The sequence below is a fragment of the Marinobacter sp. EhC06 genome (genome assembly GCF_001650915.1).
Taxonomy (GTDB): domain Bacteria; phylum Pseudomonadota; class Gammaproteobacteria; order Pseudomonadales; family Oleiphilaceae; genus Marinobacter.
Genome location: NZ_LXYO01000001.1, coordinates 115,344 through 539,878, shown reverse-complemented (window position 1 = coordinate 539,878; position 424,535 = coordinate 115,344). Strand labels below are relative to the sequence as shown.

At 57.2% G+C, this 424,535-nt stretch carries 377 protein-coding genes, 6 tRNA genes and 2 pseudogenes (1 of these 385 only partly in view); 249 read left to right on the top strand and 136 right to left on the bottom strand.

From position 1 onward, the window contains the following. The first annotated feature begins 174 nt into the window (after positions 1–174). The 6 genes and pseudogenes from A8B84_RS02380 to A8B84_RS22075 form a co-directional block, all read left to right on the top strand. The gene (locus tag A8B84_RS02380) at positions 175–2,178 is read left to right on the top strand and encodes a PhoX family protein (protein ID WP_064228584.1); all 2,004 of its coding nucleotides are present in this window, start codon (positions 175–177) and stop codon (positions 2,176–2,178) included. A gap of 219 nt (positions 2,179–2,397) precedes the next feature. Next, entirely contained in the window at positions 2,398–4,038 is a 1,641-nt protein-coding gene (locus tag A8B84_RS02375; protein WP_064228585.1) for a methyl-accepting chemotaxis protein, read from the top strand. 68 nt (positions 4,039–4,106) lie between these two features. Further along, entirely contained in the window at positions 4,107–4,472 is a 366-nt protein-coding gene (locus A8B84_RS02370) for a DUF4870 family protein (protein ID WP_064228586.1), read from the top strand. A 321-nt stretch (positions 4,473–4,793) separates the two neighbouring features. Next, positions 4,794–5,864 carry an OmpA family protein gene (locus A8B84_RS02365; protein WP_064228587.1) on the top strand — a complete coding sequence of 357 codons (1,071 nt, stop codon included), beginning with the start codon at positions 4,794–4,796 and terminating at the stop codon, positions 5,862–5,864. Positions 5,865–5,880: 16 nt separating this feature from the next. Beyond that, positions 5,881–6,429 (top strand): annotated as a pseudogene (locus A8B84_RS22080) (thrombospondin type 3 repeat-containing protein); the annotation flags it as partial. 78 nt (positions 6,430–6,507) lie between these two features. Continuing rightward, a pseudogene (locus A8B84_RS22075) lies at positions 6,508–6,831 on the top strand (thrombospondin type 3 repeat-containing protein); the annotation flags it as partial. Positions 6,832–7,424: 593 nt separating this feature from the next. On the opposite strand, the gene A8B84_RS02355 reads toward A8B84_RS22075, so the two are convergent. The 5 genes from A8B84_RS02355 to A8B84_RS02335 form a co-directional block, all read right to left on the bottom strand. Then, a complete protein-coding gene (locus A8B84_RS02355) occupies positions 7,425–8,738 on the bottom strand; it encodes a hypothetical protein (RefSeq protein ID WP_064228986.1) in 1,314 nt (437 codons plus the stop codon). A gap of 83 nt (positions 8,739–8,821) precedes the next feature. Then, positions 8,822–9,916, bottom strand: coding sequence for a DUF1513 domain-containing protein (locus A8B84_RS02350; RefSeq protein WP_064228589.1), 1,095 nt, complete (start codon positions 9,914–9,916; stop codon positions 8,822–8,824). A 13-nt stretch (positions 9,917–9,929) separates the two neighbouring features. Continuing rightward, positions 9,930–10,964 (bottom strand): imelysin family protein, encoded by a 1,035-nt coding sequence (locus A8B84_RS02345; RefSeq protein ID WP_064228590.1) that lies wholly within the window; start codon positions 10,962–10,964, stop codon positions 9,930–9,932. A gap of 9 nt (positions 10,965–10,973) precedes the next feature. After that, positions 10,974–12,380 carry a di-heme oxidoredictase family protein gene (locus A8B84_RS02340; RefSeq protein WP_064228591.1) on the bottom strand — a complete coding sequence of 469 codons (1,407 nt, stop codon included), beginning with the start codon at positions 12,378–12,380 and terminating at the stop codon, positions 10,974–10,976. Between the two features lie 2 nt (positions 12,381–12,382). Further along, positions 12,383–13,678, bottom strand: a complete 1,296-nt coding sequence (locus A8B84_RS02335; RefSeq protein ID WP_201257844.1) for an imelysin family protein — start codon at positions 13,676–13,678, stop codon at positions 12,383–12,385. 184 nt (positions 13,679–13,862) lie between these two features. On the opposite strand from A8B84_RS02335, the gene A8B84_RS02330 reads away from it, so the two are divergent. The 3 genes from A8B84_RS02330 to A8B84_RS02320 are packed head-to-tail and all read left to right on the top strand — an operon-like array spanning position 13,863 to position 16,817. Next, positions 13,863–14,702 (top strand): 23S rRNA (adenine(2030)-N(6))-methyltransferase RlmJ, encoded by an 840-nt coding sequence (locus tag A8B84_RS02330; protein WP_064228593.1) that lies wholly within the window; start codon positions 13,863–13,865, stop codon positions 14,700–14,702. 32 nt (positions 14,703–14,734) lie between these two features. Further along, the gene (locus A8B84_RS02325; RefSeq protein ID WP_064228987.1) at positions 14,735–16,003 is read left to right on the top strand and encodes a hypothetical protein; all 1,269 of its coding nucleotides are present in this window, start codon (positions 14,735–14,737) and stop codon (positions 16,001–16,003) included. Positions 16,004–16,013: 10 nt separating this feature from the next. Beyond that, positions 16,014–16,817 carry a mechanosensitive ion channel family protein gene (locus A8B84_RS02320; protein ID WP_064228594.1) on the top strand — a complete coding sequence of 268 codons (804 nt, stop codon included), beginning with the start codon at positions 16,014–16,016 and terminating at the stop codon, positions 16,815–16,817. Here A8B84_RS02320 and dctP read toward each other — a convergent pair. Continuing rightward, positions 16,791–17,894, bottom strand: coding sequence for a TRAP transporter substrate-binding protein DctP (dctP, locus tag A8B84_RS02315; RefSeq protein WP_064228595.1), 1,104 nt, complete (start codon positions 17,892–17,894; stop codon positions 16,791–16,793). The two genes, A8B84_RS02320 and dctP, sit on opposite strands and share 27 nt — an antisense overlap. A gap of 171 nt (positions 17,895–18,065) precedes the next feature. On the opposite strand from dctP, the gene A8B84_RS02310 reads away from it, so the two are divergent. Next, the gene (locus A8B84_RS02310) at positions 18,066–18,971 is read left to right on the top strand and encodes a DMT family transporter (RefSeq protein WP_064228596.1); all 906 of its coding nucleotides are present in this window, start codon (positions 18,066–18,068) and stop codon (positions 18,969–18,971) included. Between the two features lie 13 nt (positions 18,972–18,984). Next, positions 18,985–19,239, top strand: a complete 255-nt coding sequence (locus tag A8B84_RS21160) for a GIY-YIG nuclease family protein (protein ID WP_082905039.1) — start codon at positions 18,985–18,987, stop codon at positions 19,237–19,239. Here the strand turns inward: A8B84_RS21160 and A8B84_RS02305 are convergent. After that, positions 19,217–20,110: an alpha/beta hydrolase gene (locus tag A8B84_RS02305; protein ID WP_064228597.1), complete on the bottom strand. Its 894-nt coding sequence runs from the start codon at positions 20,108–20,110 to the stop codon at positions 19,217–19,219. The genes A8B84_RS21160 and A8B84_RS02305 overlap by 23 nt on opposite strands. Positions 20,111–20,187: 77 nt before the next feature. Between A8B84_RS02305 and A8B84_RS02300 the strand changes: the two genes are divergently transcribed. Next, a complete protein-coding gene (locus A8B84_RS02300) occupies positions 20,188–21,195 on the top strand; it encodes an alpha/beta hydrolase (protein WP_064228598.1) in 1,008 nt (335 codons plus the stop codon). A gap of 37 nt (positions 21,196–21,232) precedes the next feature. Then, positions 21,233–21,889, top strand: coding sequence for an OmpA family protein (locus A8B84_RS02295; protein ID WP_064228599.1), 657 nt, complete (start codon positions 21,233–21,235; stop codon positions 21,887–21,889). 67 nt (positions 21,890–21,956) lie between these two features. On the opposite strand, the gene serA is transcribed toward A8B84_RS02295, so the two are convergent. Then, positions 21,957–23,186 (bottom strand): phosphoglycerate dehydrogenase, encoded by a 1,230-nt coding sequence (gene serA, locus A8B84_RS02290; protein WP_064228600.1) that lies wholly within the window; start codon positions 23,184–23,186, stop codon positions 21,957–21,959. Positions 23,187–23,376: 190 nt separating this feature from the next. Here serA and A8B84_RS02285 point away from each other — a divergent pair, with 190 nt between their 5' ends. Continuing rightward, on the top strand, positions 23,377–24,780 hold the full coding sequence (locus tag A8B84_RS02285) for an FAD-binding oxidoreductase (RefSeq protein ID WP_064228988.1): 1,404 nt from the start codon (positions 23,377–23,379) through the stop codon (positions 24,778–24,780). Continuing rightward, positions 24,780–25,457: an SIR2 family NAD-dependent protein deacylase gene (locus tag A8B84_RS02280; protein WP_064228601.1), complete on the top strand. Its 678-nt coding sequence runs from the start codon at positions 24,780–24,782 to the stop codon at positions 25,455–25,457. Before A8B84_RS02285 ends, A8B84_RS02280 begins: the two co-directional genes overlap by 1 nt. On the opposite strand, the gene A8B84_RS02275 is transcribed toward A8B84_RS02280, so the two are convergent. From A8B84_RS02275 to A8B84_RS02255, 5 genes are all read right to left on the bottom strand, one after another. Further along, complete coding sequence (locus A8B84_RS02275) at positions 25,454–26,785, bottom strand: ABC1 kinase family protein (RefSeq protein WP_064228989.1); 1,332 nt, start codon at positions 26,783–26,785, stop codon at positions 25,454–25,456. The two genes, A8B84_RS02280 and A8B84_RS02275, sit on opposite strands and share 4 nt — an antisense overlap. Before the next feature lie 49 nt (positions 26,786–26,834). After that, complete coding sequence (locus tag A8B84_RS02270) at positions 26,835–27,497, bottom strand: fumarylacetoacetate hydrolase family protein (protein ID WP_064228602.1); 663 nt, start codon at positions 27,495–27,497, stop codon at positions 26,835–26,837. A 23-nt stretch (positions 27,498–27,520) separates the two neighbouring features. Beyond that, positions 27,521–28,063: an adenine phosphoribosyltransferase gene (locus A8B84_RS02265; protein ID WP_064228603.1), complete on the bottom strand. Its 543-nt coding sequence runs from the start codon at positions 28,061–28,063 to the stop codon at positions 27,521–27,523. Positions 28,064–28,093: 30 nt separating this feature from the next. Continuing rightward, complete coding sequence (locus tag A8B84_RS02260) at positions 28,094–29,392, bottom strand: NCS2 family permease (RefSeq protein ID WP_064228604.1); 1,299 nt, start codon at positions 29,390–29,392, stop codon at positions 28,094–28,096. Positions 29,393–29,543: 151 nt separating this feature from the next. Further along, positions 29,544–30,161, bottom strand: a complete 618-nt coding sequence (locus A8B84_RS02255; RefSeq protein ID WP_064228605.1) for a trimeric intracellular cation channel family protein — start codon at positions 30,159–30,161, stop codon at positions 29,544–29,546. A 193-nt stretch (positions 30,162–30,354) separates the two neighbouring features. On the opposite strand from A8B84_RS02255, the gene A8B84_RS02250 reads away from it, so the two are divergent. Both A8B84_RS02250 and A8B84_RS02245 read left to right on the top strand, forming a co-directional pair. Next, complete coding sequence (locus tag A8B84_RS02250) at positions 30,355–30,921, top strand: BLUF domain-containing protein (RefSeq protein WP_064228606.1); 567 nt, start codon at positions 30,355–30,357, stop codon at positions 30,919–30,921. 145 nt (positions 30,922–31,066) lie between these two features. Continuing rightward, positions 31,067–32,047 (top strand): NADPH:quinone oxidoreductase family protein, encoded by a 981-nt coding sequence (locus tag A8B84_RS02245; protein ID WP_064228607.1) that lies wholly within the window; start codon positions 31,067–31,069, stop codon positions 32,045–32,047. Between the two features lie 361 nt (positions 32,048–32,408). Here A8B84_RS02245 and A8B84_RS02240 read toward each other — a convergent pair whose 3' ends face one another. From A8B84_RS02240 to A8B84_RS02205, 8 genes are all read right to left on the bottom strand, one after another. Continuing rightward, the gene (locus tag A8B84_RS02240) at positions 32,409–34,238 is read right to left on the bottom strand and encodes a long-chain-acyl-CoA synthetase (RefSeq protein WP_064228608.1); all 1,830 of its coding nucleotides are present in this window, start codon (positions 34,236–34,238) and stop codon (positions 32,409–32,411) included. Between the two features lie 63 nt (positions 34,239–34,301). Further along, positions 34,302–35,129, bottom strand: a complete 828-nt coding sequence (locus A8B84_RS02235; protein WP_064228609.1) for an SDR family oxidoreductase — start codon at positions 35,127–35,129, stop codon at positions 34,302–34,304. Then, on the bottom strand, positions 35,126–37,096 hold the full coding sequence (locus A8B84_RS02230; RefSeq protein WP_064228610.1) for an acetyl/propionyl/methylcrotonyl-CoA carboxylase subunit alpha: 1,971 nt from the start codon (positions 37,094–37,096) through the stop codon (positions 35,126–35,128). The genes A8B84_RS02235 and A8B84_RS02230 overlap by 4 nt, the downstream gene beginning before the upstream one ends. A 155-nt stretch (positions 37,097–37,251) precedes the next feature. Beyond that, positions 37,252–38,073: an enoyl-CoA hydratase/isomerase family protein gene (locus A8B84_RS02225; protein ID WP_064228611.1), complete on the bottom strand. Its 822-nt coding sequence runs from the start codon at positions 38,071–38,073 to the stop codon at positions 37,252–37,254. Positions 38,074–38,300: 227 nt separating this feature from the next. Next, positions 38,301–39,461, bottom strand: a complete 1,161-nt coding sequence (locus A8B84_RS02220; RefSeq protein WP_064228612.1) for an acyl-CoA dehydrogenase family protein — start codon at positions 39,459–39,461, stop codon at positions 38,301–38,303. 378 nt (positions 39,462–39,839) lie between these two features. Further along, complete coding sequence (locus tag A8B84_RS02215) at positions 39,840–41,456, bottom strand: acyl-CoA carboxylase subunit beta (protein ID WP_064228613.1); 1,617 nt, start codon at positions 41,454–41,456, stop codon at positions 39,840–39,842. Between the two features lie 9 nt (positions 41,457–41,465). After that, entirely contained in the window at positions 41,466–42,332 is an 867-nt protein-coding gene (locus A8B84_RS02210; protein WP_064228614.1) for an SDR family oxidoreductase, read from the bottom strand. Positions 42,333–42,484: 152 nt separating this feature from the next. Continuing rightward, positions 42,485–44,278 carry an acyclic terpene utilization AtuA family protein gene (locus tag A8B84_RS02205; protein WP_064228615.1) on the bottom strand — a complete coding sequence of 598 codons (1,794 nt, stop codon included), beginning with the start codon at positions 44,276–44,278 and terminating at the stop codon, positions 42,485–42,487. 157 nt (positions 44,279–44,435) lie between these two features. Here A8B84_RS02205 and A8B84_RS02200 point away from each other — a divergent pair, with 157 nt between their 5' ends. The 8 genes from A8B84_RS02200 (at position 44,436) to A8B84_RS02165 (ending at position 56,553) form a co-directional block, all read left to right on the top strand. Then, a complete protein-coding gene (locus tag A8B84_RS02200; protein ID WP_064228616.1) occupies positions 44,436–45,056 on the top strand; it encodes a TetR/AcrR family transcriptional regulator in 621 nt (206 codons plus the stop codon). A 204-nt stretch (positions 45,057–45,260) separates the two neighbouring features. Next, positions 45,261–46,325 carry a hypothetical protein gene (locus A8B84_RS02195; protein ID WP_064228617.1) on the top strand — a complete coding sequence of 355 codons (1,065 nt, stop codon included), beginning with the start codon at positions 45,261–45,263 and terminating at the stop codon, positions 46,323–46,325. Between the two features lie 58 nt (positions 46,326–46,383). Next, a complete protein-coding gene (locus tag A8B84_RS02190) occupies positions 46,384–47,394 on the top strand; it encodes a putative solute-binding protein (protein ID WP_064228618.1) in 1,011 nt (336 codons plus the stop codon). Positions 47,395–47,409: 15 nt separating this feature from the next. Continuing rightward, a complete protein-coding gene (locus tag A8B84_RS02185) occupies positions 47,410–49,461 on the top strand; it encodes a TRAP transporter large permease subunit (RefSeq protein ID WP_064228619.1) in 2,052 nt (683 codons plus the stop codon). Between the two features lie 310 nt (positions 49,462–49,771). After that, positions 49,772–52,243 carry a S8 family serine peptidase gene (locus A8B84_RS02180; RefSeq protein ID WP_064228620.1) on the top strand — a complete coding sequence of 824 codons (2,472 nt, stop codon included), beginning with the start codon at positions 49,772–49,774 and terminating at the stop codon, positions 52,241–52,243. Beyond that, positions 52,243–52,716 carry a protease complex subunit PrcB family protein gene (locus A8B84_RS02175; protein ID WP_064228621.1) on the top strand — a complete coding sequence of 158 codons (474 nt, stop codon included), beginning with the start codon at positions 52,243–52,245 and terminating at the stop codon, positions 52,714–52,716. The genes A8B84_RS02180 and A8B84_RS02175 overlap by 1 nt, the downstream gene beginning before the upstream one ends. A gap of 67 nt (positions 52,717–52,783) precedes the next feature. After that, positions 52,784–54,679 carry a DNA topoisomerase IV subunit B gene (parE, locus tag A8B84_RS02170; RefSeq protein ID WP_064228622.1) on the top strand — a complete coding sequence of 632 codons (1,896 nt, stop codon included), beginning with the start codon at positions 52,784–52,786 and terminating at the stop codon, positions 54,677–54,679. Positions 54,680–54,774: 95 nt separating this feature from the next. Next, positions 54,775–56,553 (top strand): SLC13 family permease, encoded by a 1,779-nt coding sequence (locus A8B84_RS02165; RefSeq protein ID WP_064228623.1) that lies wholly within the window; start codon positions 54,775–54,777, stop codon positions 56,551–56,553. Here A8B84_RS02165 and A8B84_RS02160 read toward each other — a convergent pair. Continuing rightward, complete coding sequence (locus A8B84_RS02160; RefSeq protein WP_064228624.1) at positions 56,548–57,834, bottom strand: EAL domain-containing protein; 1,287 nt, start codon at positions 57,832–57,834, stop codon at positions 56,548–56,550. The two genes, A8B84_RS02165 and A8B84_RS02160, sit on opposite strands and share 6 nt — an antisense overlap. 523 nt (positions 57,835–58,357) lie before the next feature. On the opposite strand from A8B84_RS02160, the gene A8B84_RS02155 reads away from it, so the two are divergent. Together A8B84_RS02155 and A8B84_RS02150 are read left to right on the top strand one after the other, a co-directional pair. Continuing rightward, a complete protein-coding gene (locus A8B84_RS02155) occupies positions 58,358–58,903 on the top strand; it encodes a cytochrome b (protein WP_064228625.1) in 546 nt (181 codons plus the stop codon). Positions 58,904–58,973: 70 nt separating this feature from the next. Next, positions 58,974–59,555: a YceI family protein gene (locus A8B84_RS02150; RefSeq protein ID WP_064228626.1), complete on the top strand. Its 582-nt coding sequence runs from the start codon at positions 58,974–58,976 to the stop codon at positions 59,553–59,555. A gap of 34 nt (positions 59,556–59,589) precedes the next feature. On the opposite strand, the gene A8B84_RS02145 is transcribed toward A8B84_RS02150, so the two are convergent. Together A8B84_RS02145 and A8B84_RS02140 are read right to left on the bottom strand one after the other, a co-directional pair. Next, positions 59,590–61,227: a methyl-accepting chemotaxis protein gene (locus A8B84_RS02145; RefSeq protein ID WP_064228627.1), complete on the bottom strand. Its 1,638-nt coding sequence runs from the start codon at positions 61,225–61,227 to the stop codon at positions 59,590–59,592. Positions 61,228–61,361: 134 nt separating this feature from the next. Next, complete coding sequence (locus A8B84_RS02140; RefSeq protein WP_064228628.1) at positions 61,362–61,601, bottom strand: hypothetical protein; 240 nt, start codon at positions 61,599–61,601, stop codon at positions 61,362–61,364. A gap of 278 nt (positions 61,602–61,879) precedes the next feature. On the opposite strand from A8B84_RS02140, the gene parC reads away from it, so the two are divergent. Together parC and serB are read left to right on the top strand one after the other, a co-directional pair. Continuing rightward, entirely contained in the window at positions 61,880–64,189 is a 2,310-nt protein-coding gene (parC, locus tag A8B84_RS02135) for a DNA topoisomerase IV subunit A (protein ID WP_064228629.1), read from the top strand. Further along, positions 64,182–65,414, top strand: coding sequence for a phosphoserine phosphatase SerB (gene serB / locus A8B84_RS02130; protein ID WP_064228630.1), 1,233 nt, complete (start codon positions 64,182–64,184; stop codon positions 65,412–65,414). Before parC ends, serB begins: the two co-directional genes overlap by 8 nt. 11 nt (positions 65,415–65,425) lie before the next feature. Here serB and A8B84_RS02125 read toward each other — a convergent pair whose 3' ends face one another. The 3 genes from A8B84_RS02125 to epmB form a co-directional block, all read right to left on the bottom strand. Beyond that, positions 65,426–67,510 (bottom strand): EAL domain-containing protein, encoded by a 2,085-nt coding sequence (locus A8B84_RS02125; protein ID WP_064228631.1) that lies wholly within the window; start codon positions 67,508–67,510, stop codon positions 65,426–65,428. A gap of 108 nt (positions 67,511–67,618) precedes the next feature. Beyond that, on the bottom strand, positions 67,619–69,424 hold the full coding sequence (locus A8B84_RS02120; protein ID WP_064228632.1) for a hypothetical protein: 1,806 nt from the start codon (positions 69,422–69,424) through the stop codon (positions 67,619–67,621). A 222-nt stretch (positions 69,425–69,646) separates the two neighbouring features. Next, positions 69,647–70,687 (bottom strand): EF-P beta-lysylation protein EpmB, encoded by a 1,041-nt coding sequence (gene epmB / locus A8B84_RS02115; protein ID WP_064228633.1) that lies wholly within the window; start codon positions 70,685–70,687, stop codon positions 69,647–69,649. Positions 70,688–70,732: 45 nt separating this feature from the next. Between epmB and efp the strand changes: the two genes are divergently transcribed. Beyond that, complete coding sequence (efp, locus tag A8B84_RS02110) at positions 70,733–71,308, top strand: elongation factor P (RefSeq protein ID WP_041645387.1); 576 nt, start codon at positions 70,733–70,735, stop codon at positions 71,306–71,308. A gap of 7 nt (positions 71,309–71,315) precedes the next feature. Continuing rightward, positions 71,316–72,284 (top strand): EF-P lysine aminoacylase EpmA, encoded by a 969-nt coding sequence (epmA, locus tag A8B84_RS02105; protein WP_064228634.1) that lies wholly within the window; start codon positions 71,316–71,318, stop codon positions 72,282–72,284. Here the strand turns inward: epmA and asd are convergent, their stop codons facing one another. After that, positions 72,285–73,139, bottom strand: a complete 855-nt coding sequence (gene asd, locus A8B84_RS02100) for an archaetidylserine decarboxylase (RefSeq protein ID WP_064228635.1) — start codon at positions 73,137–73,139, stop codon at positions 72,285–72,287. It lies immediately after the preceding gene. Between the two features lie 174 nt (positions 73,140–73,313). Here asd and motA point away from each other — a divergent pair, with 174 nt between their 5' ends. Next, the gene (motA, locus tag A8B84_RS02095; protein ID WP_064228636.1) at positions 73,314–74,165 is read left to right on the top strand and encodes a flagellar motor stator protein MotA; all 852 of its coding nucleotides are present in this window, start codon (positions 73,314–73,316) and stop codon (positions 74,163–74,165) included. A 31-nt stretch (positions 74,166–74,196) separates the two neighbouring features. Further along, positions 74,197–75,156, top strand: a complete 960-nt coding sequence (gene motB, locus A8B84_RS02090; RefSeq protein ID WP_064228637.1) for a flagellar motor protein MotB — start codon at positions 74,197–74,199, stop codon at positions 75,154–75,156. Positions 75,157–75,167: 11 nt separating this feature from the next. Here motB and rsgA read toward each other — a convergent pair whose 3' ends face one another. Then, complete coding sequence (rsgA, locus tag A8B84_RS02085) at positions 75,168–76,223, bottom strand: small ribosomal subunit biogenesis GTPase RsgA (RefSeq protein WP_064228638.1); 1,056 nt, start codon at positions 76,221–76,223, stop codon at positions 75,168–75,170. Positions 76,224–76,476: 253 nt separating this feature from the next. On the opposite strand from rsgA, the gene orn reads away from it, so the two are divergent. Continuing rightward, a complete protein-coding gene (gene orn / locus A8B84_RS02080; RefSeq protein ID WP_064228639.1) occupies positions 76,477–77,019 on the top strand; it encodes an oligoribonuclease in 543 nt (180 codons plus the stop codon). On the opposite strand, the gene queG is transcribed toward orn, so the two are convergent. Then, positions 77,014–78,093, bottom strand: coding sequence for a tRNA epoxyqueuosine(34) reductase QueG (gene queG / locus A8B84_RS02075; RefSeq protein WP_064228640.1), 1,080 nt, complete (start codon positions 78,091–78,093; stop codon positions 77,014–77,016). The two genes, orn and queG, sit on opposite strands and share 6 nt — an antisense overlap. A 147-nt stretch (positions 78,094–78,240) precedes the next feature. Here queG and A8B84_RS02070 point away from each other — a divergent pair, with 147 nt between their 5' ends. From A8B84_RS02070 to A8B84_RS02020, 11 genes are all read left to right on the top strand, one after another. Next, positions 78,241–79,794, top strand: coding sequence for a bifunctional ADP-dependent NAD(P)H-hydrate dehydratase/NAD(P)H-hydrate epimerase (locus A8B84_RS02070; protein ID WP_064228641.1), 1,554 nt, complete (start codon positions 78,241–78,243; stop codon positions 79,792–79,794). Then, on the top strand, positions 79,791–80,288 hold the full coding sequence (tsaE, locus tag A8B84_RS02065) for a tRNA (adenosine(37)-N6)-threonylcarbamoyltransferase complex ATPase subunit type 1 TsaE (protein ID WP_064228642.1): 498 nt from the start codon (positions 79,791–79,793) through the stop codon (positions 80,286–80,288). Before A8B84_RS02070 ends, tsaE begins: the two co-directional genes overlap by 4 nt. Before the next feature lie 38 nt (positions 80,289–80,326). After that, positions 80,327–81,685, top strand: coding sequence for an N-acetylmuramoyl-L-alanine amidase (locus A8B84_RS02060; protein WP_064228643.1), 1,359 nt, complete (start codon positions 80,327–80,329; stop codon positions 81,683–81,685). Positions 81,686–81,705: 20 nt separating this feature from the next. Then, positions 81,706–83,616: a DNA mismatch repair endonuclease MutL gene (mutL, locus tag A8B84_RS02055; protein ID WP_064228644.1), complete on the top strand. Its 1,911-nt coding sequence runs from the start codon at positions 81,706–81,708 to the stop codon at positions 83,614–83,616. A gap of 64 nt (positions 83,617–83,680) precedes the next feature. After that, positions 83,681–84,649 carry a tRNA (adenosine(37)-N6)-dimethylallyltransferase MiaA gene (miaA, locus tag A8B84_RS02050; protein WP_264753881.1) on the top strand — a complete coding sequence of 323 codons (969 nt, stop codon included), beginning with the start codon at positions 83,681–83,683 and terminating at the stop codon, positions 84,647–84,649. Between the two features lie 33 nt (positions 84,650–84,682). Beyond that, positions 84,683–84,934, top strand: coding sequence for an RNA chaperone Hfq (gene hfq / locus A8B84_RS02045; RefSeq protein ID WP_008170056.1), 252 nt, complete (start codon positions 84,683–84,685; stop codon positions 84,932–84,934). A 118-nt stretch (positions 84,935–85,052) separates the two neighbouring features. Then, positions 85,053–86,351: a ribosome rescue GTPase HflX gene (hflX, locus tag A8B84_RS02040; RefSeq protein ID WP_064228646.1), complete on the top strand. Its 1,299-nt coding sequence runs from the start codon at positions 85,053–85,055 to the stop codon at positions 86,349–86,351. Between the two features lie 83 nt (positions 86,352–86,434). Next, a complete protein-coding gene (gene hflK / locus A8B84_RS02035; RefSeq protein ID WP_064228647.1) occupies positions 86,435–87,622 on the top strand; it encodes an FtsH protease activity modulator HflK in 1,188 nt (395 codons plus the stop codon). Between the two features lie 2 nt (positions 87,623–87,624). Beyond that, positions 87,625–88,500 carry a protease modulator HflC gene (gene hflC, locus A8B84_RS02030; protein WP_064228648.1) on the top strand — a complete coding sequence of 292 codons (876 nt, stop codon included), beginning with the start codon at positions 87,625–87,627 and terminating at the stop codon, positions 88,498–88,500. Positions 88,501–88,674: 174 nt separating this feature from the next. Beyond that, entirely contained in the window at positions 88,675–89,856 is a 1,182-nt protein-coding gene (locus A8B84_RS02025; RefSeq protein WP_064228649.1) for an ATP phosphoribosyltransferase regulatory subunit, read from the top strand. A gap of 82 nt (positions 89,857–89,938) precedes the next feature. Then, positions 89,939–91,234 (top strand): adenylosuccinate synthase, encoded by a 1,296-nt coding sequence (locus tag A8B84_RS02020; protein ID WP_064228650.1) that lies wholly within the window; start codon positions 89,939–89,941, stop codon positions 91,232–91,234. Positions 91,235–91,288: 54 nt separating this feature from the next. On the opposite strand, the gene cmoB is transcribed toward A8B84_RS02020, so the two are convergent. The 5 genes from cmoB to A8B84_RS01995 are packed head-to-tail and all read right to left on the bottom strand — an operon-like array spanning position 91,289 to position 94,909. Further along, positions 91,289–92,281 (bottom strand): tRNA 5-methoxyuridine(34)/uridine 5-oxyacetic acid(34) synthase CmoB, encoded by a 993-nt coding sequence (gene cmoB, locus A8B84_RS02015; RefSeq protein ID WP_064228990.1) that lies wholly within the window; start codon positions 92,279–92,281, stop codon positions 91,289–91,291. A gap of 2 nt (positions 92,282–92,283) precedes the next feature. After that, complete coding sequence (gene cmoA / locus A8B84_RS02010) at positions 92,284–93,060, bottom strand: carboxy-S-adenosyl-L-methionine synthase CmoA (RefSeq protein WP_064228651.1); 777 nt, start codon at positions 93,058–93,060, stop codon at positions 92,284–92,286. Further along, positions 93,053–93,421 carry a hypothetical protein gene (locus A8B84_RS02005; RefSeq protein ID WP_064228652.1) on the bottom strand — a complete coding sequence of 123 codons (369 nt, stop codon included), beginning with the start codon at positions 93,419–93,421 and terminating at the stop codon, positions 93,053–93,055. The genes cmoA and A8B84_RS02005 overlap by 8 nt, the downstream gene beginning before the upstream one ends. 34 nt (positions 93,422–93,455) lie before the next feature. Further along, positions 93,456–94,472, bottom strand: coding sequence for a serine/threonine protein kinase (locus A8B84_RS02000; protein WP_064228653.1), 1,017 nt, complete (start codon positions 94,470–94,472; stop codon positions 93,456–93,458). A gap of 11 nt (positions 94,473–94,483) precedes the next feature. Continuing rightward, positions 94,484–94,909 carry a hypothetical protein gene (locus tag A8B84_RS01995; RefSeq protein ID WP_082905036.1) on the bottom strand — a complete coding sequence of 142 codons (426 nt, stop codon included), beginning with the start codon at positions 94,907–94,909 and terminating at the stop codon, positions 94,484–94,486. Positions 94,910–95,058: 149 nt separating this feature from the next. Here A8B84_RS01995 and A8B84_RS01990 point away from each other — a divergent pair, with 149 nt between their 5' ends. Further along, positions 95,059–96,168, top strand: a complete 1,110-nt coding sequence (locus A8B84_RS01990; protein WP_064228654.1) for an NAD(P)/FAD-dependent oxidoreductase — start codon at positions 95,059–95,061, stop codon at positions 96,166–96,168. A 160-nt stretch (positions 96,169–96,328) separates the two neighbouring features. Here A8B84_RS01990 and A8B84_RS01985 read toward each other — a convergent pair whose 3' ends face one another. Continuing rightward, positions 96,329–97,072, bottom strand: coding sequence for a ComF family protein (locus tag A8B84_RS01985; protein ID WP_227512756.1), 744 nt, complete (start codon positions 97,070–97,072; stop codon positions 96,329–96,331). A 41-nt stretch (positions 97,073–97,113) separates the two neighbouring features. Here A8B84_RS01985 and bioB point away from each other — a divergent pair, with 41 nt between their 5' ends. The 9 genes from bioB to A8B84_RS01940 all read left to right on the top strand — a co-directional run bounded on the left by bioB (position 97,114) and on the right by A8B84_RS01940 (position 106,931). Beyond that, entirely contained in the window at positions 97,114–98,172 is a 1,059-nt protein-coding gene (bioB, locus tag A8B84_RS01980; RefSeq protein WP_064228656.1) for a biotin synthase BioB, read from the top strand. A 241-nt stretch (positions 98,173–98,413) separates the two neighbouring features. Next, positions 98,414–99,589: an 8-amino-7-oxononanoate synthase gene (bioF, locus tag A8B84_RS01975; RefSeq protein ID WP_064228657.1), complete on the top strand. Its 1,176-nt coding sequence runs from the start codon at positions 98,414–98,416 to the stop codon at positions 99,587–99,589. After that, positions 99,586–100,341, top strand: coding sequence for an alpha/beta fold hydrolase (locus A8B84_RS01970; protein WP_064228658.1), 756 nt, complete (start codon positions 99,586–99,588; stop codon positions 100,339–100,341). The genes bioF and A8B84_RS01970 overlap by 4 nt, the downstream gene beginning before the upstream one ends. After that, complete coding sequence (gene bioC, locus A8B84_RS01965; RefSeq protein WP_064228659.1) at positions 100,329–101,156, top strand: malonyl-ACP O-methyltransferase BioC; 828 nt, start codon at positions 100,329–100,331, stop codon at positions 101,154–101,156. The genes A8B84_RS01970 and bioC overlap by 13 nt, the downstream gene beginning before the upstream one ends. Positions 101,157–101,178: 22 nt before the next feature. After that, positions 101,179–101,871, top strand: coding sequence for a dethiobiotin synthase (gene bioD / locus A8B84_RS01960; protein ID WP_064228660.1), 693 nt, complete (start codon positions 101,179–101,181; stop codon positions 101,869–101,871). A gap of 51 nt (positions 101,872–101,922) precedes the next feature. After that, positions 101,923–102,168 carry a flagellar basal body rod C-terminal domain-containing protein gene (locus tag A8B84_RS01955; protein ID WP_064228661.1) on the top strand — a complete coding sequence of 82 codons (246 nt, stop codon included), beginning with the start codon at positions 101,923–101,925 and terminating at the stop codon, positions 102,166–102,168. Between the two features lie 82 nt (positions 102,169–102,250). Further along, a complete protein-coding gene (locus A8B84_RS01950) occupies positions 102,251–102,859 on the top strand; it encodes a putative metalloprotease CJM1_0395 family protein (protein WP_064228662.1) in 609 nt (202 codons plus the stop codon). Between the two features lie 270 nt (positions 102,860–103,129). Then, complete coding sequence (locus A8B84_RS01945) at positions 103,130–104,929, top strand: acyl-CoA dehydrogenase C-terminal domain-containing protein (protein WP_064228992.1); 1,800 nt, start codon at positions 103,130–103,132, stop codon at positions 104,927–104,929. Positions 104,930–105,140: 211 nt separating this feature from the next. Next, a complete protein-coding gene (locus A8B84_RS01940; protein WP_064228663.1) occupies positions 105,141–106,931 on the top strand; it encodes an acyl-CoA dehydrogenase C-terminal domain-containing protein in 1,791 nt (596 codons plus the stop codon). Between the two features lie 88 nt (positions 106,932–107,019). Here A8B84_RS01940 and A8B84_RS01935 read toward each other — a convergent pair whose 3' ends face one another. The 5 genes from A8B84_RS01935 to leuS form a co-directional block, all read right to left on the bottom strand. Then, positions 107,020–107,655, bottom strand: coding sequence for an endonuclease (locus tag A8B84_RS01935; RefSeq protein ID WP_064228664.1), 636 nt, complete (start codon positions 107,653–107,655; stop codon positions 107,020–107,022). A 197-nt stretch (positions 107,656–107,852) separates the two neighbouring features. After that, positions 107,853–108,116 (bottom strand): hypothetical protein, encoded by a 264-nt coding sequence (locus A8B84_RS01930; protein ID WP_064228665.1) that lies wholly within the window; start codon positions 108,114–108,116, stop codon positions 107,853–107,855. Positions 108,117–108,227: 111 nt separating this feature from the next. Continuing rightward, positions 108,228–109,235, bottom strand: a complete 1,008-nt coding sequence (gene holA / locus A8B84_RS01925; protein WP_064228666.1) for a DNA polymerase III subunit delta — start codon at positions 109,233–109,235, stop codon at positions 108,228–108,230. Beyond that, a complete protein-coding gene (lptE, locus tag A8B84_RS01920; protein WP_064228667.1) occupies positions 109,232–109,819 on the bottom strand; it encodes an LPS assembly lipoprotein LptE in 588 nt (195 codons plus the stop codon). The genes holA and lptE overlap by 4 nt, the downstream gene beginning before the upstream one ends. Position 109,820: 1 nt before the next feature. Continuing rightward, complete coding sequence (gene leuS, locus A8B84_RS01915; RefSeq protein WP_064228993.1) at positions 109,821–112,406, bottom strand: leucine--tRNA ligase; 2,586 nt, start codon at positions 112,404–112,406, stop codon at positions 109,821–109,823. Positions 112,407–112,854: 448 nt separating this feature from the next. On the opposite strand from leuS, the gene A8B84_RS01910 reads away from it, so the two are divergent. Further along, positions 112,855–113,403 (top strand): zinc ribbon-containing protein, encoded by a 549-nt coding sequence (locus A8B84_RS01910; protein WP_064228668.1) that lies wholly within the window; start codon positions 112,855–112,857, stop codon positions 113,401–113,403. Here A8B84_RS01910 and lnt read toward each other — a convergent pair. From lnt to miaB, 5 genes are all read right to left on the bottom strand, one after another. Continuing rightward, the gene (gene lnt, locus A8B84_RS01905) at positions 113,372–114,934 is read right to left on the bottom strand and encodes an apolipoprotein N-acyltransferase (protein WP_064228669.1); all 1,563 of its coding nucleotides are present in this window, start codon (positions 114,932–114,934) and stop codon (positions 113,372–113,374) included. The genes A8B84_RS01910 and lnt overlap by 32 nt on opposite strands. Next, positions 114,924–115,769, bottom strand: a complete 846-nt coding sequence (locus tag A8B84_RS01900) for an HlyC/CorC family transporter (protein WP_064228670.1) — start codon at positions 115,767–115,769, stop codon at positions 114,924–114,926. The genes lnt and A8B84_RS01900 overlap by 11 nt, the downstream gene beginning before the upstream one ends. Beyond that, positions 115,766–116,239 (bottom strand): rRNA maturation RNase YbeY, encoded by a 474-nt coding sequence (ybeY, locus tag A8B84_RS01895; protein ID WP_064228671.1) that lies wholly within the window; start codon positions 116,237–116,239, stop codon positions 115,766–115,768. Before ybeY ends, A8B84_RS01900 begins: the two co-directional genes overlap by 4 nt. After that, positions 116,236–117,219 carry a PhoH family protein gene (locus A8B84_RS01890; RefSeq protein WP_064228672.1) on the bottom strand — a complete coding sequence of 328 codons (984 nt, stop codon included), beginning with the start codon at positions 117,217–117,219 and terminating at the stop codon, positions 116,236–116,238. The genes ybeY and A8B84_RS01890 overlap by 4 nt, the downstream gene beginning before the upstream one ends. A 475-nt stretch (positions 117,220–117,694) precedes the next feature. After that, positions 117,695–119,041, bottom strand: coding sequence for a tRNA (N6-isopentenyl adenosine(37)-C2)-methylthiotransferase MiaB (miaB, locus tag A8B84_RS01885; protein ID WP_064228673.1), 1,347 nt, complete (start codon positions 119,039–119,041; stop codon positions 117,695–117,697). Between the two features lie 186 nt (positions 119,042–119,227). Between miaB and trmH the strand changes: the two genes are divergently transcribed. Next, positions 119,228–120,010: a tRNA (guanosine(18)-2'-O)-methyltransferase TrmH gene (gene trmH / locus A8B84_RS01880; RefSeq protein ID WP_064228674.1), complete on the top strand. Its 783-nt coding sequence runs from the start codon at positions 119,228–119,230 to the stop codon at positions 120,008–120,010. On the opposite strand, the gene A8B84_RS01875 is transcribed toward trmH, so the two are convergent. The 4 genes from A8B84_RS01875 to A8B84_RS01860 all read right to left on the bottom strand — a co-directional run bounded on the left by A8B84_RS01875 (position 119,946) and on the right by A8B84_RS01860 (position 124,508). Further along, a complete protein-coding gene (locus A8B84_RS01875) occupies positions 119,946–120,962 on the bottom strand; it encodes a nucleoid-associated protein (RefSeq protein WP_053112685.1) in 1,017 nt (338 codons plus the stop codon). The genes trmH and A8B84_RS01875 overlap by 65 nt on opposite strands. Before the next feature lie 406 nt (positions 120,963–121,368). Next, positions 121,369–123,027 (bottom strand): sulfate adenylyltransferase subunit CysN, encoded by a 1,659-nt coding sequence (gene cysN / locus A8B84_RS01870; RefSeq protein ID WP_064228675.1) that lies wholly within the window; start codon positions 123,025–123,027, stop codon positions 121,369–121,371. Position 123,028: 1 nt separating this feature from the next. Next, positions 123,029–123,937: a sulfate adenylyltransferase subunit CysD gene (cysD, locus tag A8B84_RS01865; RefSeq protein ID WP_014577758.1), complete on the bottom strand. Its 909-nt coding sequence runs from the start codon at positions 123,935–123,937 to the stop codon at positions 123,029–123,031. Between the two features lie 160 nt (positions 123,938–124,097). Further along, positions 124,098–124,508, bottom strand: coding sequence for a PilZ domain-containing protein (locus tag A8B84_RS01860; RefSeq protein WP_064228994.1), 411 nt, complete (start codon positions 124,506–124,508; stop codon positions 124,098–124,100). 315 nt (positions 124,509–124,823) lie between these two features. Here A8B84_RS01860 and rimO point away from each other — a divergent pair, with 315 nt between their 5' ends. Continuing rightward, the gene (gene rimO / locus A8B84_RS01855; RefSeq protein ID WP_064228676.1) at positions 124,824–126,170 is read left to right on the top strand and encodes a 30S ribosomal protein S12 methylthiotransferase RimO; all 1,347 of its coding nucleotides are present in this window, start codon (positions 124,824–124,826) and stop codon (positions 126,168–126,170) included. Positions 126,171–126,675: 505 nt separating this feature from the next. Here the strand turns inward: rimO and gatB are convergent. From gatB to gatC, 3 genes are read right to left on the bottom strand one after another with little or no spacing between them, the layout of a single operon-like run. Next, positions 126,676–128,127 carry an Asp-tRNA(Asn)/Glu-tRNA(Gln) amidotransferase subunit GatB gene (gene gatB / locus A8B84_RS01850; protein ID WP_064228677.1) on the bottom strand — a complete coding sequence of 484 codons (1,452 nt, stop codon included), beginning with the start codon at positions 128,125–128,127 and terminating at the stop codon, positions 126,676–126,678. A 21-nt stretch (positions 128,128–128,148) separates the two neighbouring features. Beyond that, entirely contained in the window at positions 128,149–129,606 is a 1,458-nt protein-coding gene (gatA, locus tag A8B84_RS01845) for an Asp-tRNA(Asn)/Glu-tRNA(Gln) amidotransferase subunit GatA (protein WP_064228678.1), read from the bottom strand. Positions 129,607–129,617: 11 nt separating this feature from the next. Next, on the bottom strand, positions 129,618–129,905 hold the full coding sequence (gene gatC / locus A8B84_RS01840; RefSeq protein WP_008170132.1) for an Asp-tRNA(Asn)/Glu-tRNA(Gln) amidotransferase subunit GatC: 288 nt from the start codon (positions 129,903–129,905) through the stop codon (positions 129,618–129,620). A 374-nt stretch (positions 129,906–130,279) separates the two neighbouring features. On the opposite strand from gatC, the gene A8B84_RS01835 reads away from it, so the two are divergent. From A8B84_RS01835 to A8B84_RS01805, 7 genes are all read left to right on the top strand, one after another. Beyond that, complete coding sequence (locus A8B84_RS01835; RefSeq protein WP_008170134.1) at positions 130,280–131,320, top strand: rod shape-determining protein; 1,041 nt, start codon at positions 130,280–130,282, stop codon at positions 131,318–131,320. A 92-nt stretch (positions 131,321–131,412) separates the two neighbouring features. Continuing rightward, a complete protein-coding gene (gene mreC / locus A8B84_RS01830) occupies positions 131,413–132,246 on the top strand; it encodes a rod shape-determining protein MreC (RefSeq protein WP_230707466.1) in 834 nt (277 codons plus the stop codon). Then, a complete protein-coding gene (gene mreD / locus A8B84_RS01825; protein WP_064228680.1) occupies positions 132,246–132,722 on the top strand; it encodes a rod shape-determining protein MreD in 477 nt (158 codons plus the stop codon). The genes mreC and mreD overlap by 1 nt, the downstream gene beginning before the upstream one ends. A gap of 2 nt (positions 132,723–132,724) precedes the next feature. After that, positions 132,725–133,330 (top strand): Maf family protein, encoded by a 606-nt coding sequence (locus A8B84_RS01820; protein WP_064228681.1) that lies wholly within the window; start codon positions 132,725–132,727, stop codon positions 133,328–133,330. Then, a complete protein-coding gene (gene rng / locus A8B84_RS01815; protein WP_064228682.1) occupies positions 133,327–134,808 on the top strand; it encodes a ribonuclease G in 1,482 nt (493 codons plus the stop codon). Before A8B84_RS01820 ends, rng begins: the two co-directional genes overlap by 4 nt. A gap of 40 nt (positions 134,809–134,848) precedes the next feature. Then, complete coding sequence (locus tag A8B84_RS01810; RefSeq protein WP_064228683.1) at positions 134,849–138,604, top strand: YhdP family protein; 3,756 nt, start codon at positions 134,849–134,851, stop codon at positions 138,602–138,604. Positions 138,605–138,634: 30 nt separating this feature from the next. After that, positions 138,635–139,480 carry a carbon-nitrogen hydrolase family protein gene (locus A8B84_RS01805; RefSeq protein WP_064228684.1) on the top strand — a complete coding sequence of 282 codons (846 nt, stop codon included), beginning with the start codon at positions 138,635–138,637 and terminating at the stop codon, positions 139,478–139,480. Between the two features lie 24 nt (positions 139,481–139,504). On the opposite strand, the gene yjgA is transcribed toward A8B84_RS01805, so the two are convergent. From yjgA to A8B84_RS01745, 12 genes are all read right to left on the bottom strand, one after another. After that, a complete protein-coding gene (yjgA, locus tag A8B84_RS01800) occupies positions 139,505–140,032 on the bottom strand; it encodes a ribosome biogenesis factor YjgA (protein ID WP_064228685.1) in 528 nt (175 codons plus the stop codon). Between the two features lie 15 nt (positions 140,033–140,047). Next, entirely contained in the window at positions 140,048–141,409 is a 1,362-nt protein-coding gene (gene mgtE / locus A8B84_RS01795; RefSeq protein ID WP_064228686.1) for a magnesium transporter, read from the bottom strand. Positions 141,410–141,502: 93 nt separating this feature from the next. Further along, the gene (locus tag A8B84_RS01790) at positions 141,503–141,772 is read right to left on the bottom strand and encodes an HPr family phosphocarrier protein (RefSeq protein ID WP_064228687.1); all 270 of its coding nucleotides are present in this window, start codon (positions 141,770–141,772) and stop codon (positions 141,503–141,505) included. A gap of 7 nt (positions 141,773–141,779) precedes the next feature. Continuing rightward, entirely contained in the window at positions 141,780–142,664 is an 885-nt protein-coding gene (gene rapZ / locus A8B84_RS01785) for an RNase adapter RapZ (RefSeq protein ID WP_064228688.1), read from the bottom strand. 28 nt (positions 142,665–142,692) lie between these two features. After that, positions 142,693–143,163, bottom strand: a complete 471-nt coding sequence (gene ptsN / locus A8B84_RS01780; protein WP_014577742.1) for a PTS IIA-like nitrogen regulatory protein PtsN — start codon at positions 143,161–143,163, stop codon at positions 142,693–142,695. Between the two features lie 88 nt (positions 143,164–143,251). Beyond that, on the bottom strand, positions 143,252–143,560 hold the full coding sequence (hpf, locus tag A8B84_RS01775) for a ribosome hibernation promoting factor (RefSeq protein ID WP_008170154.1): 309 nt from the start codon (positions 143,558–143,560) through the stop codon (positions 143,252–143,254). A gap of 100 nt (positions 143,561–143,660) precedes the next feature. Continuing rightward, positions 143,661–145,187, bottom strand: a complete 1,527-nt coding sequence (locus A8B84_RS01770) for an RNA polymerase factor sigma-54 (RefSeq protein WP_264753877.1) — start codon at positions 145,185–145,187, stop codon at positions 143,661–143,663. A 152-nt stretch (positions 145,188–145,339) separates the two neighbouring features. Then, complete coding sequence (lptB, locus tag A8B84_RS01765) at positions 145,340–146,065, bottom strand: LPS export ABC transporter ATP-binding protein (RefSeq protein ID WP_064228689.1); 726 nt, start codon at positions 146,063–146,065, stop codon at positions 145,340–145,342. Beyond that, on the bottom strand, positions 146,043–146,609 hold the full coding sequence (gene lptA / locus A8B84_RS01760) for a lipopolysaccharide transport periplasmic protein LptA (RefSeq protein WP_064228690.1): 567 nt from the start codon (positions 146,607–146,609) through the stop codon (positions 146,043–146,045). The genes lptB and lptA overlap by 23 nt, the downstream gene beginning before the upstream one ends. Continuing rightward, complete coding sequence (lptC, locus tag A8B84_RS01755; RefSeq protein ID WP_064228691.1) at positions 146,593–147,177, bottom strand: LPS export ABC transporter periplasmic protein LptC; 585 nt, start codon at positions 147,175–147,177, stop codon at positions 146,593–146,595. The genes lptA and lptC overlap by 17 nt, the downstream gene beginning before the upstream one ends. After that, positions 147,174–147,722: a 3-deoxy-manno-octulosonate-8-phosphatase KdsC gene (kdsC, locus tag A8B84_RS01750; RefSeq protein WP_064228692.1), complete on the bottom strand. Its 549-nt coding sequence runs from the start codon at positions 147,720–147,722 to the stop codon at positions 147,174–147,176. The genes lptC and kdsC overlap by 4 nt, the downstream gene beginning before the upstream one ends. 22 nt (positions 147,723–147,744) lie before the next feature. Continuing rightward, positions 147,745–148,725, bottom strand: a complete 981-nt coding sequence (locus A8B84_RS01745) for a KpsF/GutQ family sugar-phosphate isomerase (protein ID WP_064228996.1) — start codon at positions 148,723–148,725, stop codon at positions 147,745–147,747. Positions 148,726–148,913: 188 nt separating this feature from the next. Between A8B84_RS01745 and A8B84_RS01740 the strand changes: the two genes are divergently transcribed. The 11 genes from A8B84_RS01740 (at position 148,914) to A8B84_RS01690 (ending at position 157,648) form a co-directional block, all read left to right on the top strand. Further along, positions 148,914–149,726 carry an ABC transporter ATP-binding protein gene (locus tag A8B84_RS01740; protein WP_064228693.1) on the top strand — a complete coding sequence of 271 codons (813 nt, stop codon included), beginning with the start codon at positions 148,914–148,916 and terminating at the stop codon, positions 149,724–149,726. Then, the gene (gene mlaE, locus A8B84_RS01735) at positions 149,723–150,505 is read left to right on the top strand and encodes a lipid asymmetry maintenance ABC transporter permease subunit MlaE (protein ID WP_064228694.1); all 783 of its coding nucleotides are present in this window, start codon (positions 149,723–149,725) and stop codon (positions 150,503–150,505) included. Before A8B84_RS01740 ends, mlaE begins: the two co-directional genes overlap by 4 nt. A gap of 34 nt (positions 150,506–150,539) precedes the next feature. Beyond that, positions 150,540–150,989, top strand: coding sequence for an outer membrane lipid asymmetry maintenance protein MlaD (mlaD, locus tag A8B84_RS01730; RefSeq protein WP_064228695.1), 450 nt, complete (start codon positions 150,540–150,542; stop codon positions 150,987–150,989). 32 nt (positions 150,990–151,021) lie between these two features. Then, the gene (locus tag A8B84_RS01725) at positions 151,022–151,675 is read left to right on the top strand and encodes a phospholipid-binding protein MlaC (RefSeq protein ID WP_064228696.1); all 654 of its coding nucleotides are present in this window, start codon (positions 151,022–151,024) and stop codon (positions 151,673–151,675) included. After that, positions 151,672–152,004 (top strand): lipid asymmetry maintenance protein MlaB, encoded by a 333-nt coding sequence (locus tag A8B84_RS01720; protein ID WP_064228697.1) that lies wholly within the window; start codon positions 151,672–151,674, stop codon positions 152,002–152,004. Before A8B84_RS01725 ends, A8B84_RS01720 begins: the two co-directional genes overlap by 4 nt. Positions 152,005–152,108: 104 nt before the next feature. Then, a complete protein-coding gene (locus A8B84_RS01715; RefSeq protein ID WP_064228698.1) occupies positions 152,109–152,351 on the top strand; it encodes a BolA family protein in 243 nt (80 codons plus the stop codon). Between the two features lie 29 nt (positions 152,352–152,380). Continuing rightward, complete coding sequence (gene murA / locus A8B84_RS01710) at positions 152,381–153,643, top strand: UDP-N-acetylglucosamine 1-carboxyvinyltransferase (RefSeq protein WP_014577731.1); 1,263 nt, start codon at positions 152,381–152,383, stop codon at positions 153,641–153,643. A gap of 40 nt (positions 153,644–153,683) precedes the next feature. Next, positions 153,684–154,325 carry an ATP phosphoribosyltransferase gene (gene hisG, locus A8B84_RS01705; RefSeq protein WP_064228699.1) on the top strand — a complete coding sequence of 214 codons (642 nt, stop codon included), beginning with the start codon at positions 153,684–153,686 and terminating at the stop codon, positions 154,323–154,325. Between the two features lie 52 nt (positions 154,326–154,377). Next, positions 154,378–155,682, top strand: coding sequence for a histidinol dehydrogenase (gene hisD, locus A8B84_RS01700; protein ID WP_064228700.1), 1,305 nt, complete (start codon positions 154,378–154,380; stop codon positions 155,680–155,682). 3 nt (positions 155,683–155,685) lie between these two features. After that, the gene (gene hisC / locus A8B84_RS01695; protein ID WP_064228701.1) at positions 155,686–156,738 is read left to right on the top strand and encodes a histidinol-phosphate transaminase; all 1,053 of its coding nucleotides are present in this window, start codon (positions 155,686–155,688) and stop codon (positions 156,736–156,738) included. Positions 156,739–156,904: 166 nt separating this feature from the next. Further along, entirely contained in the window at positions 156,905–157,648 is a 744-nt protein-coding gene (locus A8B84_RS01690) for a Nif3-like dinuclear metal center hexameric protein (RefSeq protein ID WP_064228702.1), read from the top strand. A gap of 214 nt (positions 157,649–157,862) precedes the next feature. On the opposite strand, the gene A8B84_RS01685 is transcribed toward A8B84_RS01690, so the two are convergent. Beyond that, positions 157,863–158,303 (bottom strand): YhcB family protein, encoded by a 441-nt coding sequence (locus tag A8B84_RS01685; RefSeq protein ID WP_064228703.1) that lies wholly within the window; start codon positions 158,301–158,303, stop codon positions 157,863–157,865. A 231-nt stretch (positions 158,304–158,534) separates the two neighbouring features. Between A8B84_RS01685 and zapE the strand changes: the two genes are divergently transcribed. The 5 genes from zapE (at position 158,535) to A8B84_RS01655 (ending at position 167,603) form a co-directional block, all read left to right on the top strand. Next, positions 158,535–159,632 carry a cell division protein ZapE gene (gene zapE, locus A8B84_RS01680; protein WP_227512777.1) on the top strand — a complete coding sequence of 366 codons (1,098 nt, stop codon included), beginning with the start codon at positions 158,535–158,537 and terminating at the stop codon, positions 159,630–159,632. Positions 159,633–159,665: 33 nt separating this feature from the next. After that, positions 159,666–160,850 (top strand): thiolase family protein, encoded by a 1,185-nt coding sequence (locus tag A8B84_RS01675; protein ID WP_064228705.1) that lies wholly within the window; start codon positions 159,666–159,668, stop codon positions 160,848–160,850. A 575-nt stretch (positions 160,851–161,425) separates the two neighbouring features. Further along, on the top strand, positions 161,426–163,291 hold the full coding sequence (locus tag A8B84_RS01665) for a DUF1302 domain-containing protein (protein WP_064228706.1): 1,866 nt from the start codon (positions 161,426–161,428) through the stop codon (positions 163,289–163,291). 34 nt (positions 163,292–163,325) lie between these two features. After that, positions 163,326–164,687: a DUF1329 domain-containing protein gene (locus A8B84_RS01660; protein WP_064228707.1), complete on the top strand. Its 1,362-nt coding sequence runs from the start codon at positions 163,326–163,328 to the stop codon at positions 164,685–164,687. A 213-nt stretch (positions 164,688–164,900) separates the two neighbouring features. Then, positions 164,901–167,603, top strand: a complete 2,703-nt coding sequence (locus A8B84_RS01655; RefSeq protein ID WP_064228708.1) for a LuxR C-terminal-related transcriptional regulator — start codon at positions 164,901–164,903, stop codon at positions 167,601–167,603. On the opposite strand, the gene A8B84_RS01650 is transcribed toward A8B84_RS01655, so the two are convergent. From A8B84_RS01650 to pilB, 12 genes are all read right to left on the bottom strand, one after another. Beyond that, a complete protein-coding gene (locus A8B84_RS01650) occupies positions 167,569–168,483 on the bottom strand; it encodes an acyltransferase (protein WP_064228709.1) in 915 nt (304 codons plus the stop codon). The genes A8B84_RS01655 and A8B84_RS01650 overlap by 35 nt on opposite strands. 12 nt (positions 168,484–168,495) lie before the next feature. Beyond that, positions 168,496–169,431: a glucosaminidase domain-containing protein gene (locus A8B84_RS01645; RefSeq protein WP_064228710.1), complete on the bottom strand. Its 936-nt coding sequence runs from the start codon at positions 169,429–169,431 to the stop codon at positions 168,496–168,498. An 89-nt stretch (positions 169,432–169,520) separates the two neighbouring features. Next, positions 169,521–171,692 (bottom strand): hypothetical protein, encoded by a 2,172-nt coding sequence (locus A8B84_RS01640; RefSeq protein WP_064228711.1) that lies wholly within the window; start codon positions 171,690–171,692, stop codon positions 169,521–169,523. Between the two features lie 141 nt (positions 171,693–171,833). Further along, the gene (locus A8B84_RS01635; RefSeq protein WP_064228712.1) at positions 171,834–172,391 is read right to left on the bottom strand and encodes a YfaZ family outer membrane protein; all 558 of its coding nucleotides are present in this window, start codon (positions 172,389–172,391) and stop codon (positions 171,834–171,836) included. Positions 172,392–172,503: 112 nt separating this feature from the next. Next, on the bottom strand, positions 172,504–172,692 hold the full coding sequence (gene yacG / locus A8B84_RS01630) for a DNA gyrase inhibitor YacG (protein ID WP_008170214.1): 189 nt from the start codon (positions 172,690–172,692) through the stop codon (positions 172,504–172,506). 62 nt (positions 172,693–172,754) lie between these two features. Then, positions 172,755–175,106: a hybrid sensor histidine kinase/response regulator gene (locus tag A8B84_RS01625; protein ID WP_064228713.1), complete on the bottom strand. Its 2,352-nt coding sequence runs from the start codon at positions 175,104–175,106 to the stop codon at positions 172,755–172,757. A gap of 43 nt (positions 175,107–175,149) precedes the next feature. Further along, a complete protein-coding gene (gene tsaA / locus A8B84_RS01620; RefSeq protein ID WP_064228714.1) occupies positions 175,150–175,893 on the bottom strand; it encodes a tRNA (N6-threonylcarbamoyladenosine(37)-N6)-methyltransferase TrmO in 744 nt (247 codons plus the stop codon). Continuing rightward, a complete protein-coding gene (locus tag A8B84_RS01615; RefSeq protein ID WP_064228997.1) occupies positions 175,893–176,987 on the bottom strand; it encodes a hypothetical protein in 1,095 nt (364 codons plus the stop codon). Before A8B84_RS01615 ends, tsaA begins: the two co-directional genes overlap by 1 nt. Beyond that, positions 176,980–177,579: a dephospho-CoA kinase gene (gene coaE / locus A8B84_RS01610; RefSeq protein WP_064228715.1), complete on the bottom strand. Its 600-nt coding sequence runs from the start codon at positions 177,577–177,579 to the stop codon at positions 176,980–176,982. Before coaE ends, A8B84_RS01615 begins: the two co-directional genes overlap by 8 nt. A gap of 3 nt (positions 177,580–177,582) precedes the next feature. Further along, entirely contained in the window at positions 177,583–178,458 is an 876-nt protein-coding gene (locus A8B84_RS01605) for a prepilin peptidase (RefSeq protein WP_064228716.1), read from the bottom strand. Continuing rightward, positions 178,458–179,678, bottom strand: coding sequence for a type II secretion system F family protein (locus tag A8B84_RS01600; protein ID WP_064228717.1), 1,221 nt, complete (start codon positions 179,676–179,678; stop codon positions 178,458–178,460). The genes A8B84_RS01605 and A8B84_RS01600 overlap by 1 nt, the downstream gene beginning before the upstream one ends. Before the next feature lie 47 nt (positions 179,679–179,725). Beyond that, positions 179,726–181,399: a type IV-A pilus assembly ATPase PilB gene (pilB, locus tag A8B84_RS01595; RefSeq protein WP_064232327.1), complete on the bottom strand. Its 1,674-nt coding sequence runs from the start codon at positions 181,397–181,399 to the stop codon at positions 179,726–179,728. Between the two features lie 386 nt (positions 181,400–181,785). Here pilB and A8B84_RS01590 point away from each other — a divergent pair, with 386 nt between their 5' ends. The 3 genes from A8B84_RS01590 (at position 181,786) to A8B84_RS01580 (ending at position 184,491) form a co-directional block, all read left to right on the top strand. Continuing rightward, positions 181,786–182,289: a pilin gene (locus A8B84_RS01590; protein ID WP_064228719.1), complete on the top strand. Its 504-nt coding sequence runs from the start codon at positions 181,786–181,788 to the stop codon at positions 182,287–182,289. Between the two features lie 227 nt (positions 182,290–182,516). Beyond that, positions 182,517–183,944 carry an O-antigen ligase family protein gene (locus A8B84_RS01585; RefSeq protein ID WP_064228720.1) on the top strand — a complete coding sequence of 476 codons (1,428 nt, stop codon included), beginning with the start codon at positions 182,517–182,519 and terminating at the stop codon, positions 183,942–183,944. Positions 183,945–184,047: 103 nt separating this feature from the next. Then, positions 184,048–184,491: a pilin gene (locus A8B84_RS01580; RefSeq protein ID WP_064228998.1), complete on the top strand. Its 444-nt coding sequence runs from the start codon at positions 184,048–184,050 to the stop codon at positions 184,489–184,491. On the opposite strand, the gene A8B84_RS01575 is transcribed toward A8B84_RS01580, so the two are convergent. Beyond that, entirely contained in the window at positions 184,488–185,849 is a 1,362-nt protein-coding gene (locus A8B84_RS01575; RefSeq protein WP_064228721.1) for an MBL fold metallo-hydrolase, read from the bottom strand. The genes A8B84_RS01580 and A8B84_RS01575 overlap by 4 nt on opposite strands. 90 nt (positions 185,850–185,939) lie before the next feature. Between A8B84_RS01575 and cysQ the strand changes: the two genes are divergently transcribed. The 31 genes from cysQ (at position 185,940) to A8B84_RS01420 (ending at position 221,919) form a co-directional block, all read left to right on the top strand. Continuing rightward, positions 185,940–186,716 carry a 3'(2'),5'-bisphosphate nucleotidase CysQ gene (gene cysQ, locus A8B84_RS01570; protein ID WP_064228722.1) on the top strand — a complete coding sequence of 259 codons (777 nt, stop codon included), beginning with the start codon at positions 185,940–185,942 and terminating at the stop codon, positions 186,714–186,716. Beyond that, entirely contained in the window at positions 186,713–187,192 is a 480-nt protein-coding gene (rfaH, locus tag A8B84_RS01565) for a transcription/translation regulatory transformer protein RfaH (protein ID WP_053112646.1), read from the top strand. Before cysQ ends, rfaH begins: the two co-directional genes overlap by 4 nt. A 94-nt stretch (positions 187,193–187,286) precedes the next feature. After that, a complete protein-coding gene (locus A8B84_RS01560) occupies positions 187,287–188,045 on the top strand; it encodes a Wzz/FepE/Etk N-terminal domain-containing protein (RefSeq protein WP_064228723.1) in 759 nt (252 codons plus the stop codon). Positions 188,046–188,265: 220 nt separating this feature from the next. Further along, a complete protein-coding gene (locus A8B84_RS01555; protein WP_064228724.1) occupies positions 188,266–189,747 on the top strand; it encodes a capsule assembly Wzi family protein in 1,482 nt (493 codons plus the stop codon). A gap of 71 nt (positions 189,748–189,818) precedes the next feature. Further along, positions 189,819–192,356 carry an SLBB domain-containing protein gene (locus A8B84_RS01550; protein ID WP_064228725.1) on the top strand — a complete coding sequence of 846 codons (2,538 nt, stop codon included), beginning with the start codon at positions 189,819–189,821 and terminating at the stop codon, positions 192,354–192,356. Next, complete coding sequence (locus A8B84_RS01545; protein WP_064228726.1) at positions 192,356–193,321, top strand: Wzz/FepE/Etk N-terminal domain-containing protein; 966 nt, start codon at positions 192,356–192,358, stop codon at positions 193,319–193,321. The genes A8B84_RS01550 and A8B84_RS01545 overlap by 1 nt, the downstream gene beginning before the upstream one ends. An 85-nt stretch (positions 193,322–193,406) precedes the next feature. Further along, positions 193,407–194,684, top strand: a complete 1,278-nt coding sequence (tviB, locus tag A8B84_RS01540) for a Vi polysaccharide biosynthesis UDP-N-acetylglucosamine C-6 dehydrogenase TviB (protein WP_064228727.1) — start codon at positions 193,407–193,409, stop codon at positions 194,682–194,684. 46 nt (positions 194,685–194,730) lie between these two features. Further along, complete coding sequence (locus A8B84_RS01535) at positions 194,731–195,681, top strand: Gfo/Idh/MocA family protein (protein WP_227512760.1); 951 nt, start codon at positions 194,731–194,733, stop codon at positions 195,679–195,681. A gap of 70 nt (positions 195,682–195,751) precedes the next feature. Next, on the top strand, positions 195,752–196,327 hold the full coding sequence (gene wbpD / locus A8B84_RS01530; RefSeq protein WP_064228728.1) for a UDP-2-acetamido-3-amino-2,3-dideoxy-D-glucuronate N-acetyltransferase: 576 nt from the start codon (positions 195,752–195,754) through the stop codon (positions 196,325–196,327). Positions 196,328–196,367: 40 nt separating this feature from the next. Continuing rightward, on the top strand, positions 196,368–197,459 hold the full coding sequence (locus tag A8B84_RS01525; protein WP_064228729.1) for a DegT/DnrJ/EryC1/StrS family aminotransferase: 1,092 nt from the start codon (positions 196,368–196,370) through the stop codon (positions 197,457–197,459). Next, on the top strand, positions 197,456–198,577 hold the full coding sequence (locus A8B84_RS01520; RefSeq protein ID WP_138103128.1) for a glycosyltransferase family 4 protein: 1,122 nt from the start codon (positions 197,456–197,458) through the stop codon (positions 198,575–198,577). The genes A8B84_RS01525 and A8B84_RS01520 overlap by 4 nt, the downstream gene beginning before the upstream one ends. 151 nt (positions 198,578–198,728) lie before the next feature. Then, positions 198,729–200,162: a lipopolysaccharide biosynthesis protein gene (locus tag A8B84_RS01515; RefSeq protein WP_064228731.1), complete on the top strand. Its 1,434-nt coding sequence runs from the start codon at positions 198,729–198,731 to the stop codon at positions 200,160–200,162. Positions 200,163–200,329: 167 nt separating this feature from the next. Continuing rightward, the gene (locus A8B84_RS01510) at positions 200,330–201,394 is read left to right on the top strand and encodes a D-glucuronyl C5-epimerase family protein (RefSeq protein ID WP_138103130.1); all 1,065 of its coding nucleotides are present in this window, start codon (positions 200,330–200,332) and stop codon (positions 201,392–201,394) included. A 313-nt stretch (positions 201,395–201,707) separates the two neighbouring features. Next, the gene (locus A8B84_RS01505; RefSeq protein ID WP_161487085.1) at positions 201,708–202,958 is read left to right on the top strand and encodes an O-antigen polymerase; all 1,251 of its coding nucleotides are present in this window, start codon (positions 201,708–201,710) and stop codon (positions 202,956–202,958) included. A 160-nt stretch (positions 202,959–203,118) separates the two neighbouring features. After that, a complete protein-coding gene (locus A8B84_RS01500; RefSeq protein ID WP_064228734.1) occupies positions 203,119–204,237 on the top strand; it encodes a glycosyltransferase family 4 protein in 1,119 nt (372 codons plus the stop codon). Beyond that, the gene (gene wecB, locus A8B84_RS01495; protein ID WP_296625374.1) at positions 204,183–205,319 is read left to right on the top strand and encodes a non-hydrolyzing UDP-N-acetylglucosamine 2-epimerase; all 1,137 of its coding nucleotides are present in this window, start codon (positions 204,183–204,185) and stop codon (positions 205,317–205,319) included. The genes A8B84_RS01500 and wecB overlap by 55 nt, the downstream gene beginning before the upstream one ends. Continuing rightward, positions 205,316–206,539: a glycosyltransferase family 4 protein gene (locus A8B84_RS01490; RefSeq protein ID WP_064228736.1), complete on the top strand. Its 1,224-nt coding sequence runs from the start codon at positions 205,316–205,318 to the stop codon at positions 206,537–206,539. Before wecB ends, A8B84_RS01490 begins: the two co-directional genes overlap by 4 nt. A gap of 47 nt (positions 206,540–206,586) precedes the next feature. Beyond that, on the top strand, positions 206,587–207,183 hold the full coding sequence (locus tag A8B84_RS01485; protein WP_064228737.1) for a sugar transferase: 597 nt from the start codon (positions 206,587–206,589) through the stop codon (positions 207,181–207,183). Continuing rightward, on the top strand, positions 207,183–207,803 hold the full coding sequence (locus A8B84_RS01480; RefSeq protein ID WP_082905034.1) for an acetyltransferase: 621 nt from the start codon (positions 207,183–207,185) through the stop codon (positions 207,801–207,803). Before A8B84_RS01485 ends, A8B84_RS01480 begins: the two co-directional genes overlap by 1 nt. A 41-nt stretch (positions 207,804–207,844) precedes the next feature. Continuing rightward, positions 207,845–209,059, top strand: a complete 1,215-nt coding sequence (locus tag A8B84_RS01475) for a DegT/DnrJ/EryC1/StrS family aminotransferase (protein ID WP_064228739.1) — start codon at positions 207,845–207,847, stop codon at positions 209,057–209,059. Positions 209,060–209,107: 48 nt separating this feature from the next. Then, entirely contained in the window at positions 209,108–210,949 is a 1,842-nt protein-coding gene (gene glmS, locus A8B84_RS01470; RefSeq protein ID WP_064228740.1) for a glutamine--fructose-6-phosphate transaminase (isomerizing), read from the top strand. 34 nt (positions 210,950–210,983) lie between these two features. Then, a complete protein-coding gene (locus A8B84_RS01465) occupies positions 210,984–212,924 on the top strand; it encodes a polysaccharide biosynthesis protein (RefSeq protein WP_064228741.1) in 1,941 nt (646 codons plus the stop codon). A gap of 144 nt (positions 212,925–213,068) precedes the next feature. Then, on the top strand, positions 213,069–214,067 hold the full coding sequence (gene pseB, locus A8B84_RS01460; RefSeq protein ID WP_064228742.1) for a UDP-N-acetylglucosamine 4,6-dehydratase (inverting): 999 nt from the start codon (positions 213,069–213,071) through the stop codon (positions 214,065–214,067). 3 nt (positions 214,068–214,070) lie between these two features. Next, a complete protein-coding gene (gene pseC, locus A8B84_RS01455; RefSeq protein ID WP_064229000.1) occupies positions 214,071–215,231 on the top strand; it encodes a UDP-4-amino-4,6-dideoxy-N-acetyl-beta-L-altrosamine transaminase in 1,161 nt (386 codons plus the stop codon). Further along, entirely contained in the window at positions 215,228–215,929 is a 702-nt protein-coding gene (gene pseF, locus A8B84_RS01450; protein WP_064228743.1) for a pseudaminic acid cytidylyltransferase, read from the top strand. Before pseC ends, pseF begins: the two co-directional genes overlap by 4 nt. Continuing rightward, positions 215,922–217,037: a UDP-2,4-diacetamido-2,4,6-trideoxy-beta-L-altropyranose hydrolase gene (gene pseG / locus A8B84_RS01445; protein ID WP_064228744.1), complete on the top strand. Its 1,116-nt coding sequence runs from the start codon at positions 215,922–215,924 to the stop codon at positions 217,035–217,037. The genes pseF and pseG overlap by 8 nt, the downstream gene beginning before the upstream one ends. Continuing rightward, the gene (gene pseH, locus A8B84_RS01440; protein WP_227512761.1) at positions 217,030–217,536 is read left to right on the top strand and encodes a UDP-4-amino-4,6-dideoxy-N-acetyl-beta-L-altrosamine N-acetyltransferase; all 507 of its coding nucleotides are present in this window, start codon (positions 217,030–217,032) and stop codon (positions 217,534–217,536) included. Before pseG ends, pseH begins: the two co-directional genes overlap by 8 nt. An 18-nt stretch (positions 217,537–217,554) precedes the next feature. Further along, entirely contained in the window at positions 217,555–218,607 is a 1,053-nt protein-coding gene (pseI, locus tag A8B84_RS01435) for a pseudaminic acid synthase (RefSeq protein WP_064228746.1), read from the top strand. Positions 218,608–218,677: 70 nt separating this feature from the next. Continuing rightward, positions 218,678–220,066 (top strand): MBL fold metallo-hydrolase, encoded by a 1,389-nt coding sequence (locus A8B84_RS01430; protein WP_064228747.1) that lies wholly within the window; start codon positions 218,678–218,680, stop codon positions 220,064–220,066. 43 nt (positions 220,067–220,109) lie between these two features. Further along, positions 220,110–221,372 carry a Vi polysaccharide biosynthesis UDP-N-acetylglucosamine C-6 dehydrogenase TviB gene (gene tviB / locus A8B84_RS01425; protein WP_064228748.1) on the top strand — a complete coding sequence of 421 codons (1,263 nt, stop codon included), beginning with the start codon at positions 220,110–220,112 and terminating at the stop codon, positions 221,370–221,372. A 178-nt stretch (positions 221,373–221,550) separates the two neighbouring features. Then, the gene (locus A8B84_RS01420; RefSeq protein ID WP_062782058.1) at positions 221,551–221,919 is read left to right on the top strand and encodes a histone-like nucleoid-structuring protein, MvaT/MvaU family; all 369 of its coding nucleotides are present in this window, start codon (positions 221,551–221,553) and stop codon (positions 221,917–221,919) included. Between the two features lie 37 nt (positions 221,920–221,956). Here A8B84_RS01420 and A8B84_RS01415 read toward each other — a convergent pair whose 3' ends face one another. Both A8B84_RS01415 and A8B84_RS01410 read right to left on the bottom strand, forming a co-directional pair. Further along, the gene (locus tag A8B84_RS01415; RefSeq protein WP_064228749.1) at positions 221,957–222,910 is read right to left on the bottom strand and encodes a sensor domain-containing diguanylate cyclase; all 954 of its coding nucleotides are present in this window, start codon (positions 222,908–222,910) and stop codon (positions 221,957–221,959) included. A gap of 3 nt (positions 222,911–222,913) precedes the next feature. After that, positions 222,914–223,942 (bottom strand): response regulator, encoded by a 1,029-nt coding sequence (locus A8B84_RS01410; protein ID WP_064228750.1) that lies wholly within the window; start codon positions 223,940–223,942, stop codon positions 222,914–222,916. 352 nt (positions 223,943–224,294) lie between these two features. Here A8B84_RS01410 and A8B84_RS01405 point away from each other — a divergent pair, with 352 nt between their 5' ends. Continuing rightward, a complete protein-coding gene (locus A8B84_RS01405) occupies positions 224,295–225,170 on the top strand; it encodes a hypothetical protein (RefSeq protein WP_064228751.1) in 876 nt (291 codons plus the stop codon). A 49-nt stretch (positions 225,171–225,219) separates the two neighbouring features. After that, a complete protein-coding gene (gene sbcB, locus A8B84_RS01400; protein WP_064228752.1) occupies positions 225,220–226,665 on the top strand; it encodes an exodeoxyribonuclease I in 1,446 nt (481 codons plus the stop codon). A gap of 234 nt (positions 226,666–226,899) precedes the next feature. Here sbcB and A8B84_RS01395 read toward each other — a convergent pair whose 3' ends face one another. Together A8B84_RS01395 and A8B84_RS01390 are read right to left on the bottom strand one after the other, a co-directional pair. Then, a complete protein-coding gene (locus tag A8B84_RS01395) occupies positions 226,900–228,900 on the bottom strand; it encodes a hypothetical protein (RefSeq protein ID WP_064228753.1) in 2,001 nt (666 codons plus the stop codon). Positions 228,901–228,995: 95 nt separating this feature from the next. Next, positions 228,996–230,507 (bottom strand): flagellin, encoded by a 1,512-nt coding sequence (locus A8B84_RS01390; protein WP_064228754.1) that lies wholly within the window; start codon positions 230,505–230,507, stop codon positions 228,996–228,998. A 394-nt stretch (positions 230,508–230,901) separates the two neighbouring features. Between A8B84_RS01390 and A8B84_RS22015 the strand changes: the two genes are divergently transcribed. The 5 genes from A8B84_RS22015 (at position 230,902) to A8B84_RS01365 (ending at position 236,895) form a co-directional block, all read left to right on the top strand. Next, positions 230,902–232,404, top strand: a complete 1,503-nt coding sequence (locus A8B84_RS22015; RefSeq protein WP_064228755.1) for a flagellin — start codon at positions 230,902–230,904, stop codon at positions 232,402–232,404. A 72-nt stretch (positions 232,405–232,476) separates the two neighbouring features. Then, entirely contained in the window at positions 232,477–232,914 is a 438-nt protein-coding gene (locus tag A8B84_RS01380) for a flagellar protein FlaG (protein WP_064228756.1), read from the top strand. Positions 232,915–233,115: 201 nt separating this feature from the next. After that, positions 233,116–235,107: a flagellar filament capping protein FliD gene (gene fliD / locus A8B84_RS01375; RefSeq protein WP_064228757.1), complete on the top strand. Its 1,992-nt coding sequence runs from the start codon at positions 233,116–233,118 to the stop codon at positions 235,105–235,107. Positions 235,108–235,143: 36 nt separating this feature from the next. Further along, entirely contained in the window at positions 235,144–235,545 is a 402-nt protein-coding gene (gene fliS, locus A8B84_RS01370) for a flagellar export chaperone FliS (protein WP_064228758.1), read from the top strand. A 138-nt stretch (positions 235,546–235,683) separates the two neighbouring features. After that, a complete protein-coding gene (locus tag A8B84_RS01365; protein WP_064228759.1) occupies positions 235,684–236,895 on the top strand; it encodes an argininosuccinate synthase in 1,212 nt (403 codons plus the stop codon). Here the strand turns inward: A8B84_RS01365 and A8B84_RS01360 are convergent. Both A8B84_RS01360 and A8B84_RS01355 read right to left on the bottom strand, forming a co-directional pair. Next, positions 236,892–237,917: an AraC family transcriptional regulator gene (locus A8B84_RS01360; RefSeq protein ID WP_064228760.1), complete on the bottom strand. Its 1,026-nt coding sequence runs from the start codon at positions 237,915–237,917 to the stop codon at positions 236,892–236,894. The genes A8B84_RS01365 and A8B84_RS01360 overlap by 4 nt on opposite strands. A 299-nt stretch (positions 237,918–238,216) precedes the next feature. After that, a complete protein-coding gene (locus tag A8B84_RS01355; protein WP_041645339.1) occupies positions 238,217–239,188 on the bottom strand; it encodes a response regulator in 972 nt (323 codons plus the stop codon). Between the two features lie 111 nt (positions 239,189–239,299). On the opposite strand from A8B84_RS01355, the gene A8B84_RS01350 reads away from it, so the two are divergent. The 3 genes from A8B84_RS01350 to A8B84_RS01340 all read left to right on the top strand — a co-directional run bounded on the left by A8B84_RS01350 (position 239,300) and on the right by A8B84_RS01340 (position 241,506). Beyond that, positions 239,300–239,782, top strand: coding sequence for a YajQ family cyclic di-GMP-binding protein (locus tag A8B84_RS01350; RefSeq protein WP_064229001.1), 483 nt, complete (start codon positions 239,300–239,302; stop codon positions 239,780–239,782). A gap of 78 nt (positions 239,783–239,860) precedes the next feature. Further along, positions 239,861–241,198, top strand: coding sequence for an AmpG family muropeptide MFS transporter (locus A8B84_RS01345; protein ID WP_201257843.1), 1,338 nt, complete (start codon positions 239,861–239,863; stop codon positions 241,196–241,198). Then, positions 241,198–241,506, top strand: coding sequence for an MGMT family protein (locus tag A8B84_RS01340; protein WP_064228761.1), 309 nt, complete (start codon positions 241,198–241,200; stop codon positions 241,504–241,506). Before A8B84_RS01345 ends, A8B84_RS01340 begins: the two co-directional genes overlap by 1 nt. Here A8B84_RS01340 and A8B84_RS01335 read toward each other — a convergent pair. From A8B84_RS01335 to A8B84_RS01325, 3 genes are all read right to left on the bottom strand, one after another. Then, positions 241,463–242,647 carry a type II toxin-antitoxin system HipA family toxin gene (locus tag A8B84_RS01335; RefSeq protein WP_064228762.1) on the bottom strand — a complete coding sequence of 395 codons (1,185 nt, stop codon included), beginning with the start codon at positions 242,645–242,647 and terminating at the stop codon, positions 241,463–241,465. The two genes, A8B84_RS01340 and A8B84_RS01335, sit on opposite strands and share 44 nt — an antisense overlap. After that, a complete protein-coding gene (locus A8B84_RS01330; RefSeq protein ID WP_008171357.1) occupies positions 242,637–242,879 on the bottom strand; it encodes a helix-turn-helix transcriptional regulator in 243 nt (80 codons plus the stop codon). Before A8B84_RS01330 ends, A8B84_RS01335 begins: the two co-directional genes overlap by 11 nt. Before the next feature lie 123 nt (positions 242,880–243,002). Continuing rightward, complete coding sequence (locus tag A8B84_RS01325; protein WP_064228763.1) at positions 243,003–243,764, bottom strand: SDR family oxidoreductase; 762 nt, start codon at positions 243,762–243,764, stop codon at positions 243,003–243,005. A 282-nt stretch (positions 243,765–244,046) separates the two neighbouring features. On the opposite strand from A8B84_RS01325, the gene A8B84_RS01320 reads away from it, so the two are divergent. From A8B84_RS01320 to gspD, 6 genes are all read left to right on the top strand, one after another. Continuing rightward, the gene (locus tag A8B84_RS01320) at positions 244,047–244,595 is read left to right on the top strand and encodes an FxsA family protein (RefSeq protein ID WP_064228764.1); all 549 of its coding nucleotides are present in this window, start codon (positions 244,047–244,049) and stop codon (positions 244,593–244,595) included. A gap of 194 nt (positions 244,596–244,789) precedes the next feature. Beyond that, complete coding sequence (gene groES / locus A8B84_RS01315; RefSeq protein ID WP_008171363.1) at positions 244,790–245,077, top strand: co-chaperone GroES; 288 nt, start codon at positions 244,790–244,792, stop codon at positions 245,075–245,077. 78 nt (positions 245,078–245,155) lie between these two features. Beyond that, positions 245,156–246,808, top strand: a complete 1,653-nt coding sequence (gene groL / locus A8B84_RS01310) for a chaperonin GroEL (RefSeq protein WP_064228765.1) — start codon at positions 245,156–245,158, stop codon at positions 246,806–246,808. Positions 246,809–246,941: 133 nt separating this feature from the next. After that, positions 246,942–247,733 carry a type II secretion system protein N gene (gene gspN / locus A8B84_RS01305; protein WP_064228766.1) on the top strand — a complete coding sequence of 264 codons (792 nt, stop codon included), beginning with the start codon at positions 246,942–246,944 and terminating at the stop codon, positions 247,731–247,733. Position 247,734: 1 nt separating this feature from the next. After that, the gene (locus tag A8B84_RS01300; RefSeq protein ID WP_064228767.1) at positions 247,735–248,589 is read left to right on the top strand and encodes a type II secretion system protein N; all 855 of its coding nucleotides are present in this window, start codon (positions 247,735–247,737) and stop codon (positions 248,587–248,589) included. 32 nt (positions 248,590–248,621) lie between these two features. Next, positions 248,622–250,571, top strand: a complete 1,950-nt coding sequence (gspD, locus tag A8B84_RS01295) for a type II secretion system secretin GspD (protein WP_064229003.1) — start codon at positions 248,622–248,624, stop codon at positions 250,569–250,571. Between the two features lie 4 nt (positions 250,572–250,575). Here gspD and A8B84_RS01290 read toward each other — a convergent pair whose 3' ends face one another. The 6 genes from A8B84_RS01290 to purE form a co-directional block, all read right to left on the bottom strand. After that, positions 250,576–252,573, bottom strand: coding sequence for a M48 family metallopeptidase (locus A8B84_RS01290; protein ID WP_064228768.1), 1,998 nt, complete (start codon positions 252,571–252,573; stop codon positions 250,576–250,578). A gap of 11 nt (positions 252,574–252,584) precedes the next feature. Next, positions 252,585–253,172: a LemA family protein gene (locus tag A8B84_RS01285; RefSeq protein WP_014577658.1), complete on the bottom strand. Its 588-nt coding sequence runs from the start codon at positions 253,170–253,172 to the stop codon at positions 252,585–252,587. Between the two features lie 22 nt (positions 253,173–253,194). Further along, entirely contained in the window at positions 253,195–255,255 is a 2,061-nt protein-coding gene (locus tag A8B84_RS01280) for a putative bifunctional diguanylate cyclase/phosphodiesterase (RefSeq protein ID WP_064228769.1), read from the bottom strand. A 283-nt stretch (positions 255,256–255,538) separates the two neighbouring features. Beyond that, positions 255,539–256,117 (bottom strand): superoxide dismutase [Fe], encoded by a 579-nt coding sequence (sodB, locus tag A8B84_RS01275; RefSeq protein ID WP_064228770.1) that lies wholly within the window; start codon positions 256,115–256,117, stop codon positions 255,539–255,541. A gap of 71 nt (positions 256,118–256,188) precedes the next feature. Beyond that, a complete protein-coding gene (locus A8B84_RS01270) occupies positions 256,189–257,307 on the bottom strand; it encodes a 5-(carboxyamino)imidazole ribonucleotide synthase (protein WP_064228771.1) in 1,119 nt (372 codons plus the stop codon). A gap of 215 nt (positions 257,308–257,522) precedes the next feature. Beyond that, positions 257,523–258,014, bottom strand: coding sequence for a 5-(carboxyamino)imidazole ribonucleotide mutase (gene purE / locus A8B84_RS01265; RefSeq protein WP_064228772.1), 492 nt, complete (start codon positions 258,012–258,014; stop codon positions 257,523–257,525). A 296-nt stretch (positions 258,015–258,310) separates the two neighbouring features. Here purE and A8B84_RS01260 point away from each other — a divergent pair, with 296 nt between their 5' ends. The 6 genes from A8B84_RS01260 to A8B84_RS01235 all read left to right on the top strand — a co-directional run bounded on the left by A8B84_RS01260 (position 258,311) and on the right by A8B84_RS01235 (position 261,091). Next, complete coding sequence (locus tag A8B84_RS01260) at positions 258,311–259,291, top strand: hypothetical protein (RefSeq protein WP_064228773.1); 981 nt, start codon at positions 258,311–258,313, stop codon at positions 259,289–259,291. Between the two features lie 140 nt (positions 259,292–259,431). Further along, positions 259,432–260,304 (top strand): DUF2846 domain-containing protein, encoded by an 873-nt coding sequence (locus tag A8B84_RS01255; protein ID WP_064228774.1) that lies wholly within the window; start codon positions 259,432–259,434, stop codon positions 260,302–260,304. Between the two features lie 49 nt (positions 260,305–260,353). Then, entirely contained in the window at positions 260,354–260,605 is a 252-nt protein-coding gene (locus A8B84_RS01250; RefSeq protein ID WP_064228775.1) for a hypothetical protein, read from the top strand. A 167-nt stretch (positions 260,606–260,772) separates the two neighbouring features. Beyond that, a tRNA-Val gene (locus A8B84_RS01245) sits at positions 260,773–260,848 on the top strand. 67 nt (positions 260,849–260,915) lie between these two features. Continuing rightward, positions 260,916–260,992, top strand: a tRNA-Asp gene (locus A8B84_RS01240). A gap of 23 nt (positions 260,993–261,015) precedes the next feature. Then, positions 261,016–261,091 (top strand) — tRNA-Val (locus A8B84_RS01235). 41 nt (positions 261,092–261,132) lie between these two features. On the opposite strand, the gene A8B84_RS01230 is transcribed toward A8B84_RS01235, so the two are convergent. After that, positions 261,133–262,539: a 3-oxoacyl-ACP reductase gene (locus A8B84_RS01230; protein ID WP_064228776.1), complete on the bottom strand. Its 1,407-nt coding sequence runs from the start codon at positions 262,537–262,539 to the stop codon at positions 261,133–261,135. Between the two features lie 315 nt (positions 262,540–262,854). Here A8B84_RS01230 and A8B84_RS01225 point away from each other — a divergent pair, with 315 nt between their 5' ends. Both A8B84_RS01225 and A8B84_RS01220 read left to right on the top strand, forming a co-directional pair. Next, positions 262,855–264,192 carry an acetyl-CoA C-acetyltransferase gene (locus tag A8B84_RS01225; RefSeq protein WP_227512762.1) on the top strand — a complete coding sequence of 446 codons (1,338 nt, stop codon included), beginning with the start codon at positions 262,855–262,857 and terminating at the stop codon, positions 264,190–264,192. A gap of 98 nt (positions 264,193–264,290) precedes the next feature. Next, positions 264,291–264,367: transfer RNA gene (locus A8B84_RS01220), tRNA-Met, on the top strand. A 55-nt stretch (positions 264,368–264,422) separates the two neighbouring features. Here the strand turns inward: A8B84_RS01220 and A8B84_RS01215 are convergent. Then, positions 264,423–265,910, bottom strand: coding sequence for an amidase (locus tag A8B84_RS01215; RefSeq protein WP_064228777.1), 1,488 nt, complete (start codon positions 265,908–265,910; stop codon positions 264,423–264,425). Between the two features lie 45 nt (positions 265,911–265,955). Continuing rightward, on the bottom strand, positions 265,956–266,963 hold the full coding sequence (locus A8B84_RS01210) for a hypothetical protein (protein WP_064228778.1): 1,008 nt from the start codon (positions 266,961–266,963) through the stop codon (positions 265,956–265,958). Positions 266,964–267,149: 186 nt separating this feature from the next. Here A8B84_RS01210 and A8B84_RS01205 point away from each other — a divergent pair, with 186 nt between their 5' ends. After that, positions 267,150–268,904 carry an autotransporter assembly complex protein TamA gene (locus A8B84_RS01205; RefSeq protein ID WP_201257842.1) on the top strand — a complete coding sequence of 585 codons (1,755 nt, stop codon included), beginning with the start codon at positions 267,150–267,152 and terminating at the stop codon, positions 268,902–268,904. Beyond that, a complete protein-coding gene (locus tag A8B84_RS01200) occupies positions 268,901–272,662 on the top strand; it encodes a translocation/assembly module TamB domain-containing protein (protein WP_227512763.1) in 3,762 nt (1,253 codons plus the stop codon). Before A8B84_RS01205 ends, A8B84_RS01200 begins: the two co-directional genes overlap by 4 nt. 2 nt (positions 272,663–272,664) lie before the next feature. On the opposite strand, the gene A8B84_RS01195 is transcribed toward A8B84_RS01200, so the two are convergent. From A8B84_RS01195 to A8B84_RS01185, 3 genes are read right to left on the bottom strand one after another with little or no spacing between them, the layout of a single operon-like run. Further along, complete coding sequence (locus tag A8B84_RS01195; RefSeq protein ID WP_064228779.1) at positions 272,665–273,369, bottom strand: SIMPL domain-containing protein; 705 nt, start codon at positions 273,367–273,369, stop codon at positions 272,665–272,667. Between the two features lie 31 nt (positions 273,370–273,400). Further along, positions 273,401–274,135 carry a gamma-glutamyl-gamma-aminobutyrate hydrolase family protein gene (locus A8B84_RS01190; RefSeq protein WP_064228780.1) on the bottom strand — a complete coding sequence of 245 codons (735 nt, stop codon included), beginning with the start codon at positions 274,133–274,135 and terminating at the stop codon, positions 273,401–273,403. Further along, complete coding sequence (locus tag A8B84_RS01185) at positions 274,128–275,129, bottom strand: amidoligase family protein (protein WP_064228781.1); 1,002 nt, start codon at positions 275,127–275,129, stop codon at positions 274,128–274,130. Before A8B84_RS01185 ends, A8B84_RS01190 begins: the two co-directional genes overlap by 8 nt. 210 nt (positions 275,130–275,339) lie before the next feature. Here A8B84_RS01185 and lexA point away from each other — a divergent pair, with 210 nt between their 5' ends. Together lexA and A8B84_RS01175 are read left to right on the top strand one after the other, a co-directional pair. After that, entirely contained in the window at positions 275,340–275,951 is a 612-nt protein-coding gene (gene lexA, locus A8B84_RS01180; RefSeq protein ID WP_192875727.1) for a transcriptional repressor LexA, read from the top strand. A 41-nt stretch (positions 275,952–275,992) separates the two neighbouring features. Then, positions 275,993–276,484, top strand: coding sequence for a cell division inhibitor SulA (locus A8B84_RS01175; RefSeq protein WP_064228783.1), 492 nt, complete (start codon positions 275,993–275,995; stop codon positions 276,482–276,484). Positions 276,485–276,488: 4 nt separating this feature from the next. Here the strand turns inward: A8B84_RS01175 and A8B84_RS01170 are convergent, their stop codons facing one another. Next, a complete protein-coding gene (locus tag A8B84_RS01170) occupies positions 276,489–276,749 on the bottom strand; it encodes a hypothetical protein (protein WP_064228784.1) in 261 nt (86 codons plus the stop codon). A gap of 51 nt (positions 276,750–276,800) precedes the next feature. After that, entirely contained in the window at positions 276,801–277,313 is a 513-nt protein-coding gene (locus A8B84_RS01165) for a DUF6586 family protein (RefSeq protein WP_064228785.1), read from the bottom strand. A 224-nt stretch (positions 277,314–277,537) separates the two neighbouring features. Between A8B84_RS01165 and A8B84_RS01160 the strand changes: the two genes are divergently transcribed. The 23 genes from A8B84_RS01160 to flhB all read left to right on the top strand — a co-directional run bounded on the left by A8B84_RS01160 (position 277,538) and on the right by flhB (position 299,287). Beyond that, the gene (locus tag A8B84_RS01160) at positions 277,538–278,896 is read left to right on the top strand and encodes a DUF1329 domain-containing protein (RefSeq protein ID WP_064228786.1); all 1,359 of its coding nucleotides are present in this window, start codon (positions 277,538–277,540) and stop codon (positions 278,894–278,896) included. A gap of 17 nt (positions 278,897–278,913) precedes the next feature. Next, positions 278,914–279,243 (top strand): hypothetical protein, encoded by a 330-nt coding sequence (locus tag A8B84_RS01155; protein ID WP_064228787.1) that lies wholly within the window; start codon positions 278,914–278,916, stop codon positions 279,241–279,243. Between the two features lie 70 nt (positions 279,244–279,313). Next, on the top strand, positions 279,314–280,765 hold the full coding sequence (locus A8B84_RS01150) for a sigma-54 dependent transcriptional regulator (protein ID WP_064228788.1): 1,452 nt from the start codon (positions 279,314–279,316) through the stop codon (positions 280,763–280,765). A 230-nt stretch (positions 280,766–280,995) separates the two neighbouring features. Beyond that, entirely contained in the window at positions 280,996–282,240 is a 1,245-nt protein-coding gene (locus tag A8B84_RS01145; RefSeq protein WP_064228789.1) for a sensor histidine kinase, read from the top strand. A gap of 12 nt (positions 282,241–282,252) precedes the next feature. After that, positions 282,253–283,716, top strand: a complete 1,464-nt coding sequence (locus A8B84_RS01140; protein WP_064228790.1) for a sigma-54-dependent transcriptional regulator — start codon at positions 282,253–282,255, stop codon at positions 283,714–283,716. A 215-nt stretch (positions 283,717–283,931) separates the two neighbouring features. Further along, positions 283,932–284,300, top strand: a complete 369-nt coding sequence (gene fliE / locus A8B84_RS01135; protein ID WP_008173058.1) for a flagellar hook-basal body complex protein FliE — start codon at positions 283,932–283,934, stop codon at positions 284,298–284,300. A 15-nt stretch (positions 284,301–284,315) separates the two neighbouring features. Next, the gene (gene fliF, locus A8B84_RS01130; protein ID WP_064228791.1) at positions 284,316–286,019 is read left to right on the top strand and encodes a flagellar basal-body MS-ring/collar protein FliF; all 1,704 of its coding nucleotides are present in this window, start codon (positions 284,316–284,318) and stop codon (positions 286,017–286,019) included. Further along, positions 286,012–287,055 carry a flagellar motor switch protein FliG gene (gene fliG, locus A8B84_RS01125; RefSeq protein WP_064228792.1) on the top strand — a complete coding sequence of 348 codons (1,044 nt, stop codon included), beginning with the start codon at positions 286,012–286,014 and terminating at the stop codon, positions 287,053–287,055. The genes fliF and fliG overlap by 8 nt, the downstream gene beginning before the upstream one ends. Then, the gene (locus A8B84_RS01120; RefSeq protein WP_064228793.1) at positions 287,055–287,948 is read left to right on the top strand and encodes a flagellar assembly protein FliH; all 894 of its coding nucleotides are present in this window, start codon (positions 287,055–287,057) and stop codon (positions 287,946–287,948) included. The genes fliG and A8B84_RS01120 overlap by 1 nt, the downstream gene beginning before the upstream one ends. Next, positions 287,929–289,326: a flagellar protein export ATPase FliI gene (fliI, locus tag A8B84_RS01115; protein WP_064228794.1), complete on the top strand. Its 1,398-nt coding sequence runs from the start codon at positions 287,929–287,931 to the stop codon at positions 289,324–289,326. The genes A8B84_RS01120 and fliI overlap by 20 nt, the downstream gene beginning before the upstream one ends. After that, positions 289,326–289,769, top strand: a complete 444-nt coding sequence (fliJ, locus tag A8B84_RS01110) for a flagellar export protein FliJ (protein WP_064228795.1) — start codon at positions 289,326–289,328, stop codon at positions 289,767–289,769. The genes fliI and fliJ overlap by 1 nt, the downstream gene beginning before the upstream one ends. A 122-nt stretch (positions 289,770–289,891) precedes the next feature. Continuing rightward, positions 289,892–290,197: an STAS domain-containing protein gene (locus A8B84_RS01105; RefSeq protein ID WP_064228796.1), complete on the top strand. Its 306-nt coding sequence runs from the start codon at positions 289,892–289,894 to the stop codon at positions 290,195–290,197. Between the two features lie 24 nt (positions 290,198–290,221). Further along, positions 290,222–291,979: a PP2C family protein-serine/threonine phosphatase gene (locus A8B84_RS01100; RefSeq protein WP_064228797.1), complete on the top strand. Its 1,758-nt coding sequence runs from the start codon at positions 290,222–290,224 to the stop codon at positions 291,977–291,979. Further along, entirely contained in the window at positions 291,972–292,319 is a 348-nt protein-coding gene (locus tag A8B84_RS01095; RefSeq protein ID WP_064228798.1) for an Hpt domain-containing protein, read from the top strand. The genes A8B84_RS01100 and A8B84_RS01095 overlap by 8 nt, the downstream gene beginning before the upstream one ends. Positions 292,320–292,472: 153 nt before the next feature. Further along, positions 292,473–293,651, top strand: coding sequence for a flagellar hook-length control protein FliK (locus tag A8B84_RS01090; protein ID WP_064228799.1), 1,179 nt, complete (start codon positions 292,473–292,475; stop codon positions 293,649–293,651). A gap of 165 nt (positions 293,652–293,816) precedes the next feature. After that, entirely contained in the window at positions 293,817–294,326 is a 510-nt protein-coding gene (fliL, locus tag A8B84_RS01085; protein ID WP_064228800.1) for a flagellar basal body-associated protein FliL, read from the top strand. 36 nt (positions 294,327–294,362) lie between these two features. After that, the gene (gene fliM, locus A8B84_RS01080; protein ID WP_064228801.1) at positions 294,363–295,361 is read left to right on the top strand and encodes a flagellar motor switch protein FliM; all 999 of its coding nucleotides are present in this window, start codon (positions 294,363–294,365) and stop codon (positions 295,359–295,361) included. Then, positions 295,354–295,845 (top strand): flagellar motor switch protein FliN, encoded by a 492-nt coding sequence (gene fliN, locus A8B84_RS01075; protein WP_064228802.1) that lies wholly within the window; start codon positions 295,354–295,356, stop codon positions 295,843–295,845. Before fliM ends, fliN begins: the two co-directional genes overlap by 8 nt. Position 295,846: 1 nt before the next feature. Next, positions 295,847–296,296: a flagellar biosynthetic protein FliO gene (fliO, locus tag A8B84_RS01070; RefSeq protein ID WP_064228803.1), complete on the top strand. Its 450-nt coding sequence runs from the start codon at positions 295,847–295,849 to the stop codon at positions 296,294–296,296. A 4-nt stretch (positions 296,297–296,300) separates the two neighbouring features. Then, positions 296,301–297,077, top strand: coding sequence for a flagellar type III secretion system pore protein FliP (fliP, locus tag A8B84_RS01065; protein ID WP_064228804.1), 777 nt, complete (start codon positions 296,301–296,303; stop codon positions 297,075–297,077). Positions 297,078–297,085: 8 nt separating this feature from the next. Next, complete coding sequence (fliQ, locus tag A8B84_RS01060) at positions 297,086–297,355, top strand: flagellar biosynthesis protein FliQ (RefSeq protein WP_008173075.1); 270 nt, start codon at positions 297,086–297,088, stop codon at positions 297,353–297,355. Positions 297,356–297,358: 3 nt separating this feature from the next. Continuing rightward, complete coding sequence (fliR, locus tag A8B84_RS01055) at positions 297,359–298,144, top strand: flagellar biosynthetic protein FliR (RefSeq protein ID WP_064228805.1); 786 nt, start codon at positions 297,359–297,361, stop codon at positions 298,142–298,144. A 6-nt stretch (positions 298,145–298,150) separates the two neighbouring features. Further along, positions 298,151–299,287 carry a flagellar biosynthesis protein FlhB gene (flhB, locus tag A8B84_RS01050; protein ID WP_064228806.1) on the top strand — a complete coding sequence of 379 codons (1,137 nt, stop codon included), beginning with the start codon at positions 298,151–298,153 and terminating at the stop codon, positions 299,285–299,287. 491 nt (positions 299,288–299,778) lie between these two features. Here flhB and A8B84_RS01045 read toward each other — a convergent pair whose 3' ends face one another. From A8B84_RS01045 to upp, 3 genes are read right to left on the bottom strand one after another with little or no spacing between them, the layout of a single operon-like run. Continuing rightward, positions 299,779–300,633 (bottom strand): class I SAM-dependent methyltransferase, encoded by an 855-nt coding sequence (locus A8B84_RS01045; protein WP_064228807.1) that lies wholly within the window; start codon positions 300,631–300,633, stop codon positions 299,779–299,781. Beyond that, the gene (locus A8B84_RS01040; protein ID WP_064228808.1) at positions 300,614–301,870 is read right to left on the bottom strand and encodes a uracil-xanthine permease family protein; all 1,257 of its coding nucleotides are present in this window, start codon (positions 301,868–301,870) and stop codon (positions 300,614–300,616) included. Before A8B84_RS01040 ends, A8B84_RS01045 begins: the two co-directional genes overlap by 20 nt. Before the next feature lie 2 nt (positions 301,871–301,872). Next, positions 301,873–302,511 carry a uracil phosphoribosyltransferase gene (gene upp / locus A8B84_RS01035; RefSeq protein ID WP_064228809.1) on the bottom strand — a complete coding sequence of 213 codons (639 nt, stop codon included), beginning with the start codon at positions 302,509–302,511 and terminating at the stop codon, positions 301,873–301,875. A 218-nt stretch (positions 302,512–302,729) separates the two neighbouring features. Between upp and flhA the strand changes: the two genes are divergently transcribed. The 16 genes from flhA to A8B84_RS00955 all read left to right on the top strand — a co-directional run bounded on the left by flhA (position 302,730) and on the right by A8B84_RS00955 (position 320,483). Next, entirely contained in the window at positions 302,730–304,910 is a 2,181-nt protein-coding gene (gene flhA / locus A8B84_RS01030; RefSeq protein WP_064228810.1) for a flagellar biosynthesis protein FlhA, read from the top strand. Positions 304,911–304,970: 60 nt separating this feature from the next. After that, positions 304,971–306,266: a flagellar biosynthesis protein FlhF gene (gene flhF, locus A8B84_RS01025; protein ID WP_064228811.1), complete on the top strand. Its 1,296-nt coding sequence runs from the start codon at positions 304,971–304,973 to the stop codon at positions 306,264–306,266. An 85-nt stretch (positions 306,267–306,351) separates the two neighbouring features. After that, entirely contained in the window at positions 306,352–307,164 is an 813-nt protein-coding gene (locus tag A8B84_RS01020; protein ID WP_064228812.1) for a MinD/ParA family protein, read from the top strand. A 31-nt stretch (positions 307,165–307,195) separates the two neighbouring features. After that, the gene (locus tag A8B84_RS01015; protein WP_064228813.1) at positions 307,196–307,939 is read left to right on the top strand and encodes an RNA polymerase sigma factor FliA; all 744 of its coding nucleotides are present in this window, start codon (positions 307,196–307,198) and stop codon (positions 307,937–307,939) included. 162 nt (positions 307,940–308,101) lie between these two features. Continuing rightward, positions 308,102–308,485, top strand: coding sequence for a chemotaxis response regulator CheY (gene cheY / locus A8B84_RS01010; protein ID WP_008173086.1), 384 nt, complete (start codon positions 308,102–308,104; stop codon positions 308,483–308,485). A gap of 20 nt (positions 308,486–308,505) precedes the next feature. Then, a complete protein-coding gene (locus A8B84_RS01005; RefSeq protein WP_053115437.1) occupies positions 308,506–309,291 on the top strand; it encodes a protein phosphatase CheZ in 786 nt (261 codons plus the stop codon). A gap of 16 nt (positions 309,292–309,307) precedes the next feature. Further along, a complete protein-coding gene (locus A8B84_RS01000) occupies positions 309,308–311,419 on the top strand; it encodes a chemotaxis protein CheA (RefSeq protein WP_064228814.1) in 2,112 nt (703 codons plus the stop codon). Positions 311,420–311,484: 65 nt separating this feature from the next. Beyond that, positions 311,485–312,648 (top strand): protein-glutamate methylesterase/protein-glutamine glutaminase, encoded by a 1,164-nt coding sequence (locus A8B84_RS00995; protein ID WP_064228815.1) that lies wholly within the window; start codon positions 311,485–311,487, stop codon positions 312,646–312,648. Next, positions 312,648–313,388 (top strand): flagellar motor protein, encoded by a 741-nt coding sequence (locus tag A8B84_RS00990; RefSeq protein ID WP_064228816.1) that lies wholly within the window; start codon positions 312,648–312,650, stop codon positions 313,386–313,388. Before A8B84_RS00995 ends, A8B84_RS00990 begins: the two co-directional genes overlap by 1 nt. Before the next feature lie 18 nt (positions 313,389–313,406). After that, positions 313,407–314,189: a flagellar motor protein MotD gene (gene motD, locus A8B84_RS00985; RefSeq protein ID WP_064228817.1), complete on the top strand. Its 783-nt coding sequence runs from the start codon at positions 313,407–313,409 to the stop codon at positions 314,187–314,189. 196 nt (positions 314,190–314,385) lie between these two features. Continuing rightward, on the top strand, positions 314,386–315,183 hold the full coding sequence (locus tag A8B84_RS00980) for a ParA family protein (RefSeq protein WP_064228818.1): 798 nt from the start codon (positions 314,386–314,388) through the stop codon (positions 315,181–315,183). Beyond that, positions 315,176–315,991, top strand: coding sequence for a chemotaxis protein CheW (locus A8B84_RS00975; RefSeq protein WP_064228819.1), 816 nt, complete (start codon positions 315,176–315,178; stop codon positions 315,989–315,991). Before A8B84_RS00980 ends, A8B84_RS00975 begins: the two co-directional genes overlap by 8 nt. Before the next feature lie 134 nt (positions 315,992–316,125). Then, positions 316,126–316,614 carry a chemotaxis protein CheW gene (locus A8B84_RS00970; RefSeq protein ID WP_008173094.1) on the top strand — a complete coding sequence of 163 codons (489 nt, stop codon included), beginning with the start codon at positions 316,126–316,128 and terminating at the stop codon, positions 316,612–316,614. A 67-nt stretch (positions 316,615–316,681) separates the two neighbouring features. Continuing rightward, entirely contained in the window at positions 316,682–317,074 is a 393-nt protein-coding gene (locus A8B84_RS00965; protein WP_064228820.1) for a DUF2802 domain-containing protein, read from the top strand. Between the two features lie 26 nt (positions 317,075–317,100). After that, entirely contained in the window at positions 317,101–319,383 is a 2,283-nt protein-coding gene (locus A8B84_RS00960; protein WP_064228821.1) for an ATPase, T2SS/T4P/T4SS family, read from the top strand. Next, the gene (locus A8B84_RS00955) at positions 319,380–320,483 is read left to right on the top strand and encodes an ATP-binding protein (RefSeq protein ID WP_064228822.1); all 1,104 of its coding nucleotides are present in this window, start codon (positions 319,380–319,382) and stop codon (positions 320,481–320,483) included. The genes A8B84_RS00960 and A8B84_RS00955 overlap by 4 nt, the downstream gene beginning before the upstream one ends. Here A8B84_RS00955 and A8B84_RS00950 read toward each other — a convergent pair. Next, the gene (locus A8B84_RS00950) at positions 320,469–320,786 is read right to left on the bottom strand and encodes an EscU/YscU/HrcU family type III secretion system export apparatus switch protein (protein ID WP_064228823.1); all 318 of its coding nucleotides are present in this window, start codon (positions 320,784–320,786) and stop codon (positions 320,469–320,471) included. The genes A8B84_RS00955 and A8B84_RS00950 overlap by 15 nt on opposite strands. Then, positions 320,783–322,042 carry a flagellar hook-length control protein FliK gene (locus tag A8B84_RS00945; RefSeq protein WP_227512765.1) on the bottom strand — a complete coding sequence of 420 codons (1,260 nt, stop codon included), beginning with the start codon at positions 322,040–322,042 and terminating at the stop codon, positions 320,783–320,785. Before A8B84_RS00945 ends, A8B84_RS00950 begins: the two co-directional genes overlap by 4 nt. Positions 322,043–322,297: 255 nt before the next feature. Here A8B84_RS00945 and ccmA point away from each other — a divergent pair, with 255 nt between their 5' ends. From ccmA to ccmI, 9 genes are all read left to right on the top strand, one after another. Further along, a complete protein-coding gene (ccmA, locus tag A8B84_RS00940; RefSeq protein WP_064228824.1) occupies positions 322,298–322,936 on the top strand; it encodes a cytochrome c biogenesis heme-transporting ATPase CcmA in 639 nt (212 codons plus the stop codon). After that, a complete protein-coding gene (gene ccmB, locus A8B84_RS00935; protein ID WP_064228825.1) occupies positions 322,926–323,651 on the top strand; it encodes a heme exporter protein CcmB in 726 nt (241 codons plus the stop codon). The genes ccmA and ccmB overlap by 11 nt, the downstream gene beginning before the upstream one ends. Before the next feature lie 31 nt (positions 323,652–323,682). Continuing rightward, positions 323,683–324,426 (top strand): heme ABC transporter permease CcmC, encoded by a 744-nt coding sequence (ccmC, locus tag A8B84_RS00930; protein WP_064228826.1) that lies wholly within the window; start codon positions 323,683–323,685, stop codon positions 324,424–324,426. A gap of 3 nt (positions 324,427–324,429) precedes the next feature. Next, on the top strand, positions 324,430–324,669 hold the full coding sequence (ccmD, locus tag A8B84_RS00925; RefSeq protein WP_064228827.1) for a heme exporter protein CcmD: 240 nt from the start codon (positions 324,430–324,432) through the stop codon (positions 324,667–324,669). Positions 324,670–324,683: 14 nt separating this feature from the next. Next, positions 324,684–325,154 carry a cytochrome c maturation protein CcmE gene (gene ccmE, locus A8B84_RS00920; protein WP_064228828.1) on the top strand — a complete coding sequence of 157 codons (471 nt, stop codon included), beginning with the start codon at positions 324,684–324,686 and terminating at the stop codon, positions 325,152–325,154. Positions 325,155–325,191: 37 nt separating this feature from the next. After that, positions 325,192–327,198 (top strand): heme lyase CcmF/NrfE family subunit, encoded by a 2,007-nt coding sequence (locus A8B84_RS00915; RefSeq protein WP_064228829.1) that lies wholly within the window; start codon positions 325,192–325,194, stop codon positions 327,196–327,198. Further along, positions 327,195–327,731: a DsbE family thiol:disulfide interchange protein gene (locus tag A8B84_RS00910; protein WP_064228830.1), complete on the top strand. Its 537-nt coding sequence runs from the start codon at positions 327,195–327,197 to the stop codon at positions 327,729–327,731. Before A8B84_RS00915 ends, A8B84_RS00910 begins: the two co-directional genes overlap by 4 nt. Beyond that, positions 327,731–328,204, top strand: a complete 474-nt coding sequence (locus A8B84_RS00905) for a cytochrome c-type biogenesis protein (RefSeq protein WP_064228831.1) — start codon at positions 327,731–327,733, stop codon at positions 328,202–328,204. The genes A8B84_RS00910 and A8B84_RS00905 overlap by 1 nt, the downstream gene beginning before the upstream one ends. A 68-nt stretch (positions 328,205–328,272) precedes the next feature. Beyond that, on the top strand, positions 328,273–329,541 hold the full coding sequence (gene ccmI, locus A8B84_RS00900; RefSeq protein WP_064228832.1) for a c-type cytochrome biogenesis protein CcmI: 1,269 nt from the start codon (positions 328,273–328,275) through the stop codon (positions 329,539–329,541). Between the two features lie 3 nt (positions 329,542–329,544). Here the strand turns inward: ccmI and A8B84_RS00895 are convergent, their stop codons facing one another. Genes A8B84_RS00895 through A8B84_RS00870 form a run of 6 tightly spaced genes read right to left on the bottom strand, consistent with a single transcriptional unit; the run spans position 329,545 to position 336,515 of the window. Then, positions 329,545–331,287, bottom strand: a complete 1,743-nt coding sequence (locus tag A8B84_RS00895; protein ID WP_064228833.1) for a BatD family protein — start codon at positions 331,285–331,287, stop codon at positions 329,545–329,547. Then, positions 331,281–333,092 (bottom strand): VWA domain-containing protein, encoded by a 1,812-nt coding sequence (locus A8B84_RS00890; RefSeq protein ID WP_064228834.1) that lies wholly within the window; start codon positions 333,090–333,092, stop codon positions 331,281–331,283. The genes A8B84_RS00895 and A8B84_RS00890 overlap by 7 nt, the downstream gene beginning before the upstream one ends. Further along, positions 333,082–334,113, bottom strand: a complete 1,032-nt coding sequence (locus A8B84_RS00885; RefSeq protein WP_082905032.1) for a vWA domain-containing protein — start codon at positions 334,111–334,113, stop codon at positions 333,082–333,084. Before A8B84_RS00885 ends, A8B84_RS00890 begins: the two co-directional genes overlap by 11 nt. Beyond that, positions 334,107–334,577 (bottom strand): DUF4381 domain-containing protein, encoded by a 471-nt coding sequence (locus A8B84_RS00880; RefSeq protein WP_064228835.1) that lies wholly within the window; start codon positions 334,575–334,577, stop codon positions 334,107–334,109. Before A8B84_RS00880 ends, A8B84_RS00885 begins: the two co-directional genes overlap by 7 nt. After that, positions 334,574–335,515 carry a DUF58 domain-containing protein gene (locus A8B84_RS00875; RefSeq protein WP_064228836.1) on the bottom strand — a complete coding sequence of 314 codons (942 nt, stop codon included), beginning with the start codon at positions 335,513–335,515 and terminating at the stop codon, positions 334,574–334,576. Before A8B84_RS00875 ends, A8B84_RS00880 begins: the two co-directional genes overlap by 4 nt. 37 nt (positions 335,516–335,552) lie before the next feature. Beyond that, the gene (locus A8B84_RS00870) at positions 335,553–336,515 is read right to left on the bottom strand and encodes an AAA family ATPase (RefSeq protein WP_064228837.1); all 963 of its coding nucleotides are present in this window, start codon (positions 336,513–336,515) and stop codon (positions 335,553–335,555) included. A 163-nt stretch (positions 336,516–336,678) separates the two neighbouring features. Here A8B84_RS00870 and A8B84_RS00865 point away from each other — a divergent pair, with 163 nt between their 5' ends. The 5 genes from A8B84_RS00865 (at position 336,679) to A8B84_RS00850 (ending at position 345,097) form a co-directional block, all read left to right on the top strand. After that, positions 336,679–341,565, top strand: a complete 4,887-nt coding sequence (locus A8B84_RS00865; RefSeq protein WP_064228838.1) for an NAD-glutamate dehydrogenase — start codon at positions 336,679–336,681, stop codon at positions 341,563–341,565. A 65-nt stretch (positions 341,566–341,630) separates the two neighbouring features. Further along, positions 341,631–342,323 (top strand): carbonate dehydratase, encoded by a 693-nt coding sequence (gene can / locus A8B84_RS00860; protein WP_064228839.1) that lies wholly within the window; start codon positions 341,631–341,633, stop codon positions 342,321–342,323. 111 nt (positions 342,324–342,434) lie between these two features. Next, a complete protein-coding gene (locus tag A8B84_RS21620; RefSeq protein WP_162841237.1) occupies positions 342,435–342,608 on the top strand; it encodes a hypothetical protein in 174 nt (57 codons plus the stop codon). Positions 342,609–342,733: 125 nt separating this feature from the next. Then, positions 342,734–343,780: a class I SAM-dependent methyltransferase gene (locus A8B84_RS00855; protein WP_064228840.1), complete on the top strand. Its 1,047-nt coding sequence runs from the start codon at positions 342,734–342,736 to the stop codon at positions 343,778–343,780. A 168-nt stretch (positions 343,781–343,948) separates the two neighbouring features. Next, positions 343,949–345,097, top strand: a complete 1,149-nt coding sequence (locus tag A8B84_RS00850) for a class I SAM-dependent methyltransferase (protein ID WP_064228841.1) — start codon at positions 343,949–343,951, stop codon at positions 345,095–345,097. 13 nt (positions 345,098–345,110) lie between these two features. On the opposite strand, the gene A8B84_RS00845 is transcribed toward A8B84_RS00850, so the two are convergent. Beyond that, positions 345,111–345,731 carry a riboflavin synthase gene (locus tag A8B84_RS00845; protein ID WP_064228842.1) on the bottom strand — a complete coding sequence of 207 codons (621 nt, stop codon included), beginning with the start codon at positions 345,729–345,731 and terminating at the stop codon, positions 345,111–345,113. A gap of 157 nt (positions 345,732–345,888) precedes the next feature. On the opposite strand from A8B84_RS00845, the gene A8B84_RS00840 reads away from it, so the two are divergent. The 5 genes from A8B84_RS00840 to A8B84_RS00820 all read left to right on the top strand — a co-directional run bounded on the left by A8B84_RS00840 (position 345,889) and on the right by A8B84_RS00820 (position 350,103). Beyond that, positions 345,889–346,782, top strand: a complete 894-nt coding sequence (locus tag A8B84_RS00840; RefSeq protein ID WP_064228843.1) for a hypothetical protein — start codon at positions 345,889–345,891, stop codon at positions 346,780–346,782. 60 nt (positions 346,783–346,842) lie between these two features. Next, positions 346,843–347,520 (top strand): TetR/AcrR family transcriptional regulator, encoded by a 678-nt coding sequence (locus A8B84_RS00835; protein WP_064228844.1) that lies wholly within the window; start codon positions 346,843–346,845, stop codon positions 347,518–347,520. Positions 347,521–347,605: 85 nt separating this feature from the next. After that, on the top strand, positions 347,606–348,070 hold the full coding sequence (locus A8B84_RS00830) for a L,D-transpeptidase (protein ID WP_264753879.1): 465 nt from the start codon (positions 347,606–347,608) through the stop codon (positions 348,068–348,070). Positions 348,071–348,094: 24 nt separating this feature from the next. Then, positions 348,095–349,318 (top strand): mechanosensitive ion channel family protein, encoded by a 1,224-nt coding sequence (locus A8B84_RS00825; protein ID WP_064228846.1) that lies wholly within the window; start codon positions 348,095–348,097, stop codon positions 349,316–349,318. Next, positions 349,315–350,103 (top strand): S-methyl-5'-thioinosine phosphorylase, encoded by a 789-nt coding sequence (locus tag A8B84_RS00820; RefSeq protein ID WP_064228847.1) that lies wholly within the window; start codon positions 349,315–349,317, stop codon positions 350,101–350,103. The genes A8B84_RS00825 and A8B84_RS00820 overlap by 4 nt, the downstream gene beginning before the upstream one ends. Here the strand turns inward: A8B84_RS00820 and A8B84_RS00815 are convergent. Both A8B84_RS00815 and mfd read right to left on the bottom strand, forming a co-directional pair. Beyond that, positions 350,078–350,902 (bottom strand): CsiV family protein, encoded by an 825-nt coding sequence (locus A8B84_RS00815; protein WP_064228848.1) that lies wholly within the window; start codon positions 350,900–350,902, stop codon positions 350,078–350,080. The two genes, A8B84_RS00820 and A8B84_RS00815, sit on opposite strands and share 26 nt — an antisense overlap. A 29-nt stretch (positions 350,903–350,931) precedes the next feature. After that, complete coding sequence (gene mfd, locus A8B84_RS00810) at positions 350,932–354,465, bottom strand: transcription-repair coupling factor (protein ID WP_064228849.1); 3,534 nt, start codon at positions 354,463–354,465, stop codon at positions 350,932–350,934. Positions 354,466–354,701: 236 nt separating this feature from the next. Between mfd and A8B84_RS00805 the strand changes: the two genes are divergently transcribed. From A8B84_RS00805 to sthA, 10 genes are all read left to right on the top strand, one after another. Beyond that, the gene (locus A8B84_RS00805) at positions 354,702–356,156 is read left to right on the top strand and encodes a glyceraldehyde-3-phosphate dehydrogenase (protein WP_413772190.1); all 1,455 of its coding nucleotides are present in this window, start codon (positions 354,702–354,704) and stop codon (positions 356,154–356,156) included. A gap of 268 nt (positions 356,157–356,424) precedes the next feature. Then, on the top strand, positions 356,425–357,771 hold the full coding sequence (locus A8B84_RS00800) for a Na(+)-translocating NADH-quinone reductase subunit A (protein ID WP_064228851.1): 1,347 nt from the start codon (positions 356,425–356,427) through the stop codon (positions 357,769–357,771). Between the two features lie 4 nt (positions 357,772–357,775). Further along, positions 357,776–358,984, top strand: a complete 1,209-nt coding sequence (locus A8B84_RS00795) for an NADH:ubiquinone reductase (Na(+)-transporting) subunit B (protein ID WP_064228852.1) — start codon at positions 357,776–357,778, stop codon at positions 358,982–358,984. Next, a complete protein-coding gene (locus tag A8B84_RS00790; protein ID WP_064228853.1) occupies positions 358,977–359,780 on the top strand; it encodes a Na(+)-translocating NADH-quinone reductase subunit C in 804 nt (267 codons plus the stop codon). Before A8B84_RS00795 ends, A8B84_RS00790 begins: the two co-directional genes overlap by 8 nt. Before the next feature lie 2 nt (positions 359,781–359,782). Then, positions 359,783–360,448: an NADH:ubiquinone reductase (Na(+)-transporting) subunit D gene (locus A8B84_RS00785; protein ID WP_008175066.1), complete on the top strand. Its 666-nt coding sequence runs from the start codon at positions 359,783–359,785 to the stop codon at positions 360,446–360,448. Continuing rightward, positions 360,448–361,056 carry an NADH:ubiquinone reductase (Na(+)-transporting) subunit E gene (gene nqrE, locus A8B84_RS00780; RefSeq protein ID WP_064228854.1) on the top strand — a complete coding sequence of 203 codons (609 nt, stop codon included), beginning with the start codon at positions 360,448–360,450 and terminating at the stop codon, positions 361,054–361,056. Before A8B84_RS00785 ends, nqrE begins: the two co-directional genes overlap by 1 nt. Before the next feature lie 37 nt (positions 361,057–361,093). Beyond that, positions 361,094–362,320: an NADH:ubiquinone reductase (Na(+)-transporting) subunit F gene (gene nqrF / locus A8B84_RS00775; protein WP_014577567.1), complete on the top strand. Its 1,227-nt coding sequence runs from the start codon at positions 361,094–361,096 to the stop codon at positions 362,318–362,320. Between the two features lie 9 nt (positions 362,321–362,329). Beyond that, entirely contained in the window at positions 362,330–363,379 is a 1,050-nt protein-coding gene (locus A8B84_RS00770; protein WP_064228855.1) for an FAD:protein FMN transferase, read from the top strand. A 12-nt stretch (positions 363,380–363,391) separates the two neighbouring features. Beyond that, on the top strand, positions 363,392–363,640 hold the full coding sequence (gene nqrM / locus A8B84_RS00765; protein WP_064228856.1) for a (Na+)-NQR maturation NqrM: 249 nt from the start codon (positions 363,392–363,394) through the stop codon (positions 363,638–363,640). A gap of 58 nt (positions 363,641–363,698) precedes the next feature. After that, positions 363,699–365,090, top strand: coding sequence for a Si-specific NAD(P)(+) transhydrogenase (gene sthA / locus A8B84_RS00760; protein WP_064228857.1), 1,392 nt, complete (start codon positions 363,699–363,701; stop codon positions 365,088–365,090). Between the two features lie 69 nt (positions 365,091–365,159). Here sthA and A8B84_RS00755 read toward each other — a convergent pair whose 3' ends face one another. The 6 genes from A8B84_RS00755 to A8B84_RS00730 form a co-directional block, all read right to left on the bottom strand. Next, positions 365,160–365,954, bottom strand: a complete 795-nt coding sequence (locus A8B84_RS00755) for a glycerophosphodiester phosphodiesterase (protein ID WP_064228858.1) — start codon at positions 365,952–365,954, stop codon at positions 365,160–365,162. After that, positions 365,951–367,078 carry a 3-deoxy-7-phosphoheptulonate synthase gene (locus tag A8B84_RS00750; protein WP_064228859.1) on the bottom strand — a complete coding sequence of 376 codons (1,128 nt, stop codon included), beginning with the start codon at positions 367,076–367,078 and terminating at the stop codon, positions 365,951–365,953. Before A8B84_RS00750 ends, A8B84_RS00755 begins: the two co-directional genes overlap by 4 nt. A gap of 11 nt (positions 367,079–367,089) precedes the next feature. Continuing rightward, positions 367,090–367,539 (bottom strand): TerB family tellurite resistance protein, encoded by a 450-nt coding sequence (locus A8B84_RS00745; protein ID WP_064228860.1) that lies wholly within the window; start codon positions 367,537–367,539, stop codon positions 367,090–367,092. Between the two features lie 42 nt (positions 367,540–367,581). Continuing rightward, positions 367,582–368,547, bottom strand: a complete 966-nt coding sequence (tal, locus tag A8B84_RS00740; RefSeq protein ID WP_064228861.1) for a transaldolase — start codon at positions 368,545–368,547, stop codon at positions 367,582–367,584. A 127-nt stretch (positions 368,548–368,674) separates the two neighbouring features. Further along, positions 368,675–369,709, bottom strand: coding sequence for a tRNA dihydrouridine(20/20a) synthase DusA (gene dusA, locus A8B84_RS00735; RefSeq protein ID WP_064228862.1), 1,035 nt, complete (start codon positions 369,707–369,709; stop codon positions 368,675–368,677). 107 nt (positions 369,710–369,816) lie between these two features. Beyond that, the gene (locus tag A8B84_RS00730) at positions 369,817–370,311 is read right to left on the bottom strand and encodes a hypothetical protein (protein ID WP_064228863.1); all 495 of its coding nucleotides are present in this window, start codon (positions 370,309–370,311) and stop codon (positions 369,817–369,819) included. A gap of 107 nt (positions 370,312–370,418) precedes the next feature. Between A8B84_RS00730 and A8B84_RS00725 the strand changes: the two genes are divergently transcribed. Together A8B84_RS00725 and A8B84_RS00720 are read left to right on the top strand one after the other, a co-directional pair. Then, positions 370,419–371,189 carry an SDR family oxidoreductase gene (locus tag A8B84_RS00725; RefSeq protein ID WP_201257841.1) on the top strand — a complete coding sequence of 257 codons (771 nt, stop codon included), beginning with the start codon at positions 370,419–370,421 and terminating at the stop codon, positions 371,187–371,189. Positions 371,190–371,194: 5 nt separating this feature from the next. After that, on the top strand, positions 371,195–372,109 hold the full coding sequence (locus A8B84_RS00720; RefSeq protein ID WP_064228864.1) for an AEC family transporter: 915 nt from the start codon (positions 371,195–371,197) through the stop codon (positions 372,107–372,109). On the opposite strand, the gene A8B84_RS00715 is transcribed toward A8B84_RS00720, so the two are convergent. Beyond that, positions 372,086–373,084, bottom strand: coding sequence for a zinc ABC transporter substrate-binding protein (locus A8B84_RS00715; RefSeq protein WP_064228865.1), 999 nt, complete (start codon positions 373,082–373,084; stop codon positions 372,086–372,088). The two genes, A8B84_RS00720 and A8B84_RS00715, sit on opposite strands and share 24 nt — an antisense overlap. 186 nt (positions 373,085–373,270) lie before the next feature. Between A8B84_RS00715 and gltX the strand changes: the two genes are divergently transcribed. The 3 genes from gltX to A8B84_RS00700 all read left to right on the top strand — a co-directional run bounded on the left by gltX (position 373,271) and on the right by A8B84_RS00700 (position 375,027). Next, positions 373,271–374,755, top strand: coding sequence for a glutamate--tRNA ligase (gene gltX, locus A8B84_RS00710; protein ID WP_064228866.1), 1,485 nt, complete (start codon positions 373,271–373,273; stop codon positions 374,753–374,755). A 113-nt stretch (positions 374,756–374,868) separates the two neighbouring features. Continuing rightward, positions 374,869–374,944: transfer RNA gene (locus A8B84_RS00705), tRNA-Ala, on the top strand. Positions 374,945–374,951: 7 nt separating this feature from the next. After that, a tRNA-Glu gene (locus A8B84_RS00700) sits at positions 374,952–375,027 on the top strand. A gap of 137 nt (positions 375,028–375,164) precedes the next feature. Here the strand turns inward: A8B84_RS00700 and A8B84_RS00695 are convergent. Continuing rightward, entirely contained in the window at positions 375,165–376,016 is an 852-nt protein-coding gene (locus A8B84_RS00695; RefSeq protein WP_064228867.1) for a 6-carboxytetrahydropterin synthase, read from the bottom strand. Here A8B84_RS00695 and A8B84_RS00690 point away from each other — a divergent pair. Then, positions 376,008–376,793, top strand: a complete 786-nt coding sequence (locus A8B84_RS00690; protein ID WP_082905044.1) for an NTP transferase domain-containing protein — start codon at positions 376,008–376,010, stop codon at positions 376,791–376,793. The two genes, A8B84_RS00695 and A8B84_RS00690, sit on opposite strands and share 9 nt — an antisense overlap. On the opposite strand, the gene A8B84_RS00685 is transcribed toward A8B84_RS00690, so the two are convergent. The 3 genes from A8B84_RS00685 to A8B84_RS00675 all read right to left on the bottom strand — a co-directional run bounded on the left by A8B84_RS00685 (position 376,753) and on the right by A8B84_RS00675 (position 379,796). Then, the gene (locus tag A8B84_RS00685; protein WP_064228868.1) at positions 376,753–377,847 is read right to left on the bottom strand and encodes a response regulator; all 1,095 of its coding nucleotides are present in this window, start codon (positions 377,845–377,847) and stop codon (positions 376,753–376,755) included. The genes A8B84_RS00690 and A8B84_RS00685 overlap by 41 nt on opposite strands. 52 nt (positions 377,848–377,899) lie before the next feature. Continuing rightward, positions 377,900–379,219, bottom strand: coding sequence for an MORN repeat-containing protein (locus A8B84_RS00680; RefSeq protein ID WP_064228869.1), 1,320 nt, complete (start codon positions 379,217–379,219; stop codon positions 377,900–377,902). A gap of 115 nt (positions 379,220–379,334) precedes the next feature. Further along, positions 379,335–379,796: a hypothetical protein gene (locus A8B84_RS00675; RefSeq protein WP_064228870.1), complete on the bottom strand. Its 462-nt coding sequence runs from the start codon at positions 379,794–379,796 to the stop codon at positions 379,335–379,337. A 100-nt stretch (positions 379,797–379,896) separates the two neighbouring features. Between A8B84_RS00675 and A8B84_RS00670 the strand changes: the two genes are divergently transcribed. Further along, positions 379,897–382,821 carry an insulinase family protein gene (locus A8B84_RS00670; protein ID WP_064228871.1) on the top strand — a complete coding sequence of 975 codons (2,925 nt, stop codon included), beginning with the start codon at positions 379,897–379,899 and terminating at the stop codon, positions 382,819–382,821. A 96-nt stretch (positions 382,822–382,917) separates the two neighbouring features. Here the strand turns inward: A8B84_RS00670 and A8B84_RS00665 are convergent, their stop codons facing one another. Next, entirely contained in the window at positions 382,918–383,733 is an 816-nt protein-coding gene (locus tag A8B84_RS00665) for a pyruvate, water dikinase regulatory protein (RefSeq protein ID WP_064228872.1), read from the bottom strand. Between the two features lie 216 nt (positions 383,734–383,949). Between A8B84_RS00665 and ppsA the strand changes: the two genes are divergently transcribed. Together ppsA and rraA are read left to right on the top strand one after the other, a co-directional pair. Next, entirely contained in the window at positions 383,950–386,286 is a 2,337-nt protein-coding gene (ppsA, locus tag A8B84_RS00660; protein ID WP_413772191.1) for a phosphoenolpyruvate synthase, read from the top strand. 30 nt (positions 386,287–386,316) lie between these two features. After that, positions 386,317–386,796, top strand: a complete 480-nt coding sequence (gene rraA / locus A8B84_RS00655) for a ribonuclease E activity regulator RraA (RefSeq protein WP_064228874.1) — start codon at positions 386,317–386,319, stop codon at positions 386,794–386,796. 51 nt (positions 386,797–386,847) lie between these two features. Here the strand turns inward: rraA and A8B84_RS00650 are convergent, their stop codons facing one another. The 3 genes from A8B84_RS00650 to A8B84_RS00640 form a co-directional block, all read right to left on the bottom strand. Further along, entirely contained in the window at positions 386,848–387,138 is a 291-nt protein-coding gene (locus A8B84_RS00650; protein WP_064228875.1) for a PilZ domain-containing protein, read from the bottom strand. A 4-nt stretch (positions 387,139–387,142) separates the two neighbouring features. Continuing rightward, the gene (locus A8B84_RS00645) at positions 387,143–387,814 is read right to left on the bottom strand and encodes a TIGR04211 family SH3 domain-containing protein (RefSeq protein ID WP_064228876.1); all 672 of its coding nucleotides are present in this window, start codon (positions 387,812–387,814) and stop codon (positions 387,143–387,145) included. Positions 387,815–387,939: 125 nt separating this feature from the next. Beyond that, positions 387,940–388,239, bottom strand: a complete 300-nt coding sequence (locus A8B84_RS00640) for a YciI family protein (RefSeq protein WP_064228877.1) — start codon at positions 388,237–388,239, stop codon at positions 387,940–387,942. 130 nt (positions 388,240–388,369) lie between these two features. On the opposite strand from A8B84_RS00640, the gene A8B84_RS00635 reads away from it, so the two are divergent. Next, a complete protein-coding gene (locus A8B84_RS00635; RefSeq protein ID WP_064228878.1) occupies positions 388,370–389,248 on the top strand; it encodes a PHP domain-containing protein in 879 nt (292 codons plus the stop codon). On the opposite strand, the gene A8B84_RS00630 is transcribed toward A8B84_RS00635, so the two are convergent. Together A8B84_RS00630 and rne are read right to left on the bottom strand one after the other, a co-directional pair. Beyond that, complete coding sequence (locus A8B84_RS00630) at positions 389,245–389,787, bottom strand: YecA family protein (protein WP_064228879.1); 543 nt, start codon at positions 389,785–389,787, stop codon at positions 389,245–389,247. The genes A8B84_RS00635 and A8B84_RS00630 overlap by 4 nt on opposite strands. A gap of 3 nt (positions 389,788–389,790) precedes the next feature. Next, the gene (gene rne, locus A8B84_RS00625) at positions 389,791–393,042 is read right to left on the bottom strand and encodes a ribonuclease E (protein WP_064228880.1); all 3,252 of its coding nucleotides are present in this window, start codon (positions 393,040–393,042) and stop codon (positions 389,791–389,793) included. 595 nt (positions 393,043–393,637) lie between these two features. Here rne and rluC point away from each other — a divergent pair. Genes rluC through A8B84_RS00610 form a run of 3 tightly spaced genes read left to right on the top strand, consistent with a single transcriptional unit; the run spans position 393,638 to position 396,426 of the window. Continuing rightward, positions 393,638–394,699 (top strand): 23S rRNA pseudouridine(955/2504/2580) synthase RluC, encoded by a 1,062-nt coding sequence (gene rluC / locus A8B84_RS00620; RefSeq protein WP_064228881.1) that lies wholly within the window; start codon positions 393,638–393,640, stop codon positions 394,697–394,699. After that, complete coding sequence (locus A8B84_RS00615) at positions 394,696–395,343, top strand: HAD family hydrolase (protein WP_064228882.1); 648 nt, start codon at positions 394,696–394,698, stop codon at positions 395,341–395,343. The genes rluC and A8B84_RS00615 overlap by 4 nt, the downstream gene beginning before the upstream one ends. Before the next feature lie 39 nt (positions 395,344–395,382). Continuing rightward, positions 395,383–396,426, top strand: coding sequence for a S49 family peptidase (locus tag A8B84_RS00610; RefSeq protein ID WP_064228883.1), 1,044 nt, complete (start codon positions 395,383–395,385; stop codon positions 396,424–396,426). Here the strand turns inward: A8B84_RS00610 and A8B84_RS00605 are convergent. Then, on the bottom strand, positions 396,423–397,040 hold the full coding sequence (locus A8B84_RS00605; RefSeq protein ID WP_064228884.1) for a Maf family protein: 618 nt from the start codon (positions 397,038–397,040) through the stop codon (positions 396,423–396,425). The two genes, A8B84_RS00610 and A8B84_RS00605, sit on opposite strands and share 4 nt — an antisense overlap. A gap of 138 nt (positions 397,041–397,178) precedes the next feature. On the opposite strand from A8B84_RS00605, the gene A8B84_RS00600 reads away from it, so the two are divergent. The 13 genes from A8B84_RS00600 (at position 397,179) to A8B84_RS00540 (ending at position 408,700) form a co-directional block, all read left to right on the top strand. After that, on the top strand, positions 397,179–397,733 hold the full coding sequence (locus A8B84_RS00600; RefSeq protein WP_064228885.1) for a YceD family protein: 555 nt from the start codon (positions 397,179–397,181) through the stop codon (positions 397,731–397,733). A gap of 100 nt (positions 397,734–397,833) precedes the next feature. After that, on the top strand, positions 397,834–398,013 hold the full coding sequence (gene rpmF, locus A8B84_RS00595) for a 50S ribosomal protein L32 (RefSeq protein WP_008174968.1): 180 nt from the start codon (positions 397,834–397,836) through the stop codon (positions 398,011–398,013). A gap of 43 nt (positions 398,014–398,056) precedes the next feature. Next, positions 398,057–399,058, top strand: coding sequence for a phosphate acyltransferase PlsX (gene plsX / locus A8B84_RS00590; RefSeq protein WP_064229011.1), 1,002 nt, complete (start codon positions 398,057–398,059; stop codon positions 399,056–399,058). A 112-nt stretch (positions 399,059–399,170) separates the two neighbouring features. Beyond that, positions 399,171–400,109 (top strand): ACP S-malonyltransferase, encoded by a 939-nt coding sequence (gene fabD, locus A8B84_RS00585; RefSeq protein ID WP_064228886.1) that lies wholly within the window; start codon positions 399,171–399,173, stop codon positions 400,107–400,109. Between the two features lie 18 nt (positions 400,110–400,127). Then, positions 400,128–400,871, top strand: coding sequence for a 3-oxoacyl-ACP reductase FabG (gene fabG / locus A8B84_RS00580; RefSeq protein WP_064228887.1), 744 nt, complete (start codon positions 400,128–400,130; stop codon positions 400,869–400,871). Positions 400,872–401,004: 133 nt separating this feature from the next. Beyond that, entirely contained in the window at positions 401,005–401,238 is a 234-nt protein-coding gene (acpP, locus tag A8B84_RS00575; RefSeq protein ID WP_008174976.1) for an acyl carrier protein, read from the top strand. 130 nt (positions 401,239–401,368) lie between these two features. Next, on the top strand, positions 401,369–402,616 hold the full coding sequence (fabF, locus tag A8B84_RS00570) for a beta-ketoacyl-ACP synthase II (RefSeq protein WP_064228888.1): 1,248 nt from the start codon (positions 401,369–401,371) through the stop codon (positions 402,614–402,616). An 8-nt stretch (positions 402,617–402,624) separates the two neighbouring features. Next, positions 402,625–403,443 carry an aminodeoxychorismate lyase gene (gene pabC / locus A8B84_RS00565; RefSeq protein ID WP_064228889.1) on the top strand — a complete coding sequence of 273 codons (819 nt, stop codon included), beginning with the start codon at positions 402,625–402,627 and terminating at the stop codon, positions 403,441–403,443. 5 nt (positions 403,444–403,448) lie between these two features. Next, positions 403,449–404,513, top strand: a complete 1,065-nt coding sequence (gene mltG, locus A8B84_RS00560) for an endolytic transglycosylase MltG (protein WP_064228890.1) — start codon at positions 403,449–403,451, stop codon at positions 404,511–404,513. Next, positions 404,510–405,151 (top strand): dTMP kinase, encoded by a 642-nt coding sequence (gene tmk / locus A8B84_RS00555; protein WP_064228891.1) that lies wholly within the window; start codon positions 404,510–404,512, stop codon positions 405,149–405,151. Before mltG ends, tmk begins: the two co-directional genes overlap by 4 nt. A gap of 99 nt (positions 405,152–405,250) precedes the next feature. After that, positions 405,251–406,030, top strand: a complete 780-nt coding sequence (locus tag A8B84_RS00550; RefSeq protein ID WP_064228892.1) for a helix-turn-helix transcriptional regulator — start codon at positions 405,251–405,253, stop codon at positions 406,028–406,030. Between the two features lie 303 nt (positions 406,031–406,333). After that, positions 406,334–407,824, top strand: coding sequence for a sodium/proline symporter PutP (gene putP / locus A8B84_RS00545; RefSeq protein WP_064228893.1), 1,491 nt, complete (start codon positions 406,334–406,336; stop codon positions 407,822–407,824). 129 nt (positions 407,825–407,953) lie between these two features. Then, a complete protein-coding gene (locus tag A8B84_RS00540; protein ID WP_064228894.1) occupies positions 407,954–408,700 on the top strand; it encodes a sulfite exporter TauE/SafE family protein in 747 nt (248 codons plus the stop codon). Positions 408,701–408,805: 105 nt separating this feature from the next. Here the strand turns inward: A8B84_RS00540 and A8B84_RS00535 are convergent, their stop codons facing one another. Beyond that, a complete protein-coding gene (locus A8B84_RS00535; RefSeq protein WP_064229012.1) occupies positions 408,806–411,400 on the bottom strand; it encodes a bifunctional aconitate hydratase 2/2-methylisocitrate dehydratase in 2,595 nt (864 codons plus the stop codon). A 256-nt stretch (positions 411,401–411,656) separates the two neighbouring features. On the opposite strand from A8B84_RS00535, the gene A8B84_RS00530 reads away from it, so the two are divergent. Beyond that, positions 411,657–412,265, top strand: coding sequence for a tRNA-(ms[2]io[6]A)-hydroxylase (locus A8B84_RS00530; protein WP_064228895.1), 609 nt, complete (start codon positions 411,657–411,659; stop codon positions 412,263–412,265). Here the strand turns inward: A8B84_RS00530 and A8B84_RS00525 are convergent. Then, positions 412,257–413,141, bottom strand: coding sequence for a LysR family transcriptional regulator (locus A8B84_RS00525; protein ID WP_064228896.1), 885 nt, complete (start codon positions 413,139–413,141; stop codon positions 412,257–412,259). The genes A8B84_RS00530 and A8B84_RS00525 overlap by 9 nt on opposite strands. A gap of 145 nt (positions 413,142–413,286) precedes the next feature. On the opposite strand from A8B84_RS00525, the gene A8B84_RS00520 reads away from it, so the two are divergent. The 11 genes from A8B84_RS00520 to A8B84_RS00470 all read left to right on the top strand — a co-directional run. After that, positions 413,287–414,057, top strand: a complete 771-nt coding sequence (locus tag A8B84_RS00520) for a ferredoxin--NADP reductase (protein ID WP_064228897.1) — start codon at positions 413,287–413,289, stop codon at positions 414,055–414,057. Positions 414,058–414,170: 113 nt separating this feature from the next. Continuing rightward, positions 414,171–415,751, top strand: coding sequence for a PQQ-dependent sugar dehydrogenase (locus A8B84_RS00515; RefSeq protein ID WP_082905030.1), 1,581 nt, complete (start codon positions 414,171–414,173; stop codon positions 415,749–415,751). A gap of 67 nt (positions 415,752–415,818) precedes the next feature. Beyond that, entirely contained in the window at positions 415,819–416,211 is a 393-nt protein-coding gene (locus A8B84_RS00510) for an acyl-CoA thioesterase (RefSeq protein ID WP_064228898.1), read from the top strand. 248 nt (positions 416,212–416,459) lie between these two features. Continuing rightward, on the top strand, positions 416,460–417,710 hold the full coding sequence (locus A8B84_RS00505; RefSeq protein WP_064228899.1) for an efflux RND transporter periplasmic adaptor subunit: 1,251 nt from the start codon (positions 416,460–416,462) through the stop codon (positions 417,708–417,710). After that, the gene (locus A8B84_RS00500; RefSeq protein ID WP_064228900.1) at positions 417,710–418,453 is read left to right on the top strand and encodes an ABC transporter ATP-binding protein; all 744 of its coding nucleotides are present in this window, start codon (positions 417,710–417,712) and stop codon (positions 418,451–418,453) included. The genes A8B84_RS00505 and A8B84_RS00500 overlap by 1 nt, the downstream gene beginning before the upstream one ends. Further along, complete coding sequence (locus A8B84_RS00495; protein WP_064228901.1) at positions 418,450–419,658, top strand: ABC transporter permease; 1,209 nt, start codon at positions 418,450–418,452, stop codon at positions 419,656–419,658. The genes A8B84_RS00500 and A8B84_RS00495 overlap by 4 nt, the downstream gene beginning before the upstream one ends. A 68-nt stretch (positions 419,659–419,726) precedes the next feature. Further along, positions 419,727–420,614, top strand: coding sequence for a hypothetical protein (locus A8B84_RS00490; protein ID WP_064228902.1), 888 nt, complete (start codon positions 419,727–419,729; stop codon positions 420,612–420,614). Positions 420,615–420,874: 260 nt separating this feature from the next. Then, positions 420,875–421,900, top strand: a complete 1,026-nt coding sequence (locus A8B84_RS00485; protein WP_064228903.1) for an amino acid ABC transporter substrate-binding protein — start codon at positions 420,875–420,877, stop codon at positions 421,898–421,900. A gap of 93 nt (positions 421,901–421,993) precedes the next feature. After that, positions 421,994–423,181, top strand: coding sequence for an amino acid ABC transporter permease (locus A8B84_RS00480; protein WP_064228904.1), 1,188 nt, complete (start codon positions 421,994–421,996; stop codon positions 423,179–423,181). Beyond that, positions 423,181–424,266, top strand: coding sequence for an amino acid ABC transporter permease (locus tag A8B84_RS00475; RefSeq protein ID WP_064228905.1), 1,086 nt, complete (start codon positions 423,181–423,183; stop codon positions 424,264–424,266). Before A8B84_RS00480 ends, A8B84_RS00475 begins: the two co-directional genes overlap by 1 nt. A gap of 38 nt (positions 424,267–424,304) precedes the next feature. Beyond that, a protein-coding gene (locus A8B84_RS00470; RefSeq protein WP_064228906.1) for an amino acid ABC transporter ATP-binding protein crosses the window boundary here: on the top strand, positions 424,305–424,535 show its 5' portion. 540 nt of this gene lie beyond the right edge of the window; only the first 231 of its 771 coding nucleotides appear in the window; its start codon is at positions 424,305–424,307; its stop codon lies beyond the right edge, outside the window.

Genomic DNA, 424,535 nt, shown 5'->3' with positions numbered 1-424,535 from the left:
CTATAGTGAGGTGGGCAGTTACACAGATTTATTTACAGGCTCTACCCCGGCGTCAGCTCTTGTAAACTAATGTTAACGAATTTGTCTTTTTAACTTCCGCTTACTGTCATATTTCCCGCCGAAACTGGCCTCTCAACAACATTGACCCGCTGTTTTTTTGAGAGAGGCAATAACATGGCTAAGCACGACCTTGATCCCAATTATCTGGATCCCAACTACGAGCCGGTAGTCAACCACACTGAAAACACCCCCTTTCACCAGGTCCTGGCCGCGCGCATGCAGCGCCGTACCGTGATGAAAGGCAGCGTAGGTGCTGCTCTCGCCAGCGTCATGGGTCTGGGGCTGGCCGGCTGTGGCAGCGACAGCGACGACAGTACCACCAGCAGCAACGTGTCCAGCACGGATATTGGCTTCAAGGCGGTCCCGACATCAACGGCCAACGAGGTGGTTGTTCCGGAAGGCTACTCCTCCGAAACATTCCTCCCCTGGGGCACTCCCATCACCGGGTCTTACCCTGAATATAAGCCTGATGGCACCAACACCGGTGCGGAGCAGGAGCAGCAGGTGGGCATGCACCACGACGGCGTGCACTTCTTCCCGATTGACCAGAAGGCTGGCGGCAACAGCTCAACCGAAGGCCTTTTGGTGATGAACCATGAGTACATCGCCCAGGGCGCGTTGCATGCCAACGGAGCCACCTATGTGAACGATATGCGCCCTGCGGACGAAGTTCGCAAGGAAATCGCAGCTCACGGTGTTTCTGTCGTACACATCAAGCGGGACACCAACGGCAAGTGGGACATTGTGTTTGGCAGCCCATTCAACCGTCGTATCACCGGTAACACCGAGATGGATGTTCGTGGACCGGTTCGCGGCTACAGCAAGCTGATCACCAAGTACAGCCCGGATGCAACCGAGACCCGCGGCACGCTTAACAACTGTGCAATGGGGCCGACACCTTGGGGAACCTACCTCGCGGCTGAAGAAAACTGGCACGGCTATTTTGCCAACAGTGACGAATCACAGCCCCGCGAGCAGACCCGCCACGGCGTGGGCAGTTCCAGTCGTTATGACTGGGAATTGGCCGACAGTGCTGAGGACCAGTACGTTCGATTCAATGTAAGCACTATTGGCGCAACAGCTGCCGATGACTATCGCAACGAGGCCAACACTTACGGCTACATGGTTGAAATCGATCCGTTTACTCCTGAAAGCAAGCCGCAGAAGCGCACTGCTCTGGGCCGATTCGGCCACGAGGGTGTGATCTTCGCCCCGGTCAAGGAAGGCGAGCCGGTGGTTTGTTACTCAGGCGATGACTCCCGGTTCGAATACATCTACAAGTTTGTATCGTCCAAGCCTTACTACGCCGCCACAGCGGGTGGATACCTCCTCGATGAAGGCACCTTGTACGTTGCTCGCTTCAACGATGACGGCTCCGGCGACTGGCTGTCTCTGGACCTCGACGATGCCGAGTTCAAGGCCAAGGTTGATGCTGCGGTTGGAACCACGGTTGGCGACGTCGCCTTCGACGGCTTTGAGAACCAGGCTGATGTTCTGTTGAACACACGTCTGGCCGCCGATATTGCCGGTGCAACCCCGATGGACCGTCCGGAATGGGGTGCGGTTGACCCGAATTCAGGCCAGGTGTATTTCACCCTGACCAACAATTCCCGCCGGACAGAGGAACAGGTTAATGCGGCCAACCCGAACGCCAATAACCGCACTGGCCACATCATCCGCTGGAGCGAGCAAGGCAACGACCACACCGCCACCAGCTTCGACTGGGATATCTTCGTGTTCGCCGGCGAGCAGGGTACGGAAACCGTGGTTGATGACGAGGTCATCGTATCTCTTACCGACGACAACATCTTCAACAGCCCGGATGGCCTGTGGTTCGACTACAACGGTCGTCTCTGGATCCAGACCGACGGCTCTGATGCCGCGCCGTACCAGAACAACATGATGCTGGCTGCCAACCCGGAGACCCGTGAAATCAAGCGCTTCTTTGTTGGGCCCGTTGGTTGTGAGGTTACCGGCGTTGTCTCCACGCCGGATGTGAAGACCATGTTCGTCAACATCCAGCACCCTGACGGTAACTGGCCGGATTCCAATGATCCGCGCCCGCGTGATGCAACTGTCATCGTTACCAAGGACGACGGAGGCATTATTGGCGCCTGAGCCAACGCCGAAGTAGTCATCTGAACACCGCAAACCCGGCCCGCTCGGTAACAGAGTGAGTCGGGTTTGCGGTTTTTTGTTTCAGAAACGCTATTCCCCGCCGATATGACTAATAAATACACTAAAGTATGAGTTATAAACTCATGTCAATTCTTTAGTCTCCACAATGGCCTTTAATAACAAAATGTTTGCAGAAGCAACGAAAAAGAAGAGGTTTCTATGGGCTTACTGGATCGGGCTTCAGTTCTATGGGGGGTGGCGGTTGCCGTTGTTCTTGCAGTCGTCTGTGCAGTGGTGGCGCCTTTGCTAGGCCTGGAACCTGCGTCGATTCTGATCGGGCTTGTCGTCGGCCTGGTGGCTGCTGGCGGCTTCCTCATTGTCAGGGTGTTGGAGCCAACGGAGCGAGGCCTCAAAGCGCTGAATGATGGCACTCTGGCTGATGATCATCCGCTGCAGGCCCAGTGCCGCCAACTGCTTGCCGATGCCAGGGCGGGGCGTGCGTTGGTGGAGACGCTGTCCGGGAGCGCCGATAAGAACGCTATCTCCGCGGCCCAGGTGTCTTTTGCAGCCGATCAACTGAAGCTCCGGCTTGACCGACAGGTTGAAGAAACCGCCCAGATGGCCGAATACGCCGGCCAAATCACCGAGACCGTCCGGGAGTCCTCGGAGCAGGCCACGGATGCAGCCACCATGGCACTGCAGAACAAACAGGTCAGCACCGAAGGTCGTGAAGCCCTGATCTCTGCCATAGACAGTGTGCGGGCGGTGCACCAGCAGTCAGGGGAAAACCTGCGCCTGATCCAGGAGCTGAACGAGAAGTCCAACAAGATCCAGGGGGTGACCACCACGATCCAGGGCATTGCAGAGCAAACCAACCTGCTTGCCCTCAATGCCGCCATCGAAGCGGCCAGGGCAGGTGACCAGGGTCGCGGCTTTGCGGTGGTGGCCGACGAAGTGCGCCAGCTCGCTGGTCGAACCGCCCAGGCGACAGGGGAAGTGGCGGAAACTCTGGAAGAAATACGGTCCGATACCACGCTGATCGTGTCCCGCATTGAAGACCTCGCCCGCAGCATCGAGGAGGGGCTCACCTCTGTTGAGAGCGTGGGCGAGCGATTGGACCAGATTAGTTCTCAGTCGGACCGGGTTCAGCAGCAAGTAGCCCGAATTGCCGAGATCGACCAGAACAACGAGCAGAGCCTGACCCAGGTGTTTTCGGCCATTGAAACGGTGCGGGACCAGATCTCCGAAAGTGATACCAGTGTTTCTTCACTCGCAGAACAGGCTGCGACGCTTATGGAGCTGGCGGAGAAAGCCAATGCTTCATTTGCCTTGAACAGCGAAGCCAGCTATCACCGCCCCTTCTTCGATCAGGCCAGGGCCGGTGCTGACCAGATTGGTCAGCTCTTTGAACAGGCCATCCGCGAAGGCAAGCTTTCCGAAAGCGCGCTGTTCGACAAGAAGCGCACTCCCATACCGAACACGCATCCTCCGAAATACTCCAGCAGCTTTGACACGTTTACCGACCAGTATCTGCCGGCCATTCAGGAGCAGGTGAAGAATGCACATGAGGCCATCGTCTTTGCCATAGTCGCTGCGCCTGACGGGTATGTACCGACCCACAACCGGGATTTCGCCCACGCACCGACCGGAGATCCGAAGGTGGATCTGGTGAAGAGCCGGAGCAAGCGGCTGTTCAACGACCGGACAGGCATCCGTTGTGGAACGCACACCGAGAACATGCTTTTGCAAACCTACCGTCGAGATACCGGCGAAATCATGCATGATCTCTCAGTGCCGATCTATGTGAATGGCAAGCATTGGGGCGGTTTCCGCCTGGGTTACCGTCCGGACAATCACTGACCGCGGCAGGATTATCGGTCACGGGGCCTGTGGTAGACTCGGGTTAACAGATCAATAGGAGACTTGTCTTGGCCGAACCGGAGTTTATTCCTGCCGACACGGACCCCGCCTCCCGCCGAAGTGACCCGGCGCGTAACCTGGCGGTGGTGGTCTACATCCTTCAGGCGCTGTCTTTTTTCGTAGGAGGCATCACCGGTCTGGTGGGCGTGATCATCAACTACGTCAAATTGGACGACGTACGTAATACCTGGGTGGAGCGGCACTTCCGCTGGCAGATTCGCACCTTCTGGATCGGCCTGCTCTGGACCGTGATTGGCATAGTGACCACGCCGATTATCATCGGCTGGTTTATTCTCCTTGGTATTTCTATCTGGATCATCTACCGGATTGTGAAAGGGGCCCTGGCTCTGAATGACGGTAAACCCCCCGCCTGAACGAATCGCAACGTTTGGAAAGCATTTCGAGTAATATTGTCAGGCAATGTAAAATTTCGTTTGCCTGACAGTATTCAGTTCTAGAAAGGGCATTCCAACTCCCCGCTTGCCTGTTACCACATCCATTTGACAATCAAAGCCTTATTGTTTTGGGCCTCCTCGACATGAATCTTCTTGGCCCCACAGGGTGTCATTTTTGACGGGAATCCTGGAAATTTCGGCCATCGTGCCACCACACCAGCTTTCTTAACCTCGAAGCGCATTGATCGCATACCTCTCTTCCGGGGTGGAGACAATGACAACAAGAGAGGAATTGAGAGCATGAGTAAAGCACGAAAACTATCCACCCCGCTGCCAATCCTGTTCCTTGCGTTCGCTTCAGCAGGGCTTGCTGCAGAGACGCTGGAATACCGAAACGACCTGTCGATCATGGGATCTTACATCATCGCGGATGATGATCGAACGGATGAATACGGCACGGCGTTCAGAGTCAGCTACGGTAAACAGCTGGGAGAATACTGGTGGCTGGAGCCAACGGTTTCTGCCGGTATCTTTGAGACAGGGCGTACCGGATTGACGGACTATTACCATCAAGCTGCTGGCATCGATATGTCTTATCGGCTGTTTCGAAACAGAGGTTTCACGCCTTTTGCACTCGCCGGGCTTGGCGTCTCCAGGAACGATGTGGCGAATCATGACGAAAGCGAAATTGGCGGTTACGGGAACCTCGGTGCGGGTTTTCTGACGTCGCCCACTACTGACTTCGGGCTGAGGTTCCGGGCCGAGGTCAGATATCTGTACGACTCCTTTGACGATGGCCTTTCAGATGTCCACCTTTCAGCCGGAATAACCCTCCCTCTGGGGGCTACGCAGCGCCAGGTTGTTGAAAAGATCCAGTACATCGAGAAACCAGTGGTTGTGGAGAAAGAGAAGCTTGTCGGAATGGCGGATTCAGATGAGGACGGGGTAGTGGATGGCGTAGATCAATGCCCGAACACGCTCAAAGGGCTGCAGGTGAACTCGGTTGGCTGTGTTGAGACTGACAAGGCGCAGAGCGTTGTTCTCCTGGGTGTCTCTTTCGAGTTTAACTCTGCTCGCCTGACGGCCAATGCAAAGGACATCCTGGTTAAGACCGCGGATGCCCTGAAGGGCCAGCCTGATCTTCGGGTTGAACTTGCAGGGCATACAGACAGCGTCGGGGCGGAGAGCTATAACCTCACGCTTTCCCAGGAACGGGCTGACTCTGTCCGCAACTATCTGGTTGATCTGGGGGTAGCCCCGGAACGATTGGAAGCCAAGGGGTATGGCGAAGCCAGACCAGTCCGGAGTAATGGAACCGAAGAAGGACGAGAGCGCAATCGTCGTGTCGAGTTCAACGTGATTTCCGAGTGAGCGTGGGGTGGAAAAGATGAATTCAAGAACAATGAGATGGTCCTTGGTAGTTCTGGTTGCTCTTATCTTCGGCTTAACGGGATGCCGATCCGACAGCAGTCCAGCCGAGTTAGCCGATGATTCCGGCTCCGATGGTGGCACGACGGTATTTGATGCAGATCAGGATGGCGTTCCCGATAATGAGGATTCCTGCCCGACTGTTGCCAGCACCGGCGTAGATGCGGACGCTGACGGAGTCGATGACGCCTGCGATACTGATATAGGGACGTCAAATGATCTGGACAGCGATGGCATCCTGAATAGCTCGGATAATTGCCCCGATATTGCTAATAGCGATCAGGCGAACCGGGATTCAGATCTGTTTGGCGACGTTTGTGACACCGATGCTGACGGCGACGGCGTTGACGACAAGGTAGATAATGGGGACGGGAGTTTCTCAGCACTGGCGCCTTCCAGCGGAGGAGACAATTGCCCTTTGGCGCCGAACGATGGTCAGTCCGATCTTGATGCTGACTCGATCGGAGACGCCTGCGACACCGATACCGATGGCGATACGGTCGCCGATAAAGCCGATGATGGCGACGGAACCTTCAGTGTTATTGATTCCACTGACGGAGGCGATAACTGTCCTCTGGTAGCAAACGTGAGTCAGGAAGATGCTGACGGTGATGGCGTTGGCGACGCCTGTGAAAATGATGGCGACAGCGATGGTATTCCGAACGGCGCCGATAACTGTCCTGCCATAGCGAATCCGGGGCAGGAGGATCTCGACGGCGATGGTATCGGGGACGTCTGCGATTCTGATGTAGATGGTGACGGTATCAATAACGAGGACGCACTCGGTCAGTCTCTAGACAATTGTCCTAGAGTCGCCAACTCCGATCAGTCCGATACCGATGGTGACGGCATCGGAGATGCCTGCGATCTTGTAAACGATGCAGAATATGCCTGCGGAATTAACGGTGAACAGTTTACACCGTTGCTCGCCAATGACTCAGACCTGTCAGCCCAGGCCTCCAAAGACCTGTCCGGATGCCTGCTCGGGTTTGGGCTTCTTTGCGACGTCCAGTCTCCGGGCAATGTGGTAGACAGTGATCTCTCCAATGTGGCGACGATGCAGAACACCGATCTGCTGGGGCTTTCGACTGTGACTTTGCGGGTAGCGACGACCACAGGTTTTGCCTATCCTGGTGCAAATGCTCTTGGTGTGGCCTTCAGCGAAAGTGCTCAGGCTTTGCAGGCTGACTTGTTGGGCGGCGATCTGATCGTGAGAACCAGGCTTAACGGGGAAGTTCAGGAAGAGAGCTCTGGTGCTGGTGTGCTGGATCTCGATCTGCTGGGTGCGTCCGGTCTTCTCGCAGGAGCAGACACGAGCTTCCTTGTTTTCCAGACAGAGCAGCGCTTTGATTCCGTTGAAATTGAGTTTGCGCCATCGCTACTGTCTTTGCTCAATGAAGTTAATGTGCACGCGGTTTGTGCGAGCAAAACGGACGTGTCAGTGCCCTGATACACATTCAGGCAAGAATGAAAAGAGCCGCTACCAAAGCGGCTCTTTTCGTTTCAGTCTTCGGTGACTTCTTTCAGCCGTATGGCACTGACCATCCCGGCCAGCCCCATCAGGCCCAGGACAATAATGACCGCCACCTCTGAAATCATTGATATGAGGGCGGTCAGGCCGCCGGTAACAAGCAGCAGAACACCGATGACCGTGTTGCTCACTGCAGTATAATCGGTGCGCTTGTTACCCCCTGCCATATCCACCAGATAGGTTTTGCGCCCCAGCCTGACGCCCGCATGGGCAATGCTCAGCACAAAAAAGGCGATCGGGTAAAACCAGACGCTGCCAATTTCCGTCCCGATAAAGAGCGCGGTGAAGCCGACGATCAGGCACACACCGCTGGCCATTGCAGCGCCACGGATCATGACTTTTCGACTGGAGGTGTCCGCCGCCCAGCCCCAGAAGCTGGCACTGAGCGAACTGGCAAGACTGCTGGCCAGCAGGAAGATACCCAGCATCCAGCCAATGTCGGATTCTTTCTGCGCAAGGACCACGAAGTAGGGCGACGCCAGGGCCGAGCAGAGCAATAGCGCTCGGGTGATCACGAAGTTTCTGAAGGGTACATCGTCGTGGAGCAGGGAAAGGCTCCGGAACGCCTCGTTGATGGCGTTGCCGCCACCACCTGTTTCACCTTCGTACTCTTCCACTCCGGCAAACAGAAAACCGGCAATCACCCAGAGCACACCTGCCAGAAGCAGGAGCACTGTGTAAAAGGCAATCGTCGGGTCGCCGCGTTCCCAGAACAGCAGGGCGGTCAACACAACGGTGGCGGTGCCGCCAATGGTGGACGCCAGCCCGCCGAGTCTTCCCCGCCGGGTTTTCGGGATGCATTTGCCCTGCACATCTTTCATGGACACCGAGCAGAATCCGCGGGCGAGGGAAAACATAATGAGGGCTGCAATGATCCCGGAACCTGCGGCATAACCCTCGAAAAACCAGATGCTGGCCGCCATGGCCACAACACTGGCGGCCTGGCCGAAGCTTCCGAGGGTCCAGAACCACTTGCGGACAGGTTTGCGGCGCACCCAGGCTGCAATCACCATTTGTGGCACTAGAGAGCCGGATTCCCGGATCGGTACCAGCCAGGCCACCAGGGCGGGTGCTCCGATGGCGCTCATCAGCCAGGCCAGTACGGTTTTGGGGCTGATCAGCAGGTCGCCCAGCTTGGTCAGGACGTTGCTGGCGAGAATCAGGAAGAAATTACGGGGTACCTCGCGACAGGCCTCCTCCGGTATGTCTTTACAGACCCGTGCATCTTCTTCGTTGGCAATCAGGCTGTAAAGCTGGTCGATGGTGTCCTTTCTGCTCTCGGGCAAACCGCTGTCCTCCGGAAAATGAGTCGGAAGGATACCAGTGTTGCCCGGCATCCTTAAGCCCGGAGTACGGCAGTTGCGGGCAATCAGACCAGATGGTGGTCCCAGTGAACGGGGAGGTCTGCAAGTTCCCTGGCGGGTGTGGCCGCGCCCAGCTGAACCAGTTTTCCCCGGCCAGAGGAAACCAGAAAGTCGCCTCCGGCAAGGGCCTGGATGCCAGCGCAATCGGCTATGGAGACGCGGTTGACGAGTTCACCGGTACTGCCCCTGAAGACAATGGCTGTGCCACCAACAGGCGAGGCAGCAGCAACGAGGTCGTTTTCCGGGTGGGCAACCACGCTGGCAATATAGTTGGCCAGGGCTATCTGGGTGTCTTCGTCAAACCGGTATTCGCGCAGTGTTCCCTTCTCAAGACGCGCCAGCAGAGGCGGCGTTTCATAGAGAGGCCCCTGGTACTGATAGGCCACGTACACACGTCCGCTGTTGCTGACGCTTACATGACGGGCGCTTTGCTGATGATGGGGCGGCTTGAAGCGGCCAACGATGTTGCCAGAATGACGATCCATCAGCAGCAGGGCAGGATCCATGGTCTCCAGATTGAGCTTCATGCGGTCGTAATCCGGGTGGGTCAGGATTCCGCCAAGCCCGATCACCAGGGTTTCGCCATCCGGGTGCAGGGTCAGTTCATGGGGGCCGATGCCATTCAGATCAAAGGTATCGGTTCGCCGGTAATCCTGTTCGGCGTCATAGACCGCAATAATTCCCTCGCCCTTTTCGTACCGGCTGGCCGTGACGTACAGCCAGCGGCCATCGGTCGAGAAAATCCCGTGGCCGACAAAGTGTTCGCCGGCTTTTGCGCCTACACGGTGTTTTCTGGTGCCGGCAGTGGCATCGAACACGTAGAACGACCATCCGGGGCGGCGCTCGAAGAAGACGGTTTCACCCATGCCAGGCCGGTTGCATCCACTGTGGCAGCGGGTTTCGACCGGAGTCTGCCAGAGGATGCTGCCGCTGCGGTCGAAGGCGCTGACTCCAAAACTGCCGTCCGGCAAGCCAACGGCGCCGACATAGCTGTCAGGTTGGCCCGAGGCTTTTCCGGGAAGCAGGGAGCAGCCGGTCAGGCCCACGGAAATACCGCCGGCAAGGGACGCTTTGACAAGGGCCCTGCGGTTCAACAGCATACGATCAGCCTCCTCAGTCGCCATCGCTTGAATTGAAGCCTCTTACCACGCCAAGAGCAACCGCCGCCTGGTCATTGACCAACGTGGCCAACTGGGAAATATCGACATAGAGGCTCTGCAAGACCCGGAATTGGTCTTCTTCGTTCAGGGCGGTTGCCATGGGCAGATGGGCGCCGGGAAAGTTCTGCTGAACCTCGCTGAATTGCTTGCGAATGCGCGTCGCCAGATCGGACTTTCCCATCGCTTCCAGTAATGTAGCGAGCCCCGGCAAAAAGAACTGTCGCAGCCCATCCACAGTGGCTTCAACGGTCATCAGGGTGTTGCCGCTACGCCAGGCGTCCGTGATGTAGGGATTGCGTTTGCCGTTGCCGCGAAGCCCCATGGGCTGGGCCAGACGGCGTTCTTCCAGGATTTCCAGCGCAGCCATCCCCGCGCGGATTGTGGTGTCGTGGTATTGATCGGTCTCCAGGTAGTGCGGCCGAAAAGCCTGCCATCCGTCCATCAACTCGTCGCTGTTGCTTTTCGCATGCCTGGCCACGTTGGTCAGCAGTTCGCACGTCCGGGCGGCAGGCAGTGCATGGTCCCCGGCATTGAGCTGCTGATCGAACAGCAGGTATTCCATCATCGGGAAGCCCTGCACAGCGACACCGGACTGGCTGATCACCTGGGGAGTGATCGGTTCATCGTTTCCGATCAGGTAAGCGGCTTTTCGTGCGATCAGATTCTTTGGATCCGGCCAGAACTGGAACTGCCAGGATAGATTGTTGTTTTCCACCGGGCCGAAATCGACGAAACGCACCCGTTGCCAGGCCAGGAAAGCGTCAAGCCAGGCTGCTTCCAGTAGTTTCCTGCTATCTGGTGCAGGCGCGTTGCAATATTTTCGGGCCGCCATGTTCAGGTCGGCGGTCTCCGATGACAACGCCTCGTAGCCGTTTGCAATGCCCTCATGCCACTGATGACGGGCCTGGGCGTTGGCATCGTTTGCCCACGTCAGAGGCGAAAGCACGGCCAGAATAGATGTACACATAAGTCTGGTGATCGGGTGCATGGCGGATCCTCAGAGTGAATTCAGGAAATCGATCAGGGCCGTGCGATCCTCCGACGACATCTGGCGGTAGCGATCGGCGGCCGCCTGGGCCTCGCCACCATGCCAGAGCACGGCCTCTTCCAGTGTGCGGGCGCGACCGTCGTGCAGGAACCCGGCCTGCGGGTTCACCACCTGGGCCAGGCCAATGCCCCAGAGCGGCGGCGTTCGCCATTCGTTGCCATTGGCCAGGAATTCATCACGTCCATCCGCCAGGGCTGGGCCCATATCGTGGAGCAGCAGATCCGTGTAGGGCCAGATGGTTTGATTGCTCAGGTCCGGGCGGTCAGCAACCTCACCCGTCTGGTGTCGCGGAGTATGACAGCCCGCGCAGCCAATTTCGTTGAACAGTTCTGCCCCTCGTTGAACGGATTCGGACTCAAGATTGCGCCGGGCCGGAACGGCGAGGCTCTTGGCATAGAAGGTCACGAAGTTGGCGACCTTGTCGCTGACCTCAGGATCGCCGCCGTGAGTGAATCGCTCACAATGCTGCTCGGGCATGCAGTCGGTTGTGGGTTTCAGAGTAGAGGTCAGGCCCATATCTCCGGCGAAGGCACCCATGCTCTGTTGATGGACATCTGGCTCGGCCGCCTTCCAGCCGAATCGGCCGGGCAACGTCTGTTCCGTTGCCAGATCCCAGACCTGGTTAAGCTTTCCGGAGATGCCGTTTTGGTCCGCATCATCAAGGTCATGGAGAGCTTGCAAATCTTCAATGGGGATGGCTTCCAGCAGCCCCATTCCGATCATCTGCGGCGCTACCCGGGGTGACACCAGCAGGTCCTCGGGCAGCGGTCCGTAGTTTGGGTTTTCGATGCGGTACACAGGCTTGCGCAGTTCAACAACAGTGCCGTCCGCAAGGGTTTTTTTCACCGGCGTCCATTCAATGATCAGATCGGCCTCCGGTTTTGCAGCGGGAAGCGCAGCGGTCTGCAACTGGCTGCCGTATACCGGCGCCGGTTTAAAACCGTGCTTGCGCAGAATCTCGGCGTCCCGCTCCGGGTCAGCGGGAACTGCCAGCCTCAGAAACAGGGACACCGGCGGTTCGTCGACACCAGGGGGATGTCCACGACCATCCTTGATATGACATCCCTGGCAGGAGTTGGTATTGAACAGCGGGCCCAGGCCGTCACGGGCATCAGTGCTTGCCGGGGCTTCGACCCAGGGGTTCCGGAAGAAACTGTTGCCGACGCTGAAATCCAGACGCCTGGTCATGGACAGGTTGCCCTGGGGAAGCGAGTAAGCGTTGGTGTCTGACTGTTGTACCGTGCCACCGCCCCCTGTTGCCGGCGATGTCTGGATTGGGTAGCCCGCGTGGGTCTGGGCGGTAACGTGGGCGCTGGCGATTGCCAGCGCCCCGATTAAAGCAAGCTGCCTCATCATGTTCAGAACGCGTGACCGGCATCATCCGGAGACAGGGCTTCAATACCCAGGTCCCGCGCGGCCTGCTCGATCGAGCCGGTCTGTGCAACCAGCGCCATGATGGCACCGTTGACGATACGGGTTCCCTCGGCATTACCCGGTGCAATCATGGTGTCGAAGGCCATCGGATTTTCGCTGCTCTCTGCACGAGCCTTCATCAGAGCCAGGGCTTCCATGGAGGCGTCCAGCTGGTTGTTCAGGCGGGCGTCCAGTTCCGGATTGCTCTGTTGAACCAGATCAGAGAGGGAAGGACCTGTTACCAGGCTGCCATCCACACGACGGTAGGTGCCGGTATAGACATTCTGAATGCCCTGGCCGTTGTAGTAATGGGAGTTATGGGTGTTGTCGCTGAAGCAGTCGTGTTCGTCCTCGTAAGAGTTGGCTTCCAGGGCTACCTTCATGCGCTCACCGGCCAGCTCACCGAGGGATAGGGAGCCCATGCCGAACAACATCTTCTGAACACCCTCGTTGGCGTCAGCCGCCGTCAGCTGGGCGCGATAGTTGTCGCCGGCGCCCGGCGCCCACTGGGCTACCATCCACTCCAGATCCGATACCAGCAGGTCGGTCACTGCATCCAGAAATTCGCCACGACGCTCGCAATTACCATTGGTGCAATCAGCACCCCTGGCGTAATCCGTGACCGGACGCTCCCCGGAACCGCTTTCAAAGCCATGCAGATCCTGGCCCCAAAGCAGGAATTCAACGGCATGGTAGCCGGTAGCGACGTTGGCTTCAGAGCCGCCCACTTCGTTCAGATCGGCCAGCAGGCTCGGAGACAGTGAGGACACGTCCAGAGTTTCCCCGCCGACGTTGATGCTGTCGCTGGCGATGATGTTGGCGGTTGCTCCGGCGTTACCCAGTTCGTGCTGGTATCCGTCCGCCTTCACGTAGTCGATCAGGCCTTCGTCCAGCGGCCAGGCGTTCAGTTGGCCTTCCCAGTCGTCGACAATGGCGTTGCCAAAGCGGAACACTTCGGTTTGTTGGTAGGGGACTCGCGCCGCAAGCCAGGCTTCTTTTGCGGCGGCCAGGTTGGCTTCGGTCGGGTTGGCAATAAGTCGATCGGTGGCTTCGTCCAGGGCTCGTGCTGTGGTCAGGGCATCTTCATAGTTGGCGTGAGCCAGGTCGGCGTAGTGATTGACCACTGAGGCTTTGGTTGCCGGCTGAGAGTCTTCGGCGGACCAGGGATGATTGGCGCAGCCTGCAGTCAGCAGAGCGGTTACTGTTAATGCCAGCGGGGCTGGACGAAACATGGACGTCATTCCTTTCTCCAAGTTTGGGTAATCGTGGCGCGAATGATAAATATTAGCGTTCAGGATTATGGTTGCCCGTATATGAAAACGCAAGCGGGAAAAGGACCAGTGTGATCAGGATTGACGATAGTGCTCTTGCCCTGGGCAGCCGTGATCGGGCTTAATGGCCCCGTCACCAGGGAGCTATTCTTGTATGTTGAGTTATCTGCACGCCTTCCACGCCGGCAATTTCGCTGATGTCCAGAAACATGGGGCCCTGGTACTGGTCCAGACCATGATGAAGGCGAAGTCATCCGGCATTGCCTGTTTCGACACCCATGCCGGAAGCGCCATATACGATCTGCGAGGTGAGCGGGCCCGGAAGACGGGAGAGGCCGACGATGGTGTCCAGAAGTTGTGGAGCGCCAAAGATCGGCTTCGGTCCGAGGATTGGAATCCGTTTGTGGATGTCCTGGCAGGATTCAATGCCGGTAGTGGCGAACTTTCCGTTTACCCGGGGTCTCCGGCCTGGTTCCAGCACTTTCTCAGGGCCGGGGACACGCTGACGCTTTTCGAACTCCATCCGAGCGAGAGCGAGCAGCTGGTGGGTTGGGCTTCGGAGGCGCCGATTCGAGTGCTTCGGCAGGATGGCCTTGCGGGGCTGCTCAGGCAGCTTCCACCAAAACAGCCGCGGCTCCTCACGCTTATCGATCCTTCCTATGAGATCAAATCTGATTACGTTGAGGTTGCTGAAACCCTGGGAAAAGCATGGCAGAAGTGCCGGCATGGGCTTTATCTTGTGTGGTATCCGATACTAACCAGTGGCTCGCAGGTGCAGCTGAAAGAAGCCGTCAAGCGTACCGACGTACGCAAGGTGCTTTGCAGTGAGGTGCATCTGCGCAACCCGCCGGAGCGCGGCATGGTCGGCTCAGGGATGCTAGTGGTGAATCCGCCCTGGGGCTTTGATGGCCGGTTAGCTGCAATGATTAACGACGTTGCCGGGTCGGACGTTTTGAATCTGTCCCATGATATTGGTTGGCTGGTGCCGGAGTAGTTGGAGCGAGAACACGCAGGGGAGCGATGAGGTTGAAGGATAATCCAGCAAACGAGGCAGAACCCACGTGGATGCCGGGAGGTCTGATCCCGGTTGAGCAATGGAAAGTGCCTGAAACATCCGTAAGGCGCTCGCTTAAAGATGCCTTGCGCCATGCCCTTGCTCAGATCCGGGCAGGTGTAGTGGCAGAAAAGGAGGTGTTTGAAAGCCTCGATAACCTTCCTGAACTGTCAACAGCCAAGCTTGAATCCTTTGCGCCTCGACCCGACCAACGCGCGCTCGCGGATACCCTCTCAAGAGCCCTTGAAGAGACAGACTCCAGCCACGACTCAGGCAAGAGAGTTAGGTTACTGGTGGCTCCACCGTTCTCGGGTATTCGTTCTGCCCTTGAGTGTTTTTCCGAACGTGAACCGCAGCTAGAAGGCAAGGCAGACCGATGGTCGCTTATCCTGCCTCCCGAGAACCTGCTTCTGGATGACCGCGGGGCCCGGGAATGGTGGGACAAGCAGGATCTTTCCAGGCCGTGGGTAATTTCCGAAATGGCTGATTTCTGGTTGCGCCATCTTTCCGGCCTGGCTCTGGTTCGGGAATTACTCCGTCGGGTTGCCGCCGGAGGTCTTGCTCCTGGCGTTATTGGTTGTTCGAGCTGGTGCTGGCAATTCTGGTCCTCCTACTTCAAGGATGCGCACTTTTCGCCGACGACACCGTCACCGATGGCGGCAGTGGATCTTGGTGAATGGTTCGAATCCCTTGCTGCCGGTGATAGCGATCAGTCAATCACTGCCCGAATGGCAGACGATGGTTTATGGGTTTTGCCGATGGCAGATGAGAGTGATGGGCAAAAACGCAAACATAGCGGCTTTCTCCGGGATCTCGCCTCCGTTGCAAGGGGAAATCCGGGCGTTGCGTTGTCGATCTGGCGGCGCGCGCTCAGAGCCAGACCCGAAGAAGATGCAGACACCAAAGAGTCAGGCCAGGTTTCCGGTAACAGCGGCGCAGTCGCCAAGGTTTGGGTTGTACCTTTTGATAAATTAGGGCTTCCGACAGTACCCCAGAGCCAGGGCGATAACATTGGCCTGCTTTTGCATGCCTTGCTTCTGCACGATGGCCTGGACATTTCTGATTTGCAATTGGTAACCGGCGTTGCAGAGCATGAGATGGGATTTGTTCTGGCGCGATTGGGGCGATTAGAGCTCATTGAGTACGAGGCCTCTGATGCTTGCTGGAGGGTTACTGCACATGGATACCCGTCGATCCGTCGTCACTTGCAGAGCTGGGGCTTCCCGGTCGACACTTTTTAGGAGATGAGCCATGGGTGATCTCGGCATTCGAGAGGCGTTTTCAGCGATTACTTCCCAGGCATTGCTGGAATCATTATTGGTTGTGCTGCTGGCAACGGGCCTGATCATCGTCATCCAGAAGCTGTTCCCGCGAATCGCAGGTAAACTGGGGGGCAAACCCCGGTTTTATATCCTGGCGTCGGTGCCTTTGTTGAGGCTGGTCATTATTGTTCTGACCATCATCATTGTGGTTCCGATACTGGTGGAGCCTTCGTTTGAAAACATGGTCGCCATTTTCGGAGCGCTGGGGCTGGCCCTCGGGTTTGCCTTCAAGGATTACGCGAACAGTCTGATTGCCGGCATTGTAACCCTCTATGAAATGCCTTATCGCCCCGGAGACTGGATCGAAGTGGACGGCCAGTACGGGGAGGTACGCTCGATTGGCACCAGGGCTGCGGAGCTGGTCACGCCCGATGACACCGTGGTGGTAATACCCCACAGCAAACTCTGGGCGTCGCTGATTGCCAATGCCAACGACGGTACTGACAACCTGATGTGCGTGGCGGAGTTCAATCTTGAGCCTCATCACGATGTCGGCCGGGTTATGAGCCTTCTCAGGGATGTGGCATATACCTGCCCTCTGACCCGGACGTTTCGTCCTGTCGTTGTGGTGGTCTCCAACAAGCCGTGGGGTATGTGTTACCGGCTAAAGGCCTATCCGGTCGAGTTGAAGGATCAGTTTCGCTTCATTTCCGAATTGACGGCAAAGGGAGCAAGCGCGCTTGCCTCCGAAGGCGTCAATTTTGTCTCAGCCCCCGTCGCCGGAACCCGCTGAACCCTGACTTCCGGTTTCGGTGTCGTTAATCAACTGGTATAACCGCTCAAAAATTCGCTGCCCACTCTCGCCAGTGCGCTCCAGATAGATGTCACGCACCGGCAAGCTGGCTCGCCGAAATGCCTCCCGCTCTGCATCGTTGAGGCGGACGACCTTCAGGTGGCCTTCTTCTAGCATTTTTTCCAGCCGGGTCTGATTGAGTTCCTCCTGGGTCTCCCAGGCAACCTGTGCAACATCATTGAGACCATTATCCAGCCATTGTTGCTGGTTTTCCGGTAATGCGTTGTACCACTCAAGATTCGAAACCACTGAAGCAACGAACTGCGCTGGCCTTGCGAGCGTCATGGTGCTCTGGACTTCATAGAAGTCCATTTCCTCGATGGCAAAAACGGGGTTGCTCTGGCCATCAATCTTGCGCAGTTGCAGATCGCTGTATACCTGCGAATAGGGGATCTGGCTCGGTTCGGCGCCATAGGCGCGAAACGCTTCCTCGGCCATATCGGATGTCATGGTGCGGATCCGTTGGCCATCGAAGTCTTCCGGTGTGCGGAGCGCCTTGTTGGCGGTCCACGCCATCCAGCCCTCGGGTACAAAGCCCAGAAGTTTCATGTTCTCCCGGGCGTAGGGCTGCTCAAACAGATCGAGCAATTCCGGGCTCGCGAGAACCTGTCGGGTTACGTCAGCGTTGTCCGGTAGAACATAGTGCAGGGTAAACAGGCCGACTTCCGGGATGGTGTTGGCAAGGTGTCCGGGGGAGGCGAAGGCAAGGCTGACCGAGCCATTCCGTACCAGCTCAGTAAGCTGAGCTGAAGTACCCAGAGACCCATAGGGAAAGATATCAACCTCGATCCTGCCATCGGAGCGCTCTTCAATGCGTTCTTTTAATGCTTCAGCATAGGCATGCTGAACGCTACCCTCGATTTCCTCCAGCGCAAAGCGCCAGGTTACGGGGTATTCAGGGGGTTCCGGAGCCTCGGACGTCTTGTCCCCACGATCGGTCTGGCTGTCTGAGCAACCGGTCAGTGCAATGGCCAATGCGAGGCTCAATGGCCAGAACCTGAAACGGGTGTTGGGCATAGCGGGGGACTCCAGTATTCTCAATCCTTGTTTGATATTGATATACAAGGTAACACAAGAATGCTCACTGCCATGGGTAACAGGGTTCGATTGGATTACACTGTCGGCCAAACAATCCCGTGGAGAAAGGAGAAAATCAATGGAGTGTCAGTGGCTGGCAGGAGGCCATGAATGAAAAACCAGAAGCAGGCGATGCTCTATGGCCTGGGTACCGTGCTGTTATGGTCCACGGTGGCAACCGCGTTCAAGCTCTCCCTGAGAGAGCTGGCTCCCGTTCAGATGCTACTGATTGCCTGCACTGCGTCGGTAGTCGTGATGGCCATTATTCTGATGCTTCAGGGGCGCTGGCATCTGGTGTTTTCACTCAGTCGCGAACAGTATGCCCAGTCCTTTGGCATGGGGCTGATCAATCCCTGTCTGTACTATTTTTTGTTGTTCGGCGCGTTTGACCGGTTGCCGGCCCAGGAGGCGCAACCGCTGAACTACACCTGGGCACTGGTGCTGGCCTATATGTCGGTACCGTTTCTGGGGCATCGGCTGCGCAAGCTGGATATTGTTGCAGGTCTGATCTGCTATGCCGGGGTGGTGGTGATTGCCACCCGTGGTGCCGTGACTTCCCTGAGTTTCGAGGATCCGCTCGGGGTTTCTCTCGCCCTGGGCAGTACTGTGGTCTGGGCGTCCTACTGGATTATTGCCACCCGGGATACCCGTGATCCGGTGGTTGGCCTGTTCCTGAATTTTCTGTGCGGGCTGCCGGTGATTCTTCTGATTTGCTGGTGGACGGAGGGCCTGAACTTTGCCACCGGAACGTCGCTTGCTGCTGCGTTGTATGTTGGCGTGTTCGAGATGGGCATCGCTTTCGTGCTCTGGTCCTACGCCATGAAGAAGGCGGAGAACACCTCGAAGGTCAGCAACCTGATTTTTATCTCTCCATTCCTTTCACTGGTGTTTATCTATTTTATTCTGGGTGAGCATATCCTGCCTTCCACCTACATCGGGTTGGTCCTGATCATGATGGGGCTCTGGATCCAGCAGAAAAAAGTGAAGGACCGGGAAGAGGCCCTGAACCTTGGCTAGCTGGTTTGTTTACATGGTGCGAACCGCACGGGGGGCCCTGTATACAGGCATAACCACTGACGTTGACCGGCGTTTCAATGAACATCAGGGAGGCGCTCCCCGGGGAGCGCGTAGTCTGAGGGGCAAGGGGCCGCTTGAGCTGGTGTTCAGCGCGCCGGCCGGAGACCGAAGCCGTGCTTCACGGTTGGAGTGGCACATAAAACAGTGGCCGCGGCCCAGGAAAGAGGCCTTGGCGCGGGGTGAGCTCAGCCTGCCAGATGACGTTTGATGTGTTCACCGGCGGTCTCTATCGCGGCCGTGGCCCGGTCGAGTTGCCCGCTATGCACCTGAAAAACGTGCCAGAGGCTGTTATAAACCTCAAGGCGGGTTTCCACATCGTGCCGGTTTGCGGCCTCGGCCAGCCGTTCGGCATCATTGAGCAGGATTTCCTGGCTGCCCACCTGGATCAGCATGGGTGGCAAGCCGCTCAAATCGCCGAACACGGGTGAGATCAACGGATTGGTCAGGGATTCCTGGCCGGCATAGAGATGGGCTGCCTTGCTGGTCCAGCTGGCCTGGAGCACCGGTTCACATTCGGGTGCGTAGAGCTTTTCCTGAGTGAGGTCTACCCAGGGTGAAAACACCGTGAGCGATGCCGGAAGCGGCTGGCCCTTGTCACGCAGCCGCATGGCGAGGGCAACGGCGAGGCCCCCACCGGCGGAATCGCCGGCAATAGCAATCTGCTCCGGTTTGAAGCCCTGCGCCAGCAGTCCGTTCCAGCAAGCCTCCGAATCATCCAGCGCGGCGGGAAATGGGCATTCGGGCGCCAGTCGGTAATCCGGTGTGACGATGGTGCAACCGCTGGTTTTGGCCAAGTGTCCGGTTATGCCCCGGTGAGTGCTGGAGGAACCGATAATATAGCCACCGCCGTGCAGATAGAGAACAGCGCCGTGAGGGTTGTTGCCAAAACTGGTGCTGATGGCCGGAATGCCGCCCACTGTGGTGTTTTCGAAGCTTGCCCCCCGCGGTGGCATGGAACTCCGGTAAGCCTGGCGCACAATGCGTCGCTGGAGTGAAACAGGTACTGCCGGGGTGAGAACCGGTCTGACCAACCGGTTCATGGTCTGGCGCAACGCAGTCTCCAGAAGCTGTTGCAACATCTGTGTCTTTCCCCTGCTATGGGTTAGGATTGGAAGCCAAAATTCATAACTCATTCATGACAGGCGTTTAACTCTACGTGTACTGGAAAACAGATACCATAGAAATACCGGATTGGGACAGACACTCGCTCCTGGACAGACTCGAACCGTTCGACCCGGCCTGCTCGCGGGATCTCAGTGATGAAATGGTGGCCTATTGCCGCTTTTACGGCCTGGATCTCTGGGTAGAGCATCCGGATGTGGCATACCACCAGGGTTATGTCAAAGCGTGCGATCATGAGGTCATGGTGCACTATTTCCGGTTGCCAGAGCAGGCAATTGAGCGTGGCACAGTGTTTATTCTGCACGGCTATTTCGATCATGTCGGATTGTACAGCCAGTTGATTGATCGTTGTCTGGGAGCCGGCTTTGATGTGCTCGCCTACGATCAGCCGGGGCACGGCCTTTCCAGCGGTACGCCGGCGGCGATTGGTAGTTTTCTGGAGTACCAGGGGGTTCTGGCAGACGTTATGGCTCAGGTCAGGGAAAAGGTGCGTCAGCCCTGGTTTGCGGTTGGCCAGAGCACCGGCGGCGCGATCCTGATCGACTACCTGTTGTCCAACCAGCACAACCAGCAGACCTCCGACTTCCGGAAAGTGGTGCTTCTGGCGCCCTTGGTCAGACCTGCGGGCTGGCTGGGAGCCAAGGTGCTTCACAGCATCGCAAAACCGTTTATATCCCGGTGGCGGCGGGTGTTTGCGGAGAACAGTGGCAATAGTCGATTCCTCCGGTTTTTGCGGGAGCATGATCCCCTCCAGGCCAGGGCGGTGCATGTGGATTGGGTGAGTGCACTGCGAAAGTGGGTGCCCCACATCGAATCCGCCCGGCCTGTCGACTTTCCGGTAACGGTCGTGCAGGGTGAAAAGGATCTTACCGTCGACTGGCAGCACAATTTGCGCATAATCCGGAATAAATTTTCCTCGGTGGAGGAACTGAAGATCCCTGACGGACGTCATCATCTTGTGAACGAAGCTCAGGATTTACAGGCAACCGTATTTAATACCATCATTGATACATTCACGAACTCGGCATCACAGACCCGCTAGCGGTCTCTGCCAGGAACATCAGGCACAGGAGATAGTTGTGAAAAAGACAATACTCGCGTTTGCAGTGGCCACTGTCGGTCTCGGTGGTTGCATGACTTATGACCCCTACACCGGCGAGGAGAAAACCTCCAGTGCGACCAAGGGCAGTATAATTGGCGCCATTGGCGGCGCTGCCATTGGTGCGGCAACCTCCAGTAAGAGTGATCGTGGAAAAGGGGCCTTGATCGGCGCAGCCAGTGGTGCGGCCATTGGCGGCGGGATCGGTTACTACATGGACAAGCAGGAAGCCGAGCTGCGTCGCCAGTTGGAAGGCACCGGTGTTCGTGTAGTGCGCAACGGTGATGAGATTGAGCTTGTGATGCCGGGCAATATCACCTTCGACCTGAATGAATCGACGATCAAACCGTCATTCAGTGGCACCCTGGAGTCTGTGGGTCTGGTTCTGAAGGAATATGACAAGACCATTATCCAGATCGAGGGGCATACCGACAGCTCCGGCTCAGACAGCTACAACCAGCTGCTCAGTGAGCGTCGCGCTTCTTCTGTGCGTGACTTCCTGCTGAATCAGGGCATCGAGCCCAAGCGTACCCGTGCTGTTGGTTACGGTGAGCGCTACCCTGTGGCGTCCAACGATACCGCGGCGGGTCGCGAGCAGAATCGTCGTGTTGAGCTGACTCTGGTGCCCATGCAGTAAGCAGGGCGCTTCGTTGGCATAAAAAAACCGGAGCATTTGCTCCGGTTTTTTTACGCCAGGCCGTGAATCAGAACAGGACGCGGCAGCGAATCGTTCCCTTCACCTTGAGCAGCTTCTCTAGTGCCAGTTCGCCATACTCTTTGTCCACATCCACGACCACGTAACCGATGTCTTCCTTGGTCTGCAGGTACTGACCGCACACGTTGATGCCGTTCTCGGAGAATACCTGGTTGATTTCGGACATCACACCCGGCACGTTCTCGTGAATGTGCAGCAGGCGGTGCTGGTTCGGGTGGGACGGCAGTGCCACTTCCGGGAAGTTCACGGAAGAAACGGACGTGCCGTTGTCGCTGTACATGGCCAGCTTTTCCGCCACTTCCCGACCGATGTTTTCCTGGGCTTCGATGGTGGAGCCGCCAACGTGTGGGGTCAGGATCACATTGTCGAATTCCCGCAGCGGAGAAACGAACTCCTCGTCGTTCGACTTGGGTTCCACCGGGAACACGTCGATAGCGGCACCCAGAAGCTTGCCGCTGCCCAGCGCGTCGGCCAGGGCGTCGATGTCGACAACCGTGCCACGGGAAGCGTTCATCAGAATGCTGCCGGGTTTCATCTGGGCGAATTGCTCAGCCTTGAACATGTACTTGGTGGCCGGCGTTTCCGGCACGTGCAGGCTGACCACATCGGCAATGTTCAGCAGTTCCTGGAGGGTGCCAACCTGGGTGGCGTTGCCGATCGACAGTTTGGAGACAACATCGTAGAAATACACATCCATGCCCAGGCCCTCGGCCAGGACACTGAACTGGGTGCCGATGTTGCCATAACCAATGATGCCCAGCTTCTTGCCACGGATTTCGTAACTGTCCTTGGCGGACTTCAGCCATTCACCGCGATGGGCCTTGGCGTTCTTCTCCGGAACACCGCGCAGGAGCAGGATGGCCTGGGCCAGAACCAGTTCGGCAACGCTCCGGGTGTTGGAGAAGGGCGCGTTGAATACGGCAATCCCTCGGCGGGTCGCTGCCTGCAGATCCACCTGGTTGGTGCCGATACAGAAGCAGCCCACGGCCACCAGCTTCTTGGCGGCTTCAAATACCTTCTCGGTCAGCTGGGTGCGCGAGCGGATACCGATGAAGTGCGCGTCGGCAATCTTCTCGACCAGCTCATCCTCGGCCAGCGAGTGAGACAGATACTCGATGTTGGTATAGCCCGCGGCGTTCAGGGTATCAATGGCAGATTGATGCACGCCTTCCAGCAGCAGGATACGGATTTTGCTCTTCTCAAGAGACGTATTTGACATGGGCTTGCTTCCGAACTTTTCGTCACGTGAAATGACCTGTGGCCAGTGATCGTCAGGGCTGGCTCACAGAACAGGGGCGGTATGATACCATAAACGCAGATTTTCACAGCGCGCCGGTTTGCCTGAATCAACTGTCTGTGATTCCTGTTGCAGGATGCTCCGGCCCAAACCTGACGAGACCGAAAAATCCATGAATTCTGAACAGATCATTGCTTCCCTCAAAGAGCTGATGGCCACCGGCGATGCGCCTGGCAAGGTGCTGACCGACCCGGCGGATCTGGACACCTACGGCAAGGACTGGACCAAGATCTATCCACCCAAGCCGTTGGCGATCGCGTTGCCCAAGACCACCGAGCAGGTTCAGGCTCTGGTGAAGTTTGCCAACGAGAATCAGGTGGCACTGGTGCCCTCCGGCGGCCGGACAGGTCTGAGTGCTGGCGCGGTGGCCGCCAACGGTGAAGTGGTTGTAGCGTTCGATAACATGAACCAGATTCTGGATTTCAACGCCAGTGATCGGACAGTTCGCTGCCAGGCCGGCGTTGTGACTGAGCAGCTGCAGAATGCGGCTGAGGATAACGGCCTCTATTACCCGGTGGACTTTGCCTCGGCCGGTTCCAGTCAGCTTGGCGGTAATCTGTCCACCAACGCAGGCGGTATCAAGGTGATTCGCTATGGTATGAGCCGGGACTGGGTCGCCGGTCTCAAAGTTGTGACTGGTAAGGGGGATATCCTGGATCTGAACAAGGATCTTGAGAAGAACAACACCGGTTACGATCTCCGGCACCTGTTTATCGGCGCAGAGGGCACTCTGGGCTTTATCACCGAAGCCACCATGAAGCTGTCCCGTAAACCGGACAACCTCACGGTATTGGTGCTGGGGCTGAACGACCTGACCAACACCATGGATGTGCTGCAAACCTTCCAAAAGAAGATTGACCTCACCGCCTACGAATTCTTCTCCCATCAGGCCATGGGCCATGTGCTGGCCCACGGCCAGGTACAGGCGCCCTTTGAGACGGAGGCACCGTACTATGCGCTTCTGGAGTTTGAAGCCGTTTCCGATCAGGTGATGGACGACGCCATGGCGCTGTTCGAGCAGTGCGTCGAGAACGGCTGGGTGCTCGATGGCGTGATCAGCCAGAGCGAAACCCAGGCCCAGAACCTGTGGCAGCTGCGCGAGCGCATTTCCGAATCCATCGCACCCCGCACGCCCTACAAGAATGACATTTCCGTGGTCGTGTCCAAGGTGCCCGGCTTCCTGCAGGAAATCGACGGAGTGGTCACCGAGCACTATCCGGATTTCGAGATTATCTGGTTTGGCCACATCGGCGACGGCAACCTGCACCTCAATATCCTCAAGCCCGAGGGTATGGCCAACGAGGATTTCTTCGAGAAGTGCCAGCAGGTCAACAAGTGGGTGTTCGAGATCGTCGAGCGCTACCAGGGCAGCGTCTCTGCCGAGCACGGCGTTGGCATGACCAAGAAGCCTTACCTGAAGTACACCCGCAGTGAGGCCGAAATCGCCTATCTGAAAGGGATCAAGCAGGTATTTGATCCTAATGGCATCATGAACCCGGGCAAGATCTTCGACTGATGCAGGACCATATCGTTGTACTGACAGGCGCTGGCATCAGCGCCGAAAGCGGCCTCTCCACCTTCCGGGATAACGGCGGATTGTGGGAGCAGCACAGTGTCTACGATGTGGCGACACCCGAGGCGTTTGCCCGGAACCAGGAGCTGGTACTGCGGTTCTACAACGACCGCCGCCGCCAGCTGGCATCCGCCCAACCCAACCAGGCCCATCGCTTGCTGGCGGAACTGGAGCAGCGCTACCGGGTGACGGTTGTTACCCAGAACGTGGACGATCTCCATGAGCGCGGTGGCGCCAGCAACGTGATTCATCTCCACGGGGAGCTGACCAAGGCCCGGAGCTCAAAGTATCCTGAGCTCGTCTACGACATCGGTTACCGTGATATCAATCCCGGTGACACCTGCGATCGCGGCGCCCAGCTTCGTCCCCATATCGTCTGGTTCGGTGAGGAAGTTCCCATGTTGGAAAAAGCCGCCGAAATTGTCCGTACGGCCGATCATCTGTTGATTGTCGGTACTTCGCTCCAGGTCTATCCGGCTGCCGGATTGGTTTACGAAGTGGACAGGGACGTGCCCATCACGGTCATTGATCCGGGAGCGCCTGCTTCGGTGTCACGGGCCCGGTTTATCCGGAAAGGAGCCAGCGAGGGGATGGCCGAGTGGGTGAGTAGCCTGCGCTAACTCTCCGCGCCAGCGTGCTCAGAAGTCTGAAGGTATTTCTCCAGCTCTTCCCGAAACGCCGCCTGAACCCCCAACCGCTTCAGCATCCAGTAGTGACCGGCAATCATCCGGTCTATAAAGATGCTTTCCACCGGCGGCTTGAAGTAGTCCAGGTATTTGAACACGGTGCTGGTTTTCTCGGCCACGCGTTTATGGATATCGGCCTCGGCAAAGTCGTAGGGCACATCGCGCTTTTCAAAAGGCACCACCAGAATATCACGCCACATGGCGTAGTAGGCTTCATCGACGGCTGGCTGGCTACCGACCCTCGCGCCAAGGTCAATCAGGTGGCGATCCAGCGCTTCGTAATCCTCATCCAGGGCTGAAACCAGTGCGTTCCGGTAGGCTTCGATGATCTCCGGTTTGAGCTGTTTCACGCAGCCGAAGTCGTACATGATAATGGAACCATCTGGCCGATAGGCGAAGTTGCCGGCATGGGGGTCGCCATGGATGCATTGGAAGCGGAAAAGCTGGTCTGCCATCAGGGTGAATATGCGATGGCCGATCAGATTGATGGTTTCCTGGTCGTAGCGTTCTCTCGTGATCTTGCTGACGTGATCGCCTTCAATCAGCTCCATGGTGAGAACCCGGCGGGTTGAGTGGCTTTGCGCGACTTCAGGTATCAGAACCCAGGGTTGGTCCTTGTGGAACTCGCGGAACAGCTCAATATTTCTGGCTTCGTTCTCATAATCCAGTTCTTCCTTGAGCCGCTCCCGAATTTCAGCGAACAACCGGTCGACAGACTCCTTGGGCATTTTAAGCAGGCCGCCGAGTCTCAGGGCCATGCGTAGTTGTTTGAGATCGGAATCGCAGGATTCGTCGACGCCCGGGTATTGAACTTTTACAATCACATCGGTGCCGTCGTGAAGCCGGGCCCTGTGCACCTGGCCAATGGAAGCGGCGGCGTAGGGTTTTTCCTGCAGGTATTCAAAGAGCTCTGATACCGGTTTACCCAGTTCCGATTCGATCTGGCCCACGATGACTTCGAACGGCATGGGCGGCGCTTCTTTCTGGAGCTTTTCCAGCGCGTCCGAGAATTCCTTGGGTAGGAAATCCTGAGTCTGGGAGGCAATCTGTCCTACCTTCATGACCGCCCCTTTCAGTTCGCCCAGGGTGTCGGCAATCTGGTCGGCCATGCGGGTATAGCTTTCGCTCTGGGCGCCTTCATCGTTCTCTGAGCGGAATAGTCGTCGCGCCCGCTGTCCTGCATATTGCCCTGCGACAGAGGCAGTCATGCCAGCGAGTTTGAAGAAGCGACCACGTCGGGAGGTTACCGGTTTCTTTGCCATAAACAGATGTACGCCTTTGACCGGATTTGGGTTTAGCCGGCCCTGCACGTTAAACCACTTTGGTCTCCACGAACAGCAGGTCCTCCAGTTCAAGGGAAAGCGTCTGGCCGGAGCTCAGTGGACCAACACCTTTGGGCGTGCCGGTCAGAACGACATCGCCCGGCAGAAGAGTGAACTGGCTGCTGATGTGAGCGATCAGGGGCACGATCGGGTTCAGCATGTCACCGGTATCGCCGGTTTGTTGGCGGCTGCCGTCAATGTCCAGCGTGAAGTGGATGGGACCCTCGGAAAACTTATCGGCGGAGACGAACGGTGACAGGGGGCAGGCGCCATCGAACCCCTTGGCGCGCTCCCATGGCTGACCTTTCTCTTTCAGCGTGGTCTGGAGGTCCCTCAAGGTGAGGTCCAGAGCCAGGCCGTAGCCGAGGATGGCGGTTTTGGCCTCACTGGCCGATGCCCGGGTCAGTGGGCGACCGATAAGAACCGCCAGTTCGGTCTCGAAGTGAACCGCCCCCTGGTTCCTCGGGAAATTCAGGGGGCGGGTAATATGCACGGCCGAGGTGGCGGGCTTGATGAACAGCAGAGGTTCATCCGGTACCGGGTTGTTGAGCTCCCGGGCATGCTCGGCGTAATTGCGACCAATGCAGACAATTTTTCCCAGTGGTAGATGGACGGCAGTGCCGTCTTTCCAGTGGTGTTGGTAATCCGGCATGGTCGCCTCCTGTCTGCCGTTGATTATTCCCCTTCAAACGAGCAAACAGTATAAACCTGAAGGCCTTCGTCCTGCAGCTTGCGGGAGCCACCGAGATCCGGAAGATCAATCATGGCTGCCACTTCCACAATCTCTGCGCCGATCCGGCGGATCAGGCGGGTAGCCGCCAGCATGGTGCCACCAGTGGCAATCAGGTCGTCCACCAGGACCACTTTGTCACCCGGCTTGAAGGCATCCTTATGCAGTTCAACAGAGGCGGTACCGTATTCAAGCTCGTAGTCTTCCACCAGGGTATCGAAGGGCAGCTTGCCTTTCTTGCGGACCAGCACCAGGGAGGCGTTGAGCTCATAGGCCAGTGCCGAGCCGATGATGAACCCGCGCGCGTCTACCGCTGCTACCGCATCAATCTTGTGGCCATGATACCGGTGTACGAAGGCATCAATCAGCTTCCGGAAAGCGGTTTTGTCCTGCAGTACCGTGGTGATATCGCGAAAGGCCACGCCGGGCTTCGGCCAGTCCGGGACCGTGCGAATAGCCTTTTTGATGCTCTCAGAAAAATAATCCATAGACGTTCCGGTTAATGCTCTGGATGCGGATCAGGCCGCATCCAGGAAAATGAATTTCAGAACAAAGACAACGGCAATGATAACAACACTGGCGTTCAGATCCGCCCAGCGACCGCTCAACGCCTTCAGGATGGCGTAGGTGATGAATCCCAGCGCGATGCCGTTGGCGATGGAGAAGGTCAGCGGCATCATCAGGGCGGTGACCACAGCCGGGGCCGCGTCGGTTACGTCATCCCAGTCAATCAATTTGAGGCCGCTGGCCATCAGAACCGCGACGTAAAGCAGTGCCGGAGCAGTGGCGTAGGCCGGAATGATGCTGGCAATGGGGGAGAGAAGCAGACACGCCAGGAACAGTGCGGCAACAACCACAGCTGTCAGGCCGGTACGCCCGCCGGCGGAAATGCCCGCCGTGGACTCGATGTAGCTGGTGGTGGTGGAGGTACCGAGGGCAGCACCGGACATGGTCGCAACCGAATCTGACATCAGGGCACGGCCAAGACGCGGCAGTTTGCCGTCCTTGTCCAGCAGCCCGCCGCGCTGGGCGGCACCGATCAGCGTTCCGGAAGTGTCAAACAAATCGACAAACAGAAACGCAAAGATCACGCTGATCATGCCTATATTCAGGGCGCCGGCAAGATCCAGCTGCATAAAGGTCGGTGCCAGGCTGGGAGGGGCGGAAACAAAGCCTTTGTACTCCACCATCCCGAGCGCCATGGCAGCGCCGGTAACCGCGATAATGCCAATCATGACGGCGCCGGTGACCTGACGGAACGACAGCGCGCAGATCAACAAGAAGCCGCCAAAGAACAGCAGGCTCTCTGCAACCTTCACTTCGCCCAGCCCCACGAGCGTGGCCGGGTGGTCCACGACAATACCGGCATTTTTCAGGGCAATTAGGGCCAGGAAGAAGCCAATGCCGGCGGATATGCCAAAGCGCAGGGACATGGGAATACTGTTAATGATCCATTCGCGGACCTTGAAAATGCTCAGCAGGAAGAACAGGAAGCCGGAAATGAACACCGCTCCCAACGCCACCTGCCAGCTGTAGCCCATGCTGCCAACGACCGTAAAGGAGAAAAAGGCGTTCAACCCCATGCCCGGCGCCAGAGCGATCGGGTAGTTGGCCCAGAGTCCCATGATCAGGGTGCCGATAACGGCTGCAAGGCAGGTAGCAACGAAGACAGCCCCGAAATCCATGCCGGTAGACGACAGGATGCTCGGGTTGACCACGATGATGTACGCCATGGTCAGGAAGGTGGTAATGCCCGCAACCACTTCTTTACGAACAGTGGTGCCGTGGGCCTGGAGTTGGAACAGTCGTTCAAGCATGACGGGTGTCTGCCTCACAGGATGCTGAAAGTTAGTGTTTGGAAGTCTGGTCTGTGCGGAAATCGTGAATTGCGTGAAAAAACGGCAATATTACCGGCTCATCTGTCTCAGGCCAAGGGATGATTGACAGTTCGTCAGACTGACGGAGTGGCTAGTTACTGCGAGGATCCCGCTGCAGCCGGATATCAAACCGCACGGCCAGCATGCGCACTATCACGATGAAAAGCAGGCCAATGGTCAGGGGCAGAGCTTCGTTATCAAGGAACCACTGGCACACGAAGTACAGCCAGCAACCGGCAAAGGAAATGGACGCGTAGATCTGGTCTTTGCGGAATATGTAGGGCACTTCGTTACAAAGGGTGTCTCGCAGTGCACCGCCAAAGGTGCCGGTCATGACCCCGAGCAGGGAGGCGATAAACCAGGAGTGCCCCAGGTCGAGTGCCAGCTGGGCACCAAGAATGGAAAACACCCCGAGTCCGATAGCGTCCGGAAATACGATTCTGGACTCCCGGAGCCGCTCAGCCCGTTTCCAGTAACTGAAGACAACAGCCATGGCCAGAATCAGCATGGGCTGTTCCTCATGCTTGATCCAGTAGAGCGGGTGGTTGTCCATGATCAGGTCCCGCAAGGTACCGCCGCCCAGGGCTGTGATAAATCCGATGGTAAATACGCCCACAGGATCCATATTCTTGGAGCGCGCCACGATCATGCCGGAAATCGCGAATGCGACGATTCCAATCATTTCAAGTATGTAGATGATGTCGAGCATGGCGGAACCCGGGAGAGGCGAAGAATGGCCTTATAGCGTCATTTTGAGCGCGGAGGATAGCGGAAAACACCCGTTCTTTCATCTAAAGATCCGGTCTGGCAGGTTTTACGGCCAGCCGGGACTGTGATCCATAACGACACTTTCAAGCGTATGTTGCATTCATCTTACCTCTATCCTGTTGTACGGAGCTGCTATGTCCTTGATGCGTCTGGCCTATGCCAGTGAAGCCACGTTCGAAGCCAAGCCGGTGGAAAAAGGGGTGGAGCCTCACGTTGCGCGAATCCTGATGACCTCCCGAAAAAACAACGCCAAGGACCAGCTGGTCGGTGGCCTGTATTACGGTAACAATCGTTTTTTCCAGTACCTGGAAGGTGAGGAGGATGCGGTACGGAGGATCTACGATCGCATTTTGAAAGACGAACGCCATCGGAATATCGTGACTCTTATTGAGGAACCGCTGTCCGGTCGAACCTTCAGCAACTGGTCTATGAAGTATGTGCCGCTGTCCCGGGATGTCCGGAAGTTTCTGGACGAGCAGGGGCTGGAATCCTTCGAGCCTTCCTCTTTCACATCGGATCAGTGTGAGAAAATGATCGAACTCATACGCAACTCCAGCCAGGATCAGAATCTGGGTAGCCATGATGATCATAAATCCGTCGGCGATGCGCCCCAGGTGTTGTCCTCCGGGATGAAAGTGGGCCTGATTGTGGCCGGCCTGGTTCTGGTAGGGGCTCTGGTGATCGGCGGGACCATGCTCTGATGGAATCGCTGTAAGAAATAAGCCCGGCTTATGCGTTTGAATAAAAGAACTTTATTTGCTTCATGATAAGACTCTGTTTAGCTTGACGGATAACAATCGCAGGCGAGTGCCGCCTGGAACCCGATCAAACAAAAATGGAGAGTTCATGAAAGCCATCCTCTGCAAGGAATATGGTCCGGCCGAGACGCTGGTCATCGAAGATGTTCCCAGTCCTGAGGTGAAAGGCCGCGGCGTGAAAGTACGCGTAAAAGCCGCCGGCCTGAATTTCCCGGACACCCTCATTATTGAAAACAAATACCAGCTGAAGCCGAGCCTGCCTTTTTCCCCGGGTGGTGAAATGGCGGGTGAGGTTATCGAGGTTGGCGACAAGGTAACCCGTTTCAAAGTGGGCGATCGTGTCGCAGGGCTCACCGGTTATGGCGCCTTTGCAGAAGAAGTGATCGTACCGGAGCAGAACCTCCTGCCTGTTCCTGATGGCATGTCTGATGAGAAGGCGGCCGCCTTCACCATGGTTTACGGCACCTCCTATTACGCCCTCAAACAGCGCGGCAACCTTCAGCCTGGCGAGACGCTTCTGGTACTGGGCGCGAGCGGCGGCGTTGGTCTGGCAACGGTCGAGCTCGGCAAGGCCATGGGTGCAAAGGTGATTGCGGCCGCCAGTTCCGCCGAAAAGCTTGCGGTTGCCAAGGAAGCCGGCGCCGATGAGCTGATCAACTACACCGAAGAGCCTCTCAAAGACGCGGTCAAAAAACTAACCCACAGCAAGGGCGTGGATGTGATCTACGATCCTGTCGGCGGTGACTTCACCGAACAGGCCCTTCGTGCCATGGGATGGAATGGCCGTCACCTGATCATCGGGTTTGCCGCCGGTGACATTCCGAAGATCCCGGCAAATTTGACCCTTCTGAAAGGCTGTTCGGTGGTCGGCGTATTCTGGGGCAGCTTTACCCAACGCGAGCCGGAGACCAGCGCCCAGAACATGATGGAGCTGATGAAGCTCTATGCCGAAGGCAAGATTGATCCGAAGATCAGTGCTGTTTACGAATTTGAGGATTACGCAAAGGCGCTAGGTGCTCTGACCGAGCGGAAAGCGACCGGCAAGGTGGTGCTTAAGGTCGGCTCCTGAGTTTTATCGTAGTCTTAAAGCTTTGGGAGGTTGCCGGTTGGAAGCCCTTCCCAAAAACCGCTACGAGCACATCCATGTGCGCTTGGCGTCGGCCATCCATGGCCGCCGACATTTTTGGGAAGGGCTTCCAACCGGCAACTTCTGACATTTGAGGTATATCGACAATATTGAAGCCTGACTCGCCGGGCGATATCGACGTTGCACGACCGCATCGCTGGGGACCGCCTCCCAAAAATGTAGAGGGCCATGGATGGCCCGAAACAAGCGCACATGGATGTGCTCGTAGCGGTTTTTGGGAGGCGGTCCCCAGCGATGCAGCCTTCAGATCTAGCAGGCTAGGCGCCAAAACTAGCAGTCAACATCAAAACCGGACTTTTCCCGCGTTAATATCGGAAACCAGTTCACGCGTAAGCAGGGTGTACCCGTCAGTCCGAGGCAACCAGGCGTAAATGTTGTCACCGGAGTCTCCCAGCGAATAACCCGCTTTCTGGATATCCACCTTCCGGTACTTGAACGTCCCCGTTTTCTCGATGGCATGGGTTACTCGCACGAACACCGGCACTGCATAGGCCGGCAGGTTATCCCGGAGATACGTGAACAGTTTGTTGGCGTCGAACGGAGTGCCGTTGCTCTTAGGAACCAGCGTCACCATGCCGGCCTTGCCGTTGGTGCCGGGGATCTCGACGCCGTAGACGATGGCTTCCTCCACCATCCCGGAACCGTCGATGATGTTTTCCACTTCCGTCGTTGAGACATTCTCGCCTTTCCAGCGGAAGGTATCGCCCATGCGGTCAACGAACTGCAAGTGGCCGCAGCCGATTTGTTTAAGGACATCCCCGGTATTGAACCAGGCGTCGCCTTTCTTGAAGGCGTTGCGGAGGATGGATTTTTCCGTGGCGTCTTTCTGGGTGTAACCCTCGAATGACCACTTCTCGGTGATCTCTCCGATCAACAGGCCGGGCTGGCCCTTGGCCACTTCCTGCATGAAGCCTTTTTCGTCGCGGATCGGGTCCCGGGTGCCGTCGTGGAATTTCACCAGTTTGTAAGGGGCGGTGGAGAAGCCCACAGTGTTGTCCATGTTGAAAAAATTGCTGAAACCGATGTTGCCTTCGCTGGATGCATAGAGTTCTGCCACGGTCTCGATGCCGAAGCGTTCTTTGAATTCCTTCCAGATGGAGGGCCGCAGGCCGTTGCCGATCATTTTGGTGAGGCTGTGATTCCGGTCCTGCTCGCTCGGTGGTTGATTCAACAGGTAGCGGCAGAGTTCGCCGACGTAGCCGAAGGTGGTGGCGTGGTAGCGGCGAACATCGTCCCAGAAGGCGCTGGCGGAGAACTTGCGGCGCAGGGCAATAGCGGAGCCGCCGGCCAGTACGGAGCCCCAGCAGACCAGCAGCGCGGTGCCGTGGTACAGGGGCAGGGTGCAGTAGAGAACATCCTCCGGCTTCATGGCTAGGGACATCAGGCCGAAGCCGCCATAGGCCTTGATGAACTTTCGGTGCGAGCCCGGGGCGGCCTTGGGCAGGCCGGTAGTGCCGGAGGTGAACAGGTAGATGGCTGTGTCACCCATTGTCGGGAGATCGCTCAGAACCGGCTCATCGCTATTGAAGGTGCTCACCTCTCCGGCCATGTTGGTGTAGCCGGCCGGCGCTTCGCCAAAGGCGTTTAGCGTGTTGGTATCTGCCAGAAACTGGAATGGTTGCGGATGGTCGGTGTTGATCTCTGCCCTGATGCCGTCAAAGGCCTCCACCAGCTCTTCGCCGACAACAACCATTTTCGGTTGAATCAGGTTGATGCTGTGTTCGAGTACTTTGCCTTTCTGGGAGGTGTTGAGCATGGCGCAGGCGACACCGAGTTTGGCGGCGCCGGCCACCACGGCCAGCAGTTCGGGACGGTTCTCCAGAAATACCGCGATGGCATCGCCTTTGGCGAGCCCCCGGTCCTGCAGGTAGCGGGCGATTCGGTTGGCCCAGCCATTAAGCTCGCTCCAGGTGATCGAGCGGTCTTCAAACAGGATGGCGGGTCGATCGCCGACACTCCCGGCGTTGCTTTCGATGAGCGTGCCCAGGGTCAGTTCCCGACTCTGGTTCTTCAGGGAGTAGTAGTACAAACCCCGGGTAATCGCCGGCAGTCGGCGAAAAACCCCGGGAAGGCTGCGGGCGATGTCCAGTGCGGATACGTTGTCTTGGCTCATGGTCTTTCCATTGGTCCCTTTTATTGTGTGGACTATGAGCCCGTAACAACGCATGCCTTGGGCTCAGTCCAGAAACAGATCCGGCATCAGGGGCTTGTCGCCCGGCTCGTACCGGTAATGCTCGAAGTCAGTAATACCGTCCTGCCGGAGCAGGTCCTCGTCGATCAGGTTCTGCCCGGTCATGGTGTCAGGCGACCGGTTCAGGATGCTGACGGCGGCATCGGCCATGATGTCCGGCTTCCTGCCCTGGGCCATCATCTTCGGGCCGCCCACTTCAAACTCGATGGCCGCCGTGGCGATCAGGGTTTTCGGCCACAGTGTGTTAACTGCGATGCCGTAACGCTTGAATTCCTCCGCCATGCCTAGGCTCAGCATCGTCATGGCGTATTTTGTGGTGGTGTAGGGCCCATACTGGGCGAACCACCGGCTATTCAGGTTGAGGGGCGGCGACAGGCTCAGGATGTGGGCCTGGTCCGACTCCTTTAGCCAGGGCAGGGCGGCCTGGCTGCAGGCCATGACTGCCCGGGCGTTAACCTGATGCATCAGGTCGTAACGGCTGACTTTCAGGTTTTCCACCCCGGTCAGTTTTATTGCGCCGGCGTTATTGACCAGTGCGTCAATGCCGCCAAAATGTTCGCCAGCTTCATCGATACGCTGACGAATCTGCTTCTCATCCCGGACATCCAGAACCAGTGGCAGTGCCTGGCCGCCGGCTTCACGCACTTCCTCTGCCACCGTATGAATGGTGCCGGGCAGTTTGGGGTGTGGTGTGTCCGATTTCGCGGCAATCACCACGTTGGCGCCCTGCCGGGCACAGGCGAGGGCAATGGCCCGACCAATGCCCCGGCTGGCGCCGGTGATAAAAACGGTGCGGTTACGCAATGTGCTCATGCGTTGCTCTCCTGTTCGGCCGTCTCGTTGGCGGTAATCTCAACCAGCAACTGGCTTCGTTTCACCTGGTCGCCCTTGCTGGCCTGGACCGCGCCGACAATGCCGTCGCGGTCGGCTTTCACCGGATGCTCCATTTTCATGGCTTCCAGAATCACCAGCGTATCGCCCTGACGAACACTCTGGCCAGCCTCGACCAACACATCAATGATGGCGCCATCCATGGTTGCCTGGATTCGGCCACTGCCGGCACCCCCAGCACCCTGCGCAGGCTGGTGGGTAATATCCCGCACCGACCAGGATTGCCCGAACGCCTGCAAATATAGAGAATCGCCCTGGCGGTGATATTGGCAAGTCTGACGAACGCCGTTGTCGATAATGCATAAGAGGCCATCGCGCTGGCTTTCAAGTACCAGGGAATGCCGGGTTTCACCCATACTGACAGACAACCGGTTGCTGCTGCGGGTAACCAGTAACTCGACGGTGGTTTCGCCGGTTTTCAGCTTGATGGGTGTCATGGTGGCCGGCGCATTGCTCCAGGCGCTCTGGCCTGAACTGCCATGGTCGAGCACGCAGGCGGCCAGGGCCAGTTGGCGAATGTCCAGAGTCTGCGGCTGCAGCGATGGATCATGGCTGAAGGCCTGCTGAAGGAAGGCGGTGGTGGCCTCGCCGGCGCCGAAAGTGTCGTTGGCGATGATCCGGCTCAGGAAGTGGCGGTTGGTGGTAACGCCGAACACAGTGGTGTCCTCAAGGGCCCGGATCAGGCGGCGACGGGCTTCGTCTCTGTTATGTCCCCAGGCAATGACCTTGGCCAGCATGGGATCGTAATGGGGTGTGATGCTGTCCCCGGAGCGAACGCCCGTATCGTATCGAAGGCCTTCCCCCTCGGCGGGTTCAAAGGCATAAAGGGGACCGGTCTGGGGGGTGAAACCCTGGGCAGGATCCTCCGCATAGAGCCGTACTTCAATGGCGTGGCCATTCAGGCGGATGTCATCCTGGGCAAGGGGTAACGGAAGCCCCTCGGCAACGGTGAGCTGCCAAGCCACCAGGTCCTGGCCGGTAATCAGCTCGGTGACAGGGTGTTCCACCTGCAGGCGGGTGTTCATCTCCAGGAAATAGAAGTTCCGGTGCTTGTCCACCAGGAACTCGACGGTGCCGGCACCTTCGTAATTGCAGGCCAGAGCCGCTTTGACCGCGGCCTCGCCCATGGCCTGGCGCAGTTCCGGTGTCACAAAGGGGGAGGGGGCTTCTTCGACTACTTTCTGGTGTCGGCGCTGCACGGAGCAGTCTCGCTCGCCCAGATAGACGGCGTTGCCGTGGCGATCGGCGAACACCTGGATTTCCACGTGCCGTGGTTCAATCACGGCTTTCTCGAGGATCAGTTCGTCGTCGCCAAAGGCCTGCTTCGACTCGGAACGGGCCCGTTTGATGTTGTCGGCCAGCTCGGATTCGCTTTCAACCAACCGCATACCGCGGCCACCGCCGCCGGCCGAGGCTTTGATCATCAGGGGGTAGCCGATGTCTTTGGCGGCTGCGATGAGTTCGTCGTCGCTGGCGTTGTTGCCTTCATAACCGGGCACCACGGGCACGCCGGCTTCCTGCATGGCGATTTTGGATCGGCGTTTGCTGCCCATCAGTTCAATGGCCGAGGCTGGCGGGCCAACAAAGACCAGGCCGGCGTCTTTGCAGGCATTGGCGAAGGCAGCATTCTCGGAGAGGAAGCCGTAGCCGGGGTGGATGCAGTCGGCGCCGGTTTTGCGGGCGGCATCAAGGATGGCATCGCTGTTCAGGTAGGAGGCGGACACCTGAGCTGGGCCAATGCAGACGGCTTCGTCGGCCATTTCCACGTGCATGGCTTTGGCGTCGGCTTCGGAGTAGACGGCCACGGTGCGGTAACCCAGGGCTTTCGCTGTGCGGATGACCCGAACTGCGATTTCGCCTCGGTTGGCTATTAACAGTTTTTTTAGCATGGTGCTGGTCTCATTGTTTTGTGCCAGTCCGCGAGTGGGTGTGGGGAGGCTTTCAGGAAACCGCTACGAGCACATCCATGTGCGCTTGACGTCGGCCATCCTTGGCCGCCGACATTTCCTGAAAGCCTCCCCACACCCACTCGCTCCCCCGTAACTTAGTCGTTGGATTCTGCCCAGGCTGGCTGCCGCTTTTGCATGAAAGCCATGGTGCCCTCCGTTCCTTCGCTTCCACGAATAGCTTCCGCGAATTTCTCAGCCGCGCTGTCGAGAAGGCCGCTCATGGGCTCATGACCAACCCGGTGCAGCAACGCCTTGGTTTCAGATGTAGCAACCGGAGCGCAATGGCGAACACGATCCAGAGCGCTGGCCAGCATCTCTTCCAGTTCATCATCGGAAGATGCCGCCTGGTGAACGATGCCAAGACGGCAAGCCTCGTTCGCATCGATTCTCAAACCGAGCAGGGCCAGTCGCCGGGCCTGTGTGAGGCCGATTCGTTCAACCACGAACGGTGCGATCTGGGCGGGAATGACGCCTAGGGAGGTTTCCGGCATGCCGAATTTTGCCGTTGGCCCGGCGATGGCAACGTCAGAAACGCAGGCCAGGCCGAAACCGCCGCCCATGACGGCACCTTCGGTGACCGCGACAACGACTTTCGAAGATTCGTTGACCTGTTGGATCATCTGGCCGAAGGCCCGGTTCAGGCGGTAGAACGGATCGGCCTCACCTTCGGCTGCTTTCTGGCCCCGGGCACCTGCCATGTCTTTGATATCGCCACCGGCACAGAAATGACCACCGGCACCCCGGATTACGACGGCGCGGATGTGCAGGTCGCTCTCGATCTGCGTAAACACGGCCGAAAGCTCCGCCACCATTTCCAGGCTCATGGCGTTGCGGACGTCGGGCCGGTTGATGGTGATGAACAGGGTGGGGCCCTGTTTTTCCAGTAAAAGTGTTTCGCAATGTGGTAGTTGATCCATACATAACTCCACTATTCAGGTTTGGAGCCAGCAGGCTTTCAGAGCCTGTCGATTCGTAGGTCGGATTAGCCAAAGGCGTAATCCGACAACCCAGGTCCGGGGCCGTCAGGCCGGTAGTTCTGTCCAGGACCGTTGAGGGCCATGGATGGCCCGATCGAGCCCTACACGGACGTACTTGCGGGCGTGTCCTGGACAGAACTACCGGCCTGTCGGCCATGCACCGTATGTCAGTCGCGCTTCTTGCCCGGCAGAGTCCCCATCATCTTGCAGATAATCCCGAGCATGATTTCATCGGCACCACCGCCAATGGACACCAGCCGAACATCCCGGTGTGCCCGGGAAATCGGGTTATCCCACATGTAACCGTTGCCACCCCAGTACTGCAGGCAGCTGTCCGTTACCTCACGTCCCAGACGCCCGGCCTTGAGCTTGGCCATGGACGCCAGACGGGTCACATCCTTGCCATCAACGTGTAGCTCGCAAGCCTGATAGGTGAGGGCGCGTAGGGCTTCGACTTCGGTTTGCAGCTCGGCCAGGCGGAAGTGGATAACCTGGTTGTCGATCAGCGGCTGGCCGAAGGTCTTGCGTTCACGGCAGTACTCGATGGTCTTGGTGATGCAGTTCTCGAGCGCCTTGATCACATTGGCCGCACCCCAGATACGCTCCTCCTGGAACTGCAGCATCTGCATCATGAAACCGGTGCCTTCGGCGCCAATGCGGTAACGCTGGGGAACGCGGACATCATCAAAAAAGATCTGGGCGGTTTCTGATGAGCGCATGCCCAGTTTGTTCAGATGCGGGCTGAAGGAGATGCCCGGGGTTTTGGTGGGCACGATAATCAGGGACTTGTTCTTGTGGGGCTTGTCGTCCGAGGTGTTGGCCAGCAGGCAGATGAAGTCGGACTTGGGGCTGTTGGTGATCCACATCTTGGAGCCGTTGATGATGTAGTCGTCACCGTCTTTCTTGGCGGTGGTTTTCATCCCTGCCACATCAGAACCCGCGCCGACCTCGCTGACGCCAATGCATCCCACCATGTCGCCGGCAATAGCCGGGGCCAGGAAGCTGCGTTTCAGTTCATCGGAACCAAACCGGGAAATGGCCGGGGTACACATATCGGTCTGAACCCCAATGGCCAGCGGAACACCACCACAATGGGCCATGCCCAGTTCTTCCGCCGCTACCAGGTTGTAGCTGTAATCCAGTCCCATACCGCCGTACTCTTCGGGTTTCTGGATGCCTAGAATTCCCAGGTTGCCGAGCTTTTTAAACAGCTCATGAATCGGGAATTCCCCGGCGGCTTCCCATTCGTCGCAGTGGGGATTGATTTCCTTCTCCACGAAATCGCGGACGGTTTTTCTGAGGGCTTCGTGCTCGGCTGTGAATTTCACGTTCTTGTTCTCCTGATTGTTAGTTCGTGCCTTCGATGGTTCGGAGCACGTTCTTTAGCTTGAGTGGCAGGTCTGTGGGGCCGCTTCCAGAAAACCGCTACGAGCACATCCATGTGCGCTTGGCGTCGGCCATCCATGGCCGCCGACATTTTCTGGAAGCGGCCCCACACACCTGCCTATGTCTGTAAATTTGTTGCTGCCTGCTGGCAGTTTTGTTGTTCTTCCAAAACGATAACTCGTGGTCGACGAGAACCGGGGCGGAGGGCTTCCCAAAAACGTGGAGCGCCAGGGATGGCGCGACCGAGCCCTACAGGGACGTATTTACGGGCGTTTTTTGGGAAGCCCTCCGCCCCGGTTCCAGCCCCAAAGCTCGAAGGCCTACAGGCGGGCCACCCCAAACGTATTAGGCCGCAACTGCCGAGCCTCCGCCTCTCGGCAAACATCAAGAACCAGAGCCAGAACACGCCGCGTATCCCGCGGGTCGATCAGCCCGTCATCCCACAATCGGGCCGTTCCAAACAGCGCCGTTGAGCCTTCCTCCAGTTTCTTCGCCGTGGCCTGCTCCAGAAAATCCAGTGTCTTCGGATCCGGCTCCATGCCGCCGCGACGTTGCTTGTCTTCAGCCACGATGCGCATCACCTTGCCGGCCTGTGCTGGGCCCATAACTGCCGTTCGGCTGTTAGGCCAGGCGAAGATGAACCTTGGGTCCAGGCCGCGTCCGCACATGGCGTAGTTACCTGCACCATAGGAACCGCCGATGACAATTGCGACCTTTGGCACCCGACAATTGGCCACGGCCTGGATCATTTTTGATCCGTGTTTGATGATGCCGTTCTGCTCCGAGTGGGTGCCCACCATGAAACCGGTGGTGTTATGCAGGAACAGCAGCGGCGTTCCCGCCTGGTCGCAGAGCTGTATGAACTGGGCGGCCTTGGCTGAGCCTGCCGGGGTGATCGGGCCGTTGTTGCCGATGATGCCAACCGAGTGGCCCTCGATACGGATGGTGCCGCACACGGTCTGGTCGTCGAACTCGTTCTTGAAATCCATGAACTTCGAACCGTCGGCGATTCGGGCAAGGATTTCTCGAACGTCGTAGGGTTTCTTGGAATCCGCCGGAATCACGCCCAGCAATTCATCGGCCGGGTAGAGAGGTTCCTCCCACTGAAGCTCTCGCTGCGGTGGTAACTGCTCGTTCCAGGGCAGGGCTTCGAGGATGTTTCTGGCCTGGCGGATGCCATCGGCGTCGTCTTCGGCCAGGTATTCGGCGGTGCCTGCCACCGTGGCATGCATCTCCGCGCCGCCGAGTTCTTCGTCGGTGGCAACTTCACCGGTCGCTGCTTTCAGAAGCGGTGGGCCGGCGAGGAACATCTTGGCTTGCTCGCGCACCACGATCACATAATCAGATAGGCCCGGCTGGTAGGCGCCGCCTGCCGTGGCGTTGCCGTGGACCACGGTTACCTGGGGAATGCCGGCGGCAGACATGCGAGCCTGGTTGGCAAAGCCCCGGGCGCCCAGCACGAAAATATCTGTAGCATAATTCAGGTTGGCGCCGCCGCTTTCGGACATGGACACGACAGGGAGCTTGTTCTCCATGGCGATCTGCTGCAGCCGCAGCGTTTTGTCCAGGCCTGCCGGGGTAATGGTGCCGCCCTTGATAGCGCTGTTGCTGGCAACGACGAGGCAGCGAATGCCGCTGACATAGCCAATACCGGCGATGATCCCGCCGCCGGCCATGCTGCCGTCCTTGTCGTCGTGCATCTTATAGCCGGCGAGGGAGCAGAGTTCCAGGAACGGCGTTCCACGATCCAGCAACCGGTTGATGCGGTCCCGGGGGAGCAGCTTGCCCCGCTTGGTGAACTTCTCCCGGGCGGCCTCCGCCAGATCCAGCACCTTCTGTTCCACGTCTCGAAACGCGGTGATGTGCGCTTCCATGGCTTCGGCGTTGGCGCGGAAGTCGTCGGACTGGGAGGTTACGGTGGATTCAAGTACCTGCATGTTCGCTCCTCAGTCGTCGCTCAGAACTTTCGGGGTGACGGCCCTGTGAAAGCCGTGGTAGGGCTCGTTGTTCTTGGCCTTCGGCAACGGCCAGACCCGGCCACCCTGGGAAGCGCCGCCGTCGATTCGAAGGCAGTCGCCACTGATGAACGCCGCCCCCGGACTGAGCAGAAAGCAGATGGCCGAGCTGACTTCGGATTCGGTGCCCATCCGCTTGATGGGCACGTTATCCCCAAGGCTGCGGATCCATTGCTTCATGTGCTCGGGATAATTGTCCATGCCGCTGGAAGCAATCCAGCCCGGAGCAACCGCATTCACTCGAACGCCGGAAGCTCCCCATTCAACTGCGGCCGTCTGGGTAAAGTTCACCATCCCGGCCCTGGCGGCACCCGAGTGCCCCATGCCGGGCATACCGCCCCACATATCGGCCACGATATTGACGATGGCGCCCCCAGTTTTGGACAGTGCCTGAGTGTAGGCTTCACGGGCCATCAGGAAGCCGCCGGTCAGATTGGTCCGCACCACCGTCTCCCAACCCTTCTGGTTGATCCCGGTCAGCGGTGCCTGAAACTGCCCGCCGGCGTTGTTCACCAAACCATTCAGGCCACCATGTTCGGCAATAATCGCCTTGACGGTGGCTTTCACCGATTCCTCTTCCCGGATATCGCAGACATGAGCCGACGCAATACCGCCGTCCTCAGTGATCTCTGCTTTTACAGACTCCACTTTCTCGGACTTTCGACCCACCAGGGCAACCCGCGCGCCCAGGGCAGCGAGTTCATGGGCGGTACACCTCCCGATGCCTGAACCGCCGCCGGTAACAATAAACACCTGGCCCTTAAACAAGTCGGGATGAAAAACAGATTGATAGCTCATAAGTTGAAGACCTTTCCAAACGTTCGGGCGCTCTGGTTGGTGGCACGCTCCAGGACTGTGAGCAGCATGGATGCTGCGATCAAGCCTACATGGACGTATTTACGGCGTGTCCTGGAGCGTGCCACCAACCAGAGTGCATGCTCCATGGTTGACTACCCAATCACCTCAGAAGAAACCGGCACAGGAAACTCCAAAAGCTGCTGGGCAAACGCCTTCCCCTGGGGATCAATCCGCAGGCTGGCAACGCCACCGCCGCCAAGACTGTGCTCCAGCAGGAAATTGATGGCCTGCAGCCCGGGCATGGCCCAGCGGGTGACCCGACCGGTTTCCGGATTCAGGGTATGGGCCATCCAGTCGGCAACGGCTGCTTCCGTCAATGCTGCCTCGATAAATGGCAGAAACTCCGGTTTCCTGGCAATCACGCCGATGTTGCTGTGATCGCCCTTATCGCCACTCCGGGCCCAGGCAAGTTTCACCAGCTGCACGGTTGTATCCGTGACGCCTGCCTCGTGTGTGAACGACTGGGGCTGGAGTTCGCTGTCCTTGAATCCGCCAGAAGTCTCAACCTCAACGTTCTGCCGCTCGCCACCGAGATCCACCGATACCTCGACTTCTGTTTTAGGCACCAGGCATGAATACAACCGGATTTTCGGCCATACCGTGGGCCGCCCCCCGACAATTCCGGTAATCCCCGGCGCCATGCCCGTTGCCGCCTGGGCAATTTCCCGGGAAAACAGCACCAGAGCCTCTTTTTTGGGATGGGCCGTGCTGATCTTCACCACCACCTCCCGGCAACCCTCGCCACGGCCGTGAGCGCCATAGGTGGTTTCGGTGCCCAGGAGCTCGATACTGGTCTCGCTGTAATCGGGCAGGCCACGTTCGCTGAACATGCGTGAGGTCTTGGCCAGAATGGCCTGGGCGACTGTCTGAGCCTTGGCCCTGGCGTTCATGCCAGCCAGAAGGAATGTGACCGTGCACTTGAAGCCATCCGGCCAGGTGCCCGATACCTTGTAACTGTCCGTGGGCGGAAGTCCCCGGGCACCCCGAACCTGAACCTGGTCTTTTCCGGTTTCCTCCAGCTCAACCCCTGTGAAATCGCAGGTAACATCCGGCAGCAGGTAGGCCCTCGGATCGCCAATCTCGTAGACCAGTTGTTCGGCCACAGTGCCCCGGCTGACCAGGCCGCCGGTGTCTTCGGGCTTGGTGATAAAGAAGCTGCCGTCGCCGCTCACTTCGGCAATCGGGAAGCCCATGTTGGCGTAGCCTCCGGCTACCTCTTCCCAGTCGGTAAAGTTGCCGCCGGTGGACTGGGCGCCGCACTCGAGAAGGTGCCCGGCCAGGCTGCCCTGAGCCAGTTTGTCGTAGTCCTGCCAGCTCCAGCCGAATTCGTGCACCAGAGGCGCCAGCACCAGGGCGCTGTCGGCAACCCGGCCGGTAATAACAATGTCGGCACCCTGTTCCAGGGCGGCAACCAGGCCAGGCGCACCGAGATAAGCGTTCAGGCTGACCATCATCGGTGGCATCGCCTGGCCGGAACCCATCTCCGTAACGCCCATGTCGGCGAGCTTTTTCTTCTTCATCAGCAGATCGTCGCCCAGCACCAGGGCAATCTTCATCTCTACGCCTGCCTTTTCGCAGAGGGCCTGCAGGGCGTCGCGGCAGGCGACCGGATTCACGCCGCCTGCGTTGGCCAGAACGCGGATGCCTTTTTCCTTGATGTCACCAAGCAAGGGGCCCATGACCGTCTGGACGAAATCCCGCGCATACCCCTGGGTCGGGTCCTTCATTTTCTGGCCAGCCATAATGGACATGGTGATTTCGGCCAGATAATCGGCCACCAGATAGTCGATGTTGCCCTGATGAACCAGTTGCCCGGCGGCGGTTTCCGTATCGCCCCAGAAAGCGGCGGAGCATCCGATTCGAACGGTTTTTGGGGATTCAGCCATGTTCCTTTGCCTTGTCTATGCCCTGTCTATGGTTGCCGGTTCGATACCTGCGGCAATCGCGGTTTTGTCTCACGATGAACCTGACAATACCAAGCAAGCGCTTGGTTTGTAAATAGGCAAGTTTGAGGTAGAATTAAAGGCCTCTTATGCCAACCGGATAGCGTTAGTGAGCCAGAACCAGATCCTCCAGTCCCTGATCGCCGAAAACCTTGTGTCAGACCCCAGTGGTGCCCGCGGCCGCCTGCTTACTGAGGCCGCCCGGCTGTTCCGGGAAAAAGGCTATGAACGGACCACAGTTCGCGATCTGGCAGCCGCCGTCGGTATTCAGTCCGGCAGCCTGTTTCATCACTTCCGGACCAAGGAAGAGATTCTCAAAGCGGTGATGGTCGAAACCATCCGGCTGAATACGGCGCTCATGCAGGCGGCTCTGGAGGCTGCCGATACCAACAGAGAGAAGCTGCGGGGTCTGGTCCGTGCCGAGCTGGAGTCGATCAATGGCCAGACCGGTGAGGCTATGGCGGTATTGGTATTCGAATGGCGGAGTCTGTCGGCCGCTTCCCAGGTTGAAGTGCTGGAACTCCGGGATATCTACGAGAAGCTCTGGCTGGATGTACTGGAATCGCTGAAACGTGAAGGTGCTCTGGAGGCGGATCCCTTCGTTGTTCGAAGGATGTTGACTGGCGCCCTCAGCTGGACCGTAACCTGGTACAAGCCGGAGCGGGGAGGCCTGACACTGGATGGCCTGACCGATCAGGTGATGGCGATGATGGCACTGTAAGCGGACTGGTATTTTCAAAAGTCATTGTTTTAAGTCAAGAAAATCTTGTGAAATCCATTTCCTTCCGGGCCATTGGCCCGATCGGCATAACAAAATCGGCATTCGAGCCATTTTTGTAGGACAGTTTTCACCGCATTCTTGCACCCGTTGACAAAAACCGAGTTCAGATCGGCCAAACAAAAACAACGTGATGCAGGGTGAAATATGATCTCCTCTCTGGCAAAGCTCGGACCGCACCTTATTGCGGCTCGCCTCAAGGCTCTCTCGCTGGCGGCGGTTGTCGTTCTCGCAGGATGCTCGGCAAATCCCATCTACACCACCACCGGCGTTGTACTCTCCAATTACTCGGAGGGCGAAGCCACGCCCTACGTGTTGCAGATGTCCGACACCCAGATGGCGTGTGCGCTGGGCGAGGGCGTGGATCCGCTGCTCTATTCCTTCTCGCGGGTCACCGATGCACCTGACACCACCGGCTCCCTGTTGATGCTTCTGGCAGGCAACTGTGCCGAGTACAAGGCCTGGGAAGCTGAGCTCGCCTATCTCAGAGCGGATTATGAGGGAGATGTGAAAGCGGCAAAGGACGCCAGGGAAGTGGCAAAGCGATTGAATGCGCTGACCGCGAAACGCCGGTATGCCTCCTTTAAGCGAGCAATGGCCGCCTACGAGTTCGATCCCGCTGCTGAACCCCTCGAGTGCCCCTTTCTGTTCACCGAACAGGACGAAATCACCTTCCTGCTGGGCTTGCTGACCGGTATGCAGGCAATCGTAAACGATGCCAATTCCGGCGCCATGGCCGGAGTCCCCAGGAATATCGCTCCCCAGGCCGAGCGTGCCGCTACCTGTCTGGACAATGAAAAGTGGGGCGGTATGCCAAACGCCATCCGGGCCCTGGTCTGGCTGCTCCTGCCCGACACCCGTCCGGCTCTGGCGCCGGACCCCTGGCAGGTGCTTGAGCACAGCCGGGAACTGGGGGTTGAAAAAGGCATGCGGGTTCCGCACGCGCTTCAAGCGGTCGCCGCCGAAACCTTTGGTCGCCCGGAAAAGCTTGAGCAAGCCATCGCCAGTTTTGCCGCGGCCGATGCAACTATGGAGGTCTGGGACGAGTATCGTCTGGTGGATGAAGTCGCGGCGGGCGTGGTGCGTTTCTCTTCTGACAAACACTGGACCGCCAATTACGGCTATCGAACGCCGCAATCCTTCTTCGGCAGGATGAGCCCCGAGCGGCAAACCGACAACGTCGAAACCATGAATCTGGACGACCTGCTCTAAGGCAGGTTGCCGACATCCTCTGAAAACTGACAAACACAAGAATGACCCGGAGGTCGATATGATCCGCAAATCCCTCGCTGCCATGGCCCTTGTGGCCGCCGCTCCGCTGGCATCGGCACAGTCTGTTTCCATGTGCGTGTTCGATGTAATCGGCGCCAATGGCGACTTCTACAACTTCGTCAAAGACTATGCGCTAGAGATGAAGGGCCACGGCGTGGATTTCGAGCTGAAACCCTACACCGATGAGGGCGTGGCGATCGGTGATTTTAACGCCGGACAATGCGATGCCGTTGCCGCCACGGACATCCGGATTCGTCCATTCAACAAGTTCACGGGCAGCATCAGCGCTGTGGGGGCGCTGCCCACCTACGACAACCTGAAAACCTTGTTGGCCACGCTGGCACAACCGAAAGCTGCGCCATTGATGAAGGATAACGGGTACGAAGTGCTCGGGATCATACCAGTGGGTGCCGGTTACCTGTTTGTAAATGATCGCAGTATTGATACCGCCGGTGAGCTGGCGGGCAAGCGGATGGCGACCCTCGACTATCAGAAAGACGCGATTCACATGGTGAACTTCGTCAAGGCCACGGTCGTGCCCTCTGACATCACCAACTTCGCCGGCAAATTTAACAACGGTTCGGTGGATACCGCCTATGCGCCGGCTTTTGCTTACGAAGCTCTGGAACTCTATAAGGGCATCGGCGAAACCGGCGGGGTTGTGGACTATCCGCTGGCACAGCTGACGCTTCAGATGGTTGCCCGTGATGACGTGCTGGACGACGACACCGCCCAGAAAGCCCGTGAGGTTGCCTGGAATATGTTTCCTCAGGCCATGGGGCTGATTGAAGGCCAGGAAGCAGCCATTCCCGAAGAAAAATGGGTGCGCATTCCTGAAAAAGACATCCGCGGCTATCAGGAAATGTTCCGGGAGAACCGGATCGAGATGCGCGATGGCCTGAACGGGGCGCCGGATGTGTATCACCCGAAAATGATGGGGCTGCTCAGCAAGATCCGCTGTGCAAGTAACCCTGCAGCAGCCGAGTGCACCGCGGCCAACCGCGAATAACAGGGCGGAACCATCATGAACTGGCGAGCAATTACCGCTCCGGCAGCACGGACCCTATACCCCGTACATCGCATGTACGGGGCGGTTCTGCTGCTTCTCCTGCTGTTTACCCTACTGCTGGGGATGGGCAACTCGCTCCATTCCCGGTTGCTCTGGGTCGGAGAACAGACCTGGCCGAACTATTATCTGCTGAATCCCGATGCGACAGAGCCGTCCTGTCAGCTGGAAATGGATGTTGATGCCGAAGTGGCTCGCCGGGTGGCCAATTACAAGCCCGACCCCGATGATCTGTTCAGCTCACCGCCCAATCCCGATGCCATCCGCAAATCGCTACAGAGCAATCTGGAACTCTGCCAGCAGCAATACGACGTCTATGAACAGAACCTGGCCCACGCTACGCCAGCCCTAGGGGCGTTCAAGACGGTAGAGCAGGGACTTGCGAACTTCCTGCTGGAGAACATTGAGCTAACCAAGTACCTGTTCATTGCGATGTTCGCGATGGCTGCGGCAATCGCTGCGCTGGACACGGACCACATAGCGTTGCGCCTGCCCCGCAATCGAGCAGAATGGCGGCTGAGCCAGGGTGTGCAGTTTGTGGTTAATGGTCTGATGGTGCTGTCGCTTAACGCTTACCTGGGCAAGCTGGCCACGTCGCCGGGTTCGGACGGTACGATGAGCCTTCAATATGCCTGGGGCGGGGTCTTCGGCCTCTTCATGGTGATCAATGCAGTGCGCTTCCTGAACGTTCCGGAACGTATCCGCCCCGGCGGTCTTTCCGTCTCGTCCGGTCTGGTGATTCCTCTGTACTGTGCCATGGGCCTGATCGCCATGAGTTATTTCTTCCTGGTAGACGGGTATGCCTCGGGCCTGGCGATCTACTTTGGAATGATGTCCAACCTGTCATCCATGTTCATCAATATCGGCCTTTATGTGCTGGTGGGCATGATGCTGAAGCAGACCAGGATTCCCGAGCTCCTGCTCAATCTCATCAAACCTTTTAATCTGCCAGCGCCGATGCTGGCTTCGGTGATTATCTTCGCAACGGCGTTTCCCACCGCGTTCACCGGCGCATCGGGCATTTTCATCCTGGCCGTGGGTGGTGTTGTGTATGACGAGCTGCGACGAGCCGGGGCAGGGCGGCAGCTTTCCCTGGCAACGACGGCCATGTCCGGAAGCCTCGGCGTGGTGCTCAACCCGTGCCTGCTGATCGTTGTTGTGGCGGCTCTCAATAAGGAAGTGACAACCACTGAGATGTACAGCTGGGGTTTCTGGGTCTTCATCATGTCGGCAACGCTGTTTTCACTGATTGTCTGCAAGACCCAGGGAAACTGGAAGCCTCGTCCGGCGCCCGGCGCTTTCCGTGCGGCTCTCTCGGAAAGCCGGGCCCTGCTGCCTTATGTGGCCGTGGCAGCTCTGGTTATCCTGTCGATCTGGGTTGTTCTCGGCTTGAAGTTCAACGAGTACAGCGCTCCTTTGATCCTGCCGCTGGTAATGCTCGCGCTGGTGTTGCTGGATTCCGGCCGGAGTCGTGGTGAGCATGGCCAGACCCGTTCCCAGGTGTTCTGGGCACGCAGCTCGGCTGCTGCCAGCGATTCGGCAGTGCACATTGGCGCGCTGCTGGCGTTGATCGGGTTTTCCATCTGCCTGGGGGGAATCCTGGAGCGCTCCGATATCGTTCACGCGCTCTTCCCGGAAGACCTGACCAGTCCCTGGATCGCCATGCTGGTGATCGTCGTGATGCTCACAGTAATAGGCATGGTCATGGACCCGTTCGGCGCGGTAATCCTGGTGTCGGCGACCATTGCCCAGCCGGCGATCCAGCTGGGTATTGATCCGCTGCACTTCTGGATTGTGTGTCTGGTGGCATTTGAGCTCGGTTACCTGAGCCCGCCAGTGGCGCTGAACCACCTGCTCACCCGCCAGGTGGTGGGCGAGACCGAAGTGCTGGCGGCAGAGCGCACAGGTTCCTTCTGGCATCGCTATGAGCGGTTGCTGCTGCCCCTGGCCGTGATGGGCCCCACACTGTTGTTCGTGGCCTTTGTGCCGATGCTGTTCTACGCGTTGTAATGTTGAAGTGAGATAAAGAAGGCCGCCTGAGGGAAACTCCAGGCGGTTTTTTTGCATCTGGAATACAAGAGGAAACGTAGTTTGAACGAAACCGAACACTCGCAAGGAACGTGTTTGTTATACCCTAGGAAATAAAATCGATCTTCTGCCAGTGGCCTGACTTATGTCTTTTGGTGTCTCATCAAAATTGATCTCAGTTTTTTCAGCTCTATTCCTCCTCGTGGGTTGCGGAGGTGGCGGCGGTGGCGACAGCCTCGATTCGCAGGAGCCCGGGCTCGGCGGAACTATTTCTATCGAAAGTGGAACGCGAGTGGATTCGGATACGGCTGATGACAGTCGGGTCAATGAAGCAGTGTCCAACGATTCTTTCAGTACCGCCCAGTTAGTGCCTTCAACAGGTATTCTGGGTGGTTATTTGAGCGCTACTTCAGGCATCTACCCCGATTCCGGCGAGTTTATCTTCGAGTATTTCGCTGACGAGCAGGATACATTCCGCGCGGATCTCGCAGCGGGCAGCACGATTACCGTTCAGGTTTTCAGGGATTCTGATTTTTTAGCCCCCTCGATTAGCCTGTCGGTTGATCAGAGCGGCGCCTCGGACTCAGATTCCGGTGCCGGCGATACAGCCTTGATGGTCACTGCACCCGCAGAAGGGCCCGCGGAAATAAGTCTTCGAACAGCCGGTGGCGGTCCATTCCGGTACGTGCTGTCTGTTTCGACAACCGGCGTCACCAATTTTTCGAGCTCCTATTACAGCCAGCCGGAGTTTGTTCCGGACGAGGCCATTGTGGTGATGTCGCCGCAAGAGCAGGGGCGCCTGGATCCGCAGGGCCTCGCAGGAGCTTTGTCGGCCTCCTCTGCGAAATCACTGGGGCAGGGAGCCTGGCTAGTAAGGCGTGAACCTGTTGGTGCCGTCGCTTCCCAATCGTCCAGCGCTTCCGGGGCCTTGCGGGACCAGACGCTTCGTTGGATTACCAGTCTGAAGTCGCAGCCGGGCGTGCAGGTGGCAGAGCCAAACTATATCTACCGGGCTCAGGCGGACCGCGATCTGTCATCTTTGCAATGGAATCTGCCTCTCATCAGTACGCCCCTTGCCTGGCAAGCGGCGCCGACCCTTGGTAACTCGGTTGGAGTGGCTGTGATGGACACCGGCCTGTTCACTTCCACTCCGCAAACCTATGGCGATTGGCACCTGGACCTGGACACCAATGTCATTCCGTTCAATTCCGGACGAATTCTCGATTATGTGTCTGCTGAAGTGGATATCGATCCACAGTTCAATGACCCCTTGGGCTATGACAACAATCCTGCAGATCCTGGCGATGGTAAGCCCCAGAGCAGTAACTTCCATGGAACCCACGTTGCCGGCATTGTAGCTGCACTCAAGGATTCGGCCGGCGTGGACGGTGTTGCGCCGGCGGCAACACTCTGGCCCGTCAGAGTGCTTGGGCGTGATGGGGCGGGCACTCTGGATGATCTTGTCGCAGCGGTAAATTGGGCTGCCGACAACCCCGATATCGATGTCATAAACCTGAGTCTGGGCGGCGTTGGCCCCAGCACCGTTCTGGAGGCAGCCATAAACCGGGCGGACTCAAATGGAAAGCTGGTTGTCGCTGCGGCTGGCAACCAGGGTACCGATGAGTTGACCTATCCAGCCGCCTTTGAGCGAGTTATTGGCGTTGGCGCAGTCGATGCGGGGAAGGTGCGCGCCTCATACTCCAATTTTGGTGGTTCAGTGGATCTTGTTGCGCCGGGCGGGGATGCGACCAGAGACGCGAATCTGGATGGTAACGCCGACCTGGTCATCAGCACCTGGGGGGTTGATGATGGTGGTGACTTTATCCGCTCCTATGCAGGATTACAGGGTACCTCAATGGCTGCTCCGCACGTTGCAGGCGTTTATGCCTTGATGAAAGGGGCAAATCCTGAGGGAGTTACTCCCGGCCAGTTTCGGGCCTGGTTGGCCAGCGGTGTGCTGACAGAGAACGTAGGCAACAGTACCGAATATGGTGCTGGTCTGATAAATGCGCTCAAGTCAGTTGACGCGGCTCTGGACGGATCCGTGAGCACGATAGTCCTTTCTTCGCCTTCTGCCATCGAGTTTGACCGGGCACGCTTCAATAGCGAGCTTGATTTTACCGTTTATCCCGAAGGCGAATCGGTCTTGGTTGATAACGTTGCCTTCGATTCAAATTTGATCTCTCTCGATCCGGCGCTTTCAGCTGGCAGCTCTCTGCCGAGCTCGGTGGCCGTCTCGGTATTGGAGGAAAATGTCGTTGACGGGCAGAGTTATGCGACGACGATTCAGATTGACTACAGTGCTGGTGGCGAAACCGGAACCCTGAAGGTTCCAGTTTCGATAGACCTCAGGGAATTGGCTGATGAGCGAGACGCAGGTCGCCATTATGTACTGCTGGTAAGTCCTGATGAAAGCCGCGAAACCATCGAGCAGCGCGTGGTGACGGCCCGCGATGGAAGTTACAGCTTCTCCTTCGACGACATAGAACCCGGGGAGTATTTCCTGGTGGCCGGAACGGACATGGACAACAATGGCTTTATTTGTGAGAGCGGTGAGGCCTGTGCGGAGTACCCGGTAAATGGCTTGCCAGAGAAGATCGTCATCGGGGAAGAGCGGGTCACCGGCGTTACTCTGAGCACGAGCTTCCGGCGCCCGACCATTGCTTCCATGGGTTTGCCCCGCATCGGCTTCGAGGGCTATCGTTTAAAAAACCCTGGGAGCACAGCTGCTGAGCCGGTGAGAAACCTGGAGGTCAATCGTTGATGCCCATTCACTTTCGCGCTGTCTGTCTTCTGGCAGCAACGCTGATGCTATCCGGATGTGCAAGCAGTCGTTCAGAAACCGCAGAAGGTGGGCCGCTAGCTCGCCAGATCACGCAGTCGGCGCACTGTGGCCTTACGGCTCCCGGCCATGTTCATCTGGCAAGCCGTCAGGACGTTCAGAAGCTGGAAGCGTTGCCCGGGCGAAACCTCTCTCTCGAGGCGCTCAAAACTATTGAGTTTGAAAGAGAACACATCGTTCTGGCTTCAATTGGCCAGAAGCCAACCGGCGGCTACAGTGTCACCCTTGACTCCTCTGAGATCCGTGGCGGAACCCTGGAGCTGAGGGTCAGGGTGGCTGAACCCGCCCCCGGCACCATCGTCACCCAGGCGCTCACCACCCCCTGCGCGGTCATCGCGGTGACCGCTCAAGGCTGGGATGATATCCAGATCACCCGCGCCGAAAACAACCGTTGATCTTTCCTCACGAATCCCTAAGCTATGGCTCAGCTTTTCATATCAATCGCGGAGTCAGTTCCTGCCCATGAGCCAGCAACAATATAACGCCGATGCTATTGAAGTACTGAGCGGCCTGGATCCGGTGCGCAAGCGGCCGGGGATGTATACAGACACCAGTCGGCCCAATCACCTGGCGCAGGAAGTTATCGACAACAGTGTGGATGAGGCGCTGGCAGGGCACGCCAAACGCATCGACGTGGTGTTGTACAGCGATGGCTCGCTGAGCGTTGAAGATGACGGCCGCGGCATGCCCGTGGATTTGCACAAAGAGGAGGGCCTGCCTGGCGTTGAACTGATCCTTACCCGCCTGCACGCCGGCGGCAAATTCTCTCAGGGCAACTACAACTTTTCCGGTGGTCTCCACGGTGTCGGTGTATCCGTAGTCAACGCGCTGTCCACCCATCTGGAAGTAACCATCAAGCGCGATGGCCAATTGCACCGGATGACGTTCGCTAATGGCGACAAAGCGTCCGAGCTTGAAGTGATCGATACCGTGGGCAAGCGCAACACCGGTACCCGCCTGAAGTTCAAGCCCGACGTAACCTATTTCGACAGCCCCAATTTTTCCGTTAGCCGGCTCCGCCATAACCTGAGGGCAAAGGCGGTTCTGTGTCCGGGCCTGACGGTTACCTTCCTCCAGGAAAAAACCGGGGAAAAAGACGAATGGCTTTACGAAGACGGGTTGCGGGACTACCTGCGCACGGCCCTTGCCGATATCGAGGTTGTGCCGCTTGAGCCGTTTACCGGCAGCTTTTCCGGAAACAAGGAAGCGGTGGACTGGGCCATCCAATGGCTGCCCGAGGGCGGCGAAGCGATCATGGAAAGCTACGTAAACCTGATTCCCACGGCCCAGGGCGGCACCCATGTGAACGGGCTGCGTACCGGCCTGCTTGAAGCGATGCGCGAGTTCTGCGAGTTCCGCAACCTGCTACCCCGTGGCGTTAAGCTCTCTCCGGAAGATATCTGGGAACGGGCAGCCTATGTCCTGTCCTTCAAGATGCAGGAGCCCCAGTTCTCGGGTCAGACCAAGGAGCGTCTGTCTTCCCGTGAGGCCGCGGCCTTCATCTCCGGCGTGGTCAAGGATGCCTTCAGCCTTTGGCTCAACCAGCACACCGATGTGGCAGAAGCACTAGCCGAGCTCTTCATCAGCAATGCCCAGCGTCGGCTGCGAGCCAGCAAAAAGGTGGCCCGCAAGAAAGTCACCTCTGGCCCCGCACTCCCGGGTAAGCTGGCGGACTGTTCTGGTGGGGATACCGCCCGGTCCGAGCTGTTCCTCGTAGAAGGTGATTCTGCAGGCGGTTCCGCCAAGCAGGCCCGGGACCGGGAGTTCCAGGCGGTGATGCCGCTTCGGGGGAAAATCCTCAATACCTGGGAGGTTGATTCGGGCGAGATCCTGGCGTCCCAGGAAGTTCACGATATTGCCGTTGCCATTGGTGTAGATCCCGGTTCTGACCAGCTGGATGGCCTTCGGTACAACAAGATCTGCATCCTTGCTGATGCGGACTCGGATGGCCTTCACATTGCCACGCTGCTGTGCGCGTTGTTCGTCAAACACTTCCGCCCTGTGGTTGCCGCCGGCCATGTGTTCGTTGCCATGCCGCCGCTGTATCGGGTAGATCTGGGCAAGGAAACCTTCTACGCCCTGGATGAACATGAAAAGCAGGGCATTATCGACCGTATTGCGGCTGAGAAGCGCAAAGGCAAGATTTCGGTGACCCGCTTCAAGGGCCTGGGTGAGATGAACCCCCTTCAGTTGCGTGAAACCACCATGGCGCCGGACACTCGCCGCCTGGTCATGCTGACCATCGAAGACGGTGACGATACCGACAGCCGTATGGATATGCTGCTAGGCAAGAAGCGCGCATCGGATCGAAGGGCGTGGCTTGAGACCTATGGCAATATGGCGGACATTGAAGTTTAATATTCTATAAGGTGCTATAAACAGCATCCTTTATTCTTTCTCTGTATTCCGTAAACTCGTTATCCTGCCAGTTTTCTGATCGGGAAGAACCGTTGATGGACTGGCAGGGCTGGTTTGCGCTGGGCCTCGCAGGCACCGCGCTGATACTGATGAGTGCAGGGCGATTTGCGCCCCATCTGGTGATGATGGGTGTGCTTGTGGTGCTCAGTGCCAGCGGAATTGTTTCAGCGGATCAGGCTCTTGCCGGCTTCAGTAACAGTGGTCTGATCACCGTCGTCGCCATGTTCGTGGTGGCAGCGGGCATTCATCATTCCGGTGGTGTCGATCTACTGGTGCATCACCTGCTTCGCAATCCCAAGACTGTCAGATCTGCCCAGGCCCGGATTGCGCTCCCGGTATCCCTTCTGAGTGGTTTTCTCAACAACACCCCGGTCGTCGCCACCATGATTCCTGCGGTGCATGCATGGTCCCGTAAGATCGGTATCTCGCCGTCGAAATTGATGATTCCACTGAGCTATTCCGCCATTCTCGGGGGTACCCTCACACTGATCGGAACCAGCACCAACCTTGTCGTTAATGGTCAGTACCAGCAACTGACCGGCGAGCAGGGTTTCTCGATCTTCTCCATTACGGCCGTCGGACTGCCGGTGGCCATCATCGGTGTTGCGGCCCTCCTGCTGGTTATGCCCAGAGCGTTGCCGGACCGCAAGGACCAGCAGAAATTCGGTTCCATGAGGGAATTTACTCTGGAGGTCGCGGTGTCGTTCGACGGCCCCCTGGTCGGGAAGACCGTAGGTGAGGCCGGGCTCCGGGAGTTGGAACGGCTGTATCTGGTCGAGATTGAGCGGGATGGCAGCGTGGTTACCGCTGTGCCGTCGGAAGAGCGGCTTCGGGGTGGCGATCGACTGGTGTTTGCCGGCGATACCCAGGCGATTTCAGACCTTCTGCGGATTAATGGCATTGTACCCTCGGTCCACGAGGATGAGCCGAGTCTGAGCAAGGACAGGGCCGAGCGGCGGCTGGTGGAGGCCGCATTGTCGCCCCAATCCGACGTACTTGGCCTGACCATTCGGGACGCGCGCTTCCGGGACCGATACGGTGCTGTTGTCCTGGCCGTTGCCAGAGGCGGGGAGCGGGTCTCCGGGAACCTTGGGAATATTCGACTAAAACCCGGCGATGTTCTGCTTCTGGAAGCTCGTCCCGCGTTTGTCAGCCGTCAGCGCTATAACAAGGACTTTCTGCTGATCAACGATCTGGAAACCGAGACGCCCCGGCATGACCGGGCCTGGCTGTCCTGGGGAATCCTGTTGGTGCTGGTGGGCCTCGCTGCCTGTGGCACCCTGAGTATGCTCAACGCGGCCCTGTTGGGCGCCGCGGGAATGATTCTGACCGGCTGCTGCTCGGTTGGCCAGGCCCAGAAATCGGTGGATGTGCCGGTGATTCTCACTATTGCCGCCTCCTTTGCCATGGGCGCGGCCCTTGAACAGACCGGTGCGGCAGGCTTTGTTGCCGAGGGCATTCTTGAGTTCAGTCAGGGCAACGTCTTGTTAACCATTCTGCTGGTCTATCTGGTGGTGTCGGTGCTGACCGAGGTTATTACCAACAACGCAGCCGCTGTGCTGGTAATCCCCATCGTTCTGTCAATGACGACCAGTATGGGCGTGGCTGCCGAGCCGTTTGTAATCGCCGTCATGATGGCCGCGTCGGCCAGCTTTGCAACGCCGCTGGGGTATCAGACCAACATGATGGTGTTCGGCCCCGGCGGTTACCGGTTCAGTGATTTCGTGCGGGTAGGGCTGCCAATGAACGTGTTTATTGGTGCCGTCACGGTGGTGGTCATCGCCCTGGTGTACGACATCAGCCTCAGCTTATGAAGAGGGTTCCGTCGGGTTGGCGAGAATGTCGCAGCACAGCACCTGAAGCTTGCCATCCTGATAATACCCCAGTGACAGGGTGACGCACATATAAGCCCCGGTAACGCAGAGATACGGTGCGGTAACGTGCAGGCTCTCCGGTTGGGCCAAAGCCTGGCGCAGATACTGTTGGCGGTACCAGTCGGCGCTGCTGGTGCTTTCCAGGGGTTTGAAGCGCGGGTCCATGCTGCGGGTGCCGGCGTCGGAAACCAGGGTGTCATCCATCTGGACGCCCTTGTCATCGACCAGATAGCAGCGGGAGACCGCAGGATGGTTCAACAGCTCCAGACAGGATTGTTGCATACTCATTCCGCTGCGAAGCTTCGTGATGGCATGGTCAAAAAAGCCACTGAAAAAATCCACTAATTGCCGTGTCGGGTCCAGGGTAACCTGGTTGCGGGTCTTGTATTCCTGCAACAGGTGGTCGAAGTCCGCGGGCGCATGGGTCAGCTGATTCAGGTCGGTGCTCGGCCTGCGGAAATAGAAACCCTGTACGAAGTCAACGCCAGCATCAATGGCAATCATTGCCTGATCCCGGGTTTCCACACCTTCCAGCAGAACCAGGCAGCCCGACTGGTGCAGCAGTGACACAATGCCGTTCAGAATCTGTCGGGCCTTGTGATCGTCTGTCGCCCGGGTCAGAAGTTTCCGATCCAGTTTCACGATGTCCGGCGACAGGTTCCAGATTCGCTCGAAATTGGAGTGGCCGGCGCCGAAATCATCGATGGCCGTAAGGCAGCCCAGCTTTTTGTAGTAGGCAACCGTTTCCCGCAGCCTTTCTGCGTCGTCTGTTGGCTGCTCGACGATTTCCATGACAATGCGGTGCGGAGGCAGGCCGGTTTTGGCAAGCAATTGACCAAAAAACGAATCGGCCTGACTACCGCTGGTCACCACCTGCGGCGATACGTTGAGGAAGAGCCAGTTCAGTTGGTCACGGATGCCGCTGTAATTGCGTATATGCAGGTAGCGGCAGAGGCGATCAAGGAGCAGATTCTCCGCTTCCGAGGCCGGTAGCTGGAAAAGATGGAGCGGGAGGACTGCAGAGTTATCGGTATCGAAGGCCCGGATCAGCGCCTCATAGCCAACGATGCGCTTGTGCGAAATGCTGTAGATGGGCTGGAGCGCGGTTCTGAGAGTCAGTCCGCGAAAATCGGCGGTCCATGTGTCACCTTCCCTGTTCAGCATAGGGGATAACAGTTCCACTTCCGGAGCTGTCAGCTTTTCAGGGAGTCGTTTCGACATAGACGATTCTGGTTAATTTAACGAACGCATCAGCCGCCCCAGTCTGGCGTCTGAACTGTCTTTTATCAGTACAGATGGCGTGTGAAATCGCGCGAAGTTACTGATAGTTGGAGGGAAGATTGCCAAAAAAACGCGTTTATTACCACTGTTTCATGTAGAAACTGGAAACGGTTTGTATCTTTCGCTGTCTGGAAAGGGAAAGGGGAAGGAAAAGCCCAGCGGTCCGGGCGGACCGCCAGAGAATCAGTTATTGCTGGGTACAACCACGCTTTCGTCGAATTCGAGTTCCATGTCCTGTCCTCTCGGTCAATGAGGCCCCAGACGGGGCATCCAAATATGTAATAAGTCTATCGTTGCTATAATTTTGAACAATCCGTAAAACCCGTATGCGACCAAAGGCAAAAGGGCGGGGCATGATCAGAAATTCTGATGTAACGCTGCAAAAGATTTTGATTTTCTTCGTCGGTCCGAGTTTCTAGACTTGGGTTCATCGTTTGACCAGGGAACAGGCTAATTTTTCATCATGCAAATCAGGAACACTCCGGCCAGCTACGGTCTCGTAGCTATCACTATTCACTGGCTTGTTGCGCTGGTTGTCCTTGGCCTCTTCGGGCTTGGCTATTGGATGGTGGACCTGTCGTACTACGACGACTGGTATCGCAGGGCACCGGATATCCACCGCAGCATTGGCATCCTGCTCTTGATGGTCATGCTCTTCCGGGTTGTCTGGAGAGTGGGCAACGTCTCGCCGGAGCCACTGCCAGGCCATAAGCGCTGGGAGATCCGCAGCGCGCATATCGCCCACCTTCTGCTGTATGTGCTGATTTTCGTAGCAATGGTGAGTGGCTACCTGATTTCGACGGCGGATGGCTCCTCAATCAGCGTTTTCAACTGGTTTGAAGTGCCATCAGTGACCGGCCAGATCAAGGGAATGGAAGACACTGCCGGAACCGTTCACTACTGGTCTACCTGGGCAATCGTGGGCCTGGCTGCGGTTCATGCGGCCGGCGCCTTCAAGCACCACCTGTTTGATCGTGACCGCACATTACGGCGTATGTTAGGGAAGTGAGCGCCTGCCGGTTGTTTATTCATCGTCTAACGCCCGGGAGTCGGGCATCAATGAAATAAGGGAGAAAATTATGAAAAAAGTTCTGCTTGCCTCTGCCGTGTCGATGGCGCTTGTTGGTGCGGTTCATGCCAACGAGCACAGTGGCACCTATGCTTTTGATACCAAAGGCGCCCACCAATTCGTCACCTTCAAGATTTCCCATCTCGGCTACAGCTGGTTGTACGGGCGTTTCAACGATTTTGACGGTGAATTTGTATATGACGCCGAAAATCCGGAAAACAGCACTGTTAACGTGACTATTGATACCGGTAGCGTGGATTCCAATCACGCTGAGCGCGACAAACACTTGCGCAGCGAAGACTTCCTTTATGTTGACGAATTTCCGCAGGCAACTTTCAAGAGTAAGAGAGTGGTCCTGGATGAAGAAGGCGAGGCCGATATCATCGGCGACCTGACTCTCCGTGGTGTGACCAAAGAAGTTACCCTCGATGCCGAAATGCTGGGCCACGGCGCAGACCCCTGGGGTGGCTATCGCATGGGTTTTGAGGCGGAAACCGAGCTTCGCCTGAAAGATTTTGGTATTCCTATGGATCTCGGAAAGGCCTCCGAGACCGTTGAGATCATCATTTCTGTCGAGGGTATCCGGCAGTAATCCTGGCTGACCCTGCCAGCGTCAGATTCCGGGCCTAGACCCGGAATCTGCCTGTTTGACTTTCAAGTTCTCTCGCATAGCCCTCAAGGGATTCACTTATTCCGTCAATGTCCCGTGACCGGTTTGCGCTTTCCGTCGCCAGATCGTTGATCTCGGTGATGCTGCGATTGATCTCGTCCACCACCTGAGTCTGTTCTTCAGTGGCTGACGCCACGCTGGTGTTTACATCCGCGATGTTGGCCATCGCCTCGAGAATGGCCTTAAGTTCTTTTTCCGCATCGGTGGCCAGATTTTCGGTTTCGGTTGCCTCTTTGCTGCCCGTTTCCATCACCGAGACAATGTCGGCAACGCCAGTCTGCAGGGTAGTGATCATCGTCTGAATATCTTCTGTCGATTGCCCGGTGCGTTTTGCCAGGGTTCTGACTTCATCGGCAACAACCGCAAAACCTCTTCCCTGTTCTCCGGCACGTGCTGCCTCGATAGCTGCATTCAGTGCCAGAAGGTTGGTTTGCTCTGCGATGCCCCGGATCACGTCCAGAACGGATGTGATATTGTCGGAATCATCAGATAGCTTGCGGATTACGTTCACTGCTTTTGAAATCTGGGCTGCCAGCCGGTGAACCTGTTCTGAAGAACTGCGGATAATACGAGCGCCGTTCCTGCCTTTTTCTTCGGCCTCCCGGGTAATTTCGGCGGCTCTTGAAGCATTACCGGCAACCTCCTCGATCGCACTCTGCATTTCGTTGATGGCAGTGGCGACCATGGAAATTGAGTCGGTCTGTCGAGTCACGCCATCGTTGTTGTCCTTCGCCGCCCGGGCAAGATCTGTGGCTCCGGTTCCAAGTTCGCGGGTCAACTGCTGAATGGAGCCAATCATGGATTGCAGGTTCTCCAGGACCAGGTTGAAACTTTTCGCGAGTTTGCCCAGGTCATCATCCATTTCCACGGGAATCCGCTGCGTAAGATCGCCTTCTCCTTGGGCAATACTGTCAAGCTGATCCCGCAGCGCCGCGATAGAGCCTATGATCATTTTCAGGAATACAGCAAACAGTCCAATACTGATCAGGATGGCAATCGCGGTTATCAGAAGAATCGTGACGGAGCTGCTCTGGCCCTCCGAAGAGGCTTCACCAGCCCGAATCTGGGCCTGGGCATCAGCGTGGGCGCCAACCTCATCAAAGTATTGCCTGAGATCGTCGAAGAGGTTGTTGGTTTCACTGGCTGCCAGCGCCCTTGCCTGTTCTGGATCCCCCGCCTCTGCAAGCTCAAGAATCCGTTGGGCGGATCCCAGCCAGCGCTGATAGGCGGCATCGAATCCTCTAGCAACATCGGAGACGCCCGTACCCTCAAGCCTTTCAACCGCCTTGTTGAAGCGGTCTAAGGCCTGTCCGGCATTTTCATCAAAACTGGCCAGGTAATTCTCACCTTCCTCATTGTTGAACTGGGCGTCCACATAGGCCATCTGGGCAACCAGCGCTTGATATAGATCCCGGTCACCGTTGAGGATTTCGCTGACGGAAGGCAGATAGGTTTCGGCAATATTGTCAGTGTCGGATACCAGGTTTCGGACGGTGCTGACGGCAAACAGTCCGATAACAACCAGGGCGACAGCCGTAATAGCGAAAGGCAAAGCAATTTTAACCCGGAGTCCCAGGCGTTTACCAAAATCCATACGTCTCTCCCGCGTTGTCGGAATGGCCTATTGCCAATCAATATAGCACCGGGAGGACGTTTGATTTGAGAAACAGTAGAGTAATTGCTCCCGGTCAATGAGATGGGATTCTCGCCGGGAGCGGGGATAAGCTATCAGGAAGGGTCCGGTGATTCCCGGTGGGTGTCACCGGATCGGCAAAGGTGCCTCTGGCGCCAGAACTGTCCCGCGAAAATAACGACCCAGATCAGTAATCCTGCCCAGAGATAGGTCTCGGGAATCTGGAAACTGCCGCTGATAGCAAACTCGACCAGAAGCATCAGCGTCACCGCCAGAACTGCATTTACCAAGGCTGTCACCATGGCTTGCCCGCAGGCTTTGATGTTGGGTTTCATAGTGTTCCGCTTGTTAGAGAAGTAAAACGGTCTTCTATTCACTGGAGTGGAGAATACGGCCCACCTTACGGACTCTCCATGCGGGAATTCCGCTATTGGAATCAGTTGTCTGTGCGACAGGTGACCGTTTTTGGCCAATAAATCCGCAGGTTGTTGGTGTATCGGCGCCTCGCTCCATATAATGTGCGCTCCTGTTAACCGGTGATTAATCCGGGCGCAGGGAGTAGGATCACGGACATTATTCCAATCAGGCAATACAGGCAATCAAAGAGGCATCCATGCCAGAGTTTCAGACAACGGATGAAGGCTTCGAGCGGGTTTCGCTCCGGGATTACACGGAAAAGGCCTATCTCGATTATTCAATGTACGTCATTCTTGACCGGGCACTTCCCAATGTCGGCGATGGCCTGAAACCGGTTCAGCGGCGAATTGTCTATGCCATGTCCGAACTGGGGCTGAAATCCACCTCGAAGTACAAGAAGTCCGCTCGCACCGTGGGCGATGTACTGGGTAAATTTCATCCCCACGGTGACAGCGCCTGTTACGAAGCCATGGTGCTGATGGCCCAGCCGTTTTCCTACCGCTACCCTCTTGTAGACGGCCAAGGGAACTGGGGCTCCCCGGACGATCCCAAGTCCTTCGCGGCCATGCGTTACACCGAATCTCGTCTGGCGCCGTTCGCAGAAGTGCTTTTGGGCGAGCTCGGGCAGGGCACCGTAGACTGGGTGCCCAACTTCGATGGCACTATGGAAGAGCCTTCGGTACTGCCTGCCCGGCTGCCCCATGTGCTTTTGAATGGCACCACCGGCATTGCTGTTGGTATGGCCACGGATATCCCACCGCACAACGTGCGCGAAGTTACCGCAGCGTGCATACGCCTGCTGGACCAGCCGGACTCGACAGTTGATGAACTCTGTGAACACATCAAGGGCCCGGATTTTCCGACCCAGGCGGAAATCATTACCCCTCGGAAGGACATCCGGCAGATGTACGAAACTGGCCGCGGATCCCTGCGGATGCGCGCCCGATGGATCCGGGAGAGCGGTGAGATTGTGGTTACGGACCTCCCGCATCAGGTATCTGGCAATCGGGTGCTGGAGCAGATCGCCCATCAGATGCAGACCAAGAAACTCCCGATGGTGGCCGACCTTCGTGACGAATCCGATCATGAAAACCCGACCCGCCTGGTGATCGTGCCCCGGTCCAACCGCGTTGATCTTGATGGCCTGATGGCGCACCTGTTCGCCAGCACCGATCTTGAGAAAACCTACCGGGTCAACATCAATGTGATCGGTAACGACGGCAGGCCGGGCGTGAAGGGTTTGCACCAGATCCTTACGGAGTGGCTGACCTTCCGGCGCACTACCGTTATCCGCCGGCTCCAGCACCGTCTGGACAAGGTTCTTGCTCGGCTGCATATCCTGGAAGGCTTGCTGATTGCTTATCTCAACATTGATGAAGTGATCGAAATCATCCGTACCGAAGACAAGCCCAAGGCCGAGTTGATGGCCCGTTTCGGGTTGTCCGCCGATCAGGCTGAAGCCATCCTGGAGCTCAAGCTGCGCCACCTGGCCAAGCTTGAGGAAATGAAAATTCGGGGCGAACAGGATGAACTGTCCGCTGAACGGGATGAGCTCCAGTCAATCCTGGGTTCCGAAGATCGCCTGCGTGAGCTGATCAAGAATGAGCTGCAAGCGGATGCCGAAACCTTTGGCGATGACCGACGCTCACCGATCGTCGAGCGTGAGGAGGCCCGGGCATTCAGCGAGGTGGATCTGGTTTCGAACGATCCTGTGACCGTCGTGTTGTCTGAAAAAGGCTGGGTTCGCGCCGCCAAAGGGCATGACATTGAGCCGGAAGGCTTGAGCTATAAAGCCGGCGACCGTTTCTCCCTGGCGGCCCGGGGACGCAATAACCAGCAGGCGATCTTCCTGGATTCTACCGGACGCGCCTATTCCTTGATGGCTCACAGTTTTCCGTCTGCCAGAGGCCAGGGCGAGCCGCTGACCGGGCGGATCAATCCACCATCTGGTGCCAGTTTTTCCGGTCTGTTGATGGGGGATCCTTCCCGCAAGGCCTTGTTGGTTACAGATGGTGGCTATGGGTTTGTGACATCGCTCAACGACATGATCAGTAAGAACCGCAATGGCAAGGCGGTCGTCAGTGTTCCCAAGGGGGCGAGGATCATGCCTCCGGTGACCATACCGACCACCGAGAAAACGCTGTATCTCGGAGCGGTGTCCAACGAGGGCCGTATGCTGGTGTTCCCCCTGAGCGAACTGCCAGAACTGGCCAAGGGCAAGGGCAACAAGATCATCAGCATTCCTTCTGCCCGGGTCCAGAACCGTGAAGAGTACGTGGTGGCAGTGGCGGTATTTGCCGAGGACGACCAGCTGGAGATACGGGCCGGCAAGCGCAAGATGGGGCTGCAGTTCAGTGACCTTGAACACTATCTTGGAGAGCGGGGCCGTCGTGGCCACAAGCTGCCCAGGGGGCTGCAACGGGTTGATGGCATTGACGTGATTCCTTCCGCTGCCCGGGCGCAGGAAGAGGCAGGCTCTGACAGTGAGGGTGCCGACGGTGAGTGAACTGGTACTGATTAATGTTTCCGGGCGTGACAAGCCCGGCCTGACGTCGGAAATAACCGGCATCATGGGGCGCTACGATGTGCGCATCCTGGATATTGGCCAGGCGGTCATTCACGATCACCTCACCTGGGGCATCCTGATCGAGATTCCGGATGAATCCAAATCCTCGCCTGTGATTCGGGATCTGCTGTTCCGGCTCCATGCCCTGGATCTGCAGGTACGGTTTGCGCCGATCACGGTGGAGGAATACCAATCCTGGGCCGCGGCCCGGAACCGCGCCTGTTACATTGTCACCCTGCTGGCCCGTGATATCAAAGCCGAGCAGATTGCCAGGGTTTCCGCCATTACTGCTCGCCATGGTCTTAATATCGATAATATCTCGCGGCTGTCTGCCAGGCCTTCGCTGAACGCCTCCGACAACCGCATTGCCTGTGTCGAGTTCTCGGTGCGGGGCACGCCATCGGATCTTGAGCAGTTGCGAGCGGATTTCCTCCATATTGCCGGCGAAATGAATGTGGATATCGCCTTCCAGGAGGATTCCATTTTCCGGCGAAATCGTCGTCTGGTGGTCTTTGACATGGACTCCACGCTGATCGAAGCCGAGGTGATCGACGAGCTGGCCACGGAAGCCGGCGTGGGCGAGCAGGTGGCGGAGATTACCGAGCGGGCCATGCAGGGCGAGCTGGATTTCAGTCAGAGTTTCGCCGAACGTCTCGCGCTTCTGAAAGGGCTGGATGAGTCGGTGCTCGAAGGCATCGCCTCCCGGCTTCGAATGACCGAGGGGGCCGAGCACCTGATTCTCAGCCTGAAGGCGCTAGGTTATCGCACGGCCATACTGTCGGGTGGGTTCACCTACTTCGCCCGCCATCTGCAGCGGAAACTGGGTATCGATTACATCTACGCCAACGAGCTGGAGATTGAGGACGGCAAGGTGACCGGCCGGGTGTCTGGGCAGATCGTGGACGGCAAACGTAAAGCGGAGTTGCTGCTGGAGATCGCCGAGAAAGAGCACATCTCAAGGGAGCAGGTTATTGCTGTCGGTGATGGCGCCAACGACCTTCCCATGCTGAGCCAGGCCGGCCTGGGTGTGGCCTTCCGTGCCAAGCCCCTGGTGAAGGAATCTGCTCGTCACGCCATTTCGACTCTTGGGCTGGACGCAATCCTCTATCTGATTGGTTTCCGTGAGAGCGAAACCAACCAGAGTCTGGAAAACGCCGACTTCTGAGCCGTTCAGGCTCAGTTGTCGCCGAAGTCGTAGTTCATTTCGGGTACCGGCGCCTGCAGGTAATAACCCTGAATATAGTTCACGCCAGCCTGCCAGAGGGTGGCGAGAACGCCGGCATTTTCCACCAACGGAATGATGGTGAGCTTGCCGTTTGACTGCAGGCTCTTGACCATTTCCTTGACCTGCTCCTTGGCCTCATCGCTCTTCTGGATTTCTTCGGTAAAGGAACCATCGATCTTCACGTAGTCTGTATCGATGTGCTTCAGGGTGTTGAACGGATTGAGGGCGCAGCCGAACTGGGCGATGGATACCTTGCAGTGAAGCTCGTGGACCGCTTTGGTGAAGTCTTTCGCCTGCTTCATGTAATTGTTGGCATCGCCTTCACGGATCTGGAAGATCAGGGAGTCGCCCGGCAAGCGCGCGGCTTTCAGGGCAACGCTCAGCCAGGGCGTAAAGGTTTTGTCCTGAAGGGTTTCGGCCGTCAAATTGAGGAACAGGCGCGTATCGTGACCCCGTGAACGATGGCTGGACAGCTGCTTGATGGTCTGCAGGATGACCCAGCGGTCGATCTTGATCGCGGTGTCGCTCGGTCCCATTGGCGGCAGGAAGTCATAGGGTGAGACTTCCTCGTCGTCCTTGTCGAGCATACGTACGAAGGCCTCGTAATGTTCTTCTCCTTCGCCGCGCAGGTTGATGATCGGCTGGAACAGGAGTCGGAAGCGGTTTTCTTCCAGGGCCTTCTGGATGGCTTCTACCGAATTGCTCTGATCCAGTGTTTCGAAGTCGGCGGGGTTGTAGACCACCACACCGTTGCCCTCGGCATGTCCCTCAAGCTTGCGCACTTCCGCCGAGGCGGTATGGGCCCGGGCCATGAGTTCTTCAGCTTTCGGAGAATTCTCGGTAATTGCCGCAACACCGATGCTCACAGTCAACTGGACCGTGCGACCATTGATGTCGAACAGATGGTCTTCTACCGCCTTTCGGATGCGCTCGGCGTGTTCTTTCATGGTGCCTTCGTCGCAGGGCTGGCACAGCAGACTGAAGGCATCGTCGCTCAATCGGGCCAGGGCAAGGTCGTCACCGGCCTGCTCCTTGAGCAGGTTTGCCAGATCGCCCAGCAGCAGGTCTGCGCCGGAAATTCCCACCTGGCCCTTCATGCTCATGAAGTTATCCAGGGCGATGTAGGCGAGTGCACCGGTTTCATTCTTCTTGCCGGCGTTGGCAATTGCTTCAGCGAGTGCATCCATCAGGTACTGACGATTATACAGCCCGGTCAGAAGGTCTTGGCTGCTGATCTGGCGCAGCTTTTCTTCCAGCTCTGCATCGCTGTGCTCTGGTTGCAGAACGATCTGCGTGCATTCCTCGCCGTCGTAGGTGGCAGCCGAGACTGACATGGTCACGTTCAATTCGTGGTCGTCACTGCGTCGTGCTGTGCAGTTCAAGGTCATGCCGTCTTCACCCTTTTCGGCAAATGACTTCGTGAACTCCTTGTACTTCTCCTGACTATCCGGAGTAAGGGTGTCCAGGACCGGTACGCAGATAAGATCGTCAATATCGTCGTACCCGAGGAACTCCATGTACGACTGGTTGGCATAGATGTGCATGCCATCATTAATGTAGGCAATCGCATCCTTGGAGCTTTCGAGAAGTAACTGGCAACGCTGTTCCGCCTCCCGGAGGTGGGATTCCAGGACACGACGCCTTCTGCGTTCGTCAAGGGCTGCCAGCTCACGGTTAACCTTAAGCACAATCAGGTCCGTGTGCTCGGACGACACGGTGTCCTGGGCGCCGGCCTTCATTATTCCGACCGTGCGTTCGCGGCTTTCCTCCTCCGTCAGGAGGATAAACGGAATGTCTTTGTCCATCCGGCGGATCATGGCGAGGGCATCATCGGCCGAGAATTCCTGGTCCAGGTCGCGGGCGAGAAGGAGATCCCAGTTACCGGCCTTCAGCGTCTCTTCCAGGTCCTCTTCCGAGGTGATTCTGTGGGCTCGGGTGGCCTTACCGGAGTTGCGGAGCAGGCTGACCAGGGATTCGGCATCGTTTTGCGATGGGTCAAGAATCAGCAGGTGTACGGTCGCGTTCTTTTTCTGCATTCGAAGGGCGTCTCGTGATACACGGTTCATTCACTAACGCTGAATGATGCAGGGGTTGCCGATCAATAACAACCCTCTGCGGGCTTCCGGTGTCTCAGTTTGGAGACCTCACAGAGATGGCCAAAGCGAGTCGAATTCGTCCTCGCTAGCTCCGGATGATGCAGGCGGTGCGCCAGCATTCAGCGTTGCCGCGTTCTGCAGCTTGAGTTCGAACTGGCTGATGCTGCCGGTGGAGGACACCTTGCGAGACAACTGACCCTGATCTTCCCGGCCATCATGGAGCAGGGAGATGCGGCTCCCGGACTGGAATGGCAGGCGAGGCGTGATCAGTGTTGCTGACTGGTTGACCACGCTGATTTCCGGTAACAGCAGGCCGCGCAGGTATTCACTGCTGTTGCCCACTTTCTGGATCAGGCGCACACCGCAGGGTGAAGCGCTCGGTGCGAGCAGCTCAATGCCCACCTGGGTGCCCTGGTTCTTGATCTGTCGAATCCAGCGCACCACCGCCACGCTCCAGGGATGTGAGCTTTGCTCACGAACGCCCAGAACCTCGCCGGCCTGCAATGAGGGGGGCACATTGCTTTCCCACGCAACGCAGTAGCCCCCGGGGCTGGTATTGATCAACAGGGAATGGTGAGATCTTGGCCGGTTCCTGTCCGTCGATGGCGCCTGCGAGTTGCCATAGGAACCCTTGAAGTTGATAGGCGTATCGGCAGCATGGAGCCTTTCGTCGCTTGGACCTGCATCGTGGGCACCCGACCAGGCGTCCTGTTTCTGGCGTGATGACCGCACGAACAGATTCTCTTCCTCATGATGGCCGTTGTCATTGCCATTCACGAATTCGGTAAAGGTTTTCTCGCCGGCGATGAAGTAGTGGGCAGCTGTCAGTCCTACGCAGACTTCCAGGGACCCCTGGCTGGCGATTCGATTGAAGTTTCGCTTGGCGAGAATGCCCAGGGCCTGGCTGAGATGGGTGAGCAGGGTGTCGCTGACCTTTGCCGGCACCCTCAGCTCGTGATCGGTTTCTTTATGCTCGCGCCGGGCATGCAGCGTTTCCGAGAGCATAGCCGAGAGATCCCGGGTGTCGAAACCGAAGCTCTCATCGCCGGGCTTCTGTTCGAGAAGACTGCGGTAAAACGGTGGATTGTCCCGCTCCATGTTGATTACGAAGAGACTGTCGTCGCCGATATCCGGCCCACATCGGGTGTGGTCAGTCCACGATTCGAAAAGTTCATAGACATGCAAGAGTTCAGCCTGGCGCAGCTGATTGGGGCGGGCGCAGCCGAGCAGGAGAATTCGTTTATAGGCGTCGGCGACCGAACTGGTACGACGATGCTGAAGCGTGTCGTCCTCCACCTGAACCACAGAGAGCTTGTTACGATGGGCGAACCGGTACAACCGGTGACACTCAAGCCAGCTCTGTGCAGGGCTGGGGCAATAAAGCTGATGTGATCTCAGAATGGTCGCCGAAAGCTCGGAAATGGCTCGATGCGCGGCGGTGGCAATCTGGCGGCGATTCTTGTCCAGACCACCGTTGTCGATGAACTCCAGAACGCACAGCTTGTAACCGCCGGCCAGATGCAATTGAAGCGCCTGGGACAGATTGGCGATTTTCCGTTGTTTTTCAGGCAGTGCCACGGCCAGACCGAGGTAGTGCCGGGAAAGCTCGTTGCAGACGAAATGAATCTTTTCCCGGATAAGTTCCAGGAACTGCATGCGCTGCTGGGGTGCCAGGAAGAGGTGATTCAACTCGATAATGGCATGGTAGAGCTGCCGTGATACCTCACCGATATTGGCCATAGGTAGCTGGTCGATCCAGACCCGGAACGCCTTGGGCGTCGTGTCACAGAACGACAGGCTGGCCGTTTTCTGTTCGGGAACGCGGAGATCAGGTTTCAGGGTCTTACCTTCCATGAATGCATGCCAATGTCTGGACCACAGGTGGTATTCCGGGGTTGGCCCTGCCCGGCCGGGGGCTACTGAATGTCCGCCGGCCTGTCAGGAAAACGCCGTAAATACATGTTTTTATCTTCAACGTTACTGGACTTTAAAGTAGCAAACCAGTCGTAGAAAGCGAGAAGATCATGAGTTGACAATCTTTGACAAGTGAATTTGGGCCGTTTTTTGCGAAACCGGTCACGGGAACAGGTTGACCGGGGTCTTGCTTTCCTTGCCTGGCTCCTCTCTCACCAGCTTCGGCACGAGGAACCCCGGCAAGCGCGACAGCAGTTCACGCATCAGATTTCGCGCCTCTTCGTCCGGCACATCGTAGTGGTGGGCGCCTGCCACCGGGTCAAATGCGTGCAGGTAGTAGGGCAGGACGCCTGCTTCAAACAGAGCCTCGCTCAATTCTTCAAGCACCGACGCACGATCATTCACGCCCCTCAGGATAACGCTCTGGTTGAGCAGCGTTGCGCCTGCTGCGCGCAGGTACCCCAGGGCGCGGCGCGTGGCGGTATCTAATTCCGCCGGATGATTGATGTGCAACACGATAATAACCTGCAGTGGCGTCGTTGAAAGCCATTTCAAGAGCTCGTCGCAGACTCTTTGTGGAATAACGACTGGCAGGCGTGTATGCAGGCGCAGGCGGCGAATGTGGGGTATGCCACTGATTGCCGTTGCCCATTGAGCCAGAAGTCGGTCATTGACAGCCAAGGGGTCGCCGCCGCTGAAAATGACTTCATTGATTTCCGGGCTGGCGCCCAGGGTGTCAATCACCCGTTGCCTGTCGTCCGGGCTGAGACGTTGTTCATCATAGGGAAAGTGTCTGCGAAAGCAGTACCGGCAGTTTATCGCGCACTGCCCGGTCACCATAAGCAGAGCGCGGCTGCGGTATTTGCGGATGAGCCCGGTGGTGGCAATGGCGCCCGACTCTTCCAACGGGTCACTGATAAAGCCGGGCGCGTGCGCGGTTTCTTCCGCAAGGGGAAGCACCTGCCTGAGCAGGGGGTCGGCCGGGTTGCCCTTTTCCATGCGTGCAAGAAACGGTTCGGGCACGCGAACCGAAAACAGGCGGTGACCTTGTCGTGCCGCCGACAGCCACGGCTCCTCGGGTAACTCCAGGCGACGGAGTAGCTCTTCCGGTGATGTCACGGAGTCCGACAGCAATTGCTGCCAGCTGCGATGTTCATGGTCGCAAAGGTGGGCTTCTATACGGGCGGGGGTTCGCTGTATCATAACGCCCTTCGAATTCTAAACAGCTTTTTGTCAGGTGGACATTTCATGGCTTCATATTCTACCAATGAATTTCGCGGCGGTCTTAAGGTTTTGCTGGATGGCGACCCCTGCATCATTCTCGAGAACGAGTTTGTCAAACCCGGTAAGGGGCAGGCCTTCAACCGCGTAAAGCTGCGTAACCTCATGACCAACCGGGTCTGGGAGCGCACTTTCAAGTCCGGCGAAAGTCTGGAAGCCGCAGATGTCATTGATCAGGACATGGAATACCTCTATACCGACGGTGAGTTCTGGCACTTCATGCTCACTGATGGCTCCTTCGAGCAGTACCCGGCGGATGCCAAGGCGGTTGGCGATGCACTGAAGTGGCTGAAAGAGCAGGACGTCTACACCGTAACGCTCTACAACGGCTCTCCGCTCTCGGTAACGCCCCCCAATTTTGTCGAACTCGAAGTGGTTGATACCGACCCGGGCATGAAGGGCGACACCGCCCAGGGTGGCTCCAAGCCCGCGACTCTCTCAACCGGTGCTGTGGTCAACGTACCGCTGTTTATTACCATCGGTGAAGTCCTCAAGGTTGATACCCGCTCCGGCGAATACGTGAGCCGGGTGAAGAGCAGTTGATCCGGTCATGACCCGCGAACCTGTCTGGCAGCCCTCTGCCTCGCAGGCTGCCCTGAAAAGCCGTGCACAGCAACTGGAGTTTGTGCGCGGCTTTTTTGCGCAAAGAGGGGTCCTGGAAGTGGAAACGCCGGTACTGGGCCGGTGCGGCGTTACCGACGTCAATCTAGACGGCATTCATGCGCAGGTCACTGCCGGTTCCCGGACCGGGGGCTGGCTCCAGACGTCTCCCGAATACCACATGAAGCGCCTGCTTGCGGCCGGCTGTGGATCGATCTATCAGGTCTCGAGGGTATTCCGCGATGGCGAGCAGGGGCGTCGTCACAACCCTGAATTTTCCATGCTGGAATGGTATCGGACGGGATTTGATGACCTGGCTCTTATGGAAGAGGTGTCGGATCTTGTCTGCGGCTGGCTGGGGTGTCAGCGGCCCGTCGTTATTCAGTATCGGGACGCATTGAAGCACTGGGCAGGTATCGATCCATTTGTCGCAACCGATCGCGAACTGATGCGGCGCTGTGAGCAATGGCTGGAGCCTGAGCAGCTGGCGGATCTTGGCCGCGATGGCTGCCTCGATCTGCTCATGAGCTTTGCGGTCGAGCCGCATCTTGGCCGGGATAAGCCCATGTTCATAACCGGCTATCCTGCGTCGCAGGCGTCGCTGGCCAGGGTCTCACGGTCACATGGTTATGAAACGGCGCACCGCTTCGAGCTTTATATTGACGGCCTGGAGCTGTGTAACGGCTACTGGGAATTGACCGATCCAAAAGAGCAGAGGCTGAGATTTGAGGCCGATAATCAGCAGCGCTTGCGCTCGGGTAAGCGTGAAATGGCGCCGGATGAGGCGTTTCTCGCCGGGCTTGAGCAAGGATTGCCCGAGTGCTCCGGCGTGGCGCTCGGGCTGGACCGACTGCTGATGCTCAAGCTCGGGGCTCAGGATATCAGTGAGGTTTTGGCGTTTCCGTTCGAACGGGCGTGATCAAGCGAGGGCGCCGAATGCCTCGCCCATGCGAACGGTTTTTCCTGCCACCTGGTCGCTGTTCCAGGTGACGGCTCCTTCGGGCATAACCATAATAACCGTGGAGCCAAGGCGGAATCGGCCCATCTCCTCGCCCTTGGCGAATCTGATGGCCTGCTCGCCTTCATATCGGGTTGAGGTAACCTGCTTACTGCCGGGCACAACGACACCTGCCCAGCTGGTTTCCACGCTGCCGACAATCATGGCGCCAACCAGCACCAGGGCCATGGGACCGGAATCGGTGTCGAAGATGCAGACAACCCGCTCATTGCGGGCGAACAGATTCGGGACATTCTCGGCAGTCACCGGGTTCACCGAGAACAGTTTGCCGGGAACATGGATCATCTGTCTCAGCGTACCCGCCATCGGCATATGGATGCGGTGATAGTCTTTCGGCGAGAGATAGATAGTCGAAAACTCGCCATTGGCAAACGGGGCCGTAGTCGCTTCGTCGCCGCCCAGCAACTCACTCAGGCTGAAAGACTGGCCCTTGGCCTGGAAAACCCGGTCTCCGGTCACCTGCCCCAGCTGGCTGATGGCACCGTCGACAGGGCTGACGAGCGTTTTTTCGCCGTCCGCCAAGGGGCGGATGCCCGGTTTCAAAGCCCGGGTAAAGAACGCATTGAAGGTGGAGTAGGCTTCCGGATCCGGTTCGGCGGCTTCGCTCATGTCTACGCCGTAGCGGCCGATAAACCATTTGATGACCCGGTTCTTGAGCGCAGGGGATCGGTTATTGTCGGCCAGACGGCCGGCCAGGTTGGAAACCCCCAGTTGCGGCGTGATGTACTGGCTCAGAACAAAAAGCTTGTCGAACATTAAATGTGATCCTTTGCGCTCAAAGGCGCGAAGTTTACCAAAGACTGCCACCTGTATAGAAATTGTTTCACGACTTCGCGGTTCGGGCGAGGCCTTGCTATTATCAGGTCACCTTTTACGTGACAGCTTCCGGCTCCGGCCGATAACCAAGAATATAAGGCGTGTTTAGTTACCATGTTACTGATCATCGGCGGGATTATTGTTCTGGCCAGCGTACTGACTGGCTATGTTCTCCATGGCGGCAATTTGATGGTGCTCTGGCAGCCAACCGAAGTGCTGATCATTTTCGGGGCGGCTTTGGGGTCGTTCATTATTGCCAATCCCATGCACACGCTCAAAGAGGTTTTCGGTAGAGGGCTTCAGCTGCTTACCGGCTCACCCTATAACAAATCCTTCTACATGGATCTTCTCAGCCTGATGTACGAGATTTTCGACAAGTCCCGTAAACAGGGTGTGATGGCGATCGAGGAAGATATCGACAATCCCGAGTCCAGCCAGATTTTCAGTCGCTACCCGGCCATCATGAAATCGAAGGAATTGCTGGCCTTTATCACCGATTATCTGCGCATCATCAGCTCCGGCAATATGGCAACCCATGAGCTGGAAGGCATGATGGAGAACGAGATCGACAGTCGTCAGCACGAGCTTGAGGAGCCTGCCCACGCGGTCAACAAGATTGCCGATGCGCTGCCCGGTCTCGGCATCGTTGCCGCGGTGCTTGGTATTGTGATTACCATGAACTTCCTTACCGAAGGGCCCGAAAAGATCGGTCTCAGCGTGGCCGCTGCCCTGGTGGGTACGTTTCTGGGTATTTTTATGGGCTACGGCTTTGTGGGCCCCACATCCATTGCTATGGAGCATGCCGCAAAGTACGAGCTGAAGGCTTACGAGTGCGTCAAATCGTCAATTGTCGCGACAGTTTCCGGGCAGGCACCCCAGATGGCCATCGAGTTCGGCCGGAAAGCATTGCCGACTGATAAACGCCCCGGATTCCAGGAACTGAACGATCACGTTCGCTCCAAGTAATACCGCCAGAACCTGACCCCGGAGCCGATTCGTGGAAGAACAGCCGATCATCATCAAACGCAAGAAGAAGATTGTCGGGGGCCATCACGGTGGTTCCTGGAAAGTCGCGTTTGCCGATTTTGCCACCGCCATGATGGCGTTCTTCCTGGTGCTCTGGTTAACCGCGACGGCATCGCCAGAGCAGAAGAGGGCGGTTGAAGGCTACTTCAAGGACCCTGTCGGTTTTACCGAGGGTGGATCCCCGAACCCGGTTGATCTGGAAGGCAGTGCTTCGGTGGTCAACGAGGCAAGTCCGGACATTGAGTCCAGCCAGATCCAGATCGAAGACCAGGTGGTTGATGAGCTTTCTGAAACCCTGGAGCAGCGGCGGATGGAAGAATTGTTTCAGGAGCTGAAGGATCGCATCGAGCAGAATCAGACCCTGCAGGAGTTCAAGGACCAGCTTTTGATCGATATCACCGACGAAGGCCTTCGCATCCAGATTGTCGATCGTTCCGGCCGCCCCATGTTCGACAGCGGCCGGGCCGAGCTCAAGTACTACTCCCAGGATATTCTGTTTGAACTGGCGAAGACCCTGGGCTCCGTGAACAACAAGCTCAGCATTACCGGGCACACCGACTCAACACCCTTCGGCGGCCGACCCGGCTATACCAACTGGGAGTTGTCAGCAGACCGGGCAAATACCGCCCGAAGAGCCCTGGTTGCCGGCGGCGTGCGTCAGCAGCAGATTGCCCGCGTTGTGGGGCTGAGCGATTCCGTGCTGTTCGACAAGGAAGACCCGAATGCGCCGGTGAATCGCCGCATCTCCATCATCGTCCTGAACAAGAAAACCGTCGATAATATCCAGAGCAGCGCCGGCCAATCGGATGAGCCCCTGATCGATCTGACCCAGCCGACTGAGGAAGAGCGGGAGGCGGCCCGTGAGCGCCTGGAAAGCGGTGAGTGGCAGCAGGAAAAAGAAGAGCCTGCGCCGGGCGAGTTGAACTGGTAAAGCCGGGGACCTCAGTCCAGCTTGAGCCCCCTGGCCTGTTGCTCTGTCATGTCTTGCAGAATCCGGTGGAAACTTTTCAGCCGCTCCGGGCTGATTTTCCCCTCATCAGCGGCCTTGTCGATGGCACAGCCGGGGTCACCCATGTGTCGGCAATTGCGGAATTTGCAGGTGCCAATCACCTCCCGGATTTCCCGGAAGCCATACTCGATTTCCTGCGCCGTCATATGCCAGAGCCCGAACTCTCGGATGCCTGGAGAATCGATCAGCTCGCCACCGAGCGGAAGGTGGAACAGTTTGGCCGTGGTTGTAGTATGAATTCCCTTGCCGGTGCTCTCTGACACAGCTCCAACGCGAATGGCTTCATCCGGCATCAGAGTCTGGATGATGGATGACTTGCCCACCCCGGACTGACCTACGAACACACTGGTCTGATCCTTCACCAACGCCTCAACCTCCGGCGAGGGTTTATCCCCCGACTCGGCAGCAGACGTCCGCACCACCTCATAACCCAGGCTCGCATAGCGGCCCAGAAGCGCATCGATACTTTCCTGATTCCTCTCGTTGATCAGATCCGTCTTGTTCAACAGAATCACCGCCGGAATGTCCGTGATCTCGGACGCCACCAGATACCGATCAATCAGGTTATCGTGAGGCTCCGGCTCCGGCGCGATCACAAGAATAATATGATCAATATTGGCGGCTACCGGCTTCAGGGCGCCAAAATTATCCGGCCGCTGCAGCAGATTGCGACGCTCACTCCGGGCGACAATCACCCCGGTTTCATTCTTGCCCGGCCGCCAGACAACCTTGTCACCGGTCACCAGGCTATCAATGTTGGCCCGAACAAAGCACCGCACCACATCACCGACCTGATCACCCTCCAGGGCTTCGACATCCAGCTGTTGCCCATAGTGAGCAATGACTAACCCTTCCTGCTCCGGACCAAGCTCCCCGGCATCAGCCTGCTCCTGAACCTTCTTCTCCTTGCGCGCCGCCCGGGCCGCCCGCTCTTCCTGGACTTTCTTGATGCGGAATTGCTGCTGTTTGTTCAGTCGCCGTTTTGCCATTTATGTCCCGGATAACCAGATGAAAGTTTTGCCTTTGGTGTGCCATCATACTGCAATCGTAGTTAATCGGCTTGGGCAATGCCGAGACGTTAAAGGTATATCACCCGATTTCGCAGTGGGGCTGGGTCCGGCTTTCCGGAAATGTCGGCGGCCATGGATGGCCGACGCCAAGCGCACAGGGATGTGCTTGTAGCGGTTTCCGGAAAGCCGGAGCCAGCCCCACTACCACCGCACTCAGAAGGCTGGGAACAAAATGACAGAAGGCAATCGCCTCGTATGGATCGATCTGGAAATGACAGGCCTGGATCCGGAAAAAGAACGGATCATCGAAATGGCCACAATCATCACCGATTCGGAGCTCAATGTAGTCGCGGAAGGACCGGTGATCGCCGTCCATCAGCCCCAATCGTTTCTGGATTCCATGGACGAATGGTGCACCCGAACCCATGGTGAAAGCGGCCTCACCAAGCGCGTTCAGGAAAGCGACATCTCCGAATCCGAAGCCGAACAGCAAACCATCGAATTCCTGAAAAAGCACGTAGAAAAGGGCCAGTCACCCCTGTGCGGCAACAGTATCGGCCAGGATCGCCGGTTCCTCGTCAAGTACATGCCCGAACTGGAAGACTTCTTCCACTACCGGAATCTCGACGTATCCACGGTGAAAGAACTTGCCCGTCGCTGGCGCCCGGATGTCCTGGCCGGGGTTAAAAAGAAGGGCAGCCATCTTGCCCTCGACGACATCCGGGACTCCATCAACGAACTGCGCCATTACCGGGAACAGTTCTTCAAGCTATAGGCCGTGCCGCTGCAACGCCCACTGAACATGCTCGCGGACCATCTCTGAAGGGTGGTCTGCCCGCTGTTTCAGGGCTTCGATCACCGGAATGGTTGAGGGCGCGTTGCCCAGCCCGACCGCCAGATTGCGAAGCCAGCCCTGATAGCCCGTTCGCCGAATCGCGGATCCCTCAGTACGTTTCAGGAACTGCTCCTCGGTCCAGAGAAACAGTTCTGCCAGGGAACTGTTGTCCAGCCCGTGCCGGGGTTGAAAATCCTTCTCGCCGGTGGGCTTGCTGAACTTCTGCCATGGACACACCAGCTGGCAGTCATCGCAACCGAAGACCCGGTTGCCCATTAATGGCCGCAGCTCCTCGGGAATGCTTCCCTTCAGTTCAATGGTCAGATAGCTGATACAGCGCCGGGCATCAAGCTTGTGAGGTCCAACAAACGCGTCCGTCGGGCAGAGATCGAGGCAGGCGGAACAACTGCCGCAATGATCGGTTTCAAAGGGCTCATCGATGGGCAGGGGCGCGCTGGTAAAGATTTCACCAAGGAAAAAGAACGAGCCGGCTCTCGGGTGGATCAGCATGTTGTTCTTGCCGATCCAGCCCAGACCCGCCCTCTGCGCCAGGGCGCGCTCCAGCACCGGCGCACTGTCCACGAACGCCCGATAGTCGTATCCGCGGACGGCTTCATCAATCCTGGCTGCCAACTGTGCAAGCCGTTTTCGAATCAGCTTGTGGTAATCCCGCCCAAGAGCGTAGCGCGTAACATAGGCGCCCTCGCGGTTAGTAAGCGCTTCTTTCGGGCTGTCCGGTGAGGGCAGGTAATCCATTCTTACGGAAATCACCCGAGTCGTGCCCGGCACCAGGGAAGTGGGCGTGTAACGCTTGTCACCATGGTGGGCCATATAGTCCATTTCGCCCTGATAACCCGCAGCCAGCCAGTTCTGCAAATGGTTTGCGTGCTCGCCGGTATCCGCGGTGGTAATGCCCACATCGGCGAACCCGAGCTCGGCCGCCCACTGGCGGATAAGTGCTGGCAGGTCAGCGAGTTCCGAGTGTGTTGTGGTGCTTGATGATGTGGCGCTCATAGTCACTGCCGGTGCTGGAGTTCGTTCGCGAACCCGGGTACGGATATTTAATCTGATTAAGTTATGACCTTTTCCACTGTTTTGCTATGCTTTACAGGTATCTGGCCAATTTTCTTAAACCGGTTTCTGTAACGGGAGCAAAGGTTCATGCCGCCGTCCGCTGGGCACAGTTTACCAGACGCACTGTTTTCCGCCGATGCGGTAAGGCAGATTGATCGCTATGTGATTGATCAACAAGGTGTTGATGGTTTTGAGCTGATGCAGTCTGCTGCCCATGCAGCCTTTCGTTGTCTGGTGCGGCATTGGCGTAACTGTGGCTCGGTTCTGGTACTTTGCGGTGCGGGTAATAATGGCGGTGACGGCTACCTGGTTGCAGCCAGTGCGAGGAGGCACGGCCTGGAGGTGAGCTGTATCGCCGTCGCGCCAACCGAAAAACTGTCCGGTGACGCCCGTAAGGCCTGTCAAAAGGCCCTGGCGGACGGTGTTGAAGTCCTCGAGCTGGAGGCTCTCAGCGAATCATCACTGGATGATCTGTTTGCTGGTGCCGGGCTGATTGTAGACGCCATGCTCGGTACCGGCGTGTCCGGCGCACCCCGGGAGCCGTTTGCCACTCTGATAGGCCGGTGTAACAGTGCGCCTGCTCCAGTCCTGGCGGTGGATCTGCCGTCCGGGTTGAACGCCACCACCGGAGCAGCCGAAGGGGATGTGGTCAATGCGGCCATGACGGTGACCTTTATCGGGCTCAAAGTCGGCCTCTTTACAGGGCAAGGCCCAGCGGTTTGCGGGGAAGTGGTTTTCGAATCCCTGGATACAGAAGATGGTGTCGCCGGTAGTGGTCAAAAACCCGTGGCGTGCCGTCGTGACTGGGATTCCGTCATGTCCTGGTTGCCGCCCCGGCCTGCCAACGCCCATAAGGGGCGGTTCGGGCATGTACTGGTGGTAGCCGGCGATCGGGGCTATGGCGGTGCCGGCCTGCTGGCGGCAGAGGCCGCAGCGCGCTCCGGGGCAGGACTTGTCTCGCTGGCAACACGCCCTGAGCACGTGACGGCCGCCCTGGCCAGATGTCCGTCTGTCATGGTTCATGGCCTGATCCATGGCTCTGAATTACCGTCGCTGCTGGACGCCGCCTCGGTTGTAGTGTGCGGTCCTGGTATCGGGCGAAGTGCCTGGGGCCAGCAGATGCTGGAGCAGGTGATTGCCAGTGGCAAACCAAGGGTGCTGGATGCGGATGCCCTGAACCTGTTGTCCGGTCGGGTTGCCGTACCGGCAGATAATCACGTTTTGACACCTCATCCGGGTGAGGCGGCCAGGCTGCTGAATTGTCTGGTGCCGGAGGTAGAGGCGGACAGAATGGCCGCCGCCCGAAAACTGCAGGGACTTTATGGCGGAACCGTTCTGCTGAAAGGCGCGGGCACCATTGTCGCCTCTGAAGGCGGCGCTCTTGATGTTATCAGCGGCAGCAATCCCGGCATGGCCACCGGCGGTATGGGGGATGTGCTCTCGGGTATTATCGGCGCGGTTCTGGGACAGATTGGTGATGGGCAAAAAGCCGCCGTGCTCGGGGCAGTGGTGCACCTCGCTGCTGCTGACAGAGCTTCAGAAGACAGTGGGTTCATCGGGTTGATACCGACCGATGTTATCGACGCGCTGCCATTGGTTTTTCGGGAGTCTGAAAAGACTCCGGGGGCGGAACAGTCATGAGCATTATGGGTAATGAGCGTCGGGTTTTTCTGGAAGACGAGGCGGAGACCGAACATCTCGGTAGGGAACTGGCGAGAACCGTCGCAGAATCTGGCCACGGCCTGGTGATCTATCTGGATGGTGAGCTCGGTATGGGGAAAACCACCATCAGTCGTGGTGTGATGCGTGGGCTGGGGCACGAAGGGGCTGTCAAGAGCCCGACTTACACGCTGGTGGAACCCTATGAGAACCTGAATCCACCGACCTACCATTTTGACCTTTATCGCCTGGGCGATGCTGAAGAGCTCGAATATATGGGCATCCGGGATTATTTCTCCGGTGATAACCTGTGCCTGATTGAGTGGCCTGAGCGAGGGGTAGGTATATTGCCCGAGCCGGATCTGGAAATTCATCTCGAGACTCAAGGCGAAGGACGTTCCGTGGTGATCAGGGCCCGCTCAGAACTGGGCGCCCAATTGCTGAATGAACTGGAGTTGATTGGTCCGGCGCATTAGCGAGTCCGAGACCGGCAATAGACTGGCAGGTAAGCTTTATGAATTGTGCAAAGCTGAGTAAACAACTGATCTGGCCGATTGCGATACTATTCGCGACATTGGCGTTTCACGGTTCGGCTGCAACGCAGGTCGAGAGTGCGCGTATCTGGCCCGCGCCAGATCATACCCGGCTGGTTCTGGATACCGGCGGGCAGGTAGAGCACAACATTTTCTCCCTGAGCAGTCCGGCGCGGCTGGTTATCGATTTGAAAAATGCGAACCTGAAGACCGATTTCTCCGGTCTGGATCTTTCCGGCAGCCCGATCAAACGGATCCGGAGCGCACCAAGGAACGGTACAGATTTACGCGTGGTCCTGGATCTCAAGGCCGACATCAAGCCACGGAGCTTTCAGCTTGAGCCGAACCAGCAGTATGGCCACCGGCTGGTGGTCGATCTGATTGACGAAAGTGGCAGCCGTCTGGAGAAGGCCACAACTCCCACCGTTACCCAGGATTCATCCGGGAAGCGGGACGTTATTGTGGTCATCGATGCGGGACATGGCGGCGAGGACCCTGGTGCCATTGGTCCCCGGGGAACCCGTGAAAAGGATGTGGTTCTGAAAATGGCGAAAACCCTGGCCAACCTGATCAATGATCGGCCGGGATATACGGCCAAATTGACCAGGACCGGTGACTATTATATTGGCCTTCGCAATCGAACGATTCTGGCCAGGAAATACAATGCCGACCTGTTCGTATCGGTACACGCCGACGCTTTCCGGACACCACAGCCCAAAGGGGCCTCGGTGTTCGCCCTTTCCCAGCGAGGTGCCACCAGTGAGACGGCCCGATGGCTGGCCAATAGTGAGAACCGGTCTGATCTGATCGGTGGTGCCGGCGGATTGTCTCTGGATGGCCGGGACGACATGCTTGCCGGTGTTTTGCTGGACCTCTCAATGACAGCCAGTATCAATGCCAGCCTTGGGGTTGGCAGTTCGGTTCTCGGCAAGCTTGGTAGCGTGGCGAAGTTGCACAAGCCCGGCGTCGAGCAGGCCGCTTTTGCGGTTCTGAAGTCGCCGGACATCCCCTCCATTCTCGTGGAGGCTGGATTCATTTCGAATCCCCAGGAAGAGAAAAATCTGGCCACCGAGTGGTACCGCAACAAGCTGGCCGGGGCCATCATGAAAGGCATTGATGACTACTTCCAGAAGACTCCACCTCCTGGGACGCTTCTGGCCTGGCAGAAACAGAATCGCCAGGGCGGGAACAGTATCAGTCACTACCGCATACAGCGCGGCGATACGCTTTCCGGCGTAGCCCGGAAGAACCAGACCACCGTCAGTGAGCTGATGCAGTTTAACGACCTTCGGGACGACCGTGTTATGGTAGGGCAAACCATTCGTATTCCCGCGTCCTGATCAAGAGGTTTTTCCGTAACATGCCCCCCATTCGATTGCTGTCACCACGGCTCGCGAACCAGATTGCCGCGGGTGAGGTGGTGGAGCGCCCCGCGTCTGTCGTCAAAGAACTGGTTGAAAACGCCCTGGATGCCGGTGCCAACCGGGTCGATGTTGAAGTCGAGCAGGGCGGCGTCAAGCTGATTCGCGTCAGGGATGATGGCAGTGGTATCGAGGAAGACGATCTGCCTCTGGCGCTGAGTCGTCACGCCACCAGCAAGATCGCCAGTCTGGATGACCTCGAAGCCGTGGCGTCCCTTGGCTTTCGCGGGGAAGCGCTTGCCAGTATCAGTTCTGTCTCACGGCTAACCCTCACTTCAAGGACCGAATCGCAGGAAGCGGCTTCCCGGGTGGAAGTCGAGGGCCGGGAAATGGATGCGAGAATTTCGCCTGCCGCTCATCCGGTCGGAACCACCGTGGAAGTGCGGGATCTGTTCTTTAACACCCCGGCCCGTCGTAAATTCCTGCGCACCGAAAAAACCGAATTCAACCATGTCGAAGAGTGCGTGCGCCGGCAGGCCCTGAGCCGCTTTGATGCCGGTTTTACCCTGCGCCACAATCAGCGTGTTGTTCAGAGTCTGAGGCCGGCCGAATCGGCTCTTGACCGGGAGCGGCGCATTGGCGCCCTGTGTGGCCAGCAATTCATAGATAACGCGGTGGTTATCGATGCTGAAGCCACCGGGTTGCGGCTCTGGGGCTGGGTCGCCCTGCCTACGTTTTCCCGCAGTCAGGCGGACCTCCAGTATTTCTTTGTCAATGGACGCGTTATCCGTGACCGCCTGGTGGCCCACGCAGTGCGCCAGGCCTACCGGGATGTGCTCTATAATAACCGGCATCCCGCCTTTGTACTCTACCTGGAAGTCGACCCCGCGACCGTGGATGTGAATGTCCATCCGACCAAGCACGAAGTGCGGTTCCGTGATGGTCGCCTGGTTCACGATTTCATTTTCAGAACCTTGCACAAGGCGTTGGCCGATGTGCGACCGGACGATCATTTTCGCGGTGCGGTGGCGCAGTCCTTTGGTCGAGAAGCGTCGGCCCAGGTCCATGAACCGCCTCCTGCAGCAGGCGTTGCGGCGGAGGCTTCCTGGAACGGCCAGCCAGCAATGCCAAATTACGGCCATCCGGGTGGCTCCGGTGCCGGCTTTGGTGGTCAGTCCCAGCCGCAACAGGAATGGCGCGCCAGTGATCAGATGGCGTTCTACCAATCCCTGAATGCCGGCGGCGGTAGCGAGGGGCAACAGCCCATGCCCTCCGGCGATGGCGTTGCTACGCCAATGCCCACGCCGCCCGTTGATAGTGATCATGAGCCGCCGCTGGGTTATGCCATTGCCCAGCTGCATGGGATCTACATTCTTGCCCAGGGTCGCGCGGGTCTGATCGTGGTGGACATGCACGCGGCCCATGAACGCATTACCTACGAGCGGATGAAACGTGCGCTCGCCGAGCAGGATCTGAAAAGCCAACCGTTGCTGGTGCCGCTGTCGTTGGCGGTCAGCCAGAAAGAGGCAGCCCTGACCGAGAGTCATGGTGAAGAGCTGCAAAAACTCGGCTTGCAGATTGAGCGCATTGGCCCGGAGACCCTGGCGGTGCGGCAGGTGCCCGCGCTCTTGCGTGGTGCCGATACCGAGCAATTGGTGCGTGACGTACTGGCCGATCTGATTGAGCACGGACAGAGTGACCGGGTTGAAGCGGTGACCCACGAATTGCTGGGAACCATGGCGTGCCATGGGTCCGTGCGCGCCAACCGGCAGCTCACCATACCCGAGATGAATTCACTGCTCCGGGATATGGAAGCCACTGAACGAAGCGGTCAGTGCAACCACGGCCGGCCGACATGGACCCTGGTGACCATGTCCGAACTGGACAAGCTGTTCCTACGGGGGCGATGAGGTGTCGCTGCCCCCTGCCATCTTTCTGATGGGCCCCACGGCCTCGGGTAAAACCGACCTGGCCATGGCGCTCTGTGACCACCTGCCTTGCGAAATTATCAGCGTGGACTCTGCCATGATCTATCGTGGCATGGACATCGGTACGGCCAAACCAACCGCTGCCGAACTGGCACGCGCACCCCACCGGTTGATTGATATCTGCGATCCGGCGGAAACATACTCCGCCGCGGATTTCCGTCGGGACGCCCTGGCAGCGATGGCGGAAATAACGGCTGCTGGCCGAATCCCCCTGCTCGTAGGCGGCACCATGATGTATTTCAAAGCGCTGCTCCATGGTATGTCCGGCCTGCCTTCGGCAAGCCCCACCGTTCGACTGGCCCTGGAGCGAGAGGCCGAAGAGCGGGGCTGGGAGGCCCTGCACGAGGAACTACGAGTCAGTGATCCGGTCGCAGCTGAGCGCATCCATCCCAATAACCGGCAGCGTCTGATGCGGGCCCTCGAAGTCCTGCGTCTCACCGGTAAGCCGATTTCCGAATTCTGGAAGGCCGAACCCGATTCGGGGGGACAACCAACGGCAGCGGCGGAAGGCGGCGATATTGAGGATTACACCTATTTCACTCGCTGGCAGGCAGACGAAACATCTTTGCTTCCGTATACTGTTGTTCAGCTTGCCATGATGCCGCCGGAGCGGCGAGTGCTTCATGAGCGAATTCGTCTGCGTTTCCTGAAAATGCTGGATGCAGGCTTTCTCGACGAAGTGCGGGCACTGATGCTCAGGGAAGACTTGCACCCTGATCTCCCTTCCATGCGTTGTGTCGGATATCGCCAGGCCTGGAGTTATTTGTCCGGGGAAGACGATTACGAGACATTTGTCAGCAAGGGAGTGGCAGCAACACGCCAACTGGCCAAGCGGCAGTTGACCTGGTTGCGCAAGTGGTCCGATGTGGACTGGCTGGACAGCGACGACAAACTTATCGTTGAGGCAGCCTTGAAAAAAATCCGAGTTCGCACCACATTTAAATTTGACAAATGACGATCTGCATTTACTAAAAACAGGAGAAAACACATGTCAAAAGGGCATTCGTTACAAGACCCTTACCTTAATGCATTGCGCAAGGAACGCATTCCGGTTTCCATCTTTCTGGTCAACGGTATCAAACTTCAGGGCCAGATCGAGTCTTTCGACCAGTTCGTGATTTTGCTGAAAAATACTGTCAGCCAGATGGTCTACAAGCACGCTATTTCCACTGTGGTGCCTGCCCGCAATGTTCGTATTCCGCAGCAGGCGCCGGGAGGAGAGGGCGAGTCTGAAGACTGATTCATCCGCTTCCCGGTCTTGCCACCCGCGCTCCAGAAGATCCCGTTGAGGGGTCTTGTGGCCGCGGGTGTTTGTTTTTATGACACTCATAGTCTGATTGCCCCGGAGTTGATGCCAATTGTTTGAACGTCCTGATGTCGGTGAGCGCGCGGTACTCGTCCACATCGATTTTACTGCCCACGATGGCACCGAAGACCCCGGTGAATTCCGCGAACTGGTAACATCTGCTGGTGTTGAACCGGTTTGCACCGTTACCGGGTCCCGCAAACAGCCCAGCCCGAGATTTTTCGTCGGTGAGGGCAAGCTGGAAGAGATTCGCGATGCGGTAGCCGCGAATGAAGCCGACGTCGTGTTGTTCAATCATGCGTTGAGTCCGCGTCAGGAGCGCAACATTGAGCATGAGCTCAAATGCCGTGTGCTGGACCGCACCGGTGTGATTCTCGATATCTTCGCTCAGCGGGCACGGACTCACGAAGGTAAACTTCAGGTGGAGTTGGCGCAGCTCGAGCACATGTCCACGCGCCTGGTTCGGGGCTGGACCCACCTTGAGCGACAGAAAGGCGGTATCGGGCTTCGCGGGCCAGGTGAAACCCAGCTGGAAACCGATCGCCGTCTATTGCGGGAGCGGATCAAGTCCATCCACAAGCGCCTCGAAAAGGTACGTCGCCAGCGAAACCAGGGTCGAAGAGCTCGTCAGCGGGCTGACATTCCCACGGTGTCGCTGGTCGGTTATACCAATGCCGGTAAATCGACATTATTCAACCGTATTACCACTTCGTCCGTATATGCTGCAGATCAGCTATTTGCCACGCTGGATCCGACTCTGCGGAGGCTGGAACTTCCGGATATCGGGCCGGTCGTAATGGCGGACACCGTAGGGTTCATCCGCCATCTTCCGCACAAACTGGTTGAGGCTTTCCGGGCCACGCTGGAGGAAACCACGCAGGCAAGTCTGCTGCTGCATATCATCGACAGCCACGATCCGCGTCGCGACGAGAATATTGAGCAGGTTGAAGAGGTTCTGGCCGAGATCGGGGCAGATGAGATTCCCATGCTGCAAGTGTTCAACAAGATTGATTTGCTGGAAAACTTCACACCACGGGTTGAGCGCAATGAAGACGGTGTTCCGGTGCGGGCCTGGGTGTCAGCGGTAACCGGTGAAGGTCTCGACGGCCTGTTCGATGCAATCGTTGAACGGGTGGCAGAAGATGTTGTTCATCACTTCGTTCTGCTTGGTCCCGCGGATGGAAAGTTACGCGCGCTGCTACATGAAGCAGGTTCGGTATTGAGCGAGGAGTACCGGGATTCCGGCGATACGGTTGTCGAAGTGCGATTGCAGAATCGGGACTGGCAGCAACTGCTCAGCCGGGCCGGAGTTAACGAAAATTCAGTAAGGCTGGACGCTGGACACGCATGAAACCGCCGCGGCTATTGCCGGGGCGGAGATAAATCCCTAGTATTTGCAGCCATTCTATCTATAAGTCAGTAACGGAGAGCACTATGGCCTGGAACGAACCGGGTGGAAACCGTAACGACAATGACCCCTGGGGTACCGGTGGTGGTCGACGCGGCAATGATCAGGGGCCGCCAGACCTCGATGAGGCACTGAAAAAGGGTCTCGACAAGCTCAACAAGATGCTCGGCGGCAAGGGTGGTAAATCCGGCGGCAGCGGTGGCAGTGGCGGCGGAAGCGCTGGCGGCTTCGGGGCCATCCTCGCGCTGGCAGGCATCCTGGTGGTCGGCTATGTCATCTTCCAGTCGTTTTACACCGTGGACGAACAGGAAAGGGCGGTTGTGCTTCGATTCGGTGAATATCACCAGACCGCGAATCCTGGTCTGAGATTCAAGGTGCCACTGATCGACAGCGTCACCAAGGTGCGAGTAACCAGCGTTCGGACTGCTGAGTCCAGCGGCCAGATGCTGACCCAGGACGAAAACCTGGTGACTGTTGATCTGCAGGTCCAGTATCGCGTTGGCAATGCCGAAGCCTACGTCCTGAATGTCAGAGACTCGAATCAGGCGCTGGCGTTCGCGACCGACAGTGCTATCCGTCACGAGGTTGGCAGTTCAACCCTCGATGACGTTTTGACCGAAGGTCGTGCGGAACTGGCTGTCCGTGTTGAACAAAGACTCCAGACCTTCCTGAAAGACTATGGGACCGGTCTTGAGCTAGTGCGAGTGAACGTGGAGAGTACGCAGCCTCCCGCGCCGGTTCAGGATGCCTTCCGTGAGGTACAGCGTGCCCGAGAGGATGAGCAGAGAGTCAAGGAAGAAGCCGAAACCTACCGAAACAAGGTCGTGCCGGAGGCTCGTGGTCAGGCGCAACGCATGATTGAAGAAGCAAACGCCTACAAAGAAGAAGTTATTGAGCGGGCGCGAGGTGAAACTGCGCGCTTCAACGAGTTGCTGGCGGTGTATCAGATGGCTCCGACCGTCACCAGAGAGCGAATGTATCTGCAGACCCTCGAGACAGTGCTGGCCAACAGCAGCAAGATCCTGGTGGACACGGAAAGCAGCGGCAACATGATGTACCTGCCGCTTGATCGCCTGACTCAGGGCTCCCTGCCGCGCACCGGTGGATCTTCTTCCGGCAGCAACCAGGGTAACGTGGACATCCAGACCCTGACTGATCAGGTTCTTCAGGAACTGCGAACCAGGCAGGATACGACCGTTCGGAGGAGCAGATAATTATGGGACCTAAAGGTGTAGTGGGCCTTGCAGGCGCCCTTATCGTTGTCCTGCTGGTGCTGTCCAGTGTGTACATCATTCCGGAAACCCATCGGGGTGTTCTGCTCCGGTTTGGTGAGCTGGTAGAAACCGACATCCAGGCGGGTATCCATTTCAAGGTTCCGGTCATCGACCAGGTACGTGAATTCGATATCCGGGTTCTGACCATGGATCTGCCATCGCGGCAGTATCTGACCGTGGAGAAGAAGCCGCTGGATGTGGACTCCTATATTGCCTGGAAGATCCGGGATGTGGACCAATTCTACCGGGCAACCGGTGGTGATGAGTTCCGTGCCCAGTCTCTGCTTGCCTCCCGTGTCGATAACGGGCTGCGTGACGAGTTCGGTATCCGGACCATGGTTGAAGTGGTTTCCGGCCAGCGGGATGAGCTCATGCATACCCTCCGGGACAGGGTAAACCAGACAGCCCAGAGCGAATTTGGTATCGAGGTGCTGGATATCCGGGTCAAGGCCATCGAGTTCCCCGGGCAGGTCAGTGAAAACGTTTACCGCAGGATGGCGACCGAGCGTGAGAAGCTGGCCCAGGAATTCCGTTCCCGTGGTCGTGAGTTGGCCGAAGGTATCCGGGCTGATGCAGATCGCCAGAGAACCGTAATTCTTGCAGAAGCTTTCGCCCAGTCAGAAGAAACCCGGGGTGAAGGTGATGGTGAGGCTGCCAGAATTTACGCCGATGCTTATGGCTCCAACGCGGAATTCTACAGCTTCTATCGCAGTCTGCAGGCGTATCGCAACACCTTCATGAGCAAGGATGACATCATGGTGATCGATTCCAACAGCGCGTTCATGAAATTCCTGAACGACCCCCAGGGCGCCCAGTAAATCGGAGCCCGACAGCAAAAACCGGAATACCTCGGTATTCCGGTTTTTTTGTGCCCGACAACCGTGTAAAATTCTGGCGGTTTTGTGTCGGGCTTTTTAACGAGTGCCGCCTTAAATCCTGTGTGATCCCCCCGCCGACTGCGCCGGAGCGGATATAACGGACAACGGAATCTCATGACAGTATCTGATCGCTGGTTACTGCCAGACGGGGTAGAGGATATTCTGCCGCCACTGGCCGGACGGATCGAATCCCTGCGTCGGGATGTAATGGATACCTGCCAGCGCTGGGGTTATCAGCTGGTAATCCCACCGCTCATCGAATATCTCGAATCCCTGTTTACCGGAACCGGGCATGATCTGGAGCTGCAGACCTTCAAGCTGACCGATCAACTGACAGGTCGCATGATGGGTGTGCGCGCCGATATGACGCCTCAGGCCGCCCGCATTGATGCCCATACACTGGGTCAGGAAGGGATCACCCGCCTGTGCTATGCAGGTCACGTACTCCATACCCGGCCAAGGCACATGCTGACAGGTCGCACCCCCATCCAGGCCGGCTGCGAACTGTTTGGCAGTGGCTCGGAAGCGGCGGATATGGAAGTGATCAGCCTGATGCTGGAAACACTCCGGGTGGCCGGTTTGCCGCGTATCCATCTGGATCTGGCCCATGTGGCCATCTACGAGAGCCTGATTGGCGAGGCGGATTTTGACAGGGACACTGAGAGCGCCATTTTCGATGCCATGGCCCGCAAATCGGTTCCCGAGCTTAACGAACTGCTTGGTCAATGCGCCTCTGGTTCAGCTGGCGCTCGCCTGCGAGAGCTTGCCCGTGTCAGCGGTGGTCCCGAAGCCTTAAGCGAAGCGCGCCGGATCCTGCAGGGGGCGTCCGACAGTCTTGATGCCGCACTCGATCAGCTCGGGCGGGTGTCCGACATGTTGAGCCGGGACTATCCGGACATCAGTTTCGGGTTCGATTTCTGTGAGCTCCGCGGCTACAACTACCACACCGGGCTTGTGTTTGCGGCCTATGTGCCTGGCCATGGTGATTCCGTGGCGAAGGGTGGTCGTTATGATGCCATTGGCAGTGATTTCGGCCGGGCCCGCCCGGCAACCGGGTTCAGTCTCGATATACGGTCACTGGTCTCGCTCGGAGAACGGGTGGCACGCAAAGCGGGCGCTGTCTGGGCACCGGCGGATGACGACCCGGCCCTGGAGGGCGTGATCTCCGGTCTGAGAATGACGGAAACCGTTGTCCGGGCCCTGCCAGAAGATGAGGGTGTGAATCCGGCCGTCAGAGGCTGTGACCGGGAGCTGATTAAACAGAACGGCCAATGGGTCGTGCAGACGCTGGGCTGATGCCCCCGGGCCTCGGTGAATTCATTTACAGGTAAACTTGCGAAACGCCTGTCCTTCGGGGCAGCCGCATTGAGAGAGAATCATGGGTAAAAACGTTGTTGTGCTGGGCACCCAATGGGGTGATGAAGGCAAGGGTAAGATTGTTGACCTGCTGACTGACAAGGTCGCAGCGGTTGTTCGCTTCCAGGGCGGGCATAATGCCGGCCATACCCTGGTAATTGACGGCAAGAAAACAGCGCTTCACCTGATTCCTTCCGGTATCCTGCGGCAGCACGTCTATTGCCTGATCGGTAACGGTGTCGTCCTGTCACCCGAGGCCCTGTTGAAAGAAGTACGAGAGCTGGAAGCCAATGACGTGGCAGTGCGCGATCGCCTTCGCATCAGTCTGGCATGTCCGATCATTCTGCGTACCCACGTCCGCATTGATCAGGCTCGGGAACGAGCTCGGGGTGTCGACAAGATCGGCACCACCGGTCGCGGAATCGGTCCCGCCTATGAAGACAAGGTATCCCGTCGTGGCTTGCGCCTGGGTGATCTGTGTAATCCTGCTGACTTTGAAATGAAGCTGCGGGAAATCATGTCGTACCACAACTTCATTCTGACCGAGTACTTCAAGGAAGAAGCGGAAGACATTGATGCAGCCCTGGAAGAGCTGAAACAGATGGGTGAGGAAATCCTGCCCATGGCGGCGGATGTCACTGACATGCTGCACGATTTCCGCAAGCGTGGTGAGAACATCCTGTTCGAGGGTGCGCAGGGCTCACTGCTGGATATCGACCTGGGTACCTACCCGTACGTGACCTCCTCCAACACCACCGCCGGCGGCACCGCCACTGGCTCCGGTTTCGGCCCGCTATTCCTGGACTACGTGCTGGGTATCACCAAGGCCTACACCACCCGTGTGGGTTCCGGTCCGTTCCCCACCGAGCTGTTTGACGATATGGGCCAGCATCTGGCCGTTAAGGGCAACGAAGTTGGAACCACAACCGGGCGCGCACGGCGCTGTGGCTGGTTCGATGCCGTGGCGCTTCGCCACGCCATCCAGATCAACAGCGTGTCCGGCATCTGTCTGACCAAGCTCGACGTGTTGGACGGACTCGAGACCGTGAAGGTGTGTGTCGGTTACAAGACCCCGAATGGCGAGATTTTCCGACCGCCCATTGGCTGCGACAGTTACAAGGACATCGAGCCAGTCTACGAGGAGCTGCCGGGTTGGAGTGAGAGCACCGTTGGCTTGACCAGCGTCGATCAGCTGCCGGAGAACGCCAAGGCCTACATCCGTTTCCTGGAAGAGCAGATCGAGGCGCCTATCGACGTGATCTCCACCGGTCCGGATCGTATTGAAACCATTACGCTTCGTCATCCGTTTGGCGAGTAATCGCTGACGGATAAAAAAACCGCCCTGCCGAAAGGCACGGCGGTTTTTTCGTGTTCAGGGCTTCTCGGCAATCACGGTGGCCCGAAGTGGGCCCGGGTATCCTTCCACGGTTTTTGAAGGGTCGTCCGGATCCAGAAAATCCTGCAGGGAATTGAAGCGCATCCAGTCAGTACTGCGCTGTTCCTCGGTGGTGGTCTCGGTTACATCCACCATCCGGGCATTGCGGAAGCCGGTGCGGTCGAGCCAGCGCAGCAGTGTGTCGCAGCTGGGCAGGAACCAGACATTTCGCATCTGACCGTAGCGATCCTCGGGCATCAGGCTGAAGCCCTCGGGGCCTTCCACCACGAGCGTTTCCAGCACCAGCTCGCCACCCCGGCGTAGTGTTCCCTTGAGCTCCAGCAGATGGTCCAGCGGCGAGCGGCGATGATAAAGGACACCCATGGAAAAGGTGGTGTCGAAGGTTTCAAGATCTGCCGGCAGGTCTTCCATCCTGATGGGCAGCAGATCGACGGGGACGTCGCCGAGGTAATCCTTGACGCTGAAGAACTGGAACAGGAACAGGAGCCCCGGGTCGATGCCAATCACCCGGCTGGCACCTTCGCCCAGCATGCGCCAGCAGTGGTAGCCAGAGCCGCAACCCACATCCAGTATCCGGCGACCGGCCAGGTCTGAAAGGTACGGAGACACCCGGTCCCACTTCCAGTCGGAGCGCCACTCGGTATCGATGTGGGTACCGAAAAAATCGAAGGGCCCCTTGCGCCACGGCATCAGGCCGCGTAATCCCAGCTCCAGTTGTTCCTGTTGCTCTTCAGTCAGGGGCTGGGGGGAGTTCAGGGAAACGGCAGAGCGGTCCAGCTGCGCCTCCACCTGCTCAAGGTTGGGCAGGCGGTCCAGGGCAGCCTGCCAGCGGTCCAGATCGCCATGGGGGCGGTCTTCGAAGCGGTGAACCAGTTGCTGCCGGAGTACAGTGGCCCAGTGATCCAGGCCGTCTTCCGCGAGTTCATTGATGATTGGCCCGAATCGGGCTTTCCAGTCAAAATCTGCCATGGTCATTCGGTGGTTTGGTTGGCCTTGATGGCGAGCATGGAAACAAAGTTGAAGCACTGGTACCACACCACCACATCATTGAAGCCCGCCGTCAGCAGTCGTGCCTTGTGAGCCGCCAGTGTCTCGGGGATCAGTACCTGTTCGATGGCCGTGCGCTTCTGGCTGATTTCGAGATCCGAATAGCCGTTGGCGCGCTTGAATTCGTGGTGCAGCCGGGTCTGAATGGCCTGCTCGTCTTCGGACTCAAAGCGGATTTTCTCCGACAGGATCAGGACGCCGCCGGGAAGTGTGGCATCGGCAATTCGCTTGAGCAGACTGGCCCGTTTTCCCGGATCGACAAACTGCAAAGTGAAATTCAGCGTGGTTACCGAGGCGTTGCTCAGTTCGGTGTCCAGAATATCCTCGCACCTGAGGGTGACAGGGAGGGCGCTGTCGTCAAGGGCAATGTAATGCTCGCAGCGTTCGATCATGGCGCTGGAGTTATCCACACCGACCAGAGTGCAATCCCCATGGGAAATGCCGTGACGCATCGCCAGGGTCGAGGCGCCCAGGGAGCAGCCCAGGTCATAACAGTGGGAAGCTGGCTGAGCGTATTGTTCGGTGATGACCTCGATCATCGGAATGATGGTGGTGTAGCCCGGCACAGAACGGCGGATCATATCGGGGAACACCCTGGCTACTGATGCGTCGAATCGGAAATCCTCTGGCCGGCGTTCTGTGGCAAACAGCCGGTCCGTCACCTGCTCGGGTGCCTCCGACGGCTTTCGGGATTTAACCATTGGAATCTGGTACCTCGGGGGAGGGTGGAACGGCAGGGCCTGTCGGTGATGGCCGGGAGCAACGCACACCCCGGTTTTTATAGTCCACCAGGATTCCCCGGAACGACGGGTCCACATCGGCGGCAATCGCCAGGTAGCCATTTTCGCAGACCGCATGTAATTCCGACGCTTTGGGTGACATCCGGAACGGATCGTCCTCGGTCACATGAATGGCCTGGAAATCGCCAACCGGCATGTGGTCCTTGTTGTCGCTGTGGCTGATCTTGCCACTCATTTCCAGCGCAAGAACGGTAACGATCACCGCAACCAGTGCGGTTACGATCAGACTGCGGACAGTGTAACGGGCCTCATTCTGGCTCATGCCTACCTCGAATCAAACGAATTTAAAGTGTTGTTCAGTACTGCCCCGGTACCGTGATGGCCGGGGACTGCAGGGCGGATAGCTGTTCCCGAAGCGAGAGAACCTGGTCTGACCAGAAACGTGGCTGGGCAAACCAGGGGAAAAAGCGTGGAAAGGCAGGATCATCCCAGCGTTTGGCCAGCCAGGCACAGTGCGCGATTTGTCGGTAGCAGCGCAAGGGCTCAATCAGATGGCGTTCACGACGATTGAAATCACGGAACATCTCGTAACCTTCCAGCAATTCGCCAAGCTGGGCGCCGCGCTCGAACTCGTCGCCGTTCAGTAGTAACCACATATCCTGAATAGCAGGGCCCGTTCGGCAATCGTCCAGGTCCACGAACAGCATTTGCTCGTCGCGGCAAAGAATATTGCCGGCGTGGCAGTCGCCATGAAGCCGCAGGGTTTCCACCGGGCCGGCTTCATCAATTCGAGCGGCACAGAGCCTTTGCAGGTCCGGGATCAGACTGTCCCAGGCGGGCCTGAGATCCGCCGGAATCCAGCCGCCTTCCAGCAGAAGCCGGTTGCTGGCGTCAATGCCGTCAAGCAAGTCCATGGTGGAGCGATGCGCAAAAGGTTTTTTGGCGCCAATGTTGTGAATCTGGCCAAGCCACTGGCCCAGACGGTAGAGGGTGTCGGTTACACTGGTGTCTGGCGCCTGACCGCCACGCTGTGGAAAAACCGCGAACAGGAATTCGCCATGGCACCCCAAGGTGTCGCCGGAAGCCAGTTCCATCGGGGCTACAACCGGAATATCCGCCTGCAAAAGCTCCAGGGTGAAGTCATGCTCCTCCCGGATTTCCGCCTCGGTCCATCGACCGGGACGGTAAAATTTGGCTATGACCGGTGCCCCCTCGTCCAGCCCCACCTGATAGACCCGGTTTTCATAGCTGTTCAGTGCGAACAGGCGGCCACTTACCGCAAACCCGGCTTCCTCCATCGCATCCAGAATGGTATCCGGCGTGAGGGAGTCATAGGGGTGGGAGGATGCCGCAACTGTGGGGTCATGGGTCATAAAGGGACGTTTCAGAGCCTTGTGTCGTATTTGGATTTCATGGATTGCAGATGGTACCAGTTTTCATCCAGTTCCCAGCGGATTCGGCTGATGCCAGACGCCCCAAGAACCACGTCCCCGGCACGGGCCTGCACCTGCGCCAGCTCGCGTTCTGCCCGCTGCCAGTCCCGATGGCTGTCGCCAAGATTGCGCATGCTCGGAAATACCGCACTCAGGGCCTTGTGGGTCGATGTCGTGTGGGACCGCAAAGAGCTCATAATGGCAGTGTCACCTTCCACCCGGAGCACCCGGTGCTTGTAGGGATAGCTGGCAACTACTTCATCGGATTTCAGTCGCTCATTAAGGCTGATTACCTCAAAGCCACGCCAGCCGAGCCACCCGACAAACAGGGCGGCCACCACCATTACCAGAACAAACTGCTTCCTGTCAGACATCATAAGCCGGGCTCCATGCACTACTTTTCGGCTGCAAGTATAACCGGTATGGGCTCTCGAGTAATGTGTTGAGCCTTCCCGGGCCGGTTTTTGCAGGGATGGCAGGATGGGGTAAGCTCAGTGCGTTGTCAGTTGAGCCGGGGCAAGCGTAAGTGTCGACAGAAGTCCTTGAAAACCAGACCGTTGTAATCGGCGCCGGTGTCGTTGGGCTTGCCATTGCCCGAGCCCTGGCCAGAGCCAGACATGAAGTGATTGTACTGGAAGCCGCGAGCCGCTTTGGTGAGGGCATATCCTCCCGCAACAGCGAAGTCATTCATGCCGGCATCTACTACCCGGAAGGGTCACTGAAAGCGGAACTGTGCGTTGAAGGCCGACAGCGGCTCTACGAATATTGCCGGAGCCATAAAGTCGAACACCGGAAATGCGGCAAATGGATTGTAGCGGCCGACGAATCACAGAATAGTAAACTCCGGGATATTCAGGCCGCTGCAGCGCGCAACGGTGTAGCTCTGGCTCTGCATGATGCAGACCGAATTACCCGGGAAATGCCGGAAATCCACGCCAGTTCGGGACTCTGGTCGCCGGAAACCGGAATCGTCGACAGCCATGGTTTGATGCTCTCTTTGCTCGGCGAGCTCCAGGATGCCGGCGGCCAACTCGTCCTCCGGTCGCCCGTGGTGGCCGCTGAATCGGACAACCACTGGCATCGTCTTCACGTGGGAGGCGACCATCCGCTGACTCTGAAAGCGAAAAACGTCGTCAACGCCGCCGGACTCGCCGCTGTCCCGCTGGCAAAAATCTGGGCCGGCCTGCCGGATGAATACAAACCCCGGCAGTGGTTCGCCAGGGGCGTCTACTTCAGCTACAGCGGCCGAACACCCTTCAAAACCCTGATCTACCCGGTCCCGGAACCCGGAGGCCTCGGTGTTCACCTCACCCTCGACCTCGCCGGCCAGGCCCGTTTTGGCCCCGACGTGGAGTGGATCGAAACGGAAGACTACACCGTCGACCCAAACCGCCAGGAAACCTTTGCCAGAGGCATCCGCCAATGGTGGCCACACCTCGACCCGGCCCGACTTCAACCTGCCTATGCTGGCATCCGGCCCAAGCTGGCGGGCCCTGCGGGCGGCTTTGCGGATTTTCGAATCGAGGGACCTGAAGATCATGGCCTGACTGGGTTGGTTAACCTTTTCGGTATCGAATCTCCAGGCCTGACTAGCAGTTTGGCGATCGCAGATCTGGTTCAGAAAAAACTGGTCTGATCAGTCTACTCGTAGGTGAGGGCGCCGGGCGGGATAGCCTTCCCGGGATTGTAGAGGGCCATGGATGGCCCGAAACAAGCGCACATGGATGTGCTCGTAGCGTATCCCGGGAAGGCTATCCCGCCCGGCGCATGCTCCGAGGTAAATGCGGTCAATCGCTCTAGCCGGGTGTCCGGGCCAGAGCCCAAACCTGAATCTCACGAGCCCCGGCCTCCCGCAGAACCGAAGCCAAAACCCGAACCGTCGCCCCTGTCGTTACCACATCATCCACAATGGCGACCCGCTCAGGCACCTCAGAAACGACCTCAAACACCCCGCGCAGATTCGCAAGCCGCGCCTCACGGTTCAATTCCCGCTGCGCACGAACCCGCCGGACGCGCTCGACCACCCCGGTAGCTACAGGAATGTTCAGCTGGCCCGCGATAGTTTCGGCAATGTCCTGGGCCTGATTGAATCCCCTTCGGCGCCGTCGCCGGGCATCCATTGGTGCAGGCACCAACGCCGCTGGCCTCGTGATCCTGCCATCCTGTAATGCCTGCTCAAGCAAGCCGGCGAAATCCGACATCAGCGGCCGGCCAAACTTACGTTGGCCATTGTATTTATAACGGCCAATCATGCCATCCAGCGGATACTGGTAACGCCAGGGAATAAAGGACGTCTCGAAGGGTGGAGGGTGCTTCAGGCAGTCGCCACAGAGCAGGTCCGAGGATGGATAAGCCAGGGGCAGGGCGCAGCAGCGACAGTGCCAGCGGTTAACCGGCAAATCGTCCCGGCAAGGCTGGCATAACCCATTGAAAGCGTTGGGGGAAAGGCAGGCGACGCAGAGTCCGCCCTGCTTTACGCTGTTAACCTTTTGCTCCATGAAGGTTGACAGCCAGTTCAGTCCCTTTATCATCTGATTCATCCGTAAACCCAGAGACCGGGAAAGGTTAACAGGACTTTTACATGACCGCTACAGAACTCCGCCACGACTGGACGCTGCAGGAAGCCCGCGAGCTTTTCGAGCTCCCCTTCAACGATCTTCTGTTCCGTGCCCAGAGCGTGCATCGCCAGCACTTCGACCCGAATGAAGTGCAGGTAAGCACTCTGCTGTCGATCAAGACCGGCGCCTGCCCGGAAGACTGCAAGTACTGCCCGCAGAGCGGTCATTACAACACTGGCCTTGAGAAAGAAAAGCTGCTGGAAATTGAAAAGGTGGTGGCGGAAGCCAAGGCCGCGAAGCAGAAGGGGGCTTCCCGGTTTTGCATGGGCGCCGCCTGGCGCAGTCCTTCCAAGAAAGACATGCCTTATGTTCTGGACATGGTCAAACAGGTGAAGTCCTTGGGGCTTGAGACCTGCATGACGCTTGGCATGCTGAAAGAAGAGCAGGCGGTGGAACTGGCCGATGCCGGGCTGGATTACTACAACCACAACCTGGATACCTCTGAGAAGTACTACAGCCACATTATCACCACGCGTACCTACCAGGATCGTCTGGATACGCTGGACAATGTTCGCAAGGCCGGCATGAAAGTCTGCTGCGGCGGCATTATGGGCATGGGCGAAGATGAAGATGACCGGGTTGGTCTGCTGATGCAGTTGGCAAACCTGCCTCATCATCCGGAGAGTGTGCCGGTGAACATGTTGGTGAAGGTGAAAGGTACGCCCATGGAGGATATGGAAGATCTGGATCCATTCGAGTTCATCCGCATCATTGCGGTGGCGCGGATCATGATGCCGGCTTCCCACGTTCGTCTGTCGGCGGGCCGTGAGAACATGAATGAGCAGATGCAGGCTCTTTGTTTCATGGCGGGCGCCAACTCGATCTTCTACGGTGAGAAACTGCTGACCACCGCCAACCCTGAGGCTGATGCCGATATGCTGCTGTTCAAGCGTCTGGGGATCCGGCCTGAACAGCGGGAGCAGTGTGCCTCGGAGGAGCAGGAAGAGGAGGCGATTGTCGAGGCCGTGGAGTATGAGGGGACTCGTCACATGTTCTATGACGCTACTCGGGAATCTGCCTGAGCCTTTGATCTTGGGGAAGCAACGAGCGGGTAAGGCTCCCCGGGATACGCTACAAGCACCCCGGTGGGGTCCAGCCAGCAATCACAGATTGCTGTCGTTCGGCTGTCGCATGAAGCTTCGCTTCATCGGCGCTCGGCCTCACCCATGTGCGCTTGTTTCGGGCCATCCTTGGCCCTCTACAATCCCGGGGAGCCTTACCCGCTCGTTGCCCGGACCGTTGAGTTAACCTCCAGGTGCTATCGTGCGGGACTTTGCCCTTGAACTCGAAGAGCGGAAACAGGCCGGTCTGTACCGGACGCGTCGGCATGTAGCCGGTCCTCAGAGGCCCTCTATCATTGCTGACGGCAAACCTTTGTTGTCGTTCTGCAGTAATGATTACCTTGGCCTTGCCAATAATCCTGCCAATATCGAGGCCCTCCGTAATGCGCTTCCGGAGACAGGTCTTGGGGGCGCAGCCTCCCATCTGATCTGTGGTCACCATGATGCCCACCACCAGTTGGAGCTTCGTTTGGCGGAGTTCACCGGGCGTAGTTCGGCGCTGTTTTTTTCCACCGGGTATATGGCGAACATGGGCGTTATCTCGGCGCTGGCCGGCCGGGGCGATACGATTTTTTCGGATCGGCTGAATCACGCCTCCATTATCGATGGCTGCATTCTCAGCCGTGCCCGGGTTCGGCGTTATGCCCATTGGGATGTGGCAGCGCTGGAGGAGATGCTGGCTGAGACGTCCGGGCACAAGTTGGTGGTGACCGACGGCGTGTTCAGCATGGACGGCGATATAGCGCCCCTGGCGGAGTTGGCCCGGGTCTGCCGGATCCACGATGCGTTACTGGTTGTTGATGATGCTCACGGAATTGGCGTACTCGGACCTGAGGGGCGGGGCAGTGTTGCTGAAGCGGGGTTGTCCGAAGAGGATATACCTGTGCTGATTGGCACCCTGGGCAAGGGGATCGGAACCAGTGGCGCATTCGTGGCCGGACCGTCGATGCTGATGGATTATCTGGTTCAGAAGGCCAGGACCTATATTTATACGACGGCGATGCCGCCAGCGCTTGCCATGGCGACCATTTCGAGCCTGGATCTCATTGAGCGGGATCAGGGGCGTCGTGATCATGTGTTGGGGCTGGTGGCGCGGTTCCGGCGGGAGGCTTCCGCCATGGGGTATGAATTGATGCCGTCGCGTACGCCGATCCAGCCGATCATGATTGGCGATAATCACGATGCGCTGGCACTGAGTCAGGCGCTGGAGGAGCGAGGTCTGCTGGTCTCGGCGATTCGCCCGCCCACGGTTCCGGTAGGTGAGGCGCGTTTGCGGGTTACGTTCAGTGCCGCACATTCTCAGGAGAATCTCGATTGTCTGTTGAGCGTACTCTCCGAGTGCCGTCATCTGGTTCAAAAGACGGACGTGGCGATATGAGTTCCGGTAAGGTCTGTCCACGCCTGATGGTGGTTGCCGGTTGGGGTGTTCGCGCAGAGATGCTGTCGGAGCTCTATGGTTACTGGCCCGGGGAAGTCGTGCCGGTGTCGCTCGACGATGAGTTACTGGCCCGTTGCGATTCTCTTTCAGAAGTCACCGATGAGCTGTTGTCGCTGTATCCGGAGCCGTCGGTCTGGATGGGTTGGTCCCTGGGCAGTCAGGTTGTGATGGAGGCCGCCGCGCGGCAGACCGGCGCGGTATCCTGCGCCATAACGCTGGGTGGTTTTCCCAAATTTGTTGCCGATGAAAGCTGGCCCCATGGAATGCCTGCAGGGGATTTCCGGGCTTTCGCCCTGGGTATCCGGCGGGAGCCCCAGCGGTATTGGTTGCATTTTCTGTTGTTGATGATTAACGGTGCTGCCTATGAAAAAGGGGAGCGGCAAAGACTCAAACCCTGGCTCGAAAAAGGCACCCTGGTTTCTCACGAACACCTCTGCAAGAGTCTTGCCTGGTTGGAAACAGGCGACCAGAGGGCTTTATGGCGTTCACTTGTCACGCCGGCCCTGCATGTGATGGGTGAAAATGACATTGTGGTCAGGTCCGGGGCCAGTGATCTTTCGCTTCCCGCTTCAAGTGGCCATGCGGTCATCCCCGGGATGGCGCACTGGCCAGGCGGCTGCTCGGCGTCGGACTGCTGGGGCGCTATTCAGGCGTTCTTTGCCTCGCAAAAGGCTTTGTCATGGGCGCTTTGAACTGTCCGCCGGGTGCATCGGCCGGTGTTTCTGAAACGCTGAAGTCGGATATTGCCCGAGGGTTTGGCACTGCCAGTGACACCTATGAAAGTGCCTCAAGGCTGCAGCGTTTCATGGGCAATACCATGCTGCAAAAACTCCAGTCCCGCGAAGGCCAGAAATTCGATTCGACCGTCCTGGACCTTGGTTGTGGCACAGGCTGGTTTACCCGCAAGTTCGCTGATACTGAGCGCATTGGAGCGCTGGTCGGTGTTGATCTGTCACTGGGTATGCTGGAGCGGGCTCGTGAGAATGGGCCTGGAGGAATTGACTGGATTGTGGGCGATGCGGAGCATCTGCCTTTACTCAGTGACAGCGTGGACCTGATCTTCAGCAACCTGATGATTCAGTGGTGTGATGACCCCCGTGCGGTGCTCAAGGAATGTCAGCGGATTCTGCGTCCCGGTGGATTTCTCATGGTCTCCACGCTGCTGGATGGCACACTTCGAGAGCTGAAAGCGGCCTGGCATGCGGCGGACCCTGATCATCAGCACGTAAATCGTTTCGAGACCGAGCTTGCCTTGCAGGCCAAGGTGCGTGCCGAGTTGCCGGATGCCGTTGTTGAAAGCCGCACCATCAGTTTACCCTACGAGTCGCCGATGGCCCTGGCTGGTGAGCTTCGCCATCTTGGGGCGGGTTTTCGCGGCGCTGGTCGGCGAAGAGCGGTCACGGCACCCGGGAGATTGCGAGCAATGTGCAGGCAGTACCCCAAAGAGCCGGACGGCACTATCATGGCAAGTTATGAAGCTGCCTGGATTTACTGGCAGAAACCATAGGACTCGTTGACTGGGAATAATAATGGCCAAGCAATCCTTTTTTGTAACGGGCACCGACACGGGGGTTGGAAAAACTCTGGTATCCGCAGCCATTCTTCACGCGGCCAGGGCCATGGGGAAGCACACCCTGGCGATGAAGCCCATTGCGTCTGGTTGCGATCGAACGCCCGAAGGCCTTCGCAACGAAGATGCCCTGATTTTGCAGAATGCGATTACGGAGCCATTGGCCTATGAACTGATCAACCCGGTGGCGTTGGAACCGGCCATTGCCCCTCACGTGGCCGCTGAGCAGGCCGGGCGTCACATTACCTCCGACCGCCTTGTCGGGTTCTGCCGTGGTTTGCAGATTCGTCCTGCAGACATGCTGCTGGTGGAGGGTGCCGGCGGCTGGCGGGTCCCTCTCAACGATCGGGAAACCTATTCGGAGTTTCCGCGCCAGCTGAACATGCCGGTTATTCTGGTGGTTTCGCTCCGCCTGGGTTGTATCAACCATGCCTTGCTGACGGCGGAAGCTATCAGGAATGACGGTTTGCGGCTGGCGGGGTGGGTTGCGAATCGGACCGAATCCGAGCCCATGAGTTGCGAGCAGGACACCCTGAATTACCTGGTTAACCACATGGGGGCGCCCTGCCTGGGTATTCTTCCGTGGTTGGAGCAGGCGCGGCCGGAAATGCTTGCTGGTTATCTTAATATTGATGGGCTGTTTGAAAATTGACCAGATATGTGGCTTAATTAAGTCAATTAATGGTCATCGGGCAGCGCAGTTATGATCAGTAACACTCTCGCAGTTGGGATCCAGGGTATTCAGGATGGCATGGTCGGCATGGAGAATGCCGCCCGCAAGATTGCCCGTGCTGGCACCGATGGACCCCAGGGAACCGCAGAAGGTGCGGGCAGTCTTGTTGAGCCCATTGTTGATCTCAAAATCTACGAGCGCAGTGTTGAAGCGTCCGCCCAGGTGGTAAAAACCGCGGACGAAACACTTGGAACACTCCTGGATATCATGGCCTGATAGCTGAAAGGGCGCCGAGCTCGTGCTTTCCTCTCTCCCTCCTGTTCCTCCATTTTCCCCCGGGGTCTCTTTTCAAGGGCAGGTGTCGCCACGGGTCCAGCCAACTGGTTCGGCAGCGGCGGAGCCCGAGACGCCTGCTGCTGAAGCCAGATCCACTGAGGCTTCCGGTAAAGCCGAGTCTGCACGGGAAAACCCCCAGTCGAAACCTGATGGCCAGAATTCCGATAACCCGCAGGGCCTGTCTGAACAAGAGCTGAAACAACTCACCGAGCTGAAAGCACGGGACCGTGAGGTTCGTGCCCACGAAGCCGCGCACCAGGCGGTTGGCGGTCAGTATGCGGGTGCCATGTCTTTCACCTATCAGCGCGGGCCGGACGGTGCGCAATATGCGGTAGGTGGTGAAGTCTCTATCGATTTGTCTCCCGTTCAGGGGGATCCCCAGGCGACTATCGAGAAGATGCGGATTGTCCGGGCGGCGGCCATGGCGCCGGCGGAACCCTCCGGTCAGGATCGTGCGGTAGCTGCTCAGGCGATGCAGATCATGCTTCAGGCCCAGTCGGAGCTCGCCGCCGAAACAGGAACTTCATCAAGGGCTGCTAGCGATGCCTATCGTGAGGTTTCCGCCATGGGAGAAGCTGATCAGAGCGGTGACGAAAACCGTGCTCCCTCCTTCGAACCGGTGTCTGCCTGACCGGTTATTTTCCAACTCCCAGGTCCTTCCATAGATATCCGGCACTTATACCTGTGATCCGGCTGCATGCACTGCTGTGGCGCGTGATTCGGTGACAGATCGCAACACAAATTTTGCATCCGGCTATTGACAATTCTGTGCCTGTAAACGTATGTTTCAAACAAGTGTTTAATTAAGGCTGCAGCGCACTGCGTTGCGGTGTCTGAGCAAACCCAAGGCCAGAAGCTGTCAAACCTGATTCAGCTGAGACCGAGAACCGAGGTGGATTCCATGCCTGAGTACAAAGCGCCCCTGCGTGACATCAAATTCGTAATGACCGAGCTGCTGAACAGTGAGCAGCACTACGCCAACCTGGAAGGTGCCGAAGACGCTACTCCGGATATGGTGGATGCCATTATCGGGGAAGGTGCCAAGTTCTGTGAGCAGGTTCTGTCTCCGCTGAACCAGGTGGGTGACAAGGAAGGCTGTACCTGGAGCGAAGACGGTGTAAAGACCCCGACTGGCTTCAAGGAAGCTTACCAGCAATATGTCGAGGGCGGCTGGCCGTCCATGACGGCCGATCCCAACTACGGTGGCCAGGGTCTGCCGCATTCCCTCGGTCTGGTCATGAGTGAGATGGTCGGTACCGCCAACTGGTCATTTGGTATGTACCCGGGCCTGAGCCACGGCGCAACCAACACCATTGAAGAGCATGGTACCGAAGAGCAGAAGCAGACTTATCTCACCAAGCTGATCAGCGGCGAGTGGACCGGCACTATGTGTCTGACCGAGCCGCACTGCGGTTCCGATCTTGGCACCCTGCGCACCAAGGCAGAGCCGAATGCCGATGGCACCTACGCCATCACCGGTACCAAGATCTTTATCTCTGCCGGTGAGCACGACATGGCCGAGAACATCGTCCACATCGTTCTGGCACGTCTGCCGGGCGCACCGGAAGGCACCAAGGGCATCTCCCTGTTCATCGTGCCCAAGTGCCTGCCGAACGAAGATGGCTCTGCTGGTGAGCGCAACGCCGTTTCCTGCGGTTCTATCGAGCACAAGATGGGTATCCACGGCAACGCCACTTGCGTTATGAACTTCGACGGCGCCAAGGGCTGGCTGATCGGGCCGGAGAATAAAGGCCTGAATTGCATGTTCACCTTCATGAACACCGCCCGTATCGGTACCGCGATCCAGGGGCTGGGTGCCGCCGAGCTGGGCTTCCAGGGTTCACTCGCCTACGCCAAAGAGCGTCTGGCCATGCGTTCACTGAGCGGTCCGAAGAATCCGGAAGGCATCGCCGATCCGATCATTGTTCACCCGGACGTTCGTCGCATGCTGCTGACACAGAAGGCGGTTGCCGAAGGCGCCCGCGCCCTGATTTACCTGACCGCGCAGCAGGCAGACGTTGTTCACAGCGGCAAGACCGAAGAAGAGCGCAAGGCGGCCGATGAGGCGCTGGGCTTCCTGACACCGATCGCCAAGGCGTTCCTGACCGAAATCGGTTACGAGGCAGCCAACCTGGGCATGCAGGTATTCGGTGGTCACGGCTTTATCTCCGAGTGGGGCATGGAGCAGAACGTTCGTGACGCCCGCATCGGCATGATCTACGAAGGCACCACCGGCATCCAGGCGCTGGATCTGCTGGGCCGCAAGGTTCTGATGACCCAGGGCGAATCCCTGAAGGGCTTCACCAAGCAGGTGCACCTGTTCTGCAAGGAAAACGCGGAAGACGAGCAGCTGAAGGAATTCATCGAGCCGCTGGCGGCCATGAACAAGGAATGGGGCGAGCTGACCACCAAGATTGGTATGTCTGCCATGAAGAACCGTGAGGAAGTGGGCGCGGCCTCTGTGGACTACCTGATGTACTCCGGTTACGCCGTGTTTGCCTACCTGTGGGCCCGTATGGCCAAGGTTGCTCTGGACAAGATGGTTGAGGGCACTACCGAGGAAATGTTCTACAACGCCAAGATCCAGACCGCGCGCTTCTACTTCAAGCGTATGCTGCCCCGGGCCAGGGGCCACGCTGAGAGCATGCTGGCTGGCGCTGACAGCCTGATGGACATGCCGGAGGAAGCCTTCGCCATCTAAGGCGCGGGCACCGAAGGACGGTTCCAGAGGACAGAAAGCCCGCGCTCCCCGGAGGCGGGCTTTTTTCATGAGTTGCGGTCCGCTTTTAGGGTAGAATAGGCGCCCATAAAAATAATCTTCAGCGGACACATAGCCCGAGCAGGTGTGACTGGCCGGAATGACGGCCCCATTGCCACCTGAACAGACTGACAGAATTTTTGGAGAGTTTTAGATGGCTGATTATCAGGCACCCCTACGTGACATGCGCTTTGTTCTGAATGAGGTTTTCGATGCCCCCGCGCTGTGGGCCTCACTGCCCAAAGTTGCCGAGCATGTGGACCCGGAAACGGCGGACGCGATTCTTGAAGAAGCCGGCAAGATCAGCAGTGGTGTACTTGCGCCTCTGAACCGTGAGGGTGACGAGCAGGGCTGCAAGTGGAACGACGGTGAGGTGACCTCGCCGGACGGCTTCAAGGAAGCCTACCAGACCATCGTTGAGGGCGGCTGGAACGGCCTCGGCGGCAACCCGGATTTCGGCGGTATGGGCATGCCCAAGACCCTGGTCGCCCAGTTCGAAGAAATGATGCAGGGTGCCAACATGGCCTTTGGCCTCGCTCCCATGCTCACGGCAGGTGCCTGTCTCGCCCTGGATGCCCACGGTAGTCAGGAACTAAAAGAAAAATACCTGCCCAACATGTATTCCGGCGTCTGGTCCGGGGCCATGGATCTGACCGAGCCCCATGCCGGCACCGATCTCGGTATTATCCGCACCAAGGCCGAGCCCAATGATGACGGCTCCTTCAACGTGACCGGCACCAAGATCTTCATCACTTGGGGCGAGCACGACATGGCGGAGAACATCATCCACCTGGTGCTGGCCAAGCTGCCGGACGCGCCCAAGGGCCCGAAAGGCATTTCCCTGTTCCTCGTGCCCAAGTTCCTGGTAAATGAAGACGGTTCCCTGGGTGAGCGTAACAGCTTCAGCTGCGGCTCCATCGAGAAGAAGATGGGCATCAAGGGTTCCGCAACCTGTGTCATGAACTTTGATGGCGCCAAAGGCTGGCTGGTCGGCGAAGAGAACAAGGGCCTGGCGGCCATGTTCACCATGATGAACTACGAGCGTCTGGGCGTGGGTATCCAGGGCATTGGCGCTGCCGAGGCCTCCCTGCAAAGTGCCCGTGAGTACGCCCTGGACCGTATCCAGAGCCGCGCTCCAACCGGCGCTCAGCAGCCTGAAAAAGCAGCAGATCCAATTCTTGTGCATCCGGATGTGCGACGCATGCTGTTGACCATGAAAGGCTATGTGGAAGGTGGTCGTACTTTCTCAACCTACGTGGCCCAGTGGTTGGATATCGCCAAGTACGCAGAGGATGATGAACGCCGCAAGCACGCTGAGGGCATGGTGGCGTTGCTGACCCCGGTCGCCAAGGCATTCCTGACCGATCGCGGCCTGGATGCCTGTATCATGGGCCAGCAGGTCTTCGGTGGCCATGGTTTCATCCGCGAGTGGGGCCAGGAGCAACTGGTTCGTGACTGCCGCATTACCCAGATCTACGAAGGAACCAATGGTATCCAGGCACTGGACCTGATGGGACGGAAAGTGGTCGGCAGCCAGGGCAAGCTCTATGAGCTGTTTGCCCAGGACGTCGCAAACTTTCTCGAGGAGAACAGTGGTAACGAGCATCTGCGCCCGTTCCTTGAGCCACTTGCCGCAGCGGTCGAGCGGCTCGACGACGTGACCGAGCATGTGATCAAGCAGGCTGGCGATAACCCGAATGCCATTGGTGCAGCGTCTGTGGACTACCTCGATTTGTTCGGCCTGACCGCACTGGGATATATGTGGGCGAAGATCGTCAAAGCGGCTGCGCCCCAGGCGGATGCAGATACCTCCGGGTTCTACAGCGGAAAAATGAAGACAGCGCGATTCTACTTTGATCGCCTGTTGCCAAAGACCGTTTCATTGGCTGAAGGTATTCGTAGCGGTAGTGACTCCATGATGGCGCTGACTGCAGAGGAATTCTGATTCCGACAGTAATTAGCCACGTAAAAAAACAGGCCCTCGGGCCTGTTTTTTTGTGGTTAACGAATTATCAGCCTGGTGCTTCAAAACCTTATAGTCGCTCCATTCGGTCCGGATTGGTAACGAAGGGGTTGTCGTTGCCCTGGATTTCGGCGATGCGCCGGTGCCGGGTGAGTTCGCCATCATCTGGCGGGTCCAGCCGGTTCCAACCCTTGAATACCGCGGATGAGCCAAGCCAGGGCAGGTCATAGGTGTCGACCATGTAGGCCACCGTGCGCGCCACATCACCCTTGACCCGCACCGGCGGCTCAAAGAACTGGGCGCTCTGGCGAATGCCGCATTCGTCTTTGCTGACCGATGAGCCCAGGTCCTCGTAGCGGGCGTTGCGCCGGCCCATCTCCGTCCGGCTGCGCACAGGTATCATGTTATGCATGTCAGACGCGATCTGACGATAGCGATTGTCCTGTTCGCATTCACGCGAGGTGCCACAGTCGAGTGCGCTGCGGACATCAGCCAGCGGGTATACGTAGCCGTCTGTCAGCACGAAACCTTTGCTTGTGAAAGCAGTGTTGCAGAAGAAGGAGTTGCCGCCACTGGCGTAGAGGTCGCCCCAGAAGTGATCGGAAACAACGGTCTCCGGATCGCTGAACCGGGTATTCTGGCCAATCACGAGGGTGGTGGTAAGTAACAGACAGAGTGCAGTGGGTATCAGTAAGAATTTTTTCATACGCCTTTTATACCTCGCAGTGTGCTCAAGCGTCCTGGTAATTCGGGCCCTATTGATCAGGGCTGGTCAGGATTTGATCAGGCGGGTCAAAACTATGACGCTTTGTTCACTGATACTGTGAAGTATGGCACAGAGGCTCCAAAGCGCGGAGCCTCTGTGGTAGAAATTTGTGGCGTAGTGTTAACGGGTTAACAGTTTTACTTCAGTTTGTTGCGAATGTTCTGGTAACCGGTTTTCAGGTCTTCACCAAGTTTTGATGCGGTCTGGCGAGCTTCCTGGGAAGCGTTCTCGGCATCGTGCAGCACTTCATCTATCTTGCTTTTGAAACGATCCCAGTCCTGTTCGAGATCCTCCCATTCGTCCTTAACGTCTTCACGGGCCAGATGCATCTGGACGCGCGCTTCATCCCGATATTGTTTTACCTTTTCCGACAGCTTTTTGAGTTCTTCTTGAAGACTCATATCAAGCACCTCCTTGGATTGTTGGTGTGCTTACAATGCGCCCGATTGTAAAAAACTGTCAAGGGGCTGGGCGCGCCAAAAGAGTACAAAGGGAGCGGAGTTTGATGCAGATCAGGAACGGCCCGCGAGCAGGGCGGACATGTCCCGCAAATAATGCCAGGGCGACAGGGGATCGAAACCTTTCGCGGCCCGATCGATCTGGCTGCAAAGGGTGATAGCCTCATTCAGTTGGGAGCGGTTCAGTCGGCGTGCGGCCTGCTCCAGTGCCCGGGCCCGTTGGGGCTGGAACACTCCTCGCTTTTTCAAGAATGCCGCGGGATTCTCCGACTGACCGGCTGAGGACTTTAGCTCCAGCAAGAGATTCAGGTCGCGGCTGAGGACAGACAAAAGGCCCAGCGGGTTTTCTCCCTCCTGCTGCAGAACGGTGATCATCTTGCCGGCGTGAGGTGCCCGGCCACTGATCAATTCCGTCACCAGTTCAAAGCCATTGAACCGGGAACTATCCTGGACCGCCTGTTCAACGGTTTCCTCATCGATGGTATTGCCGTTTGCCAGCAGAGACAGCCTGTCAAGTTCCTGGCTGGCGGCAAGCAGATTGCCTTCCAGGCGTTCGCTCATGATGGCCAGGGCGCCCCTGGTCAGGCTGAGGCCGCGGTTGCTGGCCCTCTGCTGGAGCCAGCCCTGGAACTTGTCAGCATCAACGGGCCACACCGGTACGTGTACGCCTTTACCTTGAAGCTCCTTGTACCATTTGCGGCGGGTCTCCGCGGCGTCCAGGCGAGCGCTGATCAGCAGCAGGATGATATCTTCGGGGGGATCAGCCAGCACCCGTTCCAGAACTGCACGACCGTCGCCAAGCTTGCCAGTCGGCAGATGAATTTCAATGCGCCGTCTCTCTGCGAACAGGGACATGGCACTGAACTCTTCGCCAACGGCATTCCAGTCCAGCTGATGGTCGGCGTGGAAGGTCAGGCGGTCATGAAAGCCTGCGTCTTTTGCGGCCTTTCGAACCTGATCACAGCATTCCTGCACTAACAGGGGTTCATCACCGGAAATGAGATAGACCGGCGAGAGGCCCTTTTTCAGAAGCTGGGATAACTGTCCCGGGTTGGTCTTCATGGCTGGCCTGTGGCTGGGGCGTCGGCTTCCTGTTTACGCTGGTATTCTGCCCGGATGGCGTCGATTCTCTGCGGGGTCAAAGGTGCCAGCCGGAATATCACCTGCTGTGCAAGGCGATCGTCCATTTGCTGGCGCAGGGTCTCCTCTTCCCGCTGTCTTGCCAGAACGTTCGTTTCGTCGTACCGGTAACTTTCGCTGGTGGTCAGGCGAGTTGCGGCTACCATGGGAACCCGGTCTGCGCTGATCACCTCAAGGTCAACGGAGTGACGCAGGGTGTATTCTGCAGCCGCCGCCTGGGCCGTGATGGCACTTGCGCGACGGTCCCGCTCGAAGTTCTTCAACCGTAGAATGTAGTCGGCGTCCGCAACCGGCGCGAGGCTGACGTTGCCAAGGCTGAGCTGTTCCCGTAATGACCGGCAAAGGGTTTCGGGCACCTGTGATGAGCAATCTACGGCCAGCGGCTCAAGGGCTGAAGAAACCGGTGGCGCACCCCGCAACTGGAATCCGCATCCTGCAAGCAGCACCGCCATCACAGCAATCAGCATCAGGTTTGCCAGGGATTTCAGAGCGGAGTGCCGGAACATATCAGTTAGCCACCACGTTCACCAGTTTGCCAGGCACCACGATAACCCTGCGTACCGTTGCGCCCTCGGTAAAACGCATAACGTTCTCGTTCTCCAGCGCCAGTTTTTCCAGGTCCGCCTTGCTGATATCGGCAGGCACATCTTCCTTGGCTCGTACCTTGCCATTCACCTGCAGTACTACCTGGATCTGGCTGCGAACCATGGCGGCTTCATCGGCTTTTGGCCAGGGCGCATCAACAACTGGCTCCTCGTGCCCGAGCGCCTGCCAGAGGGTATGGCAGATGTGCGGAACGATCGGCGACAGTACAAGCACCGCGGTGTCCAGGGCTTCCTGGCGGACCGCCCGGGTCTGTGGTTCGTCACCCTGCAACTTGCCAACATCGTTGAGCAGCTCCATCACGGCCGCAATGGCAGTGTTGAACGTCAGCCGACGGCTGATGTCGTCACTGACTTTTGCAATGGTCTCGTGAGTCTTGCGCCGCAGGTTTTTCTGGTCATCGTTCAGGTCGGCAGCGTTCACAGCCGGCGCATCACCAGCCGCGGCGTGCTCGTTCACCAGGCGCCAGACCCGTTTCAGGAAACGGTGGGCACCTTCGACACCGCTGTCAGACCACTCCAGGGACTGTTCAGGGGGCGCAGCAAACATCATGAACAGGCGAACAGTGTCGGCGCCATGCTCGTCAATAATTGCCTGGGGATCGATACCATTGTTCTTGGACTTGGACATCTTGGTGACGCCGCCGGATACCACCGGCTCGCCATCTTCCTTATGCACCGCCCGAACAGGCTGGCCCTTTTCGTCACGCTCTACGGTCACGTCGGCGGGCGAGATCCATACTTTGCCGCCCTTGCCATCTTCGCGGTAGTAGGTCTCCGCCAGGACCATGCCCTGGCAAAGCAGCCGGTTGAATGGCTCGGAACTGGTTACCAGGCCCACGTCCCGCAGCAGCTTGTGGAAGAAGCGGGCGTACAGCAGGTGCAGAATCGCGTGCTCTATGCCGCCAATATATTGATCCACCGGCAGCCAGTAGTTGGCGGCGGACGGGTCCAGCATACCCTGATCGTAATTGGGGCTGCAGAACCGGGCGTAGTACCAGGAAGACTCCATGAACGTATCAAAGGTGTCGGTTTCCAGAGTCGCCGGCTGGCCGTTAAATTCGGTCTTGCACCACTCGGGGTCGGCCTTGATCGGGGACTGGACACCGTCCATTTCCACATCTTCTGGCAGGCGAACCGGCAGCTTGTCATCGGGCACCGGCATCTCGGTGCCGTCTTCCAGTGTCATCATCGGGATCGGCGCGCCCCAGTAACGCTGGCGGGATACGCCCCAGTCGCGCAGGCGATAGTTCACAGTGCGCTTGCCGATTTTGTGTTCTTCCAGGTAGCTTGCGATTTCGTCGAAGGCTTCTTCGCTGGTCAGGCCACTGTATTTGCCCGAGGACACCAGCGTGCCTTTCTCGGTAAACGCCTCTTCCTGAACATCAATTTCACGGCCATCGCGGGCGGCAATAACCTGCTTGATGGGCAGCTTGTACTTGCGGGCAAATTCATGGTCCCGCTCGTCATGGCCCGGAACCGCCATCAGGGCGCCGGTACCGTAATCAGTCAGAACAAAGTTGGCGACCCAAATCGGAATCTCTTCCTGAGTCAGCGGATGGACAGCCTTGAAACCGGTGTCGATGCCGCGCTTCTCCATGGTTGCCAGCTCGGCCTCCGCGGTCTTGCTGTTACGGCACTCCTCGACAAACTCAGCCACATCGCGATGACGCTCCGCCGCCTCTTTGGCCAGAGGATGCTCTGCGGCTACGGCCATGTAGCTCACGCCCATCAGGGTGTCGGGGCGTGTGGTGTAAACGGTCAGGCCACTGTCACGGTCTTTAAGCGGGAAGGTCAGCTCGGTACCTTCCGACTTGCCGATCCAGTTGCGCTGCATGGTCTTGACCTGCTCGGGCCAGTCTTCCAGCTCATCCAGATCGTTCAACAGTTCTTCGGCGTAATCGGTAATGCGGATAAACCACTGGGGGATCTTCTTCTGTTCCACCAATGCTCCGGAACGCCAGCCCCGGCCGTCAACAACCTGCTCGTTGGCCAGAACCGTCTGGTCCACCGGGTCCCAGTTCACCGTGGACATCTTTTTGTACACCAGGCCCTTCTCATACAGGCGGGCAAAGAACCACTGCTCCCAGCGGTAGTAGTCCGGCTTGCAGGTCGCCAGCTCCCGGTCCCAGTCGTACCCGAAACCCAGCTGCTTGAGCTGGTTCTTCATGTATTCGATGTTGGCGTAGGTCCACTTGGCCGGTGCGGTCTTGTTGGCAATGGCAGCGTTCTCGGCGGGCAGGCCAAAGGCATCCCAGCCCATGGGCTGCATCACGTTCTTGCCCTGCATGCGCTGGTAGCGGGAAATTACATCGCCGATGGTGTAGTTGCGGACGTGCCCCATATGCAGCTTGCCGCTGGGGTAGGGGAACATGGACAGGCAGTAGTACTTTGGTTTGCCCGGTTCTTCCTTCACCGTGAAGGTCTTGTTCTCTTCCCAGAAATTACGGGCATTCTGTTCTACGTCACGGGGATTGTATTGCTCGTCCATTCCTGCCATTACCGAAATTACCTTGTGTGGAAAAATAAAAGCCTGTATCAAAATCACGTCCGGAGCGGGCCGAACATTCTAACGCACACTAGCCTTTACAGGTAGTCTGCCAATTTTCTGTTCTTGTGCCAGACTTATAGCTATGGGGAAGGTTCTGGCGGGTATGGCTCCCCGGGACACGCCGTGAATACGTCCGTGTAGGCTTGATCGCAGCATCCCTGCTGCTCACAGTCCCGGGGAGCCACACCCGCCAGAACCCCAAACAAAGTAAGTGGATCCAACAGGCGTGTTCCCGAGGTTTGGGAGACGTGGTGGGGGCGTTCTTGCCGGGACTGTCTGCAGCATGGATGCTGCAGTCAAGCGTACAGGGATGTATTTACAGCGCGTCCTGGCAAGAACGCCCCCAGCGCGGCTCTTGCACCCAGATTTGCGGTATCAAGGAGTCAATATGACACAACCAGAAAGAAGTCATCTCTCAGGCAAGGCACTGGAAGTATACGACCGTATGCTGGAGCGGGTGAAAGCGCGTCTCCACGACCTGGAGGAAACGTCGCTCCAGACCCTTGAGGAAGAAGTGCAGAAGGCGGTCGAGTTTGAGTATGAGCTCGAGGAAATGACCCGCGAAGAAGCAGACCTGCTGGGTGCCTATCTTCAGCGGGATCTTGAACATCTTCTGCATTTTGTCGAGGAGACCGGCGAAGGCTTGAGTGAATGGTTGCAGCTTGATATCGCGCTGTTGGAGCACCAACTGGCCGACAGTTTGTTATCGGTTGCTGATAAAACCGTCGTCGACTTCCTCGAGCTCAAACAGAAACTGGAAAATAAGGAAGTGGGCCAGTATATCTCGGGCGAGGTGGCCACCGCTGGTATGTTCCAGTGCCTCAACTGCGGGCACATGCGGTGTCTGACAGCCACCAGCCACCTGGAACCCTGTGAAGCCTGCGGCTCCCACTACTACGAGCGGGTTACGAGCCGCTGGCCGAAACAGGAGGAATGATCCGCTCCCGGACAAACACGATCAAAATAACTGCGAGGGTCAGGACTGGCCAGGAGCCTGTCTGCATGTAGGGCGTGCTGCCAGTGGCGGTGAACACCTCGCCGGTCAGGGTGGCGCGCTCGAACTGGGGGATGGTTTCAGTCAGCTCGCCCCGGTTATTGATGATCGCCGTTACGCCATTGTTGGTGCCACGAAGCATGTAACGGCCGGTCTCCAATGCCCGCATTCTGGCAATCTGCAGATGCTGTAACGGGCCAATGGAATCGCCAAACCAACCATCGTTGCTGATCGTGAGCAGCAGGCCCGCGCCCCTGGCATTAAAGGCAACAAAATCCGGGTAGGCGACTTCATAGCAGATGAAGGGCATCACATTGACGCCATTGGCCTTGAGCGGATCCTGCCACTCCGGCCCCCGGCTGAAATCACTCATGGGCAAATCGAAGAAACCAATCAGTCCCCGCAACACACTTTGAAGTGGCACGTACTCTCCGAATGGCACCAGCTTTTGCTTGTGGTAGATGCCCTCGCCGTTGCCGATGGCCATGATGCTATTGTGAAACGTGAAATCTTCAATTCGGTCGCTGAATCCGTACCAGGGTATGCCGGTAATCAGGGTGCTGTTGTCACCCAGCTCTGTACTGATGTGGTCGATGATCTTGCCGGCCTGATCCTGGGGGATGGGAATGGCGGTTTCCGGCCAGAGAATCAGATCCGTGTCCCAATGGTCTTCGGTCATGCTCAGATAGGTGACGATCTGGTCCTTCAGAAACTCCGGGTCCCATTTGATCTGCTGGGGAATATTGCCCTGCATGGCGGCAAAGGTTGTAGCGTCTTCGCTCAAATCTGTCCAGTCGAGGCGGTTCATGGCCGGGGCAACCAGCCAGGGAATCAGGGCAACAACGAGGGTAACGCCCGCAGCAACCGGTTTTAGGTGTTTCAGCAGCCACCAGCCGCCGTACAATGCGGCACCGGTTGCAGCAATCCAGAACGTGATGCCATGGACGCCGGTCAGAGGTGCCAGCCCGGCCAGGGGGCCGTCAGTGTGTGCGGTGCCCAGATACAGCCATGGAAAGCCGGTGAGCAGCCAGCCCCGGAGCCAGTCGCCCAGAATCCAGATGGCCGGAAACAGGATCAGGCGCCGGGCCGGGCTGTCCTTGGCAAGTTTGCCCCAGAACCAGAAGGCCAGGCCATGGAACAGCGCGAGGCCCGCCACGAACAGAACCGTCAACAGGATGGCGACGGGAATTGCCGTGTTGCCATGTTCGCTGATGCTGATGTAGACCCAGCTGGCGCCGCTCCCAAACAGCCCCAGGCCAGTAAGCCAGCCAGCCCGGAAAAGTTTCTCCGGTGCCAGTGGTACGGTAACCAGGAGGATCAGCAGGACCGAGACCGGGCCCAGCCACCAGAGGTTGAACGGAGAAAAGGTCAGGGTTTGCAGGGCGCCGGCAACCACAAGGGCGGCCGCGCCCAACCAGGCGTTGGAGGAAAGCGGGGTTTTCAGCGCTCTGGTGTTTGTGGCGTCACTGGTCACTTCGGGTTACCTGCAGCAGACGGATTACGCGGTTATCGGCGTTGGCAATGGTAAAGCGCAAGCCGCCGAATTCAACCGATTCGCCCCGTCTGGGCAGGTGTCCGAATTCCTTGAGAACCACGCCACCAATGGTATCGAATTCCTCTTCGTCCATTTCGGTTTCGAAGAACTCATTGAAATCATCAATGGGCGTTACTGCTTTTACGGCGTAGCTGCCATCGCCCCGGGCCTTGATGTGGGTTTCCTCATCAAAATCGTGCTCGTCCTCGATTTCACCAACGATCTGTTCAAGCACGTCTTCAATGGTGATCAACCCGGCGGTGCCGCCGTATTCGTCCACCACAATGGCCATATGGTTGCGATTTTCCTTGAACTCCTTGAGCAGCTGGTTCAGGCGCTTGCTCTCGGGCACGAAGGTGGGCGGGCGCAGAATTTCCCGGATACGGTTCCAGTTCAGATCGTTGTTCAGGGCCAGGGGAAGCAGATCCTTGGCCAGAAGAACGCCAATCACGTCGTCCTGGCTGTCCCCGATGACCGGGAAACGGCTGTGTGCGGAATCCATGATTTCGCCCAGAAACTCTTTGGGCTCTTGGGATGCCTTGACGGTGACCATCTGTGAGCGGGGAATCATGATCTCATCCACCCGCATGTCGATCACCTGCATGGCACCTTCGATGATGCTCATGGCATCAACATCGATGATGTTCTGGGACTCGGCGTCCCGCAGGATTTCCAGCACGTCCTCGACGGACTCAGGCCCGCTGGAGAAGGCCTGTGATATACGTTCCAGCCAGGACTTGCCGCCCTGACTGCGACTCGACTGATCGTCGCTCATGAGTCTTGTTCCGTTTCCTCTGCTTCGTAGGGATTGCCAAATCCAAGCTGCGCAAGCAGCCGGATTTCGAGGGCTTCCATGACCTCGGCATCATCGTCTTCAATATGATCAAAACCCTGGAGATGCAACATACCGTGCACCACCATGTGAGCCCAATGGGCGTCCAGGGTTTTGTCCTGTTCCCTGGCCTCTGTCTCGACAACCGGCGCACAAATCACCAGATCTCCGGCCAATGGCACCGTTATACCGGCTGGCGCCTCAAATGGGAAGGACAACACGTTGGTCGGATAGTCCCGCCCCCGGTACTGATGATTCAAGGCCTGACTTTCTTCAGTTCCAACAATACGGACCGTCACCTCGGACGGATCCTCGCCCTGCCAGGCCAGTTGCGCCCATTGTTGAACCTGCGACTCCGAAGGTATACCCGGCGCTTCAAAAACCTGTTGAAAATCCACAGTCAACTTGCTCACTGGCCAGTCGCACTCCCGTCATCAAAGGAATCGTAGGCTTCGACAATGCGCTGTACCAGCGGGTGACGTACCACATCTTTCGCTTCGAACCGGGTAAACCCGATGCCCGGCACCTTGCTCAGAACACTTGCGGCATGAATCAGTCCGGAATTCTGGCCGCGGGGCAGGTCCACCTGGGTGGTGTCACCGGTAATCACCGCAGTGGAGCCGAAACCGATCCGGGTCAGGAACATCTTCATCTGCTCCCGGGTGGTGTTCTGGCTTTCATCCAGAATGATGAACGAGTTGTTCAGCGTACGGCCCCGCATGAACGCCAGCGGCGCAATCTCGATCACGCTTTTCTCGATCAGCCGTGTGACATGGTCAAACCCGAGCATTTCATAGAGCGCGTCGTACAGCGGGCGCAGATACGGATCCACCTTCTGGGCCAGATCGCCAGGAAGGAAACCAAGCTTCTCGCCGGCCTCGACCGCTGGCCGAACCAGCAAAATCCGCTTCACCTGCTCGTCTTTCAGAGCCTCAACCGCGCAGGCGACTGCCAACCAGGTTTTGCCGGTACCCGCCGGCCCGATCCCGAAGTTGATATCGTGGGTGCGGATATTGTGAACATACTTCTGCTGGTTCGCGCCCCGAGGCTTGGCCTGCAGCTTCGGTGTCTTGATAACCGTCACAGCGCCATCGTAGGGCACGTCCTCGGGCAGGCGCTCAAAGCCGGTTTCCCGGATAAACAGATGCACAGTATCCGGCGGAATATCATCCGTGGCCTCGGTTTCCCGATACAGATGCCGGATAACCTCAACGGCCGCCGCCACATGCTCGGTTTCCCCTTCCACCCGAAAATGATGACCCCGCCTGCCGACTTTTACATGCAGGCGCTTTTCAATCATCTTCAGGTTTTCATCAAACTGGCCACAAAGCGTCGCCAGCCGACGCTGGTCCACCGGGTGCAGGTCAAATTGTCTGTGATCGTTGGCGTTCAAAAGTGCTCCGTTTTGGTTTGGGAGAACGAGTATCTGATGTTGGCGAAACGGGCGAGGGCCGGAAGGTGTTTCCAAAAAGCGCCCGTGAATACGTCCCTGTAGGGCTCGGTCGCGCCATCCCTGGCGCTCCACGTTTTTGGAAACACCTTCCGGCCCTCGCCCTGATCAATCTATGTGCAGGTCCGAATGTGAAAAAACAAGTAGTCTGGCTTCGCCCGAGGCGTAATCCGTAAAATTTCTTGGTTACAGGCATATTATTGGATTGCGACCCCGTCTAACCCTGCCCACGCATACGAAGCTTGCACCAGGCAGACGGCTGTGCAGCCGCCGGAGAGTGGTGGGGCTCCCCTCCCAAAAATGTCGGCGGCCAAGGATGGCCGACGCCAAGCGCACATGGATGTGCTCGTAGCGGTTTTTGGGAGGGGAGCCCCATCACTCGCCCCACTCCAAGTCTCAGACGAATACGAAACCAGGCCTAAAACAACTCCGAGCTCACAGGCACCCCGCGAAGAGAATTGGGATAGGCCTCCACAATATCGACATCAATAAAGTGCCCAACAACCTCCGGATTCTCATGCCGGAAATTCACGATCCGGTTGTTCTCGGTACGCCCCGCGTACTCGCCAGGGTCCTTCTTGGACAGGCCCGTCACCAGAATCCGCTGGGTGCTGCCAACCATCTTGCGGCTGATATCCATCACATTCTGATTCAGGCGATCCTGCAGGATGCTCAGACGCTGCTTCTTGACGTCCATCGGCGTCTCGTCCGGCAGGTCCGACGCGGGTGTGCCCGGACGGGCGCTGTAGACGAAGCTGAAGGACATGTCGAAGCCGATGTCATTGATCAGCTTCATGGTGTCTTCAAAGTCCTTCTCGGTTTCGCCCGGGAAGCCGATGATGAAGTCCGACGAAAAACTGATATCCGGGCGAATCTTGCGCAAGCGGCGGAGTTTGGATTTGTACTCCAAAGCTGTGTGGCCACGCTTCATGGCGGCCAGGATACGGTCGGAGCCGCTCTGGACCGGCAAGTGCAGGTGGCTGACCAGCTCTGGAACACGCTCATAAACGTCGATGAGGGCGTCCGAGAACTCTACCGGGTGGGACGTGGTGTAACGGATGCGATCGATACCGTCGATGGTGGCGATCAGTTCAATCAGTTCCGCCAGGTCCATGGTGTCGCCGTCGTGGGTTTCGCCCCGATAGGCGTTCACGTTCTGGCCCAGCAGGTTCACTTCCCGAACACCCTGGCTGGCCAGATGGGCAACCTCGGCGATTACGTCGTCGGCCGGGCGGCTAACTTCTTCCCCGCGTGTGTAGGGCACCACGCAGAAAGTGCAGTACTTGCTGCAGCCTTCCATGATCGAAACAAACGCGGAAGGGCCGTCTGCGCCGGGCTCGGGCAGGTTGTCGAATTTCTCGATTTCCGGGAAGCTGACGTCCACCACGCCAACACCGTTACCCTTCGCCCGCACTTCGGTAATCATGTCCGGCAGGCGATGCAGGGTTTGTGGGCCAAAGACCATATCCACGTAGGGTGCGCGGTCAATGATGGCCTGGCCTTCCTGGGAAGCCACGCAGCCGCCGACGCCGATGATCATTTCGGGCTTTTTGCTCTTCAGCTTTTTCCAGCGGCCAAGCTGGTGAAACACCTTCTCCTGGGCTTTTTCCCGGATGGAGCAGGTGTTTAGCAGCAGGATGTCGGCGTCATCGGGTGAATCGGTCATTTCGACGGTTTCACCTGTTTTGAGCAGGTCTGCCATGCGGGCAGAATCGTACTCGTTCATCTGACAGCCGTGGGTTTTGATGTACAGCTTTTTGGCCATGGGTCTCACGTAATCTGGTGGATGTTGCGCCGGGAACAGGGTTTTTGAAACGGGGCGCCAGCAAAAAGGAACTGCGTATTATAACGGGGTGCTTAAACTTCAACCACCTTTGTCTCGGCTAGTTGCTAGTCCGCTTGTGGTATTATTTTTGATTCTTTAAATCGACAATCAAGCCCGAACACGATCATGACCCCCGAACGCCTCGCCCGAATCAAACAAACCCTCAACACCCGGCAACCGGATCTGAGCGTCCTCACCGACCAGGTGCACAAACCCCGGAATCTGTCCGCCATCATCCGCTCCTGCGACGCGTTTGGCCTTGCCAACATGCACGTGGTCTGGCCGAAGGAAGGCTTCCGGGCGTTCCGCAAAACCGCCGGTGGCAGCTATAACTGGGTCACCACTCACACTCACCGGAGCATGGATGAAGCGATTGAAAGCCTGAAAGGGCAGGGCCACAGGCTTTATGCCGCGCAGCTTTCCGACCGGGCGATTGATTTCCGGGAGGCGGACTACACGGTGCCCTGTACGGTGATTATGGGTAACGAGGTGGATGGCGTTAGCGCCGATGCCGCGGCCCAGGCCGACGAACATATTGTGATCCCGATGATGGGGATGGTGGAGTCGCTCAACGTCTCGTCCGCCTGCGCCATTATTCTGTCCGAAGCCCAGAGACAAAGAAAACTGGCCGGTATGTTCGACCAGCGCCGGTTGCCGGACGACGAATACAACCGTCTACTGTTCCGCTGGTGCCAGCCCACGGTTAAACGCTACTGCGACGACCGCAACCTGCCTTACCCGCCCATCGATCCCGAAACCGGCGAATTGATCGACGGCGTAGGCTGGATGCAGGAGGTCCGCAAACTGCGGGCCAATCGCCGCAGATGGGACGACACGACAAATATTACTCCTCGCGAGCCTCAAGATACCGCTGAAGCTGTTCCCGCAAAGCCTTGGGAAGCCGGGTAATCGTCAACGCGTCTTTGTCACGGTCATAGTAAACCGCCTGATTCACCAAGTCGGATGAAAACGACACACTCATGCCACCCCCGGAGCCTGCAATACGCACCAGTTTCTTAACCTTGCGATGGTCCGGATGCAGAACACCACTTTCCGGCAGCTCGGCGGTTTTCGATGCAAACTCCTTGAACCGCTGCGGCTCGCTCTCGTCCAGGTAGCCTGAGAGCGCCTCGATTTCCACCGGCTCGCCCAGTGCATGCTGCTCCTTACAGAACTCGTAGGCCTTGTTGCGAACCTCGCCGGCCTTTTCTGGCTCCGAGGATTTCGCGAAGGCCTCTACGGCATCCAGAAATGTCATGGTTTCCTTTTCCACATCCACCTGATTGGTAAACCCGCACAGACGGATGAACAGCTCTCCTGGCTCCCCGGTGCCACGGCCATGAACCAGGGTGAGGTAGTTCTCCGCCGGGTTGTTACCACGCCAGTCATCCAGCTCGATGCGAACGGCCAGGTTCAAACGGGAAAGGCTGAGGACGTCGGTCGCATCCAGTGACTGGTTGCCATCGAAACGCATGGCACTGTCGGTCTCCAGAATAAACAGGTAGACCACCTCGGCATCCGCCAGAGCATCGTGGACAATCATCAGGTGACCATCGAATTCTTCTTGGCTGCCCGTGAGCAGTTCCTGCCACTGTCCGAACAGGCGGTCGGTCATGGCGCCGAAGGTTTGTTTGTCTTCCAGGTAGTCCTTCAGCCAGGCGCTGAACGGGCACTCGCCCAGATCCTCGGAAAACCGGCCATACTTCTTGCCAGGCTTGCTGTTGAACAGCCGCTTCATTTGCTTGTGCAGCCCCTCGTAATCGCCACCGGGCTCCTGCAGGGCCTCGCCGGTCACTAGGCGGGCAGGCTGGCCCGGCTGGTACTGGCTGGCGAAGGCAGTGCGGAGGTGTTTGATGGCCATTTTTGGCTCCTGTTCGTTGTTTCGGTTAACTCAGAGAGGCGGGATTCTGCCACGATTTGGTGGCGGATTCATTGGTAGCCTGAAGGTTTGCGGGAGGGCCGCAGGGCAGGTCATTCTTTTTCTTACGAAAAAACAACTCGCTTCGCTCAGACATCTTTTTTCTAGAGAAAAAGAATAACCTACCCCACGTCCACGGGCCTTTCAGTGGTCCGCCAAAAAAGAACGGGTGGTTTACCGTGCTTTGGTTTTGGGAATTAACACCAAGGTATGTCGGCGACGGGGTGGGGGTATCTTTTTCTGCCGGGAAAAGATGTCTGAGCGAAGCGAGTTGCTTTTCACAAAGAAAAAGATACCCCCACCCCGGCGCCAGCCACCGAAGTAGGGATATCTCCAGTCAGTTCAAAGCTTAGACCCGCTTGCTGCGAATCAACTCCTGAACAAGTTTGTTCACAGCCTCAGGAATCTCCTGTTCGCTGTCCGCAGTTGCCCCCGCGTTGGCTACGTCAGTGCCGAGGTTAACGGCAATGGCAACCAATCCATGGGAGGTCAGAAGCTGGGCCACGCGGCGGCGTTCGTCAGCATCGCCGGCGTTTTCTTCGGTGACCACCACGGCCGTTTTGCCCTGGTCGAACAGCGCACGCTCAACGGCGAGGGCCAGTGCCGGCGCCTGTTTGCCATTGCAGGCAATGATCGCCGGCTTCTGGGCCAGGCGGCGTTCGCGTTCTTCTACCGAGACCGGATCGAGGGATTCGCCGGAATCAGCCAGGCCCGCAACCATCCCTGCGCCGATGGTGACGTTGGACAGCCGGTCGATCACGATGAAGCTGCCGGTGGCATGGTTTCGCTGGTAGGCGTCGAAGGCGATCGGCTGGTTCAGCGTCAGCTCACACAGACCAATTTCGTTCAGCTGGAGCTGGCTCGGGTTGGCCTGCTGTTCCAGGGTGTTTACGTCGGTCTGGTGGTGAATCTTTTTCACCGTGCCGGAGGTAAAGGTTGGTCCCAGCTTGATATCGTAAAGACGGCCGGTTTCCAGGGGTGCATCGGTCATCCAGACGATGTTGGCGTTGAAGCGGTTGCCCACTTCCGGCTCGTCCTCGACTTTTACCAGCATATCGCCGCGGCTGATGTCGATTTCGTCGGTCAACGTGAGCGTAACCGCCTGGTCGATGTAGGCCTCTTCGAGGTTGCCATCGAAGGTTACAACTTCCTTGACCGTGCTGGTGCGTCGTGAGGGCAGGGCCATGACCTTTTCGCCCGGGCGGATCACGCCAGAGGCGATAGTGCCGCAGAACCCACGGAAATTGAGGTTCGGGCGGGTAACGTACTGAACCGGGAAGCGGAAATGCTCCAGATTCTTGTCCCGGCCTACTTCTACCGTTTCCAGAATTTCCATCAGGGGCTGGCCGGTGAACCAGGGGGTGTTCTCGCTCTTGTTTACCACGTTGTCGCCTTCAAGGGCAGACAGCGGCACGAAGCGGATATCCTTCAGGCCCAGCTTGGCGGCAAACGCCAGGTAATCGTCTTTGATTTCGTTGAAGCGTTCTTCGCTGAAATCCACCAGATCCATCTTGTTCACCGCCACCACAATATGGCGGATACCAAGCAGGGAAGCGATGTAGGAATGGCGCCGGGTCTGGGTCAGCACGCCGTGGCGGGCATCGATCATCAGGATCGCAACCTGCGCCGTGGAGGCGCCGGTGGCCATGTTACGGGTGTACTGTTCGTGGCCCGGGGTGTCGGCAATGATGAACTTGCGCTTGTCGGTGGAGAAGTACCGGTAGGCCACATCGATTGTGATGCCCTGTTCCCGCTCGGCCTGCAGGCCGTCCACCAGAAGGGCGAGATCAAGTTTCTCGCCGGTGGTGCCCATCTTGGCACTGTCGGTTTTCAGGCTGGCCATATGATCTTCGTAGATCATCTTGGTGTCATGGAGCAGGCGGCCGATCAAGGTGCTCTTGCCGTCGTCCACGCTGCCACAGGTGAGCAGGCGCAGGAGCTCCTTGTTCTCGTGCTGTTTCAGGTAGGCCTGAATATCTTCTGCAATCAGATCAGACTGGTGTGACATCTTAGAAATACCCTTCCCGCTTTTTCTGTTCCATGGAGCCGGCTGAATCGTGGTCAATTACCCGACCCTGGCGCTCGGAGCTCTTGGCCAGCAACATCTCCTGGATAATGTCCGGAAGCGTGTTGGCTTCGGATTCGATGGCGCCCGTCAGCGGGTAGCAGCCCAGTGTTCGGAAGCGGACCGATTTCATCATCGGTTTCTCGCCTTCCTTCAATGGCATGCGGTCGTCGTCCACCATGATCAGGGTGCCATCGCGCTCAACGACCGGGCGTTCGGCGGCATAGTAGAGCGGAACGATGTCGATGTTCTCAAGGTAGATGTATTGCCAGATATCCAGTTCCGTCCAGTTGGACAGCGGAAATACCCGGATACTCTCGCCCTTGTTGATCTTGCCGTTGTAGATGTTCCACAGCTCCGGCCGCTGGTTCTTGGGGTCCCAGCGATGGTATTCATCCCGGAACGAATACACGCGTTCCTTGGCCCGGGATTTTTCCTCGTCCCGGCGGGCACCGCCGAAGGCTGCGTCGAACTTGTACTTGTCCAGCGCCTGTTTCAGGGCCTGGGTTTTCATGACATCAGTATGCTTCGCGCTACCGTGAGTAAACGGCCCGATTCCTTGGTCCACGCCTTCCTGGTTGGTGTGCACGATCAGGTCGAGGCCAAACTTCTCAGCGACGTTGTCCCGGAACTTGATCATGTCCCGGAATTTCCAGGTGGTATCAATGTGCATCAACGGGAAGGGTGGTTTGCCCGGGTAGAAGGCCTTCAGGGCCAGATGGAGCATTACCGCGGAATCCTTGCCGATGGAGTACAGCATTACCGGATTGTCGAACTCGGCTGCCACTTCCCGGATGATGTGGATGCTTTCCGCTTCCAGCTGTTTCAGGTGCGTGAGGTTGTATGTGGTCATGATAATCCGTTGCCGCCGTGCGGGCCGTTTTGGCTATGCGAATGAATACGGCAACTATACCAGAGGGGGTAAGGGCATAAGAAGACGGCCAACTAGACATTGGCGTTATAACAATATAGCAGTGGCGGGCTCTGGGCTTAAGGGAACCGTGGCTGGAAGCTCAGGCCGGATTGCGGGAGTCGGCCAACAACTTGGCGACGTAGCGGTCGACGTAATCGAAGCCGTTGCCTTCAAACTCTGCGAACTGGATGCCGAGCTGAAATTCATCCCGTGCGATACGTCGCATGTGGACAATATTGCCATCGGCAATGATAGAGACTGGCTGTGTGGCAACCACCGGTACGGCGAACCGCGTCTTCACGGCAATCCAGTTGCCGGGAGCCGGCGCCTTTTGCTCGGGGATGAGCTGCTTCACTGTTTCCTGGTTACAGGAAATCATCACGCCGGTGCGGGAGAGATTGGACAACGAACAAGTCAGGCAGCAGCCGTCCGGTTTCTCAATAGTAATGTCGGTGGCTACGTCCACCCGCTGTTGGTTGCGCAAATTCAGTTTAGCGGCGACAGGTTTCATGTTGACTCTTCTGGCGTGTCTGGTTGCAAATGAGGCTGCCTTTCCCATAAATCCCTTCCAGAAAAACACTTAAAATCTTGATAAGCGCATGAAAGTGTAGTTGTTTACTTTGTGATCAGCAAGAAGCCTGCCGTCTATAGTGGCAGATTTGTTAAATCTTTCTGAACAAGACGTCACAAATTTTGACGTCTGTCAGATTATTCCTATGGATTTGCTGGTCGGACTTTTGCTGCAGCCGGTCCCGTAGCTGGTGTAAAATACCGCCCTTCATTCATTTGTGGGCTCGCGCAGAGCTCCGGGAATTCCAAACCTTTTATGACAGATAACACCCAGAACCCCGTCGCTTCCGGTAACGGCAAAGTCGGTTTCATCAGCCTCGGCTGCCCCAAGGCTCTCGTAGACTCCGAACGCATCCTCACTCAACTGAGGCTGGACGGTTACGATGTTGTCCCCACTTACGACGACGCTGATATCGTTGTCGTGAACACCTGCGGCTTTATCGATGCCGCCAAGCAGGAATCCCTGGACGCCATCGGCGAGGCCATCAGCGAAAACGGCAAGGTGATTGTCACCGGGTGTATGGGTGTGGAAGCCGACAAGATTCGCGACACTCACCCCGGTGTATTGGCCGTTTCCGGCCCCCACGCCTACGAAGAGGTGGTCGGCGCGGTTCATCAGTTTGTTCCCCAGAAGAAACAACACGACCCCTTTACCGATCTGGTTCCGCCCCAGGGGATCAAACTGACCCCGAGGCATTATGCGTACCTTAAAATCTCCGAGGGCTGCAACCACCGCTGCACCTTCTGCATCATCCCCTCCATGCGCGGTGACCTGGTCAGCCGGCCCATAGGCGATGTGATGGATGAGGCTCAGCGCCTGGTGGACGCCGGTGTGAAAGAGCTGTTGGTGATTTCCCAGGACACCTCGGCCTACGGCGTTGACACCAAGTACCGCACCGGCTTCTGGCAAGGGCGTCCGCTAAAGACCAAAATGCAGTCCCTCTGCGAAGCCCTCGGTGAAATGGGCGTGTGGGTGCGCCTGCACTACGTTTACCCGTATCCCCACGTGGATGAAATCATTCCCCTGATGGCCGAAGGCAAGATCCTTCCGTACCTGGACATCCCGTTCCAGCACGCCAGCCCGAAAGTGCTCAAGGCCATGAAACGCCCGGCCCACGACAGCAAAACCCTGGAACGCATCCGCAAGTGGCGGGAAATCTGCCCCGAGCTCACCATCCGCTCCACCTTTATCGTCGGCTTCCCTGGTGAAACCGAGGAAGACTTCCAGTACCTGCTGGACTGGCTCGACGAGGCTCAACTGGATCGTGTTGGCGCGTTCAAATACAGCCCGGTCGAAGGCGCCAAAGCCAACGAACTGGAGGGTGCGGTTCCGGAAGAAGTCAAAGAAGAGCGCCTGGCCCGTTTCATGGAAAAACAGGCAGAGATTTCAGCAGCCCGCCTACAGGCCAAAATTGGTCAGACGATCGATGTGCTGATTGATGAGGTCGACGAGGAGGGCGCCATTGGTCGCTCAAAGGCCGATGCGCCAGAAATCGACGGCATGGTTTACCTCAACGATGAGACCGACCTTGTTCCTGGCGAAATCGTTCAGGCGGTTGTTGAGCATGCTGATGAGCATGATCTTTGGGCTCGGCTTGTTTGATCGGCTTGGGCGCCTAGCCTTCTGAATGTGGGGGTGGGCCTCGGCGGGGTGTGCCTCCCAAAAACCGCTACGAGCACATCCATGTGCGCTTGGCGTCGGCCATCCTTGGCCGCCGACATTTTTGGGAGGCACACCCCGCCAAGGCCTCAGAACTATCGGGGATAGGCAGCAAGCTTGTCCACTGAGCGCAGCCCAATTCAACAAAGCGTCAGACCAGTAGGTCGGATTAGGCGTAGCCGTAATCCGACAAAGGAGTCGGCCGTTCAAAGATGTCGGATTACGCTTCGCTAATCCGACCTACGGTGTGTTCTTGCCGGCGTTTCCTGCGGGGTATCACGCCGTGGCAGGTCACTTCTCCCGAAAATGTCTGTGGCCATGGATGGCCACAGCCAAGCGCACATGGATGTGCTCGTAGCGGTTTTCGGGAGAAGTGACCTGCCAGGGCTGCCCCCCGAACCAAACAGGCTAGGGCCGAAGCTAGAAACCACGACCCAAGCCAAAGGGGTCACCCCCCAAGCTTGCGAACAAGAATCTCATTGAACAGCTTCGGGTTCCCTTGACCCTTCGAGGCCTTCATCAGAGGCCCCATAAAGCCACCAAGCATCTTCTTGCGCTTCTTGGGATCTTCCTCGTTCTGGTACTGGGCTACCTGATCCGGCATGCCCGCCAGGACCTCATCCACCATGGCTTCCAAAGCTCCGGTGTCAGACACCTGCTTCAGACCTTTGGCATCGATGATGGCGTCAACGCTGTCGTTCTCACCGGACCATAGCGCCTCGAAGACTTTCTTGGCGCCGGCGGATGAGATCGTGTTGTCGGCAATCCGTACCACCAGATCGCCCAGCTGAGCGCCGCTGATGGGCGAGTCGGCAACCGATTTCTCTTCCGCATTCAGGCGCGCAGAGAAATCGCCCTGGATCCAGTTGGCGACCAGTTTTGCGTCTTTGCCCTGGCTGGCAGCTTCCTCAAAGAAAGTGGCCAGTTTCGAGTCGCCGCTTAGCAGGCCGGCGTCGTAGTCATTCAGACCGTACTGCTCCATAAAGCGGGCTTTGCGAGCGTCCGGCAGTTCCGGAAGGCTGTTGCGAGCTTCCTCAATAAAGGAATCGTCGATCTCCACCGGCAGCAGGTCCGGGCAGGGGAAGTAGCGGTAGTCGTTGGCTTCTTCCTTGGTGCGCATGGAGCGGGATTCGTCACGGTCGCCGTTATACAGGCGGGTTTCCTGCACTATGCTGCCGCCGTCTTCCAGAACGTCCATTTGCCGCTCGACCTCGTGGGCGATAGCCTGCTCCATGAACCGGAACGAGTTCAGGTTCTTGGTTTCGGTACGTGTGCCCAGAGTGTCGGACCCCTTCGGTTTCAACGAAATATTCACGTCGAAACGCATGGAGCCCTGGGACATGTCGCCGTCGCAGATGCCCAGGGACGTCACGATGCTGTGCAGCTTCTTCGCGAAGGCGACGGCTTCTTCCGCATTGTTCATATCCGGTTCAGTGACCACTTCGATCAGTGGTGTGCCGGCACGGTTCAGGTCGACGCCGGTCATGCCGTGGAAATCCTCATGCAGGGACTTACCGGCATCTTCTTCCAGGTGGGCATGGTGAATCCGAACACGCTTGGTCTCACCGTTCGGCAGATCAATGTCCACGTAGCCGGGACCGACAATCGGACGCTCCAACTGGGTGGTCTGGTAGCCCTTGGGCAGGTCCGGGTAGAAGTAGTTCTTTCGCTCGAATACCGAACGACGCTCGATCTCGGCGTTCACTGCCAGGCCAAACATCACCGCATAGCGGAACGCCTGCTCGTTGGGCACCGGCAGGGTGCCGGGCATGGCCAGGTCAACGGCATTGGCCTGGGTGTTGGGCTCGGCGCCGTAAGCGGTGCTGGAGCCGGAAAAAATCTTGGTCTTGGTGGCGAGCTGAACGTGAATTTCCAGCCCGATCACAATGTCCCACTGCATAGTCGTTCTCCTGTCCCGGGCTTATTGTGGTTCACGCTGGTGCCAGTCGGTCACCTGCTGGAATTGATGGGCGGCGTTCAGCAAACGTGCTTCGGAGAAGTAATCCCCGATGATCTGCAAACCCACCGGCAGACCGTCCACGAAACCAGCCGGTACCGACATGGCCGGAACGCCCGCCAGGTTGATGGCGATGGTGAATACGTCTTCCAGGTACATGGTCACAGGATCGCTGGTCTTCTCACCCTGGATGAAGGCAGGCGAGGGCGTGGTCGGGCTCATCAGCACGTCCACTTCCTTGAAGGCATTGATGAAATCCTGCTGGATCAGCCGGCGAACCTTCTGGGCCTTGAGGTAATAGGCATCAAAATAGCCCGCAGAGAGAGCATAGGTGCCCACCAGAATCCGACGTTTCACCTCGGCGCCAAAACCCTCCGCCCGGGAGCGGGTGTACAGATCCATCAGATCCTTGGGATCCTCGCAACGGTAGCCATAACGCACACCGTCAAATCGTGACAGGTTGGCGGAGGCTTCTGCCGGAGCAATCACGTAATAGGCCGCAATCGCCAGCTTCGCGTTGGGCAGCGACACCTCCTTAACGGTGGCGCCCAGCTTCTCGTATTCGGCTACCGCGTTGCGAACCTGCTGCTCCATCGCCGGGCTGAGCTGGTCGCTGAAGTACTCCTTCGGCAGGCCGATCTTCAGGCCCTTCAGCGGCTCGTTCAATGTGGCCGTGTAATCCGGCACCTCGCGATCAATCGACGTTGAGTCCTTCGGATCAAAACCTGCCATTACATTCAGCATCAGCGCATTATCCTCTGCGCTCCGGGCAATAGTGCCGCCCTGATCCAGACTGGACGCAAAGGCAATCATCCCGTAACGGGACACCCGGCCATAAGTCGGCTTCAGCCCGGTAACACCACACAGTGCCGCTGGCTGACGGATCGATCCGCCGGTATCCGTGGCGGTAGCCGCCGGGACCAGTCGAGCAGCAACCGCCGCAGCCGACCCGCCAGACGAACCGCCCGGCACTCGCTTGTTGCCCTCATTCAATCCCCAGGGGTTGGTCACTGCGCCAAAAAAACTGTTCTCGTTGGACGACCCCATGGCGAATTCGTCCATGTTGGTCTTGCCCAGGCACACCGCACCCGCCTGGCGGAAATTCGCCGTAACGGTGGCATCGTAGGGCGGAACAAAGTTCTCCAACATCTTCGAACCGCAAGTGGTACGAACGCCGTTGGTACAGAAAATGTCCTTGTGCGCGAACGGAACCCCCGTCCAGGGCGTCGCATTCCCCGCCGCCCGCTGCTCGTCCGCGACCCGGGCATCTGCCAGGGCCTGCTCTTCGGTCACGGTAATAAAGCTGTTGTACTTCGAATCTTCCCGCTTGATGCGGTCGAGGAACTCCTGGGTCAGCTCCACGCTGGAAACCTGGCCGCTCTCCAGCTCCCGGGAAAGCTCTGCTACGGATTTGTTATGCATGACTTGTCCTTTCACTCAATCACTCGGGGAACCAGATAAAGCCCGTTCTCGGTAGCCGGCGCAATCGCCTGGAACGCCTCCCGCTGATTGGTCTCGGTTACCTCGTCAGCGCGCAGGCGCTGGACCGCATTCAGCGGATGGGCCATGGGCTCAACCGAATCGGTGTCGGCAGCACCCAACTGATCCACCAGATCCAGGATATTGCCCAGATCCTTCTCCAGAGCCGAAACCTGCTCGTCATCCACACGAATGCGGGCGAGCACAGCGACTTTCTCAATGTCCTCACGGGAAATGGTCACGCATTGCCTCCCAGATAAATGAAATGTCGGTAATAAATCTTTTGAAAAAGCGGGCCATTCTTGAGCTGTGGGGCCGTTCGGGGAATCCTTTTCAAAACTGTAGAGCGCCATGGATGGCCCGAAACAAGCCCACATGGATGTGCTCGCAGCGTGTTTTGAAAAGGATTCCCCGAATGGCCCTTCACCAAGGCCGGAAAACCAAAGCGAGTATGGTAACAGATTCGAACAATGGCGGGAGGCCCCAGCCCATAAGGTAAATGTGTGAACCGTAAGGCGTGAGGCCCGTTAGCGCCTTGCCTGCAGGGGTGCTCACTGCTAAAGTTGCCGCATCTTTTCTTTGCGACTGCAACTCTCAGGTTGAAACTACACGAATGTTGATAAAAAGACTCCGAGGCATCTTCTCCAGCGATCTGTCCATCGACCTGGGCACCGCCAACACCCTGATCTACGTGCGTGAGCGCGGAATCGTGCTGAACGAGCCCTCGGTAGTGGCCATTCGCACCAACAACTCCCAGAAAATGGTTGCCGCTGTCGGCGCCGAAGCCAAGCGCATGCTCGGCCGTACACCGGGCAACATCACCGCCATCCGCCCCATGAAAGACGGCGTGATTGCAGATTTTGTGGTAACCGAAAAAATGCTCCAGCACTTTATCCATAAGGTGCATGAGAACAGCTTCATTACCCCGAGCCCGAGGGTGCTGGTGTGTGTACCCAGCAAGTCCACCCAGGTAGAGCGCAAGGCCATTCGAGAGTCCGCACTTGGTGCCGGCGCCCGGGAAGTCTTCCTGATCGAAGAGCCCATGGCCGCCGCCATCGGTGCCGGCCTGCCGGTCGAAGAAGCCAGCGGCTCCATGATCGTCGACATTGGTGGTGGTACTACCGAAATCGCCATTATCTCCCTGAACGGCATCGTTTACGCAGAATCCGTGCGGGTTGGCGGCGATAAGTTCGACGAAGCCATTGTTACCTACGTGCGCCGCAACTACGGCAGCCTGATCGGTGACTCCACCGCCGAGCGAATCAAGCACGAAATCGGCTGCGCTTACGAAGGCCTCGAGATTCGCGAGATCGATGTTCGTGGCCGCAACCTGGCCGAGGGTGTCCCCCGGGCATTCACCCTCAACAGCGAAGAAATTCTCGACGCGCTGCAGGAATCCCTGGCGCAGATCGTTCAGACCGTCAAAAGCGCTCTTGAGCAGTCTCCGCCCGAACTGGCGTCCGATATTGCTGAGCGCGGTATCGTTCTGACCGGTGGCGGCGCACTGCTGCGCGGGCTGGACAAGCTGATCAGCGAAGAAACCGGGCTGCCGGTGATCATCGCTGAAGACCCGCTGACCTGTGTTGCCCGTGGTGGCGGCAAGGCGCTGGAAGTGATTGATCGGGGTGGCATCGGAATGTTCTCCCAGGAGGGATAATCCTGTGGGGAGGGCTCGCCATTAAAACCATCTTCGTCCAGGGGCCTGTTCCCGGCTTCAGACTCCTCATTGTTCTACTCGTATCGGCAGCCCTGGTGGTTGCCGATGCGCGTTTCGACAAGCTCTCAACCGTGCGAAGTACCATCGCAACCGGCCTGGCGCCAGTGTACTGGCTGGGCAATGCACCCTACGAGTTCACTGACTGGGTTGCCGGACTGTTTGAAAACAAACAGGATCTTCAGGAAGAGAACGAAGATCTCCGGGCCCGTTTGCTGATTCTCGAACGTCGTGCCCTGAAATACGCGGCTCTTGCGTCTGAAAACAACGAACTTCGCCGCCTGATGAACTCCTCCGAAGTGCTCGATGACCGGGTTATTGTGGGTGAGGTAGTCGGTGTCTCCCCGGATCCTTTTTCCCATGAAATTATCATCAACAAGGGTCGCAGCGACGGCTTGTCGCCAGGTCAGGCCATTCTTGATGCCCATGGTCTGATGGGGCAGGTGGTGCAGAGCAGCCAGATCACCTCTCGCGTGCTGCTGGTCTCCGACAGCAGCCACGCAGTGCCGGTGGAGGTAGTGCGCAACGGTTTGCGGGCAATCCTGCTGGGCACCGGCGATACCGATACCCTGGATCTCGTTCATGTGCCGGATACGGCCGATATCCGTGAAGGCGATCTGCTGGTCAGCTCCGGCCTTGGTGGCCGGTTTCCGAGGGGCTATCCGGTCGCCGAAGTCAGCCGCATTTCCAAGGAGCCGGGCGAACCCTTTGTGTCTATCGAAGCCACTCCCAAGGCGCAGCTGAACCAGAGCCGTCTGGTGCTGGTGGTTTTTCCTCCTGAGAACGCCTCTTTGGCAGAGGCCGAGACCGATGAGGGCGAGTCTGCTGCCAATGCTGGCGAAGAAAACACCGTGGGAGGGCAGGACTGATGTTATCGGTAATCAGCTACCCGGTTTTCGTGCTCTCCGTGGTTGTTGCCCTGGTGTTCAGCATTTCCCTGTTCCCGGTGGGGTGGTTCGAATTCCGCCCGGAGTGGCTGGGGCTCGTTGTTTTCTACTGGACATTCAGGGCTCCGGCCCAGTTTGGCATCCTGCTGGCGTGGTGCCTGGGCCTGCTCCTCGATGTGCTGGAAGCCACACCCCTTGGCGTGAATGCCATGGCCATGGCGCTGATCGCCTTTCTGGTACTCACCATTCATCAACGGTTGCGTATGTATCCGATGCCCCAGCAGTGCCTGATGGTGTTCCTGTTGCTGGGCATCAATCAGATGCTGGTGCATTTCGTGAAGCAGCTGCTGGGTGCCGACGATGCCGGTTTCAGCTATCTCTGGCCGGCCCTGACCAGCGCGCTGGTGTGGCCGGTATTCTGTATTTTGCTGGACAACATTAACCGCAAACTGGGTTAGCCATGCCATCAATCATTCTCGCCTCGGCTTCGCCGCGCCGGGCGGAGCTGTTGCAGCAAATCGGCCTGAGTTTTTCGGTTCGTCCGGCGGACATCGACGAAACACCAGAGCCCGATGAAACCCCGGAACAGTATGTGGAACGATTAGCCCGGGAGAAGGCGCTGGCTGTGGCCGGGTCTTCGCCGGAATGCCTGGTTCTGGGGTCAGATACCTCCGTGGTGCTCGAAGGCAAAATACTCGGTAAGCCGACAGACCCGGCCGATGCCCGGGAAACGCTGGTCCGCCTCTCCGGTGCCACCCACCAGGTAATGACTGCCGTGGCTCTGGCCACTGAAGGGCAGTGCCAGTCGGTTCTGGTCATTACCGAGGTATGTTTCAGGCAGCTTTCTACTGCAGAGATCGAAGCTTACGTGGCCAGCGGCGAACCCATGGACAAGGCCGGAAGTTATGGAATTCAGGGCCTTGGTGGTATTTTTGTTAATGAGCTCCGGGGTAGCTACAGTGCCGTGGTTGGTCTGCCGCTGCAGGAAACCGCCGCATTGCTGGCTGGTGCCGGTTACCCGGTCTGGAAAAACTGGCCGCGCAGTCTGGAGAGCCAAACATTATGAGTGAAGAGATTCTTATCAACGTCACCCCGGTGGAAACGCGGGTGGCCCTCGTAGAAAACGGCATGCTGCAGGAAGCCTACATAGAGCGTACCAGCAGGAAAGGCATTGTCGGGAACATCTACAAGGGCAAAGTAGTGCGTGTTTTGCCGGGCATGGAAGCGGCGTTCGTCGATATTGGTCTGGAACGGGCTGCATTTATCCATGCCTCCGATGTGGTTCCGAGTCAGTCCAATGGCGATGAGCCTGCCGACACCCCCAAAACCGTACCCGATATCCGCAGTTTACTTCGAGAGGGGCAGTCCCTGGTGGTTCAGGTTACCAAGGACCCGATCGGCACCAAGGGCGCCCGCTTGACCACCCAGCTTTCAATCCCGTCCCGGTATCTGGTTTTCATGCCCGGTGTCAGCCACGTCGGTATTTCCCAACGGATTGAGGACGACGCGGAGCGGGCGCGCCTGAAAACCCTGGTTGAAGAGGCAGCAGCGGAAGATGAAGACGTTCAGGGTGGTTATATTATCCGGACGGCCGCAGAAGCAGCCCCTCCGGAAGATCTGATCGGCGACATGGCTTACCTGCACCGGTTAAGCCAGTCCATCCATGAGCGGATTTCCCGGGTTCAGGCACCTGCCGTGGTCTACCAGGACCTGCCTCTGTTCATCCGCACAATCCGGGACCTGATCCGGCCGCAGACTGAAAAGGTACGCATCGACAGTCGCGAGAGTCATCAGAGGGTGATGGAATTTGTCGAAGAGTTCGTTACGGAATTTGCCGACAAGGTCGAGTACTACCCGGGCGAGCGGCCCATCTTTGACTTGTACTCGGTGGAAGATGAAATCCAGAAAGCCCTGAGCCGAAAGGTTCAGCTCAAGTCCGGTGGTTATGTGATCATCGACCAGACCGAGGCCATGACCACCATCGATATCAATACCGGCGCGTTTGTGGGGCACAGGAACCTGGAAGAGACCATCTTCAAGACCAATCTGGAGGCCGCCAGGGCCATCAGCCGTCAGCTGCGTCTGCGAAACCTGGGTGGCATAATCATCATCGATTTTATCGACATGGAAGATCCGGAGCATCAGCGTCAGGTGCACCGGATGCTGGAGAAAATGCTGGAGCGGGATCACGCCAAGACCAAGATCACCGGAGTTTCTGAGCTGGGCCTGGTGGAAATGACCCGCAAGCGTACCACCGAGAGCCTTGGCCAGGTGCTTTGCGAACCCTGCCCGATCTGCGACGGACGCGGTTTCCTGAAAACCACGGAAACCGTGTGCTACGAAGTCTTCCGGGAAATTCTCCGGGTCAATCGCGCCTACGATGCCGAAAGCTATCTGGTCATGGCCTCCCAGAGTGTGGTGGATCGCCTGCTGGATGAAGAATCCGACAACGTCGCCGATCTTGAAACCTTCATCAGCAAGACCATTCGCTTCCAGGTGGAGCCGTTCTACAGCCAGGAGCAGTACGATGTTGTTCTGCTCTGAGCCCGGGAAACTGCGCCGGTTACTGGATTAAGGGGCCCGGATGTCCTCTGCTGATCACGAACCGCCGCTTCCGGAGAACTTGCCTGAGAGCCCTCCGGTTCGGCTATTAGCGCGGCTGGCCAGCCTGATCTGGTGGATGCTTTTGGCGCTCCTGGTGCTCCTGGCCCTATACGCCGGGCTCGGTCGCCAGCTGACACAGAATGTGGACAGCTTTCGCGATGACCTGGCTCGGGAGCTGTCAGATCGGCTGGGCCATGATGTCAGTATCGGACGCCTTTCCTCCCAGTGGTACTGGCTGGATCCTGCATTCACAGCCCACGATATTCAGATCAGCCATCCTGACACCGGCGTTGTCGTTGCCAACCTCCAGCATCTGAATATCCGCTTTGATGCCCTCGCCTCGTTGACCCGTCTGAGAATCGTCTTTGAGGATTTTCAGGCAGACGGTCTGGAGCTGACCGTCAATCAGGAGCGGGGTGGCGATGTCGCTGTCAGAGGGGCAGAAATACCGGAACCGGTGAGCAATCAGTTGCAGGAGTGGCTGGAGCTTGCCGGCAACTGGCTGTCTGACCCCTACGTGAAGATTACCCGCGTCAATCTGGGCATCCGGGACAATCAGGGGAATCTACGCCACCTGGATATTCCCCAACTGGACCTGGATTACCGCCGTGGCTTGTTCCATGCCTCGGGCCGCGCCATGCAGTCGGGAACCACCCAGCAGCTGGCCAGCTTTGCCCTCGTAGGTCGACACTTTTTCAGGGGCGACTTTACCGGTCAGCTGTACCTTGATGTGGATTCCGGCCGGCTGTTTGATGGACTCATCGACGAGTACCAGTGGCGGACGCTCCGGGTGGAGGGGTTTGATCTTGGCGGTGAGGCCTGGCTGACGTTCCGCAATGGCCTTCTGCAACAGGTGACCGGAACGGTTCAAACACCCTACCTGCAACTGGGTGTCGGGTATGAATCCCTGGCGCCCCTGGAAGACATCCAGGCAAGATTTGGCTGGCGTCGCCACGATACGGTGATGACCGATGAGACAGTGGTTGAGTCCGGCGCCTTAGCCCTCGGGGAGTGGCATCTGAAGCAGCTCCAATGGACCTGGGACGGGGACGTGGTTTCTCCCTTCAGTCTCCGCCTGGCACCCTCTGAAGGGGGTATGTCCGTCATTGCCGACGCCCTGCCGCTCGCGCCCACCCGCCGCCTGGCGGCCAGGCTCCCGATATTGCCGGAGCGTGCTCACAGGGCTTTGCGCAACTATCGGCCTGCCGGCTTCCTGGATCAATTGAAAATATTCTTTCCCGAGGGCGCCCCAGAGGACTTTGAACTCTCGGGACGTTTGCGCGAGGTCAGCATCCGGGCCCACGGCGGTGCACCGGGCGTCGCCTCGGTCAACGGAGACATCTTTCTCGACCGACAAAAGGGATATGTTCGCGTTGCAGCCGGAGAGTCGCCTGCCTCACTCGAATTCCCGGAGCTTTTCGCTGGCGCGTGGTCATTTCCGAAACTGGACGGCCAGGTGGCATGGCAACTGGATGGCCCCATTACCCGCGTGTTTTCAGACGGCGTTCGGATGCGCTATGGCGAAGCCACAGAGCTCGACGGTGCTTTTGACCTGAGAATGGACCGCGAGGGCGAGGATAACCTTGGCCTCAGGGTTTCAGTAAAAAACGGCAACGCCGGAATGCTGGCGGATTTTGTTCCGGTCAAAGCCGTCGACCCCGGGCTATATGATTGGCTTACCACGGCCATTCTCGAAGCAGATATCACTTCGGGGACCTTCTTTGGCCACGGCCAGATAGGCTCGGATGCGCCGAAGGGGGCTTTTGTCACCTCCATGATCTATGAATTTGATCAGGCATCCGTCCGCTATGATGACGCATGGCCGGAAGTCACTGGTGCCCGGGGCAATGTCAGGGTTCACAATGGGAACACCCTGGTCCGTCTTAAAGCCGGCCAGACCGGGGGCCTGGATCTCGATCCCGGAACGGTTCGCGTGATTCCCTCCGATCAAGGCACCCGGATAAGAGTGGACACCTCGGCACTGGTGCCCGGGGAGTCAGTTGGTTACTGGATGGCAAACAGCCCGTTGGGTGATATGGCAGGGACAGAGGCCCAGAAGCTGCAATATGGTGGTGAGTATCAGCTGGATCTGGGCATTGATCTACCGCTGGGCTCGGAACAGCCGCCTGTGGTTGAGGCCAACATTGCCGTTGAGGAGGGCTCCGTAACCTATCCGGCTGCGGGGCTGGCCTGGCAATCGGTTCGTGGTGAGCTGGCCTATCACAGTGAAGACGGATTCTCGGGTGGTCCCCTGACGGCGGAGTTTTTCGGTGAGCCGGTATCCATAGACTTCAGCAAGGCCCGCGCCGGCAATGCACTCAGCATCCGCCAGTCCGGCTCGCTCCCGGTACCCGGCGTGTTCGCCAAAGCAGGGTTGTCCACCGACTCCGGATTTGGCCTGCAGGGCAAGGTTACCTATATCGCCGAACTGGATGTGGGGGCCCAGTCAACATCCGGCATTCGGGTGCGCTCCAGTCTGGAGGGCCTGTCGGTGGACTGGCCGGAACCTCTGTCAAAAGCGGCGAGTCAGGCAGCGCCGCTGCGGGCAACCATCAATCCATCGGCTTCTGGCGGTCTCGGCATTACCGGTGATTGGGAAAACCGGGCCACGTTCGATCTGTTGTGGAAAGAAACCGGATTCGATCTGCGCCTGGGTCGCCTTTATCTCGGTAACCAGGCGCTGACCGACATCGATATCAATGCGCTCGATCTTGATGACCGATGGGTGGTTAACACCCGTTCGCAACGCGCCGAAGGCCGGCTGGTAATCCCGCAGAACGGCGATATGGTGAAGGCCGATTTTCAGGTGCTACGGCTCGTTCGCAGCGAGACACCCAGTGATGATTCGCCCGAACTACTGACGCTGGAAGAGCAATTGGAAGCCTTCCGGGCGCTGGACATGGGTAGCTGGCCGGATATTGATGTGTCGATCGCTGAACTTCAGCTGAACGAGGAATCCCTCGGTCAATGGGCTTTCGGGCTTCGTCCCGAACCCTTCCGGCTGAAAGTGAACGACATTGAGGGTCGCCTCAATTCCCTGACACTGCTGGGAGATATGACCTGGAGCATAGTCGGAGACCGTGAAACCAGCCGGTTCAAGGGTTCAATCACCGGCGGCGCCCTGGCGGATCTGAATGAATTGTTGAATGCAGAAATGCCGGTCACCAACGAGGGTACCAATATCGAGCTGGATCTGGACTGGCCCGGCCGCCCGGATGAGTTTTCCATCCCGGAACTCAGTGGCTCTGTAAGCCTTAGGCTGGATGAGGGCGTGATCCTTGAGCGAAACAACACGGCCCAATTGTTCCGGGTTTTCAATCTGCTGAACTCCGACACCCTCTGGCGCCGACTGAAGCTCGACTTCTCCGATCTTTATGAACGGGGGGTGGCCTTTGATGCGATCTCGGGCAAGGCGCAGATCATTAATGGATTGCTGACCATGGATCCGGAGTTGCAGATTGTCGGCCCTTCGGGAGCCTTCAAACTTAGCGGCACAACCAACATGGCCAGCGAGGAGCTGGATATGCGGCTTGTGGTAGTGTTACCTCTGACCCAGAACTTGCCCCTGGCCGCTTTGCTTATGGGGGCCGGAGCGCCGATTGGCGGCGCCCTGTTTGTGCTGGACAAGATTCTGGGCGATCCTCTGAGCAAGCTGACCAGCGCAACGTACAGTGTGACTGGTACATGGGATGAGCCTGAAGTGGATCTGCAGCGGGTATTTGATACCGGAGAGTGATTTTTCTGATCGGCAATAGTGGAGGCAGTTATGAGTAAGCGTGTTTCCAACCGGGTCGCAGCCATTCAGATGGTCAGCGGCCATGATATTGAGGCCAACCTGGCCGAAGCGGAAAAACTGCTGACCGAGGCCGCCGCAGAGGGCGCGTCTGTTGCGGTTCTGCCGGAAAACTTCGCGGTCCTGGCCACTTCCCAGATGATCGATTGTGGTCGCCGGGAAGCGGGCCCGGAGCCCATTATCAGATCATTCCTCGCGGAACAGGCCCGAAAACTGGGAATCTGGATCGTTGGCGGATCAATGCCTGTGGCCAAGCGACCGGATGGTTCAGAGATCGGCGATCGTGTCCGGGCAACCTGTCTGGTGTTTGACGATCAGGGCAGGGAAGTTGCCCGCTACGACAAAATCCACCTGTTCGATGCCATGGTAGAAGACGCCCATGGTCAGTACCGGGAATCCGACACATTCGAACCTGGCGACCAGGTGGTGACCGTGGATACGCCCGCCGGAAAGCTGGGCCTGGCTATCTGTTACGACTTGCGCTTCCCGGAACTGTTCCGGTTATTGCGAGAGCAGGAAGTGGACTGGGTTTGCCTGCCGAGCGCCTTTACCTGGCAGACCGGCGATGCCCACTGGTATCCGTTGATCCGGGCGCGAGCCATCGAAAACCAGGTATGGGTAGTGGCGCCGGGCCAGGGTGGCCAGAACAGCGAGCGCCGGCGGACCTACGGCCACAGTCTGATCTGTGATCCCTGGGGTCGGGTGGTCACGGAGATGGGCGAAGGGCCGGGCATGGTTGCAGCCGAGCTGGATTCAGATCAGGTAGCCAATCTACGCACCCGTATGCCTGTGTGGGAGCACCGTCGGCTCAAAGGCTGAAAGTGGGGTCAGATGACCCCGAATTCACATTGCTTCAGCGTCGTCGATGCATTCGCGAAGATAGCGGAACAGTTTCCGGGCCTGGCCGGTGTTCTTCTGTTTCTCCACATCCTTCCGGGCGTTGCGGGCAAGGTTGCGCAGATGCTGCATATCGGCGCTTGAGCAGTAGCTGAAGAATTCGCCAACGACCGAGTCGCCCTCGGCAATCATTCGGTCCCGCCAGCGCTCCGCCAGGTGATGCCTGCGGGTGTGTTCCTCGCTACCGGCATCAAAGGCGTCTATGGCTTTCGCCAGGGCCTCGGGATCGTCCTCCTGGCGGATGACTTTGCCGATGTATTGCAGGTGCCGGCGTTTGGCCTCGTTCTGGCGGATTCGCCGGGATTCCTCTATCGCAGCACGAAGGGTGTCGCTGATCGGCAGCGTTTCCAGCTGGTCGTTGCTCAGGTCCAGCATCCGTTTGCCGAGATCCTGCAGGGCGTGCATTTCCCGTTTCAGCTGGGATTTGCTGGGACCGTCGTATTCTGGCGCGTCGTTTTCTTGGTGGTCTTTCATAAATCCGACATCCGCTTAAGCATAGAAAATCGTCGCAAGGCCAAGAAAGGCCATGAACCCGACCACGTCCGTAACGGTCGTGAGAATCACGCTGCCTGCCAGGGCCGGGTCAATATTGCGAGATTTGAGAAACAGTGGCAGAACCGTACCAACCAGCGCGGCGGCGACCAGATTGATCACCAACGCGGCGGCGATGATGGCACCGATTAGCACATCCTGGAACCAGAGCATGGCGGCACCGGCTACAACGGCGGCCCAGAGCATTCCGTTCATGATGCCCGAGAGGAACTCCCGGTTCAGCAACCAGCGGACGTTGGCACCGCTGATCTGCCCCACAGCCATGCCGCGGATGACGAGGGTAAGGGTCTGACTGCCCGCAATACCGCCCATGCTTGCGACGATGGGCATTAGTACCGCCAGGGCCACGACCTTGGCGATGGTCTCCTCGAATAACCCGATCACAGCCGATGCGATCAGGGCGGTGATCAGGTTGATCCCCAGCCAGATGGCACGGCGGCGCGATGTCTTCCAAACCGGCGCAAAGGTGTCCTCGTCTTCGTCCAGACCCGCCATACTCATCAGGGAGTGGTCGGCATCCTCCCGGATAACGTCAACCACGTCATCGATGGTGATGCGCCCCAGCAGTCGGCCTTCCTCGTTCACCACCGGCGCCGAGATCAGGTCGTAGCGTTCAAACAATGTCGCTACCTTGGTGTCGGAGAGGCTTACGGGAATAGGCTCGATGTCGGTATCCATCACTTCCCGCACGGTGGAAGCGGGGTTGGATACCAGCATTTTGGTAATGGGCAGCATGCCAATGAAATCATCCCGCCGGCTGACCACGATCAGGCTGTCGGTCATCGGTGGCAGGGTGCGGTGCCTGCGCAGGTAACGCAGTACAACGTCAATGCTGATGTCCGGGCGCACCGTAATGGTGTCCGTGTTCATCAGGCCGCCTGCGGTGTCCTCCGGATAGGAGAGCACTTCCTCCACCCGCTGGCGGTCCTGCTCGTCCATGGTGTCCAGTACTTCCTGGATCACCGTGTCCGGCAGTTGCTGCAGCAAGTCGGCCAGGTCGTCCGACTCGAAATCCTCGATAATATCCGCCAGTTCCTGGGCGTTCAGCTGGCTCAGGAAGTAACCACGGATATCGTCGCTCAGGTACTGGAGGACTTCCCCTTCCAGCTGCTTGTCGACGAGGTTCCACAGCAGGGCACGCTGCCGGGGCGGGGAGGATTCCAGCAGATGGGCAATATCACTGGGGCTCAGGCCACCGTTCAGGATGCGGGCAACCTGCTTCAGTGCGCCACTGTCCAGGGCTTCGCTCAGGGAGCGAAGGCGCTGGCGGGCCTGGCTTTTTTCCAGAATATCGGTCATGAATCACCCGGCGTCAGAAAACGCCTGTATTATAGCGGAGTTAGGCGCTATCGGTGAGAAAGAGTTGTAGGTGAATGCCGTACGGAAGGGGGATTACTCGCCCTCGCCGAAATAGTCGTTGATCAGTTCAACCAGTGCCTCAACGGCCTGTTCCTCGTCTGGACCGTCGGCAATAAGCTCCACATCGGTTCCCTGGCTGGCTGCCAGCATCATCACCTGCATGATGTTCTTTGCGTCCACATCCCGGCCCTTGCCGCTTATTCGCACGCTGCTATCAAACTCGGACGCCGTGGCAACCAGCTTTGCGGTGGCGCGCGCATGCAGGCCCAGTTTGTTGATAATGGTAATAGGGCGGCGAATCATGGTGCGATCAGATCTCTTCCCGGGTCTGCAGGTGTGGCAGCTCGGTATGGCGTACCTGCACATTGTTGTATTTTTGCCGGAAGTATTCACCCAACTGCTCGCACACATACACCGACCGGTGCTGGCCGCCGGTACAGCCAATGGAAATGGTCATATAGCTTCGGTTGCTGTCTGCGAAGGAAGGCAGCCAGGTATCCAGAAATACCTTCAGGTCGTCAATCATTTTCCGGCTTGCCGGTTCTTTTTCCAGAAATTCGATCACCGGCTGATCCGTACCCACGTATTTCCGGAGGCTCGTATCCCAGTAGGGGTTCGGCAGGCATCGGACATCGAATACGTAATCGGAATCCAGCGGAACACCGTGTTTGAAGCCGAACGACTGGAACAGCAGGGCCAGTTCCTGGTCTTTCCGGCCAACCACCCGTTGCTTCACCATGTCCCGGAGTTCGTACATGGACATGCCCGTGGTGTTCACATACAGGTCGGAAAGCTTGGAGAGCGGCTCAAGAAGCTTCTTCTCGCTGGTAATGGCTTCCCGCAGGGAGGTCCTGTCGTCACTCAGCGGATGCTTTCTGCGGGTGGCATGGAAACGCTGAAGCAGAGACTGCTCGTCGGCATCCAGGAAGATAATTTCAACGGTAACCCCGGTCTCCTGAAGGCGCCGGTAAATTTCTTCGAAATTGGCCAGTTCACCGGAAAGGTTGCGGGCATCGATACTGACGGCCATCTTGCCCAGCCGGCCAGGCTTGGTCTGGCTGGCCGCTTCCCGCGTGAGGGGGAAAAGCAGGCCAATGGGAAGATTGTCGATACAATAGAACCCGAGGTCCTCCAGCACATGAAGCGCGGTACTCTTGCCTGAACCAGACCTGCCACTGACGATGATCAGCTTCATGACCAAACTACCTCCACTGCAATGAATATCAGCCGCCTGAGGCGGTCATGCGCTGGTACAGCGTGCTGGCGTCCTCACATTGCCGGAGGCGATCACAGAACGACCGCTCATTGAACTTCTCCGCCAGTTGGCTCAGCAGCTCCAGGTGTTCGCTGGTTGCCTCTTTCGGGACGATCAGGGCAAAAATCAGATCTACCGGCTGATTGTCGATAGCATCGAATTCAACGCTTTCTTCAAGCGTCATCAGTACGCCCACCACGTGATCAAGGCCTTCCAGGCGGCAGTGGGGAATGGCGATTCCCTGGCCAATGCCGGTGCTGCCCAGGCGCTCACGGGAAATCAGGTTGTTGAAAAGCTGGGTCTCGCTGAGCGTGTTGTCCTGATGGTTTATCTGCTCGGCAATAAACTCCAGGGCCCGTTTCTTGCTGGACGCAGCTACCCTGCAGAGGGTGAGCTCCGGCGCAAGAATGTTGTCTATGGTCAGGGATGTGTCGCTCATGGATCGACTGCGTTTCCGTTAAAAAAAAAGGCTGCGACATGTTGCTCATGTCGCAGCTCGATTAGATGAATTGCATGAAAACAGCCAGTTAGCGAGAGCCGTTTCCGTGCATCCGGTCTACATTCTTTTCCTTGTGCTTGAGAATCTGGCGGTCCAGCTTGTCGATGAGGGCATCGATGGCTGCGTACATATCCTCGTTTTCTGCCTTTGCGTGAATCTCACCACCAACCACATGCAACGTGGCTTCCGCAATCTGACGCACCTTTTCCACTTCCAGGGTCACCTGGCAGTTACTGATGTGGTCAAAGTGACGCTCGAGCTTTTCGAACTTCTCGGAAACATAATCCTTCAGTGCGGGAGTCAGTTCTACGTGATGGCCTGAAATATTGAGTTGCATAGGCGTCTCCTGTTGTCATCATGCCGGCTCCCGGGAGCCGGTCTGGGTGCTGGCGCATTGTGCGCCGGCGAATACGGTGTTGCGTCCCGCCCCGGGGTATTCAGACCAGCCGCTTGCGCTCGTTGGACGGCGGAATGTGCATGGCCTCCCGGTACTTGGCAACGGTGCGTCGCGCAACCTTGATTCCCTGTTCCCCTAGCATGGCTGCAATTTTACTGTCGCTCAACGGCTTTTTGGGCGTTTCCGCAGCTATCAGCTTTTTGATCATCGCCCGGATGGCCGTGGAGGAGCATTCCCCGCCCTCGTCAGTGCTGACATGGCTGGAGAAGAAATACTTCAGCTCGAAAATGCCCCTTGGCGTATGCATGTATTTCTGGGTGGTTACCCTTGAAATCGTCGATTCATGCATTTCTACCGCCTGGGCGATGTCCGAGAGGATCAACGGCTTCATGGCTTCCTCGCCGTGATCCAGGAATCCCTGCTGGTGCTCGACAATACGGGTCGCCACTTTCAGCAGGGTCTCATTGCGGCTCTGCAGGCTCTTGATAAACCATTTGGCCTCCTGCAACTGATCACGCAGGTAGGTGTTGTCTGCACTGCTGTCCGCACGTCTTATAAGTGAAGCATAGCTGGCATTGACCCGGATGCGTGGTGCAATTTCCGGATTCAGTTCAACGCGCCAGCGGCCATTGTGCTTGCGAACGATGACATCCGGAATGACGTAGTCGGGTTCGGCGCGGTCAATGACGTCACCCGGCCGGGGGTTCAGACCGGTAATCAATGCCAGGACTTCCCTGAGCTGATCTTCTTTCAGGCGGCTGCGACGCAGCAACTGTGCATAGTCCCGGTTGCCCAGCAGGTTAATGTAGTGGGTGATCACCAGTCGCGCCTGGGCCAGCCAGGGCGTCTCTGGCGGCAGCTGGTTGAGCTGGATCAGCAGGCATTCCTGAAGGTCCCGGGCAAACACACCGGGCGGATCAAAGTGCTGCAGGCGGTGCAGGACGGCCTCCACCTCATCCAGTTCAAGAGGGTCTTCCTCGTTCTCATCCAGCAGTCCGGCGTGGATTTCCTCCAGCGGGCTGGTGAGATAGCCCCGCTCATCCACCGCGTCCATCAGGGCATGGGCAATGGCCTGGTCCCGTTCACTCAGTGGGGTCAGATTGAGCTGCCATTCCAGGTGATCCTGAAGCGTTTCGGTGGGCGAGTTTCGGGTTTCGAAATCGTGATCGTTTTCGTCGTCATTGCGGGCGGCCGGGGCGGGTGCAGACTGGTATATGTCGTCCCAGGCAGTGTCTACCGGCAGGTCGTCCGGAATGTTGTCCGGAATGTCGTTTTCAGAAGACCAGTCCGGGCCGTTTTCCGATTCGTCCCAGTCGCTGGGCGGTTCCGGCGCGGTTTCAGCAGCTGATTCGGTGGCGTTGGCTTCGCGCTCATCGTTCTCTGTAGCTGCATCGTTCTGATCGTCGTCCTCGGAAGTCTCCAGCATTGGGTTTGATTCCAGTGCCTGCTGGATTTCCTGCTGGAGGTCGAGGGTGGAGAGCTGGAGAAGCCGGATAGCCTGTTGCAGCTGGGGCGTCATGGTCAGGCTCTGACCCAGCTTTAACTGTAAGGAGGCTTTCATAACCATGGTTCAGGATCCGTCACTCATCAGCGCTTTGTGTCATAAGTCGTGAAAAAAATCTATATATGCCGGTTACTTGCCGTTGTTTTATTTTACCCAAGCAAGTTCTTTGCCGAGTTTACTTGCTACAGATCATCAAAACAATGAGCCATTCGGTGTCACAGCCTGAATTCGTCGCCCAGGTAGACTTCCTTGACTTGCTGGTTGGCCAGGATCGCATCGGCATTGCCCGAGGCGATGATATGGCCGCCGGACACAATGTAGGCGTTTTCGCAGATGTCCAGGGTCTCTCGCACGTTATGATCGGTAATCAATACTCCGATACCCTTGTCCCGCAGGTGCCGGATGATGTGCTTGATATCACTGACGGATATGGGGTCGACACCGGCGAAGGGTTCATCCAGAAGAATGAAGGCCGGTTCCATGGCCAGCGCCCGGGCAATCTCCACCCGTCGCCGTTCACCACCGGACAGAGCCATACCAACGCTGTCCCGGATGTGGGTTATGTGGAACTCCTCCAATAACTCCTCGAGTTTTTTCTCCCGCTCGGCCTTGCCCATACCCTGGCGGGTTTCGAGGATGGCCATGATATTGTCGCGTACCGACAGTTTGCGGAACACCGAGGCTTCCTGGGGCAGGTATCCAATACCCTGGCGGGCTCGGCCGTGCATGGGCAGGGGCGTAATATCCCGGCTGTCGATCGTGATACGGCCACGATCAGCAGGGACCAGCCCGACGATCATATAGAAGCAGGTGGTTTTACCGGCGCCGTTGGGGCCAAGCAGCCCGACAATTTCCCCACTGCGGATTTCCAGGGAAACGTCGATTACCACTTTTTTCTGTTTGTAACTCTTTGCCAGATTACTGGCTCTCAGAACTGCCATCGGTTTCCTGTCTATCAGTGCGTCTGTCGGCGCTGCGTGGCTGAATCACCATCTCGACACGGCCGCCACCCTCGCCAGTGTCTGCCCCGCCTTCAGCGGTGACAACCCGACCAGCGGTATCATAGTGAATGACGTCGCCACGGAACAGGTTGCCATTCTGCTCGATGACTGCTTCCCGTTCAAAGGTCAGTCGGCTGTCTGTAGCCGACCAGGTAATGTTCATTGCACGGGCGTCGGTTTCGCCCTCGCCATCCCGCGCCGGCTGCCGGTACCTGGCAGGAGTGCCAGAGGCTTCGATCCGGCTCAGGCCGTCTTCTGTGCGATACAGCACCACACGGTCCGCACTCAGGCGGGTGTTGCCCTGCTCGAGCTCCACAGTCCCGGTATAGGTGGCAATACCCTGGCCGTCATCCAGGCGGGCATTGTCGGCGGTGACCTTGATGGGGGTGTCGGAATCAAGATCGAAAGCGGCCGCCGGGCCGATCATTGCGACCGTCAGCAGAGCGGCCAGCAGGCTCCGGTATCGGTTAGTTTCCGGTTTCATAGCGTCCTTCCACCTGGGAGTTCAGTTCCAGAATCCGCTCGTCTATCCACGCTTTCATGCCCGTGGCCCGGGTAATGCCGGTAACGTCGCGTATTTCTACGGGTGCGTCTGTATAAACCATGCCCCGGTCGTTATCCAGGGTCAGGCTTGATGTTGTCAGGGTGGCGTCCCGTTCGCCAATAGTGCGCTGAATCCGGACATTGTCCGTCAGGTACACCAGATTCTGGTTCTGCAGCAGGCTGCCATTCTCGGCTTCAACAATCCAGGGCAGGGCACTCTCGCCGCCATAAAGTTCGGCGCGGGGAGATTCCATGGTGGCCAGGTTACCTTCCTCGAACTGTTCAATGCGGGGGCTGGAGAACCGGATCTTCAGGTTGCCCGATTCGTTGAAGGATGTGTACTTGCCATTCACCACGAAGCCGTCCGGCTCGGCATCGCCTCGCAGCGCCGCGGCATCATCATCAATGACCGGTGGCTCATCGCTTTGCCAGAGCAAAAAGACCGCTGCCACCACGGTGCCGGCGAGTGCCAGTGTTCGCAGCCAGGGCCGGTCCGGGAGCCAGTTCATGCCTCGGGCTCCAGGTAGGGCGCAAGGGCAGAATCAAGCTTGCCATGGGCAGTCAGCAGCAGGTCGCAGGCTTCCCGCACCGCCCCTTCGCCACCCCGGGCATGGGTGCAGTAGTCGGCATGTTGCTGCACCAGCCAGTAGCCATTGGGCACGGTGATGCCGAGCCCGGCGAACCTCAGCGCCGGCAGGTCTGGAAGGTCGTCGCCCATATAGGCGATGGCTTCGGGGCTGACATCCATGGTGCTGACGAGTTCCTGCAGGGCTACTTTCTTGTCCTCGCGGCCCTGCATCAGGTGCGGGATGCCCAGATCCCGCATGCGCTTCTCGGTCAATGGCGACCGGCGGCCGGTAATAACGGCCACGGTAATGCCGGCTGCCATAAGCTGTTTCAATCCCAGACCGTCCAGAATGTTGAATGCCTTCAGTTCATCACCGTTGGCGCTGAAGTAAAGCTTGCCATCGCTCATGATACCGTCGACATCCAGGGCAATCAGGCGGATTTTGGCGGCTTTTGCCAGCAGGGAGTCCGGCCATTGGTGCTTCATGTCAAATAGCTCCTCATAGCCCCTAGATTACGCCGGCCCGCAGCAGATCGTGCATATTGATGGCGCCAATGAGGGCGCCGCCATCGTCCGTTACCGGCAGGGCGTTGATCTTCATTTCCTCCATGATATTCAGCGCTTCCGCCGCCAGGTGGTCGGCCTGGATGGTTTTGCCATTCCGGGTCATCACCTCATTGATAGGCGTATTATGGATATCCACCGATCGATCAAGAGTCCGGCGCAGGTCACCGTCCGTAAATATTCCGGTAAGAGTGCCTTCTTCGTTGACAACGGTGGTCATGCCGAGGCCTTTTCGGGAGATCTCAAGAAGTGCGCCACTCAAGAGCGTTCCCTCATTGACCACCGGAATCTGGTCACCGGTGTGCATGATGTCGGACACCCGAAGCAGCAGCCGACGTCCCAGGCTGCCGCCGGGATGGGAAAACGCAAAATCCTCGGCACTGAAGCCGCGGGCCTCAAGCAGGGCGACTGCCAGTGCATCGCCCATGACCAGGGTGGCCGTTGTTGAGGAGGTGGGCGCCAGGCCCAGGGGGCAGGCTTCCACCATGACACTGACGTCCAGGTTGGCGACGGCTTCCCGGGCCAGGGTGGAGTTGGAATTGCCGGTCATGCTGATCAGTGGGGCGCCCATGCGTTTGATCAGCGGCAGAATGGTGATCACCTCGCTGGTGTTGCCGCTATTGGAAATGGCGATCACCACATCCTGAGGCGTGATCATGCCCATATCCCCGTGGCTTGCCTCACCGGGATGCACGAAAAACGATGGTGTGCCGGTACTGGCCAGGGTGGCCGCAATCTTGTTGCCAATGTGGCCGGATTTCCCCATGCCGGTCACGACCACGCGGCCCTTGCAGTTCATGATAACTTCACAGGCCCGAGTGAACTGGTCGTCGATCCGGCCCTCAAGGGCATCAATGGCGTCGCGCTCGATGCGGATGGCGCGGATGGCAGAAGATCGGAAATCGCTGGGAGTCTGTTCGGTCATCGGGCTTTCGGCCTGGCTGTCGGGACATTTAAAAAGTTGGGCAGAGTATACCATTTTCACCCGGCAACGATGCCCGGTTACTGAAAGTTCAGTCAAACTGATCATTGCTATCAGTACATTTTGCGCTCTTTGGATTGAGCTCGGGCGCTCCTTGGCATAATGTAGCCCCTCTTTAAAAGGTAAGGACTATGGATTCACCGGCTTACATATCGCTCAAGGATGTCGTGTTCTCCCGCTCCGGGCGCCGTATCTTCGACGGTGTCAGCCTGGATATTCCCCGTGGGAAAATTACCGCCATTATGGGCCCCAGCGGAACCGGCAAAACTACACTGCTGCGTCTTATTGGCGGGCAGCTCAGGCCGGATTCCGGCAGTGTTGTGGTGGATGGTCATGAGGTGCCGAAGCTCAAGCGCAAGGCTCTTTACAGTCTTCGGGAAAAGATGGGCATGCTGTTCCAGAGCGGGGCCCTTTTCACCGACCTGAGCGTGTTCGAGAATGTGGCCTTCCCGCTGCGGGTGCACACGAAACTGCCGGAAGACATGATCCGCGACATAGTTCTGATGAAATTGGAGGCCGTTGGTTTGCGTGGTGCCCGCCAGTTGATGCCCTCGGAGTTGTCCGGCGGCATGACCCGCCGGGTGGCCCTGGCCCGCAGTATTGCCCTGGATCCGGAGCTCATCATGTACGACGAGCCATTTGCCGGCCAGGACCCGATTGCCATGGGCGTTCTGGTAAAACTGATCCGCGATCTGAACAGTTCCATGGGGCTGACCAGCGTCCTGGTCTCCCACGATGTCCCTGAATCCCTGAGCATCTGCCATTACGCCTGCATCATCTCGGACGGCAAGGTAATTGGTGAGGGCACGCCGGAAGAGTTGCGGGCGCATCCTTCCGAGCAGGTCCAGCAGTTCCTCCAGGGGCAGCCAGATGGCCCGGTTCCATTCCATTACCCAGCCGAGGGCGCCGCCCAGGACTTTGGGTTGTCCGGAGGTGTGTCTTGATCGAGAGAATCGCGGCATTTGGGCGTCTCGGGCTTGATATTGTTTCGTCATTCGGCCGCTCAGGTCGTTTCCTGGCGGGCGTTCTGGGCGGTGTGCCCAGGCCTGCGACCGGTTTTCCGCTTCTTCTGAAGCAGCTGTACGCCGTTGGCGTGCTGTCCCTGGCCATAATTGTGGTGTCCGGTCTGTTTATCGGCATGGTGCTGGGGCTGCAGGGGTACACGATCCTGAGCGATTACGGCTCTGAAGCGGCCATTGGCCAGATGATAGCCCTGACCCTGGTGCGCGAACTTGGGCCCGTGGTGACTGCGTTGTTGTTTGCGGGCCGGGCGGGTTCGGCGCTGACGGCAGAGATCGGTTTGATGAAGGCCACAGAGCAGCTGTCCAGCATGGAAATGATGGGCGTGGACCCACTGCGGCGGGTCATTGCGCCCCGGCTCTGGGCCGGGTTTATTGCCATGCCGGTGCTTGCGGTGATTTTCTCGGTGGTCGGCATCTGGGGCGGTATGCTGGTGGGTGTAGACTGGCTGGGCGTGTTCGAAGGCTCCTTCTGGGGCAACATGCAGTCGTCGGTGGATTTTGTCGATGATGTCCTCAACGGCGTCATCAAAAGCGTTGTTTTCGGCTTTGTCTGCGCCTGGATTGCGGTTTACCAGGGTTATGACTGTGTGCCGACATCGGCAGGTATCAGTTCGGCGACCACCAAGACCGTGGTGTACTCATCGCTTGCGGTGCTGGGGCTGGATTTTGTTCTGACCGCTGTCATGTTTGGCGATTTCTGAATCATCGATTAACGAGATAATACCGGAGCCGGAAATGGCACAGAGAACCACTGAAATTATCGTCGGCCTTTTCATGATCGCAGGCTGTGCAGCACTGCTTTTCCTTGCCCTGCAGGTGAGCGGGCTGTCGCCGAAATCGGCCGAGAGCACCTACACCATCTACGCCAATTTCAACGATACCGGTGGGCTTACGCCACGGGGGCGAGTTTCCATGGCCGGTGTAACGGTCGGCACCATCGAATCCATCAGTCTTAACAAAGAGACGTTTCAGGCCCGGGTGGAAATGTCGATTCACTCGGACGTCGACAATATCCCCTCGGACAGTTCCGCAGTTATACGTACATCCGGCCTGCTCGGAGAGCAGTACATTGATATATCTATTGGCGCCGAGATGGATTCGCTGAAAGAAGGCGACACCTTCTATTCGACACAGTCGGCCATGAACCTGGAGCGGCTTATCAGTAACTTTGCATCGGGCCGCTGATTCGGGCCGGGAAGATTCAACAGGAGATCCTGATGTTTGCACTGAAACACCACATTCTGCTTGGCCTTCTGATGGCCCTGGTACTGGTTACGCCGGCACAGGCGAACGAGGCGGAAGATCTCCGCAGATATGTGGATGAGAACACCCAGCGGCTCGTTGAAAAGCTCAACGAAGAGCGAGGCCTTTACGAGCGTGACCCTGAAGCGTTTTATGAGAGCATGGATCAGGCCCTGACGGATTTCGTGGACTTCCGCCGCATTGCGGCGCGGGTGATGGGACGTTATGCCCGCCAGACCACGCCCGAACAGAGGGACGAGTTTGTGGTCAAGTTCAAGCGCAGCCTGTTTGACAGCTACGCGCAGGCTCTCGTCAATGCGGAAAATTTCGAAATACAGGTCAAGGAAGCGACCATTAACCCCCAGAGCGACGACCGCGCCTCTGTCCAGATGGAGGTTATCAGTGCATCCGGGAACCGTTACCCGGTGACCTACTCGATGTACAAGAACTCCGAGGGCAAGTGGTTGATGGAAAATGTCATCGTTGAGGGCGTGAACATAGGTCTCGCTTTCCGGGATAGGTTCAGTCAGGAAATGGAAGAAAACCGCGGCCAGATTCAGGTAGTCATCGACGGCTGGAGCGATGCGGTTGAGTCCCTGAACCTGGAGCAGGAAGTGGATAACTCATGACCGCGGGGCTACCTCGGGTCCAGCTTGCCGACGGAGCTCTGGTTGTCTCGGGCGAGGTGACCTCAGACACTGTCATTGGTCTTAGAAAAGAGGGCGAGAAACTGATCCGATCGGTTTCTGCCGATCTGGTGGTCGACCTCGATGGTCTGATCACCGCCCACAGCGTGGTGCTTTCCATGTTGCTTTGTTGGCAACGCCTGGCCCATCAGACAGGTATTTCGTTGTCGTTCCGGGGTGTCAGCGGCCGTCTTGCCTCTCTGGCGGCCCTGAGCAACCTTGATGACCAGTTCGCGGGGTTCGGTCCGGAATCCGTCCATCCCGCCCACTGACTCTTCCGGCCCCAGCCCCTTTGTTTACCGGACAGTAAAGCTGACCCGAGCTCCGGAATTGGTTACAATCTCGCCCCTGATTTCAAAACACCCGAGGATTTTCTATGGATGCCACCCAAGTCACCGAGCTGGTCAAGGAAGCATTGCCCGGCTGCGAAGTTCAGGTACAGGTTGATGGTACCCATTATCTGGTCGTCGTGGTGGGTGATGTCTTCGAAGGCCTGCCGACCATCAAACGCCAGCAACTGATCAACAAGGCGCTGTTCCAACAGATCATGGACGGCTCAATACACGCACTTCATCCGAAAGCATTTACTCCGGCTGAATGGGCTGAGCGCCAGGGCTGAACGGCCCGAACAAAAACAGGACATTTATTGTGGATAAACTTCTGATCAGGGGCCGCAAGCCCCTGGATGGCGAGATCCGGATTTCCGGTGCCAAGAACGCCGCACTGCCTATATTGGCAGCAACCCTGCTGGCGGACGAGCCGGTGACTGTAGGCAACCTGCCGCACCTGCACGACGTAACCACCATGATCGAGCTTCTTGGCCGCATGGGTGTTGAAGTGATTATTGATGAGAAAATGAGCGTGGAGATTCACGCCAATACCATCAAGCATTTCCATGCGCCGTACGAGCTGGTTAAAACCATGCGTGCCTCTATCCTGGTGCTGGGTCCGTTGGTTGCCCACTTCGGCGAGGCAGAAGTATCCCTGCCGGGCGGCTGTGCAATCGGTAGCCGTCCGGTGAATCTGCACATCCATGGTCTGGAAATGATGGGTGCGGATATCAAGGTCGAAAATGGCTATATCAAGGCCAAGACCAACGGACGGCTGAAGGGCGCCCACATTTTCCTGGATACCGTCACCGTAACCGGCACCGAGAACCTGATGATGGCCGCTGCCCTGGCAGATGGAAAGACCATCCTGGAAAACGCGGCCCGCGAGCCGGAGGTTGTTGACCTTGCCGAGTGCCTGATCGCCATGGGCGCAGACATCAAAGGCCACGGTACCGCCACCATCGAAATCAACGGTGTTGAGCGCCTGCACGGTTGCCATTACAACGTGCTGCCAGACCGTGTTGAAACCGGCACCTACCTGGTGGCTGCCGCTGCAACCGGCGGTCGGGTCAAGCTGAAGGATACCCGGGAGGATCTGCTCGAAGCGGTTGTGCTCAAGCTTGAAGAGGCCGGCGCCCACATCAATACAGGCCCGGACTGGATTGAGCTGGACATGAAAGGCAATCGCCCGAAAGCGGTGAGCCTTCGTACCGCGCCTTACCCGGCGTTCCCCACGGACATGCAGGCGCAGTTCGCCGCCATGAATGCGGTGGCCGAAGGCACCGGCACCATCGTGGAAACTGTGTTCGAGAACCGGTTCATGCACCTGCAGGAGCTGATCCGCATGGGTGCGGATATCACGCTTGAGGGCAACGCCGCCATCATCAAGGGCGTGGACCACCTCACCGGCGCTCCGGTCATGGCCACGGACCTGAGGGCCTCAGCCAGTCTGGTTATTGCCGGACTCATGGCTGACGGCGATACCATCGTAGATCGCATCTATCACATTGACCGCGGTTACGAGTGTATTGAAGAGAAACTGCAGTTGCTGGGTGCCACTATCCGCCGCCTACCAGCGTGAAAGACATCCATCCAGACAATACGGGAAACCGGAAGAATCCATGACAGATTCCATAACCATCGCCTTGTCGAAGGGACGAATCCTGGAAGAGATCCTGCCGCTGCTCGCAGAGGCGGGCATTGAGCTGATCGACGACGTCAAAAAGTCGCGCAAACTGGTGTTCCCGACAACGGATCCCCATGTGCGGGTATTGATCATCCGGGCCACCGACGTGCCGACCTATGTTCAGTACGGCGGGGCCGACCTCGGGGTAACCGGCAAGGATGTGTTGATGGAGCACGGTGGCGAAGGTCTTTATGAGCCACTGGACCTGAATATTTCCCGTTGTCGCCTGATGACCGCCGGCCCTAAAGATCAGACGCCTCCATCCGGTCGTATCAAGGTGGCCACAAAATTCGTCAACCTGGCCCGCCGATACTACTCGGCCCAGGGACGGCAGGCGGACATCATCAAGCTCTACGGCGCCATGGAGCTGGCTCCGATTCTTGGTCTGGCTGATGAGATCGTCGACATTGTGGATACCGGCAACACGCTGAAGGCGAACGGTCTCGAGGCCCGGGAACTGATTGAGCACATCAGCAGCCGGCTGGTTGTCAATCGTGCCTCCATGAAGATGAAACACGAGCGTATTAACCCCATAATCGAAAAGATGTCCGCAGCTGTGGATAAACGCCGGCTCTGAGGTTGAGCCGGTCAGCCGTAGTTAGTCGTTAATCCCATACAGGATTTGAGTTATGACCGCCAAGATCACCAGATTGAACGCTTCCCAAAGTGACTTTAATGATGCGTTGGCCAAACTTTTGGCCTGGGACGACAGCGTTGATCATCAGGTGAACGAGTCGGTGCGTCATATCCTGCATGAGGTGAAAACCCGTGGTGACCAGGCGGTTCTGGAGTTTACCGAGAAGTTCGATCGCCTGAAGGTTGGCTCTGTCGCCGAGCTGGAAATGGACCAGAGCCGATTGCAGATGGCTCTGGAAGCGATTCCCCGGGACCAGCGCGTGGCCCTGGAAAAAGCCGCTGAGCGGATCCGAGATTATCACGAGCGCCAGAACCAGAAGTCCTGGCAGTATGAGGACGAAGACGGAACCGTGCTCGGCCAGAAGGTCACGCCGCTGGATCGGGCGGGTTTGTATGTGCCCGGGGGCAAAGCAGCTTACCCGTCATCCGTGCTCATGAACGCCATTCCCGCAAAGGTCGCGGGTGTCAGTGAAGTGGTGATGGTTGTTCCGACACCGGATGGTGTGGTGAATGACATGGTCCTGGCCTCCGCAGCGATTGCCGGTGTTGATCGGGTCTTCACCGTTGGCGGCGCCCAGGCAGTCGGCGCGCTGGCCTATGGCACAGAAACCATTCCGGCCGTTGACAAAATCGTTGGCCCCGGCAACATTTTCGTCGCCACCGCCAAGCGCGAAGTCTTCGGTGTTGTCGGCATCGACATGATCGCCGGACCCTCGGAAATCCTCGTGATCAGCGACGGCAAAACCGACCCCGACTGGATCGCCATGGACCTGTTCTCCCAGGCAGAGCACGATGAGCAGGCCCAGTCCATCCTGATCAGCCCGGATGCCGAATTCCTGGATGCGGTCGAAGCCAGTATCAACAAACTGCTGCCAACCATGGAGCGCGCCGACATCATCCGCACCTCCATGACCGACCGCGCCGCGTTGATCCACGTCGCCGACCTGAAACAAGCCGCCGAAGTGTCCAACCGCATCGCCCCGGAACATTTGGAGCTGTCGGTCGAAGACCCCGAGGCCATGCTCGAAGACATCCGCCACGCCGGCGCCATCTTCATGGGCCGCTACACCGCAGAAGCCCTCGGCGACTACTGCGCCGGCCCGAACCATGTGCTGCCCACCAGCGGCACCGCACGGTTCTCTTCACCGCTGGGCGTCTACGACTTCCAGAAACGGTCCTCCATCATCGGCTTCAGCGCTGCCGGTGCCGACCGCATGGGGCGTGTGGCGTCGGTTCTTGCCCGCGGCGAGGGCTTAACCGCTCACGCCCGGTCGGCGGAATATAGGATTAAGGACTGATTTATGAGTAAATTCTGGAGTCCTTTGGTAAACGACCTGGTTCCCTATGTGCCAGGCGAACAGCCAAAAATGGCCAACCTGGTGAAGCTGAACACCAACGAAAACCCCTTCGGCCCCTCACCAAAAGTCATCGAAGCCATCCAGGCCGAACTGAACGACGGCTTGCGCCTCTATCCGGATCCGGAAGGCGAAAGCCTGCGCCAGACTATCGCGGCTTACCACAAGGTAAAGCCCGAACAGATCTTCCTCGGCAACGGCTCCGATGAAGTCCTGGCCCACATCTTCTTTGGCCTGTTCCAGCATGGCGAACCGATCCTGTTTCCGGATATCACCTACAGCTTCTATCCGGTTTACTGCGGCCTCTATAAGATCGAGAGTAAAAAAGTACCGCTGACAGAAAGCTTTGAAATCAACCCGGATGACTTCAAGCAGCCCAACGGCGGAGTGATCTTCCCGAACCCGAATGCGCCAACCGGGCGGTATCTCGAGCTGCAGCATGTGGAAGAAATCCTGGCTGCCAACCCGGATCGTGTCGTTGTTGTGGATGAAGCCTACATCGATTTCGGTGGCGAGTCGGCGATCACCCTGGTCGACAAATACCCGAACCTGCTGGTCTCTCAGACGCTCTCCAAGGCCCGTTCACTAGCCGGTTTGCGGGTAGGTTTCGCCGTTGGCCATCCAGACCTGATCGAGGCTCTGAACCGGGTCAAGAACAGCTTCAACAGCTACCCGCTGGACCGCCTGGCCCTGGCTGGTGCGAAAGCGGCCTACGAAGATGAGGCCTGGTTCCGGAAGTGCTGCGATGGCGTGATCTCCGAACGCGAGCGTGTAACTGCCGCCCTCGAGGATCTTGGGTTCGAGGTGTTACCCTCAAAGGCAAACTTCATCTTTGCCCGTCATAGAGAGCAGCCTGGTGAGATTTTGGCCAAAGGCCTGAGGGAGCAGGGGATTATCGTTCGGCACTTCAACAAGCCCCGCATTAGCGAATTTCTACGCATCACCATTGGCACTGTTGAGCAGAATGATGCTTTGATTGAGGGGCTCCGGTCCCTCTAGCCTGCTAAGTTGGCGGGTAGAGAGAGGCAGATCCCCCTTCCCGGGAACCGCTACGAGCACATCCATGTGCGCTTGACCCCGGCCATCCATGGCCGGCGACATTCCCGGGAAGGGGGATCTGCCTCTCTCATCGAACCTCTCGGAAATAGTCCTGAATGGAGTATTTATGGCCAGTCGAAATGAGCTTCTCAATAAAATCAACGAATGGCTCCAACCCGATAATTTCCAGGATTACTGTCCCAATGGCCTGCAGGTTGAAGGCACGCCTGAAATTAAAACCGTCATCTCTGGCGTAACGGCCTCAAAGGCTCTGATCGAAGCTGCGATCGAAGCAAACGCCGATATGATCCTGGTCCACCACGGTTACTTCTGGAAAGGTGAGGATCAGCGCATTCAGGGGATGAAACGAGAACGTTTGAAGCAACTCCTGGACAACGACATTAATCTTGTCGCCTACCACCTCCCGCTAGATGACCATCCCGAATATGGCAACAATCGTCAGCTGGCGGACATTCTTAACATCAAGAATCCGCGCCCGTTAGGCGGTTTGGTGTGGGAAGGCGAGCTGGAAGAAGCAATGTCTCCCGAGAAATTCGGTCTTCACATCGCCAGACAGCTTCACCGCGAGCCGCTCTGGGTTGGCGAAGGTCCGACTGCGATCAAACGGGTGGGGTGGTGCACCGGTGCTGCACAGGGGTTTATTAACACCGCCTTGGATGCTGGCCTGGACGCCTATATTAGTGGGGAAATCTCTGAGCCGACGACGCACACGGCAAGGGAATGTGGCATTCATTATTACGCTGCCGGGCACCACGCGACCGAGCGCTATGGCGTTCAGGCTCTCGGAAAAGCGCTAGTGGAGGAGTTTGGTGTCGCTCACAAATTCATCGATTGCGATAATCCCGTTTGATGTGTTGGCGGGATCGCTTTTCGGTAGTTGAGAATTGCACTTAGACGGATGGAGCGTGGTGTGTGCTCCTTTCCGGGAATGTCGGCGGCCATGGATGGCCGACGTCAAGCGCACATGGATGTGCTCGTAGCGGTTCCCGGAAAGGGGCACACACCATGCTCCCTCTCCGAAACCATCAGTCCTGCAAGGATCCGAATTATCAGGTCTATATGAGTCAGGCCTGCTGAGCCTTATCACCCTTCTTGAGCCCAAAGTCCTCAGCAAGCGTGCCGGAATCCTTCGGATCCGTCTTTGGTGCATAATCCCGTGGCGGCTCGGAAGCGTCCTCGCGGACTTCCTCCAGGCGCTTCTTGGAAGTTTCCTGCGCCAACTCCTCCATCCAGTCTTCGTCATTGCAAAGACGGTTGGCACCGCGGGCCATGTGCTGGTTCACATCGCGGTAGGCATCGTTGAAGCGGCGCAGCAAATGGGCCGACTCCATGAAATGCTCATTCACCTGGGCCTGGTAGCGGGTATATTCGCTTCTCAGTTCCTCAATCTGCTGTTCCGCCCGGCGCTGCCGAAGCGTCGTTCCCTGCCCGGAACGGCCAACAAATACCCCGATGACAATGCCAACAACCAATGCGGCAATCGCTGCCAGAATCAGGTTTGTCATATGCTGTGTCGTCCTTTTACCTAGAAGTGAGCCAAGCCCCTGTCAGGCCAGTATAACGCCCCAGGCTCCATCATCCCATGATTGTGGCCTGCGCCAATCGTCGTATTGCTGCACAGGCGGCCAACGTGGCGAAAAATCGCCAAATGCGAGACAATACGGCGCCCAAATTTACGATCAACTTCCGGGAATACCTTGATGACAGCTGCGATGTCCTCCGAAACCAGTGCGACCATGACCCCTTGGCAACGTTACCAGAAGGATCTTGAACGCCCGGATTTCCAGAAGGACTCGGCCCAGGAAGATGCGGTCAAGCGCCTTCAGTCACTGTACGACAAACTGGTGGACGCCGAAAGGGATCGTAGCAAGCCCAAGGCCAAACTTTTCCGCAAGCTCAAGAAAGGCAAGGAAGAGCCGGTCAAGGGCCTGTATTTCTGGGGCGGGGTCGGCCGGGGGAAAACCTACCTTATGGACACCTTCTACGAGTCGCTGCCCTTTGATCGCAAGATGCGGGTTCACTTCCACCGCTTCATGCAGCGGGTACACAGCGAGCTCAAATCGCTCAAGGGCGAGAAAAATCCCCTGGAGCTGGTATCGAAGAAATTTGCCGACGAAACCCGGGTTATCTGTTTCGACGAGTTCTTCGTGTCCGACATTGGCGACGCCATGATCCTCGCCACCCTCATGGACGGTTTGTTCAGCCGCGGCGTCACCCTGGTGTGTACCTCCAACATCGTCCCGGATGGTCTTTACAAGGATGGCCTCCAGCGCGCCCGTTTCCTCCCGGCTATCGAACTGGTCAAAAAGCACACCGACGTGGTCAATGTGGATGGCGGGGTAGACTACCGGTTGAGAACCCTGGAGCAGGCGGAGCTCTTTCACTCGCCACTGGATGAAGAGGCGGATGTCAGCCTTCGCAAAAGCTTCGATGCCCTCGCAGTTGAGGCCGGTAAACACAGCAAAACCATGGAAATCAACGGCCGCAAAATTCCTGCTCAGGCCCACGCAGACGACGTGGTCTGGTTTGATTTCAAAGACGTCTGCGACGGCCCCCGGAGCCAGAACGATTACATCGAAATGGCCCGGCAGTTTCACGCCATTATCGTCAGCAATGTGCCTGTTCTGGGCAAAGAGAAAGACGACCAGGCTCGCCGATTCATTAACATGATTGACGAATTCTACGACCGCAACGTCAAAGTCATTATCTCGGCCGCGGCACCTATCACCGAGCTCTACACCGGGGGGCGCCTCGGCTTCGAGTTCGAGCGCACCGAATCCCGCCTGCTCGAAATGCAGTCCCGGGAATACCTTGAAGCGCCGCATAAACCATAAAAACTACCAGACAACCAACAGAGAGATTCAGAAATGAGCACAGACAACGTCGTCATCGTAAGCGGTGTACGCACCCCCATGGGCGGATTTCAGGGTAGCCTGGCCAGCGTCAGCGCCACCGACCTGGGCGCCCTTACCATTGCTGAAGCCGTGAAACGCGCCGGCCTGCAGCCTGCGGATGTGCAAGAAGTCATCATGGGCAACGTTCTGCCCGCCGGCCTCAAGCAGGGCCCGGCACGCCAGGCCATGCGTAAGGCCGGTCTTCCGGATCACACCGGCGCCACCACGATCAACAAACTCTGCGGCTCCGGCATGAAAGCCGCCATGTTCGCCCACGACCTGATCAAAGCCGGCAGCAACGACATCATGGTTGCTGGCGGTATGGAGAGCATGTCCAATGCCCCCTATATCCTGCAGGGCGTCCGCAGCGGCTACCGCATGGGCCCGGGCCAGGCGCCCCAGGATCACATGTTCCTGGATGGTCTGGAAGACGCCGAAACCGGTCGCCTGATGGGCGCCTTCGCCCAGGAAATGGCCGACAAGAAAGGCTACACCCGGGAAGAAATGGACGAGTACGCCATCACTTCCCTCACGCGGGCCAAGAAAGCCATCGAGGAAGGCCTGCTGAAAGACGAAATCATCCCGGTAACCGTGAAAAGCCGTAAAGGCGAAGTGGTTGTTGAAGACGACGAGCAGCCTCACAACGCCAACATCGACAAGATCCCGAGCCTGCGCCCGGCCTTTGCCAAAGACGGCACCGTCACAGCTGCCAACGCCTCATCAATCTCAGACGGCGCGTCTGCGCTGCTCCTGATGCGCGAGTCCGAAGCCGAAAAGCGCGGCCTCAAGCCGCTGGCCCGGATTGTTGGCCACAGCACCCAGTCCCAGCATCCTTCCGAGTTCACCTGCGCCCCGGTTGGCGCCATCGAAACCCTGTTCGGCAAAACAGGCTGGAGCAAAGACGACGTAGACCTCTTCGAGATCAACGAAGCCTTCGCCATGGTCGCCATGATGCCCATCCGCGAACTCGGTCTCGACCCCGAGAAGGTCAACATCCATGGCGGCGCCTGCGCCCAGGGTCACCCAGTCGGTTCCACCGGCTCCCGCCTGCTGGTAACCCTCATGTACGCCCTCCAGCGTTACGGCAAAAAGAAAGGCATCGCAGCTCTCTGCATCGGTGGCGGCGAAGCTACTGCCATGGCTATCGAGATGCTCTAAGCTCGGGAGTTTGGCAGGGGCGGGAGCCCTTCCCGAAACACGCTGTAAATACGTCCCTGTAAGCTTGACGGCAGCATCCCTGCTGCCGACAGTTTCGTGAAGGGCTCCCGCCCCCGCCAGGCAAACCTCCGGGTAGTCGTGCCATACAATCTTTTTTCCCGGCATGGGTTAATAGCGAACTCCAAAGCCCAGCGCCGAGGTGGCGAAGGTTCCTCCGAGAATGTCGGCGGCCATGGATGGCCGACGCCAAGCGCACATGGATGTGCTTGTAGCGGTTCTCGGAGGAATCATCGCCTCCTTGGCGCTCCTCGCAACTAACAGCCGCCGAAAAAAACCACCAAAACCAAAGTGGTTGCATCCAAATTTGTTGTCTATAGTGATTCTGTGCGAAGAAACCCGGCAGCAAGCGGCGGTAATAGAGGTGTGAGAGCAAAATCATACTTTTGACTGATCAAAGCGCCCGAAGGCGTTAGCTATAGTGCCAACATCACGAGCACTGTGCATGAAGCCTCCAATACATCGTGAACACCAATAATCAGAGCAGCGACTCAGAACAACAATGGAGTAGCCTTCCAATGACAAGAAAAACACATCAATGGCAGCGTTGGACCAAATTACCGCTGGCCGTGGCAGTTGCAGCCGGCATGTCCGGTCAGGCAACCGCCTATTCGTTCTATGTGGGAGATGTGGAAGCCCAGTTCAATACCACGCTGTCTGCGGGCGCAGGTTGGCGAGTTGAAGATCGGGACAAGCGACTGATCGCCCAGGGTAACCTCGGTCCTGAGTACACGCCGGGCGGAGCGCTGGAAAATATTGGCGCCTCCACGAACAACTACGACGACGGTAACCTCAACTTCGAGAGCGGAGACACCTACTCCAAGATCGTCAAAGGTAACAGTGAACTTTACCTCAATTATTACGTCGATAACCCCTATCTGACCCGGGTCGGCGGTCTTCTGCGTGGTCGTTACTGGTACGACTTCGAACTCAAAGACGAGAGCAGGGCCGTAGATTACGTTGGCCAACAGCGCGAGCTGAACCCCGAGGCCAAGGACAATGCGTCCGGTGGTGAGATTCTTGACGCCTACATCTTCTCTGATTGGTATTTTGGTAACGTCCCTGTGAGCCTTCGCTACGGCAAGCAGGTAGTAAGCTGGGGTGAAAGTACCTTTATTCAGGGTGGCATTAACGTCATCAACCCCGTAGACGTCCCCGCGTTCCGCGCACCGGGCTCCGAGCTGAAAGACGCTCTGCTGCCGGTTGAAATGTTCTACATGTCTGCAGGTGTTACCGAGAACGTGACGGTAGAGACCTTTGTTCAGGCTGATTGGGAGCCTATCCGTCCAGACGATTGTGGCACTTTCTTCTCGACCAACGATTTCGCCCCTGATGGCTGTGGCCCGGTCCTTCTCGCTGGACAGTTGCCGGATTCCCAGGCGCTCGCCCAGGGCCTGGTATCGGATCGTGTAGGCGATCGTGAGGCGGATTCCAAAGACCAGTTCGGTGTTGCTTTGCGCTGGTACGTGCCGCAGCTGAACGATTCAGAACTTGGCTTCTACTACATCAAGTACAACAGTCGCCTGCCATATGTAAGTGGTATTGTGCGGGATCCCGCCAATGGCCAGAACCTGCCTCTGTACTTCATTGAGTACCCGGAAAATATCAACCTGTACGGTGTGAGCATCAACACCACCACTCCGGGTGGCTGGTCGCTGGGTGCAGAATACTCTTACCGTGACAAGATGCCCCTGCAATGGAATGCTTTCGAACTCCTCTATGGTGGTAACGAGGTCCTGAACCCCGAGACCGGACTTCCGGCAAGTCAGCTGCAGGTTATCCGCGAAGCGGAAGCTGGTGGTGCGTCGCTCAACGGTGAAGCCGTAAGAGGTTGGGATGAGTACGGCGTATCTCAGGCCCAGTTCACACTGATTAAGTTCTTCGATCAGGTGATGGGCGCAAGCCGTCTCTCTCTGATTACCGAGTTTGGTGCAACTTACGTTCATGATCTTCCGGATTATGATACAGCCCGTTACGGCAGGTCCGGCACCTTTGGTATCGGCCAGTTGCCAGGTGGCGCCTGTGATGGCAGTGGCTCAACCGGAGCGGCTTTGAACATCAACACCAACTACTGTAACAATGAAGGCTTCACAACTGACTTCTCCTGGGGTTACCGTACCCGGCTGGTATGGAGTTATCCGAACGCGCTCGCCGGCGTGAACCTCTCACCGCAACTGGCGTGGAGCCACGACGTGCAGGGTTACAGCCCGCAGCCGGGTGGTGCTTTCAATGAAGGCAGCAAGGCCATTGGTCTGTCGCTGGAAGCGGTTTACCAGAACAAGATTACCGGTGAGATCGGTTACACAAACTTTTTCGGCGGCAAGCCGTATAACGAGTTGACTGACCGCGATTTCGTGAGTGCTAGCGTTTCATACTCATTCTGAACCCGGAAAGAATTCGTTGAACGAGGGAATTTAAATGAAACTGAACAAGAAACTACTGGCCACAGGCGTTCTGGCAGCAAGCATGTTTGCCAGCCAGGCCTGGGGTGCGGTTTCTGCTGAAGAAGCGGCCAAGCTGGGAAACTCGCTGACACCGATGGGTGCAGAAAAAGCCGGTAACGGTGGCGCCATTCCTGCCTGGACCGGTGGTCTGACAACGCCGCCTCCCGGCTACAAGGGTGATGGTATCTATGTAAATCCGTTCGCGGATGAGCAGCCTAAGTTCACCATTGATCAGAGCAACGTCGAGCAATACAAAGACAACCTGTCCCCGGGTCAGGTTGCCATGATTGAGCGATACGACGACTACTTCATGCCGGTGTACGAAACCCATCGTACTGCCGCTTACCCTGAAGAGGTGATGGAGCAGACCGTCGAGAACGCAACCACGGTTGAGCTGATCAAGGATGGTAACGGTCTCGGCAACTATCAGTCCGCCACTCCGTTCCCGATTCCCCAGAACGGTCTGGAAGCGATCTGGAACCATATTACCCGCTACCGCGGCGGTTCGGTGCAGCGTAACGTTGGCCAGGTAACCCCGACCGAGGGCGGTGACTTCTCGGTAGTGAAGTTCCAGGACGAGCTGACCTGGCGTACTTACCTGGCAGACTACGAGCCGGGAATGGATCCGAACGTACTGTTCTACTTCAAGCAGGCCATCACCGCGCCAGCACGTCTGGCAGGTAACGTCCTGCTGGTACACGAGACCATCGACCAGGTTGCTGAGCCACGTCGTGCGTGGGTATACAACGCCGGTCAGCGTCGTGTTCGTCGCGCACCGCAGGTTGCTTACGACGGACCAGGTACCGCGTCTGATGGCATGCGTACCTCGGACAACTTCGACATGTTCAACGGTGCTCCTGACCGCTACAACTGGGAGCTGGTCGGCAAAAAGGAAATGTACATTCCGTACAACTCCTACAAGCTGACCGATCGCAGCCTGAGCTATGACCAGATCATCAAGGCTGGTCACATCAATCAGGACTACACCCGCTACGAGCTGCACCGTGTATGGCACGTGCGGGCAACCCTGAAAGAAGGCGCCCGTCACATCTACGCACAGCGTGACTTCTACATTGATGAAGACTCCTGGCAGGCATCCGTCATTGATCACTATGACGGTCGTGGCGAGCTCTGGCGCGTTGCCGAAGCCCACAACATGCAGTTCTATGATCAGAACGTGCCCTGGTACGCCATTGAGACTCTGTACGATCTGCTCTCTGGCCGCTACCTCGCGCTTGGTCTGACCAACGAAGAAGAGAACCCGTACGAGTTCGGCGTTGAGCGTCGCTCCAGGGATTACACGCCGGCCGCACTGCGCCGCGCAGGTACCCGGTAAGCGTTCTTCAGAAGACTCTAAAACGGCGGGCCCCTGGGCCCGCCGTTTTTTTTACACCTGAGAAAACCCTTTCACGTCAAAATTTTGCAGCCCACCCCTCAATTGGTTTAACCTTCCTATCATACTAAAGGCGTACCCGATGTTGGTCGTCGATAAAAAGAGTTAGCGAGATCCACTTTTCCGGCGTTTCAAGGCAGTACAGGCCGGAGTTAAATGGGGCAGTGCGTGAAACCATTCAATGATGGCTGTGCAGCCAACGATGAATTTCAGTCGGCGAATAGTGGTCTTCAGCGAGGTGAGCTGGTCAGGGATCTGCTCAGGCAGCGAATTCAGATCCCCCCGGTTCCGTCGGATTCACTGGCCCGGCCCAGGCTCAATGGCAGGATTTCTGAAGCACTGACCTCCAGGAGCGTGCTTTTTGTAGAAGGGCCCTGTGGCTACGGAAAATCCCACGCCGTGGTCAATGCCTTGGGCAGCGCAGACATGACCGCTGATCAGGTTCGGTGGGTTGCCCTTAACTCCCAAGATAATGCGCCCTCCCGCTTTCTGACCTTGCTTGCCATCGCCCTGGACCTGCCAGAAACCCCTGAACAGGGCTTGCAGAGTGGCGCGACCTTCTCGGATACCCTGTCGATGATGCAAGTTGCGCTGGCCCGCAAAACTTCCGGTCAGCCACGGGTACTGGTGCTGGACAACCTCCAGAACCTCAGCAACCCTGCTGTTGTGGATCTGCTTCAGCAACTGGTTACTGATTTTCCGGCAGGCTCATCCATTGTACTGATTTCGCGCAAGGCACTGCCTTTCGAAACACACAGTCTCGAGCTGGAAAATCGGTTCATCCGCATAGGGCCAGAAACGCTCGAGTTCTCCCGTTCGGAAACCTTCGAGTTTTTCAGATCGGCCACGGCAAACAGCGAACTCACCAGTGTTGCTGTCGATAATCTCTATGACATGACTGAGGGCTGGGCGACGCCGTTAGCGCTATATCGCCGAGAGGTCTACCAGAATATTGAAAGGAAACCGATTCAGGAAACACCAAGCGTTGAACGCTTTCTCAAGGAATCGGTCCTAGGCAACCTGACACCGGGCCAGATGCGTTCCATGCGCGGCATTGCCGAACTTGAGCTTTGTTCCGATGAATTGTTCCTGGCGCTTGAGCCTCTCCTCCCAGAAACCGGTTTCGTTCCCTCTCAGGCGGTTGAGCGGGGGCTCCCGCTGAAGTCCATGCCGGGCCGTGGGCGCTGGTACCGTATTAACCCTTTGTTGCAGGAATGGCTGAAGTCACCGGTAATGGCTGGTTATTCGGAGCGAATGCTGCAGGCGAGTCGGTGGTTTGGCGTTCGCGACCAGTTCCCGGAAGCACTCAAATACGCGCTATTGGCTGGCGATGCCGAGGAAGTTATCCGCATTGCTTCTGAAGGGTCAGAGGCTTTGTTGTTGGGGCAGGATACCGCGTCACTCCTGCGCCTTCGCAAGAGTCTGCCGGCACAGCTGCTGGAACGGAGCGTGCGTCTCAGAATCGTCTACAGCTGGGTTCATGCGATCGGCGGCCAGTTCCGCCAGGCCCGAGCCCTGATTGATGGTCTGCCTGAGCCTGACCAGAAAGAGCAGGCCGCACGGATCTGTGCTCTGAAAGCTTTCATCTTGCGGGGTGAGGGCAGTGTTGGCCCGGCCCTGGAAATGGCGGATCGGGCCCTGGCCGAAGGCGAGCTCAGTACTCAGGGCCAGTTGGTGACCCAGATGGTACGCTCCAGTGCCCTGTGTGCAGCGGGTCGGTTCCAGGAAGCGCGGGAAGCGAATCGCGCAGCCTCGAGACTTGCCAGGGAAGCAGGGGATTCCGGTTCAGAAGCCCTGGCGGTTTACGCCCATGCCCGGATCGAACTGGGCAAAGGCGCCCTGAAACACGCAGAGCAGTTGTTACGCACCGGCCTCGATACTGCCATGCAGGAGCTCTCTCGCCCCGCCCGAATTGGTGAAACCCGGCTGCAGTTGAATCTGGTGCTGGTGCTCTGGCACCAGGGCCGGGAAGCCGAGGCCGACCGGTTGCTGGTTACCTGCGGGCGCCATGCCGAACAGACCCGCGATCTGGGTCTGCTATTGGCAATGACAATCCGCGTGTTGATGTGCCGTGCCCAGGGCCGGCTTGAAGATGCCTTTGTATGGATTGGCCGGGCGGAACGTACCATGCATTCCTGGCAGGTTGACGAATCGTTGTTCGTACCCGTGCTTGAGGCCCTGAAAGCCAATTGCTGGCTATCCCAGAACCAGATCGACAGTGCCCATCAGGCAGTTCGTAAGCTGGCCCCGTATAGGGAGGCTGGCTGCGTGCCAGAGCTGTTCCCGATGATGCCGGGGCTTCTGGATTGCCTTCAGGTGCGGGTCGACCTGGCTCGCGGTGACCTTATTAAAGCCAGGGAAACCCTTCAGGGAATCCGGGAGCGTTACGAAGGAGCCATTCCCTGGGGCGTGGAGTTGCACATGCGCCTGCTGGAGGCGGTGATCGTTCTGGATGAAAAGGGGCCGGTGGTTGCCGTGAAGATCCTGTCCACCGTGGTTACCGAGGCGGGGGCAGAGCACTTCATCAGTCCCTTCCGGGAGCTGCGCAGTGAGCTGCAGGAACTGATGGCAAAAGGCTTTGGCCAGTTGCCGGAGAGTGCTTTCAAGGAGGCATTGGGCGAGCTGTTCGAGTTGCGGGTCGGTGCAGCCGGTGCTGACACCCTGGCGGAACCGATCAGCGAGCGGGAGCAGGGCGTGCTTGAATTGATTGCCAAAGGGCTGTCAAACCAGGAAATTGCCGACAAACTGCACATTTCCCTTCACACGGTGAAAACCCACGCTCGTCGGATCAATGCCAAGCTGGAAGTGAAATCCCGCACTCAGGCTATTGTCCGGGCCCGGGAGCTGGGGCTGCTTTAAGCTCATCAATCCGCGCATCCTTCTCGGCCCAGATCTCACTTACCCAGCGTTGAAACGCGACCCGGGTCTCCCGGTTGTTTTCGTAATCCATCCCCAAAAACTCGGCGGGAATTTCGCGCGTACGCACCTCAATAATAATCCTCCGAATCCGCCCACACAGGTAATCCCAGAAGCCCGCGCGGCCGTCCGGGTACACAATGGTGACATCCAGCATGGTATGGATCATCTCGCCCATAGCGCCCAGCACAAACGCGGTGCCACCTGCTCTTGGTTTTAACAGGTGCCGGTAGGGTGAGTTCTGGCGGTCATGCTTCTCTGGTGTAAAGCGGGTGCCTTCCATAAAATTAAAGATCGTCACCGGGGTGTAGCGAAACTTTTCGCAGGCTGCCTGGGTGGCCGCCACATCCTTGCCCTTGAGCTCAGGGCGTTTGGCAATCTGTTCCTTGGTGTGGCGATGCATGAAGGGAAAGTCCAGTGCCCACCAGGCAACCCCTAGAAACGGCACCCAGATCAACTGTTTCTTCAGAAAGAACTTCAGCAGGGGGATCCGGCTGTTGAGCACATACTGAATGGCGGGAATGTCAGCCCAGCTCTGGTGGTTGCAGGTGACGAAATACCAGTGCTCCCGGCTGAGGTCTTCAACCCCACGCACATCCCAGTCGACCTTGTGCAGAAGATCCATCAGCAGGTTGTTGAATCCGATCCAGACCCACGCGATGTTGTTCAGGATCACCGTGCAGCCCTTGCGAATGGCGGTAATCGGCAGCACGAGTTTAAGCAGGGCGAATACCAGAAGAACAGGAAACAGCACCAACGTGTTACACAGGATAAGCAGGGCCGCCAAAGTCCCCTTCAGCGGCGCGGGAAGAAAATCGAGCATGGGGTAGGGTCTCTAACCTTCAGCCGGGTTGGTAGTCAGTGATGATTGGCGGGGCAACAAGCCGGTTGCCGCTTCCGTGGAGGCCAGTTGCTCAAGGCTGCCCGGCTCCAGGTTACGGACCACGTTGCGGAAATCGTCGTCATAGAATTCCAGGTTGTTGTAATGAATCATTGCCCGGATCTCTTCTATATATTCTTCGCCCCGTTCGGAATAGCCGAGCAGGCCTTCAGCAAGTTCCAGGCCGGACAAAGGGGCATTGTTACGGCGGTCTTTTAGCCGAACGTCCCGCAACAGCTGGTAGGTGGGGTGGCGGTTCAGATTCTGGATATAGGCCCGAACCGACCGGTAAGGTGAAGAGAACTTCGCCACTTCATGGCTGGCGCCATCGGCACGACTGAGGGGGACCAGCCCGCAGCCTTTGGAAAAACACCACTGGCCGAACAGATTGTTGCCTTTTGTCGCAAACCGGGAGGTGCCCCACGCGGATTCGTTGGCAGCCTGGGCCAGGATCAGGGACGGAGGAATTACGTCCAGGCGCTTGCGTAAAAGCGCAAACTGCTCGTCGCTGCCAGGCTCGGCGTCCACCCTTAACCGTTCGGATTGCTGGGCCAGCCAGTTGTATTCCTTGCTGGTCAGCTTGTCCTTGTCAGCAAGGCTGTCCAGGTAGTCGCGTTCAATCAGAATCCGGGAATTAGCCAGCACAATCCTTGGGTATAGAAACGAGAAGAACGCGGCTTTTTTCTCGGTGGTGTCCCGGTACTGTGAGAAGTCGGGCAGATCGTCATTGGCCCAATGGGGCAGCGGTGGCAGGGAGGATAATGCAGGTTCGGATCCAGAGTTATCAGAATTGCCCTGGTCAACGTTCGCCTGTGGCGTATAGAAACCACCCCCGATCGCAAACGCAATCAGGGGAATCATCAGCATGACTGCCCGTTTACCCGCAGACATAAAACCTCTCGTTAAAGTCGATATGGCAAGAATTATAACAGGTTATACGAGAGCGTCTGCCTGTTGGGTTTTGTCCACTGGTTCTGCGGTCAGGGCAGGCGGGTCGCAATGACCAGGCCGATCTGCTCCTCGTTGCCTTCGGTGGTTCGGAAGCGCAGGTAGAACTGATCCTGGCTGTCGGTATGAAAGCCCTCCAGTACAAGGTTCCCGGCGGTGAACTGCACCTGGCCATCGCCGGACTGACTGTAGGTCAGGGCGATGTCCGGCAGGTTCTCAAGAGCCGGCTTTGTAACCGTCTCGTTGGCGACGGAATGGGTACTGGTCAGGGCGACTGGTGAAAGCGTCGCGGCACTGGAGGAATCAATGGTCAGCAACGCATTGTCAAAATGCCGGATGCGGTTTGTATCCGGTGACAGGGCGAAGGCTATGCCCTGAAGCCGGAACTGACCTGTGGCGGGTGCACTGTTGCCGGTTTGCTCTGCCGCGATCAAAAGCCCGTCACCCAGGGGGCTGTCGTCCAGATTGAACGCCATCAGGGTGCCGTCTGGTGTGCTGGCGCCTACACCGATGTCTGGTTGCGAGAAATCACCGGAGGCGGTGGTGATGTCCAGGTTCAGCCGGCCAATATCCACATCGCCTTTGCTGAGCCGCGAAGTTCGGTTGCTCAGGGTCCAGGATTCTGTTCGGGTGCCGGTGGGGTCCGTGGTGACATTGCCTGAGTTACCGCGTTGCACCGTTGTAAAGCTCTGGGATTGGCTGACCGTGCTGCCATTAACCTGCCACTGGCCCACGCCTGCTTCGATGGCCAGGGGCGTTGTCTCGCTGCTGAACCGGGTTCCGAGGTACAGGGTGTTGTATTCGCGCCCACTCAGGGCGTCCGCGTCGAAGCCTTCCTTCCGGAGCAGATTGATTTCAAGAACCGACAGATACTGGTCTTCCAGAGTAGCCAGCCGCCGCAACTGGTCGCCGTCAGCTTCCAGCTCGATAGCCTTGCCAGCACTGAAATAGCCGCTGATTACCCGGTCCGGGCCCGTGGTTTCATCCACGGGAGCGCTGGTGAAGGCATCCAGGTAGTAGGGATTGCGGGTCCAGCCAATGATTTTCGAGCTGCCACGGCCGGTAATGCTCTGGAACAGCGCCCGGCCGGCCAGCAAGCGGGTATCTTCCAGTAATGTGGCCGCCCCGGGTGAGGATGAGTGGGTGTTGCGTTCCCAGTCTTCGGAGCCACGCACGAAGAAATTGTTACCCTCCTGATGAATCAGGGCTTCCCGGTCGTAAGGGATATCGTTTGCCAGAGACGTAACGCGGATATTGAATGCATCGAAACTGGTGAGCGTCAGGGCCGGGTAAACATAGCCGGTGCCGTTAACGTCCGTAAGCACCTCTTCCTGTGCGGTGCGAACGCCCCATTGTCCCGACCCACTGATGGAAGGCTCCAGAAACGTCTGCCCCAGCTCAATGCCCAGGAATACCGAGTTGTAGTCCGCGGAACTGGCGCTGATCTTGCCCGAGGAGGTCTCGTCCAGCACCGCGTAATCGGCCATGGCGCTCACGTACCGGGCGAAGTCTCCCCGGCTTTCCAGAACATCCAGGGCACCGCCCAGGCCAACATTCGAAGGAATATCAATTTCAAAGTCGTGCACCTGATCGGCCAGGGTAGACCAGACATACTTGTTCAGGCACAGCTCGCCACCCTCATCGGCAACGCAATCCATAATGGTCTGGAACTCACCTGCCGTGTAGCTGCTGAGAGTGTTGCGCACCAGATACTCGGAGAATGGGTTCACTTTAACATCCCGGTCGGCATCGGCGGCCAGGGCACGCATGCGGGTATTGCCGTAACTGGCATCAATAATCACATCCGGCCCCAGGGGCAGACCGTTGGTGAATTCGATAATGGTGAAGCCTTCGCTGTCGGTGCGGGTGGAAATCGCGGGTTCATCAAGCACAGACAGGGCCTGGTTGGTGTAGTAAACACTCACCCTGTCCGGCTGTACGATTCTCAGGTTGCGGCGGGTAGGCTCGCCCTCGCTGGTGACACCACCCGGAACTTCCATGGTCACCCGGACTTCATTGCTGGCAAGGCCACCGGCGTTGTTGGAATCGCCGGTACTACCGGAGCTGAAATCATCGACCGGATTCTTGTTTCCAGCGAAGTCGTTGGGCTGGCTGGCCGCGCCCTCAATGGCGTCTTCGCCACTTCCGCATCCGGCGGTGAGCAACAGAGTTGAGGAGAGCAATAAACCGAGTGAGAAACGCATGCCTGGCCATCCGTGCAGAAAATACAGGCAAACAGTCTAACAGTCGGATTCTCGGGAAAGCGTGAGGAAAAGCACGAAAGGGTTATGGAGAGAACGGGAAACGGGCCTACAAGACGAGGCCCGTTTCGGAAAGGCCGGGAATCAGAAGAAAATCTTCATGCCCGCCATAACGCCTTCATCAAGGTTGACGTCTCGTGAGGAGTTCTCGATATCGGTGTTCAGATAACGGTAGCCGGCAAAGAGCTCGGCGTTGCGGATAACGCGATAGCTGCCACGCAGTTCCAGGCTGGTCATATCGTCGGAATCACCAAACGAGAGAATGCTCGGCGCGTAGTGCAGGCCACCGGTAAAGGACAGGCCGGGCACATTCGGGATGTTCACGGTGGCGAAACCACCGAGACCCAGAGCTCCGCCGTCGGCACGGCTCTGATCCCAGAAGATGCCACGCATACCGATGCCGGCAGTGGTCGGCAGGTTACCGATAGCAGTGCGGCCCTGGGCGTGGAAATCCGCGTTGAAGATGTCGCGGCCACCTTCGTGATAGGTGTAACCGGTGCCAAGCTGGACATCATTGTTGGTGTTGAAGAAATTCACCTGGCCCTTCACCGAATCGTTGGTGAGGCTGAGGTCGACATCACCTGCAAAAGCAGGCGCGGCAGCCAGTGAGAGAACCATCAGGGAAATCCGGGACGCTTTCATATGTGTGCACCTTTGTTACGTTTTTAGCAGAATTGGCGGTATGTTAACGGGGTGTACCGGGCCACTCAACTTAAATGCCAGTAAGTCCCCGTTAACTTTCATTTTTCGCAGGTCAGTGCCGGGTGGTCTCGCCGCCCTGGTCCAGATCCTCTGGTGATGCGTTCTCTGCGGGTACCCGGTATTCCTCGTTGGCCCAGGCCCCCAGGTCGATCAGTTTGCAGCGCTCGGAACAGAAAGGGCGCCAGGGGTTGGTCTCGGTCCATTCCACGGACTTTTTACAGGTTGGGCATTCAACGTTCATGGTTGCCTTCGGGTATTGGAAACGTGTCTGGATGTCTGTGCCCTGATTCAAGCAAACAGCTTTCAGGAGGCAGCAGACGCCTGACAATATTGTTCCAGTACTGCCCGCAGCATTTCAATATTGACAGGCTTGGCAACGAAAGAATCCATACCGCACCGGCGGCAGCGTTCCTCATCTTCTTCCATGGCGCTGGCGGTCAAAGCGACCACGGGGATTCGAACGCGGTTGTGGGTTTTCTCCCACTCCCGGAGGCGGCGGGTGGCCTCAAAACCATCCACGCGGGGCATCACACAGTCCATGAACACCAGGTCGAATGGATGCCACTGCCACAGGCTGGCTGCGGCCTCGCCGTCGTTGGCGGTCATCACGTCGCAGCCGAGTTTCTCGAGCAGTCGGCGAGTCAGGGTACGGTTAACTGGATTGTCTTCAACCAGCAACACCTTCATGCGGCCGCAGGGAAGTTCCCGGCGTCGGGCCGTGTCGCTCACTGCCTGCAGGGAGAAGCGGGTCAGGAAACGCCGTTCATCCTTGGCGGCATCGGCAAACAACTGGTTAAGAATGGGGGTCAGGCAGGATTCCCGCAGCGATTTGCTCAGGAAGGCATCGGCGCCGGCCTGCCGGAAATGCTCGGCATCGCCCCTTTGCGGGTTGGATGACAGAATCAGCAGGCGCATATCCGACCACAGGGGATTGCTGCGGATCTGCCGGCACAGCAGGTCGCTGTCCATATCCGGCACGAAACCGTCCAGAATAATCGCGTCGAAGGGCTGCTGGCCATCGAACGCCGTGCGCAGGGACGTCAGTGCTTCGCCGGCGGACTTCACCGCCTCAATGTGCACCTCGTGCCGGGACAGCATTTCCAGTGTGATCTTGCGGGACAGCTCATAGGAATCCACCACCAGAATCCTGCGATTCTTCACCATCCGGGTGTCCGGCCGAACCCGGGCTGCGTTCTCCGGGGCCACGGGCAGGGTCAGCTCCATCCAGAAAGTGGAGCCCTCGCCGGGGCGGCTTTCCAGATCCATAGAGCCGTCCATCAGGCCAACCAGCTGGCGGCAGATGGTCAGGCCCAGGCCGGCACCGGGTAACTGGCGCTGGAATTGCTGGCCAAGCTGCACATAGGGCTCGTAAACCAGCGGAACATCTTCCGGGTTAATTCCCACACCGGTATCTTCCACGGCAATCCGAAGGCGTGCCTTGTCATCCCGGCGACCCAGCACCTCGATACTGATCAGCACATGGCCGGAATCGGTAAACTTGATGGCGTTTGAGGTGAGGTTCAGCAGGATCTGCCGGAGTCGCACCGGGTCGCCCTTCAGGGCCCAGGGCAGGTTCTCGTCAATTCGAAGCTCCAGCGCCAGCCCCTTTTCCCGGGCGCGGGCGCCAAGCATGTGCACCAGATCATTCAGGGTTTCCCGAAGATCAAAGGGAATGTCGTCCAGTATCAGCTTACCGGCTTCCATGCTGGAAATATCCAGCAAGTCGTTGATGATGGCCGAAAGGCTTTCGGAGGCACTCAGCAGCGTCTGCACATACTCCCGCTGCTCCTGATCCAGGGGCGTGTCGGTCAACAGGTTGGCGTAACCCAGCACGGATTGCAGCGGAATGCGCAGCTCGTGACTGACATTGGCCAGGAACTGATTCTTCGCGTGGTTGGCCCGAACCGCCTCGTCCCGCTCACCCTGGGACTGAATCGTGGTCTGGCGCAGGGAACGGGTGTCCTCAAGGATCTGCAGGCGCATCTTGTTCAGGGCCTGCTCCAGCTCCGAAAGCTCGTCCGGCGTTTTCCGGCTTTTGCGTTTGAGTTTCAGCGGGTCCACCAGCGCGTCCAGATTCAGACGGGCGGCGTAATCGGCCATGGCTTCCAGGTGCCGGGATAGCGTCAGACGAACGATTATCAGGAGCCCCAGGGTGCCCAGCATGACCACGATGGACTGGAACAGCAGGTTCAGCAGGGCACGGTTGCGCAGATCTGTGTATATCTGGTCGATGGAGGAGGTAACCGTTAGTGTACCCACGTTCTCCGGGCTGCGGGTGCTGGAACGGTCGAACACAAGGGGGAAAGTCTGGGAAAGCACCCGGCCCTCCGGGTAGGTGCCGGTACTGAATGTTTCACCAGTGCTGGTCACCACCCGACCGTACTGGACAGCCGGCACCGCCTTCATATCATCTAGGCTGTTGGCCACCTCGCTGAAATTCATCAGCCAGATGTTGTTGCTCATACTCCCGGAAACCAGCTCCGCGGCTCGGGTCTGGTCGTTCAGAAGATCAGTCTTCCGCCGCTCGAATTCGCCGATCAGCTGAACGCCGGTTGCCACCAGAGACAGAAACAGACTGAACAGCAATACGTAGGCGAGCAACCTTGCCGCCAATGGCCGTATTCCCAATCGTTTGAAGAGCCGTTTTGAAGGCAAGGCACAAATTCCCTGTGTCGACTACAAAATCACCAAAAGCAGTTTAACAGACCGTCAGCACTTCGACACGTTTCCGTGAATGATCATTCACGAATCGAAATCGTACGTTCAGATCGTACAGATGCGCACCGTAAATGCGCTCTTCCTCCCGCCCTCTGCGAAAGGAGGGGCGTGGATCGTAAGCGACCACATCCTCGATCAGCGGGCGCAGTTCCGGATAGTCTTCCGATGAGAGCTGACGGATCTGCGCCTCCGCTTCCGGCAGAAAAACCACCTCCAGCCTTTCCGTGGGCGGAGAATCTGCCCAGCCCAGGGTGGCCTCGGGCACGGAATCGGCGAAGGGAAGGTAGGGTTTGATATCGAGGATCGGTGTGCCTTCGATCAGGTCATGATCGCTGATGCGGAGTATGAGCTCGCCATCTCTGCGAATCAGCCCCTCATTGCGCACCACCGACAGACCAAGACTGTTGGGTCGAAACGGTGAGCGGCTGGCAAACACCCCCATCTTGCGGTTGCCGCCCAGCCGGGGAGGACGCACCACTGGCCGCCATTCCGCCCGCACTGCCTCGTGAAACTGAAAAGTCAGCCACAGATGACTGGCGGTCTCCAGCCCCCGGAACGCATCTTCCCGGTCAAACGGTGGCTGGATGATCAGGTCGGCGCGGGCGTGACGAGTCAGCCCCGGTTGGCGAGGCACCCCGAACTTGTCCCGGAAGCAGGAGCGGGTAATAGCAATCGGCGTAAGGGTAAGGGCCTCGGCCGCTGGCTTTGAGGGGTGTCTTGGCATTACAAACGATCATCCTCGATAGTACCGGAGAAAAACATCTCCACCCGGAACACCACAGAAGCCCGGTCTTTGAAACTTTCCTCCCGGGGGAATTCCAGAGCGGGAATCAGCTCAGCGTATAGCCAGTTGCTGTGCAGCCGGTAGCGAAACGTAAGATCTGCGAACGCGGAGGTGGTGCGCCAGGAAGGTTTGCTTTCCCCCAGCAGGCCCAGCCTCGGTGTTACGATCAGCCGGTTATTCATGCGCTTACGCATGCTGAAGATCTGGCCCGCCACAAATTCCTTGTCGTTGTGCACCCACTCCAGTTCCGAAGACGAGCGGAAATACCAGTCATTGCCAACCGGGCGCCCAACGCCAATCCAGGTTCGCTCGCCCCAGCCGTCCTGATGAAAATAATAGAACCGCTGCTGAGCGTTCAGGATCCACTTGTCGTCCAGGCGCCAGCGTTTCTCCGCCGTTGCCCGCCAGAAGGCATCCGGAGGGAGCCGCAGGCGCACACCCACGTCGTTGGAGAAATTGATGGCATCGCCAATCTGGGTCAGGTACCGCAGCGCACCCGTGGCTTCCGTATCGGAGCGTTCCGGCTCGGTAAGCTGCCGGTCCCGCTGGCGCTCGCCGAGCGGAATCAGGTCTTCGCTTTCACTCTCAATAACCAGCCGTAGCTTTCGCTCGGTGGTGGGAATATCCAGCCGAAATCGCGCCTCCGGCTCAAACTGTGCCGGGTCTCCATATTCGGATTCCGTCGCAAAGCCAACCCTCAGATAGCTCTCATTATTGGGGAGGCTCTGGGCGCTGCCAGAGAGCGTCCGGTCTGCCCACTGGCCAACCGACTGGATCTTCTGCCCGTGAAGGCGCTCCTGCCGCAGTACCCAGTTGCTGAATTTGAGCCAGTAGGAATCCCGCGGATCGGCCCAGTATTCATCTGGCTCAAATGTGTAGAAGCCGATCGGGAGCTGTGCCGGAGACAGAATCTCAGCCACAGAGCGCTCCCGAACCTCAAACACCGGCTCGATGCTGTGGGTTGGGGAAGAGAGTGTCAGGAAGAGTGCAGCCGCAAGACCTGCAAAACGATAGCGGAAAAACCAGTCAGCCAAATTCCACCAGCAACCTTTCATGCAGCTCCCGCACCTGACGCGTTACATCATCCAGAGGGCGGTCATTATCAATCACCTCATCGGCGCGCGCCAGCCGATCTTCACGGGACATCTGAGCCGCAATGATCCGTTCAACCTGCTCTTGGGAGTTGGTGTCCCGAGCCATGGTGCGTTCAAGTTGAACGTCCTTGGGCACGTCGATCACGATAATGCGTTCAACCAGCTCGTGTTGATCGGTCTCGAGGAGGAGAGGGGAGACCAGAAGCACATAGGGGAGCTGGTAGTTTTCCGGATTCAATTGCCGAATCAATTCCTCGCGGATGATCGGATGCAACAGCGCCTCCAGCCAAACTCGCTCTTCCGGCTCCTGAAAGACAATTGTGCGAAGCTGCGCACGATCCAATGCACCCTCGGAAGTAAGAATCTCATCACCAAAATGCTCTGCAATCTCAGCAAGCGCTGGCGTACCGGGCTCAACCACCTCACGGGCAACATCATCGGCATCCACCCAGTGCACGCCAAGTTCGCCGAACAGGCGAGCCACAGTGGATTTTCCGGAACCAATTCCGCCGGTGAGGCCAGCAATCTTCATGAATCAGACTCCCAGGAATCCGTACCAGAACGCCTGAATCTCAGTCCCGAACCACAAACAGAGCAGCCCGGCAGTCGCCAGATATGGCCCAAACGGAATCGGCACCTCGCGCCCATGCTTCTTGAACACCATCAGGCTGATACCCACAGCCGCCCCAACCAACGAGGAAAGCAGAATCACCGCCGGCAACAACTGCCACCCCAACCAGGCGCCGAGTGCGGCGAGCAACTTGAAGTCCCCGTGCCCCATGCCTTCCTTGCCGGTAACCAGCTTGAACAGCCAGTAAACAGACCACAACGAAAGATACCCGGCCACTGCACCCCAGAAAGCACTGTTGAAGTCCGTAAGCACACCAAAGTAATTCAGCACCAGGCCCAGCCACATCAAGGGCAGGGTGATGCTATCCGGCAGAAGCTGAGTGTCGAAATCAATCACGGTCAGGGCCACCAGAGCCCAAACCAGCAGAAGGGCCCAAAGCGCCGATTCGTTCGGCCCGATGAAAGCAATGGTCACCACCGAGAAAATCGCGGTAACGGCCTCAATGATCGGATAACGGGGCGAGATAGGCGCCTTGCACGAAGCGCATTTGCCCCGAAGAACCAGCCAGCTGACCACAGGAATATTCTCCCAGGCCCGAATGCCATGGCCGCAAGAAGGGCAGGTGGAAGCCGGTTTGGAAAGCGTAATCCGGTCTTCTTCCTTACGCTGCTTCTCAGGCAGCTCCAGGAATTCCTCGCACTGGCAGCGCCAGTCCTGGTGCATCATTTTCGGCAGCCTCAGAATGACAACATTCAGGAAGCTGCCGATGCAGAGGGAGAAGAATATAACGGAAACGTAAAGAAGCCAGGGTGTCGTCAGGAATGTGTCTAGCGCCGGCATCAACCCACAACCTGACCCATCTGGAAGATCGGAAGGTACATGGCAATGATCAAACCACCTACCAGCACGCCCAAGACCGACATAATGATCGGCTCCATCAAGGCAGTAAGGTTATCGACCATATCGTCTACTACCGCCTCGTAGTGTTCCGCCACTTTGCCGAGCATCTCATCCAGATTACCGGATTCCTCGCCGATAGCGGTTAGCTGAACAGCCATTACCGGGAAGATATCCTGTTGGCGCATGGATGCCTGCAGTTGTGTGCCGCTGGCCACATCATTCTTAATCCGCTCGATAGCGTCGCGATAGACCGCATTGCCGGTAGCTCCGGCGACAGAATCCAGAGCATCCACCAAGGGCACACCGGCCGCAAAGGTTGTGGAAAGAACTCGGCCAAATTTCGCAACAGCACCCTTGTCGAGAATTTCGCCCACAACTGGAAGTTTAAGAACGTATTTATCCACCAGGTCAGAAAACTTTCTGGAGCGGTGTTTCGCTTCTTTGAAGAGGAAAATGGTGCCCACTATTCCAAGCAGAACAACAAACCACCAACTTTGCATCCATTCAGATAAGCCAACCACCATCTGTGTGAAAACAGGTAGTTCGGCCCCGAAGCCCTGGAATAGGCTCTCGAACTGAGGAACGACTTTAACAAGAAGAATCGCCGTAACAATGATCGCGACCACGATAATGGCCACAGGGTAAGTCATTGCTTTTTTGACTTTCTTCTTCAAAATTTCAGTCTTTTCCAGGTAGGTTGCGATCCGGTCCAGCATGGCCTCAAGTGCACCGGCCTTCTCACCTGAATCGACGAGGTTGCAGTAGAGATCATCGAAATGCCGCGGGTACTTGCGAAGCGCGCCGGCAAAGCTCGTACCTGAAGAAATGTCATTCCGAATACCCATCACCAGTTCTTGAAGGCCCTTGTTCTCAAGGCCATCGGCAACAATATCGAAACTCTGAACCAGCGGCACACCCGCTTTCATCATTGTGGCCAGTTGGCGGGTGAGCATGGCAATATCGAAGGGAGTGATTTTCTTGCTGCCGCCGAACAAGGGCTTGGGCTTTTTCTTCACCTTGTCTGGAATAATGCCCTGCTTGCGCAGCTGCGCTTTCACCAGCGCAAGGTTAGAACCGGTGAGTTCACCTTTGGATTTATTACCCTTACGGTCCTTGCCTTCCCAAATGTACGATTCCAGCTTTTGTGCTTTCTCTGCCATGCTTAATCCTTCGTCACGCGATTGGCTTCCTCAAGGCTTGTCACGCCCTAGATCACTTTCATGAGTGCTGACTGTCGCAAGTTGCGGAAGCCTTCTGCCTGAGCCTGCTTTGCAATTTTGATGGAGCTGGCTTCTTCCATAATCATGTTCGCCAGCTCGTCTGTAATCTTGACCACCTCGTAGATACCAACGCGGCCCTTATATCCTCCATTGCATTTATCACAGCCCTTGGGGCGGTACAACGTGAAGCCTGTATCAATTTGTTCCTGTGTGAACCCCTCCTCCAAAAGCACGTCTTTGGGAACATCGAAGGCTTGCTTGCAGGAATTGCAGAGCCGCCGGCCCAGACGCTGGGCAATAATCAGGCTTACGGAGGTTGCGATGTTGAACGAAGGCACGCCCATGTTCATCATCCGGGTGAGTGTTTCGGCCGCACTGTTGGTATGCAGGGTTGAAAGAACCAGGTGGCCAGTCTGCGCAGCCGCGATAGCAATATTGGCCGTTTCGAGATCCCGAATCTCACCCACCATGATCACATCGGGGTCCTGGCGTAGGAAGGCTCTCAGGGCCTCGGCGAAACCTAGCCCGACCCTGGTGTTCACGTTTACCTGGTTGATGCCCTCCAGGTTTATTTCCGCCGGGTCTTCCGCGGTGGAAATATTGATGCCCGGCGTATTCAGGATGTTCAGGCCGGTGTAAAGGGAAACGGTCTTACCAGAACCGGTAGGGCCCGTTACCAGAATCATGCCCTGGGGTTGAGCTAGGGCATCCATATAGAGTTTCTTCTGGTCTTCCTCGTACCCGAGCACGTCGATGCCCAGTTTTGCCTGGCTCGGGTCCAGAATCCGAAGCACGATCTTTTCACCCCACAAAGTAGGGAGCGTATTCACCCGAAAATCGATGGCCTTGGTTTTGGATAGCTTCATCTTGATGCGGCCATCCTGGGGCACTCGACGCTCGGAAATATCGAGCTGCGACATAATCTTCACGCGGGCAAAGATCTTCGGTGCAAGCTTGATAGAGGGTCGAGAAACTTCCTTGAGAATGCCATCCGTGCGGTAGCGCACGCGGTAGATCTTCTCGTAAGGTTCAAAGTGGATATCCGACGCGCCACCGCGAATGGCATCAAGCAACATCTTGTTCACATATTTTACGATTGGAGCGTCATCGACATCGCTGGCAGTTACGGCGCCATCGTCATCTTCCTGCTCGCCACCTTCCGTTTCGACCCCTTCAAGGTCAGCATCGTTAAGATCGCCCATCGTCGTGTCATGGGATTCCAGATACTTGTCGATGGCCTCCCGCAATTTTGCGTCGTCTACCAGAATGGCATCTGTGCTAAGGCCGGTATTAAACTTGATCTCATCCAGTGCCTGGATGTTGGTCGGGTCCGAAACCGCAATAAACAGTCGGTTCCCTCGTTTATACAAGGGAAGCGCATTGTGTTTGCGGATCAGCTTTTCGTCCACCACCTTGTCCGGCATCATCTCCGGCGTAAATGCCGAGAGGTCCAGTACTGAAACCCCGAACTCCATCGCTGCGGAAAAAGCAAGCTTCGAGCTATCCGCCAGGTTGTTCTGGGTAAGGTAGGTGATGAGTGGAATACGATTCTGCGAAGCCTGGAGAAATGCGTCCTTGGCGGTGGCTTCATCAAGAAGCCCATCATCTACGAAGCGCCTGGCCAGCCCGGTTAGAGTCACGTTGGTTTTGTTGGTAGACATAAATCGATTAAAAAAAGCTGCCTAAGTTGCTGAATCGGGTGTTTTGTCAATGCCACTGAGTTTAGATGTCTGGTGTTAGTTTGGAAAGGCGCTTTCTGTATTCATTGAGTGACGATTATCTGGAATGAATCAATCGAACGCTTCTCGGCACTGACAAAAATCGTCACCTGGTGACGTATCCTGTCGCTGCGGATCCGTTTCTATAGGGTCATGTTCGGCGACACTGGAGAGCGTAGAGGACTGAAAATAAAGCCTTAAAGCAGTAAGTTTCAAAACTGGCACGCCAGCTGCTTTGAATCGCTCAGGCTCAAAGACCGGTCGCGGGGCACGGCTCCACCGGGCCCGGGCCATTGAGAGTTGATAACCGTCAAATGCAGAGGTCGACAATGAAGAATATTCAAATCAACCACGCCCAGAAGGGTTTCACACTGATCGAACTGATGATCGTAGTTGCGATCATCGGTATCCTGGCTGCTGTTGCTATTCCTCAGTACCAGGACTACACCGCCCGTACACAGGTATCCCGCTTGGTGGGTGAGCTTAACGCTCTGAAATCCAACGCCGAAAGCATCTTTAATAGTGGTGGCGTTGTTGCCAACGAAGATGATCTTACCGTCAATCCGCGCGAAATCGGCATTGGCTGGACTGGTTCTAACCTCGTCGCCGGCGCAAACACTGCTCCTAACTTTGGTTTGACCATCAACGACGGCAACCTTGCGACCCTGTCCTGGGAGGCCACAATGGGCACCGATGCTTCTACTGCAGTTCGCGGCGCAGTCGTAACTGTATCTCGTACTGCTAACGGCGCATACACCTGCACCATCACTGCCCCTGCAGCTGGTGGCGGCTGGAAAGACAGCTACGCTCCTGCAGGCTGCCCGGTATCCTAATGTAGGATAGCTGAGAAGTAGTCTCCGCCACGATTCGCCAGAATCAGCGCGGAAATAAAGAAAGCCCGGGACTTAGGCCCCGGGCTTTTTTGTTGCAACGACCACCACATCAGTTAATTTGTGTTGGGGGTCACCAGCCGGCTAGCTGGAGGGTTAAAAAGTTGAGAGCTGATCAGATAGTACCCGTAGTGGCAGGGTGCGTAGTAGTCCTCTGTTTGTGTGCCGTGATGTTCGCGGATTTCCTCCCCACCCATGGCGGTTCGTATGCGGATCAGCGTTTTCTTTTGGTGGGTTTAATTGGATTTGTTTCGTGTGCCGCCACTATTTGGTTCCTATTCAAAGCATTACCGTCGGCGAAACTCTCGCTACACTTGTTACCTGCGATTGCGTTTATTCTCGGCTTTTCTGTTCTTTCGCTTGGTTTTTTTGAAAAGGATTACGTTTTTGTGGAGCCAGGCCTCTACTCGTTTTATTTCGCTGCAATTGTATCTTCTGGTTTAGTCCTGGCTATGCAGGGGCTGGTAAATCGCTACCTCGAGATTCTCGTTTCCGTTGCTGCCGGTTCGTGCTTTCTCTACGGCGCCATGTCGGTCAATGTGTACCTGTTTGCATTGGCGGATGGGCAGGCAGACCTCTCAGATTTAATTCCCTGGGGCTTTGTAAATATTAGGTACTGGAGTCATGTTGCCACTTGGCTTTTGCCAATTCTGCCACTGGCTGTACTTATTGGCCCATTGCGAGAATACCGGCTTTGGCGTTCCCTCGTCGCTATAGGAGCCGGGATTTGGTGGTGGATTATTTTCTTGTCTGCTTCTCGCGGATCAATTGTTGGTGTTGTCACTGGTGTGCTTATCATAATGCTGTGCTTTGGCCGGCAAAGCTGGCCCTGGATAAGGCAATTTACCGCCTATCTCTTGGCAGGTGGGGCGATTTGGTTAGTCCTTTCTGTCTTGGTGCCATCGCTGTTTTTAGGCGAAACAGAGTTACGTTCTGGTCACGCTACCAGCTCTGGGAGGCTGCCGCTTTTTACGGAAGCGTGGCAAATGAGCATCCAGCATTTCCCATTCGGTATGGGGCCCCAATCGTGGTTAACCCACGATATCCTCACTGAGGAGTATTCAGCAAGCCGTAAGTTTGGGCACCCGCATAACATGTATCTGATGTGGGCTGCCGAGTATGGGTGGCTGCTGGTCTTCCTGCTCGCCATATATGCGGTTCAGTGCACTTTCCTTTTCTGGAAGCGCCGAACCACCTTGCTTTTGGAAGGCGAAACAAACGATATCAATGTGTTGTGTGGCGTTGCTGCCTCCGTGATTGGAGCGCTGGTACACGCGGGCGTGTCCGCAGTATTCATAGCGCCGGGGTCAATGTTGGTTGGAGTGTTGGTACTGGCCGGCTTCTGGGCGTTACTTGTCCCGTGCGGCTTGTTTGAGGTGCGAGGAGTGCAAGCGAATCCAAAATCGAGTGGGAGGCTTGTGTTTACCGCCTTTTTGGCGCCGCTGATTGTCTTGCTTTGGCTTCTATGGCTGGGTCAGGTTCATTCCTATTATGTTGATATGAGGACCGATGAGATTTACTACAAAGAGGAGCTAAAGCAGCCAACAATGCCGCGCTTCTGGTTTCACGGAAACTTTCCTCGAGGTGACGCTCCGTAAATTCCGCCTGGACGCGAAGCAAGAGACTCTTCTCCGATTCGCAAACACTTTGGTCCGATCTTTGCTCATCCCAAGGTATCGTAGAGTCTGTGGAATACAAGGCATGTCTGCAAAAAATCGTGGTTTTACCCTTATTGAACTCATGATCGTTGTTGCGATCATAGGGATTCTTGCGTCCTTTGCGTTGCCAGCCTACCAGGGGCACGTGATGCAATCTCAAATTAATCAGGCGCTTGGGGAACTAGCCGCCTACAAGTCGGCCGTGGAGGAGCGCCTTGTCCGGAACGGTACGCTCGCAAACTCCGATATCGGTTATTCCCCTTCACCCTTAACTACGGGTACCCCGGCGACTGATATAGCAGTGTTAAATCCTGACGGTTCTGGGCACCTCCAGGTGACCATGGGCGGCAATGCACACGGCGACCTTTCGGGGTTGGTGTTGAGGCTCGAACGCACGGTCAACGGAACCTGGAATTGTGTGGTTGATACAAGCGGTGCCTCAAACTGGAGAGACAGGTATAGCCCATTAGGTTGTACTGTTATTTAAACCTCCACTTCTTCAAACAGTTCAGGCACCTCTGCATCCCAGCCGAATTTTTCGCAAATCCGCTTGCGCATTACGTCACTCGCAACCAGCTCGCCGTGAGTGACGTACACCTTCTCCGGCTTAAGTGAACCTTGCTCCAGCCAGGTTAGAATCTCGTTGTAATCACCATGGGCGGAGAGAGAGTCGAGGTTATGAATTTCGGCTTTCACCGGCCAGTACTCGCCATGAATCTTCACCGATTCCGCACCATTCACTAACGCATCACCACGAGTACCCGGTGCCTGGAAGCCCGCAAACACGATGCTGTTTCGAGGATTCGGTAGCAGCGTTTTCAGGTGGTGCAGCACACGCCCACCACTGGCCATCCCACTCGCAGAAATAATCACGCAGGGGTAGCGCACCGCGTCCAGTTCGATGGACTCTTCCACCTTGCGTACAAAAGTGGTTTTCTCATCAATCAGTTCACACTGGGCGGCACTAAGCTTGTGCTCCTTATGGTGCTTGCAGAAAATCTCGGTGGCCTTAATGGCCATGGGGCTGTTAAGGAACACGGGCAGCTTGGGAATCTTCCCGTCACTCATGATCTTGTGAATCACATAGAGCAGCATCTGCGCGCGGCCAACGGCAAAGGCTGGTAAAAGCACGATTCCGCCGCGCCCCGCCGTCTTCGTGATGATTTCGGCCAATTCCGCTTCCGGGTCCGTCTCTCCATGAGCTCGATCGCCGTAGGTAGATTCGCACACCAGCACATCAGCCTCTTGCAGCGGCTCCGGCGGCCGCATGATGATGTCGTTTTGTCGTCCCACATCCCCGCTGAACACAACCGTTCTGTCCGCGCCCTGGTGATGAACGTGCACACAGGATGACCCCAGAATATGCCCTGCCGGGGTAAAGGTTACCTGGAACCCTTTTGCCGGTTCGAACGCCTCATGGTAGTGCAGGGACTCAAAATGTTTGAGCGCTTCCCAAGCGTCTTTCTCGGTAAACAGCGGCTCCGGCTTCTCGTGCTTCGAGAACTTCTTGCGGAAGGCGTATTTTGCATCCTCCTCCTGCAGGAAGCCGGCGTCAGGTAGCAGTACCTTGCACAGTTCATGGGTGGCCTTGGTGCAGTATACCTTTCCTTTGAAGCCGTTCTTTACGAGGGCTGGCAGATAGCCGGAATGATCGATATGGGCGTGGGTCAGCACCACCGCATCAATGGTGGAGGGATCCACCGGAAACTTCGCCCAGTTACGCCGGCGCAGGGTTTTCACGCCCTGGTACATGCCGCAGTCTACCAGTACCCGGTGCTTCTCGTCCGAGAGCAGGTAGCGTGAGCCAGTAACTGTTCCTGTGCCGCCAAGGAAGCGAAGTTTCATAGAGGCGTCCTTCTGGTTCTTTGTTAAGGGAGTGTTACTATTACCCATAATAGTTCATAACGTTTTGATCTGAAGCAGGAAGCGAATCGCATGCATTACAGCTCCATCCTCCCGGATGTCATCAAGGTAGCAGACGAAGCCAGCGAAAAAGTGCTGCATATCTACCAGTCTGATTTCAAGGTGAGCTACAAAGCAGACGATTCTCCGATCACGGCCGCAGACACCGCCGCCCACGACATCATCACCCATGGCCTGCGCAGCATCAGTCGGGATATCCCCATTCTTTCGGAAGAGGGGAAGGATATCCCCTGGGAAGAGCGCAAACACTGGCGCCGGTTCTGGCTGGTGGACCCTGTCGACGGTACCAAGGACTTCACTCAACGCACGGGTGAGTTCACCGTCAACATCGCCATGATTGAGGATGGTGAGCCGGTTATGGGTGTGGTCATCGCGCCGGCCCTGAAAGAAGCTTACTGGGGAGTGGTAGGTGAGGGTGCCCACATGCGTGATCGAATTGGCAAAGTTCACCGAATTCGGGTGGCGGAGCCCAAAGAAGTAAAACGTGTGGTGGCTAGCAAGAACCACCTCAACTCGGAAACCAGAGCATTTATCGACAAGCTTGGCGATCACGAGTTGGTGCAGGCAGGCAGCTCGCTCAAGTTTTGCCGTATTGCCGAGGGCCACGCCGATATATACCCGCGTATGGGGCCAACCTGCGAGTGGGACACGGGCGCAGCGCAGGCGGTGCTGGTGGCTGCCGGCGGGAAAGTGCAAACGGTAGATGGCCAGCCATTGAAATACGGTAAACAAGATGTGTTAAATCCGTATTTCATTGCGGCGGGAAGTTGGTACCTTCCACAGCCATGACATGGTACGCACTTCAGTACAAGCCCGCGCAGGGTGACCGCGCCCTGCAGCATCTTCAAAATCAGGACATTACCTGTTTCTACCCGAAAATTACGGTGGAGAAAATCAAGGCTGGCAAGCGCACCAAGAAGCTTGAGCCGTTGTTTCCGGGTTACCTGTTCGTGAATCTGGAACAATCGGATCCCGTGTGGGCAAAACTGCGCTCTACTCGCGGTGTGTTGAGGATTGTGGGTTTTGCTAACAAGCCCGCGGCCATCGGTGACGATGTGATCCATCATATAAAGGATAGTCTCGATTCCGTAGCAGAGCAGGGCGGTATCAAACCTGGCCAGGCCGTGCAGCTGCATGAAGGGCCATTTGAAGGCATCAATGCCATTTTTCAGGCTTACGACGGTGAGGCGCGTGCCATAGTGCTCATCAACTTTATGCAGAAGCAGCAGAGGGTAAGAGTTCCGATCTCTGCTATAAAAAATTAAAGGTAATGCCATGCAAGCGCCACTCTGAGTGTGGGAGCCCCGGGCAATATCCATCTATGGGTTGCCCGGATAATAATAAAAAGGATGAACCGATATGGAAGAAAGGCAGCGTTCAGCTCAACACATCCCTAACGACGAGATCAGCCTTGTGGACCTGGCCTCCACTTTTCTGAAGCGTCGACGAATCTTCTATATTGTGTTTCTGATTTCACTCGCTGCGGGCGTTCTGTATGCCATTCTGATTCCGGAGAAATATGATTACGTCAGCCTGTTCAAATTAGCGGAAAAGGAAGCAGGGAGCTTTGTTGAAAAGCCTGCCACAGTTATAGCCACGCTTGAAAATCGTTGGCTCCCTGAAATTCAGGCCAAATACCGTGCAGAGCAGGATCAGTCAATTGCTTTCGATGTGATCTTTTCTAATCCCGAGAATACGGGCCTTGTCCGAATTGTCTCTGAAGCTTCGCCAGCGAGTGCTGATGACGTTAAGCAGATTCACGGCCAACTTATCGAGAAACTGGAGCAGACCCAATCTGTTGCGGTGGCTACCCTCAAAAGTAACCTGGAAAGACAAATCGAATCTTTGACCTCAACTATCGAGAGGTTGGAAGGTTCTCAGGATGTGGGGGCAGCCATAGCCGACGCAGTGAATAAACGCCTCTCCCTTGAAATGCTTCTCCATTCAATCCAGCCTGCAGAACTTCTGGTGCTTAATCGCCAAATGGCAGAACGAAAAGGGCCCGCACGGAGCCTGATCGTGGTTTTGGCTGCCATGTTGGGTTTGATGGGCGGTATATTTCTTTCGTTTTTTGCCGAGTTTGTAAGCTTGGTTAGAGCCAATCTGAACGAAATGTAGACGATAAGGTTGAGGTTCCAAACCTTTAACAAATCTTTACCCCCATAACCTCCTGATAACCCATGTGTCAGACTTTTTGTCACTTGCTTGTCATAGACATTGCCGTAAAATCGTCACGCTTCTGAAACAGTACATTCATCTACCGACAAGGATACAGTTGGGAGTCAGTTGTCCCCTTCCTTTTGCCTGTTTCCTGTCGCTTTTCAGATAATCCAATTTTATGACCTTAAAACACTGGGCCCTGGTCGGTGGGGCGGTAGCGTGTCTGACAAGTGTTGCTTTATCGGCTGCACCTTGGCTCGAGCCGGGAGATTCGCGGGCGCGATTTGCGGCCCAGAAACTGGCAGACCGCGGCCATATGGATCGCACCATCAGCACCTGGCCAATGATGTGGAGCACGGTCCACAGTGGTCTGGAGGACAGCGTTAGCTCTGACCAGTCTTCGGTGGGCTCCGCTGCAGCCTACTTGCGCTTCGAAAAAGAACAGCGGGCTCAGCAGGGCTTCCGGGGCGAATACAGCCTCTATGGCAGTAGCGAGATACCCGGAGTTCGCGGTTTTGATCAGAACCCGCTTGCGAAAGCCGGAACGGCGATTAATCTCCAGTGGCAAGGCGAAGTATGGGCCTTGGGGCTCAAGCCTTCATACGCCTATGAAAGCGATGATGACGAAGAGCTTCGCCTGGATGGCAGCTACCTGGCTGCGGCTGCAGGTAACTGGGTGTTCGGCGCTGGGGCCATTGACCGGTGGTGGGGGCCCGGCTGGCAGTCCAGCCTCATTCTCTCCAACAACGCCCGCCCCATGCCGGCGCTCTGGATTAATCGGAACAATACCCACGCTTTTGAAACCCCTTGGTTAAGTTGGGTCGGACCCTGGCAGTTCACAGTGCTAGCCGGCCAGTATGAAAGTGACCGTGCGGTGCCCGATGCCAAACTCATTGGCATGCGCTTCACGTTCCGCCCGATCGATGGCCTGGATATTGGTCTTTCACGGGCCATCATGTTTGGTGGAGAAGGGCGACCTGAAGGCGCGTCGACCATATGGAACGCGCTGATCGGCCGCGATAACGGCCAGCTCGAGGAAGACGACCCTGGCAACCAGCTCGCCAGCATTGATGCCCGCTATGGATTCGCACTTGGCCAGCAATCCATGGGGCTATACGCCCAGATGATGGGCGAAGACGAAGCTGGCGCTTTCCCGGCCCGTAAGTCCTGGCTTTTGGGCACGGACTGGACGACGCAGCTATTCAACGCTGATCAGCAATGGTTTGTAGAATATACCAACACCCTGGCGGACGACTTCCTGGGCGATGCCATGCCCAACATCACCTACGATCATTCTCGTTATCGCTCCGGCTACCGCTATTACGGCCGCAGCATGGCCGCAAGTTTTGATGGCGACTCTGAAGTGCTCACTCTGGGTGCCTTAAACTTTCTCGACAGCGGCACCAACATCAGTGCCAAGGTGAGTTTCGCGAGACTCAATAAAGAAGGCGTCATCCGCAGTGAAGCACCGAACGACGATATCTTTTATACCGTGCCCGACGTCGATCAGAATGTAACCATTCTCGATGTAGGCTATGGAACGCGATTGCTTAGCGGCTGGCTGGATCTGAACTTCCAGGCCTCCGATAAGAAAATTCAGTATCAGGGTGGCGAGAAAGACCTGTGGTCTCTCGGCGCCACCTGGACTTACCGCTTCTGAACCCTGTTTATATTTAAACGTCCGTGAGCGTACGTGGCATACATTTCAAGACTTAAACCGGAACATAACCAGTGAACCTGAAATCCCTGCTCATTCCTCTGGCCATGCTGCTCCCCATGGCAGTAACCGCCCAGTCCATCAGCCAGTCCCAGATCGAACAGTTTCAGAGCCTGCCCCGGGCCCAACAGGAAGCCTTGGCCAGCCAGTACGGTCTCGATCTGGACGATATACAATCCTCGGGGCAACGCAATCAGCGCCCTCAAGACGTTCAGGTAGTAGAGCCAGTCGCGAGTATTACCGACGAAGACAGGGAACAGGCGCGCAGAGAGAAGGAAGAAGACAAGAAGGAGCAGGAAGCTGCGGATAAAAATGGAGGCCTGAAACCATTCGGCTATGATCTCTTCAGAGGCAGCCCAACAACCTTCGCTCCTGTGACGGAGATCCCTGTTCCCTCCGAGTACACGTTAGGCCCGGGTGACGTATTGCGAATCCAGCTCTGGGGTAAGGAAAACCAGAGCCTGGAACTGCCCGTCAGCCGGGATGGCACCATCAGCTTTCCCCAATCCGGCCCTATGAGCGTGGCAGGGCTGAGCTTTGATGAAGCGCGGCAGCAAATTCGCAAACAGGTATCTGAGCAATACATCGGCGTGCAGGCCAGTGTCTCCCTGGGCGAATTGCGCAGCATGCGAGTATTCGTGCTTGGGGAGGCTCGTAACCCCGGTTCTTATTCAGTGAGTTCACTCTCTACCATCACCAATGCCCTGTACGTCTCTGGTGGCATCAAACAAACCGGCTCCTTGCGAAACCTTCAGCACAAACGTGACGGCAAGCTGGTGGGCACGCTGGATCTTTATGAACTACTGCTCCAGGGCGACAGCTCCAACGATAACCGCTTGCAGCCGGGCGACGTAATCTTTATTCCCCCGGTGGGCGAGCGCGCTGGCATTGATGGTGAAGTATATCGCCCCGCACTGTACGAGCTTAAAAACGAGAACAGCCTGGCAGATCTGGTTAGCATGGCTGGTGGCCTTACCTCCCAGGCCTATCCCCAGCGTATAAATATAGAGCGGACTAATGAAGATTTTCTCAGGATCATCGCTGAGGCAGATTACACAGCGGCCAAAGGAAAGAAAGCGCGAATCCAGGCCGGAGACAGGGTGAATATTCCGTCAATTTCAGATATCACTGGCCAGTACATAGAGATCAGCGGCGCTGCCACCCGCCCCGGCCGTTTTGCCTGGGTGCCAGGCATGCGGGTAAGTTCAGTTATCAGGAATATTGATGCGGATTTGATGCCCATTGCTGACAAGCGATATGCGGCCATCGTTCGCACCGATAAATCCACTGACACGATTTCAGTATTGAATCTGAGGTTGAGAAACGCCATCCAAAATCCAGGGAGTGAATTCGATTTTCTGCTGGAGGAAAAAGACAAGCTGCTAATTTTCTCAGATGCTGGAAAAGTGGAGCGCGATAAGGAGCTTCTCGAGAAGAGCGACGACATCGAGGATGAGGAGCGACGCAAGTTCACCCGTGAACGTCTTTTTGAACCCGTGCTTCGTCGCCTGAAGAGCCAGGCAACACCTTCATCACCGCAGAGGACCATTCAGATAACCGGGCCGGTACGATATCCTGGCGAATATCCCCTGCCTGCCTCCAGGCAGCTTGCGGATGCAGTTTTCGTGGCCGGAGGTTTGAAGGACTCTGCATCGCTGTTCAATGCAGAAGTGGCGCGTTACACCACCGATGAGAATGGCATTGGCAAGACCAGAATTCTTAACGTGAATCTGGCCGATGCCATGGACGGTAATGGCACCCTGGCCCTCCAGAGTCGAGACCGGATATTGATCAAATCAATCCCGGAGTTCGCAAAAACCAGCACCATTGAACTGCAAGGTGAAGTGCGTTATCCGGGCGTATACACCTTTCGCAATGGTGAAACGCTCAAACAAGTCATCGAGCGCGCTGGTGGCCTCACCGGGAACGCTTTCCCCAGAGGTGCGGTATTTACCCGTGAAAAGCTGCGCCTGTTGGAGGCACAACGTCTGCGTGAAGCGGAAGAGCGCCTGCAGGGAGATCTTCTCGGCGTTCAGCTTGAAGGCGATGGGCTAGGCGGCGAGAGTGCTGATCGGGCGCAGCAGGTCGAGGAGCTGCTTGAAGATGTTCAAAGCAGCCGACCGGTTGGTCGTATGGTGGTTGACCTTGAGGCGGTCGTGAACGATGAAAGCTATCAGGCGATCCGCCTTCAGGATGGCGATAGGCTCACCATTCCAACCGTTCCCCAGTCCGTCACCGTATTCGGCGAAGTGCAATTTCCCACCAGCCACCTGCACCAGGCCGGCTTGACCGTGGATGACTACCTTGATCGTTCTGGCGGGCCAACCCGCCAAGCCGATGATAGCCGGGTGTATGTTGTGAAGGCAGACGGCTCTGTGATGCTGCCCGAGAAAAGCCGTTGGTTCGGTGGCCGCAGTCAGCAGTTGGAGCCGGGAGACACGATTATCATGCCGATCGACGTGGACCGCCTGAACCAGCTGGAGCTCTGGTCTAACGTAAGCCAGATCGTTTATCAAATGGCCTTGGGTGCAGCAGCGGTAGGAAACCTGTAATGACTAAATACGAACCTCATACGTATGAGCCAACAAAGGAAGTGGCCCATTACCCGGATGACGAAATAGATCTGCGGGAACTGTTCCTGACGCTTTGGCGGGGCAAATGGATAATCCTGGCCACTACAATCGCCTTTGCAGCCGCAGGTGTGTTCTATGCCTTAAGCCAGCCCAACATTTATCAGGCCAGTGTGCTCCTCGCTCCCACCCAGGAGGAAGGCGTCGCAAACGGGATTAGTGGTCAACTGGGTGGATTGGCAAGCTTGGCGGGTATTAACTTAGGCGGTGGAGGGACCAATAAGACAGTCATGGCAAAAGAAATCTTGAAGTCTCGCGCCTTTCTCACAGATTTTATTCATCGGCACGATCTGGTAATTCCTCTAATGGCAACAAAAGCCTGGGACATGAGAGAAAATCAGTGGGTGATTGACCGAGAAGTCTACAGCCCGAGCAACAATCAGTGGCGCACCAATGAAGACGGTGAGGTTTTGGAGCCTACTGATTGGGATATGGTAAACAAGTTTAAAGCCAGCCATCTTAGTATTTCTGAGAATAAAGAGAATGGCATGGTGACGTTGAGTGTCAAAAGCCAATCTCCCCCAGTTGCCAAGGCCTGGGCTGATATGTTGGTTAAAGACATTAACGAACACATGCGTCAGCAGGATGTAAGAGAATCAGAGGCTCGCATTGCCTATCTGGAAGAAAAGCTCAGTGAAACCAATATTGCGGGAATGCAGCAAGTGTTCTATCAGCTTATTGAAAGCGAAACCCGCACGGTAATGCTCGCCAATGCGCGGGATGAATACATATTCAAAACTGTGGACCCCGCAGTAATACCCCAGGAAAAGAGCAGTCCCAAACGCGCGTTGATCGCAATCGTTGCGGTAATGTTGGGTGGCATGCTGGGGATTTTTCTCGTGTTCGTCATCGCCTTCATTCGGAACACTAGAAAGCGGGTCACATAAGAGACCTGTCCAAGTTCCAGAGCACTATTGATGCAGCTCTCCAAGTCTCCAAATTTCAATTCACTAACTGAAATCGTTAATCAAGATGCAAAAAGATCAGCGCACCATTGCCGTTATAGGTCTGGGCTACGTAGGACTGCCTTTAGCCGTTGAGTTCGGGAAAAAACGCAACGTAATTGGTTTTGATATTGACCAGAGCCGAATTAATGAACTTCAGGCCGGGCACGATTCCACTCTTGAAGTGGAGGACGAACTTCTCGTCGAGGCGAAGGGGCTTAGCTTTACTACGAACCCCGCAGATTTGGCCGCCGCGAATGTGTACATCGTTACGGTTCCGACTCCGATTACCGAGCACAAAACACCGGACCTTACTCCATTGGTCAAAGCCAGCGAAACCATTGGCAAGACACTAAAAAAGGGTGATGTCGTTGTTTACGAATCGACAGTATACCCAGGGGCTACAGAAGAGGATTGCGTGCCCGTTTTAGAGAAAGCGTCTGGCCTTAAATTCAACCAGGATTTTTATGTTGGTTACAGCCCTGAGCGAATCAACCCTGGGGACAAAGAGCATCGGGTTACCAACATAAAAAAAGTCACTTCGGGCTCTACACCTGAAATCGCCGAGCTGGTAGATGACCTTTACAACGAAATCATCACGGCAGGCACTCACAAAGCCAGCACCATTAAGGTGGCTGAAGCTGCCAAGGTTATCGAGAATACCCAGCGCGACCTGAATATTGCTCTTATCAATGAATTGGCGGTTATATTTAATCGAATGGATATTGATACTGAAGCCGTATTGGAAGCTGCTGGCACGAAATGGAACTTTCTTCCGTTTCGACCCGGGCTCGTTGGCGGCCATTGCATCGGGGTCGACCCGTACTACCTGACCCATAAAGCGCAGGCCATTGGTTACCACCCTGAAATAATTCTGGCAGGCCGACGCCTGAATGACAGTATGGGGGAGTATGTCGTATCCCAACTGGTAAAAGGCATGCTCAAAAAACGCATTCACGTTGAAGGCGCGCGGGTGCTCGTTATGGGACTAACCTTCAAGGAAAATTGCCCTGATTTACGCAACACCCGGGTTATCGACATTGTGCGCGAACTAAAGGAATACAACACTCAGGTAGACGTGTATGACCCCTGGGTGTCGAAAGAAGAGGCTGAGCAAGAATACGGCATTGCGCCAGTAAGCGAACTTGAACACGGCGTCTACGATGCGATTATTATTGCCGTTGGCCACCAGCAGTTCGCAGCAATGGGCATGGGGAGCATCCGCAAATTAGGTAAACAAGACGACCACCTTGTTTACGACCTGAAGTATCTGTTTCCTGCGAACCAGACCGATCTGCGTCTCTGACTATCCCTGGAAAATTTACACACATCGTTATTGGAGTAATTGAAGCGTGAGCAAGAAGTTTGCACTTATCGGCGCTGCCGGTTATATCGCCCCTCGACACATGAAAGCCATCAAGGAAACCGGAAATGATCTTGTGGCGGCATTGGACAAAAATGACTCGGTTGGCATTATCGACAGCTTTTTTCCGGACGCGGATTTTTTTACCGAGTTCGAGCGATTTGACCGGCATATTGACAAGCTGAGAAGAGCGAACGGCGGTCGCGCGGTGGACTATGTAGGCATTTGTTCGCCGAACTACCTGCACGACTCCCACATGCGTTTCGCACTACGCTCCGGTGCTGATGCTATTTGCGAAAAGCCATTGGTTCTGAACCCCTGGAACATTGATGGACTTCAGGAAATCGAGCGGGACACGGGGCAGAAGGTAAACACTATACTTCAATTGCGTCTGCACCCTTCCATTATCGCGTTGCGGGAAAAAGTGCAGAAAGAGCAGAAAGCGACCAAGCACGAAGTGGACCTCACTTATATCACCTCTCGTGGTCACTGGTATCTGCAGTCCTGGAAGGGCGACGAACACAAGTCAGGTGGCATTGCCACCAACATCGGCGTTCACTTCTACGATATGTTGCACTTTATCTTCGGTGAGTTGCAGGAGAACGTGGTCCATCACAGTGACGACACGATGGCCGCCGGATATCTGGAATACGAGAACGCCAGAGTGCGGTGGTTCCTATCTGTGGATTATAAATATGTTCCGGAGAGCGCAAAGGCGGATGGCCAGCGCACCTACCGTTCGATAACAGTAGACGGCGAGGAAATCGAGTTCTCTGGTGGCTTCACAGACCTCCATACCCGCAGTTATGAGGAGATTCTCAAGGGGAACGGGTTTGGTCTGGAAGAAAACCGCGTAGCGATTGAGACCGTTGCCGCCATCAGAAATGCCAGTCTCGCAAGCCTGACCGGCGATTATCATCCCTTCCTCAAAAAAGTCTGATCGTCTGCCTCCCTCTCCTCCGGCGGGATAGGGGGGAAGTACTCGCGGTTTCACAATAAGAGGATACCTTATGCCCGTAACCATTCACCCCAGTGCCATCGTTGACGACGGCGCGGAAATAGGCGAAGGCTCCCGCGTATGGCACTTCGTTCACGTATGCGGTGGCGCCAGAGTTGGTCAAAATGTATCAATGGGCCAGAACGTGTTCATTGGTAACAAAGTAACCATTGGCGACAACTGCAAAATCCAGAACAACGTTTCCGTATACGACAATGTTCACCTTGAAGAGGGCGTATTCTGCGGCCCTAGCATGGTATTCACGAACGTCTACAACCCACGCTCCCTCATTGAGCGTAAGGACGAATATCGTGACACGCTGATTAAAAAAGGGGCTACTCTGGGGGCCAACTGCACCATAGTATGCGGTGTAACCGTTGGTGAATACGCCTTCGTTGGCGCTGGTGCGGTCATTAATAAGGATGTCCCGGCATACGCGTTGATGGTTGGTGTACCTGCCAGGCAGATCGGTTGGATGAGCGAATTCGGCGAACAACTGGATCTACCCGTGCAAGGAGATGGCGAAACCACATGCCCTCACACCGGCAGCCGATACGTGCTTAAAGACAACCAATTGGTCAAATCCTGAGAGTGCTCTCAGATAGTTCAAGTAGAAAGGTACCTGCCAAATGCAATTCGTAGACCTGGCCGCGCAACAAGCCCGAATTAAAGACCAGATAGATCAGAACATCCAGAAAGTGCTTGCCCATGGTAAATATATCCTGGGCCCTGAGGTGGCTGAACTAGAGGAGAAGCTCGCTGCTTATTGCGGAGCCAAGCACTGTATCTCGGTGGCAAATGGGACAGATGCGCTGCAAATTGCCCAGATGGCTCTTGGCGTGGGGCATGGCGATGAGGTGATTGTGCCGGGCTTCAGTTATATCGCCACAGCCGAGACACCTGCTGTGTTGGGCGCCCAACCCGTCTACGTGGACATTGACCCAAGAACGTATAACCTGAACCCCGAAAAACTGGAAGCGGCCATTACCCCGCGCACCAAAGCGATTATTCCGGTATCACTCTACGGCCAGTGTGCCGACTTTGACGCTATTAATGCCATTGCCGGAAAGCACGGAATTCCCGTGATCGAAGATGGTGCGCAGAGCTTCGGCGCCAGTTACAAAGGCCGCAAATCCTGTAATCTGACGACGATTGGGTGCACCAGCTTCTTCCCGAGTAAACCGCTGGGTTGTTACGGCGATGGTGGCGCTATCTTCACCAACGACGACGAACTGGCAACCATTCTTCGCCAAATCGCCCGCCATGGTCAGAACAGGCGATACCATCATATCAGGGTAGGGGTGAATAGCCGACTGGATACTCTGCAGGCAGCCATACTGTTACCGAAGCTGTCTTTGTTGCAAGAGGAAATTGAGCTGCGTAACCATGTGGCTGAAGACTATTCGCGATTGTTGAGTGATGCGGGCATTCAGACGGCGCCCTTCATAGAAGACCATAACGTGTCCGCTTGGGCCCAATACACAGTTCGAGTAAACAACCGTGAGTCCGTTCAAGAGGCGCTTAAAGAAGCGGGCGTTCCTACAGCGGTGCATTATCCGATCCCCTTGAATAAGCAGCCCGCTGTGGAAGATACAAACGTTGAATTGCCTGTTGGGGATGCAGTGGCAGAGCTGGTCCTGAGTCTGCCGATGCATCCGTATTTGGAAGAGGTTTCTCGGGAGCGCGTGGTCTCTGCATTGAAATCCGCGGTATGCCCATGAGCCAAGAATTCTCCAAGAAAGTCGTTTTTTTGGGGACATCAAACTCAGTCTTCGTAACACGAACGGCAGAAGAGCTTCACGCTCGTGGCGTCGATGTAAAGATTATTGATCCCTATTCAGCGTCTGCCCGATTAGTGGGAAAAAGCTCACCGGTTAAGTTACTGCGCCTGTTACGCCGTATTTTTTTTACGCGCAAGACAATTCGTCAGCTAGATCAAGGGCAAACTGTGGTGATTCATTCACTTGGCCTTGATCTTTTCTGGATTGCCCCGCTGCTAAAACGGCATTTCAAGAGAGTCGTCGGGCTCGCTTATGGTAGTGACATACTGCTGCGCCAGAAACGACTGGATAAATTACTGGGTAGGGGGCTGCGGCATTTGGATTGTGTTGCAGCTACCAACGCTAACGTGCGCGATGCCATCTTGGAAGATTTTCCTTTTGTTGTCGGAAAAGAGTCGCGCGTTATTCGTTTCGGTCTTTCCGTGTTTGATGAGTTGGAAAAAATTGGGGCCAAATCGGCAGCCGAAGCTCGAGTTAAGTTGGGCTATAATGCTGATAAGCCATTAATTTGTTTGGGGTATTCAGCATCAATCGGGCAGCGCCAGCGAGATCTGATTGCTTTTTTCGCAGAGCAGGCTGAGGTTGTCGGTGATTATCAATTTGTTGTGCCAGTCCAGTATGGTTCACCGGAAGTGAGGCGGGCGGTTGAGCGAGATTGTCAGATTGCAAATCTGAAAGTCGGTGCCGAGATATTTCATCCACTCTCCGAGTTCCATGGTCCCGAAACCTCTGCTCTGATGCGTCTGGCAACCACGGTGTTGATTAACCATTCCGTTTCCGATGCCTTCAGTGGCACTGTTCAGGAAACTGTCTATGCGGGGAACATGGTTCTGGCTGCCAGCCATTTACCCTATGGCAACATGCCGGGATTCGAGACCGCAATAAAGCCTTACGATAATCTGAAGGAATGTGTTTCGGCTCTTCATCCTGATTTTCTCTCACACTGGAAGGGCACCGCAGAGGCTGCACTACCCAAAAACCGTTATGATTTAAGGAAAACCAGTTCGTGGGATGGGGTCATTGACGATTGGTTTACTCTTATCAACGTGAATACCTGAGAGTTATCTAAATGCACTCTCTGTCATGCCGCAACGGCGACTATTCTCTATCGTGGACTCGATCTAACGACAAAGCACGAATGCTGCTACTCGAGGCTGCCGGAAAGGCTAATAAAAACGTAGTGTTTGAGCGCGCGAATGGAGATGCAACTTGACGCCAAGAAAAATCGCAGCGTTCGCTTTGGGGCCAATTGCAGGTGCGTTGCTTGGTCTAATAACTCTCCCCACGATTACATGGTTTTTTGCTCAGGAAGATGTGGGAAGGATAGCTATGCTGCAAGTGACAATAGGCTTAAGCACATTGCTGTTCAGTCTGGGCCTGGATCAAGCCTATGTGCGGGAGTTTCATGACGTAGCCAATAAACCCGCGCTCTTGAAACAATCCTTCCTGCCAGGGTTCCTCTTACTTTTCGCATCATTGGTTGGGCTGCTGAGTCTTGGTGACTTCATGGCAATGTGGCTATTTGACTCTTCAAGCTTTCAGCTAAGTTTATTAATAGCCATAGCGTTACTGGCGGCATTTGTATCTCGGTTTCTGTCCCTGGTTCTTAGAATGAATGAGCGTGGCTTGGCCTTTTCGATGAGTCAGGTTCTTCCCAAGCTACTTTTGCTCGGTTTTATTGGTCTATACGTCTACGCAGAAGTTGATAAGACATTAACCAATCTTATTTTGGCTAACACCGCAGCATTGGTATTTGTCAGTGTTGTATTTGCGTTCAATACACGGAAAGAATGGGTCGCTGGTGCTGCTTCAAAAATCGAATTCGAGCACCTAAAGCACATGTTGAGATTTGGCATGCCGCTGATTTTTGGTGGCATCGCCTTTTGGGGTTTGACTGCCGTCGATAAAGTTTTTCTCAGAGCATTGGCAAGTTTCGAAGAACTTGCAGTTTACTCCGTTTCAGTTAGCTTCGCTGCGGCCGCCATTATTTTGCAAAGTGTCTTTTCAACCGTATGGGCTCCAACTGTTTATAAATGGGCTAGTAAAGGGGAAGGGCTGGAAAATGTACATAGAGTAACTCGATATGTTCTTGCATTAGTAGTCGTACTCTTTTGCTTCGCAGGATTACTTTCCTGGATTGTCGAGCTGTTCTTACCACCTCATTACTCCGAAGTTCAATGGATAGTGGTCTCGTGTCTGGGGTACCCCTTGCTCTATACTCTATCTGAAAGCACCGCTGTAGGAATCGGAATCTCAAAGCGAACTGGCTTTTCAATGTTAGCCGCTGTTATTGCATTTTTTGTTAACACCCTAGGAAACTGGTTATTGATTCCAAAGTATGGGGCGGCAGGTGCAGCAGTAAGTACCTGTTTTTCGTTCTGGGTCTTTTTCTTGCTACGAACCGAATTTTCAATATTTCTTTGGAAGCAAATGCCAAGGTTGGCTATTTATAGTTACTCTGGGTTGGTAGTGTTCGGCGCTATTGTATTTACATTGTTTGGAAGTCGGCTCGGATTGATAACGGTTGGATTTTGGGTGATGGTTCTGGTTTTGGCGATGCAAAGCTTTAGAAAAGAGTTCGAAACAGCGTGGCGTTTTTCTTGCGGTATAGTAAAGCGTAAGGCATCTGGAAATAGTTATTAATTGATATCAACTTTCTCCTGAAGTAACTGTTTTTCTTCACTGCTGCGATCTCCCTGAATTAGCGGCAAAGGGGTACAGTCAAAAACAATCGTGAGCTAAGCGTCTACAAAGCTGCCGCTAGCCGACGACCCTAGATTTTCGAAGTGAAATAAAAGTTGAGTAACAAAGTGAAAAAATTAGTAGTCGCTTTTTTAATATTTATCTGTTCTGCCATCACTGTCCATTATCTTGAGGATGACCTTCTACCATATGTAGTGGAATTAAAGACTTTTATAAGCGGAGATCAACCATTCACTTCAGCGCTCAAAGGATGTAATCAAATTCAAGGTGAAGCCAAAGACTGGATTCATCCAGCCACTTTGTCGCTGACCGTTTACGGAACCGCGCAAACTATTTTCGAGCAAAACTCAAGTCAGAGCCTTCGGGAAGTACTGCCTGCTTATCGCGATAAAGCGCCTGATTTTGAGGAATTAATCTGTGTTGCGGATTATTTGAAAGCTCATTCCAAGGAATTTGAAGGCACCCTACATGGTGATTCCGAGAAATCCAAAGTTCTAGCGTTTCCTTACAACATGGACAAACCTCTTTACGAAATGAAGGCTCCATGGGTGTCTGGTTTGGCTCAGTCATTCGCAGGCCAGGTAATGTTAGCGGCTTATCTAAGAACTGAAGATGAAAGCTATCTCGATGCTGCTCGCTCCATCGCCAATCTTCTTTTCTTGCCAATTTCGGAAGGGGGGGTGCTAGTGACATTTAATGATGGATTCTGGTATGAAGAGTACGCAAGCCCAAACTCTAAACCTCCCTTAGTTTTGAATGGGCATTTGTTGAGTTTGGATTTCCTTTATTGGATGAATGAGTTTGACAGATCAGATAGGTGGAGAATTGGATTCGATAAAGGGCTTGAGTCAGTAAAAGGTAAAATAGAAAATTTTCATTCATTTGCCTGGAGCTTTTATGACCTCGACGGCAACCTTGCGAATAAAAAATATCATCTTTTTCATATTAGGCAACTTGAACGTTATTCAAAGTTTGATAATAGCGGAGAGCTAAAAAAAGCAGCGTCGCGAATGCAATACCATCTTTTATTTCCTGCTGGAGTTTTCGAGCGTTTAATAATTCAGCCGTCTAACCTTCTTTTTTTTCTTGTCGGGTGTTTTTTTGCAATATACAGTTTAATTCTGTATTTTTTATTAAAGTTTCACTCGATCTTCTTTAAAAAGTCTGTTTAGCTACGCCTGTTGTAGTGTTGTCTCTATTCCTTCTTTTCGATGACCTAAGTTATGCGCGCTATGTTAGCGTTGTGTAAAGTGTGGACTAGGCGCAAGTTTGTAATCTTTAATGTTGAGTGCGAAGTCTAACACCTGTTGTTTCTCTAAATGGTGATTGCTCTCCTTTTAAACTTCGGTCCGAAAAAAATCGACCTGAACTCTAAAATTCATCTTCTGATTTAAAAAAATGTTCTGGATAGTCTGGACCGTATTCTTAATTTTAAATATTTCAGTGCTCTTTAAGTTGAGGTCCCACCCAATCTACGAGCCACGAGTGCTGTTTTCCCTCTCGTCTTTGCCTTGGCTAATCACAGGCTACGGCTATTCCATCGATTACGAGGGATTTTTGGCTGCCAAAGCAGGCTTCTATAGTGCCTCATTAGAAGTGCTTTCAATTAAGGCTATGTCTCTCTTCGTCCTAGGGTATTTGAGCTTTATTGCTGGAGCTTCTGTCAAAACCGGGCATCCGGCAGCAGGGCATTTTAACTCCCATCGGAATCCCTCACTTATCTCCAGTTTAAAAATTGTAAGTTGGGTTATGATTTTGCTGGCAGCTTTAAATTTTTCTGTAAATGTAGTGATGATTTCTGGTGGTAATATTCTTGATTATTTGAGTAATACGGCAGGCCGAAGTTACCAAGTCGCAGAAGGGCAGGGTATCAGTGCAATCGGATATATCTTTGGTCTAGTTGGTGTCAACTTTATATTTTATTTTGCAGGAAAAGAAAATACCTCCAAGAAGGCGATGCTATTTTTGCTTATGCTCTTGGTTATCTTTATTCTAGTGAGAGCGTCGCAGGGCCGAATTTTTCAGACTCTCGTTTTTATCGGTTCAACATATGTATGTTACCTTATTGCGATCCATCAGTCGGGTAGAGTCAATGCTAGCTATGTAAAAAGCATTCCAGTGTTCCTGTCATTGGCGTTGCTAGGCGTGGCACTTTACTTTCTGCGGATTCTAAGTGCATACTTTTATTCCGGAAAAGATCTTGCGTCAGTTGATTTCGATTTCATTTTCTCGGGTTTCATGCATTTTGCAGTCGAACGTGGGAATGTTCCCAATGTTCCAATACTTCTGACGCTGATTGATAAGATTCCAGAAGAGACATTCTACTTCGCGGGCTCGACCATTCCAAACTTTCTTTTATGGTTGATACCGAAATCTCTCTTAGCACCAGATTATCTTATTTCATTACGTATCAAAGAATTGTGGTATTTAGATATTCCCGGCGGTGGGTTGCCCCCTACTGGAGTAGGTGAGTGGTATGCAAATTTCGGTATTGCTGGCGTGTTTGTAGGTATGTTTTTGGTAGGTTTTACTTTGAAGTACATTTATTCTAAAGCCCTGAGCGGGAGTAGTCCATATTTGAAGGTTATTTGGGCCAACCTGTCCATTGGTTTTATTGTTATTTACCCAAAGACTGATTTATCGCAGATTCCATCTTTTATAATTCTGGTTGTCGGTATTTTTTGGTTGTGCGCTGGAATTTTGCATACAATTGTTCGACCTAAAAATATTAGATAGAAAAGGGTTTGATTTTGTATTCTATTGATTCATTATGCTTTCAACAGATAATCTGTGGCAGCAAATCTGGCAGTGTCTCCATTGTCGTATTAGATAGAAATAAAGGTTTGCTCTAGCGCTGTTACTTTTTCTGGCTTTTCCAATATTGTGGCCTCATTCAATGAATAATCAACCTAAAGTAGTTCACTTAACTTCGGTTCACAGTCGAAAGGACATCCGGGTATTTCTGAAACAATGTGTCTCGCTTGCAAAGGAGTTCGACTCTGTATCTTTGGTAGTGTCGGATGGAAATGGAGATGAGACACTGAGCTCCGTGAATATCTTTGATGTTGGATCTTTCGACAATCGGCTTGCTCGTATTTTTTGTGCCCCGCGGCAGGTTTATCGAAAAGCAATATCACTTGATGCAGATATTTATCACATACATGATCCTGAGCTTGTTCCCATAGGCCTTAAATTAAAACGGCAAAACAAGGCCGTTATTTTCGACGCCCACGAGGATTTTCCGAAACAATTGCTTAGTAAACCCTATCTTAATCCAGTGTTGAGGCGGTTATTTTCAGAGTCGTTTAAGTTTTTTGAGCGATTAGTTTGCCGCAAGCTCGACGCTGTCGTCGGAGCCACACCTTTTATAAGCGAAAAGTTTGCAAGGATGGGGGCCCGCTCCGTTAACATAAATAATTATCCATTGTTGGGTGAGCTCTCTATTGGCGGGGTCGATTGGTCAGAGAAGCAAGATTTGGTCTGCTATGTTGGGGGTATAGCTGAGATACGAGGAATACATCAAATTGTTGATGGGATTGGGTCAGTTAAATCCCAAGCGCGATTAGCACTGGCGGGTAAATTCGCTAGTAATGAATTGCAGGATGTTGTTTGTCGCGAATCGGGCTGGGCGAACGTCGATAATCTTGGCTTTCTGGGTCGAGAACAGGTTCGCGACTTGATGGGCAGATGTAAAGCCGGATTGGTTACTTTCTTGCCTACGCCGAACCATACTGATGCACAGCCCAACAAGATGTTTGAGTATATGAGTGCGGGCTTGCCTGTGATTGCTTCGAACTTCACATTATGGAGGGAAATCATTGAGGGTAATCAGTGTGGTATTTGCGTAGATCCACGTGATCCCAAGGCCATTGCCGAAGCTATTGATTTTATTGTTGAGCATCCCAAAGAAGCTGAGACAATGGGGCAAAATGGTCAGCGGGCCGTCCAGGAAAAATATAATTGGTTGATCGAAGAGCAGAAGTTGCTCGATCTTTATATGTCTTTGGTAAAGTGAAATTCCGTATGAAACGTTTGTTAACGATAATTGGCGCTCGACCACAATTCATTAAGGCTAGCGTAGTTTCCCGGGCCATTAAGGAAACTGATGGCGTAGAAGAGATCATGTTGCATACGGGCCAACATTTCGACGCGAACATGTCGGACGTCTTCTTTAATCAGTTGGCTATCCCAAGGCCGGATATTCAACTGGACATCCATGGCGGCAGTCATGGTGAAATGACGGGGAGGATGCTAGCAGAAATTGAAAAGGCGCTTATTCAGCATAAGCCTGATCGTGTTCTTGTCTACGGCGACACTAATTCCACATTAGCGGGTGCGTTAGCTGCGGCCAAGCTGCATGTCCCGGTGGCCCACGTTGAAGCCGGCCTGCGCAGCTTCAATATGCAAATGCCTGAAGAGATTAACCGCATTCTTACTGATCAGGTTAGTGATCTGCTGTTTTGCCCAACAAACACCTCAGTCCAGAACCTTGAGAACGAGGGTTTTGCCAGTAAGCCTGCCAAAGTAATTCAGGTTGGGGATGTCATGCAGGATGCCGCGCTACTGTTTGCGGAGAAGGCGGCTGCCCCTGCTGACGGTGAGCTGCCAGAAAAATTTGTTCTGGCGACATTGCATCGAGCCGAGAATACGGACAATCCCCAGAGGTTGTCGAATATCGTTCACGCACTGAACCATATTCATAAAAATGAGGCGCCTGTCGTTTTGCCCCTCCATCCGCGCACCCGTAAGCTTATTGCTGAGCAGGGCCTGGAGCTTGATGTTCATCTGATTGACCCTGTTGGATATTTTGAAATGGTCTGGTTACTCGATCATTGTCAGCTGGTGTTGACAGATAGCGGCGGTGTGCAAAAAGAGGCGTTTTTCTTTGGCAAAGCGTGCGTGACCATGCGCGACCAGACTGAATGGGTGGAGCTTATTGAGGCCGGGGCCAATGAGCTGGTTGGTGCAGATCAGCAGAAGATCGTTAGTGCTACGAGCAAAAATCTTGGGCGTACGGTCAAAGATACTGATCATTTGTATGGCGGAGGAGAGGCCTCGCAGCGAATTGTTAATGAGTTGGTAAAGGCAAACTCATGAGCAAGACCGTATGGGTTATTAATCAGTATGCCTCCACTCCTGCCACAGCTCTGGGGGGGCGGCATTACTACATGGCCCGTGAGATGGCAAAGAAGGGATGTAAAGTCTACCTCATAGGCTCTGCATCTCACCATTTGCTGCGAGAAAAACCGGTTTTTGATGCCACTTTCAAGTTGGAAGAGGTAGAAGGTTTTACATTTGTTTGGGTGAAGATGCCATCTTATGAGCATGCGCACAGCAAAAAGCGCGTGCTTAATTGGCTTCTGTTTCCATGGCGGTTACGCAAACTCGGGCAAGTAATACCGGACAATCCGGATACGATACTTTGCTCCTCGCCTTCGCCATTGGCATTTCTCGGCGCCCAATCGCTGGCAAAGAAGTTTAACGCCAGGTTGGTTTTCGAAGTACGTGATATATGGCCATTGACTCTTACTGAGCTGGGCGGGCATTCCCCTAAAAATCCGTTGATCCAGCTTATGCAATGGGTTGAGGATCGCGCCTACCGCGAATCAGATGCGGTGGTATCCAATCTGCGAAACTCCGTTGAACACATGGTTAGTCATGGAATGGCCCGTGGCAAGTTCACCTGGGTCCCGAATGGCTTTTCCATTGACGAAGTCAGTCTGAAGAGTCCGCTGAACTCCAAGGCACGGAGTCAAGTGCCCGAGGGCAAATTCACCATTGGCTACACTGGCACTCTTGGAATCGCAAATTCCCTGAACACTCTGGTCTACGCAGCAGAGCAGCTGAAGGGCCATCCTGATATCTGCTTTGTTCTGGTCGGCGACGGCAAGGAAAAGCCTGGTTTGCGGCAATTGGTTGCAGAAAAAGGGTTAACCAATGTCTATTTCGTTGATCCAATTCCGAAAGTTGAAATACAGGCTATGTTAGCGCTTTTCGATGTGTGCTACATCGGTTTATCAAAGGATCCATTGTTCCGCTTCGGAGTTTCCCCTAATAAACTTTTCGATTATCTTTATTCTGGAAAGCCAATTATTTACGGAATTGAATCAGGTAGTTATAAGCCAGTGAAGGACATAGGTGCGGGTATTCAGATTGCTGCGGAGGATGCAGAGCAATTGGCTGATGCTGTACTGAAACTGTATTCCATGGCTCCCGAGGAGAGGGAGACTATGGGAGCAAAAGGGCGCAAAGCCGCTCTTGAGCAATATGAATATGGGCAACTAGCAGATAGATTGTCCGATGTGCTATTCGAGTAAGTTCGTTATTGATTAATTATTTCTGTGTGAATGTAGGTTTCCTACGTATGCTTAAAAGGTTATTTGATATTTTTTTTTCGAGCCTTTGCCTTGTGTTATTGAGCCCGATCATTGCAATTGTGGCATTTCGAATTCGCAAAAAGCTTGGTTCCCCGGTTCTATTTCGGCAGTCCCGCCCCGGCCTCTCCGGTAAACCCTTTTCTATGGTTAAGTTTCGAACAATGAAAGATGCGGTTGACGAAAGAGGCAACCTTTTACCCGATTCGGAACGAATGACCTCTTTCGGACAGTTTCTGCGGTCTACAAGCCTTGATGAGCTGCCCGAGCTTTGGAATGTGCTCAAGGGAGATATGAGCCTGGTAGGACCTCGCCCCCTTTTGATGGAGTACGTGTCTCTATATTCTGAGGAACAGTTTCGCCGTCATGAGGTTAGGCCCGGTGTGACTGGCTGGGCACAGGTGAATGGTCGAAACGCTATTTCCTGGGAAGACAAATTCAAACTCGATATCTGGTATGTGGATAATCGTTCATTTTGGCTGGACATTAAGATTCTGTTTCTTACGGTCAAAAAGGTGCTGGTTCGAGATGGCATCAGCGGTGAGGGAGAAGTCACAATGTCGAAGTTTACTGGGAAAGACGAATAATGCGTTTGGCCATTCTTGGCGCGAGTGGCCATGGCAAGGTTATTGCCGACGCTGCAGAGCAACTCGGCTGGCAGGATGTCATTTTTTTTGATGATGCCTGGCCGAGCGTTAAGGAGAACGGGCCCTGGAGTGTGAATGGCCCAACGGAACGGTTGATCGAGCGGGTATCGGAATTTGACGGCGTTGTGGTTGGCATTGGCAACAACCGAACCCGCGAAGAAAAACAATGTGAGCTAGCGAGAGCTGGCGCGAACTTGGTTTCTATCGTTCACCCGGCTGCGACCGTTAGCTCTCGCGCATCCTTTGGACCTGGAACTGTTGTTTTTGCCAATGCAGTCATTAACCCTTGTGCCTACGTCGGTGGTGGCGTCATTGTCAATACCGGTGCAGTAGTAGAGCACGATTGTGTCGTTGGTAATTTCGCTCATATTAGCCCAAACGCGGTTTTAGCCGGTGGCGTCAAGCTCGGCCAACAAGTTTGGGTGGGTGCCTGTGCCTCAATAAAGCAGTTGGTCTCCGTCGGGGATGCCTCGATTGTTGGAATGGGAGCTGTAGTGACTAAAGATGTCGGGTCTGGTGTAACCGTGGTGGGAAATCCAGCGCGAATCCGCCGCCAATGAATTCTTCAATTTTTCAAGTTCAGGATACAACTGAGTAAACCATGTTAAACGGACCATTTTCCCCCTGGCCTTCTTTTACTAACGAAGAAGCCAACGCTGTGCGTGATGTTTTGCTATCTAACAAAGTCAACTACTGGACGGGGCGGGAATGCCGGGAGTTTGAGCGAGAGTTTGCCACTTTTTCTGATTCCGAATATGCCGTCGCTCTGGCTAACGGTACAGTGGCGCTAGACTTGGCTTTGAAAGCGCTTGGTATCGGGGGGGGCGATGAAGTGGTGGTAACGCCGCGGACCTTCCTGGCGTCTGCATCCAGTATTGTGACTTCTGGGGCGGTGCCAGTGTTCGCGGATGTGTCTCCCGACTCCCAGAATATTACGCCGGAAACTGTGCGCGAGGTTATCACGCCTCGCACCCGCGCAATTGTGTGCGTGCACTTGGCAGGCTGGCCCTGTGATATGGATGGGTTTATGGCGCTGGCGGAGGAGTTCGGGCTGGCTGTAATTGAAGACTGTGCCCAGGCTCACGGCGCGCGCTATAAGGGGCGCTCTGTAGGTTCCATTGGCCATGTAGGATGTTGGTCTTTTTGCCAGGACAAGATTATGTCTACCGGCGGTGAGGGTGGCATGGTAACAACCAACGACCGGGAGCTTTGGTCGAAGATGTGGTCTTTTAAAGATCATGGGAAAAGTTGGGAAGCGGTCTACGAGCGTGAGCATCCCCCTGGGTTCCGTTGGTTGCATGATTCTTTTGGCACCAACTGGCGGATGACTGAAATGCAGGCGGTGATCGGCCGACTACAACTGCGCCGAATGCCAGAGTGGCACCGGGCCCGAACCAATAATGCGGAGCGCATTTGGGCTACTGGTCGCGAATTGCCAGCATTGCGAGTGCCTGAATTCTCCTGTGGTGTCAGCTGTGATTCAGGGTGCCCAGGAAGGAATGGCTGCTCCCACGCCCATTATAAATGCTATCTGCAGGTAAGGCCGGATCGTCTCGCGCCGGGATGGTCAAGGGACCGGATTGTTGAGGAGGTGGTCGCCCAAGGGGTGCCGTGTTTCCAGGGCTCTTGCTCAGAGGTCTACCGTGAGCGCGCCTTTGATGGCACTGACTGGCGTCCGTCGAAGCCACTTGAAGTGGCGCAAGAGTTGGGTGAGACCAGCTTGATGTTCTTGGTGCACCCGACTTTAACGCAGGCAGAGATAGAAAAAACCTGTACGGTTCTTCGAGCCGTAATGGAACAGGCCACCCGCGGCTGAGCCTCTCCTCATCCTGTTGTCCTTTGAGTTTTCGGAGTTTTCTCTTTTATGTGCGGTATTGTCGGCGCAGTATGCGCTCGAGATGTAACACCTTTTTTGTTAACCGGTCTTCAAACACTTGAATACCGTGGGTACGACTCGGCTGGACTGGCTCTGCTGAACGGCGGTCTTAAACGGGCCCGTTCCGTCGGTCGTGTGTCCGAGCTGCGGGCGTTGGTTGATCGCGAGCAGTTACAGGGGCATATGGGTATTGCTCACACCCGCTGGGCAACACACGGAGTGCCGGCGGAACGGAATGCGCACCCACATGTGTCTGGAAAGCTTGCGGTTGTTCACAATGGCATTATTGAGAACCATGTTGAACTGCGGGCTATGCTTTCGGGTCTGGGGTACGATTTTACGTCGGATACCGATACGGAGACGGTTGCTCATCTCGTTGAGGCTTGCCTGGCAGGGAAGGTGGGTGAAGCGTCGCCCTCGCTCTTCGAGGCTGTGGGGGCTGCGGTCCCTTACCTGAAAGGCGCGTATGCCCTGGCTGTGGTTCGGGCAGACGAACCAGAAACTCTGGTTGTAGCCAGGGAAGGTTCGCCGCTGATGCTGGGGCAGGGTGATACTGGTTTTTATGCAGCCTCCGATGCCTCCGCTTTGATTTCGGAAACCCGTGAGTTGATGTATCTGGAGAACGGAGATGTTGCCCAGCTTACCTTGGACGGCGTAACGATACGGGATGCAGAGGGTCAGTCGGTTACTCGCCCTGTGACCACCTCTACGCTGAGAGCAGATGCGGTTCAGTTGGGCGAGTATAAGCACTACATGCAAAAGGAGATCTTCGAGCAGCCCCAGGCCCTTGGCAATACCCTTGAAATGCTTGGCGGTACAGGAACGCTTCAGTCGGGCTTGTTCGGTGCGGATGCCGCGCGAATTTTTGATGAAGTGGACTCAGTACTTATTCTGGCCTGCGGTACTTCCAGCTATGCCGGGATGGTGGCGCGCTATTGGATTGAGGCGATTGCAGGCGTGCCCTGTAATGTGGAGATTGCTAGTGAATATCGGTACCGGAAATCAGTAGCCCGGGAATCCCAGTTGGTTGTGGCCATATCCCAGTCGGGAGAGACCGCTGACACCATTGCGGCCCTGCAGTATGCCAAGTCGTTGGGGCACCGATACACTCTGGCTATCTGTAATGTGCCCGAATCCTCCATCGTTCGCGAGGCCGCGCTACGTTTTATTACGCGTGCGGGTCCTGAAATTGGTGTGGCTTCTACCAAGGCGTTTACCACGCAGTTGTCGACGCTGTTCCTGCTCGCTCTTCTTTTGGCCAAGGGGCGTGGCGCGCTATCGGCTGAGGATGAGGCCACCTACCTGAATGAAGCGCGCCATTTGCCGGTCGCCGTTGAAAAGGTTCTGGCGCTGGAGTCGGCGATTCGGGATCTGGCTCAGCAGTTTGGTAACAAGCAACACGCGCTGTTCCTTGGTCGTGGCCGGCATTACCCGATTGCACTGGAAGGTGCCTTAAAGCTTAAGGAAATTTCCTATATACATGCAGAGGCCTACCCGGCGGGAGAACTGAAACACGGCCCTTTGGCGTTGGTTGATGCCGAGATGCCTGTGGTGGTTGTGGCGCCCAATGATGAACTGTTGGAGAAATTGAAGGCCAACATGGAAGAAGTTCGGGCCAGAGGTGGCGAACTGTTCGTGTTTGCCGATGGTGACAGCCAGATCGCCTCCGAACCCGGAATACAGGTTCTTAAAATGCCCGAGCATTACGGAATCTTGTCGCCGGTTCTTCATGTTGTTGCATTGCAATTATTGGCTTACCACGTGGCTCTAGTGAAGGGCACTGATGTGGACAAACCCCGCAATTTGGCCAAAAGTGTTACTGTTGAGTGACCGTGGCGATCATCTTTTCTGGTAAAGGAACACCATGTTTGAAAAATTCCTGAATTTATCTCGGGTCCACAAGCGGCTGGTGTCGGTTTTTGCTGATGTGGCGGTTCTGTTTTTTGCTTTGTGGGCGGCGTTTTCGCTGCGCCTGGAGCAGCAGTTCTGGGTGCCTGATCAGGGGCAGCTTATTGTCTCTGGGTTAACGGTTGTCTTCACGATTGCCGTGTTCATAAAGCTGGGTCTCTATCGCGCGGTCATTCGCTATCTGAGTGACAGGGCCTTTATCACGGTGATAACCGGGGTGGTGATTTCGTCGATCACCTTGATCTTGTTGGGATATTGGCTTGAGGTACAGGTTCCTCGTTCCGTGCCTATCATTTACGGGGCGCTGGCTTTTATCTTTGTAAGCGGAACCAGAATGACGGTCCGTATGCTGGTGAATCGTCCTCGGCATCGCAACAAGCAGTTTGTGGCGATTGTTGGTGCAGGCGAGACCGGCCTGCAACTTGCGAACGCGCTGGATCAAGGCACCGAATATCATCCTGCGGCTTTTATCACGTTGCTGAAAGCAAACCACCGGGCCTTGATTAATGGAATCCCGGTTTACGACATCAGTCACATCGAGCGTGTGGTGAGGGAGCATCGTATCAAGCGTTTGTTGCTGGCTCTGGATGCCGATTCTGGTATTGACCGTAAGCGCTTGCTGAAAAAGCTGGAGCCGCTCGCCATTCCGGTGCAGACCGTTCCAACCATGTCCGAACTGGTAGCGGGCCAGGCACGCATCAATGATATCCGGGATCTGGAGCTTGAGGATTTGTTGGGTCGGGACCCCGTGCAGCCAGACAATGCACAGGTCGCTACCAGCCTGTATGAGCGCGCAGTAATGGTAACCGGGGCTGGTGGCTCAATAGGTTCCGAGTTGTGCCGCCAGATCATTCAGCACCGTCCTTCCAAATTGGTGCTTTTTGAACAGTCTGAGTTTTCTCTTTACGCCATTGAGCGCGAGCTTCAGGCGATCAATCAGATTGAGGCACTTGGGGTAGAAATCCACCCGTTGCTGGGCAGTGTTACCCACCGTCGGCGTTGTGAGACCGCGATGCGGAGTTTTGGCGTAGAAACCGTATACCACGCCGCAGCTTACAAGCATGTGCCTCTGGTTGAACACAATGTTATCGAAGGTATTCAGAATAATGTGTTTGGCACCTTTCACGTTGCGGAAGCGGCCATTGCGGCCGGGGTGAAGCGCTTTGTGTTGATCTCCACCGACAAAGCGGTGCGTCCCACTAATGTGATGGGTGCCAGTAAGCGTCTTGCTGAGCTTGTGCTCCAGGGCCTGGCTCAGCGGCAGTCAGACACTATCTTTTCCATGGTGCGGTTTGGCAACGTGCTCGGCTCTTCCGGCTCTGTTGTCCCTCTGTTCAGGGATCAGATTCGCGATGGCGGGCCAGTTACCGTGACGCACCCGGATATTATCCGTTACTTCATGACCATTCCTGAGGCCAGCCAGCTTGTCCTTCAGGCTGGCAGCATGGGGCAGGGTGGCGAAGTGTTCGTTCTGGATATGGGCGAGCCCGTAAAAATTGCCGACCTGGCCCGGAAAATGATTCACCTGATGGGGTTGATGGAGAAAACAGACGATCGGCCGGATGGGGATATCGAAATTGTATTCTCCGGGCTGCGGCCCGGTGAAAAGCTCTATGAGGAGTTGTTGATTGGCGACAACCCGCAGGGTACGGCTCACCCCCGGATCATGATGGCAAGGGAGGTCTCGATGCCCTGGGATGAGGTGGAACAAACGCTCAACCGTCTGATGCGGGCAAGTCATGACTTTGATTGTCAGGAGATCATTCAAATCCTTAAAACGGCACCGACGGGGTTTGCCCCCAATGGGGATGTGGCGGATCTGGTATGGTGCAATGGTGATCGACAGTTAACTGTGGCTTCTCAAGAGTCCGATAAGATAAGGCGCTTCCCGGCCTGAAACGATTTGTTCGGTAAGGCCGGTGAGGTTTTTAAAGAAGGGGCGGATCGGGAAGATCTTGCCCCTTTTTTCTTCTATCATGCAGGGATACTTTTGGCTGACCATTTGCGCCGAACTACAAAGACCAGAGGCACCTGACACCCGATGTTTGAAAACAGCTCCATACTGATCACCGGCGGTACAGGCTCCTTCGGCCATACCTTCGTCCCCATGCTCCTCGAGCGTTTCAATCCCAGAAAAGTGATCATTTTCTCCCGGGATGAAATGAAGCAGTGGGAGATGGCCAAGAAGTTTGCCGGCGATCACCGCGTTCGCTTTTTCATCGGCGACGTGCGCGACAAAGATCGCCTTTACCGGGCGCTGGATGGGGTCGATTACGTGGTGCATGCCGCAGCCACCAAGATTGTTCCAACCGCGGAATACAATCCCTTCGAGTGCATCAAGACCAATATCAATGGCGCCATGAACCTGATCGATGCCTGTATCGATAAAGGCGTGAAGCGTGTTGTGGCTCTTTCAACAGATAAAGCCAGCAGCCCGATCAATCTGTATGGCGCTACCAAGCTGGCCTCAGACAAATTGTTCGTTTCTGGCAATTCCTACGCGGGTGGCCATGAGACACGCTTTGCGGTCGTGCGCTATGGCAATGTAATGGGATCCCGTGGGTCGGTTATTCCGTTTTTCATGTCGGTTAAGGACCAGGGCGTGTTGCCCATTACCGACGAGCGCATGACCCGCTTTATGATTTCGTTGGAAGAGGGTGTGGAGCTGGTGTGGCACGCCTTTGAGGATATGGAAGGTGGGGAAATCTACGTGAAGAAAATCCCTTCCATGAAGGTGACCGATCTTGCACGGGTGGTCGCTCCGGAAGCCAAACACGAGATCGTTGGCATCCGCCCCGGCGAGAAGCTGCATGAGCAGATGATTGGTGCCGAGGATTCCTATTACACCTATGAGTACCCGGAGCACTTCAAGATTCTGCCAGCCATTCATGACTGGAGCGCCGATGCTGCGCGCATCAAGGACGGCAAGAAAGTGCCTGAAGGATTTGTTTATTCAAGTGACAACAACACAGAATGGATGTCCCAAGAAGATCTGCAGGCCTGGATTGATGCCAACCGGGAAAAAATCGGGAGTATCTGATTGATGATTCCTTACGGGCGCCAGGAAATCACGCAAGAAGACATTGATGCCGTTGTTGAAGTTCTCAAATCGGACTTCCTGACCCAGGGCCCGAAAGTTCCAGAGTTTGAGAACACGGTGGCCAGCCATGTTGGTGCGAAGTTTGGCGTGGCTGTTAACAGCGCAACGTCGGCCTTGCACGTTGCCTGCGCGGCTCTTGACCTGGAAGAAGGGGACTGGCTGTGGACTTCGCCGGTCACGTTTGTGGCCTCGGCAAATTGTGGCCTTTATTGCGGCGCAAAGGTGGATTTCGTCGATATCGACCCCCGCACCTACAATCTTTGCCCGGATGCGCTTGAGCGGAAGCTGGAACAGGCCAGGGAGCAGGATCGTCTGCCCAAGGTGGTTGTGCCTGTTCACCTGTGTGGCCAGCCTTGCGACATGGAACGGATCAAGGCGTTGTCTGATCGTTATGGTTTTCGCATTGTTGAGGATGCGTCCCATGCCATTGGTGGCAAGTATCAGGGCGAGTTTATTGGCAGCGGCCGGTTCAGCGATATAACGGTGTTCAGCTTCCATCCGGTAAAAATTGTGACAACTGCGGAAGGCGGCATGGCAGTGACCAATGACGCTGAACTGGCGCAGCGTATGGAGATGCTCCGTAGCCATGGCATAACCCGGGACCCTGCCCGCATGACCCACGAGCCAGACGGCCCCTGGTACTATCAGCAGGTGGACCTGGGCTTTAACTACCGTATGACCGAGCTGCAGGCGGCCCTGGGTGTAAGCCAGATGGCACGGCTGGACGACTTCGTGAAGCGTCGGCATGAACTGGCCCGGCGATACGATGAACTGTTGGCGGATTTGCCGGTACTGAGCCCATGGCAGCATCCGGACAGCTATTCAGGCCTTCACCTTTACGTGATCCGACTGAAATTGGGAGAGATTCGTGCCAGCCACCGGGAGGTATTCGAGTCGCTCAGGGAGCAGGGAATCGGTGTAAACCTGCATTACATCCCCGTCCATACTCAGCCCTTCTACGAGGCCATGGGGTTCGCGCCCGATGATTTTCCGGAATCCATGCGCTATTACAACGAAGCGATCAGCATTCCCATGTACCACGGCCTGACGTTTGAACAGCAGGACGCGGTGGTTGCAGCGCTGAAGCAGGCCCTTTCGGTATGAAGGTTGCGGTAATTCCCGCCCGCGGAGGCAGCAAGCGGATTCCGGGCAAGAATATCCGGGATTTCTGCGGCAAACCGATGATCGCCTGGTCCATTGAGGCGGCCCGCGCGAGTGGCTGTTTTGACGATGTGATCATTTCAACCGATGACGAGAGGATCGCCGAAGTAGCCAGGAAGTTTGGAGCGACCGTTCCTTTCATGCGTCCGGTACATCTTTCGGATGATTACACGGGAACACTTCCGGTTATCCGACATGCGGTTGAGTGGCTTGCGGAGGCCGGCCATGCTGTTGATTTTGCATGCTGTGTCTATGCCACGGCCCCTTTCATCACGCCCGCGGACATTCAAGAGGGCGAAAGGCGGCTTCAATCCGCGGGCTGCAGCTTCGCGTTTTCTGTGACCAGCTACGCTTTTCCTATTCAGCGTGCACTTCGCCTTGCCGATGGCGGCCGGGTCGAGATGATGCATCCCGGGCAGTTTGCAACACGATCCCAGGATCTGGAGGAAGCCTGGCATGATGCCGGTCAGTTTTACTGGGGGACCGCCGAAGCCTGGCTTGAGGAGCGGATGATCTTTGGGCGGGACTCTATCGGAATCCCGATTCCCCGCTACCGTGTTCAGGATGTTGATACCCATGAGGATTGGGAGTCGGCCGAGTATATGTTTGAAGCGCTGAGAGCCCGGGCGCGCAATGGCTGAATCGCTCGCGGTTGCTTTTCGGGTAGATGCATCCACGCTTATAGGGTCTGGCCATGTGATGCGCTGCCTCACTCTTGCAGACGCTCTGGCAGAAGCCGGTGCCCGATGTTTTTTCGTAATGCGGCAGAAGCCGGGAAATCTGGAGGGCGCGGTGCGCAGCAGGGGGTATCAGGTATTGATGCTTTCATCGGGCGGGGCGGAGCAAAGCGCTCGCCATTCTGAAAGTGAGCCACCCCACACCGGCTGGCTGGGAGTGAGTTGGGAAGCCGATGCCTCTGACACTCTGCAGGCATTGAAAGGCATCGAGTTGGACTGGCTGGTAGTAGACCACTACGCACTCGATCATCGCTGGGAGTCTAAGGTTGTTGGTTGTTGCCGGCGCCTGATGGCTATTGATGACCTTGCAGACCGAAAGCATCAGAGTGATGTGCTTTTGGACCAGAATCTTGGGCGTGAACTGCATGATTACGATGGTCTGGTACCGGGCCACGCCAAGCGGCTGATTGGCTCTGATTACGCTTTGCTCAGGCCCGAGTTCTCACGGGCACGTGCCCTGTCTCTCGAAGAAAGGAAAACCCGGGAGCCCGGGAACATACTTGTTAGTATGGGGGGCGTGGATGCGGCTAATGTTACCGCCAATGTTTTGAGGGTATTGGATAGCATCGAGTTTGTTGCCTCTTGCCGGGTTACCGTCGTTCTTGGGGCCGCCTGTCCTCATATCGACGAGGTGATAGAGCAAGCGGAATCAATGCGTCTGGATACACGGGTGGTCGTAAATGCCAGCAACATGGCGGAGCTGATGAGCCAGGCAGATCTTGCCATTGGTGCCGCTGGGGGCTCTGCCTGGGAACGCTGCTGCCTTGGTTTGCCCAGCTTGCTTGTGGTGATGGCAGACAACCAACGGCCGGGCGCTGAGGCGCTGAAACGGGCTGGCGCATCACTCAGTTTGGGGTCGCCGGGCGCTATTGAAGAGACATTGCCCAGGGCGATGCGTGAAGTATTCGCGCCCGGAAGGTTGCTTGAGATGAGTCAGAATGCTGCCGCAATCTGTGATGGCCTTGGTGTGCAGCGTGTGGCTGATGCCCTCCGGGAGGTTTCGGATGAGTAGTGGGCGGCTGAGACTTATGCGCTCCGGGGACCTGGCGCGGGTTCTCAGTTGGCGGAATCATCGCGATGTGCGCCAGTTTATGTACACCAGCCATGAAATCTCCCCCGAAGAGCATGAGCAGTGGTTTGCCCGGAACAGTGAAGCCACCGGTGTGTGGCTGCTGATCTACGAGGTTGATTCGGCCCCTGTCGGCTTCGTTAATATCTCCTCGACCCGCTGTGCCCAGGTTGCAGACTGGGGCTTCTATCTGGCACCGGATGCAGAGCCAGGAACCGGGCGGTCGCTTGGTGAGGCTGCCTTGAGGTACGCCTTTGAAGAGCTGGAATTGCATAAACTCTGCGGGCAGGCGCTCGGTTTTAACGAACGATCAATCCGCTTCCATGAGCGTCTTGGATTTACCCGGGAAGGTGTCCTGAGAGAGCAACACTGCGATGGCGAGCGTTATCACGACGTTATCTGTTTTGGCCTTTTGGCTGCCGAGTGGAAAAACGCGAAATAAAGGTTTAAGGGCGTGATTATGAGTGAAGCAAAAGTTGTCATTGACGGTCGTGAAATTTCATCATCTCAGACGCCTTACATAATTGCGGAGCTGTCCGCCAATCATAACGGCAAGCTTGAAACGGCTCTGAAGATCATTGATGAAGCGGCCGAAGCCGGGGCAGACGCGGTAAAATTGCAGACTTACCGTCCCGATACCATCACCCTGGACTCCGATGCTGATGATTTCAAGATCAAAGGCGGGCTCTGGGACGGTCGTACCCTCTACGAGTTATATGAAGAGGCCCACATGCCCTGGGAGTGGCATAAGCCTCTATTTGAGCGAGCCCGGGAGCGGGGCATCACGATTTTCAGTTCGCCGTTCGATACCACCGCCGTTGATCTGCTTGAGGAACTCGGCGCTCCAGCCTATAAGATCGCATCATTTGAGGCGGTGGATCTGCCATTGATTGAGTATGTGGCCCGGACTGGTAAACCGATGATCATTTCCACCGGAATGGCGGATGCGGAAGAAATCCGGGAGGCCATTGATGCGGCGCGAGGAGCTGGCTGTAAACAGCTGGCGATTCTTCACTGTGTAAGTGGCTACCCGGCTCCAGCGGAAGACTATAACCTGCGAACCATTGTGGACATGCAGCAGCGTTTCGGCTTGGTAACAGGGCTTTCGGATCACACCCTGGACAATACAACGGCGATTGCCAGCGTTGTACTGGGTGCATCAATCATTGAAAAGCACTTCACGCTCGACCGTTCTGGCGGTGGTCCGGATGACAGTTTTTCCCTTGAGCCTGACGATCTCAAAGCGCTTTGCCGGGATAGCAAGACAGCCTGGAGGGCACTTGGCGAGGTGAATTACGGTCGAAAATCCAGCGAGCAGGGTAACGCGCTGTTTCGCCGTTCCCTGTACTTTGTGAATGATATCAAGGCGGGGCACGTCATATCCGGCGAAGATGTACGGAGTGTTCGCCCGGGCTTCGGGTTGGCGCCCAAGCACCTGAAAGCCGTTGTTGGCAAGGTAGCCACGCATGACATAAGCAGGAACTCTCCGGTCAGGGAAGCGGATTTTCGGTAACCGGTAAACGAATAGAAAACCTGGCCGGGGACTGGGCCGGGCTAAGAATTATTAACAAGGACGTTCAAGTATGATTTCAATATCTCACCACGGCGCCACCTCTGGCGTAACCGGCTCCTGCCACGAACTTACCCTTGGTCAAGGGGCCCAGAAGAGCGGCATCCTCATAGACTGCGGCCTGTTCCAGGGCCAGGACGAGGGCCGCGGCGCTTCCGCTTCCGATCTCTCTATTGATTTTCCCATCGAACATATCCGGGCCCTGGTGGTCACCCACGTGCATATCGACCACGTGGGGCGCATTCCCTATTTACTGGCTGCGGGTTTCGACGGGCCCATTATTTGTTCCGAGCCTTCAGCCATTATGCTGCCGGAGATTCTGGAGGATGCCCTGAAAATCGGCTTCACCCGCGACCGGCAGCTGATTGAGCGGGTTCTGGGGCTGATCCGTTCCCGCCTGGTGCCTGTGCCTTATGGCCAGTGGCATTCGTTGTTAGCTGAGGATGATTGTTCGCTGTCGGTTCGGCTGCAGAGAGCCGGGCATATTCTGGGCTCGGCCTATGTGGAGTGTGATGTGGTAGAGGGGGATGTTGCAGAGCGGATTGTGTTCAGTGGCGACCTCGGGGCGCCCCATGCACCCTTGCTGCCGGCGCCCCAATCCCCGGAGCGGGCGGACCGGCTGGTGATTGAGAGTACTTATGGGGATAAGGACCATGAGGATCGGGAAACGCGGCGCTATCGATTGAAGGCGGTGCTCGAGCACGCCTTGGAAGATGGCGGCACGGTGTTGGTGCCGGCGTTCAGTATTGGGCGGACGCAGGAGTTGCTTTATGAGATTGAGGGCCTGATTCATGAGTTTGGCGGAGAGCTATGGAGCAATCTGGAAATCGTTGTGGATTCGCCCCTTGTTGCGGAATTCACCCGAATCTACCGAGACCTGAAGCCCTACTGGGATGCTGAGGCCACAGACCTGGTACGCCAGGGCCGGCATCCGCTCTCTTTTGAGCAACTCACGGTCATCAATTCCCACGAAGACCACCTGAATGCGGTGGATTACCTGGCCCGCTCCCATCGCCCTTGTGTGGTTCTGGCCGGTTCCGGTATGTGCGCCGGTGGCCGGGTGGTGAATTACCTGAAGGCCATGCTGGGGGATAAAAGGAACGATGTGCTGTTTGTGGGCTACCAGGCCGCAGGAACGCCAGGAAGGGATATTCTTACTTATGGGCATCGCGGTGGCTGGGTTGAGTTGGATGATGAACGCTACGATATCCGGGCACGGATTCATCAGGTCGGGGGCTATTCGGCCCATGCGGGGCAATCGGATCTTGTGGCGTTTGTAGCAGGTATACCTGTACCTCCCCGTGAGATTCGAATTGTCCACGGTGATTCGGTCGCCAAACTGGCGTTGAAAAGGTGTTTTCAATCCCTGGTTGGTACAGACATAATTATTCCATCAGAGTAGGGCGAATGATCGCCGGGCTATACTTTCTGGGAAAGGATTTCAAATGAAGAAAATTGCAGTTATTGGTCTGGGTTATGTGGGGCTGCCTCTCGCCGCGGCCTTTGGTGAAAAGCGGGAAATTGTCGGTTTCGATATCAATAAAAAACGGATTGCCGAGCTGAAAGATGGCGTTGATTTCACCCGTGAGGTGTCCCGGGAAGAATTGGCTGCCGCGTCGGGTTTGTCTTTTACCGATAATCTTGAAGGCATTCGCGATTGCCAGATTTATATTGTCACGGTGCCTACCCCGATTGATGAATTCAAAACTCCGGATTTAACCCCTCTGGTAAAAGCCAGCGAAACCGTAGGCAAGGTTTTGAAGCAGGGCGATATTGTGATTTACGAATCCACGGTATATCCCGGCGCCACGGAAGAGGTTTGCGTGCCGGTACTGGAGAAAGTCTCCGGTCTTGCGTTTAACAAGGATTTCTTTGCCGGTTACAGTCCTGAGCGAATAAATCCGGGTGATAAAGAGCATCGGGTAACCAGCATCATGAAAGTGACTTCTGGTTCCACTCCGGAAATTGCCGATGAAGTGGATGCGCTTTATGCCAGTGTTATTACCGCAGGCACTCACAAAGCCAGTTCCATCAAAGTGGCAGAAGCGGCAAAGGTTATCGAAAACACCCAGCGTGATCTGAATATAGCGCTGATGAATGAGCTTTCGATGATTTTTTCGCGTCTGAAAATTGATACCCATGAAGTGCTGGCTGCAGCGGGCACAAAGTGGAATTTCCTGCCATTTAAACCCGGTCTTGTAGGTGGCCACTGTATTGGTGTTGACCCGTATTATCTCACTCACAAAGCCCAGGCTATTGGTTACCATCCTGAAATTATTCTGTCCGGCCGGCGGGTAAACGACAATATGGGCCCCTATGCAGCAGCCGAACTGGTTAAGGCAATGATTAAAGCCGGGCATACGGTGGCATCATCAAAAGTGCTGGTAATGGGTCTTACCTTTAAGGAAAACTGCCCGGATTTGCGGAACACCCGGGTGATTGATGTTATTCGGGAGTTGGAGGATTTCGGCTGTTCCGTGGATGTAACGGACTGCTGGGCGGATAATACCGAAGCCGATCATGAATATGGTATTTCTCTGGTGGAGTCACCGAAATCCGGAGATTATGATGCGCTGTTTCTTGCGGTGCCCCATCGTGAATATGCCGCCAAATCTTCAAAAGAGCTGCGAGCTTATTTGAAAGACAATGGTGTTCTGTTTGATCTGAAGGGGGTTTTGCCGTTGGGTGAAGCGGATCTCAGGCTGTAAGTACAAAATTTGTACAGAGTGTGATTTAAAAGCCGGTCAACTTGACTGGCTTTTTTTATTAAAGGCTCGTAAATAAATAATTTTGCCAGATCACATTTATTTGATTATTATCTTGGTTGACTTTTGGTCAACTCCAATTAAGTTTTTAAAACCCCTATTTGAATAAGGTTTTAATTCCATGGCAAAGATTAACGACTATTACCAGAAAAAACAGCTTATGGAAAAGCTTGCTGCAGAGCTGGAACAGCTTGAAAAAGACCAGGCTCTGAAAGGTGAACTGGAGTTTGAAAACAAGGTTCGCGCCTTGATGAAGGAGTATGACAAGTCGCCGAAGGATGTACTTCAGATTCTCTCTGCGATTGATCCCTCAGTGGCCGGCGGCAAGACCGATTCAACGGCTGGCAGTCGCCCGAAGCGCCCGATGAAGACTTACAAGAACCCGCACACCGGTGAAGTGGTCAAGACCCGTGGTGGCAATCACAAGACGCTTAACGAGTGGCGTCAGAAGCATGGTAAGGAAGCCGTGCAGAGCTGGCAGCAGGACTGATGCCAGCTAGCCCTTCTCCTTTCAGGGAGAGGGGCTGTTAACCCACCACGACCCGATTCCGACCACCTTCCTTCGCCGCGTACAGCGCCTCATCCGCCTTCTGCATCCACTGCATATAGTTCTCAGGCTCTTCCGTTAACTGGGCAATGCCAATGCTGATGGTATAGCGGATCGGTGCCACGCTGGTTTCCACCACGCTTTGTTCGATGGTTTCCCGTATTCGCTCACAGATGATGCGTGCGCCCTCGGCATCGGTTTCCGGCAGTATGATGCCGAATTCCTCACCACCGTAGCGGCCGGCGCTGTCGGATTGGCGGATGGCATTGCGGGTGATGCTGGCGGTGTGTTTGATTACTTCATCCCCGGCCAGGTGGCCGTGGGTGTCGTTCACCGGCTTGAAGTGGTCGATATCAAACATTACCAGGCTGGTGGTGTGGCCGTAGCGGCGGAAGCGTTCGAATTCAGCATCCACCAGGTTTTCCCAGGTGCCCCGGTTGAGCAGGCCGGTGAGGCGGTCTGTCATGCTAAGTTTGGCCAATTGTTCGTTGGCCCGTTCCAAAGCCATTTTACTGCTGGCGATGTCGGTAACGTCGTACACCATCAGGCACACTTTCTCGACTTCCCCGTTGGTGCCGGAGAGCGGGCTGATGGTCAGGTTCTGGAACATGTACTCTTCGGTACCGGTGATGGGCCGGGTATTGCGGAACTGGAACAGGTAAGGGCGTTGCTCCCACGAGGTAAAGGCTTTGGTGTTGAGCAAAGCTACGGCGTCCACTTTGCGGGTCAGCCAGGCTTGGGGGATATCCGGGAATACATCAAACAGTACCTGGCCCTGGATCTTGCTGGCAGTGATGCCGCTGTGGTTTTCCATGAATCCGTTCCAGACTTCGACTTTGAAATCCAGATCCAGCACCACCAGGCCCACTTCCACGGATTCCAGCATGTCCATCAGCCAGTGAAAGGTGTTGGCTTCAGATTCTTCTATGGCCATGAGTCAGTCCACCAGATATTGCAGGCGATCTTCAAGAAAAGGCACTGAATCCTCGGTGAGGAGGATCAGCATGTCGCATTCGATGTCCCTGTCTTCCAGGGTGTAGCAGATTTCGATGCACAGCAGCTGTTCTTCCCTGGAACTGTGGTGTTCAAGCAATTCGGTAATCTGCCGATGCTGGCCAAGAACCGTTGGATGGCCCAGGCCGAGTTTCAGGTCCAGCTGGTCGCCGATGCCTTTGAGGAAGGCGCCGAAGAGTATGCTGGACATATCCATCAGCACTTCCACATTCACCGCTTCACCCTCAAGGGTGTCGTAGTGAAGCATCTCTGCCATTTCCCGGAAGCTGGCGTCTGCGAACAGCAGAAGTGCTTCCCCGGCGATTCCGGCGCCGGTGAACCCCTGGCACACGGCCGAATACGTGTCGCTGTCGCTGACTGAGGAAATCGCCATGTGCAGTTCGGAGTTGGCCAGGAAGGCTACCTTGGGAATCGGCTGTTTAACGAAGACACGCAGTAGGCGAGCCAGGAGATCCGAGGATCGGCCCATGGCGACGTTGGAGATTTCCTGCAGGTAGTCGTTCAGGGAAACGGAGATTTCCGGGGCGGGGCTGCCTGTGCTTTTGAGGCTGGTGTCCTGCAGCGCCGTGTCTTCGAGTTCTCCGGGGCGATACACCCCGTATTCCACCAGCAGGTCGAGCACAATGCACGTCTCGGTGGGTTTCTTGATAAAGTCGAGGGCGCCGAGTTTCTTTACCCGCTCCCGGGCTTCAGGCTGGATATCGCCGGAAACCACGATGGTCATGACCGGCAAATCTTCCCTGCGAACCTGCTCCAGCACCTGATAGCCGTCCATCTCCGGCATGTTCAGATCCAGGAACATCAGCTCTGCCTCATGCCGGCGCAACTTCTCCAATGCTTCCACACCGTCTTTCGCGAAGCTGACATCCCCACGCAATCCTTCTGGCAGGGCTCGGGCCATTTGCTTTCTGGCAAGGGCAGAGTCGTCGCAGATCAGAATGCGGGTGGTCATTGATGGGGCCGTAGAGGGTTGGTCATAAGGTGCGAAAGTATACCAGTAGTCTTTGTTATGTACACGTTTGCTACAGCATTCGTAACAATCGGTAAGGTGCTGTAAGTATATTAAGCCAAAGGTTTTGTGACTGTATTCAAAGTTGGTTGAGTATTACTGAATTGTAAACGGCGATTGTGACTCTGCTCACTCTATTGGCCGATCTGCCTTGGTTATAGTGTGATTGCGGCAAATAAAAAATAATGTAAAACCCTGCCGCCTGTGAGCACCGGGAAAACCAAAAACAAACCGGGCTGCAGTGGAGTCGGGCGTCGGAAACTGGCTCTAAAATACTACTTCAGAGACACAAAATATGAGACAGCGAGCGTATGGATACGCTGCCGTCACCCTGTTCTGCCTGGGTATTGCGCCCGTTGCCCAGGCCGAGCTGGAGCCCATTTCTGAGGAAACAATGGGTGAGGTGACCGGGCAGGCTTTTATGCAGATCGAGAACATACCGGGAGATAGCCACGCGTTCACGCGTATGACGCTGACCATGGATGTGGAAACCCGGATGAACGTGGATGACGTGCAAGCCGGCGAGATTGATGGCGGCGTGGACTTCGCTGCACAGCATGTGGCGCTGGGCCATATTGCCCGTAATGACGGTGAGCAGTTCAACGGCCGTACTTACAGTGCCGGAGATACGGTTCATTTCGAGGCGTTCAAGCCTTATATCGAGCTGGCGGAAGACCCTGCCGAGGGGAAGCTTTCGGGCTTTCGTATGGGGTTCGGGCAGGCGAGAGGTTCGGTTTCTTCTTTGACCAGCAGTTTCAGTGGCGATATTGGCCTGAAGCTGGTGGACGGCTCCGGGCAGGAATTCGACGCTACGCTTTTTGATGAGAACACCCAGGCCACCAATTATCGGGCCAGCCATATCGGCATTGATGATGGAACAGCGGACTGTACCTCTGGCACTAACTGCGCACCTCTGACGCACCTTCAGTCACTGTATGTGGGCCAAGAGGGCGCTGATGGCGTGACCGATTTCACCAGCGATTTCTTCATTGGTTTCCAGCGAGAAGGGGTGGAGTGGCAGAGCCCGGACGGTGCCAATGTAATCAACGCTGGCAAAGGGGTGTTTATCAATTTGCCCACGAGCATGAAAGTGGATATGAGCCAATTGATTACCCAAGGCGTGGATCGGCTGCAGACCCATCGGGACGATATGGGTACCCAATTGTTTTAAATGCTAAACTCCTGCCAGTGTTTAACCCATTCGGCAGGAGCTTAGTCCCTTGATCCGCTCGTTTTACTGGCACGATTACGAAACCTTCGGGGTAGACCCGATTCACGACAGGCCTTCCCAGTTTGCCGGCGTGCGAACGGATGCGGATCTCAATATCATCGAAGAACCGCTGGTAATCTACTGCAAGCCTGCCGATGACTACTTACCAGCGCCAGAGGCCTGCCTGATCACCGGCATTACTCCTCAAAAAGCCCTGGAAGACGGTTTTCCGGAGGCCGAGTTTATCGCCCAGATCAACGAAGCTTTCAGCCAGCCCGGCACCTGTGTGGTGGGTTACAACAGCCTGCGCTTCGACGACGAGGTTACCCGTCACACCCTGTACCGCAACCTGCGCGACCCTTACGCCCGCGAATGGCAGAACGGCAATTCCCGCTGGGACATCATTGATATGGTGCGCCTGACCTATGCTCTGCGCCCGGAGGGTATCAACTGGCCCCGCAAGGAAGATGGCAGTCCCAGTTTCAAACTGGAGGAGCTGACCGTTGCCAACGGCATTGCCCACGAGGCGGCCCACGATGCGATGTCGGATGTGGAGGCAACCATTGCGGTAGCCAAACTGATCAAAGAAAAACAGCCAAAGCTCTTTGATTTTGTGCTGCAGAACAAGGACAAGCACTCAGCCCGAGCGATGCTGGACACCGCCACCATGAAGCCGGTGTTCCACATATCCGCCAAGTACCCGGCCAGCCGGGGTTGCTGCGCAATGGTGGCGCCGGTGGCCGAGCACCCCACCAACAAGAACCTGGTGATTGTTTACGACCTGCGTGAAGACCCCTCCGAGTTGATAAACGCCAGCCCTGAGCAGATTCGTGAGCGGGTGTTTACTTCCCAGGCGGAATTGGGGGAGGGCGTAAGCCGCTTTCCACTGAAAGGGGTGCAACTGAACAAGTGCCCGGTAATGGCGCCGGCGAACATGCTTTCTACCCTATCGCAAGAACGCCTGGAAGAACTGGCGCTGGATGGTGATACTTTGCGGGCCAATCTGGCCATGTTGCGCAAGGCCCCGGATCTACCAGCCAGGATTGCCGAGGCCTTCGACCAGCCCCACGAAAGCGACCTTACCGACCCGGACGAACAGCTCTATGCTGGCGGCTTTATCAGCAAAGCCGACCGCGAGAAACTGAACTGGGTGCTGGAGCAGCCGGTGGAAACCCTGGGCGAGCTGGATGTGACCTTTGAAGATGATCGTCTGCAGGAGCTGCTGTTTCGTTATCGGGCGCGGAATTATCCGGGCAGTCTGATGGGTGAGGAGCTGGAGCGATGGGAGGAGTTTCGCAGCCAGAGGCTAATGCACCCGAAGAAGGGCTGGCGGTCTTTGGAGGCGTATGCCCAGGAGCTACAGCGCCTCGCAGCAGACCCGGAATTGACGCCGGAGAGGCGGCATATCCTTGAGGATTTGCATTTGTATGGGGAGTCTTTGATTCCTTATATCTGATAGGGATGTTGGCTCCGTTGGAGCCGCCATTGTTTAATGCGCCTTCGCCTGCAAGAGAATGCGCTTTTTTGTCGGATTACGGCTTTCGCCTAATCCGACCTACATGGCTTAGGCATCAGCCCGGATTCCAACGCGTAGGTCGGATTAGGCGAAGCCGTAATCCGACACCCCACTAAAGCCCGTAGGTCGGATTAGGCGAAAGCCGTAATCCGACACCCCAAGCACGAAGCTAATTCACCGCCGCTTCACAAAATAAACACTCAAACTCTGCCCCATCAGACTCTGCACCTCACTGCCCAGTGCCTCCGCCTGAATTTGCTTCTGCACCGGTCCGGTTGCCAGGCTGTGGCCATCCACATCCCGCGCTTTCACGAGCTTCCATTCCACCTCGTTACTCGCCATGGCCATCAACTCTTTCAGTTGTGACGTGTCCTGCGGCCGGAACCATCTGTCTCGGCAGCCGCCGAGGCTGTAGAAATCGGCGTCGGCGGTCAGTTCCTGCCAGGCGGTATCGTTTCTATTGGCAAGAACCATCCGGCGGAGCTGTCGCAGCGTCTGGCGGGTGGGTTGGAGCTTGTGCTCGGCAACCAGTTTGCGAATCTGTTTGTCGCCGGAGGTTTGCTCGGCAATGGCGGTATGCATGTGCACCACAGCGCCGGAGCCGGTGGCCTGGTTAACCAGAGCCGCCAGAGACAGGGTGGTCATGGCCGATGAGGGCAGGCGACCGACTTCGATCCAGTGCACCTGGTGGCCATCGGCCACAAAACGCTGGGCGATGGACCAGGGCCAGAACACGATGTTGTCCATACCCATCTCGTTCGCCATGCGCGTGGCTTTGGCGATGTTGGCCAGGGATTCATCCACTGCGATCACTTCCACATCGTCCAGATAGCTGGCCAGTTCCATCGCCCGCTGGCCAGATTGCGCACCGCACACCATGATGCGAAGGGTGGCCGGGAGGTTTTCTGTGTCCAGCCCCAGTTCAGTGGCCATCAGTGTTTTAAGGCTGCTTTCGGTGCGGTAGGCCAACTGAGACCAGGACGGCCATGCCTGGGGAACATCGGTCTTATCCAGACAAAGTTCCTCGGCCTTCTCATCGAAATTCTGTTTGATCGCCTCTTCCTCGGCGCGATCGTAATAGCTGGCGGCCAGAACGGGCTGTAACGCCAGAGGCCAGTCCACTAGGTTCCATTGGCCAAGTTGTACCGCGAAAGGCTGGTGGAAGAGGGCGCCATACATTGCGCTGATCATCAATGAGCCGATGAGTCCGTCCTGCTCCTCGCCAAGGGCAAACTGGGCCTGGATGCTGTCGTTGATGGCAGAGATCAGTCGCTCTTCATCGTCTTCGGCGGACAGGGCATAGCCGGCTCTGTCGGCGTATTGAGCGATGGCCAGCGTCAGGCGCTGCAGTTCGTCCCGAAGTTCAACGGTTTGTGCAACTTCGGCAATGATCGCACGACGCAGCAGGGTAACCAGCTCTTCCACGGCCGGATTGGGCATCAGGATTCTCTGGAGGGCGAGGATCAGCAGTTCATCTTCGCTGGCGGCATCCAGGAAAATCTGAGCATCCGGGTTATCCAGATCGTATTGCTGATGAATAATGGCGCTGACAAACTGGCCCAGCTCCTGATGCGGCAAGCCATCCCGCTGGAGAAGGGCGATAGCATCACGGGCCAGTGCAGAATCCGCCTTGCTCACTTTCAAGTGCTGGGCACAGGTTAGCATGCCGCTGTAGACGGAATCCCATTCGGCGCCGGTTTCCAGCAGCTTGCGGTAGTGCAGGTAGGCCACATCGAACTGCCCCTGCAAACGCTTTGAATGGGCAACACCGCAGAAAGCGGCGGCAGATTGCCGCTCGCAGTCCAGAGCCTGCAGGAAATACTGCTCTGCAAGCGCCGCCCGCTCGGTTTTCAGGGCCCAGTAGCCCAGGTTGCAATACTGCTGCGCCTCATCCGGCTGATGGTCCAGGCTGGCATTGAACAGGGTATGTGCTTTCTCAAGCTGCCCGTCGTCCATCTCCACGCGGCCAAGCAGGCCCAGGCCACCGGCATTCTCCGGCTCCAGAGCCAGCGCCTCGTTCAGGTAGCCCCGACATTCCTGCCGGGCCTTCAACCGCTGAATATGGCTGAGCCCGTTGCTGTTGGACTCTCCGTAGGCAAGGTTGGCCTGCAGAAGCAGGCGGGCAACCTGGGCCTGTTGGGATTGGGATACCTGGACTTGATGCTTGGCTTGCATGGGACACCTCATAAAACCTGCCGCGGCAGTCACTGCGATCAAAAAGTAGGTCGGATTAGCCAGGGGCGTAATCCGACATCACCCGGTCTGCCTCATTAACCCTGCAGCAACTGCAGAACCTGCTGGGGCCTTGCGTTGGCCTGTGCCAGAACGGAGAGGCCTGCCTGCTGGAGGACCTGGGTTCGGGCCAATTCGGCGGATTCGGCGGCGAAGTCTGCATCCCGGATCCGGGAGCGGGCCGCCGACAGGTTCTCGGACGTGGTGCTCAAGTTCGCGATGGTGGACTCAAGTCGGTTTTGGGCGGCACCAAGATCGGCGCGGATGCCGCTTATTGTTTCCAGGGCGGCATCGACAACGGCAAGGGCGCTGGTTGCCCCATCAACAGTGCTGATGTCGATTCCTGATACGGCTTCTGGAGTGGAGCCCGCTGCAATGTTCTGGGCACTATTCAGAACACTGCCTGCTGCCAGAGTCGCGTCTGAGGTGGCTGCAAAGCTTACCGATGAATCGAGAGTCAGTTCGCCAGCGATTCGGGTAGCATTAGCAGCGCCACTTGTCAGTTCAATAGCGCTTGGGTCACCACTTCCCTGAACCGCCAGCTGCTGTGCACCGGTAGCAGTAAAGTCTTCAATGGTTATGTCCTTGCCTTGTTCTTGAACCAGCGTGATACTGCCGTCATTTTCTACTTCGGCAGTAATGCCGGTCTTGCCCGAAGCTGCGTTTACCTCTCGAGCAATGGCGGACAGGTCATTGGCATCTGTAATCTGCGCTGAGATCGTTGCTGAACTGCTACCATTTGAGATTGTGAGTGACACGGTTTGTGGCACTGCAATCGGTGTCGTTGCAGTATTGCTGAGGGTCGCGGAGGTTCGTGCGGTAGCGTTAACACCCGTGGTCGCCGCTATATCATTTATGGAGGCGGCGATATCTTCAGCAGTATCTCCGGCGGTGATTGGTACAACTTGGCTGTCCAGGGAACTCGAAATCGTGAGGTTTTGAGCGCCGATCGTGTTCTGCGCCGGGAGCGTAGCGTTGGCTGCCGTAGTAGAGCCTGTACCCTGGTTAAGAGTTGCGTTGGCTGCTGAGAGCGTATTGTTGGCAAGGTCGTCTGTGCGAGCTCCCTCAATAGAAACTGCAATGCTCTGGTTTTCGTTAGCGCCCGCCTGGAATTTTTGGGCTTGGAACGTGCCATCCAGCAGCTTGAGTCCGTTGAACTCAGTGGTAGTGGCAATTCGCTCAAGCTCTCCTTTCAACTGGTTCACTTCAGATTGCAGAGCCTTTCGGTCGGAAGCCGAGTTCGTGGCGTTAGCAGATTGAACCGCCAGTTCACGGATGCGCTGCAAAATGTTGCCGGACTCGCCAAGGGCGCCTTCTGCCGTCTGGGCAAGAGAAATGCCGTCATTGGCATTCCTGATTGCCTGGTTGAGGCCTTTGATCTGAGAGGTGAAGCGTTCGGAGATCGCAAGGCCTGCGGCATCGTCTTTGGCAGAGTTGATTCTCAAACCCGAAGAAAGACGCTGAAGTGCAACGTTGGCATCTTCCTGAGAGGCATTGAGGTTTCGCTGCGCGTTGAGTGACGCAATGTTGGTGTTGATGATCTGAGGCATGTCTCTTCTCCCTGCTCAGAGGTGCCGGCTATTCGTTTTTTCCGAAAACAGGAAACGAACGACCGGCAGGTATTCGTTTGATTGCCGTTTTTATCTGAGTAAGCGAAGGGCGTGCCACTTTCGGTAATATGCTTTTAAGGCTATGAAAATAAAGCTAAAAAATATATAGATTGGGTGTTTTTTGACTGATCGTTACGTTTTCGGATTCTTTTTTCTGGCATGCGTTTGCCGCTTTTTAAACGGTTTTACATTCCTTTACAAAATTTGGGCTTTTTTTTCTAAAGGATGGGAATGGGGGGCCGTTAAGCGGTGTAACAGGGCGGCGCTCCCAAAGTGAAAAAAGGGCGCCAGACCTTTTCCATGAAATAACGACACCAGTCGAAGGAGAAGCATAATGGCTCTCGGTATTAACACTAACGTTGCGTCACTGTCCGCTCAGAATCAGCTGAGCAAGTCTCAAGAACTTTCGAATCAGGCGTTGGAGCGTTTGTCTTCAGGTCTGAGGATTAACTCTGCAAAAGATGATGCGGCAGGGCTGGCGATTTCTACTCGATTCCAATCACAGATTTCTGGTTTGAATGTTGCTCAGCGGAATGCGAACGATGGTATTTCTCTGGCGCAAACCGCAGAAGGTGCTTTGGAGGAAACTACCAACATCATTCAGCGTATCCGTGAGCTTTCGGTCCAGTCCGCTAACTCTACAAACTCGTCTTCAGACCGCTCTGCGCTGCAAGGCGAAGTAAACCAGCTCAAGCAAGAGCTCGATCGCATTGCAAGCACTACACAGTTTAACGGCCTGAATCTCTTGGATGGTAGCTTTACAGCCCAGTCATTTCAGGTTGGTGCGAACGCCAATCAGACAATTTCAGTGTCAATCACTGGCGCGCGCGGTGCAGATATCGGTAACAACACCGTTTCTGGCGAGAGTGACACTACTGTCAGCCAAGGTACGGGTTCTGTTGCTGTAGCCGCCGCTGATGTGGCGACAGTAGCAAATAATACTATTGCTACCCAGGACATCACCGTATCTGGTACCGAAGGCTCTAAAGTCATTAGCCTTACTCAAGGCGACACTGCTGAAGCGATTGCTGCGGCAGTGAACGCCGAAACTGGAACCACCGGCGTGACAGCTACAGCGTCCACAACAGCGACGTTTGCTGGCCTCTCGGATGATGGCACAGTCTCATTCACTCTGGGAAGTGGTGGTGATACTGCCACTATCTCTGCGGCGGTCACTACAACGGATCTCGGCGCTCTGGCAAAAGCCATCAACGATACCTCCGGCACGACTGGCATCACTGCCGAAGCCAACGGGGGTGAAATTACCCTGACTCAGGCCGATGGTAAAGATATCCGATTGGAAAATTTTGCCAACTCCGGTAATGCTACTGGTACCGCTACACTTCAAGGCAGTGGCGATCCTTCAGCTGTCACACTCACAGCTGGTACCTCTGATAGTACTATTGCTTCAGGTTCGGTTGAGTTTTCATCATCTGGTGCATTTTCTGTCAGTTCCTCAGTGGCAGAGACTGCAGGCAGTATTTTGAACGTCGCGGCTGATACTGTAGTTGGATCCAATCTTCAGTCTGTGTCCTCTATTGACATCGGGACTGTAGCTGGCGCCAACAGCGCAATTGAGATTGCTGACGCCGCACTGGAGCAAATCAGTGGTATTAGGGCTGATCTCGGTGCGGCTCAGAACCGCTTCGAAAGCACAATTGCTAACCTGGCGACCACCTCTGAAAACCTGAGTGCTGCAAACAGCCGAATCCTGGACGCAGACTTCGCGGCTGAAACAGCGAAACTATCCAAGTCCCAGGTTCTGCAGCAGGCTGGTATCTCAGTACTGGCACAGGCGAACGCCCGTCCGCAGCAGGTTCTGTCCCTCCTGCAGTAATTGGGGCATAGCGGTACTAGCCGGAACCTGCGGGTTCCGGCTTAGCGCCGTTTTAGGATAGCGAGGTAAGCTATGAATGACGTTAACCTGAACAGCCCGGATCTGAAGCTGGTTCGTGCCAGTGACCAAGCGCCGGCTCGGGCAATTTCGTCATCTCAGGCCGAAGGCAGGAATGCCTCCGACCTTGCCTCTTCGACAGCGGGACGCGTTGCTCCCACATCTACAGCTCCTCAAACGCAGGATGTTTCCAGAACGGAACAGCTTCAGAAGCAGAATGAGGCCCAGCGGGAAGAGCTTGATGATGCGGTGTCGCAGTTGAACAGTTATGTTCAGAATGTCCAGCGGGATCTGCAGTTTGAAGTGAATAACGAACTGGGTCAGACGGTTGTTCGTGTAGTGGACCAGCAAACCCAGGAAGTCATTCGGCAGATTCCAGATGAAGTGGCAATGAGGTTGGCAGAAAACTTGCAGCAGGATGAGCCGCTGACGTTGTTTAATATCAAAGTGTAAGCGGTTGCCGCCTATACAGTGATTTAAGCATCGGTATTTCAGCACCGCCGCACCCGAGAGGGTCCGGCGGTGTTCTGCGTTATGAGCTAAGCTTGTTTTTACAAGCTGTTACAAATTGGTGAAAGAAAAAGGCAAAGTTTTGCCGCATTTTGCCGATAACCTGAACAGTGAGTGGATTAGCCCCCTTGAGGAGGCACAGTTATGGCAAGTATTTCATCCTTGGGTATCGGTTCCGGCGTGTTGACGTCGGACCTGGTTGATCAGTTGGTCCAGGCTGAGCGGGCCCCAACTGAGAACCGTCTTGCCCAGAAAACGGAACAGACTCAGGCGTTGATCTCGGCTTACGGGAAGCTGCGCAGTGCCATCACTGAACTACGCCTCCCCATGAGGCAATTGAGTGCCCCAGATAACCTGCAGGCCTTCTCGGCGAGCTCGTCCAATGAAGACATAGCGGTGGCAGTGGACAGTTCCAAAGCCAACCGCGGCACCTACAGTGTTGAAGTCACCAGTTTGGCAAGTGCGCAGGCGCTCGCGTCTCGGGACGTCTTTGCGGACCGGGACTCAACAAGTATTGGCCAGGGGACGCTAACTCTCTCCGTTGGCAACAACACTGCGAATATTACGATTGATAACAGCAATGACACGCTTCAGGGACTGGCCAACGCCATTAATGAGGCGGAGGCTGGGGTATCAGCTGGCGTAATCGATACAGGCAATGGTTTCCAGCTGGTTCTGTCTGCCGATGAGACGGGTACAGATAATGCTGTGAGTATTTCCGTTTCCGGGGATTCAGGCGGTACCGATACTGATAACCAGGGACTTTCGCGATTTGCCTTCAACACGGGAATGGATGCCGATTCTGGTTTGAACGAAACGATCGCCGCCTCTGACGCGGTCATGAAGATAAACGGAGTCGAAGTCACTCGTTCTACCAACAACTTTGAAAATGTTATTGATGGTCTTACCTTCGATATCGCAGCCACCGGAACTTCCATTGTTAAGGTTCAGCAGGACTACGGCGCTGTCGCTGATCGTGTGGCAGGGTTTGTCGACAAATTTAATTCTCTTCAGTCGACGATTGACAGCCTTGCCGGCTTCAATGCAGAGGCTGGCGTAGGCGGGCTTCTCAATGGAGACAGAACAGTCAGGGGGATTCAAAATCAGCTCCGCCAGATTCTGACCCGGGTCGTTCCTGGCCTCGAAGGGGCAAGCGTGAGGAGTCTGGCCGACGTTGGTATCACCACCAACTTTGAGACGGGAGGTCTTGATTTTGACAGGGCGAAATTTCAAGAGCAGTTGAAGAATAATCCGGACGATGTTACTGCCTTGTTTGCCGAACAGGGGCGCGCAAGTGACAGCCAGGTTGAGTTTGTACGAAGCGGGGTAAATACCGAACCCGGCGAATATGCTATCAACATCACCCAAGCTGCGACTCAGGGAAGTCTGGTGGGAGCTTCTGCCGTTTCTGCCCCAGTCACAATTGACGGAAGCAACGATGAGTTAACGTTTCTGGTAAATGGCGAAACGACCGTCAGCGTTCAGTTGACCCAGCAAACCTATAATTCCGCTCAGGAATTGGTGGATGAGCTCCAGGCGCAGCTCAATGCTAATAATGCACTCAGCGCCTCTGGTGGCTCAGTTCAGGTGGGTATAGGGGCTGGAGGTGAGTTAACGTTTACCTCCTCCCAGTACGGCAGCGGCTCCAATGTCAGTATTACCTCTGTTGAAGACGGGGCCGCCTATGGCTTGGCGGTTGCCACTGGAGCAGTCGGATCCGATGTCGCAGGTACGATTGGTGGTCGGACAGCCCAAGGAGATGGTCAGGTTCTGTTCCTTGATGATGGCAGTGGTGGAGCGTCCGGGCTTCAGGTTCGTATTCTGGGCGATCAGACCGGAAATCGCGGCTCAATTACCTTTGTAGAAGGTGTCGCAGAGCGAACAGTTGATCTTGTGACCAGCTTCGTTGGCGCCGACGGTGCTCTCGAATCACGCACAGAAAGCCTTAACCGTGACCTTGAGCAGATTCAGCAGAATCAGGCACGTTTGGAAGAGCGAATCGCAGCTTATCGTGAGCGCCTCGTAAGCCAGTTCACAGCAGCCGACTCACTGATTTCGCAGCTCAACAGCACCCAAGACTACGTAAGCCAGCAGCTTGCAGCGCTTGCACCCCAAAACAACCGGAACAACAACTGATCGGCGTTAGTCGGTTAGCGAACGAAGAGGTCTGATATGAACGGTTTACAGGCATACCAGCGCGTAAACACCCAAACCAGCATCACCGATGCCGACCCACACAAGCTGATTCAGCTTTTGTACAACGGTGCTCTTGAGCGCATCAACATGGCAAAGGCGCGGATGCAGGCGAAGGATTACGAAGGCAAGGGTAAGCTGATCTCTAAGGCGATTGAGATTATCGGCGGCTTGCGCAGCTTCCTGGATTTTGAGAAGGGCGGCGATCTGGCTGTTCGTCTGGAAGGTCTTTATGACTACATGGAGCGGACGCTGTTCGAAGCGAACTCAAAGAATGACGTTGCCAAACTCGATGAGGTTGCTGATTTGCTTAGAGCCATCAAAGAAGGCTGGGACGGCATTCGCGAGGAAGCCGTAGGCGGCCAACAGCATGCTGTCTAAAGCGAATATCTGATTGCCATGCTATCCCCGGTTATTGGGCTGGGTAATACCCCGGCCCAATAGCCATTCCCCCCGCTCTCCCGTACAATACTGCCCTTATTTTCAACACATCCATTCTGTTCAGTCTGGAGCAAGGGCATGTCTGATATCAAAAAGGTGGTGCTGGCCTATTCCGGTGGCCTGGATACTTCCGTAATCGTTCGGTGGTTGCAGGATACCTATAACTGTGAGGTGGTAACGTTTACCGCCGACATCGGCCAGGGCGAGGAAGTTGAGCCGGCGCGGGCGAAAGCCGAGGCGTTGGGCGTTAAGGAAATCTACATCGAGGACTTGCGCGAGGAGTTTGTGCGCGATTACGTGTTCCCGATGTTCCGCGCGAACACCATCTACGAGGGTGAGTACCTGCTGGGTACGTCCATTGCCCGTCCTTTGATTGCCAAGCGTCTGATCGATATCGCCAATGAGACTGGCGCCGATGCCATTTCCCACGGTGCCACCGGTAAGGGTAACGACCAGGTGCGTTTCGAGCTCGGTGCCTACGCGCTGAAGCCGGGCGTGAAAGTGATTGCCCCCTGGCGTGAGTGGGATCTGAATTCCCGCGAGAAGCTGCTGAAGTACTGCGAAGAGCGCAACATCCCGGTGGAAATGAAGAAGGGCAAGAGCCCGTACTCCATGGATGCCAACCTGCTGCACATCTCTTACGAAGGCATCAACCTGGAAGATCCCTGGGCGGAAGCCGAGGAAGATATGTGGCGCTGGAGTGTGTCTCCGGAAGCCGCGCCGGATGAGCCGACCTACGTTGAGCTGACCTACAAGAAGGGCGACATTGTTGCTATCGATGGTCAGGACATGAAGCCCCACGTGGTTCTGGAAACCCTGAACAAGCTTGCGGGTGCCAACGGTATCGGCCGTCTGGACATCGTTGAGAACCGCTACGTGGGCATGAAGTCCCGCGGCTGTTACGAAACCCCGGGCGGCACCATCATGCTGCGTGCCCACCGTGCCATCGAGTCCATCACCCTGGACCGCGAAGTGGCGCACCTGAAAGACAGCATCATGCCGCGCTACGCCGAGGTGATCTACAACGGTTACTGGTGGTCCCCGGAGCGTGAGGCGCTGCAGGCACTGATCGATCAGACCCAGCACTATGTGAACGGCACCGTTCGCCTGAAGCTCTACAAGGGCAATGTGGATGTGGTTGGCCGTAAATCAGAGGATTCTCTGTTCGATGAGAAGATTGCCACCTTTGAGGAAGATCAGGGTGCATACGATCAGAAGGATGCGGAAGGCTTTATCAAGCTGAATGCGCTGCGTCTGCGGATTGCTGCTGGCAAAGGCCGCAAGCTTTAAGTCTGCTCTACGGACGCCCGGAACTCTCCGGGCGTCTTCCCCGTTACCGCCTTGAACTTCCTGTGAAACGACGTGGTTTCACTGTATCCCAGCCTCAGTGCAATATCCGGAATGGCCAACTCGCTGTTGCGAAGATAGTCCTCGGCCATTTTTTGCCGCACTTCATCTAACAGTTTCTGGTAAGACACACCTTCCTGGCCGAGTTTTCTCTGCAGGGTTCGGCTGGTCATGCCCAGGTCTTCGGCCACCATGTCTTGTCGGGTGATACCGTGCATCAGTTGTTGCTGGATGCTGTGGCGGACCTTTGAAGTCAGGTCGCTGTCGGTATCCAGGGAGGCCAGTTGGCTCAGGGCGTGAGCTTCCAGGGTTTTGCGGAGCAGGGGGTCGGGTTGTCTCAGTCGTGTTTCCAGCAGGTTTTTCTTGAGCGTAAGGCTGTCTTCATCGGCCGAGAAGGTGACCGGGCAGTGCCAGCGCTCCTGGTAGGCCTTTTCAAATTCTGAACCTGGCGAGGATCGGCGGAGTTTTACCGAGCTGGGGGAGGCTTCCTGATTATCCGCAAGCCAGCGGGCATAGTTCACCCAGGAGGCAAACACGTTATCCACCAGTTGCGGCCGAACGATGGGATCGGTGTAGTTGCAGTTCCAGGTAAGTTTGATGTCTTCGCCTTTCATGGCGAGGCTGGTGGTGCCCATATCTCCGACGAGTTTTTCGAACGGCGCAATGCGTGCCACTGCTTCGCCCAGGGTGGCGCAGCTCATGGTGATGTAGCCAAGCACGCTGTAGGAGCCAGGCTGAACAAAGTCGCCAGTTTCCAGGCCCAGAATGGGGTTGCCGGTTTGTTCGCACAATAAACGGATAAAGTGCTGGAACTGTTCACCGTTAATGCGGCCGTCGTCGGTGTCCAGGATGTTCTGGTCCAATTCGGCCTGGTCGAATAGGCGATTGATATCCGCGCCGGCGGATTCGGCAGCACGAACGTATTGGCGCAGGGCAGCGACGGAGGCGGTTCCGAGGGTTTTCATGGTTACAGCACTGTTTTTGGAGTCGTTATCGTTGGAGTATAACGGAACTGGTGCGTAAACGTCTGGAGCAGAAAATAAAAAGGCCAGCTAAAAAGCTGGCCCAAAAAACAAGGAAAGAACGAAAGTGCCTGAAAAATTCGTTAATCCGGTGGACTCGATTCCCCATATGGCGGCGGAGGTACTACTCGGCTCCTCCGCCATGGGGGATACTGCTTAAATCCACAATTGCAGAATAAGTCTTGCGTGCCTTCCTGTCTGTTTGTGAAGTGTGTATCAGTGTTACCGAATGTGATGCCGGTTCAGGCGGTCGCTCCGATCTCCGGCGCAGTCTCGGTAAACCTACGCGTATCATAGGCATCCACCAGCCCCTGCACCGCTGCTCGTTCCATATCCTGGATCGAGGGTGTGCCGTTCTGGGCGTCGGCTTTGCACAGCACCATGCCGGCCTCCACGGAAATGTAGCCCGCTGTGGTTTTCAGGGCCTTGTGGTTGATGCCATCGAAGACGCGCCGGAAGGCGGTAGTGGTGCAGTGATCGCTGTTCGGGAAGTAGGCAATGATGGCGAACTGGTTGTCGCCAACGCGGCACAGGGCATCAATTGGGCGAATCAGGGTGCTCAGTCGGCGGGCAATGCCGATGGCCAGTTCGCTCATCACCGTGGGCGGGTGTTTGCGCTTGAGCTCCTGCCAGTTGCGAATGCCGCACAGTACGTAGGCAGAACAGCCGCCGCGGGATTCGGCGTGGCGCAGCATCTTGGTCAGCCGCTCGCGGCCGTATTTGGTGTTGCAGAGGCCGGTTTCCAGATCAATGATGTTGGTGGATTCCAGTTCTCGGTTGTTCTCGATGAGCAGGGAGTTGGCCCGGAGCAGGGTGTTCTGGCGGTCGGCCATTCGGTCTGCGGCAAAGATGCGGGGGATCAGTTGCTTGGTCATGTCGGACTTGTAGATGAAGTCGTCCACGCCCCGGTCGAAGGCTTCTGAAAGAGCCTCGACGCTTTCCCGTGCCGTGAGCAGGATCACGTAGGTGTAGTGATTGTTCTGCTCGTCCTGTTGTCGCACCTGGTCCGTCAGCTCAAGGCCATCCATCTCGGGCATCAGCCAGTCGGCAATCAGAACGCTTACCGGGCGCTGTTCGATCAACTGCAGGGCTTCCGGTGCGTTATTCACGATGCGTACGTCGCGATATCCGGCATTTCGCAGCGTGCGGCCAACCACCATACTGCTGAATTTCGCGTCGTCTACTACCAGGATGGGAAGGTCCAGATTTGGCATTGTTATCTACTTTTAGCAGTCCGTTGTCAGGTGCGAGAGATGCCGGGGGTTGGTATCATCCCCAGCAAATTGAAGAAGTATACCTTCTTACCCTGTTGGAGAATAACGATCATGCCTTCTTTTGACATTGTTTCAGAAATCGATATGCACGAAGTCACCAATGCGGTTGACCAGGCCAAGCGCGAACTGAGCAATCGCTGGGACTTCAAGAACGTTGAAGCCGACATTGAGCTGGACGACAAGGGCATTACCATCAGTGCCGAGCAGGAGTTCCAACTTGAGCAGTTGCTGGACATGCTGCGTATGGCCTTTGCCAAGCGTAATATCGATGCTCGCGCGCTGGCCGAGGACGGTGACAGCAAGTCCGGCAAGCTGGTTAAACAGCACCTGCTGCTGAAGCAGGGCATTGAAACCGATATGGCCAAGAAGATTGTGAAGATGATCAAGGACCAGAAGATGAAGGTCCAGGCCAGTATCCAGGGCGACAAAGTGCGAGTGACCGGCAAGAAACGGGATGATCTTCAGGAAGCCATCGCCATGCTGCGCGAAGCTGAGCTGGATATCCCGCTGCAATTCAATAATTTCCGCGACTGATCCGGAGGCTCCACCATCTTAACCGGCACCCGCCTGACCCTGATTCGGGATACGCTCTACACCTACACCCGTTGGCAGGTGATCGCCCTGTTATTCCTGGGGTTCTCGGCGGGTTTGCCGTTTCTGCTGGTGTTTTCCACCCTTAACGCCCGGCTGGCGGATGTCGGGGTGGAAACCGCCACCATCGGTTTTTTCAGTTGGCTTGGTATTACTTATTCGATCAAGGTGTTCTGGGCGCCGGTGGTGGACCGCCTGAAACTGCCGTTGCTCGACCGGCTTTTGGGCAAGCGGCGAAGCTGGATAATCTTTGCGCAGGCGGGTATCGCTACGGGGCTGTATCTGATGGCTCACGTGGATGCCACGGCAGCTCCTGAAATGATGGCTCTTTGCGGCCTGCTGGTTGCTTTTTCCTCGGCCACCCAGGACGTGGCGATTGATGCCTACCGCATCGAGATTGCCGAGGAACGGCTGCAGGCGGCGCTGGCTGCGACGTATATCTTCGGTTATCGTCTGGCGCTTCTGGTGGCCGGCGCCGGGGCTCTTTACCTGGCGGAATTCTGGTCCTGGCAGGTGTCTTATGAGGTGATGGCGGCCCTCGTTGGCGTTGGGGCTTTGACGGTTTTGATCGTTCGCGAACCCACCGTGAACCACTTTGCCGCCGCTCAGGACATTGCCCACAAGATCGAGCAGGAGGCGGCCAAACGCACTCATCTGAATCCCCGCCTGGCGAGACTGGTCGGCTGGTTTTACGCCGCCGTGGCCGGCCCGTTCCTGGATTTCTTTCGCCGTTACAAAGAGCTGGCTCTGGTTATCCTGCTCATGGTTGCCGTTTACCGTATCTCGGACATCGCCATGGGCGTTATGGCCAATCCCTTCTACCTGGACTTCATGGGCTTCAGCAAAACCCAGGTGGCGGACGTGACCAAGATCTTCGGCTTCTTCATGACCATTGCCGGCTCGCTGGTTGGTGGGGTTATGGTGGTTCGCTACGGGGTTCGCAGAATTCTCCTGCTTGGCGCAATCATGACCGCCACCACCAATCTTCTGTTTGTCGTTCTGGCCCAATACCCGCCCAACATCATTACCCTGGCCGCGGTGGTGAGCGCCGATAACCTCAGCGGCGGCATAGCCAACGTGGCCCTGATTGCCTGGCTCTCTAGCATGACCAGTGCCTCGTTCACGGCCACGCAGTACGCACTGTTCAGTTCCCTGATGACCCTGCCAGGCAAGTTTCTGGGCGGGTTCTCGGGCATTGTTGTGGCGTGCTTCGGATATGCAGAATTCTTCCTGGTTGCCGGCATAATGGGCGTGCCTGCCATTCTGTTGGCCATGTTCATGATTCGAAATGGCCATCGATTGGATGCGTTAGCGCCACGCAATGAATCAAAACCGGATGCAGAAGCGGTAAGCCCTTGATGGTCGAACCAACCAAAGACCAGAAAATCTGGCAAGTCGTACTGGCCGTCCCAAAGGGGAGAGTGGTCAGTTACGGCCAGGTTGCGGAGATGGCAGGATTGGGCCGTCAGGCGAGATATATCGGAAAGGCGTTGGGCAAGCTGCCAGAAGGGCATGCGGTGCCCTGGTATCGGGTGATTCGCAGTAACGGCCAGATTGCATTTCCCGAAGGGTCCGAGAAATACCGGGAGCAGGTCAGCCGGCTTGAGGCCGAGGGTGTCGAAGTCATTGATGGGCGGGTTTCGATGTCGCGGTTTCGTTGGCAATGAGCGTCTGGAGGTGAGCCAACAGCTCCGCTTTTTCTCCGGCAGGTTCCCGTGAAAGCCGGTCCCCAATATAGAGCTGAACCTTCGCAATTGCCCTCAAGCACTCCTCGTACAACTCTCTGGCTTTGATCGCACTTAGGTCACAGACCTGAACTCCAAACCGCTCCATATGTTTTCTGGGCCACCATTTCTTGCTGCCCATGACGGTGAGAGCGGAGATATCCTGCCTGATATAGGCGGTTGTGCACACGACATCGTAGGCGGGCGCTAGTCTGATGGAATCGATGCTCTCGTAGACCAGGCCAAAGTTCTTCAGGTGGGCGTCGCCATTTTGCAGGATATTGTTCAGGACCATCATCTTGAAAAACTGTTCAAGGGAGGCTTTCTTGTTCTCTGCGCTAACGAAAGTTTTGATGGTTTTGGCAATTTGCTCGTAGCTGCCGGTGTACTTTTCTTCCCGCTGTTTTGCCTGAAGCACACACATGTCTTCAAAGCCAAGCGCCTCGCCGCCGTCTTTCAAATCGAACCGCTTCATGATGAACAGGGATTCGTCATCCGATAGATAGAATTCGGGAACGGGAATTCCGGCGTACTGGCAGGCGAGCATGCAGCAGTATTCGTTGAGAGCCAGTTCGGGATAATCAGGGCCCCAAGCTTTGACGATGTAGTCTTCGAGCCGGAGTGTCGCCTTGTTTTCGAGTGTTGCCAGGACTTTGGGCTGTACACCACTCAGTGCAGAGCGAAGCGCAAACCGTGACACCAGCTCCTCGAACAGGGTGGGGTTGTCAGAGTGCAAGAGTTTCTCGAGACTCAATGAAGGTTCGCCAGACTGGTCATCAGGGTTGAACTCGACTCTGCCACGAATATTCGGCGCAAGGAGTCGAAGAAGCCCAAAGTCGTCGGTATCCGTAAGTTTGGCAAACTGCTTTTTGATTACCGACAGCAGGTAGCCCTCCGGCAGATGCATCTCGAAAACCGGGTGCAGCTGGGGGTGGCTATAATCTTTTTTGCGGACCGGCATGGTCAGCGAGACGAAGGCGGCGGGACTGGCTTTCTCGGAGTAGCTGAAGACAAATTCGCCTGACTCGCGGAACAGTTTCCCGGCAGGCCTGTGATTTACATGAACGTCCAACTCATCGCTCATCACGCAGCTCCTCCAGGGTCGGGAATGGAGACTTGTCCCGGACAGCCAGCTCCTTACCCAGGTAGTCGAGTATTTTCATAACCTTGCGGATGCCGATGTCGCCAGACCGCCCGTTTTCCAGCGCATTGATTGTGGCGCGAGAGATGCCGAGGTGGTCTGCCATTTTTTGCTGGGAGACGCCTTGTTGTTGGCGGAATGCAGAGATTTCGTGTCCGAGGGTCTGAAAATCCATTGCCGGCCTGTTTTTGGCTAAAATAATTTACATTATCGTCTCTATCTTTCGTTATGTAAAGTATTTTAGCTGTATGCCGGCTCGTCCCTGAGCTGGCCTCACTTCTCTGATGGATCTGAGGGATTACAGCCTCAGAGCCCCATCCACTTCAAGCATACGCCCGGACATATAGTCGTTCTCAAAGATGAACGCCGCAGCCGAGGCAATCTCTTCCGGCTTGCCCATGCGCTTCAGCGGAATGCCTGCGGTCATTTTTTCCAGGGCTTCCGGTTTCATGGAGGCGGTCATTTCGGTTTCGATGAAGCCCGGGGCGATGCCGGCACAGCGGATGCCGTAGCGGGCGAGTTCCTTGGCCCATACGGGAACCAGGGCGGAGACGCCGGCTTTGGCGGCGGAGTAGTTGCTCTGGCCCATGTTGCCGGCGCGGGAGATGGAGGCGATGTTGATGATCGCGCCCTGGTCGCCGTTCTTGATCATCTGGGTGGCGGCTTCGCGACCGCAGAGGAATACGCCGGTGAGGTTGACGTCGATAACGGCCTGCCACTGGGACAGCTCCATGCGGCGCTCAACTTCGCCATCCTTCACTTTGACCATCAGGCCGTCCCGGAGGATACCGGCGTTGTTGATCAGGCCATTGAGGTGGCCGAAGTCTTTTACGATGGCTTCAAAGGTTCTCTCCACGTCTTCTTCTTTGGCGACGTTGCAGACGTAGCTTCTGGCCTCGGAGCCCGCGGCCACGCAGGCGGTGACGGCTTCGTCCAGCTTCTCCGGCATCAGGTCGATGAGCGCGACTTTTGCGCCTTTGGCGGCAAGGTATTCGCCCATGGCGCGGCCAAGGCCCTGGCCGCCGCCGGTAATTGCTATCACGGAATCTTGAAGTTTCATGTTTTGCCCTAACTACTGTTATCAGGTGGTTTTACGGTTGCTGTGCGTCTTAGTTTATTCTGACGCCTTCTGCATGGGTGCCAGCGTCACCAGAGCAGCGCCTCCGTGGAACCGCTACGAGCACGTCCATGTGCGCTTGTTTCCGGCCATCCTTGGCCTCCAACATTCCACGGAGGGGCTGCTCTGGCGACGCCTCTTGACCTGTGCGAGCCGCCTTTCTAATTTCGAGGGTGTGGAGTATACCAGACCTTCTTAAAGCCACATTCAGACCCTGAGGTCCCGATGTCTGTGTTTCTGTTCTTATTCATTATCATGCCAATTGCCGAGATGGCGGTATTGATCCAGGTCGGCGGCATGATTGGTGTACTCAACACCGTCGGGCTGGTGTTGCTGACCGCCGTGATTGGTGCGTGGCTCCTTCGCCAGCAGGGCCTGGCAACGCTGTTGAGGGCCAATCAGCGGCTGAACAGTGGTGAATTGCCCGCCAAAGAGGTAGCCGAGGGGCTGATTCTGGCCATTGGCGGTGCCTTGTTGCTGACGCCGGGGTTTATTACCGATACGGTCGGCTTTCTGTGTCTCATCCCGGGAACCCGCCACTGGCTTGCAGCCCAGGCTCTGAAGCGCATGGTCGTGGCTGGTCAGAACCGGAGCAGCAGCTTCTATTTTCGTGCCGGTGGTGGTTCGAATCCGTTTGGACAGGATCCGTTTGGTGGCCGGGAAAACCCGTTTGGCCCGCAGCGTCCGTTTGATCGGGACAGTAACGGCGACATCATCGAAGGCGAGTATCAGGACGAGACGGAATCCGATCGGGACCGGATCGAAAAAAAGTGAAAAAATTTTCTCTCCGGGGTGTTGAAAACACCTGCCAGCTACCCCAAATAGGAACCACAAGTTCGCTGCGGGCTGATTTCCACTGAAAACAGTTGGTTATCCAGCCGGGCAATTTGTCGGTTCAGGCTTTGCCTGTCCGACTTACATCAACAATGTCATTGCCACATTAATCTGACTATTGGAGAAACCGAGCAATGAAAATTCGTCCGCTACACGATCGTGTTGTCGTGCGCCGTAAGGAAGAAGAAGAGAAAACTGCGGGTGGCATCGTGCTGCCGGGTAACGCCAAAGAGAAGCCTTCCCAGGGCGAGGTGATTGCCGTTGGTAACGGTCGCATCCTGGAAAACGGCGAAACCCGCTCACTGGCGGTCAAGGTGGGTGACACCGTGGTCTTCGGCCAGTACGCCGGTAACACCGTCAAGATCGACGGCGAAGAGCTCCTCATCATGAGCGAGAGCGATATCTACGGCGTGCTTGAGTGATCGCTGAGGCGAATCGCACGAACTCTCATTAATCCGATTGATTCAACGACTTCGGTTTAACGAACAGGAATAGAAGACATGGCAGCAAAAGACGTTAAATTCGGTGATAGCGCGCGTAAGCGCATGGTCGCGGGCGTCAACGTTCTGGCAGACGCGGTTAAAGTGACCCTCGGCCCGAAAGGCCGTAACGTGGTTCTGGAAAAATCCTTCGGCGCGCCGACCATCACCAAAGATGGTGTTTCCGTAGCCAAGGAAATCGAGCTGAAAGACAAGTTCGAGAACATGGGCGCCCAGATGGTGAAAGAAGTGGCTTCCCAGGCCAACGACACGGCTGGTGACGGTACCACCACTGCAACCGTTCTGGCCCAGTCCATCGTTAACGAGGGCGTGAAGGCTGTTACTGCCGGCATGAACCCGATGGATCTGAAGCGTGGCATCGACAAAGCCACCACCGAGGCTGTAAAGGCGATCCGCGAGATGGCCAAGCCCTGCGATGACAGCAAGATGATTGCCCAGGTTGGCACCATCTCTGCCAACGGCGACGAGACCATCGGTAAGATCATTGCCGATGCGATGCAGAAAGTTGGTAAGGAAGGCGTGATCACTGTTGAGGAAGGCCGTGGCCTGGAAGACGAGCTGGACGTGGTTGAAGGTATGCAGTTCGACCGTGGCTTTCTGTCTCCGTACTTCATCAACAACCAGGACAACATGTCTGCCGAGCTGGAAGACCCGTACATCCTGCTGGTAGACAAGAAGATCTCCAACATCCGCGAACTGCTGCCGGTGCTGGAATCTGTTGCCAAAGCTGGCAAGCCGCTGCAGATCATCGCTGAAGATATCGAAGGCGAAGCGCTTGCTACTCTGGTAGTGAACAACATGCGTGGCATCGTGAAAGTTAACGCCGTTAAGGCGCCTGGCTTTGGTGACCGTCGCAAGGAAATGCTGCAGGACATCGCGATCCTTTCCGGTGGTACCGTAATCTCTGAAGAAGTCGGCCTGACTCTTGAGAACACCACCCTGGATGACCTGGGCACGGCCAAGCGTGTGAACGTCACCAAGGAAAACACCACCATCATCGGCGGTGCTGGTGCGCAGGCGGACATCGAAGCTCGCGTTGAGCAGATCCGCAAGCAGATCGAAGACAGCTCTTCCGACTACGACAAGGAGAAGCTGCAGGAGCGTGTTGCCAAGCTGGCTGGCGGTGTTGCCGTCATCAAGGTTGGTGCCGGTTCTGAAGTGGAAATGAAAGAGAAGAAGGCCCGCGTTGAAGACGCGCTGCACTCTACCCGCGCTGCGGTTGAAGAGGGCATCGTGCCGGGCGGCGGCGTTACCCTGATCCGTGCCATCGCGGCTCTGGACAAGGTAGACGCCATCAACGAAGAGCAGAAAGCCGGCGTGAACATCCTGCGTCGTGCCATGGAAGCGCCTCTGCGTCAGATCGTTTACAACGCAGGCGGTGAGTCTTCTGTTGTGGTTGCCAAGGTTCGCGAAGGCGAAGGTTCCTTCGGCTACAACGCAGCAACTGAAGCCTACGGCGACATGCTGGAAATGGGTATCCTGGATCCTGCCAAGGTCACCCGTTCCGCTCTGCAGGCTGCCGCTTCCGTAGCTTCCCTGATCATCACCACCGAGGCGATGGTTGCGGATGAGCCGGAAGACGACAAAGCCGGCGGCGGCATGCCGGACATGGGTGGAATGGGCGGCATGGGAGGCATGGGCGGCATGATGTAATGCCGGCCTGATCCTGGCCCCTGAAAAACCCCGCGTTGGTTCACGCTAACGCGGGGTTTTTGTTTTTTTGTCATGAACTTGCCCCATGCCTTTGCTAGACTCGGCTTCCGGTCCATTATCTGTGCAACGCCGAATGAGTGACGCTGAACCCAAATCCTTTCTTCGCCCCGGCAAGGTATTCCTGCTTCTGCTGCTGGGCGCTCTGGTTTATCTGCTGTCATTGGTCTTTCTGGTACCGGCGGGATGGGTCTGGCAGCAGGCCTCTGCCCATGTATCTTTGCCTCCCCAAGTGCAGGTCCAACAGGTTGCCGGGAAACTCTGGGATGGAGAGGCCGGAGTTGTTGTTGCCGGTTTTCCGCTACGTGTTGACTGGCGTCTTCACATGCCTTCTGTTACCCGTCTCGAGTGGCCCGCCAGAATTTCCGTGGAATCGTCACAATCGTCGCTCAACGGTAATGTTACGATCGGCTGGCCTGCCAGCGCTAAGTTGGATGCCAACGGTCGGGTTATGGTTGCCGAGTTTGAAGACCTGATCCGCCAGAGTGGTGGTGCAATGATCGAAGGCGAAGTCATGATCGACCGGCTGAATATGGCCTGGGTCGACAACCGGATTACCCGGGCAGAAGGCCTTGGGCGCTGGGATGGCGGCCTGGTGACCTGGCCAATGGGAGATCAACGCGGGCAGGCGGAGTTTCCGCCCATGCAGGCGAGCATGGATACCACCCAGGGTGGCGTAGCATTGACCGTGTCCGAGCAGGGCGGGCAGGGGCCTGCAGCAGATGCCACCGTGTTCTGGAACGGAATGATGGAACTGCGTGTCTACAAACGTATGGTGGACCTTGCCGGCCAGCCCTGGCCAGATTCTGCCAGCCCCGGCGATGTGGTTTTCCGGGTACGCCAGCCTCTTGTACCGGGGGCGCGATAGTATGGCTCTGTTGAGTACCCCGGCCCAGAGCCGGATTTCGCGGGTCCTCGCAAACCTGTTGCTGATGGTGCTGGTGGTGTATCTGGCTGTCGCCCTCGCCCGTGTGACCTGGCTGTTCGCCTGGGACGACAGGCCGGTTCCCAGCGCGCCAGCGTCAAGCAGCGCCGGGAACATGGCTGCGGGCAGCCGTCTGACCACCTCCATGTCAGTCTATGATTTTTTCGGGCGTTCGGAGCGGCCGGTTGAGGTGGCGGAAGCCGTTCGGCGTTCGGCTCCGGAAACCCGCCTTCGGCTTCGACTCGAAGGGGTACTGGTAGCACAGCGCCCGGAGGACTCCGGTGCTATAGTTGCTGGAAGCAATGGTGAAACGGCGTATTACCGGGTAGGGGAAATGTTGCCCGGCAGTGCTGAGCTGGCGGAAGTAGAGCCGGGGCGAATTCTGATTCGTAGGGGCGGACGATACGAGACCCTGACGTTTGAAGAGCAGGTATCGTCAGATCTGGTTGCAGAGGTGGCCGCCGAGCCGGCAGAATCATCACCGGACGAGTTCCTGGCCAGCGCCCGCGAACAGATCGACAGTCAGGGCATTGCCGCACTGGCGCCTTTCGGGTTGAGCCCGGTGGATGACAGCGGCATGTCTGGCTATGTATACGACGGCTCCAATGCCATGCTGAATGCCGTCAACCTGCAGGCCGGTGATGTCATAACAGCGATCAACGGCCAGCGGCTGGGTGATATCAGCCAGGACAAGGCCCTGCTTGAGAACTGGCGTGGCCAGGCCCAGCTGGAGATAGAAATAGAGCGTGACGGATCCATCCTCACCATCAGTTATGCCATACCCGAACAGTGGCGCTGATCGGGTTCATCGAAACAGGACGAAATCGCCAGATGTATAACCATAAGATCAATCTTTTGCGGGCCATTGTCCTGCTTGTTCTCCTTCCCTTTATGTCCATGGCGCATGGGCAGGAAGCCGAGACGTGGCGGCTTAATCTTAAAGACGCCGATATCCGCGCCTTTGTGACCCAGGTGGCTGATATTACCGGGTACAGTTTTGTGGTGGATCCGAGGGTGAAGGGCAAGGTAACCGTGCTCTCCAGCGCACCCATGAACAAGGATGAGATTTACGATCTGTTCCTGGCGGTTCTGAATGTTCACGGCTTTACCGCCATTCCAGGCGAAGAAGTGATCAAGGTGGTGCAGCAGGTTGATGCCAAGCAGTCAGCGGAAATCCTGGAGCGGTTTCCCGAAACGCCCTCTGAACAGCTGATTACCCGGGTCATCCAGATCGACAACGCCAATGCCCTCGAGTTGGTGCCCATTTTGCGCCCATTGGTTGCGAAGTATGGTCATCTGGCCGGAGTGGCCGCTGCCAACGCGCTGATCATCAGCGATCATTCTTCAAACATCCAGCGTATCGAGCAGATTGTCCGGGAGCTGGATAGCCCCTCCAAGTACGAAGTGGAAGTCATTCAGCTCCAGGAAGCCTGGGTGGGCGATATGGTGACGCTGCTACAGGAACTGGCCCCCGATGAACTGGGCCGGGCCGGCGGCGACAATGCCGCCAGAAAATACAGCGTAACCGCAGACGAGCGTAGTAACCGTCTTATTTTGCGAGGCGATGAGACCTTCCGGGACAAGATGCGCGGTCTGATCCGGCAACTGGATCAGCCTTCGGCAACCGGCGGCACCACCAAGGTCCTGAGGCTGAAACACGCCGACGCCAAAAACCTCACTGAAATTCTCAAGGGGGTCATGGGCGAGCTGGTGAAAGAAGGTGCCGGTTCAGGAGGCGGCGGTGCCGCCAAACCGCAGAGCAGCTTCGCCGTCTTTGCCGATGAAGGGCTAAACGCGTTGGTGGTTCGAGGAGAGCCGTCTCTGATGCAGGAAGCCGAACAGATTGTCGCAGCGCTGGATGTGCGTCGTGCTCAGGTAATGATTGAGGCTGCCATTGTCGAGATCAGTGACGAATTGGGCGAGGATCTGGGCGTACAGGTTGCCGTGGGTGACGAATCTGGCGAATCCACGCCGGTCGCAGGCACCAACTTCGGTAACGTCGGTCGCAGCCTGGGTGAAGTGCTTAGCGCGATCCTGACTGGATCCGCCATTACTCCCGCAACGGGTGGTATCACTGTCGGCGCTGGCCAGCGCAACGAGGATGGCGTCAGTTGGGGGATTCTCCTGCAGGCACTTTCTACCTCGGCGGCTGCAAACCTTCTCTCCACGCCCAGCATCATTACCCTGGATAACCAGGAGTCGGAAATTATCGTGGGCCAGAACGTGCCATTCCGCACCGGGCAGTCCACCGTCACTGGTGATGGCACCACCAATCCGTTTACCACCATCGAGCGTCGAGATATCGGTCTGACTCTGAAGGTTACCCCGACCATCAGTGCCGATGGCCTGGTGCGACTGGTGGTGGAGCAGACCACTGAGAGCGTGGCAGACAGTATCGAGAACGCCTCGGATATCGTCACCAACAAACGGGAAATCAAGACCACGGTGCTGGCGGATGATGGAGAGACCATCGTACTGGGTGGTTTGACCCGGGATGATTATCAGGTCAACAAGAGCAAGGTGCCCCTTCTGGGTGACATTCCGTTTGTCGGGCGTCTGTTCTCGTCGGAGTCGGAGCGCCGGGTGAAGCGTAACCTGCTGGTGTTCCTCCGCCCCAAGATCATGCTGGGTAAGGAGGAAGCCGTTGCGGCCACCTCCGACAAGTTCAATCAGCTATGGGATGTCAATCTGAACATCCGTGAGAAGCTGGGTATCCCGACTGAAGAGCAGCGCCCGACTGTGGATGCGCTGTTTGAAGACGGAAGCTCCCGGGTCCAGTAAGCTCTCAGACAGCCAGTGGCGGCATCGGACAGTCCATCTGGTCCGCCACCAGACGCATCAGTTCATACTCCCGGGTTTCCACTTTGCCGTCGCGGGTGATGCAGTGCCCGCAGGCATCAATGATCGCCGGTTTCAGTAGCGGCGAGAGGCCGTTCAGCGCGGTCAATGCCTCCCGCAGCTGGCGCATGGTGACTTTCTCCAGAACCGGTTCCACAGCATCCTTCGCATTCATGAAGCCTGCCATGGCTTCCCGATACAGTTTTTCGGCGTCAGCCTGGGACCCAGAGCCAGCCCGTGCCATCAGGCTGAGGAGGCGTTGCAGGGCTGGCATGACGGGCTTGTAGCTCTTGTAGCGGACCGGTACTACTCTGGCTGCCTCATCGCCCAGATGGCGGGAGAGGAAGCTTGTCAGGGCCAGCTCGAACAGGGTAACCCGGTTATCCGCTGCAACCAGTTTCTGGACGTTGGTAATCAGCATCTCCCGTTCTTCCGGGTCCAGCTTGCGCAGCGCTGGCATGGCCAGCTCAAGAGCAGGGAAGCGGACGCCTTCACCAATAGTTTTCAGGGCGGGCAACAGTTTCTCCAGAAGTTCCGGCTGGCTGCCCAATACCGGGTGAGCCGGCAGCAGGTCCAGTCGTTCCGTTTGCTGGGGGCGTGGCAGTTCACTGATCAGCATGGCGTAGCAAAGCTGGGCGGCCCCGGCACGGGTGTACAGCAGGTTTCGGAAGGTGGCTGGCAGGCGCTCCAGGAAGCGCAGTGCGAAATCTTCACTTTGCCGGTTTATGGTTCCCACCTGATCTGAAAACTTCCGGCCCGGCTTTATGGTCTTCTCCGGGCTGGATGCGAGGGGTGATGTTCTCCCGCTCTTACCGGTGACCGGCCCGAGGATGTCGGATGCCGCGCCGGTGAACCCCGCTGTTCCGGCTTCCGGTGCAGGCGCAGATCCGCGGTACAGGTCGGCACCTGGCTCGGTATCCCGAAGCCGGCTGCGCAATCTGGCCAGCATGCCCGGCTGAATGGCATTGATTCGCTCGTCGATCGGCGGATGGGATGCCAGAAGCGAGGTAAACTTCATCCGTGCACTCTCGCCAAAACACATGTGGTTCATGTCGCTGGCGTGGCTGGTGGTGTCCAGATAGCCACCCTTCATGCCGATCTTGAACAGGGCGCCGGCGATCCCTTCGGGATTGCGGGTAAACTGCACTGAAGAGGCGTCCGCCAGCATCTCCCGTTGTCTGGAGACCGCTGCCTGTATCAGACGGCCGAAGAAGACCCCAACATAGCCAATGACGAACAGGGCCAGACCGATGATGCCCATGGCCGCCTGGGCCCGCCCGTCCCGGGACCGGCCCACTCGATGACCACGGTAAAAGGAAGCCCGAAGCAGGAAGCCGCCGATCTGGCCGATCATCAGGATACCGGCGAGCAGGGCAATGAGCCGCACGTTCAGCCGCATGTCCCCGTTGAAAATATGGCTGAATTCGTGGGCAACCACCCCCTGCAGTTCGTCCCGGGACAACTGGGTGATGGCTCCGTGGGTGACGACCATAACGGCTTCGCCAGGCGTATAGCCCGCCACGAAGGCATTGATGCCGGTTTCATGGTCCATTACGTAGAGCTCCGGCACCGAAACACCGCTGGCAATGGCCATTTCCTCGACTATGTTACGCAGCTTGCGCTCGTCACTGTCCCGGGTATCGGGATCAATCGGTCGCGCGCCAACCATTTTGGCAACCCGGTCGCCGCCGCCGGCCAGGTCGACCCAGCGGAGCAGGGAACCCAGTACAATCAGTCCGACAACGGTAACGGCCGTTAACAGACCGTGATTGGAGAGCAACCAGTGATGGAATGCGAGGCCGGAGGATTCGCTGCGGGTCACGAAATAACCCACCAGGCAGACGGCGAGCGTAATAAACGCGACCGCCGTCAGGAACAGGAAGACCAGCAGACTGGTGTTGCGCCGGGCATGGGCTTGGCGCTGAAAGAAACCGGGGTGAGCCATGCCTCAGGGCCTCAGAAGGCCACTTTCGGTGCCTGACGGGCTTCCGGTGATTCCAGTTCCAGTTGCGACGTTTCCTTGAACGCAAACATGCCGGCTATCACGTTGTTGGGGAACTGCTCCCGGAAAATGTTGTAGCTCATTACGCCATCGTTATAGGCCTGGCGAGCAAAGGCGACGCGGTTCTCGGTGCTGGAGAGTTCTTCCATTAGTTGCTGGATGGTTTCGTTGGCCTTCAGCTCCGGGTAGTTCTCCGCCACGGCGTAAAAGTTGGCAAGCGCCTTGGTCAACAGATTTTCGGCACTGCCCAGGCGCTGGATCTTGGTTCCGTCGCCTGGATCCTTGGCGGCATCCTTTTGGGCGCTGACCGCATTGTTGCGGGCTTCCATCACCTGGGTGAGGGTGCTTTTCTCATGGGTCAGATAGGCTTTTGCTGCTTCCACCAGGTTCGGAATCAGGTCGTGCCGGCGCTGCAGCTGCACATCAATCTGGGCAAACCCGTTCTTGAACTGGTTGCGCAGGGAAACCAGGCGGTTGTAGATAAAGACCAGGTAGAAAACAACGACGGCAATAACGATCAGGCCGATAACGGTAGTTCCCATAGCAACTCCTCAGGGTAATGGGTCAGGCGTTATTTTCCACGATTTGCTCGTGGAAACCTTTTACGAAGGTCTCAAATTCACGCGGTGGCAACGGTTTGCTGAAGAAATAGCCCTGGGCCAGCTGGCAGCCGCGCTGACTCAGGTAGTATTCCTGTTCTGCCGTTTCCACACCTTCAGCAACCACTGACAGATTCAGACTCTTGCCTAGATCGATGATGGTGTTTGCGATTCGGGTGTCTTCCTCGTTAACCAGCAGGTCCCGGATAAACTGTTTGTCGATTTTCAGATGCTGCACTGGCATCTGTTTGAGGTAGGTGAGGGAGGAGTAGCCGGTTCCGAAGTCGTCCACGGCGATACTGATTCCGGCCTTGTTGAGCCTGTGGAGTTTGGCCACAGCATCTGAGAGGTTGGTCATGAAGCTGGTTTCGGTCACCTCAAGCTCCAGTCGCCCGGCAGGAATCTTGTGTCGTCGCAAGGTGTCGAGGATGTCATCGACGATGGTTTCCTGGCGCAGTTGAACGGCTGAGAGGTTAACCGCAATGCGCAATGGAGTGCCATCCGATGCCCAGCGTGCCGCCTGCCAACAGGCCTGATCCAGGACCCACTGGCCAATTTCAACAATGGAGCCGTTCGCTTCGGCGACCGGAATGAAAAAGTCGGGAGGAACCATGCCGCGAGCCGGGTGTTCCCAGCGCAGCAACGCCTCGGCCCCGATTACACGTTTGCTTTCAAGGTTGATCTGGGGCTGGTAAACCAGGTGCAACTGGTGGTTTGCAAGTGCCTGGGACAGATCCTTTTCCAGTTGCTTTCGGTCCCGGATTTCCTGGTCAATGCTGGCAACGTAGAACTGGAAGTGGTTGTGGCCGTTCTGCTTGGCCAGGGTCATGGTCTGCTCGGCACTTTGCAGCAGCCGGTCTGCCTGGTTGGTGTCAGACGGGTACAGCGCAACACCCATGGTAGCAGTCATGGAAATGCTCTGCTCTTCAACAAGCATGGGGGCGCTGATACAGGCAAGAATTCGTTCGGCCGTGTCCGCCGCCTGGAATCCGTCCCGAAGTCCTTTCTGAACAATCACGAACTGATCGCTGCCCAGGCGTGCAATGGTAAACCTGGCGTTGTCCAGTTTGTTGGTCAGCCGGTCTGCGACCGTCTGCAGGATAAGATCGCCAGAGCGGAAACCGCACTGCTCGTTCACCGACTTGAAGTCGTCGATGCCGCAGACAATCAGGGACAGCTGTGAGTTGCGTTTGTTGGCCTCCTCAATGTCCCGCACCAGCAACTCCATAAAGGTATCCCGGCTGGGCAGGCCGGTGAGCTGATCGTAGCGGGACAGGCGGCTTACCCGATCCTCTGCCTCGCGATGACGTTTCTGGCTGTCACCAATGGCGACCAGCAGATTATTGGTGGCGTTTACCCACAGCCCCAGCTCGTCGCTCTGGTGGCCGGGTGGCGTAGTGACCAGGCGGTCATCCGGGTGAGCGGGGTCGACTTGCTTTACGGAGCTGACAATTCTGAGAAGTGGGCGCGTCAGAAGCAGATGGAAAACATAGAACAGCACCATCCCGAGGATAAGGGCCGTCGCTATGCCGGAAGCGAAGGTGACCGCCGCCCGGTCCAGCCAGGTACGCGCAGCCGGTGCCGTATCGTAATGAACATCGAGGTAGCCGTAGACATCCTCCGGATTGCCTTCACGGAAGAGTGGTTCCCGGAACATGCGTTCAGCATCGAAGAAGGGATCGGTAACCGGGCGAAAGGCGGTATGCTGCAACGGGCGGTCGCGATTCCCGAGTGGCTCGCCGTCCGGATGAACAATTCGGGCTGTATGAATAGCTTCCTTCGCAAAGAGGCCGTCCACCACCTGCTGGGCGAGTTCGGCATCTATGCTGAACACTGCCTGGGTAGCGGCGTCTTTTACCATCGCGATGGTCTGCTCGGCGTCGTTGTCCAGCCCCCTGGACACGCGTTGAGCATCCAGTATGACCTGTATGGTGCTGACAATTACGCCACTGACAAGGGCCACGGCAAGAATCCACCGTAAGATTCGATAGCCCAGGCGATGTTCAACCTCGAAGGAGTTTTGCATTCAAGCCTGTCTTATTCCGGTTATGCAGGACGAGCGTTCCGCACTGTTCAGGGCGAAAATGTCGCACTTCGGGCGATGTGCTTGGGGCCTCACCCTGATTATTGTTGCTAAGTATGGTTCAGAGTTTCGATATCTTCATGGAGTATCGGCGATTTTTTCAAAGATTTCAGGGTGTGGTTGTATCAAATTGTAATTGCTTAGGTATGACAGACACGAAAACGCCCGCCAGGGGCGGGCGTTTCAACGCAGCCTATACAGGCTATGTCTGGGAGCGAAACCTGGATCAGGCCAGGTTTTCGTTCACGAAATCCCAGTTGACGAGGTTCCAGAACGCTTCCAGGTAGTTCGGACGGGAGTTGCGGTAGTCGATATAGTAAGCGTGCTCCCAAACGTCGACGGTCAGCACCGGCTTGTCGGCGCCGGTCAGCGGCGTTTCGGCGTTGCTGGTGTTCACAATGCCAACACTGCCGTCAGCTTTCTTCACCAGCCAGGTCCAACCAGAACCGAAGTTATTGGCGGCCTTGTCGTTAAATTCTTTCTTGAAGTCTTCGAAAGAACCGAACGCCTTCTCAATGGCTTCCTTGGCTGCGCCGGTCGGCTCACCGCCACCGTTCGGGCTCAGGCAGTGCCAGTAGAAGGTGTGGTTCCAGACCTGTGCGGCGTTGTTGAACAGCGGGCCGCTGGCACTCTTGATGATGTCTTCAAGAGATTTGTTGGCGTTGTCAGTACCTTCGATCAGGCCATTGAGCTTGGTGACGTAGGTGTTGTGATGCTTACCGTAATGGTACTCAAGAGTTTCCTGAGAGATGTGCGGTTCCAGTGCGTTCTTTTCATAAGGCAGTGCGGGAAGTTCAAATGCCATGAGGTCGTTCTCCCTGTCTCTCTGTTTATGTTGATGTACGTGAACCCAATATAGGGTCGATTTGCTTCAGATCAACCCTTTGGTGTTAAAGAACTTTTAAACTCGGGGCTGCCGGGCAGGAACTGCGCGCAGTTCTTCACCCGCCACACCAGTTCTTCGTAGCTGTCGGCCAGTATGTTCACATGGCCTAACTTCCGGCCCGGCCGCTCACCTTTATTATAGAGGTGAACATGGGCATAGGGCAGTTCGAGGATGCGGTCAATGTCGCCATGCTCGCCGATGATATTGATCATGCAGCTTACGCCACGGGGCGCGACATTCCCAAGAGGGTGTCCGCTCACCGCACGGATGTGGTTCTCAAACTGGCTGGTCATCGCCCCTTCAATGGTCCAGTGCCCGGAGTTATGAACCCTGGGGGCCATCTCGTTGGCTACCAGGCCATCGGCTGTCTCGAATAGCTCCAGAGTTAATACGCCGACATAATCCAATTCGTTCAGCAGGGCCTTGATGTAGCGCTCGGCATCTTCCTGAATATGTATGTCGAGCTTGGGGGCCGGAGCAATCGAGTAGCGAAGGATGCCTTCATGGTGGGTGTTCTCCGCCATCGGGTAGAACGCCAGCTCACCGTCTTCAGCGCGCACGGCTATAATCGATACTTCCCGGTGGAAGTCCACAAACTTTTCCACGATCAGGCGCGGGTGGCCGATGGATTCCCAGGCGGCTTCTGCCTCCTCGGGTGTTCTAAGCACAGCCTGGCCTTTGCCGTCATAGCCTTCAGTATTGGACTTTGCCACCACCGGGCAGCCAAGTTCTTCGGCAGCGGCTTTCAGTGAAGCCGCGCTGTCGGCAATTTTCCACTCCGGCGTCGGGATGCCTAACTGGCCGAACAGGGTTTTCTCGGCTTCCCGGTTCTGGCAGACCTGCAGGGCCCGGGGGCAGGGATGCACGGGTTTGTGGGCAGCAATTTTCTCGGCGACGTCCACCGGCAGGTGTTCAAACTCATAGGTAACGCGGTCAACCCTGGAGAGGAAGTCGTCCAGATATTCGCCGTCCCGGTCGATGATGACTTCACCAAGGCCGGCACTGGGGCTGCCGGACATGTCATAGAAAACAAAGGTCTTGGCCAGTGGGTATCCGGCCAGTGCCAGCATTCTTCCCAGTTGGCCGGCTCCCAGTACACCAATTCTCATTTGTGTTCTCCTGCCTGGTTTCCGCGATTAATCTTCTGGCTTCTGACTGTGCTGGTGACAAGGTTGGGGATGCCACCAATAGCTGGGGGAGCCTTTGGTGGGGGCTTTTCCAAAACTGTAGAGGGCCAAGGATTGCCCGAAACAAGCGCACATGGACGTGCTTGTAGCGTGTTTTGGAAAAGTTCCCGCCGAAGGCTCCCTTCACCCAACTTGAATCATTGATCTCGGGGATCAGGATTGTCCAGAATCGTTTCGGTTTGTGTTGTCCGGAACTGTTCCACGGCTTTACGAACGTTGTCGTCGGAGGTGCCGATAATCTGCGCTGCCAGCAGGCCAGCGTTGGTGGCGCCCGCTTTGCCGATGGCCAGGGTGCCGACGGCGATGCCGCCGGGCATCTGGACGATGGACAGCAACGAATCGAGACCGTTCAGGGCTTTGGACTGAACCGGTACGCCCAGGACCGGCAGGGCGGTTTGTGACGCAACCATGCCCGGCAGGTGCGCTGCGCCGCCGGCGCCCGCAATAATGACTTTCAGACCGCGGTCTGCGGCTGTTTTGGCGTAGTCAAACAGCAGATCCGGGGTGCGATGGGCCGAGACGACTTTGGTTTCATAGGCCACACCGAGTTTTTCGAGCATGTTGGCGGCGTGTTCCATGGTGGGCCAGTCAGATTTGGAGCCCATGATGAGTCCTACAAGCGGCTGCATATGCAACAGTCCTGTGATAATTGGAAAGCCGGCCATTGTATGTTTTGGCTACCTACCATGCAACAAACCTCGGCGGAAGGCGCAGTTGAGAGGCCTTTTCCGGAAACCGCTACGAGCACATCCATGTGCGCTTGACTGAAGCCATCCTTGGCTTCAGACATTTCCGGAAAAGGCCTCTCAACTCCGCCCCGAACGCTCTGGAAGATTCAGCATGAGCGCAGCTTCATTTTTACCTGCGAGTAAGTACAGGTATTATCGGACCTTATTGTTTTAACCGTCCATAGTCAGGAGCTGTAATGGAACCCATCCGTCCAGATGATGATGAGCTGAGGGCTGAACGACCGATTGGTAGTGCCGAGACGAAGAAGCCGGCGGAGAGAAAGTCCAGACCAGCGTCCGGAGGGAAAGGCGAACCGTCGACACCAACGAAGCCTCCCAAAGGCGGCAAGGGCGGTAATGGGGGCAGCGGCGGCAATGGTCGCGGTAGCTCGCCAATGCTTTGGGTACTGCTGATTGTGCTGGCCGTTGCAGCCGGCGCGGGTTGGTACTCCCAGGAACAGCGGGTTCAGGCTCTGGAAGGTCAGCTTGAGGAAGCGGATTACTGGGCCCGGCAGAGCAAGCTGGCGCTGGCCCGGTTTGAGGGTGAGCTTTCGGAGACGGGGGAGAACCTGCAGGAGCGGGGAGCGTCGCTGGAGGACCAACTGGCAGCGAATAAAAAGCGTCTTGATACGGCGGACAGTGAGATCCGGAAGCTTTGGGCGATTGCCAATGAGCGCAACAAGAAGCGTCTGGATGAACAGCAGGAGCGGATTGCTGCGCTGGAATCCGGCCTTGCGGAGGGTAAGAAGTCTATTGGCGCTCTGGAGACGTCGGTAGAGAAGGTTCGGTCGTCGCTTTCAGCGGATATTGCTGCTCTGAAGCAGCAGACGGAGACGTCGATCACAGCACTGCAGGATGCCAACCGGCAGGCAACGGATCAGTTGACGAAACTGAGTCAGCAGCTGGCGGATGTGGATCAGGTCATCGAAAGTCGTATCCGGCGGTTTGAGCAGGAGCAAAAGCTCGGTATCAGTGGCATGGAAGGGCGGATTTCGGCCCTGGAACGGGAGACGGATGAGTTGGCCGGCGATGGCAGGGTTCAGGCACTGAGGAATGATGTGGCCAGCCTCAAGCGAACGGTCGAGTCCATCGATGCTTCCCGTTCACAGCTGACTTCCCGTCTGGTTCGGCTGTCTGAAGAGGTGAATCAGCTGCGGAGTCAGGTCAGCGGGCAGTAACTGGCCCGCAGAGCATTTTGGTCTTAGGCATTTCGGGTTTTGTAACGGTTTGTAGCCATCCCTTGCGGTAGCTCTCATTTCTGGCGATTTGCAGTTGTTATGATCAGGCAACTCGCAATCAGGATGAAGAGTTAACAACAATGAAAACCCGAGTGCCTTCCGTTGTTCCCGTTCTCCGGCCGCTGGTGGTGGTGTTTCTGTTGCTGGCGGTGTCGGGGTGTACGGTTTATCAGTCTATTGGTAAAAGCGTCGGTTCGTTCCTGCACCCGGTTTCCGGCCATGATTTCGTCCACATTGATAATGACAGCTGGGACCGGCGCAACGCCGTGTTGTATTTCTACCGGACCCATTCCCAGTGGGCGGCCGACGAGATCGAAGCTCCCAGTGTCTACATTGACGACACCCACTATTTCAACATCCGCAACGACAGCTTCACCTGGCTGGAGGTAAGTCCAGGAGAGCGCCATATTGCCATGCGCCGGCCGTTGCTGGGGCTGGAGGGGATGAACTCTTTCAGTCTGAGCCTGATCGCCGATGCCACGCTGGAAGTCGAGCCAGGCCAGATCTATTACCTGCGTTATAACGAGCTTTCGGAGCCGGGCCAGCGACATCCGGACCTGGATCCGGATCACCCGCTGACTCAGGGCGACCTCCAACTGGTGACGCGGGAATATGCCATGCAGGCAGAGGAGATCGTTTCCACGCAATTCCTCAACAGTGATCTGTTGGCACCGAACCACGCGGCTACCTCGATTGTGGAAGTGAACGAAGACCAAGATTACGAGCGGCAACTTGTATTGCTGGAAGAGGAGCGGGAGCTTGAAATTGAGCGCTTGCGGGAAGAGGGCAAGTACGAATCCGCTTCCTGGTTCTGGCCATTCGGCGGTGGCCCCACGGTTCCTCTGGAGACAGATCGCAAGATTAAGAAACTGGAGCAGGAATACGCGGAACTGGAGCTGGAGCGTGAGCGGCGGGAAGAAGCAGAATCCGGCGGTGGCTGGTGGATTTTCTGAGTGCTGACTACACTGACGACAGGTGAAAGACTCGGGATATTCGAAAACAATGGCGCTCAAGGATTCTCTCAGACTCAGATTTGAAAAACTGGCAGACGATGTTGTCCCTCAACTTCTCGATAGCTGGGGTGATCTGCAGAAGCGGCTGGATGACCTGAACTGTTCCCTGGCCAACCGGGCCGTGCCAGAGGACAGGCGTAGCCGTGTCAGCGAATTGTCCCTTCAGGAGAAAGCGCAGCAGGCGGGACAGGATCGTCCGGTTGTGCGAGCAGTTAAAGCGGCGGGCAAGGGCTCGCGGTGAAAGTGAATTTGCTCAAAAACCGTACGCTTTTGAATGGCTTGCAGGTTTTTTCAGAAAATTCTTGGAAAATATTTGACACTGCCAGCCAAATGCTTAAAATGCGCCTCTCACTTGGTTGAGACAGCAACGCTGGCCAGCAAGTGAGCGCCTTTGAAAGGCTTGAGAGTGGGTGGTTAGCTCAGCTGGGAGAGCATCGCCCTTACAAGGCGAGGGTCACTGGTTCGATCCCAGTACCACCCACCACTTTCAAATGCATCACCGGATCACCCCATCCGGTTTCAGGTTCGGGCCCTAGGGCCGGAATTGATGCGGAGCGGTAGTTCAGTTGGTTAGAATACCGGCCTGTCACGCCGGGGGTCGCGGGTTCGAGTCCCGTCCGCTCCGCCACTTTTTATTTAAGAAGTATACCCGGGTGGTTAGCTCAGCTGGGAGAGCATCGCCCTTACAAGGCGAGGGTCACTGGTTCGATCCCAGTACCACCCACCAAAATTCCGAAAAAGGGCCGATCCGCAAGGATCGGCCCTTTTTTATTTACCAATCAATGACTGCCCGCAAACCCGCACAACATTCCCATTCACTCCATTGGACGCAGGGCTGCAGTACCAGGCGATGGCTTCGGCCACATCCACCGGTTGTCCACCCTGGGACAGGCTGTTCATCCTGCGACCGGCCTCGCGGATGGTGACCGGCATGGCCGCCGTCATCTGGGTTTCGATAAATCCGGGGGCAATGGCGTTGATGGTCACGCCGTTTTTCAGTTGCCGGGCCATGGCTTCCACATACCCGATTACCCCGCACTTGGCGGTTGAGTAGTTGGTCTGCCCGAAATTACCGGCAATTCCGCTGATGGAAGAAATGCAGACAATGCGTCCGTTTTCTTTCATGAGCTCTCGCTTTGCCAGCTCCTCGTCGATCAACTCCTCCGCGGTCAGGTTCACTGCGATGGTCATGTCCCAGAAGTGCTCCGGCATGTTGCCCAGGGTTTTGTCGCGGGTAATGCCCGCATTGTGAATGACCAGGTCAACCCCGCTGAAATGCTCTTCGATGAAGTCGGCGATCAGCTTTGGTGCTTTGTCGTCGGTAATGTCACAGGCCAGAGCCTTGCCGTTGATGGCGGATGTGACTTTCTTCAGATCCTCCATGGCCGGCGGAATATCCAGCCCGATTACGGTGGCGCCATCCCGTGCCAGAGTCTCTGCAATGGCCGCCCCGATGCCACGGGAGGCGCCTGTGACCAGCGCGACCTTTCCGGTCAATGGGGCGACGGGGTTGGTTGCGGGTGCTGCATTGCTTTTGCCGATCTTGACGACCTGGCCGGATACATAGGCAGAACGGGCAGAGAGGAAGAATCGCACGCTGGAATCCAGCTGGTTCTCTGCTCCGGGCGCCATCCAAAGCAGGTTCGCCGTGGAGCCTTTTTTGCCAATTTCCTTACCTACGCTGCGAACAAATCCTTCGAGGGCCTGTTGTGCAGCGGCCTGGGGCGCTTTTCTGCAGGTGGCGGGGGTCTGGCCAATGACCAGAACGCGAGCGTTACTGCCGAGTTTTTTGATGGTGGGGTGGAAAAAATCGTAAAGGGCCCGGAGGTCGTCCGGCCCTTTCAGGCCGGTGGCGTCGAACACCAGGGCCGAAAATTTATGGTCGATTTCCGACCCCAGATCCAGTGGTCGGGCTTTGTTACCGGCTTTGGATGAGTCTTTCAGGCGGTCGTTGCCGCTGGCGTGGTGCAGTGTGGCGGCACTGGCGCTGAGGGTGCTGCCAATGGTCGCGATGGCTTTGCCGCCGGCTGCCGCACCAATTAGCACGTCGCCTTCAGTAAAGGGCTGGTCGGTCCGTTTGAGGCGTTTCAGGGGGACTGGAGCGGGCAGGCCCAGGGATTGTGCGGCGGTTTTGCCTACCGGGGTGTTTACTATTCTAAGATAGAGGTCAGACATGGGTGGCTTCCTTGTGTTTGCATTCGGGTTGCTGGATGCGAATCGTCCTACAGGGTAAAGAATCGGATAGTTTTTGGATTGACTCAATGCCTGTAGGGTGTTGTCAGGGGTGCCAATGAGGCATTGTCGGTTGTCGCTACACTTGTTTTCAGGTTGGGTGCAGGGAGCAATGGGGTTGGGCTTTCCAAAACACGCCCATGAATACGTCCCTGTAGGGCTCGGTCGCGCCATCCCTGGCGCTCTACGGTTTTGGAAAGCCCAACCCCATTGCTCCTTTGGGCATCGCAGATATCTCATAAAAGGAATGGATTGATCATGGCACAGGCACCGAAAACGACTCAAAAGAAAACCGCCACATCGAAGAAGACCAGTGCTGCGCCTTCGGGTATTCGCCGCGTGGCGGTGCTGGGTGGTAACCGGATTCCGTTTGCGCGTTCCAATACAGCGTACAGCAAGATCAGTAATCAGGAGTTGTTGACGTCGGCGCTGCGTGGGCTGGTGGATCGGTACGGTCTTGAGGGGCAGCGGCTGGGTGAGGTGGCTGCCGGGGCGGTTATCAAGCATTCGCGGGATTTTAATCTGACCCGGGAGGCGGTGATGAGTTGTGGCCTGGCGCCGGAGACGCCGGCGTACGATATCCAGCAGGCCTGTGGCACGGGGCTGGAGGCGGCTATTCTGGTGGCCAACAAGATTGCCCTGGGGCAGATCGAGTGTGGCATAGCCGGAGGAACCGACACCACGTCCGATGCGCCGATTGGCGTGGGTGAGGGGATACGGGAGATTTTGCTGGATCTGAACCGGGCCAAGACCGCAGGCGAGCGGCTGAAGATTCTGGCCAGGTTTCGGCCGGGCCATCTCAAGCCGGAGGTGCCGGAAAACGGCGAGCCCCGCACCGGTATGTCGATGGGCGAGCATGCCCAGGTGACGGCGAAGGAGTGGGATATTGCCCGGGAGGATCAGGATAAGCTGGCCTTTGAGAGCCACCAGAAGCTGGCCAAAGCCTATGAGGAAGGTTTCTTCAACGATTTGCTGACACCAATGGCGGGCCTGGAGAAAGACAATATTCTGCGGCCGGACACCTCTTTGGAGAAACTGGCGACGCTCAAGCCGGTTTTTGATCGGGAGAATGGCACCATGACCGCGGCCAATAGCACGGCGTTGACGGATGGCGCCTCATGCGTGTTGCTGGCCAGTGAGGAATGGGCCAAGGCCAATAATTACGAGGTCAAGGCGTGGTTGACGTTCTCCGAAGTAGCTGCGGTCGATTTCGTGGACAAGAAAGAAGGCCTGCTGATGGCACCTGCCTATGCGGTGCCCCGGATGCTGGAGAAGGCGGGGCTGACCCTTCAGGATTTCGATTTCTATGAAATTCATGAAGCCTTCGCTGCTCAGGTACTCTGTACCCTGAAAGCCTGGGAAGATTCGGCCTTCTGCAAGGACCGCCTGGGTCTGGACAAGCCTCTGGGCAGCATTGACCGCGACAAACTCAACGTCAAAGGCAGCAGCCTGGCGACCGGCCATCCTTTCGCGGCCACCGGTGCCCGCATTGTTGCGACGCTGGCCAAGTTGCTGGAGGAGAAGGGCAGCGGTCGAGGCCTGATTTCCATCTGCGCCGCCGGCGGACAGGGGGTTACTGCGATTCTGGAAAGGTAAGTTTTGGAAAACTGGAACTTTCCTTTGACAGTGTCGGTCACAGCCCTTATCATGCGCGCCACGTTGATCAGGGGTTCCCTGAGAAACAACCAGTTTGATGCGGGGTAGAGCAGTCTGGTAGCTCGTCGGGCTCATAACCCGGAGGTCGTTGGTTCGAATCCAGCCCCCGCTACCAACATGAGAAAAGCCGGCCTAGAGCCGGCTTTTCTCGTTTTTACTCTAGAGATTATCTAGAAGCCCTCGGGCCTCAAAAACCCAGCCAGCCCGGCCTCTTCCAGCAGTCCCGCAAACCCGATCGTGGTCAGATCCATCCCCGGTGCACCAATTACCTGGACATTGAATGGCAGGCCCTCTTTCGTCCGTCCAATGGGTACACATGTCGCGGGCAGGCCCAACAGGGTGGCGAGGGCGATCCAGCAGAACTGGTCCATGTAAGCCCGTGGCTGGCCGGCGACGGTTATTCGGCGTTTGAAGACCGGGTGGGTGTGGTCATGCCGGATGGCGGTGGTTGGTGTTACCGGGGTAAGCAGGACATCCACTTCCTGAAATAACGATTCAATTTCAGCCCGCATTTTCTCGCGCATTTCGCTCCAGGCCATCCACTGGTAGACCGGCTGATTCACGCCTCGTCCGTATTCACCGATAAACGGCGTCATCGGGCCCAGGAACTTGAGCCAGGGTTCCAGTCGGGCGATCCATTTCATCTGCCTGCGCTGGGCGGGTTTCAGGGATGTGCTGAGTAGAGCGCCGAGCAAATTGAAGTAAGCGGGCAGGATGTGCTCGAGGCTCAGTAAAGGATGGCTGGCTTCGGTGACCATTGCGCCCCGTTCAGACAGTGACCTGCCCAGGGCCTGATAGCCCTCGGTCAGCTCCTGCTCTACCGGGCACAGCGGATCCTCCAGCCATAAACCCACTCGAGCCTGGTCGAGGCTTTGAAGTGCTGATGGTGCCATTTGGAGCGTCCAACTGCGCTCTTCCGCTGGCCGGGGCCCGGCAATGACTTTCAGCAGGAGCTCCAGATCCCGGGCGTTACGCGCCATCGGGCCGCCCTCGACCAGGTCCGGTCGGGATTGGGTGCCGGGCGGTCCGGGAATGTGACCGCGAAACGAGACCAGGGAGCGGGTGGGCTTGTGGCCGAAAACGCCACAAAAATGGGCCGGTGTGCGTATGGAGCCTGCCAGGTCGCTGCCCACTTCCAGGGGCGTCATGCCGGCGGCCAGGGCAGCCGCCGCGCCGCCCGAGGAGCCCCCGGGAGTGTGCGCCGGGTTGTGGGGGTTGTTGGTTACCCCGAACAGTTTGTTGTAGCTCTGCAGGTCGGTGGCATAGATGGGCACATTGGTTTTGCCCAGGATAATGGCACCCGCGTCTTCGAGCCTCTGGACAACGTCAGCGTGGTATTCGGGTTTATGGTTTCTGAGGGCCGGTGCGCCTGCAGTGCAGGTCAGGCCCGCCACTTCCCAGGTGTCTTTCAGGGTGAGTGGCAACCCGTGCAGGGGCCCTTTTACCGCGTTGGCTGCACGCTGCTCATCGGCCTGACGGGCACTGGCGAGTGCCCGCTCCTCATCCAGGGTCACAACGGCATTGATGGCCGGATTGTGTTCGCGGATCTGGTTCAACAGGGCAGTGGTCAGAGCCTCGCTCGTCAGGGTACCGGCCTCAAGCTGTGCCAAAAGGTCATGGGCGGATTGGTAGTGCAGTGGCAATTGCGATGCATCCATGGATGTTCTCTTTGTTGTTGGTTTCCTGGAAATCTCGCCGGTTTGTCAGGGCAACTCTGATCGCCAGTGTTTTACGTTTACTTGCCCCTTGATTGCGTCGATGATCTCGATAATCAGATTGATCAGCGCTTCGTTCTGGGCCTCGTCGGCTCTCACTTCACCGGGTGTCGGCAGGAATACGTTGACGATGTCTTCAATGAACGCGTGGTTGGAGGCCGAGGCCAGATCTTCGAGAATCTGGTGTATAACGTGGGCGACGATATCCCCCACAGCCTCTTCCAGGGTTTCCTGAATGGTGGGGCCCACCACCGGCAGATATTTCAGTCGTGATAGTTCGAGATTTTGTTTGAGGGCGTTATCGACCCGGTCCTCCAGATAGCTGCGCAGCGCTCCGCGATTGGGTACATAGCCTTCCTGGGCCGCCTCGGCAACCCGCTTGGAGATCCAGTCGGAGAGCATGTCCCTCCGGGGGTAGAGAATGTCCTCCTGGATCTTGTCGAACAGCGGTGAGCCCCGTTTAACCTCCTGCTGCACGCCGCTCAGCACCTTGAGCACAATGCGGTCCGAAAGCTCTTCCATAAAGGCTTCGTAATAGAAATTCACGAATCGATAGATTTTGGTGCTGGTGATATCGATGATCTTGTACTGGTGCAGGCGGTAGATGATTGAGATTACCCGCAGAATACGGAGGAAGCGCAGGCTTCCTACCGGAATACAGCCCACCAGGTCATACCAGTGTATGAACGGGTAAAAGTACCAGCGGTCATAGACTTTGGCCTTGATGGCGTAGCCCCAGCGAACAAAGAACTCGGTCAGGAAGATGCTGACAAAGATCAGATCGTAAAAGATGAAGCGTTCGTGAATGGGGTGGTAAGCGGACTGGATGGCCGGTGCATGTTCTTTAAGCAGGTTCTGGACGGCGACAAAATTATAGATCGAGTCCCAGATGATGAACGCCAGGTTGATGATCAGCAGCCCCAGCATCAGGAAATCAATGATGAACCAGATAAGCTGGTGGCTGGATTTCAGGTTTTCTCGATTTATCTTCAGCATTCGCCAAGGTCCGGTCTGTTGCTAAGTATCTGACAGGTTAGCTTATTTCGACGCCACAAACGACTCGCCCTGACGCCGCTCAAAGAATGCCGGAGGGCCAACCATGGATTAACTTGACCGTCTACCATTAAACTCCCACGCTTGAACGGAAATCCTTCTTGTTACCACCAACATTGAAATAGCCGGATGCTATCAATCTACCAAGTCGTGAATTCGGGCCGGGTCCGGCTTCTCATCACTTTGCTGTGCTGTCTGCCTGCGTGGGTTGGTGCGCAACAGGTGGTGGTGAACATGGAGGGGGACTATCCGAAGCTGAAATCAAACGCTCAGGCCTTTATTGGTGAAGTTGAAGGTCGCAGCGCCGGAAATCTGAGACGGTATGCCTCCACGGCTGTCGGTCAGGCTCGGGAAGCCTTACGAGCCCTGGGATATTACGGGCCCATGATTGACTGGCGGATTGAAGAGGGCGACTCAGATACAACCGCGACTCTCATCCTGTCCATTACCCCCGGAGAGCCAGTAAAAGTCACGTCCCGGAACGTCCAGATCCGAGGGGCTGCTGCGTCTGATGCAAGGCTTACCTCTGATCTGCCGGCGCATCCGGCAGAAGGCGATATTCTCAATCACGGCGACTACGCTAACCTGAGGGACACCATCCAGAACCGTGCCCGCCGTAGGGGGTATTTCGACGGCAGGTTTGTCACCCGCACTCTGGAAGTGGATCCGACGAAGCGCAGCGCCGAAATTACCCTCATTTATGAGAGCGGTCAGCGATATCAGCTGGGGGAGGTCACTTTTGAAGAAGGGCACTGGTTCGAGATTGAGCTTCTGAGGGATTTTGTCACCTTCGAACCGGGAACGCCCTATCACGCCGACGAAATTGCGCGGCTGAACAAGGATCTTCTGAACAGCGGTTACTTCAGCAATGTTGATGTCAATATCTCACCGGCGGACGCCGAAAATGGGGTCATTCCTGTTCGTGTTGGCCTGTCTCGGCGCGACGCGCGTTCTGTTGCTGCAGGTGTCGGGTTTTCGACTGACGTTGGCCCCAGGTTCCGGGGTACCTGGCGGGAGCACTGGATAAATCCCATGGGCCACAAGCGGGGGGCGGAAACAGAGCTTTCGGTGCCCCGTCAGAATCTGAGCACCTGGTACGAGTTGCCTCTGGATCCTCCCATGACTGATCTGATCCGTCTGACTGCTGGATATCAGCGGGAGGATATCGAAAATGTTGAATCGGAGCTTCTGACCCTGGGCCAGCAGTGGCAGCATGAGCTTGATAATGGCTGGCTCCAGGTTCTTTCATTACGTTGGGAAGGTGAACGGTTCAATATCGGCAACGATGAGAAAGGCACGAGCACACTTCTGCTTCCAGGTGCTGGTTACTCGAAGATTCACGCGGATTCACCCTTGGACCCGTCCCGCGGCTACCGTTTGCAGTTGGATGTTACCGGCTCTCATCGGGCTGTGCTCTCCGATGTGGACATTCTGCACGTAAACGCCCTGGTAAAGGGGCTGTTTACCATTGCCGGCAGGCACCGCTTTGTCGGCCGTTTTCAGGCAGGGGCCGTTGCCACAAATCGGTTCTCAGATGTGCCGCCGTCCCTGCGCTTTTTTGCCGGTGGTGATCAAAGCGTCCGGGGCTACGGTTATGAAACCCTGTCGCCTGAAAACGATAACGGTGTGCCGGTGGGCGGCCGTTTTCTGATGGTGGGAAGCGGTGAGTATCAGTACCAGTTTGCCGATAAATGGCGCGCCGCCGTGTTTGTGGATCATGGTAATGCCATTAACGATCTGAACGATCCCCTGGCAACTGGCGCCGGGATCGGCATTCGCTGGATCAGCCCGGTCGGTCCGCTGCGGCTGGATATTGCCAAAGGGCTGGATAGGGAATTTGGTGGGGACTGGCGGATTCACTTTTCCATGGGGCCCGAGCTTTGACACAGATACCAGAGAGATCGGAAGACAACCACCAGGAACAGCCGGCCAATCCGCGCCGCGTTCGTTTCTGGCTGCTTGTGTGTCTGGGAATATTGTTCCTCGTACCTGTACTGTTGCTGGCGGCTGTTTTGTTGGCCCTGCGGTCCGAGGCTGGAACCGCCTGGGTGATTGAGCAGGTGCCGGGACTGCAGGTTGAGAATGACCGTGGCTCGCTGTTTGGGCAGTGGCAAGCTGACCGCCTGCAATGGCGTGGCTACGGGGTTGAAGTAATCGTTGTATCTCCACTAGTGGACTGGTCGCCTTCCTGCCTGTTCAGAAAGCAGCTGTGTGTTGACAGTCTGAAGGCAGAGACGCTCGAGGTCACCCAGTTGCCCCCGGCCGACAAATCCGGGGCTGGGGGCGCCATCACGCTGCCGGGTGTGGACCTTCCGCTGTCCCTGAATATCAGCGGCGTCCGGATGGGGCCTTTCACCTTCAATGGCAACAGGATCTGGGACCGGTTTGAGCTGGATGCCGGTGGATCCGGCGCTGACTGGACCATTGAGCGCGCCTGGTATCAGTTGGGCGATTACACGGTCTCTGCCGACGGCCGAATAGAAACCCGACGCGACTGGCCCATCAATCTGAAGATCGTGGCAGATATTCCACCACCCTATGGTGACAAGTGGGCTCTGGACGCGACACTCTCAGGCAGCGTGCGAGATCTGATGGTAGCGGCCACCAGCCGTGGCTACCTGAATGCCGAACTTGCGGGGGAAGTCGAACCGCTGGATCCAACCTTGCCGGCAAGACTTAGGATAACCTCGGATCAGTTCCGGGCTGTTGAGGCGCTGCCGGAGACCCTGGTGCTCAACGACTGGTCTGTGGAAGCCCGTGGCAGCTTGCAGAAAGGTTTTCGCACCCAGGGCCAGGCGAGGTTGCCCGGCACAACGGGGCCGGTGAACCTGGCGCTGGAGGGCCTCGTGACCACGCAGGCGGCTGAGAACATCCGTATTGAACTGGCCACTGATGGGAAGAATGGCGGCGAACGGGATACCGTGGTGGCCAACGGACGTGTGGCATGGAGCCAGGGCCTGGACGCCAGCGCGGATGTCCGCTTGCGCGGGTTTCCCTGGTACACACTGGTCCCGGACCTTGAGCCGCCGATAGTTGCGCTTCGGTCGCTGGATGGCACCATTTCCTGGCGGGAGAGAAGCTACCACGCGGAGCTCGAAGCCGGTGTTGATGGCCCTCAGGGTCGTGCCGAGCTGTCGACCACTGTCGATGGTGACACCCAGCAAACGACACTGACCGATCTGAGCGTCAGCACCGGCGCCGGGTCGCTTACCGGGAAGGGATCGGTGAACTTTTCCGGGCCGCTATCCTGGCAGGCGGCTCTGACCCTTCAGAATTTCAACCCGGGTTACTGGGTGCCCCTTCTTGAAGCCAGCCTGAGTGGAGATGTGACGACCGAAGGGCAGGTCGGGGATGGCCCCATACCTGCCATGAACGCCAACTGGAACCTTGAGGGTGAATGGCGTGCCAAACCTGCGTCGCTCAAAGGTCGCCTTGATACTTCATCCGGTAGCTGGGAGTTGTCCGGGCTGAGTCTGGCCATTGGCGACAACCGGGTGGAGGGAAGTGGCACCTGGGGCAATCTGTTGCAGGGTGATCTGGTTTTGAACCTGCCCGATCCGGAGATCGTCCTGCCCGGTCTGAGTGGCAATCTGGATGCGACGCTGGTGGCAGAGGGAACGCCGGAGCGACCATTGGGAGAACTGAAGGCGAGTGCTCAAAACCTCGCCTGGCAGGATCAGCTGAGTATTGAAACACTGAGCCTGGAGGCCGAGCTGGAAGACGGGCTAAGGCTTGCAAGCCGATTGCAGGCCGAGAACCTCGGAGGTTTTGGTCAGGAGCTTGAAACGCTGACGCTCCAGGCGAACGGCACGCAGGGACGGCACACATTGAACTTGAGCGCTGAGCATTCCGACGCAGACCTGGAGCTGGCGCTTCAGGGTGGGGCTGGTGCTGAATGGAAAACCTGGCAGGGCCAGCTTTTACGCGGTCTGATAAATCTTCCGGAACAGTCCCAGCGATGGCAACTGGAGTCACCAGCGACACTGGCCTATGGAGCCGACGGTGAGTTGACCTTTGGTAACCATTGCTGGCGGTGGCAGCAGAGCACTGTTTGCGCCGACGATCAGACATTGCTGCCTGTACCCAATATTGCCTACCGAATTGACCGGTTCCCGACGTTGGCCCTGGCACCCTTGTTGCCGGAAACCGTGCGATGGAACGCGCGGTTAAACGGCGAGGTCGACTTTACAACCATGGCTGAAGGCCCGGACGGTCGTATTTATCTTGATGCCGGTGATGGCGAATTTCAGCTGCTGGTAGACGGTGAATGGGAATCGTTAGTCTATGATGCCCTGACCACGGAGGTTACGTTCAAGCCAGAACAGGCCGATGTTGCTGTTCGTCTCTCCGGCCCCGAATTGGGCAGGTTTTCTCTGGATATGGGATTGGACCCGAACTCAGAAAGTCGCAACGTCGAGGGTTCTTTCAGCCTGGAAGGGTTGGATATCGCACTTGCAGGTCTGCTGTCCGGGCTTGATGAGGTCGCGGGTCGGGTGAACGGCCAGGGTAAGCTTTCGGGTCCCTTGATGAAACCGGCCGTGACCGGCGAATTGCACCTGGTGGATGGCCGGGTTTCAGATCCCCGTTTGCCGGTGCCCATCGAAGAGATGATTGCCAGTATTCAATTCTCGGGCTATTCGGCACAGATCAGCGGCAGAATCCAGAGCAATGCCCGGAGTCAGACCATTGTCGATGGCGAGGTTGATTGGCAGCAGGCGCCGAAGGGAAAAATCACAATCTCCGGGAAGCGGGTGCCGTTCAATGTGGAACCCTATGCCCAGCTTGAGGTGGAGCCGGATCTGACCCTTGTCTTCAGTGAAGGAGCGCTGGAGATAGCCGGGCAGATTGCAGTCCCGAGAGGGGACATTGAAATAAAGGGCTTGCCTGAGCAGGCCGTGTCGGTTTCTGAAGACGAAGTCATCGTGGGTGTTGAACGGGAGGAACCCGTGGTCCGTTCACTCAACATGGATGTGAATGTCGTGGTGGGTGAAGATCAGGTGACTTTTTCGGCCTTCGGGGTGACCGGCGATCTCGAGGGCTCCCTCCGGATCAGCAACGATATGGACACCCGGGGAACGCTCCAGCTGGTCAATGGCCAGTATGAGGCCTATGGACAGGAGCTCGAACTCAGGCGTGCCAGGCTGCTGTTTGTTGGTAACCTGGCTCAACCCTACCTCGATATCGAAGCAGTGCGGCGGGTGGATACCGTGGTTGCCGGTATCCGTCTGACTGGCCCGGTGCAATCGCCGGAGACTGAGGTGTTCTCCAATCCTGATATGCCACAGACTGATGCGCTTTCCTACGTGATTCTTGGCAGGCCTCCCCAGAGCCAGGGTGACGAAGGCCAGATGAGCCGGGCTGCGCTTTCACTGGGGCTGACCCAGGCCAGCAAGGTGACCGGGCAGATTGGTGAGGAGTTCGGGATTCGCCAACTCACCCTCGAGGCGGAGGGGTCGGGTGATCAGACTTCGGTGGTAGCCAGCGGCTACCTGACCGACGAGCTGAGCGTGCGCTATGGTGTCGGCATCTTCGAGCCGATCACGACCGTTGCCCTGCGCTACGATCTGGGCCGGTACTTTTACCTGGAGGCTGCCAGCGGGCTGGCGGCCTCCCTGGATATTTTCTACACCCGGGATTTCTGACCTCAGTCCAGTTCGAAGGTCGCACTCACCGAGGCACGGATCTCGCGCTCGCCCACGCTTGAAACCGTATCTGACATTGATTTGGCTTCCGACATCATCAACGGCACCGGCCGATGCCCGCCATTAATGTTGATGGTGACTACATCGCCGCAGGTCTGGTCGAGCCGGCTGGCTACAAATCTGCATCTGGCCTGCGCGTCGGCAATGGCTCTGGCCAATGCTTCCTGTTCCATACCGGTTTCATCCGAGTGGAAGAACTGATGGGGCCCAAGCTGGTAATCCAGACCCACGTCCTGGGCTTCCCGGATCAGCGGGTTTAACAGGCTCAGATCATTGATGCTGAAGCTTATGGTCTGTGAGGCTACCGCCTGTTTTTCTGGTTCCTCGCCGCGCTCCTGCGCAGGCAGCGTGCGGGTGTACAGGTTGACCGTTGCGTCGGAATAATCGTTGAGTTGATCCCGGTAGTCGGTAATGCCCTCACGCCACTGCGCCATCAGTGCAGCCACCCGCTCGGTAGCCTTCTGGGGAAGGGCGTGCTCGGCACTGGCAGTAAACTGCAGCCGGGCGCTGTCGGGCTCATAGCGAACACTGCCCTCGCCGGTCAGTGTGACCTCGCCCGCCAGGGCTGCAGCCGGCAACGTGAGTGCCAGGGAAAGAAGAAAACAGGATTGTCGGTTTAAACGGGGCTTGGGGTTCCGTCCATTCATGGTTTTTCCTCCTCTGGAAACAGTTAGATTATCAGGCATCGCCGGTTTGCGGCTCCAGGCGGGCCAGTTTGAATCGGCGGGCGGCATCCACGAACTGGCCAAAGATGCGCCGGTGCCCACCATGGTAGAGCAGATATTCAGGATGCCACTGTATACCTGTCAGCCACTGGCCTCCTGTGCTTTCAATGGCCTGTACGAAAAGGTCATTATCCACGGCGGTCACACGCAGATTCCGGCCCAGGCGCTTGATTGTCTGGCTGTGAATCCGGTTGGCGCCGATCACCGGCGAGCGCATCGCTTGTTCAAGCCGGCTGTGCGTGACCAGACGCACGGTTTGCAGGGGCAATAGCAACGGGCGATGTCGGGTATTGAACCTCAGCGGTGTCACGTTCTGGCACAGCGACCCGCCATGAAAAACGTTGATGAACTGTGCACCGCGGCAAATCCCGAGCACGGGAATACCAATGGCCTCAGCCTGCTCAAGCAGCGACTGATCGGTTGCATCCCGTTTGCGGTCATAGTGAGCGGTAACCCGGGGTTCCTGGCCGTATCGCTCTGGATGGACATGGGTGCCGCCGGAGAGTACCAGGCCATCCAGCATGGCTACGGCTACCCGTGATCCGGGACGAATGTAATGGGTACGGGCGCCGTGAAGACGCAGTCCAAGGCTGATCAGACGATGGGCCAGGCTTTTGCGGGCGGGGCCGCTGATGCCGATGGTCAGGCCGGGAACCTCAAGCTCCTGTTCCGAATGCTGTTCAGACATACCCGTTCTTGGCCAGCCAGTCTTCGGTAGTTTCCTGCCAGCTGTGGGTCAGGTTATGCAGGTTGAGTTTCCGCCGCTCCCGGAACAGTCGCCGCATGTCGGCCAGGTCGTCCGGATTGTTGGCCAGTTGCTCCAGTACGGTCCAATCGTTCCACACGGTGGAAAAATGCCAGTCAGGATTATCGATGTCGCAATCCGGCAAGCGGTAGTGCAGGGTTGGCCGGCTCTTGATCCTCGGGTCCTGAACATGGCGTTCAAGGCGCTCCCTGTCCAGATGGGCGAAGAGCGGGAGCAGATCAAGCGCACGGTTGCGGGTTGGATTGAACTCCAGGTAGTCCTCCATCAGCTCGCCGAGATTTGGCTGGTAGTTATCTTCCATCAGAAGCTCGGTGTAGCGACCATGCCAGGGTTCGATGTAGGTCGTGAATTTGCGGCTGACATCCAGTTGATGCCGGTGCTTGAGCCAGTCGTACAGCGCAGCAAACGCCTGAAAGTAGCGGACCAATGTCTCCGGGCTGAGATCCGGCAGTTCCGGGTTCAGCTGCAGTCCGAAGGCAAAATAGATGGCATCCCGGCTGCCCAGCGCACCGGCCTTCCTGAGGTCGTCAACGAGAGATTCGATGGCATCCAGGCTGGAAAATGGCAGGGGTGGACTGATGATTTCCAGGGGCACAACACGCTCTGCGGCCGCATCAATCACATCCATCGCCTGGCCACCCAGTTCCCTGATCGATTCAGGAAGTCGCCCATCGGTCAGATCCAGATCCTTGATAGGGTCGGAATCAAGCTCCACCGTGAATTCGCCGAGTTCTGTCTGCAGTGCTGTCACGTACCGTGACTGGAGTACCGGGGTACCTTTCAATAGTTTGGCGGCCAATGTGACCAGCTCATCGTAGCCCAGGCCGGATAGCTCGATCTCGACGCCAACCCGGCGTTCCTTCCCTTCGTTTGTCTTCAGGATGTCAGGCATCCTGCAGGCACTGGCTTGGGTCATGGTGCTCCCTGATTCGTGAGGACTCGTGCGTTAACCATATCACAGGGCTGGAGATCATCATCGTTAAGCGAATGCAAGAAAATCATGGGCCTGACTTTACACTGGATAAAACACTGTATATAGTCAGTTTACTGTATAAAAAAACAGGGCGCCCGGTGCGGTTTTTCCGGAAAGCGAATTCCGGCCCAGGCCCCGATATAGCGGAGTAGCTTGATGAAGCTGACAGCAAGGCAGTCACAGGTACTGGATATCATACGCCGATACGTCGATGAGACCGGCTATCCGCCAACTCGCGCTGAAATCGCGGCGGAACTGGGTTTCCGTTCGGCCAATGCAGCAGAGGAGCATCTTCGCGCGCTGGCTCGTAAAGGGGCCATCGAGATGGTGCCCGGGGCCAGCCGCGGTATCCGTCTGCCTGAGGCTGAAGAAGATCTGGGTTTGCCGGTTATCGGGCAGGTTGCGGCCGGTAGTCCGATCCTCGCCCAGGAGCACATTGAGGATCACTGCACTCTCCGGCCTGAGTTCTTCTCGCCCTCGGCAGACTACCTGTTGCGGGTTCGGGGCATGAGCATGAAGGATATTGGCATTCTTGATGGCGACTTGCTGGCGGTGCACAGCACACAGGATGTTCACAATGGCCAGGTGGTCGTTGCCCGGGTTGGCGATGAGGTCACGGTAAAGCGTTTCCGTAAGGAAGGCTCGAAAGTCTACCTGATTGCCGAGAACGAAGAATTCGAACCCATCGAAGTAGACCTGACAGAGCAGGAATTGTTCATCGAAGGTCTGGGTGTCGGTGTTATCCGCCGCTCTGATCTGCACTGATCAGTCCGGATAGCCTCAGATAGATTGAAAACGGGTGAATTATGGAACAAATGAGCTTTAATCAGAATCTGGCCTACAATCCTAATGCTCTGTCCTGTTCAGTGCCGGCAACCGCCGCCCGCGAGCGACGTTCTGTCATTCGCGCCCGACGTTCTCCGGAACCCACCGAAGCCAAGGTCGCCGGCAACGTAACGGAAATTATCCTGCCGGAGGGCCAGGTAGAAAACTTCCAGCTGCTGTTGCCCATGCTGACCCAACTGAACCAGGAAAAGCGTTGGCTGGCCTGGATCGACCCGCCTCAGGCATTGGTCAGCAAGTGGCAAAAAATGCATGGAATCGTGGCTGGCGAGTTGCTGGTGCTTCGTTCAACACCGGACTATCCAGCTCAGGAGCTGGCCGAGCGAGCCCTCAGCGCGGGTACGTGCCATGCGGTGGTCATGTGGACCCGTAAACTGGGTCGAGCTGCCCTGGAATCCCTGCAAAAAGCTTCTGCCGAAGGCAGCAGCCACGGGGTCGTTCTCAGGCAGCGTTAGTCGCTCAGTGGAGAGTGTAGGAGGGCTGGGCGTCTGAAGCGTCCAAATCGTCATCTTCCCAGTCGATATCGTGGGCAACATTGCCCACAGCCTCAATGCCTGCGGCGATCATTGCTTTGGCGACGGACATATCACGGTCTTCCATCATTTCCCGGGCTTCTTCCGAGAAAGAGATCTTTACCAGCGGCGCACTGTCATCATCAATGCGGCGCAGGGCGTAATCGCCGTTGGTCAGTTGCACGATTTCAAAAAACGATGGTGACATTCAGTAAACCTTCAAGTTAATACGATCTGGAAAGCAGGCGATTGGAGTGATTTACCACTCGCTGTGCTGGTCTTCCAGATCGTCGGCAAAATGTTTGACGGCATTCAGTGTTTTCAGCAACGCCGTCGCGGATCGATCCGGGCCGGAATCGGCGGACACCGCAATGATGTTCTCCGCGCTGACGGTTTTTTTGGTCGCCGGTGGTCGGCTCTGTGAGCGTTCCAGTTGTTCCATGTGGTTCCACCAGCTTCCCGAGCGCTGTTCCAGCTCTCTCAGCCGACCTATTTCATTCGGTTCCGGTCCGATCAGAGAGGCCAGTTCATCCAGAGTTGCAGGTTCTTCGGACTTTTTCTGGTACAACCTGGCGATCATCACCAGCAATAATTTCCGGGACCTGAGGAGGAGTTCAATCGCTCCTTGAATCGCTGCCTCCCGACGCAAGGCCTGTTCTGCTTCGTTAGGAGATTGCCCTTCAGCCTCGACGGTTGGCCGGTCCAGTTGCCCCAGCAGGGTGCGGGCGAGAAAGAGTTTTTGCGAAACCAGTGAGTGCCATTGCGAGGCCATGGAATACCTTCAATCCCCCAGCGCGGGTTTAACCCCGGAAAATTAATTCGCCACTATACCATTTTCGGTGGCAAATTTCTTCAACTGTCTGTGAAGACAGGTTTCACAATAAAATACAAACATTCACTTGAAACGACCGTTTGAATTTGGCAAAAAGGCGCCCGGCTGTGCGAGTTCTGATCGTTGCGGCTACCCAACAGCATGAATTTCTGGAGGTGTAAGGGATGCGAAGCCACATCGTTGCAGGTGTCGCCCTGGTTTTTCTCGGTTTTTCCGGACAGGCTCTGTCCAAAGTCACGACCGCCGAAGCCGAGCGGCTGGGTGGCGACCTCACGCCGGTTGGAGCCGAGAGGGAAGGCAACCGTTCAGGCAGCATTCCAGAGTGGACGGGAGGTCTTGCCACACCTCCGGCGGGCTGGCGCAAGGGCCAGGTTGAAATAGATCCCTTTCCGGGAGATGAGGCCCTCTTTGTCATAACCTCCGACAATCTTGACCTGTACCGGGACAAGCTCTCAGATGGCCATATCGCGATGCTGGAAAAGTATGGGCCTGACTTCTTCATGCCTGTTTACCAGACTCGCCGCACGGCGGCGTTTCCGGAGCATGTCTATGACAAGTTTCGTGAGAATGCGCTGACAGCACAGTTGCTGGATAACGGTAACGGCGTCCGCGACACCATCATGACCAGCCCGTTCCCAATCCCAAAAGACGGCCTGGAAGTCATCTGGAACCACATCCTGCGTTACCGGGGCGAAGAGATTTCCCTGCGCAGTGCATCTGCGACGCCCCAGAGGGATGGCTCCTACAACCCGGTGATCAATGATTACGACTACTTTTTTGCGTACAGCCAGAAAGGAGCGGAACTGGCGGAAATCGATAACAAGATTTTCTACCTGAAGACAGACACCATTGCGCCGTCGTCGCTGGCTGGCACCATTACGCTGGTCCACGAAACCCTTGATCAGGTGCGGTCGCCGCGTCTGGCCTGGCGGTATGATTCCGGCTCCCGCCGGCTCCGCAGATCGCCGAACCTGGCCTACGAGACCGACCTGCCGAATTCATCGTCACTGCGTTCGGTAGACCAGAAAGATATGTACAACGGTGCGCCTAACCAGTACGACTGGGAACTGAAAGGCAAGCGAGAGCTGTTCGTACCCTACAATGCCTACAAACTGCACGGTCCTCAGGTGGAAGCCGATGACGTGATTCGTCCGGGCCATATCAATCAGGAGCTGACCCGGTATGAGCTTCATCGGGTGTGGGTGGTGGAAGCGAAACGTCGGACTGGTATCAGCCACATCTATGATCGGCGCGTGTTCTACGTGGATGAAGATAGCTGGCAGATTCTGGCCTCCGAGGAATACGATGCGGACGGAAACCTGTGGCGTGTGTCCGAGGCCCACAACATCAGCTATTACAGTGAGCCGGTTTTCTGGACTACCATGGAGATGACCTACGACCTGAAGGCGGAGCGTTACTACATTGATGGGTTGGATGATGGTTTCCCGGCGTATGATTTCAGTCCCGGGTTCCGGGGCAGTGAATTTACTGCCTCAGCCGCCCGTCGTGCTGCCCGCCGTTGATTCCCAAGGAGACCGACATGGCAGACCCGCAAACTCACCTCGATCATCTCGACCAGTTGATGGCCGATCTTGGTCGTGCTCTCGCAGACAAAGACTGGGAAACGATGACCAGTCTCAACGAGAAGGTGAAGCCGGCAGTCGAGCCCCTGATGGCTGCCCTGGAGGCGGGAGAGGTCGAGGCGGAGCCGGTGAGGCTCCGCTTGCAGGAGTTGCAGCAGTTTATTGACGCAGCGGATGAATCTGCCCGAATTGCCCGCAGGGAAGCGGAAGATGGTCTCAAGGGAGTAAACCGGAATCGGAGCGCAGCAAAGGCCTATCAGAACGTCTCTTCGAATCGACCAAAATAGCGTCATAAAATTGACTCTGTCGTCCTTACAGTCTTAAATACCGCACAAATCCCTCAAGAGATTCGGTTGAATGTCTAAAAATAACAAAGTGCTGGTGCTGAGCGAGGATGATTCAAGATTGCGGGACATGGTCACCATTCTTGAGTTCATCGGCGAGGAGCAGGTCCTTGCCGGCGATGAAGCCAGGGCACTTTTGAACAGCGGCGACGAGGATAGGCTTTCAGATGTCGCAGTCGCGGTGGTGAACGGAGAGGATCCTGGCGCCACCGAGGCCATTACGGTTGTGAGCAATGCGGTTCAGGGAGTTCCGTTGCTGGTTGTTGGGCATCCTGAACTCAAGGGCCTGTCCGTTGATGCCAGCGCGCGCATCATTGCGCGCATGGAATGGCCGCTCAATTACACCAAGTTTGTTGATTCCCTCTACCGGGCCCAGATTTACCGGGACCAGTTCAGCCGTTCCCGGGAGCGCGGCCAGCAGCGCGGTCTTCAGCTCTTTCGCAGCCTTGTGGGAACCAGCCGAAAAGTCCAGCAGGTACGCCAGCTGATGGAGCAGGTGGCGGACAAGGACGTCAGCGTTCTTATTACCGGTGAGTCCGGTACCGGCAAGGAAGTTGTCGCCCGCAACCTGCATTACCATTCTTCCCGGCGGGACAAACCATTCGTTCCGGTCAATTGTGGCGCCATTCCGGCGGAGCTTCTGGAAAGCGAGCTGTTCGGCCATGAAAAAGGCGCCTTCACCGGTGCCATCACGGCCAGGGTAGGGCGCTTCGAGATGGCCGAGGGTGGCACTCTGTTTCTGGATGAGATCGGCGACATGCCGCTCAACATGCAGGTGAAGATTCTTCGGGTTTTGCAGGAGCGTACCTTCGAGCGGGTGGGTAGTAATCGGACCCAGTCGGCGGATGTTCGGGTCATTGCCGCCACTCACAAGCATCTGGAAGACATGATCGAGTCCGGAGATTTCCGGGAAGATCTGTATTACCGCCTGAACGTGTTCCCCATCGAGATGCCCGCTTTGCGTGATCGGGTGGAAGACATTCCTCTGCTGATCAACGAGCTTATTTCCCGGATGGAAAAAGAGAAGCGGGGCTCGCTGCGGATGAATTCGGCGGCGATCATGAGCCTGTGTCGCCATGACTGGCCCGGCAACGTGCGTGAATTGGCCAATCTGGTCGAACGCCTGTCGATCATGCATCCCTACAGTGTGATTGGCGTACAGGAGTTGCCCAAAAAATTCCGTTACGTTGATGACTATGATGAGAACCGTCCGGTTGAGGACACCGGGATGCCTTCCGGTATTCCCGGTCTGGTGGGTCTGGATGCCCCGGCGTTGCTGCCGGTGAACGGTATCGACCTCAAGGATTACCTCTCCAACCTTGAAAAGCAGCTGATCCAGCAGGCACTCGACGAAGCCGGCGGTGTAGTGGCGAGAGCCGCCGAGAAGCTGCGGATCCGTCGCACCACTCTGGTAGAGAAGGTTCGCAAGTACGGGCTACGGGAAGAGGAATCTGAGGAATCCTGAGCTGGATCTTCCAGATTCTGAAGCACATTAAACGGCGTCAAAGGTTCGTAACCTGAGGCGCCGTATCCATTTCTGACCGACGTAAAATTGTCATCCCTCTCTTTCTGGATTCTCTTTCCTGCTGAAATATATAGAAAAAATGAAGTTGGCACGGTGCTGGCTTAACGACCTGCAAACGAAGTATCCGAACTATTGGGTCCGAACTGAAGGGCCGATCGGGGAGTCAGGTTATGAGTCAGGCACAGTTTGTTCTTCAGTCCGGCGCTGGCGGCGCGAAAGCCAACGCCAACGCTGCGGCGGATGTAAACGACAAGGTTACGGCCCTGTTTCCGGAGCAGGACGACGCGGCGGTGGATTCCGCCCTGGAACTGTTCAACCGGATGTCGCGACAGATTACTGACTCGTACCGAACCCTTGAGTCGCGGGTTAACCAGCTCTCCGGCGAACTGAACCAGGAATCGCTTCAGCGCCAGCAGGAGCTTGAAGAGAAAGAGCAGTTGGCAGACCGCCTGTCTACGTTGCTGAACGCACTGCCTGCCGGCGTTGTCGTTCTGGATAGCCAGGGCGTGGTGACGCAGACGAATCCGGCGGCCATTGCGCTTCTGGGAGAACCCCTGGATGGCGCCCGATGGGTGGATGTCATCCATCGCTGTTTCGCGCCCCGGCGCGACGACGGCCACGAAGTATCTCTGAAAGATGGTCGCAGGGTCAGCATTGAGATCCGGACCATGGAAAACCAGCCCGGCCAGTTGATTCTGCTGACCGACCTGACAGAAACCCGGCATCTTCAGGCGCAGTTGGCACACGCCCAGCGCCTGTCTGCCATGGGTAAGATGGTCGCATCCCTGGCTCACCAGATTCGCACCCCGCTGTCTGCCGCTATCCTTTATGGCGGTCACCTTAGCCAGGAAGATCTCGACGAGGAAATGCGACAGCGCTGTGCTTCTCGTTTGATGTCTCGCCTGACCCACCTCGAGCAGCAAGTGCGGGATATGCTGATTTTCGCCCGGGGCGAAACCCGGCTGGCGGAGGAGCTGTCTGCCGGCAAGCTGGTTTCGGCGCTGGCTTCAGCGGTGGAAGGGTTGAAGCCGGCTCCCGGGGCAGAAGTGAGGCTCCAGAATGAAATCTCCAGCGACTGTCGTCTCATGTGCAACCGGGACGCCCTCGTAGGCGCCTGTACCAATCTTGTAAATAACAGTCTTGAAGCCGGCGCGACCCATGTTGCTGTTCGGGTAACCGAAGAAACCGGCGAGCTGGTCATTCGCGTTGTGGATAACGGGCCGGGCTTCGAGTCCTCGGACGCGGCGCGGTTAACAGAAGCATTTTACACAACCAAGTCCCATGGCACGGGGCTCGGTCTTGCGGTAGTGCAAGCCGTCATCAAGGCGCATCAGGGGCGGTTTTCTATTGAGTCGCCGGACCAGGGCGGCGCCATCGCTACCTTGCGGCTACCGCAATTACGTAACAGAAACTGATCGGAGGCAACCATGGCTAAGGCCCAGATTCTGATTGTTGAGGACGACCATGACCTGCGGGAAGCGCTGGTAACCACCCTTGAACTGGCAAAATTTCGGGTGCGGGAAGCGTCGAATGCCAGCGAAGCGCTTGAGCGACTGGCAGAGTCCCCGGTGGATATGGTGGTCAGCGATGTCAACATGCCGGGTCTGTCAGGACATCAGTTGCTGGCTGAGGTACAGCGGCTGTATCCGGGGCTGCCAATGATGCTGATCACGGCCTATGGCCAGATCAGCGATGCGGTCTCTGCCATGCAGGCCGGAGCCATCGACTACCTTGTCAAGCCGTTCGAGCCAAGGTTCCTGGTGGATGCTGTCAGCAAGATTGTTGGCGGCGGACGTGAAAAAGCCAGCGATGAGCCAGTGGCCGAGGATCCGATCAGCAAGCGCATGTTCCAGCTGGCGACCAAAGTGGCCGGCAGCGACTCGACGGTCATGATCTCCGGTGAGAGCGGAACCGGTAAAGAAGTGCTTGCCCGTTTTATTCACCAGCAGTCACCCCGGGCTGATCAGCCGTTCGTGGCCATCAACTGTGCGGCGATCCCGGAGAATATGCTGGAGGCCATTCTGTTCGGTCACGAGAAAGGCGCCTTTACCGGTGCCGTTGCCTCTTCGCCGGGCAAATTCGAGCAGGCCAACGGCGGCACCATTCTTCTGGACGAGATTTCGGAGATGGATCTGGGGCTCCAGTCCAAGCTGTTGCGGGTTTTGCAGGAACGGGAAGTGGAGCGGGTTGGCGGTCGCAAGACCATCAGTCTGGATGTCCGGGTGGTGGCGACCACTAACCGGGATCTGGCGGATTACGTTCGCGAAGGCAAATTCCGGGAAGACCTTTACTATCGCCTGACGGTGTTTCCGATGCACTGGCAGCCGCTGCGGGAGCGTCCGCTGGATATCATGCCGCTGGCCACGTCGCTGCTTAAAAAGCATTGCCGAAAAATGAAGCTGACCGGTATTACCTTTGGCCAGGACGCAAAAAGCGCGTTGATGAATCATCAATGGCCGGGGAATGTCCGGGAGCTGGATAACGCCATTCAGCGAGCCCTGGTACTGCACCAGGGCAATGTCATTCACTCGGGCGATTTGTGTCTGGAGCTGGGCATCACCGGCCGACCGGACCTTCGCAGCGCGGAGCCGGCTTCGCCACCCGCAATCGGTGGCAACACCGCGGACGCGGCGGGCATTTCAGACTCCGGTATTTCCACCTACGATCAGCCGCCTCATGGGCACGTAGATGAGCCTGAAGGCGCGGTTTCGCTGGGAGATGATCTGAGGCAGCAGGAATTCCGTATTATTATCCAGACACTTCGGAAAGAGCGTGGGCGTCGCAATCGGGCCGCAGAGCAGCTGGGGATCAGCCCCCGGACATTGCGTTACAAGCTGGCCCAGATGCGCGACGCCGGAATCGATCTGGACGCCGAAATGGCCTTGGTCTGACCCCCTGCAAGACGAACTCCTTCATTGGCACCCCTCGGGGTGCCATTTTTTATGTCGTCAAAAGTCCGTCAGTGATTTCTTCCGGATCAGGAGGAAGTTTTCTAACTGTATGATATTTAATATTAAAAACTACTTGGCCTGCCAATTGCTTTACCGGGACTAACAGCACCCCAAGAGCAATGCCGTCCCGGGGAGGGCGGAGCCAGGAGAGAGTTATGGTTCAACGCGCCGACATTAACAGTGTTTTGTCCGATATCCGGTCCCTGCGTTCCCAGATGATGCAGAACCAGCGGGTCGAACAGGATCAATCGGTTCGTGGCCGCATAGACGGCCCTCGCCAGGTTCAGGAAACTCAGGAGACGCCCAGCTTTAATGACATGCTGAGCAATGCTGTGAACAACGTGAACGACCTCCAGAAAACCGCGGGGGATCTACGAACCGCATACGATATGGGCGACCCGAACGTGGACATTACTCGTGTGATGATTGCCGCCCAGAAATCCTCTGTCTCCTTCGAAGCACTGACCCAGGTACGTAACCGGGTGGTTCGGGCCTACGAAGACATTATGAACATGCCGATCTGATAACGGAGCAGAGTCATGGCCAGCGTACCTGCAGAAACCAACGCCTCCAACATGCCGGCAGCCCGGGAGGGCGACGCGCCAGAGAGCCGTAGCGACCTGTTCATGGGGTTCAACCGCCTCAACCTGCTGCGCCAGATCGGCCTGATGGTGGGGCTTGCCGCCAGCGTAGCGCTGGGCCTGGCCGTTGTACTCTGGGCCCAGGAGCCGAACTATCAGCCTGTGGTGGGTGATCTCTCCTCCTACAACCCCCAGGATGTGACCACCATCCTCGAAAGCAACGGCATCGACTACAAGATGGATCCGCGCACCGGCGCATTACTGGTTCCTTCGGATCAGGTCTACAACGCACGGCTGAAGCTGGCGGCAGAGGGCGTCACGGACCGCCAAACCATGGGCTACGAGTTGCTGGACCAGGAACGAGGTCTCGGCACGTCCCAGTTTATGGAAACCATCTCTTACCGACGCGGGCTTGAGGGTGAGCTTGCCCGCACCGTTGCCAGCATGCGTGGCGTCCGGAATGCCCGTGTACACCTGGCAATCCCGGAGCGCTCCGTATTTGTCCGCGATGCCCGCGACCCGTCTGCCTCGGTATTTCTTGAAGTCTTTGCTGGCCGTCGTCCGGAACAGGAACAGATCAACGCCATTGTAAATCTGGTTGCCGGCAGCGTTCCGATGATGAGCAAGGAACACGTTACCGTTGTCGACCAGAACGGCAATCTGCTGACTGGCAAGGAGAGTCAGAGCAGTGCGGACCAGATGGCCGACCAGTATGAATACACCGCCAAAGTCGAGGAGCGCCTGACCCGCAGGGTGGCCTCCTTGATTGGACCGATTGTGGGGGATGGCCGTTATCGCGCCGAAGTTTCCGCAGATCTCGACTTCTCCTCGGTAGAGCAGGCAGAGGAATTGTTCAATCCGGAACAACAGGCGGTCCGCAGCGAGCGTGAGCTTACAGAACAGCGTGCTGCCGGTGCCCAGGGCGGCATTCCCGGTGCACTGGCAAACCAGCCCCCGGCCGATGCGACGGTGCCCGAGCAGGCTGCTGGTGGCGATGGCGAGGGGGCCGCTCCCGCGCCGGTAAATGTTCGTCGGGAATCCACGCGCAACTACGAAATGGATCGCACGGTCAGCTACAGACGCCAGGAGCTGGGAAGGGTGAAACGGGTGACTGTCGCTCTTGCAGTGGATGATATGAAAGTCGTCGATCCCCAGACTGGCGAAGTCAGCTACGAGCCCTGGCCTGAGCAGGAACTGCAGCGCCTGAGCATGCTGGTGCGGGACGCGGTGGGTTATTCTGCCGCCCGGGGAGACAGTGTTACCGTGATGAACACCGCTTTTGCACCGGAAGAAACGGTCGAATTCGAAGCCCCGGCATTCTGGGAGCAGCCCTGGTTCTGGGACCTGATGAAACAGGTGCTGGCAGGCCTGGTGATTCTGGTGCTCGTGTTAGGGCTACTGCGCCCCACACTCAAGAGCCTGTCGGGCGGTGGTCAGCGTGAGCGCGGCCTGGATTCCGGTAGCGGCGGCAGTTACGGTGGCCTTGACGATATCGAGGGCGGAGATGAATTGCGCAAGGCCATGTCCGCCCAGGATGATCTGCTTTTGCCGGGTGCCACAGACGGTTATGATAGGCAGTTGAACGCATTGAAAGGTCTGATTGCCGAGGACCCGGCGCGGGTCGCACAGGTAATGCGCCAGTGGGTGAATGTCGATGACTGAGCAAGCCAATCAACAGGGTGGCGGTGAGCCGAAGAAGCCACAGCGGAAAATTCCGCGTGTGGAGCAGGCTGCGATCCTGCTGATGTCACTGGGCGAGGCGGACGCGGCTGAGATCCTCAAGCATATGGGGCCCAAGGAGGTTCAGCGCGTGGGCGTGGCCATGGCCCAGATGAAGGATGTCAGCAAGGACGAAGTCACCTACGTGATGAACCAGTTTGTTGATGCCGTAGGCGGCCAGACCGGTCTGGGTGTCGGCAATGATGAGTACATCCGGACGATGCTGACCCAGGCCCTGGGCGACGATAAGGCATCCAGCCTGATCGACCGGATCCTGATTGGCGGCAACACCACCGGCCTTGATACCCTCAAATGGATGGAGCCCCGGGCCGTGGGTGACATCATTCGCTACGAGCACCCCCAGATTCAGGCCATTGTCATTTCCTATCTGGACCCGGATCAGGCGGCGGAAATTCTTGGCACCCTCGATGAAAAAGTGCGCCTCGACGTCATGATGCGAGTGGCATCACTGGAGAGTATCCAGCCCCAGGCGCTGCAGGAGCTCAACGATATTCTGGAGAAACAGTTCTCCGGCGGTGCCGCGTCCCAGACCAGCCGTATTGGCGGTGTCAAGCGGGCAGCGGACATCATGAACTTCATGGATCGCAGCATTGAAGGCAATCTGATGGATTCCATCAAGGATATGGATCCGGACCTTGCCAGCACCATTGAAGACCTTATGTTCGTGTTCGACAACCTCAAGGAAGTGGACGATCGCGGTATCCAGGCGCTGTTGCGGGAAGTTTCTTCGGAAGTGCTGGTGGTGGCCCTCAAGGGCGCCGACGACGAAGTCCAGAACAAGATCTTCAAGAACATGTCCAAGCGCGCAGCAGAATTGCTGCAGGATGATCTTGAAGCCAAGGGACCGGTCAAGGTCAGCGAAGTTGAATCGGCCCAGAAAGATATTATTACCATTGCCCGCCGGATGGCCGAGGCCGGTGAAATCTCCCTCGGCGGTGCCGGCGAAGAAATGATGTGATGAAAGATTCCACCCGAGATGTCAACCGGATTCCCAAGGAGCAGCTGACTGCCTATGAGCGTTGGGAGTTGCCTTTGCTGGATGCCCGTGGCAACGAGGTAGCCCGGGAAGAGGAGCGGGAGGTTAAACCTCTGACGGCGGCCGACATTGACGAGATCCGTCAGGCAGCCCGTGAAGACGGTTACAAAGAGGGACGTGACCAGGGTTACGAGGACGGTCTGAAAGCCGGGAAGGAAGAGGGGCACCGGGAAGGTCTGGAAACCGGCCTGGAAGAGGGCAGGGAGCAGGGCAAAACCCAGGGCTACGACGACACCCGCAAGGAAATCGACACCAAACTCGACCGTCTCGAACATTTGATGGGTGAGCTGCTGCTGCCAATCAAACGGCATGAGGACGAACTTGAAACCTCGCTGGTCAATCTGACCACAGTTCTCGCGCGGGCGGTGGTCTATCGTGAACTGACCATCGACTCCTCCCAGATCCGCCATGTGGTTCGCCGAGCGATGGAGGCTTTGCCCTCCACCGCCGAGAACATCCGCATCCACATAAATCCCGAAGATTGCGAGATGGTCCGCGAGGTGACCGCTCGCCTGGAAGCGTCCGCTTCCGTCATTGAAGATGCCAGTATTCTGCCCGGTGGCTGCAAGGTGGAAACCCGCCACAGCCTGGTGGATTTCACCGTCGAAAAGCGCTTCCAGCGTGCGGTCCAGAGCATGCTGGACCAGCAGATGAACGACAGCGAAAGCGGAGAGACCGAGGAGCTGGATTCCATGATGGAAGACCTGACGGGCTTCCATCGAGAGGTACTGGATTCTCACGAGTCCGGGGGCTCCGAAGACGACCCGAAGCCGGCGCAAGATGAAGGTGACGGTGATGACCTCGAATCTCGCTGATCGCCTCAACCGCTTCCAGGGCTTTCTGGGTAACGAACCTGAACCTGAGCTCTCCGGCCGATTGACCCGCATGGTCGGCCTCACCCTCGAATGTGTCGGCTGCCCCATGGTCGTTGGTGACCGTTGCGTGATCTTCGGCCAGAACACCGGCAACGTGGAAGCAGAGGTGGTGGGTTTCGAGGATGACAGGGTGTATCTGATGCCCCTCACGGCGATTGAAGGGCTCAAACCCGGTGCCAGGGTGGTGCCCCTGTCCGCCGCCAGCCGCGTTCCGGTAGGACCCCAATTGCTCGGCCGAGTGGTGGATGGCAGTGGTGAGCCCCTGGACGGAAAAGGGCCCCTGCAGGCCGAAGCCCGCGTTGCGCTTACCGGCGATATCATCAACCCGCTGAATCGAGCCCCTGTGCGACAATCCATGGATGTTGGTATCCGGGCAATAAACGCGCTAATGACCGTCGGCCAGGGCCAGCGTCTCGGTCTGTTTGCCGGCAGTGGCGTGGGCAAGAGTATGTTGCTGGGCATGATGACCCGCTTCACCGATGCCGACATCACCGTGGTGGGCCTTATTGGTGAACGAGGGCGTGAGGTAAAAGAATTTATCGAAGACATACTGGGTGAGGAGGGGCTTTCCCGCTCGGTGGTGGTGGCTGCGCCGGCCGACGATTCTCCATTGATGCGGCTGCGCGCCGCCATGCTGACCACCCGGATTGCCGAGTACTACCGGGACCAGGGCAAACGGGTGCTGCTGCTGATGGATTCCCTGACCCGCTATGCTCAGGCCCAGCGGGAGATCGCCCTCGCCGTGGGCGAGCCGCCGGCGACCAAGGGCTATCCGCCTTCGGTATTTGCCAAGCTGCCCCAACTGGTGGAGCGAACCGGTAACGGCCGCCCCGGGGGCGGCTCGATCACCGCGTTCTACACGGTGCTTACGGAAGGCGACGACCAGCAGGACCCGATCGCCGATGCCGCCCGCGCGATTCTGGACGGCCATATCGTACTGTCCCGTCGGCTTGCCGAAGAAGGCCACTACCCGGCCATTGACGTGGAAGCGTCCATCAGCCGGGTGATGCCCCAGGTTACCGAGACCGAACATTTTTCCAGGGCCCAGCGGTTCAAGCAGGTGTATTCCCGCTATCAGCAGGCCCGGGACCTGATTTCCGTAGGCGCCTACGTCAAGGGCTCCGATCCCGAGACCGATTTTGCCATCACGCACATAGGCAATATGCGCCAGTTTTTGCAGCAGGGGCTTAATGAGAGCGCTCCGCTGAAAGACAGTGTTGAGCAATTGCTGGCAGTGGTGCCGGAACGTCGGTCCCCCGAGCGGCGCAAGTCGGCGGTTCCAAATCCGGCAGCCGGCCCCGGCGGGGGTGACGCCTGATGCTGCGATCCAGGCGGCTGGAAGTTGTTCTTTCACTTGAAGAACGCAAGGAACAGGAAGCTCTGGAACGCATGGGAGAGGCCCGAAAGCTGGCTGAACAGCAGCGCGAACAGGTGCAGAACCTAAACCGTTACCAGCAGGAGTACCGGGATCAGATCCGAAACAGTCAGCAGGGTGTGGTGCAGGTGTCCCGACTCCAGGCCTGGCAGGCCTTTATCGCGCAACTGGATCAGGTGATCCGGCAGCAGCAGAAACAGCTGGACCAGGCAGAAAAGGTCTTTGAGGCACGCAAACTGGAATGGCAGCAGGCCTGGGAACGGCGGCGCGGCATGGAAAAGTACATCGAAACCTGCCGGCAACAGGAGCAGAAGGAGCAGGATCTTCGCGAACAAAAGCTCTCGGACGAGGCGGCCGGGCGGGCCTTTAACCGCCGTCGACGCTGAATCTTGCTCCGCATCAAGCAAATACGGATGCAAAATCAGTCCACTCAGCTATCCTTACCCGAAGAAGGACCGGTGAAGAACGCCGGTTGAATGCTGCTCTTGATACCTTGGGAGGTTGAGGAATGCCGATTCAGACGCGCCGCGATGATGACGGTCAGACCCTTGTTATCAGAATCGAGGGGCGGTTTGATTTCAGCACCCATCAGGCGTTCCGGGATGCCTACGAGCACGGTGATCCGGATATCCGCGACTACATTGTGGACCTCTCGGACACCACCTATCTGGACAGTTCGGCCCTTGGTATGTTGTTGCTGCTCAGGGATTACGCCGGGGGAGACAGCGCCCGCATTGTGATCGAAAACTGCAATAACGATGTACGGCGGATTCTTTCCATCTCCAATTTCGAGCAATTGTTCAACATCCGCTGATGCTCGCGGACTGCCGGAGTAGTCATGGATGATTCCGTTGCAGAACAAAACAGCCCTCTGAGAATACTCATCGCTGACGATTCGGACAGCGACCGCCTTATCCTCAAAACACTCCTGAAGCGTCTCGGGCACGAGGTTCTGGACGTGGCCAACGGACTGGATGCAGTCTCGGTATTCCAGCAGGAGTCGCCGGATCTGGTTCTGCTGGATGCCCTTATGCCGATCATGGACGGCATGGAGGCCGCCCGTCAGATCAAATTTCTGGCCGGCGAGCGGCTGGTGCCACTGATCTTCCTGACCTCCCTTTCTGAAGCTGGCGCGCTGGCCCGTTGCCTGGAGGCAGGTGGTGATGATTTTCTGGGCAAACCCTACAACCGGATTATCATCGAAGCCAAGATCAAGGCGTTCAACCGGATGCGGCTGATGCACCAGACCCTGTCGGATCAGCGGGATCTGATCCGGGAACGGAACAGACAGCTGACCGAAGAGCAGGAAATTGCCAAGCGGGTATTCGACAACGTTGCTCACTCCGGTTGCCTGGATGCCGCCAACATTCGTTATCACGCTTCGCCCCAGTCCATTTTCAATGGCGATGTGCTGTTCGCCTCGCCACGGCCCGCAGGCGGGATGCTGATTTTCATGGGGGATTTCACCGGCCATGGTCTGCCGGCGGCTATTGGTGCCATGCCGGTTGCCGAGATCTTCTACGGCATGGCCAACAAAGGTTTTAACGGCCAGGACGTGTTGCGCGAGATAAACCAGAAGCTCAAACGGATCCTGCCCACCGGGATGTTCTGTTGTGGCGCCATGATCGAGGCCGACTTTAAACTCAATCAGGTGCAGATCTGGAACGGCGGTCTGCCCGATGGATGGCTGACCCGGCCCTCAGGAGAGCACCTGGCGCTGCCATCGCGGCACCTGCCACTCGGTATCCTCTCGCCCGATCAGTTCAATGCCGATTTCGAAAGGGTCGGTGCCGCCCCGGGTGATCGGGTGCTTATGATGACCGATGGCTTTCTGGAATCTGCTGACAGTGCCGGCAAGGTCTTCGGCGAGGAGGGAGTCACTGGAACGCTTGATCGGCTGGAGGCAGGTGACCACCCATTCGACGCCATGATGTCCGCGGTTCACCGGTTTACCGGTACCTTTGAAGATGGCGACGATCTGACCCTATGCTGTCTGGAAATGATGGATGAGGCCGGTTTCGCTGGCCTGCCGGACCGCGCGGTGCCCTCTGCCCTGGCCGGGCCTGCGGAGTGGCGCTGCACCTATGAAGTCCGGGAGCGGACTCTCGGCGAGTTCAGTCCCTTGCCCCTCTTGCTTCACATCTGCATGGAAGTGCCAGGTCTTCGGCGTAAAAGCGGAGAAATTTACACCTTGCTGGCGGAACTCTACAACAACGCTCTGGAACATGGTGTTCTTGAACTACCGTCTGAATGGAAACACTCACCGGAGGGCTTCGGCCGCTATTATGCCGAGCGCAATCGGCGGCTGGCCAACGTTGAGGGACACTACATCCGGTTTACACTTCATCATTCCCTGAAACCGGATGGCGGCCGGCTTCGTGTTGTCTGCGAGGACAGTGGCCATGGGTTTGATTTCCGGAATCATCCCAGTGTGGCCTCTGGTATCTCCCCGACGATGAGCGGGCGTTATGCAGGGCGGGGCCTGCTGCTGTTGAAACGTCTCGCTGAGACCATCAGGTTTCATGAACAGGGCAATCATGTTGAAATTGTTTATGATTGGCAGTTCGCCCGAACAGCGGAGAATCGAGATGACTGATAAACCACATCTGGACGAGGAGGCACTGGCTGAGCTTCGGGACGTCATGGAAGATGAGTTCGAAGTGCTGATACAGACCTATCTGGCAGATTCCCGGGACAGAATCCAGGCGCTGCGGGAAGCCCTGAAGGCTGAGGATAGTGATGCCTTTGCGAAGACGGCCCACAGTTTCAAGGGCAGTTGCATCAATATCGGTGCTCCCAGGCTTGGCGCAATCTGTCTCAAGGCCGAGATGGCCGGAAAAGAGTCCCGGCTGGAAGACGCGCCGGGTCTGCTGGACGAGATTGACCGGGAATTCGAGCAGGTGATTGGGCGCCTGGATGGAATGCTGGTTCGATAGCTTTCGCCAACTCAGGCCTTTGGCAAGGCAGGGCCGGTGTGCTCTGGCATCACAATTGCTTTGTCTTTCGCAGTGAGTGGATTAACCGCCCAAACACCGGCCAGGTCCGGCAAGGTGAGGGCGACAATGCGATAAAAGCGGCAAGAGGTTGCCATGGCCCAGATGGTTCTTCCCCAAACCCCCGCGCCCGGGACACAAAATGATCCCGGCCCGTCCAAATCCGGAAACAGCCGGGATCCGGCTGACAGAAAAAACGATTTTGAATCTGTCTCCCAGGCGGAGCAGAAGCGGCTGGACCGCCAGAAAGCGGATCGCAACGCCGATGCAAAGGCTGCTGATGAATCCCGGTCCGCCCAGGATAATGCGTCGGATGCCAAAGCCGATTCGAACGCCAGGGCAGAGTCTGGCGAGAAGCCCGACGCGGCCGCGGGGGCCGAGCCTCGGGAATCCGGTGAGCAGGGCGTTGCCAGTGATGAAGCCGGTTCAGAGCCTACTGCACTGCCACTGACTTTCGCCGAGCTGCAGTCGTGGTTGAGCCCGCAAGCCGGTCGTTCCGGTGAGGCGACCTTGTCGGCAACCGGCCCTGGAGCCGGCGCCAGTGCTTCGGCGGGTGGGCCTGCAGCCGTGGGCGGTATGTTCAATGGCATTCTCTCGTCCACACCCGGGCAGAGCGGCCAGGCCTCTGCCGGCGTCGTAACCGGCGATGCCACATTAACGGACGCCATGAAGGCTTCGGTACTCACCGATACCGGTCGAAACCCGGATTCCGGTTCGCTGCTCGGCTCTGGCCGCTTCCAGTCTGCCATGGATCTCGTCTCCCAGCAGGTGGCCAGTGGCGCTAATGGCGCGGCCAAACTGGCAGCCGAGAACGCTGCGCCTCTGCGAGGTTATGCCACGTCCATCGACGTGCCGGTTGGTCATGCTGAATGGGGTGACAAGCTGGTTGGCAAGCTCAGCTGGCTGACCGCTCGTAACATGTCGGTTGCGGAAATCCACCTGACCCCGCCGGATATGGGGCCCATGGAGGTGAAGGTGCGGGTGCAGAACGAGCAGGCGAACATTACTGTCCATTCCGCGAACCCGGTGGTCCGGGATCAGCTGGAACTGCACTCCCATCGCCTTCGCGACATGTTGGGTGAACAGGGGCTGTCATTGGCCGGCTTCGACGTTTCTGATTCGCCACGGCAGCAGACCGGCGAGCAGGGAGCCGGAAACGGTGATGGTTCCGGTGCCGATTCGACGTCGCTGGTCGCGGGCGATCAGGACGATGAAAATGTCAGCTCCGGCAGCCTCGATCTGAGCTGGAAAGGCGAAGTAGACATCTTCGCCTGACACCCTCCGAAGTTCTCTTTCAATCTCCTTTGCCCATCCTTCCCGGCAACGCTAAACTGCTGTTCTGAACGGGAAGGTTGGGTACTCTGGCCCGCCCTTTGCATCCAATCCTGAAAAGTCACGGAAAAACGCTTCCTCTGACGGATTTCTGGCAAATCGAAGACTATGGCTGAAAATAACGAATCTGAAGCGGCTCCCGCCAAGAAAGGGAAACTGAAGCTGATCATCATGCTGGTCGTGGTGGTAATCCTGGCGATTGTGCTGTCTGTTGTGGGCACCCTCTGGTTCCTTGGCGACGGTTTGCCGGGCATGGGGGACGACGAAGGCGAAGTGGCCGAAACCGCAGAGGAAACATTTGTACCCAGCAGCTACCACCTGATAGACAAGGCGGTGGTAACCACCGTTCAGGCGGAAGGTCGCCAGCGGTATGCCCAGGTTTATCTGGCGCTTGAGTCCACAGATCAACAGGCACTGGAAGCTGCCAAGTTGCATATGCCGTTGATTCGAAGCCAGTTGGTGACGGTGCTTGGGAGCAGCAATTTCAATGAATTGCAGACGCCCGAGGGGCGGAGCAGCCTGGCCGACCGGATGCTGACCACGGTTAATCAGGTGCTGGAACAGGAAGGCGAGCCCGCCATCAAACGGGTGTTATTCAGAAATTTTGTCGTGCAATAGCGCACGGGCCACGGTACTTCAGGGGCAGGACTACGTATGCAGGACTTGTTGTCACAGGATGAAATCGATGCCCTCCTCCATGGGGTGGACGACGGTGACATTGATACCTATGAAGAGACTGACGATACCGGCATAAAGTCCTACGACCTTGCCAGCCAGGACCGCATCGTCCGGGGCCGGATGCCGACCCTGGAAATGATCAACGAGCGGTTTGCCCGCTACACCCGAATCAGTCTCTTCAACCTGATGCGTCGCAATGCCGATGTCTCCACCGGCGGCGTCCAGATCATGAAATTCGGCGAGTACATTCACACCCTGTATGTGCCCACCAGTCTCAACCTGTGCAAAGTCCGCCCATTGCGCGGCACTTCTCTGTTCGTACTGGATGCCAAGCTGGTCTTCAAACTGGTGGACAATTTCTTCGGTGGGGAAGGGCGACACGCCAAGATCGAGGGTCGCGAGTTCACCCCGACCGAGACCCGTATTGTCCAGATGGTCCTGGATCAGGTGTTCCATGACATGAAGGAAGCCTGGCATGCGGTACTCAAGGTGGATTTCGAGTACCTGAGCTCGGAGGTCAATCCGGCCATGGCCAATATTGTCAGCCCCAGTGAAGTGGTGGTGGTCAGCACCTTCCACATTGAGCTTGACGGCGGCGGTGGTGAGCTGCATTTTGCCTTGCCCTATTCCATGATCGAGCCTATTCGCGACGTGCTTGATGCCGGGGTGCAGAGTGATATCGACGATATTGATGAGCGCTGGGTGAACGCGCTCCAGGAAGACATTAAAGAGGTTAACGTACCGATCAACACCACGGTCTGTCGCCGCCGGATATCGTTGCGGGACATTGCCAAGATGAAAGCCGGCGACATCATCCCGGTGGAGATTCCTGAGCACCTGACGGTCACTGCCAATGGAATCCCGATCTACAAGGCAACGCTGGGTACTCGTGACGGAAAACTGGCACTGCGAATTCATGAGCGGGCATCAGTGCCCAAGGTAAAGAAACAATTGAAGGTGGGACGAAATGGCTGACGACGACAAGAAAGACGAGCAGGAACTCAGCGAAGATGAAAAGCTGGCTGCCGAGTGGGAAGCCGCCATGGAAGAGTCCGGTGATGAGGGCGAACGCGAAGACGAGTGGGCCGCTGCGATGGCAGAGGCCGGCGAGACCGGTGAGGCCGAAGATGACGTTCAGACTGCCCCCATGGAGGAGTTTGATACCGGAAGCGAGCCCGCCCAGGGTGGCGGCCCGGCTCCGGATATCGACGTTATCCTCGACATACCGGTGACTATTTCAATGGAAGTAGGCAACACCCAGATCCCGATACGGAACCTGCTGCAGCTCAACCAGGGCTCGGTTATTGAGCTTGACCGGCTGGCGGGGGAACCTCTGGACGTGCTGGTAAACGGTACCCTGATTGCCCACGGCGAGGTGGTCATGGTGAACGAGAAGTTCGGTATCCGTCTCACCGACGTGATCAGCCCGGGCGAACGCATCAAGCGGTTGCAGAAGTAACATGTGGTCCAGACTGACTGCGGCACTGGCGCTGCTTGTGATCAATCCGGTCGTTGCCCAGGAAACAGCAAAGACGGCTGCGCCTGATTCGCCGGTGCGAGCCCCGGACACCCTCGGTACCATTGTCAGCCTCGGGCTGGGTCTGGTGGCGGTGGTTGCCGTGATCTATGGCTGCGCCTGGATCATCCGGCGGTTGAACGGCATGACCGGCATGAACAACAACGCCATCAAGGTGGTGTCGGTGATGGCCATCGGCGCCCGGGAGCGTATCGCTTTAATTGAGGTGGGCGGCCAGCAGATTCTCCTGGGCATTACCCCGTCAGCGATCCGGACCCTGCACGTGTTTGACGAGCCGGTTGTCGAGGCCGGCAGCGCCGGTTCCGGTGATTTTGCCCGTCGCCTGCAGGGCATGATCGGCAAATCCTGGACCTCCCCGACAAGGAACGATTAGCCCCATGCTTGCCGCAACCATCAAGCGAGTTCTTCCTTCCCTGATCGTATTGGCAGGCTTTATCTGGGCGCCTCTGGCACTGGCTCAGGAGCCTTCCGGTATCCCCGGTATACCGGCTTTCACGGTGACGCCCGGAGAAGGCGAGGGCGCTCAGGAATACTCGGTAACCCTGCAGATCCTGGCGCTGATGACTGCGCTGACGTTCCTGCCGGCCATGCTCATGATGATGACCTCGTTCACCCGCATCATCGTTGTGTTTGCCATCCTGCGTCAGGCCATTGGCCTGCAATCCACGCCCTCGAACCAGATACTTCTTGGGCTGGCCCTGTTTCTCAGCATCTTCATCATGAAGCCGGTGCTGGAGGAGGCCAATCGGGTCGCATTACAACCCTATATGCAGGAAGAGGTGACCTCCCTGGAGGCGGTCGAGCTGGCCAGCCAGCCGTTCCGGAAATTCATGCTGGAGCAGACCCGTGAGAGTGACCTGGCCCTGTTTATGCGAATCTCCGACACGCAGTACGAGACCCCGCAGGACGTGTCTTTCTGGATACTGATGCCGGCATTCGTGACCAGTGAGCTCAAAACCGCGTTCCAGATCGGGTTTATCCTGTTCATCCCGTTCCTGATTATCGACATGGTGGTGGCCAGTGTGCTCATGGCCATGGGTATGATGATGCTGTCGCCAATCATCATCTCCCTGCCGTTCAAGATTATGCTCTTTGTACTGGTGGATGGCTGGGCCCTGATCATGGGCACCCTCGCTGCCAGTTACGGAATATAGGAGGCGTCATGACTCCGGAAACCGTTATCGACATCCTGCGCGAAGCCCTCTGGATGATTGTCCTCCTTGCTTCAATCATCATCGGCCCCGGTCTGGTTATCGGCCTGGTCGTCAGTACCTTTCAGGCCGCCACCCAGATCAACGAACAGACCCTGAGTTTCCTGCCTCGCCTGTTGGTCACGCTGATCGTTATCATCGTTTGGGGCCCCTGGATGCTGACGCAGCTGTTGGACCACGCCAACCGGCTGTTCGGCAATATTCCTTACCTGATCGGCTGACGGATGATACCGGCGGAGATCAGCGCGGACGTTATCGGCCAATGGGTCGGCCAGCATCTCTGGCCTCTTTTCCGGCTGGCCAGCTTCCTGATGGTGATTCCTATCTTCGGCACCCAACTGGTGCCCGCAAGAATCCGCCTGGGGCTGGCTCTGTTGATGACCATCCTCATCGCACCCATGATTCCGCCCGTGCCTCAAGTAGAAGCGCTGAGCGCTGATGCGGTAGTGATCACGCTTCAGCAGATCCTCATTGGCGTGGGCATGGGCTTCGCGCTCACTGCGCTCTGGCAACTCTTCGTCATCGCCGGCCAGATGATCGCCATGCAAATGGGCCTGGGCTTCGCCTCCATGGTTGATCCGGCCAACGGCGTTAACGTGCCCGTACTGTCCCAGATCTATACGATCACCATCACCCTGCTGTTCCTGGCCATGAACGGCCACCTGGTTGCCTTTGAAGTCTTTATCGAAAGCTTCCGGACCCTGCCCATCGGCATGGAAGGCCTGGGGCAGACCGGCATCTGGGAACTGGCCCACCGGATCAGCTGGATGTTTGCCTCCGCCATGCTCCTGGCGTTGCCGGCGGTTACCGCCGTGCTGATCGTCAACATCTCCTTTGGTGTCATGACGCGCGCCGCTCCCCAGATGAACATCTTCGCCCTGGGTTTCCCGATTGGCCTGATTTTTGGATTGTTTGCCATATGGGTGTTGCACGCCAATTTTCTGCCGCACTTCGATCAGTACACCCGAGAGACCTTTGATTTCATGCGGGGATTGCAGGGGCAGCCGTAAAGACTCATGGCCGAAGAAAACGACAACAGTCAGGAAAAAACGGAAGAGGCCACTCCCCGAAGGCTTGAGAAAGCCAAGGAGGAGGGCCAGACTGCCCGTTCCAAGGAGCTGGCCACCATGGCTGTGCTCCTGGCCGGCGCCGGCGGCATGCTCATGTTCGGCGCCAGCCTGGGTGCGTCGCTGGAAGCCATCATGCGCGACAGCTTTGTCATCGAGCGCTCCGCCATCTTCGACATGCGCCATATGAGCGTCCAGCTTATCGAATCCGCCAAGGAAGCCGCCTGGGCCCTCTCGCCCATTCTGGTATTGCTGCTGATCGCCGCTATCTTCGGTTCCATCGGCATCGGCGGTCTGTTGATCAGCGGCAAAGCCGTGGCCCCGAAACTCAATCGCATGGATCCCATCAAGGGCCTCGGCCGCATGTTCTCAGCGCGCTCTCTCATTGAGCTGGTCAAGGCCATCGCGAAAGTCGGTCTGGTTATGGCGTTGGCCATCCTGATCCTCGATCTGCGCACGGAAGACCTGCTGGCCATTGCCGAGGAGCCGGTGGTACCGGCCATGGAGCACGTGCTCTGGACCATCGCCTGGAGTTTTTTCCTGTTGTCCTGCGCCACCATCATCATCGCGGCGATCGACGTACCCTTCCAGATCTACGATCACCAGAAAAAACTGCGCATGACCAAGCAGGAAGTGAAAGACGAATACAAGGACACCGAGGGCAAGCCGGAGGTCAAAGGCAAGATCCGCCAACTCCAGCGTGAAATGGCCCAGCGCCGGATGATGCAGGACGTGCCCACTGCAGACGTGGTGATCACCAACCCGACCCATTATGCCGTTGCCCTGAAATACGATCAGAAGGCCATGGCTGCGCCAATTGTGGTGGCAAAGGGGGCCGATGAGGTGGCCTTCAAGATCATGGAGATTGCCCGTGAGAACAAAGTCGAGATTCTGAGAACGCCGCCGCTTACCCGGGCGGTTTACCACAACACCGACATCGGCGAAGAGATTCCCGATGGCCTCTACATGGCCATTGCCCAGGTGCTCGCCTATGTGTTCCAGCTGCGTCAGTTCCGCAAGGGGCGTGGGCCTAAGCCCGGTATGCCTGACTTCCCGATTCCTTCGGATTTGCGGCGGGATGTCTGAGGTCGGTGCTTTGTTACCTGGTAGCCTGCGAGGATTGGTGCTGGCGGGTTGTCGGGTGGGCCTCCCAAAAACCGCTACGAGCACATCCATGTGCGCTTGGCGTCGGCCATCCCTGGCCGCCGACATTTTTGGGAGGCCCACCCGACAACCCGCTTTTTAGCCATTCGATATCGCATCAACAACCAAAATCGTAGGTCGGATTAGGCGAAGCCGTAATCCGACAATGCCCCTCTAGCTCCAATGCCATTTGTTGGATTACGGCTTCGCCTAATCCAACCTACGCTTCTAAGCCAACATGATTAGTCGCTAATAAAGCGATTTCCGGGCGTTATCTGAGTCGTTGGACAAGTGGTGGTGGAAGGCCTTTCCAGGACTGTCTGTGGCCATGGATGGCCACAGCCAAGCGCACATGGATGTGCTCGTAGCGTGTCCTGGAAAGGCCTTCCACCACCACGCATCTCCCAAAACTGGCAGGCTGCAATTCCAGAAAGTCAGCAACCAGCCTCGATAACCCGAACCATCGGCTCCCCGCGGCTTTCGGGAATAGGCAGCACCCCATACCAGGACCGCGGATCATGCACCGTGGCTGAGGTAAAACCACAGGACAGATAGTGCTCCCGGGCCTGGGCATCGGTCTGGAAGTGGAACGATACCTGGCTGCGAGTGGCGGCTCCGAGTATGCCGCCGAGGGCCTTGAGGGTAGTGTTCAGCAACGGCTGGCGGGGTTGGTAATAGCTCTCGGACAGGTAAACCGAACCCGGGCGTTTGGCCATGGCGGCGGCCAGTCGGCGCCAGAACTCGGTGATGGTCTCCAGTGAGAAGTAGCTGGCCAGGCCTTCGGTGATGATGATCACGGGGCCGGAATTCTCGAATACCCGGTCGATCACTTTTTCCAGTTGGTATTCGCCGTGGTCGGCGAGGATATCAATCGGTGTGACCTGATGGTGGTCCCCCAGTCGTCCCGTGGCCATCAGGCGGAGGGCTTTGCGGGCGGCCATGTCGGGCAGGTCGGCTTCGACCATGTGGAGTAGGGAGTGCTTCTGCCGTAAGCGAATCCCCCGGGGCGACATGCCGCAGGCGATTTCCAGTACCTGGGTAATGCCTTTATCCCGAATAGCCTGTTCAATCAGGTGATCAATGATCAGATGTCTTTGCAGGAGGAAGGTGCGGATGTTGCCGCCGATGGCCGCTTTGCTGGCGGCTTCGAAGGGGGTCATCAGCCGGTAAAGCCAGCGGCCTTTTTCTGTCGCCAGGGTTTCGTCAGAAAGCCCATACCGGTGCCAGACGGCACCGGTATAGAGGGCAGTGAAACTGATGCCGGAGCTGTCAGTCGGCTTTCTGCTCATAAACGGCTTTACCCCATGCTTCGCGGCTGCCGGGGAGGATCAGGTTCAGGATGATGGCAGCCACAGCGCACAACGCGATGCCTTCCAGGTGCCCGAGCACCATGCCGCCGATACCGAACACCAGGGTGACACCCACGATAACCAGGTTGCGAGACTGTGACAGATCCACCTGGTGGCGAATCAGTGTGTTAAGGCCAACCACGGCAATGGAGCCGAACAGCAGGCACAGGATGCCGCCCATGACGGGTACCGGGATGGTCTGCAGTGCTGCGCCGAACTTGCCAACGAAGGCCAGTACGATGGCGACACAGGCAGCCCACCACATGACCTTCGGGTTGAAGTTCTTGGTCAGCATCACGGCGCCGGTGACTTCCGAGTACGTGGTGTTGGGCGGCCCGCCGAGCATGGAGGCGGCGCTGGTGGCCAGGCCGTCACCCAGAAGGGTGCGGTGCAGGCCCGGCTTTTCCAGGTAGTTCTTGCGGGTCACGTTGCCGATGGCCAGTACGTCGCCGATGTGCTCGATGGCCGGGGCAATGGCCACCGGAATCATGAACAATACTGCGCCCCAGCTGAAGGCCGGCGCAACAAAGTTGGGGACGGCAAACCAGGCGGCTTCCTGGATTGGGGTGGTATCCACGATGCCGGCAAAAGCGGACAGGATATAGCCGGTGATCACGCCGAACATGATTGGAATCAGCCGGAAAATCCCCTTGGCCCAGACCGACATGATGATGGTCACGGCCAGAGAGATCATGGCGATCCAAATGGCGGTGTCGTAGGGGATCAGCTGGGTGGCGCCGTCACCGGTGCGACCCGAGGCCATGTGAACCGCAACCGGAGCCAGTCCGAGGCCGATGGTCATGATCACCGGGCCGATGACCACGGGCGGCAGCAGGCGACGGACAAAACCGGTGCCACGCAGGCGTACCAGGCCACTCAGGAAAATGTAGAGAATACCCGCCGCCATCAGGCCGCCGAGGGTTTCTTCCATGCCAAACCGGCCTTTAGAGGCAATCACCGGGGCGATAAAAGCGAAGGACGAGGCCAGGAAAATCGGGATCTGGCCGCCGGTGACTATGTGGAAGATCAGGGTGCCCAGACCGGCGGTAAACAGCGCCACGTTGGGATCCAGGCCGGTAATCAGGGGCATCAGAACCAGTGCGCCGAAGGCCACCAGCAGCATCTGTGAGCCGGCAATGGCCTGTTTCCAGACCGGGTCGTTGGTATGGTCCTGCATGCTTAAACGTCCTTCTGCTTGGTACCGAAGATCTTGTCACCGGCATCGCCGAGACCCGGAAGGATGTAGCCTTTATCGTTCAGGCGCTCGTCGACAGACGCCGTGTAGATAGACACGTCCGGGTGTTTCTCCAGAACCTTTTCAATGCCTTCGGGAGCGGCAACCAGAACCAGGGCCCGGATCTCGGTGCTGCCGGCCTTTTTGAGCAGGTCGATTGTGGAGATCATGGAGCCGCCGGTGGCGAGCATCGGATCGACAATCATGGCCATGCGCTGATCCAGTTCGCCCACCAGTTTTTCCAGGTAGGTGCTGGCTTCGAGCGTCTCTTCGTTGCGGATCTGACCGACAACGCTCACCCGGGCCACCGGAATCAGGCTGAGCACGCCGTCGAGCATTCCAAGACCGGCCCGCAGGATCGGAACGATGGTGACTTTCTTGCCGTGAATCTGTTCCACGTTAACCGGTCCGGCCCAGCCTTCGATGGTTTTTTCCTGAAGATTGAAGTCCTTGGTGGCCTCGTAGGTCAGGAGTGCACCAACTTCCTGTGCCAGCTCCCGGAAATTCTTGGTGCTGATATCCGCACGGCGCATGATGCCGAGCTTGTGGCGGATCAGAGGGTGTTTTACCTCGTGGATTGGCATGGGGTCACCTGTGTGTCTGGTTGGAATTTTGGCGTCGCGATCAAATGGCGCAAGGATACCGCATCTGGCAAGGGGAGTCAGGCCGCAAATGGCAGGTTCACGGAAATCCACTAAGGGCTGGTACGGATCTTGCGATAACCCTTCCAAACGACGCCCCGGTGTCAGATTTTCGACCTTTAAAACGCCTGCAGGCACGGCCAATCGGAGAAGTATCCGGCATGGACAGAGCTTTAGTCCTCAATAACGTCAAAACCCTGACGCGGGGCAATCTGGGCATTCCCATCATGCTGATGGGTTTGCTGGGCATGATGATTCTGCCCATGCCGGCGTTCCTGCTGGACGTGTTCTTTACTTTCAACATCACCCTGTCGATTGTCATTCTGCTGGTGTGTGTTTACGCACTGCGGCCCATGGAGTTTGCCTCCTTCCCAACAGTTCTGCTGGTGGCCACGCTCCTGCGTCTCGCCCTGAACGTGGCCTCCACCCGGATTGTTCTGCTGAACGGCCACGAGGGCGGTGATGCCGCCGGTAAGGTGATTGAATCCTTCGGTGCGGTACTGATCGGTGGTAACTATGCCGTGGGCCTGGTGGTGTTTGCGATCCTGATGATCATCAACTTCCTGGTGGTGACCAAAGGTGCCGGCCGGGTGTCCGAGGTGAGTGCGCGTTTTACCCTGGATGCCATGCCCGGCAAGCAGATGGCCATTGATGCGGATCTTAACGCCGGGCTGATCAATCAGGACGAAGCCAAGCATCGGCGTGCCGAGATTGCCCAGGAAGCGGATTTCTATGGCTCCATGGACGGTGCGTCCAAGTTTGTGAAAGGGGACGCCATTGCCGGTCTGCTGATTCTCGCCATCAACATCATTGGCGGCATTGCCATCGGCATGCTCCAGCACGACCTGGATTTCGGGCTGGCCATGGAGCGCTATGCGCTGCTGACCATTGGTGACGGCCTGGTGGCCCAGATTCCTTCGCTGCTGCTGTCCACGTCGGCGGCGATCATGGTGACGCGGGTTACCTCCAGCCAGGACATGGGTGGCCAGATCCTTCAGCAGATGTTCAGTGCACCCAAGGCGCTGTCTATAGCAGCCGCGATCCTGATTATCCTCGGCCTGATTCCCGGTATGCCCCACGTAGCCTTCCTCGGTCTGGGTGCGCTGGCAGCGGGAGCTGCCTGGTATATCTGGAAGCACCAGAGACAAACCGTTGAGGAAGAGGGCGCGTTTCCGGCCAGGGGCGCTGGCGGCGCAGGACCGCGGCCTGCGGGTCGTGATCTGCCGCCGGGCGGTGACGCAGGGGGCGATCAGGGCCGTCAGCTGCCGGCACCCGGAGAGACCAAAGAGTTGGGATGGGACGACGTGTCTACCGTCGATATCGTTGGTCTGGAAGTGGGTTACCGGCTGATTCCGCTGGTCGACAAATCCCAGGGTGGCCAGTTGCTCAGTCGCATCAAGGGTGTTCGTAAAAAGCTTTCCCAGGATCTGGGCTTCCTGATGCCCTCGGTCCACATTCGAGACAACCTGGATCTGATGCCCAACGTCTACCGCATCACGCTGATGGGCGTGACCATCGCTGAGGCGGAAATCCATCCAGACCGCGAACTGGCCATCGATCCTGGCCAGGTATTCGGAAAGATAGAGGGCATTGAAGGCAAGGATCCGGCGTTCGGTCTGGATGCCAGCTGGATTGAGCCGGACAAGAAAGACCAGGCCCAGACCCTGGGGTATACCGTGGTTGATGCCAGTACGGTGGTCGCCACCCATCTGAACCAGGTGCTGCAGAAACACGCCCACGAACTGCTGGGCCACGAGGAGGTTCAGAAGTGGCTGGATCAGCTGGAGAAGATTTCTCCGAAGCTGGCCGAGGAACTGGTGCCCACTACTGTTTCCATCAGTCTGCTGCTGAAAGTACTGCAGAACCTCCTGAAGGAGGAGGTGCCGATCCGGGATATGCGGTCCATTGCCGAGGCCATCGTGAACGTGCATCCGAAGAGCCAGGATCCGAAGCTGCTGACCACCGTAGCCCGGCAGTCCCTGCGCCGGATGATTGTCCAGAGTATCTGCGGCAACGAATCGGAGATCCCTGTCATCACCCTGGATCCGGATCTGGAACAGTTATTGCTAAAGTCAGTTCAACAGAGTCAACAATCCGGCGGTCAGGAAGATATTGGCCTGGTTCTGGAGCCGAATATGGTTGAAAAGCTCCAGCGCTCCCTGCAGGAGAGCGTTCAGCGCCAGGAGATGCTCGGCAAACCGGCCATTCTGCTGGTGTCCGGGCCCCTGAGGCCGGTACTGGCGAAGTTTGCAAGTTATGGGGTAGAGCGCCTGCACGTGCTCTCGTACCAGGAAATTCCGGATAACAAACAGATTACGATCGTGGCGTCCGTTGGCCAGTAACGGCGCGGATGACAGAGCGGACAGCGCCGGCACGGCGTTGCCGGTGGAGGAAGAGGCATCATGAAAGTAAAACGGTTTTTTGCTCAGACCATGGCAGAGGCGCTCAAGCAGGTCAGTGAACAGATGGGGCCGGATGCCGTGATTCTTTCCAATCGTCGGGTCGATGGCGGTGTCGAAATTGTGACGGCGCTGGACTATGACGAAAACATGGCGCGTCAGCGCCTGGGAAATCAGGCTGAAGAAGCGACCAACGGTTCCCGACTTGCCGAAATGCAGGCCGACCAGCACCGCCGTCTTGAAGACGAGCTGGGCCGGTCTCGGGATCGCATTCGGGAGGTCCGGGAAAAACGGGCGTCCCAGGGCGCCGGCTATGCCGGAGCCTCGTTTGCGGCGGTGCAGGAATCGCTGGGTGCGGGTTTTGATGAGCCTGAGATGCCCCGCGCTCCGAGGGAAGCCTATTCCGATGAGCTGGCGCAGATGCGAGCCGAGATCAGTTCCCTGCGGGACATGATGCAGGGCCGCCGGCCGGAATCGGAGCCGGAGGTTTCGGCAACCACCGCCGTTCAACAGAGGCTGGCTGAGCGCCTGCAGGAATTTGGCCTGGGCAGTGAACTGGCGGGCTCAATTTCCCGTCGCCACAAGGCCGGGCGCCTCGAGGATGGCTGGAAACAGTCCCTCAAAATGTTGTGCACTGGTGTCCGGACCTCCCGCATGGAGTGGTTGGATGAGGGTGGCGCCTACGCGCTCGTGGGCCCCACCGGTTCCGGGAAAACCACCACCATTGGCAAGCTGGCGGCACGCTACGTGCTGAAGCACGGTTCCGACTCGGTGGCACTGGTAACCACCGACCGCTACCGAGTGGCCGCTCATGAGCAGCTGTTTGTCTTCGGGCGCATCCTGAATGTGCCCGTTCGTGTGGTGGACGAGAGCCACAGTCTCGACGATATTCTGGACGAGCTGTCAGACCGTCACCTGGTACTGATCGATACCGCAGGGCTGACAAGTGCGGATAAGGGGTATCAGGAACAGCTGGCCGAACTGGCTCGCAGCCATCACAATATCAAAACGCATCTGGTAGTCTCGGCAACCAGTCAGCCGCGCATCATGAAATCCGTCTGGCATTGCTATAAGATGGCAAATCTTGCGGGCTGTGTGATGACCAAGATTGATGAAGCCCTCACACTGGGTGAATCTCTCGGCTTTGTGATGGAAACCGGTCTGCCGGTAGCCTATTACACAGACGGGCAGAAAATTCCTGAAGACCTGCACCACGCAGAAGCCGTTCCGCTGGTGCGGCTGGCCGTGGACCGGCTTAAAACACTCCAGCAACAGCAGGCGGTCGCAGAGGGGGCCTGAACTCATGAACCCCGGACCGGACAAACAAACAGCGAGCGTCCGAACAACAGCCCCCGGCTAGACGTGGCGAGAGACAAAAAACAGTATGAGCAAAGCACAACCGGTACAGGTGATTGCAGTTTCCGGCGGCAAAGGTGGAGTCGGCAAAAGTAACGTGTCGGTGAACCTCGGAATCGCCCTGGCGCAGAAAGGCCGGAGAGTGGTGCTGCTCGACGCCGACCTGGGGCTGGCCAATATCGACGTATTGCTTGGTATTACCGCCAACCGTAATCTTCAGGATGTGCTGGCGGGCGACTGTGATCTCAAGGACGTTCTGGTGAATGGTCCCGGCGGCATCAAGATTGTTCCTGCCTCCTCCGGTACCCAGAGAATGACCCAGCTCAGTCCCATGGAGCATGCCGGGCTGATTAACGCGTTCAGCGAGCTGGGGGATCAGATTGATGTCCTGATCGTGGATACCGCTGCCGGTATCTCGGAATCGGTGGTCAGCTTTCTGAGAGCGTCCCAGGAGTTGTTGCTGGTAGTCTGCGACGAGCCCACGTCGATTACCGACTGTTACGCCCTGATCAAACTCATGAACCGTGACTACGGTACCAACCGCTTCCGTATCCTTGCCAACCAGGTACGAAACGAGCAGGAAGGCCGGCATCTTTTCGAAAAACTGACCCGGGTCACCGAGCGCTTCCTGGATGTGGCACTACAATACGTCGGGATGGTGCCTTACGATGAGGCTGTGAAGAAAGCGGTTCAGCGACAGCGTGCAGTGCTGGATGCCTACCCCAGGGCGAAGGCGTCACTGGCTATCAAGGCTCTGGCGGATAAGGTAGACAGCTGGCCGTTGCCGTCCTCTCCCCGCGGGCATCTGGAATTTTTTGTGGAGCGGCTCGTCGAAGTCTGAATCGGATCCAGTCAAACAAAAACCCGGATACATGACATTGGCGAAAAACCTCGGAATCTATAACCAGTCGGGTGCTCAGAAGCCGTCACAGCTCATTGAGCAGCATGCGCCGCTGGTCAAGAAAATTGCCCTTCATCTGATGGCCCGCCTGCCTGCTTCGGTTCAGCTTGAAGACCTGATGCAGGCCGGTATGATCGGCCTGCTTGAGGCAGCCCAGCGCTACAGTTCCACCAAAGGTGCCACCTTCGAGACCTACGCCGGCATCCGGATTCGCGGTGCCATGGTGGATGAAATCCGCAAGGGCGACTGGGTTCCCCGTTCCGTCCATCGCAATGCCCGCCGTATTTCCCAGGCTATCAAGGCCGTTGAAGACCGTTTGGGTCGTGAAGCTCAGGATCTGGAAGTGGCTGAAGAGCTGGGTATGGGGTTGGCCGAATATCACTCCTACCTTTCTGATTCCAACAGTGGCCGACTTTTTAGCCTCGATGAGCTCAATGAATCCGGAGAGCTGCCGATAGAACACACAGAGACGCAGGATAATCCGCTTGAGGGGTTGTCCTCCGATGCCTTCCGGCGCAGCCTCGCTGAGGCCATTGAAGACCTGCCGGAACGGGAAAAACTGGTGCTGAGCCTGTATTACCAGGAAGAACTGAACCTCAAGGAGATTGGTGCAGTGCTTGGCGTCAGCGAGAGCCGGGTAAGCCAGATTCACAGCCAGGCGGCCCTGCGCCTTCGGGGACGGCTGTCGGATTGGCGCCAGGAATCGGACAGCTGATGGCGTTCAGTCTGTGTCCGCGAAGAGGCAGTCTGTAGTTTTTGGTAACCGATGCTTTACAACCGAAGCAAAGGTCTGACAATAAGCGGTTAAAACAGCGGCCTGCTAGACTTTGAACGCGAAGGTCAAACGAATTCCGGGTGTTACTAACTGGAGGTCCCATTGGACAAAAACATGAAAATCCTCATTGTGGATGATTTCTCCACAATGCGACGGATCATCAAGAACCTGCTGCGTGATCTGGGCTTCACCAACACCGATGAAGCAGACGACGGCAACACAGCGCTGCCGATGCTCAAGAGCGGCAAATACGATTTTCTGGTCACCGACTGGAACATGCCGGGCATGTCCGGTTTCGATCTTCTCAAGGCCGTTCGGGCTGACGAGAATCTGAAAACCCTGCCGGTGTTGATGGTAACGGCTGAGGCCAAGCGGGACCAGATTGTTGCCGCTGCCCAGGCGGGCGTGAACGGCTATGTTGTCAAACCGTTCACCGCCGCGGTGCTCAAGGAAAAGATTGAGAAAATCTTTGAAAGAATCCAGTAACCAGAGGTCGGATGGCTCTCATGAGCGATAGCAAAAAGAACCATCGGGGCCTTGAACCGGAGGTGACGGAAAAGCTCCAGCGGCAGGCAGCAGAACTGGCAGAGAGTGTTGATGCGGGTGATTATGCCAAAGCCATGACCCTGATCAATGAACTCAGTGAGGTCAGGGATCAGAGTCTGTATCGCGAGGTAGGGCGATTGACCCGGAGCTTGCACGAAGCAATCCGGAACTTCCAGATTGACCCCCGTAACGCCGAACAGCAGGAAGCATTGTCGAAGATGACAGATGCCTCCGATCGTCTCGAATACGTCGTGCAGATGACTGGTGAAGCGGCCAACCGGACCATGGATCTGGTTGAGGAAACCATGCCCGTGGCCAATGCCCTGCGGGACGAAGCCGCCGCCTTGCGCGATGAGTGGCAGCGTCTGCGTCGCCGGGAAATGCAGCCGGCCGAGTTCCGTGAGCTTTATGGCCGTATTGACCGGTTTTTCGTCAGCATGGCGACCGACGCCGACACCATGTACAGCAACCTGTCGGAAATTCTGCTGGCACAGGACTATCAGGATCTGACGGGCCAGGTCATCCAGAAGGTTACCGCCCTTGTGAAAGAGGTTGAGGAGCAGATGCTCAGCCTGGTGGTGATGGCCAGCCATGTGGACCAGCTTACGGGCACGGTGCACCAGATTGAAGAAAAAGAAGAGTCTGCGGAGAAGGGCGTCGGGCCCCAGATCAAGGCCGATGAGCGTGAAGATGTAGTCTCGGGACAGGATGACGTTGACGACCTGTTGTCCAGTCTCGGTTTCTGAATTAAGAGGGTAACGCATGGCGTTTGATGCTGATGAAGAGATTTTGCAGGACTTCCTGGTAGAAGCCGGCGAAATCCTCGAAAAGCTGTCAGAGCAGTTGGTAGATCTTGAGCAACATCCTGACGACAGTGATCTGCTCAACGCCATCTTCCGTGGCTTTCACACCGTTAAAGGCGGCGCGGGCTTCCTTCAGCTTGAAGCTCTGGTGAATTGCTGCCATTCCGCCGAGAACGTTTTTGACATCCTGCGCAATCACAAGCGCAAGGTGGACTCCGAACTGATGGACGTGGTCCTGGAAGCCCTGGACAACGTCAATGCCATGTTTGAGCAGGTCCGTAATCACGAGGAGCTGACGCCGGCCCCGGACGAACTGATTGCACGCCTGGATGCCCTGGCCCAGCCGGAAGGCGAGAGGGCACCGGCCGCTGCCACTCAACCTGAGCACGGGGAGAGTGAACCGGCAGAAGACGGTGGCGACATCACCGATGACGAATTCGAACAGCTCCTGGATGCTTTGCAGGACGAAAAATCCGAGGAGACTCCATTGGCTTCAGGCGCCGGGTCCGCCGCCGGCGACCAGGAAAGCTCCGGGGACGATGAAATTACTGACGACGAATTCGAGGCGCTGCTGGACCAGCTGCACGGAAAAGGGCAGTTTGCCGGCGCCCCGGAGGGCGAAGAAGAAACCGTCAGCAAAGAGGAAAAACCGGCCGCCAAGTCAGAGAGCGGCAGCGATGATCTGATCACCGACGACGAATTCGAGAAATTGCTGGACGACCTTCACGGCAAGGGCGGAAGTCCGACAGCCGGGGGAGAGCCCTCAGCTTCCGGACAGCCCTCCGCTCCGAAAGAGCCGGCCAAGCCGAAAGCAGAGGCGTCCAAGCCCGAGAAATCGAAGCCAGCGGATAAGCCGGAAACCAAAGGCGCTGCCGCACCGGCCATGCCCGCCCGCGAGCATGCTCCCGCGGCGGAAACGACGGTGCGTGTCGACACCAAGCGCCTTGACGACATCATGAATATGGTGGGCGAACTGGTGCTGGTGCGTAATCGTCTGCAGCGTCTGGGCAACGAAAGCGAAGACGAACACATGCACAAGGCGGTGTCCAACCTGGATGTGGTCACCACCGATCTCCAGTCTGCCGTGATGCAGACCCGTATGCAGCCGATCAAGAAGGTGTTTGGTCGTTTCCCCCGGGTGGTCCGTGATCTGGCCAGGAACCTCAAGAAAGAGGTCAACCTGGTGATGCATGGTGAAGACACCGACCTGGACAAGAATCTGGTCGAAGCGCTGTCCGATCCGCTGGTTCACCTGGTCCGGAATTCGGTCGATCACGGGATCGAAGCCCCGGAGGTGCGCGAGAAAGCAGGCAAGCCCCGGCAGGGTACCGTGACCCTGTCTGCCGAGCAGGAGGGGGATCACATCCTGCTGTTCATCGAGGATGACGGCGCCGGTATGGACCCGGAAGTGCTGCGCCGGAAGGCAGTTGAAAAGGGGATTTACGACCAGGATGCCGCGGATCGCCTGACCAATTCCGAGTGCTTCAACCTGATTTTTGCGGCCGGATTTTCCACCAAAGACCAGATTTCGGATGTCTCCGGTCGTGGTGTCGGCATGGATGTGGTTAAAACCAAGATCGGCCAGCTCAATGGCCAGTTGAGCATCGAATCGGAACTGGGCAAGGGTTCCCGGATTGTCATCAAGGTTCCGTTGACGCTGGCCATCATGCCCACCCTGATGATCATGCTCGGGGACCAGTCGTTCGCACTGCCGCTGGTCAATGTGGTCGAGATCTTCCACCTGGACCTGACCAAGACCAACATCGTCGACGGCCGTGAGTGCATTGTGGTTCGGGAAAAGGTATTCCCGCTGTTTCATATCAAACGCTGGCTGGTTCGTGGCGGTGCTTCCCAGGAGGTGCCTGAAAACGCCCATGTGGTCATCGTGGCCATGGGTACCAAACAGGTCGGTTTTGTTGTCGACCAGCTGGTCGGACAGGAAGAGGTGGTGATCAAGCCCCTCGGGCGTGCCCTTCAGGGTACGCCGGGAATGGCCGGCGCCACCATCACTGGCGACGGCCGGATTGCGCTGATTATTGATGTACCAAGCCTGTTGCAACACTACGGCTGAGCCGGGACTTCAGGTGACTGTGGCCAGAGAAGGCCGGAGAACGATGGATTGGGTAGGAGAAGTGGATGACAGTTTCTGTCCTGGTCGTTGACGATTCAGGGTTTTTTCGCAAACGGCTGACGGAAATCCTGACCAGCTCCGGCCAGATCAAGGTGGTTGGTGCGGCTACCAACGGTCGGGAAGGCGTGGAGCTGGCTGAAAAACTGCGTCCAGACGTAATCACCATGGATTACGAGATGCCGGTGATGGATGGCATCTCCGCCGTGCGCGAAATCATGCGCAAGCATCCGACTCCGGTGCTCATGTTCTCTTCCCTAACCTACGAGGGCGCTCGGGTGACCCTCGACGCGCTCGAGGCGGGTGCCGTTGATTTCCTGCCCAAGAATTTTGAAGAAATTGCCCGGGACAACAGCCAGCTCCAGAAAATCCTGATCGATCGAATTCTTGACGTGGCTGGCAGCCGCCCCGGCAACCGGCCTGCTGCTCCGGCCCGTCCTGAGCCGTCGGCGCCCGCTTCCCGGGCACCAGGCACAACGGCGCGTCCTCGTCCGGACATCACGCCGCGCCAGCGCCCGGACACACACAGCCCTGCAGCCCCGACCAGTTCCCCGAGTGACGCCGAAGCGCCGAGGCGCCATGCCCGGCGAGGCGCCGCCAAGCATTACGCGGTGGTTGGTATTGGTACTTCGACGGGCGGACCAGTTGCCCTGCAACGAGTGCTGACGGCGTTACCCGCCACTTTCCCGGCACCCATCGTACTGGTACAGCATATGCCGGCCAGTTTTACGCCGGCTTTCGCTGAACGCCTGAACAAGCTTTGCCGGATTGAAGTGCGGCAAGCGCAGGATGGCGATGTGTTGCGGCCCGGCCTTGCTTTGCTGGCACCCGGTGGCAAACAGATGATGGTCGAGAATCGGGGCGGTCAGGCCAGGATCCGTATCCTGCCGGGCGACGAGCGGCTCAATTACAAGCCCTGTGTGGACGTAACCTTCGGTTCCCTGGCCAGGAGTTTTCCGGGTAAGACGCTGGGTGTCATTCTTACCGGCATGGGCTCGGACGGCAAAGAAGGTTGCCGGATGATGAAACAGAGCGGGTCCGACATCTGGTCCCAGGATGAAAAGTCGTCGGTTATCTATGGCATGCCCATGGCCGTTGCCAAGGCAGGGCTGACCGATGATGTTCTGTCGCTGGACGAAATCGGGCCACGCCTGGTCGAAGGTGTCTGCTGATGGATATCCTGAGTCTCCTCGGGGTCATACTGGCCTTTGCCGCCATACTCGGCGGTAATCTGCTCGAGGGCGGGGCCGTTAGCTCCCTGTTCAACGGGCCAGCAGCCATTATCGTCATTGGGGGTACCTTGGCGGCGACCATCCTGCAGACCTCCTGGCCCATGCTCAAACGGGCCTTTACCCAGGTGCGCTGGGTATTCGTTCCGCCGTTCATCAATCTGGAAGATGGTATCGGCAAGGTGATCGACTGGAGTGTCAAGGCCCGGAAGCAGGGCCTGCTGGGCCTTGAAGGTCTTGCCGAGCGCGAGCCTGAACCCTTTGCCCGCAAGGGTTTGCAACTGCTGGTGGACGGGGCGGAAACTGAGACCATCCGAGGCATCATGGAGGTGGACCTGGAGTCCCGTGAGCAGCGTGATCTGGAGTCTGCCAAGGTATTCGAGGCCATGGGCGGTTACTCGCCGACCATCGGCATCATCGGGGCTGTGATGGGTTTGATCCAGGTGATGACGAACCTGGAGGATCCACAGTCCCTGGGCAGCGGGATCGCGACCGCCTTTGTGGCCACCATCTACGGTGTGGCCCTGGCCAACCTGCTGTTCTTCCCGGTCGCAAACAAGATGCGCGGTATCGTGCGAGAACGTACCCGATACGAGGACATGATGATCGACGGCATCATTGCCATCGCCGAGGGTGAAAACCCGAAATCCATCGAATTGCGGCTGCGGGGCTTCCTGCAGTAAGCATGCGCAGGCCAACTTATGCGGCGCCGTAGGCAACCCCAGGATGATCTGCACAACAAGGAGCGGTGGCTGATTTCCTATGCGGATTTCATCACGCTGTTGTTCGCCTTTTTTGTGGTGATGTATTCGGTATCGTCCGTCAACGAAGGCAAGTACAAAGTCCTGTCGGAAACCCTGACCGGTGTGTTTAATGCGCCCCAGAGGTCCTTTCAGCCCATTGAGATTGGCGATCAGCCGCAAAGATCACTGAATGCGCCTGCAGAGAATGTCATTCCGCCAGCAGTGACCGAAGCCCCCCGTAATCCGGAGATGGACGCCCAGGCCCGAACGGAAGCGCTGCGGGCCATGGCCGACCAGCTGTCGATGGAATTTGATGAGCTGATCAACCAGGGGGTGGTATCACTGGAGACCAGTGACGAGTGGCTGGAGTTGAATCTGCCCAACAGTCTGTTGTTTGGCAGCGGCGACGCAGAGCCCCATTACGACGCATTTGATGTTGTCGAGAAGATCGCCACCGTCCTGAATAACAGGGACAACGCGGTCAAAGTGGAAGGCTTCACCGATAACCAGCCGATCAGTACCTCCCGCTATCCCTCCAACTGGGAATTGTCTGCGGCCCGGGCGGCGTCGATGGTACGGATGTTGGTGATGGAGGGCATCGAGCCGGAGCGTCTGGCGGCCGTGGGCTATGGCCAGTATCAGCCGGTTGCCCGGAATGACACAGAAGAGGGGCGGCGCAGAAACCGGCGGGTGGTTTTGCTGATTTCCCGCGACGCCAGTATCCGCGGTGCCATGCGCTGAACAGCTCGTCGGCAGATGCGTATAGAGCCATTGGCACGGTTCCTGTATTAATCCCCGTTAACAAAAGGCGCCGGCAAGAGCTTGCCGGAATTCCCCTGTGCAATTCGTTCAAGTTGCCCGGGGAATGGCCGATAACCGGGACGGTGGCCAATGGTGATTGCCGGCCACACCGATGTGTTCTCTGGAGAATCAAAGCGTGCGAATCTGGGCAGTAGCCAATCAAAAAGGTGGTGTCGGTAAAACCACGAGTGTTGTTGCGTTGGGCGGCTTGCTTGCCGAGCGTGGCAAGCGTGTTCTCGTTGTGGATCTCGACCCCCATGGCTCGCTTACCAGCTGGTTCGGATACGACCCGGACACCATTGCCCACAGCGTTTTCGATCTGTTCCAGCACCAGGGCAAGGTGCCCGAGGGACTTCCGGCCCAGCTGATTACCGAAACCAGTTGCAAGGGGCTGTCCCTGCTGCCAGCCAGTGCGGCGCTGGCCACACTTGAGCGCCGGATGATCGGCGTTGAGGGCATGGGGCTTATCATATCCCGAGCCCTGGCTCAGCTCTGGGATGACTTCGATTATGTCCTGCTGGATAACACCCCCTCGCTTGGGGTCCTGATGGTGAACGCCCTGGCGGCGGCACAGCACCTGATTATTCCCGTACAAACCGAATTTCTGGCCATCAAGGGCCTGGAACGCATGCTGCATACCCTGAAGATGATCATGCGTTCCCAGAAAAACGAGCTGTCCTACACCATTGTGCCCACCCTGTACGACCGGCGTACCCAGGCATCGGTGAAGAGCCTGAACCTCCTGCGAAAGACCTATCGTGAGTCCCTGTGGCAGTTTGCCATTCCCGTGGACACCAAGTTCCGGGATGCCAGCCAGGGCGGTATTACTCCCTCTGCACTGGATGCGGAAACCCACGGTGTCCGGGCCTACAGCCATCTGCTGGACGATCTCATGTCCCGGGTGGGCACGGTGAAGGAGCGTCAGCATGGCTGACGATAAATTGACAAGGCTGGCAGACCCGGAAACCGCCATAGCCAGTTACCTTGACGAACTGCTGCACACGGCCACTGACACTGCGCTCCGCGAGGAAGTCGAGGCGCCTGAACCGGTGAAGCCGGCACCCCAGAAGCCTCAGGTAGCAACCCGACCAAGCCCGGCCCCGGTAACAACCGTCGAAAAACCGGCGGCAATGCCCGAACCGGCCAGACCGGACCCGGAGAAGCCTGCAGAACCGGGGCGGCCATTGGTGCGTAAGGCGCCGGAAGCGCCTGTGCCGAAGCCAAAAGTGGAGGCTCGGCCAGAGCCAGAGCCAGAGCCGGCTGCGCCACCCTCCCGTCCGGAATGGTCAGAGCAGCCTTTCGAGTGCCTGATATTCACGGTTGCCGGGCTCCAGCTGGCGGTGCCACTGATTCTGCTCGGTGCCATTCACCGTATTGAGGAAGAGATTCGGCCGATTCCTGGCAGTCCACGCTGGTATATGGGCATTCGCCCTGATCGGGACCAGAACCTGCGGGTGGTGGATTCCGCCGAATGGATAATGGCGGGGCGGGTGCCGCCTGGTGCCCGAGACAACTACCGGTTCGTGATCCGGCTTGATAACAGCGACTGGGGGCTGGCCTGTGATGACGTGGCCCAATCCTTTACGCTCCGGCCGGACGAGGTTCGATGGCGGACTGCCCGCAGCAAGCGTCCCTGGCTGGCCGGGACGGTGATTGACCAGATGTGCGCGTTGATAGACGTGCGTACCATGGCTGACTTGCTGGTGCGGGCGGAAAGAGAACACCATCTGGATCTTAGCTGACGCAAACAACGGTTACTGAATGAAACCGAGCCGTGCTGGCACGGTTTGTGCCCTTAACTATAGTATTGGGCACTGATGATATTTTTTTGACGATCAGGTTGCCCGCCGGGCAGCCCAAGAGGAGAAACATCGCTATGGCATCCCCGAGCGGACAAACCAATCAGGCCCAGGACGATCAGGTACTGCAGTACGTTACCTTCCGGCTGGATGATGAGACCTACGGTCTGAATGTCATGCAGATTCAGGAAGTGCTGAGATACACGGAGATTGCTCCGGTTCCGGGCGCTCCGGATTATGTGCTCGGCATCATCAACCTTCGGGGTAACGTGGTTACGGTCATCGACACCCGCCGGCGCTTTGGCCTGGCGGATGCGGAAGTAACCGATGCCACCCGGATTGTGGTGATGGAATCCGCCAATCAGGTAATGGGTATTCTGGTGGATTCCGTGGCCGAGGTGGTGTACCTGAAAGCCAGCGAAATTGAGACCGCACCGAACGTGGGTAACGAGGAAAGTGCCAAGTTTATCCAGGGCGTGTGCAACAAGGATGGCGAACTGATCATTCTGGTCGAGTTCGACAAGATGCTGTCAGACCACGAGTGGGCTGAAATCGCGGCACTGTAATCCGGGGCAACCCGTTACGGGCCTGAAGATGGATGCCTTCCGTGGCAATTAACGGGAGACATCCGTCATGTTTGCAGAAATTCCTTCGTATCTTCCCTGGGCGCTGACTGTTGCCGCCTTGTCTCTGGTTTTCGTTCAGGGCCTGGTGCTCGGACGCCAGGTGCGCAGCCTGAGAGCAACCCTGAAAGAACGCTGCGACACTCTTGGCCGGGAACTGCATGCCACCACCAGTGGCAGCATGGGGGTAGGGCAGCGGCTGGTAGCCTGTGAACGCCAACTGCACGAACTGCGGACCACGCTTGATGAAATGCGTCAGAACGATCCGCTGCGCATCTCCTACGATGAAGCCTCAAGACTGGTTGATCTCGGCGCCGATATCGACGATCTTATGAACACGTGCGGAATTTCCCGTCCCGAGGCCGAGCTGGTGTCAGCACTCAGAAAACGTCAGGCGGCCTGATACCATGCCGTTACGGACGCTGCTGAATGAAGAGAGTTTATCCGAGGGCCCTTGAGGCCCTCCGATCTGTATCCCGCCATGATTTTGTTTCCGGTTCTGATCTGGTTCCCTCGATAACCGGCCACTCCATTCCCCGCGAAGAAACCGTCAGTCATATCCTTTCCCTGCTTCCGGAGATTGAACCGGATCAGGTCGTGATGCATGTGGGCGGTGGCTCCGGCTATCTCGCCGCCGTGCTATCAGGCCTCGCCCATCGCGTGATCTACCTGGAGAAAAATGCCGTTGTCGCGGAAGCGGCCAGGGAGCGTTTCTTCCGGCTGGGTATGCACAACGTGGATGTTCTGGTCGCCAGTGCGGAAGAAGCACCGGAGCCCGATCCGCTATGCGATCTTGTACTGTGCACCACGTTCATCACAGAGCGCCGTGTTCTGGCCCGGTTGGTGCGGCAAGGAGGGCACCTGGTCTGCCTGGAGGGTCGCGCGGGACCTGTTCCGAGCCTCGCCATGTTTGTGCGTCGTGACGCGGGACTGGAGCGGGTGAGGACCCTGGGTTGGGTCGATTTCAATCGTAATGTGGAACAGATCCTCATCGATCAGGGCCTTGTGGATGACAAGATCCTGGCCGAGGCAAAGGCAGAAGCTGCGAAGCAGAATTGCCGCCTGCTTGAAGTTCTCCGGCGCAAACTGAATCTTGAAGAGATCGATCTCTATCGTTCTCTTGCCCGGCAGCGCGGAATGACCTTCACCGACGCGGACGAGATTCTGCCCGACCTCCACCCGGCACTTTTTCGGCGATTCTCCCGTACATTCCTCGACCTTTCCCGTCTGGTTCCAATTGCCGAGGAAGATGGCCGGATCACGGTTGTGACCGATGATCCGGATGCGCGCACGGATCAGCTCGAACGGCTGAGCCCCAATCAGGTGGTTGATTGCCTGTTGGTGACACCGACGGATTTTCGCCGCCTCTGGTCGGCGCTGGATCTGACCGCAAAGGGCCGGAGTTTTGCAGCGGATCACGGGCCTGGCCAGGAGCCGCAGGCCAATTCGACCGGCGGCACCGATCAGTTGCTGGGCAACGATCCGAAAAACAAGCACGTCAGTCCTTACCTGGTGTCTGTCTACGAAGCGATCTTGCTGGATGCTGTGAGCGAAAAAGCCAGCGACATCCATATTGAGCAATACAGTGAACGGATTCGCATTCGCCTGCGGGTGGATGGTGATCTCCATGATCTGCCCCAGTACCAGTTGTCGCCCCGGGAGATCAAAGGGGTGATTAACGTGATCAAGCTGCGGGCGGAACTGAACATCGCCGAGCATCGACTGCCCCAGGGTGGGCGATCCCGGCTTCAGCTTGGCGATATGGCCTACGACCTGCGTATCCAGACCCAGCCCTCCCTGCATGGCGAGCATGCGATTATCCGGCTGTTGCCGCAGACCGGCCGCGCCATGACCATCGCCGAGCTTGGCATGTCACCGCTGATCGGGGCCCGCTATCAGCGACTGCTGGACAACCCGGCGGGGCTGGTACTGGTGGTGGGGCCGACCGGCTCCGGCAAGTCCACAACCCTGTATGCCGGCCTGCAGACCCTGGCCGATGATGGCCGCCGGAAAGTGATTACGGTGGAAGATCCCATCGAGTACTCCATCGATAACATCCAGCAAACCCGGGTGCGGTCGGAGATTGGTTTTGGTTTCGCCGACGCCATGAGAGCGTTTGTCCGGGAAGATCCGGATGTGATTCTGGTGGGCGAGATTCGCGACCAGGAAACCGCACTGGAAGCAATCCGGGCTTCCCAGACCGGGCACGTGGTTTTGTCTACTTTACACTGCAACGACGCGGTGGATTCACTGCAACGTCTCTACGATCTGGGCGTCCACCCCAATTCCATTGCCGGTGAGCTGCTTGCCGTCATTGCCCAGCGCCTGGCCAAGCGTATCTGCAAGCATTGTCGTCAGCCCGCAGAGCCGGATCCGGTGATTCTGTCCGAGGTGTTTCCGGATGGCCCGCCCGCAGATTTCCGCTGTTTCGAAGGCGCCGGCTGCGATAAATGCAACGGTCGGGGTACCCAGGGTCGAGTGGCAATTGTCGAGTACATGGAAGTCGATTCGGACATCCGGAACGCCATTTCCAGCCAACCTCCCATTGGGGAGCTGCGCTGGCGAGCTCTTGATGCCGGCCTGGTGACGATGCGGGACAGCGCTCTGGATCATGTGATTGAAGGCATTATTCCGCTTTCCGAACTGCCGCGGATTCTCCCTAGGGAGCGCATGGCACCGGAAGTTCGTGGCGGCCGCAGGAGTCAGGAATGAGCAACAAGCAATCTGTTAACAAGGCGGCCCAGCGGGAGCCCGTGGAGGCGGTCTACTCTGCCGAGCTGGACAAGCTCAGGAGTATGGATCATGGCCCGGTGCCTCCCGGCTGGTTGATGTCACCACGGGCGGTGGAAAAGTTCGTGATGGGGGATGAGAAACTCGGCATTGAACGGAAATTCGTTGCCGACCGTGCCATGGTGGTCCGGATCATCATTTCCCTGTGCACCAGCCGCGGTTGCCTGCTGGTCGGCGAACCGGGGACGGCCAAATCCTGGTTGTCGGAATTGCTGGCTGCCGCCATTTCGGGCAGCTCTACGCTGACCCTTCAGGGCGGGGCGGTGAACAGTGTGGGACAACTGCTGTACAGCTGGAACGAGGCGGTTTTGCATACCGAGGGCCCGTGTTTGAAAGCGCTGGTACCCAGCCCGTTGTTGCGGGGGATGATGGAGGGGCGAATGGTGCGGTTTGAAGAAATCGCCCGCTGCCCACAGGCGCTGCAGGATGCGCTGCTCTCCGTTCTGTCCGACAGGGTCGCGGTGATTCCCGAGCTGGCGGGTGACGACGGTGTGGTGCTGGCGCGGGAAGGCTTCAACGTCATCGCTACCTCCAACAGTATCGATGAGGGTGTCCATCGGATGAGTGCCGCGCTGAAGCGGCGGATGGACTTTGAAGAAATCCGGCCGATCCGAAATCTGGCCGACGAGATGGGCGTGGTGCTTCGCGAAGTCAACAGGGCTAACCGCCGAGCTGGCATCGAGGTGGAGCTTGATGAGGCGGTGATCGAGATTCTGGTGACCATGTTTCACGAGCTGCGCAATGGCCAGACTCTGGACGGTCGCAGTACCGACCGGCTTGCCGGCTCAGCGCTGTCCACGGCGGAAGCCGTTTCCGTTGCCCATGCGGCCAGCCTCAATGCCTGGTACTACGGTGGCGGCAGTATCACGGTTGAACAGTTGATGCACCACATCATCGGCTCAGCCCTCAAGGACCAGCCTGAGGATCGGCGCCGGTTGCGCCATTACTTTGAAACCACCGTAGCACCCAGGCGCGGCGATAACTGGCAGCAGGCCTGGGCGTTGCGCTCACTGATTCATTGAGTCACCTGATGGCGTGCCCGGTTTGCGGTCTTCGGGAGTCAGCCCCCGAATGTGGAAGGCAAACGCCAGGATTTCCGCAATCACCCGGTACAGCGACTCGGGAATCTCTTCGTTCAGTGACAGGCGGGCCAGAATGCTGGCCAGCTCCGCATTTTCATAAAGGGGAACATTGTGTTCCCGGGCGATGCGGATGATCTCCTCCGCCAGCTCGTGGGTGCCGGTGGCGCTGATGGTCGGCGCTTTCTCGCCATCGTACTTGAGCGCAACGGCGGCTCTGCTTTGCTGTTCTGTTCCTGATGTCATGCCCGGGTATCCACCAATCTGTGTTCGAGTCGGGTAACGCTGCTCTGGGGTGTGCCGCGGCGGCAATCCAGGTCTGTCACTTCCAGGCCCAGATCGGTCAGGCTCTGTCGCAACGCGGGAAGCTCCTGGTTCACCTGGCGCAGGGTTGTCTGTTTTTCTGCCCAGACCCGGGCGCTCACTGCCTGTTGTCGAAGGGCAACATCGAAATGCAGGGGGCCAGCCTCATCCAGATCCATGGTCAGTGAAAGCCGCCACTCGGCTGTGGCGGTTTTCGCGGATCTGGTTTCCGATTCCCTGTCTTCGGGATATTGTTCGATCCGGACCTGCGCCAGCCTGGGCTCGTTCTGTGGTGTCAGCCATGGCAGGTCGAGCACGAGGGTAGAGGCAGGTGCGGCCCCTGCTGCATCGCCGCCGCCACGGGCAGTGAGTACCTGGCTGTGCAACTGGTTGACGGTGATCCGGTTGAGCATTCCGGCCAACAGGCGGAGCATCTGCCCTACGCTGGGCGCTTCGCCACTGCCGGGGGGCTGGGGTGTGGCCAGTGGTTGCGGAAATTGCAGTGGCGCCTGCATGAGCTCTGGCGTCGAGATAGGTGTCAGCCGGTTGAAGTGTTCCGGTGTGCTGCCCTGTTGGGCAAGCAAGGCGGTGATCACTCTACCCAGCGCCAGCTTGAGATCGGGCAACTGGGCAGAGGGTGTCTGGGCCAAGCGTGATTCGGCGAACAGGCCACTTTCCGAAAGCCATTGCCGGACCTGTTGCGATGTCGTGTCCTGGCTGCCAGAACCGGGAGTCAGACTGTTCCCCGAAGGCAGCCTCGCCACCATTTGTTCAATAGCCTGCCTGGCGGCCTCCGGCAGAGGTTGGGGGCCTCGCGATGAGGGCAGTTGGCCCGGTAGCGGGTCTTGCCGGAGGCCTTGTGTGAGAGTGCCCAGCAGCCTTGCCAGTCCACCATCCAGGGTTTGCTGCCAGGGCAGTCGCTGGGCCAGCGCCCGGGCGATACCGGCCTCGGGTGCGGGTGCCAGTTTGCCCATCAACTGCAGCTCATTGCCGGCCCGCATCACTTTTACCCAGTCACCGGTTGCCAGTTCAGTCTTGCCGACGGCCGCCTGAACCAGAAGAGACTTGCCGCGAATGTCCAGTAACAGGTCCGCGCTGTTACCGCCCTGACGGTTGATGATCTCGGCCACCCGGGCCAGGGTGGTTTCCCGGTTCGTCAGCTGCAGCTGGTCGAGCAGTTGCCGTGCTGATGCAGCCACGGGCTCGCGGCCCGGTTCGGTTGTGACTGAAGGCCGGGGCGTCTGCGTTGCAGGCTGGGCTGGAGGTGTCGGGGGCTGTTGTCCGTTGGGTAGTTTCATCGTCACTGATTTGATGTTGGACAAGAGTAATCCGCGGGCGCTTTCGTTATAATACGCCGCGCCGGCAGGTCATGCGCGAACAATGTTCATGGCCGCCGCTGTCACGAATGCACCCGATGCCGTCTTCACGCGCATCGTCCTGGTTACGGGGCCCTGATGTCTGAGCCGTTATTACAGGCTGTCGATCTGCAGTGCGAGCGGGATGAACGGATCCTGTTCCGTGACCTGTCGTTCTCCATACTGCCCGGTACGGTCACCCGTGTCGAGGGGCCGAACGGCTCCGGCAAGACCACGCTGCTGCGAATGCTGGCCGGCCTGAACGACGCCTGGTCCGGCAATCTGCTCTGGTGCGGCAAGTCCAGGTCTGCCCAGCGGGAAGAATTCCTCCGCAATACCCTGTATCTTGGCCACCGGCCGGGCATCAAGCCATTGCTGACACCGATTGAGAACCTCCGGGCACTGACGGCAGGGCGGCGGCCGCTGCCAGATTCGGTTCTGCGGCAGGCGCTTGAGGGTACCGGATTGGCCGGGTTCCAGGATGTGCCCTGTCGCAAGCTTTCGGCGGGGCAGCAAAGACGGGTTGCCCTGGCGCGCCTGTTGATTGCCGACGAGCCGCTCTGGCTGCTGGATGAAGTTTTTACCGCCATTGATGCCAGCGGTGTCAGCGCCATTGAAAAGCTGCTTCAACAACGGGCTGCCGAGGGAGGTGCGGTGGTAGTGACGACCCATCACGATCTCAGATTACCCGGTATGCAACGCATTGTGTTGGGCGGAGGGTCGACCGATGAATGCTGATTGCCGGCCGGCACTGACTTTGCGGCAAGATACCGTCGGTGCATTGGCGGCGATGCAGGCTGTGTTTGCCCGGGATATGAAGGTGGCCTTCCGGCAGCGCCAGGATCTGCTCAATCCGCTGTTATTCTTCGTCATGGTCGTAACCCTTTTTCCCCTGGGGGTTAGCCCGGAAGTGTCATTTCTGCGGGAGGCCGGAGCCGGTATCCTGTGGGTAGCGGCGTTGCTATCGGTGTTGTTGTCACTGGACCACCTGTTTCGCCATGATTTTGACGACGGCACGCTCGAGCAACTTGTGCTTCAGCCCCAGCCCCTGTTTCTGCTGGTATTGGCGAAAACGGCGGCGCACTGGGTGTTAACAGGCTTGCCGCTGGTGGTACTAACGCCGGTTTTGGGCGTAATGGTCCATCTTGACGGGAACTCCATCGGAGTTTTGTGTCTAACGCTGCTGATCGGTACACCGGTGCTGAGTCTTATCGGGTCAATCGGCGCGGCGCTGACGCTTGGATTACGGTCGGCAGGGGTGCTCTTGTCCCTGCTGATCATTCCGCTGTACATTCCCGTCCTGATTTTCGGAACAGGTACGGTGGCTTCGGCCGCAGAGGGCGCTCCCGTGGGAGCCTATCTGGCCCTGATGGGCGCGTTTCTGGTGCTGGCACTGACCCTGGCACCCTTTGCATCGGCAGCAGCGCTGCGTATCAGCCTGTCTAACGGGTAAAACAAGGTAACGGTAGGACGGTAACCATCTGATGTGGCAATTTTTTCACAAGCTGGGTTCTCCCAAATGGTTCTTCGGGATTGCAGCCCGGCTGATGCCCTGGCTACTGGCGGGTGGCATCCTGCTGTTGATGGCAGGCATTGTCTGGGGGCTGGCCTTTGCGCCCAAGGATTACCTGCAGGGCAACAGCTACCGCATTATCTTCATCCACGTCCCCACGGCCTTCCTCGCCCAGTCGGTCTACGTGATGATGGCGGTGGCGGCTGTCGTCACCCTGGTCTGGCGAATGAAGCTGGCGGATGTATTCGTCAAGTCGGTCGCACCGGTGGGGCTGGTGCTGACCTTTCTTTCCCTGTTTACCGGCGCGGTCTGGGGTAAGCCCACCTGGGGTACCTGGTGGGTCTGGGATGCCCGGCTGACCTCCATGCTGATTCTGCTGTTCCTGTACGGCGGTGTCATTGCCCTGGACAGGGCGATTAACGACGAAAAATCCGCGGCGCGGGCTGTATCGGTCCTGGTTCTGGTCGGGGTGGTGAATATACCGATTATCCAGTACTCCGTTGAATGGTGGAATACGTTACACCAGCCGTCGACGTTCAAACTGACTGAAAAGCCGTCCATGCCGGCGGAAATGTGGGTACCGCTGCTCCTTTCGGTACTCGGGCTGTACCTGCTGTTCGGCTGGCTGGCCTGTTTGCGTATGCAGACCGAGATCCTTCTGCGCGAGCAGAGAGCGCGCTGGGTTAAAGATTACGTGTTGGCCGGGAGGGGCTGAAGTATGGCATTTGATTCCTTTTCGGCATTTATGGTGATGGAAGGTCACGGGCCCTATGTCTGGGCCTGTTACGCCGTATTTTTCCTGCTGATGATCGGCCTTATGGTATGGTCCCTGCGTCGCCGCAACGCCGCTATTGAGACCTGCCGTCGCGGTTATGAGTTCCAGGCAGGCCGGCAGGACCAGCAGGCCGCATCGGCTTCGGCAGCGTCCTTCACCCGCGTCAAGGTTTCCCAAGACTGAAAGGCAGATATCTGATGCATCCAATCCGAAAAAAGCGGCTGACCATTGTTCTGTTCCTGTTGGTGGGACTGGCCATTGCTGTGGGTTTGACGACTTATGCGCTGCGCCAGAACATCAACCTCTTCTATGACCCCACCCAGATTTCCGCCGGTGAAGCACCGGTGGATGTCAGAATCCGGGCCGGTGGCATGGTCGAGGAGGGCTCTGTTCTGCGTGATCCGGACAGCCTGATGGTTGAGTTCAAGGTGACTGACTTCAACGCGTCTGTGCCGGTTCAATACACCGGTATCCTTCCGGATCTGTTTGCCGAGGGGCAGGGTGTGGTTGCCATGGGCCGACTGGATGAAAACGGTCGCTTTGTGGCCGATCAGGTTCTCGCCAAGCACGATGAAAACTATATGCCGCCGGAAGTCGCGGATGCACTGGAGAAGGCCTCGAAGGGCCAGCATAAAGCCAGTGGCAGTGCGGAAACCGTGTCCTACTAACCGTTTTATCTAACAGCCTGGTTTCTGGAGGCCTTTGATGTATCCCGAACTCGGACAGCTTGCACTGATTCTCGCGCTGTTGTTGGCAGTGCTCCTTTCCGTAGTCCCCCTGGCCGGTTCCTTGACCGGCAGGGACAATCTTCAGGCCTTCGCCAGGCCACTTGCATCCGGCATGTTTGTGTTCGTGGGGCTTGCCTTTGCCGTCCTGACCCATGCCTTTGTAACTGACGATTTTTCGGTGGCCTATGTAGCCAATAACAGCAACAGCCTGTTGCCCTGGTATTACAAGTTCAGCGCTGTATGGGGCGGTCATGAGGGCTCGCTGCTGCTCTGGATACTGATGCTGGCGGGCTGGACATTGGCGGTCGCTATCTTCAGCCGGCGCCTGCCGGCGGTGATGATCTCCCAGGTGCTGTCGGTGCTGGGCATGGTCTGTGTCGGCTTCCTGCTATTTATCGTTATCACCTCCAATCCGTTCGACCGTCTGCTGCCCAATGTGCCCGCCGATGGCGCGGACCTGAACCCTTTGCTCCAGGATTTCGGGCTGATCGTGCATCCGCCGATGCTCTACATGGGCTATGTCGGTTTTGCCGTGGCCTTTGCCTTTGCCATTGCCGCCCTGATCAATGGCCGTCTCGATGCCGCCTGGGCCCGCTGGTCGCGGCCCTGGACCACGGTTGCATGGGCGTTTCTGTCCCTCGGTATTGCCCTGGGGAGCTGGTGGGCCTATTACGAGCTCGGCTGGGGTGGCTGGTGGTTCTGGGACCCGGTCGAGAATGCTTCACTGTTGCCCTGGCTTTCCGGTACCGCCCTGATGCATTCGCTGGCGGTCACCGAAAAACGCGGTGTGTTCAAGAGCTGGACGGTACTGCTGGCCATTGTCACCTTTGCACTCAGCCTGCTCGGCACCTTCCTGGTCCGGTCAGGCGTGCTGACATCGGTTCACGCCTTCGCTTCGGATCCGGAGCGGGGTACCTTCCTGCTGGCCCTGCTGGCAGTGACCGTGATAGCCAGTCTGGCGCTGTATGCGTTCCGGGCACCGGTGGTGCACGTCCGCTCCCGTTATGGCTCTTTGTCCCGGGAAGTGTTCCTGTTGCTCAACAACGTGCTGCTGGTATCCGCCACGCTTCTGGTGGCAGTCGGCACGCTGTATCCGCTGGTTCTTGATTATCTGGAACTGGGCAAGCTGTCGATCGGTGAACCGTTCTTCAACCTGACGTTCAGTCCCCTGGCGGTGGCGACCGGCCTGTTGCTGGGTGCCGGCATCTTCTCCCGCTGGAAGAAAACCGATGGCGGCTGGCTGGCACGAAAGCTTCTGTGGCCCCTGGCAATCAGCATTGTCGCCACCACGGCGGTTCTGATCGGTTACGGCGGCTTCAAGCCCTGGGCGTTCCTCGGTATTTTCTCCGCCATGTGGGTAACGGTTGCCACTTTCTGGGATCTCTGGGACAAGTCCTCTTCCCGAAAGGGCCGCCTGCACGGCCTGAAGCGGCAGTCCCGCAGCTATTACGGCATGGTACTCGGGCATCTGGGTCTGGCCATTACCATGGCGGGCGCTACGGTGGTCTCCAACTACGGCATCGAGCGTGATGTCCGCATGGTACCCGGCGATGTCGCGACCGTCGGCGATTATCAGTTTGTGTTCAGGGATATCGGCGCGCGCCAGGGGCCTAACTTTACGGCTCAGTACGGCACCTTCGATGTCATGTTGGATGGCGAGCGTGTTTCCGTGCTTCATCCCGAGAAGCGCCAGTACTCTGTGGGGATGAGCGTCATGACCGAGGCTGATATCGACGCCGGTCTGTTCCGGGATATCTTCGTGGCCATTGGTGAGCGCATCACCGACGAGGCCTGGGCCATCCGGCTGCAATACAAGCCGCTTGTTCGCTGGCTCTGGCTGGGCTCCCTGTTTATGGCCGCCGGCGGCTTCCTGGCTATCGCTGATCGCCGCTACCGGATCCGGGAGGGAGCTGACAAGAAGGTGCAGGTCGGCACTGCCGCGCCCGAGACAGGTTCTGCGACATCCGCTGGAGCGACCTCATGAAACGGTTTCTGCTGTTTCTGCCGCTGCTGATCGCCCTTGTTGTTGGCGTCGTGCTGTTCGCGGGCATCGGCAAGGATCCGACCAAGCTTGAATCGGCCCTGGTCGGCAAACCGGTTCCTGAATTCAGCCTGAAGGATCTGCACAACCCGGAGACCATGCTGGATCAAAGCCTGTTTCAGGGGCAGGTTACGCTGTTGAATGTCTGGGGCACCTGGTGCCCTGCCTGCAAGGATGAGCACGACGACCTGATGTGGCTTGCCGAGGAGAAAGGCGTCAACATCATTGGTCTGAACTACAAGGACAATCGCGAAGATGCCCTGGTTTGGCTCGACCGTCTGGGTGACCCGTACCGGAAAACCATCTATGACCCACGGGGGACCCTCGGGTTTGACCTGGGGGTTTATGGCGCGCCGGAAACCTTTGTGATTGATGCCGGTGGTGTGGTCCGCTATCGCCACGTGGGTGTCGTGAATGAGACAGTCTGGGAACAGACGTTGCTGCCGGTGATCAACGACGTTCGAGGGAATGGCTGATGGTGCGAATCGTCTGTTTGGTATTGGCTTTGCTTCTCCCGGCCCTGGCGACGGCCGACGTCGCTGATGTCTATGATTTTTCCGATCGGGCCCAGGAGCAGCGCTACCAGAACCTGATCGCGGAACTGCGCTGCCCGAAATGCCAGAACCAGAACATTGCCGACTCCAACGCGCCCATCTCCAAGGACATGAGAGACGTCGTCTACCGGATGATGAAAGACGGTGCCAGTAACGAGGAGATTGTTGAGTCCCTGGTTGGCAGGTTCGGTGAGTTCGTTCGCTACAAGCCGGAGTTTGACAGCCGGACGTTCCTGCTCTGGGCGACACCGGCCATTGCGGTCTTCGGCGGGTTGCTGGTGGTGGCCGGTGTGGTCATCCGCTCCCGGAGGGTGGGGCAGGAGAGCCCGGCGCTGAGTGCCGAGGAGAAAGCCCGGGTCGACAAAATGCTGACAGACGAGGACAAGCCGTCCTAAAGCTGGCTTTGCCCGGGATGTCCTGGCTGCTACCTCATTCTTAATTCTGAACCTGTGACTGATACTCCATGACTGAAACTTTCTGGATTGCCGCAACGGTACTGATCATTCTTGCCCTTTTGTTTGTACTGTACCCGGTCTTTTTTCATCGGCTTGGTGCACGAAAACAGACCGATCTCAAAAACCAGAATCTGATGGCCTACCGCTCCCGGATGAAGGAGCTCGATAGTGAATACGAGGCCGGTATTCTGGACGACGAGAACTACCGCCAGCTCAAGGAAGAGCTCGCCGGGAGCATGCTGGATGATGTCCCCGAGCAGGAACAGGTGAGGCCCGTGATCAGCGGTCGCCGGAGCGCCATGGCAGTGGCGCTGGTGTCGATTCTTCTGATCCCGGCGGCTACCGTTTACCTGTATGAGCGTTGGGGGGCGATGGACCGGGTTGAGCAATTTATCACCATGCAGGAAATGGGCGCCACCGACGGTTCGAGACAGGCCCAGATGATTGAGCTTTCCGGGCAACTGCGAGAGCGGCTGGAGGCCAGCCCGGATAATCCAGAGGGCTGGGCGATGCTCGGGCGCACCTACATGCGCCTGGAGCGCTATGACGACGCGGCCTGGGCATTCCGGCAGCTGGCGGACAGTGTGAATGACGATGACAGGGCAGAAGCCGTTGCCTATGGTCTTTCTGCCCAGGCGCTGTTCTTCGGTAGTCAGGGAGCCATGACGCAAGAGGTTACGGCTGCCATTGAACAGGCCCGTGAGCTCAACCCGGATGAGGTTAATGCCTTGGGCTTGTTGGGCATCAATGCCTTCAGTCAGGAGAATTATCGGGAAGCCATAGAGTACTGGGAGCGAATACAAACCGTTGCGCCAGACCACCCGCAGATTGCGTCCATACAGGAAGGGATTCGTGAAGCCTACACCCGTCTCGGGGAGGAACCGCCGGCCCAGATGGCCGAAGCGCAAGCAGCCGGGGCCGGAGTGACCGTTCGTGTGACTCTTGCCGAGGACTTCCTGGATCAGGTGCCGGCCGATACCACGCTGTTCCTGTTTGCCCGTCAGGCCAATGTTCGGCAGGGGCCACCTCTGGCCGTTGCTCGGTTGACGGCCGATCAGCTGCCGGTGGAAATCCGTCTGGACGACCGGTACGCAATGTCACCACAGGCCACGATTTCCAGTGTTGACGAGGTTGTCGTAACGGCTCGTCTCAGTCGTTCCGGCAGTGTTAGCGCCCAGGCGGGTGACTGGCAGGGCAGCACCGACGGGCCCATAGCTGTTAATGAAAGCCAGGACACGCCGGTATCGGTTGTAATCGATCAGCAGCTGATCGATTAATACTCAGGACAGGCCTTTTGGGTAGAGCGGAGGCAGATCGGCGCTGGTTTGGGCCTGCCTGTGCCTCCGGATCTGCTCAAGGGCCCGCGCCAATGGCCGACCATCCCAGGTGTCGTTCTCGTGCCCGGGCGCAAAAAGCCGGGCTTGAAGCCTTCTGAGTTCCGTGGCCAGTGTCTCGTCGCCGAAGTGATCGACAACGTCAGATGCAGACCGGAAGCCGTGGCCGGGCGAGTGCATATTTGCCCACTCCACCACAAGCTCCGGTGTCTCTGCTGTGCCGTCCCTCGCGGCCTTGATCAGACGGTCGAACGCGGTATCTTCATCCCGGTTGTCAGTCTGTGCCGGAGTGGCTGTCCCGGCTTTGCCTGACCACCACCATGCCAACAGTGTTCCGGCCCAGAGAAATCCCAGCACCAGGGCGAGCCACTGCCAGGGGCCGGTTTCGTCCGATGGCGGGCTAGCGGGGGGTTCAGTGGTGGCGGCACCCGGTTCCGGGCTTGCCTTGCCTTGGTCGCTTTGCGGAGACGACGCAGCGGCAACGGTATTCGGGTCTTTCACGGTCAGTGTTTGCTCCGGGATCACGGCAACTCGTTCCCGGTCTGCTTCCGTATCCCACCAGGCTATTCGAATGGCCGGCAGAGTCATCTGGCCAGCCTCAACGGGCACCAGAGCCACGGATTGGTTCAGTGAGGATGTGAGGCCAGCGGGTGTGGTTTCGGTCTGGCGCTCCGGCTCTTCGGGATAACTTCTCAAGCCGTCTGGTACGGCATCGGGCAACGGAGGCAGGGCCTCCGCAGGCAGTCCCGCTGCCGTGAGCCTGATTTCGCGGGTAATGTTTTCGCCGGTGGCGACTTCCAGAGTCGGCGGAAGCCCGGACTCCTCAAGCGCTAAGCCGGTTGCCGGCAGCCACGTTTCACCACTGAATTTTGCAGGTACATCGTTGACCGGCACTTCAAAGAGCTCTTCGCTGTCCCGCAGAAAACGGAGGCTGCCGGAAGCGTCTCTGGCCTGGCCCTCGAACCGGACCGGAGGAAGTTTCAGAGTCCCCGGACGCTGGGGAAATATCGCGTACCGGCGTTCCACAACGCGATATCGGACACCGTCGCGATAGCGTGAGAATTCCTGCTGCCTGCCCAGGGATTCAATGATGGCATGGGGATGGGTAGGCTCGGATAGCTCTCCACGAATAAGGTTGCCCCGGAAGAAAAGCCGAACGGTCAGAATCAACTGCTCCTGCACATACACTTCATCTTTGTCGGCAGACAGCTCGATGAAGCTGTCCCGGCCAGGAGCGGCCTGATCCGGTGGTGAGCCATCCACCACTTCCACCGTTACCGGCTCTGACACTGCCCCTTTAAAGGTGAGCGCCGGGATGGTCAGCTCACCGGTGTTTTTCGGTGCAAGCTGGTAGGTCCAGGTAATCTCGCCCACCATCTGGTTGTTCACGGTGCGGATGCTGTATTGCTGGTTCTGGGCCAGAATCTCAAAATCCGGTTCCACTTTCTCGATATCAGGCTTGGGCAGGTTGGACATGTCGAAGTCAAACAGGTTGCCCAGGTTGATATCGATCTCCATGCTGCCCTTCACGGTCAGTGTGAGGACCTCACCCTCGTAGAGGCGGGTCCGGTCTGGCTCGACCGTCAGTTGCTGTGACTGTGTCTGTGCCTGGGCCGGCAGCCAGATTACTGTTAAGAGCACCGTCAGCAGAAACAGACAGACGGCGGGTGTAATCAGCCGTTTTACCATGGTGTATCGCCCTCATCGGATGGAGTCTGGCGTTGTTGATACTGCTGCAGGAACTTGCGCTGCAGTAAGCCGCCCGGGTTGTCCGGCACCCGTCTGAGCCATTGTTCCTGGCTCTGGGTCAGCGGCGTTTCTGAAATCGGGGCGGGTGACTGCGCCTGGCCTGACGGTGAGTCCCCCTCGCCGGAGGCCTGCTCGGGACTGCCTTCCTCACCGGGCTCCTGCTGATTCTGCTCATCGGACTGATTGTTGGGCTGATCCTGGTTGCCGGGCGAGGACTGGCTGTTTTCAGGGTTTTGCTGTTGATTATTCCCTGAGTTGCCGGAATTCTCGCTCTCACTGTTTCCATCCTGATTCTGACGGTTTTGTTGCTGATCGCCTTCGCCTCCCTCGTTGCTGGATGAGTCCGACGAATCCTGCTGGCTGCCTTCCTGGCTCTGGTTCTGCTGATTCAGAAGTTCCTCGACAATCTTCCGGTTGTGTCGGGCATCCGCCATGTCAGGCGCTTTTTCCAGGGCCGCATCGTAGGCGGCCAGAGCCTCTTCCAGTTTGCCGGCACGGGCCAGTGCGTTGCCCCGGTTATAACTGGCACGCGGGCCCTGTGTGCGGGCAAACGACTGGGCGGCGCTATCGAACTGGCCGGAACGATACAGTGCGGAACCCCGCCATTCCGGGTCGTCCAGCTGCCGGGCGGCTGTTTCCGGGCTCTTCTCAATCAGCTCGGGGGCTCTCTGATCCTCCCGTTGCCAGAGTTCATCCCAGCTTATGGCGGCAGCCGGCTGTGGCCAGATCGGCAACAGGATCAGGGCGAAGGCACTGAAGGCACCGCGGCGCCAGCCAAGCAAAACCAGGGGAAGGGCGAGCCAGAGCAGCCAGTAGCCGTCATCCTGCCAGCGACTGACCGTTAGGCCGTCTTCTGATGCCTGCCAGTCGTCACCGTCCTTTGCGCTCAGGTTCAGGGATTGAACATCGGTATCATCCAGGGTCACCTCATGGCTCTGGCCGCCGGTGCTGCGAGCGAGGTCCGACAGCCCTTCCGGGTTGGCCCGACTGATCACAATGTCGCCGTTTTCACGGATAAATCCGCGCCGGGCCAGGGGGATGGGGCCACCCTCCTCGGTTCCGACAACGAGAGTATTAAGCACGTAACCGGTACCAGACAGGGTTTCCCGGATCGTCCCGCTGTAACGATCGTTGATGTCGTCAGTGATCAGCAGGATGCGGCCCTCCCCTGGGGCGCCCTGCTGGAGCAATTCCTTTGCCCGGGTAACTGCGAGGTCTGCCCGATTGCCTGTGGCTGGCATGATGACCGGGTCCAGCACATTGAGCATCCCCTCAATCGTGCGGCCGTCATCCGTTAACGGTGTGACCACGTGGGCGTCGCCGGAAAAGACCAGCAGGCCGGTCAGGCTGCCTTCCCGAAGCTCGAGGATATCCCGGATTTTCCGTTTGGCCCGGGTCAGGCGATCAGGCTCCACGTCCGTGGCCAGCATGGACAGGGAGAGGTCCAGTGCAATCACAAGACTGTCGCCCGGCTGTTTCAGTGGGGTGGGTGCCTCCCGCCAGGCGGGCCCTGCCAGCGCCACGGACAGAATGATCAGGGCAACGACGGCCGGGGCCAGAGGCGACTTTGTCGCTTTCCCCGAGCGGCCATCATGACGAATCAGCGGCGATAGCAAACGGGCCGGAATCAGCCGGGACCAGCCACTGTCGCCCAGACGCATTTGCCGGAATGCCAGATACAGGATCGGTAATAGCAGGAGCAGCAATAGCCAGAATGGCCGCAGAAAATGAAAGTCAGCCCACATTCGCTTCCTCCTCCTTCCTGCTCCGGCGGGAGTCAGCAACAAGCTCCCGGCCGTGGCGAACCAGGAACAGGAACAGCCACAGAAGCACTGCCAGGCCGGCGGGCCAGAAATAGAGTTCGGTCACTGGCCGAAAGAACTTGCCCTCCAGCTCGATAGGTTCCAGTTGATCGATGCTCTCGTAGATGAGTTCCAGCTCCGGCAGGCTGCGTGCCCGGAAATACTCTCCACCGGTTTGCTGGGCCATCCGGGTCAGCAGGTTTTCGTCCAGATCCCTGGATGGGTTAACCCGCCGCGAGCCCAGCAGACCGCGTTGCACCATGGACTCGGCGCCGATGCCGATGGTGTACAGTCTAATGCTGGCGGCGGCGGCGATTTCGGTGGCCTTGTCGGGGGTAATTTCGCCGGCGGTATTGGCGCCATCGGTGAGCAGGACCACAACGCGCTGGTCCTGGGGCCGGTTTCTCAGCCGTTTGGTTGCCAGACCCACCGCGTCGCCAATGGCGGTGGCGCGCCCGGCCATTCCCAGGCCCGCCTCGCGCATGAGGGTTCTGACGGTTTCAAGATCGAAGGTGAGGGGCGCCTGCACATAGGGCTCGGTACCGAACAGGATCAGACCGAGCCGGTCACCCTGGCGGCGGGAGATGAAGTCATCCAGTACCCGTTTGACCGCCTGCAGGCGATTAATGCTCCGGCCCTGAAGGACCATATCCTGCTCATCCATGCTGGGAGAAATGTCGACAACCAGCATCAGATCGCGGCCGGAAACCGGCATCTGTACCTGCTCTCCCACATGCTGGGGTCGTGCCAGTGCGATTACCAGAAGCGTCCACATGAGAAACAGCAACAGTTGCTGCCAGAGTGGAACAGCATTGCCCCGACGACTCACGCCGGGCAGGTCCGACAGCCAGTGGCCGACCGGCAGCACCGGCGCGTCGACCGCTTGTCCTCCGGGCTTGCGCCATTTCAGGACCAGCGGTAACAGCACCAGAACCAGTACCCAGGGCCAGGCAAGATTCAGCATTTCTGACCTCCCAGCCACAACCGGGCGAACGCCAGCGCCTCGGTGGGCTCAGCGGAAACTTTGGGACGCCAGGCACTGGAGACCAGTGCTTCGGCAACCGGTCGGGAGGCAATCCGGTCCCTGGGGGCGGTGGTCAGCAGAAACTCCACCCAGGCATCGCCAGACAGCGCTTCCGGGTGTTGGTCCGGGTAGCGCGCACGGGCGGCCTGTTTTAGCAGTGTGTTCAGTTGCGAAAACCACGAGGGGTCGGGGCTGGCTGAACGTTCCAGTCTGGCAAGCTCGGCCCGGGCGAATCGGAGCCACCGATTCCTTTTTCGTCGCTTCAGGATCAGCCAGATCAGGGCTGCAAGCGCCGCAATCATCAATACGGCCAGAATCCACCAACCCGGCGCCGGGGGCCAGAAGCCCCCGGTCTCGGGCAGATGAATATCCCTGAGCTGGCTGAGCGGATCTTGCGGGTTCATCCGATCCGCCCTCCCGGCCCCAGCAGTGACTTCAGAGTGGCTGCGGGATCTTCCGCGGTAGATACCTCTGCCATGGTAACCCCGGAGGTCCGGAAACATTCCTCCAATCGGTGTTCATGGTTGGTGACTTTCTCATGCCAGGCCCTCTGGAACCGAGGGTTTCCGGCGTCGAACCACACCGGGCCGTCCGGACCGGCCACCGCGAAGCGTCCGCTTTTCGGCAGCTGTTTCTCCAATGGGTCCACGATTCTCAGGGCGCTGACAGCATTATGGCGGGCCAGGGCGCCGAGCAGAGTGCCTGTCTCTGGCGAGATATCCAGGAAATCACTGATCACGAAGATCCGGCTGCCGGTATGGGCGACCCGACGGGCCTCAGTGAGTGCCGTGTCCAGCCGGCACTGGCCGGGCTGTTCGTCCGGTGCCAGCGTCCGGTTATCCCTTCGTTGCTGCTGGTCCAGGGTGTCCAGGAACCGCAGCACCGACTTCTTGCGACGGGCAGGGCGAAGGACGCTAAGGGCCTCGCCATTGAAAACAATGCCCCCCACCTGGTCTCCGGACCACAACGCCAGCCAGGCCAGAATGGAGGCGATCTGGGCACAGCGAACCTGTTTGAAGGCACCGGTGCTGGCAAAAAACAGGCTTGGGCCGAGATCGCACAGGAGCAGCACGGGCCGCTCCCGTTCTTCCTCATAGAGTTTGGTGTGCGGTTCCTGGCGCCTGGCCGTTACCCGCCAGTCGATGCTGCGGATGTCATCTCCAGGCTGGTAAAGCCGGACTTCGGCAAACGCCATACCTCTGCCGCGCTGTGGCGAGCGCTGCAAGCCGACCTGCCGCGAACGCACCGGGCGGGCAGAGGGCAGTTTCAGTGCCCGCGCATCTGCCTGCAGGCGGATCAGATCCGGTAGGCCGATGTGGGTTATTGCTTCGGTGTTGCCCATGCCTGACGGCTCCCGTGTCTTGCTTCCGTCGATGGCTTCAGGCGCTCACCGGAACACGTTCGATCAGCCGCTCGATGACGGTATCGGCGGTCATGCCTTCGGCTTCTGCTTCAAACGTGAGCAGGATGCGGTGGCGGAGCACATCGAAGGCCATGGCGCGTACATCGTCCGGCGTTACGTAATCACGGCCGTCGAGCCAGGCCAGTGCCCGTGCACAGCGGTCCAGGGCGATGGTGCCACGGGGGCTGGCGCCGAAGGCAGTCCAGCGGGCGAGTTCCGGGTCCAGTGCGGCCGGATCACGGGTTGCCAGCACCAGGGCCAGCAGGTATTGCTCAACCGGTTCTGCCATATAGATGTTCGCGACTTCCGCCCGGGCGTCGAACACCTGGTCTGCCGTCAGGCGAAGGTCTGTTTTGGGCAGGCCATGGCGATAATCGTTCCTGGCCAGTTGCAAGATGGCTTTCTCCGCCTCCGCCGATGGGTAGTGGATGACCACGTGCATCAGGAAGCGGTCCAGCTGGGCTTCAGGTAATGGGTAGGTGCCTTCCTGCTCGATCGGGTTCTGGGTCGCCATAACCAGGAACAGCCGGTCCAGGGGGAAGGTGCGCATACCCACGCTGATCTGTCGTTCGCCCATGGCTTCCAGAAGGGCGGATTGTACCTTGGCGGGCGCGCGGTTGATCTCATCCGCAAGCACGAGATTATGGAAGATCGGGCCGCGCTGGAACTCGAACTGCCCCGTTTCCGGCCGGTAGATTTCACTGCCGGTGACGTCGGAAGGTAGCAGGTCCGGGGTAAACTGGATTCTGTGAAAGTCACCCTCGAGGTGATCGGCAAGGGCCTTGATGGCGGTGGTTTTTGCCAGCCCCGGCGCGCCTTCTACCAGCAGGTGCCCGTCGGCAAGCAGCGCGATCAGCAAACGATCCACCAGCTTTTCCTGCCCGATTATCCGTTTGGCTAACTGTTCCCGTAACTCACCGAACGTATGCTGTAGCGACATTGGAAATGACTGCTCTCTGTATCTGAGGATTTTCCGGAGAAACCCGTATCGTGCGTAGGTAGTTGCCGAAGTTTTGGCGTCTGGCCGGCAAAAATCAAGGGTTTGACTATGCTTATGTGACGATACGCCGATTACGTTTATTTCACACTAACTGAGGTCGACCATGAATGCGCTGACAGTGGCCAGCAAGGATCAATTCTTTGAACAGTTGGCTGACGCTTTCGCAAAGAAGATTTCTAAAACCGAAGCCAAGAAAATCAGCGAATTTGCCAAGCAGCATTATGCTCATATTCCACTTGAGGAGCTGGTCAGTCGACGATTTGCAGATACCTACGGTGCCGTCCTTGCCGCATGGCAGTTTCTGCAGAAGCGGTCCGCCGAAGAAACGCCCGTTGCTGTATTCAATCCTGATCTGGAGAGCGACGGCTGGCAGTCGACCCACACCGTGGTTTTCATCCTGCACCCGAACATTCCGTTTCTGATCGATTCCCTGCGCATTGCCATTAACCAGCGCGAAATCGGTACCCACTCCATCCAGCACTCGATCCTGCAGGTGGAGCGAGCCGAGGACGGCAAGCTCAAGAAACTGCACACCACAAAAAAGAAAGCCTCTGGCTCGGCCTACGAGGCCTTCATTGTCCTCGAGATTGATCGACACAGTAATCCCGAGGATCTCCGGGATCTGGAAGATGCGCTCCAGAATGTGCTGCATGAGGTGCGGATCGCAGTCAGCGATTTCCCGATCGTCACCGAGAAGGTGAACGAGATTCTGGGCGAGCTGGACAGCACCACCGCAGGCATCAATGAAGAGCAGAAGGAAGAGGCACGGGAGTTTCTTGAATGGCTGGCCCGGGATCATTTCACCTTTCTTGGCTATGACGAGTACGACTTTGCCAAGGATAAAAGCGGCATGGTGGTGCGGCGGGTTGCAAACTCGGAACTGGGTATCCTCCGGGTCAATAACGAACGCCCGGACCGGGTTCGCCTGAATGAACTGCCTCAGCGCACCCGCCATGAAATGACCCGGAGCGATGATATCTTTATCTTCGCAAAATCGGCCCAGCGTTCGCGGGTCCACCGCCCTGCATACCCGGACTACATTGCCGTCAAGAAGTTCAACAGCAAGGGTGAGGTGGTTGGTGAACGCCGTTTCCTCGGACTTTACACCGCCCGGGTCTACAACGAGCGGCCCGACGAAATTCCCCTGCTGCGTCGTAAATTCCAGAGCGTAATGAAGCGGTCCGGGTTCCTCCGTGACGATTACGCCGGCAAGGAGCTGGAGCAGATCCTGACAGTGTATCCCAGGGACGAGCTGTTCCAGATTGAGCCGGACGAGTTGCTCAAGGTGGCAAAAAGTATCCTGTATATCCAGGAGCGCCGCCGCATCGAGTTGTTCATGCGGGAAGATGTCTACGGCCAGTTTGTTACCTGCCTGGCGTTTTTCCCGAGGGACATCTACAACACCGAATTGCGGCTGAAGGTAGAGCAGGTGTTGGTCGACCGGCTGGAAGCCGAGGATGTGGAGTTTGTAACGCACTTCTCCGAGTCGGTGCTGGCGCGGGTCCAGTTCACCATCCGGGTACCCCAGGTTGAGAACCGCCAACTGCCCACGGCTGAGATCCGTGAAAAGGTCATCGAGCTTGCCCAGTCCTGGCGTGACGGTCTTTCCGAAGCCCTGAGCGAGGCTTATGGTGAAGAGCAGGGTAATGAGCTTTACCGGCTTTGGGCGGGCGGTTTCCCGGCCAGTTATACCGATATGTTTTCGCCCAGGCGGGCGGCCATCGATCTGGAGCACATTGCGGCATCGGCTAACAACCATGATCTGGCCATGAGTTTCTACCGGGCTCTGGAAGAGGACGAAAGCACGCTGCATTTCAAACTCTTCTATCCGGACGAGCCGCTGCCCCTGTCGGATGTTATGCCGATATTCGATAATCTTGGCTTCCGGGTTATTGGTGAGCACCCCTTCGAGGTGACTGACCGGCACAATAAGACTGTATGGATCCACGATTTCACCCTCCAGGCCCACACCGGCAATGTCGTGGACATTCACCGTATCCGGCCAATCTTCGAGGAACTTTTCCGCCGGGTCTGGTACGGCGAGGCGGAAAACGATGCATTCAACCGAATGCTGCTGTCGTCTTACATGAGCTGGCGTGAAATCGCGCTGCTACGGACCTATGCCCGTTACATGCGTCAGATCCGGTTCTCCAATAGTCAGACCTTCATTTCCAACACTCTGGTGAATCATGTTGAGCTGACACGGCTGCTGCTGGAGTTTTTCGAGATCCGCTTCAACCCGGAGCGCTACCAGAGCCCCGGCAAGAGCCAGGCGGCCCAGCAGAAACTGGAAATCGAATTCAATGCCGGTCTTGAGGATGTCGAGAATCTCAGTGAGGACCGGGTGCTTCGGCTCTACCTCGAGCTGATCCAGGCTACCCTGCGAACCAACTACTTCCAGGTTGACGAGGCTGGCGGCCCCAAGCCCTACATCAGTGTCAAGTTCGATCCATCCCGGATTCCGGACATGCCTCTGCCCATGCCGATGTTCGAGATCTTCGTGTATTCACCTCGCGTTGAGGGTGTGCACCTGAGGGGTGGCAAAGTCGCCCGCGGTGGCCTGCGCTGGTCTGACCGGTTCGAGGATTACCGCACCGAGATTCTGGGGCTGGTCAAGGCCCAGCAGGTCAAGAATGCGGTCATCGTTCCGGTTGGCGCGAAAGGTGGTTTTGTGGCCAAGCGCCTGCCGGATCCCTCAGACCGGGAGGCTTTTCAGGCCGAGGGGATCGAGGCCTACAAGACATTCATCCGGGGGTTGCTGGATATCACCGATAACCTGGTGGATTCGGGCATTGCCCCACCTGAACGGGTTATCCGCCATGACGAAGATGACCATTATCTGGTTGTGGCAGCTGACAAAGGCACGGCAACCTTCTCGGATATTGCCAACGGATTGGCCGCAGAATACGGCTTTTGGATGGGTGATGCCTTCGCCTCTGGTGGCAGCAATGGTTACGACCACAAGAAAATGGGCATTACTGCCCGGGGTGCCTGGGTATCGGTAGAACGTCACTTCCGGGAGATGGGCATCAATCCGGCACTGGATGAATTCACCGCCATCGGCATTGGTGACATGGGCGGCGACGTCTTCGGCAACGGCATGCTGTGCTCGGAGAAGACCAGGCTGGTTGCGGCCTTCAACCACGTGCACATCTTTATTGACCCCGCGCCGGATCCGGAGAAAAGCTACAGGGAGCGCAAGCGACTGTTCGGGCTCGCCCGCTCCGCCTGGACTGATTACGACAGCAAACTCATTTCCAAGGGGGGCGGCGTATTCAGCCGGAATGCCAAGTCCATCCCGGTCAGCCCGGAAATGAAGAAGCTGTTGGGTATCAAATCGGACCGGGTACCGCCAAACATGCTGATTTCCCATATTCTCAAGGCCCAGGTAGACCTGCTCTGGGTGGGGGGAATCGGCACTTATGTGAAAGGCGCCAGCGAAACCCATGGCGACGTGGGTGACAAGGCCAACGACGGTCTGCGGATCAATGGTTCGGAACTGCGCTGCAAGGTGGTCGGTGAGGGCGGCAACCTTGGCCTGACGCAGCTCGGCCGGATTGAGTTCGCCCTCCGTGGCGGCCGTCTGAACACCGACTTCATCGATAATTCCGGCGGCGTGGATTGTTCCGACCATGAGGTCAACATGAAGATCCTGCTCAACCGGGCCGTGGCCCTGGGCGATCTGACCAACAAGCAGCGCAACATCATGCTTGAGGAGATGACCGACGACGTTGCTGATCTGGTACTAAAAAACAACTACCGTCAGACCCAGGCTATCAGCATCGCCAGTGAGGATGCAGCGACCCGGCTGGAGGAATACCGCCGGCTGATGAATACCTTTGAGAGCGAGGGCAAGCTGAACCGGGCCCTTGAATTCCTGCCGGATGATGAAACCCTGTCCGAGCGCAAGCTCGACAAGAAGGGGCTGACCCGGCCGGAACTGTCGGTTTTAATTTCCTACGTGAAGGGCGATCTTAAGCAGACCCTGATCGAGAGCACTCTGCCTGACGATCCGTTGCTGGCCGGTGAGATGTACAAGGTTTTTCCACGGGACCTGACCCAGAAATTCTCCAAGGAGCTGGGAGAGCATCAACTGCGTCGTGAAATCATCGCGACCCAGATTGCCAACGACATGGTCAACCACATGGGGATTACCTTTGTCGAGCGTCTGAATCAGTCTACCGGCGCCGATGCAGCCTCCATTGCACTGGCCTGGATCATTGCCCGGGATGTGTTCCGCATTGATAACTGGTGGGACAGGATTGAGGCTCTGGATTTTCATGTGCCGGCCCAACTGCAGATGGAGCTGATGCAGGACCTCATGCGTCTGATGCGCCGGTCGGTGCGCTGGCTGTTGCGCAACCGCCGTGCGGAGCTCAGCATCCAGCACCATATGGAGCGCTTTGCCGACAGCGTCTGGGCGATTACCGCCGGCTTGCCCGAGTATCTTGGTGACCAGGCCAAAACTACCTGGGAAAAACGACATCAGGCCCTGGTGGATGCAGGTCTGCCTTCAGAGCTGGCCTCCGTGGTGTCGGGCACAGGCCACCTGTATTCGTCTCTCGGCATAATAGAAGCCCATGAAGCCTCCGGTATGCCACTGAAAACCGTTGCCAATCTTTATTATGAGCTGGGTGATCGTCTGGATCTGAACTGGTTTGCCAGCGCCATTGCCGCTCTCACACCTGCGTCCCATTGGCAGGCATTGGCCAGGGAGAGTTTCCGTGAGGACCTGGACTGGCAGCAGCGGGCGCTGACCACCGGTGTACTGAAACTGGCGGAAAAGCCGGAAGACGTCCCTGCCTGCGTGGAGAGCTGGCTGTCGCGCCATCAGCAGATGATCGATCGCTGGAAATCCATGCTGTCGGAGCTCAAGGGAGTGCGCGAGCCGGAATATGCCATGTTCTCGGTGGCCCTGCGCGAATTGCTGGATCTGGCCCAGAGTACAATGCACCAGCCACACGCTGAGGCAGAGGTTGAGACCAACTGAGTATTGCTTTGAAATCCGCATTCCCGTTCAATCGATGATCGGGAATCATCAAACGGAGTGGGATAATGGGTCAGCTTGACCATCTTCTGGAAAAAAACCGGGCCTGGGCGGATGGCATCAAGGCCCAGGATCCGCAGTTTTTCCACCGCCTGTCGAATCAGCAGGCACCGGAATACCTATGGATCGGCTGTGCGGACAGTCGCGTACCGGCCAACCAGATCGTCGATCTTCTGCCCGGGGAACTGTTTGTTCACCGGAACGTGGCCAACGTGGTTGTCCACACGGATTTTAACTGTCTGTCGGTACTGCAATTCGCCATTGAAGTGCTGAAGGTGAAACACGTCCTGGTGGTCGGTCACTATGGTTGTGGCGGTGTGAGAGCGGCATTGCTCAATGAAGGGTTTGGGCTGATCAGCAACTGGCTCCGCCATGTTCAGGATGTCCGTGATCGGCACCAGCAGGTACTGGATGATCTGCCAAGCGTCCAGGACCGGGTCGATCGTCTGTGTGAGCTCAATGTCGTTGAGCAGGTAGGGCACGTGTGCCAGAACAACATTGTTCAGGAAGCCTGGAAGCGGGGCCAGCCGCTCACGGTCCATGGCTTTGTCTACGATGTGGCTGACGGGGTTCTCCGGGATATGGGGCTGTCGGTCGCCAGCGAGGAGGATCGTGAACAGGTCAGGCAGAACAGTATCGACGAGTTGGTACAGAGACCGGTACGCTCGGGGCGTCAGAAAAGCGTCCAGAAAAGAATGTAAAATTGCGTCAAAAATTCGTGATGAGCGTCACTTCCTGACCCTCGGCGTCATCACAGTTGGTCACCTCCCGCTTTGCTAGAGTAGATCCTGCAGTAAGCGAGGAGGTAGACCATGAAAGAACTGATGCAAAAAGCCCTGACAGCCCTGAACCAGCGTAAAGACGTTACTGTCGACCCGGAGCAACGGGGTCGGGGGCGGAAACCTTCTGATGCCAGCCAGCCGGAAGACTGGGGTATGTCTCCTGAAGATGCCTTGAGGGTTGGTACGGTTGCACGCTACAAGTGACTGAGTTTGCCATGGTATTTACCCTCTGAAAGCCCTCCGGTCTCCACCTTGCAGGGGGAGACGCGAGGGCTCATTCCGTTTAGAGTATCCCGTTTCCGAACCATCCACGCGGGAACAGCCAATCAATGTCATTGCCCAACTCCCATGAAGTCCTGTTGCGAAACCGCCACCTCTTGCAGGGTCGGGTGGCCCTGCTGGGCGTAGCCGCCAATGGGCTGCTGGCCGATCTGCCTGCCGGCGGTATGGCCATGAGTGAGCATGCCGGTGTCTGTGTCGCGCTTGCCGGGAACGAGGGTTGGCAGATCTGTTTCGGCTATGACGATCCGGCACTGGCAGCCGGCATCTTTGACACCCTGGTTGTGTTTCTGCCCAAGGCCCGGGCAGAGCTTGATCTGCGCCTTGCCCTGGCACGCTGGCTGGCAGCGCAGGGCGCCCGGCTGGTGCTTGTTGGAGAGAAAAAAGAAGGCATTGCCGGGGCTGTTAAACAGCTCAAGGCCGTGGCGCCGCACGCGACCAAGATTGACAGTGCCAGGCATTGCCAGGTCTGGTGTGCCGAGCCTATCGAGCCGCTGCCCGAATTCTCGCTTCCGCAATGGATGACCTGGACGGGCATTGAATGCAAATCGGTGCGCCTGGAAGTTGCCGGGCTGCCGGGCATTTTCAGCCTCGGCGAGCTGGATGAGGGCACTCGCATGCTGCTGGAGACGCTTGACGAGAATCCATTGCGCCCCGGCTCTGTCCTGGATTTCGCCTGTGGCGCCGGTGTCCTTGGCACCTGGCTGCATCGCTGGCACGAGCAGCAGAACCAACCCGGGGTCACGGTCGACGGAATCGACGTTCAGTCCCAGGCGGTTATCTGTGCCCGGGCCACCTATGAGCGCAACGGTGTTTCCGGGCGCATTCTGGCGTCGGATGGCCTATCTGAGGTCGAAGGCACCTGGCCCGTTATTCTGAGTAACCCCCCATTTCATACCGGAGTCAGAACCGATCTGTCGATGACCGAACGCTTTCTTCGAGAGGTGGTGCGTCATCTGGCGCCGGGTGGTGAGGTGCGCCTGGTGGCGAACAGCTTTTTGCCATATGAGCCTTTGATGAAACGCTGCATCGGCCCGGTTGAGCGCCTGCGGGAGGATCGACGATTTACCGTCTATCGCGCGTTTCGTCGTTCCTGAACGCAAAAAAAAGCCCCTGGGGTGAGGGGCAAGAGGTTCGCGTCCAGAACAACGGAGCCAACCGGAAAAGGGATGTTCAGCGTGAACACCTTCCACGTTAGGGTTAATTTCTAGAATAAACAGCCTAGAATGGCGCTTTTGTGACAAAAAGCCTCCAGGATGCCCGAAATGACAACTGCTGAACTCGTTTTCTCTCAGGGCAGGCTGACCCTAAGCCGCCCGGGTACCGGTGATCCGACTCTGAGGGCGTGGGATGCAGCGGACGAGCTGCTGCTGGAGGCTGCTCTTGATTCCGCAGCCGGTTTTGATGAGCCCCGGGTCCTGATAGTGGATGATCAGTTCGGGGCACTTGCATTGGGTCTCTCTCGGTTTTCTCCCACCATCGTTGCCGACAGCGCTGTGTTGCCAGGCGCGTTGGCAAATAATGTCGCATTGAATCCCGCATTTCCTGCAGCAGAGCCGGTTTATAGCTGGATCAATCCGCCGGCGGGCCCATTCGACCTGGTGGTATTGAGAATACCGCGCCAGGCTGACTATCTGGCCTGGTTGCTGCGCTGGCTCAACAGCGTGATGGCGGATTCCGGTGTCTTGCTGGCAGGAGGAATGATCAAGCATCTGCCGGCGAAAAGTGTCGAGGTGTTTGCCGGGGCGGTGCAGACGGAGCAGGTTTTGCCTGCGCGAAAAAAGGCCCGTGCAATTCGTTGCCGGAAAGGCACTGCGAATCTGGCGGGCTGGTCAGGTACCTGGAAGGGGTATGCAGTAAACGGTCGGAACGGCGCCGTGGAAGTCGAGGCATTGCCCCCGGTATTCGCCAGGGAAAAACTGGATATCGGTAGCCGCTTACTTCTGCCCCATGTGGCGAAAGCGGTAACGACTTTACAGGCAGGCGACTCTGTACTGGATCTGGCCTGTGGCAATGGTGTGCTGGGTCTGGCGGTGCTGGCGGAAAGAGAAGACTTACAGTTGGGTTTCAGCGACGTTTCAAGCCAGGCTGTGCTCAGTGCCCGCCGTAATGTTGAGCAGGCGTTCCCGGAGGCCAACGCAATTTTCTCTCACTGCGACGGCATTGATGCAGTTTCGGACGCTTGCGATCTGATTCTGCTGAATCCGCCGTTCCATGAGGGCGGTGTGGTCGGTGACCATATTGCCCTGCGGTTGTTTGAGCAGGCCTCTCAACACCTCAAACCAGGTGGTCACTTGCTCATGGTGGGAAATCGCCACCTGGGTTATCACCGAAGCCTTCTGCGCTATTTTTCTTTGGTAGAACAGCTGGATGCCAGCCCCAAGTTCGTGGTGTTCCGGGCCGGCAACCGCTGAAGGGCCACATGAGTTAAAGCGTCGGGGCCGGGCGGTCGTAACCCATACGGGCCAGGGTGTCGACGATGGTCTGGGTCTGGCTGTCTATTTCGATGTTCACACGCTGACCTTCGTCAGAGGTGCCAAAGGTCGTGGCCCTCAGTGTCTCCGGAATCAGATGGACATTGAACCGGTTACCTCGAACTTCGCCGATGGTAAGGCTGGCGCCGTTGATGGCGATGTAGCCTTTGGGAAAAATGTAGCGTGTCCATTCGTCGGGCACTTCAAACCAGAGGGTGACGTTGTTCTCCGGTCTCAGGATTTCGACAATCCGGGCTGTCGTATGAATATGCCCTGACAGCAGATGGCCGCCAATTTCATCCCCGATCCGGGCGGCCCGTTCGAAATTGACCTGGTCTCCGGTTTTCAGGTCCCCCAGCGTGGTCAGTCTCAGGGTTTCCTGTATGGCATCGAAATAAAGCACGCTGTCGTCCTGGCGTGTAACGGTCAGGCAGGTGCCGTTGATTGCCACCGAAGCGCCAATGGACACCCCGCCGGCTTTGTCTGCTGGCAGCCGAATAGCAAAAGTGCTCAGTCCGGGCTCGGCAGTGACGTCTTCGATGGTTGCAATGCCGTGGACAATGCCTGTGAACATAATCCTGACCTCGTTTGGTGTGGTATGCGGTTGCCTTTCCGGCAGGACAGCAAGGATAGCGAGCGGACTCATCAATGCCAAGGTGGAGCAGGGGGAATTCAAGTATCTGATGCGACGGTCGATACCTGTTTAAACCCCTGAATCCGGACGATCTGCCATGGCTGAAAATCAGAGAAAGGCTGCTACCCAGGCGAACGCGCCGACGCAGGCACCGGTGCTGAGGCCGGGCCGGGCGGCCGATCCGGTGCCAGCGCCCATAACGGCGGATGCCCCGGCTTCGGCACCGGCATCAACCAGCCAGGCTGCAGAAACAGCACCAGCCGATCAGGTTCCGGACACCGGTCAAGAGCCGGAAAAATCGTCGGGCAGTGAGGGCTTCCGAAATGAGGGCAGTAGCGGGACCGAGAGGGTGTTGGCCGAATCCCGGCAACGCAAACTCCGGTTGATGCTGCGACAGTGCGACCGGGTGCTGCTGATGGACTTCGACCTGCTGGCCATGAACGGTTGGCCGGACAACTTTACAATGGCCGAGGCGCGTCGGGGTCGGGACCTCTGGTTGTTCAGTGCCTTGATCGCCGCAGCCATCTTTCTGAGCGGTCTGACCGGGTTTGTGCCGGCATGGATAGCAGGCGGCGGCTTTGGCGCCTTTGTGATCATTCTGTTGCTGGGAATACCGGCGGTACGCAGAATCTACACCAGCAAACCCTCGTATCTTGATCTGATCATGACACGCCAGCGGATGCTCCGGGAGGCAAGGCAGCACGTTGCCCACCTGGAGGGCTCGGATGGCCTGATCTGGCAATGCGCCAGGATGGCGGATTTCAACCCTGCGCTGAAGAATACCCGGTTCAGTCACCTTCTGAGGTTGTCGGAGAATCGCATCCTGTCCCGGCAGTTGACACGTCGGGAGCATGTGCGTCTTTACCTGATCTACCTGCTGGAAGCAGAGAAAGCGTACAGCCGTGTTCAGAAAGCTTTTTTCGAGGGCAACCAGGAAGCGATTGATCAGGGGTGGGAGGAAGTGGCAGCAGAGCCTGAGCCCAGAACTTGACAGCGATGCGCTTCAAACGTATGTTTCAAACAGACGTTTGCTAGAGGCATTGATAACAAAATGGCGCAGTCTGATACCGTTGACCGGATTCTCGATGCAGCCGAAGAGCTGTTCGCCGACCGGGGTTTTTCGGAAACCTCGCTCCGAATGATTACCAGTAAGGCTAAAGTAAATCTGGCCGCTGTCAATTACCACTTTGGTTCAAAGAACGCCCTGATCCACGCCGTTTTCGCGCGTTTTCTTACGCCGTTTTCAGCAACGCTGGAGAACGCCTTTGATCAGCTTGAGGAACGGTGTGACGGCAAACCGCCAACACTGAATCAGACACTCTGGGCGCTTACGGAAAGTGCGGTGCGAATGCCCCAGCGCAACGAGAAGGGTATCTCCATCTTCATGCGCCTGCTCGGGCTTGCCTACACTCAGTCCCAGGGGCATTTGCGCAAGTTCCTGGAGCAGGAATACAGCGAGCCCTTCAGCCGTTTCATGCGGCTGCTCAAGGAAGCGACCCCCCAGCTGTCCTCGGTGGATCGATACTGGCGCATCCAGTTCATGTTGGGGGCAACGGCGTTTACCATGTCCAGCAGCGATGCCTTGAGGGATATCCTTCAGAACAAGTTGGGCGTGGAAACCACTGTTCAGGAAATTGCCGCCCGACTGGTTCCCTTCCTGGCCGCCGGCATGCAGGCAGAAGACGCCATGCTGATTCCGCCGGCCGGCAGCAAGGTCTCGGTTGCCTGAGTTCCTCTCTCTCGGTTAGGCTTCCCCTAGAACCTCCACGGGAGCCTGACCGGTTTTGACGCATCCTGCATCACTCCGCATCGACATTGATCTGACCCTCCAGTGCCTGCGGCTTGAAACCGAAGGCGGAGAACTTGTTGCCTCCTATCCGGTTTCCACCGGGCTTAACGGGCCGGGTGAGAGCGATGGCAGTGGCTGTACCCCACGAGGCGAGCACTATATTCGCGCGAGTATTGGCGCCGGACTTCCGGTGGGAACGGTATTTCGTGCCCGGCGCCCGACAGGCGAAACCTATAGCTCCGAACTTGCCCGGCAAAACCCCGGCCGTGACTGGATACTGAGCCGGATTCTCTGGTTATGCGGCCGTGAGTGGGGCAGAAACAGGGGGCCGGGTGTCGATACTTTCCGCCGCTTCATATACATTCACGGCACACCGGACAGCGAGCCCATGGGAGTGCCGCTGTCCCACGGCTGTGTGCGGATGCGTAATGAAGACATTATTGATCTGTTTGATCGCGTCGGTCCGGGAACAGCTGTTTCCATTCGATAAACCTGAAGATACCAGAGGGATCCGATGATCGGGGATGTTATGGCCGTGGTGAATGGCTGGATCGAGAATTTCGGGCTTCTTTCGGAAGCCTGGCGCGTCGGGATTGTCGTGTTTGCGCTGGTTTTCGGAACGGCCACAGTGGCGTACATCGCCAGCCACATCATCGGCGCTCTGGAGCGCAAGTTCAGTCAAACCAAAAACCTCTGGGACGATGCGTTATTGCATGCAGCCCGCAAGCCGGCCGTGGCGTTCGTCTGGCTTCAGGGCGTGTACTGGGCTGCGGAGGTAGCTCACAAATACTCGGACGCAGAGATTTTCAAGGCCAATGAGTCTGTTCTGCAGATCGGTTTCATCTTCGTCCTGGTGTGGGCGGTTTTACGACTGATCAAGGAAGCAGAGGGGATTCTGGTTTCTCCTCTGAAAATGAAGCAGCCCATGGATTACACCACCGTCAATGCGGTGAGCAAGCTGTCCAGGGCCGTAGTCATTATTACTGCAGTGCTGATTTCGATGCAGTCCATGGGCTATAGCATTTCCGGGGTGTTGGCGTTTGGCGGCGTAGGCGGTATTGCTGTCGGCTTTGCCGCCAAGGATCTTCTGGCCAACTTTTTCGGCGGCTTTATCATCCACCTGGATCGGCCGTTCAAGGTCGGGGACTGGGTGCGGTCGCCGGACCGGAACATAGAGGGCACGGTCGAGCATATCGGCTGGCGCCTGACCACAATCCGCACCTTCGACAAGCGTCCGCTTTATGTGCCGAATGCGGCGTTCACCACCATCGCGGTGGAAAACCCCTCCCGAATGACCAATCGCCGGATCTATGAAACGATTGGCATCCGATATGCCGATGTCGGGCAGATGGCAAGTATTGTTGACGACATCAAGGCCATGCTGCAGCAGCATGAGGACATCGACAGCGACCAGACCCTGATTGTGAACTTCCTGGCGTTCAATGCGTCGTCTCTGGATATCATGGTGTACACCTTCACCAAAACCACCCAATGGGTGCCATTCCATGAGGTGAAGCAGGACGTGCTGTTGAAAATCAGCGACATTATTGAGGGTTACGGTGCCGAAGTGGCTTTCCCGACCCGTACCCTGCATCTTCCGGACGGCGTGCGGCTGTCCGGATCGCAGTCAGATGAATCATCGGATAAGAACGCGGAAGCTGCTTCCGGCAAGAATGCCGAGAAGTCGCAGAATCGTCAGACAACCGGAGATGTGGAAGACTCAGGAGATTCAGAATGACGTCACCGGAGAAAATGCACCCTGTTGGTATCATTGGTGGCACCGGCTTGACCACGCTGTCAGGCCTGGAAATTACCAATGAAAAGCAGGTTGGAACACCATGGGGAAATCCATCTGCGCCACTGGTAGAGGGGCTACTTGGCGATCAGCCGGTTATCTTCCTGTCGCGCCACGGTAATCCGCACCGTATTCCACCCCATCAGGTGAACTATCGGGCGAATCTCAAGGCTCTCTATGATGCTGGCGTCAGAACGGTAGTCGGTGTCAACGCCGTCGGTGGGATCCACCCGGAGATGGGGCCTGCCCATGTCGTTATTCCCGACCAGATTATTGATTACACCTGGGGTCGTGCCAGCACCTTCTTTGAGGGTGAGCTGGACTCGGTGAGCCACATTGATTTCACCTGGCCTTACGATGAGAGTGCTCGCCAGATTCTTATTGATGCTGCCGGTGCCGAGGAAGTGCCGTTTTCGGGTTTTGGGGTGTATGGCGCAACCCAGGGGCCGAGGCTGGAAACCGCGGCGGAGATTATCCGGATGGAGCGTGAAGGCTGTGATCTTGTGGGCATGACCGGTATGCCGGAAGCGGCTCTCGCAGCAGAACTGGGTATGCGCTATGTCTGTCTCGGGCTGGTGGTAAACTGGGCGGCCGGCAAATCCGACCACATTATCACCATGGAGGAGATTGAGGCGGCCATCGAGCAGGGAATGTCCGGTGTCAAACAGATTCTTGAGGTCTCAATGGCCGGCCTTGGTGTGCTTACTCCGTTGCCTCAATCTTCTTGAAGAACACCAGCACGCCGATAGTGGGGGAGTCCAGGAAATGGATTTCCTCACTGCGCATCCGGCGGGTTTCCCGGATCCAGGTCAATAGCTCAAGCGGGGCAGGCTCAGCCAGGACAGGAAGGTGCTGAGCTGCAGATTCACCGGTTGTCGCTGCGGCGGCCGTATCCTGAGTGCCAGACGCTTCTGTGGGTGAGGGCGTCTCCTGGGGCGTTCCAGTCGCAGCGTCTGCAGGCAGCGCTGGAGCGTCTTCCGCCAACTGCCAGTGGTTGAGATCAACATTGACGTGCAGGTAGCGCTGCCGGTCGATGGTGATGTGGCCCTCCACCTCGCGAGTTCGAGCTCCTTCGATCCAGTCGCCCGTCTCAATCCTTAAAGGGGTGCCCTCGTAATCCGGTGGGAACGCCTCGTACCAACCCGCAGCGACGAGCACCCGGTACCGGCCGCTGCGCTCAAGTCGTGCCGCGGCGCTGGCAAGATGAAGATCCTGCCGGGGCGCCAGTTCCAGGGTGGTTTGCATGGTGCCATCTTCAAGCGCTGACCAAAGAATCTCCTCTGTTTCCGTCGGCTCATCTACCGTGCGGCCAGACATTCGCTCATTCACGGCCTCGGGCTCAATGATTCGCTCAAGAATCACGAACTCGGCGCGGTAGTAGTCGTCGGGAATGGGGGTGCCGGGCTCAAGGGGCAGTGCTGCCCGGCCGGGCTGCGGGGCAGCCGTTGTGGCTGCGAAGCTCAGCAGGAGGGCGGCCAGGAAGGCCCGGGTCGGGTATCGGCACCAGCGAATTCCGTCAATCTGCAAGGGTCGTACTCCACATGTTGGTCGGCTATTCATGAGCCGGACGCGTCACTTTTTGCAGGCTCCAGCTCGCCAAGCATCCGGGAAATGCCGTCGAGTTTACCACCGGTTGTGGCATCCTTCAGCCGAAAACGGAAGCTGTTGGCACCTTCGAGCCGGTATTGGTCCGGTGAGGATTGCACTTTTTTAACCAGAACCAGAGGGTCCACCGGTGTCGAGCTGCCAAACTCGAGCCGCGCCCATTCCTTGCCGGCGTCCACTTTTACGATGCCCAGGGCTTCCGCGCGAAGACGTAGCTCGGTCTGGCGGATCAGGTTCTTTGCCGGATCCGGTAACAAACCGAACCGGTCGATCATTTCAACCTGAAGTTCTTTTAATGCGTCCGGACTGTCAACGCTGGCAATCCGCTTGTAAAGCATCAGGCGGTTATGGACATCCGGCAGGTAATCCTCGGGAATCAGTGCCGGGATTCTCAGGTTCATTTCCGTGCCGTGGCTCAGGGGCAGGTCGGCGTTGGGTGTTCGGCCTTCCCGGATGGCTTTGACGGCTTCGTCCAACAGCTGCATATAGAGAGTAAAGCCGATGCTTTCGATTTGCCCACTCTGTTCTTCACCCAGCAACTCGCCCGCGCCCCGGATTTCCAGATCGTGGGTAGCCAACATAAAGCCGGCGCCAAGGTCTTGGGCCTCCGAGATGGCGTCCAGCCGTTTTTTTGCGTCCGCCGTAATCGATTTCGGCGGCGGTGTTAGGAGGTACGCATAGGCCTGGTGGTGAGACCGGCCCACGCGGCCCCGAAGCTGATGCAGCTGAGCCAGGCCGAATTTGTCGGCTCGCTCGATAATGATGGTGTTGGCGCTGGGAACGTCGATGCCGGTTTCAATGATGGTTGTGCACACAAGGACATTGAAGCGCTTGTGGTAGAAGTCCGACATGATCTTTTCCAGATCCCGCTCCCGCATCTGGCCATGGGCTACACCCACCCGGGCTTCGGGAATCAGTGATCGGAGATCCTCGGCCGTTTTCTCGATAGTTGCCACATCGTTATGGAGGAAATAGACCTGACCGCCACGGAGGATTTCCCGCAAAATGGCTTCCTTGACCATGGCGTTGTCTTTCTGGCGAACGAAAGTCTTCACCGAGAGTCGCCGTGCCGGTGGTGTTGCAATAATAGAAAGATCTCTCAGGTGCCCCATGGCCATGTTCAGGGTCCGCGGAATCGGAGTTGCGGTCAGGTTGAGCATGTCCACTTCTGCCCGCAGCGCCTTCAGCCTTTCCTTCTGCTGTACGCCAAAACGGTGCTCTTCATCGATGATGACCAGGCCCAGATTCTTGAACTTGATGTCGCCCTGAAGCAGTTTGTGTGTGCCGATGACGATGTCTGCCTTGCCATTCTCAACAGCCTCCAGAGCTTTGCTGGTCTGGCCGGCGGTGCGGAACCGACTCAGCAGCTCGACCTGTACCGGGGTATCGGAGAAGCGATCCCGGAACGATTCGTAGTGCTGTTGGGCCAGCAGGGTAGTGGGGACTAGTACAGCCACCTGTTTGCCGGACCAGGTCGCCATGAACGCCGCGCGCATGGCGACCTCGGTCTTGCCGAAACCCACATCGCCGCATACCAGGCGGTCCATCGGTCGCTCACTGGTCATGTCCTCGAACACGGACTGAATGGCGACCTGCTGGTCCGGCGTTTCCTCGAACGGGAAGCCGGCGGCAAAGGCGCGGTAGGCCTCCTTCGGATCCTCGAAGCTGAAGCCTTTGCGTGCCTCCCGGCGGGCGTACACGTCCAGTAGCTCGGCGGCGGTATCGCGGATTTTCTCGAGGGCTTTCTGTTTGGCGGTGCTCCAGCGATCCGTGCCGAGTTTATGCAGCGGTGCATGCTCGGTGTCATTGCCGGCATAGCGGGAAATCAAATGCAGGCTGGACACTGGCACGTAGAGCTTGGAGCCGCCGGCGTACTCAAGCATCAGAAATTCGCTGGCTTCGCCTTCAACGGTAATGGTTTCCAGGCCACGGTAGCGGCCCACGCCGTGGTCAATGTGGACCACGGGCGCGCCGATCCTCAATTCCGACAGGTCCCGGAAACCGGCGTCGTCGGTTTCGGTGGGTTTTTCACGGCGACGGCGCTGCAGAACCCGCTCTCCGAACAGGGCCGTTTCGGTAATCAGGGCAACGGAATGCTCGGGTAGCACGAGGCCTTGCTCCATCGGAGCGATGGTGATGGCCAGCGGGCTCTCTTTATTTTCGAGGAAGGCCTGCCAACCAGAGAGGGTTTTCAGCTCAAGGCCTTGTTCGCCAAGGTTCTCCATCAGGGCTTCGCGCCGGCCGGAAGATTCGGCGCAGATCAATACGTGGCCGTCGAACTCGCCTAGAAAACGCTTGAGACGACCGGCAGGATCTGCAGCCCGACCATCCATTGCGATATCCGGCAGGGTTCTTGTGGGGCAATTCACCGATCCGGCGGATTCGTGGATTTCTGAGGAGACTGTCACCCTGGGGAATGCTTTCAGGTGTCCGAACAGCTCTTCCTGCTGCAGAAACAGACGGGTCGGCGGCAGAATCGGCCGCAGGCGATCGTGGCGCCGGTCCTCGTACCGGTTGCGGGTTTCGCTGTCAAAATGGCTGACCGCATCGTTCAGTCCGTCGGCAGTAAAAACATGGGTCGCCCCCGGCAGGTAGTCAAACAGGGTTGCCGTCTCGTCGAAGAACAGGGGCAGGTAGTACTCGATCCCCGGCGGAGTGATGCCGTGTGTTACGTCCTGGTATATGGGCGTGTCCTTGTCGGCATCCGGGAACTGTTCGAACCAGCGGCTGCGGAAGCCGGAACGCGCCTCTTTATGCCAGGGGAATTCGAAAGCAGGTAGCAACTCGATACGGTCAATGCGGTCGATCGAACGTTGGGTTTCGGGATCAAAGGTCCGGAGCGTTTCGATCTCATCATCGAACAGGTCAATCCGGTAGGGCTGGCTGGCCCCCATGGGGAAGATGTCGAGTATGGCGCCGCGGACCGCGTATTCGCCGTGTTCGTAAACGTTCTCGGCATGCCGGTAACCTGCGGCCTCCAGCTGCATTCGCCAGTTCTCGATATCCAGGGACTGCCCCACTTCCAGTAGCAGAGTGTTGCCCTGCAGGTAGTTAACCGGTGGAAGCCTGTGCATAAGCGTTCTTGCCGGAACCACCAATACGCCATGGCTGGTTGACGGCAAGCGGTGGAGTGTCCGGATTCGCCGGGAAATAATGTCCTGGTGGGGCGAAAACAGATCGTAGGGCAGGGTTTCCCAGTCTGGCAGTGAGAGCAGTTCCAGGCCGTCATCGCTGACGGCCGGGCCATCCTCTTCCGGGGGCAGCCCGAGGAAGAAGCGCATGGCCTGTTCAAGGCGGATGGCATCGGCGGTGCTGCGGGTGATCACCAGAGTGAGGCCCTTGTGGGCGCGCGCACTCTCACAGATGGCCAGCGCGTCAGTGCTGCCGTGCAATTGGCCCCATGTCCTGTGGTCGGCCGGCCGGGTCGGGAATTCCGGGGCAATCATGGATGGGGGCGACGGGCGTGTGCTGGCACCTTGGCTCATGGGCGATCTGGTTCTCCTGATATGTATGTCCGGGCGGCGGTGTGGCGCGTATTCTAACGCTCGCGGTTGACACTGTCATGGCGCCGATATTCGGGGCGACGCTTGCTTTATAGACAGGCGGGACCTATACGAAGGTCATGGGCTGGCGTATTTGCGGTCGGCCGGATTAAGTTGGATAATGTGCGCCCCAATTTCCAAGTGCCAACTGCAGAGGTCCAAGCGTGAGTCACGAACAGATCAATCAGCACCTGTCCAACTGGACAGAAAGAGAATCCACCGCGGAAGCCATGATTCCGCTGATCGGCCGCCTCTACCGCAAGAACAATGTGGTTACTTCTGTATACGGTCGCGCCATTATCAATCAGTCGGTTATCGACATTATCCGCGCCCACCGTTTTGTGCGCCAGGTTGAAGACAGCGAGCTCTCTGTTCACGACACCCTGCCGATCCTCCAGGCCATGGACAAGCTTGATCTGGGCCGCGCCCATGTGGATATCGGCAAGCTGGCGGTCAAGTTCAAAGAGGAAGGCGGCGACCTGACCGAATTCCTGAAGCGCGAAATCGGGCCGGTTGTTGGGCAGTATGCCGCTCAGTCCGAAGAAGACGCTCATAACGACACCAAGGATGTCGTTCTCTACGGTTTCGGCCGTATCGGTCGTCTGCTGGCGCGTATCCTGATCGAGAAAGCCGGCGGCGGTAACAACCTGCGTCTGCGTGCGATTGTGGTTCGCCAGGGCGGTGCGGAAAACGATCTCGAGAAGCGCGCCAGTCTGCTTCGCCGTGATTCCGTACACGGTCCGTTCGATGGCACCATTACCGTTGATGAGAAGGAATCCGCCCTGATTGCCAACGGCAACTATATCAAGGTTATCTACTCTGATGGGCCGGACAAGGTGGATTACACCGATTACGGCATCAATAACGCCATCGTTATCGACAACACCGGTAAGTGGCGCGATGAGGCAGGCCTTGGTCTGCACCTCAAATCCAAGGGTGTCAGCCGCGTGATCCTGACCGCACCGGGCAAAGGTGATATCAAGAATATCGTTTATGGTATCAACAACGACTGGATTACCGACGAAGACAAGATCCTGTCAGCAGCCTCCTGTACCACCAATGCCATCACGCCCGTGCTTAAGGCGATTGAAGACGAGTATGGCATCGAAGACGGTCATGTTGAGACTGTCCACTCCTACACCAACGACCAGAACCTGATCGACAATTACCACAAGGGAAGCCGTCGCGGACGCAGTGCTGCCCTTAACATGGTAATTACCGAGACAGGCGCTGCCAAAGCCGTTGCCAAGGCACTGCCGGTACTTAAAGGTAAGCTGACAGGCAACGCGATTCGGGTGCCGACGCCGAACGTTTCCATGGCGATTCTGAACCTCAACCTCAAGAAAGACGTTGATGTGGAAGGTGTGAACGACTATCTGCGGGATATGGCTCTGCATTCAGAGCTGCAAAAGCAGATCGACTTCGTGAATTCCCCGGAAGTGGTTTCCACCGACTTTGTCGGTTCCCGCCATGCCGGCATCGTTGATGCGCAGGCAACCATCGCTAGCGGCAAGCGCCTGATCCTGTACGTTTGGTACGACAATGAGTTCGGTTACAGCGCTCAGGTAATTCGTGTGGTCAACCAGATGGCCGGCGTAAGTTACCCGATCTTCCCCAAACGTGCGAGAGACTGAGCAGATCGTACCGATCCGGTGAAGTAATGGTTTCTAAAACCCCGATAGCGTTTGCTGTCGGGGTTTTTGTTTTTACGGCCAGCAAGCCGGGTCGTTTGGTTGTCGACGCTTAACCGGTTCGGGTTTCTGGTGGAAATAGGATTCCTTAATCTCTATAATTGGCGCGATTTTGGGTACGTCTGGCACTCCGTTTCTCATGGTTTTTCTGGGCCGCAGGTGTCGGACGTTACGAATCCATTGAAAAGTTTCTGATGATTGGATGAGGCTAATGATCAAGATCAAAAAAGGCCTGGATCTTCCCATCAGCGGCGCTCCCGAACAGACCATTACAGACGGCAAACCCGTTCGCCACGTGGCGTTGATCGGTTTTGACTACATCGGCATGAAGCCGACGATGGCTGTGAAAGAGGGGGACCGTGTCAAGCGCGGTACGCTGCTGTTCACGGACAAGAAGACCGAAGGCGTTCGTTATACGTCACCCGCCGCTGGCGTGGTGAAAGAGATTAACCGTGGTGAGCGTCGGGTATTCCAGTCGATCGTTATCGAAATCGATGGCGATGAGGCTGAGACCTTTGCCCGCTACACCGAAGCGGATCTTGCCGGCCTGGAACGCCAGCAGGTGGTTGATAATCTTGTGGAATCCGGTTTGTGGACGGCGTTCAAGACGCGCCCCTACAGCAAGGTTCCGGAGATCGACTCCGCCCCTCACTCCATTTTCGTGTCGGTTATGGACACCAATCCGCTGGCTGCGGACCCGACGGTGATCATTGGCGAGAACAGCCAGGCGTTTGAAAAAGGCCTTACGCTTCTCACCAAGCTTACTACGGGCAAAGTGTTTGTTACCGGCAAGCCCGGATCCAACGTGGCGGTACCCAAATCTGACGCTGTTGAGGTGCACCAGTTTGATGGCAAGCATCCGGCGGGCAACGTTGGTACCCATATCCATCATCTGGATCCGGTATCCGGCAGCAAGACGGTCTGGAGCATCAATTATCAGGACGTCATCGACATCGCCAAACTGTTCGAATCCGGAGAGGTTCCGGTGGAGCGTATTGTCGCGATTGGTGGCCCCAAGGCCCTGAAGCCTCGCCTGGTTCGTACCCGTCTGGGTGCCAGCCTCGAGGAACTTCTGGAGGGCGAAGTTGCCACAGACTGCGAGATCCGGGCGATTTCGGGCTCTGTTTTCGGTGGTCGTCGCGGCGATGGCCCCTGCGCCTACCTTGGACGGTTTGCCAATCAGGTATCCGTACTAGAAGAAGGCAACAAGCGCGAGTTCATGGGTTGGCTGTCTCCGGGCCCCAACAGATTCTCGGTGCTCAATATCTATCTGTCCAAGCTGACCAGTGGCAAGCTTTTCAACTTCACCACCACTACCAACGGTAGTGAGCGGGCAATGGTTCCGGTAGGAGCCTACGAGCAGATCATGCCTCTGGATATTCTCCCGACGCAATTGCTTCGTTCGCTGATCGTCGGCGACACAGAGATGGCGCAGAAGCTTGGCGCGCTGGAGTTGGATGAAGAAGATCTGGCGCTGTGCACGTTTGTGTGCCCCGGCAAATATGAATACGGTCCGATTCTCCGCGAGAACCTGACCCGAATCGAGATCGAGGGCTAATACGATGGCTATCAGACAGTTTCTCGATGGAATCGAGCATCACTTTGAAAAGGGTGGCAAGTACGAGCGCTGGTACGCTCTGTATGAGGCCGTGGATACCATTTTCTACACTCCCGGCAAGGTAACCTCAACCACTGCCCATGTGCGTGACGGCGTTGACCTCAAGCGCATCATGATCACGGTGTGGTTGTGTACTTTCCCGGCGATGTTCTTCGGTATGTGGAACATCGGCTACCAGGCCAACAGTTTCCTGGCTTCCAATCCGGATGCCATGGTCGCTGACGGCGGCCTGCGGACTGCGTTTATTCAGGCACTTGCCATCACCGGTGCCGGTGCTGGTGTATGGGATAATTTCGTTTACGGCATGGCCTACTTCGTGCCCATTTACTTCGTGACCTTCGTGGTCGGTGGTTTCTGGGAAGTGCTGTTCGCCACCGTGCGTCGTCACGAAGTGAACGAAGGCTTCTTCGTTACATCGGTGCTCTTTGCACTGATCTGCCCGCCCACCATCCCGCTCTGGCAGGTGGCCCTGGGTATCACTTTCGGTGTCGTAATCGGTAAGGAAGTGTTTGGCGGTACCGGCAAGAACTTCCTGAACCCGGCCCTGACCGGTCGTGCGTTTCTGTACTTTGCCTATCCGGCTCAGATTTCCGGTGACACAGTGTGGACCGCGGTTGATGGGTTCAGTGGCGCCACGGCGCTGAGCTGGGCCGCAAGCGGCGGTCTTGAAGCCCTGGAAGCACAGATCGGCTGGATGAGCGCATTCATGGGCACTATTCAGGGTTCCATGGGTGAAACCTCAACGTTGGCGGTGCTGATCGGCGGTCTGATCCTGTTGGCCATGAAGATCGCCAGCTACCGGATCGTCGGTGGTGTACTGATCGGTATGATCGGCATGTCCCTGCTGCTGAACATTATCGGGTCAGAAACTAATCCGATGTTTGCGATTCCGGCGCACTGGCACCTGGTTATGGGTGGTTTTGCCTTCGGTATGATGTTCATGGCGACCGATCCCGTTTCTGCGGCGATGACCAATACCGGCCGCTGGTGCTTCGGCATACTGGTGGGCGTGATGACCGTCCTGATCCGCGTGATCAACCCCGCCTTCCCGGAAGGCATCATGCTGGCCATCCTGTTCGCTAACCTGTTCGCGCCGCTGATGGACCATTACGTGGTTCAGGCCAACATCAAACGGAGGCTTGCACGTGGCTAAAGCTAAAGAAACTGTCTCCCGCACGCTGGTCGTTGCGCTGGTGCTGAGTATCGTGTTCTCTGTCGTGGTATCCACGGCAGCAGTTCTGCTTCGCCCGGCCCAGATCCAGAACCAGAACCTGGATATCAAGACCAATATTCTGTCTGCGGCCGGCATGCTGGAATCTGGCTCCAGCGCTGAGCAGATCGAAGAGGCGTTCGCACGCTTTGACGTCCGGCTGGTCGATCTGGACACGGGTGAATTCGTCGAGCCTTCTGACGTGGGTGTCCAGGACCCCATGAAGTACGACATGTACAAGGCTGCTTCGGACCCCCAGATGTCCACCAACATTCCGTCTTCTGAAGACAAGGCCGGTATCAAGCGCCGTCCGAATGTTGCCAAGGTCTACACCATGAGTGAAAACGGCCAGATCAACCGCGTGGTTCTTCCGATCCACGGCTACGGGCTCTGGTCAACGCTGTATGGCTTCATTTCCCTTGAGGGCGATCTGAACACTATCGAGGGTCTCGGGTTCTATGCTCATGCAGAAACCCCGGGTCTCGGTGGTGAGGTGGACAACCCGCGTTGGAAACGCCAGTGGGTTGGCAAGGAGGTCTACAATGAAGACCGTTCCGAGCCTCAGGTGCGCCTGGTCAAGGGCGGTGTAAGCTCAGACGCCCAGGACAAGGAGCACAAGGTTGATGCTCTCTCTGGCGCGACGCTGACAAGCCGCGGTGTTGAGCAACTGGTCAACTACTGGATGGGCGACCGCGGGTACGCGCCGTTCCTGCAAAAACTTCGTGAAGGGGAGGTCTGATCATGGCAGATGCATCAGCCAAACAGGTTCTCTTCGAACCGATCTTCAGCAATAACCCGATTGCCCTGCAGATCCTGGGCATTTGTTCAGCGCTGGCGGTTACCACCAGCATGAACGTTACACTTGTTATGTGCGCGGCGGTTATTGCCGTCACCGCATTTTCGAACCTGGCAGTATCCCTGGTTCGCACCCAGATTCCGGGCAGCATCCGGATCATCGTGCAGATGACCATTATCGCCTCTCTGGTAATCGTGGTTGACCAGGTGCTCAAGGCCTATGCCTACGAGATTTCCAAGCAGCTCTCGGTGTTCGTTGGTCTGATTATCACCAACTGCATCGTTATGGGCCGCGCGGAAGGCTTCGCCATGAAGAACGGCCCCTGGCTGAGCTTCCTGGACGGCGTTGGTAACGGTCTGGGCTACTCCGTACTCCTGATCTTCGTTGCCTTCTTCCGCGAGCTTCTGGGTGCCGGCTCCCTGTTCGGTGTTTCCCTGATGCCGGTGGTCAACGAAGGTGGCTGGTACATTCCGAACGGTCTGTTGTTGCTGCCGCCGAGTGCGTTCTTCATTATCGGCCTGGCAATCTGGGGTCTGCGGACCTGGAAGCCGGAGCAGGTTGAAGAGCCGGACTATAAAATGTCCCGCCATGTTGCCAAGGAGGCCTTCTGATGGAACATTATATCAGCTTGATTCTGAAGGCTGTTTTCGTTGAAAACATGGCGCTGGCCTTCTTCCTGGGGATGTGCACCTTCCTGGCCATCTCGAAGAAGATCGAGGCCGCAACGGGCCTTGGCATTGCCGTCGTGGTTGTGCTCACTGTCACCGTTCCGGTGAACAACCTTCTGTACAACAGCATTCTGCGTGAAGGGGCCCTTGACTGGGCAGGTCTGCCGAACGTTGACCTGAGCTTTCTCGGATTGCTGACGTATATCGGTGTAATCGCGGCAATTGTCCAGATCATGGAAATGGTACTGGACAAGTATATCCCGGCGCTCTACGCCGCTCTGGGTGTGTTCCTGCCACTGATTACCGTGAACTGCGCCATTCTGGGTGCCTCGCTGTTCATGGTGGAGCGTGACTACACCTTTGGCGAGAGTGTGGTGTATGGCTTCGGCGCCGGCCTCGGCTGGGCCCTGGCAATCATTGCCCTGGCGGGGATTCGCGAGAAGCTGAAGTACAGTGACGTTCCGGAAGGCCTGCGCGGTCTGGGTATCACCTTCATTACTGTTGGTCTGATGTCCCTGGGCTTCATGTCCTTCTCCGGCATCTCACTGTAACTCACCCGGTGATTCGGTTTAACGAAAAGGCGAGACCATGAATACAGAAATTATTCTCGGCGTGGTCATGTTCACCGTTATCGTTCTGGCCCTGGTCGCAGTGATTCTTGCGGCCCGGTCCAGGCTGGTAAGCACCGGTGATGTGACCATTGAGATCAACGATGATCCCGAACACACGCTGAAGACCGAAGCCGGCGGCAAGCTGCTCGGTACTCTGGCGAACAGTGGTATTTTCCTGTCATCTGCCTGTGGTGGCGGCGGTACCTGTGCGCAGTGCAAGTGCAAGGTCCTGGAAGGTGGCGGTGCCATGCTGCCTACGGAAAAGACCCACTTCACCAATCGTGAAGAGAAAGAGGGCTGGCGCCTGTCCTGCCAGGTTCCTGTAAAACAGGACATGAAGGTTGAAGTGCCGGAAGAGTTCTTCGGCGTCAAGAAGTGGGAATGCGAGGTTGTCTCCAACCACAACGTGGCCACCTTCATCAAGGAGCTGGTGCTCAAGCTGCCGGAAGGCGAGGAAGTTGACTTCCGGGCCGGCGGTTACGTCCAGCTCGAGTGTCCTCCCTACGAGATCGACTTCAAGGATTTCGATATCGAGGAAGAGTTCCACGAAGATTGGGACAAGCACAACATCTGGCGCTACAAGGCGGTCAACAAGGAAGAGACCATCCGGGCCTATTCCATGGCGAACTACCCGGAAGAGAAGGGTGTTCTCAAGTTCAACATCCGTATCGCGACGCCGCCTCCAGGCACTGACCACAATCCGGGCATCATGTCCAGCTACGTGTTCAACCTGAAGCCGGGAGACAAGGTCACCGTGATGGGGCCGTTCGGTGAGTTCTTCGCCAAGAAGACTGACGCTGAAATGGTGTTTATCGGTGGTGGTGCCGGTATGGCGCCCATGCGTTCCCACATCTTCGATCAGCTCAAGCGCCTGAACTCCAAGCGCAAGATCAGCTTCTGGTACGGTGCCCGAAGCGTTCGAGAGATGTTCTACGTGGAAGATTTCGACGGGCTGCAGGAAGAGAACGACAACTTCGAGTGGCACGTTGCGCTTTCCGACGCATTGCCCGAGGATAACTGGGAAGGGCCTACCGGCTTCATCCATAACGTGTTGTACGAAAACTATCTGAAGGACCACCCGGCTCCGGAAGACTGTGAGTACTACATGTGTGGGCCCCCAATCATGAACGCCTCCTGCATCAAGATGCTCAAGGATCTTGGTGTTGAGGATGAAAACATCATGCTGGATGACTTTGGAGGCTAAGCAGTCCTGATGACATCCCGCATGGTACGACCCGCCAGGGTGGCCCTGGCCAGCGCTTTTACAGCGCTGGTCTTTGCCGTTCTGGCGGGTTGTTCGTTTCAGCCAGAAGAAAAAATCTGGGAAATCTCCGGGCCTGTTTTCGGCACCAGTTATCACATTAATGTCGTATTGACCGAGGATCAGGCCAGGCTTGAAACTCTGGCCAGTGGCATTGACGAGGTGTTGGAAAGCGTTGACGCGTCAATGTCGACCTGGCGTGACGATTCGGAGCTGTCCCTTTTCAATCAACGGACCGACCAATCCGATTGGATTCCCGTCTCAGCCGGGTTGTTCGAGGTTCTCAAGAAAGCCCAAGAGATCTCGACGATGACCGGCGGCGCCTTTGATGTAACGATCGGGCCGGTTGTGAATCTGTGGGGGTTCGGGCCCCAGGCACGGCCGGAACAGATTCCGTCGGAAGAATCGCTTGCCAATGCTCTTGCCGCCACCGGCTTCGAAAAGCTCGAGCTTCGGGCAGATCCGCCCGCGGTGCGTGCGACACCAGCGCAATATGTGGATCTGTCGGCTATTGCCAAAGGTTATGGTGTGGACGCGGTAGCCCGCTTCCTGGAAAGTGAAGGCGTAGAGGCCTATCTGGTGGAGATCGGCGGAGAGGTTCGGGTCAATGGCCGAAAACCGGATGGCAGCACCTGGCGCCTGGCCATCGAACAGCCGGTGTCCGAGGGACGTGAGGTAAACCGGGTGGTGGCGCTGGAATCACGCGCTATGGCAACATCGGGCGATTATCGTAACTATTACGAATCGGAAGGGCGTCGCTATTCCCATACAATAGATCCCGCTACTGGTGAGCCGATTGCGCACAAGCTGGCATCGGTCACCGTTATCGCGGACGACTGTATGACGGCAGATGCTCTGGCGACTGGCTTTAATGTGATGGGCTACGAGCGGGCCAATGAACTCGCGGTGAGGGAAAATATCCCGGCCTATTTTATTGTCAGGACGGAAGAAGGCTTCGAGACGCACCAGACTCCGGCTTTTTCGTCCTACGTGACTCAATGAGGGGAGGGCAACATGGGTACCTTTCTTTTGGTTTTGTTTATTGTAGTGCTGCTGGTTGCAGCCATGTCCATCGGCGTAATTCTGGGGCGCAAGCCCATCAGTGGAACCTGCGGCGGGATTGGCGCGCTCGGTATCAGCCAGTCCTGTGATATCTGCGGTGGTAATACCCAGAAGTGCGAAGAAGAAAACGAGCGGTTGGCCAACGAAGGTAAAGAGCCCGAGGCTCTGGCTTACGACGCCAGCAAGACGAGCAAGCACTGATCTGTTTCTGACAATTACAATCATCTTTTCACGACGTAGATAAGGAGTCACTGCGCGCATGGCAGAACATCATTACGACGTCGTCGTTATCGGCGCCGGTCCGTCCGGCGAAGGCGCGGCGATGAATGCGACGAAACACGGCAAGCGTGTCGCGATCATCGAGGATAAGCCTACCGTCGGCGGTAACTGCACTCACTGGGGTACTATCCCGTCCAAGGCACTGCGTCATTCCGTCAAACAGATCATTACCTTCAACACCAACCAGATGTTCCGGGACATTGGCGAGCCTCGCTGGTTCTCCTTCCCCCGTGTGCTTCAGAACGCCCAGAAGGTTATTGGCAAACAGGTTAAACTCCGGACCCAGTTTTATTCCCGTAATCGGGTCGATCTCATCAACGGTCGGGCCTTTTTCATCGACCAGAACCGTATTGAAGTCCGTGGCAGCAAGTCCTCGGAAACCCTGCATTTCAAACAGGCGATCATTGCGACCGGCTCCAGGCCCTATCTGCCGCCGGACGTGGATTTTCGCCACCACCGAATCTACAACTCAGACACCATTCTGAACCTTTCCCATACTCCCAGAACCCTGATTATCTATGGCGCTGGCGTTATTGGTTCAGAATATGCCTCGATTTTTGCCGGGTTGGGCGTGAAAGTGGATCTGATCAACCCGGGTAGCCGGCTGTTGTCCTTCCTGGATGACGAGATCTCGGACGCCCTGAGTTACCATCTGCGCAATAACGGTGTTCTGGTACGCCACAACGAGCAGTATGAGTCGGTTGTGGGTGATGACCATGGTGTAGTGCTGTCGCTACAGTCCGGCAAGAAAATCCGCGCAGATGCATTCCTGTGGTGCAACGGGCGCAGTGGCAACACCGAGAAACTGGGTCTGGAGAATATTGGTCTGGTGCCCAACGGCCGCGGCCAACTGGCCGTCGACGAGCATTACCGCACCGAGGTGGAAAACATCTACGCTGCGGGCGATGTAATCGGCTGGCCGAGTCTGGCAAGCGCCGCCTACGACCAGGGTCGCTCGGCATCCTCGGATATCGTTGACGATGAGTACTTCCGCTTTGTGTCAGATGTGCCGACCGGGATCTACACCATTCCGGAAATCAGTTCCGTTGGCAAAACCGAGCGTGAATTGACCGAAGCCAAGGTGCCCTACGAGGTTGGACAGGCGTTCTTCAAGGATCTTGCCCGTGCGCAGATCACCGGAGAAGCGGTAGGCATGCTGAAAATCCTGTTCCATCGGGAGACCCGCCAGATTCTGGGTATCCACTGTTTCGGTGACCAGGCGGCAGAAATCGTCCACATCGGCCAGGCCATAATGAATCAGCAAGGGGAGGCTAACTCTCTGAACTACTTCATTAACACCACGTTCAACTACCCGACCATGGCGGAAGCCTACCGGGTTGCCGCATTGAATGGCCTGAACAGAATTTTCTAGGCTGTCTACGAAAAAGGGGCCAGATGAAAATGCTCATCTGACCCCTTTTTATTTTTCAATCTGCTGGTTTCAGCCCGCTGACATGGCCTCCTGGTTGGCCGACACGCCTTCGTGACTCTGTGGTAAAGACAGTGCCGATCTGGCCCGGTTATCAAAAAACATACGGGTGCTTGTCGGATAATCGGTAATGATGCTGTCCACCCCCATCTCTTCCAGTTGCAGCATGTCGTGAATCCGGTTCACCGTCCACGTAGACACATGCATTCCCCGGCGATGGGCCTGTTCAACCAGCGTTTTCGAGCAAAGCTTCCAGTTGATGCAGAGGTATTCGCAGCCAAGTCGGTTCGCCATGCTCAACGGTCGGGGAAACTTCCGTTCTGTGACCAGGCCAATGCGAATGTTCCTGTTTCGCCGCCGGATCTGTTTCAGAAACCAGGTGTCGGAAGAGGTTATGGCCACCGTCTGGTACAGGTTGCGGTGCTGTATAACCTCCGTCAGCCGATTGCTGAGAATATTCAGCCGCTGACGTGTGTCCTTCTTGACTTCCAGTTGCAGGTGTTCGAGGTCGTCGAACTGGTCCAGCAGGTCTTCCAGCGCAGGAATTCCGGTGGGTGTCGGCCAGGAGCTGGTGTTTCTGCGCGCATCCATGGCTGCCAGCTCGGCGGCGGTGTATTGGCTGATGCTGCCTTTCTGGCTGGTGGTGCGGTCTACTGAAAGGTCATGCACCAGAACCGGCTTGCCGTCCTTCGAAAGCACCAGATCCAGCTCGAAATGCCGGATGCCATGCCGATAAGCATGAATAAAACCGGGAAGGGTGTTTTCTGGTGCCTCTCCCTTTGCGCCTCTGTGTCCGTAGACAATCATTCCGCTGTGTCATCCTTCAGCCGTTGGTAAATGGCCTGGCGCTTCTTCCAGGTGTCGTGGCAAAGGCGAATGTCTTCCAGATACGCCGGAAGTTCGTGCATGAGCAGCGCCTGGGGCCCATCCACAAGCGCTTTTTCCGGTTTGGGGTGGAAATCCACCAGCACCATGTTGGCACCGGCTATCACGCCCTGTGCCGTTGCGTGCATCACATCCAGAATGCCATCGGGAGACTGTTCGCGGCTGCCAACGGAGTGGGAGGGGTCTACACACACCGGCATACGGGTGAGGCGCTTGACTGCCGGAACATGGGCGAAATCCACCATGTTCCGGTGGGGTTGGCCGGCCTCGGTTTTCATACCCCTCAGGCAGAAGATCACGTTGGCGTTGCCTTCGCTGGCCAGATACTCGGCGGCGTTGAGGGACTCATTAAGAGTGATCCCGAACCCACGCTTGAGCAGTACCGGATAAGTGCTCTGGCGGCCAATGGCCTTCAGCAGTTCGAAGTTCTGGGTATTACGGGTGCCCACCTGCAGCATCACGCCGGTAGGGCGGCCGAGCTTTTCGAGGCAAGTGTCGATTTCCTCAATGTGGCTCTCGTGGGTGATTTCCATGGCGATTACCTTGATGCCATGCTTGCCCGCCTTCTCGAACACCCAGGGCAGGCAGCCCTTGCCGTGGCCCTGGAACGAGTAGGGGTTGGTGCGGGGCTTGTAAGCGCCCATTCGGGTGCACACCTCGCCATTGTCTTCCAGAGCCTGCATCATCATGTCGACATGCTCGGGCACATCGACGGCGCACAGGCCCGCAAAAATGTTCAGATTGGACTGATTAAACTCCACACCGTTGTAGGCGAAGCCGCTTTGCCGGCGATCATCCCGGTGGCGACCGAGAATGCGGTAGTCATCCGAGATGCGAATAGCCCGTTCAACCGCAGGTAGCGCCTCGATTTCTTCCTTGTTAAGGGGCTTGGTGTCCCCGAGAAGATAAATCTCGGTCAGCCTCTGGGTAGCACCTTGAACCTCATGAACCCGAACCGAGACGTTCGGAAGATTCTCGAGGTAGTGCATGGTCTGTCGGTATTCTTCGCTGTCCAGAGCGGTATTCGGATGAAGAATGGCTAACATACGGTCTCCTTTTAAGAACCGGCGTCCTCTGCCCGGTGCCGCGCCTGCATGAATTCCCGGTGATTAAGGTGCAGCAGGTCTGCCATGCGGCGAATAAGGTGTTCTTCGTACTTGTCGATGCGACCGTCCGCGAAGGCCACCCGCCAGATGCTCTCCAGCAGGGCCTGTTTGCCCTCCTGGTCCAGGCACTCGTTGATCTGCCCGGTAAACTCATAGAGCGACGTGGCATCGTCTGCGTGGCTCAGGGCATCCTGAAGAATCTCTTCGGCCTCTGCCCGGGTGACCTGGTGCGCTTTCACCGCGCCATCGACGATGGCCTGCAGCTCGCGCTCATCTTCATGCTGGTCGATCCGTGAAACCTGAACCATCAAGGCAGTTGCAGCCACGGCCAATTGATGAGAATCCGGTTTCTCGCTTTCAGCTTCCGGTGCTGCAAACAGTTTTTTCAGGCTTTCGATCATGATCGGACAGTCCTACTCCTGCGTTCGAATTCAGTTGAGCAGTCAGGCGGCCTTGGCCAGCTGCCGGACCCGGTTTTCCAGTTCTATCTGGTCGGCTGTGAACCGGCGAATGCCATCGGCCAGTTTCTCGGTGGCCATGGCGTCTTCATTGGATTCCCAGCGGAACAGCTTCTCGTCGATGGTGCCAAACTGATCCGGTGAGCTGGCGGTGTCGGCGACCAGTCGACGCGGCAGGTCACCCTGGTCGTCCTGCAACTCCTGCAGCAGGGCAGGGCTTATGGTGAGGCGGTCGCAGCCTGCCAGCATTTCGATTTCGCCGGTATTTCTGAAACTGGCTCCCATCACCACCGTGTTAAAGCCGTTGGCCTTGTAGTAATTGTAGATGCGGGAGACTGAAAGCACCCCTGGATCTTCTGCCGCCGGGTAGCTGTCTCGGCCAGTGCTGGCCAGGTGCCAGTCCAGAATCCGACCGACAAAGGGCGAAATCAGGAAGGCGCCGGCCTGGGCGCAGGCGGCAGCCTGGATGAAAGAAAACAGCAGCGTAAGGTTGCAGCGAATCCCTTCCTTCTCCAGTTGCTCGGCGGCACGGATGCCCTCCCAGGTGGAAGCAATCTTGATCAGCACCCGGCTGGTGTCGACACCTTGCTTGTCATACAGCTCAACCAGACGGCGAGCGCGCTCAAGAGTGCCGACAGTGTCGAAGGACAACCGGGCATCCACCTCGGTGGAAACTACCCCGGGAATGAGGTTCAGGATTTCACGGCCGGCAAGTACGGCCAGCATATCGGTGGCCATGGTCAGCTGCTCGGCGTCTGAGCCGCCATGCCTGCGTGCCTCGGCCACAGCCTTGTCCAGCATAGGGCGATACGCGTCAGAGGCGGCAGCCTTGAGCAGCAAGGATGGATTGGTGGTGGCATCTTCCGGCCGCCACTTCCCAATGGCTTCGATATCGCCGGTATCGGCCACTACTGTGGTCATGGTCTTCAGTTGGTCGAGCTTGCTGGTCATTCGTCCTGTCGTCCCGGTTGATCTGTTATTGGTGCGCCCGAATCCCGGGCGCTGGCTATATGCCTACAATAACGGGCCGCTCTGACAGGAACAAGACAACAAAAGGTATGGTAGCCATTGCATGCGATTAAGCTTCGGCAATCTCCGGCGCCGCCGGCTCACGCACCTTTTCCAGAGCAGTCTCGATAACTTCCAGACCAGCGCCGGATTTATGGGCGTTTTCGCTGATATAGCGGCGGAACTGTCGTCCGCCAGGCTGGCCATGGAACAGGCCCAGAAGGTGTCTGGACATGTGGGTCAGGAACACGCCCCGCTCAAGCTCGCTCTGGATAAACGGGAGCATGGCCCGAAGCGCCTGATGCCGGCTCTGCACCGGCGCAGACTGCCCGAAAAACTGCGGGTCAACGCCTGCCAGGAGCCAGGGGTTGTGGTACGCCTCCCGACCCAGCATCACGCCGTCGGTGTGCCGAAGATGCTCATGACACTCCTCGAAGGTCTTGATGCCGCCGTTGATGATGATCTCCAGGTGCGGGTATTTCGCTTTCAGCCGGTAAACCCAATCATATTTCAACGGCGGGACCTCCCTGTTCTCCTTGGGGCTCAGGCCCTCAAGAATCGCGATCCGGGCGTGCACGATAAACGTCCGGCAGCCAGCGTCCGACACTTTTTCCACGAATTCGCAGAGATCGTCCCAGGATTCACGGCCATCAATACCGATCCGGTGCTTAACGGTGACAGGCAGGTCGGTTGCCTCAATCATGGCACGTACACCCTCCGCCACCTTGTCCGGGTGGCCCATCAGGCAGGCGCCAATCATTTTGTTCTGAACCCGATCACTGGGGCAACCGACATTCAGGTTGACCTCATCAAACCCGTATTGCTGAGCCAGCCTGGCGCAGTGGGCAAGTTCGCCGGCATCGCTGCCGCCAAGCTGCAGGGCCAGCGGGTACTCTGCCTCGTCATGGCGCAGAAAACGTGCCGTATCGCCATGGATCAGCGCGCCGGTGGTTACCATTTCGGTGTAGAGCAGGGTATGCCTGCTAAGCTGGCGCGCCAGATAACGGTAATGACTGGTGGTCCAGTCCATCATCGGGGCCACGCAGAAGCGGCGGGAGAGGCCGGATTCGTTCATTGCGGCGGCGTGTGATGGTAGTGCTGGCATTACGGTTACCTGATTGACTGAAAAAATCGTGTACGACGTACGTTTCCGAGTGCGGGATAGTTTAACAGGGTTGGCCGGTTGATTTCCTTAGGGCTTTGGCGAAACGGCTAATCCATGTCCTCGAGCAGCGCTTCGCAAACCGGAAATCGGGAGTGATCAAAGGAATCCGGATGGAGAAGGAAGTTACCCGCTGTCAGTCTCAAAACAAAGAAGAATGAGTCTCCCCCTGATCTTCCTAGAACACGCTCTGGAATGCTGGCATCACGGCGAACGACGGTGCCAGTAAACTGAACGGTTTGGTCTGCAAGAGGAAGGTTATCGTTCAGGATATCGATATCGAAAATTGAGCCATGAAAACCATGGCGCAACGCGAGAATGGCGTCCATGCCATCGCTCTCTGGTTCGGCCATAACAACGAACAGTTCGCTGTTGCGGGTAAGATCAAGAAGTTCACTGCTCCGAAGAGTCAATGCCTCTGTGCAATCTGGATAGATTTCCATATGCGCATTTAACCAGCCAGCGGAGCCAGTCGTTGAAAATGTCAGGAAGGTTGCCAGGAACGTTAAAAGTGCAGCGGCCTTTACAGGCCATGTATAGTTCATAACGCGTTCCTTGCGTTGGAGTTTGCAAACAAAAGGTGTGATAAACGCAATGTACAGAAAACGTTGATCGGATTCATCTGGCAGTGATCTCGAAAGGAAAAGTAACCTTGATCAAATCCATATTCGTTACCGGTGCAGGTGCCGGAATTGGCCTGGAAACAGCGCGTCTGTTCGCCTCAAAAGGTTGGTTTGTCGGCGCAGCAGACCGGGATCAAAAAGCGCTCGAGAGTCTGCAGGCCGAGCTGGGTGAGAGAGTATGCTCTACTCATATCGTCGATGTGACTGATGAAAAGGCTGTCGCTGGGGCCCTGTCAGAATTCGCTGAATTAACCGGGGGAACCATCGATGCGCTGCACAACAACGCCGGCATTTTGAGAGTAGGTCCCTTTGAAAGCATTGATATTGCTGACCATCGCGCGATCGTTGAAATCAATGTGATTGGCCTGATGAATGTTCTGTACGCTGCCTTTCCTTACCTCAAGGCTGCCTCCGGTGCGGTGGTTGTGAACATGAGTTCGGCCTCAGCGGCATATGGAACTCCGGATTTCGCCTCCTATTCGGCCAGCAAGCACGCGGTTCGAGCCATGACAGAGGCCCTGGACATCGAATGGGAAGTGCATGGGATTCGCGTCTGCGACCTGATGCCGCCCTTTGTGAATACGGGGATGGTTCAGGCCAATGCCGGAGCGTCGCGTTTGTTCGATAGCCTGGGGGTTAACCTGGTGCCGTCTGAGGTTGCCGCTGAGGTCTGGAAGCAGGTGTGCTCACCGCAACTTCACAGGCCGGTTTCCAATCAGTTCAAAATCCTCTGGCCGATTGCCCGCTCGTCGCCGACGGCAGTGACTCGTGCCGTAATGAAAAAGCTGCGCCGGAGTTAATAACTATGCCCCTGATGGTACAGGCCCTTTTGCCCGTATTTGTGCTGATCATGCTCGGGCATGTGTTCCGCCGGATTGACTTTCCGGGTGGTGATTTCTGGCCTCAGGCGGAGCGGTTTACCTACTACGTGCTGTTCCCGGCCATGCTGGTTTTCAAGCTGGGGCAGGCCCGGTTGCCGGCCTCCGCCTATGGCGACATTGCCTTGCTGATCGGTACCATGCTGATTGCGATGACGCTGGTCCTGGCATTTGCACAGTGGTTCTGGCGCTGGTCTGGTCCGGTTTTCTCTTCCGTTTACCAGGGGAGTATCCGGTTCAATTCCTACGTGGGTCTGGCCGCGGGTGGCATGCTGCTGGGGGATCAGGGCCTTTCACTCACGGCGATTGCGGTGGCCATCATGGTGCCGTTGCTGAACCTGCTTTGCATACTGATGTTTTCGCTGGTGGCCACGGAAGGGCCGGTGAGGTTGGTGCCGGTTTTCAAGGCGATCGTGACCAATCCGCTGATTGTGGGCTCGGTGATTGGTGTTTTCTGGAGTTTCTTCGAAATCGGGTTTCATCCGCTGATCGGCGGTATTCTAGAGCCTCTCAGCAATCTGGCGTTGCCGATGGGGCTGATGACGGTCGGTGCCGGGCTTCAACTGAAAGCTCTGCGCGGTGCTTCCCTACCGTTTATTGTGTCATCCGCGCTGAAGCTGGTTGGGTTTCCGATGATGACTGCCGGGCTGGCAATGTTGCTGGGTCTTGAGGGCCTGATGGTGCAGGTGGCGATTCTGCTGGCGGCGCTTCCCACGGCCACCTCAGCCTATATTCTGGCCCGGCAGCTTGGCGGTGATGCCCCCTTGATGGCGGGCATCATCAGTGGCCAGACCTTGCTGGCCATCGTCACTATTCCGTTAATGCTCAGTATCCTCTGGTAGGCACTTGAGCACCGCGTCGACAATGCTTTGCTGGAAGTTGTTGTAACCCTCGGGCGTGGCTTCGATGTCGGTGGCCAGAGGGTCCCAGGTGCTGAAGGTAACGTCCAGGTTCTCGGTGATCGAGCGCCACCACTGCCGGTTGAACTGCGGTTCGGTCAGCAGGCAGGGGTGGTTGGCGTTGCGCAGCTTTTCCTGAACCTCTGCGATATGGCGTGCCCCCGGCGAGAGCTCCGGGTTGAGCGTAAGAACGCCTTCGAGTTTCAGGCCATAGTGTTCGGCAAACCGGGTAAAGGCGTCGTGGTAGGCGAATAGGCTGATGTCATGTGCCGGCGCAAGACGGTCGCGAATGCTGGCATCGGTTTCCCGAACGCTGACTTTGAACTGCTCGAAATTTTCGTTCAATGCGGCAGCATCAACGCCTTCCTGTGCCGAGAGGGCCTCCCGGATCGTTTCGGCCATTTCGATGGCCAATTCGGGATCCAGCCAGATGTGCGGATCCTCACCGTCACCATGATCATGGCCGTGCCCGTGGCTGTCGTTGTGGTGCTCTTCTTCCTTCGCCTCTTCCTGATGAGCGTGGCCATGATGGTCGTCCGCGTGTTCATCGTGACCGTGCTCGTCGTGGGTATCTTCCCCGGACTCTTGCTCAGCATCCATGAGTGCGACCGTTCGGTTGCTGAATTCCGGGCCGGCCAGTAGGCGATTGAGGAAAGTTTCCATGTCGGGGCCTACCCAGAAAATGACGTCGGCGTTTTCCAGTGCCCGACGCTGGGATGGCTTCATGTTGTAGTTGTGGGGGCTGGAGCCAGGCGGAACGAGGCTCGTTGTCTGCATGTCTTCCGTGGCGATCGCGCTGACAATCAGCTCAACCGGTTTGATGGAAGCAACAATACGGGTCTCGGCCTGCAGAGCGCCGCTGATCAAAAGGGTGCCGGCACCGAGTGCCAGAGAAAGTGCTTTTCCGGGAACGCGCATGATAAATCAGATCCTGCGATGCAATTTGTAATGTTATAATATAACAAACGAGCCGAACGGCGGCAAAAGAAACTTTCCGCGGGTGCTTTGCGGTGCGCTCGTTAACTTCCTGATCATGCGAAACCTGACGATGGCCGGTATAATGCCCGCTTTATCAAACGGCCACCGATTTTTCAGGAAGGTTTCATGACTGTACGTACCCGAATTGCTCCGTCACCCACTGGTGACCCTCACGTTGGTACCGCCTACGTGGCCCTGTTCAACCTGTGCTTTGCCCGTCAGCACGGCGGCCAGTTCATCCTGCGTATCGAGGATACCGACCAGGCCCGCAGTACCGCGGAATCCGAGCAGGACATTCTGAAGGCGTTGCGCTGGCTCGGCCTGAACTGGGATGAAGGCCCCGATGTAGGTGGCCCCCACGGCCCCTATCGCCAGTCCGAGCGCAAACACTCCTACCGTCAGTACGCCGAGGACCTGGTGACCGCCGGGCACGCCTTTTATTGCTTCCGTACACCGGAAGAGCTGGAAGCCATTCGGGAAGAACGCAAGGCCCAGGGCCTGAACCCGGGCATCAAGGGCGACCTGGAGTTGTCCGATGACGAAGTGAAGCGTCGTCTGGACGCGGGCGAGCCATATGTGATTCGCATGAAAGTGCCCGACGAGGGCGTCTGCGAGATTGACGATATGCTCCGGGGTACCATCGAGATTGACTGGGCCCAGGTGGATTGCCAGATCCTGCTCAAATCCGACGGCATGCCCACCTATCACCTCGCCAACGTGGTTGACGATCACCTGATGGAAATCACCCATGTCTTGCGGGGCGAGGAATGGATCAACTCGGCGCCGAAGCACAAACTGCTGTACCAGTATTTTGGCTGGGACATGCCGGTGCTCTGTCACCTCCCGCTGCTGCGTAACCCGGACAAGAGCAAGCTGTCCAAACGCAAGAACCCCACCAGCATCAATTTCTATGAGCGCATGGGCTTTCTGCCGGAGGCCGTCACCAACTATCTCGGGCGCATGGGCTGGTCCATGCCCGACGAGCGGGAAAAGTTCACCCTGGATGAGATGATCGAGAACTTTGACATCCAGCGTGTCTCTCTCGGTGGCCCGGTATTCGATGTGGAGAAGCTTCGCTGGCTGAACGGCCAGTGGTTGCGCGAAGAGCTGACTGAAGAGCAGTTCATGGAGCGGATGCGCCAGTGGTGGTTTAACGAAGACGCCCTGCGTGCTCTGGTGCCTCACATCAAGGGTAGGGCAGAGGTGTTTTCGGATGTGGCGCCCATGGCCCAGTTCATGTTCTCCGGCATGCTCAACCTGAAGCCGGAGGACTTTGCCCACAACAAGCTGGAAGAGGCCCAGATCAAGCGGGTTCTGCAGTTTACGCTCTGGAAGCTTGAAGCACAGCGCCACTGGAGCAAGGAGACCATCTTTGCGGACATCAAGGCCCTGGCCAAAGCCATGGACCTGAAGATGGGAGATTTCATGTTCTCCATTTTTGTGGCGGTTGCCGGTACGCCGAATTCCTGGTCTGTGATGGACTCCATGGCGCTGCTGGGCCCGGACATGACCCGTTCAAGGCTTCGGCATGCGCTGGAAGTGATGGGTGGTTTCTCCAAGAAGGAAACCAAGAAGGTGGAAAAAGAATACGCGGCTCTGGGTATTCATTAACCGCTTTGGTGAATTAATAAACGGCTTGAACAAGGATGTTCAGAAAACTGAAAAAAAGTGTGTTTCAGAGGTTGACGCCCATAGGGCGGATCCTTAATATACGCAGCCGTTGAGGGGCCATAGCTCAGCTGGGAGAGCGCAACACTGGCAGTGTTGAGGTCGGCGGTTCGATCCCGCCTGGCTCCACCAATTTCTAGTCCCCTTCGTCTAGTGGCCTAGGACTCCGCCCTTTCACGGCGGCAACAGGGGTTCGAACCCCCTAGGGGACGCCAATACGGCTTGACGGTTTAGTCCACCGGATAGCCATCAAAAAAACCGCCTTCTGGCGGTTTTTTTGTGCCTGAATGTCAGGTCAGGCAAAACCGGGGCCCGATGACATATTCATCGGACCCCGCTTTCACGATTTCAATCAGCGTTCGGCTATGGCCCCTTTGCCAACACCTTCATAAGCCTTCACCCGGATGGTGTCCGTCGCAAACTCCACCTTGAGCTTGTCGGCCATGTGGGCGGCAATCAGTTCCACCGTGGTGTCTGTATCCAGCATGTATACGCGTTCCTCCGGCAGGGTCAGCGCAAACTCCCCCTGGTTGGCCTCGTATTCGAAGGTCACGTAGCGAACTCCGTCGTCGCCCACATGGCGCCGCACCACATCCTCCTCGGAACCCACGTAAATATCCCGCCAGAGCTTCGCCCAGCGGCATTCCAGATCGTAATCGCGGTGGCCGTTACGATCGATACGAATCGGTGAGCGATGGCCGTGGGCAATGCGCTGGCAGTTGCCCAGGTGTTTCTTCAGGCCGTGCACGTAGTGATAGTAGGCGCCGTCGATTTCCTCTTCCCGCAGATTGATCTCCACGGAAATCACGTTGGCCGGAAGTACCGCCTTGATTTCCTGTTCCAGCAGCGAGGCAACGGCTGAAGGCACAACCCGGTCGGCGGACAACCAGACGATAGCTTCGTCCGGCGAGCGGTGAATGATCTGGCTGCCATCGGTGAGTGCCCAGGTAAAGGTGTCCGGCTGTTCCTCGTTCCAGGACAGTCCCTGGTAGCCACGGGGAATCACCAGGCGATGGTCAACACGCTCATCGATCACCCGTTTGATGGTGCGTTTTACGTTGCTGAAGTCGAACACCATGCCCTGTTCGTCCAGCTCCCCGCCAAGCACCACATCCGCAATCCAGCTTTCACCCACCAACCCCCGGGTCGGGTCCAGGTAGGCGAAATCGATAACGGTCAGGTTGTCTACAAACAGATGGTTCATCAAATTTCCAGGCGGGTATGGTTGATTGATGGCCGAATTCTAGCAAAAATCACCGAATACAGCAGTCTGGCGGCTGGCCAGCGCTCCATTTCTTTTTGGATCGAGCTCATCATCTTAAACTTCGACAAGCGCAACGATCAGCAATTCCCGGTACTGATACTGGCTGCCGGTGCTTCCAGTCGCCTTGGCCGGCCCAAAGCCCTGTTGCCCCTGATGCCTGGCAACCTGGCAGAGACGGATTCCCGCAACCATACGCTTCTGGACGCCGCCATTGGCCAGGGCCGGGTCTTGAGCCCGGATGTCCGGGTAGTGTGCGGGGCCTGGTATCCCCTGATCCGGTTTCGTTGTCGACGCCAGCCTTCCTCCTGGCTACGGGCGCCGGACTGGCACGAGGGAATGTCGGCATCGCTGTCTGCGGGGCTTCGAAGCCTGGGGCCGGCGGTGAAGGGCGTTTTTGTTCTGGTGGCAGACCAGCCGCTGCTGGATCTTAACGCTCTGGCAGCTTTTGGCAAAGCGGCCCGCTGCGTACCGGAACAGCCCATTGCCGCAGATTACGGTGGCCTGCCGGGCGTACCGGCCTACTTGCCGCGTTGGCTCTGGCCACTGGTACTGGATCTGGAGGGGGATAGGGGCGCCGGGCGCCTGCTGGCAGAGGTGCGGGCAACCCGGGTAGACATTCCGGGGGTCCACGACGATGTGGACACCCCGGCAGACTGGCACAGAATCCGGGCGCTGCTCAGCCGAACAGGCCCGACAGCCAGGCAATCCCGACGCTGAAGATCCCGAGGCTTACGGCAAGACCAATGGTGTAGATCCGTGACGCCGCCGAGCGCTGCTGGGCAACAAACAGGTCGATTGTGCGCTGGGCAATGTCCTCGGCCGTTTCCCGGGAAATCTCGTGGGCCTGCTGAATGGCCTCGGATTGCAGGGTCTGCCAGAACTCCGTATCAATCGTCTGCACGCTGGTGATGTGGTCTTTCAGCTCGGCCATGTGTTCGCTGGTAAAGCCAGAGTTCTTTTTCAGCTCCTTCTTGAGTACTGCCAGCTCGCTCCCGAGGTTGAGGTTGACCTCGGCGGCGACTTCGTCGCGCAGGTTTCTGGTGCGCTCGTCGACCATGTCGGTAAGGGCGTTCAGGCGTTCCTCGATAGTTGAGTCCTGTTTGCTGCGGGATTCATCCAGGGCCCGCTTCAAATGGTCGAACTGTTCGTCGAAGAGTGAGCTGAGCAGTTCGTGCAGGCGGTTGTTGATGTGGGTTTTGACCGCGGAACGGGCAATCTGCTCAATGAGCTCGCTGGTCAGCGGAACCACATTGGCCTGTGGGTTGCCGCGACCGGCTGCATCGCCTGTCTTGGGCGACAGTTCCACCGACGCATCGGCTGGCACGTTCAGCAGTTCGTCCTCGTCCCCGGGGGAGGCGGCCGTTTCAGCGGGCGGTTCCGGCAGGGTTCCGCCTGTAACATCGTTGGCCAGTTGATCCAGAACTTCCTTGAGTCCCTCGGTTTGTGGTGGCTTGGTCAGGATGTTGTAAACACCAAAGTTTCTCGCTTCTTCCATAAACGAGGACGATTTTTTGGATGTGCACATGATGATGGGGATGCCGGCGGTCTCGGGATTGCCCTTGATGGCCTTGGTGGCTTCTACGCCATTCATTCCGGGCATCAAGTGATCCATGAAGATGACATCCGGGCGGCCATGGCTGTTGAGGAAATCCAGGGCCTCTTCGGCCGAGCCAGCCATGTTGACTTCCATATCGCGACTCTCCAGCAGTTTGCTCAGGGCAAATCGTGCCACCTTGGAGTCATCTACCAGCAGAGCGTTTTTGATCGCCATGTCACTACCTCAATCGTTTACTGCAAACGCGTTTGTTATCGGGCCGTTGTGATTACCAGCCTTCCAGTTTCGGGCACTCGGTGGCCCGGTAGCTCTTGTCCCGATAACAGACACCGGGTTCAGTGGTTCTGGCAGTGAAAATCTCCCCTGCCGCCGTGGTCAGGCGTACCTGTCCGTAAGGCTCGCCATGACGGAAAGTGGCTTCGATCGAGCTGCCATTGGGGTTCTTTAACAACCCCTTGCCATGAAACTTCCCTTCGATGTACTGGCCTTCGTATTTCTTGCCACTGGCAAAGACCTCGGCCCCGGTGCCGTGGAAGGCGCCGTTGGAGAACTCGCCTTCGTAGTGGCGCCCGTCAGGGTAGGTCAGTGTGCCGCTGCCGTGGAATTCATCGTTCCGGAAGCCGCCAACATAGAGCATGCCGTCTGCAGTGGTCAGGGAGCCGTGGCCGTTTAACTGTCCGTCCTGCCAGTGGCCGGTCAATATGTCGCCGTTTGCCAGTGTCAGGGTGCCCTTGCCATTGAAGTGGTCGGCTCGGAATTCGCCGGAATAGCGGGAGCCGTCGGAACTGCGCCACTCACCTTCGCCTTCGCGCTTGCCGGCCGACCAGCCTCCCTCGTAACGGCTGCCATCGGGATACCACGCGGTGCCCTGGCCGTGGAATTGGCCGTCTACAAAATGGCCCTCGTAGCGCAGGCCATCGGCATCCTGATAGGACCCGTCACCGGTTTTCACGCCGCCAACCCAGGTGCCGTTACGATAATTCACGGTGGTAAAGGCTTCCAGTTTGCCCACCAGGGTCATCTCGTTGCCAGCTTCCAGGGCAACGGTGTGGTTCCAGGGCTTGAAGCCAGGCTTGCTGATGGTGACCTCGTACCGGCCCGGATCCAGCTTCAGGTCCAGTCGGGTCGCGCCATATTCCTTGCCATTAATGGTGACCTGATCGCCGACCACATTGGAGCGGAGCACCAGCAGAGCCTGCGTTGGGGGTTGTGGTTGCTGCTGTTTTGCGGGTTTTTTCTGAGTTGTAGGAGCTGCGTCTGTGCGCGTTGCCATAGCCGCCGTCGGTTCAGCCACTGCCAGTACCTCAGGGTCTTCCGGCATGGGTGGAACGGTAAAAGGGGTCGTATCAACCACGGGCGTGCGGGATTCCGGGGCGGATGGCTCGGGTTTGGCGGATACGCTGGGAGCAGGTTCAGGCGGCGCGCTGGTTTCGGTTTTAGCTGCTACGGGGGCAACCACCTGATCAAGGGCGGGTGGCTCGATGGTTTCCGTCATTCGCAGATCATCCCGGACCGATGCGAATCCGGCGGTAACCAGCAGCATAAGTGCCAGGGCATTGGCGAATAGAAGCGGTCTGAAATCGACCATGACGGAACCTCTTGATCCTGCATTCTTGGAATTCTGTCTACCGGTTCATCTTACCCAGTGACTGCAACGCTATGTAACAGAAAGTGTCAGGGAGTTACCGAGAATGCAGGCCAAATCACACTTTGTCCGGAAGCTGGTCATGGTTGAGTTGCTCCCATGATCTCATGTACACATCGGCTTCGTACTCATAGGGTGATTTGAATGGGGTGAGCACGAAATCGAACACCAGGAAGAAAAACCCGATGGAAGCCCAGGCAATGACCAGCGTGCTGATGGTGGTGGCTTGCACTTCCGGGTTGGAATCGACGAAGTCCTGCAGCAGTGGAATCAGATCTGAAGCGAGGACAACCGGATTGAAGCTGGCCATTACGAACGGTACCCAGAAGGCGATAAAAACCGGGAAGAATCCGAACGACCAGAGCAAGCGGCGAAGCAGGTAAATGGCAACTTCCCGCCAGAAACGCTGTCTGATTTCCGGTACTTTCCGGATCCGGTCAAGATAACGGCGGCGTTCTGCCCAATAGGCGGCTACTTCCGGGGCGTCAACAGCCTTTGATTGAGGTGCGGGTGTTGTCATGGACGGGTGGGGTACCTTATGGCTACTGGAGTGATGCATGATAATCGATACTACGTGTTACCCTACAATTCTCCAATTGTTTAAAGACAGGATAGTTTGAATGGCTGCAGTGATCGACAACGCAACCCATCCGGCCTTTGAGAAGCTTCGCAGTCACCGGATCGAAACGCTCAACCTTGAGGTTGAGGAGTATCGCCACAAGAAGACCGGCGCCCGGCACCTGCATCTGGCAGCCGATAACGACGAGAACGTATTTTTCGTGGCGCTTCGGACTTTCCCGATGGATTCCACCGGCGTAGCCCACATTCTCGAACATACCGCACTGTGTGGTAGTGAGCGTTATCCGGTCCGTGACCCGTTCTTCATGATGATCCGGCGGTCACTGAATACCTTCATGAATGCCTTTACCAGCAGCGACTGGACGGCCTATCCGTTCGCCAGCATGAACCGGAAAGATTTCGACAACCTGTTGTCCGTTTATCTGGACTGCGTGTTCTTCTCCAAGCTGGATCCGCTGGATTTCGCCCAGGAAGGTCACCGCCTGGAGTTCGACAAGCCGGCGGATCCTTCGACCGATCTGGTGTATCGGGGCGTTGTCTACAACGAGATGAAAGGCGCCATGAGTTCGCCGACCTCTCAGCTCTGGCAAAACCTGAGCAGCCATCTGTTCCCGACCACCACATATCACTACAACAGTGGCGGTGAGCCTGATCATATTGTCGACCTTAGCTACGACGACCTGCTGCAGTTCTATCGCCACCACTACCACCCCAGCAATGCGATATTTGCTACCTATGGTGATATTCCGGCTTATGAGCACCATGAAAAGTTTGAAGAGCTGGCGCTGAAACGGTTCGACCGGCTGGACATCGATCTGCCGGTTCGCGACGAGAAGCGCATGTTTGCACCTGTGCGTGTGGAGCAGGGCTACGCTGTCAATGAAGGCGAAGGCACCGACAACAAGACCCACATCGTGGTGGGCTGGCTTCTGGGCCACAGCTTTGACTTGCAGGAAAACCTGGAGGGGCAGCTGCTGTCTGCCGTTCTGCTGGAAAACAGCGCCTCGCCGCTGATGCGGGCCCTGGAAACCACGGACCTGGGGCATGCGCCGTCGCCCATGTGCGGGCTGGAAGATTCCAACCGTGAGATGACCTTTGTCTGCGGCATCGAAGGCAGTGAGCCGGACAAGCACAAGGATCTGGAAGCGCTGCTTGAGTCCACGCTTCTGAAGGTGGTGGAAGAGGGCGTCAGCGAGGAACGGCTGGAAGCCATCCTGCATCAGCTCGAGTTGCACCAGCGGGAAATCGCAGGTGATCAGTTCCCTTATGGTCTGCAGCTGATCATGAGCGCCATCGCGCCCATGGTGCACGGTGGTGACCCTGTGGAGCTGCTGGATCTGGAGCCGGTTCTGGCAACGCTCCGGGAAAAGATCCGGGATCCGCAGTACGTGCCGGATCTGATCCGCCGTAAGCTTCTGGAGAACCCACACCGGGTCACTCTGACTCTGCGTCCGGACGAAAAGCTCGAGTCCCGTCGGCAGGAGGCTATCCGTGAGGCCCTGGCCCGTCGCAAGGCCGAGCTGACCGACGATGAAGTACGGATGATTGTAGACCGGGCCAAGGCACTGGAAGAACGCCAGATGCAAAAGGACGACGATTCCATCCTGCCCAAAGTGGATCTGTCTGATGTGCCGTTGCAGATGCCTGAGCCTGAAGGACGCTACGACGGCGACATTTCGGCGACCGTTTATGCCCGTGGTACCAATGGCCTGGTATACGAACAGATTGTTGTCCCGGTGCCGGCCCTGACCGAAGAGGAATTGCTGCTGGTGCCGTATTACACCACCCTGATCTCCGAAGTGGGGTGTGGGGATCTGGACTACCTGCAGATGCAGGACCGTATTTCTGCGGAGTCCGGTGGTATCGGCGCAGCATTCAGCGCCAAGGGCCGTATTGATGATGTTCAGGAATTGTCCGGATACATCATCTTCAATGGTAAGGCGCTGGCCCGTAACCGCAGTGAATTAACCCGTCTGCTGCGGGATGTCTACACGAGTGCCCGCTTCGATGAGAAAGAGCGAATCCGGGAGATCATTGCCCAGATCCGTGCCCGTCGCGAGCAGGCCGTAACCGGTAGTGGTCATGCCCTGGCCATGGGCGCGGCGTCCCAGGGTATGAGCCCCGGAGCCTGGCTGTCGTTCCGGCTTGGCGGTCTTGCCGGTATTCGCGGCACCAAGCAGCTGGATCAGGCCCTGAAAGATCCGGAGGAATTGACGGCGCTGTGCCACAAGCTTTCCGCATTGCACGAGAAGATTGGCAAACAGGGCCGCGAGTTCCTGGTGATTGGTGAAGAAGACCAGCTCCCGGCGATGGTTGACGATCTGAAGTCCTGCTGGCGTGACGCCTCCGAAGCGGGTGTCTCCGGCTGGAAAATGGAGCCGGTCAATTACACAACCCGCGAGGCCTGGCTGACCTCTACCCAGGTCAACTTCTGTTCCAGGGCCTACAGCACCGTAGCCGTGGATCATCCGGATGCGGCGGCACTGACCGTGCTGGGTGGCTTCCTGCGTAATGGTTACCTGCACCGTGCCATCCGTGAAAAGGGCGGTGCCTACGGCGGTGGCGCCGGCCAGGACAGTGTGAACGGGACTTTCCGGTTCTTCTCCTACCGTGATCCGCGACTGGAGGAAACGCTGGACGATTTCGACGCGGCCCTGGCCTGGCTGCAGGACAACGACCACGATTATCAGGAGCTGGAAGAGTCGATTCTTGGTGTTATCGGCCAGCTCGACAGGCCCCGGTCTCCCGCGGGTGCGGCCCGTCATGCCTTCCACAACAAGCTGTTTGGCCGTACCCCGGAACAGCGTGCCAGGTTCCGGGAGCGGGTGCTGTCGGTAACCCTGGATGATCTCAAGCGCGTGGCCAGAACCTGGCTGGTGCCGGAGAAAGCCAGCACCGCCGTAGTGACCAGCCCGGAAAACCGGGCCAGGGCGGAGAAGATGGGCCTGGCTATTCAGGAGCTTTAGAGCAGGCCTTGAATTCGGGGTCAGATGAAGTGTTCATCTGACCCCGTTTTGATTTTCCCCTATCTATTCTGACCCATTCCCGGGTCGTTGATGCCCTTAGCGGTGTCTCTTCAGCCCTGTTGTCACCATGATTCGGGTGGAGATTTCCTCCACCGAGTAGGCCGTGGTGTTCAGGTACGGAATCCGTTCACGCCGGTACATCAACTCGATTTCCTCAATCTCATGCATGCACTGCTTTATGGATGAGTAACGGGAATTCGGCCGGCGCTCGTTGCGTATGGTCGCCAGGCGCTCCGGATCGATGGTCAGCCCGAAAATCTTCTCTTTGTGCGGTTTGAGCGCCTTGGGGATCTGTTGGTCCGCCAGGTCTTCTTCCGTAATCGGGTAGTTCGCCGCCTTCACACCATATTGCAGCGCCAGATAGAGGCAGGTGGGCGTTTTCCCGCTTCGGGAAGCACCCACCAGGATCAGATCAGCTTCATCGTAATGCCGCGTGCGCGCGCCATCGTCGTTATCCAGCGCAAAGTTCACCGCATTAATCCGGCGCTCATAGCTCCCCTCGTTATTGATGGCATGGGACTTACCCACGGTGTACGACGAGGAGGACTGCAGTTCTTGCTCCAGGGGTTTGAGAAAGGTCCCGAAAATATCCACCATGAAGCCTTCGGCGGTGGCGATGATTTCCCGGATATCGCTGTTTACAATGGTGTCGAACACCAGCGGGCGGGCGCCATCTGTCTCGGCCGCCTTGTTGATCCGTTTGACCATTTCCCGGGCTTTTTCTTCGTCCGCAATATAGGGAACGGTGACCCGTTCAAATTCGATCTTTTCGAACTGGGCCAGAAGACTGTGCCCCAGTGCTTCGGCTGTCAGGCCGGTGCCATCAGAAATGAAAAAAGCAGTGCGTTTCATGCTGTATCGTCCGGTTCCTTGGTTCCTTGATTCCTGGCTTGGTGGCCTAGGTAATTTCCGCAGGTTACAGTATCATACACGCCAAGTTCGAGACTCCGCAGTGGATATTGTCTGGTTTTACTGCTTGATACCGCTGGCCCGATTTTGCTCTTAGCTTTACAGACTCAAGGGAGACATGCTTTGGAAGATTACATTATCTGGTTTGATCACCTGGGAATGTCCGACGTCGATCGGGTAGGCGGAAAGAACGCCTCACTCGGCGAAATGATCAGTAATCTCGCCAACGCAGGTGTTACCGTTCCGGGTGGCTTCGCCACTACAGCGCACGCCTATCGCGAATTTCTCGCCACGGATGGATTGAAGGAGCGCATTGACAACGCTCTGGATGCTCTGGATATCAACGACGTTAACGAACTGGCCCGGGTTGGCGCGAAAATCCGCCAGTGGATCATCGAGACCCCCTTTCCGGACGTTCTGGAAAATGCCCTGAAAGAATCGTTTGCTGCCCTGCAAGACGGTAACGAGCACATGGCAGTTGCGGTTCGTTCCTCTGCAACCGCAGAAGATCTGCCAGATGCCTCGTTCGCCGGTCAGCAGGAAACTTTCCTGAACGTGGTGGGCCTTGAGCAGGTTCGCACCTCTGTGAAGGAAGTGTTTGCATCGCTGTTTAATGACCGCGCTATTTCCTACCGCGTGCACCACGGCTTCGACCACAAGATGGTCGCACTCTCAGCCGGCATCCAAAAGATGGTGCGCAGTGAAACGGCCGCCAGTGGCGTTATGTTCACCCTGGATACCGAATCTGGGTTCCGTGACGTGGTGTTTGTAACTGCCTCTTACGGTCTGGGTGAGACCGTCGTTCAGGGTGCTGTAAACCCTGATGAATTCTACGTACACAAGCCTACTCTCGAAGCCAGTCGGCCGGCCGTCCTGCGTCGCAATCTGGGCAGCAAGGCCATCAAGATGGTCTACCACACCAAGCCCGGTGAAGGTGAATTCGTTGAAACAGTGAAGGTGGAGCAGGAAGACCGCAACCGCTTCTGCATCACTGACGCCGAGGTGGAAGACCTGGCACGCCAGGCAATGATTATCGAGAAACATTACCAGCGCCCGATGGACATCGAATGGGCGAAGGACGGCGACGACGGCAAGATCTACATCGTTCAGGCACGCCCTGAGACGGTGAAAAGCCGTGCGTCCGCCAATGTGATGGAGCGCTACCTGCTGAAAGAAACCGGCAAGGTGCTGGTGGAAGGCCGGAGTATCGGCCACAAGATCGGCAGTGGCCCGGTGAAGATCATTACCAGCATCAAGGAAATGGACCGTGTTCAGGCCGGCGATGTGCTGGTCACCGACATGACCGACCCGGACTGGGAACCGGTCATGAAACGGGCTTCCGCCATTGTCACCGATCGCGGTGGCCGTACCTGCCACGCGGCCATCATTGCCCGCGAGCTGGGTATTCCGGCCGTGGTTGGTTGCGGCGATGCCACCGAGTTGCTGACCGATGGCCAGGAAGTGACGGTTTCCTGTGCCGAAGGTGATACCGGCATGATCTATGAGGGCTCTCTGGATTTCGAACTGCGGGAAAACACCGTGGACTCGATGCCCAACATTCCGTTCAAGATCATGATGAACGTGGGCAACCCGGATCGGGCCTTTGATTTCCAGGCTCTACCCAACGAGGGCGTTGGTCTGGCACGGCTTGAGTTCATCATTAACCGGATGATCGGCGTTCACCCCAAGGCACTGCTGAACTTTGACGGGCTGCCCCGGGATATCAAGCAGACGGTCGAAAAACGCATTTCCGGCTACAGTTCTCCGGTGGATTTCTACGTCGACAAGCTGGTGGAAGGCATCTCTACATTGGCCGCTGCATTCGCGCCCAAAAAGGTGATCGTGCGGTTGTCGGATTTCAAATCTAACGAGTACGCCAACCTGATCGGCGGTACGCTGTATGAGCCGGATGAAGAGAATCCGATGCTCGGTTTCCGGGGTGCCTCCCGTTATATTTCTGACACCTTCCGTGACTGCTTTGAGCTGGAATGCCGCGCCCTGAAGAAAGTGCGTAACGAGATGGGCCTGACCAATGTGGAAGTCATGGTTCCGTTTGTGCGCACCGTGGGTGAAGCGGAACAGGTAGTGAATCTGCTGGCGGAAAACGGGCTCAAGCGCGGTGACAACGGGCTGCGGGTGATCATGATGTGCGAGCTGCCAGCCAATGCGCTGCTGGCGGATCAGTTCCTGGAACACTTCGATGGCTTCTCCATCGGTTCCAACGATCTGACCCAGCTGACGCTGGGGCTGGACCGGGATTCCGGCATCATTGCCCATCTGTTCGACGAGCGTAACGATGCGGTCAAGGCGTTGCTGTCCAATGCTATCCAGGCCTGCAAAAAAGCCGGCAAGTACATCGGGATCTGCGGGCAGGGGCCATCGGATCACCCGGATCTTGCCAAGTGGCTGATGGATGAGGGCATCGATACGGTGTCACTGAACCCGGATTCGGTACTGGATACCTGGTTCTTCCTGGCTGACGAAAAAATCGACTGACTTCATTTCCAGGATAAGGAGAGCGACAACGTGACGACGATAATTACCCCGGACCTGTGTGACGAATTTCCGGAAGTGCAGGTTGTTGGACCCGGGTTCAATAACTACGGCGGCAACAAGGCTTTTGGCGGCGAGATTGTAACCGTGAAATGCTTTGAGGATAACTCCGTGGTGAAAGAGCAGGTTGGTCAACCTGGAAACGGTCGTGTGATGGTCGTGGACGGTGGTGCCTCGAAGCGTCATGCGCTGCTGGGAGACATGCTGGCTGAGAAAGCAGCGAGCAACGGCTGGGCCGGTCTTATTATCTATGGTTGCGTGCGCGATGTGGATGAAATTGGCAACACCGCCCTCGGTGTCCAGGCCCTGGGCACCCACCCCAGGAAGAGCGAAAAACGTGGCCTTGGTGACCTGAATGTTCCGGTCACCTTTCACGGCGTAACCTTCCACCCCGGACACTACGTCTACGCCGATAACAACGGCATCATCGTCTCCGAGAAGCCTCTGGTCTGAGGCTTGACTCGACACAAACAAAAACGGCGGCCAATGGCCGCCGTTTTTCGTTCAGCGAGTGACTTCGCTGATGTTTGTTCCCAGGAGGAATCCGTCGCCTTCCGGTTCGCTGCGAATGACCTCGCAAACGGTTTCCAGTGGCGGGAATTGATCACTGGTGGGGTGAAGAACCGTCTGGAGTTCCTCTCCCACGGCCACCTCCCGCTCGACGTAAAGCTGCATGCCGGCGGCGCTCAGGTCCCGGCATACTCCTTTGAAGCGATTGCCCTGGCTATCGGTAATCTCAATCTCCGAGTTTACCTGCATACGGTGGAAATCGCGTTTTTCCGAGTAATCCTTCATGGCATCAGGCCCAGTTGTCGGTTTTTCTTGTCGGTTTGAGCATCGGGATGATCAGTGCCAGCAGCACACCACCGAGAACCAGGCCCGCGCCCAGCAGCATGAAGTCGTATTCCTTGCTGGCTTCAAGGCGTTCGTTTTCGGCCGTAAGTACCTCAAGGTCGTTGCGAATCTTCTGGTTTTCTTCACGGAGCTCGCGATTACGACGTTCCAGGTTGATGGAATCGGCTGCGATACTCTTTATCCGCTGTAGTTCTTCCTGGAGTTCCTGTGAACGGTCAGAAAGAGAGGACTCCGAGCTTTCCAGAGCGTCTCGCTCACTAACCACGTTGGACAGCTGCTCCTTGACACGGGCCAGCTCGGCGCGGGTTTCTTCCAGTTGGCGATTGGCTGTCCGAAGGCGGTCTGCGGCGATGGGCGTCTCGCTCAGGTACTGGCTGGATACCCAACCCTCATTGCCTTTCGGAGTGCGGACCCGGGTGTAACCGGAGTCAGATGCTTCAAGTACTTCCAGCGGTGTGCCGCTGGGCACCGCATTTTCGATGATCCGGTATTGGGAACCAGCGCCGGACCTCACCGGAAGGTACAACTGGTCGTCTACCCAGACAGTTTTGGCCTGGGCAACGGCAATGGACGACACTGCGAACAATACACTGATGGCGAGGCGAAAAAGCGTCACTGGTTACGTTCCCTGAAATTCTTCGGTTGAAATCTGAGCGTGATTAAAAGCGCAATTTTGTCACAGATGCCCCGCCGTGCAAGCGAGCCATCATTACAATAAACTCATGCAGCCTGGCCTTCTGCTCACGGCAGAACGGCTTTGAAAGGCTTCACGACAACGTTCTGATAGACGCCTGCATCAACGTAGGGGTCGGCATCCGCCCAGGCCTGGGCTGCTTCCAGAGAGTCGAATTCCGCGATCACCAGGCTGCCGGTAAATCCGGCATCGCCGGGCTCGGGTGTATCAAGTGCCGGATGAGGGCCGGCAACAAGCAACCTGCCTTCTGCTTTCAAAGCCTGCAGCCGCTCGATATGTGCAGGGCGGGCGGACTGGCGTAACGGCAGGCTGTTCTCGACGTCTTCACTGATAATCGCGTAATACATTCAGCTCTCCGAAATGACTTCATATACGAGATAATCGGGCAGATAATCAGCGGTCGTGTCGCGCAGGGGTTGGCTGGTACACTGTAAATCCAAGGCATGCCGCCAGTTATCTGATGATTCAGGATATTTTGTGACTATACCGCAAGACCCGCATTTGTGCATTGATCTGCATTGCCACAGCACAGCTTCTGATGGCGCGCTATCACCGGCGGCGCTGGTTGAGCGAGCTGCCGGTCGCGGCGTCACTCATCTTTCCCTGACCGACCATGACACTATCGCGGGACTTGCCGAAGCGCAGACGGCTGCGCAGGCACAGGGCATCGTGCTGATCTCGGGGGTTGAGCTCTCCTGCCTCTGGAAAAGCCGCACCATCCATATCGTCGGCCTCGATTTTGATTCTGAGGCCGACGGTTTCCGGCGGGCTCTGGAGCAGCAGAATGACAATCGCTGGGCTCGTGCGCGAATGATCGCTGAGCGCCTCGGAAAGCTTGGTGTTGATGATCTTCTGGGTAAGGCCTCCGAGGCTGCCGGTGGCGATGTCCCGGGGCGTCCGCACTTTGCCCAGGTTCTGACAGGGGCTGGCGTGGTGCGCAATGCTGCCCAGGCTTTCAAGCGATATCTGGGCAACGGTAAGCCCGGAGATGTAAAGGCCTTTTGGCCGGAGCTTCCAGAGGTCGTTCGCTGGATTATCGAGGCAGGTGGCGTTGCGGTTCTTGCCCATCCCCGAAAATACCAGCTTACGGCAACCAAGTTGAGAGAGCTGACAGCGGATTTTCGAAGGGCAGGGGGGCAAGCAATTGAGGTATCTACCTCAGGTCAGTCCAGTGGCGACTTGGGCTTTCTGGCAGAGCTGTGCCGGAAAGAAAAACTGTTGGCATCTCAGGGCAGTGATTTTCACTTTCCTGGCGCTCCCTGGTGTGAACTTGGCCGTATCATGAAAATGCCAGACGGGCTTGAGCCGGTCTGGCATTCATTCAGACAACCTGTTCTGAGCGGCGCGCCGGCTTAATCCGGCGCGTGGAACAGTAAGTACAGGTCCGTCAGTGAGTCCGGAATGGCATCGGCCATCTGCCGGGACAGCTTGTCACTGTTGCGAACCTTCTGGAAGTCCTCGTCATCGAACAGTCCCGAAAGGGTCAGCATAGGCACCATCAGATCGGCGGTTTCTTCCTCGCTGGCCGCTTCGAGCCACTGCTCTTCGTGTTCAAGGAACGTATCCACGAACCCCGCACACCAGTTTTCCAGGGCGTTCATCGGGTCGCCGTCCTCTGGCTCCGGCAATTCCAGGGCCTGCCCCATATCCAGGGCATGGGCCATGTCATTGGCCAGTTGGACGGAGCAACGCCTGAACACCTCGGGAATCCCGGTGTCGGGTACCTGATCGGCGCCCGTGGCGAGGCGAAAGATTTCTTCCGCGCTCAGTTCAGCCGGGCCGACGACGCTGGCACAGACCACCCCGTGGAAACCGAAGAAATCCAGGGCATCATCGCCCCAGGGCTCGGCAAAGAGGATGTCTTCCAGCGCTTCAATGTCGGAGTTCGATAGCATCAGTTAGTTACTCCCGGCCTTTTTGGCCTCTTCCGCAGCCTTCTGGCGCTTGCGGACTTCTCTTGGGTCATTGTAGGCGCGGCCCGGCGTCACCGGAACGTCAACGGCCGGAGCTTCAGCAGGCGTGTCCTGCGCTGCTGTTTCCGGAGTTGAAGGCTTCCCAACCTTCTCCGGCTCTGCTTTTTCAGTCTTCACCTTCTCAGCTTCAGCCTTCGCAGGTGCCGGTTGCTTCGGTTCCGGCTGGGCCTCGGGAGCCGGGCTCTCGGTTACTGCCTTCTTCTCCGCTGGCTTTTCAGCTTTCTCGGGTGCGGCTGCCGTTTCAGGTTTGGCCGCCGCCTCGGGTTTGGCCTTCGGCGCGGGCGCCTCGTTTGATTCCACAGGCTGCTCTTTGGCCGCAGGCGTCTGTTCGCCTTTGGGGGCTGCCTTGGATTCCGGCGCTGGCTTGTTGGCGGTCTCTTCTTTCGGAGCCTGGTCGGTTGCGGGTTTCTGCTCATCAGCGACGGCGCTGCTCTTGGCAGGCGCTGTTTCCCTGGCTAGTTTTTGAGCCTTTTCGGTAACTTTCTCGCCCTTATCCTCAGACTTCTGACGAGGTTCTGAGCTTTTTTCGGCTTTGGCCGGCTCTGCCTTTTCAGCTTTCTCCGCTTTTGCTTTATCTGCTTCAGGCTTTTCAGCCGGTTTTTCAGCTGGCTGGTCAGCGACTTTTGCAGCTTCTTCCGACCGTGCGTCAGGCTTGCTGTCTGAAGCCGCCTTGTCTGAAGTCGCCTTGTCTGCAGATGCCTGTTCAGGCTTCTGCTCTTTTTCAGGCGCTTGCTGGGCTGCCTCTGTTTTCGGTGCTTCCTTGGCAGCGGGCGCTGTCTCGGTCCGGGTTTCAGCTTTCTCGAACTTTTCGGGCGCCACCGGCTTGCTCGCGGTCTCCTGCGTCTGCTCGGCTTTTACTTCCGGCTTGGCATCGTCACGACCTTTTTCCGGTTGGGTATCCTTCTGGTGCTTCTCGCTGCGGGCGGCTTTGCGATCCGCCGGTGAGGAAGCTGGTGCTTCAGAGGGAGAGCCGTCACGATTCCGTTGGCGACGTGGCTTGCGGCGCTTCTCGTCCGTGCCGGACTTGTCAGCCGGACCGGACTTGGCTGCGTTATCCTGCGGGCCCTGATCCTTCTGATCGCGGTTGTCTTTCTGGTCCCGCTGGGGTCTGTTGCGGCCACGGCCCTGGTTGTCGCGACGGTTGTCACGGCGGTTATCAGAGCCTTTGCTGTCAGCGCTCTTGTTATCGCCTCCGCGGTTATCCGAGCCTTTGTTGTCTGCGCTCTGGCGATTCTGGTTGCCACGGCTCTGCTCATCATTGCGGTTACGTCCGCGCCCACGGTTGTCGTCACCGCGACCTTGTTGGCCACCCTGGCGACGGTCGTTACCAGTGCGGTTGCCACCGGAACGCTGGTCGTCGCCGCGGGCTACCCGGGATTTGCGACGATCCTGACGGCCCTGGTTTCGGCGATCCTCGCGCTGGCCTTTGCCCTGGTCGCGATTTTCGATCTTTTGCTCTTCCTCGCCACTGAAGAAAGCGGAGATCTTTCGACCGAGCCGGCGGAACAGGCCTTCTTCCTGCTCGGCCGTCTCGGCGGCCTTGGGTTCTGCCGGGGTGGGCGCGGGGGCGCTGGGCCGGATGGCCTTCACAGCAGCCTGCTCACGAACCGGTTTTTCAGGGGTCGGAGCCTCAAAGATTTCCTCTTCACGCTCGCTGTACTCCTGGGCCACCTGGTGGCTGGAGATATGCTCGGGCGTAGTTTCATCCTGACGCATCCGGATGATTTCAAAGTGTGGGGTTTCCATGTGTGGAACCGGAACCACCACCACGCTGACTTCCTGCCGGGCCTCAATGTCGGCCAGCTGCTTGCGCTTCTCGTTGAGCAGGAAAGTGGCAACAGAAACGGGCACGACGGCTCGCACTTCGCCGGTCTTGTCCTTCGAAGACTCCTCGTAGATCAGGCGCATGATGCTCAGGGCGAGGGACTCAATGCCGCGGATTGTGCCCTGGCCTTCACACCGGGGGCAGACTTCGCTGCGGGTCTCGCCCAGGGAGGGGCGCAAGCGCTGTCGGGACATTTCCAGCAGGCCAAATCGGGAGATCTTGCCTACCTGAACCCGGGCCCGGTCGATTTCCAGGGCCTCGCGCATCTTCTGCTCAACTTCCCGCTGGTGCTTGGCCGGCGTCATGTCGATGAAGTCGATGACAATCAGGCCGCCCATGTCACGCAGGCGTAACTGGCGGGCAATTTCCTCGGCCGCTTCCAGGTTGGTCTGGAGAGCGGTTTCCTCGATGTCCTGGCCTTTGGTGGCCCGGGAGGAGTTGATGTCGATAGAAACCAGGGCCTCAGTCGGATCAATTACGATGGAGCCACCGGAGGGCAGTTTCACTTCCCGCTGGAACGCCGTCTCGATCTGGCCCTCAATCTGGTAGCGGCTGAACAGGGGGATTTCATCCTTGTACAGCTTGATCTTGTTCTCGAAGGTTGGCATGACCGCGCGAACGAAATTCAGAACGTCTTCATAAACCCCGTTGGCGTCAATCAGGACTTCGCCAATGTCCTGGCGAAGGTAGTCGCGAACCGCGCGAATGATAACGTTGCTTTCCTGGTGAATCAGGAAGGGGGCCTTGCGCTCACCAGCGGCCTGAGTGATGGCTTCCCAGAACTGAACCAGATAATCCAGATCCCACTGGAGTTCTTCGGTGCTACGGCCAATACCGGCGGTGCGAACGATGATGCCCATGGATTTTGGCACCTGGACATCGTTCATGGCTTCTTTGAGCTGGGCCCGCTCATCGCCCTCAATGCGGCGGGAAATGCCGCCGGCACGGGGGTTGTTGGGCATCAGCACCAGGTAGCGGCCGGCCAGGGAAATAAAGGTGGTCAGGGCTGCGCCCTTGTTGCCACGTTCTTCCTTGTCGACCTGTACGATAACTTCCTGGCCTTCGGACACCACGTCCTTGATGTTGATCTTGCCTTCGATCTGGCCGGGAGACTTCTTGAAGTACTCCTTGGAAATCTCCTTCAGCGGCAGAAAGCCGTGGCGCTCGGCACCGAAATCAACAAAGGCGGCCTCAAGGCTGGGCTCGACGCGGGTAATGCGGCCTTTATAGATGTTGGCTTTTTTCTGCTCGCGGGAGCTGGATTCGATATCAAGATCAAACAGACGCTGGCCGTCAACCAGGGCGACGCGCAACTCTTCGGGATGAGTTGCATTGATTAGCATTCTTTTCATGGAAAGAAAGAGTTCCTGTCGTTTAAATTGACAGAAAACCAGAGGGGATCGCATCAGCGAAGCAGGATGTGCGTGCCGCGGGCCCTGTTAAATCACGGGCGGACCGGCGGCCAGACGAATCAGACCCTTCGGGGGTGTGATCCTATCGGTCTGAGACCAACGCCGACGATCCGGCTGCCTGTGGGCAGGGAGAGGTCGTGTAAGGTTCGTGTCTGTTGACGCATGTTATCCGTTTTCAGGTTCACTCAGGTGCCTGGGTCTCACGTCGTATTCGTATGCTGGACGGCCCGGCCCTGGGTGGCAATGATTCTTCGCGATGTCGCCCGCGGTTTTCTGCGCGGTTTTTCTCTCTCCCGGGTACAGGGTGCAGTCTCAGGAAGATCTGTCCTGGTCCTCCGGGAGCATTTCTCTCGCCGTTCCCGGTAGTGATTGGGTGCCCGGCGTTCAAACTCTCGAATAGTGTCGGTATACTTCTGCCGCTCCGGCTTCTGACTTGAGTTGGTCAGGCCGTAGACAAACGGCAGAGCACGCCGGAATATAACAGTATTCATGCAGCCGTTCAATCCTGCAGTCACTCCATCACCCAAGGAACTTCATGTCCCGAAAGTCTGCGAGCAAGAAGCCAGCCCGAGCCAGGCCCGAAAAGCCGGTCAAGACGAGTAAGGCAAGCGGTGACCACAACGCGGCTGCGCATGGAGAGGTTCGTCAGGGAGTTCAGTGGGTGACGGTGGACGAGGATAACGATGGTCAGAGAGTGGACAACTTCCTGCTCGCGCAGCTTCGTGGTGTGCCCAAGAGTATTATTTATCGGGTCATCCGAAAGGGCGAGGTGCGGGTTAACAAGGGGCGTGTGAAGCCGGATACCCGCGTGAATACCGGTGATCAAGTACGTATACCGCCGGTAACCCGCAAGGAAAAACCCGAGCCGGTGGCGCCCGGATCCCGGGTTCAGGGCGTGATGGAATCGGCCATTGTGTTCGAGAATGACCAGATGCTGGTGGTCAACAAGCCATCCGGGATTGCGGTTCACGGTGGCAGTGGCCTGAGTTTCGGGTTGATCGAGGTGCTTCGTTCGGCTCGCCCATCGGCAAAATTCCTGGAGCTTGTTCACCGTCTGGATCGCGATACCTCCGGCCTGGTCATGGTGGCCAAGAAGCGATCGGCACTGCGTTTTCTTCAGGATGAGCTGCGCCAGAAGCGTATCCGCAAGCACTATCATGCGCTGGTTGCCGGTGACTGGCCGGCCAGTGTCGACCGGGTTGATGTGCCGCTGCTGCGCTATGAGATGCCCAATGGCGAGCGCCGCGTGAAGGTAGACGATGCCGGGAAAGCGTCCCTGACCACGTTCCGCTGTCTGGAGCGTTATGCCGGATATAGCTTGGTGGAGGCGTCGCCGATCACCGGGCGGACGCACCAGATCCGGGTTCACAGTGCCTGGGCGGGTCATCCGATTGCGGGTGACGACAAGTATATGGATGATGTCAGCCTCAAAGCGTTCCGGTCCATTGGTGGTCAGCGACTGATGCTGCATGCCCGGGCCCTGGAGTTCACTTTGCCGGTCTCCGGTGAGGCCATGCGCCTGGAGGCGCCCTACGACGATGCATTCAATGACGTGCTCAGGAAGCTTTCTGGGCGTCTTAAAGGATCCGATCAATGAACGTCAGAGTGGTTATTTTTGACTGGGACGGGACCCTGGTGGACTCGGTTGAGCACATTGCCGACAGCCTGCACCAGGCCGCAACCGATCTGGGCTACCCCGAACTGGAGCGTGAAGCTTACCGGGATATCATCGGTCTTGGCATGGTCGAGGCTTTGGAAAAGCTTTATCCGGGCATCAGCCGGGAAGAAATGAACAGTATCCGAGACGGCTATGCCCGCTATTTCTTTAGCAAGGTGACAACACCCCAGAACGTGTTTGAGGGGATGGCTGATGTGGTTGCAGATCTGCGCGGAGCCGGGCGCAGCTGTTCCGTTGCCACTGGCAAGAGCCGGCGCGGGCTGGATTCTGCCCTGGTTTCCAGCGGTCTTGGCGACCACTTTGAGATTACCCGATGCGCCGATGAGACGCGCTCAAAGCCCGATCCAGCCATGCTCGAGGAAATTCTCCGGTTCTACCGCATTGAGCCGGAAGAGGCCGTGATGATTGGTGATACCCGCTATGACCTGGAAATGGCCCAGCGTATTGGCATGCCTTCCATCGGGGTGGAGTGGGGTGTGCATAAGCGGGACGTGCTGGGTGATTATTCCCCGCGCGCCATCGTTGATTCCGTGCCTGACCTTCGTCGGGTGCTCGGGCTGTAAACGGGCCGAATTCATTGAAGTTGCTGACAGGAAGCGAGCATGAGTGACTGGGAATCTGACAAGTCTGCCGATTGGGGTGACAAGCCGGTGGAGCCGGAGAAAGAGAGTAAACCGTTTTTCGGGCGTAAGTCTCCGAAGCTTCCGCCCGAATCAGGCCGTGACTGGAAGCTTATCGAAAAGCTGGTTATGTCGCTGCAGGCCGAACAGCGCAGAAGCCGGCGTTGGGGTATCTTTTTCAAGTTCCTGACTTTCGGGTACCTGATCGCCTTGCTGTTCATGTTCAAATTTCCCCTTGGCGAGTCTCTTGAAGGGGTGGCAGGAAAGCATACTGCTCTGGTGGAGATTAACGGTCCGATCGCTGCAGACGAGCTGGCAAGCGCAGACAATATTGTTGGGTCTCTCCGGACAGCCTTTGAAGAGCCAAACTCGGTGGCCGTGATCCTGCGCATCAACAGTCCGGGCGGTAGCCCGGTTCAGGCGGGTTATGTTTACGATGAGATCAATCGCCTGCGGGAAGAATACCCGGAGAAGAAGGTTTACGCCGTGATCTCGGATATTGGCGCCTCCGGGGCTTACTACATTGCTGCGGCTACGGATGAAATATACGCCAATCGTGCCAGTCTTGTCGGCTCGATCGGGGTAGTAGCTGGTGGCTTCGGGTTCACCGAGGTAATGGAGAAAATTGGCGTCGATCGCCGCCTTTATACTGCAGGTGAAAACAAGGCTTTCCTGGATCCGTTCTCTCCGGAGCAGGAAGAAGAGGTAGCGTTCTGGCAGAGCGTGCTGGAAAACACCCATCAACAATTTATTGCTGCAGTCAAGCAGGGTCGTGGTGATCGCCTGGCGGATGACGAGCGGCTGTTCAGTGGCTTGGTGTGGAGTGGCGAGCAAGCCGTTGAGCTAGGGCTGGCTGATGGGCTTGGCAGTGCTTCACACGTGGCCCGGCAGATCATCGGGCAGGAGAAGCTTGTGGACTACAGTCGCCGCAAGTCGCCGTTCCAGGATATTGTCGATCAGCTTGGCGTTGCCTTTGGTGAGGGCTTTGCCAGTCAGTTGGTCGAGTCCCGTCTCGAGCTGCGTTAAGTTTTTCCGGGCTCAGGCCGGTTTTCCAGTAGGGGATTCCGGCCCCAGCGCCGCAACATATCGTTCAGGGCAATGAGGGGTAATCCCACCAGGCTGTTCGGGTCTCGGCCCTCGAGAGCGTCGAACAGTGTGATGCCCAGACCTTCCATCTTGAAGCTGCCGGCGCAGTCATAGGGTTTCTCTTGCCGCAGGTAGGCCTCTATCTCCTGGTCAGTCAGTTTTCGGAACCGGACGTTGTAAGGCTCGCAAAGGCTCTGGAGGTTTCCGGAGTCGGCGTCAAGCAGTGCCAGGCCGGTAAGAAAAAGGACTCTGTGACCGCTGCTCTGGCGTAGCTGGTTGGTTGCCTGCTCATAATCGCCGGGCTTGCTCAGCACCGAGCCATTCGGCAGGCAGGCCACCTGGTCGGAGCCGATGATCCAATGGCCGGGGAAGCGATCCGCCAGTGACCGGGCCTTGTTCTCGGCCAGTCGCGTGGCGAGCGACTCCCCGGATTCCCCTGGTTGTGGTGATTCGTCGATGTCGGGGCTGGCGCAGGTGAAGGGCATGCCCAGCCGGTCGAGTAGAGCCTTTCTGTAAGGTGATGAAGATGCCAGTAAAAGCGGTTTTCGGGTCATAGGTAGTATCCTGTGAGTGCCTGGCCAGCGTATCTGAGGTGCGGTTATCGTAAATTACACCTATCTGCACGGAAACCCTTGTGAAAAAGCAACGAAGTCTTTGACAGCAGCGGGCTGCGCCCCTAAAATTGCGCGCCTATGTCAAACGCGTCCAACGCCGAGTTGCCCAAATCTGTTGATCCTTACCGGTTAGCGGAACAGAACAGCACACTGGAGGGAGAGATTCCCATCAGCGGGCTTGGCCGTTTTCGCGAAGCGGTTTTCGGGTTCTCGGAAGGCGCTGCGTGCCGGGTGAAGCTGTCTTTCTTTATGGACGGCGAGCGGCGTCGCGTTGTTTCGGGTGAACTGGCCGCTCCGGTGGATCTGGAATGTCAGCGGTGCATGGGCGCCATGAGCGTGACACTGGTCTCCCAATTCAAGCTGGGGCTAGTCACCAGTGACGAGCAGGCGCAACAGCTACCGAAAGAGCTCGAGCCGTTTCTGACCGATGATTTCACCGCGGATCTCTGGTCGATGGTGGAAGACGAGCTGTTGCTGGTGTTGCCACCGTTCCCGCTTCACGAACGGGACGAGTGTCCGGCCCGGGAAGATCTGGAAGCTTACGAGCCTGACGGCTCGGGGGCTGAGCCGGTGAGAAAGTCGGGCGAGAATCCGTTCAGTGTCCTGGCGGATCTCAAGAAGACAAAGCATTAACCGGGCGCGGGTGTCCCTCGGGAAGCCGGCGCACATTTAACGAACAGACGTTACTTATTCAGCAAGACAAAGTTTACGTTAACAGGTCAGGAGCATAATCATGGCTGTACAGCAAAACCGTAAGACCCGTTCCAAGCGTGGCATGCGCCGTTCACACGACGCCCTGAGCGCCGCTGCTCTGAGCACTGATGCGACCACCGGTGAAGTTCATCGTCGTCACCACGTGTCTCCGGACGGCTTCTACCGTGGCAAGCAGGTAATCGAAGCTCGCGACGAGTAATCTCGTTGCCGCTATGCATCGCCAGGAATCGGATGGCAGAACGGTGAAACCGGTCACCATCGCGATTGACGCCATGAGTGGCGACCGCGGCGCAGCCGTTGTGGTTGCCGCTTCGTTGCAGGCGGTGCGCGAAAATGAAGCCTTGAGCATCGTTCTGGTGGGAATTCGGAGCGAGCTCGAGGCTTTGTTGCGTGAAGGGCATGCCCGAATCCGCATTGTTGAGGCTGCGGATGTAGTGCGCATGAACGAGCGCCCTTCGCACGCTCTTCGTCACAAGAAAAATTCCTCCATGGCCATCGCGCTGAGCCTCGTCCGGGACGATGAAGCCCAGGGTTGTGTCAGCGCCGGGAACACAGGTGCGCTGATGGCGTTCGGGCGCACCATTATCCGGATGTATCCGGGCATAGAGCGCCCCGCCATCGCCAAGCTGATTCCCTCGCTGCGTGGACGTTGCCACGTCCTTGACCTGGGTGCCAATGTCGACTCCACCGCCGAAAACCTTTATCAGTATGCCTTGATGGGCTCACTGATGGCGTCTGCCATCTGCAGCCAGGCGGAGCCGCGGGTTGCCTTGCTGAACGTCGGTGAGGAGGAAATCAAAGGGAATGAGCAGGTACGGTTGGCATCTCACATGCTGGCCCAGTGCGATACCATCAACTATATCGGTTATGTGGAAGGCAGTGATCTGTTCCGGGACGTGGCCGATGTGGTGGTCTGTGATGGCTTTGTCGGCAACATCGCCCTGAAAACCGGCGAGGGCGTTGCCGGACTGCTGATTGAGCTGATGGAGCAGGCTTTTACCCGAAATCTCTACGGCAGGCTGGTTGGCCTGCTTGCCCGGCCGATTATCGGTCGGCTTCTGCAATTGATGGATCCTTCCCGGCACAACGGTGCCAGTCTCCTCGGCCTCCAGGGCGTGGTGATCAAAAGCCATGGCAACGCCAACGAACGCGCTATGCTGTCGGCCATTCGCCAGGCTGTCAGGGAAGTGGAGCTGGAAGTGCCTCGCCGTATCAATGAGCGTCTCGACGATCTCATGCTTTGAGTGCCTGAGACTAAAGTATGTCCCGGTTTGGTCACGCGTTCGCGGATAATTGGCCTAACTTGTACTATTGGCTAATCTCACGTAACCACCCAATGACGATAAGATCCCGCTTATGAAATCAGCCTTTATTTTTCCAGGACAAGGGTCGCAATCAGTGGGCATGCTTTCGGCCGCCGCTGAAACCTGGCCCATTATCAACAGAACCTTTGCTGAAGCCTCCAATGTGCTTGGCTACGACCTCTGGGCGCTCTGCCAGAAGGGCCCGGCCGAGGAGCTCAATAAAACCATGGTTACCCAGCCTGCGCTGCTTACGGCCAGTGTTGCCCTGTGGCGGCAGTGGTTTGTGGCGGGTGGCAGTGCGCCGGATTTCCTTGCCGGTCACAGTCTGGGCGAGTATAGCGCCCTAGTTGCTGCCGAGAGCCTCGACTTTGTTGAAGCCGTGAAACTGGTTCGTCTGCGCGGTGAGCTTATGCAGGATGCCGTGCCGGCAGGGGAAGGAAAAATGGCCGCTATCCTGGGTCTTGAGGACGATGACGTTGTTGCGGCCTGCGAAAGCGCTGCGCAAGGTGATGTGGTTTCTGCGGTTAACTTCAATGCGCCCGGCCAGGTCGTCATTGCTGGCTCGGCAGCCGCGGTTGAGCGCGCCATTGACGCCTGCAAGGAAAAAGGCGCCCGCAAGGCCATGCCATTGCCGGTCAGCGTGCCTTCCCACTGCGCTTTGATGAAGGGCGCTGCCGAGGAATTGGCAAAAGCGTTGGAAGATGTGCGTTTTAATGATGCTGTCATCCCGGTTATACAAAATGTTAACGCTGCCGCCGAGACCGAATCCGCTACACTGAAGGCCAACCTGCTCAAGCAGCTTTATTCACCGGTCCTCTGGACGGATTCTGTGCGTACTCTGGTTGCCAATGATGTCGAAGTCGCCGTTGAGTGCGGTACCGGCAAGGTCCTGGCAGGGCTTGCCAAACGTATCGACCGGGCTTTGGCCGTTCACAGTATCGAAGACCCGGATTCGCTGGCGAAGGCGCTGGACGCCTTCGGCCAGTCCTGAAACGAAAGGGAGTTATTCATGTCTCTGGAAGGTAAAACCGCACTGGTAACCGGTGCAACCCGCGGTATTGGCCAGGCGATTGCCCGTGCGCTGGCTGCGCAGGGTGCTGAAGTCGTCGGTACGGCGACCAGTGAGGCCGGTGCCGAATCCATCACCAATGATCTCCAGTCGGCCGGTTACAAAGGCTATGGCATGGTCATGAACGTGGCAGATCCCGCCAGCATAGAAGCAGGTCTGAAAGAGCTGACAGAAAAATCCGGCGCACCTCTGATTCTGGTCAACAATGCCGGCATTACCCGTGATAATCTGCTGATGCGTTTGAAGGACGATGACTGGTCGTCAGTTCTGGAAACCAATCTTTCCAGTGTTTACCGCACCAGCAAGGCGGTGCTTCGCGGCATGGCGAAGGCTAAATGGGGTCGGATCATTAATATAAGCTCGGTGGTTGCCGGTATGGGCAACCCGGGGCAGGGCAACTATTGCGCTGCCAAGGCCGGCGTCGAAGGGTTTACCCGAAGCCTGGCCAAAGAAATGTCGAACCGGGGTATCACTGCAAATTGTGTGGCTCCCGGATTTATTGACACGGATATGACAAAAAAACTGGACGACAAGCAGCGCGAGACTATGCTGGAAATCATACCCGCGGGTCGTCTGGGTGAGCCGGAAGAAGTGGCAGCCGTAGTTGCCTTCCTGGCATCAGATGCAGCCGGTTACGTGACGGGTGAAACCATCAACGTGAACGGCGGAATGTACATGGGATAAGCCCCAGTCGGGGTCTGTGCGCAACTCCTTGTCGCACAACATGTTTATCAGAATCCCTGCTTGTTTGCAGGTAGGGTTTAAACTAAACTGGCAGCACTAGAGTTGCTTGGTTGACACACAAAGTGAGGACATTATGAGTACAGTTGAAGAGCGCGTGAAGAAGATCGTTTGTGAACAGTTGGGCGTTAAAGAGTCCGAAGTTCAGAACTCATCTTCTTTTGTAGAGGATCTTGGCGCTGACTCACTGGACACCGTTGAGCTGGTTATGGCACTGGAAGAGGAATTTGAAACCGAGATTCCTGACGAGGAAGCCGAGAAGCTGACAAGTGTTCAGGACGCGATCGACTACATCGTCGCGCACACCTGATACTCTGCATTTAAGAAAGCCAGGCAAAAAGCCGTCCTTGTGAAACAGCGAGGGACGGCTTTTTTATTGGCTGATAATCAGGTTCAATCTGCGTTCAGATTCATTCGGACAAGATCAGGTGCAACAGGCTATGACTAAACGGCGAGTTGTCATTACAGGAATGGGCATGCTGTCTCCGGTCGGCAATAGCGTGGAGTCGTCCTGGGAAGCTATTCAGGCCGGACGTAGCGGGATCGGTATGATCGATCGCTTTGACGCGTCGGCCTATAACACAAGGATTGGAGGGGCCATCCGGGACCTGGATATGGAGTCCTACCTTTCTCCCAAGGACGCCAGGAAGCTCGACGCCTTTATCCACTATGGCCTGATTGCCGCCCAACAGGCGGTGGACAACAGCGGCCTTGAGTCGTTTGACCGGCTTGACCGGGAGCGCGTCGGTATAGCCATTGGCTCTGGCATCGGTGGCCTCGAGTACATCGAGAAAAGCGTTCTTACCATGGACAAGTCCGGGCCCCGAAAGGTTTCGCCGTTTTTCGTGCCCGCTTCTGTTATCAACATGATTTCCGGGAATGCCGCGATCCGTTTTGGCTATCGGGGCCCGAACATTGCAATTGTGACCGCCTGCACTACCGGTACCCATAACATTGGCTATGCGGCCCGTACGATTGCCTATGGCGACGCCGAAGTGATGCTGGCCGGTGGGTCGGAAATGGCGACCACACGTACCGGCATGGCTGCTTTCTCCGCTGCCCGGGCACTGTCTACCCGCAACGATGAACCGGAAAAGGCCAGCCGCCCCTGGGACAAAGATCGGGACGGCTTTGTCCTCAGCGACGGTGCCGGGGTGGTCGTTCTTGAGGAACTGGAACACGCAAAACAGCGCGGTGCCACGATATACGGCGAAGTGGTTGGCTTCGGGATGAGTGACGATGCTCACCACATTACCGCGCCTCCGGAGGACGGTGAGGGCGCGGCCCGTTCCATGGCCAATGCCGTGCGTGACGCCGGCCTGAAACCGGAAGAGATTGATTATATCAATGCCCACGGTACCTCCACCCAGGTCGGTGACGTAGCCGAAGTGGCTGCTGTCCGGAGGGTATTCGGCGCGCATGCTGAAAAGCTGGCCATGAGCAGCACCAAATCAATGACCGGGCACCTGCTTGGCGCCGCCGGTGCGGTGGAAGCAATCTTCTCGGTCATGGCCATTCGCGATGGCGTGCTGCCGCCAACCATCAATCTGGACAATCCCGATGAAGGGTGCGATCTGGATCTCGTGGCCCACAAGAGTCGTCAGGCCGATGTTCGGGTGGCGCTGTCCAACTCGTTCGGATTCGGTGGTACCAATGGAACCCTGATTTTCCGTCGCTACGAAGGCTGATAATCGCTGTGTTTCGTCTTTACTGGGCCGATGAGGGCGGCCTGCCCGCCGATGACCGTGGGCTGGCCTATGGTGACGGGCTGTTCGAAACTATCCGGATGTCCGGGCAGAGAGGTGTTCTGTTGTCCCGCCACCTGGAACGAATGGTGCGCGACGCCGGGCGACTTGGTATTGAGGTTTCCCGGAAAGAGCTCGCCAACGTTTGCGTCGAGGCGGCGCAACGTTTCGCCGATCGTTTCAAGGCGGATGGCTGGATCCTCAAGCTGACACTGACCCGTGGCAGTGGCGGGCGAGGATATCGCCCGGATCCCGGGATGGAGCCCAATCTGCTGGTTTCCGCATCACCTTTGCCGCCAGCGCCGGATCCTGCAGGCGTGGCGGTTGATTTCTCCAAAGTACCGCTGGCGGTCAATCCGTTAGTGGCCGGAATGAAGTCTCTGAACCGGCTTGAGCAAGTACTGGCGGCTGCGGAACTCGGGCCTCGGCTGTTCGAGGTGATCATGGCGGATCGCGATGGCAATCTGGTCGAAGGCACCCGTACCAATCTTCTGCTTCGTCAGGGGGGTGGCTGGGTGACGCCGCCGGCATCCAGTCTGGCGGTTGCCGGTGTGCTCAGGCAATGGCTTCTGGAACGCCTGAGGCAAAGGGGGGAGACGGTGACAGAGCGTCCGGTCACGGTAAATGATGTGCTTGGCCCGGATTGCCAGGGTATTTTTTTGCTGAACAGCGTGCTGGGCATTGTTCCGGTTCGCACTATTGCCGGTCATGATTTGCCTGTCGATAGCGGACTTGCGACAATCTTCAATCCTCTCGAAACACTGGAATAAATCGTTTGTTCAAGAAGTTATTGCTTGCGTGCGTTTGTGTCGCCGTCCTCGCCTCGGCAGGAACAGGTCTCTGGGTGTGGCAGGGTCTGCAAGGCCTGAAAAAGTCGGTGATACTGGAAGAGCCGCTGCTTTTTGACGTTCCCCAGGGCAGTTCCTTCATTGAAGTGGTTGGTCGGCTTGAGGCTGAGGGTCTCGTTTCAGACCGGCTGTGGCTGAGGCTGTACGGTCGGCTCGAACCTGAGCAGACCCGTATCAAGGCTGGCCAGTACGAATTTCTCAGTGGCATGAGCCCCAGGGACATGATCGGTGTCATGGTGTCGGGGGACACCAAGCACTGGTATGTACAGTTCATTGAGGGCTGGACCTTCAAGGACATGAGGTCGGCTCTGGCCCAGGCTGAGCGGCTTCAGAAGGTCACTGGCCAGTGGACTGTTGAGCAGATCATGGCAGCTGTTGGCGCCGAGGGCGAGCACCCCGAAGGGCGATTCTTTCCGGATACCTACGCCTTTACCAGTAGCGAATCTGACCTCGACCTGCTGAAGCGGGCCTTCAACCGGATGGAAACAGTGTTGGCCGAGGAATGGTCTGCGCGGGAAGAAGGGCTTCCTTACGATAACCCATACGAAGCCCTGATCATGGCTTCGATCGTGGAGCGCGAAACCGGAGCGCCCCACGAGCGGGATCAGGTTGCCGGCGTGTTTGTCCGCCGCCTGCAGAAAGGAATGCGGCTACAAACCGACCCCACGGTCATCTACGGCATGGGAGACAGTTATCAGGGGCGGATAGGGCGCAGGGACCTGCGCACCTATACACCCTACAATACTTACAGAATCAATGGCCTGCCTCCCACGCCCATTGCCCTCCCTGGCCGTGAATCCATTCACGCGGCCCTGCATCCGGATGACGGTGATGCACTTTATTTCGTTGCCCGGGGTGATGGCACGCACAAGTTTTCGCGCACACTGTCGGAACACCAGAAAGCCGTGCGTGAATTCCAGTTGAACAGACGTGACGACTACCGTTCCTCCCCTGCACCACAGAACAACGACTCCGATGAGGATGCGGGATGACGGTTCGCGGGCAATTCATAACATTTGAGGGTACCGAGGGGGTTGGCAAGTCAACCCAGTTGACGAACGCAGCCGACACACTTGATCAGATCGGTGTCGATTATATCGTCACCCGGGAGCCTGGCGGCACGCCCATGGCTGAGTCCATCCGCGAACTCCTGCTGGCTCCCCGGGATGAGCCGGTGAATGAAATCACCGAGCTGTTGCTGATGTTTGCTGCCAGGGCCCAGCACCTGCACACGCGGATTTTGCCGGCGCTTGAGCGCGGTCACTGGGTCTTGTGCGACCGTTTTACCGATGCGACCTTTGCCTATCAGGGCGGCGGGCGCGGCGTTCCGGAGGAACGAATCGCCCTGCTTGAAACTCTGGTGCAGGGCGACATTCGTCCGGATCACGTGATTGTTCTGGATGCCCCCGTGGACACAGGGATGGCCAGGGCCCGCAAGCGGGGAGAACTTGATCGCTTCGAGCAGGAAGATCTGGAGTTCTTTCAGCGAATCAGAGATGCCTATCTTGCCCGGGCCAAGGCGCAGCCCGCCAGGTATCAGGTAATTGATGCCTCGCGCCCACTGGCTGAGGTTTCTGAGCAGGTTTCGGGACTGTTGAAGCAGTGGTTGAGCCGTTCAGCGGTGCGCTGAGAGCTGCGAGTTTCCCCGATGTTTCTGTTCCATTCGTGCACTTTCTGTAATGTTCTGCTTTAATTGAGGAACATTCTCAGTTAAACGCTGGCAGTTTTAATGGTTAACGCGAAACTTCTGAAGCTTCCCATGGCAGCGCATCAGCACTGGCATGAACACCACCAGATTGTCATCGGGGTGCGGGGCGAAGCCGAGTTAAGCGTTGATGGGGCAGGGGCTTATCTGGACACCTGGCGAGCATACCTGGTGCCCACGGAAGCCCGACACGATTATCGTGGTAATGACCAGAATCATGTTCTGGTGATCAATCTCGATCCGCTTATGCCTGCCGTCAATTCTCCAGCCCACGCCGATTACGAGCGCATGATGCGGGTGTTTGAAAAGCCGCGAACCTTGCAGATGGATAGTCGCTTACATGGTCTCGTCCAGTTCGCCGCTGGCGAGTTTGACCGAGCGCCCGATCATACAACGCTCCAGCAGCACCTGGCTTCAAGCATTCTCTATTGTATGGCTGACCGGATCACAGATGGCCAGTCCTTCACGTCAAACCGGAATGCTATCAGCCCTGATACAGTCCGACGCTACATTCTCAAAAATCTCCACAAGAAGATTACTGTCGAAGATATGGCAGGAGAGGTTTGCCTCAGTGTCAGCCGTTTCCATGAGGTGTTCAGGGAGGTGGCAGGTATAACGCCGCACCAGTTTCTATTACAGACACGACTTGATCAGGCCGCCAACCTCCTCGCAACAACGACCCTGACAGTGTCCGAAATCAGTTACCGATCGGGTTTCTCGTCTCAAAGCGCGCTGACAAATGCCTTGCGGAAATACAAGGGGACCACGCCATCAAGATTGCAGGTTGGCGAGAGTGTGGCCTGATTTGGCCGGTCAGTTCCTTAGTCCCGTAGGATTGTGCAAAAGAATCGTAGGATTTCGTAAGCCTGAAATCCGCACTAATACTAAGTTATAGCGACTGGAGCCCGGTCTCACGCGAGCGTGCGGGGCGAGAGTCGCAAATGTTCTTTGCGTACTCAGGTTCAGGGAGTGATCACAAGGAAATTCCCTGCTTCAAATGAGATGGAACTCGGAAACAAAAGAAGAACAGTGCAGCGAGTTGGCATAAGGTCAGCCATGTGCTTTGCGAGCGGATCTATTCCGACTCATTAAACCGGAGGAGCCCCTATGGCTATTGGTGTTTGGATCAGTCTATTTGCTTACTTTGCGCTCATGATTGCCATCGGCGTTTATGCCATGCGCAGAGCTACGTCTTCGTCCGAAGACTATATGTTGGGCGGCCGAGCCCTCAGTCCGAAGGTGGCTGCGCTTTCGGCAGGTGCTTCTGATATGAGTGGCTGGCTGCTTCTGGGTCTGCCGGGCGCGCTGTTTGCGTCGGGTCTGGGATCTGCCTGGATTGGTATTGGCCTGCTCGTAGGTGCATTCTTTAACTGGACGCTGGTTGCGCCCCGCCTCCGTGAACAAACCGTTCACTATGGCAATGCGATCACCATCCCGTCTTTCCTGGCAAATCGATTCCCGACACAGGCCCTGTCGCTGCGCACCGTCTCGGCGATCGTTATTGTCATTTTCTTCGCGGTCTATACAGCGTCAGGCCTGGTGGCCGGCGGCAAGCTGTTTGAGAGCGCATTCGCCGGAATTTTCAACTTCGGTGGCATGAGTGATTACGCAGCAGGCATCGTAATTACCCTGGGTGTGGTTCTGGCTTACACCGTCGTGGGTGGGTTCCTGGCCGTGAGTATGACGGACTTTGTACAGGGCTGTATCATGATGCTGGCTCTGGTCATCATGCCCGCGGTTGTGCTGTTTGGTGAAGGCGGTGGCGGTTTCGCCCAGGCCTCTCAAACCCTGAACGAGGTTGATCCCACGCTGCTGTCCTGGACGGAGGGGCTAACCTTTATTGGTTGGTTGTCTGCCGTTACCTGGGGGCTGGGTTATTTCGGTCAGCCCCACATCATCGTGCGTTTCATGGCCATCCGCACCCTGAAGGATGTACCGGTTGCCCGGAACATCGGTATGAGCTGGATGCTGATTTCCCTGATCGGCGCGATTTCTCTGGGCGTATTCGGCCGTGCCTACGCTATCCGTAATGGTATGGACGTACAGGATCCGGAAACCATCTTTATCATCCTGTCAGACATGCTGTTCCACCCGCTGATCACAGGCTTCCTGTATGCGGCTCTGCTGGCGGCGGTGATGAGTACCATCTCCAGTCAGCTGTTGGTATCTTCCTCTTCACTGACAGAAGATTTCTATCGTCTGTTCCTGCGTAAGGAAGCAACTGACAAGGAGTGCGTAAATATCGGTCGCGTGTGCGTTGTCCTTGTTGGTCTGGTGGCAGCCGTCATCGCCTCCGATCCGAACTCTCAGGTTCTGGCCCTGGTTGCTAACGCGTGGGCAGGCTTTGGTGCTGCATTCGGTCCGCTGATTATCCTGTCGCTGATGTGGCGTCGAACTAACGGCGCAGGTGCCATCGCTGGCATGGTTGTCGGTGCGGCCACGGTCATGATCTGGATTTCAATGGGCTGGAACGGCTCGTTCATGGGTGGACCAGGTGTCTACGAGATTATTCCCGGCTTCATTGCTGCCTTCATCGCAATCCTGGTAGTGAGCTCGGTAACCGCCGATGCCGGCGAGTATCAGCATATCGAGCGGTAAAGAAAATCGCGCCAAGCGCGTTTGAAGAAGTGAAAAGGACTCCTGCGGGAGTCCTTTTTTTGGTCATAATGATTCCGGATCGTTCGTCTCTTTTGTGGCGACGCCCCAATCCGCAACGGAGCGCGATGAGTGACTGTTCTGGAAGTCCTGGCATTACTGTCGATCGGTGGCATTGCCGGGTTTATTAACGTTCTCTCAGCTGGCGGATCGATGCTGACTCTGCCGCTATTGATGTTTTTGGGGTTGCCGCCACAAGTGGCCAATGGCACTAACAGGGTGGCGATAACGCTGCAGAGTATCACTGCAGTAGGCAGCTTCTACCGGATGGGGCATGGCAACCTGGTCGTTAGTTTGCATTTGGCCTTTCCCGCAGTTCTCGGTTCGCTTCTGGGCGCCTGGATTGCTACCTGGGTATCGGACACTGTCTTCGAGTGGGTGTTGGTGTCCGCCATGATCGGCGCCTCCGCATTTATGCTTCTGCCGCAACCGGTGCTCAGTACCCGGCCGCTGACCCCGGAGCGTCTCAGTCCGGCCATTTATCTGGCGATGTTCGTCGTTGGCATGTACGGCGGATTCATTCAGGTAGGTGTTGGCGTGCTGTTCATTGTGGTGCTTTACCACATGCTCAAGATCGACCTGCGCCAGGTGAACGTGCTCAAGGTATCGATCGTGTTGCCTTTTACATTCGCTGCTCTGGTGGTCTTCGCTTTCAACGACCAGGTTCGCTGGGGTGTGGGGCTGACGCTGGCGCTGGGTAATATCACCGGTGCTTTTATTGCTACCCGAGTGAATATGAGCAAACGCGGAGCGCGTTGGATTAAATTGATTACCCTGGTGATGGTAGCGGCCATTCTGGCGAGGCTGGTTTTTTACTGATTGCCAACAAGTCACGCGTTGAACAGTCTATGGCGAACCATGTTGCATAAAAAAACGCCAGCCCGAGGGCTGGCGTTTTTGGAGCTAAACCTTAAAAGTCACTGCTCAGGCAACGTTCGCCTCAGAGGCCTTCTTGGTGTAGTTCTCCATCTGGTCGAAGTTGAGATACTTGTAAATCTCTTTCGACATGCTGTTGAGGTCTTTGGCGTACTCCATGTATTCCTCGGCGGAGGGGAGTTTGCCCAGTACCGCGCCAACCGCTGCCAGTTCCGCGGAGGTCAGGTACACGTTGGCACCATCGCCCAGACGGTTCGGGAAGTTACGGGTGGAGGTAGACAGCACGGTGCTCTTGGCCGCCACACGTGCCTGGTTACCCATGCACAGGGAGCAGCCCGGCATCTCGGTGCGAACACCGGCAGTGCCGTAGATGTTGAAGTAGCCTTCTTCCATCAACTGGGCCTGGTCCATCTTGGTGGGCGGGGACATCCACAGACGGGTCTTCAGGGGTTCCTTGTTCTGCGCCAGCAACTTACCGGCGGCACGGAAATGACCGATGTTGGTCATGCAGGAACCGATGAACACTTCGTCTACCTTGTCGCCGGCCACTTCGGACAGCGTCCGGGCGTCGTCCGGATCGTTCGGGCAGCACACGATCGGCTCCTTGATTTCGGCCAGGTCGATTTCCACTACGTGGGCGTACTCCGCGTCCTTGTCGGCACGCATCAGCTTCGGATCAGCCAGCCACTCTTCCATCTGCTGGGCGCGACGCTCCAGGGTACGAGGATCGCCGTAACCCTCGGCAATCATCCAGCGCAGCATGGTGATGTTGGAGCGCAGGTACTCGGCCACGGACTCTTCAGACAGGTTGATGGTGCAGCCAGCAGCAGACCGCTCGGCAGACGCGTCAGACAGCTCGAAAGCCTGCTCTACGGTCAGGTGCTCAAGACCTTCGATCTCAAGGATGCGACCGGAGAATTCGTTGATCTTGCCTTTCTTCTCAACGGTCAGCATGCCTTGCTTGATGCCGTACAGCGGAATGGCATGTACGAGGTCGCGCAGGGTGATACCTGGCTGCATTTCGCCCTTGAACCGAACCAGAACAGATTCCGGCATATCCAGCGGCATAACGCCGGTTGCAGCGGCAAACGCAACCAGACCGGAACCGGCCGGGAAGGAGATGCCCATGGGGAAGCGGGTGTGAGAGTCACCACCGGTGCCCACGGTGTCCGGCAGCAGCATGCGGTTCAGCCAAGAGTGGATGATACCGTCGCCCGGACGCAGGGAAACACCGCCACGGGTACGGATAAAGTCCGGCATGGTGTGCTGCATTTCCACGTCAACCGGCTTCGGGTAAGCAGCAGTGTGGCAGAAAGACTGCATGACCAGGTCGGCCTGGAAGCCCAGACACGCCAGGTCTTTCAGCTCGTCCCGGGTCATCGGGCCGGTGGTGTCCTGGGAGCCGACTGTCGTCATGTGTGGCTCGCAGTAGGTGTTCGGACGAACGCCTTTGCCTTCTTCCAGGCCACAGGCTTTGCCGACCATCTTCTGGGCCAGGGTGAAGCCTTTGGTGCCGGCTTCGGGATCTTTCGGCAGGCGGAACAGGTCGGTCGCGCCCATGCCCAGTGCTGTACGAGCCTTGGCGGTCAGGCCACGGCCGATGATCAGCGGAATACGGCCGCCGGCCTGAACTTCGTCCAGGATTACGTCGGACTTGAATTTGAACTCGGAGATGGTTTCGCCGGCCTCGTTCAGGATCTTGCCTTCATACGGGCGGATCTCGATAACGTCGCCCATGTTCATGTTGTCGACCGGAGCTTCGAAAACCAGGGCACCGGCGTCTTCCATGGTGTTGAAGAAGATTGGGGCAACCTTGTTACCGATACAGACACCACCGGCACGCTTGTTGGGAACGCCCGGGATGTCCTCACCAAAGAACCACAGAACGGAGTTGGTGGCAGACTTACGGGAAGAACCGGTACCGACAACATCACCAACGAAGGCAACGGGCAGGCCCTTGGACTTGATCTCATCGATCTGGCTCATGGGGCCGGTTACGCCGGGTTCTTCCGGCTTCAGGCCATCACGTTCCATTTTATAGGCAGCACGCGCGTGCAGCGGGATGTCCGGGCGGGACCAGGCATCCGGGGCCGGGGACAGGTCGTCAGTATTGGTTTCGCCAGTGACCTTGAACACCACCATCTTGGTGCTCTCGGGCACCTTCTTCTTGTTGGTGAACCACTCGCCGTTGGCCCAGGATTCAACCACGGCCTTGGCAACGGTGTTGCCTGCGTCCATCTTTTCCTTCACATCGTTGAAGGCGTCGAACATCAGCAGAGTGCGCTTGAGCTGCTCACCGGCCAGTTCAGCCAGTTCGGAGTCGTCCAGCAGGTCAACCAGGGTCGCGATGTTATAACCGCCCTGCATCATGCCCAGGAGCTTCACCGCTTTCTGCTTGTCCAGCAGGGGAGAGGATGCTTCGCCTTTAACAATGGCGGTCAGGAAAGCGGCCTTCACATAGGCGGCTTCATCCACGCCCGGCGGTACGCGGTTTTCCAGGAGATACACCAGGGTATCTTCCTCACCGGCCGGCGGGTTTTTCAGCAGATCGACCAGAGCAGCGGTCTGCTCGGCGTTCAGGGGCTTGGGAGGAATACCCAGGGCTTCACGTTCAGCAACGTGTTCACGATAGGCTTCTAACACGATATGGACCCTCATCAGTTGGAATGTCCCGCGCCGTTGGCTTCATGCCTTGGCGGGAGGTTTTGGCGGAAAGGCCGCAGGAGCCTCTGAATAATGCCTCAAATCACCGATGGGGTTTCAGGGTTTATTCAGAGACTCCTTAATCTGGCGCTGCATTCTATAGGAAACCCCTTATAAAGTTAAGTTGGACAGAGGTCGGAGGAATCTGTTAAGTGCGCTATACTCGCCGGCCGCAAATCAATCAATATACTGAGCCATGAACGACGCACTGCAAGAGATTCACGACTTCCTGCCATGCCGGACTCCGCAACGATGGATCGACAACGCCCTGGCTAATCAGGACCTGATGCTGATCGATCACGCCCACTGCGAGAAAAAGGCCGCCTCCACAGCGCTCAGCCTGATGTACCGCTACGTCGACAATACCAATCTGCTGTACAAGATGTCCCGGCTGGCCCGGGAAGAACTCAGGCATTTCGAGCAGGTGCTGGCGATCATGAATAAGCGGGGCGTGGATTATTGTCACCTGACGCCGGCTCGTTACGCCGCAGGGTTGAGACAGGAAGTTCGCACAGAAGATCCCGGGCGTCTGGTGGATGTGTTGATTGTTGGCGCCATTATCGAAGCGCGCTCCTGTGAGCGTTTTGCCGCCCTGGCTCCGTTCCTGGATGAGAAGCTGGCGGATTTCTACACCAGTCTCCTGAAATCCGAAGCCCGGCATTATCAGGATTATCTGTCGCTGGCCGAGCAGGCCGCCGGTGGGCCTATCGAGGCGCGCGTCGGCGAATTTCTGGCGCTTGAGAAGGCGTTGATCGAGGAGCCGGATACCGAGTTCCGGTTCCACAGTGGGCCGGTTTCAGCGTAATTGCCGACACAGCTCTATCCATGCGTCGATCCCCGCGCTGCGGTATTTCTGCTTGTGCAGGATGAAGTAGAACTGGCGATCAAACCGTCGGTGTGCCGGGACGGTTAGCGGCACCAGGCTGCCACGCTTGAAGGCGTCGGCCAGCACCACTTCAGACAGGCAGCCAATGCCCAGGTCTGCCTCGACCGCCCGTTTGATGGCTTCCGTGTGTTCCAGTTCCAATAGCACGTTCAGATCCGGCAGCAGTCCGTGCATGCCTCGCTCGAAGCTCTGGCGGGTGCCTGACCCCTGTTCCCGCATTATCCAGGTAGCGTTGCGAAGGTCCTCGTCCGAGAGCGAATCCCGGTTCGCCAGGGGGTGGCTGGGCGAACAGAACACCACCAGTTCGTCGCCTCGCCAGGGCAACACATCCAGCTCTGATGATTGCAGTTCCCCCTCGATCAGACCTATATCCAGCTCGAAGTCTTTGACACGTCTGGCAATGGTGCTGGTGTTGGCAACTTCCAGGGAGACTCTGGGGTGGGTAGGGGTATTCATGTATTGGGCCATCACACCCACGGCCAGATAGTTTCCGATAGTAAGCGTGGCGCCAACTTTCAGAGCACCCACTTCCGTGTGCTTACTGAAGGCCTGTTCCAGTTCATTGGCCTGGGCCAAGACGGCTTCCACCTTCGGGCGGTAAAGCCGCCCGAGTTCGTTTAACTGGAGCCGTTTGCCAACGCGATCGAACAGCTGGATGTCGAACTGGTTTTCCAGTTCTTTCAGTGCACTGCTGGCTGCTGACTGCGACATGGCCAGCGATTCGGCAGCGCGGGTGATGTTCTGGAAGTGCGACGCTGCAAGGAAAACTTCCAGCTGTCGGAAACTGTATTTCATAACTTTTAGCTCTTAATCGGCTCACTCGAATAAGGTTATGAGAATATCCCATTTTCCCGATAGGTTAGTGCCGGGTTAGACTAAGCGCAATCCAAAGTTAAATCATTCGCCGTAAAACAGCGTATCGAACAGGCAAGAGGTTTTCATGAGCAACCTGATCAAAGAGAAAGTTACCAGCGTTCATCACTGGAACGATACCCTGTTCAGCTTTACCACAAGCCGGGATCCGGGCTTTCGTTTCAAGAACGGTCATTTTGTCATGATTGGTCTGGAGACAGAGGGTAAGCCCTTGATGCGCGCCTACAGTATTGCCAGTGCCAACTATGAGGAAGAGCTCGAGTTCTTCTCCATCAAGGTGCAGGACGGCCCACTGACATCGCGCCTGCAGAAGATCCAGGTGGGTGACGAGATTCTGGTTAGCCGCAAACCTACGGGAACTCTGATTCTGGACAATCTCCTGCCTGGCAAGAACCTGTGGCTGATCAGCACTGGCACCGGGCTCGCACCGTTCATGAGCATCATTAAGGATCCCGAGGTCTACGAGGCCTTCGACAAGGTGATCCTGACTCATGGCGTGCGTTACGTCTCTGAGCTGGCCTATCAGAAGGAAATCGAAGAATTGCCGGAGAACGAATATTTCGGTGAGATGGTGAAGGGCAAACTGGTCTACTACCCTACCGTCACTCGCGAAGAGTTCCGTAATCAGGGCCGGCTGACCGATGCCATGGAAACCGGGAAAATCACCCGTGATCTGGACCTGCCGGATTTCGATCCGGAGACCGACCGTTTCATGATCTGCGGCAGTCCGAGCATGCTCAAGGATACCTGCGCTATCCTGAACAACATGGGATTCAAGGAAGCCCGCGGTGGCGACATGGGGCATTACGTGATTGAGCGGGCCTTTGTGGAGCAGTGAGTATGCAGGGGTAACCCACCTCTGAATAAGCCGGAGCGTGATGCTCCGGCTTTTTTGTGTTTGTATCTGACGGAAGTGTTCGTATAAAAGGGAAAACTCCGGAGACGACAGTGATGGCAGGCATGCACAAAAACAAAAAGATCCTGGTGAGCTTTACAATTGCGCTATTGGTCGGTGTCATTCTCGGGACCGTGGTGCAGACCCAGTTCAACCTGCTGGCGCTTCAGGAAATAGGTGTGCAGATCGGTGTTGAAGCACGAATTTCTGCCACACTTCATGACCTGGGATCCTTCGCGCCTGTTTATGGGATTCTCTTCGGAGTCAGTTTTCTGGTCTCCCAGCTAGCTGCCGCAGGATTCTCCCGGTTGATGGGGCCGGGCTGGCGATCTCCGCTTTGTGCGTTGGCCGGTGGAGCCGGATTATGGGTTGCGCTGGCAACCGTCAACGCGATGTTGCCAATGCCGACGCTGATCGCCGCAACCCGATCCCCGGGCGGCCTGATTGCAATGCTGCTGTCAGGGGTATTCGCCGGGTGGCTGTTTGCCCGATTGACCGCTTCTCGCAAGGAGGCGAGTGGTCTCAACACAGTGCCAGCTGTGGCGATCTGTTGTCTTGCGGTTGGTCTTGGCTGGCAGCCGGGCCTGGTAAAGGCCCAATCCGTCGCCAGTTATTCCGTTGAAACATTGGTGTCTGGCCTTGAGCATCCTTGGTCACTGGCATTTCTTCCTGACGGTGGCGCCTTGGTAACCGAGCGGGCAGGGCGACTGCGGCGAATCTCGGCGGACTTGGAGTTGAGCCAGGAGCCGATTACCGGTGTGCCGACGGTTTTCAATGACGCCCAGGCAGGCCTGTTTGATGTTCTGTTGTCGCCTGATTTCGAGACTGACCAGGAGGTATTTCTCGCCTACGCCTGCGGTACCGCATCTGCCAATCACCTTTGTGTTGCCCGTGGTCAGTTACAGGGAATGGCTCTGAAAGACGTTGTCGAGATATTCCGGGCTAAACCAGCGAAACAGGGCAGTGCCCACTACGGTGGCCGGATGGCCTGGCTTCCGGATGATACGCTGATCGTCACCCTTGGGGATGGATTCGACTACCGTGAGCAGGCGCAGGACCTGTCGAGTCATCTCGGCAAGATTGTCCGCCTGAACCCGGATGGCACGGCTCCGGCCGATAATCCCTTCGTCAGCAGGGACGACGCGCTTCCGGAAATCTACAGTTACGGGCACCGCAATGTGCAGGGGCTGGTCTACGACTCCGCTGAGGGCCTTCTGATTGCCCATGAACACGGACCGCGTGGTGGGGATGAAATCAACATCATCGAGCCGGGGCACAACTACGGCTGGCCGGTGATCACTCACGGCATAGACTACACCGGAGCGATGATCACGCCCTTTGTTGAGCGGGAAGGTATGGAACAGCCGCTGCTGCACTGGACGCCTTCAATCGCGCCCTCAGGCATGACCCGCTACCGGGGCGAGCTGTTTCCAGACTGGCAGGGTAACCTGCTTGTTGGTGCGCTTGCCGACAGAAGTGTGCATCGGGTGACGCTGGACGGACGGCAAGCAAGCGACGTGGAAACGATGCTCGAAGAGCTCGGCGAGCGAATTAGGGATGTCGCCACCGGGCCCGAGGGCGCGGTGTATCTGCTCACCGACAGCGCCGATGGCCGGGTGCTTCGCCTCGTGCCTTAGTCGCAGATTTGGGGTGTTTGTGTCCGGCCGGTGTATAGTAGGCGGTTTTCAGAAAGGGGAAGCCGCTATGTTTCATCTGGAGCTGGAGCCACGTTTCAGCGATACCGATGCCCTCGGGCACATCAGCAACACCACTTTACCGGTCTGGTTCGAGCAGGCCAGAACGCCGGTTTTCCGGATTTTTCATCCCACCCTTGAGGCGGAGACCTGGCCGCTGATCATTGCACGGCTGGAGATTGATCTGATGGCCCAGAGCTACTGGCATATTCCGGTCAAGATCAAGACGGGCATCGGTAAAATCGGCAATTCCTCGTTCCATGTGGTTCAGGAAGCCTGGCAGGGCGACAAGCAGATTGCCCGGGGCGTCGCCGTGCTGATTCATTTCGATTATGAAACAGAGAAAGCCCTGCCGATTCCGGATGAAATCAGGGCGAAGCTTTCTGAGCATCTCGTCGGGTGATGCTTGGCAGGAGGCTTTTAAAAGTCCGAGAAGTCCAAGGTTAATGATATCGATCAATCAAGTTCGACAAAAACGAAGAAGGCCGGGAAATCCCGGCCTTCTTCGTTTTGTGGGCGGAAAGGTTGATGGCTCTGATGCGTTGACTAAAAATTTACGATCCATGCTTGCAATCTAGAGCCTGTTCAGCGTAATGCCTATTGAGGGCCCTCAAGTTTGTGCCCTGGGCTTCCGATTGGAAGGAGAGCTTGATGGAAGAGGAAAAGGATTCAACCCGGCAGGAAATGGCTGCTGAGGTCAGTCGGGTTATTCGCTCGGAACGCAAGCGGGGGAGGGCTGGCCGCTTCGCCTGGCTAGTTGCACTGATGGCGGTTTTGGCGCTCGCTGGTTGGTGGCTGTGGCCAGATGATGGCGAGGTGCTTTGGCAGACCCACAATCTGGACCGGGGCGACATGGTGATGACGGCCACTGCCACTGGAAGCCTTGAACCCAAGAGTGAGGTTTCTGTGGGTGCAGAAATATCGGGGCTGATTACGCAGGTTCTGGTGGAAGAAAACGATCAGGTGACTCAAGGACAGGTTCTGGCGCTGTTCGACACCGATGAATTGGCGGTGGCGCTGGAACAGGCGGAAGCCCAGCTTGCCCTTTCCCGGGCGTCGGTGGCGGAGGCTGAGGCGACTCTCGAGGAAGCAAGGGTGGACGAACGGCGGATCAGCGCACTGCGTGAGCGGGGCACCAGCGCTCAGGCGGAGCTGGATGCTGCCATTGCGGCCCGCAAGCGGGCAGAAGCGAAGCTGGCCTATGCCCGGGCATCGGTGAGGCAGGCGGATGCGTCGGTGCTTCAGGCCCGGACCCGGTTGGAAAAAGCGGTGATCACCTCGCCCATCAACGGTGTGGTTCTGCAGCGAAGTATTGAGCCCGGCAATACCGTGGCGGCCAGTTTCCAGACACCGGTGCTGTTCCTGCTGGCGGAAGATCTGAAAGCCATGGAGCTGCATGTGTCCATGGATGAAGCAGATGTCGGGATGGTGGAAGCTGGTCAGACGGCAACGTTTACCGTGGATGCCTGGTCGGGCCAGGCATTTTCCGCCGAAGTGCTGAAGGTTCACCTTTACCCGTCCGTCGACAACAACGTGGTCACCTACACCACCGTTCTCTCCGTGGATAACAGCGAGGGCTTGCTCAAACCGGGCATGACGGCCACCGCAATCATCGAAACCGGCCGTCGTGAGGATGTTCTGCGGGTGCCGAATGTGGCGTTCCGTTTTACCCCGCCGGCAACCGATAGCGGCGGTGGTGGCCTGTTCAGTCACCCCGGTGCCCGGGGTGGCTCAAATCGATCCGGCCCCTCAAACACTGTTTGGCTGCTGCGAGACGGGGCGCCGACCCGGGTGGTCGTAAAAACGGGGGCTTCCGATGGACGCTACACGGAGTTGCCTGGTGACGAGCTGGCGGAGGGTGAGGCGGTAATAACCGGCATGCAGTCGGCGGTAATTCCGTGATGGGACCAGTTAATGTCGGTGTGTCTGAAATTTCGCAATCCTCGCCATGCGTTGTGGAGGCGCGCGACATCTACAAGATATACGGTAGCGGCGCGACCGAGGTTCGTGCTCTGGATGGCGTCAGCCTGAATATTCGGGCCGGGGAGTTTGTTGCGATCATGGGGCCGTCGGGCTCGGGCAAATCCACCTGTATGAATATCCTGGGTTGCCTGGATGTGCCCAGCTCCGGGGAATACCGGTTCCGGGGCGTGGAGGTGGGCGGCCTCAACCGGGACGAACTAGCCCTGCTGCGCCGGAACTTCATGGGATTTGTGTTTCAGAGCTTCAATCTGCTGCCTCGCACCAGTGCCCTGAGTAACGTTGAACTGCCGCTGATTTACGAGGGCGTCCGGCCAGCGCAGCGTCATGAGTTGGCGATGCAGGCGCTTACCACGGTTGGTCTCGCGGATCGGGCGCATGCGACCTCGGCCCAGCTTTCCGGTGGTCAGCAACAACGGGTAGCGATAGCACGGGCCCTGGTAACGGAGCCTCCGCTCTTGCTGGCGGATGAGCCCACGGGCAACCTCGATACCGCCATGGCCGGAGAGATCATGAAGGAGCTTGTGTCCATTCGTGAACAGCGGGGAATTACGATTCTCATGGTGACCCATGAGCCCGATATTGCCCGATACGCGGACCGGGTTCTGTTTTTCACCGATGGCAAGCTGGTCAGGGATGGTACGCCGTCCGAGGTTATCCCATGAGGGCCCTGGATACCCTGGGCATGTCGGTACAGGCTATTGCCCGAAACAAGCTACGGTCGTTCCTGACAACGCTCGGCATCATTATCGGGGTGGCAAGTGTGGTGGCCATGGTGCATCTGGGGCAGTCGGCTACCCGAAGCGTGACTGAGCAGATCGCAAGCATTGGCTCCAACTTGCTGTTCGTTATGCCGGGTACCGCCCAGCGGGGTCCCGGCGGGCTGCGCACCAGTGCGGAGAATTTCGAGTTGGGCGATGTGGAGGCCATTCGCAATGAAGTGGCTGGCATTCTGGTCGCCCCTGCGCTAACCACCAGTGCCACCGTGGTCATCGGAAATGCCAATGACACCATCCCGGTCATCGGCACCACCAATGACTATTTCGCCGTACGCAATCATTACCTCGATTATGGCCGTGAGTTCGAGGACAGTGAACAGTCTGCCGGCGCTGCCGTGTGCATCATTGGCAAGACCCTGATCGAGGAGATGTTTCTCGGGCAGGAACCCCTTGGCGCGAATATCCGTGTTGGCCGGACGGCATGCCGGGTGATCGGTGTGCTGGTAGAGAAGGGCGAGTCAATGGGCCAGGATCGGGACAAGATCATTCTCATGCCGGTCAAGGCGGTGCAGCGAAGGCTGGTGGGCGAGCTGGACGTCAGCGCCATTTATGTATCGGCTCTGGTGGATGGCACAACAGGATTGGTCCAGGCCCAGATTGAGTCCCTGTTGAGGCAGCGGCGCAATCCAGCGGCAGGTGGGGCCGACGATTTCTATGTCCGGGATACCCAGGATATTGCCCAGACCCTGGAAAGCACCACCAACACGCTGACGGTTCTGCTCGGTGCGATTGCCGCGGTCAGCCTGCTGGTCGGCGGTATCGGGATCATGAACATCATGCTGGTCTCGGTCACCGAGCGCACCAGGGAGATCGGCATTCGCCTCGCCATCGGGGCCAGGGCACGGGATGTGCTGACCCAGTTCCTGGTCGAGTCCATTGCGCTGTCCACCCTTGGTGGGATTATTGGTCTCATTGTCGGGGTTGGGGGCACCTGGCTTGTCACCTGGCAACTGGACATGCCCTTTGTTGTTTCGCCAGCGGTTATGGCGGTCGGGTTTACTTTCTCGGTGGCCATCGGCGTTATCTTCGGATACTTCCCCGCTCGCAAGGCAGCCATGCTGAACCCGATTGATGCGTTACGTCACGAATAGCGACCTGCCGGAACCTTGCCAACTATGTTATTGATTGTGGAAACAACCCGGCTATCAGGAGTGAATCATTGGTTTTCAAATCCCTCGGAGTGATATTACTGGCAGGTCTTTTGGGTCTGGCTGGCTGCGATTCTGACGAAAAGGCGCCAGCGGCCGAGTCCGGCAAAGTGGATGCGGAGAATCCAGACTTGCAGACCGGAGATATATCCCTGGCACTGACTTCTGCCCAGTTGGACTGGGTGGGCCAACAGATTTTCCGGAACGAGTGTGCCGGTCGTTTCCAGTGTTTGGTCCACTGGAACGATGGTGAGGCGTTCCCATCGCTCGGGATTGGCCACTTCATCTGGTATCCGAAGGGCGTTGAGGGGCGGTTTGTCGAGAGCTTTCCCGCGCTGATGGAATACATGGAACAACGGCAAGTCAATATTCCCGAATGGCTGCGGGCTCTGGAGCCCTTCGATGCGCCCTGGAGCGAAAAAGCGGAATTCCTGGCTGTCGACGACTCGCCCCGGCTCGCGGAACTGCGTGAATTTCTGGCGGGAACCCAGGGAATACAGGCTGAGTTTATCTTCCGGCGCGCCAGAGAGTCGCTTGGAAGGATTGTTGAGGCCGCTCCGGATGATCGGAAGTCAGACGTGGCTGACAGGCTTGAAGCGCTTAGTCAGACTCCCGGCGGCGTCTACGCCATCATCGACTATGTGAATTTCAAGGGTGAGGGGCTTTCCTCTACGGAACGCTACAACGATCAAGGCTGGGGGCTGCTGCAAGTCTTGTTGGAAATGTCTGGCTCACCTGACCGGAATGCTCTTGGGCAATTTCGGGAGGCCGCCGGCACTGTTCTTACACGCAGGGCTGAAAACGCAAAGGATCCAATCGAACGAGAGCGCTGGCTGCCCGGATGGCTGAGGCGTCTCGAGACCTATAAAGAGCCTCCTGTCTTCAAAATTTCCGAATAATTTTGCATAAAAACTAGTTCATTTACCGAACCTTGTTCTACTTTTAAGGAGCAAGGCCCTAATGCTGCCTTTTTTCGGCGCATAGGGTCGCAGTGAGGGCACTGTATCAGTGCATGAAGCAGCGCCACTTCGTTCCAGATCTGTCTGTAACGCTTCGGTGGCGGATAAAAACAATATAAATCATGGGTTTATGATCTGTGGCTCGCAAATTGCTGAGGTCACACGTCGCGAAAAACCAACTGATGTTCGGAGAAAAGACAATGAGAAAGACGAAATCGATTGCCCTGGGGATTGCTCTGGCGGTAGGCACGTTCACGGCCACTGGAGCCATGGCTGCCACCACTCTGGAAAACGTCAAGGAAAAAGGCCATCTCCAGTGTGGGGTGACCAGCGGTTTGCCAGGTTTCTCTCAGCCTGACGAAAAAGGTAACTGGACCGGTATCGATGTGGACACCTGCCGTGCGGTGGCCGCAGCCATCTTCGGTGACGCGAACGCCGTTGAGTTTACGCCGCTGACCGCGAAGGAGCGTTTCACCGCCCTGCAGTCTGGCGAAATCGATATGCTCTCCCGTAACACTACATGGACACTGACCCGGGATGCCTCTCTGGGCCTGAACTTCGCAGGTGTGAACTACTACGACGGGCAGGGTTTCCTGATCAACAAGGGTATTGGCGTGGACGACGCCACTCAACTGGACGGTGCCACCATCTGTATCCAGGCCGGTACCACCACCGAACTCAACCTTTCCGATTACTTCCGCGCCAAGGGCATGGAATTCAAGCCGATCGTATTTGATACCTCGGAGCAGACGGTTCAGGGATTTGCTGCAGGTCGCTGCGATGTTCTGACGTCTGACCGTTCACAGCTGGCGGCACTGCGTTCAAAGCTTTCTGATCCGAGTTCGGCCAAGATTCTGCCGAATACCATCTCCAAAGAGCCTCTGGGCCCGGTCGTACGCCAGGGTGACGACCAATGGTTCAACATCGTCAAGTGGGTGCTTTCCGTCCAGATCAATGCCGAAGAGCTGGGTGTTACCAGCGCCAATGCCGACGACATGCTGAAGTCCGACAACCCGAACATTCAGCGTCTGCTGGGTACCGACGGCGATATGGGTGCCAAGCTCGGATTGCCGGATGACTTTGGTCACAAGGTGGTGAAGCTGGTCGGCAACTACGGCGAGATGTATGACCGCAACGTAGGTCCGGATACCCCGCTGGGCCTGGACCGCGGTATCAACGCGCTGTGGACTGAAGGCGGCATCATGTATGCCCCGCCGGTTCGTTAAGACCTGAAGGCATGCGGCGAAGTCTTCTGATGGGAGGCTTCGCCGTTATCTCTGATGCTGTAAACCACAGGGAAAAGCTTTTCAGGACACTCCATGAAAAAACAAACAATTGATACCCGACCTGCAGGGCCCAAGCCCTGGTACGACCCCCGGGTCCGCTCACTCTTCTTCCAGGCGATAGCCATTGCCCTTGTGTTCTGGGGCGGTTGGGTTCTCGTCGATAACACACTTTCCAACATGGAAAGCCGTGGCATCAGCACCGGTTTCGGGTTTCTGAATGAAACCGCCGGATTTGGCATCATCATGAATCTGGTGCCTTACGATGCAACCATGTCCTATGGCCGAACGTTCTGGGTCGGTCTGACCAATACGCTGCTTGTTTCCGCGATGGGTGTGGTCGCCGCTACCATTCTTGGTTTCATTATCGGTGTGGCGCGGCTCTCGAGTAACTGGCTGGTGGCCAAGATGGCGCTGGTCTACATTGAGGTGATTCGAAACATACCGCTACTGCTGCAGATTTTTTTCTGGTACTTCGCCGTACTCAGCAATCTTCCGTCACCGCGCCAGAGTGTTGATGTTGGTGGCGCACTGTTCCTCAACAATCGTGGACTGTATCTGCCTGAGCCGATGACTCAGGAAGGCTTCGGGATTGTTTGGGGCGGCATTCTGCTTGCCATTGCTGCCGTTGTTGGAATCCGCATCTGGGCCAAGAAACGCCAGCTGGCGACCGGCCAGATTTTCCCGACCTTCAAGGTTGGTGTGGCCATTCTGGTGCTTGTACCCATAGTGTCCTACCTGGTTGCGGGGCGTCCCATCGAGTGGGATCTTCCGGCCCTCAGAGGGTTCAACTTTGGCGGCGGGATTACCATTATCCCGGAGCTGGCAGCCTTGTGGATCGCACTGTCTTTGTACACTGCCAGCTTCATCGCTGAAATTGTGCGCTCGGGTATCCTCTCTGTCAGTAAAGGGCAGACAGAGGCATCCAAGGCGCTTGGGCTACCCAATGGCCTTACCCTGAGATTGGTGGTTATCCCCCAGGCCATGAGGGTCATCATCCCGCCGCTGACCAGTCAGTACCTGAATCTGGTGAAGAACTCGTCGCTTGCCACCGCGATCGGCTATCCGGACCTGGTGGCCGTATTCATGGGAACCACGCTGAATCAGACGGGGCAGGCCGTTGAGGTTGTCGCCATTACCATGGCGGTGTATCTCACCATCAGTCTGCTGATCTCGCTGTTCATGAATATCTATAACCGGGCTGTGGCCATTAAGGAGCGATGATGACCGAGTCAACCATGAAAGCACCCAAGAAGGCGCTCAGGCCGGTCAAGTGGATGCGGGAGAACCTGTTCTCTGGCTGGTTCAACACGGTGCTGACGCTGGGTGTCGCCTATATGCTGGTTACCAGTGTGGGGCCCTTGCTCAACTGGTTCTTCCTCGACGCCAACTTTGTTGGCGCTGACGCGAGCGACTGCACGGGTGCCGGCGCCTGCTGGCTGTTTATAAGCCAGCGCCTGAACTTCTTTATCTACGGGTTTTACCCGGACGAGCTGCAATGGCGGGTGGACGCGATGTTCCTGCTGTTGGCGGTTTCCTTTGTGCCCCAGTTCATCGAGCGGTTTCCGGGCCGTAAGTGGCTGGGACTCTTTGGCATCTTCGGTCTGCCCGTTGTTGGCTACTTCCTGATTCCCGGCGGCGCATTCGGTCTGGAAGAAGTGCAGAGCTCGAAATGGGGTGGTCTGATGCTGACGCTGATCCTGGCTTACATCGGGATCGTAGCCTCGTTGCCAATTGGCATACTGCTGGCACTGGGCCGGCGCTCCGAGATGCCCATCATCCGGGGGATTTGTGTGGTTTTTATCGAGGTGTGGCGGGCGGTTCCGTTGATCACGGTCCTGTTCATGGCCTCAGTGATGCTGCCGCTGTTTCTTCCGGAGGGCGTGAACTTTGAGAAGTTGGCCCGGGCGCTGATAGGTATCACGCTATGGCAGTCTGCTTACATGGCGGAAGTTATTCGCGGTGGCTTGCAGGCCATTCCCAGAGGGCAGTATGAAGCTGCAGATGCTCTGGGGCTGGGATACTGGCGCAAGATGGGACTGGTAATCCTGCCGCAGGCCCTGAAAATGGTTATTCCGGGTATCGTGAACACCTTCATTTCCCTGTTCAAGGACACCACGCTGGTGCTGATCATCGGCCTGTTCGACATTCTTGGGACGGTCCAGTCTACGGTCACAGATCCCGCCTGGCAGAATGTTGCAATAGAGGGCTACGTATTTGTGGCATTCTGTTTCTGGGTCTTCTGCTTCGGCATTTCCAGATACAGTCAGAACCTTGAACGAAAACTCGACACCGGTCATAAGACCTGATGGGTAATCCTATGACAGACCAAACACAAACTTCAGAAATGCAGACCCAGTCGCAAGCCCAGTCGGACAAAAAGCCTGGGATTATCCGGGTCGAGGGAATGCACAAGTGGTACGGGGACTTTCATGTTCTCAAGGATCTCAACCTGACCGTTGATCAGGGCGAGAGAATTGTTATCTGTGGGCCGTCCGGCTCGGGAAAATCCACCTTCATCCGTTGCATTAACCGGCTGGAGGAGCATCAGCAGGGCAAAATCATTGTTGATGGTATC

Excerpts from the sequence above, each read along its gene's own strand:
- A8B84_RS01985 (WP_227512756.1), bottom strand. The coding sequence starts at position 97,072 with ATGAATCAGATGATAAAGGGACTGAACTGGCTGTCAACCTTCATGGAG.
- pseB (WP_064228742.1), top strand. The coding sequence starts at position 213,069 with ATGTTTGAAAACAGCTCCATACTGATCACCGGCGGTACAGGCTCCTTC.
- yacG (WP_008170214.1), bottom strand. The coding sequence starts at position 172,692 with ATGAACGTTGAATGCCCAACCTGTAAAAAGTCCGTGGAATGGACCGAG.
- wbpD (WP_064228728.1), top strand. The coding sequence starts at position 195,752 with ATGCCCGTAACCATTCACCCCAGTGCCATCGTTGACGACGGCGCGGAA.
- A8B84_RS01350 (WP_064229001.1), top strand. The coding sequence starts at position 239,300 with ATGCCTTCTTTTGACATTGTTTCAGAAATCGATATGCACGAAGTCACC.
- rluC (WP_064228881.1), top strand. The coding sequence starts at position 393,638 with ATGTCCCGAAAGTCTGCGAGCAAGAAGCCAGCCCGAGCCAGGCCCGAA.
- A8B84_RS01790 (WP_064228687.1), bottom strand. The coding sequence starts at position 141,772 with ATGATTCGCCGCCCTATTACCATTATCAACAAACTGGGCCTGCATGCG.
- A8B84_RS00650 (WP_064228875.1), bottom strand. The coding sequence starts at position 387,138 with ATGAAGGATTACTCGGAAAAACGCGATTTCCACCGTATGCAGGTAAAC.
- A8B84_RS01420 (WP_062782058.1), top strand. The coding sequence starts at position 221,551 with ATGGCAAAGATTAACGACTATTACCAGAAAAAACAGCTTATGGAAAAG.
- A8B84_RS01205 (WP_201257842.1), top strand. The coding sequence starts at position 267,150 with ATGCTATCAATCTACCAAGTCGTGAATTCGGGCCGGGTCCGGCTTCTC.
- pseH (WP_227512761.1), top strand. The coding sequence starts at position 217,030 with ATGAGTAGTGGGCGGCTGAGACTTATGCGCTCCGGGGACCTGGCGCGG.
- bioC (WP_064228659.1), top strand. The coding sequence starts at position 100,329 with ATGGGCGCTTTGAACTGTCCGCCGGGTGCATCGGCCGGTGTTTCTGAA.
- cysQ (WP_064228722.1), top strand. The coding sequence starts at position 185,940 with ATGCATTACAGCTCCATCCTCCCGGATGTCATCAAGGTAGCAGACGAA.
- A8B84_RS01045 (WP_064228807.1), bottom strand. The coding sequence starts at position 300,633 with ATGAGCAGAAAGCCGACTGACAGCTCCGGCATCAGTTTCACTGCCCTC.
- rsgA (WP_064228638.1), bottom strand. The coding sequence starts at position 76,223 with ATGGCAAAACGGCGACTGAACAAACAGCAGCAATTCCGCATCAAGAAA.
- fliR (WP_064228805.1), top strand. The coding sequence starts at position 297,359 with ATGATACCGGCGGAGATCAGCGCGGACGTTATCGGCCAATGGGTCGGC.
- A8B84_RS00505 (WP_064228899.1), top strand. The coding sequence starts at position 416,460 with ATGGAAGAGGAAAAGGATTCAACCCGGCAGGAAATGGCTGCTGAGGTC.
- A8B84_RS01910 (WP_064228668.1), top strand. The coding sequence starts at position 112,855 with ATGACACAACCAGAAAGAAGTCATCTCTCAGGCAAGGCACTGGAAGTA.
- A8B84_RS01300 (WP_064228767.1), top strand. The coding sequence starts at position 247,735 with ATGGCTCTGTTGAGTACCCCGGCCCAGAGCCGGATTTCGCGGGTCCTC.
- A8B84_RS01090 (WP_064228799.1), top strand. The coding sequence starts at position 292,473 with ATGGCCCAGATGGTTCTTCCCCAAACCCCCGCGCCCGGGACACAAAAT.
- A8B84_RS01645 (WP_064228710.1), bottom strand. The coding sequence starts at position 169,431 with ATGTCTGCGGGTAAACGGGCAGTCATGCTGATGATTCCCCTGATTGCG.
- A8B84_RS01355 (WP_041645339.1), bottom strand. The coding sequence starts at position 239,188 with ATGCCAAATCTGGACCTTCCCATCCTGGTAGTAGACGACGCGAAATTC.
- A8B84_RS01585 (WP_064228720.1), top strand. The coding sequence starts at position 182,517 with ATGTTCGCGGATTTCCTCCCCACCCATGGCGGTTCGTATGCGGATCAG.
- ccmB (WP_064228825.1), top strand. The coding sequence starts at position 322,926 with ATGAATGCTGATTGCCGGCCGGCACTGACTTTGCGGCAAGATACCGTC.
- A8B84_RS02320 (WP_064228594.1), top strand. The coding sequence starts at position 16,014 with ATGGGTGATCTCGGCATTCGAGAGGCGTTTTCAGCGATTACTTCCCAG.
- A8B84_RS02140 (WP_064228628.1), bottom strand. The coding sequence starts at position 61,601 with ATGAAACCCAACATCAAAGCCTGCGGGCAAGCCATGGTGACAGCCTTG.
- bioB (WP_064228656.1), top strand. The coding sequence starts at position 97,114 with ATGACCGCTACAGAACTCCGCCACGACTGGACGCTGCAGGAAGCCCGC.
- A8B84_RS01290 (WP_064228768.1), bottom strand. The coding sequence starts at position 252,573 with ATGGCTCACCCCGGTTTCTTTCAGCGCCAAGCCCATGCCCGGCGCAAC.
- A8B84_RS00855 (WP_064228840.1), top strand. The coding sequence starts at position 342,734 with ATGTCATTGCCCAACTCCCATGAAGTCCTGTTGCGAAACCGCCACCTC.
- A8B84_RS02185 (WP_064228619.1), top strand. The coding sequence starts at position 47,410 with ATGAACTGGCGAGCAATTACCGCTCCGGCAGCACGGACCCTATACCCC.
- A8B84_RS02175 (WP_064228621.1), top strand. The coding sequence starts at position 52,243 with ATGCCCATTCACTTTCGCGCTGTCTGTCTTCTGGCAGCAACGCTGATG.
- A8B84_RS02150 (WP_064228626.1), top strand. The coding sequence starts at position 58,974 with ATGAAAAAAGTTCTGCTTGCCTCTGCCGTGTCGATGGCGCTTGTTGGT.
- A8B84_RS01005 (WP_053115437.1), top strand. The coding sequence starts at position 308,506 with ATGAGCGATAGCAAAAAGAACCATCGGGGCCTTGAACCGGAGGTGACG.
- purE (WP_064228772.1), bottom strand. The coding sequence starts at position 258,014 with ATGCAGCCGCTTGTAGGACTCATCATGGGCTCCAAATCTGACTGGCCC.
- A8B84_RS00605 (WP_064228884.1), bottom strand. The coding sequence starts at position 397,040 with ATGACCCGAAAACCGCTTTTACTGGCATCTTCATCACCTTACAGAAAG.
- sthA (WP_064228857.1), top strand. The coding sequence starts at position 363,699 with ATGGCAGAACATCATTACGACGTCGTCGTTATCGGCGCCGGTCCGTCC.
- A8B84_RS01140 (WP_064228790.1), top strand. The coding sequence starts at position 282,253 with ATGGCTAAGGCCCAGATTCTGATTGTTGAGGACGACCATGACCTGCGG.
- A8B84_RS00890 (WP_064228834.1), bottom strand. The coding sequence starts at position 333,092 with ATGTGGGCTGACTTTCATTTTCTGCGGCCATTCTGGCTATTGCTGCTC.
- bioD (WP_064228660.1), top strand. The coding sequence starts at position 101,179 with ATGGCCAAGCAATCCTTTTTTGTAACGGGCACCGACACGGGGGTTGGA.
- A8B84_RS01325 (WP_064228763.1), bottom strand. The coding sequence starts at position 243,764 with ATGAAACTTCAAGATTCCGTGATAGCAATTACCGGCGGCGGCCAGGGC.
- A8B84_RS02245 (WP_064228607.1), top strand. The coding sequence starts at position 31,067 with ATGAAAGCCATCCTCTGCAAGGAATATGGTCCGGCCGAGACGCTGGTC.
- A8B84_RS01155 (WP_064228787.1), top strand. The coding sequence starts at position 278,914 with ATGGCAGACCCGCAAACTCACCTCGATCATCTCGACCAGTTGATGGCC.
- A8B84_RS01640 (WP_064228711.1), bottom strand. The coding sequence starts at position 171,692 with ATGCGTTTCTCACTCGGTTTATTGCTCTCCTCAACTCTGTTGCTCACC.
- rne (WP_064228880.1), bottom strand. The coding sequence starts at position 393,042 with ATGAAAAGAATGCTAATCAATGCAACTCATCCCGAAGAGTTGCGCGTC.
- pseC (WP_064229000.1), top strand. The coding sequence starts at position 214,071 with ATGATTCCTTACGGGCGCCAGGAAATCACGCAAGAAGACATTGATGCC.
- A8B84_RS01000 (WP_064228814.1), top strand. The coding sequence starts at position 309,308 with ATGGCGTTTGATGCTGATGAAGAGATTTTGCAGGACTTCCTGGTAGAA.
- A8B84_RS02275 (WP_064228989.1), bottom strand. The coding sequence starts at position 26,785 with ATGGCAAAGAAACCGGTAACCTCCCGACGTGGTCGCTTCTTCAAACTC.
- pseF (WP_064228743.1), top strand. The coding sequence starts at position 215,228 with ATGAAGGTTGCGGTAATTCCCGCCCGCGGAGGCAGCAAGCGGATTCCG.
- A8B84_RS01145 (WP_064228789.1), top strand. The coding sequence starts at position 280,996 with ATGAGTCAGGCACAGTTTGTTCTTCAGTCCGGCGCTGGCGGCGCGAAA.
- A8B84_RS01340 (WP_064228761.1), top strand. The coding sequence starts at position 241,198 with ATGGTCGAACCAACCAAAGACCAGAAAATCTGGCAAGTCGTACTGGCC.
- upp (WP_064228809.1), bottom strand. The coding sequence starts at position 302,511 with ATGCCAATCCACGAGGTAAAACACCCTCTGATCCGCCACAAGCTCGGC.
- A8B84_RS00835 (WP_064228844.1), top strand. The coding sequence starts at position 346,843 with ATGGCGCAGTCTGATACCGTTGACCGGATTCTCGATGCAGCCGAAGAG.
- A8B84_RS01935 (WP_064228664.1), bottom strand. The coding sequence starts at position 107,655 with ATGAAAAAATTCTTACTGATACCCACTGCACTCTGTCTGTTACTTACC.
- A8B84_RS01410 (WP_064228750.1), bottom strand. The coding sequence starts at position 223,942 with ATGACCACCCGCATTCTGATCTGCGACGACTCTGCCCTTGCCAGAAAG.
- A8B84_RS01215 (WP_064228777.1), bottom strand. The coding sequence starts at position 265,910 with ATGGATGCATCGCAATTGCCACTGCACTACCAATCCGCCCATGACCTT.
- cysD (WP_014577758.1), bottom strand. The coding sequence starts at position 123,937 with ATGACCACATACAACCTCACGCACCTGAAACAGCTGGAAGCGGAAAGC.
- fliO (WP_064228803.1), top strand. The coding sequence starts at position 295,847 with ATGTGGTCCAGACTGACTGCGGCACTGGCGCTGCTTGTGATCAATCCG.
- A8B84_RS02125 (WP_064228631.1), bottom strand. The coding sequence starts at position 67,510 with ATGCAGAAAAAGAACGCGACCGTACACCTGCTGATTCTTGACCCATCG.
- motD (WP_064228817.1), top strand. The coding sequence starts at position 313,407 with ATGCGGCGCCGTAGGCAACCCCAGGATGATCTGCACAACAAGGAGCGG.
- A8B84_RS02190 (WP_064228618.1), top strand. The coding sequence starts at position 46,384 with ATGATCCGCAAATCCCTCGCTGCCATGGCCCTTGTGGCCGCCGCTCCG.
- A8B84_RS02365 (WP_064228587.1), top strand. The coding sequence starts at position 4,794 with ATGAGTAAAGCACGAAAACTATCCACCCCGCTGCCAATCCTGTTCCTT.
- A8B84_RS02160 (WP_064228624.1), bottom strand. The coding sequence starts at position 57,834 with ATGTCGAAACGACTCCCTGAAAAGCTGACAGCTCCGGAAGTGGAACTG.
- A8B84_RS00880 (WP_064228835.1), bottom strand. The coding sequence starts at position 334,577 with ATGAACCCGCAAGATCCGCTCAGCCAGCTCAGGGATATTCATCTGCCC.
- A8B84_RS01650 (WP_064228709.1), bottom strand. The coding sequence starts at position 168,483 with ATGCTCGATTTTCTTCCCGCGCCGCTGAAGGGGACTTTGGCGGCCCTG.
- gatA (WP_064228678.1), bottom strand. The coding sequence starts at position 129,606 with ATGCATAACAAATCCGTAGCAGAGCTTTCCCGGGAGCTGGAGAGCGGC.
- A8B84_RS02120 (WP_064228632.1), bottom strand. The coding sequence starts at position 69,424 with ATGGAAGGTAAGACCCTGAAACCTGATCTCCGCGTTCCCGAACAGAAA.
- A8B84_RS01210 (WP_064228778.1), bottom strand. The coding sequence starts at position 266,963 with ATGCTGAAGATAAATCGAGAAAACCTGAAATCCAGCCACCAGCTTATC.
- hfq (WP_008170056.1), top strand. The coding sequence starts at position 84,683 with ATGTCAAAAGGGCATTCGTTACAAGACCCTTACCTTAATGCATTGCGC.
- A8B84_RS01720 (WP_064228697.1), top strand. The coding sequence starts at position 151,672 with ATGACCGCGGGGCTACCTCGGGTCCAGCTTGCCGACGGAGCTCTGGTT.
- A8B84_RS01480 (WP_082905034.1), top strand. The coding sequence starts at position 207,183 with ATGCGTTTGGCCATTCTTGGCGCGAGTGGCCATGGCAAGGTTATTGCC.
- lptC (WP_064228691.1), bottom strand. The coding sequence starts at position 147,177 with ATGAACTGGCTCCCGGACCGGCCCTGGCTGCGAACACTGGCACTCGCC.
- flhF (WP_064228811.1), top strand. The coding sequence starts at position 304,971 with ATGAAAGTAAAACGGTTTTTTGCTCAGACCATGGCAGAGGCGCTCAAG.
- A8B84_RS01335 (WP_064228762.1), bottom strand. The coding sequence starts at position 242,647 with ATGAGCGATGAGTTGGACGTTCATGTAAATCACAGGCCTGCCGGGAAA.
- pseG (WP_064228744.1), top strand. The coding sequence starts at position 215,922 with ATGGCTGAATCGCTCGCGGTTGCTTTTCGGGTAGATGCATCCACGCTT.
- A8B84_RS00745 (WP_064228860.1), bottom strand. The coding sequence starts at position 367,539 with ATGATCGAAAGCCTGAAAAAACTGTTTGCAGCACCGGAAGCTGAAAGC.
- A8B84_RS01715 (WP_064228698.1), top strand. The coding sequence starts at position 152,109 with ATGGATGCCACCCAAGTCACCGAGCTGGTCAAGGAAGCATTGCCCGGC.
- A8B84_RS01095 (WP_064228798.1), top strand. The coding sequence starts at position 291,972 with ATGACTGATAAACCACATCTGGACGAGGAGGCACTGGCTGAGCTTCGG.
- A8B84_RS01665 (WP_064228706.1), top strand. The coding sequence starts at position 161,426 with ATGACAAGAAAAACACATCAATGGCAGCGTTGGACCAAATTACCGCTG.
- acpP (WP_008174976.1), top strand. The coding sequence starts at position 401,005 with ATGAGTACAGTTGAAGAGCGCGTGAAGAAGATCGTTTGTGAACAGTTG.
- A8B84_RS02260 (WP_064228604.1), bottom strand. The coding sequence starts at position 29,392 with ATGCTTGAACGACTGTTCCAACTCCAGGCCCACGGCACCACTGTTCGT.
- A8B84_RS00515 (WP_082905030.1), top strand. The coding sequence starts at position 414,171 with ATGGCAGGCATGCACAAAAACAAAAAGATCCTGGTGAGCTTTACAATT.
- A8B84_RS02070 (WP_064228641.1), top strand. The coding sequence starts at position 78,241 with ATGCCGCCGTCCGCTGGGCACAGTTTACCAGACGCACTGTTTTCCGCC.
- kdsC (WP_064228692.1), bottom strand. The coding sequence starts at position 147,722 with ATGAAGCACCAATGGCCGGACTCCCTGCTGGCAAAAGCCGCCAAAATC.
- A8B84_RS01195 (WP_064228779.1), bottom strand. The coding sequence starts at position 273,369 with ATGAATGGACGGAACCCCAAGCCCCGTTTAAACCGACAATCCTGTTTT.
- A8B84_RS01580 (WP_064228998.1), top strand. The coding sequence starts at position 184,048 with ATGTCTGCAAAAAATCGTGGTTTTACCCTTATTGAACTCATGATCGTT.
- ccmC (WP_064228826.1), top strand. The coding sequence starts at position 323,683 with ATGTGGCAATTTTTTCACAAGCTGGGTTCTCCCAAATGGTTCTTCGGG.
- A8B84_RS00915 (WP_064228829.1), top strand. The coding sequence starts at position 325,192 with ATGTATCCCGAACTCGGACAGCTTGCACTGATTCTCGCGCTGTTGTTG.
- fabG (WP_064228887.1), top strand. The coding sequence starts at position 400,128 with ATGTCTCTGGAAGGTAAAACCGCACTGGTAACCGGTGCAACCCGCGGT.
- A8B84_RS00520 (WP_064228897.1), top strand. The coding sequence starts at position 413,287 with ATGAGCAACCTGATCAAAGAGAAAGTTACCAGCGTTCATCACTGGAAC.
- mlaD (WP_064228695.1), top strand. The coding sequence starts at position 150,540 with ATGGCACAGAGAACCACTGAAATTATCGTCGGCCTTTTCATGATCGCA.
- A8B84_RS01175 (WP_064228783.1), top strand. The coding sequence starts at position 275,993 with ATGGAACAAATGAGCTTTAATCAGAATCTGGCCTACAATCCTAATGCT.
- ccmI (WP_064228832.1), top strand. The coding sequence starts at position 328,273 with ATGACTGAAACTTTCTGGATTGCCGCAACGGTACTGATCATTCTTGCC.
- A8B84_RS01490 (WP_064228736.1), top strand. The coding sequence starts at position 205,316 with ATGAGCAAGACCGTATGGGTTATTAATCAGTATGCCTCCACTCCTGCC.
- coaE (WP_064228715.1), bottom strand. The coding sequence starts at position 177,579 with ATGAAGATTGCTGGCCTCACCGGCGGAATTGGTTCCGGAAAATCCACT.
- A8B84_RS02270 (WP_064228602.1), bottom strand. The coding sequence starts at position 27,497 with ATGCCGGATTACCAACACCACTGGAAAGACGGCACTGCCGTCCATCTA.
- A8B84_RS00665 (WP_064228872.1), bottom strand. The coding sequence starts at position 383,733 with ATGAAACGCACTGCTTTTTTCATTTCTGATGGCACCGGCCTGACAGCC.
- A8B84_RS02280 (WP_064228601.1), top strand. The coding sequence starts at position 24,780 with ATGCAGGACCATATCGTTGTACTGACAGGCGCTGGCATCAGCGCCGAA.
- A8B84_RS00800 (WP_064228851.1), top strand. The coding sequence starts at position 356,425 with ATGATCAAGATCAAAAAAGGCCTGGATCTTCCCATCAGCGGCGCTCCC.
- A8B84_RS02255 (WP_064228605.1), bottom strand. The coding sequence starts at position 30,161 with ATGCTCGACATCATCTACATACTTGAAATGATTGGAATCGTCGCATTC.
- A8B84_RS02265 (WP_064228603.1), bottom strand. The coding sequence starts at position 28,063 with ATGGATTATTTTTCTGAGAGCATCAAAAAGGCTATTCGCACGGTCCCG.
- groL (WP_064228765.1), top strand. The coding sequence starts at position 245,156 with ATGGCAGCAAAAGACGTTAAATTCGGTGATAGCGCGCGTAAGCGCATG.
- lptA (WP_064228690.1), bottom strand. The coding sequence starts at position 146,609 with ATGAAACCGGAAACTAACCGATACCGGAGCCTGCTGGCCGCTCTGCTG.
- A8B84_RS00630 (WP_064228879.1), bottom strand. The coding sequence starts at position 389,787 with ATGCTATCGAACTCCGACATTGAAGCGCTGGAAGACATCCTCTTTGCC.
- epmA (WP_064228634.1), top strand. The coding sequence starts at position 71,316 with ATGACCCGCGAACCTGTCTGGCAGCCCTCTGCCTCGCAGGCTGCCCTG.
- A8B84_RS01430 (WP_064228747.1), top strand. The coding sequence starts at position 218,678 with ATGATTTCAATATCTCACCACGGCGCCACCTCTGGCGTAACCGGCTCC.
- ccmD (WP_064228827.1), top strand. The coding sequence starts at position 324,430 with ATGGCATTTGATTCCTTTTCGGCATTTATGGTGATGGAAGGTCACGGG.
- A8B84_RS01160 (WP_064228786.1), top strand. The coding sequence starts at position 277,538 with ATGCGAAGCCACATCGTTGCAGGTGTCGCCCTGGTTTTTCTCGGTTTT.
- motA (WP_064228636.1), top strand. The coding sequence starts at position 73,314 with ATGTTACTGATCATCGGCGGGATTATTGTTCTGGCCAGCGTACTGACT.
- parE (WP_064228622.1), top strand. The coding sequence starts at position 52,784 with ATGAGCCAGCAACAATATAACGCCGATGCTATTGAAGTACTGAGCGGC.
- A8B84_RS00850 (WP_064228841.1), top strand. The coding sequence starts at position 343,949 with ATGACAACTGCTGAACTCGTTTTCTCTCAGGGCAGGCTGACCCTAAGC.
- A8B84_RS01685 (WP_064228703.1), bottom strand. The coding sequence starts at position 158,303 with ATGACAAACCTGATTCTGGCAGCGATTGCCGCATTGGTTGTTGGCATT.
- A8B84_RS02000 (WP_064228653.1), bottom strand. The coding sequence starts at position 94,472 with ATGACCCATGACCCCACAGTTGCGGCATCCTCCCACCCCTATGACTCC.
- hisD (WP_064228700.1), top strand. The coding sequence starts at position 154,378 with ATGACCGCCAAGATCACCAGATTGAACGCTTCCCAAAGTGACTTTAAT.
- fliF (WP_064228791.1), top strand. The coding sequence starts at position 284,316 with ATGGCCAGCGTACCTGCAGAAACCAACGCCTCCAACATGCCGGCAGCC.
- A8B84_RS01100 (WP_064228797.1), top strand. The coding sequence starts at position 290,222 with ATGGATGATTCCGTTGCAGAACAAAACAGCCCTCTGAGAATACTCATC.
- tviB (WP_064228727.1), top strand. The coding sequence starts at position 193,407 with ATGCAAAAAGATCAGCGCACCATTGCCGTTATAGGTCTGGGCTACGTA.
- A8B84_RS01270 (WP_064228771.1), bottom strand. The coding sequence starts at position 257,307 with ATGAGAATTGGTGTACTGGGAGCCGGCCAACTGGGAAGAATGCTGGCA.
- A8B84_RS02335 (WP_201257844.1), bottom strand. The coding sequence starts at position 13,678 with ATGACGTCCATGTTTCGTCCAGCCCCGCTGGCATTAACAGTAACCGCT.
- fliJ (WP_064228795.1), top strand. The coding sequence starts at position 289,326 with ATGCTGCGATCCAGGCGGCTGGAAGTTGTTCTTTCACTTGAAGAACGC.
- A8B84_RS01970 (WP_064228658.1), top strand. The coding sequence starts at position 99,586 with ATGAGTTCCGGTAAGGTCTGTCCACGCCTGATGGTGGTTGCCGGTTGG.
- A8B84_RS01500 (WP_064228734.1), top strand. The coding sequence starts at position 203,119 with ATGAATAATCAACCTAAAGTAGTTCACTTAACTTCGGTTCACAGTCGA.
- flhA (WP_064228810.1), top strand. The coding sequence starts at position 302,730 with ATGGACAGAGCTTTAGTCCTCAATAACGTCAAAACCCTGACGCGGGGC.
- A8B84_RS02345 (WP_064228590.1), bottom strand. The coding sequence starts at position 10,964 with ATGCACCCGATCACCAGACTTATGTGTACATCTATTCTGGCCGTGCTT.
- A8B84_RS01285 (WP_014577658.1), bottom strand. The coding sequence starts at position 253,172 with ATGGGAACTACCGTTATCGGCCTGATCGTTATTGCCGTCGTTGTTTTC.
- A8B84_RS01475 (WP_064228739.1), top strand. The coding sequence starts at position 207,845 with ATGTTAAACGGACCATTTTCCCCCTGGCCTTCTTTTACTAACGAAGAA.
- A8B84_RS01525 (WP_064228729.1), top strand. The coding sequence starts at position 196,368 with ATGCAATTCGTAGACCTGGCCGCGCAACAAGCCCGAATTAAAGACCAG.
- A8B84_RS02230 (WP_064228610.1), bottom strand. The coding sequence starts at position 37,096 with ATGCTAAAAAAACTGTTAATAGCCAACCGAGGCGAAATCGCAGTTCGG.
- A8B84_RS01940 (WP_064228663.1), top strand. The coding sequence starts at position 105,141 with ATGGCTGATTATCAGGCACCCCTACGTGACATGCGCTTTGTTCTGAAT.
- hpf (WP_008170154.1), bottom strand. The coding sequence starts at position 143,560 with ATGCAACTCAATATTTCAGGCCATCACGTAGAACTGACTCCCGCACTG.
- A8B84_RS01675 (WP_064228705.1), top strand. The coding sequence starts at position 159,666 with ATGAGCACAGACAACGTCGTCATCGTAAGCGGTGTACGCACCCCCATG.
- A8B84_RS00770 (WP_064228855.1), top strand. The coding sequence starts at position 362,330 with ATGACATCCCGCATGGTACGACCCGCCAGGGTGGCCCTGGCCAGCGCT.
- A8B84_RS01545 (WP_064228726.1), top strand. The coding sequence starts at position 192,356 with ATGACTAAATACGAACCTCATACGTATGAGCCAACAAAGGAAGTGGCC.
- A8B84_RS01995 (WP_082905036.1), bottom strand. The coding sequence starts at position 94,909 with ATGATGTCTGACAGGAAGCAGTTTGTTCTGGTAATGGTGGTGGCCGCC.
- rapZ (WP_064228688.1), bottom strand. The coding sequence starts at position 142,664 with ATGAAGCTGATCATCGTCAGTGGCAGGTCTGGTTCAGGCAAGAGTACC.
- A8B84_RS02285 (WP_064228988.1), top strand. The coding sequence starts at position 23,377 with ATGAATTCTGAACAGATCATTGCTTCCCTCAAAGAGCTGATGGCCACC.
- A8B84_RS00965 (WP_064228820.1), top strand. The coding sequence starts at position 316,682 with ATGTTTGCAGAAATTCCTTCGTATCTTCCCTGGGCGCTGACTGTTGCC.
- A8B84_RS02310 (WP_064228596.1), top strand. The coding sequence starts at position 18,066 with ATGAAAAACCAGAAGCAGGCGATGCTCTATGGCCTGGGTACCGTGCTG.
- A8B84_RS01365 (WP_064228759.1), top strand. The coding sequence starts at position 235,684 with ATGTCTGATATCAAAAAGGTGGTGCTGGCCTATTCCGGTGGCCTGGAT.
- cmoB (WP_064228990.1), bottom strand. The coding sequence starts at position 92,281 with ATGGCAGATTTTGACTGGAAAGCCCGATTCGGGCCAATCATCAATGAA.
- mutL (WP_064228644.1), top strand. The coding sequence starts at position 81,706 with ATGCCCCCCATTCGATTGCTGTCACCACGGCTCGCGAACCAGATTGCC.
- A8B84_RS02195 (WP_064228617.1), top strand. The coding sequence starts at position 45,261 with ATGATCTCCTCTCTGGCAAAGCTCGGACCGCACCTTATTGCGGCTCGC.
- A8B84_RS00840 (WP_064228843.1), top strand. The coding sequence starts at position 345,889 with ATGGCTGAAAATCAGAGAAAGGCTGCTACCCAGGCGAACGCGCCGACG.
- A8B84_RS00500 (WP_064228900.1), top strand. The coding sequence starts at position 417,710 with ATGGGACCAGTTAATGTCGGTGTGTCTGAAATTTCGCAATCCTCGCCA.
- sodB (WP_064228770.1), bottom strand. The coding sequence starts at position 256,117 with ATGGCATTTGAACTTCCCGCACTGCCTTATGAAAAGAACGCACTGGAA.
- A8B84_RS01945 (WP_064228992.1), top strand. The coding sequence starts at position 103,130 with ATGCCTGAGTACAAAGCGCCCCTGCGTGACATCAAATTCGTAATGACC.
- A8B84_RS01590 (WP_064228719.1), top strand. The coding sequence starts at position 181,786 with ATGAAGAATATTCAAATCAACCACGCCCAGAAGGGTTTCACACTGATC.
- nqrF (WP_014577567.1), top strand. The coding sequence starts at position 361,094 with ATGAATACAGAAATTATTCTCGGCGTGGTCATGTTCACCGTTATCGTT.
- A8B84_RS01745 (WP_064228996.1), bottom strand. The coding sequence starts at position 148,725 with ATGACCGAACAGACTCCCAGCGATTTCCGATCTTCTGCCATCCGCGCC.
- fliP (WP_064228804.1), top strand. The coding sequence starts at position 296,301 with ATGCTTGCCGCAACCATCAAGCGAGTTCTTCCTTCCCTGATCGTATTG.
- ppsA (WP_413772191.1), top strand. The coding sequence starts at position 383,950 with ATGTCCGACGTCGATCGGGTAGGCGGAAAGAACGCCTCACTCGGCGAA.
- A8B84_RS01250 (WP_064228775.1), top strand. The coding sequence starts at position 260,354 with ATGGCGCTCAAGGATTCTCTCAGACTCAGATTTGAAAAACTGGCAGAC.
- A8B84_RS00995 (WP_064228815.1), top strand. The coding sequence starts at position 311,485 with ATGACAGTTTCTGTCCTGGTCGTTGACGATTCAGGGTTTTTTCGCAAA.
- A8B84_RS00690 (WP_082905044.1), top strand. The coding sequence starts at position 376,008 with ATGGTTCATCAAATTTCCAGGCGGGTATGGTTGATTGATGGCCGAATT.
- hflK (WP_064228647.1), top strand. The coding sequence starts at position 86,435 with ATGGCCTGGAACGAACCGGGTGGAAACCGTAACGACAATGACCCCTGG.
- gatB (WP_064228677.1), bottom strand. The coding sequence starts at position 128,127 with ATGCAGTGGGACATTGTGATCGGGCTGGAAATTCACGTTCAGCTCGCC.
- A8B84_RS00795 (WP_064228852.1), top strand. The coding sequence starts at position 357,776 with ATGGCTATCAGACAGTTTCTCGATGGAATCGAGCATCACTTTGAAAAG.
- fabD (WP_064228886.1), top strand. The coding sequence starts at position 399,171 with ATGAAATCAGCCTTTATTTTTCCAGGACAAGGGTCGCAATCAGTGGGC.
- A8B84_RS02380 (WP_064228584.1), top strand. The coding sequence starts at position 175 with ATGGCTAAGCACGACCTTGATCCCAATTATCTGGATCCCAACTACGAG.
- A8B84_RS00960 (WP_064228821.1), top strand. The coding sequence starts at position 317,101 with ATGAAGAGAGTTTATCCGAGGGCCCTTGAGGCCCTCCGATCTGTATCC.
- A8B84_RS01860 (WP_064228994.1), bottom strand. The coding sequence starts at position 124,508 with ATGAAACCTGTCGCCGCTAAACTGAATTTGCGCAACCAACAGCGGGTG.
- A8B84_RS02240 (WP_064228608.1), bottom strand. The coding sequence starts at position 34,238 with ATGAGCCAAGACAACGTATCCGCACTGGACATCGCCCGCAGCCTTCCC.
- A8B84_RS00525 (WP_064228896.1), bottom strand. The coding sequence starts at position 413,141 with ATGAAATACAGTTTCCGACAGCTGGAAGTTTTCCTTGCAGCGTCGCAC.
- A8B84_RS00530 (WP_064228895.1), top strand. The coding sequence starts at position 411,657 with ATGAACGACGCACTGCAAGAGATTCACGACTTCCTGCCATGCCGGACT.
- mgtE (WP_064228686.1), bottom strand. The coding sequence starts at position 141,409 with ATGACCGATATTCTGGAAAAAAGCCAGGCCCGCCAGCGCCTTCGCTCC.
- A8B84_RS02155 (WP_064228625.1), top strand. The coding sequence starts at position 58,358 with ATGCAAATCAGGAACACTCCGGCCAGCTACGGTCTCGTAGCTATCACT.
- A8B84_RS00865 (WP_064228838.1), top strand. The coding sequence starts at position 336,679 with ATGAATGCGCTGACAGTGGCCAGCAAGGATCAATTCTTTGAACAGTTG.
- A8B84_RS00675 (WP_064228870.1), bottom strand. The coding sequence starts at position 379,796 with ATGACAACACCCGCACCTCAATCAAAGGCTGTTGACGCCCCGGAAGTA.
- A8B84_RS00955 (WP_064228822.1), top strand. The coding sequence starts at position 319,380 with ATGAGCAACAAGCAATCTGTTAACAAGGCGGCCCAGCGGGAGCCCGTG.
- A8B84_RS01190 (WP_064228780.1), bottom strand. The coding sequence starts at position 274,135 with ATGTCTGAACAGCATTCGGAACAGGAGCTTGAGGTTCCCGGCCTGACC.
- gspD (WP_064229003.1), top strand. The coding sequence starts at position 248,622 with ATGTATAACCATAAGATCAATCTTTTGCGGGCCATTGTCCTGCTTGTT.
- A8B84_RS02250 (WP_064228606.1), top strand. The coding sequence starts at position 30,355 with ATGTCCTTGATGCGTCTGGCCTATGCCAGTGAAGCCACGTTCGAAGCC.
- A8B84_RS01555 (WP_064228724.1), top strand. The coding sequence starts at position 188,266 with ATGACCTTAAAACACTGGGCCCTGGTCGGTGGGGCGGTAGCGTGTCTG.
- lptB (WP_064228689.1), bottom strand. The coding sequence starts at position 146,065 with ATGGCAGTTCTGAGAGCCAGTAATCTGGCAAAGAGTTACAAACAGAAA.
- A8B84_RS00615 (WP_064228882.1), top strand. The coding sequence starts at position 394,696 with ATGAACGTCAGAGTGGTTATTTTTGACTGGGACGGGACCCTGGTGGAC.
- A8B84_RS01380 (WP_064228756.1), top strand. The coding sequence starts at position 232,477 with ATGAATGACGTTAACCTGAACAGCCCGGATCTGAAGCTGGTTCGTGCC.
- A8B84_RS00950 (WP_064228823.1), bottom strand. The coding sequence starts at position 320,786 with ATGACATCAGGAACAGAACAGCAAAGCAGAGCCGCCGTTGCGCTCAAG.
- A8B84_RS01485 (WP_064228737.1), top strand. The coding sequence starts at position 206,587 with ATGCTTAAAAGGTTATTTGATATTTTTTTTTCGAGCCTTTGCCTTGTG.
- A8B84_RS01955 (WP_064228661.1), top strand. The coding sequence starts at position 101,923 with ATGATCAGTAACACTCTCGCAGTTGGGATCCAGGGTATTCAGGATGGC.
- A8B84_RS01635 (WP_064228712.1), bottom strand. The coding sequence starts at position 172,391 with ATGAAAGCGTCCCGGATTTCCCTGATGGTTCTCTCACTGGCTGCCGCG.
- A8B84_RS00685 (WP_064228868.1), bottom strand. The coding sequence starts at position 377,847 with ATGGCGATCAAAAACGCTCTGCTGGTAGATGACTCCAAGGTGGCACGA.
- A8B84_RS00485 (WP_064228903.1), top strand. The coding sequence starts at position 420,875 with ATGAGAAAGACGAAATCGATTGCCCTGGGGATTGCTCTGGCGGTAGGC.
- A8B84_RS00905 (WP_064228831.1), top strand. The coding sequence starts at position 327,731 with ATGGTGCGAATCGTCTGTTTGGTATTGGCTTTGCTTCTCCCGGCCCTG.
- A8B84_RS00550 (WP_064228892.1), top strand. The coding sequence starts at position 405,251 with ATGGTTAACGCGAAACTTCTGAAGCTTCCCATGGCAGCGCATCAGCAC.
- queG (WP_064228640.1), bottom strand. The coding sequence starts at position 78,093 with ATGAGCGCCACATCATCAAGCACCACAACACACTCGGAACTCGCTGAC.
- A8B84_RS01930 (WP_064228665.1), bottom strand. The coding sequence starts at position 108,116 with ATGAGTCTTCAAGAAGAACTCAAAAAGCTGTCGGAAAAGGTAAAACAA.
- dusA (WP_064228862.1), bottom strand. The coding sequence starts at position 369,709 with ATGCCAGCACTACCATCACACGCCGCCGCAATGAACGAATCCGGCCTC.
- A8B84_RS00885 (WP_082905032.1), bottom strand. The coding sequence starts at position 334,113 with ATGCTGAATCTTGCCTGGCCCTGGGTACTGGTTCTGGTGCTGTTACCG.
- fliQ (WP_008173075.1), top strand. The coding sequence starts at position 297,086 with ATGACTCCGGAAACCGTTATCGACATCCTGCGCGAAGCCCTCTGGATG.
- A8B84_RS01105 (WP_064228796.1), top strand. The coding sequence starts at position 289,892 with ATGCCGATTCAGACGCGCCGCGATGATGACGGTCAGACCCTTGTTATC.
- dctP (WP_064228595.1), bottom strand. The coding sequence starts at position 17,894 with ATGCCCAACACCCGTTTCAGGTTCTGGCCATTGAGCCTCGCATTGGCC.
- rpmF (WP_008174968.1), top strand. The coding sequence starts at position 397,834 with ATGGCTGTACAGCAAAACCGTAAGACCCGTTCCAAGCGTGGCATGCGC.
- lptE (WP_064228667.1), bottom strand. The coding sequence starts at position 109,819 with ATGTTCCGGCACTCCGCTCTGAAATCCCTGGCAAACCTGATGCTGATT.
- A8B84_RS01120 (WP_064228793.1), top strand. The coding sequence starts at position 287,055 with ATGAAAGATTCCACCCGAGATGTCAACCGGATTCCCAAGGAGCAGCTG.
- A8B84_RS01320 (WP_064228764.1), top strand. The coding sequence starts at position 244,047 with ATGTCTGTGTTTCTGTTCTTATTCATTATCATGCCAATTGCCGAGATG.
- A8B84_RS01360 (WP_064228760.1), bottom strand. The coding sequence starts at position 237,917 with ATGAAAACCCTCGGAACCGCCTCCGTCGCTGCCCTGCGCCAATACGTT.
- A8B84_RS00670 (WP_064228871.1), top strand. The coding sequence starts at position 379,897 with ATGGCTGCAGTGATCGACAACGCAACCCATCCGGCCTTTGAGAAGCTT.
- A8B84_RS01255 (WP_064228774.1), top strand. The coding sequence starts at position 259,432 with ATGAAAACCCGAGTGCCTTCCGTTGTTCCCGTTCTCCGGCCGCTGGTG.
- pilB (WP_064232327.1), bottom strand. The coding sequence starts at position 181,399 with ATGTCTACCAACAAAACCAACGTGACTCTAACCGGGCTGGCCAGGCGC.
- hflC (WP_064228648.1), top strand. The coding sequence starts at position 87,625 with ATGGGACCTAAAGGTGTAGTGGGCCTTGCAGGCGCCCTTATCGTTGTC.
- epmB (WP_064228633.1), bottom strand. The coding sequence starts at position 70,687 with ATGATACAGCGAACCCCCGCCCGTATAGAAGCCCACCTTTGCGACCAT.
- mreD (WP_064228680.1), top strand. The coding sequence starts at position 132,246 with ATGTTATCGGTAATCAGCTACCCGGTTTTCGTGCTCTCCGTGGTTGTT.
- A8B84_RS00895 (WP_064228833.1), bottom strand. The coding sequence starts at position 331,287 with ATGGTAAAACGGCTGATTACACCCGCCGTCTGTCTGTTTCTGCTGACG.
- glmS (WP_064228740.1), top strand. The coding sequence starts at position 209,108 with ATGTGCGGTATTGTCGGCGCAGTATGCGCTCGAGATGTAACACCTTTT.
- A8B84_RS01725 (WP_064228696.1), top strand. The coding sequence starts at position 151,022 with ATGTTTGCACTGAAACACCACATTCTGCTTGGCCTTCTGATGGCCCTG.
- A8B84_RS01170 (WP_064228784.1), bottom strand. The coding sequence starts at position 276,749 with ATGTCACCATCGTTTTTTGAAATCGTGCAACTGACCAACGGCGATTAC.
- A8B84_RS02060 (WP_064228643.1), top strand. The coding sequence starts at position 80,327 with ATGAATTGTGCAAAGCTGAGTAAACAACTGATCTGGCCGATTGCGATA.
- gltX (WP_064228866.1), top strand. The coding sequence starts at position 373,271 with ATGACTGTACGTACCCGAATTGCTCCGTCACCCACTGGTGACCCTCAC.
- putP (WP_064228893.1), top strand. The coding sequence starts at position 406,334 with ATGGCTATTGGTGTTTGGATCAGTCTATTTGCTTACTTTGCGCTCATG.
- A8B84_RS00640 (WP_064228877.1), bottom strand. The coding sequence starts at position 388,239 with ATGTATTACGCGATTATCAGTGAAGACGTCGAGAACAGCCTGCCGTTA.
- A8B84_RS00495 (WP_064228901.1), top strand. The coding sequence starts at position 418,450 with ATGAGGGCCCTGGATACCCTGGGCATGTCGGTACAGGCTATTGCCCGA.
- A8B84_RS00990 (WP_064228816.1), top strand. The coding sequence starts at position 312,648 with ATGGATATCCTGAGTCTCCTCGGGGTCATACTGGCCTTTGCCGCCATA.
- A8B84_RS00750 (WP_064228859.1), bottom strand. The coding sequence starts at position 367,078 with ATGTTAGCCATTCTTCATCCGAATACCGCTCTGGACAGCGAAGAATAC.
- A8B84_RS00720 (WP_064228864.1), top strand. The coding sequence starts at position 371,195 with ATGCCCCTGATGGTACAGGCCCTTTTGCCCGTATTTGTGCTGATCATG.
- A8B84_RS01875 (WP_053112685.1), bottom strand. The coding sequence starts at position 120,962 with ATGGCCATCAAACACCTCCGCACTGCCTTCGCCAGCCAGTACCAGCCG.
- A8B84_RS01660 (WP_064228707.1), top strand. The coding sequence starts at position 163,326 with ATGAAACTGAACAAGAAACTACTGGCCACAGGCGTTCTGGCAGCAAGC.
- A8B84_RS02165 (WP_064228623.1), top strand. The coding sequence starts at position 54,775 with ATGGACTGGCAGGGCTGGTTTGCGCTGGGCCTCGCAGGCACCGCGCTG.
- tsaA (WP_064228714.1), bottom strand. The coding sequence starts at position 175,893 with ATGCCAAGACACCCCTCAAAGCCAGCGGCCGAGGCCCTTACCCTTACG.
- A8B84_RS01810 (WP_064228683.1), top strand. The coding sequence starts at position 134,849 with ATGTCCTCTGCTGATCACGAACCGCCGCTTCCGGAGAACTTGCCTGAG.
- A8B84_RS00600 (WP_064228885.1), top strand. The coding sequence starts at position 397,179 with ATGTCAAACGCGTCCAACGCCGAGTTGCCCAAATCTGTTGATCCTTAC.
- serA (WP_064228600.1), bottom strand. The coding sequence starts at position 23,186 with ATGTCAAATACGTCTCTTGAGAAGAGCAAAATCCGTATCCTGCTGCTG.
- parC (WP_064228629.1), top strand. The coding sequence starts at position 61,880 with ATGCCAGAGTTTCAGACAACGGATGAAGGCTTCGAGCGGGTTTCGCTC.
- A8B84_RS00845 (WP_064228842.1), bottom strand. The coding sequence starts at position 345,731 with ATGTTCACAGGCATTGTCCACGGCATTGCAACCATCGAAGACGTCACT.
- A8B84_RS02210 (WP_064228614.1), bottom strand. The coding sequence starts at position 42,332 with ATGAGCTATCAATCTGTTTTTCATCCCGACTTGTTTAAGGGCCAGGTG.
- A8B84_RS00715 (WP_064228865.1), bottom strand. The coding sequence starts at position 373,084 with ATGCGCGTTCCCGGAAAAGCACTTTCTCTGGCACTCGGTGCCGGCACC.
- A8B84_RS01330 (WP_008171357.1), bottom strand. The coding sequence starts at position 242,879 with ATGGATTTTCAGACCCTCGGACACGAAATCTCTGCATTCCGCCAACAA.
- A8B84_RS01690 (WP_064228702.1), top strand. The coding sequence starts at position 156,905 with ATGGCCAGTCGAAATGAGCTTCTCAATAAAATCAACGAATGGCTCCAA.
- A8B84_RS01740 (WP_064228693.1), top strand. The coding sequence starts at position 148,914 with ATGGATTCACCGGCTTACATATCGCTCAAGGATGTCGTGTTCTCCCGC.
- rfaH (WP_053112646.1), top strand. The coding sequence starts at position 186,713 with ATGACATGGTACGCACTTCAGTACAAGCCCGCGCAGGGTGACCGCGCC.
- A8B84_RS01605 (WP_064228716.1), bottom strand. The coding sequence starts at position 178,458 with ATGCCGGCGCTAGACACATTCCTGACGACACCCTGGCTTCTTTACGTT.
- trmH (WP_064228674.1), top strand. The coding sequence starts at position 119,228 with ATGACCCCCGAACGCCTCGCCCGAATCAAACAAACCCTCAACACCCGG.
- ptsN (WP_014577742.1), bottom strand. The coding sequence starts at position 143,163 with ATGAGCGACACATCCCTGACCATAGACAACATTCTTGCGCCGGAGCTC.
- A8B84_RS02215 (WP_064228613.1), bottom strand. The coding sequence starts at position 41,456 with ATGCAGGTACTTGAATCCACCGTAACCTCCCAGTCCGACGACTTCCGC.
- A8B84_RS21620 (WP_162841237.1), top strand. The coding sequence starts at position 342,435 with ATGAAAGAACTGATGCAAAAAGCCCTGACAGCCCTGAACCAGCGTAAA.
- A8B84_RS01185 (WP_064228781.1), bottom strand. The coding sequence starts at position 275,129 with ATGACCCAAGCCAGTGCCTGCAGGATGCCTGACATCCTGAAGACAAAC.
- nqrE (WP_064228854.1), top strand. The coding sequence starts at position 360,448 with ATGGAACATTATATCAGCTTGATTCTGAAGGCTGTTTTCGTTGAAAAC.
- A8B84_RS02235 (WP_064228609.1), bottom strand. The coding sequence starts at position 35,129 with ATGAGCACATTGCGTAACCGCACCGTTTTTATCACCGGCGCCAGCCGG.
- A8B84_RS01520 (WP_138103128.1), top strand. The coding sequence starts at position 197,456 with ATGAGCCAAGAATTCTCCAAGAAAGTCGTTTTTTTGGGGACATCAAAC.
- A8B84_RS01150 (WP_064228788.1), top strand. The coding sequence starts at position 279,314 with ATGTCTAAAAATAACAAAGTGCTGGTGCTGAGCGAGGATGATTCAAGA.
- zapE (WP_227512777.1), top strand. The coding sequence starts at position 158,535 with ATGACCCCTTGGCAACGTTACCAGAAGGATCTTGAACGCCCGGATTTC.
- efp (WP_041645387.1), top strand. The coding sequence starts at position 70,733 with ATGGCTTCATATTCTACCAATGAATTTCGCGGCGGTCTTAAGGTTTTG.
- A8B84_RS00680 (WP_064228869.1), bottom strand. The coding sequence starts at position 379,219 with ATGGTCGATTTCAGACCGCTTCTATTCGCCAATGCCCTGGCACTTATG.
- A8B84_RS00695 (WP_064228867.1), bottom strand. The coding sequence starts at position 376,016 with ATGAACCATCTGTTTGTAGACAACCTGACCGTTATCGATTTCGCCTAC.
- A8B84_RS01465 (WP_064228741.1), top strand. The coding sequence starts at position 210,984 with ATGTTTGAAAAATTCCTGAATTTATCTCGGGTCCACAAGCGGCTGGTG.
- A8B84_RS00870 (WP_064228837.1), bottom strand. The coding sequence starts at position 336,515 with ATGTCGCTACAGCATACGTTCGGTGAGTTACGGGAACAGTTAGCCAAA.
- A8B84_RS01900 (WP_064228670.1), bottom strand. The coding sequence starts at position 115,769 with ATGAGCGACGATCAGTCGAGTCGCAGTCAGGGCGGCAAGTCCTGGCTG.
- fliE (WP_008173058.1), top strand. The coding sequence starts at position 283,932 with ATGGTTCAACGCGCCGACATTAACAGTGTTTTGTCCGATATCCGGTCC.
- A8B84_RS00970 (WP_008173094.1), top strand. The coding sequence starts at position 316,126 with ATGGCATCCCCGAGCGGACAAACCAATCAGGCCCAGGACGATCAGGTA.
- A8B84_RS01560 (WP_064228723.1), top strand. The coding sequence starts at position 187,287 with ATGGAAGAAAGGCAGCGTTCAGCTCAACACATCCCTAACGACGAGATC.
- gspN (WP_064228766.1), top strand. The coding sequence starts at position 246,942 with ATGAGTGACGCTGAACCCAAATCCTTTCTTCGCCCCGGCAAGGTATTC.
- fliG (WP_064228792.1), top strand. The coding sequence starts at position 286,012 with ATGACTGAGCAAGCCAATCAACAGGGTGGCGGTGAGCCGAAGAAGCCA.
- hisC (WP_064228701.1), top strand. The coding sequence starts at position 155,686 with ATGAGTAAATTCTGGAGTCCTTTGGTAAACGACCTGGTTCCCTATGTG.
- A8B84_RS01575 (WP_064228721.1), bottom strand. The coding sequence starts at position 185,849 with ATGAAACTTCGCTTCCTTGGCGGCACAGGAACAGTTACTGGCTCACGC.
- fliL (WP_064228800.1), top strand. The coding sequence starts at position 293,817 with ATGGCTGAAAATAACGAATCTGAAGCGGCTCCCGCCAAGAAAGGGAAA.
- tviB (WP_064228748.1), top strand. The coding sequence starts at position 220,110 with ATGAAGAAAATTGCAGTTATTGGTCTGGGTTATGTGGGGCTGCCTCTC.
- fliI (WP_064228794.1), top strand. The coding sequence starts at position 287,929 with ATGACCTCGAATCTCGCTGATCGCCTCAACCGCTTCCAGGGCTTTCTG.
- flhB (WP_064228806.1), top strand. The coding sequence starts at position 298,151 with ATGGCCGAAGAAAACGACAACAGTCAGGAAAAAACGGAAGAGGCCACT.
- fliD (WP_064228757.1), top strand. The coding sequence starts at position 233,116 with ATGGCAAGTATTTCATCCTTGGGTATCGGTTCCGGCGTGTTGACGTCG.
- A8B84_RS02020 (WP_064228650.1), top strand. The coding sequence starts at position 89,939 with ATGGGTAAAAACGTTGTTGTGCTGGGCACCCAATGGGGTGATGAAGGC.
- A8B84_RS01225 (WP_227512762.1), top strand. The coding sequence starts at position 262,855 with ATGGCACAGGCACCGAAAACGACTCAAAAGAAAACCGCCACATCGAAG.
- A8B84_RS01230 (WP_064228776.1), bottom strand. The coding sequence starts at position 262,539 with ATGTCTGACCTCTATCTTAGAATAGTAAACACCCCGGTAGGCAAAACC.
- A8B84_RS00730 (WP_064228863.1), bottom strand. The coding sequence starts at position 370,311 with ATGAACTATACATGGCCTGTAAAGGCCGCTGCACTTTTAACGTTCCTG.
- A8B84_RS02145 (WP_064228627.1), bottom strand. The coding sequence starts at position 61,227 with ATGGATTTTGGTAAACGCCTGGGACTCCGGGTTAAAATTGCTTTGCCT.
- A8B84_RS00510 (WP_064228898.1), top strand. The coding sequence starts at position 415,819 with ATGTTTCATCTGGAGCTGGAGCCACGTTTCAGCGATACCGATGCCCTC.
- orn (WP_064228639.1), top strand. The coding sequence starts at position 76,477 with ATGACAGAAGGCAATCGCCTCGTATGGATCGATCTGGAAATGACAGGC.
- A8B84_RS01395 (WP_064228753.1), bottom strand. The coding sequence starts at position 228,900 with ATGCAAGCCAAGCATCAAGTCCAGGTATCCCAATCCCAACAGGCCCAG.
- A8B84_RS00910 (WP_064228830.1), top strand. The coding sequence starts at position 327,195 with ATGAAACGGTTTCTGCTGTTTCTGCCGCTGCTGATCGCCCTTGTTGTT.
- A8B84_RS00825 (WP_064228846.1), top strand. The coding sequence starts at position 348,095 with ATGATCGGGGATGTTATGGCCGTGGTGAATGGCTGGATCGAGAATTTC.
- tmk (WP_064228891.1), top strand. The coding sequence starts at position 404,510 with ATGACGGTTCGCGGGCAATTCATAACATTTGAGGGTACCGAGGGGGTT.
- A8B84_RS01770 (WP_264753877.1), bottom strand. The coding sequence starts at position 145,187 with ATGGTTATGAAAGCCTCCTTACAGTTAAAGCTGGGTCAGAGCCTGACC.
- A8B84_RS00610 (WP_064228883.1), top strand. The coding sequence starts at position 395,383 with ATGAGTGACTGGGAATCTGACAAGTCTGCCGATTGGGGTGACAAGCCG.
- hisG (WP_064228699.1), top strand. The coding sequence starts at position 153,684 with ATGACAGATTCCATAACCATCGCCTTGTCGAAGGGACGAATCCTGGAA.
- A8B84_RS01820 (WP_064228681.1), top strand. The coding sequence starts at position 132,725 with ATGCCATCAATCATTCTCGCCTCGGCTTCGCCGCGCCGGGCGGAGCTG.
- A8B84_RS01040 (WP_064228808.1), bottom strand. The coding sequence starts at position 301,870 with ATGCAGGACCATACCAACGACCCGGTCTGGAAACAGGCCATTGCCGGC.
- A8B84_RS02305 (WP_064228597.1), bottom strand. The coding sequence starts at position 20,110 with ATGTTGCAACAGCTTCTGGAGACTGCGTTGCGCCAGACCATGAACCGG.
- A8B84_RS21160 (WP_082905039.1), top strand. The coding sequence starts at position 18,985 with ATGGTGCGAACCGCACGGGGGGCCCTGTATACAGGCATAACCACTGAC.
- A8B84_RS00820 (WP_064228847.1), top strand. The coding sequence starts at position 349,315 with ATGACGTCACCGGAGAAAATGCACCCTGTTGGTATCATTGGTGGCACC.
- can (WP_064228839.1), top strand. The coding sequence starts at position 341,631 with ATGGGTCAGCTTGACCATCTTCTGGAAAAAAACCGGGCCTGGGCGGAT.
- A8B84_RS02025 (WP_064228649.1), top strand. The coding sequence starts at position 88,675 with ATGACAGTATCTGATCGCTGGTTACTGCCAGACGGGGTAGAGGATATT.
- ccmA (WP_064228824.1), top strand. The coding sequence starts at position 322,298 with ATGTCTGAGCCGTTATTACAGGCTGTCGATCTGCAGTGCGAGCGGGAT.
- A8B84_RS01600 (WP_064228717.1), bottom strand. The coding sequence starts at position 179,678 with ATGGCAGAGAAAGCACAAAAGCTGGAATCGTACATTTGGGAAGGCAAG.
- fliM (WP_064228801.1), top strand. The coding sequence starts at position 294,363 with ATGCAGGACTTGTTGTCACAGGATGAAATCGATGCCCTCCTCCATGGG.
- A8B84_RS02225 (WP_064228611.1), bottom strand. The coding sequence starts at position 38,073 with ATGGATCAACTACCACATTGCGAAACACTTTTACTGGAAAAACAGGGC.
- A8B84_RS02330 (WP_064228593.1), top strand. The coding sequence starts at position 13,863 with ATGTTGAGTTATCTGCACGCCTTCCACGCCGGCAATTTCGCTGATGTC.
- A8B84_RS01020 (WP_064228812.1), top strand. The coding sequence starts at position 306,352 with ATGAGCAAAGCACAACCGGTACAGGTGATTGCAGTTTCCGGCGGCAAA.
- yjgA (WP_064228685.1), bottom strand. The coding sequence starts at position 140,032 with ATGAAAGACCACCAAGAAAACGACGCGCCAGAATACGACGGTCCCAGC.
- A8B84_RS00785 (WP_008175066.1), top strand. The coding sequence starts at position 359,783 with ATGGCAGATGCATCAGCCAAACAGGTTCTCTTCGAACCGATCTTCAGC.
- A8B84_RS01260 (WP_064228773.1), top strand. The coding sequence starts at position 258,311 with ATGGAACCCATCCGTCCAGATGATGATGAGCTGAGGGCTGAACGACCG.
- nqrM (WP_064228856.1), top strand. The coding sequence starts at position 363,392 with ATGGGTACCTTTCTTTTGGTTTTGTTTATTGTAGTGCTGCTGGTTGCA.
- tal (WP_064228861.1), bottom strand. The coding sequence starts at position 368,547 with ATGACCAGCAAGCTCGACCAACTGAAGACCATGACCACAGTAGTGGCC.
- A8B84_RS01390 (WP_064228754.1), bottom strand. The coding sequence starts at position 230,507 with ATGCCTCAGATCATCAACACCAACATTGCGTCACTCAACGCGCAGCGA.
- fabF (WP_064228888.1), top strand. The coding sequence starts at position 401,369 with ATGACTAAACGGCGAGTTGTCATTACAGGAATGGGCATGCTGTCTCCG.
- A8B84_RS01280 (WP_064228769.1), bottom strand. The coding sequence starts at position 255,255 with ATGCAAAACTCCTTCGAGGTTGAACATCGCCTGGGCTATCGAATCTTA.
- mfd (WP_064228849.1), bottom strand. The coding sequence starts at position 354,465 with ATGAGCCAAGGTGCCAGCACACGCCCGTCGCCCCCATCCATGATTGCC.
- A8B84_RS02375 (WP_064228585.1), top strand. The coding sequence starts at position 2,398 with ATGGGCTTACTGGATCGGGCTTCAGTTCTATGGGGGGTGGCGGTTGCC.
- asd (WP_064228635.1), bottom strand. The coding sequence starts at position 73,139 with ATGTTCGACAAGCTTTTTGTTCTGAGCCAGTACATCACGCCGCAACTG.
- A8B84_RS01405 (WP_064228751.1), top strand. The coding sequence starts at position 224,295 with ATGAGACAGCGAGCGTATGGATACGCTGCCGTCACCCTGTTCTGCCTG.
- A8B84_RS01655 (WP_064228708.1), top strand. The coding sequence starts at position 164,901 with ATGGGGCAGTGCGTGAAACCATTCAATGATGGCTGTGCAGCCAACGAT.
- A8B84_RS00475 (WP_064228905.1), top strand. The coding sequence starts at position 423,181 with ATGACCGAGTCAACCATGAAAGCACCCAAGAAGGCGCTCAGGCCGGTC.
- A8B84_RS01415 (WP_064228749.1), bottom strand. The coding sequence starts at position 222,910 with ATGGCCATAGAAGAATCTGAAGCCAACACCTTTCACTGGCTGATGGAC.
- leuS (WP_064228993.1), bottom strand. The coding sequence starts at position 112,406 with ATGGACGAGCAATACAATCCCCGTGACGTAGAACAGAATGCCCGTAAT.
- miaA (WP_264753881.1), top strand. The coding sequence starts at position 83,681 with ATGGCGCTCTGTGACCACCTGCCTTGCGAAATTATCAGCGTGGACTCT.
- fliN (WP_064228802.1), top strand. The coding sequence starts at position 295,354 with ATGGCTGACGACGACAAGAAAGACGAGCAGGAACTCAGCGAAGATGAA.
- A8B84_RS22015 (WP_064228755.1), top strand. The coding sequence starts at position 230,902 with ATGGCTCTCGGTATTAACACTAACGTTGCGTCACTGTCCGCTCAGAAT.
- holA (WP_064228666.1), bottom strand. The coding sequence starts at position 109,235 with ATGAAGACCAACCCGGGACAGTTATCCCAGCTTCTGAAAAAGGGCCTC.
- A8B84_RS00975 (WP_064228819.1), top strand. The coding sequence starts at position 315,176 with ATGGCTGACGATAAATTGACAAGGCTGGCAGACCCGGAAACCGCCATA.
- ccmE (WP_064228828.1), top strand. The coding sequence starts at position 324,684 with ATGCATCCAATCCGAAAAAAGCGGCTGACCATTGTTCTGTTCCTGTTG.
- A8B84_RS01165 (WP_064228785.1), bottom strand. The coding sequence starts at position 277,313 with ATGGCCTCGCAATGGCACTCACTGGTTTCGCAAAAACTCTTTCTCGCC.
- groES (WP_008171363.1), top strand. The coding sequence starts at position 244,790 with ATGAAAATTCGTCCGCTACACGATCGTGTTGTCGTGCGCCGTAAGGAA.
- pseI (WP_064228746.1), top strand. The coding sequence starts at position 217,555 with ATGAGTGAAGCAAAAGTTGTCATTGACGGTCGTGAAATTTCATCATCT.
- cysN (WP_064228675.1), bottom strand. The coding sequence starts at position 123,027 with ATGTCACACCAGTCTGATCTGATTGCAGAAGATATTCAGGCCTACCTG.
- A8B84_RS02350 (WP_064228589.1), bottom strand. The coding sequence starts at position 9,916 with ATGCTGTTGAACCGCAGGGCCCTTGTCAAAGCGTCCCTTGCCGGCGGT.
- A8B84_RS02005 (WP_064228652.1), bottom strand. The coding sequence starts at position 93,421 with ATGAGCCAGAATGAGGCCCGTTACACTGTCCGCAGTCTGATCGTAACC.
- miaB (WP_064228673.1), bottom strand. The coding sequence starts at position 119,041 with ATGGCCAAAAAGCTGTACATCAAAACCCACGGCTGTCAGATGAACGAG.
- A8B84_RS02340 (WP_064228591.1), bottom strand. The coding sequence starts at position 12,380 with ATGATGAGGCAGCTTGCTTTAATCGGGGCGCTGGCAATCGCCAGCGCC.
- A8B84_RS01805 (WP_064228684.1), top strand. The coding sequence starts at position 138,635 with ATGAGTAAGCGTGTTTCCAACCGGGTCGCAGCCATTCAGATGGTCAGC.
- cmoA (WP_064228651.1), bottom strand. The coding sequence starts at position 93,060 with ATGGTTAAATCCCGAAAGCCGTCGGAGGCACCCGAGCAGGTGACGGAC.
- rimO (WP_064228676.1), top strand. The coding sequence starts at position 124,824 with ATGACAGATAACACCCAGAACCCCGTCGCTTCCGGTAACGGCAAAGTC.
- tsaE (WP_064228642.1), top strand. The coding sequence starts at position 79,791 with ATGAGCATTATGGGTAATGAGCGTCGGGTTTTTCTGGAAGACGAGGCG.
- fliS (WP_064228758.1), top strand. The coding sequence starts at position 235,144 with ATGAACGGTTTACAGGCATACCAGCGCGTAAACACCCAAACCAGCATC.
- A8B84_RS00480 (WP_064228904.1), top strand. The coding sequence starts at position 421,994 with ATGAAAAAACAAACAATTGATACCCGACCTGCAGGGCCCAAGCCCTGG.
- A8B84_RS01015 (WP_064228813.1), top strand. The coding sequence starts at position 307,196 with ATGACATTGGCGAAAAACCTCGGAATCTATAACCAGTCGGGTGCTCAG.
- rng (WP_064228682.1), top strand. The coding sequence starts at position 133,327 with ATGAGTGAAGAGATTCTTATCAACGTCACCCCGGTGGAAACGCGGGTG.
- A8B84_RS02205 (WP_064228615.1), bottom strand. The coding sequence starts at position 44,278 with ATGGCTGAATCCCCAAAAACCGTTCGAATCGGATGCTCCGCCGCTTTC.
- A8B84_RS00755 (WP_064228858.1), bottom strand. The coding sequence starts at position 365,954 with ATGATTGTCTACGGACACAGAGGCGCAAAGGGAGAGGCACCAGAAAAC.
- A8B84_RS00875 (WP_064228836.1), bottom strand. The coding sequence starts at position 335,515 with ATGGGCAACACCGAAGCAATAACCCACATCGGCCTACCGGATCTGATC.